General features: G+C 62.4%; 405 protein-coding genes, 1 tRNA gene and 4 pseudogenes (1 of these 410 running past the window's edge). 226 read left to right on the plus strand and 184 right to left on the minus strand.

Going from position 1 to position 457,820, the window contains the following annotated elements; genetic code table 11:
- Positions 1-8 precede the first annotated feature (8 nt).
- From ABCW43_RS09200 to ABCW43_RS09220, 5 genes are all read left to right on the plus strand, one after another.
- Positions 9-10,199, plus strand: coding sequence for a DUF5801 repeats-in-toxin domain-containing protein (locus ABCW43_RS09200; RefSeq protein ID WP_345923446.1), 10,191 nt, complete (start codon positions 9-11; stop codon positions 10,197-10,199).
- Positions 10,200-10,629: 430 nt separating this feature from the next.
- A complete protein-coding gene (locus ABCW43_RS09205) occupies positions 10,630-12,069 on the plus strand; it encodes a TolC family outer membrane protein (protein WP_345923448.1) in 1,440 nt (479 codons plus the stop codon).
- 18 nt (positions 12,070-12,087) lie between these two features.
- Positions 12,088-14,244 (plus strand): type I secretion system permease/ATPase, encoded by a 2,157-nt coding sequence (locus ABCW43_RS09210; protein ID WP_345923450.1) that lies wholly within the window; start codon positions 12,088-12,090, stop codon positions 14,242-14,244.
- Positions 14,245-14,282: 38 nt separating this feature from the next.
- The gene (locus ABCW43_RS09215) at positions 14,283-15,533 is read left to right on the plus strand and encodes an HlyD family type I secretion periplasmic adaptor subunit (protein ID WP_345925385.1); all 1,251 of its coding nucleotides are present in this window, start codon (positions 14,283-14,285) and stop codon (positions 15,531-15,533) included.
- Between the two features lie 29 nt (positions 15,534-15,562).
- Positions 15,563-16,192 carry a ribbon-helix-helix domain-containing protein gene (locus ABCW43_RS09220; protein ID WP_345923452.1) on the plus strand — a complete coding sequence of 210 codons (630 nt, stop codon included), beginning with the start codon at positions 15,563-15,565 and terminating at the stop codon, positions 16,190-16,192.
- A 40-nt stretch (positions 16,193-16,232) separates the two neighbouring features.
- On the opposite strand, the gene ABCW43_RS09225 is transcribed toward ABCW43_RS09220, so the two are convergent.
- Entirely contained in the window at positions 16,233-17,030 is a 798-nt protein-coding gene (locus ABCW43_RS09225) for a transglutaminase-like cysteine peptidase (RefSeq protein ID WP_345923454.1), read from the minus strand.
- A gap of 442 nt (positions 17,031-17,472) precedes the next feature.
- Between ABCW43_RS09225 and ABCW43_RS09230 the strand changes: the two genes are divergently transcribed.
- From ABCW43_RS09230 to ABCW43_RS09240, 3 genes are all read left to right on the plus strand, one after another.
- Positions 17,473-18,627 (plus strand): ABC transporter substrate-binding protein, encoded by a 1,155-nt coding sequence (locus tag ABCW43_RS09230; protein ID WP_345923456.1) that lies wholly within the window; start codon positions 17,473-17,475, stop codon positions 18,625-18,627.
- Positions 18,628-18,907: 280 nt separating this feature from the next.
- Positions 18,908-19,969 carry an aldo/keto reductase gene (locus ABCW43_RS09235; RefSeq protein WP_345923458.1) on the plus strand — a complete coding sequence of 354 codons (1,062 nt, stop codon included), beginning with the start codon at positions 18,908-18,910 and terminating at the stop codon, positions 19,967-19,969.
- 165 nt (positions 19,970-20,134) lie between these two features.
- Positions 20,135-21,739 (plus strand): GMC oxidoreductase, encoded by a 1,605-nt coding sequence (locus ABCW43_RS09240; RefSeq protein WP_345923460.1) that lies wholly within the window; start codon positions 20,135-20,137, stop codon positions 21,737-21,739.
- Here the strand turns inward: ABCW43_RS09240 and ABCW43_RS09245 are convergent.
- From ABCW43_RS09245 to ABCW43_RS09255, 3 genes are all read right to left on the minus strand, one after another.
- Positions 21,729-22,988: an O-antigen ligase family protein gene (locus tag ABCW43_RS09245; RefSeq protein ID WP_345923462.1), complete on the minus strand. Its 1,260-nt coding sequence runs from the start codon at positions 22,986-22,988 to the stop codon at positions 21,729-21,731. The two genes, ABCW43_RS09240 and ABCW43_RS09245, sit on opposite strands and share 11 nt — an antisense overlap.
- 7 nt (positions 22,989-22,995) lie before the next feature.
- Positions 22,996-24,252 (minus strand): polysaccharide biosynthesis/export family protein, encoded by a 1,257-nt coding sequence (locus ABCW43_RS09250; protein WP_345923464.1) that lies wholly within the window; start codon positions 24,250-24,252, stop codon positions 22,996-22,998.
- A gap of 108 nt (positions 24,253-24,360) precedes the next feature.
- Entirely contained in the window at positions 24,361-25,041 is a 681-nt protein-coding gene (locus tag ABCW43_RS09255) for a sugar transferase (RefSeq protein WP_345923466.1), read from the minus strand.
- A gap of 729 nt (positions 25,042-25,770) precedes the next feature.
- Here ABCW43_RS09255 and ABCW43_RS09260 point away from each other — a divergent pair.
- Both ABCW43_RS09260 and ABCW43_RS09265 read left to right on the plus strand, forming a co-directional pair.
- On the plus strand, positions 25,771-26,067 hold the full coding sequence (locus ABCW43_RS09260; RefSeq protein ID WP_345923467.1) for an exopolysaccharide production repressor protein: 297 nt from the start codon (positions 25,771-25,773) through the stop codon (positions 26,065-26,067).
- An 87-nt stretch (positions 26,068-26,154) separates the two neighbouring features.
- Entirely contained in the window at positions 26,155-27,159 is a 1,005-nt protein-coding gene (locus ABCW43_RS09265) for a glycosyltransferase family 2 protein (protein ID WP_345923469.1), read from the plus strand.
- Here ABCW43_RS09265 and ABCW43_RS09270 read toward each other — a convergent pair.
- Together ABCW43_RS09270 and ABCW43_RS09275 are read right to left on the minus strand one after the other, a co-directional pair.
- Positions 27,150-28,091: a polysaccharide pyruvyl transferase family protein gene (locus ABCW43_RS09270; RefSeq protein ID WP_345923471.1), complete on the minus strand. Its 942-nt coding sequence runs from the start codon at positions 28,089-28,091 to the stop codon at positions 27,150-27,152. The genes ABCW43_RS09265 and ABCW43_RS09270 overlap by 10 nt on opposite strands.
- 44 nt (positions 28,092-28,135) lie before the next feature.
- On the minus strand, positions 28,136-29,104 hold the full coding sequence (locus tag ABCW43_RS09275; RefSeq protein WP_345923473.1) for a glycosyltransferase family 2 protein: 969 nt from the start codon (positions 29,102-29,104) through the stop codon (positions 28,136-28,138).
- An 839-nt stretch (positions 29,105-29,943) separates the two neighbouring features.
- Here ABCW43_RS09275 and ABCW43_RS09280 point away from each other — a divergent pair.
- From ABCW43_RS09280 to ABCW43_RS09315, 8 genes are all read left to right on the plus strand, one after another.
- Complete coding sequence (locus tag ABCW43_RS09280) at positions 29,944-31,092, plus strand: acyltransferase family protein (RefSeq protein ID WP_445738918.1); 1,149 nt, start codon at positions 29,944-29,946, stop codon at positions 31,090-31,092.
- A gap of 3 nt (positions 31,093-31,095) precedes the next feature.
- Positions 31,096-31,893 carry an endo-1,3-1,4-beta-glycanase ExoK gene (gene exoK, locus ABCW43_RS09285; RefSeq protein WP_345923477.1) on the plus strand — a complete coding sequence of 266 codons (798 nt, stop codon included), beginning with the start codon at positions 31,096-31,098 and terminating at the stop codon, positions 31,891-31,893.
- Between the two features lie 20 nt (positions 31,894-31,913).
- The gene (locus ABCW43_RS09290; protein ID WP_345923478.1) at positions 31,914-33,122 is read left to right on the plus strand and encodes a glycosyltransferase; all 1,209 of its coding nucleotides are present in this window, start codon (positions 31,914-31,916) and stop codon (positions 33,120-33,122) included.
- A gap of 8 nt (positions 33,123-33,130) precedes the next feature.
- Complete coding sequence (locus ABCW43_RS09295) at positions 33,131-34,141, plus strand: glycosyltransferase family 2 protein (protein ID WP_345923480.1); 1,011 nt, start codon at positions 33,131-33,133, stop codon at positions 34,139-34,141.
- Positions 34,142-34,143: 2 nt separating this feature from the next.
- Positions 34,144-35,070, plus strand: a complete 927-nt coding sequence (locus ABCW43_RS09300; RefSeq protein WP_345925388.1) for a glycosyltransferase family 2 protein — start codon at positions 34,144-34,146, stop codon at positions 35,068-35,070.
- Entirely contained in the window at positions 35,067-36,092 is a 1,026-nt protein-coding gene (locus ABCW43_RS09305; RefSeq protein WP_345923482.1) for a glycosyltransferase family 2 protein, read from the plus strand. The genes ABCW43_RS09300 and ABCW43_RS09305 overlap by 4 nt, the downstream gene beginning before the upstream one ends.
- On the plus strand, positions 36,083-36,988 hold the full coding sequence (locus tag ABCW43_RS09310) for a UTP--glucose-1-phosphate uridylyltransferase (RefSeq protein ID WP_345923484.1): 906 nt from the start codon (positions 36,083-36,085) through the stop codon (positions 36,986-36,988). Before ABCW43_RS09305 ends, ABCW43_RS09310 begins: the two co-directional genes overlap by 10 nt.
- A 76-nt stretch (positions 36,989-37,064) precedes the next feature.
- Complete coding sequence (locus ABCW43_RS09315; protein ID WP_345923486.1) at positions 37,065-39,401, plus strand: polysaccharide biosynthesis tyrosine autokinase; 2,337 nt, start codon at positions 37,065-37,067, stop codon at positions 39,399-39,401.
- Positions 39,402-39,441: 40 nt separating this feature from the next.
- Here the strand turns inward: ABCW43_RS09315 and cysG are convergent, their stop codons facing one another.
- The 10 genes from cysG to ABCW43_RS09365 all read right to left on the minus strand — a co-directional run bounded on the left by cysG (position 39,442) and on the right by ABCW43_RS09365 (position 52,600).
- Positions 39,442-40,914: a siroheme synthase CysG gene (cysG, locus tag ABCW43_RS09320; protein WP_345923487.1), complete on the minus strand. Its 1,473-nt coding sequence runs from the start codon at positions 40,912-40,914 to the stop codon at positions 39,442-39,444.
- Positions 40,886-43,561: a nitrate reductase gene (locus ABCW43_RS09325; RefSeq protein ID WP_345925390.1), complete on the minus strand. Its 2,676-nt coding sequence runs from the start codon at positions 43,559-43,561 to the stop codon at positions 40,886-40,888. The genes cysG and ABCW43_RS09325 overlap by 29 nt, the downstream gene beginning before the upstream one ends.
- A gap of 31 nt (positions 43,562-43,592) precedes the next feature.
- Positions 43,593-44,444 (minus strand): formate/nitrite transporter family protein, encoded by an 852-nt coding sequence (locus tag ABCW43_RS09330; protein ID WP_345923489.1) that lies wholly within the window; start codon positions 44,442-44,444, stop codon positions 43,593-43,595.
- Positions 44,445-44,491: 47 nt separating this feature from the next.
- On the minus strand, positions 44,492-44,821 hold the full coding sequence (gene nirD / locus ABCW43_RS09335; RefSeq protein WP_007757224.1) for a nitrite reductase small subunit NirD: 330 nt from the start codon (positions 44,819-44,821) through the stop codon (positions 44,492-44,494).
- 10 nt (positions 44,822-44,831) lie between these two features.
- Positions 44,832-47,282 carry a nitrite reductase large subunit NirB gene (nirB, locus tag ABCW43_RS09340; RefSeq protein WP_345923491.1) on the minus strand — a complete coding sequence of 817 codons (2,451 nt, stop codon included), beginning with the start codon at positions 47,280-47,282 and terminating at the stop codon, positions 44,832-44,834.
- Between the two features lie 5 nt (positions 47,283-47,287).
- Complete coding sequence (locus ABCW43_RS09345; RefSeq protein WP_345923493.1) at positions 47,288-48,085, minus strand: ABC transporter ATP-binding protein; 798 nt, start codon at positions 48,083-48,085, stop codon at positions 47,288-47,290.
- A gap of 11 nt (positions 48,086-48,096) precedes the next feature.
- Positions 48,097-48,990 (minus strand): nitrate ABC transporter permease, encoded by an 894-nt coding sequence (gene ntrB / locus ABCW43_RS09350; protein ID WP_345923495.1) that lies wholly within the window; start codon positions 48,988-48,990, stop codon positions 48,097-48,099.
- A gap of 62 nt (positions 48,991-49,052) precedes the next feature.
- Positions 49,053-50,351, minus strand: a complete 1,299-nt coding sequence (locus ABCW43_RS09355; protein WP_345923497.1) for a CmpA/NrtA family ABC transporter substrate-binding protein — start codon at positions 50,349-50,351, stop codon at positions 49,053-49,055.
- Between the two features lie 346 nt (positions 50,352-50,697).
- A complete protein-coding gene (locus ABCW43_RS09360) occupies positions 50,698-51,975 on the minus strand; it encodes a CmpA/NrtA family ABC transporter substrate-binding protein (protein ID WP_345923499.1) in 1,278 nt (425 codons plus the stop codon).
- A 37-nt stretch (positions 51,976-52,012) separates the two neighbouring features.
- Entirely contained in the window at positions 52,013-52,600 is a 588-nt protein-coding gene (locus tag ABCW43_RS09365) for an ANTAR domain-containing response regulator (protein WP_345925393.1), read from the minus strand.
- Between the two features lie 153 nt (positions 52,601-52,753).
- Between ABCW43_RS09365 and ABCW43_RS09370 the strand changes: the two genes are divergently transcribed.
- Entirely contained in the window at positions 52,754-55,207 is a 2,454-nt protein-coding gene (locus ABCW43_RS09370) for a DNA translocase FtsK (protein WP_345923501.1), read from the plus strand.
- Positions 55,208-55,762: 555 nt separating this feature from the next.
- On the opposite strand, the gene ABCW43_RS09375 is transcribed toward ABCW43_RS09370, so the two are convergent.
- The 4 genes from ABCW43_RS09375 to ABCW43_RS09390 all read right to left on the minus strand — a co-directional run bounded on the left by ABCW43_RS09375 (position 55,763) and on the right by ABCW43_RS09390 (position 59,621).
- Positions 55,763-56,932 (minus strand): pyridoxal phosphate-dependent aminotransferase, encoded by a 1,170-nt coding sequence (locus tag ABCW43_RS09375; RefSeq protein WP_345923503.1) that lies wholly within the window; start codon positions 56,930-56,932, stop codon positions 55,763-55,765.
- A gap of 90 nt (positions 56,933-57,022) precedes the next feature.
- Positions 57,023-57,559, minus strand: coding sequence for an NADH-dependent FMN reductase SmoA (smoA, locus tag ABCW43_RS09380; RefSeq protein ID WP_345923505.1), 537 nt, complete (start codon positions 57,557-57,559; stop codon positions 57,023-57,025).
- Entirely contained in the window at positions 57,556-58,449 is an 894-nt protein-coding gene (locus ABCW43_RS09385; RefSeq protein ID WP_345925395.1) for an aldo/keto reductase, read from the minus strand. The genes smoA and ABCW43_RS09385 overlap by 4 nt, the downstream gene beginning before the upstream one ends.
- 14 nt (positions 58,450-58,463) lie before the next feature.
- Positions 58,464-59,621, minus strand: coding sequence for an LLM class flavin-dependent oxidoreductase (locus ABCW43_RS09390; protein WP_345923507.1), 1,158 nt, complete (start codon positions 59,619-59,621; stop codon positions 58,464-58,466).
- A gap of 100 nt (positions 59,622-59,721) precedes the next feature.
- Between ABCW43_RS09390 and ABCW43_RS09395 the strand changes: the two genes are divergently transcribed.
- Together ABCW43_RS09395 and ABCW43_RS09400 are read left to right on the plus strand one after the other, a co-directional pair.
- Complete coding sequence (locus ABCW43_RS09395; RefSeq protein ID WP_345923509.1) at positions 59,722-60,426, plus strand: GntR family transcriptional regulator; 705 nt, start codon at positions 59,722-59,724, stop codon at positions 60,424-60,426.
- Between the two features lie 21 nt (positions 60,427-60,447).
- A complete protein-coding gene (locus ABCW43_RS09400; protein ID WP_345923511.1) occupies positions 60,448-62,439 on the plus strand; it encodes an alpha-glucosidase in 1,992 nt (663 codons plus the stop codon).
- A 177-nt stretch (positions 62,440-62,616) separates the two neighbouring features.
- Here the strand turns inward: ABCW43_RS09400 and ABCW43_RS09405 are convergent, their stop codons facing one another.
- Genes ABCW43_RS09405 through ABCW43_RS09415 form a run of 3 tightly spaced genes read right to left on the minus strand, consistent with a single transcriptional unit; the run spans position 62,617 to position 65,613 of the window.
- Positions 62,617-63,258, minus strand: a complete 642-nt coding sequence (locus tag ABCW43_RS09405; RefSeq protein ID WP_345923513.1) for a ThuA domain-containing protein — start codon at positions 63,256-63,258, stop codon at positions 62,617-62,619.
- An 18-nt stretch (positions 63,259-63,276) separates the two neighbouring features.
- Complete coding sequence (locus ABCW43_RS09410; protein WP_345923515.1) at positions 63,277-64,380, minus strand: Gfo/Idh/MocA family protein; 1,104 nt, start codon at positions 64,378-64,380, stop codon at positions 63,277-63,279.
- A gap of 33 nt (positions 64,381-64,413) precedes the next feature.
- Positions 64,414-65,613, minus strand: coding sequence for an ROK family protein (locus ABCW43_RS09415; RefSeq protein ID WP_345923517.1), 1,200 nt, complete (start codon positions 65,611-65,613; stop codon positions 64,414-64,416).
- Positions 65,614-65,842: 229 nt separating this feature from the next.
- Here ABCW43_RS09415 and ABCW43_RS09420 point away from each other — a divergent pair, with 229 nt between their 5' ends.
- The 5 genes from ABCW43_RS09420 (at position 65,843) to ABCW43_RS09440 (ending at position 71,866) form a co-directional block, all read left to right on the plus strand.
- A complete protein-coding gene (locus tag ABCW43_RS09420) occupies positions 65,843-67,138 on the plus strand; it encodes an ABC transporter substrate-binding protein (RefSeq protein ID WP_345923519.1) in 1,296 nt (431 codons plus the stop codon).
- Positions 67,139-67,233: 95 nt separating this feature from the next.
- Positions 67,234-68,175, plus strand: a complete 942-nt coding sequence (locus tag ABCW43_RS09425) for a carbohydrate ABC transporter permease (protein ID WP_345923521.1) — start codon at positions 67,234-67,236, stop codon at positions 68,173-68,175.
- A 79-nt stretch (positions 68,176-68,254) separates the two neighbouring features.
- Positions 68,255-69,052 (plus strand): carbohydrate ABC transporter permease, encoded by a 798-nt coding sequence (locus tag ABCW43_RS09430; protein ID WP_345925397.1) that lies wholly within the window; start codon positions 68,255-68,257, stop codon positions 69,050-69,052.
- Positions 69,053-69,074: 22 nt separating this feature from the next.
- Positions 69,075-70,145: an ABC transporter ATP-binding protein gene (locus ABCW43_RS09435; protein WP_345923523.1), complete on the plus strand. Its 1,071-nt coding sequence runs from the start codon at positions 69,075-69,077 to the stop codon at positions 70,143-70,145.
- Positions 70,146-70,321: 176 nt separating this feature from the next.
- The gene (locus ABCW43_RS09440) at positions 70,322-71,866 is read left to right on the plus strand and encodes an alkaline phosphatase family protein (protein ID WP_345923525.1); all 1,545 of its coding nucleotides are present in this window, start codon (positions 70,322-70,324) and stop codon (positions 71,864-71,866) included.
- Positions 71,867-71,972: 106 nt separating this feature from the next.
- Here ABCW43_RS09440 and ABCW43_RS09445 read toward each other — a convergent pair whose 3' ends face one another.
- From ABCW43_RS09445 to ABCW43_RS09460, 4 genes are all read right to left on the minus strand, one after another.
- Positions 71,973-72,593: a nucleoside triphosphate hydrolase gene (locus ABCW43_RS09445; RefSeq protein WP_345923527.1), complete on the minus strand. Its 621-nt coding sequence runs from the start codon at positions 72,591-72,593 to the stop codon at positions 71,973-71,975.
- 95 nt (positions 72,594-72,688) lie between these two features.
- Entirely contained in the window at positions 72,689-74,968 is a 2,280-nt protein-coding gene (locus ABCW43_RS09450) for a xanthine dehydrogenase family protein molybdopterin-binding subunit (RefSeq protein WP_345923529.1), read from the minus strand.
- A 309-nt stretch (positions 74,969-75,277) separates the two neighbouring features.
- On the minus strand, positions 75,278-76,999 hold the full coding sequence (locus ABCW43_RS09455; protein WP_345923532.1) for a M28 family peptidase: 1,722 nt from the start codon (positions 76,997-76,999) through the stop codon (positions 75,278-75,280).
- A gap of 178 nt (positions 77,000-77,177) precedes the next feature.
- Positions 77,178-77,978 carry an IclR family transcriptional regulator gene (locus ABCW43_RS09460; RefSeq protein ID WP_345923534.1) on the minus strand — a complete coding sequence of 267 codons (801 nt, stop codon included), beginning with the start codon at positions 77,976-77,978 and terminating at the stop codon, positions 77,178-77,180.
- A 283-nt stretch (positions 77,979-78,261) separates the two neighbouring features.
- Here ABCW43_RS09460 and ABCW43_RS09465 point away from each other — a divergent pair, with 283 nt between their 5' ends.
- The 9 genes from ABCW43_RS09465 to ABCW43_RS09505 all read left to right on the plus strand — a co-directional run bounded on the left by ABCW43_RS09465 (position 78,262) and on the right by ABCW43_RS09505 (position 90,247).
- Entirely contained in the window at positions 78,262-79,914 is a 1,653-nt protein-coding gene (locus ABCW43_RS09465) for an ABC transporter substrate-binding protein (protein WP_345923536.1), read from the plus strand.
- 117 nt (positions 79,915-80,031) lie between these two features.
- On the plus strand, positions 80,032-81,009 hold the full coding sequence (locus ABCW43_RS09470; RefSeq protein WP_345923538.1) for an ABC transporter permease: 978 nt from the start codon (positions 80,032-80,034) through the stop codon (positions 81,007-81,009).
- Complete coding sequence (locus ABCW43_RS09475) at positions 81,002-81,916, plus strand: ABC transporter permease (protein ID WP_345923540.1); 915 nt, start codon at positions 81,002-81,004, stop codon at positions 81,914-81,916. Before ABCW43_RS09470 ends, ABCW43_RS09475 begins: the two co-directional genes overlap by 8 nt.
- Positions 81,913-82,929 carry an ABC transporter ATP-binding protein gene (locus tag ABCW43_RS09480; RefSeq protein WP_345923542.1) on the plus strand — a complete coding sequence of 339 codons (1,017 nt, stop codon included), beginning with the start codon at positions 81,913-81,915 and terminating at the stop codon, positions 82,927-82,929. The genes ABCW43_RS09475 and ABCW43_RS09480 overlap by 4 nt, the downstream gene beginning before the upstream one ends.
- Positions 82,930-82,931: 2 nt before the next feature.
- Complete coding sequence (locus ABCW43_RS09485) at positions 82,932-83,915, plus strand: ABC transporter ATP-binding protein (protein WP_445738937.1); 984 nt, start codon at positions 82,932-82,934, stop codon at positions 83,913-83,915.
- 12 nt (positions 83,916-83,927) lie between these two features.
- On the plus strand, positions 83,928-84,932 hold the full coding sequence (locus tag ABCW43_RS09490; protein WP_345923546.1) for an NADPH:quinone reductase: 1,005 nt from the start codon (positions 83,928-83,930) through the stop codon (positions 84,930-84,932).
- Positions 84,932-86,818, plus strand: a complete 1,887-nt coding sequence (locus tag ABCW43_RS09495; protein ID WP_345923549.1) for a hydantoinase B/oxoprolinase family protein — start codon at positions 84,932-84,934, stop codon at positions 86,816-86,818. Before ABCW43_RS09490 ends, ABCW43_RS09495 begins: the two co-directional genes overlap by 1 nt.
- Positions 86,805-88,853: a hydantoinase/oxoprolinase family protein gene (locus ABCW43_RS09500; protein ID WP_345923551.1), complete on the plus strand. Its 2,049-nt coding sequence runs from the start codon at positions 86,805-86,807 to the stop codon at positions 88,851-88,853. The genes ABCW43_RS09495 and ABCW43_RS09500 overlap by 14 nt, the downstream gene beginning before the upstream one ends.
- Positions 88,854-88,870: 17 nt before the next feature.
- On the plus strand, positions 88,871-90,247 hold the full coding sequence (locus tag ABCW43_RS09505) for a M20/M25/M40 family metallo-hydrolase (RefSeq protein WP_345923553.1): 1,377 nt from the start codon (positions 88,871-88,873) through the stop codon (positions 90,245-90,247).
- 198 nt (positions 90,248-90,445) lie between these two features.
- Here the strand turns inward: ABCW43_RS09505 and ABCW43_RS09510 are convergent, their stop codons facing one another.
- Together ABCW43_RS09510 and ABCW43_RS09515 are read right to left on the minus strand one after the other, a co-directional pair.
- Complete coding sequence (locus ABCW43_RS09510) at positions 90,446-91,441, minus strand: MDR family oxidoreductase (RefSeq protein ID WP_345923555.1); 996 nt, start codon at positions 91,439-91,441, stop codon at positions 90,446-90,448.
- Between the two features lie 49 nt (positions 91,442-91,490).
- Positions 91,491-92,249, minus strand: a complete 759-nt coding sequence (locus tag ABCW43_RS09515) for a FadR/GntR family transcriptional regulator (RefSeq protein WP_345923558.1) — start codon at positions 92,247-92,249, stop codon at positions 91,491-91,493.
- A gap of 230 nt (positions 92,250-92,479) precedes the next feature.
- Between ABCW43_RS09515 and ABCW43_RS09520 the strand changes: the two genes are divergently transcribed.
- From ABCW43_RS09520 to ABCW43_RS09530, 3 genes are read left to right on the plus strand one after another with little or no spacing between them, the layout of a single operon-like run.
- Complete coding sequence (locus tag ABCW43_RS09520) at positions 92,480-93,892, plus strand: FAD-binding oxidoreductase (protein WP_345923560.1); 1,413 nt, start codon at positions 92,480-92,482, stop codon at positions 93,890-93,892.
- The gene (locus ABCW43_RS09525) at positions 93,893-97,369 is read left to right on the plus strand and encodes an indolepyruvate ferredoxin oxidoreductase family protein (protein WP_345923562.1); all 3,477 of its coding nucleotides are present in this window, start codon (positions 93,893-93,895) and stop codon (positions 97,367-97,369) included.
- Between the two features lie 27 nt (positions 97,370-97,396).
- Complete coding sequence (locus ABCW43_RS09530) at positions 97,397-98,374, plus strand: nucleoside hydrolase (RefSeq protein WP_345923564.1); 978 nt, start codon at positions 97,397-97,399, stop codon at positions 98,372-98,374.
- An 86-nt stretch (positions 98,375-98,460) separates the two neighbouring features.
- Here ABCW43_RS09530 and ABCW43_RS09535 read toward each other — a convergent pair whose 3' ends face one another.
- From ABCW43_RS09535 to ABCW43_RS09550, 4 genes are read right to left on the minus strand one after another with little or no spacing between them, the layout of a single operon-like run.
- Positions 98,461-100,566, minus strand: coding sequence for an acetate--CoA ligase family protein (locus tag ABCW43_RS09535; protein WP_345923566.1), 2,106 nt, complete (start codon positions 100,564-100,566; stop codon positions 98,461-98,463).
- 10 nt (positions 100,567-100,576) lie between these two features.
- A complete protein-coding gene (locus ABCW43_RS09540; RefSeq protein WP_345923568.1) occupies positions 100,577-101,386 on the minus strand; it encodes an enoyl-CoA hydratase/isomerase family protein in 810 nt (269 codons plus the stop codon).
- A gap of 23 nt (positions 101,387-101,409) precedes the next feature.
- Positions 101,410-102,339 (minus strand): pseudouridine-5'-phosphate glycosidase, encoded by a 930-nt coding sequence (locus ABCW43_RS09545; protein WP_345923570.1) that lies wholly within the window; start codon positions 102,337-102,339, stop codon positions 101,410-101,412.
- A 37-nt stretch (positions 102,340-102,376) separates the two neighbouring features.
- Complete coding sequence (locus ABCW43_RS09550) at positions 102,377-103,486, minus strand: carbohydrate kinase (RefSeq protein WP_345923571.1); 1,110 nt, start codon at positions 103,484-103,486, stop codon at positions 102,377-102,379.
- A 127-nt stretch (positions 103,487-103,613) separates the two neighbouring features.
- Between ABCW43_RS09550 and ABCW43_RS09555 the strand changes: the two genes are divergently transcribed.
- The 5 genes from ABCW43_RS09555 to ABCW43_RS09575 all read left to right on the plus strand — a co-directional run bounded on the left by ABCW43_RS09555 (position 103,614) and on the right by ABCW43_RS09575 (position 108,490).
- On the plus strand, positions 103,614-104,588 hold the full coding sequence (locus ABCW43_RS09555; protein WP_345923573.1) for an isopenicillin N synthase family dioxygenase: 975 nt from the start codon (positions 103,614-103,616) through the stop codon (positions 104,586-104,588).
- Positions 104,589-104,676: 88 nt separating this feature from the next.
- Positions 104,677-105,714, plus strand: a complete 1,038-nt coding sequence (locus tag ABCW43_RS09560; protein WP_345923575.1) for an ABC transporter substrate-binding protein — start codon at positions 104,677-104,679, stop codon at positions 105,712-105,714.
- Positions 105,715-105,804: 90 nt separating this feature from the next.
- Positions 105,805-106,848 (plus strand): ABC transporter ATP-binding protein, encoded by a 1,044-nt coding sequence (locus ABCW43_RS09565; RefSeq protein WP_345923577.1) that lies wholly within the window; start codon positions 105,805-105,807, stop codon positions 106,846-106,848.
- The gene (locus ABCW43_RS09570; RefSeq protein ID WP_345923579.1) at positions 106,845-107,702 is read left to right on the plus strand and encodes an ABC transporter permease; all 858 of its coding nucleotides are present in this window, start codon (positions 106,845-106,847) and stop codon (positions 107,700-107,702) included. The genes ABCW43_RS09565 and ABCW43_RS09570 overlap by 4 nt, the downstream gene beginning before the upstream one ends.
- Positions 107,690-108,490 carry an ABC transporter permease gene (locus ABCW43_RS09575; protein WP_445738919.1) on the plus strand — a complete coding sequence of 267 codons (801 nt, stop codon included), beginning with the start codon at positions 107,690-107,692 and terminating at the stop codon, positions 108,488-108,490. The genes ABCW43_RS09570 and ABCW43_RS09575 overlap by 13 nt, the downstream gene beginning before the upstream one ends.
- Positions 108,491-108,494: 4 nt before the next feature.
- On the opposite strand, the gene ABCW43_RS09580 is transcribed toward ABCW43_RS09575, so the two are convergent.
- Positions 108,495-109,646, minus strand: coding sequence for a DSD1 family PLP-dependent enzyme (locus ABCW43_RS09580; RefSeq protein ID WP_345923583.1), 1,152 nt, complete (start codon positions 109,644-109,646; stop codon positions 108,495-108,497).
- A gap of 135 nt (positions 109,647-109,781) precedes the next feature.
- Between ABCW43_RS09580 and ABCW43_RS09585 the strand changes: the two genes are divergently transcribed.
- The 3 genes from ABCW43_RS09585 (at position 109,782) to ABCW43_RS09595 (ending at position 111,673) form a co-directional block, all read left to right on the plus strand.
- Complete coding sequence (locus ABCW43_RS09585) at positions 109,782-110,393, plus strand: LysE family translocator (protein WP_345923585.1); 612 nt, start codon at positions 109,782-109,784, stop codon at positions 110,391-110,393.
- A gap of 90 nt (positions 110,394-110,483) precedes the next feature.
- Complete coding sequence (locus ABCW43_RS09590) at positions 110,484-110,849, plus strand: nuclear transport factor 2 family protein (protein ID WP_345923587.1); 366 nt, start codon at positions 110,484-110,486, stop codon at positions 110,847-110,849.
- On the plus strand, positions 110,846-111,673 hold the full coding sequence (locus ABCW43_RS09595; RefSeq protein ID WP_345923590.1) for a helix-turn-helix domain-containing protein: 828 nt from the start codon (positions 110,846-110,848) through the stop codon (positions 111,671-111,673). Before ABCW43_RS09590 ends, ABCW43_RS09595 begins: the two co-directional genes overlap by 4 nt.
- Positions 111,674-111,705: 32 nt before the next feature.
- On the opposite strand, the gene ABCW43_RS09600 is transcribed toward ABCW43_RS09595, so the two are convergent.
- Positions 111,706-113,664, minus strand: coding sequence for a methyl-accepting chemotaxis protein (locus ABCW43_RS09600; RefSeq protein WP_345923592.1), 1,959 nt, complete (start codon positions 113,662-113,664; stop codon positions 111,706-111,708).
- 385 nt (positions 113,665-114,049) lie between these two features.
- Complete coding sequence (locus ABCW43_RS09605) at positions 114,050-114,643, minus strand: TetR/AcrR family transcriptional regulator (RefSeq protein WP_345923593.1); 594 nt, start codon at positions 114,641-114,643, stop codon at positions 114,050-114,052.
- 237 nt (positions 114,644-114,880) lie between these two features.
- Between ABCW43_RS09605 and ABCW43_RS09610 the strand changes: the two genes are divergently transcribed.
- From ABCW43_RS09610 to ABCW43_RS09620, 3 genes are read left to right on the plus strand one after another with little or no spacing between them, the layout of a single operon-like run.
- Positions 114,881-115,354 (plus strand): (2Fe-2S)-binding protein, encoded by a 474-nt coding sequence (locus tag ABCW43_RS09610; protein ID WP_345923595.1) that lies wholly within the window; start codon positions 114,881-114,883, stop codon positions 115,352-115,354.
- Positions 115,354-116,337, plus strand: coding sequence for an FAD binding domain-containing protein (locus ABCW43_RS09615; protein WP_345923597.1), 984 nt, complete (start codon positions 115,354-115,356; stop codon positions 116,335-116,337). The genes ABCW43_RS09610 and ABCW43_RS09615 overlap by 1 nt, the downstream gene beginning before the upstream one ends.
- Positions 116,334-118,622, plus strand: a complete 2,289-nt coding sequence (locus ABCW43_RS09620) for a xanthine dehydrogenase family protein molybdopterin-binding subunit (protein ID WP_345923599.1) — start codon at positions 116,334-116,336, stop codon at positions 118,620-118,622. Before ABCW43_RS09615 ends, ABCW43_RS09620 begins: the two co-directional genes overlap by 4 nt.
- A 172-nt stretch (positions 118,623-118,794) precedes the next feature.
- Here ABCW43_RS09620 and ABCW43_RS09625 read toward each other — a convergent pair whose 3' ends face one another.
- Positions 118,795-119,748 carry a LysR family transcriptional regulator gene (locus tag ABCW43_RS09625; protein ID WP_345923601.1) on the minus strand — a complete coding sequence of 318 codons (954 nt, stop codon included), beginning with the start codon at positions 119,746-119,748 and terminating at the stop codon, positions 118,795-118,797.
- Between the two features lie 111 nt (positions 119,749-119,859).
- Between ABCW43_RS09625 and ABCW43_RS09630 the strand changes: the two genes are divergently transcribed.
- Positions 119,860-120,459 (plus strand): NADPH-dependent F420 reductase, encoded by a 600-nt coding sequence (locus tag ABCW43_RS09630; protein ID WP_345923603.1) that lies wholly within the window; start codon positions 119,860-119,862, stop codon positions 120,457-120,459.
- Between the two features lie 3 nt (positions 120,460-120,462).
- On the opposite strand, the gene ABCW43_RS09635 is transcribed toward ABCW43_RS09630, so the two are convergent.
- A complete protein-coding gene (locus ABCW43_RS09635; RefSeq protein WP_345923605.1) occupies positions 120,463-121,125 on the minus strand; it encodes a sulfite oxidase-like oxidoreductase in 663 nt (220 codons plus the stop codon).
- An 87-nt stretch (positions 121,126-121,212) separates the two neighbouring features.
- Between ABCW43_RS09635 and ABCW43_RS09640 the strand changes: the two genes are divergently transcribed.
- Both ABCW43_RS09640 and ABCW43_RS09645 read left to right on the plus strand, forming a co-directional pair.
- The gene (locus ABCW43_RS09640) at positions 121,213-122,385 is read left to right on the plus strand and encodes an aminotransferase (protein WP_345923607.1); all 1,173 of its coding nucleotides are present in this window, start codon (positions 121,213-121,215) and stop codon (positions 122,383-122,385) included.
- 27 nt (positions 122,386-122,412) lie between these two features.
- Complete coding sequence (locus ABCW43_RS09645; protein WP_345923609.1) at positions 122,413-123,693, plus strand: DUF763 domain-containing protein; 1,281 nt, start codon at positions 122,413-122,415, stop codon at positions 123,691-123,693.
- On the opposite strand, the gene ABCW43_RS09650 is transcribed toward ABCW43_RS09645, so the two are convergent.
- From ABCW43_RS09650 to ABCW43_RS09660, 3 genes are all read right to left on the minus strand, one after another.
- The gene (locus tag ABCW43_RS09650; RefSeq protein ID WP_046629256.1) at positions 123,675-123,908 is read right to left on the minus strand and encodes a tautomerase family protein; all 234 of its coding nucleotides are present in this window, start codon (positions 123,906-123,908) and stop codon (positions 123,675-123,677) included. The two genes, ABCW43_RS09645 and ABCW43_RS09650, sit on opposite strands and share 19 nt — an antisense overlap.
- Positions 123,909-123,994: 86 nt before the next feature.
- Positions 123,995-125,203: a pyridoxal phosphate-dependent aminotransferase gene (locus ABCW43_RS09655; RefSeq protein ID WP_345923611.1), complete on the minus strand. Its 1,209-nt coding sequence runs from the start codon at positions 125,201-125,203 to the stop codon at positions 123,995-123,997.
- A 15-nt stretch (positions 125,204-125,218) separates the two neighbouring features.
- On the minus strand, positions 125,219-125,860 hold the full coding sequence (locus tag ABCW43_RS09660) for a TetR family transcriptional regulator C-terminal domain-containing protein (RefSeq protein WP_345923613.1): 642 nt from the start codon (positions 125,858-125,860) through the stop codon (positions 125,219-125,221).
- A 247-nt stretch (positions 125,861-126,107) separates the two neighbouring features.
- Here ABCW43_RS09660 and ABCW43_RS09665 point away from each other — a divergent pair, with 247 nt between their 5' ends.
- On the plus strand, positions 126,108-127,631 hold the full coding sequence (locus ABCW43_RS09665) for a methyl-accepting chemotaxis protein (protein ID WP_345923615.1): 1,524 nt from the start codon (positions 126,108-126,110) through the stop codon (positions 127,629-127,631).
- Here ABCW43_RS09665 and ABCW43_RS09670 read toward each other — a convergent pair whose 3' ends face one another.
- Both ABCW43_RS09670 and ABCW43_RS09675 read right to left on the minus strand, forming a co-directional pair.
- Positions 127,632-128,867: an MFS transporter gene (locus tag ABCW43_RS09670; RefSeq protein WP_345923617.1), complete on the minus strand. Its 1,236-nt coding sequence runs from the start codon at positions 128,865-128,867 to the stop codon at positions 127,632-127,634.
- A gap of 81 nt (positions 128,868-128,948) precedes the next feature.
- Positions 128,949-130,310 carry an LLM class flavin-dependent oxidoreductase gene (locus ABCW43_RS09675; protein WP_345923619.1) on the minus strand — a complete coding sequence of 454 codons (1,362 nt, stop codon included), beginning with the start codon at positions 130,308-130,310 and terminating at the stop codon, positions 128,949-128,951.
- 93 nt (positions 130,311-130,403) lie between these two features.
- Here ABCW43_RS09675 and ABCW43_RS09680 point away from each other — a divergent pair, with 93 nt between their 5' ends.
- Positions 130,404-130,967: a helix-turn-helix domain-containing protein gene (locus tag ABCW43_RS09680; protein ID WP_345923621.1), complete on the plus strand. Its 564-nt coding sequence runs from the start codon at positions 130,404-130,406 to the stop codon at positions 130,965-130,967.
- 109 nt (positions 130,968-131,076) lie between these two features.
- Here the strand turns inward: ABCW43_RS09680 and cydB are convergent, their stop codons facing one another.
- Both cydB and ABCW43_RS09690 read right to left on the minus strand, forming a co-directional pair.
- Positions 131,077-132,081 (minus strand): cytochrome d ubiquinol oxidase subunit II, encoded by a 1,005-nt coding sequence (gene cydB, locus ABCW43_RS09685; RefSeq protein ID WP_345923623.1) that lies wholly within the window; start codon positions 132,079-132,081, stop codon positions 131,077-131,079.
- Entirely contained in the window at positions 132,071-133,489 is a 1,419-nt protein-coding gene (locus ABCW43_RS09690; RefSeq protein ID WP_345923625.1) for a cytochrome ubiquinol oxidase subunit I, read from the minus strand. The genes cydB and ABCW43_RS09690 overlap by 11 nt, the downstream gene beginning before the upstream one ends.
- A 474-nt stretch (positions 133,490-133,963) precedes the next feature.
- Here ABCW43_RS09690 and ABCW43_RS09695 point away from each other — a divergent pair, with 474 nt between their 5' ends.
- Positions 133,964-134,647 (plus strand): phosphoribosyltransferase, encoded by a 684-nt coding sequence (locus tag ABCW43_RS09695; RefSeq protein WP_345923627.1) that lies wholly within the window; start codon positions 133,964-133,966, stop codon positions 134,645-134,647.
- 3 nt (positions 134,648-134,650) lie between these two features.
- Here the strand turns inward: ABCW43_RS09695 and ABCW43_RS09700 are convergent, their stop codons facing one another.
- Positions 134,651-135,421 (minus strand): endonuclease/exonuclease/phosphatase family protein, encoded by a 771-nt coding sequence (locus ABCW43_RS09700; RefSeq protein ID WP_345923629.1) that lies wholly within the window; start codon positions 135,419-135,421, stop codon positions 134,651-134,653.
- A gap of 65 nt (positions 135,422-135,486) precedes the next feature.
- Between ABCW43_RS09700 and ABCW43_RS09705 the strand changes: the two genes are divergently transcribed.
- Positions 135,487-136,428, plus strand: coding sequence for a putative bifunctional lysylphosphatidylglycerol flippase/synthetase (locus ABCW43_RS09705; protein WP_345923631.1), 942 nt, complete (start codon positions 135,487-135,489; stop codon positions 136,426-136,428).
- Here ABCW43_RS09705 and ABCW43_RS09710 read toward each other — a convergent pair.
- The 4 genes from ABCW43_RS09710 to ABCW43_RS09725 all read right to left on the minus strand — a co-directional run bounded on the left by ABCW43_RS09710 (position 136,408) and on the right by ABCW43_RS09725 (position 138,700).
- Complete coding sequence (locus tag ABCW43_RS09710) at positions 136,408-137,913, minus strand: phospholipase D-like domain-containing protein (protein WP_345923633.1); 1,506 nt, start codon at positions 137,911-137,913, stop codon at positions 136,408-136,410. The two genes, ABCW43_RS09705 and ABCW43_RS09710, sit on opposite strands and share 21 nt — an antisense overlap.
- A 94-nt stretch (positions 137,914-138,007) precedes the next feature.
- Entirely contained in the window at positions 138,008-138,211 is a 204-nt protein-coding gene (locus tag ABCW43_RS09715; RefSeq protein ID WP_345923635.1) for a hypothetical protein, read from the minus strand.
- A 35-nt stretch (positions 138,212-138,246) separates the two neighbouring features.
- Complete coding sequence (locus ABCW43_RS09720; RefSeq protein ID WP_345925399.1) at positions 138,247-138,426, minus strand: hypothetical protein; 180 nt, start codon at positions 138,424-138,426, stop codon at positions 138,247-138,249.
- Positions 138,427-138,493: 67 nt separating this feature from the next.
- Positions 138,494-138,700 (minus strand): hypothetical protein, encoded by a 207-nt coding sequence (locus ABCW43_RS09725; protein ID WP_345923637.1) that lies wholly within the window; start codon positions 138,698-138,700, stop codon positions 138,494-138,496.
- Between the two features lie 169 nt (positions 138,701-138,869).
- Between ABCW43_RS09725 and ABCW43_RS09730 the strand changes: the two genes are divergently transcribed.
- Complete coding sequence (locus ABCW43_RS09730) at positions 138,870-139,382, plus strand: ferritin-like domain-containing protein (RefSeq protein ID WP_345923639.1); 513 nt, start codon at positions 138,870-138,872, stop codon at positions 139,380-139,382.
- A 54-nt stretch (positions 139,383-139,436) separates the two neighbouring features.
- Here ABCW43_RS09730 and ABCW43_RS09735 read toward each other — a convergent pair whose 3' ends face one another.
- Together ABCW43_RS09735 and ABCW43_RS09740 are read right to left on the minus strand one after the other, a co-directional pair.
- Complete coding sequence (locus ABCW43_RS09735) at positions 139,437-139,652, minus strand: hypothetical protein (protein ID WP_345923641.1); 216 nt, start codon at positions 139,650-139,652, stop codon at positions 139,437-139,439.
- 188 nt (positions 139,653-139,840) lie between these two features.
- Complete coding sequence (locus ABCW43_RS09740) at positions 139,841-140,056, minus strand: hypothetical protein (RefSeq protein WP_345923643.1); 216 nt, start codon at positions 140,054-140,056, stop codon at positions 139,841-139,843.
- Positions 140,057-140,300: 244 nt separating this feature from the next.
- On the opposite strand from ABCW43_RS09740, the gene ABCW43_RS09745 reads away from it, so the two are divergent.
- Complete coding sequence (locus ABCW43_RS09745; RefSeq protein WP_345923645.1) at positions 140,301-141,317, plus strand: glycosyltransferase family 4 protein; 1,017 nt, start codon at positions 140,301-140,303, stop codon at positions 141,315-141,317.
- Here the strand turns inward: ABCW43_RS09745 and ABCW43_RS09750 are convergent.
- Positions 141,314-142,738, minus strand: coding sequence for a lipopolysaccharide biosynthesis protein (locus ABCW43_RS09750; protein ID WP_345923647.1), 1,425 nt, complete (start codon positions 142,736-142,738; stop codon positions 141,314-141,316). The two genes, ABCW43_RS09745 and ABCW43_RS09750, sit on opposite strands and share 4 nt — an antisense overlap.
- Before the next feature lie 134 nt (positions 142,739-142,872).
- On the opposite strand from ABCW43_RS09750, the gene ABCW43_RS09755 reads away from it, so the two are divergent.
- Together ABCW43_RS09755 and ABCW43_RS09760 are read left to right on the plus strand one after the other, a co-directional pair.
- On the plus strand, positions 142,873-144,060 hold the full coding sequence (locus tag ABCW43_RS09755; RefSeq protein WP_345923649.1) for a glycosyltransferase: 1,188 nt from the start codon (positions 142,873-142,875) through the stop codon (positions 144,058-144,060).
- Between the two features lie 49 nt (positions 144,061-144,109).
- Positions 144,110-144,883: a polysaccharide deacetylase family protein gene (locus tag ABCW43_RS09760; protein WP_345923651.1), complete on the plus strand. Its 774-nt coding sequence runs from the start codon at positions 144,110-144,112 to the stop codon at positions 144,881-144,883.
- Here the strand turns inward: ABCW43_RS09760 and ABCW43_RS09765 are convergent.
- Both ABCW43_RS09765 and ABCW43_RS09770 read right to left on the minus strand, forming a co-directional pair.
- Positions 144,880-145,677, minus strand: coding sequence for a WecB/TagA/CpsF family glycosyltransferase (locus tag ABCW43_RS09765; protein ID WP_345923654.1), 798 nt, complete (start codon positions 145,675-145,677; stop codon positions 144,880-144,882). The genes ABCW43_RS09760 and ABCW43_RS09765 overlap by 4 nt on opposite strands.
- Before the next feature lies 1 nt (position 145,678).
- A complete protein-coding gene (locus tag ABCW43_RS09770; RefSeq protein ID WP_345923656.1) occupies positions 145,679-146,986 on the minus strand; it encodes an O-antigen ligase family protein in 1,308 nt (435 codons plus the stop codon).
- Positions 146,987-147,262: 276 nt separating this feature from the next.
- Here ABCW43_RS09770 and ABCW43_RS09775 point away from each other — a divergent pair, with 276 nt between their 5' ends.
- The gene (locus ABCW43_RS09775; RefSeq protein WP_345923658.1) at positions 147,263-148,360 is read left to right on the plus strand and encodes a glycoside hydrolase family 5 protein; all 1,098 of its coding nucleotides are present in this window, start codon (positions 147,263-147,265) and stop codon (positions 148,358-148,360) included.
- 4 nt (positions 148,361-148,364) lie between these two features.
- Here the strand turns inward: ABCW43_RS09775 and ABCW43_RS09780 are convergent, their stop codons facing one another.
- The 4 genes from ABCW43_RS09780 to ABCW43_RS09795 all read right to left on the minus strand — a co-directional run bounded on the left by ABCW43_RS09780 (position 148,365) and on the right by ABCW43_RS09795 (position 154,012).
- Positions 148,365-149,996 carry a GumC family protein gene (locus tag ABCW43_RS09780; protein WP_345923660.1) on the minus strand — a complete coding sequence of 544 codons (1,632 nt, stop codon included), beginning with the start codon at positions 149,994-149,996 and terminating at the stop codon, positions 148,365-148,367.
- Between the two features lie 107 nt (positions 149,997-150,103).
- A complete protein-coding gene (gene asnB, locus ABCW43_RS09785; protein WP_345923661.1) occupies positions 150,104-152,062 on the minus strand; it encodes an asparagine synthase (glutamine-hydrolyzing) in 1,959 nt (652 codons plus the stop codon).
- Positions 152,063-152,168: 106 nt separating this feature from the next.
- Positions 152,169-153,542: an FAD-containing oxidoreductase gene (locus tag ABCW43_RS09790; RefSeq protein WP_345923663.1), complete on the minus strand. Its 1,374-nt coding sequence runs from the start codon at positions 153,540-153,542 to the stop codon at positions 152,169-152,171.
- Positions 153,539-154,012, minus strand: a complete 474-nt coding sequence (locus ABCW43_RS09795; protein ID WP_345923665.1) for a DUF4126 family protein — start codon at positions 154,010-154,012, stop codon at positions 153,539-153,541. Before ABCW43_RS09795 ends, ABCW43_RS09790 begins: the two co-directional genes overlap by 4 nt.
- 282 nt (positions 154,013-154,294) lie before the next feature.
- Between ABCW43_RS09795 and ABCW43_RS09800 the strand changes: the two genes are divergently transcribed.
- The 5 genes from ABCW43_RS09800 to ABCW43_RS09820 all read left to right on the plus strand — a co-directional run bounded on the left by ABCW43_RS09800 (position 154,295) and on the right by ABCW43_RS09820 (position 160,846).
- A complete protein-coding gene (locus ABCW43_RS09800) occupies positions 154,295-156,121 on the plus strand; it encodes a sensor histidine kinase (protein ID WP_345923667.1) in 1,827 nt (608 codons plus the stop codon).
- Positions 156,118-157,488, plus strand: coding sequence for a sigma-54-dependent transcriptional regulator (locus ABCW43_RS09805; RefSeq protein ID WP_345923669.1), 1,371 nt, complete (start codon positions 156,118-156,120; stop codon positions 157,486-157,488). The genes ABCW43_RS09800 and ABCW43_RS09805 overlap by 4 nt, the downstream gene beginning before the upstream one ends.
- A 207-nt stretch (positions 157,489-157,695) precedes the next feature.
- Positions 157,696-158,679, plus strand: coding sequence for a tripartite tricarboxylate transporter substrate-binding protein (locus tag ABCW43_RS09810; protein WP_345923671.1), 984 nt, complete (start codon positions 157,696-157,698; stop codon positions 158,677-158,679).
- Positions 158,680-158,868: 189 nt separating this feature from the next.
- Positions 158,869-159,330: a tripartite tricarboxylate transporter TctB family protein gene (locus ABCW43_RS09815; protein ID WP_046628828.1), complete on the plus strand. Its 462-nt coding sequence runs from the start codon at positions 158,869-158,871 to the stop codon at positions 159,328-159,330.
- Between the two features lie 10 nt (positions 159,331-159,340).
- Positions 159,341-160,846: a tripartite tricarboxylate transporter permease gene (locus ABCW43_RS09820; protein WP_345923677.1), complete on the plus strand. Its 1,506-nt coding sequence runs from the start codon at positions 159,341-159,343 to the stop codon at positions 160,844-160,846.
- A gap of 91 nt (positions 160,847-160,937) precedes the next feature.
- Here ABCW43_RS09820 and ABCW43_RS09825 read toward each other — a convergent pair whose 3' ends face one another.
- Positions 160,938-161,990 (minus strand): LacI family transcriptional regulator, encoded by a 1,053-nt coding sequence (locus ABCW43_RS09825; RefSeq protein ID WP_345923679.1) that lies wholly within the window; start codon positions 161,988-161,990, stop codon positions 160,938-160,940.
- Between the two features lie 265 nt (positions 161,991-162,255).
- On the opposite strand from ABCW43_RS09825, the gene ABCW43_RS09830 reads away from it, so the two are divergent.
- The 9 genes from ABCW43_RS09830 (at position 162,256) to ABCW43_RS09870 (ending at position 170,871) form a co-directional block, all read left to right on the plus strand.
- Entirely contained in the window at positions 162,256-163,506 is a 1,251-nt protein-coding gene (locus tag ABCW43_RS09830) for an ABC transporter substrate-binding protein (protein ID WP_345925401.1), read from the plus strand.
- Between the two features lie 108 nt (positions 163,507-163,614).
- Positions 163,615-164,544: a carbohydrate ABC transporter permease gene (locus ABCW43_RS09835; RefSeq protein WP_445738920.1), complete on the plus strand. Its 930-nt coding sequence runs from the start codon at positions 163,615-163,617 to the stop codon at positions 164,542-164,544.
- Complete coding sequence (locus ABCW43_RS09840) at positions 164,541-165,422, plus strand: carbohydrate ABC transporter permease (RefSeq protein WP_345923680.1); 882 nt, start codon at positions 164,541-164,543, stop codon at positions 165,420-165,422. Before ABCW43_RS09835 ends, ABCW43_RS09840 begins: the two co-directional genes overlap by 4 nt.
- Before the next feature lie 6 nt (positions 165,423-165,428).
- Positions 165,429-166,535, plus strand: a complete 1,107-nt coding sequence (locus ABCW43_RS09845) for an ABC transporter ATP-binding protein (protein WP_345923682.1) — start codon at positions 165,429-165,431, stop codon at positions 166,533-166,535.
- 16 nt (positions 166,536-166,551) lie between these two features.
- Positions 166,552-166,713 carry a hypothetical protein gene (locus ABCW43_RS09850; RefSeq protein ID WP_345923684.1) on the plus strand — a complete coding sequence of 54 codons (162 nt, stop codon included), beginning with the start codon at positions 166,552-166,554 and terminating at the stop codon, positions 166,711-166,713.
- 99 nt (positions 166,714-166,812) lie between these two features.
- Positions 166,813-167,613: a BON domain-containing protein gene (locus tag ABCW43_RS09855; RefSeq protein WP_345923686.1), complete on the plus strand. Its 801-nt coding sequence runs from the start codon at positions 166,813-166,815 to the stop codon at positions 167,611-167,613.
- A 65-nt stretch (positions 167,614-167,678) separates the two neighbouring features.
- Positions 167,679-167,900, plus strand: coding sequence for a hypothetical protein (locus ABCW43_RS09860; RefSeq protein WP_345923688.1), 222 nt, complete (start codon positions 167,679-167,681; stop codon positions 167,898-167,900).
- Positions 167,901-168,071: 171 nt separating this feature from the next.
- Complete coding sequence (locus ABCW43_RS09865) at positions 168,072-169,772, plus strand: HWE histidine kinase domain-containing protein (RefSeq protein ID WP_345923690.1); 1,701 nt, start codon at positions 168,072-168,074, stop codon at positions 169,770-169,772.
- Between the two features lie 64 nt (positions 169,773-169,836).
- Positions 169,837-170,871: a DNA topoisomerase IB gene (locus ABCW43_RS09870; RefSeq protein ID WP_345923692.1), complete on the plus strand. Its 1,035-nt coding sequence runs from the start codon at positions 169,837-169,839 to the stop codon at positions 170,869-170,871.
- 61 nt (positions 170,872-170,932) lie between these two features.
- Here the strand turns inward: ABCW43_RS09870 and ABCW43_RS09875 are convergent, their stop codons facing one another.
- Together ABCW43_RS09875 and ABCW43_RS09880 are read right to left on the minus strand one after the other, a co-directional pair.
- Positions 170,933-171,493: a type 1 glutamine amidotransferase domain-containing protein gene (locus tag ABCW43_RS09875; protein WP_345923694.1), complete on the minus strand. Its 561-nt coding sequence runs from the start codon at positions 171,491-171,493 to the stop codon at positions 170,933-170,935.
- A gap of 45 nt (positions 171,494-171,538) precedes the next feature.
- Complete coding sequence (locus tag ABCW43_RS09880) at positions 171,539-171,736, minus strand: hypothetical protein (protein ID WP_345923696.1); 198 nt, start codon at positions 171,734-171,736, stop codon at positions 171,539-171,541.
- Between the two features lie 341 nt (positions 171,737-172,077).
- Here ABCW43_RS09880 and ABCW43_RS09885 point away from each other — a divergent pair, with 341 nt between their 5' ends.
- Positions 172,078-173,142, plus strand: a complete 1,065-nt coding sequence (locus ABCW43_RS09885) for a c-type cytochrome (protein ID WP_345923698.1) — start codon at positions 172,078-172,080, stop codon at positions 173,140-173,142.
- 35 nt (positions 173,143-173,177) lie between these two features.
- Here ABCW43_RS09885 and ABCW43_RS09890 read toward each other — a convergent pair whose 3' ends face one another.
- Both ABCW43_RS09890 and ABCW43_RS09895 read right to left on the minus strand, forming a co-directional pair.
- On the minus strand, positions 173,178-173,300 hold the full coding sequence (locus ABCW43_RS09890) for a hypothetical protein (protein ID WP_345923700.1): 123 nt from the start codon (positions 173,298-173,300) through the stop codon (positions 173,178-173,180).
- 74 nt (positions 173,301-173,374) lie between these two features.
- Positions 173,375-173,638: a hypothetical protein gene (locus tag ABCW43_RS09895; RefSeq protein ID WP_345923702.1), complete on the minus strand. Its 264-nt coding sequence runs from the start codon at positions 173,636-173,638 to the stop codon at positions 173,375-173,377.
- A gap of 114 nt (positions 173,639-173,752) precedes the next feature.
- Here ABCW43_RS09895 and ABCW43_RS09900 point away from each other — a divergent pair, with 114 nt between their 5' ends.
- From ABCW43_RS09900 to glgX (ABCW43_RS09910), 3 genes are all read left to right on the plus strand, one after another.
- Positions 173,753-174,040 carry a hypothetical protein gene (locus ABCW43_RS09900; protein ID WP_345923704.1) on the plus strand — a complete coding sequence of 96 codons (288 nt, stop codon included), beginning with the start codon at positions 173,753-173,755 and terminating at the stop codon, positions 174,038-174,040.
- The gene (locus ABCW43_RS09905) at positions 174,037-174,282 is read left to right on the plus strand and encodes a hypothetical protein (RefSeq protein WP_345923706.1); all 246 of its coding nucleotides are present in this window, start codon (positions 174,037-174,039) and stop codon (positions 174,280-174,282) included. The genes ABCW43_RS09900 and ABCW43_RS09905 overlap by 4 nt, the downstream gene beginning before the upstream one ends.
- A 72-nt stretch (positions 174,283-174,354) precedes the next feature.
- Positions 174,355-176,433: a glycogen debranching protein GlgX gene (gene glgX / locus ABCW43_RS09910; RefSeq protein WP_345923708.1), complete on the plus strand. Its 2,079-nt coding sequence runs from the start codon at positions 174,355-174,357 to the stop codon at positions 176,431-176,433.
- A gap of 82 nt (positions 176,434-176,515) precedes the next feature.
- On the opposite strand, the gene glgA (ABCW43_RS09915) is transcribed toward glgX (ABCW43_RS09910), so the two are convergent.
- Together glgA (ABCW43_RS09915) and ABCW43_RS09920 are read right to left on the minus strand one after the other, a co-directional pair.
- Positions 176,516-178,000 carry a glycogen synthase GlgA gene (gene glgA, locus ABCW43_RS09915; protein ID WP_345923710.1) on the minus strand — a complete coding sequence of 495 codons (1,485 nt, stop codon included), beginning with the start codon at positions 177,998-178,000 and terminating at the stop codon, positions 176,516-176,518.
- Positions 178,001-178,299: 299 nt separating this feature from the next.
- The gene (locus ABCW43_RS09920) at positions 178,300-178,650 is read right to left on the minus strand and encodes a DUF2934 domain-containing protein (RefSeq protein WP_046634362.1); all 351 of its coding nucleotides are present in this window, start codon (positions 178,648-178,650) and stop codon (positions 178,300-178,302) included.
- Positions 178,651-178,824: 174 nt separating this feature from the next.
- On the opposite strand from ABCW43_RS09920, the gene ABCW43_RS09925 reads away from it, so the two are divergent.
- The gene (locus tag ABCW43_RS09925; protein WP_345923714.1) at positions 178,825-179,073 is read left to right on the plus strand and encodes a hypothetical protein; all 249 of its coding nucleotides are present in this window, start codon (positions 178,825-178,827) and stop codon (positions 179,071-179,073) included.
- Between the two features lie 108 nt (positions 179,074-179,181).
- Here the strand turns inward: ABCW43_RS09925 and ABCW43_RS09930 are convergent, their stop codons facing one another.
- Positions 179,182-179,679, minus strand: coding sequence for a YciE/YciF ferroxidase family protein (locus ABCW43_RS09930; RefSeq protein ID WP_345923716.1), 498 nt, complete (start codon positions 179,677-179,679; stop codon positions 179,182-179,184).
- An 82-nt stretch (positions 179,680-179,761) separates the two neighbouring features.
- Positions 179,762-180,154, minus strand: a complete 393-nt coding sequence (locus tag ABCW43_RS09935) for a BON domain-containing protein (RefSeq protein WP_345923718.1) — start codon at positions 180,152-180,154, stop codon at positions 179,762-179,764.
- Positions 180,155-180,299: 145 nt separating this feature from the next.
- On the opposite strand from ABCW43_RS09935, the gene ABCW43_RS09940 reads away from it, so the two are divergent.
- On the plus strand, positions 180,300-180,629 hold the full coding sequence (locus tag ABCW43_RS09940) for a hypothetical protein (protein WP_345923720.1): 330 nt from the start codon (positions 180,300-180,302) through the stop codon (positions 180,627-180,629).
- A gap of 34 nt (positions 180,630-180,663) precedes the next feature.
- Here ABCW43_RS09940 and ABCW43_RS09945 read toward each other — a convergent pair whose 3' ends face one another.
- Entirely contained in the window at positions 180,664-180,843 is a 180-nt protein-coding gene (locus tag ABCW43_RS09945; protein ID WP_345923722.1) for a hypothetical protein, read from the minus strand.
- 190 nt (positions 180,844-181,033) lie between these two features.
- Positions 181,034-181,234, minus strand: a complete 201-nt coding sequence (locus ABCW43_RS09950; protein WP_345925494.1) for a hypothetical protein — start codon at positions 181,232-181,234, stop codon at positions 181,034-181,036.
- A 107-nt stretch (positions 181,235-181,341) separates the two neighbouring features.
- On the opposite strand from ABCW43_RS09950, the gene ku (ABCW43_RS09955) reads away from it, so the two are divergent.
- Positions 181,342-182,145 carry a non-homologous end joining protein Ku gene (gene ku / locus ABCW43_RS09955; protein ID WP_345923724.1) on the plus strand — a complete coding sequence of 268 codons (804 nt, stop codon included), beginning with the start codon at positions 181,342-181,344 and terminating at the stop codon, positions 182,143-182,145.
- A 54-nt stretch (positions 182,146-182,199) separates the two neighbouring features.
- Here the strand turns inward: ku (ABCW43_RS09955) and ligD are convergent, their stop codons facing one another.
- Both ligD and ku (ABCW43_RS09965) read right to left on the minus strand, forming a co-directional pair.
- Complete coding sequence (gene ligD, locus ABCW43_RS09960) at positions 182,200-184,731, minus strand: DNA ligase D (RefSeq protein WP_345923726.1); 2,532 nt, start codon at positions 184,729-184,731, stop codon at positions 182,200-182,202.
- A gap of 2 nt (positions 184,732-184,733) precedes the next feature.
- Positions 184,734-185,585, minus strand: a complete 852-nt coding sequence (gene ku / locus ABCW43_RS09965; RefSeq protein WP_345923728.1) for a non-homologous end joining protein Ku — start codon at positions 185,583-185,585, stop codon at positions 184,734-184,736.
- Between the two features lie 232 nt (positions 185,586-185,817).
- On the opposite strand from ku (ABCW43_RS09965), the gene ABCW43_RS09970 reads away from it, so the two are divergent.
- Entirely contained in the window at positions 185,818-186,279 is a 462-nt protein-coding gene (locus ABCW43_RS09970; RefSeq protein ID WP_345923730.1) for a sigma-70 family RNA polymerase sigma factor, read from the plus strand.
- Between the two features lie 112 nt (positions 186,280-186,391).
- Here ABCW43_RS09970 and ABCW43_RS09975 read toward each other — a convergent pair whose 3' ends face one another.
- Together ABCW43_RS09975 and ABCW43_RS09980 are read right to left on the minus strand one after the other, a co-directional pair.
- Positions 186,392-187,117, minus strand: a complete 726-nt coding sequence (locus ABCW43_RS09975) for a glutathione S-transferase (protein WP_345923732.1) — start codon at positions 187,115-187,117, stop codon at positions 186,392-186,394.
- Between the two features lie 2 nt (positions 187,118-187,119).
- Complete coding sequence (locus ABCW43_RS09980) at positions 187,120-187,755, minus strand: UdgX family uracil-DNA binding protein (RefSeq protein WP_345923734.1); 636 nt, start codon at positions 187,753-187,755, stop codon at positions 187,120-187,122.
- Between the two features lie 171 nt (positions 187,756-187,926).
- On the opposite strand from ABCW43_RS09980, the gene ABCW43_RS09985 reads away from it, so the two are divergent.
- Complete coding sequence (locus ABCW43_RS09985) at positions 187,927-190,269, plus strand: glucose/quinate/shikimate family membrane-bound PQQ-dependent dehydrogenase (protein WP_345923736.1); 2,343 nt, start codon at positions 187,927-187,929, stop codon at positions 190,267-190,269.
- A 66-nt stretch (positions 190,270-190,335) separates the two neighbouring features.
- Here ABCW43_RS09985 and ABCW43_RS09990 read toward each other — a convergent pair whose 3' ends face one another.
- On the minus strand, positions 190,336-190,611 hold the full coding sequence (locus ABCW43_RS09990) for a BON domain-containing protein (RefSeq protein WP_345923738.1): 276 nt from the start codon (positions 190,609-190,611) through the stop codon (positions 190,336-190,338).
- 52 nt (positions 190,612-190,663) lie between these two features.
- Positions 190,664-192,607 (minus strand): hybrid sensor histidine kinase/response regulator, encoded by a 1,944-nt coding sequence (locus ABCW43_RS09995; protein ID WP_345923740.1) that lies wholly within the window; start codon positions 192,605-192,607, stop codon positions 190,664-190,666.
- Positions 192,608-192,879: 272 nt separating this feature from the next.
- Between ABCW43_RS09995 and ABCW43_RS10000 the strand changes: the two genes are divergently transcribed.
- The 3 genes from ABCW43_RS10000 to ABCW43_RS10010 all read left to right on the plus strand — a co-directional run bounded on the left by ABCW43_RS10000 (position 192,880) and on the right by ABCW43_RS10010 (position 197,896).
- Entirely contained in the window at positions 192,880-193,482 is a 603-nt protein-coding gene (locus ABCW43_RS10000) for a TetR/AcrR family transcriptional regulator (RefSeq protein WP_345923742.1), read from the plus strand.
- Positions 193,483-193,555: 73 nt separating this feature from the next.
- Positions 193,556-194,713 (plus strand): efflux RND transporter periplasmic adaptor subunit, encoded by a 1,158-nt coding sequence (locus ABCW43_RS10005; protein ID WP_345923744.1) that lies wholly within the window; start codon positions 193,556-193,558, stop codon positions 194,711-194,713.
- Positions 194,714-194,740: 27 nt separating this feature from the next.
- The gene (locus ABCW43_RS10010; protein ID WP_345923746.1) at positions 194,741-197,896 is read left to right on the plus strand and encodes an efflux RND transporter permease subunit; all 3,156 of its coding nucleotides are present in this window, start codon (positions 194,741-194,743) and stop codon (positions 197,894-197,896) included.
- On the opposite strand, the gene ABCW43_RS10015 is transcribed toward ABCW43_RS10010, so the two are convergent.
- On the minus strand, positions 197,845-198,831 hold the full coding sequence (locus ABCW43_RS10015) for a LysR family transcriptional regulator (protein ID WP_345923749.1): 987 nt from the start codon (positions 198,829-198,831) through the stop codon (positions 197,845-197,847). The genes ABCW43_RS10010 and ABCW43_RS10015 overlap by 52 nt on opposite strands.
- A 181-nt stretch (positions 198,832-199,012) precedes the next feature.
- Between ABCW43_RS10015 and ABCW43_RS10020 the strand changes: the two genes are divergently transcribed.
- The 13 genes from ABCW43_RS10020 (at position 199,013) to ABCW43_RS10080 (ending at position 211,615) form a co-directional block, all read left to right on the plus strand.
- Entirely contained in the window at positions 199,013-200,227 is a 1,215-nt protein-coding gene (locus tag ABCW43_RS10020) for an ABC transporter substrate-binding protein (RefSeq protein WP_445738921.1), read from the plus strand.
- Positions 200,227-201,009: an ABC transporter ATP-binding protein gene (locus ABCW43_RS10025; protein ID WP_345923751.1), complete on the plus strand. Its 783-nt coding sequence runs from the start codon at positions 200,227-200,229 to the stop codon at positions 201,007-201,009. The genes ABCW43_RS10020 and ABCW43_RS10025 overlap by 1 nt, the downstream gene beginning before the upstream one ends.
- Positions 201,009-201,710, plus strand: a complete 702-nt coding sequence (locus tag ABCW43_RS10030; protein WP_345923753.1) for an ABC transporter ATP-binding protein — start codon at positions 201,009-201,011, stop codon at positions 201,708-201,710. Before ABCW43_RS10025 ends, ABCW43_RS10030 begins: the two co-directional genes overlap by 1 nt.
- Before the next feature lie 4 nt (positions 201,711-201,714).
- Positions 201,715-202,602, plus strand: a complete 888-nt coding sequence (locus tag ABCW43_RS10035; RefSeq protein ID WP_345923755.1) for a branched-chain amino acid ABC transporter permease — start codon at positions 201,715-201,717, stop codon at positions 202,600-202,602.
- A 1-nt stretch (position 202,603) separates the two neighbouring features.
- The gene (locus tag ABCW43_RS10040; protein WP_345923758.1) at positions 202,604-203,602 is read left to right on the plus strand and encodes a branched-chain amino acid ABC transporter permease; all 999 of its coding nucleotides are present in this window, start codon (positions 202,604-202,606) and stop codon (positions 203,600-203,602) included.
- A 70-nt stretch (positions 203,603-203,672) separates the two neighbouring features.
- Complete coding sequence (locus ABCW43_RS10045) at positions 203,673-205,268, plus strand: GMC family oxidoreductase (protein WP_345923760.1); 1,596 nt, start codon at positions 203,673-203,675, stop codon at positions 205,266-205,268.
- Between the two features lie 13 nt (positions 205,269-205,281).
- Complete coding sequence (locus ABCW43_RS10050; RefSeq protein ID WP_345923762.1) at positions 205,282-206,361, plus strand: enoyl-CoA hydratase/isomerase family protein; 1,080 nt, start codon at positions 205,282-205,284, stop codon at positions 206,359-206,361.
- A 26-nt stretch (positions 206,362-206,387) separates the two neighbouring features.
- Positions 206,388-207,281 (plus strand): 3-hydroxyisobutyrate dehydrogenase, encoded by an 894-nt coding sequence (gene mmsB, locus ABCW43_RS10055; protein WP_345923764.1) that lies wholly within the window; start codon positions 206,388-206,390, stop codon positions 207,279-207,281.
- A 123-nt stretch (positions 207,282-207,404) separates the two neighbouring features.
- Positions 207,405-207,608 (plus strand): DUF1059 domain-containing protein, encoded by a 204-nt coding sequence (locus ABCW43_RS10060; protein ID WP_345923766.1) that lies wholly within the window; start codon positions 207,405-207,407, stop codon positions 207,606-207,608.
- Between the two features lie 209 nt (positions 207,609-207,817).
- Positions 207,818-208,804, plus strand: a complete 987-nt coding sequence (gene cysP, locus ABCW43_RS10065) for a thiosulfate ABC transporter substrate-binding protein CysP (protein ID WP_345923768.1) — start codon at positions 207,818-207,820, stop codon at positions 208,802-208,804.
- 59 nt (positions 208,805-208,863) lie between these two features.
- Positions 208,864-209,706, plus strand: coding sequence for a sulfate ABC transporter permease subunit CysT (gene cysT / locus ABCW43_RS10070; RefSeq protein ID WP_345923770.1), 843 nt, complete (start codon positions 208,864-208,866; stop codon positions 209,704-209,706).
- A 2-nt stretch (positions 209,707-209,708) separates the two neighbouring features.
- Positions 209,709-210,596, plus strand: a complete 888-nt coding sequence (cysW, locus tag ABCW43_RS10075) for a sulfate ABC transporter permease subunit CysW (RefSeq protein WP_345923772.1) — start codon at positions 209,709-209,711, stop codon at positions 210,594-210,596.
- Positions 210,593-211,615: a sulfate/molybdate ABC transporter ATP-binding protein gene (locus ABCW43_RS10080; RefSeq protein WP_345923774.1), complete on the plus strand. Its 1,023-nt coding sequence runs from the start codon at positions 210,593-210,595 to the stop codon at positions 211,613-211,615. The genes cysW and ABCW43_RS10080 overlap by 4 nt, the downstream gene beginning before the upstream one ends.
- Positions 211,616-211,841: 226 nt before the next feature.
- Here the strand turns inward: ABCW43_RS10080 and ABCW43_RS10085 are convergent, their stop codons facing one another.
- From ABCW43_RS10085 to ABCW43_RS10095, 3 genes are all read right to left on the minus strand, one after another.
- Positions 211,842-212,939, minus strand: a complete 1,098-nt coding sequence (locus ABCW43_RS10085; RefSeq protein WP_345925407.1) for a DNA alkylation repair protein — start codon at positions 212,937-212,939, stop codon at positions 211,842-211,844.
- A 137-nt stretch (positions 212,940-213,076) separates the two neighbouring features.
- Entirely contained in the window at positions 213,077-214,513 is a 1,437-nt protein-coding gene (locus tag ABCW43_RS10090) for an NAD-dependent succinate-semialdehyde dehydrogenase (protein ID WP_345923776.1), read from the minus strand.
- A 156-nt stretch (positions 214,514-214,669) separates the two neighbouring features.
- Positions 214,670-215,251, minus strand: a complete 582-nt coding sequence (locus ABCW43_RS10095) for a cupin domain-containing protein (protein ID WP_345923778.1) — start codon at positions 215,249-215,251, stop codon at positions 214,670-214,672.
- A 218-nt stretch (positions 215,252-215,469) separates the two neighbouring features.
- Here ABCW43_RS10095 and ABCW43_RS10100 point away from each other — a divergent pair, with 218 nt between their 5' ends.
- The 3 genes and pseudogenes from ABCW43_RS10100 to ABCW43_RS10110 all read left to right on the plus strand — a co-directional run bounded on the left by ABCW43_RS10100 (position 215,470) and on the right by ABCW43_RS10110 (position 216,586).
- Positions 215,470-215,943 carry a VOC family protein gene (locus ABCW43_RS10100; RefSeq protein WP_345923780.1) on the plus strand — a complete coding sequence of 158 codons (474 nt, stop codon included), beginning with the start codon at positions 215,470-215,472 and terminating at the stop codon, positions 215,941-215,943.
- A gap of 51 nt (positions 215,944-215,994) precedes the next feature.
- Positions 215,995-216,114, plus strand: a pseudogene (locus ABCW43_RS10105) (ArsR family transcriptional regulator); the annotation flags it as partial.
- Positions 216,095-216,586, plus strand: coding sequence for an SRPBCC family protein (locus ABCW43_RS10110; RefSeq protein ID WP_345923781.1), 492 nt, complete (start codon positions 216,095-216,097; stop codon positions 216,584-216,586). The pseudogene ABCW43_RS10105 and the gene ABCW43_RS10110, both read left to right, overlap by 20 nt.
- A 94-nt stretch (positions 216,587-216,680) precedes the next feature.
- Here ABCW43_RS10110 and ABCW43_RS10115 read toward each other — a convergent pair whose 3' ends face one another.
- The gene (locus ABCW43_RS10115) at positions 216,681-217,856 is read right to left on the minus strand and encodes an acyl-CoA dehydrogenase (protein ID WP_345923783.1); all 1,176 of its coding nucleotides are present in this window, start codon (positions 217,854-217,856) and stop codon (positions 216,681-216,683) included.
- A gap of 114 nt (positions 217,857-217,970) precedes the next feature.
- Between ABCW43_RS10115 and ABCW43_RS10120 the strand changes: the two genes are divergently transcribed.
- Positions 217,971-218,888, plus strand: a complete 918-nt coding sequence (locus ABCW43_RS10120) for a LysR family transcriptional regulator (RefSeq protein WP_345923785.1) — start codon at positions 217,971-217,973, stop codon at positions 218,886-218,888.
- Positions 218,889-219,020: 132 nt separating this feature from the next.
- Here ABCW43_RS10120 and ABCW43_RS10125 read toward each other — a convergent pair whose 3' ends face one another.
- The gene (locus tag ABCW43_RS10125; RefSeq protein WP_345923787.1) at positions 219,021-220,448 is read right to left on the minus strand and encodes an amidase; all 1,428 of its coding nucleotides are present in this window, start codon (positions 220,446-220,448) and stop codon (positions 219,021-219,023) included.
- Positions 220,449-220,602: 154 nt separating this feature from the next.
- Here ABCW43_RS10125 and ABCW43_RS10130 point away from each other — a divergent pair, with 154 nt between their 5' ends.
- From ABCW43_RS10130 to ABCW43_RS10235, 22 genes are all read left to right on the plus strand, one after another.
- Complete coding sequence (locus tag ABCW43_RS10130) at positions 220,603-221,688, plus strand: LacI family DNA-binding transcriptional regulator (RefSeq protein ID WP_345923789.1); 1,086 nt, start codon at positions 220,603-220,605, stop codon at positions 221,686-221,688.
- Entirely contained in the window at positions 221,685-222,719 is a 1,035-nt protein-coding gene (locus ABCW43_RS10135; protein ID WP_345923791.1) for an ABC transporter substrate-binding protein, read from the plus strand. Before ABCW43_RS10130 ends, ABCW43_RS10135 begins: the two co-directional genes overlap by 4 nt.
- A 170-nt stretch (positions 222,720-222,889) precedes the next feature.
- On the plus strand, positions 222,890-223,732 hold the full coding sequence (locus ABCW43_RS10140) for an ABC transporter permease (RefSeq protein WP_345923793.1): 843 nt from the start codon (positions 222,890-222,892) through the stop codon (positions 223,730-223,732).
- On the plus strand, positions 223,729-224,511 hold the full coding sequence (locus ABCW43_RS10145; protein WP_345923795.1) for an ABC transporter permease: 783 nt from the start codon (positions 223,729-223,731) through the stop codon (positions 224,509-224,511). Before ABCW43_RS10140 ends, ABCW43_RS10145 begins: the two co-directional genes overlap by 4 nt.
- Positions 224,504-225,529: an ABC transporter ATP-binding protein gene (locus tag ABCW43_RS10150; RefSeq protein WP_345923797.1), complete on the plus strand. Its 1,026-nt coding sequence runs from the start codon at positions 224,504-224,506 to the stop codon at positions 225,527-225,529. Before ABCW43_RS10145 ends, ABCW43_RS10150 begins: the two co-directional genes overlap by 8 nt.
- Before the next feature lie 11 nt (positions 225,530-225,540).
- On the plus strand, positions 225,541-226,482 hold the full coding sequence (locus ABCW43_RS10155) for a nucleoside hydrolase (protein ID WP_345923799.1): 942 nt from the start codon (positions 225,541-225,543) through the stop codon (positions 226,480-226,482).
- Positions 226,479-228,266 (plus strand): adenine deaminase, encoded by a 1,788-nt coding sequence (locus tag ABCW43_RS10160; RefSeq protein ID WP_345923801.1) that lies wholly within the window; start codon positions 226,479-226,481, stop codon positions 228,264-228,266. Before ABCW43_RS10155 ends, ABCW43_RS10160 begins: the two co-directional genes overlap by 4 nt.
- A gap of 9 nt (positions 228,267-228,275) precedes the next feature.
- Positions 228,276-228,953 (plus strand): phosphoribosyltransferase, encoded by a 678-nt coding sequence (locus tag ABCW43_RS10165; protein ID WP_345923803.1) that lies wholly within the window; start codon positions 228,276-228,278, stop codon positions 228,951-228,953.
- A 92-nt stretch (positions 228,954-229,045) separates the two neighbouring features.
- The gene (locus ABCW43_RS10170) at positions 229,046-230,095 is read left to right on the plus strand and encodes a dipeptidase (protein WP_345923805.1); all 1,050 of its coding nucleotides are present in this window, start codon (positions 229,046-229,048) and stop codon (positions 230,093-230,095) included.
- A 44-nt stretch (positions 230,096-230,139) separates the two neighbouring features.
- The gene (locus tag ABCW43_RS10175; RefSeq protein WP_345923807.1) at positions 230,140-231,783 is read left to right on the plus strand and encodes an ABC transporter substrate-binding protein; all 1,644 of its coding nucleotides are present in this window, start codon (positions 230,140-230,142) and stop codon (positions 231,781-231,783) included.
- Positions 231,784-231,863: 80 nt separating this feature from the next.
- A complete protein-coding gene (locus ABCW43_RS10180; protein ID WP_445738938.1) occupies positions 231,864-232,868 on the plus strand; it encodes an ABC transporter permease in 1,005 nt (334 codons plus the stop codon).
- Positions 232,865-233,809 carry an ABC transporter permease gene (locus ABCW43_RS10185; protein ID WP_345923811.1) on the plus strand — a complete coding sequence of 315 codons (945 nt, stop codon included), beginning with the start codon at positions 232,865-232,867 and terminating at the stop codon, positions 233,807-233,809. Before ABCW43_RS10180 ends, ABCW43_RS10185 begins: the two co-directional genes overlap by 4 nt.
- Positions 233,806-234,651, plus strand: a complete 846-nt coding sequence (locus ABCW43_RS10190) for an ABC transporter ATP-binding protein (RefSeq protein WP_345923813.1) — start codon at positions 233,806-233,808, stop codon at positions 234,649-234,651. Before ABCW43_RS10185 ends, ABCW43_RS10190 begins: the two co-directional genes overlap by 4 nt.
- Positions 234,648-235,397, plus strand: coding sequence for an ABC transporter ATP-binding protein (locus tag ABCW43_RS10195; RefSeq protein WP_345923815.1), 750 nt, complete (start codon positions 234,648-234,650; stop codon positions 235,395-235,397). Before ABCW43_RS10190 ends, ABCW43_RS10195 begins: the two co-directional genes overlap by 4 nt.
- An 81-nt stretch (positions 235,398-235,478) precedes the next feature.
- Positions 235,479-236,408 (plus strand): LysR family transcriptional regulator, encoded by a 930-nt coding sequence (locus ABCW43_RS10200; protein WP_345923817.1) that lies wholly within the window; start codon positions 235,479-235,481, stop codon positions 236,406-236,408.
- A 154-nt stretch (positions 236,409-236,562) separates the two neighbouring features.
- On the plus strand, positions 236,563-238,083 hold the full coding sequence (locus ABCW43_RS10205) for an ABC transporter substrate-binding protein (RefSeq protein ID WP_445738922.1): 1,521 nt from the start codon (positions 236,563-236,565) through the stop codon (positions 238,081-238,083).
- Positions 238,084-238,275: 192 nt separating this feature from the next.
- Positions 238,276-239,226, plus strand: a complete 951-nt coding sequence (locus ABCW43_RS10210) for an ABC transporter permease (RefSeq protein WP_345923821.1) — start codon at positions 238,276-238,278, stop codon at positions 239,224-239,226.
- A gap of 11 nt (positions 239,227-239,237) precedes the next feature.
- Complete coding sequence (locus ABCW43_RS10215) at positions 239,238-240,056, plus strand: ABC transporter permease (RefSeq protein WP_345923823.1); 819 nt, start codon at positions 239,238-239,240, stop codon at positions 240,054-240,056.
- 21 nt (positions 240,057-240,077) lie between these two features.
- Positions 240,078-241,472 (plus strand): amidase, encoded by a 1,395-nt coding sequence (locus ABCW43_RS10220; RefSeq protein WP_345923825.1) that lies wholly within the window; start codon positions 240,078-240,080, stop codon positions 241,470-241,472.
- 218 nt (positions 241,473-241,690) lie between these two features.
- Positions 241,691-242,038 carry an ElaB/YgaM/YqjD family protein gene (locus ABCW43_RS10225; RefSeq protein WP_345923827.1) on the plus strand — a complete coding sequence of 116 codons (348 nt, stop codon included), beginning with the start codon at positions 241,691-241,693 and terminating at the stop codon, positions 242,036-242,038.
- 23 nt (positions 242,039-242,061) lie between these two features.
- Positions 242,062-242,493, plus strand: coding sequence for a hypothetical protein (locus ABCW43_RS10230; RefSeq protein ID WP_345923829.1), 432 nt, complete (start codon positions 242,062-242,064; stop codon positions 242,491-242,493).
- A 200-nt stretch (positions 242,494-242,693) separates the two neighbouring features.
- Positions 242,694-243,038: a hypothetical protein gene (locus tag ABCW43_RS10235; protein ID WP_345923831.1), complete on the plus strand. Its 345-nt coding sequence runs from the start codon at positions 242,694-242,696 to the stop codon at positions 243,036-243,038.
- Positions 243,039-243,069: 31 nt separating this feature from the next.
- On the opposite strand, the gene ABCW43_RS10240 is transcribed toward ABCW43_RS10235, so the two are convergent.
- Together ABCW43_RS10240 and ABCW43_RS10245 are read right to left on the minus strand one after the other, a co-directional pair.
- Positions 243,070-243,636 carry an RNA polymerase sigma factor gene (locus ABCW43_RS10240; RefSeq protein ID WP_037077490.1) on the minus strand — a complete coding sequence of 189 codons (567 nt, stop codon included), beginning with the start codon at positions 243,634-243,636 and terminating at the stop codon, positions 243,070-243,072.
- Complete coding sequence (locus tag ABCW43_RS10245) at positions 243,633-243,815, minus strand: NepR family anti-sigma factor (RefSeq protein ID WP_345925409.1); 183 nt, start codon at positions 243,813-243,815, stop codon at positions 243,633-243,635. The genes ABCW43_RS10240 and ABCW43_RS10245 overlap by 4 nt, the downstream gene beginning before the upstream one ends.
- Before the next feature lie 168 nt (positions 243,816-243,983).
- Between ABCW43_RS10245 and ABCW43_RS10250 the strand changes: the two genes are divergently transcribed.
- From ABCW43_RS10250 to ABCW43_RS10260, 3 genes are all read left to right on the plus strand, one after another.
- Entirely contained in the window at positions 243,984-244,778 is a 795-nt protein-coding gene (locus tag ABCW43_RS10250; RefSeq protein ID WP_345923838.1) for a response regulator, read from the plus strand.
- 81 nt (positions 244,779-244,859) lie between these two features.
- On the plus strand, positions 244,860-245,024 hold the full coding sequence (locus tag ABCW43_RS10255; RefSeq protein WP_345923840.1) for a DUF1328 domain-containing protein: 165 nt from the start codon (positions 244,860-244,862) through the stop codon (positions 245,022-245,024).
- Positions 245,025-245,187: 163 nt separating this feature from the next.
- Complete coding sequence (locus ABCW43_RS10260) at positions 245,188-246,129, plus strand: sensor histidine kinase (RefSeq protein WP_345923842.1); 942 nt, start codon at positions 245,188-245,190, stop codon at positions 246,127-246,129.
- Between the two features lie 277 nt (positions 246,130-246,406).
- On the opposite strand, the gene ABCW43_RS10265 is transcribed toward ABCW43_RS10260, so the two are convergent.
- The 4 genes from ABCW43_RS10265 to ABCW43_RS10280 all read right to left on the minus strand — a co-directional run bounded on the left by ABCW43_RS10265 (position 246,407) and on the right by ABCW43_RS10280 (position 250,449).
- Positions 246,407-246,604 (minus strand): CsbD family protein, encoded by a 198-nt coding sequence (locus tag ABCW43_RS10265; protein WP_345923844.1) that lies wholly within the window; start codon positions 246,602-246,604, stop codon positions 246,407-246,409.
- Positions 246,605-246,732: 128 nt separating this feature from the next.
- Positions 246,733-247,659, minus strand: coding sequence for an ABC transporter permease (locus ABCW43_RS10270; protein WP_210008299.1), 927 nt, complete (start codon positions 247,657-247,659; stop codon positions 246,733-246,735).
- Positions 247,652-248,662 (minus strand): ABC transporter permease, encoded by a 1,011-nt coding sequence (locus ABCW43_RS10275; RefSeq protein WP_210008300.1) that lies wholly within the window; start codon positions 248,660-248,662, stop codon positions 247,652-247,654. Before ABCW43_RS10275 ends, ABCW43_RS10270 begins: the two co-directional genes overlap by 8 nt.
- 77 nt (positions 248,663-248,739) lie before the next feature.
- On the minus strand, positions 248,740-250,449 hold the full coding sequence (locus ABCW43_RS10280; protein ID WP_345923850.1) for a peptide ABC transporter substrate-binding protein: 1,710 nt from the start codon (positions 250,447-250,449) through the stop codon (positions 248,740-248,742).
- A 325-nt stretch (positions 250,450-250,774) separates the two neighbouring features.
- On the opposite strand from ABCW43_RS10280, the gene ABCW43_RS10285 reads away from it, so the two are divergent.
- The 12 genes from ABCW43_RS10285 (at position 250,775) to ABCW43_RS10340 (ending at position 264,077) form a co-directional block, all read left to right on the plus strand.
- On the plus strand, positions 250,775-251,938 hold the full coding sequence (locus tag ABCW43_RS10285; RefSeq protein WP_345923852.1) for a M20 aminoacylase family protein: 1,164 nt from the start codon (positions 250,775-250,777) through the stop codon (positions 251,936-251,938).
- 16 nt (positions 251,939-251,954) lie between these two features.
- Complete coding sequence (locus tag ABCW43_RS10290; protein ID WP_345923853.1) at positions 251,955-253,802, plus strand: ABC transporter ATP-binding protein; 1,848 nt, start codon at positions 251,955-251,957, stop codon at positions 253,800-253,802.
- Between the two features lie 114 nt (positions 253,803-253,916).
- A complete protein-coding gene (locus tag ABCW43_RS10295) occupies positions 253,917-254,135 on the plus strand; it encodes a hypothetical protein (protein ID WP_046628993.1) in 219 nt (72 codons plus the stop codon).
- An 11-nt stretch (positions 254,136-254,146) separates the two neighbouring features.
- Complete coding sequence (locus tag ABCW43_RS10300; RefSeq protein ID WP_345923857.1) at positions 254,147-254,716, plus strand: Fic/DOC family protein; 570 nt, start codon at positions 254,147-254,149, stop codon at positions 254,714-254,716.
- 127 nt (positions 254,717-254,843) lie between these two features.
- On the plus strand, positions 254,844-255,797 hold the full coding sequence (locus ABCW43_RS10305; protein ID WP_345923859.1) for a sugar-binding transcriptional regulator: 954 nt from the start codon (positions 254,844-254,846) through the stop codon (positions 255,795-255,797).
- Between the two features lie 146 nt (positions 255,798-255,943).
- Positions 255,944-257,269 carry an ABC transporter substrate-binding protein gene (locus tag ABCW43_RS10310; RefSeq protein WP_345923861.1) on the plus strand — a complete coding sequence of 442 codons (1,326 nt, stop codon included), beginning with the start codon at positions 255,944-255,946 and terminating at the stop codon, positions 257,267-257,269.
- 218 nt (positions 257,270-257,487) lie between these two features.
- On the plus strand, positions 257,488-258,360 hold the full coding sequence (locus tag ABCW43_RS10315; protein ID WP_345923863.1) for a carbohydrate ABC transporter permease: 873 nt from the start codon (positions 257,488-257,490) through the stop codon (positions 258,358-258,360).
- Positions 258,361-258,369: 9 nt separating this feature from the next.
- Positions 258,370-259,194 carry a carbohydrate ABC transporter permease gene (locus ABCW43_RS10320; RefSeq protein WP_046629001.1) on the plus strand — a complete coding sequence of 275 codons (825 nt, stop codon included), beginning with the start codon at positions 258,370-258,372 and terminating at the stop codon, positions 259,192-259,194.
- An 11-nt stretch (positions 259,195-259,205) separates the two neighbouring features.
- Positions 259,206-260,210, plus strand: a complete 1,005-nt coding sequence (locus ABCW43_RS10325; protein ID WP_345923866.1) for an ABC transporter ATP-binding protein — start codon at positions 259,206-259,208, stop codon at positions 260,208-260,210.
- A 22-nt stretch (positions 260,211-260,232) separates the two neighbouring features.
- A complete protein-coding gene (locus tag ABCW43_RS10330) occupies positions 260,233-261,714 on the plus strand; it encodes a mannitol dehydrogenase family protein (protein ID WP_345923868.1) in 1,482 nt (493 codons plus the stop codon).
- A gap of 12 nt (positions 261,715-261,726) precedes the next feature.
- Positions 261,727-262,437 (plus strand): HAD family hydrolase, encoded by a 711-nt coding sequence (locus ABCW43_RS10335; RefSeq protein ID WP_445738939.1) that lies wholly within the window; start codon positions 261,727-261,729, stop codon positions 262,435-262,437.
- 47 nt (positions 262,438-262,484) lie between these two features.
- Positions 262,485-264,077, plus strand: coding sequence for an FGGY-family carbohydrate kinase (locus ABCW43_RS10340; protein WP_345923872.1), 1,593 nt, complete (start codon positions 262,485-262,487; stop codon positions 264,075-264,077).
- 28 nt (positions 264,078-264,105) lie between these two features.
- On the opposite strand, the gene ABCW43_RS10345 is transcribed toward ABCW43_RS10340, so the two are convergent.
- Entirely contained in the window at positions 264,106-265,860 is a 1,755-nt protein-coding gene (locus ABCW43_RS10345; protein WP_345923874.1) for a peptidoglycan D,D-transpeptidase FtsI family protein, read from the minus strand.
- A gap of 378 nt (positions 265,861-266,238) precedes the next feature.
- Here ABCW43_RS10345 and ABCW43_RS10350 point away from each other — a divergent pair, with 378 nt between their 5' ends.
- A complete protein-coding gene (locus ABCW43_RS10350) occupies positions 266,239-266,952 on the plus strand; it encodes a sulfate transporter family protein (protein WP_345923876.1) in 714 nt (237 codons plus the stop codon).
- A gap of 26 nt (positions 266,953-266,978) precedes the next feature.
- Here the strand turns inward: ABCW43_RS10350 and nth are convergent, their stop codons facing one another.
- A complete protein-coding gene (nth, locus tag ABCW43_RS10355; protein ID WP_345923878.1) occupies positions 266,979-267,770 on the minus strand; it encodes an endonuclease III in 792 nt (263 codons plus the stop codon).
- 36 nt (positions 267,771-267,806) lie between these two features.
- Between nth and ABCW43_RS10360 the strand changes: the two genes are divergently transcribed.
- The 3 genes from ABCW43_RS10360 (at position 267,807) to ABCW43_RS10370 (ending at position 269,681) form a co-directional block, all read left to right on the plus strand.
- Entirely contained in the window at positions 267,807-268,289 is a 483-nt protein-coding gene (locus ABCW43_RS10360) for a DUF2244 domain-containing protein (protein WP_345923880.1), read from the plus strand.
- Positions 268,290-268,437: 148 nt separating this feature from the next.
- Entirely contained in the window at positions 268,438-269,319 is an 882-nt protein-coding gene (locus tag ABCW43_RS10365) for a methylated-DNA--[protein]-cysteine S-methyltransferase (RefSeq protein WP_345923882.1), read from the plus strand.
- Between the two features lie 89 nt (positions 269,320-269,408).
- Positions 269,409-269,681, plus strand: coding sequence for a PilZ domain-containing protein (locus ABCW43_RS10370; protein ID WP_345923884.1), 273 nt, complete (start codon positions 269,409-269,411; stop codon positions 269,679-269,681).
- Positions 269,682-269,710: 29 nt separating this feature from the next.
- Here the strand turns inward: ABCW43_RS10370 and ABCW43_RS10375 are convergent, their stop codons facing one another.
- Complete coding sequence (locus tag ABCW43_RS10375; RefSeq protein WP_445738940.1) at positions 269,711-270,664, minus strand: sugar-binding transcriptional regulator; 954 nt, start codon at positions 270,662-270,664, stop codon at positions 269,711-269,713.
- A 232-nt stretch (positions 270,665-270,896) separates the two neighbouring features.
- On the opposite strand from ABCW43_RS10375, the gene tal reads away from it, so the two are divergent.
- On the plus strand, positions 270,897-271,862 hold the full coding sequence (gene tal / locus ABCW43_RS10380) for a transaldolase (protein WP_345923888.1): 966 nt from the start codon (positions 270,897-270,899) through the stop codon (positions 271,860-271,862).
- A gap of 83 nt (positions 271,863-271,945) precedes the next feature.
- Here tal and ABCW43_RS10385 read toward each other — a convergent pair whose 3' ends face one another.
- The 3 genes from ABCW43_RS10385 to ABCW43_RS10395 form a co-directional block, all read right to left on the minus strand.
- Positions 271,946-272,743, minus strand: a complete 798-nt coding sequence (locus ABCW43_RS10385) for a class I SAM-dependent methyltransferase (RefSeq protein ID WP_345923891.1) — start codon at positions 272,741-272,743, stop codon at positions 271,946-271,948.
- Positions 272,744-272,861: 118 nt separating this feature from the next.
- Positions 272,862-274,157, minus strand: a complete 1,296-nt coding sequence (locus tag ABCW43_RS10390) for an MFS transporter (protein WP_345923893.1) — start codon at positions 274,155-274,157, stop codon at positions 272,862-272,864.
- A 75-nt stretch (positions 274,158-274,232) separates the two neighbouring features.
- Complete coding sequence (locus ABCW43_RS10395; protein ID WP_345923895.1) at positions 274,233-274,634, minus strand: MarR family winged helix-turn-helix transcriptional regulator; 402 nt, start codon at positions 274,632-274,634, stop codon at positions 274,233-274,235.
- Between the two features lie 216 nt (positions 274,635-274,850).
- Here ABCW43_RS10395 and ABCW43_RS10400 point away from each other — a divergent pair, with 216 nt between their 5' ends.
- Complete coding sequence (locus ABCW43_RS10400) at positions 274,851-276,212, plus strand: hypothetical protein (RefSeq protein WP_345923897.1); 1,362 nt, start codon at positions 274,851-274,853, stop codon at positions 276,210-276,212.
- A gap of 157 nt (positions 276,213-276,369) precedes the next feature.
- Here the strand turns inward: ABCW43_RS10400 and lysS are convergent, their stop codons facing one another.
- The 3 genes from lysS to ABCW43_RS10415 all read right to left on the minus strand — a co-directional run bounded on the left by lysS (position 276,370) and on the right by ABCW43_RS10415 (position 281,396).
- The gene (lysS, locus tag ABCW43_RS10405; protein WP_345923899.1) at positions 276,370-277,869 is read right to left on the minus strand and encodes a lysine--tRNA ligase; all 1,500 of its coding nucleotides are present in this window, start codon (positions 277,867-277,869) and stop codon (positions 276,370-276,372) included.
- Between the two features lie 180 nt (positions 277,870-278,049).
- Positions 278,050-279,507: a glutamate--tRNA ligase gene (gltX, locus tag ABCW43_RS10410; protein WP_345923901.1), complete on the minus strand. Its 1,458-nt coding sequence runs from the start codon at positions 279,505-279,507 to the stop codon at positions 278,050-278,052.
- A gap of 116 nt (positions 279,508-279,623) precedes the next feature.
- Positions 279,624-281,396: an SLC13 family permease gene (locus ABCW43_RS10415; protein ID WP_345923902.1), complete on the minus strand. Its 1,773-nt coding sequence runs from the start codon at positions 281,394-281,396 to the stop codon at positions 279,624-279,626.
- A 208-nt stretch (positions 281,397-281,604) separates the two neighbouring features.
- Between ABCW43_RS10415 and ABCW43_RS10420 the strand changes: the two genes are divergently transcribed.
- Positions 281,605-282,147 carry a glutathione peroxidase gene (locus tag ABCW43_RS10420; protein WP_345923904.1) on the plus strand — a complete coding sequence of 181 codons (543 nt, stop codon included), beginning with the start codon at positions 281,605-281,607 and terminating at the stop codon, positions 282,145-282,147.
- Between the two features lie 112 nt (positions 282,148-282,259).
- Here ABCW43_RS10420 and ABCW43_RS10425 read toward each other — a convergent pair whose 3' ends face one another.
- The 4 genes from ABCW43_RS10425 to ABCW43_RS10440 form a co-directional block, all read right to left on the minus strand.
- Positions 282,260-282,622 (minus strand): HVO_A0114 family putative DNA-binding protein, encoded by a 363-nt coding sequence (locus ABCW43_RS10425; RefSeq protein ID WP_345923906.1) that lies wholly within the window; start codon positions 282,620-282,622, stop codon positions 282,260-282,262.
- Positions 282,619-282,885 (minus strand): toxin-antitoxin system TumE family protein, encoded by a 267-nt coding sequence (locus tag ABCW43_RS10430; RefSeq protein ID WP_345923908.1) that lies wholly within the window; start codon positions 282,883-282,885, stop codon positions 282,619-282,621. Before ABCW43_RS10430 ends, ABCW43_RS10425 begins: the two co-directional genes overlap by 4 nt.
- A gap of 118 nt (positions 282,886-283,003) precedes the next feature.
- Positions 283,004-283,771 carry a TerC family protein gene (locus tag ABCW43_RS10435; protein WP_345923910.1) on the minus strand — a complete coding sequence of 256 codons (768 nt, stop codon included), beginning with the start codon at positions 283,769-283,771 and terminating at the stop codon, positions 283,004-283,006.
- A gap of 98 nt (positions 283,772-283,869) precedes the next feature.
- The gene (locus ABCW43_RS10440) at positions 283,870-284,571 is read right to left on the minus strand and encodes a TetR/AcrR family transcriptional regulator (RefSeq protein ID WP_345923912.1); all 702 of its coding nucleotides are present in this window, start codon (positions 284,569-284,571) and stop codon (positions 283,870-283,872) included.
- A gap of 135 nt (positions 284,572-284,706) precedes the next feature.
- Between ABCW43_RS10440 and ABCW43_RS10445 the strand changes: the two genes are divergently transcribed.
- The 5 genes from ABCW43_RS10445 (at position 284,707) to xylA (ending at position 291,682) form a co-directional block, all read left to right on the plus strand.
- Complete coding sequence (locus tag ABCW43_RS10445) at positions 284,707-285,921, plus strand: HlyD family secretion protein (protein ID WP_345923914.1); 1,215 nt, start codon at positions 284,707-284,709, stop codon at positions 285,919-285,921.
- Between the two features lie 21 nt (positions 285,922-285,942).
- Entirely contained in the window at positions 285,943-287,535 is a 1,593-nt protein-coding gene (locus tag ABCW43_RS10450) for a DHA2 family efflux MFS transporter permease subunit (protein ID WP_345923916.1), read from the plus strand.
- 144 nt (positions 287,536-287,679) lie between these two features.
- Positions 287,680-288,720 (plus strand): LacI family DNA-binding transcriptional regulator, encoded by a 1,041-nt coding sequence (locus ABCW43_RS10455; RefSeq protein ID WP_345923918.1) that lies wholly within the window; start codon positions 287,680-287,682, stop codon positions 288,718-288,720.
- Positions 288,721-288,745: 25 nt separating this feature from the next.
- Complete coding sequence (gene xylB, locus ABCW43_RS10460; protein ID WP_345923920.1) at positions 288,746-290,206, plus strand: xylulokinase; 1,461 nt, start codon at positions 288,746-288,748, stop codon at positions 290,204-290,206.
- A 165-nt stretch (positions 290,207-290,371) separates the two neighbouring features.
- Complete coding sequence (gene xylA, locus ABCW43_RS10465; RefSeq protein ID WP_345923922.1) at positions 290,372-291,682, plus strand: xylose isomerase; 1,311 nt, start codon at positions 290,372-290,374, stop codon at positions 291,680-291,682.
- Between the two features lie 201 nt (positions 291,683-291,883).
- On the opposite strand, the gene ABCW43_RS10470 is transcribed toward xylA, so the two are convergent.
- Positions 291,884-296,074 (minus strand): peptidoglycan-binding protein, encoded by a 4,191-nt coding sequence (locus ABCW43_RS10470; protein WP_345923924.1) that lies wholly within the window; start codon positions 296,072-296,074, stop codon positions 291,884-291,886.
- Positions 296,075-296,376: 302 nt separating this feature from the next.
- On the opposite strand from ABCW43_RS10470, the gene ABCW43_RS10475 reads away from it, so the two are divergent.
- From ABCW43_RS10475 to ABCW43_RS10490, 4 genes are all read left to right on the plus strand, one after another.
- The gene (locus tag ABCW43_RS10475) at positions 296,377-297,900 is read left to right on the plus strand and encodes a sugar ABC transporter ATP-binding protein (protein ID WP_345923926.1); all 1,524 of its coding nucleotides are present in this window, start codon (positions 296,377-296,379) and stop codon (positions 297,898-297,900) included.
- Entirely contained in the window at positions 297,900-298,901 is a 1,002-nt protein-coding gene (locus ABCW43_RS10480) for an ABC transporter permease (protein ID WP_345923928.1), read from the plus strand. The genes ABCW43_RS10475 and ABCW43_RS10480 overlap by 1 nt, the downstream gene beginning before the upstream one ends.
- A gap of 75 nt (positions 298,902-298,976) precedes the next feature.
- Positions 298,977-299,939 (plus strand): substrate-binding domain-containing protein, encoded by a 963-nt coding sequence (locus tag ABCW43_RS10485; RefSeq protein ID WP_345923930.1) that lies wholly within the window; start codon positions 298,977-298,979, stop codon positions 299,937-299,939.
- Positions 299,940-300,155: 216 nt separating this feature from the next.
- Positions 300,156-301,208 (plus strand): sugar phosphate isomerase/epimerase family protein, encoded by a 1,053-nt coding sequence (locus ABCW43_RS10490; protein WP_345923932.1) that lies wholly within the window; start codon positions 300,156-300,158, stop codon positions 301,206-301,208.
- Between the two features lie 259 nt (positions 301,209-301,467).
- On the opposite strand, the gene ABCW43_RS10495 is transcribed toward ABCW43_RS10490, so the two are convergent.
- Positions 301,468-302,100 (minus strand): CatB-related O-acetyltransferase, encoded by a 633-nt coding sequence (locus tag ABCW43_RS10495; RefSeq protein WP_345923933.1) that lies wholly within the window; start codon positions 302,098-302,100, stop codon positions 301,468-301,470.
- Between the two features lie 205 nt (positions 302,101-302,305).
- Between ABCW43_RS10495 and ABCW43_RS10500 the strand changes: the two genes are divergently transcribed.
- From ABCW43_RS10500 to ABCW43_RS10530, 7 genes are all read left to right on the plus strand, one after another.
- Positions 302,306-303,478 carry a Gfo/Idh/MocA family protein gene (locus ABCW43_RS10500; RefSeq protein WP_345923935.1) on the plus strand — a complete coding sequence of 391 codons (1,173 nt, stop codon included), beginning with the start codon at positions 302,306-302,308 and terminating at the stop codon, positions 303,476-303,478.
- A gap of 312 nt (positions 303,479-303,790) precedes the next feature.
- Complete coding sequence (locus tag ABCW43_RS10505) at positions 303,791-305,209, plus strand: GH1 family beta-glucosidase (protein WP_345923937.1); 1,419 nt, start codon at positions 303,791-303,793, stop codon at positions 305,207-305,209.
- A gap of 329 nt (positions 305,210-305,538) precedes the next feature.
- The gene (locus ABCW43_RS10510) at positions 305,539-306,579 is read left to right on the plus strand and encodes a methionine ABC transporter ATP-binding protein (protein WP_345925411.1); all 1,041 of its coding nucleotides are present in this window, start codon (positions 305,539-305,541) and stop codon (positions 306,577-306,579) included.
- Entirely contained in the window at positions 306,569-307,237 is a 669-nt protein-coding gene (locus ABCW43_RS10515; RefSeq protein ID WP_345923939.1) for a methionine ABC transporter permease, read from the plus strand. Before ABCW43_RS10510 ends, ABCW43_RS10515 begins: the two co-directional genes overlap by 11 nt.
- Before the next feature lie 69 nt (positions 307,238-307,306).
- On the plus strand, positions 307,307-308,083 hold the full coding sequence (locus ABCW43_RS10520; protein WP_345923941.1) for a MetQ/NlpA family ABC transporter substrate-binding protein: 777 nt from the start codon (positions 307,307-307,309) through the stop codon (positions 308,081-308,083).
- Positions 308,084-308,199: 116 nt separating this feature from the next.
- Positions 308,200-310,398, plus strand: a complete 2,199-nt coding sequence (locus tag ABCW43_RS10525) for a bifunctional diguanylate cyclase/phosphodiesterase (protein WP_345923943.1) — start codon at positions 308,200-308,202, stop codon at positions 310,396-310,398.
- A gap of 288 nt (positions 310,399-310,686) precedes the next feature.
- Complete coding sequence (locus ABCW43_RS10530) at positions 310,687-311,085, plus strand: RidA family protein (RefSeq protein WP_345923945.1); 399 nt, start codon at positions 310,687-310,689, stop codon at positions 311,083-311,085.
- A gap of 46 nt (positions 311,086-311,131) precedes the next feature.
- On the opposite strand, the gene trhO is transcribed toward ABCW43_RS10530, so the two are convergent.
- The 3 genes from trhO to ABCW43_RS10545 are packed head-to-tail and all read right to left on the minus strand — an operon-like array spanning position 311,132 to position 313,570.
- A complete protein-coding gene (gene trhO, locus ABCW43_RS10535) occupies positions 311,132-312,088 on the minus strand; it encodes an oxygen-dependent tRNA uridine(34) hydroxylase TrhO (protein WP_345923947.1) in 957 nt (318 codons plus the stop codon).
- 17 nt (positions 312,089-312,105) lie between these two features.
- Positions 312,106-313,098 carry a CHAD domain-containing protein gene (locus ABCW43_RS10540; protein ID WP_345923948.1) on the minus strand — a complete coding sequence of 331 codons (993 nt, stop codon included), beginning with the start codon at positions 313,096-313,098 and terminating at the stop codon, positions 312,106-312,108.
- On the minus strand, positions 313,073-313,570 hold the full coding sequence (locus ABCW43_RS10545; protein WP_345923950.1) for a CYTH domain-containing protein: 498 nt from the start codon (positions 313,568-313,570) through the stop codon (positions 313,073-313,075). Before ABCW43_RS10545 ends, ABCW43_RS10540 begins: the two co-directional genes overlap by 26 nt.
- 164 nt (positions 313,571-313,734) lie before the next feature.
- Between ABCW43_RS10545 and ABCW43_RS10550 the strand changes: the two genes are divergently transcribed.
- The 6 genes from ABCW43_RS10550 to ABCW43_RS10575 all read left to right on the plus strand — a co-directional run bounded on the left by ABCW43_RS10550 (position 313,735) and on the right by ABCW43_RS10575 (position 317,849).
- Positions 313,735-314,373: a 2-dehydro-3-deoxy-phosphogluconate aldolase gene (locus ABCW43_RS10550; protein WP_046629077.1), complete on the plus strand. Its 639-nt coding sequence runs from the start codon at positions 313,735-313,737 to the stop codon at positions 314,371-314,373.
- A gap of 75 nt (positions 314,374-314,448) precedes the next feature.
- Positions 314,449-315,165, plus strand: a complete 717-nt coding sequence (locus ABCW43_RS10555) for a tellurite resistance TerB family protein (RefSeq protein ID WP_345923953.1) — start codon at positions 314,449-314,451, stop codon at positions 315,163-315,165.
- An 11-nt stretch (positions 315,166-315,176) separates the two neighbouring features.
- On the plus strand, positions 315,177-315,605 hold the full coding sequence (locus ABCW43_RS10560; protein WP_345923955.1) for a VOC family protein: 429 nt from the start codon (positions 315,177-315,179) through the stop codon (positions 315,603-315,605).
- Between the two features lie 128 nt (positions 315,606-315,733).
- On the plus strand, positions 315,734-316,429 hold the full coding sequence (locus ABCW43_RS10565; RefSeq protein ID WP_345923957.1) for a GNAT family N-acetyltransferase: 696 nt from the start codon (positions 315,734-315,736) through the stop codon (positions 316,427-316,429).
- Positions 316,426-316,632 carry a hypothetical protein gene (locus ABCW43_RS10570; RefSeq protein WP_345923960.1) on the plus strand — a complete coding sequence of 69 codons (207 nt, stop codon included), beginning with the start codon at positions 316,426-316,428 and terminating at the stop codon, positions 316,630-316,632. The genes ABCW43_RS10565 and ABCW43_RS10570 overlap by 4 nt, the downstream gene beginning before the upstream one ends.
- A 155-nt stretch (positions 316,633-316,787) precedes the next feature.
- Positions 316,788-317,849 carry an acyltransferase family protein gene (locus ABCW43_RS10575; RefSeq protein WP_345923962.1) on the plus strand — a complete coding sequence of 354 codons (1,062 nt, stop codon included), beginning with the start codon at positions 316,788-316,790 and terminating at the stop codon, positions 317,847-317,849.
- A 10-nt stretch (positions 317,850-317,859) separates the two neighbouring features.
- On the opposite strand, the gene ABCW43_RS10580 is transcribed toward ABCW43_RS10575, so the two are convergent.
- The 4 genes from ABCW43_RS10580 to ABCW43_RS10595 all read right to left on the minus strand — a co-directional run bounded on the left by ABCW43_RS10580 (position 317,860) and on the right by ABCW43_RS10595 (position 321,876).
- A complete protein-coding gene (locus ABCW43_RS10580) occupies positions 317,860-318,879 on the minus strand; it encodes a nickel/cobalt transporter (protein ID WP_345925413.1) in 1,020 nt (339 codons plus the stop codon).
- 29 nt (positions 318,880-318,908) lie between these two features.
- The gene (locus ABCW43_RS10585; protein WP_345923964.1) at positions 318,909-319,553 is read right to left on the minus strand and encodes a DUF1007 family protein; all 645 of its coding nucleotides are present in this window, start codon (positions 319,551-319,553) and stop codon (positions 318,909-318,911) included.
- 92 nt (positions 319,554-319,645) lie between these two features.
- Positions 319,646-320,821, minus strand: a complete 1,176-nt coding sequence (locus ABCW43_RS10590; protein ID WP_345923966.1) for a glycosyltransferase — start codon at positions 320,819-320,821, stop codon at positions 319,646-319,648.
- 161 nt (positions 320,822-320,982) lie between these two features.
- A complete protein-coding gene (locus ABCW43_RS10595) occupies positions 320,983-321,876 on the minus strand; it encodes a LysR family transcriptional regulator (protein ID WP_037077328.1) in 894 nt (297 codons plus the stop codon).
- 529 nt (positions 321,877-322,405) lie between these two features.
- On the opposite strand from ABCW43_RS10595, the gene odc2 reads away from it, so the two are divergent.
- From odc2 to ABCW43_RS10610, 3 genes are all read left to right on the plus strand, one after another.
- Positions 322,406-323,539 (plus strand): ornithine/lysine decarboxylase, encoded by a 1,134-nt coding sequence (odc2, locus tag ABCW43_RS10600; RefSeq protein ID WP_345923972.1) that lies wholly within the window; start codon positions 322,406-322,408, stop codon positions 323,537-323,539.
- 107 nt (positions 323,540-323,646) lie between these two features.
- Positions 323,647-324,216, plus strand: coding sequence for a GNAT family N-acetyltransferase (locus ABCW43_RS10605; RefSeq protein WP_210008363.1), 570 nt, complete (start codon positions 323,647-323,649; stop codon positions 324,214-324,216).
- A 242-nt stretch (positions 324,217-324,458) separates the two neighbouring features.
- Entirely contained in the window at positions 324,459-325,148 is a 690-nt protein-coding gene (locus ABCW43_RS10610) for an OmpW/AlkL family protein (RefSeq protein WP_345923975.1), read from the plus strand.
- A 174-nt stretch (positions 325,149-325,322) separates the two neighbouring features.
- Here ABCW43_RS10610 and ABCW43_RS10615 read toward each other — a convergent pair whose 3' ends face one another.
- On the minus strand, positions 325,323-325,541 hold the full coding sequence (locus ABCW43_RS10615) for a tautomerase family protein (RefSeq protein ID WP_046604511.1): 219 nt from the start codon (positions 325,539-325,541) through the stop codon (positions 325,323-325,325).
- 25 nt (positions 325,542-325,566) lie between these two features.
- Entirely contained in the window at positions 325,567-326,307 is a 741-nt protein-coding gene (locus ABCW43_RS10620) for an SDR family oxidoreductase (RefSeq protein ID WP_345923978.1), read from the minus strand.
- A gap of 100 nt (positions 326,308-326,407) precedes the next feature.
- Here ABCW43_RS10620 and ABCW43_RS10625 point away from each other — a divergent pair, with 100 nt between their 5' ends.
- Positions 326,408-327,301 carry a LysR family transcriptional regulator gene (locus ABCW43_RS10625; protein ID WP_345925415.1) on the plus strand — a complete coding sequence of 298 codons (894 nt, stop codon included), beginning with the start codon at positions 326,408-326,410 and terminating at the stop codon, positions 327,299-327,301.
- Positions 327,302-327,335: 34 nt separating this feature from the next.
- Here the strand turns inward: ABCW43_RS10625 and ABCW43_RS10630 are convergent, their stop codons facing one another.
- The 9 genes from ABCW43_RS10630 to ABCW43_RS10670 form a co-directional block, all read right to left on the minus strand.
- Positions 327,336-327,575, minus strand: coding sequence for a hypothetical protein (locus ABCW43_RS10630; RefSeq protein ID WP_345923980.1), 240 nt, complete (start codon positions 327,573-327,575; stop codon positions 327,336-327,338).
- Positions 327,575-327,841, minus strand: coding sequence for a hypothetical protein (locus ABCW43_RS10635; RefSeq protein WP_037077316.1), 267 nt, complete (start codon positions 327,839-327,841; stop codon positions 327,575-327,577). The genes ABCW43_RS10630 and ABCW43_RS10635 overlap by 1 nt, the downstream gene beginning before the upstream one ends.
- 841 nt (positions 327,842-328,682) lie before the next feature.
- Positions 328,683-329,669 (minus strand): WD40 repeat domain-containing protein, encoded by a 987-nt coding sequence (locus ABCW43_RS10640; RefSeq protein WP_345923983.1) that lies wholly within the window; start codon positions 329,667-329,669, stop codon positions 328,683-328,685.
- Complete coding sequence (locus tag ABCW43_RS10645) at positions 329,669-330,796, minus strand: CobW family GTP-binding protein (protein WP_345923985.1); 1,128 nt, start codon at positions 330,794-330,796, stop codon at positions 329,669-329,671. The genes ABCW43_RS10640 and ABCW43_RS10645 overlap by 1 nt, the downstream gene beginning before the upstream one ends.
- Before the next feature lie 177 nt (positions 330,797-330,973).
- The gene (locus ABCW43_RS10650) at positions 330,974-331,345 is read right to left on the minus strand and encodes a type II toxin-antitoxin system VapC family toxin (RefSeq protein ID WP_345923987.1); all 372 of its coding nucleotides are present in this window, start codon (positions 331,343-331,345) and stop codon (positions 330,974-330,976) included.
- On the minus strand, positions 331,342-331,623 hold the full coding sequence (locus ABCW43_RS10655) for a type II toxin-antitoxin system Phd/YefM family antitoxin (RefSeq protein ID WP_345925417.1): 282 nt from the start codon (positions 331,621-331,623) through the stop codon (positions 331,342-331,344). The genes ABCW43_RS10650 and ABCW43_RS10655 overlap by 4 nt, the downstream gene beginning before the upstream one ends.
- Before the next feature lie 86 nt (positions 331,624-331,709).
- Positions 331,710-332,114: a type II toxin-antitoxin system VapC family toxin gene (locus tag ABCW43_RS10660; RefSeq protein WP_345923989.1), complete on the minus strand. Its 405-nt coding sequence runs from the start codon at positions 332,112-332,114 to the stop codon at positions 331,710-331,712.
- Positions 332,114-332,368 carry a type II toxin-antitoxin system VapB family antitoxin gene (locus tag ABCW43_RS10665; RefSeq protein ID WP_345923991.1) on the minus strand — a complete coding sequence of 85 codons (255 nt, stop codon included), beginning with the start codon at positions 332,366-332,368 and terminating at the stop codon, positions 332,114-332,116. Before ABCW43_RS10665 ends, ABCW43_RS10660 begins: the two co-directional genes overlap by 1 nt.
- Before the next feature lie 52 nt (positions 332,369-332,420).
- Positions 332,421-333,212 (minus strand): creatininase family protein, encoded by a 792-nt coding sequence (locus tag ABCW43_RS10670; RefSeq protein WP_345923993.1) that lies wholly within the window; start codon positions 333,210-333,212, stop codon positions 332,421-332,423.
- An 83-nt stretch (positions 333,213-333,295) separates the two neighbouring features.
- Here ABCW43_RS10670 and ABCW43_RS10675 point away from each other — a divergent pair, with 83 nt between their 5' ends.
- Positions 333,296-333,796, plus strand: coding sequence for a MarR family winged helix-turn-helix transcriptional regulator (locus tag ABCW43_RS10675; RefSeq protein WP_046668276.1), 501 nt, complete (start codon positions 333,296-333,298; stop codon positions 333,794-333,796).
- Between the two features lie 108 nt (positions 333,797-333,904).
- Entirely contained in the window at positions 333,905-334,927 is a 1,023-nt protein-coding gene (locus ABCW43_RS10680) for a LacI family DNA-binding transcriptional regulator (protein ID WP_007756725.1), read from the plus strand.
- Positions 334,928-334,975: 48 nt separating this feature from the next.
- Here ABCW43_RS10680 and ABCW43_RS10685 read toward each other — a convergent pair whose 3' ends face one another.
- Positions 334,976-335,749, minus strand: a complete 774-nt coding sequence (locus ABCW43_RS10685) for a gamma-glutamyl-gamma-aminobutyrate hydrolase family protein (protein WP_345923998.1) — start codon at positions 335,747-335,749, stop codon at positions 334,976-334,978.
- A gap of 305 nt (positions 335,750-336,054) precedes the next feature.
- Here ABCW43_RS10685 and ABCW43_RS10690 point away from each other — a divergent pair, with 305 nt between their 5' ends.
- Positions 336,055-337,161: a TRAP transporter substrate-binding protein gene (locus ABCW43_RS10690; protein WP_345924000.1), complete on the plus strand. Its 1,107-nt coding sequence runs from the start codon at positions 336,055-336,057 to the stop codon at positions 337,159-337,161.
- Positions 337,162-337,244: 83 nt separating this feature from the next.
- On the opposite strand, the gene ABCW43_RS10695 is transcribed toward ABCW43_RS10690, so the two are convergent.
- From ABCW43_RS10695 to ABCW43_RS10705, 3 genes are all read right to left on the minus strand, one after another.
- Positions 337,245-338,141, minus strand: a complete 897-nt coding sequence (locus ABCW43_RS10695) for an FkbM family methyltransferase (RefSeq protein ID WP_345924002.1) — start codon at positions 338,139-338,141, stop codon at positions 337,245-337,247.
- 351 nt (positions 338,142-338,492) lie between these two features.
- The gene (locus ABCW43_RS10700; protein WP_345924004.1) at positions 338,493-339,995 is read right to left on the minus strand and encodes a TRAP transporter large permease; all 1,503 of its coding nucleotides are present in this window, start codon (positions 339,993-339,995) and stop codon (positions 338,493-338,495) included.
- A 25-nt stretch (positions 339,996-340,020) separates the two neighbouring features.
- Positions 340,021-340,560: a TRAP transporter small permease subunit gene (locus ABCW43_RS10705; RefSeq protein ID WP_345924006.1), complete on the minus strand. Its 540-nt coding sequence runs from the start codon at positions 340,558-340,560 to the stop codon at positions 340,021-340,023.
- Positions 340,561-340,875: 315 nt separating this feature from the next.
- Between ABCW43_RS10705 and ABCW43_RS10710 the strand changes: the two genes are divergently transcribed.
- From ABCW43_RS10710 to ABCW43_RS10755, 10 genes are all read left to right on the plus strand, one after another.
- Entirely contained in the window at positions 340,876-343,197 is a 2,322-nt protein-coding gene (locus ABCW43_RS10710; RefSeq protein WP_345924008.1) for a putative bifunctional diguanylate cyclase/phosphodiesterase, read from the plus strand.
- A gap of 169 nt (positions 343,198-343,366) precedes the next feature.
- Positions 343,367-344,125, plus strand: a complete 759-nt coding sequence (locus ABCW43_RS10715; protein ID WP_345924010.1) for an N-acyl amino acid synthase FeeM domain-containing protein — start codon at positions 343,367-343,369, stop codon at positions 344,123-344,125.
- Positions 344,126-344,314: 189 nt separating this feature from the next.
- Positions 344,315-344,539 (plus strand): aa3-type cytochrome c oxidase subunit IV, encoded by a 225-nt coding sequence (locus tag ABCW43_RS10720; protein WP_345924012.1) that lies wholly within the window; start codon positions 344,315-344,317, stop codon positions 344,537-344,539.
- Positions 344,540-344,625: 86 nt separating this feature from the next.
- Positions 344,626-345,924, plus strand: coding sequence for a Re/Si-specific NAD(P)(+) transhydrogenase subunit alpha (locus ABCW43_RS10725; protein ID WP_345924014.1), 1,299 nt, complete (start codon positions 344,626-344,628; stop codon positions 345,922-345,924).
- Entirely contained in the window at positions 345,924-346,322 is a 399-nt protein-coding gene (locus ABCW43_RS10730) for a proton-translocating transhydrogenase family protein (RefSeq protein WP_345924016.1), read from the plus strand. The genes ABCW43_RS10725 and ABCW43_RS10730 overlap by 1 nt, the downstream gene beginning before the upstream one ends.
- Before the next feature lie 13 nt (positions 346,323-346,335).
- The gene (locus tag ABCW43_RS10735) at positions 346,336-347,736 is read left to right on the plus strand and encodes an NAD(P)(+) transhydrogenase (Re/Si-specific) subunit beta (RefSeq protein ID WP_345924018.1); all 1,401 of its coding nucleotides are present in this window, start codon (positions 346,336-346,338) and stop codon (positions 347,734-347,736) included.
- Between the two features lie 94 nt (positions 347,737-347,830).
- Entirely contained in the window at positions 347,831-348,097 is a 267-nt protein-coding gene (locus ABCW43_RS10740) for a ribbon-helix-helix domain-containing protein (protein WP_345924020.1), read from the plus strand.
- A complete protein-coding gene (locus ABCW43_RS10745; protein WP_345924022.1) occupies positions 348,090-348,383 on the plus strand; it encodes a type II toxin-antitoxin system RelE/ParE family toxin in 294 nt (97 codons plus the stop codon). The genes ABCW43_RS10740 and ABCW43_RS10745 overlap by 8 nt, the downstream gene beginning before the upstream one ends.
- A gap of 28 nt (positions 348,384-348,411) precedes the next feature.
- On the plus strand, positions 348,412-349,377 hold the full coding sequence (locus ABCW43_RS10750; RefSeq protein WP_345924024.1) for an acetylxylan esterase: 966 nt from the start codon (positions 348,412-348,414) through the stop codon (positions 349,375-349,377).
- Entirely contained in the window at positions 349,374-350,102 is a 729-nt protein-coding gene (locus ABCW43_RS10755) for an esterase family protein (protein ID WP_345924026.1), read from the plus strand. The genes ABCW43_RS10750 and ABCW43_RS10755 overlap by 4 nt, the downstream gene beginning before the upstream one ends.
- A gap of 38 nt (positions 350,103-350,140) precedes the next feature.
- Here ABCW43_RS10755 and ABCW43_RS10760 read toward each other — a convergent pair whose 3' ends face one another.
- Together ABCW43_RS10760 and rpsU are read right to left on the minus strand one after the other, a co-directional pair.
- Positions 350,141-351,028 (minus strand): tetratricopeptide repeat protein, encoded by an 888-nt coding sequence (locus ABCW43_RS10760; RefSeq protein ID WP_345924028.1) that lies wholly within the window; start codon positions 351,026-351,028, stop codon positions 350,141-350,143.
- Positions 351,029-351,148: 120 nt separating this feature from the next.
- Positions 351,149-351,394: a 30S ribosomal protein S21 gene (rpsU, locus tag ABCW43_RS10765; protein ID WP_037077280.1), complete on the minus strand. Its 246-nt coding sequence runs from the start codon at positions 351,392-351,394 to the stop codon at positions 351,149-351,151.
- A gap of 466 nt (positions 351,395-351,860) precedes the next feature.
- Between rpsU and ABCW43_RS10770 the strand changes: the two genes are divergently transcribed.
- Genes ABCW43_RS10770 through ABCW43_RS10790 form a run of 5 tightly spaced genes read left to right on the plus strand, consistent with a single transcriptional unit; the run spans position 351,861 to position 357,371 of the window.
- Positions 351,861-353,114, plus strand: coding sequence for a sarcosine oxidase subunit beta family protein (locus ABCW43_RS10770; RefSeq protein ID WP_345924030.1), 1,254 nt, complete (start codon positions 351,861-351,863; stop codon positions 353,112-353,114).
- Between the two features lie 15 nt (positions 353,115-353,129).
- The gene (locus tag ABCW43_RS10775; protein ID WP_345924033.1) at positions 353,130-353,471 is read left to right on the plus strand and encodes a sarcosine oxidase subunit delta; all 342 of its coding nucleotides are present in this window, start codon (positions 353,130-353,132) and stop codon (positions 353,469-353,471) included.
- A complete protein-coding gene (locus tag ABCW43_RS10780) occupies positions 353,468-356,443 on the plus strand; it encodes a sarcosine oxidase subunit alpha (RefSeq protein ID WP_345924035.1) in 2,976 nt (991 codons plus the stop codon). Before ABCW43_RS10775 ends, ABCW43_RS10780 begins: the two co-directional genes overlap by 4 nt.
- Positions 356,436-357,014 (plus strand): sarcosine oxidase subunit gamma, encoded by a 579-nt coding sequence (locus ABCW43_RS10785; RefSeq protein WP_345924037.1) that lies wholly within the window; start codon positions 356,436-356,438, stop codon positions 357,012-357,014. The genes ABCW43_RS10780 and ABCW43_RS10785 overlap by 8 nt, the downstream gene beginning before the upstream one ends.
- Positions 357,015-357,062: 48 nt before the next feature.
- The gene (locus tag ABCW43_RS10790) at positions 357,063-357,371 is read left to right on the plus strand and encodes a hypothetical protein (RefSeq protein ID WP_345924039.1); all 309 of its coding nucleotides are present in this window, start codon (positions 357,063-357,065) and stop codon (positions 357,369-357,371) included.
- A 47-nt stretch (positions 357,372-357,418) separates the two neighbouring features.
- Here the strand turns inward: ABCW43_RS10790 and ABCW43_RS10795 are convergent, their stop codons facing one another.
- From ABCW43_RS10795 to ABCW43_RS10875, 17 genes are all read right to left on the minus strand, one after another.
- Entirely contained in the window at positions 357,419-358,660 is a 1,242-nt protein-coding gene (locus tag ABCW43_RS10795; protein WP_345924041.1) for a class I SAM-dependent methyltransferase, read from the minus strand.
- An 85-nt stretch (positions 358,661-358,745) separates the two neighbouring features.
- A complete protein-coding gene (locus ABCW43_RS10800) occupies positions 358,746-359,804 on the minus strand; it encodes a DUF2332 domain-containing protein (RefSeq protein WP_345924043.1) in 1,059 nt (352 codons plus the stop codon).
- A gap of 5 nt (positions 359,805-359,809) precedes the next feature.
- A complete protein-coding gene (locus tag ABCW43_RS10805; protein ID WP_345924045.1) occupies positions 359,810-360,295 on the minus strand; it encodes a MaoC family dehydratase in 486 nt (161 codons plus the stop codon).
- A 133-nt stretch (positions 360,296-360,428) separates the two neighbouring features.
- The gene (gene glgX, locus ABCW43_RS10810; protein ID WP_345924047.1) at positions 360,429-362,375 is read right to left on the minus strand and encodes a glycogen debranching protein GlgX; all 1,947 of its coding nucleotides are present in this window, start codon (positions 362,373-362,375) and stop codon (positions 360,429-360,431) included.
- 4 nt (positions 362,376-362,379) lie between these two features.
- Positions 362,380-364,008: an alpha-D-glucose phosphate-specific phosphoglucomutase gene (locus tag ABCW43_RS10815; RefSeq protein ID WP_345925419.1), complete on the minus strand. Its 1,629-nt coding sequence runs from the start codon at positions 364,006-364,008 to the stop codon at positions 362,380-362,382.
- A 2-nt stretch (positions 364,009-364,010) separates the two neighbouring features.
- A complete protein-coding gene (gene glgA / locus ABCW43_RS10820) occupies positions 364,011-365,468 on the minus strand; it encodes a glycogen synthase GlgA (RefSeq protein ID WP_345924049.1) in 1,458 nt (485 codons plus the stop codon).
- 6 nt (positions 365,469-365,474) lie between these two features.
- The gene (glgC, locus tag ABCW43_RS10825; protein WP_345924051.1) at positions 365,475-366,737 is read right to left on the minus strand and encodes a glucose-1-phosphate adenylyltransferase; all 1,263 of its coding nucleotides are present in this window, start codon (positions 366,735-366,737) and stop codon (positions 365,475-365,477) included.
- A gap of 20 nt (positions 366,738-366,757) precedes the next feature.
- Positions 366,758-368,968 carry a 1,4-alpha-glucan branching protein GlgB gene (gene glgB, locus ABCW43_RS10830; RefSeq protein WP_345924053.1) on the minus strand — a complete coding sequence of 737 codons (2,211 nt, stop codon included), beginning with the start codon at positions 368,966-368,968 and terminating at the stop codon, positions 366,758-366,760.
- On the minus strand, positions 368,968-371,430 hold the full coding sequence (locus tag ABCW43_RS10835; RefSeq protein ID WP_345924055.1) for a glycogen/starch/alpha-glucan phosphorylase: 2,463 nt from the start codon (positions 371,428-371,430) through the stop codon (positions 368,968-368,970). The genes glgB and ABCW43_RS10835 overlap by 1 nt, the downstream gene beginning before the upstream one ends.
- A gap of 199 nt (positions 371,431-371,629) precedes the next feature.
- Positions 371,630-372,928 carry a pilus assembly protein TadG-related protein gene (locus ABCW43_RS10840; RefSeq protein ID WP_345924057.1) on the minus strand — a complete coding sequence of 433 codons (1,299 nt, stop codon included), beginning with the start codon at positions 372,926-372,928 and terminating at the stop codon, positions 371,630-371,632.
- Positions 372,929-373,053: 125 nt separating this feature from the next.
- Entirely contained in the window at positions 373,054-373,935 is an 882-nt protein-coding gene (locus ABCW43_RS10845; RefSeq protein ID WP_345924059.1) for a transglutaminase family protein, read from the minus strand.
- Entirely contained in the window at positions 373,935-376,346 is a 2,412-nt protein-coding gene (locus ABCW43_RS10850; protein ID WP_345924061.1) for a circularly permuted type 2 ATP-grasp protein, read from the minus strand. Before ABCW43_RS10850 ends, ABCW43_RS10845 begins: the two co-directional genes overlap by 1 nt.
- Positions 376,347-376,354: 8 nt before the next feature.
- Positions 376,355-379,693, minus strand: a complete 3,339-nt coding sequence (locus ABCW43_RS10855) for a transglutaminase family protein (RefSeq protein ID WP_345924063.1) — start codon at positions 379,691-379,693, stop codon at positions 376,355-376,357.
- Between the two features lie 128 nt (positions 379,694-379,821).
- A complete protein-coding gene (locus ABCW43_RS10860; RefSeq protein ID WP_345924065.1) occupies positions 379,822-380,976 on the minus strand; it encodes an ABC transporter permease in 1,155 nt (384 codons plus the stop codon).
- The gene (locus ABCW43_RS10865) at positions 380,973-381,926 is read right to left on the minus strand and encodes an ABC transporter ATP-binding protein (RefSeq protein ID WP_345924067.1); all 954 of its coding nucleotides are present in this window, start codon (positions 381,924-381,926) and stop codon (positions 380,973-380,975) included. Before ABCW43_RS10865 ends, ABCW43_RS10860 begins: the two co-directional genes overlap by 4 nt.
- Positions 381,923-382,888: an HlyD family secretion protein gene (locus tag ABCW43_RS10870; RefSeq protein WP_345924069.1), complete on the minus strand. Its 966-nt coding sequence runs from the start codon at positions 382,886-382,888 to the stop codon at positions 381,923-381,925. The genes ABCW43_RS10865 and ABCW43_RS10870 overlap by 4 nt, the downstream gene beginning before the upstream one ends.
- On the minus strand, positions 382,885-383,505 hold the full coding sequence (locus ABCW43_RS10875) for a TetR/AcrR family transcriptional regulator (RefSeq protein ID WP_345924071.1): 621 nt from the start codon (positions 383,503-383,505) through the stop codon (positions 382,885-382,887). Before ABCW43_RS10875 ends, ABCW43_RS10870 begins: the two co-directional genes overlap by 4 nt.
- A gap of 288 nt (positions 383,506-383,793) precedes the next feature.
- Here ABCW43_RS10875 and ABCW43_RS10880 point away from each other — a divergent pair, with 288 nt between their 5' ends.
- The 3 genes from ABCW43_RS10880 to ABCW43_RS10890 all read left to right on the plus strand — a co-directional run bounded on the left by ABCW43_RS10880 (position 383,794) and on the right by ABCW43_RS10890 (position 386,962).
- On the plus strand, positions 383,794-385,572 hold the full coding sequence (locus ABCW43_RS10880) for an ABC transporter ATP-binding protein/permease (RefSeq protein ID WP_345924073.1): 1,779 nt from the start codon (positions 383,794-383,796) through the stop codon (positions 385,570-385,572).
- A gap of 1 nt (position 385,573) precedes the next feature.
- Positions 385,574-386,296, plus strand: coding sequence for a DUF1003 domain-containing protein (locus ABCW43_RS10885; RefSeq protein WP_345924075.1), 723 nt, complete (start codon positions 385,574-385,576; stop codon positions 386,294-386,296).
- 168 nt (positions 386,297-386,464) lie between these two features.
- The gene (locus ABCW43_RS10890) at positions 386,465-386,962 is read left to right on the plus strand and encodes a histidine kinase (RefSeq protein WP_345924077.1); all 498 of its coding nucleotides are present in this window, start codon (positions 386,465-386,467) and stop codon (positions 386,960-386,962) included.
- Positions 386,963-387,027: 65 nt separating this feature from the next.
- Here ABCW43_RS10890 and ABCW43_RS10895 read toward each other — a convergent pair whose 3' ends face one another.
- The 3 genes from ABCW43_RS10895 to ABCW43_RS10905 all read right to left on the minus strand — a co-directional run bounded on the left by ABCW43_RS10895 (position 387,028) and on the right by ABCW43_RS10905 (position 391,080).
- A complete protein-coding gene (locus tag ABCW43_RS10895; protein WP_345924079.1) occupies positions 387,028-387,738 on the minus strand; it encodes an alpha/beta fold hydrolase in 711 nt (236 codons plus the stop codon).
- Between the two features lie 98 nt (positions 387,739-387,836).
- Positions 387,837-388,892, minus strand: coding sequence for a dipeptidase (locus ABCW43_RS10900; protein WP_345924081.1), 1,056 nt, complete (start codon positions 388,890-388,892; stop codon positions 387,837-387,839).
- A 118-nt stretch (positions 388,893-389,010) separates the two neighbouring features.
- Positions 389,011-391,080, minus strand: a complete 2,070-nt coding sequence (locus tag ABCW43_RS10905; protein WP_345924083.1) for an ATP-dependent helicase — start codon at positions 391,078-391,080, stop codon at positions 389,011-389,013.
- 184 nt (positions 391,081-391,264) lie between these two features.
- Here ABCW43_RS10905 and ABCW43_RS10910 point away from each other — a divergent pair, with 184 nt between their 5' ends.
- From ABCW43_RS10910 to ABCW43_RS10925, 4 genes are all read left to right on the plus strand, one after another.
- The gene (locus ABCW43_RS10910; RefSeq protein WP_345924085.1) at positions 391,265-392,278 is read left to right on the plus strand and encodes an iron ABC transporter substrate-binding protein; all 1,014 of its coding nucleotides are present in this window, start codon (positions 391,265-391,267) and stop codon (positions 392,276-392,278) included.
- Between the two features lie 72 nt (positions 392,279-392,350).
- The gene (locus ABCW43_RS10915) at positions 392,351-393,919 is read left to right on the plus strand and encodes an ABC transporter permease (protein ID WP_345924087.1); all 1,569 of its coding nucleotides are present in this window, start codon (positions 392,351-392,353) and stop codon (positions 393,917-393,919) included.
- On the plus strand, positions 393,916-394,992 hold the full coding sequence (locus ABCW43_RS10920) for an ABC transporter ATP-binding protein (protein ID WP_345924089.1): 1,077 nt from the start codon (positions 393,916-393,918) through the stop codon (positions 394,990-394,992). Before ABCW43_RS10915 ends, ABCW43_RS10920 begins: the two co-directional genes overlap by 4 nt.
- A gap of 64 nt (positions 394,993-395,056) precedes the next feature.
- Complete coding sequence (locus ABCW43_RS10925; protein WP_345924091.1) at positions 395,057-395,230, plus strand: DUF1328 domain-containing protein; 174 nt, start codon at positions 395,057-395,059, stop codon at positions 395,228-395,230.
- A 238-nt stretch (positions 395,231-395,468) separates the two neighbouring features.
- Here the strand turns inward: ABCW43_RS10925 and ABCW43_RS10930 are convergent, their stop codons facing one another.
- Positions 395,469-395,708: a hypothetical protein gene (locus tag ABCW43_RS10930; protein ID WP_345924093.1), complete on the minus strand. Its 240-nt coding sequence runs from the start codon at positions 395,706-395,708 to the stop codon at positions 395,469-395,471.
- A 663-nt stretch (positions 395,709-396,371) separates the two neighbouring features.
- Here ABCW43_RS10930 and ABCW43_RS10935 point away from each other — a divergent pair.
- From ABCW43_RS10935 to ABCW43_RS10945, 3 genes are read left to right on the plus strand one after another with little or no spacing between them, the layout of a single operon-like run.
- A complete protein-coding gene (locus ABCW43_RS10935) occupies positions 396,372-397,322 on the plus strand; it encodes a class I mannose-6-phosphate isomerase (protein WP_345924095.1) in 951 nt (316 codons plus the stop codon).
- 2 nt (positions 397,323-397,324) lie between these two features.
- The gene (locus ABCW43_RS10940; protein ID WP_345924097.1) at positions 397,325-399,610 is read left to right on the plus strand and encodes a glycosyltransferase family 4 protein; all 2,286 of its coding nucleotides are present in this window, start codon (positions 397,325-397,327) and stop codon (positions 399,608-399,610) included.
- A 27-nt stretch (positions 399,611-399,637) separates the two neighbouring features.
- Positions 399,638-400,936 (plus strand): glycoside hydrolase family 130 protein, encoded by a 1,299-nt coding sequence (locus ABCW43_RS10945; RefSeq protein WP_345924099.1) that lies wholly within the window; start codon positions 399,638-399,640, stop codon positions 400,934-400,936.
- Positions 400,937-401,064: 128 nt separating this feature from the next.
- Here the strand turns inward: ABCW43_RS10945 and ABCW43_RS10950 are convergent, their stop codons facing one another.
- The 3 genes and pseudogenes from ABCW43_RS10950 to ABCW43_RS10960 all read right to left on the minus strand — a co-directional run.
- A complete protein-coding gene (locus tag ABCW43_RS10950; protein WP_345924101.1) occupies positions 401,065-401,232 on the minus strand; it encodes a hypothetical protein in 168 nt (55 codons plus the stop codon).
- Between the two features lie 73 nt (positions 401,233-401,305).
- Complete coding sequence (locus tag ABCW43_RS10955) at positions 401,306-401,698, minus strand: hypothetical protein (RefSeq protein WP_345924103.1); 393 nt, start codon at positions 401,696-401,698, stop codon at positions 401,306-401,308.
- A 141-nt stretch (positions 401,699-401,839) separates the two neighbouring features.
- A pseudogene (locus tag ABCW43_RS10960) lies at positions 401,840-401,934 on the minus strand (co-chaperone GroES); the annotation flags it as partial.
- A gap of 318 nt (positions 401,935-402,252) precedes the next feature.
- On the opposite strand from ABCW43_RS10960, the gene ABCW43_RS10965 reads away from it, so the two are divergent.
- Positions 402,253-402,819: a hypothetical protein gene (locus ABCW43_RS10965; protein WP_345924105.1), complete on the plus strand. Its 567-nt coding sequence runs from the start codon at positions 402,253-402,255 to the stop codon at positions 402,817-402,819.
- A gap of 345 nt (positions 402,820-403,164) precedes the next feature.
- Here ABCW43_RS10965 and ABCW43_RS28815 read toward each other — a convergent pair whose 3' ends face one another.
- The 3 genes from ABCW43_RS28815 to cpdR1 form a co-directional block, all read right to left on the minus strand.
- Positions 403,165-403,479, minus strand: a complete 315-nt coding sequence (locus ABCW43_RS28815) for a DUF982 domain-containing protein (RefSeq protein ID WP_445738923.1) — start codon at positions 403,477-403,479, stop codon at positions 403,165-403,167.
- A 500-nt stretch (positions 403,480-403,979) separates the two neighbouring features.
- A tRNA-Val gene (locus ABCW43_RS10970) sits at positions 403,980-404,054 on the minus strand.
- A gap of 105 nt (positions 404,055-404,159) precedes the next feature.
- Entirely contained in the window at positions 404,160-404,522 is a 363-nt protein-coding gene (gene cpdR1 / locus ABCW43_RS10975) for a response regulator CpdR1 (RefSeq protein WP_037077221.1), read from the minus strand.
- Positions 404,523-404,706: 184 nt separating this feature from the next.
- Between cpdR1 and ABCW43_RS10980 the strand changes: the two genes are divergently transcribed.
- Both ABCW43_RS10980 and hisN read left to right on the plus strand, forming a co-directional pair.
- Positions 404,707-405,591 carry an N-formylglutamate amidohydrolase gene (locus tag ABCW43_RS10980; RefSeq protein WP_345924113.1) on the plus strand — a complete coding sequence of 295 codons (885 nt, stop codon included), beginning with the start codon at positions 404,707-404,709 and terminating at the stop codon, positions 405,589-405,591.
- 350 nt (positions 405,592-405,941) lie between these two features.
- Entirely contained in the window at positions 405,942-406,718 is a 777-nt protein-coding gene (gene hisN / locus ABCW43_RS10985; protein ID WP_345924115.1) for a histidinol-phosphatase, read from the plus strand.
- Positions 406,719-406,738: 20 nt separating this feature from the next.
- On the opposite strand, the gene ABCW43_RS10990 is transcribed toward hisN, so the two are convergent.
- The gene (locus tag ABCW43_RS10990; RefSeq protein WP_345925421.1) at positions 406,739-407,707 is read right to left on the minus strand and encodes an alpha/beta fold hydrolase; all 969 of its coding nucleotides are present in this window, start codon (positions 407,705-407,707) and stop codon (positions 406,739-406,741) included.
- A 255-nt stretch (positions 407,708-407,962) separates the two neighbouring features.
- Between ABCW43_RS10990 and ABCW43_RS10995 the strand changes: the two genes are divergently transcribed.
- On the plus strand, positions 407,963-408,346 hold the full coding sequence (locus ABCW43_RS10995; protein ID WP_345924117.1) for a YciI family protein: 384 nt from the start codon (positions 407,963-407,965) through the stop codon (positions 408,344-408,346).
- Positions 408,347-408,705: 359 nt separating this feature from the next.
- Complete coding sequence (locus ABCW43_RS11000) at positions 408,706-409,188, plus strand: Hsp20 family protein (RefSeq protein ID WP_345924119.1); 483 nt, start codon at positions 408,706-408,708, stop codon at positions 409,186-409,188.
- A gap of 89 nt (positions 409,189-409,277) precedes the next feature.
- Here ABCW43_RS11000 and ABCW43_RS11005 read toward each other — a convergent pair whose 3' ends face one another.
- The 3 genes from ABCW43_RS11005 to ABCW43_RS11015 form a co-directional block, all read right to left on the minus strand.
- Entirely contained in the window at positions 409,278-409,691 is a 414-nt protein-coding gene (locus ABCW43_RS11005) for a DUF2442 domain-containing protein (protein WP_345924122.1), read from the minus strand.
- Positions 409,678-409,926, minus strand: coding sequence for a DUF4160 domain-containing protein (locus ABCW43_RS11010; RefSeq protein WP_345924124.1), 249 nt, complete (start codon positions 409,924-409,926; stop codon positions 409,678-409,680). The genes ABCW43_RS11005 and ABCW43_RS11010 overlap by 14 nt, the downstream gene beginning before the upstream one ends.
- Positions 409,927-410,010: 84 nt before the next feature.
- Entirely contained in the window at positions 410,011-411,012 is a 1,002-nt protein-coding gene (locus tag ABCW43_RS11015) for a bile acid:sodium symporter family protein (RefSeq protein WP_345924126.1), read from the minus strand.
- 89 nt (positions 411,013-411,101) lie between these two features.
- On the opposite strand from ABCW43_RS11015, the gene ABCW43_RS11020 reads away from it, so the two are divergent.
- Positions 411,102-411,959 (plus strand): LysR family transcriptional regulator, encoded by an 858-nt coding sequence (locus ABCW43_RS11020; RefSeq protein WP_345924127.1) that lies wholly within the window; start codon positions 411,102-411,104, stop codon positions 411,957-411,959.
- A 207-nt stretch (positions 411,960-412,166) separates the two neighbouring features.
- On the opposite strand, the gene ABCW43_RS11025 is transcribed toward ABCW43_RS11020, so the two are convergent.
- Positions 412,167-413,219, minus strand: a complete 1,053-nt coding sequence (locus ABCW43_RS11025; protein WP_345924128.1) for a threonine aldolase family protein — start codon at positions 413,217-413,219, stop codon at positions 412,167-412,169.
- Between the two features lie 479 nt (positions 413,220-413,698).
- Here ABCW43_RS11025 and gltB point away from each other — a divergent pair, with 479 nt between their 5' ends.
- Together gltB and ABCW43_RS11035 are read left to right on the plus strand one after the other, a co-directional pair.
- A complete protein-coding gene (gene gltB / locus ABCW43_RS11030) occupies positions 413,699-418,432 on the plus strand; it encodes a glutamate synthase large subunit (RefSeq protein ID WP_445738924.1) in 4,734 nt (1,577 codons plus the stop codon).
- Positions 418,433-418,497: 65 nt separating this feature from the next.
- Positions 418,498-419,952, plus strand: a complete 1,455-nt coding sequence (locus tag ABCW43_RS11035; RefSeq protein ID WP_345924132.1) for a glutamate synthase subunit beta — start codon at positions 418,498-418,500, stop codon at positions 419,950-419,952.
- A 224-nt stretch (positions 419,953-420,176) separates the two neighbouring features.
- On the opposite strand, the gene ABCW43_RS11040 is transcribed toward ABCW43_RS11035, so the two are convergent.
- Entirely contained in the window at positions 420,177-421,472 is a 1,296-nt protein-coding gene (locus tag ABCW43_RS11040; protein ID WP_445738925.1) for an SGNH/GDSL hydrolase family protein, read from the minus strand.
- 66 nt (positions 421,473-421,538) lie between these two features.
- Positions 421,539-422,759 (minus strand): lytic murein transglycosylase, encoded by a 1,221-nt coding sequence (locus ABCW43_RS11045; RefSeq protein ID WP_345924135.1) that lies wholly within the window; start codon positions 422,757-422,759, stop codon positions 421,539-421,541.
- A gap of 200 nt (positions 422,760-422,959) precedes the next feature.
- On the opposite strand from ABCW43_RS11045, the gene galU reads away from it, so the two are divergent.
- Positions 422,960-423,847 (plus strand): UTP--glucose-1-phosphate uridylyltransferase GalU, encoded by an 888-nt coding sequence (gene galU / locus ABCW43_RS11050; RefSeq protein WP_345924137.1) that lies wholly within the window; start codon positions 422,960-422,962, stop codon positions 423,845-423,847.
- A gap of 91 nt (positions 423,848-423,938) precedes the next feature.
- Complete coding sequence (locus ABCW43_RS11055; protein ID WP_345924139.1) at positions 423,939-424,823, plus strand: ornithine carbamoyltransferase; 885 nt, start codon at positions 423,939-423,941, stop codon at positions 424,821-424,823.
- Here the strand turns inward: ABCW43_RS11055 and ABCW43_RS11060 are convergent.
- Positions 424,820-426,355: an outer membrane beta-barrel protein gene (locus tag ABCW43_RS11060; protein ID WP_345924141.1), complete on the minus strand. Its 1,536-nt coding sequence runs from the start codon at positions 426,353-426,355 to the stop codon at positions 424,820-424,822. The two genes, ABCW43_RS11055 and ABCW43_RS11060, sit on opposite strands and share 4 nt — an antisense overlap.
- Positions 426,356-426,501: 146 nt before the next feature.
- Here ABCW43_RS11060 and ABCW43_RS11065 point away from each other — a divergent pair, with 146 nt between their 5' ends.
- Positions 426,502-427,497: a KpsF/GutQ family sugar-phosphate isomerase gene (locus tag ABCW43_RS11065; RefSeq protein ID WP_345924143.1), complete on the plus strand. Its 996-nt coding sequence runs from the start codon at positions 426,502-426,504 to the stop codon at positions 427,495-427,497.
- Between the two features lie 42 nt (positions 427,498-427,539).
- Here ABCW43_RS11065 and ABCW43_RS11070 read toward each other — a convergent pair whose 3' ends face one another.
- Both ABCW43_RS11070 and ABCW43_RS11075 read right to left on the minus strand, forming a co-directional pair.
- Positions 427,540-427,998: an NfeD family protein gene (locus ABCW43_RS11070; protein ID WP_345924145.1), complete on the minus strand. Its 459-nt coding sequence runs from the start codon at positions 427,996-427,998 to the stop codon at positions 427,540-427,542.
- A gap of 3 nt (positions 427,999-428,001) precedes the next feature.
- Entirely contained in the window at positions 428,002-429,030 is a 1,029-nt protein-coding gene (locus tag ABCW43_RS11075; RefSeq protein ID WP_345924147.1) for an SPFH domain-containing protein, read from the minus strand.
- A gap of 193 nt (positions 429,031-429,223) precedes the next feature.
- Here ABCW43_RS11075 and queC point away from each other — a divergent pair, with 193 nt between their 5' ends.
- Complete coding sequence (queC, locus tag ABCW43_RS11080) at positions 429,224-429,934, plus strand: 7-cyano-7-deazaguanine synthase QueC (protein WP_345924149.1); 711 nt, start codon at positions 429,224-429,226, stop codon at positions 429,932-429,934.
- Between the two features lie 144 nt (positions 429,935-430,078).
- Positions 430,079-430,843, plus strand: coding sequence for an MBL fold metallo-hydrolase (locus tag ABCW43_RS11085; RefSeq protein WP_345924151.1), 765 nt, complete (start codon positions 430,079-430,081; stop codon positions 430,841-430,843).
- A 47-nt stretch (positions 430,844-430,890) separates the two neighbouring features.
- Here ABCW43_RS11085 and hemH read toward each other — a convergent pair whose 3' ends face one another.
- Positions 430,891-431,925 carry a ferrochelatase gene (hemH, locus tag ABCW43_RS11090; protein WP_345924153.1) on the minus strand — a complete coding sequence of 345 codons (1,035 nt, stop codon included), beginning with the start codon at positions 431,923-431,925 and terminating at the stop codon, positions 430,891-430,893.
- Between the two features lie 172 nt (positions 431,926-432,097).
- Positions 432,098-434,158 (minus strand): 5'-nucleotidase C-terminal domain-containing protein, encoded by a 2,061-nt coding sequence (locus ABCW43_RS11095; protein WP_345924155.1) that lies wholly within the window; start codon positions 434,156-434,158, stop codon positions 432,098-432,100.
- Between the two features lie 229 nt (positions 434,159-434,387).
- Between ABCW43_RS11095 and ABCW43_RS11100 the strand changes: the two genes are divergently transcribed.
- Both ABCW43_RS11100 and ABCW43_RS11105 read left to right on the plus strand, forming a co-directional pair.
- The gene (locus tag ABCW43_RS11100) at positions 434,388-434,639 is read left to right on the plus strand and encodes a type II toxin-antitoxin system Phd/YefM family antitoxin (protein ID WP_345924157.1); all 252 of its coding nucleotides are present in this window, start codon (positions 434,388-434,390) and stop codon (positions 434,637-434,639) included.
- Positions 434,636-435,085 (plus strand): type II toxin-antitoxin system VapC family toxin, encoded by a 450-nt coding sequence (locus ABCW43_RS11105; RefSeq protein WP_345924160.1) that lies wholly within the window; start codon positions 434,636-434,638, stop codon positions 435,083-435,085. Before ABCW43_RS11100 ends, ABCW43_RS11105 begins: the two co-directional genes overlap by 4 nt.
- A 101-nt stretch (positions 435,086-435,186) precedes the next feature.
- On the opposite strand, the gene omp10 is transcribed toward ABCW43_RS11105, so the two are convergent.
- From omp10 to ABCW43_RS11135, 6 genes are all read right to left on the minus strand, one after another.
- Positions 435,187-435,546 (minus strand): outer membrane lipoprotein Omp10, encoded by a 360-nt coding sequence (gene omp10 / locus ABCW43_RS11110; protein WP_345924162.1) that lies wholly within the window; start codon positions 435,544-435,546, stop codon positions 435,187-435,189.
- 177 nt (positions 435,547-435,723) lie between these two features.
- Complete coding sequence (locus ABCW43_RS11115; RefSeq protein WP_345924163.1) at positions 435,724-437,175, minus strand: homospermidine synthase; 1,452 nt, start codon at positions 437,173-437,175, stop codon at positions 435,724-435,726.
- A 249-nt stretch (positions 437,176-437,424) separates the two neighbouring features.
- Positions 437,425-437,799: a nuclear transport factor 2 family protein gene (locus tag ABCW43_RS11120; protein WP_345924166.1), complete on the minus strand. Its 375-nt coding sequence runs from the start codon at positions 437,797-437,799 to the stop codon at positions 437,425-437,427.
- A complete protein-coding gene (locus ABCW43_RS11125) occupies positions 437,800-438,504 on the minus strand; it encodes an aminotransferase class IV family protein (protein WP_345924168.1) in 705 nt (234 codons plus the stop codon).
- Positions 438,489-439,664 (minus strand): aminodeoxychorismate synthase component I, encoded by a 1,176-nt coding sequence (locus ABCW43_RS11130; RefSeq protein WP_345924170.1) that lies wholly within the window; start codon positions 439,662-439,664, stop codon positions 438,489-438,491. Before ABCW43_RS11130 ends, ABCW43_RS11125 begins: the two co-directional genes overlap by 16 nt.
- A gap of 182 nt (positions 439,665-439,846) precedes the next feature.
- Positions 439,847-441,703 carry a M3 family oligoendopeptidase gene (locus ABCW43_RS11135; RefSeq protein WP_345924172.1) on the minus strand — a complete coding sequence of 619 codons (1,857 nt, stop codon included), beginning with the start codon at positions 441,701-441,703 and terminating at the stop codon, positions 439,847-439,849.
- A 150-nt stretch (positions 441,704-441,853) separates the two neighbouring features.
- On the opposite strand from ABCW43_RS11135, the pseudogene ABCW43_RS11140 reads away from it, so the two are divergent.
- From ABCW43_RS11140 to ABCW43_RS11145, 3 genes and pseudogenes are all read left to right on the plus strand, one after another.
- A pseudogene (locus ABCW43_RS11140) lies at positions 441,854-443,042 on the plus strand (sigma-54-dependent transcriptional regulator); the annotation flags it as partial.
- A gap of 197 nt (positions 443,043-443,239) precedes the next feature.
- Positions 443,240-443,416, plus strand: a pseudogene (locus ABCW43_RS28820) (helix-turn-helix domain-containing protein); the annotation flags it as partial.
- Between the two features lie 290 nt (positions 443,417-443,706).
- A complete protein-coding gene (locus ABCW43_RS11145) occupies positions 443,707-445,524 on the plus strand; it encodes a peptidoglycan L,D-endopeptidase MepK (RefSeq protein ID WP_345924176.1) in 1,818 nt (605 codons plus the stop codon).
- An 87-nt stretch (positions 445,525-445,611) separates the two neighbouring features.
- On the opposite strand, the gene ABCW43_RS11150 is transcribed toward ABCW43_RS11145, so the two are convergent.
- The 3 genes from ABCW43_RS11150 to ABCW43_RS11160 all read right to left on the minus strand — a co-directional run bounded on the left by ABCW43_RS11150 (position 445,612) and on the right by ABCW43_RS11160 (position 447,108).
- A complete protein-coding gene (locus tag ABCW43_RS11150; RefSeq protein ID WP_007752220.1) occupies positions 445,612-445,884 on the minus strand; it encodes a DUF2312 domain-containing protein in 273 nt (90 codons plus the stop codon).
- Positions 445,885-445,970: 86 nt separating this feature from the next.
- On the minus strand, positions 445,971-446,294 hold the full coding sequence (locus tag ABCW43_RS11155; protein ID WP_345924182.1) for a DUF1244 domain-containing protein: 324 nt from the start codon (positions 446,292-446,294) through the stop codon (positions 445,971-445,973).
- A 22-nt stretch (positions 446,295-446,316) separates the two neighbouring features.
- Positions 446,317-447,108 (minus strand): N-formylglutamate amidohydrolase, encoded by a 792-nt coding sequence (locus ABCW43_RS11160; RefSeq protein ID WP_345925423.1) that lies wholly within the window; start codon positions 447,106-447,108, stop codon positions 446,317-446,319.
- Between the two features lie 272 nt (positions 447,109-447,380).
- Between ABCW43_RS11160 and ABCW43_RS11165 the strand changes: the two genes are divergently transcribed.
- The 3 genes from ABCW43_RS11165 to ABCW43_RS11175 all read left to right on the plus strand — a co-directional run bounded on the left by ABCW43_RS11165 (position 447,381) and on the right by ABCW43_RS11175 (position 450,399).
- Positions 447,381-447,791 carry a DUF1036 domain-containing protein gene (locus ABCW43_RS11165; RefSeq protein WP_345925425.1) on the plus strand — a complete coding sequence of 137 codons (411 nt, stop codon included), beginning with the start codon at positions 447,381-447,383 and terminating at the stop codon, positions 447,789-447,791.
- Positions 447,791-449,230, plus strand: coding sequence for a pyruvate kinase (pyk, locus tag ABCW43_RS11170; protein ID WP_345924184.1), 1,440 nt, complete (start codon positions 447,791-447,793; stop codon positions 449,228-449,230). The genes ABCW43_RS11165 and pyk overlap by 1 nt, the downstream gene beginning before the upstream one ends.
- 257 nt (positions 449,231-449,487) lie before the next feature.
- Positions 449,488-450,399, plus strand: coding sequence for an agmatinase (locus ABCW43_RS11175; protein WP_345924186.1), 912 nt, complete (start codon positions 449,488-449,490; stop codon positions 450,397-450,399).
- A 48-nt stretch (positions 450,400-450,447) separates the two neighbouring features.
- Here ABCW43_RS11175 and ABCW43_RS11180 read toward each other — a convergent pair whose 3' ends face one another.
- The 7 genes from ABCW43_RS11180 to ABCW43_RS11210 form a co-directional block, all read right to left on the minus strand.
- The gene (locus ABCW43_RS11180; protein ID WP_345924188.1) at positions 450,448-451,188 is read right to left on the minus strand and encodes a hypothetical protein; all 741 of its coding nucleotides are present in this window, start codon (positions 451,186-451,188) and stop codon (positions 450,448-450,450) included.
- 75 nt (positions 451,189-451,263) lie between these two features.
- Positions 451,264-452,304 (minus strand): alpha/beta fold hydrolase, encoded by a 1,041-nt coding sequence (locus ABCW43_RS11185; RefSeq protein WP_445738926.1) that lies wholly within the window; start codon positions 452,302-452,304, stop codon positions 451,264-451,266.
- A 19-nt stretch (positions 452,305-452,323) separates the two neighbouring features.
- Positions 452,324-452,944, minus strand: a complete 621-nt coding sequence (locus tag ABCW43_RS11190; protein WP_345924190.1) for a hypothetical protein — start codon at positions 452,942-452,944, stop codon at positions 452,324-452,326.
- A gap of 99 nt (positions 452,945-453,043) precedes the next feature.
- Complete coding sequence (gene ykgO, locus ABCW43_RS11195; protein WP_003497670.1) at positions 453,044-453,169, minus strand: type B 50S ribosomal protein L36; 126 nt, start codon at positions 453,167-453,169, stop codon at positions 453,044-453,046.
- A gap of 123 nt (positions 453,170-453,292) precedes the next feature.
- The gene (locus ABCW43_RS11200; protein WP_345924267.1) at positions 453,293-454,372 is read right to left on the minus strand and encodes a 5-(carboxyamino)imidazole ribonucleotide synthase; all 1,080 of its coding nucleotides are present in this window, start codon (positions 454,370-454,372) and stop codon (positions 453,293-453,295) included.
- Positions 454,369-454,866 (minus strand): 5-(carboxyamino)imidazole ribonucleotide mutase, encoded by a 498-nt coding sequence (purE, locus tag ABCW43_RS11205; protein ID WP_007757842.1) that lies wholly within the window; start codon positions 454,864-454,866, stop codon positions 454,369-454,371. Before purE ends, ABCW43_RS11200 begins: the two co-directional genes overlap by 4 nt.
- Positions 454,867-454,876: 10 nt before the next feature.
- Positions 454,877-455,080, minus strand: a complete 204-nt coding sequence (locus ABCW43_RS11210; RefSeq protein ID WP_037077103.1) for a YdcH family protein — start codon at positions 455,078-455,080, stop codon at positions 454,877-454,879.
- 231 nt (positions 455,081-455,311) lie between these two features.
- Here ABCW43_RS11210 and ABCW43_RS11215 point away from each other — a divergent pair, with 231 nt between their 5' ends.
- Positions 455,312-455,488, plus strand: coding sequence for a YdcH family protein (locus ABCW43_RS11215; protein ID WP_037077101.1), 177 nt, complete (start codon positions 455,312-455,314; stop codon positions 455,486-455,488).
- A 159-nt stretch (positions 455,489-455,647) separates the two neighbouring features.
- Here ABCW43_RS11215 and ABCW43_RS11220 read toward each other — a convergent pair whose 3' ends face one another.
- Both ABCW43_RS11220 and ABCW43_RS11225 read right to left on the minus strand, forming a co-directional pair.
- A complete protein-coding gene (locus ABCW43_RS11220; protein WP_345924271.1) occupies positions 455,648-455,908 on the minus strand; it encodes an ArsR/SmtB family transcription factor in 261 nt (86 codons plus the stop codon).
- Positions 455,909-456,022: 114 nt separating this feature from the next.
- Complete coding sequence (locus tag ABCW43_RS11225) at positions 456,023-456,793, minus strand: sulfite exporter TauE/SafE family protein (RefSeq protein ID WP_345924272.1); 771 nt, start codon at positions 456,791-456,793, stop codon at positions 456,023-456,025.
- 118 nt (positions 456,794-456,911) lie between these two features.
- Here ABCW43_RS11225 and ABCW43_RS11230 point away from each other — a divergent pair, with 118 nt between their 5' ends.
- Together ABCW43_RS11230 and ABCW43_RS11235 are read left to right on the plus strand one after the other, a co-directional pair.
- Positions 456,912-457,565 (plus strand): thiamine phosphate synthase, encoded by a 654-nt coding sequence (locus ABCW43_RS11230; RefSeq protein WP_345924273.1) that lies wholly within the window; start codon positions 456,912-456,914, stop codon positions 457,563-457,565.
- On the plus strand, positions 457,565-457,820 hold the 5' portion of the coding sequence (locus tag ABCW43_RS11235) for a tetratricopeptide repeat protein (protein ID WP_445738927.1). Its footprint extends 890 nt past the window's final position; the window shows 256 of its 1,146 coding nt (coding positions 1-256); the start codon lies at positions 457,565-457,567; its stop codon lies off the right edge, out of view. Before ABCW43_RS11230 ends, ABCW43_RS11235 begins: the two co-directional genes overlap by 1 nt.

Below are 457,820 nucleotides of genomic sequence, written 5' to 3' on the forward strand. Positions count from 1 at the left end.
CGGCCAAGATGCAGGCGCTGGCCCTGACCTCGAAGGGTGGCACGCTTTCCTATGCGATGATCGGCGATGCCCTGGTGGCCTATGTGAATGTCGCCGGCGGTGCCGGCATCGATTGGGGCGACCGGCCGGTCTTCTCCCTGACCCTCGATCACGCCACCGGCGCATTTACCTACCAGCAATTCGACCAGCTCGACCACGTCACGGGCAATGGCGAGAACACCGCCCTCAAGAGCGGATCGGGCTCGATCGCCGCCATCGACTTCGGCGCCGTGATCCAGGCGACCGATGGCGACGGCGACCATGTCGGCCTCGGCGGCAAGTTCTCGATCACCATCACCGACGACGTGCCGGAAATCGCGATCTTCACCGATGAGACGGTGACGATCGACGAAACGTCCGGTTTCCAGAACGACGACAGCGGCGCGGGCAGCATCGGCAGCCTGTTCGCCGGCGTTGGCAATCGTGGCGTGGATGCCGATCTCGGCGGACCGATCTATGCCCGCGACGATGTAATCGATATCTCGGTCAAGAATGGTGCGGACGACAACGTCTCCACGGCACTGACCTTACGGATCGACGGTGGAAACGGCATCAATTCCGGCCTGATGACCACCGATGGTGCACACATCTATCTGTACCTGGAGGGAGAGGTCGTTGTCGGCCGCGTCGGCGGCGCCGATGGTTTGGCGGCTTTCGCGATCGCCATCGACGGCGATGGCCGCGTCAGCGTGGCGGAATATCTGTCGCTGAAACATCCGAACAATGCCTCCTCGGATGAAGGCGTCAATCTCTCCGGGAAGATTTCGGCCGTTCTGACCGCTACCGATTACGATGGCGACGTGGTCACCAAGTCGGCCTCGATCGGCAACAAGATCGCCTTCGACGACGACGGCCCGCTGGCATCCGGCATGAAGGTATCGTTCACGGCCGACGAGGACGACATCTCCAACCTGCTGTCGTCCGGCAATCATCCGGGCGACGGAACCGCCGACGGTTCCACTTCGACACCTTCGTGGATCGGTGGGGGCGATGCGGCGACCGTGTCCGGCTCGATCGCCTCCGTTGTCTCCTTCGGCGCGGACGGCGCGGCAGCCGGTGGCGGCTTCGGTTTTGTCGCCGATGCAACGGCCAAGATGCAGGCGCTGGCCCTGACCTCGAAGGGTGGCACGCTTTCCTATGCGATGATCGGCGATGCCCTGGTGGCCTATGTGAATGTCGCCGGCGGTGCCGGCATCGATTGGGGCGACCGGCCGGTCTTCTCCCTGACCCTCGATCACGCCACCGGCGCATTTACCTACCAGCAATTCGACCAGCTCGACCACGTCACGGGCAATGGCGAGAACACCGCCCTCAAGAGCGGATCGGGCTCGATCGCCGCCATCGACTTCGGCGCCGTGATCCAGGCGACCGATGGCGACGGCGACCATGTCGGCCTCGGCGGCAAGTTCTCGATCACCATCACCGACGACGTGCCGGAAATCGCGATCTTCACCGATGAGACGGTGACGATCGACGAAACGTCCGGTTTCCAGAACGACGACAGCGGCGCGGGCAGCATTGGCAGCCTGTTTGCCGGCGTTGGCAACCGTGGCGTGGATGCCGATCTCGGCGGGCCGATCTATGCCCGCGACGATGTAATCGATATCTCGGTCAAGGGTGGCGCGGACGACAACGTCTCCACAGCACTGACCTTACGGGTCGACGGTGGAAACGGCATCGATTCCGGCCTGATGACCACCGGCGGCGGGCACATCTATCTGTACCTGGAGGGAGAAGTCGTGGTCGGCCGCGTCGGCGGTGCCAACGGTTTGGCGGCCTTTGCGATCGCCATCGACGACGACGGCCGCGTCAGCGTGGCGGAATATCTGTCGCTGAAACATCCGAGCAATGCCTCCTCGGATGAAGGCGTCAATCTCTTAGGGAAGATCTCCGCCGTTCTGACCGCCACCGATTACGATGGCGACGTGGTCACCAAGTCGGTCTCGATCGGCGACAAGATCGCCTTCGACGACGACGGCCCGAGTGTTGGCGCAAACAGCGCCGTATGGGTAGACGATGACAATGTCGTAGGCGCCAATGGCAATGCCGGCGGCACGGGAGATCAGGCCCTGGCAAACACCGCCGGCGTACTTTCCCACGACTTCGGCGCCGATGGAGGGGCGATCGCTTGGAAGACGACGGGTGCGCCCATCGGCTTCAGCTACGTGCATGATGGCGATGCCCTGCTGGTCAAGCAGGGTCTTACCACTGTCATGACGATCATGCTCGATACGGCGACTGGCGCCTATACGGTTACCCAGAACGCCGCGATCGACCATCCGGTGGGTAACAACGAGAATGAGGTGTCGTTCAACCTCACCTACACCGTGACCGACGGCGACGGCGATCATGTCGATGGTACGTTGACGATCAATGCCGACGACGACACGCCGGTTTCCACCGGTGTGGTCGGCACAGGCGCGATCACCGAAAGCGCTGCAGGCGGTTCGATCACCGGCGAGCTTTCCGCCCTGGTGTCGCCGGGTGCCGACGGCATCGAACGCTACTCTGTCGAAACCACCGGTCTGTCCTCCAGCCTGACTTCGCTGACTTCCGACGGTGTCGCCCTTACCTATTCCGTCGTGGGCAACGCCGTGGTGGCGAAAGCCGGCACAACCACGATCTTCACCTTCAGCGTCGATCCCGCCACCGGCCATTATTCCTTTGCGCAGACCGGCCCACTCGACCACACCGACAGCGTGGTCATCGGCGGCGTATCGATCCCGGCTGCCGCTCTTGGCGCTGTCGGCAGTCATGCGGCCGTGCCCGACATCGGTGGCAACGACCTCGCCTTCGAGGGACGCATGCCGGACAACGACGTGATCATCCGCGTCAGCAATTCCGGCAACAGCGCGGTCACCTGGACGCTGAACAACAATAACCCTGGTGGAACGGACTATGTTCTCAACATCCCCGCCCACACCACCTGGTACGTGAATGTCGGCAATGTCCCGAACCAGACGAAGTTCGATCTTGTCGGTGACGGTTCATCACAGAATACAACTGTCAACAATGGCCATTCGATCACCTTCGTCGACGGCGACGGTTCGCTGGCGCTGGACCTTTCCTCCGCGGTCACAGTAACCGATGGCGACGGCGACAGCGTGGCGCTCCATGACCAGCTGATCGTCACCGTTACCGATAGCGTGCCGACGGCCGGCCCCAATGCCATTGGAACGGTCGAGGAAGGTGGTACGGAAACCATCACCGCCGCCCTGACCGGCCTCAACTGGGGTGCGGATGCCGGCAGCGCGCGCAGGCTTTCCTTCACGGGAAGTGTCGCGACAAAGGATCAAAACGGAGCTTCGGTGACGACGCTCAGCTCGAACGGCAATCCGGTGACGATCGCGGTCATCGGTGGTGTGCTTACCGGGTTCACCGGCTCCGCCAACCCGCCGGCGCTGGACCATATCGTCTTTACAGCATTGCTCAATGCTGCGACCGGCGGTTACACCTTCTCGCTGCTTCAGCCGCTGGACCATACGGCTCCGAATGCGACGAGCCAGTATCTCGATCTGGCCCTCGGCTTCACTGCAACCGACGCGGACGGCGACGCGGCCTCTTCGACGATTACCGTTCGCGTCGATGCCGCCGGCTCGATCGACTCGATCAACTATTCCAGCCTGTCCACCAGCGTTTTCGTCAATCTCGACGCTGCCGCGCATACCGTCCTCGGACAGACTGTCGCCGGTGACCGGGCAACCGACGGGTCCCTTGTCACCGACAAGATTATAGGCATCGACAATGTGACCGGCATCAACGATGCGATGGGCGGCTCCGCCGCCGACGTTCTCATCGGCGGCGACGAAGCCAATAAGCTCATCGGCAATGGTGGCAGCGATTATCTGGATGGCGTCCTCGGCGCCGACATTCTCGACGGCGGCGAAGGTAACGACACCTTCGTCCTCGGCGCGGATGTCACCGGTTCCGGTACCCGCGACATTCAGCTGGGCGATGGCAGCCTCCTGGCGGTCAGTATCGCCGGTCTTGCCGGCACTGCCGACAAGGTTATCGGCGGTACCGGAATTGACACGATCGTCCTCGAGCGGGACGGCAAATCGGGCTTCGTGGCTGATTACAGCACGGCTCCCGGTTATCTCTCCGGCGTCGAAAAGATCGTCGGCACCGATGGCAACGACGTCATTCTTCTGGCTGCCGGCTCCACGGCGGACGGCGGACCGATCACCATCGAAGGCGGCGAGGGCAATGACACTCTCGGCGGTTCGAATTCGGCGGATATCATCAACGGCGGCACAGGCAACGACTTGATCTCCGGCCTCGGCGGCAACGACCTTCTCAAGGGTGGTGCCGGCAACGACGAGATCTGGGGCGGGGCGGGCGACGATACGATCGACGGCGGCGACAACACGGACAATATCACCGGCGGCCTCGGCAACGATGCGATCAATGGCGGAGCAGGAGGCGACACCTTCAACTATACCGTCGGCGACGGCATCGACACCATCAACGATGACAGCGGGATGGACCTTCTGATCGCCAATGGCAGCGCCAATGTGGAACAGTCGGTCGTTTCGGCGACCGCGACTGGCTTCACTGTGGATGTCGATGGCGACGGCACCGTGGACGTCACCACCAGCAACGTCGAATCGGTCATTCTCAACCAGATGGGCGGTGCCGACAAGATCACCCTGCGCGCGCTGGATAACGCCGAAACGATCACGATCGAGGGCAACGCCAATCTCCTGCAGATCCATGGCAGCGGCTTGCCGTCCATTTCAGGGATCAGCACCTCCGAGGTGAAGATCGAAGCCAATGGCGGCAATGACGTCATCAACGCTAGTGCGCTCGACGCCTCGGTCTCCCTGACCGTGGACGGCGGTGAAGGCGATGACACCATTACGGGCTCTGCCGGTGCCGATACCATTTTCGGCGGCAAGGGTAACGACGCGATCATCTACAAGGTGGGCAGCGGTGCCGACGTCATCGACGGCGGCACGGAAACCGGCTCGATCTTCCCGAACTACGACGTCCTCAAGATCGACGGCGATGCCGAGAGCCGCACCTTCACGATCGGCAAGTCGACCCTTGTGGATCCGCAAAATGTTGCGCCGGCCGACGATCGGCCCGACGTGCTGGTCACCTATAGCGGCACCGGCGGAACGACAGTGCGGGCCGACGAAATCGAAGGCATCGAAATTACTCTGCATGCAGGCGGCGGCACGATCAATGTCGGCGATCTCTCCGGCACCGCCATCGAACCTTCGACCATCGTCATCAATGGCGGCGCCGGCGACGACACCATCAACCTGACCAATCTCGCTGGAACCAAGGTGGTCGTCACCGATGAAGACGACACCACCGGCGGCGACATAGATACGATGATCCTGGCCGGCAAATGGGCCGACTACAACATCGTCCGGGCAACCGACGGCACCTTCACCTTCAGCCGCGGCGGCACCGTCGTGGCGACGGCGAAGAACATCGAGCAGTTCACCTTCATGGGTGAGAACAACGGCAACGGCGGCACCGTGCAGGCCATCGAACTGGTCAACGATGCGCCGCATGCCACAGCCGACACCAATGCGGGTGATCCGGTGATTGAGGCTGGCGGCATTGCCAACGGCACGGCCGGTGACGCTTCAGCAACCGGCAATGTGCTGGCCAACGATACCGACGCCGATATCTTCGATACCAAGACCGTCACCTCGGTCCGGTTCAGCGGTGGCGCGGCGACGGCCGTTCCCGGCAACAATGGCGACGTCATGGTCGCAGGCACCTACGGCACGCTGACCATCCATGCGGACGGAAGCTATGCCTACGCGCTGGACAACAATGACGCCGACACCCAGGCCCTTGCCCAGAACGCCGGCGTCAACGAAGTCTTCACCTACGACATGAAGGATGCCCATGGCCTGACCTCCACGGCCTCGCTGACCATCGCCATCACCGGCACCAACGACGCAACGGTCGTCGACCTGAACGGCGCGGCTGCCGGAAACGGTGCGGCGACCAACGCCACGGAACAGACGCCGCAGCAGTTCGCCTGGCAGGCAAGCCTCGCCGATGTCGACTCTTCGACGCTGCAGTCGATGACGGTGACGCTTGCCAACAACCTCGACGGAGCAAGCGAGACGCTCTTCCTCAACGCGACGGCAACCGCCGCTGCCGTGGGCTTGACCGTTGGCTACAATTCAGCCACCGGCGTGCTGTCGATCACCGGTTCGGCTTCGATCGCTACCTATGAGACGATCCTCAAGAACATCGTCTACCAGGACAACAGCGACAATCCGGACACCTCGATCGATCGCACCCTGACTGTCGTGGTCAATGATGGGGTTTCCGATAGCACGCCGCAGGTTGCCACCATCCACATGATCGCCATCAATGACGCGCCGGTCTTGGCCGGCACGTTGACTGCGGTGGTCGCCGAGGGCGGCAGCCACGTCCTGACTTTCGCCGAACTCGGCTATACCGATCCGGACGATGTCGACGGCGGCGTGGTCTTCCAGGTCTCAAACGTACTGCACGGGGTCATCACCAATGGCGGAGCTCCGGCAACCTCGTTCACCGCGGCCGAACTCAAGGCCGGACTGATCAGCTACACCCACGACGGTTCGGAAGGCCCGACCGCATCCTTCTCGGTCAAGGCAGAAGACGGCAACGAGGACAACTCGGCACCCGGCACCGGCACCTTCAACTTCACCGTGACGCCGGTCAACGATGCGCCGGTGGCCGTCAATGACTACTTCTCTACAAACGAAGATACCGCACGCTCGGGAATGCTACTTTTCGCAAATGATAGCGACATCGAGGGCAATCCTCTCACCGCTAACGGCATCACCGTTGGAGGCCAGCTGGGCGGATCCATCTCGTTTGAGCAGAATGGTACCTTGCGCTTTGAGCCGCTGGCCAACGAGAGCGGATATGCGATCCTGCAATACGGCGTTTCCGATGGAAACTTGACCAGCACGGGCACCGTTACCATCGACGTCCGTCCGATCGCCGATACCACGACGATTTCCGGGTCCGGCCTCGGCAGCGAGGACGCTACAGCCGCTCTGAGCCTCACCATCGCCCTCGGTGACACCGACGGGTCGGAAAAGGTGACGCGGGTTGAACTGTCGGGCTTCCCGGCGGGTGCGACCTTCAATCAGGGCGCGCTGGAAGGCGGGGTCTGGGTCATCAGCAGCGCCGCCGGGGTCAACACTTCGGGCCTGACGATGACGCCTCCGGCCAATTATGCCGGAAACTTCAATCTCAGTGTTTCGGCAACCGTCCTCGACAGCGCCACGCTGTCCGACCTTGCGGTCCACACGGATACCAAGGTGTCGACGGGTTCGATCGGCGTCAGCATCACGCCGGTCAACGATGGCCAAGCAACGATTTCGGTCACCGATCTCACCCAGACGGCAACAGATCCGAAGGTCGGCGATGTTCTGCGTGCCACGCTGGGTTCCGACCCTGACGGCACGGCGAGCAATGTCGTCCACACCTGGCTCCGTGACGGCAACGACACTGGCGTAACCACGGCGGATTATACCCTTACGGCCGCCGATGTCGGGCACCAGATGTCAGTCCGGACCACTTATGTTGACGGTCAGAACTTCAACGAAACGGTCACTAGCACCGCAACGGCAGCCGTAATCACCAACAACCATGCGCCGGTTGCCGTAAACGATACGCTGTCGTTCGGTGGCGGCGCGACCCCGGCTCCAAGCGGCACGGGCTGGTCGCTCAACGCCGAGAATGGCCACTACTACAAGGTGGTTGCCGGAAACTATTCTTGGACCCAGGCTGCTGCTGCTGCAGCGGCTGATGGCGGCTATCTCGCGACCATCACGTCGCAGAGCGAGCAGAACTTCATCCAGAGCGCAGGCACGCTGGGGACGAATTGGTATGTTGCCCAGAATGCCTGGATCGGTGGTTCCGACAGCGCTACCGAAGGCACCTGGAAATGGGTGAGCGGCCCGGAAAGCGGAACGACGTTCTGGAGCGGCGCGAGCAATGGCACTGCCTCGGGCTATGAAAACTGGAGCACCGGTGAGCCCAACAACTGGGGAACAGGTGAAGACCACGCTCAGATGCTCTTTGTCGCGGGCGGTGTTTGGAATGACGGCGCCAATACCACGGCACCGAGCGGCCAGTTTGGAGACTATGTCGGTTACGTTGTTGAAGTCGGCGGCGCGACCGGCAACGGCGGCATATCCGAGGACGTTACCAAGACGTTCGCGGCCACGTTGCTGACCGCCAACGACACCGACGCCGATGGCGACACCCTGACGGTCACTTCGGTGACCAACAGTGCCGCCGGTGCTATCGTTACTTTGAACGGCGACGGCACGATCAGCTATAACGCTTCGTCTTCCGCGACGCTGCAGGCGCTCCATGCCGGCGACGTCCGGACCGATACCTTCACCTACACGATCAGCGACGGTCATGGCGGCACCTCGACCGCAACGGCGACGATCACGATCAATGGCGTCAATGACGCCGCGGTGATCAGCGGCGTGAGTGCGGGTGCAGTGACGGAGGCGACCAGCGCCAACGCTGGAACGCCCACCGTGACCGGTGATCTCAACTCGACCGATGTCGACGGCACTAATGACGCCTGGACCGCTGTGACGACGGCGACCGCCAGCACCAACGGCTACGGCACCTACACCATGGATGCTACGGGTCACTGGAGCTACACGGTCGACAATACAAAAGCGACCGTCAATAGCCTAAACAACGGGGGAACCTTGACCGACAAGTTCACGGTCATGACCGCGGACGGCACGCCCAAGGAAGTGTTGATCACCATCAACGGAGCAACGGATCCAGCCCTGCCGGCGAATGCAACACCGGTTAATGCCGGTAACGGCAACAACAATTCAAGCGCCAACGACGCATATGATTTGAGTGGCTTCACCTACATTAAATCGAGCGATCCAGACGTCAGCAATGCCGCGACAAGCCCGTCAATCAGCGTCTCGGCCACAGGTACGAATTTCCAAACTGATTACTACAAGCTTGTGGTTGCGGCGAATAATACCGCCGTTGTTTTCGACATCGACAACGCAAATTTTGACAGCGTTATTAGACTTACAAAATCTGGTGGGGGATTTAACGCGATCCTGAGTGATGACGACGCAGCACCTGGCGAAACTGGAGGCAATCACTCGTACATTTCCACCGTGTTGAGCGCAGGCACGTACTTCTTGCAGGTGGGTGTGTACGACGGAGGTCTAGGCACCTTCTATAATTGGACTGGTAAGAGCTACGAACTGCAGGTCTCAGTCAAAGCGGCGGGTCAGGACCCGATCATCCTTGATCTCGATCACAACGGCTTCACCTTCACCTCGGTCGAAGATGGCGTGAAGTTCGACATCGATGCCGATGGCCACAAGGATCAGGTCGCCTGGACCAAGACCGACGGCATCCTTGCCTTTGACGTCGACGGTAATGGCAAGATCGACAACGGTTCGGAAATCTTCACCCCGAACTTTGCCGGTGGCGCTCATGCCGGCGGTGTGGCGGCGCTTTCGACGCTTGACGTCAATCATGACGGCAAGATCGATGCGTCCGACACCGGCTTCGACAAGCTGCTGGTCTGGCAGGATGCGAACGGCAATGGCGTCAGCGACGAGGGCGAGCTGAAGGGCCTGAACGACTATGGCATCACCGGCATTTCGCTCGATGCCGACAGCGCGGAAGGTTATATCGACGGCCAGTCGCTGTTTGCGGAAGGCTCGTTCACCTATGCCGACGGTTCGACCGGCTCCTTCGTCGAGGTCGGCTTCGACACCCTGTTCAGCGATGCTCCCGACCACGTGCTGGTCGGAACGGACGGTGACGATATCCTCGCCGCCATGCCGGGCCTGACGCAGATGACCGGCGGTGCCGGCGCCGATACGTTCGTGCTCGATCCTTCGGCCCTGCACGAACTCGACATGGCCGACATCATCACCGACTACAAGTCGAGCGACGGTGATGCGGTCGATGTTTCGAAGCTTCTCGACACCCTGCTTGGTCATCAGGCAACCGGTGAAGAGGCTGCTGCGAATGTTCGCACCACGATCGCCGGTAACGACACGACCGTCAGCGTTCAGGTCGCGACCGACAGCTGGAAGGATGTCGCCGTGCTTCAGAATCATACGGAAGCCGTCAAGATACTCTTCGACGACGACAAGCACTCGGCGAACATCTCGCACGTATAAAGCGAAGGGTGTTGCAAGTCAGAAACCGGAGAGAAGGCGCGCAAGCGCCTTTTCTTGTTTAAGTAATGTCTTGCAAAAGAATTTGACGAGGAAGGACTGTTCTAAATTTATACAATTAGGGGACGTGTAGCGCGTGTAATCCCCGCACCGCAACAGCAGTTCTCCATGTGTCTCGGCGGCTACACAAGAGGTAAATGTATACGCCTGAGAAAGGGGAGGGGATCATCTGCTTTTGCATCCAATCAGTTGGCTTTATAAATTTTTTGTTAAAAAACAAATGGATGCATGGTTTCCATTTGGTAATTAACCCTAGAGCGATGAATATCGGAAGCAGGCTTGGGCCGCTGAATTAGAAATGATAATACTTCCCAACGAAATCGCCGCAGTATATGAATGCCGACATGGGATTTAATCGGCGAGGGGCATCCGATTGTTTAAGAGCACAAGAATTTTAACGACGCTGCTGGCGACCGTAGCCTTGGGGGTTGTGTTTAACGCACCTGCGAACGCGATGACGCTCGATGAAGCGGTAGCAAAGACTCTCAAGACCAACCCGCAGATCATGCAGGCGGTAGAAAACCGTGAAGCGGTCGAGTTCGAGTTGCGGCAAGCACGGGGTCTTTACCTTCCTTCCATAGATTTGCAAGCAGGTGTAAGCCGCCGTAGACTGTCAAACAGCAGTACTGGCACGCTGACACGCGACTACGAAAACTTCAAAGGCTCCGATGTGAGCCTGACGATTACTCAAACGTTGTTTGACGGCGGCAGCCGCCGCTCTCAGGTCGAGCAGCAGGCATCGCGCGTCGACGGCGCTTCGTTCCGCGTTGTTGAGCGGTCCGAGTCGCTGGCTCTTCAGGTCACCCAAGATTATCTTGAGTATATCCTGCAGTCCAAGATTGTCGGTATCGCCCAGCAGAACGTCGCTGCCCACAACCAGATTCTCGGCGATATCGGCGCCAGCATCCAGGGTGGTGCGCTGACTGACGCCGACCGTCTGCAGGGCCGTGAGCGCCTCGAGGCGGCCCGTGCCCGGTTGCGCGAAGCCCAGGAAGAGCTGGAACTCACGAAGATCCGCTTCCTGAAGACGGTCGGGGAGCCGATCGGTCCGGTCAAGGTGCCGGTATCGCTCGCCAAGTTCATTCCGAAGACGCTCAACGACGCGATCTTCATCGCCAAGAAGAACAGCCCGCAGATTCACGCGGCCGATGCCGACGTCGATGCGGCGGATGCAGGCGTTCGCGGTTCGCGCGCCAACTATCTCCCGAAGGTCGATCTTCAGGGTAGCGCGCGCGTCGGTAACGACATCGATGGCAACCAGGGCAATACCAACGACGTTCAGGTCGGTGTGACCGCCCGCTGGAACCTCTATCGCGGCGGTATCGACCAGGCGCGCGAGCAGGAGCAGATCCGGCGCGCCAGCGAACAGCGTTACGGTCTGGCGCAGGCCCATCGCGAGGTTGAAGAATCCATTCGTTCCGCATGGAACGAGCGCAGCGGCCGCGGCGAACTGTCGACGATCCTGGCGCGCCAGTCCTCGACGAACGGTAGCCTCGTCTCCTCGTATCGCGAGCAGTTCAAGGTCAATCAGCGTTCGCTTCTCGACGTCCTGGATGCCCAGAACACCCGTTTCAACACCAGCATTCTTGCGGAAACCGCACGATTTGCTTCGCTTTTCGCCGAATACAAGATCTTGGCCGCATCGGGCAGCCTGCTTCAGTCGATGAAGCTGAAGCCCGTTGGTCAGGCTGAGGCGTATGCCCGGAATGAGTTTGCTGTCCCGGGCGGCGTCACGAATCCTGGCTATGTCGAAGTTGACTCCCGTCAAAAGGCTGGCATGCCCATGGATCTCCTGGCGCCGATCCGACAGTAACGGATTGGCAAGGACCAAATGCTCAACGTAAAGCTCGACCACGCAGACACTACGCCGTTTCGGACATTTAAAACTGCATTCAGGTCTGTTGCGAGCTTTTACGGGCGCCCGACGTCAGACATCGTCCTGTTTTCCGGATTGCCGGATGAGATTTCCGAATCTCTTGAACTGGACGATGTCGAGCATCTGGCCCAGCGCATCGGACTGGAAGTCATCCGTCATGGCGAACGCGAGTGTCGCGAGGGCAATTTCGATTGTCCCGCCATCATCGTCTTCGAGAACGGCGGTGTCCTGCCGCTGCTGGAAGCCGATGCCGATGGAAACTATGTCACAGACCTGGTTCCGGCGTCGGGAAATCCCGTCAAGCTGACGCGTCAGGAACTCGTGGCGCTAAAGCCGAGCTTCGGCTTTGCCTTCACGCTTTATTATCAGAACGCGTCCGACAATGCTTCGGTCGGCACGGCCGGGGAAATCGAGCGCCGCCACTGGTTGTTGCGGGCGCTGGTTCCCTATTGGCGTACCTATATGCGCGTCATCATGGCAGCGCTGTTCATCAACCTGATCGCGCTCGGCTCGCCGCTGTTCACGATGAACGTCTACGACCGCGTGCTTCCCAACAAGGCGTTTCCGACGCTTTGGGTGCTCGCCATTGGCATCACGCTTGCCTACACGTTCGATTTCCTCTTGAAGACTGCCCGCGCCGCGCTCATCGATCATGCCGGACGAAACGCGGATCTGCGTCTTTCCCAGATGATCTTCGACAAGGTGCTGAATTCGACGCTCGCGTCGCGCCCTCTGTCGACAGGCGAATATGCCAACCGCGTCACGCAGTATGAATTCGTCCGCGAGTTCTTCACGTCCAACACGGTCGGCCTGCTGATCGATACGGCGTTCGTATTCATCTTCTTGATCGTGATCTATATGCTTTCAGGCTGGCTTGTGGTGATCCCGGCGGTGGCGCTGGTGCTGTCCGTGCTGATCGGCCTGCACGCCCAGGCCAAGATCGGCCACCGCATGGCGGCCGCCACCAACGAGGCATCGCGCCGTCAGTCGCTGCTCGTCGAGACGATTTCGACGATCGAGACCGTGAAGAGCCTCCGCGCCGAAGCGGGCATGCTGCGTCGCTGGCAGGAGCTGATGAAGCTCTCGAGCCGTACCAGCGAGGAAATCAAGCACGTCTCCTCGAATGCCGTAAACCTCACCAATCTTGTCCAGCAGATGGTCAGCGTTCTGATCGTGATTGCCGGCACCTACGAGTTTTCCGAGGGTCATCTGGCAATGGGCGCGATCATCGCGACCGTTATGCTGGCAGGCCGCGCGGGGGCGCCGCTTGGTCAGATCGCCATGGCGCTTGCCCGTTTCCGGCAGGCGATGACGTCGCTCAAGATCCTCGACAAGATTATGGAACAGCCGGAGGACCGCCCGTCCACGGTGGGTTTCGTGAACCGCGAGATCAAGCAGGGCGGCTTCAGCTTCCAGAACGTCTCCTTTCAGTATCCGGGATCTGACTACAAGGTCATCAACCAGCTTTCGCTAACCGTCGCTCCCGGCGAGCGGGTCGGGATCATCGGTCGCATCGGCTCGGGCAAGACGACGCTCGGCCGCCTTCTCGACGGCCTTTTCCTGCCGTCCGATGGTCGCCTGCTGATCGACGGCGTCGATATCCGCCAGTATCACATGTCGGAAGTCCGCTCGGCGGTCGCGGTGGCCGGACAATCGTCCGACCTGTTCTCGGGGACGGTGAAGGAAAACCTGCTGATCGGCCGCGCCGATGCGACGGACGAGGAATTGCTCCATGTGTCGCGCATGACCGGCGTCGACGAGTTCGTTTCCAACCATCCGCGTGGTTTCGACATGCCGGTCGGCGAGCGCGGCAGCAATCTCTCCAGCGGCCAGAAACAGGCTCTGGCGATCGCCCGCCTGCTCCTGACCAAGCCCAAGATCGTGTTCCTCGACGAGCCGTCGGGCGCCATGGACCTTGCGAGCGAGCGCCATCTGCTCGCCAAGCTGTCGACCGCATTCAGTCGTGAGACGACGCTGCTGATCGCCACGCACCGCTTCAGCATGCTGGAACTGTGCGACAGGCTGGTGGTGATCGACAAGGGCCGCATCGTTGCCGACGGGCCGAAGGCGGCCGTGCTCGAGGCGATGCAGCGCAAGGGAGCAAAGCCGTGAGCAGAGGCGTTCACGACAATCCCCCGTTCTTCGCCCGCATGCTGGTAGGCCTGGTGGCGGCCTGCATGGCGACGTTCCTCGCCTGGGCAGCGCTTGCGGAGATCGACGAGATCGCCCGCGGCGAAGGCAAGGTCATTCCGGTTTCCAAGACGCAGATCATCCAGTCGTCCGAAGCCGGCGTCGTCCAGGACATAGCCGTTCAGGTCGGCCAGGTTGTCCGCAAGGGCGATCTGATCGTCCAGCTGAACAATACGACGACCGAATCCACGCTCGGCGAATCCGTTGCCAAGGCGAGGGCGCTCGGCGCCAAGATCGCACGCCTGCAGATGGAAGAAAAAGGCGAATACGACCAGCCGTTCGTATGTCCGGCCGATGTCCTGGCGGTCGCCAAGAACGTCTGCGACAACGAAGATCGGCTGTTCCAGGCCAACAAGGCCAGTTACAAGAACAAGTTCGACGTGCTTCAGGAGCGCATGAAGCAGCGGCAGAACGAACTCAGCGAAGCCAATGCCAACATCGATCGGCTTGAACAGAATATCGCCTCCTCGGTGCGGCAGCGGGATCTTTACGGTCCTCTGGCCAAAAAGGGCCTGGTCTCGCAGACGCAGCTTCTGACGATCGAAAGCCAGCTTACGGACCAGCAAGGCCAGCTCAAGGTCTACCAGGAAAGCCTGATACGCCTTCGCGGTGCCGTCGAAGAAGCAAAGCTCCAGGTTGGGGAAATTTCGCTGGCTATCCGCCAGCAGGCCCTGACGGACAAGGCGCAGGCCCTGGCGGAACTCTCCGTCATCGATGAAACGATCCGCGGCGCTTCGGACCGCGTCAAGCGCACGGATATTCGCTCGCCGGTCGATGGCATCGTCAATACGCTCGAAGTCAATACGATCGGCGCCTATGTGGATCCGGGCCGTGTGGTTGCCGGCATCGTTCCGACGGCCGACACGCTGCTGATCGAAGCCCGCATATCACCCCGCGACGTCGCGTTCGTCCGCCGCGGGCAACCGGCGATCGTCAAGATCACAGCCTATGATTTCGCGATTTTCGGCGGGCTCGACGGCGAAGTGACCAATGTTTCAGCTGACAGTATCGTTGAGAAGGAAAAGGGCGAGACCTATTATCTCGTCCAGGTCAAGACCAATAAGTCCGAGCTGGAGCGCAACGGCAAATCCTATCCGATCATTCCTGGCATGATTGCGTCCGCCGAAATCATGACGGGCCGCAAGACAGTCCTCAGCTATCTCATGAAGCCTATCAATCGGGCGCGTTCCGATGCGCTTACCGAACGCTAGAGCCTCCAATGAAATCAGGTGCGCTTTCAATGTCCGGCATCGAACCTGCGGGCGATCCGCTGCCGATTATCGACAAGGAAGAAGTCGAGCCGCGTTTTCGCGCGGTCGTGGCGCGCAATGGCGAGCGCCGCGGCATCAGGCTTGAGAAGATTTATTGGGAAGGCCTCAGCCGCATGTCGGCGGCCGGCAAGATAACCACCGGCGACCTGGTTCAGTACACTGCGGCCCAGATGCCGGAAGGGGGCAATCTCACCTCGCTGCTGCGTGTCCTCAGCCTCAAATGGGCGCTTGGGCGGCTGGCGACGGTCGAGGAAGTCTCGTCGCTGGAAAATCTCGGTGCGCTGGTTCAGGCATCGCCGTCCCCGACGGTCGTTTTGACACGCGAAAAGCGGCTGCAGTTCTTCAACGAACCGTTTCTGGTCATGCTTCGGCAACGGCTGGTCGGTGAGGATGCGTCGCAGCTGATGAAGACCCTGAAGTTCTCGATCGACACGCAGATCGAAGACGCAATGGATACGCTGCAGATGAACCGCGGCAAGACCTTGAATACCGGCTTCACGATCTCCTGCGCCAGACAGGTCATCAAGGGCCAGATCAATCTGGCCCTTGCCCCGGCACACGAAAAGCCGATGCTGATCGGCTATATTTCCCGTTATTGACGTCCAGGGCCGGAGCGCACCGCATCCCGGCCCGGAGAGCTTAGAAGTTTACACCTTCGCCGGGCGCGATCTTTTCCAGCGGCGTTGCCATTGCGACATTCTGGTCCTTGCGGCGGGAGCCGTGCAGGAAACCCTTGCCTCCCTTGATCGAATAGAGCGGCATGTAGTCGGGAAGCTGCGTATCCAGGAGAACCTGGTTGCGCATGTTGTCGAGGATGAAGAACCTGCCGCCGGCTTCGACCGAAAGGACGGCGTGGTAGAAGTGCCGCTTCTGGTCGAACAGGACGACGATCGACATCTGGTCGGGGTCGATGCCTTCCGCGCGAAGTGCCGCCATTTTGAGGATTGCGAAATCTTCGCAATCGCCCTGCTGGAGGCTCAGCGTTTCCCGGGGGGTGCTCCAACGGTCGGTAACCTTGTAGGCGTCCTGGTCGGTACGGTAGCGGATGGACTGGTTCACCGCGGCATTGACGGCGTTGAGCTTGTCGCGGATCGACGATTGCGATGTGTTCAGACCGACGAGCTGGATGGCGGCGAAGGCGGGGCTGCAGCCCTTGCCGTTGCATTTTACCGCGGTGCCGCTGTCCATTTCTTCGAGGGCGGGCGCGAGCTTCTTCAAGGCGGCTAGGCGCTTGAAGGGAATGGCGACCGTATCGAACACGGCGCCGTTGGGCGCTGTCGGCTCTACGCGCTTGGATGGAGACAGGTCGGCCGGCTTGATTGCGACCTCGATTACGTTCGCAGGTCTTGCCGCGGGCAGGGCGATCGTCGAGCCGAGCTGACTGAATGTCTGAAATGCTGCGGCAACCTGTACGTTCCGGAACGCAAGCGAAGCCATGACGGAGAGCGGCGTCGGAAGATATTCCAGGACGTGAGCTCCGATAACCGCTACGCCGGCTCCAGTATTTATCGGGAACTTTTGGTCTGCGATTGGAGCTGAGACCGCAATAGAAGCAATGAATGGTAATGCGAGAGCTGTAGCGATTGCGACTTTCAGGGTATTCTTCTTATTCGCCATTTTTTATCTCCCTTGATAGAGAGATGCTAGCAAGCGCTGCTGAATTTCTGGTTTTTGAAGATAGATAATCTATAAATAAGTTATTTGAGATAAAACGTATAAAATTTTATATTTCCGCGTGGGTGCTTGTTAATGATTTTTGTCTGGGATAGCATGCTATTGCCACAACCAAGAAGGCCGCAGAGTGGTCCAGGAAATGCCCCAAGGACGTTCGTTTTTTTACCCTTCAGATCTCGCCGACGTTACTCATAAGGCCTTCCGAATGACGACGCGCCTGCGTCCGATACGCATATCGCTGCTGGGTTTGTTGGCTGCCGCCATGCTGTCCGGATGCGAGTCCTCGTCCGTTGCCGACAAGGTTCTCGACGACAAGGCGCTGAAGCCGCCGCCATCCGTGGTTGAGGAAACATTCGGGCGTGGTTCGACGGAAGTCACCGTGCTTTTGACCAAGGCGCCGAACGGCCTCTATGAGGGTGCGGCGCGCGATATACGCGATGGTGCGGCACTTGCCATCGGCGAACTTGACGATGCCGGCGTCATGAAGATCAAGGTGATCGACGTGGCGGAGGGACCGGCCGCCGTGGCCCCGGCGCTCGCGGCGGCCAGGGCCCGAAATTCCGGCCTGCTGATCAGTTACGCGCCGCAGGCGACGACGGCAGCGATTGCCGCCATTCCGGCCGATCAGCGTCCGCCGCTGATCAATCTTTCAAGCCCTGTGACCGGCGCGAAAGTCTTCAATTTCGGGTTTGACGAGGTGGCGAGTGTTGCACGGGGCGTGCGCGCGGTCATCGCCTCCGGCCATAAGAGAGTTGTCGTCCTGACGCCCAATAGCATAGCCGGTGTCGATGAGGAGCGCTTGAGATCTGCGGTCGGTCAGGCCGGCGGTGCCTTGATCGGCGTTGTTCGTTATGATCCAGCCGCGCCGCCTGGTGACTTGCTTACCCGCAACAAGGCTCTGCTCGATGATGCCGGCGCCGTGGTGCTGATGGGGGATTCTGCGGCGGTTGGAGCCATCCTGAAGGGTGTCAGGACCTCTTTCGCAAAACTGGCCGTGGTCGGAACCAGCCATTGGCCGATAGAGCTTTATGCCGATCCGGCTGCCAATGGCGTTATCATCGCAGCGGTCGATCCCGACGCCTCCCTGTTGATCGGCGAGCGATATCGTCGCTTCAACAAGCGTTCGCTCTCGGTCTATGCCGCGGAGGGTTACGACAGTATCGCGGTCGCCGCCGGCCTCGTCAGAGGCAAGGGTGCAACGGCGTTGACGCCGGAAGCGCTGACGACGAAGACTGGATTTCGAGGTGTTACGGGCCTGTTCCGGTTCACGCCGAGCGGGGTGGCGGAGCGGAAGATCGGGCTCTACAAGATCGACGGTGGTCGGTTGGTGGCCATCGAGCCGAAGGCCGTCAGTTTTTAAAAACCAGGTGCCGTGGCCGATGATGAAGATCCTGCCGCAGCCGAGGAGTGGAGTTTAAACGGCGCGAGCGCATCGATGGGGCACAGGCGGTGACCGGCCTTGATGCCGGCATCGGCGCCAGGTCCTGCCCATCCGGGAGCAAATCCCCAATCTGCTGGTCGAGACGAAAAACGCGTTCCGCTCCTCCTATCTTTTTCATCAGCGGCGACCTTTCGGGCGAGCGCTATTTCCCGGACACTGCCAGCCGAATATCATCCAACGGAGAAACCGGGAGATTTACATGGTTGAGTATCGCTATCTGGGCCGCAGCGCCCTCAAGGTTTCGCCGCTGACACTGGGGGCCATGATGTTCGGCAACCAGACGCCGGACGACGTGGCCTTGCGCATCATCGACAAGGCGCGCGACCAGGGGATCAATTTCATCGATACCGCCGACGTCTACCACGACGGCAAGTCGGAGGAGGTCGTCGGGCGCGGCATCAAGGCTCATCGCGACGACTGGGTCGTGGCGACGAAGTTCGTCAATTTCCACAACAATAAACCCAACCAGGGCGGCCATTCGCGCAAATGGGTCTTCCAGACGGTCGAGAACTCGTTACGCAATCTGGGCACCGATTATATCGACATCCTCTATTTCCATCGCTCCGTTTTCGATGCGCCTCTGGATGAACCGATGCGGGCCATCGCCGATCTGATCAAGGCCGGCAAGCTGCGGTATTTCGGCGTTTCCAATTTCCGCGGCTGGCGTATCGCCGAGGTGTCGCACCTCGCCGACCAGCTGGGAATCGACAGGCCGATCGCCAGCCAGCCGCTCTACAACATCGTCAACCGCACGGCGGAAGCCGAGCAGTTGCCGGCTGCCGCAGCTTATGGTCTCGGCGTGGTTTCCTACAGCCCGCTCGCGCGCGGCATCCTCACCGGCAAGTACAATGTCGGAGAGGCGCCAGCCGCCGACACGCGCGCCGGGCGCGGGGACAAGCGCATGCACGACGTGGAGTTTCGAGAGGAATCGATCGTAATCGCCAAGCAGATTGCCGCGCATGCACAAGCGAAGGGGATTGCGGCTGGCGATTTTGCGCTCGCCTGGGTGCTCAACAACCAGCTCGTCACATCGGCGCTTGCCGGCCCGCGCACTGAGGAGCATTGGGACGGTTATGTCCGTGCGCTTGAGGTCAAGCTGGACGCGGAGGATGAGGCGCTGGTCGATCGTCTGGTCGCCACCGGCCATCCCTCGACGCCGGGCTTTACCGATCCCGCTCACCCGGTCGAGGGCCGCGTTGCCCGTTCGGCAGGTGGATCGGCATCGGTCGCTCCGCTCACGCGCTCGCAAAGCGTCGCCTAACCGATCCGGCGGGTCAGGAACCTGGGTTTGGGAGCTCTATAACTCAGCGAGCAGTGCTCGGTACCGGAAGCCGAGAATTCCCCGAGCCTCATCCGAATGGGCAGTTCCATTTCTGCAGGCCTGCTCTATCTGCTGGTGATCCGGGGTTCTCTCTCAAAGGCATAAATGACTTCAGCAGATTCTGAGACGGAAACGACGGATGTCTGCATCGTCGGCGCAGGCCCCGTCGGGTTGGCACTCGCCTTGAAGCTGGAGGAACTCGGGCTTACCGTAATTCTGCTCGAAATGGGCGGCGCGGCGGAGGTTGCCGGTTCCGGCGGTATAGAATTTATCAACGACCATCATGCTCCTTCGATGGCGATGTCCCGTCCGGGCATCGGTGGTGCGTCGGCACTCTGGGGTGGCCGGTGCGTCACTTTCGACGATCTGGATTTCGAGGTGCGGGATCATGTGCCGTTTTCCGGTTGGCCAATTTCCCACAAGGAGCTTCGCCGCCACTATCCGGAGGCGCTGACATTCCTCAATTGCAATGCCGGCGAGCCTGCCTTTGTGCCGATCGGCGTCTCGGACAACAGCATCGACACGAACGCCTTGGAGCGATGGAGCCGTTTCCCTGATCTGGGGCCGATGTATGGAGAGAGGCTCAAGGCTTCCAGGCGTATTCGCCTCGTCAACGCGACTGTCGCTGGCATCACGCTCGATGCGTCCGGTGGGCGTGTCGAAGGTCTCACAGCCTACGTCGCCGGGCAGAAAAGTCAGATCACGGCAAGAACTTTCGTCCTCGCCGGAGGAGGGCTGGAGAATGCCCGCCTGCTGCTCGCTCTGCGTGAGAGGCGGCCAGAGGCAGTGGGCGGTCCCGACGGCCCGCTCGGACGCTTCTACCAGGGGCATCTGACTGGTTACATTGCCGTGCTGCAATTGGACAAGCCCAGGCTCGCGAACCACTTCGCCTTCAGTGTCGACGACGAAAACTATGTCTTCCGTCACAGGCTGCAGATCACGCCGGCGATCCAGGCGGAGGAGAAGCTTCTCAACTGCGTCTTCTGGATCGACGCGATTTCGGTCGCCGACCCCGTGCATGGCTCGGGCGCGCTGTCGCTCATCTATCTGTTCCTGAAGATGTTCGGGCTCTATCGCCGTCTCTCGAAAGGCCTGGCTCCGACGGCCAAGGGGCCTGAGAATATCGACCGCCGACAGCATTGGCGGAATATCCGCGCCGATCGCCGGTCGGCCGTCGATCTGTTGGGGTCGGTTCTCAACATGTTGGAGCGACGCATCGAACCGTGGCGCACCCTCATCAATCCAAAGGGCCGCTATCTGCTTCGCTACCATGCCGAACAGGTGCCCAATCCGGAAAGCCGGGTCCAATTGCAACCTCAGGGCGGAGCAGGCACCCAGGCTGCTCTTGTCGTCGACTATCGCGTAACCGAACAGGACTTGAGTTCAGTCCTGAAATCGCACGAGATTCTCGATGCGTGGCTACGACGAACCGGGGTTGGCCAACTGGAGTATCTGCATGATACCCTCCACCGGCGGCAGGCGGTGCTCAGCCAGGCATTCGACGGCTATCACCAGATCGGCCTCAGCCGCATGTCCGGCAATCCCGACGAGGGGGTGACCGATGCCGATTGCCGCGTGCATGGAATTGGCAATCTCTATCTCGCCGGCAGCGGCCTGTTCCCGACAGGAGGCCATGCCAACCCGACTTTGCCGGCGGTGGCGCTGGCGCTCCGGCTCGCCGAGCACCTTTCCGAAAAGCTCAGGCGATGACGGTTCGCCGGCGTCTGGCGGGGTAGGCGAATGCGGAGGAATTTTTGCGAAGGGTCAGCCGGCCGGCCGCGTAGAACATCAGGAACGAGCCGATCTGATAGGGGAAAAGCACATCGACTTCCACGAAAGCCCGTATCAGCAACAGAACGCTCAGCGCGCATAGCAGCGTCGATCCAGGATCGCGGTTGCGGCTCAGCATCGCGCTCAGATGGCCGAAGACGTTTGTCAGCATGATCATGCACAGCAGGGCGAGCCCAACGAGGCCGGTCTCGACGGCGACCTCGATGAACGTGTTGTGGAAATGGAAGCCGCTGCGGGCGGTGATGAAGAAATCGTCCCACAATCTCTCGGCATCGGCGAAGCCAGGAACCCAGTAACCCTGATAGCCGGTGCCCAGGATTGGGTTCTCGCGGATCGCCTCGATCCCCTGCTGCCAGAGATAGGTCCGTCCCGTCAGCGTCGAATCCTTGCCGAATATGCCGAGGACCGCGTCGACGGCGCCGATCTGGAGCGCCCCGATCACCGCGACCACTCCAATCACCACCAGTCCGGCGACCAGCAGCTTGCGGTGATTGGGGGCAAGATGGGCGACCGGCATATAACCGAGGCAAAGCGCCAGAACGCCGGCGGTGGTGATGGCGGAGGTCGCCGATTGCGAGGCGAGAAGGCAATAGGCGCTCAGGAGGCCGACGCCGCCCGAAGCTATCAACCAGATACCTTTCTGCCGCCAGATGAGCAGGTAGGAGGCGGCGAAGAAAAGGCCGAGCGAGGCGTAGAAACCGAGCTGGTTCTTGGAGGAGAAGGCGCCGACGAAACTGTAGCTGCCGTCGATCGCGTCGTAGAGGTAGGTCCCGAACAGCATGGAATAGAGGAGCACGATTGCCGTGCCCACGATCGCGCCGCGGGTCAGTGTCAGCACGCTGATCGTGCGCATGGCGATCAGCGCGCAGACCACGTGCGTCAGGTATTGTATCGCGGTGCGCAGCGAGATGCCGAAGGCCGGCGACCAGAAGGCGGAAATGAAGCAGAACAGCGCAAAGCCGAATATCCAGAGATATTTGAGATAGTTGCCGAGAGCCTGCCGATAGTCGGCGAACAGCAGCAGGAACCATACGCCGTAATAAGCGAGGATCGAAATCTGCCCGAACCGGCTCGAATAGGCGAACACGAAGAAGGACAGCGCGACCGCGGCCACGCCATAGACTTCATTTCGATCCGGGTCGATCAGTGCAGATTTCGCAATCCTCATGCGATCCTCATTGCATCAGGAGCTCGGCGGTGACCTTGACGACGTCGCCAGGCAGAAGCTTGTCGTTTTCGCCGACGACCACCTCTTTCGGCCCGCGGCCGTCGTCCCGCACCACGGTGTACTTGATGGTGGCAGACTTGCCCGAAGGGTCGAATTTCAGCGCTTCGGCCGACTGAGCCACGGCTTCCGACATCAGTTCGCGGCTGGTGCCGAGCTGCAGACCGAGCTTTTCGAGCTCGGCATCGGTGTTCTGCAGCTCCTGGGCGCGCTGGGCCTCCCAGTCGTTGCGCAGGTTGATCTCGTCCTGGTTCGCCTTGTTGATATCCTGCTTGGCGCGAAGGGTGGAGGTGTCGATATCGAGGAGGTTGCCTTCGATGGTCGCTGCTCTTTCCTCGGCGGTGATGCGGCGGCTGGATGTCGCAAGTCCCTGTTCGGTCAGCTTCGCCATCTTTTCGCGATCCTCGCTGACGAGCTGCAATTGCCGCTTCTGGGTCTCGGCCTTCTGGCTGAGCGACTGGACCTCGTTTTCGAGCAGCGAGCGCAGGTCGGTGAGCGCCTTCAGCTGAAGTTCGTACCGGTCCCGCCGCGATTTCATCAGCGAGGCTTCGCTGGCGATCAGTTTTTCGGCGTTGCCGACGTCCTTGAGTTCCGGGGGGACTTTCAGATCGGTGGCGCCGGCGACTTCCGCCAGCAGCCGTGCACGGCGAGCGAGAAGCCGGCCGCGCTCGGAATCGTAGACGGAGGCGTCGCCGCGGGCATTGATGAAATCGCGGGCGAAACGCTGGCCCGAATCGGATCGGAGAAGGCCGCCGGCAAGGCTGATGGCCTTCAGCACGGTGAGGTTGGGAGTATAGGGATATTCGCCCGGCGTATGCACGTCGCCGGCCAGGAAAACCGGCCGGAACTGGGCGATTTCCACGGACGCCGACGGCAGGTTGCGCAACGCGAATTTGCCGCGCAATTCCTCGCCGATGGTCTTTGCCACTTCGCCCGCCGTCTTGCCGGCTGCCGGGAGGTCGCCGATGAAGGGAAGCGAGAGCGATCCGGTCGGCCCGATCGTATAGTCGCCGCTCACCGCATCCCAGTTGCGGATCGTGCCATCGGCCGGCTGCCACTCCGCGACGCGGATGCGCAGCTTGTCCATCACGCCAAGGCGATAGCCGGCCTCGTCCGCAGTCGCGCTACCGGCCAGAGCGATTGTGATCGCACCGGCCAGAAAACATAAAGCACGCAGGCCCCTCGCGGAGGCGGTTTGTGTCTGCATGGATTTTTCCTTCAAAAGGCGCGGAATCAGGCCCGCGCTCCAAGCCCGCCAAAATCGCCGATCCCGTCACAGGGGCCGACGCCTCAGCAGAGGGTGTGGATGATCTGATTAGTAACTGCCGCGTGCCATGCAGACGGCGGGGATCGTTTTGACGATGATGGCGACATCACCGATGAGCGACCAGTTCTGGACGTATTGGGTGTCGAACGCGATACGGGTGTCATAGGAAACGTCATTGCGGCCGCTGATCTGCCAAAGGCCGGTCAGGCCCGGGCGCGTGCTCAGGTAGTAGGCAGCAAAGCTGTCATAGAGGTTCAGTTCCTCGTCGACCACAGGGCGTGGGCCGACAACGCTCATTTCACCCCGCAGAATGTTGAGAAGCTGCGGAAGCTCGTCGAGGCTGAGCTTGCGCAGCACGGTGCCGACAACCGTCACGCGGGGGTCGGCCTTGAGTTTGCGCGTCGCTCGCCATTCCTCCGCGGCTTGCGGGTTGGCTTTCAGGTGGTTTCGCAGGATTTCGTCGCCATTCACGGCCATCGTGCGGAACTTGAGGCATTTGAAGATGCGGCCGTTATGGCCGATCCGGGGATGGCCATAGAGAATAGGGCCATAGTCGGTAAACTTCACCAACGCCGCGATCATCAGGAAGATGGGACTGAACAGGATGAGGGCCAGGGCGGCGGCGGTGATATCGAAACTGCGTTTTGCCAAGCCCCCAGTTGGGAGAGTCATGCGGGCCTGGTCTGACGTTGAGAACGGCGAACCTGCCGAACGTGTCGCTGACTTCATAGAGTGAACTCCACTTAGGTTTTGCGATAGTCGGTGCCATTACGGCGCGTCATTGAGCGTTAATGTGATAATAAGTCTGTGTTCGCAATTTGATGAAGATCAAACTTTTCCGCCAACCGCCTCGGGCAGGGGGTGGGGCCTGATTCCCAACCCGCGATTGAGCCGGAACAACTTGGGAGATATACGCCGAAAGTACAGGAAATACTGTTGAAGGCGTGTAATATTGGCTATGTAGCTAATATTCGCATCTTGGCCCAAACTTGTCCCTGCGTCCTCTCCTGTCGCTTCCCCAGTTATAAATCGCGCAGCTTCTTGGCGACGGGGACCAAAGTAGCTTCCGTCTGGGACCAAAGGCCCACTCCTGTTGCGTCGCAATACAATGCTGCAGCGCAACAATGGTTGGCGGGTTCGCGTGAGCTTTGTAACAAAAGTTGATCGGGTTTGAGGGGAGTTGAGAGAACTGGCCGCGGATTTCGTTCCAACACGGTTGAATCCCGGCGAAAATGTGGCAAAACCGCGGCTTGAGAGCTTGTGGTACTGAGATAAAGATCGATCCATTGCCTGCAGTATTTATCGGGAACCTCGCGGACCTTACGAAAGTTTCACCAATAGCTGGCACTATCGAGATCGGAAAACTTGAATCCTCTCCGCCAGACTCATATGGTTGTTTTATCAGGAGAGGAGCCTGAAAAGCCTAGAGCGGAACATTTATGTTCGGGAGGAAGGATCATGTACGCGCCGCGCGTCTTTATCAGCATGACAGGGACTCTGCTCGTGTTCGCGGTGGCTGCGTACTTTATCACCGGGTCGCTCTATACGGCATTTATACAGACCCTGATCTGTGCCGTCCTGATCCAGGCGGGATATTTCGTCGCCATCCTCTATCTGGTCCGCCGTGAAAAGCAGTTGCGGGATGCAGGAATAACTTCGGATACCGCTACGACTGCCAAGAGCTCAAAGGACGGAGGCCGGCGGGATGGGCTGCGTGCCGATCCCGCTCCGCACCTTCCGGCCGGCGATACCTGAACGAAATAGCGCTTTTTTCTGCCAGTTTCACACGAGGGCCATTTTCCTGAGCCCATAGTTGCGTTGCGATGCAACATGGAGTGGGCTATGGCGGAAAACGCTTCTCAAACGATCTGCGTCATCATCGCGGTCAGGAATGGCGCGGAAACCATTGGAATTGCGATCCAATCTGCCTTGAACGAGGCGCGTGTCAGCGAGGTCGTGGTGGTCGATGACGGCTCGAGCGACGGCACTGCCGATGTCGCGCGTGATGCCGATGACAGGTCGGGACGGCTGACCGTTGTTTCGTTCGAAAAAAATCGCGGCCCTTCCGCCGCCCGCAACCACGCGATTGCCATATCGAGCGCGCCGCTGATCGGTATCCTCGATGCCGACGACTTCTTCTTCCCCGGCCGGTTCGCGCCGATGCTGGAGGAGGAGGGCTGGGACCTCATCGCCGACAATATCGCCTTCATCCACGAACCGAGCGAACCCGTCCGTCCGGAACGGTTCGAGACCCGGGCGCGGACGATGTCGCTTACGGAATTCGTGGAAGGAAACATCTCCAAGCGGGGTGTCAAACGCGGCGAGACGGGTTTCCTGAAGCCGGTGATGCGCCGGGCGTTCCTCGACGCCCACAGCCTTCGCTATAACGAGAACATGCGTTTCGGCGAGGATTACGATTTCTACGCCCGGGCGCTCGCCAAGGGCGCACGCTACAAGGTGATCGAGCATTGCGGGTATGGCGCCCTCGTGCGTCAGGATTCACTGAGCGGCCGGCACCGTACCGATGACCTGCGCAAATTCTACGAGGCCGACGAGGCGATGCTTGCCGATCCTGCGCTCAGTGGGGAGGAGAGGGCAGTGATCGTCCGGCATCGCGACCATACGCGCGACCGCTACGAGCTGCGTGCCTTCCTCGACATCAAGTCGCAGGCGGGCAACGGTGCGGCCATCCGGCACCTGCTCTCCCGCCCGCAGGTCCTGCCGGCCGTAGCGACGGGCATATTCCTCGACAAGCTCGATCTCCTCAGCGCCAGGTCGTCCAAGCCACAGGCGCAGCCGGTCGGCATGCGCTATCTTCTGCCCGGCACCCCCGCCGGTCAGGAATAATCGCGGCGTATCCCTTCCAGCATCGTCCGGAATCTCTCCTTGCGTTCGTCCAGAACCTCGATCGGGCTGAGCCGCGGTTCCGCGCGGCTTGCCTGCCAGAGTGCCAGCACTGACGGAGCTGCAAGTAACTGTTTTGCCATTCCGCGAAGGCCGGTCCGCGAGGGCGTCCGGGTAATGACCTCACCGCTGTGCGGCTCCGGCGCAGTCTCATGCGCGGGTTGCTGACCGTCGAAGCTGATGCCCCAGAAGCGCGAGCGTTTGGCCACCGCTTCTGCACGAGTGGAGACCGGCACATAACGCGGCTCGTATGTCGTCCCCACTGATGCGGCCCAGTCGTTCCATTTGAAATTGTTGATGGAACGGGAGCTGCTGACGGCCACCCACGGCACCCGGAAGGCATCTGCCAGGATCGCGCCATGCATCGATTCGGCGATGATCAGCTCTGACTGGGCGATATGCCGGATGACCGATTTCGCCTCGCCGCGCGGATCGAGATAGGTGAGGCCGACGGGCTCGCAGACGGCGTTCCACATGCCGAATTCCGCGGATTCCCAATGGGGAATGAAGGTCTTCCTGTGGATTTTCGGCAGGTTCTGGAATTCCGGCATGTCGGCGATCATCGCCGCCGGGTCGGTGATCGCCTTGTCGGGTGAAATGCCGAGCTTGGCGGCCGTCATCGGTCCGCGGACCGCCCGCACGTCCCATTCCGCCGCGTCGGCGACGTCAGGCGGCGTGCCGTAACCGTAGCCGCTGCCGATGACCAGTTTCTTCTGGCCAGCAGGCAGCAGGACCGGATTGAGGACCGTGCCGACGCCGACCAGCAGGACTTCAGGGTGGACGTCCCGAAAACCGGGAAGCAGCGCATCCCAGAGCCAGAGATTGAGGTCGTCGCCGAAATTGCCGTGATGCGATTCCCAGTAGTACGCTTTCATGCGGGCCTCCGTGGGATGATGAAATTAAAAGGAAACACAGGCATTTAGCGTGCGTTGCGGCCGAGTTTCCCGGCCCCGAGCTCGAATGCCGCCCGGATCAGCGCGGGATCGCGCATCACCCAGCGGGCAAGCAGGCCGAGGTCCGGCGCCTGGCGGCGCTTCACCCGTCCGGCCTGGCTCCAGAGGGCCTGCCGCCGGGCCGTGTTCTTGTAGGATGCGATCGAGGCGACGTCGCTGGGGCGGGAACGGAAACGCTCCTCCAGCGTATCGAGCGCCACCCAGGTGTTGAACTGCTGTCGCAGGAACTGCGGCGAGCGATTGTCGATGCTGTGGAAGATGTTGAGACCCATGCCACGGACCGCACCCTCTTCGTCGCAGAGCAGGGTTCGCTTCGATTTCAGGATGCAGTCGACGAAGAACAGCACGTCTTCGGCCGCCAGCCGCAGCGAGGGCTCGAAACGGACCGTCTCGAAGACCGGTCGGGCGATGACCATGCAGGAGAGATGCAGGAAGCTCCAGTTTTTCAGCATGACGCTGGCGAGATTCGGCATTTCGATCAGGAGCGGGTTTTCGGAAAGCCGCGTACCGCCTTCCGCCTGTTCGAGTTCGGCCATGCCGAAGTGGTAATAGAACTCGTCGCTTGCCTGCATCGACGCCCAGTAGCACTCGGCGTCGAAGCGGGTCATGCTCTCGAAGGCATTCTTCAGATGATCCGGCAGCCAGACGTCGTCCGAATCAAGAAGCGCCGCGTACCGGGTGGCAGCGGGTATGTTGTCGAGGCCGGTATTGCGTGCGGCACCCGGCCCGCCGTTCTGCTGGCGGATCACGTGGATGCGGGATCTCCAAGCATCTTCAATGCCTTGAAGCTCCATATCCGCGGAAAGGGGCGACTCGTCGTCGACAATGACGATATCGAAGTCCTGATAGGTCTGATCGAAAATCGATTTCAGTGCGCGGCGGAGAATGCCGGCTTCCTTTTGGAAAAATGGGATAACAACCGTGAACGTCGCCATGTTTTTGCCCCTGCCTTTTCAAAGAATTACAAGCCTCTGACGTTTGTCGGGCTCCGGGTTGGCGGCAGTGCGCTGCCGTATCGAATGACCTCCCGTAACAGGATCTGACCATCTGGCTCCCACCAAGACGATCACACTGGCCTCGGCCGAGCGCGCTATCAAAGACCGTTACATTCGGGCTGAAATTTGTCACGGGCTCCAATCTGGCAAGACCGCGGACCTCGGAAGATCCAGGATCGGTCCCTCCAACACCCGTTCCGGTGCTGTTTCAGCGATGATCGACAGGTCGTCCTGCCCACCTTTGCGGCGCAGTTAACGAACCGTTATCGGAGGCAACAAGGGGGCGGTGCAGTACGGGGGGCGATCCTTTCAACCGCTGCTTTTCTGCTGATCGAGCGCGCGTTTTGCAGACAATCTTCGAGCTCGTCCGTCGCCGGGAACGGGGCGACACGGCCGGCGACGGCTTCGCCTGATTGTGTCGCATATTTGCCCAGATTCCGCCACATTGCGTGCCGCCTACCAGCCGTTGAGGTACATGGATACGAAAGGGCTAGCCGTTTCGGCCTATTGCAAAAAGATTTTTTTGTGCTGTTGCGGTGCAACATCCCGAGCCCTGAATTGAGCCCGGAGCCCTTGAAAACCATAAGTCCACGGAGGCGTATCGGGTTCCCGGACAAGAGCCTCATCGAGCGTGAGTATTTTCGCGCGGGTTGCTTTTTTGCTGCGCCGCCACATTTTGCGCCAAACTCGGCCCGATCCTTTTTGCGTGACTGCGGGCTCAAGTCTGCTCTGATTGAAACGGTGGTGACGGGAGGCACTGCCCAAAAAGGGTGACTCGTTTGACTGTCGATCCAAACATATCCTCCCGTATCAATCTGATGCGTATCCTGCTGATCTCCGGCATACTCTTCGTCCATGTGCCGCACGATCCCGCGACCAGCCCCTTCCTGGGGTTGAATGGTTTGTTCGATTGGCTCAGGGTTTTCCTCGGAGACAGCCTGTTCCGTATCGGCGTGCCGTGCCTCAGCGCGATTTCCGGCTACCTGCTGTTCCAGCGTGGCTGGGAGACGTTCGACTATGCCAAGACACTTCGCTCCAAGACGAGGACTGTCCTGGTACCTTTCCTATTGTGGAACCTCGGTCTGCTTGGGGCCGTGCTCGCCATCCAGCCCATGGACATCGGTATCGGGTATTTCCCGGATCTTTGGAACCTCCCGACACGGGAATTCCTGGACAACGCATTGGCCACGGAAGGTTTGCCGATCAATATTCCGCTCTACTTTCTGCGCGACCTGATCGTCTGCATCATCCTGTCGCCGATCCTTGCCATGTCGGTACGGCGTTTTCCGGCGGCGACGCTTGGGGTGCTGTTCCTGCTGGCGATCACTCCCGCATTGACGCTCGGCATCGTCCTGAAGAAATCGATCCTGTTCAGCTTCACCCTCGGCATCTTCCTGGCGCTCAACCGGGTGGATCTCAAGGCTGCGGACCGGTTTGCGGGGGCGGGTACGGCAGCGATGCTCGCCGCTGCCGTGCTGCTGTCCATCGGCCTCTACTGGACCGGCCCGGATTTTCCCTGGCCTCTCGACATGGCGCGCAGTGCGCTTTCGATTGTCGGCGCCGGCGGGTTCTGGCTGATGTCGGCGATCGTCATCCGTTCCTGGGCCGGCCAGCGGCTTGCCGCCACCGGAAGCCTGAGCTTCTGGATGTTCTGCGCCCACTACCCGCTGCTCGTCCTGATGTGGATGATGTGGAACCGGGTGGCAGGTGATGCCCTTTATCCGCTCTTCTACGCGGCAGCTGCCGTCGGCAGCTTTCTCATCCTTTTTGTCAGCAACCGTTTCTTCTCGCGCAGATTGCGCGGTCTGTACGAGGTGTTGACGGGCAGCCGCGGTCGCAAGGCCAAGCTTTCGGCCGCCGCCAGGTCCCACTCACCCGCCGGGGCCAACCATCCCGGCGAACCCGTAATGACGCAACAGCATAGGTGAAACATGACGGCCAAGGCCAGACAGATTCAACTAACCTGCCAGGTTATCATCGCTGCCGCGGTGTCCGGACTTCTCTCCCCCGCAGCATACGCCCAACAGGGTGCTGCGGGTCAGTCCTTCGTGGAGAACTTCGACAGCCTCGATCGTTCCGTCTGGTACGTTTCGGACGGCTGGAACAACGGCAAGCACCAGAACTGCACCTGGTCGAAGAAGCAGGTGAAGGTCGAAGGCGGCGCCTTGCAGCTCGGCTTCACCGAAGACAAGACCGGCGACCGCGACTTCGCCTGCGGCGAGATCCAGACCAAGGCGCGTTTCGGCTATGGCACCTACGAGGTGCGCATGAAATCCGCGACGGGCTCAGGGCTCAATTCGGCGTTCTTTACCTATATCGGCCCGACCGACAAGAAACCGCATGACGAGATCGACTTCGAAGTTCTCGGCAAGAATACCGGCCAGGTCCAGCTCAATCAGTATGTGTCCGCCAAGGGTAACAACGAAAAGCTCGTGCCGGTCGCCGGCGGTGCGGACCAGGGTTTCAACGACTATGCCTTCATCTGGGAGGAGAACCGCCTCCGTTACTTCGTGAACGGCAAGCTGGTCCATGAAGTAACGGACAAGACGAAGATCCCGCAGAACCCCCAGAAGATTTTCGTAAGCCTGTGGGGCACCGACACGCTGAAACAGTGGATGGGCGCATTCTCCTACACCCAGCCGACCTCGATGACCGTTGACCGGATCTCCTTTACCGCGATCGGCGAGAAATGTCGCTTTCCTGAATCCGTGCTCTGCACGCTCGGCTGAACCGCCCCGGCGGCTCGACAATGGAGTTGGACGATTTGACATTGAACGTTCTCTATCTCGCGCATGACATGGCCGATGCGGCCATCCGGCGGCGGGTGCTGACCTTGAAGGCCGGCGGTGCGGCCGTCACCGTCGCGGGCTTCGAGCGCGGCTCGAACGTGCTTGCCGACGAGCGGGATGTGGTGACCGTTTCACTCGGGCAGACGGCGGACGGGCGTTTTGCGCAGCGCATCGGAGCGGTTCTTGCCGCTCGCATGAAGTTGAAGCGGACGCTGGCCGATATCGCCGTGCCCGATGTCATCATCGCCCGCAACCTGGAAACGCTGGCGCTTGCCGGACGTGCCGCTTCCATGTTCGGGCACCAGGCTCCCGTGGTCTACGAATGCCTCGATATTCACCGCCTGCTTCTCGACGAGGGAATGAAGGGCCGCTTGATGCGACAGGCGCAGTTGTTTTTCGGCCGCCGCGCCAGTCTTCTGATCACCAGCTCCCCGGCCTTCGTGGAAAATTTCTTCAAGCCTCGTTCCGGCCTCGACCTGCCGGTTCTGCTTCTGGAAAACAAGGTGCTCGCCCTCGAGCCGGAACTGGTTTCCGGGCCGCGTCTGCCTCGCCCGCCGGAGCCGGGCAAGCCCTGGCGGATCGGCTGGTTCGGGGCGATCCGCTGCCGCAAGTCGCTCGACATGCTGATCGATTTCGCAGCCCGCATGGACGGGAGGGTCGAGATCGTGTTGCGCGGCCGCCCGGCTTACAGCGAGTTCGACGATTTCGATGCGAAGGTTGCCGCTGCCCCGCATGTCGAGTTCCACGGTGCTTACCGCAATCCCGAGGACCTTTCCGCGATTTATAGCGACGTGCAGTTCACCTGGGCGATCGATTTTTTCGAGGAGGGGCTGAATTCCAGCTGGCTGCTGCCGAACCGTCTCTATGAAGGCGGGTTGCACGGCGCGGTTCCTATCGCGCTTGCAGGCACCGAGACCGGCCGCTTCATCGGCAAGCGGGGCATCGGCCTGGTCCGCAACCACGTGACGGCGGAGACCCTCGAAACGTTGTTCAGCGAGATGACGGAAGCGCGCTACCTCGATCTCTTTTCCCGGCTTGCGGCCGTCGAACGCAGCCAGTGGGTGACCGGGCCGGCGGAATGTCGCGCCCTTGTTGCTCGGCTCGCTGCCCTACATCCCAACGTCTCGTCGCCGGCGGAAGTGCCGGCCGTTTCAACCGTGCAATCGTGAGGTGGAGTATGGTTTTGCGTTCTCACTCCCATGCCCAGATGTCCGATATCCGGACGCTTCTGGTGATCCCGTGCCTCAACGAGGCTGCGACCATCGCGCCGCTGTTGCACAAGTTGAACGGTCAGCGCGGCGACATGGACATGCTGATCGTCGTTGCCGACGGCGGCAGCCAGGACGGCACGTCAGAGATCGTCCAGAGCCTCATTCCGGAGATCCGGGACGTCGTCCTGCTCGGCAATCCCAAGCGCATCCAGAGCGCCGGCATCAATCTCGCCGTCGATCGGTTCGGCGAGGGCCGTGACTTTCTCATCCGCATCGATGCGCATGGGGACTACCCGGACGACTACTGCCGCACGCTGCTGCAGGAGGCGATCGACATGGATGCCGATTCCGTGGTGGTCGGCATGGAGACGGTCGGTTTTGGCGCTTTCCAGAAGGCGACCGCCGTGGCGCAGAATTCCAAGCTCGGCAATGGCGGGTCGAAACATCGCGCCGGTGGCGGTGGCGAATGGGTCGATCACGGCCACCACGCGCTGATGCGGATTTCGGCCTTCCGGGCCGTCGGCGGTTATGACGAGAGTTTCAGCCACAATGAGGATGCCGAACTGGACTTCCGGCTGCGTGCCAACGCCTTCCGGATCTGGATGACTGGCAAGACCTACATGACCTACTATCCGCGTTCGAGCGCCCCGGCGCTGTTCCGGCAATATCTCGCCTATGGTCGCGGCCGGGCGAAGAATTTGATCAAACATCGCTCGATTCCAAAGCTCCGGCAGGCGATCCCGCTCGCGGTGGCGCCCGTCGTCATCGGCGCAGTGCTTGCGCTTCTCTATTGGTGGGCGGCCATACCGATGGTGATCTGGGCCGCGGCCTGCATCGGTTACGGCTTCTGGCTGGCGGTGGGCAAAAACAATCCTTACGGCCCGCTCGCCTCGCTCTCGGCGATGATCATGCATTTCGCCTGGTCGGCCGGCTTCTGGCTGGAACTGATCGGCATTCGAGCGCGGAGGATCGCTTGATGATGGCAGAGGAAAGGCCGTTCCGCATCGATATCGGCATCTGCACCTATCGGCGGCCGGAACTCGCCGAAACGCTGACCTCGCTCTTCGAGATCGCCGTTCCGGCCGGCGCGGAATTGCGCCTGATCGTCGCTGACAACGACGCGGGTCCGAGCGCACGCGGGCTGGTGGACGGCTTGCGGGAGCGTTCGCCGTTTCCGATCCGCTATGTGCATTGCCCGAAATCGAATATCTCGATCGCCCGCAATGCCTGCCTTGCCGAAAGCGACGCGGACTACCTCGCCTTCATCGACGACGACGAGACGGCGGAGCCGGAATGGCTGGTCGGGCTCGTATCGACGGCGAGGCTGACCGGAGCCGATGCGGTTCTGGGGCCGGTGAGGGCGGTCTATGGAATCCAGAGTGCCGACTGGATGCGCAAGGGCGATTTTCACTCGACCATGCCCGTCTGGGTCGGCGGGCAGATCAGGGCGGGTTATACCTGCAATACCCTTCTCCACATGCGCTCGCCGGTCGTCGCGGGCCGCAGGTTCGCGCTTTCGCTCGGCCAGAGCGGTGGCGAGGATACGCATTTCTTCACCGCCTTGACGGATGCCGGCGGGCAGATCGAATTTGCGCCGGACGCGGTGGTCGAAGAACTGGTTCCTGAAAAGCGGGCAAGCTTCTCCTGGCTCGCCAAGCGCAGGTTCCGTTCCGGGCAGACGCATGGGCGCATCCTCGCGACGAAGAATTCCGGCCTCGCCCGGATCAAGCAGACCGCCCTTGCCGCGCTGAAGCTCGGTTATTGCCTGGCGGTGACGGCGGCAGCCGTTGCCTCTCCGGTCATCCGTATTCGCTATGCCCTTCGCGCGGCACTGCATGCCGGAGCTGTCACGGGCACGCTCGGCATCCGCGAGATCCGCCAATACGGAGCCGCCGAAGCCACATGACGATGAGTGATATGCAGGCCCCGGATTTCCAACCCGACGTGAGCTTTGTGATTGCGGCTTACAATGCCGAGGAGACGCTTGCGCGCGCGATCGACAGTGCGCTCGCCCAGATCGGCGTGACGCTCGAGGTGATCGTCGTCGACGATTGTTCGACGGACGGGACGCGGGCAATCGCGGACGGCTATTCCGATCATCGTGTCAGGCTGATCGCCCAGGCGGTGAACGGCGGGCCGGCTGCAGCTCGAAACGCCGGACTTGCTGCGGCAAGGGGCCGTTGGGTCGCCATTCTCGATTCCGACGACACGGTCTATCCGGCCAGGCTGTTGACCATGCTGGAGCGGGCCGAGGATGCGCAGGCACAGATCGTCGTCGACAATCTTGACGTCATTCCGTTCGACGATGGGGAGCCCCATGCGATGTTCTCCAAGGAGGCCCTGAGGCGGCGGTCGATGCTGACGCTTGCCGATTTCATCGGCTCGAACGTGATTTTCCAGTCGACCTTCAACTTCGGTTACATGAAGCCGATCTTCGAACGGGCATTTCTCGTCGAGCACGGGCTGCGCTTTGACGAGGCGCTGCGGGTCGGCGAGGACTATCTGCTGCTTGCTTCTGCCCTGGCGAGCGGTGCGCGGTGCGCGATCGTGCCGGAGATCGGATATGTCTATCACCTGCGCCAGGACTCGATCTCGCGCGTTCTGGAGCAGCGCCATCTGGATGCGATGCTCGCCTCCGACCGCGCGTTTCTCGCCCGCTACAAGCTGGATGCGAAAGCCTCGGCTGCCCAGCGCAGGCGCACCCGCAGCATCCTCGAAGCGGGTTCATTTCTCACGCTCGTCGACGAAATCAAGAAGGGTTCCGTCGGCGGCTTCCTGAAAACGGCAATCGAAAACCCACGTGCGCTGCGACTGCTGCGCATGCCGATTGCCGTTCGCATGCGTCGGCTGGTGAAACGGCCGACGTCACTTGAAAATCCGATCAATAGGGCGGGGGCGCCCTCAGAAAGGACGAAGGAATGGACATGAAAAGACCAGTTCGAAAGGCGGTGATACCCGTCGCAGGCAACGGCACTCGGTTCCTGCCGGCCACCAAGGCCATGCCGAAGGAAATGTTGACGATCGTCGATCGGCCCGTCGTGCAATATGCGGTCGACGAAGCCATGCAGGCGGGAATCGAGAACATCATTTTCGTGACCAGCCGCAACAAAACCGCGATCGAGGACTATTTCGACAGCGCGCCGGAGTTGGTCGCGACGCTGACCCGCTCTGGCAAGACGGTGCAGGTTACCCAGCTCGAAAAGATGCTGCCGGTCGCCGGCACCGTCAGCTATACGCGCCAGCAGGTGCCGCTCGGGCTTGGCCATGCGGTCTGGTGCGCCCGCGAACTGGTCGGCAACGAACCCTTCGCGCTGCTTCTGCCCGACATGGTCTCCTACGGTCCGCAGGGCTGCATGGCCGGGCTGATGGATCTCTATGAAGAAGTCGGCGGCAATGTCTTTGCGGTCGAGGAATGCGCACCGGAAGAGACGTCGAGCTATGGTATCGTGGGTGTCGGCCATAGCGTATCGCACGGTTTCGAGGTGACGGAGATGGTCGAAAAACCGAAACCTGCCGAAGCGCCGTCCAATTATTACCTGAATGGGCGCTATATCCTGCAGCCGGAAATCTTCGAATTGCTGGCCCGACAGGAACGCGGCGCCGGCAACGAAATTCAGCTGACGGACAGCATGCATAAGCTTGCGCAGGTCCAGCCGTTCCATGCGCATCCCTATCAGGGGCGCACGTTCGATTGCGGCAGCAAGCGCGGCTTTATCGAAGCGAATGTCGCCTTCGCCATGCTTCGCCAGGACATGGGGGCCGAGATTTACGCCTCCATCAAGGAACTGATGATGTCGCACGAAACGCGGGTCAAAGCAGCCTGACGCGCATTCAAATCATTACGAGACGGATGGCGGCGGTTTCGCCATCCGTTCCCCAAAGCTCCAGAAAGCGAGCCCTATGGATCAGGTAAACTTCCGGCCGAGAACGATATTCCCGAGTGAAACGCGGGATAACGACACGTTCATCGATCTCGACAAGCTCTGGGCGGCTGCGATCCGTCGTTCGGGCGTCATCGTCGTCTGCCTCATCGCGACCGTTGCCCTTGCGGGGCTCTATCTGGTGATGGCGCAGCCGGTCTACACCGCCCTGACGCAGATCCTCATCGACGAAAACCTTTCCCGGTATGCTGACGACCCGCAGGACAGCCAGTCGGCCCAGCAGATCGACAACCGCATGTCCAGCGCAGTCGAGATCCTGAAATCCAAGGCATTGGCGGTGAGGGTGGTAGACAAGGCCAAACTCGATCAGAACGAGGTGGTGGTCAATCCGCCGCAGTCGCCGGTCGATCTTGCCAAGGGCGCCATCCGCAGCGTCGTCGCGCTTCTGACACCCGGCGGCCCACCGGCTTCCGAGGAGAATATCCGGATGGGCCGGCGCGAAAAGGCGGCCGCCGTCCTGCAGCAGTCGCTGACCGTGGAGCGTGTCGGCCGCAGTTCGGTGATCGCATTATCGGTTCGTTCGCCGGATCCGCAGCTTGCCGCGATGATCACGCGGACCTATGCGGAATCCTACCTCACCGAACAGCTCAACGCCAATTTCGATGCGACGGAGCGGGCTTCGCTCTGGCTGCAGGAGCGCCTGAACGATCTCAACAGCCGTTCGCAGCAGGCCTCGCTTGCCGTCGAGCAATTCAAGACCCAGCACGGCCTGGTTTCGCCGCGCGGCGAACTCCTGTCGACGCAGCAGCTTTCGGATCTCAACAGCCAGCTGATCGTGGCGCAGGCCGATGCGGCAACCGCTTCGGCACGCTATAATCAATATCAGGCGATCATCGACAAAGGGCCTGACGCAGCCGTTCAGAATGCCGTCATTTCGGCGCGCGATACGGACAACACGGTCATTCAGGACCTCCGCAAGCGTTACATCAACATTTCCGACCGCGAGCAGGGCATTGTCCAGCAGTTCGGCGCCAATCATCCGCAGGCCGTCGCGCTCAAGGCGGAAAAGAGTGAACTCGCGCAGCAGATTTACCGCGAACTGCAGCAATTGACCGGCAGCTTCCGCAACGTATTCGAAGTGGCGAGTTCGCGCGAAAAATCGCTGCGTGAGAGTATCGACCGGGTCGCGGGCCGCAATTCGGAAGCGAATGTCTCGATGGTCCAGCTGCGTGAACTGGAGCAGAAGGCCGCCGCGCTGAAGACGCTCTACGAATCCTATCTCGGGCGCTTCGAAGAGGCGACACAGCGGCAATCCTTCCCGATCGCCAAGGCTCGCGTGATCTCGGATGCCGGTCTGCCGACGGCTCCGTCCAGCCCGCGTAAAACGCTGACCATGGCGCTCTCGATCGTGCTTGGCCTGCTGATCGGCGGAGCGGCGGCAACGCTGCTCGAATTCCGCGAGCGGTTCTTCCGGACCGGTGACGACGTGCAGGAAAAGCTGGGTCTTCGCTTCCTCGGCTATCTACCGAAAGTGAGCGGTGTCAGTGCGGAGGAAACGCCGCCGCCGCCGCCGACCGACGCCGAAGCGGCGGGAGCTCCTCCGGGCAACCCGATCTCGTTCCGGCGGTTGATGCGGGTCGCGGTCGAGGCGCCGAGGTCTCAGTTTGCCGAGACGCTGCGCAATGCCAAGCTTGCATGCGATATCATGCTGCAGGATCGGAAGTGCCGGGTGATCGGCGTGGTCTCTTGCCTGCCGGGCGAAGGGAAATCCATGGTCGCCGCCAATTTCGCCGGGCTGATCGCCTCGACGGGCGTTCGCACGCTGGTGATCGACGGCGACCTGCGCAACCCGGGTCTCAGCCGCATGCTGGCCTCCGAGCCGGAAGTCGGACTGGTCGAAGTAGTGCTCCAGCAGACGCCATGGACCAATGCCGCGCGTGTCGACCGCCGGTCGCGCCTGACGATCCTGCCGATGACTACCCGCAGCAAACAGCTCGCCCATACGAGCGAACTTCTCGCTTCTTCCGGCATGAGCCATTTCCTTGAAAGCATCAAGGATACGTTCGACGTCATCGTTGTCGATCTGGCTCCGCTCCTGCCGGTAATCGATGCCAAGGCCTTCGAACCTTATGTCGACGGTTTTGTCTTCGTCACCGAATGGGGCGTGACCCCTGCGAAGGCCGTGCAGTCCATCATCCGGTCCGAACCGCAGATCGCCGCGAAAACGGTGGGCGTGATCCTCAACAAGACGGAGATGTCGGAGTTGCATCGTTATGCCGATCCGGGCTCGCCGGAGCGGCTGCACAGCAGCTACGTTTCGTATTACAAGGAAGGCTCCGCCTCGGCGCCTCGCTAACCCGTGATCCAAGGGGCGGTTTTTACCGCCCCTTTTTCCGTCAGGCGCCTGCCGCGGCCTGGTCGCTCCACTGTGTGCAGTCGGCGAAATTCGCCTTGCGAAATACGTGGCCGATACCGATCAGCACGGGTTCGTCGATGCCGATCTCTGCCATGGCCACGGCCATGTCGCTCAGCCGTCCGGCCCAGCGCCGCTCGTTCGGCCGCGTCACCGCGCTGACGATCACCACCGGCATGTCGTGGGTCATGCCGGCATCCGTCAGCTTGCTCACAATCTCTCCTGCGGTACGCCCCGCCATGTAATAGATGGTCGTGGTTCGGGGATCGGCGAGGCTTTTCCAGTCGAGATTGTCGGGCAGCACGCCTTTTCGCGAATGGCCGGTGACGAAACGAACGCCCTGCGCATGGTCGCGGTGGGTGAGCGATACGCCGAGCCGCGAGGCCATGGCGCTCGCCGAGGTGATGCCCGGCACCACATCGACCGCGATGCCTTCGCGTTCCAGGCAGGCGATCTCCTCGCCGGCACGGCCAAAGACCATCGGATCGCCGGATTTCAGGCGGACGACGCGTTTGCCGGCCTTGGCGAATTTCACCATCATGTCGTTGATGTCTTCCTGGCGGCAGCTCACACGGCCACCGCGTTTGCCCACCAGCATGCGTTTCGCCTCGCGGCGCGCGAGTTCCAGCACCTCGTCGGAGACGAGGTCGTCGAACAGGATGACGTCGGCCGCTTGCAGGGCGCGCACGGCCTTCAACGTCAGCAGTTCGGCATCACCAGGCCCAGCGCCGACGAGAGTGACGCGGCCCTTTTCGGCCGAGGATGTTGCCACGCGGCCCGCATCGGCGAGGATCGCGGCTTCGCTGCCCGATCCCGGTTCGCTGCCGAAGGCGCGGTCCACGAAACGTTCCCAGAAGGCTCTTCGCTGAGGGCCGGGCGTCAGGCGATCGTTGATCTTTTCCCGCAGCGACTGGGCGAGTTCGGCCCAGTTTTTCAACGAGGCCGGCAGCAGGGTTTCGATGCGGCGGCGGATCGCCTGCGCGAGGATCGGGGCTGCGCCATCCGTCGAGATCGACACCACGACCGGCGAGCGGTTGACGATCGAACCGAACTGGAACTGGCAGAAAGCCGGCTTGTCGATAACGTTGACCGGCACGCCGGCTGCACGAGCGGCATCGAAGAAGGCTCGCGCCTCCTCCTCATCTTCGCAATCCCCAATCGCAATCGCTGCGCCTTCGAACATCGAAGTGTTCCACGCCTGCGGGTGATGGATGAATTCGCCCTGCGGATGTTCGGTGCCGCGTCCGATCAGCCTCCCGAATGTCTCGGAAAGCTCTTGCGCATAGATATGCACCTGCGCTCCGCAGGCGGCAAGAAGCTCGGCTTTCCAGGCGGCGGCATCCGATCCGCCGACGACGACGACAGGCCGCCCCTCGAGCGCCCAGAAGACCGGCAGTTTTGCGAGCGGCGCCATGCGGGCGGGCGCTTCATTCCGCGGCTGCTGCAAGACATCCATCGATGATCCCCCTGATTTCGGCGCGGCAGGAGCCGCAATTGGTGCCGGCATTGGTTTCTTTCCCGACCGCCTCGACGCTGTGACAGCCGCCTCGCACGGCGCCGATGATCCGGTTGACGCCGACCGAAAAACAGGAGCAGACGGTGGCGCCGGGATCCGGCTGGTCGGCTCCGGGTCGTCCGGCGACGATGGCGAAGCGCTTGCGCAGGTCGGTGTGTTCCACGGCAAGCTGACCGATCGCCCAGTTGCGCGCGACGGCGACCGGCTGGTTGGCGAGGAAAAGTGCGGCGAGCAGCTTGCCGCCATCGAAGAAGGCAAGGCGCAGGTCGCCGGATTGATGGTCGGCATAACCGAGCGGCTCGACCCCGGTCGGAATGGCGAAGGTGGCACGGCACCACGCCACCCAGTCTTCGATCAGGCCCGTGAACGCCAATTCGATCCGCCAGCCACCATCGGCTTTGGCAAGTGCCCAATAATCCGCCTGCGGGTTCAGGGGTTTGATGGCGGAAACGGCAAAGCCGTAGAAGCAAGCGGCGAATGGCCGGGCGGCAATCGCGACGTTCTTCGACGCCGGCTGGCCGGAGAACGGGTCGGTGACGGGTGCGACCAGCGCATCGATGCGGGCTTTCGTGGCGAACTGGTCGTTCCAGTGCATCGGCACGAAGACGTTTCCGCGGGCCTGGCGTTCGGTCACCAGCGCCCGGACGATTGCCTTGCCGTGCGGGCTTTCGAGTTCGACCAGGCCGGCGCCGCGAATGCCGAGTTCCATCGCATCGCGCGGATGGAGTTCTGCAAAGGGCTCTGCGATATGGCCGGAAAGCCTCGCACTCTTCGCCGTTCGCGTCATCGTGTGCCAATGGTCGCGGATGCGGCCGGTGTTCAATGTAAGCGGATATTGTTCATTGGTGCGGTCGGTGGCCGGAGCCTGGACGGGGATGAAACGTGCCTTGCGATCCGGATGGTAGAAGCCGCCATTCGCGAAGAAGCGCTTGTCGCCACCCCTCCAGAGGGGGGTGACTTCAGCAGGTGCGGGCCATTGGAGGGGAGAGAGGTTATCATAGGCCGCGGTGTCGATATCCGCATGAGCGCCGATATCGAAATCCCGGCTGCCCTCATTCTCGAAGGCGGAAAGCGCCGCGTGCTCGGCGAAAATCTCGGCCGCAGACCGATAATCGAAGCCGTCAAAGCCCATCCGGCGGCCGACTTCCGCCATCTGCCACCAATCGGCCCTGGCTTCGCCGGGCGCGGACAGGAACCAGCGCTGGCGGGAGATGCGGCGTTCCGAATTGGTGACGGTGCCGTCCTTTTCGCCCCAGCCGAGCGAAGGCAGCAGGACATGTGCGTGGCGGGCGGTATCGGTGTCGCGGAGAATGTCGGAGACGACGACGAAGGAACAGGCCTTGATGGCGGCCTCGACCGCATCGGCATCCGGCATGGAAACCACCGGATTGGTCGCCATGATCCACAGCGCCTTGATCCGCCCATCGGCGACGGCGCGGAACATATCGACGGCCTTCAAGCCCGGCTTTTCGGCGATCGTCGGCGAGGCCCAGAAACGCTGTACCCGGTCGCGGTCGTCAGCGCTTTCGATCGCCATATGGGCGGCGAGCATGTTGGCGAGACCGCCGACCTCACGGCCGCCCATGGCGTTCGGCTGACCGGTCAGCGAAAACGGACCCATGCCCGGCCGGCCGATACGGCCGGTCGCCAGGTGGCAGTTGATGATGGCGTTGACCTTGTCCGTGCCGGACGCCGACTGATTGACGCCCTGGCTGTAGCAGGTGACGACCTTCTCCGTCGTCTCGAACAGGTGAAAGAACTCGCGAAGCTGCATCGCGGCCAAGCCTGTGCGCTCCATCAATTCGGTGAAGGAAAGCGCGGAAGCGGCGGCAAAGGCTTCGCCAAACCCTTGGGTATGCGCGGCGACATAATTCTGGTCGATCGCCGGGCTTTGCGCCAGATGGGCGAGCAGGCCCATGAACAGCGCCACGTCGCCGTCCGGCCGAATCCCCAAATGCAGGTCGGCGATATCGCAAGTCATCGTCCGGCGCGGATCGATGACGACGATCTTCATGCCCGGCCGCGCGGTCTTAGCCGCTGCGAGCCGCTGATAGATCACCGGGTGGCACCAGGCGAGGTTGGAGCCGGTGAGGATCACCAGATCGGCAAACTCGATGTCCTCGTAGGTGCCGGGAACGGTATCGGATCCGAAGGCGCGGCGGTGGCCGGCGACGGAAGACGACATGCAAAGTCTTGAATTCGTATCGATATTGCCAGAGCCGATGAAGCCCTTCATCAGCTTGTTGGCGACGTAATAATCTTCGGTCAGCAATTGGCCGGAGACGTAGAAGGCAACAGAATCCGGCCCGTGTTCGGCAATGGTCTCCGCGAATTTCTGGGCGACGAGCTCGAGCGCCTCGTTCCAATCCGTCTGCCGTCCGTCGATTTCCGGAAAAAGGATGCGTCCGTCGAGATCGATGGTTTCGGCGAGCGCCGAGCCCTTCGAGCAGAGCCGGCCGAAATTGGCCGGATGCTCGGGATCGCCCTTCACCGTTACGGCGCCGTGATCCGCCACTGTGGCGATGACGCCGCAGCCGACGCCGCAATAGGGGCAGGTCGTCCTGGTGGTGGTTCCACCCGCCTGCATTTCCGTTTCCAGAAGGCCCGCCCCCATCGGCTCACTCCGCCGGAACGACGGCTGGATTGCCGATACGGCCAGCCGGCACACTATGCTTGCCGCTCTTGCGGCCATGGGTCGAGTAGAGCGTCAGGCCGACGAAGGTGAGGCCGCCGACCAGATTGCCGATGACGGTCGGGATCTCGTTCCAGATCAGATAATCCATGATCGAGAACTTGCCGCCCAGAAGCAGGCCCGACGGGAACAGGAACATGTTCACGATGGAATGTTCGAAGCCCATGTAGAAGAACAGCATGATCGGCATCCACATGCCGATGACCTTGCCGGACACCGAGGTCGACATCATCGCGGCGACGACGCCGGTCGAAACCATCCAGTTGCAGAGAACGCCGCGGATGAAGAGCGTCAGCATGCCCGCGGCGCCGTGCGCCGCGTAACCGAGCGTACGGCCTTCGCCGATATGGCCGATCCTCTGGCCGACTTCGTTCGGTGCCTCGCTGAAACCGAAGGTGAAGATGATCGCCATCATCACCGCAACAAGGAAGGCGCCGGCGAAATTGCCGACGAAGACGAGCGTCCAGTTGCGCATCACGCCGCCGGCGGTGACACCCGGCCGCTTGTCGATCAGGGCGAGCGGCGTAAGCGTGAAGACGCCCGTCAGGAGATCGAAGCCCATGAGGTAGAGAAGGCAGAAGCCGACCGGGAAGAGGATGCCACCGGCGAGAGCGTTGCCGGTCTGCACCGTGATGGTCACAGCGAAGGCGGCGGAAAGCGCAAGAATGGCGCCCGCCATGAAAGCCCGGATCAGGGTGTCGTGTGTGGACATCAAGACCTTTGCCTCGCCGGCATCGATCATCTTCGTCACGAATTCAGTGGGATGCACATAGGACATTTTTTTCTCGTCTCCCTAGAGTAGATCGTCGGTAAGGGCCGCGCCGATTATTCGGCTGCGGCCAGCTGTTCCTCGAGTGCCATGAAGATGTCTTCGCCGCGCAGTTCGAGCCGGATGGTCCGGACCGAACCTTCGTCGGCGCCGAGCGCCTTGCCGGTTTCGAGCGAGATCACCCAATTGTGCAGCGGACACGTCACCGATGTGCCGTGCACGATGCCCTGGCTCAGAGGCCCCCCCTTGTGAGGGCAATGATCCTCGATGGCGAAGACCTGGTTGTCGGCGGTGCGGAACACGCCGATCTTGCCTTGCGGGGTCTTCACGCAACGCGCGCCGCGGAGCGGAATGTCGGTCAGCTTGCCGATTGCGATCCAGTTCATGTCCATCTCCTCACTCGGCTGCATGCGAGTAGCCGACCGTCGCCATCGGCTTGAACTCGTGTTTGTCCTTGCCGGAGACGCGCTCCGACCAGGGATCGACCTGGGCGAACTTCTGGGAGAAGACAAAGCGCTCGTAATAGGCCTGGCGCTTCTCCGTATCGGTCATGATCTGCCGGCGGATTTCGTCGAGGCCGATGCGCTTTGCCCATTTGTAGATGCGCTCGAGGTAGCGGCCCTGTTCGCGGTACATCTGGGTGAGTGCGACGATATGCTCGAGCGCCTCGTCCTCGGTCTTGACCAGCCCGAGCACTTCCGTGCCCTTGATGTCGAGGCCGGCGGCGCCGGCGAAATGGATCTCGAAGCCCGAGTCCACGCAGATGACGCCGATGTCCTTGCAGGTCGCCTCGGCGCAGTTTCGCGGACACCCGGAGACGGCCATCTTCAGCTTCGCCGGTGTCCAGGAGCCCCACATGAATTTCTCGATGCGGATGCCGAGGCCAGTCGAATCCTGCGTGCCGAAGCGGCACCAATCGGAGCCGACGCAGGTCTTCACGGTGCGCAGGCCCTTGGCATAGGCCTGGCCGGAGATGAAGCCGGCCTTGCCGAGATCGGCCCAGACGGCGGGCAGGTCTTCCTTCTCGATGCCGAGAAGGTCGATGCGCTGGCCGCCGGTGACCTTGACCATCGGGATCTCGAACTTGTCGACGACGTCGGCGATGGCGCGCAATTCGCTCGAATTGGTGACGCCGCCCCACATGCGCGGCACGACCGAATAGGTGCCGTCCTTCTGGATGTTGGCGTGCACGCGTTCGTTGATATAGCGCGACTGGTAGTCGTCGGCATATTCATCCGGCCAGTCGCAGACGAGGTAGTAGTTGAGCGCCGGGCGGCATTTGGCGCAGCCGCAGGAGGTCTTCCATTCGAGTTCCTGCATGACGGCAGGGATGGTCTTCAGGCCCTTTGCCTTGATCAGGCGGCGGACGTCGTCGTGGCCGAGCTCGGTGCAGGTACACATCGGCTGAACGGCCTTCGGATTGTAGGCATCGCCAAGCGTCAGAGCCATCAGCTGTTCGACGAGGCCGGTGCAGGTGCCGCAGGAGGCGGAGGCCTTGGTGTGGGCGCGCACGTCGTCCAGCGATGTCAGGCCCTTGGCGGTGATGGTCGAGGTAATCTTGCCCTTGCAGACGCCGTTGCAGCCACAGATTTCCGCATCATCCGGCAAGGCTGCAACGGCCGCCATAGGGTCCAGCGGGGACCCTCCCTGGTAGGCCTGGCCGAAGATCAGCGTGTCGCGCATCTCCGAGATATCGGTCGCCTTCTTCTTCAGGTCGTTGAACCAGGCGCCGTCGGAGGTCTCGCCGTAGAGAACCGTGCCGATGATGCGGTTGTCCTTCAGAACGAGGCGCTTGTAGATGCCGGCGGTGGCATCGCGCAGCACGATTTCCTGGCGGTCGTCGCCATCGGCGAAGTCGCCGAGAGAATAGAGATCGATGCCGGTGACCTTGAGTTTGGTCGGCGTGTCGGAATGCACGAAGGCCGGCTTCGTATCGCCGGCCAGATGGGACGCCGCGATGCGGGCCATCTCGTAGAGCGGTGCGACGAGGCCGTAGACCATGCCGCCCACTTCGGCGCATTCGCCGATGGAATAGATGTCGCCGTCCGAGGTCTGCATGCCGGCATCGACGACGATGCCGCGGTTGACCGCGAGGCCTGCTTCCTTGGCGAGACCGGCGCTCGGGCGGATGCCGACGGCCATGACCACCAGCGTTGCGGGAATGATCGTGCCGTTGTCGAGTTCGACGCCCTCGACCTTGCCATTGCCGATGATCTGCTTGGTATTGGCCTTACAGATCACCTTGATGCCGCGTTCCTCGACGGCCTTCTGCAGCAGATAACCGGCGGCCGGATCGAGCTGGCGTTCCATCAGCGTCGGCATCACGTGCAGCACCGTCACGTCCATGCCGCGCTGAGCAAGGCCGGCGGCGGCTTCGAGGCCGAGCAGGCCGCCGCCGATGACGATCGCCTTTTCGCGCGACTGGGCGGCGAGCAGCATGGCCTGCACGTCATCGAGGTCGCGATAGGTGATGACGCCCGGCAGATCCTTGCCCGGTACCGGGATGATGAAGGGCACCGAGCCGGTGGCGATGACCAGCTTGTCGTAGCTTTCCGTGACGCCGTGATCGGAGGTGACGGTCTTTGCCGCGCGGTCGATCGCGACGATCTTGTGGCCCTTGTAGAGCATGATGCCGTGGTCGATGTACCAGCCGTCGCCATGGATGACGATCTGCTCGAAGCTCTTTTCGCCGGAAAGCACCGGCGAGAGCATGATGCGGTCGTAGTTGACGCGCGGTTCGGCGTTGAAGATCGTCACGTCGTAGCGGCCGGGCGCCTGTTCGAAGAGGTGTTCAAGCATGCGCCCCGGCGCCATGCCATTGCCGATGATAACGAGTTTTTCTGTCATGGTTCTTACTCCGCGGCTTCGACGAAGCGGTGGCGCTCGTAGAGGAATTTCAGCACTGCCTCGCGGCACTTGAGATATGTTCGGTCGGAGGCGAGCTCGATGCGGTTGCGTGGCCGGGGTATGGTCACGTCGAGCACTTCGCCGATCTTGGCGGCCGGGCCGTTGGTCATCATCACGATGCGGTCGGACAGAAGCACGGCCTCGTCGACATCGTGGGTGATCATCACCATCGTGTTGCCGAGGCGCGAGTGGATCTCCATGACGGCATCCTGCAGATGGGCGCGGGTCAGCGCGTCCAGCGCGCCGAAGGGCTCGTCGAGCAGCAGGATCTTCGGCTCCATGGCGAGCGCCCGGGCAATGCCGACGCGCTGCTTCATGCCGCCCGAGATCTCGGAGGGGCGCTTGTCCTTGGCATGGCCCATCTGCACCAGATCGAGATTGGCCATCACCCATTCGTGGCGTTCGGCCTTGCTCTTGGTGCGGCCGAAGACTTTCGAGACGGCCAGGTTGACGTTTTCGTAGACGGTCAGCCAGGGCAGCAGCGAATGGTTCTGGAAGACGACCGCACGTTCCGGACCCGGCGCATTGACCTCGCGGTTTTCGAGAAGGACCGCACCTGCGGAGACGGGCGTCAGGCCGGCAATGAGGTTGAGCAGCGTGGATTTGCCGCAGCCGGAATGGCCGATGATCGAGACGAATTCGCCCTTGGAGATCGTCAGGTTGATGTCCTTCAGAACCTCGGCGCGGTTGCCGCCGCGGTCGAAATGTTTGTCGATATGGTCGAGCTTGAGATAGGCGTTCATAGGTCCGCTCCTCAGTTTGCCGAAGCGCCGCGGGTGACGATTTTGCCGAGCGCGGAGACCAGCTTGTCGAGGGCGAAGCCGACGATGCCGATGTAAGCGAGAGCGACGATGATGTCGGGCAGGCGCGACGAGTTCCACGCATCCCAGATGAAGAAGCCGATGCCGACGCCGCCGGTCAGCATTTCAGCCGCGACAATGGCAAGCCACGAGAGGCCGATGCCGATCCGCAGGCCCGTGAAAATATACGGGGCCGCAGAGGGCAGCATGATCTTGAAGAAGAATTCGAACTGGTTCAGCCTCAGCACCTGCGCGACGTTGCGGTAATCCTGCGGGATGTTGCGCACGCCGACGGCAGTGTTGATGATCACCGGCCAGATCGATGTGATGAAGATCACGAAGATCGCCGAGGGGTTTGAATCCTGGAAGGCTGCGAGCGACAGCGGCAGCCAGGCAAGCGGCGGCACGGTGCGCAGCACCTGGAAGATCGGGTCAAGACCGCGCATCGCCCAGACCGACTGGCCGATGACCGCACCAATCAGCACCCCGGCGACAGACGCGAGGCCGAAGCCGTAGGCGACCCGCTGCAGCGACACGAGGACACGCAGTCCCAGGCCGATATCCTGCGAACCGTTATAGAAGAACGGCGAAACGATCAGGTCGTAGCTTTGCTGCCAGACCACATGCGGGGAGGGGAGCGAGGCATCCGGCGCCGAACAGAGGACCTGCCAGACCAAGAGGATCAGCGCCAATACGACGACCGGCGGCACAACGTTGCGCAGTGTCGTTTTGCCGATCTGCTTCAAATCGATCCTTGAAACCGGCTTGCCGGAAAAGGGGACAATATTTGCTGCCGGCTTTGCGGTAGCGACTGCGGAAACATTTTCTTTTTTTGCCAGGGCGGACATCGGCGCGCTCCTTAGAAAGGGAAAAGGCCGGCGCGTGCGTCCACGCGCCGGAGGTGGGGAAATCAGGACGCCGCCTTGATGGAAAGGCTGTCGAGATAGGCCGAAGGGTTTTCGGGATCGAAGACCTTGCCGTCGAAGAAGGTTTCCTTGCCGCGCGAAGAGGAGGCCGGAATGTCTGCCGCTGCGACGCCGAGATCCTTGGCGGCGTCGCGCCAGATGTCCTCACGGTTCACCTGGTTGACCAGCGCCTTGATGTCGGTATTGCCCGGAAGGTAACCCCAGCGGATGTTCTCGGCCATGAACCAGGCGTCGTGGCTCTTGAACGGGAAGGAGGCGTTGTCCCTCCAGAATTTCATGAACAGGCTGGTGCCTTTCACGTCACGGCCATTGCCGTAGTTGATGTCGCCCTTGAGGCGTCCGAGAACGTCCTTCGGCGGCACGTTGAACCACTGGCGACGCCCGAGGATTTCGGCCATCTCCGCCTTGTTGTCCATGCTTTCGCACCATTGCTGGGCTTCCATGACGGCCATCAACAGGGCCTTGGCGGCGTTCGGGTTCTTCTCGATCCAGTCGGCGCGAAGGCCGAGCGCCTTTTCCGGATGGCCTTTCCAGAGTTCGCCAGTGGTAGCGGCCGTGAAGCCGATGCCCTGGTTGACGAGCTGCTCGTTCCAGGGTTCGCCGACACAGAAGACGTCCATGTTGCCGACCTTCATGTTCGCCACCATCTGCGGCGGCGGCACGACGATGGTCGAGACGTCCTTGTTGGGATCGATGCCGCCGGCGGCGAGCCAGTAGCGGATCCAGAGATCATGGGTGCCGCCCGGGAAGGTCATGGCGGCCTTGATCTCCTTGCCCTCCGCCTTCTTCTTTTCAAACGCCGCCTTCAGCTTGGAAGCGTCGAGCTGCACGCCGGTTTCAGCATATTCCTTGGCGACCGAAATGCCCTGGCTGTCGAGGTTGAGGCGGGCGAGGATCGCCATCGGCACCGGCTTGTTGTTCTGGGTCACCTTGCCGGTGTGCATCAGGTAGGGAAGCGGGGAAAGGATATGGGCGCCGTCGATGCCGTTCGCGCCACCGCCGAGCACGAGGTTGTCGCGGGTCGCGCCCCAGGACGCCTGCTTGGCGACGTCGACTTCGGGGAGGCCATGCTTCTCGAAGAGGCCTTTTTCCTTGGCGATGATCAGCGGGGCGGCGTCGGTGAGTGCGATGTAGCCGAGCTTGACGCCCTTCACTTCAGGGCCGGCCGAAGCTGCGAAGGCGCCAGAGGGGAAAGCGGTGCGAACGGCCGTGATGAGGGCGGCTGTGGCGGTGGTCTTGAGCATGCTGCGGCGGCTGATGCCGGTGGTCAAAAACTTGGTCATGCGCAGGTTCCCTCTGCTGGTTCTTAGGAATTAGGCACAAAAAAACGCCGCTTGGAGATTGCGCCCGCGGACCTGGGAGGAGTCCGGGCAGCAAAAACCTTGCGACGTCGATGTCTTTGGAAGCGCTTATGCCGCGCTCATCTGCTCCAATCGCCATTGACTGGGGCGATTATTACCAAGCAAGCAGCGTGCCAAGTTTGATGGTTCCGATTAATACATTGAAAATGAACGTATTTTTTTGCTGTGAAACTTTTGGCTTAAATTGTCGGCAGACTGTGCGGCTGCAATATTTTTGTGCGGTTGCTAAATTGAATGCGCGCAATTGCTGTGCAGCGCATGCCGGGTTTCAGATTTCATGGCGGTCGGCAGGGGCTGCGAGAGAGCTGCCGACGGCGAAATTATCGACATAGTTCGTCATCTCGGAAGGATCGAAAACATGGCCGTCCATGAAGCGGTCGCCGTCACGATCTCCTTCGATACCGACGTCCGGTTCCGTCGGTCCGATGCCGAGTGCTGTCCGATAAAGATCGGGGCGATAGGCCGCGGCGGCGGCACGCAAACCATTCGCGCTGGACTCCACCTGGCCCCAGCGGATCATCTGGCTGTAAATCCACAGCGCGTGGCTGGGCCGCGGGTAGTTCGCAAAACCGCGGTGGAAGGTGAAATAATCGGCGATGACACGCCGGTTGCCCTTGGCGTCGAGGCTGAATTCGCCGGAGAGCACGTGGCGGATGATATCGACCGGGGCGGCGATGAAACGCGGGCCGGCCAGGACCTCCGCCAGCGCATCGTGGTTTTCCGCCTGGTCGCACCAGCGTGCCGCGGCATCGAGCGCAACGAGAAGTCGGGAGACTATCTCGGGATGGTTTTCGGCCCATTCCGGCCGCATGGCGATCACCTTTTCCGGTGCTGACGGCCAGATATCCTGCTTGGCGGCGACGATGCGGCCGACGCCGCGTTCGGAGGCGACCATGTTCCAAGGGGCACCGACGCAAAAGCCGTCGATGGCGCCGGCTGCAAGCGCATCCGAGGTCAGCGGCGGCGGCACGACGACCAGTTTGACGTCGCGGTCCGGGTCGATGCCGCCGGCGGCGAGCCAGTAGCGGAATTCGTAATTGTGTGAAGAGAACGGATAGGTCATGCCGAGCGTCGGCAGGGTCTCGGCATTGCCCTTCATGCTGCGGATCACGGTTGCCAGGGCCTGGGCATTTTCCAGCGCGCCCGCGGTCTCGGAAAGCCCGGCCGTCTCGCGCATGCGCTCGAAAAGCCGCGTCGAGAGCGTAATCGCATTGCCGCCGCGGCCGAGCGAAAACGGCGTGATGGTCGGCGAGGGGTTGGAGCCGAGCCCGAGCATCGAGGCGACCGGCATCGGCGACAGCATGTGGGCGATGTCGAACTGGCGGAAGGCGAGGCGGTCGCGGACATTGGCCCAAGACACGTCCTTGACGAGATCGAGGGTCAACCCCTCCTTGGCGGCAAAGCCGAATTCGGCGGCGGCGATCAGCACGGAAGCGTCGACCAGCGGGATGAACCCGGCGCGCAGGACCTTCGGCCCCTCGCCATTGGCGCGCACGGGGGCGGCGAGATTGGTTCCGGATCGGTCGGTCTTCATCATCATGTTCACTCCGGCTCTCTCCCGGACATTTCGATACCCGGAACCATCACATCAACAGGCCCGCGGCCGTCACCACGCTCTGGGCGATATCCGAGATCTTCTTCTTTTCGTTCATTGCCGTCTGGCGCAGCAGCGCAAACGCGTCTTCTTCCGACAGCCCGCGCATCTTCATCAGAATGCCCTTGGCCCGCTCGATCACTTTGCGCTCCTCGAGCGCTGATTTAGCCTCGGCGAGTTCCCGCTGAAGCCGGCTGAAGGCGTTGAAGCGGCTGACCGCCATGTCGAGGATCGCCTTGACGCGTTCCTTCTTCAGCCCGTCGACCACATAGGCCGAGACGCCCGCATCCATCGCCGCCTCGATCAGGGCCGTATCGGAACGGTCGACGAACATGGCGATCGGCCGGCTGACGGTGCGGGTCAATTGGAACAGATGCTCCATCATGTCGCGGTTGGGGTTCTCGATATCGATGACGATAACGTCCGGCTTCAACGTCTCGATGATGCGCGCGACGCCCTGGACCTCGTGGATGACGGTGACTTTGCTATGCCCAGCCTCCCGCAGCCCTTCCTCGATGATGGAAGCGCGGATGGCATTTTCATCGATAACCAGAATGGTGAGATCGGGTGGCGGCATTCTTATAGTGATGACGCAGCGCAGCAATCTTGGCAAGGGTAACCGGCACTCCGACCGATTTCATGACATCATTCGCCGCCTGGAAAGAACCGGTTAACCTTTATTTTCTACTTCCTGTGAGAATGTGCCCTTCCCGTATCTCGTCTGGTTGTCATGCAGTTCTCACGCAATAATCATCCTCAGAGTTCTGACCTTCCCAACGCCGAAGACGACGCTGTCGACCCGGCGCAGCCGGGTCTTCGCCGCCAGAATCTGGCTGATCTCAACCAGTCGGCGATCGAGCAGGCGCCATGGCAGGCGGCTTTCCGGCTGGCCCCGAACGTGCGGTTCACTCGCACGCCGGAAAGCGCGCTGGCCCGCAAGGCGAATGCCGGGCAGGGCCCCGAGGCGCCGGTCCCGGCGCCATTGGCCGAGGAGATCGAGGTCATTCCCTCTGAAGTGTTTTTGACGGCCGTCGCGCATGATTCGCCGGTAACCTATCAACCGCCCGCCGCTCCGCTCGAACAGATCGCGGGCCTGCAGCAGCTTGCCGCGACCATGCGCCACCACGTGCCGGAATCCCGTTCTGTCATCGTCACGCAGCCTGAGCCGGTTCAGGAGGTCGCGTCCATCGTAGTGCCGCGCCAGGATATCGCGATCTCCGACTTCGCCTTCTGGGACGCCATGCCGTTCGAGCTCGAAGGGCCCGTGGTCATCGAGACCGAACCCCTGCCGATCGAACCGGAAATCCTGCCGGTCGTCGTTGCAAAGCCGGGCGCGCCCGTCACCGACCTCTATCGCGAAGTGCCGCGCCGGACCGCGGCCAGAACCGTCGTGGTGGCGCCGTCTCCGAGACCGGAGCCGGTCAAGGCACCTGAGCCTGTGGCTCCCGTCCGGGTCGCTCCCGAGCGTGTGGTGAAAGCCAAGGCACCGGTCGTCGTCGAACCCGTGCCTGCGCCCGTCGCGCAGGTACCGGTACCCGCGCCGATCACGGCCGTGGAACCTGTCGCCGTCCAACCTGCCCCCGTCCAACCCGAAATTGCACGTCCGCGGTCCGTGCGGCCGGCCGAGGCGGAATATGAATTCCCGCCGATCTCGCTCCTGCAGGAGCCGCAGGGCGAGCGCGGCCAGGCGATGCAGCCCGACGCGCTGCAGCAGAGCGCCGGCCTGCTCGAAAGCATTCTTGAGGATTTCGGCATCCGTGGCGAGATCATCGACGTGCGGCCGGGTCCGGTCGTGACGCTTTACGAATTCGAGCCGGCGCCGGGCGTCAAATCCTCGCGAGTCATCGGCCTTGCGGACGATATCGCGCGGTCGATGTCGGCACTGTCGGCTCGTGTCGCCGTGGTGCCCGGCCGCAATGTGATCGGTATCGAACTGCCGAACGCGACCCGCGAAACCGTGTATTTCCGCGAACTGATCGAATGCGAGGACTATTGGGAGACCAAGCATCGGCTGGCGCTCTGCCTCGGCAAGACGATCGGCGGCGAACCGGTCATCGCCGAACTCGCCAAGATGCCGCATCTGCTCGTCGCCGGCACTACCGGCTCGGGCAAGTCGGTTGCCATCAACACGATGATCCTGTCGCTCCTCTACCGGCTGCGGCCGGAGGAATGCCGGCTGATCATGATCGATCCGAAAATGCTGGAGCTTTCCGTCTATGACGGCATTCCGCACCTGCTGACCCCCGTCGTCACCGACCCCAAGAAGGCCGTCCTGGCGCTGAAATGGGCGGTTCGCGAGATGGAGGATCGCTACAAGAAGATGTCGCGCCTCGCCGTCCGCAATATCGACGGCTACAACCAGCGCGCCGCGGGTGCCCGCGAAAAGGGCGAGGTGATTACCGTCAGCGTTCAGGCGGGCTTCGACCGGCAGAACGGAGAGATCCTCTACGAAGAGCAGGAGATGGATCTTTCGCCCATGCCATACATCGTCGTCATCGTCGACGAGATGGCCGACCTGATGATGGTCGCCGGCAAGGATATCGAAGGTGCGATCCAGCGGCTGGCGCAGATGGCGCGCGCCGCCGGCATCCATCTGATCATGGCGACCCAGCGTCCCTCGGTCGACGTCATCACCGGCACGATCAAGGCGAACTTCCCGACGCGTATCTCCTTCCAGGTGACCTCGAAGATCGACAGCCGCACGATCCTCGGCGAACAGGGTGCCGAGCACCTTCTTGGCCAGGGCGACATGCTGCATATGGCCGGCGGCGGGCGGATTTCCCGCGTCCACGGCCCGTTCGTCTCGGATGCCGAAGTCGAACTGGTGGTCCGCCACCTGAAGACGCAGGGGAGGCCGGACTATCTCGGCACGGTCACCGAGGATGAAGACGACGAGGAAGATGACGACGTTTCCAGCCAGGAAGCGGTGTTCGACAAGAGCGCGATGGGCGGGGACGACAGCGACGAGCTCTACGACAAGGCTGTCAAGGTGGTCATGAAGGACCGCAAATGCTCGACCTCCTATATCCAGCGCCGCCTTTCGGTCGGTTACAACCGCGCCGCATCGCTGGTCGAACGCATGGAACAGGAAGGCCTGGTCGGACCTGCCAACCATGTCGGCAAGCGCGAGATTATTGCTGGCGGTCGCTCTGGAGCCGTCGCGGGGGATGGGTTTGAGGACTGAGGCAGGATTGCCGAATGTGATACCGGCGAGGGATCGTGCGGCGTCACACGGCGCGCCGGAAAAAAATCGCGCCGCGATTTTCCCCGCCGCCTCAACCTGTGCCTACAATCCTCCCGCTTCCGTCGCCGGAGTGTTTCGCGAGACGTTCGCGGGCAGGCGGGGCCGGCGCTTTCACTGGAACCGTAACGTGCGGGGATGGTGAAAGAGGTGAAAGCCATGGAGTGGTCGTCGAAAGGCGAACAGTCCTATCAAGCCTCCCCCCGGCCGCCGGGCCAGGTTCGGTTGAGCCGTGCAAGTGGTGAGCCTGTCCCGAAAGGACGGGCGTGAACAAGACCACGCAGCGAGGCGAGGTGATCACCTGTAGAGGCCGGAAGCCTCGACAAGACGCCGAAGGCCACGCGAATGCGGAGCCACATTACTAAATTACCCGAGGTTCCGCATTCGTGTGGGCTCTCCGATCTTTGAAAAGCCACGGCAGGAAACTGCGCGGGGTTCTGGAGTGTTGGCCGAAGACCGTTGATGGCGCGCTTGGTTTTATCCGGCCTGCAACCGGCATTACCGGCTGCGGATATAGTCGCTGAGCCGGTTGGCGGCATCCTCGACCTGCAGCGGATCGCGCAGGAAACAGGCGCGCATGAAACCCTGTCCCCCCGGGCCGAAGGCGGTTCCCGGCGCCAATCCGACGCCGGTCTTGTCGACGATCGTGAAGGCCTCCTCGCGGCTGTCGGTGACGCCGTCGATCTTGAGGAAGGCGTAGAGGGCGCCGGAAGGCTTCAGCGTCTCAACGCGATTGGTGGCGATCAGCGCATCGCAGAGGATGTTGCGGGATTTTCGCGCCCGTTCGATATTGGTGCGGACGAAGTCGTCGCCCTTCTCCAGAGCGGCGATCGCGCCCTTCTGCATGAACTGGGCGACGCCCGAGGTCGAATACTGGATGAGGTTGGTCAGCGTCTGGCCGATTTCCGCCGGCGCGACCATCCAGCCGACCCGCCAGCCGGTCATGCACCAGTTCTTGGAGAAGGAATTGGCGAAGATGATCCGGTCTTCCGGTTCCATGACGTCCATGAAGGAAGGCGCGCGGGCGCCGTCGAAATAATAGAGGCCGTAGATCTCGTCGGCGATGATCCACAGGCCATGCTTGCGGGCGAGGTCGAGAACGGCCTTGAGATCGTCGTGCGTGGCGGTCCAGCCGGTCGGGTTGGACGGCGAGTTGATGAACAGCGCGCTGGTCTTTTGGGTGATCGCGGCCTCGAGGCGCTCGATGTCGAGCACCCAGCGGCCATCGGTAAAGCCGAGCTCGACAGTGACGGGCTTGGCTTCCGAAACGGTGATGGCGTTGACGACATTCGGCCAGGCGGGGGAGAGATAGACGATCTCGTTGCCGGCGGAGGCGACGGTCTGGATGGCGAGCACGATGGACTGCATGCCGGAACCGGTGACATAGATATTATCGACCGACAGGTCCCGCCCGTAATGACGCTGGTAATAACGCACGATCTCTTCGCGGAGCGCCGGAATGCCCTGCGTCCAGGTGTAGAAGGTTTCGCCGGCAAGCAGAGCCTCGCTGGCAGCGCGGGTGATGAAATCGGGCGTCGGCAGATCGCCTTCGCCGATCCAGAGCGGCATCAGGTTCTCGCGGCCTCGGGCATAGGTGACGATTTCGCCAATGCCACTGCGGGGCGCTGCCGCGGCGCGGGCGCTGATCTCCGGTCTGATGATTGTCATGGATTGCCCTGTCGGTCTGGCTGGTTGTCGCAAACTGACTTGGCCCAACCGCGCTCGCGGGTCAATATTTTCCGTGCCGGATTTTATTGTTTACTGGCTGGTGGTGCTCGCGAAGCGGCCGAAGGTGCCGCGGGAGAAACACAAAGGATCGCCTTCGCGGTGGGCGGCGCGCAGCACGCGGCCGAGGATCAGCGTATGATCGCCGGCATCGTGCATCGAGGAGAGCTGGCATTCGAAGCGAGCGAGCGTGCCGGGTATGACCGGCACGCCTTCGTGGTTCTGGTTCCAGAACAGTTCCTCGAAGCCGAGGCCGCCGCGCGTGAACCGGGCGCTCAAGAGATCCTGGTCGGCGCTGAGCACGTGGATGGCGAAATGGCCGGCCGAGGTGAAAGCCGCGTGGCGCGACGAGCTCTTGGCCGGCGACCAGAGAACCAGCGGCGGATCGAGCGACACCGAGGTGAAGCTGTTGACCGTCATGCCGATCGGGCCATCCGGGGTTGTTGCCGTCACCACGGTCACTCCGGTCGTGAAGGCCCCGAGCGCGTTGCGGTAATGCCGCGCGGTCGATGCGTCCGGAATGAAGATCTGTTCGCTGAGCGTGCTTGCGGTGTCGGCAGTGATCATCATGGCACCTGCTTTCCGATTGCGGCTGTGTAGAGTTCGAACCAGGTCTGGCGATCGATCGTCACCTTCATGGCATTCGCGCTTGTCGCGATGCGGCTGAGATTGTTGGTGCCGATGATCGGAAGAATGTTTGCGGGATGCGCGAGCAGCCAGGCCAGCGCCACAGCCGACGCGTCGACGCCTTGTTCTGCCGCCACCCGTTCAAGCACGGCCATCAAAGGCTGATATTCGGGTTTGAAGATGCCGCCGCGGGCGAGCGGTGACCAAGCCATCGGCGCGATGTTGCGTTCCTGCAGATAGGCGAGGTCGCCATTGGTGAATGCCTCGGAGGCAAGGAGGCTTATCTCGATCTGGTTGGTAACGAGTTCTGCTTCCATGGAGGATTGCAGCAGGGAGAAATCCCAGGGGCGGAAATTCGAGACGCCGACGGCGCGCACCTTGCCGGATACGACCAGCGCGTCGAGCGCCGGGCCCGTCTCGTCCGGATCCATGAACGGGTCGGGCCGGTGGATCAGCAGGAGATCGATATGGTCGGTGGCCATGTCGCGCAGCGAGGCCTCGACCGAGGCGTTGATATGGGCGGCGCTGGTATCGTAGTGCTTGCCGCGGACGGCGGAATGGCGGCCGGCCGGCGCGACGATGCCGCATTTGGTGACGATCTCGATTTTGTCACGCAGCGAAGGCGAGGCCTTCAGCGCCCCGCCCAAAATCGCTTCGGCTGTGTAGCCGCCATAGATGTCGGCCTGGTCCATGGTGGTGATGCCCTGCGCTAGGCAGGCCTCGATCTTCGCCTGGACATGTTTCGGCGAGGTATCGGCGTCGTCGCCGATCCGCCACATGCCGTAAACGAGGCGGCTGAGATGGAGATCGGGCGAAAGTTCAATGCGGTCCATGTGGTGAGGGGTCATCAGTGTCGTCTCCCGTTGCCGAGCGGCGTTGCGGGTGTCTCGGCCGGCACGCGACCATAGGCATGCGGCAGCGAACAGGTCTTGAGCTCGGGCAGCACCTTCTGACCGAAATGTTCCGCCTCGTCGAGATGCGGATAGCCCGAAAAGATGAAGGCCCGGATGCCCATCTTCCTGTAGGCCTCGATTTCCGAAAGCACCTGGTCAGCGGAGCCGACCAGGGCCGCGCCGCAGCCGGAGCGCGCCCGGCCGATGCCGGTCCAGAGGTGAGGTTCGACGTAACCGAACTTGTCGGCCAGTTCGCGGGCCTTGGCCTGGTGCGAGACGCCGAGCGAGGTGCTGTCATGGGCGCGGCTGCGGATCAACTGGCCATATTCGTCATCCAGCTTGGAGACGAGATGCTCCGCATATTCGCGGGCTTCCTGCTCGGTATCGCGGACGATCATGTGGACGCGCAGGCCGTAGTCGAGCGTGCGGCCATGGGCGGCGGCGCGGGCATGGACGGCCTTCATGCGCTCGGCCAGCTGGTCCCGGGTTTCCGGCCACATCAGGTAGACGTCGCATTGGGCGCCGCAGAGCTCCAGCGCATCCGGCGAATAACCGCCGAAATAGAGAAGCGGCCCGCCATTCTGCTGGTAGGGGCGGGCGGGCTCGGTGGTGACGCCCTTGAAATTGTAGACCTCGCCCTCGTGGTCGATCGTGTCGCGGGTCCAGGCCTGGCGGAGGATCTGCACGACCTCGTGGCTGCGGCGATAACGGAAGGCGCTGTCGGCGACTTCGCCGGGGAAATCGGAGCTGATGACGTTGAGCGTCAGCCGGCCCTTCAACATGTGGTCGAGGGTAGCGATGGTGCGCGCCAGCATGATCGGCTGCATCTCGCCACAACGGATCGCGGCCAGCAGATTGATCCGGTCGGTAATCTGCGAGGCGGCGGCGGCGAAACTCAGCGTGTCCTGGCCAACCTGGTAGGATGAGGGGCAGAGGATGTTGCGGAAGCCGAGCGTCTCGGCGCGCCTGACGATGTCGGAGCAATGTTCCCAGCTCGATTTCAGCGCATCCTCGGGGACGCCGAGATAGGCGTAGTCGTCCGAGCACAGCGCGGCGAACCAGGATACTTCCGCCGCATCGAGATCCGGCGACGTTATGGGCACGATAGTCATGAGATCCTCCTCAATCTTCGACTTGCATATCACTCGCTTTCGTGTAAATCAATGGTGTATCAATTTTTGTGTATCTGTTCCCTGGGGAGGGGGAGCATCGATGGAGAGCCATCCGGGCAGCCTGCCGATCTATCTGCAAATCGCCGAACTTCTGGTGCGCGATATCGCCGCCGGCCGGCTTGTCGACGGCGAGAAGCTGGCGCCGGAGCGCGACATGGCGGTGCAGCTCGGCATTGCCGTCGGCACGCTGCGCAAGGCGCTGGCGGAACTGCAGAACCGCGGGCTTCTGGAGCGGGTGCAGGGGTCGGGCAACTACATAAGGGCGATCAGCGATCCGAAGAGCGTCTATGCGATGTTCCGGCTGGAACTGGTCCAGGGCGGCGGCCTTCCGACCGCGGAATTGCTCGACGTCATGCGGCTCGACAAACCCAAGGAACTGCCGAAATTCGGCTTTTCGCCGGAAGGCCATCGCATCCGACGCATTCGCCGGCTGTCGGGCAAGGTCGCGGCACTCGAGGAGATCTGGCTCGACGGCTCCTACGTGGCGGCCATCGCGCCGGAGGAGCTGTCGGAATCCCTCTATCTCTATTACCGCACCCGGCTTGGCCTTTGGATAGCCCGGGCGGAAGACAAGATCGGCCTCGACACCGTGCCCGACTGGGCGCCGTTGGCCTTCGGCCAGAAGCCGGGGGCGCCGATTCCCTACGTGCTGCGGACGAGCCAGGCACAGGACGGCGCCCTGGCCGAGGTTTCCCGCACATGGTTCGACCATTCCGTGGCGCGCTACGTATCGCGGCTGCGGTAGAAACAATCGAGTACCGACAAGATGAAATTCGAGACGACACAAGACGGTTTTTTCATTTCGCTGAACGGCCGCGTCATCCTGCGGCATAGCGCGGCCTCGCCATGCATATTCGTCGGCCACGGGCAGGAGCGGATGGACATGTACCGCGGCAATTTCGAGATCGAGGACTATATCGTCGAGCGCAGTGCGCTGCGCCATGCGGATGTCGTCGGCAACACGATCAGTCTCTCGGAGGCGGAGGGCCGTGCGCCGCGGCTGGAGCTGACGATTTCGGAAACCGCCGTGCATTTTCGCTCGCTGGACGAGACGATCAACCGCTTCTGGATCCGCATCCATGCGGAGAATGGCGAACATGTCTGGGGCGGAGGCGAGCAGATGTCCTATTTCGACATGCGCGGCCGACGTTTTCCGCTGTGGACCTCGGAGCCGGGTGTCGGGCGCGACAAGACGAGCGAGATCACCTTCAAGTCGGACCTGAAGGACAAGGCGGGCGGCGACTATTACAACACCAACTATCCGCAGCCGACCTACGTCTCTTCGGCGCGTTACGCGCTGCATGTCGAGACGACCGCCTATTCCGTCTTCGATTTCCGCCGCAAGACGTTTCACGAGATCGAAGCCTGGGCGGTGCCGGAGCGGATCGAACTGTTTGACGCGCCGAGCTTCGTCGAGCTGGTCGAGACGCTCTCTTTGCGGTTCGGGCGGCAGCCGGAACTGCCCGATTGGGTCTACAACGGCGCGATCATCGGCCTCAAGGACGGCGTCAATTCCTTCGCGCGGCTGGAAAAGATGCGCAACGCGGGCGTTCAGGTTTCCGGCCTCTGGTGCGAGGACTGGGTCGGGCTTCGCCAGACCTCGTTCGGCTCGCGCCTGTTCTGGGACTGGCAGGCGAACGAGAGCCGTTACCCGGACCTGCGAGAGAAAATCACAGAGCTGAACGGGGAGGGCATCCGTTTTCTCGGCTATGTGAACCCCTATCTCTGCGTCGATGGCTCGCTCTTTCCCGAAGCGGAGGCGGCGGGTTATTTCGCCAGGGATCAGCTTGGCCGTACGGCGATCGTCGATTTCGGCGAGTTCGATTGCGGCGTCGTGGATTTCACCAATCCGGAAGCCGCGGACTGGTTTGCCGAGGAAGTCATCGGCCGTCGCATGCTGGATTTCGGGCTGACCGGCTGGATGGCCGATTTCGGCGAATACCTGCCGATCGACGTCGAGCTTGCCAACGGCATCGACGCCAAGCTGATGCACAATGCCTGGCCGACGCTTTGGGCCGAGGTCAACGCCAAGGCGATCTCCAGCCGCGGCAAGACGGGCGAGGCGCTGTTCTTCATGCGGGCAGGCTTCACCGGAGTGCAAAAACATTGCCCGCTGCTCTGGGGCGGTGACCAGTCGGTGGATTTCTCCCGCCATGACGGGCTCGTCACCGTGATGTGCGCGGCGCTCTCGTCTGGCCTGCTCGGCAACGCCTATCACCATTCCGATATCGGCGGTTATACGAGCCTGTTCGGTAATGTCCGCACACCGGAACTGCTGATGCGCTGGGCCGAGATGGCCGCCTTTACGCCGGTCATGCGCAGCCACGAGGGCAACCGGCCGCGCGACAATATCCAGATCGACCAGGATCCGGAGGTGCTGGAGCACTTCGCGCGGATGACGCGGATCTATGTGCATCTGGCGCCGTATCTGAAGGCGCTGTCCAAGGAAGCGGCCATGCGGGGATTACCGGTGCAGCGTCCGCTGTTCCTGCATCATGAGCATGATCCGAAGACCTACGCCATCCAGGATGCCTATCTCTACGGCGCCGACCTGCTGGTCGCGCCGGTGTGGCAGGCAGCGCAGGAGGTGCGGGGTGTCTATCTGCCGGAGGGGGCAGATTGGGTGCATGTGTGGAGCGGCGTGGAATATGCAGGCGGGGAAGAGGTGACGGTCGCGTCGCCGATCGGGGAGCCGCCGGTGTTTTATCGCCGTGGGGCGGAGACGGCTGGATTGTTTGAGGCGTTGAAGGGGATGTGAGGCGTTGCGGCAACCACCCTTCTTCCCCCTTGCGGGGAAGATGTCAGCGGAGCTGACAGATGGGGGTGGTTCAGCGTACTCAACTGGCGAGGAGGATGTTGACCACCCCCCTCTGCCTGCCGGCATCTCCCCCGCAAGGGGGGAGATCGGACTGCCGCACCGCTGGCGATCCCAGACTCACCGAGCCGCCCAGTTCGCGCCGCGCCGGAAAATCGTCTTCATCTGCGGCACGGCGAATTCCTTGGCCTGGTGGCCAAGCGAGGAATAGAACACCCGGCCCTCGCCGTATTTCCGCTTCCACACCACCGGCATGACGACGCCGTCGATCCAGTAGGCGTGGTCGCCGGTGAAGGTCGTCGTGGCCAGCACCTCGTTCGAGGGGTCGACATGCATGTAATATTGCTCGGACGTGTAGGGGAAATCGGTGATTCCCTCCATCAGCGGATCGCCCGGCTTCGTGATGTTGACCGTATAGTCAATGATATTGCCGGGATGGGCGACCCACTGGCCGCCGATGATGAACTGGTAGTCGACCGACTCGCGGAACGCATCGCCCGCGCCGCCGTGGTAACCGGCAATGCCGACGCCGCTCTGGACGGCCGCGGCGAGGTTCTTCACCTCTTCCTTCTCGATCTTCGACATGGTCATGATCGGCACGATGAGGCTGAGATCATGGATCGAGGGATCGGCGAAAGCCTCGGTCGAATGCTCGACATAGACCTTGAAACCATCTTCTTCCAGCATGTCCTTGATGATGACGGCGCATTCCTGCGGTTCGTGGCCGCTCCAGCCACCCCAAACGATGAGTGCTTCACGCATTTTATTCGTCCTCCAGAATTATTTTGCCAGCTGGCCGTCGACGAGAGATTCCGACAAAGGAGCGGGCCGCTCCGTGGCCGTGGTGATCTTGATCGTGCGCCCTTCGGCGGACGCCGTGTGAAAGGCTTCCATGACCTCCAGCACATGCAGCGCCAGATCGCCGTTCGCCCGGTGCGGACGGTTGGAACGGATCGCGTAAGCGAGGTCCGCGACGCCGATCGAGCGGTAGTTGCCGTCCGCATAGGGCAAGGTGGTGGGCTGGTCCTCGAATTGGGCACCCTTCTTCAGATAACCGACGGGTCCCTCGAAACGGTTCGGGTCCGGCACGATCAGCGTGCCTTCGGTGCCGTAGACCTCGAGCGGCACATGTTTGTGGCCGGCGACATCGAAGCTCATGCCGATCTGCACGACCGCGCCGTTGGCAAACGCCATGACACCCGCCACGTGGGTCGGAACATGCACCGGAATGCGCTCGCCGTTGCGCGGCTCGCTGGTGATGATGCGCTCCTGGCGGGGGGTGACCGCAAAGCCCGCCACCTGCGAGACCGGGCCGAGCAGGTTGACGAGATCGGTGATGTAATAGGGACCCATGTCGAGCATCGGGCCGCCGCCGACCTCGTAGTAGAAGGCCGGGTTCGGGTGCCAGCGCTCGTGGCCGGGGCACATGAAGGTCGCAGTGCCGCCGACGGGCAGGCCGATAACGCCCTGGTCGATCAGTTCGCGGGCCGTCTGGTGGCCGCCGCCGAGGAAGGTATCGGGGGCGGCGCCGATGCGCAGGCCCCTGGCCTTTGCGGCCTCCGCCAATTTTTTCCCTTCCGCGAAATTAATCCCGAGTGGCTTTTCCGAATAGGTGTGCTTGCCGGCTTCGAGCGCCTGCAGGGCAACAGTGACATGCGCCTTGGGGATCGTCAGGTTGACGATGATCTCGACCTTGGGATCGGCAAGCAGTTCGTCGACGGTGCGGGCCTCGAGATTGAATTCGGAGGCCTTCGCCTCGGCCAGGTCGCGGTTGAGATCCGCCACTCCGCGGATATCGAGGATCGGAAAAGCCGAGGTCATCGCCTTCAGATAGGCGCCTGAAATATTGCCGCATCCGATGATGCCGATACCGACTTTATCCATGATTTCCTCCCGAAAAATGCTGAAATTTGTGCCTCAGAGCGCCGGCCCGGTGGTGCTCCAGGGCGATTCGTAAAGCTCGTAAAGTGCGACGGCCGCCGCTCCCTGCGCCCAGAAATCATCTGTCGAATCGTCGAAGACGAGTTCGCTGACGCCTTTCAGCGAGGGCGGAATGGCGAGCGCATAGGCATCGCGCAGGCTATTCAGGAACGGCTCGCCCAGCGCCAGCGACGAGCCGACGAGGATGACGCGCGGCGGCGCAAACAACGTGACGATGTTGGCGATGGTCAGCCCGACGGCCTCGCCGGCGCGAACGGCCGCGCCGATCAACCGGTCGTCATCGGCCTGGATCAGCGCCTGGACGTGGGTCATACCGCGGCCGAGCCGCACCGCTTCGGCAAAACGCCCGTCCGCCTGCTGCTCGCCGAGGATGGCGCTTTCGCCGGCCTGGCTGGAAAGCCGCACCATGCCCTGCGGTCCGGTGCCGAGCACGAGGTCGCCGAGATTGTGGCTGAGGCCGCCGGCGCCGCGGAAAAGCCGGTTGCCGTGCAGCACGCCGAGGCCGAGTGTCTGTTCGAGCGAGATCAGGACCATATCCTGCAGATCGCGGGCCTTGCCGAACCAGTGATGGCCGAGCGTGATGGCATGAGCATCGCTCTCGACGATCGTCGGCGTCGACAGGCGGGTAGACATTTCGGCGGCAAAATCGATGTTGATCTCGCGGAAAATCGGGCTGGAGCGGATATGCCCGGTGCGGTGTTCGATGACGCCTGGAAGCCCGAGGCAGACGCTGTCGACATCCTCCAGCGACAGACCGGCATCGACGACGCAGCGGCGCACGCCGTCCTCGACGAGGTCGGCGATGACCGCGATCGGCTGGCGGTCGATGCGGATCGGCAAAGTGAGTTTGGAGAGCACGTCGCCACGGAAATTTGTAACCACGAAGACCATGCGGCTTGCCGCGATCTTGGCGCCGACGACGCGGGCGGCGTCCGGATTGACTTCCAGCATGACGCGCGGCCGGCCGCGCACCGCCTCGTTGCGGATATCGCCCTCGTGGCGGGTCAGGATCAGCCCGTCGTCGAGCAGCGAACCGGTAATGGCGGAAACGGTAGTGGTCGAGAGTTCGGTGCGCTCGGAAATTTCGACGCGAGAAATGGGGCCGCGCCGCCGGATCGTATCAAGCACATTCAGGCGGTTGATGGCGCGCAACAATTCGGGATCGGCGGTCTTCATCTTCTGCGCACTCGTCGGCTTCTGCACCGAACTGCTATTTAATTCGAGGTGCAAATTAAATCCGCTTTGTTCTAGAGCCGATTTTGTGCTGCATGCAATAGATAAAAGCAGCAAGTGGCGCAAATTTCGCCAAAATCGTGCAATGGCGCGCAAGGCTATTGACAGATGCGTTAGGCTTGCCGATTATTTAATTCGGATACAGGAATAAAGCTTTGGGAGGAGCACCTTCATGTCCAACAGATATCACAGGATGCGTTTGATTTCCGCGACCGCCGTTGCGCTCGCGGGTGGCCTGTTTACGGCCGGCGCTGCTGCAGCGGACAGCGTCATTCGCTGGATGCATGTCGAGCAGGTGCCGGGAAACGTAGCGGTCTGGAACCAGATCGCCAGGGATTACGAGGCCAAGCATCCCGGCGTCAAAGTCGAACTGCAATTCCTGGAAAACCAAGCCTTCAAGGCCAAACTGCCGACGCTTCTGCAGTCGAACGATGCGCCAAGCATCTTCTACACGTGGGGTGGCGGCGTCCTGAAGGCGCAGTCGGAGACCGGCACGTTGCGGCCGATCAATGCGGCGATCGACGCGAATGGAGGGGAATGGCGCAAGTCGATCAATGCCTCCGCGGTCGACGGCCTGACCTTCGACGGCAAGGTCTGGGCTTCGCCCGTCAGGACCGGCCTCGTTTCCTTCTATTACAACAAGGAACTGTTCAAGAAGGCGGGGGTCGATGCCGCCAAGATCGCGACCTGGGACGATTTCCTCGGTGCCGTCAAGGCGCTTAAGCAGGCCGGCGTGACGCCTATTGCCGGCGGCGGGCGGGACAAGTGGCCCCTGCATTTTTACTGGAGCTATCTCTCGATGCGTGAGGCCGGGCAAAAGGGCTTTGCCGATGCCAAGGCCGGCAAGAACGACGGCTTCGCCGGCAAGCCTTTCGTCAAGGCTGGCGAGCGCATGGCCGAGCTCGGCAAGCTTGAGCCGTTCCAGAATGGCTATCTGGGTGCGACCTGGAACGATGCGCTTGCCACGTTCGGTGATGGCCGTGCCGCGCTCATCCTGAGCTTCGAGAATACGCCCTCGACCCAGGCGTCGAATTCGACGAGCCGCAAAGGCCTGCCCGACGACAATATCGGTCGCTTCCCGTTCCCCGTCGTCAGCGGGGGTGCCGGTGTGACCACCGACAGCTTCGGCGGTCTCAACGGATGGGCGGTCACCAAGAACGCGCCGCCTGAAACCGAGGACTTCCTCCGCTACATGGCGAGCGCAGATGTGCAGAAGCTTCTTGCCAGGGATACGCAGATCATGCCGGTCGCCAAGGGTGCGAGCGAAGCGATCTCCAAGCCGCTGCTGAAGGAAGTTGCCGAGGCTCTTGGCAAGGAAACCTGGCACCAGAACTTCCTCGACCAGGATCTCGGTCCCAATGTCGGTGCGATCGTCAACGACATCAGCGTCGAAGTGGTCTCCGGCGGGATGAAGCCGGCGGCTGCCGCGCAGCAGATCGAGGATGCCTATTCTCTGGAGCGCAAGTAAGCGCAGTGCCGGCGCTCCCGAGGTCCTGAACCTGGGGGCGCCGGTTCCTTTTTTGCCTGACGCCGTCTTGCGCAGCCCGAAAGGCTCGAAAATCGATGAGCGATACGCTGATCTCTGCCAATGCCGCGCTTGCCGGGAACCCAATTGCGGTATCGCGGCGCCGCAAGCGGTCCCTGGCCAACAGCAAGTGGCCGGTGCTGATCCTGTTCCTGCCGCCGGCGCTTCTCCTGTTCACGGTGCTGGTCATTCTGCCCATGGGCGAGGCCGCCTGGTATTCCTTCTACAATTGGAACGGCTATGGCAGTCCGACGCAGTGGGTCGGCTGGCGCAACTACCAGCTTATTTTCCGCAATAGCGCCTTCACCCAGGCACTGATCAACAACGGCCTGATCGTGCTTGCCTCGCTCTGCGTGCAGGTGCCGCTGGCGCTCTGGCTGGCGACGATGATCTCCAGCCGGATCAAGGGTGCGCTGTTCTTCCGGCTGATCTTCTTCCTGCCCTATGTGCTTGCGGACGTCGCCGCCGGCATGATCTGGCGTTTCGTCTATGACGGGGATTTCGGCCTCGTGGCCGGTATCTCGCAGATGCTCGGTGTCGAGGCGCCCTTCTGGCTGGCCGACCGGGACCTGGCGATGTACGCGATATTGGGCGTCGTGGTCTGGAAGTATTTCGGCTTTCACATGATGCTTTTCATCGCCGGCCTGCAGGCGATCGACAAGAGCGTGCTGGAAGCCGCCGACATCGACGGCGCGACCGGTTTCCAGAAATTCCGGCTTGTAACATTGCCGCTGCTCGGCTCCACCGTGCGCCTTTCCGTCTTCTTTGCGGTCGTTGGCTCGCTGCAGCTCTTCGACATGATCATGCCGTTGACCGGCGGCGGTCCGTCGAACTCGACCCAGACGATGGTGACGTTCCTCTACAATTTCGGGGTGACCCGCATGCAGGTCGGGTTCGGCAGCGCCGTCGGCGTGGTGCTGTTCGTGATCTGCGTGACGCTCGCCTTCAGCTACAAGCGGGTATTCATGCGCAATGACTGAGATATCGACAGCACAGCCCATCGATGCGGCGAGCGCCCCGACCTCCGGCCAGCGCATCCGCGCCGGCACGCAGGTCTATATGTACGTGTCGCTGATCATCGTGGCGGCTATCGTGGTGGTGCCGCTGATCAGTACCGCGCTCGGCGGCTTCAAGACGCTGGGCGAACTGCGCGGCAATCCGTTCGGACTGCCGACGGAATGGCAGTGGTCGAACTACACGGACATCATCATCAGCAAGCGCTATTGGCTGCAGATGAGCAATTCGCTGATCATCGCCCTGCTGACAGTGTTCCTGACGCTGACGTTCGGCGCCATGGCGGCCTTCTGTTTTGCGCATATCCGCTTCTTCGGCGCCAACCATCTGGTCAACTATTTCCTGATCGGGCTGATGTTTCCGGCCGCGACCGCGATCCTGCCGCTCTATATCCGCATCCGCGATCTGGGGCTCATCGACACATACTGGGGCGTGGTGCTGCCGCAGGTGGCATTCGGCATGGGCATGAGCATCATGCTGTTCCGCAACTACTTCCGCAATTTGCCGTCCGAACTCTTCGACGCGGCCTTCGTGGACGGCTGCGGCTACATGCGGTTCTTCTGGCATATCACGCTGCCGCTGTCGCGACCGATCATCGCCACCGTCGGCATCATCTCCTTCGTCGGCAGCTGGAACAGCTATATCGTGCCGCTGATCATGCTGAACTCCGAGAGCCGCTATCCCTGGCCGCTCGGCATCATGATCTACCGGGGCGAATTCAGCACCGAATGGCAGCTGGTGCTGGCCTTCATCACGCTCACCATCCTGCCCACCATCATCGCCTTCTTCCTGGCCCAGAAGCACATCATCGCCGGTCTGACTGCCGGTGCGGTGAAGTCCTGAGCCCCGACCCGGAGTAATTCGCATGGCATCCGTCGAACTCAGACAAGTCCGCAAGGCCTATGGGGCACTCCCCGTCATCCATGGCGTGTCGCTGGCGATCGAAGACGGCGAGTTCGTCGCTCTGGTCGGTCCGTCCGGCTGCGGAAAATCGACGCTGCTGCGCATGATTGCCGGGCTTGAGGAAATCACCGACGGCGAGATCATCATCGACAATGCTGTCGTCAACGAGCTTACGCCGCGCGAGCGCAACATCGCCATGGTGTTCCAGTCCTATGCGCTTTATCCGCACATGACGGTCGCCGAGAACATGGGCTTCAATTTGCGCCTTTCCGGAACTCCCAAGCCGGTGATTGCCGAACGCGTCGCCGAAGCCGCCCGCATGCTCGACCTCATGCCGCTTCTCGACCGCAAGCCGGCGCAGCTTTCCGGCGGCCAGCGCCAGCGCGTCGCCATGGGGCGGGCGATCGTTCGCAACCCGGCCGTCTTCCTGTTCGACGAGCCGCTCTCCAATCTCGACGCCAAGCTGCGCGTGCAGATGCGCGCCGAGATTAAGCAGCTGCACCAGAAGGTCGGGACGACCTCGATCTACGTCACCCACGACCAGATCGAGGCGATGACGCTCGCCGACCGGATCGTCGTGCTCAACCAGGGAAAGGTGGAGCAGGAAGGCACGCCGATGGAACTGTACAAGAAGCCGGCCAACCTCTTCGTCGCCGCCTTCATCGGTTCTCCGGCGATGAACCTTCTCGACGGCACCGTGGATGGTGATGGCGGCGAACCCTCCGCGCGCCTTGGCGACGGAACCGCGATCCGCATCGCGCCGGACCGCAAAGTCAAGCGTGGGCAGGCGATCAAGGTGGGTCTGCGTCCGGAGCATTTGAGCCCCGGCGTCGGGGGGACTGCGCTTGCTGGCCAGACGCTGCTGGTCGAGCCGACCGGTGCACAGACCCACATCATCTTCGACCTTGCCGGCCATCCGGTGGTCGCGATCGTCGACGGCGAATATCCTGCCCGCTACGGGGCGCGGTTCGAAGCCAACATTCCGGCCGAGCAGGTGCATGTCTTCGACCGCGAAACCGGAGTGGCGCTTTAGCCCGGCCTTTGCCGCACGCGTCGGCTCATCTGCTTTTCCGATGGTCCGTTTGTGCGGCTTTGCCGGATTGACGCGATAATCCGGAAGGTGTCACGCTGTTGAAATGTCGGTGACCTAGAACCCGGCGACGCAGGAGATTGCCGAATTCCCGTGCCTGCAAGAAAAGGTCAATGACAATGGCTGACATACGTCCCAACGCCCTCCATGTCATCGTCGTGGGCATCGATGGGCTGCGCCCCGACATGATCAACGAGGTCACCATGCCCAATCTCGCAGGGATGCGGGCGCGGGGCGTATCGAGCAGGGACCACCGAACGGTGTTCCCCAGCGAGACTCGGGGCGCCCTGACGGCGCTTGCCAGCGGCGCGCGGCCGGAAACCACCGGCGTGCTCGGCAACGAATTCTACTCCCGCGACGGATCGGGCCGGCTGACGGGCACGGATACGATCCACGACTGGCGAGCCGGCGAGAAGCGGCTGATCGGCGGCATGGTGACCGCCACCAACCTCTCCGAAACGCTCGCCAGGAACGGCAAGTCGTTCGCGGTCGTGACGTCGAGCGGGCAGGGTTCGTTCACCGCGCTCAACTGGAAGGGAGCCGACCGGGACCAGACCGGCTACAATGTTCGCCATCCGGCAATCGGCTTCCCGCCAGAGCTTGCCGTCGACATCGCCGAACAGCACAGGATGCCGGCAAACGGTCTTGATCGTGGCGCGGAAAAACAGGCTGTCGCCGTGTTCACCGATACCGTCTGGCCCGCCAGGAAGCCGGATGCGGCGATCATCTGGCTGACGGAAGTCGACAGCGCCTCGCACCGCTACGGCCTTGGCGCCGAGGGCATGCTCGCGTCGATGCGCGATTGTGATGCGGCGATCGGCAACCTCCTGGAATGGCGGGACAAACAGCCCGAAAAGGACGGCATCGTCATTTTCGTCACCTCCGATCACGGTCATTCGACCATCGTGGAATTCATCTCGGTCGGCGATGCGCTGAAGGAAGCGGGCATCTCCGCGGGCCTGCGATTTGGCGATGGCATCGACGTGCTTTACCGCCGCGGCCGCGCACCGGGCTTCTGGCTCAGGACATTCGACAAGGGCCTTCTGCAGGGCGTTTTCGATGCGCTTGCCATCCAGCCCTGGTATGGCGCGACCTTTACCCGGGCCACCGAGCCGGGGTCGCATGAGGGCGTCCTTGCGGGCACGCTGGCGCTGGAGCTGACGGGGGCTGCCCATCCCCGCGCGCCGGATCTCTATATCAACCTGAAGGGCGACGACGCGGAGAACGCGTTCGGCGTGCCGGGCACCTCGATCTGCGACGCCGGCAGCTATAGCGGCATTCCGCTCGGCGGCGGTTCGCATGGTGGCCTGCATTCGACCGAGCTTGCGGCGGTCTTGATCGGCGACGGCGCAGGCCTCAAAAGCGGCGGACAGGTGATCGCATCGCGCACTGCGATCTACGACATCGCCCCGACCGTTCTCGAAATGCTGGGCCTCCAGCCCGCCACCAGCATGACCGGCCGGCCGATGTTTGAGCTTTTCGACGACGCCGGAACCGTGGACGCGCCCGAAGTCACCGAATTCACGGCATCGGTCGAGGGGAAGACTTCGCGGATCGTCATCGGCCGTGTCGAAGGCCGTGCCTATATCGACGAGGCGGACCTTCTGACTGAAACGCCGGCAGCGAACGCCGGTCAGCCGAAGGTCGCGGAATTGCAGGCCTGACCTCGTTCCGGATGACACGTCCGGCGATGCCCGGGCGCTTTAAAGGTCTCGAGACGCCGGGCGCGCCCGCAACGCCGATACAGGCACTGGAGGTCAGCCTGCGGCCTCAGAAGCTGTCGAGCCTGATGTCCGCCCGCCGAGAGTGCGTAAGGATATAGCGGCCGTTCGGCAGGTCGTTGCCGTCGAGTTTCCAGGCGATCCCCGCTTCGTCGAGCCCGTAATGCACCCAGCGGGCCTTCAGCCGCTCGCGCAGCACTTCCTCCGAAGGGCCAACGAAGATCGTGAGGTCGAACATCTCGGCGAGCCGCGACCAGGGTGCCTCGTCGATCAGCAGGTAATTGCCTTCCGCCAGAACGATATGGGTGTCGGGGGAGATGGCGCGGGCCGAGGCGATGGCGATCTCGCGCGATCGGTCGAAGACCGGCACCAGCACTTCCTCGTCTCCCTGCCGCACCGCCCTCAGGATATCCGCAAAACCGCGCACGTCAAAAGTCTGCGGCGCGCCCTTGCGGGACAACAGGCCGCGGGCTTCGAGGAGGCCGTTGTCCATGTGGAAGCCGTCCATCGGCAGGATTTCGCTCGCTTCACCGCGCGCCAGCAGGGCTTCGTGCAGGGCATCGGCAAGGGTGGATTTTCCGCCGCCTGGCGGGCCGGCAATCGCAACGATGAAGCGCCGCTTGTCTTTGGCGCGGCCGATGACGGTGTCGGTGATGTCGTCCAGTGTCATAGCGTCGAGGCCCTGCGTTCCATTGCTTTGAACAGGACTTCTAACGTTCCGCAAGGCATTCAGGCAATCCACCGACAGACGAAACGGGGCTCGGATCAAGAAACCTGTCGAGGGCCCTCCCTGACCGCTCTGATGGCTTCCCAGACCCTGTAAGGGGTTGCGGGCATATCGAAATCCCTGACGCCGGCCGATCGAAGCGCGTCCAGGACGGCGTTCATCAGCGTCGGTAGGGCTCCGGTCGTGCCGGCTTCGCCGCCGCCCTTGACGCCGAGCACATTGGTGGGCGAGGGCGTCGGCAGGTCGAAGAAGCGTGGCGTCGGCATGAAATCGGCGCGGGGCATGAAATAATCCATGAAGGTGGCGGTCAGCATCTGGCCGCTGTCCGGGTCGTAGACGATGTGCTCGCCGAACACCTGGCCGGCACCCTGGGCGAGGCCGCCATGCATCTGGCCTTCGAGCAGCGTGTGGTTGAGGACATGACCTGCATCGTCGACGCCGATATAGGAGGTGACCCTGGTCTCGCCGGTATTCGGGTCGATCTCCACTTCGGCCACATGCACGCCGCCCGGGAAGTTGCGCTCCGGCTGGATCGATGCCAGCGTGTCGAGCGCATTGCCGTCCGGCGTGACGTTGCGGGTCGCGAGTTCCAGCAGCGGGATCGACATGTTGGTGCCGGCCACCTTGTAGTGGCCGTGGTCGAATTCGATGTCGGTTTCCGAGGCTTCCAGCGCTTCGGCAGCGAGCTTCAGGCCCTTTTTCACCACCTCGCGCGAGGTGATCGTCAGGGACGCGCCGTGCGCGGCCATGGTGCGAGAGCCCATGGTTCCTGCACCTTTCAGCTTGTGGGGCGCATGAACGCTGTTGGCGCGCAGGTTGATCAGGTTCTCGTCGATGCCGAGTTCCCTGGCGACCAGCCGCGGCAGCACCGTTTCGTGGCCCTGGCCGGCGGAGCCGGAAAGCGTATAGAGCGTCAGCGTGCCGTCCGGTTCGAAGCGGATCTCGGTCTCCTCCGGCACGTGGCCACCGCCGGATGGCTCTATGAAGATGCCCATGCCGATGCCGCGCAGGTTGCCGCGCCGTTCGGACTCCTTGCGGCGCGCTTCGAAACCTTTCCAGTCGGAGATCGAGACGGCCTCTTCCAGCATCGCGACATAGCTGCCGCTGTCGTAAACCGTGGTCGGGGTCTGGTAGGGATAGGCATCGTCGGGGATCAGGTTCTTCCGGCGGATCTCGATCCGGTCCATGCCGAGATCGGTGGCGGCCTGATCGACCAGCCGCTCGACGAAATAGTTGATGTCCGGACGGCCGGCGCCGCGATAGGCGGCGATCGGCGAGGTATTGGTGAAGGCGAGGCGGTTCAGCCCGTAAACCGCGGGGATGCGGTAACATCCCGTGCCGGTCAGCATCGGGTTCAGCACGTTGATCAGCGCACCGGGCGGCGAATGATAGGCGCCGAGATCGCAGACGATGTTCATCCGGATGCCAAGGAACTCGCCGGTTTCGCTGAGCGCCAGCTCGCCGGTGAACCTGACGGCGCGACCGTGATAATCGGCGAGGAAGCTTTCGGTGCGGCTGGCCGTCCAGCGCACCGGCCGACAGAGTTTCCTGGCTGCGAGCATGATCGCTGCATATTCGGGATAGGCCGCGCCACGGATGCCGAAGCTGCCGCCGACATCGCCCATGTGGTGGCGCACCTTTTCCGGCGGATGGCCGGTGAAGCGGGCAAGACCATCGGCAAGGCCGGTGCCCTGGCTGGCGGAGTAGACGTCGAAGATATCCGTCTCCGGATCGTAGGCCGCCATGAAGGATTTGAGTTCGAGCGGGTTGGCTGCGACGCGCTGCGACTCGACCGTCAGCGCGGAAATATGCTTGGCCCTGGCGAAGGCCTCATCGGTTGTCGCCTCGTCGCCGAAACCGTGCAGGAAGACGAGGTTGCCCGCTACGTCGTCGAAAAGCTGCGGCGCGCCGTCTTCCAATGCCGCCTCGGGGTCGATGATCGCCGGCAGGTCCTCGTATTCGACCGCGATCAGCTCGACCGCATCGGCCGCCGCTTCGGCACTGTCGGCCACGACCATGGCAACCGGTTCGCCGACGAAGCGGACGCGATCGGTCGAAAGCGCATAACGGCTCGGCGCCTTGATCTTCATGCCATCGACGCCGGGGAAAGAGACCAGCGGGCCGGGGGCGATCAGATTGGCGTCGAGCGCATCCTTGCCGGTCAGCACGATATGGACGCCGGGGGCCTCAAGTGCCGCCTCGACATCGATCGACACGATGCGCGCATGCGCCTGGTCGGCTCTCAAGAATGCGGCGTAGAGCTGGTTATCCAGCACCTTGTCGGCGGTATATGCGCCCTGGCCTGTAATAAGTCTCATGTCTTCCCGGCGACCGGTGAAGACCTCATGATCACTGCTCAAAAACATTCTCCCACGCCAGGCAGATTTTCTGCCGGATGCGCCTCTTCGGCCCCTGTGCCGAGATTCAAACGCCCGGTGGATGGGTATCCCATCCGACGGCCGCAGACTGCTGCCGGCGGCGGACGCTAATGCATGAATTCAACTGAGACAAATGCGATTTTATACTATCGCTATAATTTCAGGGTCGCTGACAAGCGCGGCAATGAGGAGAGCACCACAGATGCCCGCGCCGGTCTCTCGGCACGGGCTTAGTCTATCCGTTAGTGATCAGGCCGCGCGAACCAGCTGTTCTGCCTGACGCAGTGCCGAGATCACGCGGTTCTGGCCGCGCACGAGCTGGGTCTTGGCGAAACCGAGCTTTTCCGGGCCGAGCTTGTCGAGGTCGGCGGCCGTCGAGAGGGCCGGCAGTTCCGGGATCGGCACGGCCGGGTCGTGGCGGAAGCGCTGCTCGCGGGTGTAGTTGAGCGGCACCAGGATGCGGGCGAGCTTCTGGATGACGTGGTTCGCGGATTTCGACTCGATCTTGCCGGACTCGATGCCAGCGTAGAATGCGGCCAGCGCGTCGGCGAGCGATTCGACCGCCTTGCGGCTCGGCGAAAGGTCGAAGCGGTTGCCGGCCTTGTTCTGGTAGGTGTCGACCGTGTGGAGGAATTCCTTTGCCGTCGCGCGCCAGTCGAAGGGCAGGATCTTTGCATTGGCATTGCGCAGCACGGCCAGCAGATAGACCTTGATGTCGCGCAGCATGATGTCCTTGTCGGCGATCTCAAGCGTGTCGTTTTCGGTGTGCCAGGCGATGTTGGCGCCGCAGCCGCCGACCGTGTAGTAGCCCTTCTCCTCGCGATCCCGTTCCGTCATGGTCGAAGACAGCATCAGGTAGCTCGAAAGGCCGATATTGTTGAAGGAATAGTCGCCGGCGCGGTGGGGGCGTTCGGCTTCGGCCTTCTTGCCGGCCACTTCCTCGATAACGTCGGAAAGGAAGGCTTCCGTTTCAGTCATCATGCAGAGGTTGATGAATTCGGTTGCCCAGCGGCAGCCGGGGCTGTCGCAATTGACCGAGGCGACGCAGTTCTCGTCGAGGTCGAGCGCGAAATTGTCGGAGAACCAGGTGGAGCCGGCATAACGGCCGGTCGAATGGCCCGGCCACCAGCAGATACGGATCGAGCGCTTCAGCTTGTCGCGATTGGCCCAGAGAACGCGGGCGATTTCGAGCAGCGTCGCGTCGCCGGTGGCATTGTCGCCGACGCCGACATCCCAGCTGTCGAGATGGCCGTGCAGGAAGACGTATTTGTCCGGTTCCTCGGTGCCCTTGATGAAAACTTCCGGCAATTTCGACTTGAACCAGCCTTCCTCCATATCGGCGAAGATGGTGACTTCGGTGCCTGTCCTGGCAAGCTCGATCAGCGCATCGCCGCTTTCGCGGTTGACGGCGACAGCGGGGATAGACGGCTTGCGCGGCAGGTCGTCGAGATCGGGCGTGCCCCAGACCGTGGTGCAGGTGCCCCAGTGGATATCGACGCCGGGATTGATGGCGATGACGCCGATCGCGCCAAGCTCGGTGAACTGCGAAACGAGGCCCGGATTGGCGAAACCTTCCGAGAGAACCACCTTGCCGCGGACCCGGGCAGCGAGTTCGCCGGTGCCATCGACGGTCTTTTCGAACATGGTCGAGATCGCCTTCGGCTGGAGGCTGGCGATATAGACGATCTCGCCCTTGACGCCCTTCGATGCATCCAGCGAATAGGACGGCGGCTTGGCGCGGAAGGTCTTATCCCCCGCCTCGACACGGGCGAGGCCGGGCAGGCTGAGGAAAAGCTCGGCTTCGTGCATCCTGACCTCGACGCCGTGCTTTCCGAGCCGTGCGGCAACTTCGTCCATGGCGCGGTTCACGTCGGTCGGATGTTCGCGCTTGTAAGTCGCAAAGCTCTCCACCAGTGCCCAGGGTTCATCCAGCGTCACCGCTCCCAGAACGGCGGATTCGATCTCGTTCATATCCGGTACTCCCCAAATTGTTTTATTTAGTGAAACGATGTTTCACAAAACACGAAAACGCTAACAGAGGTTTGGTGACCCCGCAAGCGGCTTCGAAGGGCTAGAAATCGCACTGACGAAAACGGGCGCCGAAGCGCCCGCGGATTTCCGGATGATGGTAGGCAGGCCTGATCGGGCCTCAAGCCCTTGATTTCACGCGGCCGTCTTCGCCGGGGCCATGGATCGAAAGGCGCTCGGAAATTTCCGCAGCGGCGTCGAGGGCCGCCTTCAAATGGCTTTCACGCCGTTCCTCGTCGAAGCGGGCGACCGCGCCGGCGACCGAGATCGAGGCGATGATCGTGCCGTCGGCGCCGGTGATCGGGGCGGCGACGGAGAAGGCGCCTTCGTCGAGGTCATTGAGCACGATATTGTAGCCGTTGGCGCGGATGCGTTCGAGCATCTGGCGCAGTTTTGCCCGGTCGGTGATCGTATAGGGCGTGAAGGCTTCGAGCGGCTGGGAGAGTGCCGCATCGATGACGGACGGATCGGCGTAGGCGAGCAGAAGCAGCGATCCGCCGCCCGCGTGCAGGGGGCCGTTGCGTCCGGCCTGGGCAAAAAGCCGGATCGAGTGGCGGCCGGCGCGGGTCGCCAGAACGTAGGTCTTCAGGCCTTCGCGCACGACAAGGTTGACGTTTTCGGATGTCTGGTCGCGGAGCGCATCCATGACCGGCCGGGCAGCGTAGAGCAGGGCGCCGTCCTTGCCGAGACGCTCTCCGAGCACGCCGATGCGGTAGCCGAGCGCATATTCGGCCCGTTCGGTATCCCGCGATACGAAGCCGCGTTCCTCCAGCGTGTGGAGCAGGCGGAAAACCAGCGACTTGGTCATGCCAAGCGATTTCGCGAGCGAGGTGACGCCCTGGTCGGGACGATCGGCAAGCGCTTCGAGAAGGGCGAGCGCCCGGTCAACGGCGGCGATCTTATAGTCTTTTGGTTCGGTCATCGGATGGTCTCCTCCGGCATCTGATTTGGATTGCTTGAAGCTTCTTGCAATCTTCTTGGAATGTGTTTTACTCGCTCTCAATGCGAAACGATGTTTCACACAATAAAACATTGAGAGCCGGGTTGCAAACCCTTCGAAGGCACTCTTGGAGAATTCTGTGGATTGAGCATCGGTTTTGAATGCGCGGGAAACGTGTTCGACGACCGATTTCGGATTTGCGATGCGGGGGAGAAAGCCCCTTGCCAACAAAGAGAATAGTCAAGCTATTCAGAGGAGAACGACCATGAAGTCCGTTTTGAGAAGTGCATTTGCAGCTCTTGTGTTGACGGCCGTCGCTCTGCCCGCCTGGGCCGGCGATCCGATCCGCAAGATCACCATCCTGTCCCGTCCGCAGGCCGGCCAGCAGGCAGAATTCCAGTCCGTCCAGCTTATCGCCCAGGAATGGCGCAAGCTCGGCCTCGATGTCGAGGTCCGGGCGATCCCGTGGGAGCAGATGTCGGACGAGGTCTGGTACAAGCGCGACAGTTGGGACTCGACCGCCTGGCAGATGGTCGGTCGGCCCGAACGTTCCGATCCGGACGAGCTGGTCTTCAACCTCTTCCATTCCTCGACCGCCAAGGACGGCTATAATTTCGCGGGTTACCTCAACAAGGATTACGACGCGACCGCCGAGGCCCAGCGCGGCGAGATCGATCCGGCCAAGCGCAAGGCCCTGGTGTTCAAGGCGCAGGAGATCCTTTCCAAGGATCAGCCCTATATGATGCTGGTGCATCCGAAATCGACCTTCGCTTTCGACAAGACCGTCTGGAAGCCGGAATCGGTGGTCAACCAGAGCGGCATCGGCATCCGCAACACCTGGACCTTCCTCGGCATCGAGCCGGCCGGGGCCAAGAAGGACCTGATCATCAACTCGTCCGACAATATCAAGGCGATCAACCCGCTTTATATCTCGGGCAGCGTCGACAGCTGGATTACCGAACTGGTCTGGGACCGCCTTCTGCGCGTCGGTCCGGATGGGCTGCCGAAGGCATGGGCCGCCGAGAGCTTCACCTGGAAGGACGGCACCACGGTCGACGTGAAGCTGAAATCCGGCATGAAGTGGCATGACGGCAAGCCGGTTACGCCCGAGGATGTCAAGTTCTCGTTCGAGGCGGCGGTCGGCGGCGAAGCCCCGATGTACAAGCCCTTCGCGACGAATATCGATGCGATCACCATTAGCGGCGACGTCATCACCTTCAAGCTGAAGAAGCCGGCCGCCTCCTTCGTCACGTCCAGCCTTGCCAAGGTCAACCTGATCCCGAAGCATATCTGGGAGCCGATCCTCAAGGATCTCGCCACCAAGCCGGAGACTGCGGAAAGCTATCAGGAGCAGATGCCGATCGGTTCCGGTCCGTTCAAGTTCACCAGCTGGGCGAAGAACGAGTCCGTCACGCTCGCCGCCAACAAGGACCACTTCGCCGCACCGAAAGTCGATCGCTGGATCCTGCGTATAGTGCCGAATGCGGAGGCCGCGCTCGGCATGCTGCGCTCGGGTGAAATCAACTTCATGGGCGAGTTCACCGGCGATCCGCAGGTGCTGATCGATGCCGCCAAGAAGGACGGCGACCTGGAAGTCGTTTCCACCGTCGACATGGGCTTCCGCTACATCGCCTTCAACGAACGCCGTGCTCCTTTCAACGATCCGGCTTTCCGTCGCGCGCTGTCCGAAGCGGTCGACCGCCAGCTGATCGTCAAGGCCGCCTATCGCGGTTTTGCGGTCGCCTCCAACTCCATCGTCTCTCCGGCGCTCGAGTACTGGCATGACAAGTCGGTCGTCGACAGTTTCAAGGCCGGACAGGCCGTTGCGGCCAAGACCCTGAAGGATGCCGGTTACAAGCTGGAAGGTGGCAAGCTCCATTATCCGGGCGACACCAAGGAAACCGTCGCCGCCAAGTAATCTTCACGGAGGTGGCGGCTTTCCGGCGCCGCCTCCCTTTTTGCCTGACGCTTGACATCGGCGGCCTCGCCTTTCCTCCCGAAGGCGGCGCCGAGCCAAGAGAAGGAATTTTTTCAGATGAAGAATTTCAAGGCCGTGGGCGGCAGGTTGCTGCAGCTCGCTCTTGTTTTATGGGCGGTGGTGACCATCCTGTTCGTGATGTTCCGGCTGATGCCGGGCAATCCGATGGCCGCCTATATCGACCCGACCTTTACATTGGAGCAGCAGCAGCAGCTGATGGCCCAGTTCGGCCTCGACAAGCCGCTCTGGCAGCAATACCTGATCTATCTCGGCAACCTTCTGCAGGGCGAGCTTGGCCAGAGTTTCCGCTATCGCGAGCCGGTCGGGCAGCGGATCTGGATCCTGCTACCGAACACGCTGATTCTCACCTTTTCCTCGCTGATCGTCGCTTATGTCTTCGGCATTCTCGCCGGCGCCTACCTTGCCTGGCGGCGCGGCAGCTGGGTGGAGCAGGCGGCCATTCCGCTGGTGCTCACCACCCGCGCCATGCCGGAATTCTGGCTCGGCATGGTGATGTTGGCGATCTTTTCGTTTTCGCTCGGCTGGCTGCCGGCGGGCGGCACGCGCGCGCCCGGTGCCGAATATTCCGGCTTCCTCGACCTCTACACCTCGCGCGACTTCCTTGCTCACCTGGCGCTGCCGGCGGCGACGCTTGCGATCTACAGCCAGGGCCTGCCGCTTCTTTTGATGCGCTCCAACATGCTGGACGTGATGAAGGAGGACTTCGTCACCATGGCCCGCATCAAGGGCCTGTCCAACTGGACGGTGGTGGTGCGCCACGCGGCCCGCAACGCGCTTTTGCCGGTCATGACCTCGTTCGCGATCGCCGTTGGTTACCAGCTGCAGGGCAATGTCGTGGTCGAATCGGTGTTCTCCTGGCCCGGTCTCGGCCGCGAACTGGTGAATGCGGTTGCCGCTTCCGACTATCCGCTGGCGCAGGGCGCCTTCCTGATGATCGCGCTCGTGGTGATCTTCATGAATCTGCTGGCCGACCTGCTCTATGCCTTCCTCGATCCAAGGATTTCCCATGCCTGAGATCGCCGCACCCGCCATCATCAAACCGAGGCGCCCTCATATCCTTGCGCGGATGTTCCGGGCGCTGAGGCTGCCGATGAACGACCCGTTCGCGGTCGCCGGTCTCCTCATCTATCTGCTGTTCATCATTGTCGCGGTGTTCGCCGATCAGATCGCCACGCACGACCCGACCGAAATCCTCTATACGCCAGCCTACGATCTCGCGGCGGACCTCCGGCCGGGGCAGGATGGTTTCCTCATGGGAACCACCAGCCTCGGCCGGGATATCTTCTCGCAGCTGGTTTTTGGCAGTCGCTCGGCATTGCTGATCGGTATCACCGCCGCCTTCATGGTGGCGCTGATCGGCTCGGTCATCGGTCTCGTCGCCGGTTATTTCGGTCGCTGGGTGGATGCCATCCTGATGCGGCTTGCCGATATCGCCTTCGGCATTCCCTTCCTGCCCTTCGTCATCGTGCTCGCCGCCTTCCTGAAACCGTCGATCTGGAACGTCGTCATCGCCATGGCGCTGGTCCTGTGGCGGGATACGGCCCGCGTCATCCGCAGCCAGGTGCTGACGCTTCGGACCCGCGGTTATGTCGAGGCGGCGCGGGTGGCGGGGTCTTCCGATTTCAAGATCATCCTGCGCCACATCGCGCCGAACATCCTGCCGCTTTCCTTCCTCTACGGATCGATCGCGATCGGCTGGGCGATCCTGACCGAGGCGTCGATCAGCTTCCTCGGCTTTGGCGATCCGGATTCGATCAGCTGGGGTTACATGCTGCAGGATGCGTTCGCCAGCCAGGCGCTCGCCAAGCAGGCCTATTACTGGTTCGTGCCGCCGGGCATCTGCATCATCCTCGTCGTCAGCGCGGGTTTTTTCATTACCCGCGGTTATGAAAACATCCTGTTCCCGAAGTTGAGCCGATGAGCGAACCTCTTCTCTCCGTCAGGGACCTTCGGGTCAGCTATCAGGTGGGGCGCAATTTCGTCCATGCCGTGGATGGCGCGAGCTTCGACATCCCGCGCGGCTCGATCACCGGCCTGGTCGGCGAATCCGGCTGCGGCAAGACGACCGTTGCCCGCGCGCTGACACGGGTGATCGCCGAGAATGCGTCGATATCCGGCGGACAGATCCTGTTCGACGGCAAGGATCTTGCCAGGATCCCCGAAAAGGAGATGAACGCGCTGCGCTGGCGCGACATCGCCTTCATCCCCCAGAGCGCGATGAACTCGCTCGATCCGGTCTATACGGTGGAATACCAGCTCGCGGAAGTTTTGCGCCGCCGCGGTGGGATGGGCCGCAAAGAGGCCCGCGCCCGTTCGGAAGAACTGTTCGAGATGGTCGGTATCGATGCCAACCGTCTCAACGATTATCCGCACCAGTTCTCCGGTGGCATGCGCCAGCGCGTTGCGATCGCCCTGGCGCTCGCGCTCGACCCGAAGCTGATCATCGCCGACGAGCCGGTGACGGCGCTCGATGTCATCGTGCAGCGGCAGATCCTCGACCAGCTGAAGGAACTGCAGACGCGGCTCGGCGTCTCGGTCATCCTCGTCACCCACGATATCTCGGTCGTCGCCTATATCTGCGACCGCACCGTCGTCATGTATGCGGGCAAGGTGGCCGAATCCGGTACGATGCAGGCGGCGCTGACCGCGCCGTCGCATCCCTACACGATGGGCCTGCGCAATGCTTTTCCCGATCTGCAGGGGGCTGCCTCCGGCATCCTGACGCCGATCGAGGGTGCGCCGCCGAACCTTGCTTCGCCGCCGGCCGGTTGCCGGTTCAAGCCGCGCTGTCCCTTCGCGCTCGACATCTGCGGCACCGAGCCGCCGGTCGTCGAGGTCGCGCCCGGCCACCCGGTGCTCTGCCACCGCGCCAATGAGAGTGCTGCCTTGCGTATCGAATCCGCCAGGACGGAGACATGGATGGCCCCGGCATGAACATGATCACCAAAAGGCCGGATATCCTGGTCTCGGTCTTCGATGCCAAACTGCATTATGCCGTCGGCGGTGCGTTCGCGGCGATGCGCGGCAAGTCGACGGTTGTGAAAGCCGTCGATGGCGTCAGCTTCGATATCCGCCGTGGCGAAAGCGTCGGCCTGCTCGGCGAATCCGGCTGCGGCAAGACCTCGATGGGCCGGCTGCTGCTGAAGCTTGAGGAAAAGACCGGCGGCTCGATCCATTTCGACGGCGAGGAGATCGGCGCCGTTCGCGGCAGCGGGCTGAAGAAGTTCCGCTCCAAGGCGCAGCTGATCTTCCAGAACCCGTTCGACGCGATCAATCCGCGTTTCACCATCCGCCAGACACTGTCCGAGCCGCTGGAAAATGCCGACATCCCGAAGCGCGAGCGCGAGGGCCGGATCATCACCGCGCTTGAACTGGTGAAGCTGCCCGAGCCGGCGCAGTTCCTGGATCGTTATCCGCACCAGCTCTCCGGCGGCCAGTTGCAGCGCGTCGTGATGGCGAGGGCGCTGATCCTGCAGCCGGAGTTCGTGGTGGCCGATGAACCGGTCTCGATGCTCGACGTTTCGGTGCGTGCCGGCGTACTCAACGTTTTTCGCGATGTGCGCGACCGGCTCGGCCTCACCGCCATCTATATCAGCCACGACTTGGCGCTGGTGCGTTACGTCTGCGAGCGGACCATCGTCATGTATCTCGGCCGGATCATGGAAGACGGGCCGACCGAGGATATCGTCCGCGAACCGCTGCATCCCTACACGAAGGCACTGGTCGCCGCCGTCCCCGTGCCGAACCCGGACCAGAGCCACGATCCGCTGCCGATCGGCCGCGGCGCGCCGGATCCGCGCAATCCGCCTTCCGGCTGCGTTTTCCGCGACCGCTGTCCGGCAGCTCATGCGCGCTGCGCGGCCGAGATACCGCTGCCGAAGCCGGTCGGCACCCGCACCGTCGCCTGCCATCTGTACTGATTGGAGTTGTCGATGTTCGCCGCCTTCTACACACGCACCGGTCCCGCCGCGGAGGTTCTCTCTGTCGGCGAGATGGCTGCACCGGTCGCCGGCCCCGGCGAGGTGCTGGTGCGCGTGCATGCGTCCGGCATCAATCCTGCCGACGTGAAACGCCGTGGCGGCTGGCGCGGCATGGGCATGGATCACCCGCTGATCATCCCGCATACGGACGGTGCCGGTGAGATCGTCGATGTCGGCGCGGGCGTCGATCCGGCGCGCATCGGCGAACGTGTGTGGATGTGGAATGCCCAGGGCGGCTATGGTGAGGCGGGCCGTGCTTTCGGCACCGCCGCCGAATATATTGCAATTGCGTCGCATCAGGCCGTGAAGCTGGCGGATGCACTGAGCTTTGCCGATGGCGCCAATCTCGGCGTGCCGGCGATGACGGCCTACCGCGCCGTCTTCGCCGATGGTCCGGTCACGGGCCAGACGATCTTCGTGAATGGTGCTGCAGGTGCGGTCGGCCATTTCGCCGTCCAAATGGTGGTTGCCGGCGGCGCGCGGGTGATCGGCACGGTCAGCACGCCGGAGGCTGCGGCGCATGTGAAGGAAGCCGGCGCATTGGCGACGATCGACCGCAAACGGGAGGACGTATCGGCCCGTATCCTCGAGCTTACCGATGGAGAAGGCGTCGATCGCATCATCGAGGTCGATTTCGGAGCGAACCTTGAACTCGACGCGACAGTGTTGAAACGCAACGGCACCGTCGCCTCCTATTCGTCAAGCAGCGATCCGACCCCGGTGCTTCCCTATTATGCCTTCGCAGCCAAGGGCGCCAACCTGCGTTTCATCCAGGGTTTCCTGATTCCGGAAAATCAGCGGCTGGAGGGCGAAAAGATGATCGCCGGGCTTGCCAATGCCGGAAGGCTCAAGGTCGCCATCGGCGCGACATTCCCGCTCCATGACATCGCCAAGGCCCACGAGCGCGTCGAGCGCGGCGGCCTCGGCAATGTCGTCGTTCTGATCGGAGGCGCCTGATGAGCAGCCGATCGATCCATTCCACAGCATCCAACGAGGATTCCAAGATGTACAATCCCAAGGAAAGCGAAAGCACGCCCGTCAGGGCGGTGAAACCGGAAGGGGCCATCTGCGATCCCGTCTCGCTCGAAATCATCCGCGGCGCGATAGCCGCCGCCCAGTCGGAAATGGAAGCGCTGCTGGAACGCACCGCCATCTCCGCCTTCATCCGCGAGAAAAAGGATTTTTACACCGCGCTGTTCGATGGCGAGGGCGTGATGGCGGTCGGCTCCATGGTGCCGGTGTTCGGCGACATGACCGGGCCGGTCTTCGACAAGTTCCCGGCCGAGACGATGAAACCCGGCGATCTCTACTGGTACAACGACTGCTACGGCTCGCGCGGCGCGGTTTCGCATTCCAACGACCAGGTCCTGCTGGCGCCGGTCTTCAAGGACGGCAAGCGATGCGCCTTCGTGATGAGCTGGGCGCATTTCGCCGATATCGGTGGCATGCGGCCAGGCTCGATCAGCCCGGATGCGACCGACATCTACCAGGAAGGCATCATCATCCCGGTCACCAAGCTGATGGACCAGGGCGTCACCAACGAGGCGACGCTTGACATCTTCCATCGCAATTCCCGCTTCCCCGAACAGAGCATCGGCGACATGCGGGCGCTGATGGCGAGCGTCGACGTGGGCGTGAAGCGCATCGGCGAGATCCTCGACCGCTTCGGCTCCGATGTCGTGGCGGATGCGCTGGCGCAGCTTCTGACTCGCACCCGCAAGCTGGTGCGCTCCAAGCTCGCCGAGACCTTTGACTACGGCACGCACAAATTCACCGACGCGATCGACAGCGACGGCCATGGCAATGGCCCGTTCAAGATGCGCCTGTCGCTGACCCGAGAAAAGCTGGCGAATGGCGAGGACAAGTTCACCTTCGACGCAACCGAGTCAGACGATCAGGCGCCGGGTCCGGTCAATTTCCTGATGAACCGTGGCGTGCCGGGCATGGCACTCGGTCTTTTCTATCTCGGCGGCGATCCGGGTCAGGTCTGCAATGCGGGCGGTCCCCAGGCGCTGGACGAGGTGAAGCTGCGCCAAGGATCGTTCCTGCAGCCGAACTTCCCGGCATCACTCGGCATGCGCGGCCTTACCATGATGCGGGTGCTCTCGGCCTTGAACGGCCTCGTCAACACGGCGGGCGGCAAGGCGCCGGCCTCCAACTCGGCCTATGTCATCACCATCATGCGCGGCAATTACAAGGACGACGCGGGCGACCTTCAGCGCTTCCTGCTCGCCGACGGCATCGGCGTCGGTTACGGCGCGCGGCCGGATTCGGACGGTATCGACGCGGTCTATTTCGTGGCGCAGGAGAATTACCCGGTCGAGTTCCTCGAAGTCGGTTATCCGGTGCGGCTGCGCACCTACGGCATCGTCAAGAATTCGGGCGGCGCCGGCAAATTCCGCGGCGGCTGCGGCATCATCCGCGAATACGAGATCCTTGCGGAAGACATGATGCTTGCCGTGCGCATCGACAGCGTCAAGAACCCGCCCTGGGGCATCAATGGCGGCATGGGCGGCGGCACCGGCCGGGTCACCATCAATCCGGGCAGGGCGGATCAGCGCATCGTGCCCCCGCTTTCGGACGGCAACAGGCTCGTCAAGGGCGACGTGCTGCGCATGGAGACAGGGGGCGGCGGCGGCTACGGCCATCCGTTCGACCGCAATCTCGATGCGGTTCTGGAAGACGTGCTTGGCGGCTTCGTCAGCGCCGAGTCCGCCGAACGCCTCTACGGCGTCGTCGTGAAGGGCACCAAGGTTGACCAGACCGCCACCACCGCGCTTCGCGCCAACCGCCCCTTAACCCGTGCATTCCATCGTCAGGAGTATGTCGATGTCCTCGCCTGAGACCTTTATCGATACGTCCCTTTCCGTCGCAGTCGATATCGGCGGCACTTTTACCGACGTCGCGCTTCTCGACCGCGCCACCGGCAAGGTCTGGCGGGCGAAGACGCCGAGCGTGCCGTCCGACCCTTCGGAAGCGTTTCTGAACGGCATTCGCTTGGCGCTCACCGATGCCGGCCGCGAGGCGTCCTCGCTCGGGCAGGTCCTGCATGGCACCACGGTCGCGACCAACATGATCCTGGAGGACAAGGGCGCCCGCACGGCGCTGGTCACCACCAAAGGGTTCCGCCATGTGCTGGCTATCGGCCGCCAGGACATTCCCCGCAAGGCGAACCTCTATACCTGGGTGAAACCGCAACGTCCGGTGCCGGCGTCGCGCATCGTCGAGATCGACGAACGCATCGCCGCCGGCGGTGCGGTGCTCGATGCGCTGGACGAAGACAGCGTGCGGATTGCGGCCGAAGCGATCCGCGGCATGGATGTGGAAGCCGTCGCCGTCTGCCTGCTGCATGCGTTTGCCAATCCGATCCACGAGAAGCGTGCAGCGGAAATCCTGCGTAAGGAATTGCCGCATCTGGCCGTCACCACATCAACCGACGTGCTGCCTGTGGTGCGCGAATTCGAGCGCACGCTGACGACCGTGCTCAACGCCACCGTGATGCCGGGCGTGACGACCTATGTGGGCCGGCTGGAAAAGCGGCTGGAGGACGAGAGGGTGGCGGCTCCGCTGCTGCTGATGCAGTCGAACGGCGGTGTCGCTGGTGCGGCCACCATTCGCCAGGCTCCGGCGCTGACGGCGCTGTCCGGCCCTGCGGCCGGCGTGGTCGGGGCACGATCCGTCGCCGCCGCCTGCGGCATCAAGGACATCATCACCGTCGATATCGGCGGCACCAGTGCCGATATCTGCCTGATCAAGGACGGCAAGATCGGGCTCACCCAACACGGCAAGGTCGGCGAGTGGCCGCTGCCGCTGCCGATGGTCGACATGGTGACCATCGGCGCCGGCGGCGGCTCGATCGCCAAGGTGGCGGATGGCACGCTGACCGTCGGCCCGCAGAGCGCCGGCGCCCGTCCGGGACCAGCGGCCTACGGTCATGGTGGGGAGAGCCCGACCGTGACCGACGCGCATGTGGTGCTCGGCCATCTGCCGGCCCGGCTTCTCGGCGGCCGCATGGCGCTGGATGTCGAGGCTGCCCGCAAGGCGGTCGACGGCAAGGTGGCGACACCGCTCCGCCTTTCGACCGCCACCGCCGCCCGCGGCATTCTCGCAATCGTCGACAACCACATGGTCGGCGCGGTGCGTGTCGTATCTGTCGAACGCGGCCACGATCCGCGCGACTTCACGCTGGTTCCGTTCGGCGGCGCCGGTCCGCTGCATGGCTGCGCGCTTGCCGAACTGCTCGGCATTTCCCGCGTGATGATCGCACCGGCTCCGGGCATCCTCTGCGCCGACGGCCTGCTTGCCGCCGACCTCAAAGCCGAGTTCAGCCGCACGCTGCCGAAAGCCGGTGCCATCGATGTGGCCACCGCCAACGGCATCATCGCCGACCTCAAGGCCCAGGCATCCGCCTGGTTCGACATCGAAGGTGTGGCCGAAAAGGACCGCCGTATCGCGACCGTCGCGCTGTTGCGTTATCACGGCCAGGGCGGCGAGCTTGCCGTCTCCTGGGGCGAGACCCGCGAGGCCGTGGAAGCTGCGTTTGCTGCCGAGCACAAAGCTCTTTACGGCTTTGTGCTGGAAGCGGCGATCGAACTGGTGACCCTGCGCGTCGAAGCCGCCGGCATGACGGTCGAACCGCCGCCAGCCGTTCTCGAGAAGGGCTTCGACGTCACCCCGTTCGACCATGTGCCGGTGCATTTCGAAAGCGGCGTCACCAGCGTTCCGGTCGTCGATCGGTCGACGCTCGGTGCGGGGGCCGCGTTCCAAGGCCCGATGATCCTCACCCAGCTCGACACGACGACATTAGTTGCGCCCGGCTGGACCGGCACCGTGCATGGTTCCGGCGCCCTCCTTTTGACCCGCAGGCAGGATACATAACAGGCAGGATACATAAGATGACAGAGCAAAAGAGCGATCTGGAGCGCGTCTTTGCGCATATCGAGGAAAACCGCGAGAGCTTCATCGAGCGGGTGATGGATTATGTCCGGCATCCCTCGATCAGCGCCCAGAACAACGGTATCGCGGAAGTGGCGGCTATCCTCGTCGACATGCTGAACGGCATGGGCATGGAGGCGACCACCATTCCCACGAAGAACCATCCGATGGTGCTAGGGCGCATGGAAAAGCAGCCCGGCAAGCCGACCGTACTTCTCTACGGCCATTATGACGTGCAGCCGCCGGAACCCTACGAACTGTGGCTCAGCCCGCCTTTCGAGCCGACGATCCGCGACGGCCGCATTTATGCGCGCGGCATCGGCGACAACAAGGGCCAGCATTTCGCCCAGCTGATGGCGCTGGAATCGCATCTCAAAGTGACCGGTGAACTGCCCTGCAACGTCATCTTCCTGCTGGAAGGCGAGGAGGAAATCGGCAGCCCGCATATCGCCGAATTCGTGGCCGACCACGCCGACAAGCTGGATGCCGCCGATCTGGTCGTCACCTCCGATGGTCCGCTGCATGAATCGGATACGCCGATCATCACCTTTGGTGTGCGCGGTGTCGCCTCCTTCGAACTGCGGGCGAAGACCGCCAACCGCGATGCCCATTCCGGTAATTTTGGCGGCGTCATGCCGAACGCGATCTGGAAGCTGGTGCATCTGCTCGCGACGATGAAGAACGACAAGGGCGAGATCACCATCGATGGCCTGCGCGATGTCGTCGTCCCGCCGACCAATATGGAACGCGAGGCGGTCTCGAAACTGCCGCTCGATCTCGATGCGATCAAGGCCGATCTCGGCATCACGGAGCTCGATCAGCCGCTCGACCGCGGTTATTTCGACCGGCTGATGTTCCATCCGACGCTGACCATCAACGGCCTGCACGGCGGTTACGGCGGGCCGGGCCAGAAGACGGTTCTGCCCTGCGAGGCGTTTGCCAAATGCGATATCCGCCTGGTCGAAAGCCTGACGCCGGATTACGTGTTCGAGAAAGTGCGGGCACATGTCGCGGCCCATGCGCCGGACGTGGAGTTCGTACCGCTCAATGCCATGCTGCCGTCAAAGACGCCGATGGACAGCCCGTTCGCCCCGGTCATCCAGGACGCCATCTTCGCCGCTCGCGGCGTCGAACCGCTGCTCTACCCGACGGTTGGGGGCTCGTTGCCGGACTACGTGTTCACGAAGATCCTGAAGAAGCCGGCCTTCGTGGTGCCTTACGCTAACGCGGACGAGGCCAACCACGCGCCGAATGAGAACCTGAAGCTGGATTTGTTCATCGCCGGCATCAAGACCGGGGCGGCGTTGCTGACGAAGCTGGGTGAGATGAAGATGTGAGCCGGGGCGGCAGGTTAAGTCCCTCCCCCTTGTGGGGAGGGGTTGGGGAGGGGTCTTCGCTCCGAATAAAGACCCCTCCCGCCTGCCGGCCACCCTCCCCACAAGGGGGAGGGTTAAGACTGCCGCGATGCCGTCGTTACCCTCGCATACGATAATCCACTTTGAGGGGAGATGCTGGCCAGCGCAGAAGCGGAACCACTACTTCGTCACGTCGATCACCACGCGACCGCGGATCTTCCCTGCAATAATATCCTCCGCCAATTGCGGCAGGTTCGACATCGGCTCCGTCGTGGTGATGTCCGAAAGCTTGGCGGGGTCGAGATCGCGGGCCAGCCGCGCCCAGGCCGACAGCCGCTGCTCCCGGGTGGCAATGACGCTGTCGACGCCGATCAGCGTCACGGCGCGGAGAATATGCGGCAGCACGGTGCCCGGCAGATCCGCCCCGCCCGCGAGGCCGCAGGCGGCGATGGCGCAGCCGCGCATGGTTTGGGATAACGCGTTGGCGAGCGTGGTCGAGCCGACCGAGTCGACGCCGCCCGTCCAGCGTTCCTTCTGCAGCGGACCGCCTTTTTCGGCAAGCACGGCCCGGTCGATGAAATTCGAAGCGCCGAGCGAGGCGAGGTAGTCGTGGGTTTCAGGCCGACCGGTCGAGGCCGTGACGTTGTAGCCGCGCGCTGCCAGGAGGGCGATTGCTACCGAGCCGACGCCGCCGGCGGCACCAGTCACCAGCACTTCGCCTTCACCCGGCCTGATCGAACCCCATTTTTCCAGGGCATCGACGCAGAGCGCGGCGGTATAACCCGCCGTGCCGATCGCCATTGCCTGTTCCATCGAAAAGGCATCGGGCAGGCGGATCAGCCATTCCGGCTTGACGCGCTGGTAGCGACCGAAGGCGCCCCATTCGGTTTCGGAAAGGCCCCAGCCGTTCAGAACGACCTTGTCGCCGGCCTTCCATTCCGGCGAACGGGATTCGACCACGGTGCCGGAAAGGTCGATGCCGCCGATCATCGGCAGGCGCCGGGCGATGCGGCCCTTGCCAGTAATCGCCAGGCCGTCCTTGTAGTTCAGCGTCGAAAAGGCGATCTCGACCAGCACGTCATTGTCGGGAAGGTCGGCGATCGAGATTTCTCTGAAGGCGCCTTTCGGCTTGCCGTCGACGGCGTCAATGACCATAGCGGTGAAGGTCTCGGTCATGTCTCTCTCCCGATGTTCTGGTGGGCCCGATTTTCTGGCGTGATTAAATTTAGGCGGAGGCCTGCGAAGGCGCATCGCGTTTGGCACGCGCGTCGAGCACGGCGGAATAGCTTTCGCGCACATAGGCGAGCAGCCGGGCCAGCGCATCGGCTGCCCTGGCATCCGCGCGGTCGCGGACCGCATCGACGATTTCCTGGTGCAGCGAGGCGACGTGGCGGCGTTCGCGGACCCGGAAGACGATCATGTTGGTGATCGGTATGAAAGCCTCGATGACGGTGTACATCATCAGTTTCAGGGGGCCGTTGCCGGTCGATTCCACCAGTGCCCGGTGAAAGCGCACGTCGGATGAGCAGAAATCCTCGTCGCTGACCGCCTCGTCCAGTTGCACCGCGATCTCCGCCTGCATGGCGGCGAGGTCGGCTTCGCTGCGGTTTGCGGCGGCGAGCCGGCAGCAGACGGCTTCCGTTTCCAGCCTTGCAGTGATGATTTCTTCGATGTCGAAGGCGCCGATGCCAACGAGCAGGGTGGCGGCCCCGGTGATTGCCTTGGAAAGGCCCTCCGGATCCGGCCGCTTGACGAAATTGCCGCCGGTCGGGCCGCGCTTGGAATGAATGAGGTTCTGGGCGGCGAGACGCTTCAGGGCCTCGCGCACGGTCGGGCGGGAAATGCCGAAACTTTTGGCGAGCTCTTCCTCGGTCGGCAGGCGTTCGTCGATCTTCAGCCGACCGTCCATGATCGCGGAACGGATGTTGTCGGACACCTGCCTGGCAATGCCCGTGCGGACAACCTCGTCGTATTTGAGGATCATGTTATCCTTCCCGCGTATCCTGGCCCGCGTGTTCCGGGGCTCAGTCTCCTGTCCATAGTGATGCCATGGCGGCGGTGAAAAGGCTACTGCTTTTTAAATATAGGTTTGACAAATAGGGGAATGGGAATAACTTCGCCCCCAAGAAAAGAGGGAACGAGAGAATGGGCGCAACCGCATTCGGTGGAGCCGGAGCGCAGGGCAATGAAGCTGGCATTGCGGAGGAGAGCATCTTGTCCTCCGATCGCGTGAACCGTCTTCTCTCCAGCCTCGAAAACCGGCTGGATGGCGCTGCGATGCTCACCGGCGATGCGATTTCGGATGGTTATGCCGCCGATGCGACTGCTCGTGGCAGCCGACCCGCCGCTGTCCTGCGTCCGCGCAACACCGAAGACGTTTCCGCCATTCTCTCTATTGCGAATGAACTCCGCCAGCCGATCGTTGTGCAGGGCGGCCGCACCGGCCTTTCCGGCTCCTCCCGGCCGGTCGATGGCGAGGTCTCCGTCTCGCTCGAACGGATGAACGGCATCGAGTCGATCGACGCCGCGGCCCAGACGATGATCGTCAAGGCGGGCACGCCGCTGCAGGTCGTTCAGCAGGCGGCGAGCGATGCGAGCCTGTTTTTCGGCGTTGATATTGGCGCCCGCGGCACCGCGACGGTCGGCGGCAATATTGCCACCAATGCCGGTGGTATCCGGGTTCTGCGCTATGGCATGTACCGAGCGCAGGTCATGGGGCTGGAAGCGGTGCTGCCGGATGGCACGATCCTCTCCTCGCTCAAGGGCCTGGCGAAGGACAATTCCGGCTATGACCTCAATCCGCTGTTCATCGGCACCGAAGGCACGATCGGCGTCGTCACCCGTGCCTGCCTGAAGCTGCATCCGAAGCCGCTGGTCGAGCGCAACGCCTTCGTGGCGCTGCCGTCGCTCAAAGCAGCGCAGGAATTGCTGGCGAAGCTCCGGGTCGAGCTGTCCGGTCTGCTCTCCGCCTTCGAGGCGATCTTTCCGAATGTCTATGAAGGCACGGTCGACTATATGGGCATCCGTCCGCCGGTCGAAAAAGGGGCCGGCATGTATGCCATGGTCGAGATCCAGGGGCAGGCGCCGGATCAGGACAATGAGCGTTTCGAAGCGGCCCTTGCCACCGCGCTGGAAGAGGGGCTTGCGACCGACGTGGTGCTCTCCAATTCGATGCGCGAGTTCAACGGGCTCTGGGGCATTCGCGACGGCATCAACGACTATCTGTTCGGCAACGGGGTTACGATCGGCTTCGATATTTCCGTGCCGCTGTCCCGCATGCAGGAATTCCTCGACAGGGCGGCGCACGCCGTCGAGGAGATCGATCCGGAGGCGCGGACCTATATTTTCGGCCATCTGGGCGATGGCAACCTGCATTACTGCATGTTCAGCAGCCAGGAGAAAAAGGTCGCCGAAGCGATCTTCTCGGGCATAAAGGCGGTTGGCGGCGGTGTTTCCGCCGAGCACGGTATCGGCACGGACAAGGTGAAATATCTGAAATATGCCCGTAGCGAAGCCGAGATCGCCACGATGCGCCGGCTGAAATCCGCCTTCGATCCGAACTACATTCTCAATCGCGGCCGGGTCTTCGAGGCGCCGGCCTCGGTGCTGCAGGCGGAGCGAGCCTAGATGTCTATCCATGCCGCGCCGGACACGAACCTCTTGGACAGCAAGGTCAGCCTCGACGACCGCTACACGCTGGAAAAGGGCCGCATTCTGGTGTCGGGCACGCAGGCGCTGGTGCGGCTGCCGATGATCCAGCGAAGCCGAGATCTGGCGCGGGGGTTGAATACCGCCGGTTACGTTTCCGGTTATCGCGGTTCGCCGCTTGCCGGTTTCGACCGCGAGATGGGACGTGCGAAGAAATTTCTCGATGCGGCGCATGTGAAATTCCATCCGGGCCTCAACGAGGACATGGCGGCCACCGCCGTCTGGGGCACGCAGCAGACCGGCATGTTCGAGGGTGTGCGTTACGACGGCGTGTTCGGCATGTGGTACGGCAAGGGGCCGGGCGTCGACCGCAGCATGGATGTCATCCGCCACGCCAACGCGATCGGCACCAACCCGAACGGGGGCGTGCTGCTGCTGGTCGGCGACGACCACGGCGCGGTTTCCTCGACGCTGCCGCACCAGAGCGAGCACAATCTGATCTCGGCCATGGTGCCGCTGCTGTCGCCGGCCGGTGTCGGCGAATATATCGAATACGGCCTGCTCGGGATTGCGATGAGCCGCTATTCCGGCGCCTGGATCGGCTTCAAGTGCCAGACCGAGATCGTCGAATGTTCGGCGACTGTCGATCTCGATCCGGACAAGCCGCAGATCGTTATCCCCGAAGAGACCTTCGCGCCGGACGGCCTGTCGCTGCGCTGGCCGGACGGGCCACATGCGATGGAACTGCGGCTGGAGCGCAAGATGCTCGCCGTGCAGGCCTTTGCCCGCGCCAACCGGATCGACCGCCCCATCTGGGGTGGCACGGGTCGCGCCCGGCTCGGCATCGTCTCGACCGGCAAATCCTGGCTCGATCTTCTCGGCGCCCTGGCTCTGCTCGGCATCGACGAGGCGCGTGCGGCTGAACTCGGGATCGCGCTCTACAAGGTCGGTCTGGTCTGGCCGCTGGAGCCGCAGGGCATTGCGGATTTCGCATCGAGCGTGGACGAACTGCTCGTGGTCGAGGAAAAGCGCTCGATCCTCGAAGACCAGATCAAGGCCCAGCTCTTCAATCTCTCCACCGACCGTCGCCCCCGCGTGTTCGGCAAGGCCGGCGAGAGTGGTGCGACGCTGCTGCAGGCAGTCGGCGAGATCGGCACGCTGTCGGTCGCGAAAGCGATTCTCTCCCGGCTCGACAATCTCGATGAGGCGCTGCAGGCCAAGGCGCGTTTCATCGAGGAAATGTCGATCACCATGGGCGTCGAGGCGACGGCCCTGAAACGCGAGGCCTATTTCTGCTCAGGCTGTCCGCACAGCATATCGACCCGCCTGCCGGAGGGGAGCCGCGCCTCGACCGGCATCGGCTGCCACATGATGATCATCGGCAACGAGGACCGCAACACCTCGACCTTCACCCAGATGGGCGGCGAGGGTGGTGCCTGGATCGGCCTGTCGCCCTTCACCGACGAGAAGCACATCTTCGTCAACATGGGCGATGGGACCTATTTCCATTCGGGCCTGCTCGCCATTCGCGCCGGGATCGCGGCCAAGGTCAACGCCACCTACAAGATCCTCTATAACGACGCCGTCGCCATGACCGGTGGCCAGAAACATGATGGCGACGTCACCGTGCCGGGCATCGTAGGCCAGATGCTGGCCGAAGGTGCGGCGCGCGTCGTCGTGGTCGCGGAACGGCCAGAAGTCTGGCAGGGCAATCTGCCGCGCGAAGTCTCCATCCATCACCGCGACGCACTCGACGCGGTGCAGCGGGAGCTGCGCGATATCCCCGGCGTGACGGTGCTGGTGTACGATCAGGTCTGTGCCGCCGAAAAGCGCCGCCGGCGGAAACGCGGCGCCTACCCGGTTTCGGACAAGCGGGCCTTCATCAACGAACTGGTCTGCGAAGGCTGCGGCGACTGTTCCGCCGTGTCCAACTGCATTTCCATCGAACCGCAGGAGACCGAGTTCGGCCGGAAACGGCGCATCAACCAGTCGAGCTGCAATACCGACCTGTCCTGCATCAAGGGCTTCTGTCCGAGCTTCGTCACTGTCGAAGGCGGGAGTATCCGCAAGCCGGCGGGCAAGTCGAAATCGGTGAAGACCGACGACTTGCCGCTGCCCGTGTTCACCGCGACGTTCGAGACACCCTACAGCATGCTGCTGGCCGGCATTGGCGGCACGGGCGTCATCACCGTCAGCGCCATTCTCGCCCAGGCAGCGCTTCTCGACGGGCTGGCACTGGTGACGCTCGACCAGACCGGGCTTGCCCAGAAGAACGGCTCCGTCGTTTCGCATATCCGGCTGGCGAAGGACCCGGCGCAGATCAACGCGGTACGGGTCGGCCCCGGCGAAAGCGATCTCGTGCTCGGCTTCGATATCGTCGTCGCAGCCCAGAAGAATTCGCTCGCCTCGTTTGCGAAGAACAAGACGCGGGCCATCATCGACGACCATTTCGCGCCGACCGCCTCCTTCGTGAAGGACACGACCATCGATTTCCGTCAGGAGGCGACGCTGAAATCGCTGCGCCGCGCGGCGGGCGACGATGCGGTCGAAACCGTTGCGGCAACCGATATGGCGACGGCACTGCTTGGCGATGCGATCGCCTCCAACATGTTCCTGCTCGGCCATGCCTGGCAGCGCGGGCTGGTGCCGATCAGCCTCACCGCGATCGACAAGGCGATCGAACTCAACGGCACCGGCATTGCGATGAACCGCGCCGCCTTCGACTGGGGCCGACGGGCCGCAGTCAATGTGGAAGCCGTCGCCCGTGAGGCCGGAGTAGCGAAGACCGAACCGAAGGCGGAGACGCTGGAAGAGATCGTCGCCCGTCGCATCGCCTTCCTCACGGACTACCAGAATGCCGCCTATGCGGCCCGTTATGCCGGTCTCGTCGATATCGCGAAATCAGCCGAGATGCGGCTGCGCGGCGTGACCGGATTTGCCGAGGCGGTAGCGAAGAATGCCTTCAAGCTGATGGCCTACAAGGACGAATACGAGGTCGCGCGCCTGCATCGCGACCGGAGCTTTGAAAAGAAGCTCAGCGAGCAGTTCGAAGGCGATTTCAGGATCAAACATCACCTCGCGCCGCCGATGATCGCCAGGATCGACCAGCGCACCGGCCATCCCGCCAAGATCGCGTTCGGCGCATGGATCCGGCCCGCATTCGGAGTGCTCAAAAAGTTGAAATTCCTGCGCGGCACGTCCTTCGATCCGTTCGGCCGCACGGTGGAGCGGCGGATGGAGCGGAAGCTGATCGCGGACTATTTTAGCCTCGTAACCGAGCTTTCCGAGGGGCTTGATGCCCATGGGCATTCGATCGCCGTCGAGCTTGCCGGGCTGCCGGATATGGTTCGCGGTTTCGGCCATGTCAAACTTGCCTCCGTCCGGCGCTACGAGAAGCGCAGAACCGATCTCCTTGCGAAATGGCGGGCGAGGGAGCCGCTCACCCATGTCGCGTAACAGTCATCGTTCCTGAGAGTTTTCCGCATGGCAGAAAAGATCATCATCGATACCGACCCCGGCCAGGACGACGCACTGGCCATTCTGCTGGCGCTCGCAAGCCCGGAAATCGAGGTGCTGGGTATTGTCGCCGCCGCCGGCAACGTGCCGTTGTCGCTGACGACCAGGAACATCCGCAAGATCTGTGAGCTCGCGGGTCGTCCCGAGATCAAGGTGTTTGCCGGTTGCGACCGGCCGATGAGCGGGCCGCTGGTCACGGCCGAACATGTGCACGGCGCGACCGGGCTCGATGGTGCCGACCTGCCCGAACCGACCATGCCGCTTCAGGACAAACATGGCATCGATTTCATCATCGAGACCATTGAGAGCGAGCCGGCGGGCAGCGTGACCGTCTGTACGCTCGGACCGCTGACCAATCTCGGCAAGGCGCTCACCAGGGTGCCGGAAATTGCCGGCCGCATCCGGCGCGTGGTGCTGATGGGCGGTGGGCTTTTCGAGGGCGGTAACATCACGCCGGCCGCCGAATTCAACATCTATGTCGATCCGCCGGCCGCCGCCGTTGTCTTCGGTTCGGGCGTGCCGATCGTGATGATGCCGCTCGACGTCACCCACAAGACGCTGACGACCCGCGCCCGCGTCGCCGCGATCCAGGCGATCGGCACGCCGCTATCCGACGCCGTGGTCGGCTGGCTCGATTATTTCGAGCGCTTTGACGTGGCCAAATACGGCAGCGAGGGCGGGCCGCTGCACGATCCGAACGTGATCGCCTATCTGCTGAAGCCGGAGCTTTATTCCGGGCGGCTCTGCAATGTGGAGATCGAGACGGAGTCCGAACTCACCAAGGGCATGACCGTCGCCGACTGGTGGGGCGTTTCGGGCCGCCCGAAGAACGCGATGTTCATGCGTGACGTCGATGCCGATGGCTTTTACGCGCTGCTGACCGAGCGGCTGTCATGGTTCGGCCGCGCGGAGAATGCGGCTCCGCCGAAGCTGCGGCTGGTGTAGCGCTTCACCCTCATTGCTGTGACGAGCACAGGAATGAGGGTGTTTGGGGCCGTCCTCCGGTTTCCAACAGAGGCCGCAATAACACTTCACGGCATCTTTCGCGAAATGATCAGCGCATCGAGGATGCGCGCGCCTCTGCCCTCCGGCAGGACGGCCACCGGATTGAGATCGACCGCCTCGATATCGTCGCCGTACCGGGCCGCAAAGTCCGATATCTTGACCAGCAGCTCGGCGAGCGCCTTGCGATCCGCCTTCGGCGCACCGCGATAACCTTGCAGCAGCGTTGCGAGCTTCGTCTCATCGATCATGGCGTCGGCGCGGGCAAGGTCGATCGGCAGGAGGTCGAAGGCGCCGTCGTTCACCAGTTCCACCAGCACGCCGCCGATGCCGACGACGAGGCCGAAACCGAAGGGTTCGTGGCGGACCAGGCCGACCAGTGTCTCGATACCGCCCGTCACCATTTCCTGCACCGAGACGCCGCGCAGTACGGCGTCGGGAGCATAGGCACGGGCGTTTGCCATGATGGCGTCGAAGGCGGTGCGGGCTTCCGCTTCAGAAGCGATGCCGAGCTTCACGCCGCCGGCGTCGGTCTTGTGAAGAATATCCGGCGACTCGATCTTCATGACCACCGGGAAGCCGAGTCGTCTGGCTGTTTCTGCGGCTGTATTCGCATCCGTGACGAGGTGCTCCTTCGGCACCGGCAGGCCCTCGGCGGCGAGCCGCGCCTTGGCTTCGCGTTCCGTCAGGGTGCCTGCGGGCAGGGATTTCGTTTCCAATGCAGTCACGCCGGGCCACGAGACGGCGCGGTCTTGCGTCATAAGACTGCGAACGGCCGTCAGCGCGCTTTTCGTGCCTCGCAGAACCGGGACGCTCGCAAGCTTTGCCTCGACATCCGCATGATGCCCGGAGGAGAGGTTGCTCATGAACACGACCGGCGCCTTGCCTGTTTCCGCATAGTCGGAAACCGCTTCGGCGATGCCGAGATATTCGGACGCGCAGAAATCGTCGAGGCCGGCAGGCGCATCCTGCGTCGCGACGATCAGGCCGATCGACGGATCGTCCGCGAGCGCGTGCAGGACATCGCGATAGATCCCCTCGTCGGCGAAGACGATGCCGGTCGTATCGAGAGGGTTCTGCGGTGTGGCAAAGGGTGGCAACAGTGCCTTTACCCGGGCAACCGTTTCCGGCTGCAGATCGGGCAGTGAAAGGCCGACTTCGTCGGCGATATCGGAGACATGCGCCACGCCGCCGCCGGAGACGCCGACGATCGCGACGCCGGGGTTGGCCGGTCGGTCCTTCAGCATCAGGCAGAGCGTCGCCGTCTCCATGAAGCCGTCCATGTCCGGTACTTCGATGATGCCGACCCGGCGGAAGAAGGCGCGGTAGGCGTCGTTGCTGCCGGCGAGCGACCCGGTATGGGCGGCGGTCGCCTGGGCGCCCCGCTCCGAGCGGCCGGCGCGGAGCGCGATGACCGGCTTGTTTGCCGCGTGCATTTTCTCCATCGCGGCGGCCAGCCTTTCGGGCTCGCGGATGGCCTCGATGACGATGCCGACGGCGCTGGTCTCGTCATCCGTTGCCAGGAAATCGAGGTAGTCGGAAATATCGGTCGCGGCGCTGTTGCCGGAGGAGACGATGTGGCTCAGCCCGAATCTTCCGGTATTCCCGAGGGCAATTGCGCTGGCGCCGGAATGGGAGAGGATCGCGAACCGGCCTTTCTGGAGATTGGTCGAGAGGCTGGAGGAATAGAGTGCCGCGCCAGAACCGAGATTGAAGAGGCCGAGGCAGTTCGGGCCGCAGATCGCCATGCTGTAGCGCTCGGCGATCTCGACCAGTTGCCGCTGTCGTTCCCGGCCGGCGTCGTCCAGCTCGGCGAAGCCTGAAGCCAGTACGACAGCCGCCTTGACACCGGTGCGTCCGGCTTCTTCGAGAGCCGCGATCACCTTGTCGGCGGCGATCCCGATCACGGCCACATCCGGAGGCATATCCAGTGCGGAGAGGGAGGGCGAGGCGCGGAGTCCGAAGATCGCCTCGGCCTTGGGGTGCACCGGGATGATCTTCCCCTGATAACCGAAGCGCACCAGGTTTTTCATCACGAAGCCGGACGAGGCGTCGGCGCGCTCGGTGGCGCCGACGACTGCGATGGAGCGCGGCGCCATCAGGGCCTGCATTGCCTCAGGCGTGTTGGCCGCCATGGCCAAGGCCTCAGTCGAGGCCCTTGAAGGGATCGTCGCGGAAGGCGAGGTATTCCTTCAGAGACATCTTTGCGAGGTTCGCCATCCATTCGCGGCCCTGCCGGGTCACGTGGAGGGCGGCGATCGCCTCGATATTGTACTGGAAGGAAGGCATCAGGCCGGCGACCATCTGCTGGTTGTTGATCGAGGCCTTGGTGTATTTCAGCGCCGGCACCGGCATGCGGGCCAGCTTGCGGGCGAGGTTCTCGGTCTTTTCCTTGAGCTGATCGGCCGGCACGACCTTGTTGATCAGGTGCATGCGCAGCGCTTCCTGCGCATCCACCATGTCGCCGGTGAACATCAGCCAGCGCACGTCGCGGGTGGCGAGCAGCCAGGGCATCATCAGCGCCGGCGGGCCGGAATTGTGGCGCACTTCCGGTTCGCCGAACTTGGCGTTGTCTGCGGCGATCGCCAGATCGCAGCACATCATCAGCTCCAGGGCGCCGGCAAGCGCGTAACCGTTGACCGAGGCAATGACCGGGATCGGCGCACGCCAGATATTGAGCAGCGCTTCGGCATTTTCCGTCATATCCACGCGCCAGAAGTCGATATCGACGTCGAAATCGTCGCCCTGCAGGTCGTAGCCGGAGGAGAAGGCGCGGCCCGCGCCGGTAATGACCAGTGCGTTGACGTCCGGGTCTGCGACGGCTGCGGCAACAGCGGCGTCGATCTCGCGGATCACCGTCTTGTTCATCGCATTCATCTTGTCGGGGCGATTGATGGTGATCGTCGCGAACTTGTCAGTCAAATCCTTCTCGTAAAGGATCGTCTCGTAGCTCATGGCAGTTCCCCTTGTTCCTGAAATTACTTGCCGACCTTCTTCAGCGCCGCGTAGGCGACGGCCATCTTCGCGGCGAGCCGCGCATTGTTCTTCACCAGCTCGATATTGGCCTTGAGGCTCTCGCCCTTGGACAGTTCGTTGATGCGGGCGAGCAGGAAGGGCGTCAGTTCCTTGCGGCCGATGCCGCGTTCGTCGGCTTCGCGCACCGCGTCCGAGATCGTGCCGTCGATGAAGTCAGGCGTCAGGGCAGCCGCTTCCGGGATCGGGTTGGCGATCATCAGGCCGGTGCCGGTGCCGAGCTGGTGGTGCAGATACATGGCCCTGGCGATCTCCTCCGGCGTATCGAGCCGGTGGTCGGCCTTGAAGCCGCTCTTTCGGGTGAAGAAAGCCGGGAAATCGTCGGTGCCGTAGGCGATGACCGGGACGCGCTGGGTTTCGAGATATTCGAGCGTCTTGGCGATATCGAGGATCGACTTGACGCCTGCGCAGACCACGGCGGTTTTCGTGCGGCCGAGCTCCGTCAGGTCGGCGGAAATGTCGAAAGTCTGTTCGGCGCCGCGATGCACGCCGCCGACGCCGCCGGTGGCGAAAATGTCGATGCCGGCGAGATCGGCCATCAGCATGGTGGCGGAAACCGTGGTGCCTGCCGACTGGCCGCGCACCATGGCGACGGCGAGGTCGCGTCCGGATGCCTTCACGACGCCCTTGGCCTGGGCGAGTTCTTCCAATTCGCTATGTTCCAGGCCGACGCGCAGCTCGCCGTTGACGACGGCGATGGTGGCCGGGATCGCGCCGTTCTCACGGATCACGGCCTCGACGCCGAGCGCGGTTTCGAGATTGGCCGGGTAGGGCATGCCATGGGTGATGATGGTCGATTCCAGCGCCACGACCGGACCGCCTGCGGCGATCGTCTCGGCCACTTCGCGGCTCAGCTTCGGTTTGATGAGGGCCATTTCGGTATTCCTTAGATCGATGTTCGGCGACTGAGATTCAGCCGGCCAGTCGGTGCATATTGGCTTCCAGGAAGCGTTCGGACAATTCCGTATGGACGCTTGCGGTGCTTTCGGTCGTCAGCGTGCCGAGCAGCGCGCCGGTGCGGGCCGCATGATAGGTATCTTCGCCGTGCAGGATGCGGTGCAAGGTGCCGGCGATCATGGCGTCGCCCGCGCCGGTGATGTCGACCGGCCGGGCATGTACGGCCGGGAAGGTTCTGGCGCCTTCGGTGCCGGCAACCGCAATGCCGCGTGGACCCATGGTGACGACCGCCTCGCGCGCTCCGGCGGCCTGCAGGGCGATCGCCGCTTCCTTTGCGTCATCGATCGTTTCATGCGCGTTGCGCCCGAGGACCGCGTTCGCCTCGTCGATGTTCATGAACAGGAGGTCGATGCCGGTGAGGTCCCTTGGTAGGCGGGCCGCCTTGGGTGTCGAGACCGCGTCGATCGCCAGCCGGAAACGGGCACCCTGGCGCTTGGCGATGAGGGCTGAAAGAGTCTCGGCGGGCAGATTGCAGTCGGAAAACACCCAGCTTGCGGCGGCGAGATGCGGCCAGATGCGCTCGATATGGCTCGGCAGCAGCAGATCGAAAATGCTCATGTCGGCAATGCCGAGCACGAGGTCGCCCTTGGTGTCGAGGATCGCGGCATATTCCGCCGTCGGGCGCTCGGTGGTGGTGATGATCTGGCTGACATCGATGCCGCGGTCGCGCATGTGCTTCAGGACGGCCCGCCCGCCTTCGTCGTCACCGACGATCGATACGAAACTGGTCGTGGTGCCGAGTAGCGCCAGGTTTTCCGCCACGTTGCGGGCGACGCCTCCGAGGCTTCTTACGCCATCGACCGGGTTCGAGGTTTCGAAGACCAGATCCTGCTTGGCGCGGTACTTGCGGTCGAGCACAGCGCCGCCGATGCAGACGGCGCGGGTTTCGGCCGGCATCACATAACCGCGGCCGAGGATATAGCCCTTCTGCATCAGCTGGACGATGTGGGCGGCGACCGTCGAGCGCGCCAGCCCGAGCATGGTGGCGATCTCCTGCTGGCCCGCGAACGGGTTGTCCTTGATGATTGCCAGGACGGCCGCTTCCTGTGGCGCAAGGTCATCCATGTTCAGTCGATCGTCCTTGGGGCGTCCTTGGGTAGAGAACCGCGTTGCAACTTCGTTAATTTTGATATGGACAACAACAGATGTTTTTGTCAACATCTGTTTGTCAGATGTGAATTGGAGGAAGGCCGTGCCCGTTTCTAGTGCCAATCCCGCGTCATCCCATGGTGCCGTCCCCGGCATTCCGGTGATCGATGTCGGCCCCTTCATCCGCAATGAGCCAGGTGCCGCCGCGGTCGTGAAGACGATTGAAACGGCCTGCCGCGATACCGGCTTCTTCCTCGTCACCGGTCACGGCGTTTCGCCCCAAGCGACATCGAGGCTCTACAATCTCGCCCGCGCCTTCTTCGACTACCCGCAGGATTGGAAGACGACGCAAGGGCGCGGTGCCGGCGTTCTCGGTGGCGTTTCCTTTTCGCCGATTGCCGAGGAGGCGCTTGCCGCGACGCTTGGGTTCAAGACGCCGGGCGACTACAAGGAAAGCCTGAACTTCGGCCGGAACCTTCCCGGCGATACCTGGCCGGACCGGCCGGACGGTCTGGAACAGGCATTCCGCGATTATTTCAAGGAAATGGAAATTCTCGCCAAGCATATGCGCCGCATCTTCTGCCAGGCGATCGGGCTCGACCAGGATTATTTCGAGCCCTCTTTCGAAAACCATCTCTCGGCACTGCGTGTCATCAACTACCCGGAACAGGACGAATCGCCGCTGCCGGGGCAGATGCGCGCCGGCGTCCATACCGACTATGGTTTCATGACCATCCTGCGCTCGGAGGCTTCGGCCGGCGGCTTGCAGGTGCGCAACCGCGATGGCGAATGGCTGGATGCCCCGTCGATCGAGGGCGCCTACGTGATCAACATCGCCGATGCGTTCATGCGCTGGACGAATGACGAATGGGTGTCGACGCCGCACCGCGTCGCCAATCCGCCGACCGGTTTCAAGGGCACTGCGCGGCGCCAGTCGATCCCGTTCTTCCTCAATCCGGCCAAGGATACGGTAATTGAGTGCCTGCCTCCCTTCGTAAAGGGTGGCGCCAAATATGAGCCGATCAGCTATGGCGAATACATCGACCTGAAGACGAAACAGGCTTTTTCGAAAGGCTGATCGACGACTAAACTCGACTGAACCCGTGCGCAGAAGCGGAACACCGCCGGCACCTATCGATCAAAGATCGTAACAAGGGGAACTGGACATGATGGATTTGACACGGCGGCAAACGCTTGCCGGAATGGGTGCACTCGCTGCGGCCGGCCTTTTCGGCCTTCCGGCACGGGCGCAACAGAAGACGCTGGTCGTGCCGACGCTCGGCGGCGTGTGGGAACAGTACTGGCGTTCGACCGTCGGTCCCGCCTTCACCAAGCAGACAGGCACGGCGGTGACGCTCGACGTCGGCAACGGCCGCGTCTGGGGCGCCAACCTGCGTGCGGCGGGCGCTGCCAAGCCGCCCTATTCGATCGTGATGACCAACGAGGTGTTCGCCTCCGGCTTGCGCAAGGAGGGCTTTTTCGAAAAGCTCGACCTCACCAAGCTGCCGAACTACGCCGATCTCTATCCGCTGGCCAAGAAGACCGACGGCTGGGGCGCGATCGGTGCCGTTTCGCCGATCGGCATCGGCTACCGTACGGATCTGGTGAAGACCAAGCCGAAATCCTGGAAGGACCTCTGGAACAATCCGGAGTTCAAGGGCAAGATCGGCCTCTACAACTTCGCCAACAGCGCCGGCAAGATGGAACTGCTGCTGTTTTCGAAGATTTTCGGCAAGGACCAGTATGACGTCGATGCCGGTTTTGCAGCACTTCAGAAGCTCGGCTCGGTGATCCAGGTGGACTTCAACATGTCGACCGGCCTGGCTTCCGGCGAAATCGTCGTCGCGCCGTTCGACTTCGGCGAAATCGCCCGCCTGCGCCGCCAGGGCCTGCCGGTCGACTGTATCATCCCGGAAGAGGGAATGTTCATGTTTGACCAGACCATCAACATCCTCGCCAACGCCCCGGAAAAGGAGCTGGCCTACCAATACGCCAACTTCCTGCTGTCGCCGGAAGTGCAGGGGATGATGATGAAGGAATTCTTCATCTCGCCGACCAATTCCAAGGTGGTCGTGCCGGCCGAGCTCAAGGTCGACGTACCGGTTTCCGGTGCCGACATGGACAAGATTCTCACCTGGGACTGGGGCTTCGTCAACGAGAAGCAGGGCGAGCTCGCCGAACGCTGGGCGAAGACCGTCAAGTGATTTCCCCAACTGCGATCATGGCCTGCCATGAGGACAGGCCATGATCGGCTTTTTTCGGGGTCCGGCTCTTCAAATGGAAAGTGGAATTTCATGACAGAGGTTAGCATCGAAAAGCTGACCAAGGACTACGGGCAGGGGCCTGCGGTCAACAGCATTTCGATCAAGATAGCGGAGGGCGAGTTCATCTCGCTGCTCGGGCCGTCGGGATGCGGCAAGACGACGACGCTGAAGATGATCGCCGGTTTCGAGGATGCGACCGAAGGAGCGATCCGCTTCGACGGGCGTGACGTCGTGCATATGCCGGTCGAAAAGCGCGATATCGGCATGGTCTTCCAGAACTATGCGCTCTTCCCGCACATGACGGTCGAGAAGAACCTCGCCTTCGGGCTGGAGATGCGCAAGATTGCGAAGGACGAGATCCGTGCCCGCATCGCAAAGGTGCTGGATATGGTGCAGCTCACCGGTTATTCGGAGCGTTATCCGCGCCAGCTCTCCGGCGGTCAGCAGCAGCGCGTGGCGCTTGCCCGCGCTCTCGTCATCGAGCCGAAGATCCTTCTGCTCGATGAGCCGCTCGCCAATCTCGACGCCAAGCTGCGCGAGGAGATGCGCGTCTTCATCCGCGACCTGCAGCGACGGGTCGGCATCACTACCGTTTACGTCACCCACGACCAGGCCGAAGCCATGACAATGTCCGACCGGGTGGTGGTGATGTTCGGAGGCCGTATCGCCCAGATCGGCACGCCCTCGGATATCTACGAGCGGCCGGCCAATCTGGAAGTCGCCGAGTTCGTCGGGCAGGTGAACATCATCCGCGGCAAGGTCGGCAACAGCGTCGTTTCGACCGCCTTCGGCGACGTGCCGGTCAGCGGAGATTTTGCCGACGGTGTCGAGTTGATGCTGGCTCTGCGTCCGGAAGCGGTCGAGCTTCTGCCGGTCAACTCAGGCGCCTCAGGCGCGTCGGCAAAGGTTCTGTCCAGCTATTATTCCGGCAGCCTCGTCGATTACCGGCTGGAGCTGGCAGGCGGGACCGTCGTCAACGTCCAGACCTTTCCGCGCACTCGGTTCGCCGATGGCGACGAGGTGCTCGTGCATGCGCCGGCCGATCGCTTCTGGCCGCTCGGAAGTGCGGCATGAATGCGCCCGCCAAGAAACGCATTGGACCGCTACTCCTGATCGCGCCTGCCGCGATCCTGCTCGGCGTATTCCTGGTGCTGCCCTATCTCAACATCGTCGTCATGAGCTTCCGCATGCCGGGGCAGGGAACGCCTTATGGGCCGGGCTTCACCTTTGGCAATTACGGAAAATTCTTCTCGGACTTCTTTTATGTCCAGCAGGTGATCAACACGCTGTGGATCGGCTTCCTGACGACCTTCATATGCCTGGTCCTCGGTTATCCGGTCGCTTGGCAACTCGCGCGCGGGGCCTCGGTCTTTCGCGCCTTCGGTTATGCGCTGGTGCTCTCGCCGCTGCTCGTCGGCATCGTCATCCGCAGTTACGGCTGGACGATCCTGCTCGGCAATAACGGCATCATCAACCGCACGCTGGCGGGCTGGGGCCTGATCGATGGGCCGTTGCCGCTGATGTACAACGCGCTCGGCATCATCATCGCGCTGGTGCATGTCTTCCTGCCCTTCATGATCCTGCCGATCATGAGCGCCATCCAGGGCATCGATCCGTCGCTTGAGGCGGCTGCCCGTTCGCTCGGGGCGTCGAAGGTCACCTCCTTCCGGCGCATCACCCTGCCTTTGTCGCTGCCGGGCATCCAGGCGGGCTGCATCCTCGTCTTCGTGCTATCGCTCAGCGCCTATGTGACGCCGTCGCTGATCGGTGGCCTGCGGGTCAAGACGATGGCGGTGACGGTGGTGGATGCGCTGATCGATACGTTCCAGTGGCCGTTCGGTTCGGCGCTGGCGCTGATGCTGTCGGTAACCGGCGCGATCGTCGTTGTGATCTTCGGTCGGCTGACCGTCATGAAATGGAAGGCTTGAGACGCATGTCGAAACCGTTCTTCACCGTCTATTGCCTGGTCATCTACGCCTTCCTGCTGGCGCCGATTGCGGTCGTCGTCATCGCCTCGTTCAATGCCGGCGCCTTCCTCACCTTTCCGCCGCAGGGGCTGTCCTTCCGCTGGTATCTCGTGTTCTTCAACAACGAGGTGTTCATGCGGGCGATCCGCACCTCGCTGTGGATCGCGGCGCTGACCATGGTGATCTCCGGGATCATCGGCACGATGGCGGCGATGTTCTACGTGACCCATGCCGGCAAGCTCAAGGAAACGGTGCGTGTCGCCATGCTGGCGCCGCTTCTGCTGCCGGAAGTGCTGACCGCGATCTCGCTGCTGTTCTTCGTCTATTCGGTCGGCCTCGGCACTCAGAACCTTGTCGGCATGGTCGTCGGTCACGTGCTGATCACGCTGCCCTTCGTGTTCATCAACGTCTCGGCCTCGATGGAAAGCTACGATCCCGCCTGGAGCCTTGCGGCGCAAAGCCTGGGCGCAGGACGCTTCACCCGCTTTAGGCGCATCATGCTGCCGCTGATCAAGCCGGGCGTCATCGGCGGCTGCCTGTTCGCCTTCATCATCTCCTTCGACATCTTCACCATCTCCTTCATGCTGAAGGGGGTCGGCATGTCGACGCTGCCGATTCAGCTGTTCGACTACCTGCGCACCAACTTCACACCCGAAGCGGCGGCCGTCTCGACCTGCTCGATCGTGCTGACGATGGCGGTGGTGGTTATCTCGGAGAAGGTGCTGGGCCTGCGCATCCACCGCTTCTAGGCGTTTAGAAGAGCTTGCCGCGGGCAGTGACCGGCCAGAGTGCCTCGACGCGGCCGTTCCTCACGCAGACATACCAGTCGTAGAGATTGCAGGTCGGGTCGCAATGGCCCGGCACGAGGCGCAGCCGGTCGTTGAGTTTCAGCGTATCCTGCGGGTCCTCGATCTTGCCGTGCTCGTCCGATGCGCTGACGAACTTGAGGTCGGGGCGTTCGAAGACGGTCGGCAGGCCGCTGTCGATCGAATGGGCTTTCAGGCCCGCGTCGCAGACGGCGCGGCCGGAGGCCGGCTTGCTCATGATCGAGGTCAGCACGAAGAGCGCATGTTCGAAACCGCCGACGGTGCCATTGCCCTCGGTCGCGCGGACGCGGGCATAATCGGCATCCATGAAGATATAGGAGCCGGGCTGGATCTCGTTATAGAGGCCGGACGCGCCTTCGAGATTGTGGGTCCCGGTGCCTGCTCCGGTAACGATCTTCGGCTCCAGTCCTGCGTCGCGCAACAGGTCTGTTGTCTCGCGCGCCATGCCGATCGCCTTGTCGATTGCGGCCCGGCGCTCCGCCGGATCGTAGATATGCTGGGCGCTGCCGTGATAGGCCTGGATGCCAACGAAGGCGAGGTTCGGCGCCGCAGCGACCATCTTTGCCAGTTCGACGGCCGGCGCGCCGGGCAACACGCCGCAGCGGCGGGCGCCGCAATCGATCTCCACCAGCACGTCGAGCGTCGCGCCATGCCGGGCAGCCGCTTCGGAAAGCGAGGCGACGGCTGCCGGGTCATCGACGCAGATGGTGACATGGGCGCTCTTCGCGAGCCGCGCCAGCCGGTCGATCTTTTTCGGATCGGCGACTTCGTTGGCGACGAGCACGTCGGTGACGCCGCCGCGCACCAGCGCTTCTGCTTCGGACACTTTCTGGCAGCAGATGCCGACGGCGCCGCCGCTCTGCATCTGGTAAAGCGCGACATCGGCCGACTTGTGGGTCTTGGCATGCGGGCGCAGGCGCACACCCATCACCTCGGCATAAACCTTCATCCGCTCGACATTCCGTTCGAAGGCGTCGAGGTCGATGATCAGCGCCGGGGTCTGGATGTCGTCAATGATGTCACCGACGGCTGCCGGTACGTCGTAGCCTATGTCGAGGTCGCTGGGAGAGGAGGTCATGAGATCGGATCCGCAATGAGATGGCGCGACGATAGGTTCCTCGCTTCGCCCAGGCAATCGCCGCCCTGCAATTTCATTCAAGATCGACGATCGGTTCTTCGGTAGCGATGGGCAAACACCTTGAAAGGACAGTCCATGAGCCCGGAATTCCTGATCACCTCCCTCATCGTCGTCGCCTCGCCGGGCACCGGCGTGCTGATCACACTCGCTGCCGGCCTGTCCCGCGGCGCGCGGGCGAGCCTCATTGCCGCTTTCGGCTGCACGCTCGGCATCCTGCCGCACATGATCGCGGCGGTCTCGGGCCTTGCAGCGCTGCTGCATGCCAGCGCCCTGGCCTTCGAAGTCATCAAATATCTCGGCGTCACCTACCTGCTGTTCATGGCGTGGCAGGTGCTTAAGGAGAAGGGGGCGCTGACGGTCGAGACGGACCGGACGCCGAAATCCGTCCGGCAGGTCATCGTGTCGGCCATTCTCGCCAATCTTCTCAACCCGAAACTGTCGATCTTCTTCTTTGCCTTCCTGCCGCAGTTCGTCGCCCATGACGAGGCCGCACCCGTTCTGCGCATGACCGAGCTCAGCCTCGTCTTCATGCTGATGACCTTCGGCGTCTTCGTTCTCTACGGGCTGTTCGCCGCCTCGGTGCGCAATCACGTGATCTCGCGCCCGAACATTCTTGCCTGGATGCGCCGCGTCTTCGCCGGGGCCTTCGTTCTTCTCGGCGCGCGGCTTGCGCTTTCGGCGCGATAGTTATTACCTGCCGCGTAATTGAGATGATGCATGCCCTCCCGCATGATCCCCCTGCCTGCAACGAGCCGGGCGATCTCAAGGAGAAAAGACATGACCGATGCGAACACCAATGCCGAACGTTATCTCGCCATCTGGAACGAGACCGATGCCATCCGCCGCAAGGCGATGATCGCCGAGGCCTGGGCGGAGGACGGGTTCTACGTCGACCCGCTGATGCGCGGCGCAGGCCATGAAGGGGTAAGTTCCCTGGTCGAGGGCGTCCAGGCGCGGTTTCCGGGCTTTCGCTTTACGCTGATCGGCCCGGCCGACGGTTATGACGACAACCTGCGCTTCTCCTGGGGGCTTGGTCCGGAAGGTGGCGAGGCGCTGATCAAGGGCACGGATTTCGCCACCCTGGAAAACGGCCGGCTGAAGTCGGTCTACGGGTTCCTCGACCAGGTTCCGGCCGCCGCATGACAACGCTAACGTCCGCCCGCCCTCTCGGTGATTTCCTGCGCGACTGGCGCCGCCGCCGGCGCATGAGCCAGCTCGACCTGGCGCTGGAGGCCGATATCTCGCAGCGTCACCTGAGCTTCATCGAAAGCGGGCGGGCGGCCCCGAGCCGGGACATGGTGCTGCATCTGGCGGAGCGGCTCGACGTGCCGCTCCGCGAGCGTAACCCGATGCTGCTCGCCGCCGGTTTCGCGCCGGTCTTTGCCGAGCGCAGGCTCGACGATCCGGCACTCCAGCCGGCGCGGCGGGCGATCGATATGGTGCTGAAGGGTCACGAGCCGTTTCCGGCACTCGCGATCGACCGGCACTGGACGCTGGTCGCCGCCAATGCCGCGGTGGCGCCGCTGCTTGCAGGCGTCGCGGACCGGTCGCTGATCGAGGGGCCGGTGAACGTCCTGCGGCTCAGCCTGCATCCTCGGGGCCTTGCGCCTCACATCGCCAATCTTGTCGAATGGCGCAATCACCTGCTCGAACGGCTGCACCAGCAGATCGCTGCGACGGGTGACCGTATTCTTCAGATACTGCTGGAAGAGCTGTCCGGCTATCCGATGCCGGAAGGGGCGGCGAAATCGGTGCCGAGACACGATTATGCGGGTATTGTCGTGCCGATGGAATTGCGGACGGAGGCCGGGGTTTTGTCCTTCATCTCGACCACGACGGTCTTCGGAACCCCGGTGGATGTGACGCTGTCGGAACTGGCGGTCGAATCCTTCTTTCCCGCCAATGACGAAACGGCCCGGCTCCTGCGCCAGATGGCAGAGGCCGGGCCGTCGAAGAGCGACAGTTAAGCGCCTCAAAGAGAGACGCTTTGGTCAGCGGATCAGAATTCCGTCCACTGAGATTCGGCGGTTGCGGCGGCTGCGCCGCCGCCGAAGGAATTGCTGACGCGCTGCGCAAGGCGGCGAGCCGGGGATTCCTGCGGAGCCGCATTGCGGCCGACCGGGGCCGGAGCGGAGCCATAGGCCGGCCGCTGCTGCATTCCGGAACGCTGGCTGCCTTCCGAAAGCTTGAAGCGGGTGAGGAGATCACGCAGCTTGGTGCTTTCCGAGGCGAGGTTGGCGCCGGCAGCATTGGTTTCCTCGACCATTGCGGCGTTCTGCTGGGTCACCTGGTCCATCTGGTTGACGGCCGTATTGACTTCGGCGAGGCCGACCGACTGTTCGCGGGCGGCGGTGGCGATGGCATTGATATGCTCGTTGATGGTGATGACGTGGGATTCGATCGTCTTCAGCGCGTCGCCGGTCTCGCGCACCAGCTTCACGCCGTTCTGGACCTCGGTACCCGACTTGCGGATCAGATCCTTGATCTCCTTGGCGGCATTGGCCGAACGCTGGGCGAGTTCGCGGACTTCCTGGGCGACGACCGCGAAACCCTTGCCGGCGTCACCGGCACGGGCTGCTTCGACGCCGGCATTCAGCGCCAGGAGGTTGGTCTGGAAGGCGATCTCGTCGATCACGCCGATGATGTTGGAGATCTGGCTGGATGATTGTTCGATGCGCTGCATCGCATCGACAGCGTTGGCGACGACCGCGCCCGACTGGGCGGCGCTGGAATTTGCCTGCAGGGCGATCGTCTTTGCTTCGTCCGCACGCTTGGAAGAGTTCGAGACGTTAGCGGTGATTTCGTCGAGGGCGGCGGCGGTCTCTTCGAGCGAGGCTGCCTGCTGTTCGGTCCGCTTGGAAAGGTCGTCGGCGCTCTGGCTGACTTCACGCGAACCGCTGTCGATCGATTGGGCGGAGCCGGCGACTTCGGAAAGCGCTGCGCCGAGGCGGGACACGGCGGAGTTCAGGTCTTCGCGCAGGGCTTCGAAATCCGGAGCGAAGGGCTCGTTGAGCTGGAAGGCGAGGTCGCCGGAGGCAAGGCGGCGCAGGCCGGCTGCAAGGCCGGAGGTCGCTTGCTGGAGGCGGGCCCGAGCGGAGGCTTCCGCCTCTTCCTGCAGGCGGATACGGTCGGCTTCGGCCTGGGCGCGGGCTTCCTCCGCCTGTTCCTGAAGCTGCCTGTTGGAGATCGCAGCCTGGCGGAAGACTTCCACGGCACCGGCCATCGCGCCGACTTCGTCCCGGCGTCCTGCAAAGGGGATTTCTGTAGCGGTGTCGCCGGCGGCAAGGCCGCTCATCGACGCCGTGATGCGCTGGATGGGGCGGGCGATACCGGACATCACGTAGACGGCGGCACCAACGATCAGCAGGAAGACAATGCCGAGGATGATTTCCATCGTGGTGAGCGCGGTGGAATAGGTCGTTTCCGCCTTGGCGGTTTCGAGGGCCGCTTCGTCCGTGTTCGACCTGACCAGCCTGGTCACGGCTTCCATGACCGGCAGGATGGTGACGCGCATCTTTTCCATCTCGACGCGGGCGCGGGCGTCGGAGGCCTTGCGGGAGAAGTCTAGCATCTTCTGCCCGTTGAGGACGTATTTGTCGATGCCCGCCTGGACCTGGTCGATGATCTGCTTTTCCTGATCGCTGGAGATCAGCGGCGTGTAGGTCTGGAGAGCAGCCTTGAGCGCGTCGGACTGCTGGGCGATCAGCTTTTCAGCAGTCTCCATGCCGAAGTCCGAGGTCGTCGTCAGATGGCCCATATAAGCGACCGTCATTCCGAGAAGGGCCGTCTCGATATTCTTCGAGGCCTGGACGCTCGGCATCGAGTTTTGCGAAATCGTCGTGAGATTTCCGGCGACATTGGAGAGCGAGGAAATGGCCGCCCAGGCGAGAACGGCGACGAGCGCCGCGATCGCGCCGAAGACGGCGATGAGCGAGCTGCGAATGGAGAGTCGGGACATGAGGTTCGGCTCCGGAAATGGTGAGGCCTCGAATGAGGCAACGCGTTTTCACGCGCAGATCTGATATCTGGCGGTGTGGGAAGAGAACCGGTTTCATACCGGCTCCTGCGCTACACCGGATGGCGGTCGCGCGGTAGCCGGGAGCTTAGGATCAAACTCTTTAACGACAGATTGAATTTTGATAGTATATAATGACTTTTGATAAATTTCGGCGCGAAAATTCGAAATTTCGTCTGGGCTATCCGTTTATTTTATAACAATAATATTGAAGCCGGATCATCTGAGTAACAGGTTACCTGTCAATCGGAGATTGCTTGATATTCCGTTCAAGTGACATGCGAAATCTAGCCTATCCGACCGGCCGATACGGTACGGATACGACGGGTTATCTGCGGGTCCGCAGGCCGTCCATCAGCAGGCCGATCAGGCGATGCGACCGCTCACGCCATTCGGGCGATTCCGGCATGGAATAGATACTCGACAGCGCGTGCAGGAGATCGGTCGTTTCGATGTCGCGGCGGATACACCCTTCATCGGCTGCGGTCTTCAAAAGACTTTCCAGCGCGCCGCGGATGAGGCCCGAGCCCTCGGAAAAAAGGGAGGAGTTGGAGGTCATGAGGATGCGCAGGCTGTTGGCCATGCCGCGTTTGGTGGCGATGTAGCCCACGAAGCGCCGCATCCATTCCTCGAGCGCCATGTCCGGCGAATGTTGCCTGGCAAGCTCGGTAGCGGCGCTCGCCAGGCCTTCAAGCTCACGGCGATAGACCACCTCGACGAGATGCTCGCGGCTGGGAAAATGGCGGTAAAGCGTGCCGATGCCGACGCCGGCCTGCCGTGCTATATCTTCCAGCGAAGTCTCGACGCCCTTTTCCGCAAAGGCTGCGGCCGCCACCTCGACCAGCTTTTCGCGGTTGCGGCGGGCATCGGCGCGAAGCCTGGTCGATGCGAGGGGTGTCGTCTTCGGCTCGGCCGAGGCCAAAATACTGCTCCAGGCAAATGGGGGCTTGACGAAAATCCGTAAGCCACTAGTTTAAACGGAGGCGCCTCCGATTATCCGGAGTGCCTTCCACTTCTTATTCCAGAGGGGGACGGATGTCATGCCGAAATGTGCCGGTGCTTCTCTCGGCCTGGCATCATCTAGGGCATCGCAGCCAGTCGGCCAGCCCGTCCCAGGCTTTAAATTCTTATTCTCGTGACAATGGCAGGAGCTTGATCCATGACACGAACCATTCATCTTTCGCTCGATATCAACGGGAGGCGGCACGACCTCGATGTCGAACCGCGTGTCACCCTGCTCGATGCGCTGCGCGAACATCTGGCTCTGACCGGCACCAAGAAGGGTTGCGACCAGGGCCAGTGCGGCGCCTGCACCTGTCATGTCGACGGCAGCCGTGTGCTTTCCTGTCTGACGCTCGCAGCCCAGGTCGAAGGCCGGCAGATCACCACGATCGAGGGGATCGCCGCCGAAAACGGCGAGCTGCACCCCGTCCAGGCCGCCTTCGTGGAGCATGATGCCTTCCAGTGCGGCTATTGCACGCCCGGCCAGATCATGTCCGCAGTCGCCTGCATCCGCGAAGGCCATGCGGGATCCGACGAGGAAATCCGCGAATACATGTCCGGCAATCTCTGTCGGTGCGGAGCCTATAACAGCATCGTCGCGGCGGTGCGCGAAGCGGCGGAGATGGCGTGATGAGGGACTTTTCCTATATCCGCGTCGCTTCGGCCGATGAGGCCCGCAATGCGGCGCTGCAGTCCGGCGCCATGCTGCTCGCCGGCGGTACGACGCTTCTCGATCTTGCAAAATGCGGCGTGATGGAACCGGAAACCGTCGTCGACATCACCCATCTCTCCGGTCTCGGCGGGATCGCGGTCGATGACAGTGGCGCCAAGATCGGCGCGCTTGCCAAGATGGGGGAGGTTGCCGATCACGCCGGCATCCGAGCTGCTTTCCCGGCAGTTTCGGAATCGCTGTCGCTGGCGGCGTCAGCCCAGATCCGCAACATGGCGACGATCGGCGGCAATCTGTTGCAGCGGACGCGCTGTTCGTATTTTCGCGAGCCGGACGTGTTTCCGGCATGCCACAAGCGCAATCCCGGCGCCGGTTGTTCGGCGATCGGCGGCGTTATCCGCAACCATGCCGTGCTCGGCACCAGCGACACCTGCATCGCCAGCTATCCCGGTGACCTCGCCGTCGCGCTCGTCGCCTTCGACGCCGTGGTTGAACTCGGCGGGCGGACCGTATCGGTCGATGACTTCTTCCTTCTGCCCGGCAACACGCCGGAGCGGGAAACCGTGCTGGCACGTGGCGAGATGATCACCGCGATCACCGTGCCGGCTTCGGCGGCGGCGAAGAATTCGACCTATCTCAAAGTCCGAGACCGTCAGTCCTATGAATTCGCCGCGGCGAGTGCAGCCGTCGGCCTGGAATTCGAAACGGACGGTAGGACGGTGCGCGATATCCGCGTCGCTCTCGGCGGCGTCGCCACCAAGCCGTGGCGGGCTCGCAACGTCGAACAGGCGCTGGTCGGCAAGGTTCTCAGCCTCGAAACCGTCGAGGCGGCCAGCCGGCTCGCCATGGAAGGCGCCGTTTCGCATGGCGCCAATCACTACAAGATCGAACTTGCGCCGCGCGTCGTCGCCCGCGCCATCCTGAAAGTTGGAGGTCTCGCATGACCATCATGGAACCCCGCAAACATGGCGATGCTTCCGACGGGACAGTCGGCGGCCGCCAGACGCGTTTCGAAGGCAATCTGAAGGTCACCGGCGGCGCGACCTATGCGCTCGAATATCCGGTCGAAGGTCTCGTCTACGCCATCCTCGTGCAGAGCACCGTTCCGTCGGGGCGCGTCGTCAAGGTTGATACGGAAAAGGCGCTTGCGGCCCCGGGCGTGCTGATGGTTCTGACGCCGGATGACGACCTGGGTCTCCTGGTTGCCTCCGACTGGGGTGGCAATCGCCCGGAAAACCAGCCTTATCATCCGCTGCCGCGGCAGGTGCAGTACAATGGCCAGTCGATCGCTGCCGTCGTTGCGGAAAGCCGCGAACAGGCGGTCGAGGCGGCAAAGCTGATCTGCATCACCTATGAGCGGACGGCGCATGTGGCAAGTTTCGACGACGCCGCTGCCGGTGAAGGCAAGGTGATGGACAACCTCACCTCAGGGTGGGGCGATGCCGAAGCTGCACTTGCGGCCTCACCCGTGCAGATCGAAGGTGAATATCGTACGCCGCGCGAATATCATGTCGCGATGGAGCCTCATGGGCTGACCGTGAAGTGGGATGGCGACCGGATCACGGTCTGGGAACCCAGCCAGTGGTCTCACGGCATGGCGCGCAGCTATTCCGAGTGGTTCGGCATTCCTTATGAAAATGTCCGCCTGATCTCGCCGTTCATCGGCGGTGGGTTCGGTTCGAAGGGGGCGGCTCTCGCATATGGCGCGGTGGCCGCCTTCGCGGCAAGAAAGCTTGGCCGGCCGGTCAAGCTTGCGCTCACGAGACCGCAGAATTTCACGAATTATGGCGGCCGCGCCGCGACGCGCCAGACGATCAAGATCGGCGCGACGGAAGACGGCATCCTTCAGGCGATCGTCCATCGTGGCGCCAACGAGACCTCCACCTATATGGACTGGCCGGAGCAGACCGGTGCTGCGACATCGATCCTCTACAAGGTCGAAAACTTCTCGTCGCAGCATCGGGTCGTGCCGGTCAACACCGTCACACCCGGCGCGCTGCGCGGCCCGGGCAAGAACCCCAGCGCCTTCGGCATCGAAAGCGCCATGGAGGAATTGGCCTACAAGCTCGGCATGGACCCGCTCGAACTGCGGCTCAAAAACTATGCCGACCGCGACTACCAGTCGGGGAAACCGTGGTCGACCCGCCGGCTGCGCGAGGCGCTGACCGAAGGTGCGGAAGCCTTCGGCTGGTCGAAACGCAGCCATGAACCACGCTCCATGCGCGACGGCAACCAGCTCATCGGCTGGGGCATCGGCTGCGGCACGTTCCCGGTCCTTCAGGCACCCAGCGAGGCGATGATCCGCATCCTCGGCAACGGCCGCGTCGAGGTGGTCAGCGGTGCGATCGACATGGGGCAGGGGACCTACACGATCCTTGCCCAGACGGCGGCCGAAGTGTTCGGCATTCCAGTCGACCAGGTCGAGGTTCATCTTGGCGACTCCCGGCTGCCGGGTTCGGCGATCGCCGGCGGATCGATGCTGGCAGGCTCGATCCTCGGCGCCGTGCACAAGGCGGCGACTGCGGCGCGGGACGAACTGATCGGGTTGGCGCTCAACGACGAAAAATCGCCACTGCGCTATACCGGCGCCAATACGCTGACCTTCAGCGGCGGCCGCATTGCCGTTCCCCGTGATCAAGGTCCGTCGCTCACGCTTTCAGAACTGATGGCGGCGCTCGGCCGCGACGAGATCGAGATTCTCAGGAACACGCTGCCGGATGGTGCTACCGCCCAGGAGCAACATCAGGCCTGGACGAGCATGGCAAGGGTCCAGGGGCCGACCATGGGCGAATTTTCCATGCACAGCTGGTGCGCCCATTTCGCCGAAGTGCGGGTGGACGAGGATTTTGGGACGGTCAGGGTCTCCCGCATCGTCTCGGCCTTCGACTGCGGCCGGCTCTACAATCCGCGGCTGGTGGAAAGCCAGTGGCGGGGCGGCATCATCATGGGCATCGGTCAGGCGCTCTTGGAAGAAGGTCTCGTCGACCAGCGCAACGGCCGGACGGTCAACAGCAACATGGGCGACTATCTCGTCCCCACCAACGCGGACGTGCCGCATATCGAGGTGATCTCGGTCGGTATTCCCGACTACGGCGCCTCGGCGCTGGGCGGCAAGGGCGTCGGCGAAGTCGGCATCGTCGGCGTCGCGCCGGCAATCGCCAACGCGGTCTTCCACGCGACCGGCAAACGTGTCCGCGATTTGCCGATTACATTGGAGAAGCTGATCTGATTGACGGGAGTGCGCCCAGCCAATCTCCCCCCTTGTGGGGGAGATGCCCGGCAGGGCAGAGGGGGGTGGTTCTACATACTCTTCGGCCAATGCATTCGCTGAACCACCCCCTCTGTCACCTCTGGTGACATCTCCCCCGCAAGGGGGGAGATGGGAGGACGCCGCACCGCCTCTATCTTCTCTTCAACATATTCGCCACACCAATACTCCCCGCAAACCGCTCAGCCAACCGCTCCTTCCGGAAATGCTCGACCACGAAGTCGATAAAGACGCGGGTCTTTGCCGGCAGCAGCGTTTTGCTGGCGTAGTAGATCGAGATCGGCCCGATATCCGCATACCAGTCGGGCAGCAGGCGGACGAGCGTACCGCTCTCCATATACGATAAGGCATCGGGCATCGCGATCATGGCGACGCCGAGGCCGAGGCCTGCGGCGTGGGCAATGGCGGCTGGGTCGTTGAGCACCATCTTTTCCCTCAGCACCACCGGCATTTCGTCGCCGCCGGCATTTCGCATCACCCATTGGCGGATACGGCCGGTATTGGAAGAGCGCATCTGGATGCCGTCGAGGTTCACAAGGTCCGCCGGATTGGCGGGGATGGGTCTGTCCTTCATGTAACCGGGTGATGCGACCGAAACGATATGTGCCGGCGCGAGCACCCGGGCGACCGTGCCGGGCGCCAGTTCGAAGCCGCCACCGATCGCCGCGTCGTAACCTTCCGCGATCAAGTCCACCTGGCGGTTCTCGAACGTCCATTCCGGTCGGATGAGCGGATAACGAGTGGTGAATTCCGGCAGCAGGGGCAGGATATAGTCTGTTCCGAAATGCGGGCTCATGCTGACCTTCAGCACGCCGGCCGGCTCCGCGGCTTCCGATGAAACCCCTTCTATTGCCGCCTGCAGCGCCTCGACGTGGTCCCGGATGTCCGACAGAAAGCGTTCGCCCGCTTCCGTCAGCGTCAGCCTTCGCGTGCTGCGTTGGAAGAGGCGGGTGCCGAGGTTCCTCTCGAGCATCGCGACATTGCGGCTGACGGCCGCGGGCGTCCGTGCCAGCCGCCTGGCCGCAGCGGAGAAGCCGCCGAGTTCGGCGCTGCGCACGAAGGACTGCAGATTGGCGAGGCTTTCCATGGCGAGCCGATTTTCAATGATTGCTTGAAGATGATTGGCATTATTACCGGCTTATCGAAGGCCAATCCAGAGGCGATATTCCCGTCATCGAAACACGCGGAGTATCACATAATGACCATCGGTATCATCGGCGCCGGCAATATCGGCGCTGCTTTCGCCCGCGCTCTCGCCCGCAGCGGCGTGCGCGCCACCATCGCCAACAGCCGCGGCCCGGCCTCGCTTGCAGAACTGACGGCCGAGCTTTCGCCGTGGATTTCCGCCGGCACGATCGAGGAGGCCGCCAGCGCCGACATGGTGCTGATCGCGGTTCCCTGGTCGAAATTGCCGGCTGCCCTTGCCGGCCTGCCGGACTGGAACGGCCGGATCGTCATCGATGCGAACAATCCGATCGAGTCGCCGCTCTACAAACCGGCCGAACTCAATGGCCGCCTTTCCAGCGAGATCGTCGCCGACCTCGTGCCGGGCGCCCGGGTGGTGAAGGCGTTTAATCATCTGTTCGCGAAGCTGGTCGAGGCCGATCCGTCTTCCGAGGGCGGCAAGCGGGTGCTGTTCTATTCGGGCGACGATGCGGCGGCAAAAACGGAAGTCGCTGCCTTGGCGGAGAAGCTCGGCTTCTTCGGCATAGACCTCGGGCCGCTATCGGTCGGGGCCAAGCTGGCGCAGTTCCCGGGCGGCCCGCTGCCGGGACTGAACCTCGTCAATTTCGGCTGACCCTCAGTCGTCCGAATAGCGCTCCTCGGACCAGGGGTCGCCGCGCAGGTGGTAGCCGTTCTTCTCCCAGAAGCCGGCCTGGTCCCGGTCCAGGAATTCGATCCGGTTCAGCCATTTGGCGCTCTTCCAGAAATAGAGGTGCGGCACGACCAGCCGCACCGGCCCGCCATGCTCCTCCGTGAGTGGCTTGCCTTCCCACTCTGTGACAATGATCGCATCCGGCGAGGCGAAATCGGAGAGCAGCAGGTTGGTGGTATAACCGTCATAGCTTGTCAGCATGACGGCAACCGCCTCCTCCTGTGGATCGACGAGATCGAGGAAATCGTGCGTCGAGACGCCTTTCCAATTGTTGTCGTAGCGCGACCAGGTGGTCACGCAATGGATGTCGGAGCGCATCTCCGTCTGCGGCAGGGACTGGAACGCCGCCCAGTCCAAAGTTTTCCGGTTGTTGACCAGGCCGCGCACATCGAGTTTCCACCGCTCGGTCGAAACTTGCGGCTGCTGGCCGAGATCGAGCACCGGCCAGTTCTTGACCAGATGCTGGCCGGGCGGCAGGCGGTCGGTTTCCGGCCGTGTGATCCGGCCTGTCAGGAACTTGCCTTGTTCCGCCCATTTCCGCTTGGTGATGGTGAGCTTCGAATCTTCAGGCTCAATCTCGTCGGCCATATCCGGTTCTCCTTGCGTCGCCTGATAATCTGATAAACAAGAAAGGCAATCAATTGCCTGTTCGGAAAATCCTGTTCTCGGAAGATCATGCCTGCCTTCAATCCTCTTATCGAAAAGCTCAGCCCTCCGCCCGTTCCCTCCGTCGCCGCCTGGGGGCGTGCCTATGACGGGTCCAAGGGTCCGCTGATCGATCTCTCCCAGGCCGTACCCGGTTATCCGGCCCATCCGGGCATGCTGAAGCTGCTCGGCGAGGCCGGTTCCTCAAAAGCCTTTACCGGATACGGCCCGATCGAGGGCGAGGCGGAACTGCGGACCGCTTATGCGGCGCATGTCTCGGAGGTTTATGGCGCAGGCATCGGCCTCAAGAACATTCACATCACGTCCGGCTGCAACCAGGCTTTCGTCTGTGCAGCGATGACGGTGGCCGGTCCCGGCAATACGGTGCTGATGACTGAGCCCTTCTATTTCAACCACGAAACGACGCTGGCGATGATGGGCGTCAAAACCGCCTTCGTCGCTTGCGAGGCGGCGAACGGTTTCCTGCCGGACCTCGTGGGGCTTGAAGCTGCGATCACCGGCGAGGTGCGGGCGCTGGCGCTCGTCTCGCCCAACAATCCGACGGGGGCGATCTATCCGCCGTCGCTGCTCGAGGCGATCTTCAAGCTCTGCCGGGACAAGGGTATCTGGCTGATCCTCGACGAGACCTATCGCGACTTTCTGCCCGTCGCAGGCCAGGCGCCGCACACGCTGTTCAGCCTCGACGGCTGGGAAGATACGCTGATCAGCCTCTACAGCTTTTCGAAATCCTTCTGCATCCCAGGCCACCGGCTCGGGGCGATCACCGCCGGTCCGGTCGCGGTCGAACAGATCGCCAAGATCATGGACAACCTGCAGATCTGCGCGCCGAGGGCGGCCCAGGCTGCCGTCGCCAAGGCTCTGCCGCTGCTTGCCGACTGGCGCGAGGAGAACCGGCAGGAGATCGGCCGCCGTGCGGATGCGCTGAAGGCGGTGATGCGCTCCGTCAACGACTGGAAGCTCGATGCGATCGGCGCCTATTTCGCCTTCGTGCGGCATCCCTTCCCGGGCAGGACTTCCGCAGAAGTGGCGGAAAAGCTTGCCAGGCAGGCGGGCGTGATCTGCATTCCGGGCGCCTATTTCGGCGAAAGCCAGCAGAATTACCTGCGCTTCGCCTTCGCCAATGCGGACGTGCCGACGATCGGGCGGTTGCGAGAACGTTTGCAGAACTTTTCCCTATCGTGAGCCTGAGCGTCCGTATATAAGCGGATCATGGTTCAAAGAGCAGGCAGCGCCGATCTTCCGCTTCACGGCGGCCGGGTTCCCCGGTGGCTTGGCGAGCGCATGACGAAGCTCGGCGCCGTGATCACCCAGGCGATCGTCATCGAATACGGCCGTGACGAACTTCTGCGGCGGCTGGCGCATCCCTTCTGGTTCCAGTCCTTCGGCTGCATCATGGGCATGGACTGGCATTCTTCCGGCATCACCACCAGCGTTCTCGGCGCACTCAAGCGTGGGCTGACGCCGATGGCCGGCGAACTCGGCATCCATGTCTGCGGCGGCCGCGGCAAAAATTCGAGGCAGACGCCGGACGAACTTGTCGCGATCGGAAACCGCGTCGGCATCGACGGTGCCGGCCTTGCGATGACCAGCCGTCTGGTTGCCAAGGTGGACAGCGCCGCGGTGCAGGACGGGTTCGATCTTTACCTGCACGGTTTCATCGTTGCCGATGACGGCAAATGGGTCGTGGTGCAGCAGGGCATGAACGGCGACAAGCGCCAGGCCCGACGTTACCATTGGATTTCCGAGGGGCTGAAGAGCTTCGTCGATTCCCCGCATGCGGCGATCGAAGGCCGCGGCCAGGGCGAGATCGTCAATCTCGCCGATCATCGTGCCGAGGCCTCAAGGAAAGGCCAGCTCGACCTGCTGGCGACACTCGGGCCGGACCGAATCGTCCGCGAGGTGATCGCCATCGAGCCGGCCCGCAGGGTAAAGGAACTGGCGCAGCCGATGCTGCCGCATCTGATCATGCCGGCGCATCACGATGTCCGCGAGGAGGACGTCAACATGAGACGGCTGCATGGCACGCTGGCGGCGGCGGCCGATCGCGGCCCGGAGGATTTCGAGAACCTGCTGCTGATGCCGGGCGTCGGCGCGCGGACGGTCAAGGCTTTGGCCATGGTCGCCGAGGTGGTGCATGGCGCGCCCTGCCGTTTTTCCGATCCGGCGCGGTTTTCGCTTGCTCACGGCGGCAAGGACCGGCATCCGTTTCCGGTGCCACTGAAAGTCTATGACGAGACGATCAAGGTAATGAAGTCGGCGGTCGGCAAGGCCAAGCTCGGGCGCGAGGAGGAGATGCAGGCGCTGAAACGGCTCGACGACCAGGCACGTCGGATGGAACGCTACGTGACCGGCCCGGACTTGAAGGAAATCGTCGCCGGCGAATTCCGCCAATCGCACGAATGGGGCGGCCGCAGCGTCTTCGGTTGGGAGCCGCCGGCGGAAGAGACCGCCAATTTTCCAGGATCAGCCGATTACTTGAAGGGATCGTAACCGGGCTTTTTGTAGACGAGTTCCGGCTGCCCCTGGATATCCGGCACGTAGACCTTGTCGGTCCAGTCGTCCCTGGGGAAGTCCTGGATCGCGACCGACACGGAACTCTCGGCAGAGCCGAGGGCGGTCATAACCGCTTTGGTCACCTCAGCCGTCAGCGCCTGCTTCTGCTCTTCGGAGCGGCCCTCGATCATTTTGACGATAACATGGGGCATGTTGCGCTCCTCCGATGGGCAGTTTTGAATTTCGCTGAAAGCGGGCATAGCCCGTCTCGTTCGCGGATTTCAATCGGGAACTCCGGTCACGCCATCGGAGTTGTCGCGCGGTCCCTGCCAGTGGATGCGATGCGGCCGGCGAGGTCGGCGATACGGTCCATGGCGGTTGCAACCACATCGTCCGGGACCGTCAGCGAGATGCGCAGGAAGCCCGCGGCCTGGTCGCCGAAGGAGGTGCCGGGCATGACGGCGACCTTTTCCCCGCGCAGTAGTTCCCAGGCGAATTCCTCGCCGTTGAGGCCGGTGGCGGTCACGTCGAGCAGGACAAACATGCCCCCTTCCGGCGGCATCGGCTTGACGAGATTGCTGCCGGCAAAGGCCTTCTCGACGATCAGGGCACGGCGGCGATAGTTTTCCCGCATCACGTCGGCGGTGTCGAAATGCTGCGACAGAGCCATGGCGGTCATGTCGGAGATGAAGGGCTGCACGCCGAAGAGCATGGTCTCGGAAACCGGCAGCAGTCTTTCACAGAACTCTTCCGGACCGGCTGCCCAGCCGCTGCGGAAGCCGGGGGCTGCGTGCGACTTGGAAATGGACGACACGACGATGGTGCGTTCTGCCAACGCCGGAATGTCGAAGGGGGAGGCGAAGGGCGTGCCTTCGAAGATCAGTTGTTCATAGACCTCGTCCGAAACGATCCAGAGGTCATGCTTGCGGCAGACCTCGCCGATGGCGGCGATCTCGGTGGCGGTCAGCACCGCGCCGGTCGGGTTGTGCGGCGTGTTGAGGAGAAGCACGCGAGCCTCCGGCGTGATCGCCCGTTCGAGATCCTCGGCCTGCAGGTGGAATTTCTTTTCAGGGCGCAGCGGCACGGGGATCATATGCGCGCCGGTGGAGGCGATGACACCTTCATAGGTCGCATAGAGGGGATCGCCGACGAGCACGCCGTCGCCGGCTTCGACGAGACCGGTCATGACGCCGTAGAGCGCGGTCTGGGTGCCGGGGAAACAGAGAAAATTGCGCTCGGTGACACCTGGCCGGCGCTTAGAATATTTCTCGACCAGCGCCTTCAGCACCGGCGGCTCGCCGCGGCCGTTGGAATAACGGGTACGGCCGGCATACATGGCGCGCGCCGCCTCGTCGAGCAGAGCCTTGTCCGGTTTGACGTCCGGTTCGCCGATGGTGAGCTCGATGATGTCCTCGCCCGATGCCTGCATGCGGCGGGCGGTCAGGTGGAGTGCCCAGCGGCCGGAACCGAGATGGGCGAGGCGGTCGGTGATCGAGGCATAACGCATCGGTGTTTCCTTTTCTTATTGTTGCTCGGCCGTAAGCTCGCCGGGGTGCAGACGCAACAGCGCCTCCACGGAGATCAGGGCATTTTCTGCGAGTTCGTGTTCCGCAAACGTATCGGCTGCAAGCGTCCCCTCCAGCCAGAGGCCGTCGACCAGCGCGTTGACCCCGATTGCATAGGTGCGGCATTGGGCGGGGCTCAGCGCTCGCTTCTCCTCGACGAAGAAGGCGGACAACAGGGTCTCCAGCGCCTCCAGGAAAGACAGATAGTTCTCGCGATGGATGGCGGCGAAGCTCTGGTCGGCCTGGGTATGGCTGATGAAGGCGGCCCACAGCGACAGCGTGCGCGGGTCGGTGACCGGCGGCGTCACATTGGCGACGATGAAGCGGCGCAGGCGCGAGCGGGCGGTCTCGCCCTCGATCGCGGCAGCAACCGCCGTCTCGGTCATGCCGGCCATCACCTTGCGGTAGGCGGCCTGCAGCATCTGGTCCTTGCCGGTGAAATAGTGCCTGATCAGCCCGCCGGTGACACCGGCACGCGTGGCGATCTGGCGGACCGTGGCGCCCTGGATGCCGGATTCGGCGATGCAATCGAGCGTCGCGGCAATCAGGTCCTCGCGCCGCTCGGCCTCGCTTGCCCTGTGGTAGGTGCGGCGGTTCACGGTTCGTCTCCTGAGGACCGGGGCGGCCGTTCTTTTCACGGGCGCTGACGCTTATTATACGCTCGAATAATTCGCGCAAGCAAATTTCCCGTCCATCCCGTCGCATGGTCGCTGAAAATTATCGCAAATTGTAACTTTCTATCAGTTTTGAGGGGGTCTTATTAAGGGATCCTATACCTTAACCTTCACAATATGGAACCGATGCACCCCAAGTCGGGTGGTGACCGCGGCGGATTGGGGGCTCAGAATGTCGTCGGCTGAAGAAAAACGCGAACTGCAAAAGCGCATGGATTTCATCGGTCTGGACCAGGAAGCGCGCGCAACGCTTCGGCGTTTGGCGCCGGTCATCAATGCCGGCCTTCCGGCCGCTCTCGGTACTCTCTACGGGAAGATCCAGTCTACACCCGACACGGCCAGGATGTTCTCCAACCAGGCTCAGATGGAGAGCGCCAAGAAGCGCCAGATGAGCCATTGGGGCGCCGTCGGCGAGGCGAAATACGACGAGCGTTATGTGGAAGGCGTGCAGGTTGTTGCCGCGGCGCACGCCGATGCCGGTCTCGATCCCAGCTGGCTTATCGGCGGCCACGCGCTCGTCATGGAAAGCCTCATCCACAAGGTGATGGCCGACAACTGGCCATCCCGTTTCGGCCGCGGCAAATCCGAAGAACTTGCCAAGCAGGTCAGCACGCTGGTCAAGGCGGCGATGCTCGACATGGACTATTCGATCTCCGTCTATCTGGATATCCAGGCTGGGGAGCGGCGCCGCGCCGAGGAGGCGAAGCTCGTTGCCGAAGAGGAGCAGGAAGTTGCGCTCCAGGCTCTGGACGACGTATTGAAGGGCCTTTCCGCGGGCGATCTCGAAAGCCGGCTTTCCACCGCTCTTCCCGCGAGCTTCGTCAGGATGGCGGAAGATTACAACGGTAGCGCCGAGAAGCTGCGCGGCACGCTGGCGACTGTGCGGCATGCCGGCGAGGAAATCCTCACCAGCACCAACGGCATCTCCCAGGCTTCCAAGGACCTCGCCCGGCGGACGGAAGAGCAGGCCCAGGGCCTGGAAAAGAGCTCTGCGACGCTGCACCAGCTCACCCACAGCGTCTCCGGCACGGCCGAAGGCGCCAGCAAGGCGGCAGGCGCGGTGGACGTGGCGCTTTCGGAGGCGCGGGCCTCCGGGCCGGTCGTCAAGCAGGCGGTAGCGGCCATGGGCGAGATCGAGCGCTCGTCCGACGAGATCTCCAAGATCATCGGCGTTATCGACGAGATCGCCTTCCAGACCAATCTCCTGGCACTGAACGCGGGTGTCGAGGCGGCACGCGCCGGCGAGGCCGGTCGCGGTTTTGCCGTCGTCGCCCAGGAAGTGCGGGCGCTGGCGCAGCGTTGCGCCGACGCTGCCAAGGAGATCAAGGACCTCATCTCCGACAGCTCGCGGCAGGTGCAGGCGGGTGTCGATCTCGTCAACAATGCCGGCGCGGCGCTCAGCCAGATCACCACGCGCATCGACGACATCAACACGATCGTCAGGACGATCGCCACCGAAGCGGCGCACCAGTCGACCGGACTGCATGAAGTCAACGGCGCGCTGAGCAGGATGGACTCGCTCACCCAGGAGAATTCGGTCATGGTGCTGGAGACGTCCAAGCAGACGTCGGACCTGCGCGATGCGGTGGAACGGCTGGTCACGGCGCTGCGCGGCTTCAAGACCCGCAGCGCCGAACGGCTCGCCCGCGACCGCCAGAAGCGGGAAGAGACGCCTGATCGTCGCCTCGTCGCCTGATCAGCGCTTTCCGCCGGCAAGCCGGATGGCATCCGGCCTGCCGCGCAGGATCAGCATGGAGGTGGCACCGAAGATCGGCCCGACCGCCAGAACCGAGAACGTCCAGCGCCAGCCGCCAAGCAGCTCGGCCAGGTGCGGCATCAGCCAGATCATGAAAATGGTCAGCGCAAAACCCATGCCCATCTGCAGCGACAAGGCCGTGCCGATGTAATTGCGGTCGGCAAGTTCGGTGACTGCGGCGGAGAACTGCGCCGAATCTCCGATGATCGAAATGCCCCACACGATCACCACCAGCGCCAGCAGCCAGAAGGGGCCGTCGAAAACGAAGCCGATGGTCAGGGCGCAGAGGCCGGAGACGATCATCAGGCCGGCTGTGGTGGCGGTGCGGCCAACACGGTCCGAGAGCACGCCGCCTGCGAAACAGCCGAACACGCCCGACGCGACCGCGATGAAGGTGAGCAGCGAGGCCTCGCTGCTGATGCCGGTGCCACCCTTGTCGAGCGCGGCCGTCAGGTAGGCGAGCAGCCAGGCCCACATGGCGTAGAGTTCCCACATATGGCCGAGATAACCACCGTTGACGAGCAGCAGGTTGCGATCCTTCAGCACCCGGCCGATCTGGCGCGGATCGAACAGCGCCTTTCCGAAAGGGTAGGGGCCTTCACGGGTGAAGAGGAGGAGAATGACCGCGCCGACCAGCGTCGCGCCGCTCGATAGCAGCACGACATTGTGCCAGTCGACTGCCGACGCCATGCCACGGAAGAGATGCGGCAGCGATGAACCGGCGGTGATCGCGCCAATGACGCCGGCAAGCGCGAGGCCGCGGTCGGTGATGAACCAGGTGGACACGAGTTTCAGCGCCGGCGGGTAGACGCCGGCGAGCGCAAAGCCGGTGACCATGCGGCAGAGGATGGCACCGGCCGGGCCGGGTTCCAGTGCCAGGGCGGCATTGGAGAGCGCGGCGAGCAGAGCGGAAGCCGCCATCAACCGGTTCATGCGAATGAGATCCGGCAGGTTGAAGAGGCTTGCCGCCAAAGCGCCGATGACGAAGCCGATCTGCACTCCGTTGGTCAGCCACGCGGCGGCGCTTTCGGACAGCGCCCAGGCACGTTTCAGCTCCGGGGCGATGGCGTTTGCGGAGAACCAGCAGGAGAAGGAGAGCACGACAGCGAGGCACAAGAGCGCGAGCATCGACCAGCGGCCTTGCGCGGGAGTTTCTTCAAGGGTCGCTGCGGTCATTGTTGTTGCGTCCTCTCGGCGAGCTTCTTCTACAACGTCTTCTGCCCTGCCACATACCCCGGCCGGATACCTTCAAGATCCTCACCTTGAGACCCGGTATCTGGCGGCGATATGCCGGCCCGGCAACCGCGATGATCCAAACAGCTTCTCGCGGTACGGCCCCTCGCGGTATCCCGTCTTGTAAAGACCGCGTTCCTGCAGGATCGGGATCACCAATTCGATGATATCGTCAAAACATTCCGGCACGACGGTGCGCGACAGGTTGAAACCATCGACGCCGGCCTCATCCATCCAGGCGACGAGATTGTCGGCGATCTGTTCGGCGGAGCCGATCATGGGTGCCTGGCGGCTGCCGAGCACCATCTGTTCGATGAGCTTGCGCTTGGTCCATTGCGGCCCCGCGGTGCGGGTCATCGCCTCGACGTTCGAGACGATCGCGGAGCTCTTGCCGGTCTCGATCGGCTCGTCGAGATCGTATTTTGCGAAGTCGATGCCGAGCGAGCCTGCCGCATGCACGAGCGCACCTTCGGAACTGGCGTAAGTGCGATAGTCCTCGAATTTCTCGCGCGCTTCCTTCTCTGTCCGTCCGGTGACGATGGTGGCGCCGACGAAGACTTTGATGTCCTCGGCATTGCGGCCGTATTCGACCGCACGGGCTCTGATGTCATCGACGATGCCCTTGACGCCCTCGGTCTTCTGGCCGTTGACGAAGACGCATTCGGCGTGGGTCGCGGCGAACTGCCGGCCGCGGGTCGAGGAACCGGCCTGATAGAGAACCGGCGTGCGCTGCGGCGAGGGCTCGCAGAGATGGATCGCCTCGATGCCGTATTGCTTGCCGCGATGATGGACCTTGTGGACCTTGGCCGGGTCGGCATACACATGGTTTGCCCGGTTGAAGACCACCGCGTCGTCCTCCCAGCTTCCTTCCCACAGCCGGTACATGATTTCCATATATTCGTCGGCGAGGTCGTAGCGGTCGTCATGGGCGGCCATGCCATCGAGGCCGATGGCTTTGGCGGCGCTGTCGAGATAACCGGTGACGATGTTCCAGCCGATGCGGCCGCCCGTCAGATGATCCAGCGTCGACATGCGGCGGGCGAAAACGAAAGGTGGTTCGTAGGTGAGGTTGGCGGTGACGCCGAAGGACAGGTGTTCGGTGACCGCGGCCATGGCCGGCACCAGCAGCAGCGGATCGTTGACCGGCACCTGCACAGCACCCCTCAAAGCCGCCGCGTTGCTGCCGCCGAAGACGTCGTTGACGCCGAGCACATCCGCCAGGAAGATGCCGTCGAACAGGCCGGCTTCCAGCTTTTTCGCATAGTCCGTCCAGTAACGTAGTTGCGAATAGCGGTGCGACTGGTCGCGCGGATGCGTCCAGAGCCCTTGCTGGATATGGCCGACGCAGTTCATGTCGAATGCGTTGAAACGGATTTCGCGCGTCACGGTCTTCCCCTGAATTCCTCGTTGCGAACGAGCCTTATCTCTTATATGATCCTGTTATCCACTATAGAAGACGATCACCGAAAGGCAAGCCGCTTGCAGCAGACGGAAAACGACCCGGTCCAGGCGATCGCCCTGCGGCTGAAGATCGAGCGGGAGGCGCGCGGCTGGTCGCTGGCCGAGCTTGCGGAGCGCTCCGGCGTCTCCAAGGCGATGATCAGCAAGATCGAGCGCTGCGAGGCGAGCCCGACGGCGACCGTCCTCGGCCGGCTATCCGGCGCCTTCGGCCTGCCGCTTTCGGTTCTGCTGGCGCTTGCCGAGCGGGTGCAGGAGCGTGTCGCGGTGCAGGCGGAACAGCCGGTCTGGATCGATCCGGAGACAGGTTATACGCGCCGCGTAGTCTCTCCGCCGAATTCATTGCTGGAGCTTCTGGACGTTTCGCTGCCTCCGGGCGTGCGCGTGCCCTATCCGGCATCCGCCTTCGCCTTCCAGCACCAGCAGATATGGGTTCTGTCCGGCCAACTCGATTTCCAGGAGGGGGCGGCGATGCACCATCTCTCCGACGGCGATTGTCTTCTGCTCGGCCCGCCGGCGGATTGCGTCTTCTTCAATCCGGGCAAGAAAACGGCGCGCTACGTGGTGGCCCTGACGCGGCGTTAGGCGCCGAGCCAGAATTTGATGATCAGCCCGACAGTGCCAACCGTGGCGACGCCGGCCACCCATAGGCCGACGAACCACGCGAGCCGTTTGAAGGTTTCGCCGCCCGCCATCAGTGGTAGCCCTCATGCGGATCGACCTTGCCGCGGAACACCCAATAGGCATAACTCGTATAGGCAAGGATCAGCGGCACCAGGATCAGCGCCCCGACCAGCAGGAAGCCGAGGCTCTCGTCGGGTGCTGCGGCATCCCAGATCGTCACGGATGTTGGCACGATATAGGGATAGAAGCTGATGCCGATGCCGGCGTAACCCAGCACGAAAAGCCCGAGTGCGGCGAGGAACGGCCGGTTGTCGCGGTTGTTCCTGAGACCCGTGAGCAGAAGCCAGAAGCAGCCAAGGACCAGCAGGGGTACGATGACGCTGAAGATCGCAGTCGGCCAGGAAAACCAGCGTTTCAGATAGAGTGGTTCGAGGAAGGGCGTCCAGAGGCTGAAGATGCCCATCGCGACAAGCGTCGCGAGCGCTGCGATATAGGAGAGGCTGCGGGCCTTGTCGCGAAGGTCGCCCGTCGTTTTCATCACCAGCCAGGTCGAGCCGAGCAGTGCGTAACCGATGACGACTGCAAGGCCGGTGGCGATCGAAAACGGCGTCAGCCAGTCCCACCAGCCGCCGGAATAGGCGCGGTTTGCGACAGGGATGCCCTGCACCAATGCTCCAAGCGCGATGCCCTGCGCCAGCGCTGCCATGAACGAGCCGCCGGCAAAGGCCCAGTTCCAGAGATATTGCGCCCGGCCGGTGCGCCAGCGGTATTCGAAGGCGACACCTCGAAAGATCAGCCCGAGCAGCATGGCGATGATCGGAGCGTAGAGCGCGGGCAGGATGGTGGCATAGGCGAGCGGAAAGACCGCCATCAACCCGCCGCCGCCGAGCACCAGCCAGGTTTCGTTGCCATCCCAGACCGGTGCGACGCTGTTCATCATCACGTCGCGGTGGTGCTTTTCCGGGAATAGCGGGAAGAGAATGCCGACGCCGAGGTCGAAGCCGTCGAGGATGACATAAGCGAGCACCGCAAAGGCGATGATGGCCGCCCAGACGAAGGGAAGGTCAATGACCATGACGGGCTCCTGCCTGAAGCGCTGGGGTTTGCGGGCCTGGTGTAATGCCCGCGGTTCGGATCGGGCCTTCGCCGAGATCGCCGCTCGGATCGCGCGGCAGGCGGGACATCAGCCGCAGGATGTAGAAGGTGCCGGCGCCGAAGACGAGGAAATAGACGATGATGAAGGCGACCAGCGAAGAGCCCACGGCTGCCGCCGCAATCGGCGAGACGGAATCGGCGGTCAGCAGGTGGCCGTAGACGGTATAGGGCTGGCGGCCGACCTCGGTCGTCACCCACCCGGCGAGCACGGCGACGAAACCGGCAGGCCCCATGACCATCGCGGCCCGGTGCAGCCATTCGGAGGTGTAGAGGCGGCCTCTCCATCGACAGTACAGGCTCCAGAGGCCGAGGCCCAGCATGGCGAAGCCGAGGCCGACCATGATTCGGAAAGACCAGAACACGACCGGAACCGGCGGCTGCAATTCGCGCGGCACGGTATCGAGGCCCTTGAGCGGCGCATCGAGGCTGTGTTTCAGGATGAGGCTCGAAAGCTTCGGGATCTCGATTGCGTAGTCAATCCGTTGTTCGGCCTGGTTCGGCAGGCCGAACAGGATCAGCGGCGCGCCGTCCGGATGGCTCTGGTAGTGGCCTTCCATCGCCATGACCTTGACCGGCTGGTGTTCCAGCGTGTTGAGGCCGTGCTGGTCGCCGGCGAAGATCTGGATCGGGGCGACGAATGTCAGCATCCACATGGCCATGGAAAACATCGTGCCGGCCCGCAAGGGGGCGGTGCGGCGCAGGAGATGCAGGCCGCCGACGGCGCCGACCACGAGCGCGGTGGTCAGATAGGCGGCGAGCACCATGTGGACGAGGCGGTAGGGGAAGGACGGGTTGAAGATGACCGCCCACCAGTCGGCCGGAATGAACTGGCCCTTGTCGTTCATCGCAAAACCCTGCGGCGTCTGCATCCAGGAGTTGGCAGAAAGGATCCAGGTGGCTGAAATCAGCGTGCCGACCGCGACCATCAGGGTTGCGAAGAAATGCAGTCCGGGGCCGACGCGGTTGCGGCCGAACAGCATGATGCCGAGGAAACCTGCCTCCAGGAAAAAGGCCGAGAGCACTTCGTAACCCATCAGCGGACCGATGACCGGGCCGACCTTGTCGGAGAACACACTCCAGTTGGTGCCGAACTGATAGGACATGACAATACCGGAGACGACGCCCATGCCGAAGGCGAGCGCAAAAATCGTCTTCCAGAAGTTGAACAGTTCCAGGTAGACGACCCTTTTCGTCCGCAGCCAAAGACCTTCCAGCACGGCGAGATAACTCGCCAGCCCGATCGAAAACGCGGGGAAAATAATGTGGAACGAAACCGTGAAGGCGAACTGCATGCGCGCCAGCAGCGTCGCGTCGAAGGCCTCGAACATGGCATTATTCCTTTTCCGGCAACGGCCAAAAGCCCATCCATCTCATGGGATGACAATCGTTGGGGGGCGTCAAGAGATCAATATGCTCGAATGCCGCGCGCCCTGATGCCGCAGACCTGCGTTGAACCGCCGCGGCGAACGAAAAGGCGCTTCCCGGTGAGGGGAAGCGCCAAGTTGGGGAGGGTACTTATGACAATGTCGGCCGCGTGGAGGTCATGCGTCCGACCCGCCTTGAACCCATGATCGTGAGTTTTGTTCCTCCTCTCGTCCGCATTGGCGCGAAACCTTCAGTGGTTCCCGGTTCGACAAGCAGACACGGAAAGGGAACCGCACCATGAGCAAAGCGGTAGGACACGGAACCAAACCCCATCCTCACGGTTGTCGGACGTCCGGCTGGTGATATCATGCCGTCGGGCTGGCAAAAGAGAACCAAGTGCGGTGGCAGACGCCATCGCACCATCCTGGGAGGATGCTATGTTCGGTCTAAGCCCGACCTTTATCGATCGCGAGGACGCCGGAAGGCGCTTGGCGGAGGCCATGCAGGCAACCATGCCGCCCAATCCGATCCTGATGGCGTTGCCGCGTGGCGGCGTGCCGGTGGCCTTCGAAGTCGCCCAGCGGCTCGGCCTGCCGCTCGACCTCCTCATCGTCCGCAAGATCGGCGCGCCCGGTCATCCCGAATACGGCATCGGCGCTGTCGTCGACGGGCGGGAGCCGCATGTGATCGTCGACGAGGATGCCGCCCGCCGCTTCCATGTGCCGCCCGGTTATCTTGCGGCTGAGCGCGAGCACCAGCTTGCCGAAATCGAACGGCGCCACCGAATGTATTTCGGCGAGGATGAGCCGAGCGAGCATGATCACACGGGCCGCGATGTCATTCTGATCGATGACGGTATTGCAAACGGCGTCTCGATCCGCGCGGGCATCCATGCGCTGAAAGACATGGGGGTTGCGTCGATCCGGATCGCAGTGCCGGTCGCGCCGCGTCAATTGCTGGAATCCCTGAAGGAAGAGGTGGACGATATAGTTTGCCTGTCGGCTCCGGACCGCTTGGAAGCGGTCAGCCTGCATTACCGCGACTTCAGGGAGACGACCGACCAGGACGTGGTGCGCCTTTTGAAGGAGGCTCACCGGCTCAGCCGGACGCTGAGCCATTGAGGGTCAGAGTTCGACCGTTACCAGAAGCGGCAAGTGGTCGGAGGCTTGGCGGGAAAGCGGGGTCGACACGACCTGCGTCGCGATCGGCGTGATTTCGCTGGAGACGAACACGTGGTCGATCCTCAGAAGCGGCAGACGGGACGGGAAGGTGGCCCTGGGCTTCATTCCGCTCAGGAGCGGCGCATCCGCCATCTGGCGCGCGACGGCCTTGTAGGTTGCGGTCAGCGGAATGGCGTTGAAATCGCCGATCAGGATTTTCGGCTTGCCCTGGCAATCCGGTGCGCCCATCCACGACTCTCCGAGAACCTCGCCGATCTGGCGCATCCGGTCGCCGCCCAGCAGGCCGAGATGGGTATTGAAGACCTGCAGCTTGTGCTCGCCGGCCTCGATTTCCACCCACAGGGCGCCGCGCTGCTCGCCATGCGAGGGCAGGCTCGCACCCTTGACCATTCTTGCCGGCAAGGCCGTCAGGATCGCATCGCCATACTGCTCTTCGGCGACGTTGAGCGCTGCGTGGAAATGGAACTCCATCTGCAGAAGAGACGCGATCGCGTGCGCCTGGTCGATCCCGCCGGTGCGGCTGCGGCCGACATCCAATTCCTGCAATCCGATGATATCCGGTTCCACCGCGGCGATGACCTCGGCCACCCGGGCGGGATCAAGCCGGCGATCGGTGCCGATGCAGCTGTGCACGTTGTAGCTCAGGATTTTCAGGCGGTGCCTTGCGGGAGAGGGACGGGCCGTGGATGGCGCTGGTGCTGTCTGATCCGTCATGGCGCTGGGAACACCTTGGGCCCGGTTTCGTTCCCGTTCTTATACAGCCATTCACGTGAGGGACCATGATCGCCAGACGCCATCTGTTCAAGTTTCTGATCGGCGCTGCGATCTGCCTTGCAGCCTTCCTCGTCTATCGCAGCCTCGGTCGCTATACGATGTACGAGATCGAGGAATCCGTCCGATCGATTGCCGGTTTCCGGCTGGCAACCGCCTTCCTGTTCGTCATTCTCTCCTATCTCTGCCTCGGCGGTTTCGATGCGCTTGCCGTGCGATATGCCGGCAAGCCGCTTCTTTTGCGCCAGACCTCGCTTGCGTCCTTCACGGCACTGTCGATCGGTCACAATGTCGGGCTTTCCGCGCTCAGCAGCGGTGCCGTGCGCTACCGGTTCTATACGCGCTGGGGTCTGACCGGCGAGGATATCGCCAAGGTCATCGTGTTCTGCGGAGTGACCGTCGGGCTCGGTCTCGGAACGCTGGCCGGGCTGGCGCTGCTGCTCCAGCCGGGCGACGCGGCGGACCTGCTCGGTCTCGACCGCACCGCACGGCTCGCCGTCGGTCTTCTCTGCCTGGCAGGCCCCGCCGCTTATCTGCTGATCTGCACCTTCGTGCGCCGTCCTCTTGTCGTGCGCAACTGGCGTTTCGAGCCGCCGGCGATAAAGCTTGCGCTCGGCCAGATTGTCATCGGCACACTGAATTTCGCCTGTGTCACGGCGTCCATCCAGCAGCTTCTGGCGAGCTTTACCGATGCCGGATACCTGAATGTGGCCAGCGCCTACGTCACTGCCAACATAGCCGCTCTGATCAGCCATGTGCCGGGCGGGCTCGGCGTGCTGGAGGCGACCATGCTCGGGATCCTTCCGACATCCGCTTCGATCGGGGCACTGATTGCCTTCCGCGTCCTTTATTTTTTCGTGCCGCTCACGGTCGGCGTGCCGACATTTCTCGTTACCGAGGCTTATTATCGTCATCGGGGCGGCAAGTTCCTAGAGCAGACGGTGATGTGACAGGCGGGCGAGAAGGCGCCTGAGACCGGCCTTGATTTCCGGGATCGGCCAGAAGGGCTGTTTCGGGTCGATTATACCGGTGCCGACAAGAGATGCCGTTTCGCCTTTTTCCGTATCGACGTCGTAGCTCCGCAAGCCGCGCGGCTTGACGTTCAGCCGATCGACGGCCGCCAGCATGGACCCGGTCTCCGCGATGATCCGCGCAACTTCCGCCGGTTGGGCATCGAGATGTTCGGCGATCAGCTCGTTGCGGAGCGTGGCGATAGCCTGCCTGCCGGCCGGGTCGGAAGTTTCGATCGCAAGGTCCGCCTCGGTGTCCAGCCCCTCGGAGCGGTTGTTGAGATTGGAAGAACCGACCCGCACGAACTGGTCGTCGACGATGATCAGTTTGGAATGAACGATGATCTCCTGTTCGACGCCCTTGCCATCCGCGGCAACGGCAAAGAAAACCCGCAGCCGCCCATAACGATCTGCGCGCTTCAGGCGACGGATCAGCCGGTTGCGGTTGTGGCCCATCATCAGCTTTTCCAGGAAACCATGGGATTCACGCGTGACGATCACGAGGATTTCCGGGCTATCGGCCTTTCTCAGGCGCTTGGCGAGCGTGCGCGCCACACCGAAGGAGGCGAGATACTGCGTCTCGATATAGAGATGGCGTTTGGCGGCCTTCAGCGCGTCGTGCGTCAGCCGTATCGCCTCGCGATGGCCGCGATGACCCTTCCATTTCCACGCCTCAGTGAGCGCCAATCCGGTGTTGCAGTCGGTCAGCGCCGGTTCCAGATCTGCCGGCCACGGATTTCCGCCCGGCGCATCGAGCGGCGAAAGAACCTGTCGGGTTGCTTTCTTCCATCGACGGCGCGCGACATCGCCGATCAGCTTTGCCGTATCGCCGGTGACGATCGTTTGTATGTCGTGGACGGGGCCGTAGGTGGTTCCGTCCGGAGCCCGGCGCAGCGGGTTGTCGATCGCATGGCTGTGGTCGTCCCAGCGACGGGCTGTCAGGTCGATGCCGCCGAGGAAGGCGGTCCGGTCGTCGATCGCGACGATTTTCTGATGATGGCTGGCGCGCAGCGGATGGTCGAAGTCGAAGTGCAGAAAGATGCGCGAATGGTCTTTCCAATCCATCTTGCCGAACATCCTGAGGCTCTTGCCGGAATAGACCGGCCCCATGCCCCAGACCAGGATGCGGATTTCAAGCGAGGGCTTTTCCTCGACCATCCTGCGCAGCAGGGCGCCGAGCGTTTCACTGTCGGGGTCGCGGGGACGAAGGACAATGTCAGGATTGAAATCCCAGCCGATGATGAAAATCGAACGTTCCGCTTGCCTCAATACCTGATCGAGCCGGCGAAAATAATCGTCGCCATCGATCAGGAAGGCCAGCTTTTCCGCCTTCGCTCTACGCCAGGCATTGCGGCCAGGCCGGATGATGGGTTCGAATGAGAATCCCGTATCCCGGGTCCGGATCGATTGCGTCCTTACGTCCACCTGGCCACCTCGTCATGAAATCGCAGATGAACGCGCGGATTTTGTCCTTTGTTCCAAGGCCGTATTCTCGCCGAGCCGGATCAAGTGGTGGGCGCTATTCGATAACCGTTTGCTGGGCCGGGTTGGGTGTTATGAAATTGTTGTTGCCATCGCTGAAGGCTTCCATCGCGACAATGAGCCCGAGGAGGATGAGAGCTGCGGCGCCGAGCAGCTTCCAAAGCCCGTTCGTCGTGGATTTCGGGCTGCTCTTGTCCTGCACTTCCCGGTGGTCTGCACGTGTACGGCCATGGATGTTCATGATCGGTTTACCGTCGCTTTCGCGCGGCTCCCTCTTCACCTGGATGCCAGGTTGCCGGGCGGCAGATAGGCCGGCGGATTGGGATTCTCGTCGGGATTGGGCAACGGTGCCTCATCCGGAAGCCGGTCGGGTTCCGGTTCGTTGATTGGCGGATCCGGTTTCCAGGTCGGCGCCGGCATGGGCGGCCGTTCACTTGGTTCGCGAGGATCGGGTATCATGGAAAACTCCCTGTTACTCATTCCACAACCGCCCGGGTTGGCGATTGTTCCTCGCGAATTGGCCTTACGGCTTCGTGGAGCCGGTGCTTGTCGGGTCCGTGCCGGGAGCAGGCGCCGGTGCCGGCATCTGCGCCCTATCGCTTGCCGCAGGAGGTGCCGGTGCCTGCGCCGTATCATCCGACCCGCCGGTGAAATAATAACCGACGGCCATCAGGAGGAGCACTATGGTGATCCCTCCGATGATGGAATTTGCCCTCATCTCTCGTGACATGATCTTCGCCTTTATGGCTCGTGAATTTACTACTGGATAATTCGCAAACGGCGGCAATGTTCCCAGCATCGAGGCGAAGAGGAACTTCGCATGCTTTCAGGGGTTGAATCCGGCTGTCTTGCGTTCCAGAAATAACTGATTTGGGCAACCAATTTGCGAGGAGAAGCGAATGACCCATGCCCGAGACAATTTCCTCGCGTGGCTACGTGCCGCCCATGCCATGGAGGAGCAGGCGATCACTACGCTTTCCGCCCAATCCCGGCGGATCGAGAGTTATCCCGATCTCAAGACCCGTATCGTACAGCACCTGCGCGAGACGGAGGAACACGCCCAGGCACTGACGACGCTCCTCGACCATTTTTCGGCAACCGGCGGCGTGTCGGCGATCAAGGACATGGCTGCCAAACTGACGGCCAAGGCCCAGGGCGTTGGCGGCATGTTGACCAGCGACGAGGTCGTCAAGGGAGCGATGGCAAGCTATGCCTTCGAGCACATGGAAATCGCCAGCTACCGGGTCCTGATTGCAGCGGCCGACGAACTGGATGAAATGGAGGCGAAGGCCGTCTTCGAACGCATTCTTGGCGAAGAGATCGCCATGGCCAACTGGCTGGAAGCCAATCTCGACGCCATTACCCGCGTATTCCTGATGCGTGACGAACGAGACCTGATGGCCAAGAGATAAGCGGCGAGCGCTGAGGAGGGGGGCCAGCCGCTGCGACTGCGGCTGGCATGGATGTCAGGCTTCCAGGCGTGCGTCCGGGTCGAGATGCATGTGCAGATCTCGTGGATCGCGTACGCCCTGTTGATAAAGCTGAAAGATCTGTGCTGCGAGATTGTTTGCGGCGACGCTGCCGCCGGCAAGTCCACGCTCTGCGCAGATCTCGTCGAACAGGCGTTGAAGAAATGCAAGTTCCGTCGGTTCGAAGGTGGTGGTCAGGACTGCCGCATTCATCTTTTCAGCCTCCCTAATGGTGGCGAAAGCGCTCGCTGTCTTCCAGTCGCCGGCACGCTCCTGTCTTCAGCCAGCGATAGACAAAGACTACTACTTCTCTTCCACTTTGCAAGGGAGGAAAGCCGGGTGGTGCAGCACGTGGAATGCTCAAGATTCCTTCTCAAGCAGTCGTGAATGTAATTGCTTTTTCAATCGTTAAGATGGTTCACCTCGTGATCGTGAAACTGTTCGGTCTGTACCATTTTGCTATCCAGTCCGCGTTCCCTCGAATGCTGTGCCTTGTCGCGGTTTGACAGCACTTTGTTCTCGGGAAGGATCGCCTTGTCGATCTGTGTCATGGCCCCGTTTCCGCTGTTTTTTCCCTGCGCTCCGGCGCCCATCCGTTTTGAACTGGCTTTGGCCATGATGTCTGCCTTCTGGTTATTGGTTTTCACCCAAAAGCTAGAACCGCGCAGGAGAGTTTTTGATCCGCCAAAAAATCGAATAGGAGAAATCTGAATGATCTCACTGCACAGATTTTAAGATTTCAGCCCTAGGGTCCGCGTCATGAGGCACGAATTCAGCTCAGCTTTTCCAAAAGCTGCCGATACCCTAATTCCTTCGGGGAAGCGGATTCTCCAACTCGTCACCCATGACAAGATGGGTGGCGTGCGTACTCTTGTGCAGATGGTGGAAGCCGGCTTGCAGGCGCGCGGTTTCGAGGTGCAGACGCTGCCTCTCGACACCGGTCATGGAACGGTCGCCACTCTTCGCAATCTTGCGCGCCTCGGCTGGACCATCCTATCGGGAAAATACGACGCGATCTTCACCTACCAGGCTGCAGCCTCCGTCTTCGGCGGTTTTTTCGGCCTTCTGGGGCGCGTACCCGTGCGCGCCGCCCATCACACCGCAGCGCCGGAGGGTATTCGCAGGCATTGGAAGGCACTTGACTGGCTGTTCGGTTCGGCCGGGATATTCACCCATTTCGTATCGAATTCCGTGTCCACCAGCGCTTCGTTCGGCAAATGGCCCGCTGCCTACCGGCGGCGGTTCATTCTGATCCCGCACGGCGTCGATCCCATTCCGCCGGCTCGCGCAGCGGTCGACTGGCGGCAGCGCCTATCCATTCCGCGGGATGCTTTCGTGCTGGTCGCGACCGGGAGGCTGGTGGATCAGAAGGATCACGCCGTCCTGGTGGATGCGCTCGGGATGCTGCCGGGCATGCACCTTGTCATCGCCGGCGACGGCCCGAACCGGGAGGCGCTGGAGAACAAAGCGCGCGCTCTGGGTGTGACGGAGCGCTTCCATCTGGTCGGCTCGATCGAGCGGGATGCGCTCGGCGACATCCTGACGGCCGGCAACATCTACGTGTTCCCGTCGATCTGGGAGACTTTCGGCCTTGCCGGGGTGGAGGCTTCGATGGCCGGGCTGCCGGTGGTCGCATCCGATCTCCCGGTTCTGCGGGAAGTGCTTTGCATCGGCAACGAGCATGAGAACGCGGCCATGACGCGGTTCCACCCGCTCTGCGATGCGGCCAGACTTGCCGACGCGGTCAAAAACCTCGCCGCCAATTATCCGGACGCGCGGCTTCGCAATGATTTCGCGCGACTGCATCGTGAGCATCACAGCCGGGAGCTCATGCTGGAGCGCTATACGAATTTCCTGCACTCCGAGAGCGGCGTCTAACCGCGTCGCGGATAAAAGCGCCGAAGCAGCGAGCGGGCGTCGAACAGGTTCCAGCGCAGCGCGATATAGGCGCTGGCGATGCCGATCAGGACGAAGTTGATGGCGCTTGCAGCCGGCTCTTCCGCCAGGAGCTGGACACCTTTGCCGACGGCGACCAGAGCTATGCCGAGAGCCAGCAGCAGGCCCCCACGGGGCAGGTCGAGGGGCATGCGCAGGTTCCCCGACGCGTAGACCAGGCAGATCAACAGCGCCGCCGCCTGCCCGAGCGTAAAGGCGATGGCGGCGCCTATTGCGGCGTATGAAGGGATCAGCAGGTAGCTCAGCGTTCCGGTGACCGCGAGCATCGCGACAGACGCGACCAGTTCCAGGTTTGTTGTCCCGCTGAAATAAATGATCTGGCCGAAATAGTGGGCGCGCATGACGAGAATGGCATTCGCGACGAGCAGGATCGGCATGATCTGCGTGACGACCGGCAGATAGCTCGGAGCGAGCAGGATTCCAAAGATGACGTCGCCGAGCAGGATGAAGGACGCGGTGCCAAAAATGACGATATAGCAATGCGTGATGAAGGCGCGCCTGAGAGTATGTCGGGCTTCGGTCCCTTTCCCCTCCGTATGGAGGTTCTTGGCACTCGAAATATATCCTGCGCTGATCGCCTCGGCCAAGACCAGGAACGTCTGCTTCATGAGGTCGAGCACGGTCCCGTAGGGGGCGACGGTGCTGGTATTGTAGAGGCCCGCCAAGAGCAGCCGATCGACGTTCATTGCGGCAGCGGAGGCGCCGAAGGCGATGGCAAGCGGCCAGCCGTAGCGCCACATCCGCCGCACGTCGCTGCCCCTGGGCCAGACGAAGCCGGACGCCCATATGGTGCGGCTGAAATGCCGGAAAACCGGCACGGAGCCCAGCGCATAACCGAGCCCCACGCCTGCCAGCAATGCGCCGGGCGTGTCGAATTCGAGGACGGCGATGTAACCGAACAACAGCGAGAAGACGGCGCGGGCGATGGTCGCGATTGCAACAAGCCGGACCAGAAGATGGGCGCGGCTGATTTCAACGGCGACGAAATACAAGGTGAAGCAAACCACCAGCAGGCTGCTGCTGACCGCGACATCGGCATGCAATGTTCCAAACAGGTAGAACAGGTATATGAAGCCGATCGCCGGCAGCATCACCACCCCTGAAACCAGCAGAAGTGCCCCTGCGAGCCGATCGGCTTCCTTCGGGTCGTATCGTCCGAAATGGGCAAAAACGATCCACTGGACGCCCAGGCTGTAGACCATCATGCATATCGAAAAGCCGACAATATATTGGCCGTACACTTCGGCGCTGGTCATGCGCGTGAAGATGGAAACCGACACGAGATTGATGATGGCCGAGGTCGCGCGCGAGGCTAAATACACCGAGGCATGTCTATCGCTCAATTTCGTCGTCCAATGATATGCATTTGGTCAGAATTAACCGCTAACCCTCTAGGGTAGACCGGATCGTTGCCGGGAGTGATGTAGATCCTTCCTTAGCAGGAACAAACGCAATAATCATAGGGCATGTGATGATTATGAATAGCTCTCGGATTGTTGATCCGATCGCAGCCCGAATCTGCTTTCTTGTGCGTGGTTTCGATGGTGGCGGTGCTCAACGCGACGCCATCCTGTTGGCGAACGAATTGCAGGGCCAGGGATTTCCGAGTGCGATCGTTACGCTTCAGAGTTCGGGTCCCTTGCGGGATCTGATCCGCGCCGACGTGCCGGTCATCGATCTCGGCAATGGCCGCAAATTGCGTCTCGCCTTTGCGCCCGCCGCGTTGAGAAGGCTGCTGGTCACGGGGCGTCCGAGGGCGCTGGTGTCTTCCGAGGCGGCGGCGAATGTTCTGGTGGTCCTGGCCTCCCGAGGGCTTGCGAAGGAAACGCGTCCGTCCATCGTCTTGCGGGAGGTGGCAAGTCCCCTGCAGGCACGAACCGGCGATCCCTATTGGCAGAACCGGCTGGCCTACAGGCTGATCCGGTTTGCCTATCCTCGCGCCGATCTCGTCCTGACGCTGACGGCCGGTGCGCGGAACGATCTCATCGACCGTTTTGGCGTGCCGGCCGCGAAGGTCGCCAATCTCGGCACCAATGCCGTGCTGACACCGCAGATGCGGCAGAGGATCGAGCAACTGGGCCGCGCCCCGGAACCGGACCTCATTGTTTCGGTCGGCAGGCTCTCTCCGGAAAAAGGATATGCGACGCTGATCGAGGCCTTCGCGCAACTCAGGCGGACGCGCGCGGCCCGGCTGACGATTGTCGGGGAAGGTGATGAGCGCGGCAACCTGGAGGCTTTGGTCGGCGCCCTAAATCTATCGCAGGACGTCAGCTTGCCGGGACATAATCCAGACCCGTTGTCGATCGTGTCGCAGGCTTCGCTTTTCGTATCGTCCTCCTCGCACGAGGGGCTGGGGAACGCGCTGATCGAGGCCCTGGCCTGCGGCGTGCCCGTGGTCGCGACGGATGCGCCTTACGGGCCGCGCGAGATCCTGCAAGGCGGCAGGCTTGGACGGCTGGTTCCCGTGGGCGACGCGACCGCGCTTGCGCAGGCCATGGCGATGACGCTCGAACAGCCACCCGAAAGCGCCGTTCTCCAGGCCCGGGCCGCGGAATTCAGCGTCGAGAAATCGGCCGAAAGATTCATCCACCTTCTTCAGGCCGCAGGAATAGCAGGAAGTGCCGTTTCCGCAGCGCCGGAGATTGAGACAACTGTAAGTATTTGACATTATGTTCTCAAGCTCTGGGAGGTCCGACTGCAATGGATGGGGGTAGATGAAAAAGCCGAAACTCTGGGAAATGTCCGGTTCCGAGATACTGGCGGGAGTATCCCGCAAGATCGGGCGGCACGTATATTTTCGCCCGCACCTGTTGAAGCTGGATGCGCCCGTCGTTGCTTTCACCTTCGATGACTTTCCTGTCTCGGTTTTCGAGAATGCGGCGCCCGCTCTTGAGGATGCCGGCATGCTCGGCACGTTTTATCTGGCGAGCGGCCTGATGCAGCGCGTCGAAAACGGCCAGCTGATCGTCGATGAGAAGATGGTTGCGGCACTTTCGGACAGGGGACACGAGATCGGCGGCCATACCCATGGCCATATCAACGTCCAGAAAACACCCCGTCGGGATCTGATGGCCGATGTCAGACGAAACGACGAGGAAATCGCCCGGATCGTCGGCTCCGCAAAGCCGGTTTCCTTCGCTTATCCGTTCGGGATGATCTCGGTTCCGTCCAAGCTTGCGTTGATGCATCACTATCCGGGCCTGCGCGGCATCAAGGTTGGCACCAATTCCGGCCTCATCGACCTTGCTCATCTCAAGGCGCAGGAACTCTACGACTGCAGCAACGATTCCGCCTCGATCGACAGGATGCTGGACGATGTCGAGCGGCGCTGCGGCTGGCTGATCTTCTATACCCACGACGTGCGCGAGGACCCGACGAATATCGGCTGTTCGCCGGCTTTCTTCTCGCACGTGGTCGACAAGGTGCGCCGGCGCGGCATCAAGGTCGAGACGGTGATCGATACGCTGAAGCGGATCGGCGTCGCCTAACGGGTCTTGTCCGTGTCCGGGCGGTCGGCCTTCAGGTCCTTGTAGACGGCCCAGCAGAATGCCCAGGACGTGACGAAATATCGCCGCGCCAGGCGGCGCGGTTCGGTCGCGACGCGCCAGAGGAATTCCAGCCCGGCTTTCCGCAGGAAGACCGGAGCGCGCGATTTGACGCCGGCATAAAAATCCAGCCCGGCGCCGAAACCAAAGCCGTAGCAATCGGGAAGGTCGGCGCGGTGCTTGTCCATCCAGATTTCGGACTTCGGGGCGCCGATGCCGAAGAAAATATGGGTCACCCGGTTTTCCCGAAGCCTGGACACCAGTTCCCGGCCAAACACTTCGTTGCGCTCGAAAGCCGGCGGCGCCGTGACGATGACGTGTTCGGAAAAGCCGAGCGCGCGCAGTTTTTCATCGAGGATTGCCGCTGTGGTTTCGCTCGAGCATAAAAGCATGGGCCGGTGAATGCCCGGCTTGAGGCGCTCGATGATCTCAGGAAAGAGGTCGGCACCGGTGATGCGGCCGGGAACGGCAAGCCCGCGCAGCCGCGCATAGAGGAGGACGGGGGCCCCGTCGACCGTGGTCAGCCAGGCTTTGTCATAAGCGGCCTTGAAGGCGGGATTCCTGTTCAGCTGCACGATGTGATCGAGATTGGCGGTCACCAGCAGCCGCAGACCTTCTCCGGGCGGCACCGGTTCGGAGACGATCGTATCGACGATCCTGCCGGCGTCCCAGGTGGAGAACTCGATACCGAAGGCGGACGTCCGCTGCCGCTGTTTTACGGGTGCTTGCTCGGGCATTTCAGGCGTATGCTGGTCCATAGGCGGGCTCGGCCTTCCTCGAGGCTATGATGCGGTAGCGGGCCTGGTAACCCAGGCCGAACATGGCAACCATCATCGTGAACCAGATCGGCCCCGACCGGGCAAGGAAGATGCTTTCCAGGCAGGCCAGGAAGATCGAGAAAAGCCAGATCCTCAAGAAAAGCCTCGTGAGCGGCGTGAAGTTTTTTGCGGCGTCGATTGCCGCCAGATTTTTAAGGGGAGTAGCCAAGACCCATATCACCATCAATATCAATCCCGGTATGCCGGCGTTCATGGCGGCATCGACATAGGCATTGTGGGCATCCACCGCGCGCACGGCCCAGTTCAGGGTGCGCATGTCGCTGTTGACGAGGCTCTCCGCGCCCCAGAAAGAGCCGAAGCCATAACCGGTGATCGGGCTCTGTGCAATAGCATCGAGTGCCAGACGCCAGATGTCGGCGCGGGCCGTATAGGTGGTATCGATCCCGGTTGCCGCGACAATCTCCCTCAGCGGCGCGATCGTCGATACGCCGACGGTCGCCAGGTTGAGCAGGCCGACCCCGCCGAAGACGACCGGAACGCGGATCCAGCGCCAGCGCTCGAAGAAAATACTGAGGACGAAGATGCCGGGCAGCATCGCGGTGGAGGTCTTGGCGCCGGTCCTCAGCAGGAACAGGCAGCTCGCTGCAATGACCAGCAATCCGATGATCCGGGACCATGCCGACATCAGATAGATGCCGACGAAGCAGGAGAGCGCCATGACGACGCCGGTCTCGTTCTTCTGGACGTAGATTCCCTTCCAGAGCCCCGCATGCTGCGGCTCGAGAAAGTCGGTCAGTTGATGGACGGCAAGCCTCGGGAGAAAGAGCACGCCAAAATAACAAAGGCCGACGATCAGCATCACGCCACCGCCGGCAAGCCTTGCAAACTGGCTCTCGCCCTTCGGCAGCATCAGAAATGCACTGGCGCTGATGCAGACGGTCAGGGCAATCAGCACGCGCCTGACGGCGCCGAGCGGATCGACCGAAAGTGCCGCGGTCAGAAACAGCCAGCCGAATACGAGTGCAAGCAGCAGGCGGGGCTGGAAGATGACGCTCCGCACCCTCGGGGTCATGGAATAGATGAGCACGATCAGGAACAGCACATAGGCGAGCAGCTGGCTCCAGAGAGCAGGCTTTGCCAGGGCAGGATTGAGGCTTGTGTCGACGAAAGGCGTCAGGGTGATCCAGTAGAAGCACCCGACACAACAGAACAGCAGCCTTGCGCCAAAATTTCCAGAAGACGCAACTTCGTCCGTGTCTCTCGCCATCCACCCGCCGCCGCGTTCTCTTCGCGCGCGAATCGTAACAGAAACCGCCGAATCTCGCCAGCATCCATATCCGGCGGCCACCGCCGCGAACTTCGTCGAGGGGCCAAAGCCTGGCTGCGAGGCCGTTATCGCGATAGCGCGAGCGCGAGAGATTTCCGGCCGTTCATCATAACTGCATAAATTTAGCCGGTTTGCTTGACCTTGACGGTGTCGAACCAGAACTTGCGCTCATCCTGCACTCCTTGGGAGGTTTGCAGGCGCCCGTGGAGATTTCGAATGCTGGGACTATTTTGTCGGCTTGCCGGATCTCTGGTGCTGATGGCACTCGGGATTGCCGGTGCGCAGGCGCAGAACTTCGTGCTGAAGCCGTTTTCGGAGGCCCGCGCGCCTGAAATCGCCGGGTTGACGGCGGCCGAGCAGAGCAAGGCGCTGGGGCGAGGGGTCAATTTCGGCGGAACGCTGGAGGCGCCGAGCGAGGGAGCCTGGGGAGGGCGGCTTTCCACAGAGCTGTTTACGGCAGTCAGGCAAGGCGGGTTCCAGACCATCCGGCTGCCGGTTCGTTTCAGCAGCCATGCGGCAGTCTCGGCGCCCTATAAGCTCGACGAGGCTTTCATGAAGCGCGTCGATTTTGCGGTCAATAACGCGCTGTCGCATGGCCTCAACATCATCGTCGATTTCCACCATTATCATGAGATGGATGGCGATCCCCTGGAGGCGGAGGAGGTCGCGATCGGTTTGGAGAAGAGCCGCGAGCGGTTCCTGGCAATCTGGGAACAGCTGGCGCGGCGATACCAGAGCCTGCCCAACGACCGGGCGCTGTTCGAGATCTACAACGAACCGCACGGCAAGACGGAGGAGGTCTGGAACGATCTGCTCGCTCAGGCGCTTGCTGTGATCCGCAAGACAAATCCCTACCGCTTCCTGATTGTCGATCCGGCGGAATGGAGCACGGCCTGGGGGCTCGGGAAGCTGGCGATCCCCGCCGACGACCGCCGCCTGATCGTTACCATACACAATTATGCACCGTTCAAATTCACGATGCAGGGCGCAAGCTGGATCGAAGGATCCCGGCCCTGGCTCGGAACATCCTGCTGCGAGAACGCGCAGATCGAGGAGATCAGGACGCCGCTCGACATGGCGGTCGAATGGGGGAAAAAGAACGACCGGCCGATCTTCGTCGGGGAATTCGGCTCCAATTCGCTCGCCTATTATCCCGACCGGGTGACCTATACGCGGATCATGCGGGAAGAGATCGAGAAACGCGGGATGAGCTGGGCCTATTGGGATTTCGCGTCGCACGAATTCGGCCCCTGGGATCCGACCACCAAGTCATGGCTGCCGGAACTGCACGAGGCGCTGGTTCCAAAAAAGTAGAAGTTCAGGCGAACTCGCGCCCGGCCTCGCGCATATGGCCGAACAGGCCGAGTGTAAGTGCCATCAGCACGCCGAAAATCGCGCCGGCGAAAGCTCCGCCGATCAGCAGCAGCACCGAACTTGGGGGCCAGCTCTTCGATTGCGGCGGCATCGGCGGCGAGATTACCCGGACATTGCTGGTGTCGATCTGCTGGCGCTCGCTGATCTGGTGCGTCCGCGACAGGTAGGTTTCGTAAACGGCTGCCTTGGACCGAGCATCCCGCTCCAGTTCGCGCAGGCGCACCTGCGCGTCGTTTTCGGTAAACACGGTCGAGCGCGAGGCGTCGGACTTGCGGCGCAGTTCCTGAAGGGCGCTGTTTGCCTGATCGACATCAGTCTTGGCGGACTGGAGAAGACGGGCGGCTTCCTCGGAGATCGCGCGGTCGACGGATGCCAGTTCCGACTGCAGAGCGACCAGGCGCGGGTGGCGGTTGCCGTAGACCAGCGTCATCGAGCTGATCTGCTGCTGCAGCGCGCTGTAGCTGGCGCGCAGGGTCACCATGCTGGCAGAATCGAACACCGCCGAATTCGCAACCCGCCTGTCGGCATAGGCCGACTGCAGCTGCTTGTAGCGGGTGTCGGCCTGGATCAGTCGCTGCTGGGCGTCGAGGACCTGGGTGTCGAGCGCGCCGGAAATGCGGGTACTGGTGAGCTCGCCGGCGGTCGATTGCAGACCGTTCTTACGCTTGAACTGTTCGACCTTTTCCTCTGCTTCCGTCACCGAACGGCGCAGTTCGTCGAGCCGGCTGTTGAGGCCGATCGCGAGCTGGCCGGCGCTATCCGACGAGGATTTGAACAATTCGCCTTCGAAGGCGGAGACGACGGCGTTCGACAGCTTGATCGACTTCTCGGCGTCTCCCGTCCAGACCGAAAGGACGACGACGAACGAGCCGTCGTCGCGGGTGGCGGTAATCTGTTTTTCGAGTTGGCGCAGGACGCTCAACTGCTTGTTCTCGGGTGCGGTCGGCGACGAGAAGAGGCGACGCAACCCGTCGAGCCTTCCGGGACGGTTGAACTCCGGGTCTTCGGTGAGGTTGAGATCGTTGATGACCTTGGTCAGCACGTTACGCGACGTCAGGACCCGCAACTTGCTCTCGACTTCCAGAAGCTGGGAATCGCGCTGCGGGTTGGCGGAGAAAACGTCGTCGGAAACGAGGTTCAGGTTGGAGGGATCGATGATGATCTCCGTACTGACGGTATAGCGCGGCGAAGCGATGGCGGCGTAGAGCAGCGCGAGCACGGCGCCGAGGATCGCTGCGGCGATGATCCGCAGAAAGCCCTTGCGCAGCCAGCGGATGATATCGGTGAAATGGATATCCGTCAGGCTGTGAAGCTGCGCCTCGATCCGTTTTTCAAACGGAATGTCCTCATATCGCATCCGGTCGTCATCTTCCCGTTCGTGGGCGGGCGGATCACGATGATAGTCCGAACGGGTCCGATAGTCAGGTACCGAAGAAGGACGAGGCCGATTGCGCGGCGAGGGCGGTTCTTCTTCCAGGATAGGATGGTCCAGGAGGGAGCTCTGGTATTCGCTGCGGTGACGCGACGCCCGGGCCGATGCCGACCGCCGAGTATGGGGCTCCTTCGGCTCGTACATGGACTACCTCCGCCCGTTCGCCACAGCGAAAGAACCTACAATTGGACACACTCCGGCGATCATGACGAATTGACGTGAATTTTAAGTTAATTGAAGATTTTCAAGAGCTAATAAGCAGCCTTGCGAATGGGATGCGCCTCGTTCGCGGCGGATTGGGTAAAACCCTTCAGCCAGAGCTGGGTGGACAATATGCCGACGAAAGCGGCGTTGTCGCGGAACCCGGAGACCGGGGCCAAGCGGCATTTCTGATGGAGTTTTGCAACGGCCTTCGGATTGAAGAGACCGGAGGCGGCGATTGCCTGTTCGCCCAGCATGTCGCCGACATAGGCCTGTTCGTTGTTGCCGGCGAAGGATCGGCTGTCCGGGGCGCGATAGGGCTGTTTCGGGCGCTTGCTGATGACATCCGGCAAGAGGTCCCTGGCGACCCGGCGCAGGATGTGTTTTTCGTCGAGGCCCTTGAGCTTCATGCCGGGAGCGAGGCGGCTGGCGAATTCGACCAGCCGGTGGTCGAGGAAGGGGAAACGGCCTTCGATACCATGCGCCATGGCCATGCGGTCGCCCTGGCTCGACAGGATGTAACCGGGCAGCAGGAACCGGCTTTCGAGATATTGCGCCTGGTGCAGCGGGTGCCAGCGGCCGAAGTTTGCCGGTAGTCGGGAGGCGAGTTCTTCGGCGGCATCGTAGCTGCCGAGCGTGGCGCAGAGATCGTCGGAATAGAAGATCTTGGCAGCCGCCGTCGAGCGGAAGCGCGGGCGGTGGGAGAACAGCGGGTCGTTCGTCCCATCGTTGCCGGCGCTGAAGAAGGCGGCGAGGTATTCGGCCGACTGCTGTTTCAGACCCGGCAGATAGGGATAGAGCTTGCGGAAGAGATGCGGCCGCATCTTCGATCCGGGCTGGCGGGCGCAGAAACGGCGCACGCGTGCCTCGCGGAAAATGTCGTAGCCGGCGAATACCTCGTCGGCGCCTTCGCCGGTCAGCACCACCTTCATGCCGGCGTCGCGGACAAGGCCCGAGAGGCGGTAAAGCGGCGCAGGCGCGGTGCGCAGAACCGGCCGCTCGGTGAAGCGGATCACATCCGGGAAACTTGCGGCGATATCGGCCGAACCGCTGGCGACGGCGCGGTGGCGGGTGCCGAGCGCTTCTGCGACCTGTCGCTGGAAGGCGCTTTCATCGTGTTCGGCATCGTCGAAGGTGACCGAGAACGTGTTGAGGCCGTTCGGAGCCATCGGTGCGGCGAGCGCGGTGATCAGCGAGGAGTCGAGCCCGCCGGAGAGATAGGCGCCGACCGGCACGTCGGCGCGCATGCGCAGCCGCGTCGCATCGGTCAGCAGGGCACGCAATTCCTCTTCCCTGGCGGACTGGTCGACCTCGGCATGATCGCCCGCATCCGGAAAATCGAGCGCCCAATACGGCCGGGTTTCGGTCCGGCCGTTTTTGGCGATCATCAGGTGGCCGGGTTCGAGTTCGAAAATACCCTTGAAGGCGGTACGCGGCGGGATCGGCGCCCAGAGGGTGAAAATCTGGTCGAGTGCCAGCGGATCGAGTTCGGCCTCGATGCCCGGCACTTCCAGCAGCGCCTTGATCTCCGAGGCGAAATAGAGCGAGCCCTTGTGCTCGGCATAAAAGAGTGGCCTGACCCCCATCCGGTCGCGGGTAAGCATCAGCCGGCGCTCGCGGTGATCCCAGATCGCGAAGGCATAGTCGCCATTGAGGCGCGACAGGCAGGCCTCGCCATAGGTCGCGTAGAGCTGCAGCAGGACTTCCGTGTCGCTGCCGGTGCGGAAGGTAATGCCGCGCGCCTTCAGCTCGTCGCGCAGTTCGACATAGTTGAAGATCTCGCCGTTGAAGACGATGGTGAAGCGGCCCTCGGCGTCGGTCATCGGCTGCTGGCCGTCTGAAAGACCGACGATCGACAGCCTCACATGCGCAAGGCCCAGGCCGGGAGCGGCGAGAATGCCTTGTCCGTCGGGTCCGCGATGGGCGATCGCCTGTGCCATGGATGACAGCAGCGCCTCCGGATTTCCGGAGCCGTATGCCTCACCGACGAAGCCCGCAAAACCGCACATCTGTTTCCATCATGAACAGGGACAATATCCTCCCGTTGATAGAGGGAAATGCTTGCCGATCATTTCAAGCGATCGATAAAATTGTAATCCTGTCCCAAAAGAGGTTTCAGGCGGGCTTCATGCCAAGGACCACGGTCGGCCAGAATTCCGAGACCGTCGGGTGGATCGGTACCGCCCAGCGCAGGGTATCGTAGGTGGCGCGGGCATTCATCATGTCGAGCACGCCGTGGATCGATTCGTCTCCGCCGGTGCCAAGTATGGCAGCGCCCAGGATCTCGCGGGTGTCCGCATCCGCGATGAACTTCATCAGGCCCTGCGTTTCGCCCTTCTCGACCGCGCGCCCAACCCTTGCCATGGCCTGCCGGCCAACCAGGATATTTCTGCCGGATTTCAGGGCTTCCGCCTCGGTCATGCCGATGCGGCCAAGCGGCGGGTCGATATAGAGCGCGTAACCCACCTTACGGTCGGAGACCTTGCGGTTCTCGCCGTCGAAAAGGTTGGCGGCGATGATCTCGAAGTCGTTGTAGGCGGTGTGGGTGAAAGCACCTTTGCCGTTGCAGTCGCCCATCGCCCAGATGCCCGGAACATTGGTCGAGAGGTCGTCGCCGACCTTGATGTAGCCCTTCGCGTCCAGCTCGACGCCGGCCTTGTCGAGGCCGAGATCGTCGGTGTTCGGGCGGCGGCCGACCGCGAGCAGAACGTCGGAGCCGATCACTTCCGGTGCGCCGTCGGTGCAGTCGACGCCGACCGCGACGCCGTCTTTGTGCTTGCTGAAACGGATGCATTCGGCGCCGGTGCGGATATGGATGCCTTCCACTTCGAGGATTTCGCGGATCGCCTGCGAGATTTCCTCGTCCTCGCGGCCGACCAGGCGCGGACCTTTTTCGACGACGGTCACTTCGGCACCGAAGCGGCGGTAGATCTGTGCGAATTCCAGCCCGATATAGCTGCCGCCGACGATGACCAGATGTTTCGGCACCCGGTCGAGCAGAACGATGTCGCTGTTGGTCATGTACGGCACGTCGCCGACGCCCGGAAAGTCCGGGATCGCGGCACGGCCGCCGACATTGAGGAAGATCTGCGGCGCGGTCAGAAGTTCGTCGCCGACGCGGATTGTATTCTTATCCTCGAACCGGGCGTGGCCGCGGATCAGAGTGCAGTTGGGCATGCCTTCGAGCCAGCTCTCGTTGCCGTGGCGCGAGTCGAGCGTCACCTTGTGCGAACGCCGCATGACGGCCGGCATGTCGATCTTAACCGGGCTGTCGAGAACCACGCCGTAGTCACCGCCGCGCCGGGCGACATGGGCGGCATAGGCGCTGGCGACGAGCGTCTTGGTCGGCTTGCAGCCGGTATTGACGCATGTGCCGCCGACATGTTTGCGCTCGATGACCGCAACCGTCTTGCCGGCGTCGTTGAAGCGCCCGGCGAGCGAGGGGCCGGCCTGGCCGGCCCCTATGATGATGGCGTCGAAGGTTTTCATACCGCAGCCGCAGGCAGGGACGCGATGATGAGATAGGCGGCGACGATGGCGACAGCGTCCTCGATGAAGGCGGCCGGCGGATCCTTGCCGAAGCTGGCGGCCAGCTTGCCGCGGACGGCGGCGCCACCATAGGTGCCGATTGCGGCGCCGATGATGCCGGCGATCAGGCCGACGATCCAGCCGCCATAGGGCGTGCCGATCGCCGCACCTGTAAGCGCCCCCATGACCAGCCGGGCGCCGAACTGCTGCGGCACCTTGCGGCTCGGCGTCGAGGGAAGCTGGTCGGTGACCAGTTCGACGACGGCAAGGATTGTGAAGATGCCGACGGCCCAGATCGTGCCCATGAAGGAGAGCCAGGAACCGGAGAGGTTGAGCCAGCCGAGATAGGCGGCCCAGGCAATTGCAGCAGGTGCGGTCATGGCGCGCAGGCCGGCGACGACACCGATCAAAAGTGCGAGTATATAGACCATTGAAAACCCCTTTGCGCCGCTTCCGGCTTTCCCCATTTGCGCCTGTGATCGAAGCACGATCAGTCGTGAAGTCAAGCAGTAGGTGGAAATTATTACGGGAATACGAGGAATGCTTGCATGATCCGATCAGGCGCGCTGGCCCTTCAAACACCCGCCGCGACCAACATCCTGCATGCCGGCCAAATGCGGTAAGGATTTTATGGAAATCAGCGGTGCAGCGGTTAGAATACCGTTTTCCTGTCACCCCAGGGCAGGAAAAATGAGCGGAGGAACCCCGGCCTGTTGAGATATCGTATTCTTGTGCCTTTGGCCCTGCTTGCGGCGATCGGTCTGGCGCTGGTCTTCAAGGGCAGCGATATCCTCGCGCGGGGCTATATCGAGGAGGCCGAAGTCCAGGCAGGCACGACGCTGCGCCTGGCGGTGTCGGCGCTCGACGGCCATCTGAAGCGATACGAGGCGCTGCCGGCTCTGATCGCCGATCAGCAGAATATCGAGGCGGTGATCCTCGATCCGAAGAACGAGACGCTGCGGGCGACAACGAACGCCTATCTCAAGGAAATCAACGGGCTTCTGAAATCCTCCGACATTTATGTGATGACCATGGATGGCGAGACCATCGCTGCCAGCAATTATGACAGCCCGGTCAGTTTTGTCGGCGAAAATTTCACCTATCGGCCCTATTTCCAGGATGCGGCGGAGGGCCGTCAGTCGCGCTTCTATGCACTCGGCACCACGTCTTTGAAGCGCGGCTACTATTTCGGTTCGCCGATCGAGATCGGCGGCGCCATCCGCGGCGTGATCGTCTTCAAGGTGGATATCGACAGCCTCGAAGCCTCCTGGGGCGGTGGTGACGACCGGATTTTCGTGTCGGATCCCGAAGGCATCATCTTCATGACCGGCAGCCCGGAGTGGCTCTATGCGAGCATTCTCCCGCTGACGCCCGACCGGATCGCCCGTACCGAGGCGTCGCGGCGGTATGCGGACGCCAGGCTCCGCGAATTGCCGGTCAGGCGCGGCAGCCTCGCAGGGCGCGATGTCATGACCATCCGGGATGGCGGGGTCGAGAAGGAATATCTCGTCGTATCGCAACCGATGCCGGACGCGGGTTGGACCGTCAACGTGCTGATGGATACCGGTTCGGTGCACACCCAGGCGAAGACCGCGACGGTTGCAGCACTTTTGACGCTCTGCCTTGCAGGGCTGGGGCTCGCCATCGTCCTGCAGCGCCGTGCGCGGCTCAACGAACGCCTGATGCTGCAGGCGGAGGCGCGCAACGAACTCGAGCACCGCGTCGCCGAGCGCACCGCCGATCTCGCCCGCGTCAACAGCCGCATCGAGGAGGAGATCGCCGAGCGGCGGCTCACCGAACAGCGGTTGCGCCAGACCCAGGCGGACCTCATCCAGGCGGGCAAGCTCGCCGGCCTCGGCCAGATGTCGGCGGCCCTGTCGCACGAACTCAACCAGCCGCTCGCCGCCGCCAAGACCTATGCGGAAACGGCCGGCGTGTTGATCGATCTTGGACGCACCGACGACGCGCGGGACAATGTCCGGCGCATTTCGGCGCTCATCGACCGCATGGCCTCGATCAGCAGGCACTTGCGCAACTTCGCCCGCAAGCCGAACGAAAAGCTCGGCGCCGTTGCGCTCGACGATGTGATGCGCGACACGCTGGAGATCGTCGCCGCGCGCCTGAAGGCGGCGGACGCGGAGCTGGACATCGAGATCGATCCCGCTATTCCCGCGGTGAAGGCAGGCGCGGTGCGGCTTCAACAGGTGCTGGTCAACATTATCACCAATGCCGCCGATGCCGTCGAAGGCCTCGACGATCGGCGGATCACGGTTTCCGCCGAGCAGGCGGGCAACAAGGTCATGGTGTCGGTGCGCGATCGCGGGCCGGGCGTCGCCGCGGCCATCCACGAGCGCATCTTCGATCCGTTCTTCACGACCAAGGGTGTCGGCAGGGGCCTGGGGCTCGGTCTGTCGATCTCCTACAACATCATCAAGGATTTCGGCGGCAGCTTGAGCGTTGCCGATCATCCGGAAGGCGGCGCGGTCTTCCGGATCGAACTCGAAGTTGCCGACGGCAATCTTCTGGAGGCAGCTGAGTGAGCGAGCAAAGGGTTCTGCTGGTCGACGACGAGGAGGAACTGCGCCGTTCGACGGCCCAGGCTCTGGAACTCTTCGGCCTGGCGGTTCTGACATTTTCCAATGCCGATCATGTGCTGGAATTGACGGGCTTCGGCTTCGACGGCGTCGTCGTCAGCGATATCCGCATGCCGGGCACCGACGGGATGACGCTGCTCCAGAAGATCCGCGAGCTCGATGCGGAGATCCCGGTCATCCTGGTCACCGGTCATGGCGACGTTCAGCTTGCGGTCAAGGCCATGCGGGAAGGCGCCTACGATTTCCTCGAAAAGCCGTTCACGCCGCAGCATCTCGCCGGTATTATCCGGCGTGCGCTCGACCGGCGCAGCCTGGTGCTGGAAAACCGCCGCCTAAGGGCCGTCGCCGGCAAGCGTGACGATGTCGAAGCCCGGCTCCCTGGTCGCACCCAGGTCATGGTCGATCTGCGCTACCGGATCCGCGCCATCGGCGCCACGGATGCCGATACGCTGATCATCGGCGAAACCGGCGCCGGCAAGGAAGTGGTGGCGCGGGCCCTTCACGACATAAGTTCTCGCGCCAACCGTCCGTTCATCGCCATCAATTGCGCAGCCCTTCCCGACAACCTGATCGAGAGCGAGCTTTTCGGCCATGAGGCCGGCGCTTTTCCAGGAGCGCTCAGGCCGCGCTACGGCAAGTTCGAACACGGCCGTGGCGGTACGATCCTGCTTGACGAGATCGGTTCGATGCCGGTCGACCTGCAGGCGAAATTCCTGCGTGTGCTGCAGGAGCGGGTCATCACCCGGCTCGGCTCCAACGAAACCGTGCCGCTCGACGTGCGCTTTATCGCGACGAGCAAGGTGGATCTCGAAGCGGAAGTGGCGGCGGGCCGGTTCCGCGCCGACCTCTTCTATCGGCTCAACGTCGCCACCATACATGTGCCGTCGCTGGCGCAGAGGCGATCGGATATTCCGCTTCTCTTTCTCCAACTCGTGCGGGAGGCAGCCGCGCGCTATGGCCGCGACGATATGGAAGTGCCGGCCGAGGTGATTTCGGCGATTGCCCAGCGCGACTGGCCGGGCAATGTCCGGGAACTGCGCAATGCCGCCGACCGGCTGGTGCTCGGCCTCGATCCGAAGCCGGGCGAAACCGGCGGCGCGAAGGATGGGGCAGGGCGGCTCGCCGACAAGGTTGCAGCCTTCGAGCGCAACCTGATCGCCGGCGAGATCGCAGCGCATGGCGGCGCGCTGAGACCCGTCTACGAATCCCTCGGCATCTCCCGCAAGACATTGTACGAAAAGATGCAGAAATACGGGCTCGACAAGAAGCTGCTCGGTCCGGAACACCTGCTGCAGGATGACAGGGACGGTTGATAACGGCGGTATGTGTGGATTTCCACCCATGCTTTTTGCCGATTGTTCCTGAATCCACCCATGTTGCGCCGCGGTATTTACGGAAATGCTGTTTTAAGGCCTCAGCAACGATTGCGCGCGCTCCGCGCTCGGCCGCAAATGGTCCTCAGGTTGGCGCCGGAGGAATTGGGCGTCCGCTGTGCCACATTTCATCCTGGAGGAGCCCCGATGAAAATTCTGAACGCCGTTATCGGCGCGACCGCTCTTGCGGCGCTTTCCCTTTTCTCCGCCTCGGCGAATGCGCAGGGGTATCCCGAGCGCCAGATCACCATGATCGTGCCGTTTGCGGCCGGCGGCCCGACCGATACTGTCGCGCGCCTCGTCGCTGAATCCATGTCGAAGGATCTCGGCAAGCAGGTCATTGTTGAAAACGTCGGCGGCGCCGGCGGTACGCTCGGCGCTGCCCGCGTTGCGAATGCCGAAGCGGACGGCTACACCGTTCTCCTGCACCACATCGGCATGGCGACCAGCGCCTCGCTCTATCGCAAGCTGCCCTACGACACCTTGAACGCGTTCGACTATGTCGGCCTCGTCACCGAAGTTCCGATGACGCTTCTCGCCCGCAAGGACATGCCGGCGACCGACCTCAAGGGTCTCATCGAATATGCCAAGGCCAACAGCGACAAGGTGACGGTTGCAAACGCCGGCATCGGCGCCGCGTCGCACCTGTGCGGCATGCTGTTCATGAGCTCGATCAAGACGTCGCTCGTCACCGTTCCCTACAAGGGCACCGGTCCTGCGATGACCGATCTTCTCGGCGGCCAGGTCGATATCATGTGCGACCAGACCACCAACACCACCAAGCAGATCCAGGGCGGCACGGTAAAGGCTTATGCGGTCACGTCCGCGGAACGTCTCGGCGTCCTGAAGGACATCCCGACCGTCAAGGAAGCCGGTCTGCCGGACATGCAGGTCGGCATCTGGCATGGTCTCTACGCGCCGAAAGGCACCCCGAAGGACGCGATCGACAAGCTCAACAAGGCCCTCAAGTCGGCCCTGAAGAACCCGAACGTCGCCGCTCGCTTCGCCGAACTCGGCACCGAACCGTCGCCGGACAACGACGCCACTCCGGCAGCCCTGAAGGCCAAGCTGGAAGGCGAAATCGCCCGCTGGAAGCCGGTCATCCAGGCTGCTGGGCAGTACGCGGACTAAGGTTTCCGCAGTCTGCCTGCCCCAACTTCGATCCTCTCCCCGCTTGCGGGGAGGGGATACCTGCCAAGCTTATGCCTGCGGTCCGGAAGCCGGTGCGGCATAATGCTTCTTCCCCGAGCGGGAGAACGTGTCTGGCAGGGCGGATGAAGGGCACGTCCGGCAAAGCCTCTCCCACGTCACGGAGACACCATGAATTCGCTGAAATTCGACACTGCCAATCTGATCTGCGGGCTGCTGCTGATCGCGACAGGCCTGTTCTTCGCTTACCAGTCGTTCGAACTGGAACTCGGTACGGCGCTGCGCATGGGGCCTGGTTATTTTCCGTTCATCCTCGCCTGCGCGCTCATCCTGTTCGGCGCGATCATCCTCATCCAGTCGATGCGGGTGGACGGCGGGCCGATCGGAGCGCTCGCATTGCGCGGGATGATCTTCATCCTGCCGGCGCCGATCTTCTTCGGCCTTACCGTTCGCGGGCTGGGCTTCGTACCGTCGATCTTCGTCACCGCACTGATCGCCTCCTTCGCCTCGGGCCGCATGAAACCGCTCACCGCGCTCGTCCTGTCGGCGGCGCTGACGGTCTTCTCGGTCGCCGTCTTCAGCTATGGCCTCGGCCTTCCGTTTCGCCGTTTCGGGCCCTGGCTCGGTTATTGAGGTTTGAGTGATGGATCTTTTCAATAATCTTGCGCTTGGTTTTGCGACGGCGACGTCCATCGAGAACCTGTTTTTCTGCCTGATCGGGGTGCTGCTCGGCACGCTGATCGGAGTGCTGCCCGGCATCGGGGCAACGGCGACGATCGCCATGCTTCTGCCGATCACCTTCCAGCTCGAACCGGTCTCGTCGCTGATCATGCTCGCCGGCATCTATTACGGTGCACAATACGGCGGTTCGACCACGGCGATCCTGATCAACATGCCGGGCGAGTCCTCGTCCGCCGTCACCGCCATCGACGGCTACCAGATGGCGCGCAAGGGCCGGGCGGGGGCCGCTCTGGCGATCGCCGCGATCGGCTCGTTCTTTGCCGGCACCGTGTCGACCTTCCTCGTCGCGATCTTTGCACCGCCGCTCACCCAGATCGCGCTGCAGTTCGGCGCGGCCGAATATTTCTCGCTGATGGTGGTGGGCCTCGTCTCCTCGATCGCGCTCGCTCATGGCTCTATCGTCAAGGCGCTCGCCATGGTGGCGCTCGGCCTGCTGCTCGGCCTCGTCGGCACCGATATCTACACCGGCACGCCGCGCTTCACGCTCGGGATCCGCGAATATGCGGACGGGCTGAACTTCGTGGCGGTCGCAGTCGGCGTCTTTGGCATCGCGGAAATCCTGCGCAATCTCGAAAGCGAAAAGACCCGCACGGTGCTGATGGCCAAGGTCAGCGATCTTATGCCGAGCCGTGAGGATTTCAGGGCGATGGTCGGACCGGTCATCCGCGGTACGGCCATCGGCTCGATCCTTGGCATCCTGCCGGGCGGCGGCGCCATCCTTGCGGCGTTTGCGTCCTACACGGTCGAAAAGAAGGTTTCGAAACATCCGGAAGAATTCGGCCATGGGGCGGTCGCCGGCGTTGCCGGTCCGGAATCGGCCAACAATGCCGGTGCGCAGACCTCGTTCATCCCGCTGCTCACCCTCGGCATTCCGGCCAACCCGGTCATGGCGCTGATGATCGGCGCGATGATCATCCAGGGCATCGTTCCAGGCCCGAACGTGGCAACCGAGCAGCCGGCCCTCTTCTGGGGCATCATCGCCTCGATGTGGATCGGCAACCTGATGCTCGTCATCCTCAACCTGCCGCTCATCGGGCTGTGGGTGAAGCTGCTGACCATCCCCTACTACGTGCTGTTCCCGATCATCATGGCCTTCTGCTCGATCGGGGTCTACAGCGTCAATTCGAACGTCTACGATCTCTATGCCGTCGCCTTCTTCGGCCTCATCGGCTACGCGCTGTTGAAGCTTCGCTGCGAACCGGCGCCGCTCTTGCTCGGCTTCGTGCTCGGTCCGCTGCTGGAGGAGAATCTCAGACGGGCGATGATCCTTTCGCGTGGCGATCCGGCGACATTCGTCCAGCGTCCCATCAGCGCGGCCCTCCTCTTCCTCGCGGCCCTCGTGCTCGTCATCGTCTTCTTGCCGAGCGTCAAGAAGAAGCGCGAGGTCGTCTTCCAGGAAGAGGATTGAGAAGCTGCGGACGGCGCCGCGCGACAGACCGCGCGGCGCTGAAACTCTTGCATGACTTCCTGACGGGTCATGCGGACGGCGCTCCGGGCGGTCAAACCGTCTGGAGCGCCTGCAATTCCTGGATAGGGGCGGGGCCGGCGATCCGCTTCAGCAGCAGCTTGCCCATCAGGAAACCTGCTTCCGCCAGGTCTTCGTAGATCGTCTCCACGCGGGGGCGGATCTGGTCGAACAGGCCCGACGTCTGCTTGGCCACCAGCCTTATATCCCTGCCGAGTTCGAGACGATGGTCGTAGGCGGATGCCATGACGGCGAGCGCCGACACCTCGCCGCCGCAGATATAGCCGTCGGGACGCTCCGGTTCGCCCATGCGGCGGAACAGATAGTCGCGGATGTCGTCCGACTTGCTGTCGAGGGTAACGCCCTTGGCGATTTCGAAGCCGACACCTTCCTCGCGCACCGCCGTCATGAAGCCGTGTTTGAGATGATGGGCGAAGGTGAAGCGCTCCGGCGGCAGGATGATCGAGAGCTTTCTCGCACCCGTGGCGATCAGCTTTTTCGCGGCGTGATACGCGAAGCTGTAATTGTCGTAGTCGACATATGGATGAGCCGTGGCAAGCTCGGTCCGGCCGTGACAGATGAACGGAAAATTGTTCTCCATCAACAGCTTGACCCGTTCGTCCGCCGGCTCGGTACGGGTGAAGACGATGCCGTCGGCCATGCGGTTGCGCATGATATGACGCACCGGTTCAATCTGCGGCGTATCGGAAAAATGCGGCGTTATGACCAGATGATAGGCCGTGCCGCGCAGGGCTTCGGTCAGGCCGTTGATCATCGAGGTGGCATAGCCGAGGATTTCCTCGTGCGGATCGAGGACCAGGCTGATCACGTTGGTGCGGCCGGTGCGCAGGCGCTGCGCTGCCCGGTCCGGCAAGTAGCCGATATCGGCTGCGACCTTGCGGACGCGCTGACGGGTTTCGAGCGCTATCTGCGGCGCATCGGCAAGCGCGTGCGATACGGTCGTGACCGCAAGGCCGGTCAGCTCGGCGATCGTCTTAAGGGTGGGCTTCGCGCCAACGCCGGATTTTGCGGCTGCCCGTCCCGACTTCGCGCGCCGACCCTTGTCCCCCAGGTCTTCCAGCGACATATCCTCTTCTCCTCCGCTCCCGCCCCGGAACCGGAGCGAGCCTCATCTATATCGTTACAAATTTTCCCAAAGTCGCCAGGAATTTTCTCGCATCCTGAGGAAAATTTGGCCATTCGGTGAATTTGCAAGTTTTTTCATCATGTTAAGTGTGACCGCCCAGATATCAAAAACTCATCCGACCGGGTTGACACAGACAGCAATTATATCGTTATAAATCGCCATATCCGGAGAGGAGCCCGGATGCAAAGGGAGATTCTCAATGAATATTCGAATGATTGCCAAACTCGCCGCCGGTGCGGCGCTTATCGCCATGACCGCCGGTGCCGCCAAGGCCGCGGAACAGGTCGAAGTCCTGCATTGGTGGACTTCGGGTGGTGAAGCCGCAGCGCTCAACGTGCTGAAGGAAAACCTCCAGAAGCAGGGCGTCGCCTGGAAGGACATGCCGGTCGCCGGTGGCGCAGGCTCTGCCGCCATGACCGCACTGCGCGCCCGCGTCACGGCCGGCGACCCGCCGACCGCCGTCCAGCTGCTCGGCTTCGACCTGAAGGACTGGGCCGAAATGGGCGTTGCCGCAAACCTCGACGACCTCGCCAAGAAGGAAGGCTGGGACAAGGTTATCCCGGCCGCTCTGCAGAATTTCTCGAAGTATGACGGCCACTGGATCGCTGCTCCGGTGAACATCCACTCCACCAACTGGCTGTGGATCAACAAGGCGGCACTCGACAAGGCCGGCGGCAAGGTTCCGACCAATATCGTCGAACTCATCACGCTGCTCGACGCCTTCAAGGGCCAGGGCCTCACCGCCCTCGCTCACGGCGGCGTTCCGTGGCAGGACGGCACGCTGTGGGAAGCCGTCGTGCTTTCGACCGGCGGTCCGGACTTCTACAAGAAGGCCGTTCTCGACCTCGACCCCGCCGCTTTGTCCGGCGATACGATGAAGAAGGTCTTCGACACGATGTCGAAGCTGCGCACCTATTTCGACCCGAACTTCTCGGGCCGCGAATGGAACCTGTCGACCGCCCTCGTCATCGAAGGCAAGGCCGGCGCTCAGGAAATGGGCGACTGGTCGAAGGGCGAATGGCTGCGCGCCAACAAGAAGCCGGGCACGGACTTCGTCTGCATCCGCTTCCCAGGCACGCAGGGCTCGGTCCTCTTCAACGCCGACCAGTTCATGATGTTCAACGTTGGCGGCGACGCCGAAAAGGCTCAGCTCAAGATGGCGTCCGCCGTCGAAGATCCGGCCTTCCAGATCGCCTTCAACACGGTCAAGGGTTCCGTTCCTGCCCGTACCGACGTCTCGAACGAAAAGTTCGACGATTGCGGCAAGAAGGGCATGGCGGACCTGACGGAAGCCTCTTCCAAGGGCACGCTGATGGGCTCGCTTGCCCACGGTTACGCCCAGCCGGCTGCCATCAAGGAAGCCATGCTGGACGTCATCACCCAGCACCTCAACGGCCAGCTCACCACCGAAGCAGCGCTGAAGCGCCTGCCGGAAGCGGTGAAGGCTGCCAAGTGATCGCGTTTGCGCGAAAGTTCTGACATCCGAGTGGCCGGGATAATCTCCCGGCCACTTTTCAAATTCCGGCTTGCCGGTATCTCTTAGTTCTGGTGTTTGCCGGAGGTCATGATGACGACAATCGAACCGGTTCCCGTGCTTGAGCCGCAAAGACAGGGCCGCTCGGTTGCGGACGGGCTGCGCAACGCGCTGCCGAAGATCGTTCTCGCGCCGTCGTTCGCGGTAATCCTCGTGTTCGTCTACGGCTTCATCCTCTGGACGGTCTACCTTTCCTTCACGACCTCCCGCATCCTGCCGGTCTATAAATGGGGCGGTTTCGATGCCTATTTCCGCCTCTGGTCGCAGCCGAACTGGTATGTGGCGATGCAGAACCTGGCGATCTTCGGCGTCCTCTATATCGGCATCTGCATCATCCTCGGGCTTGGCATCGCCATCCTGATGGACCAGCGGATCCGCGCCGAAGGCGTGCTGCGGCCGATCTTCCTCTATCCGATGGCGCTATCCTTCGTCGTTACGGGTACCGCGTGGAAATGGTTCCTCAATCCCGGTCTCGGGCTCGAGAACACCATGCACAATCTCGGCTGGACGAGCTTCAAGTTCGACTGGCTGGTCAACCCCAAGATGGCGATCTACACAGTCGTCATCGCCGGGGTCTGGCAGGCGTCCGGCTTCGTGATGGCGATGTTCCTGGCCGGCCTGCGGGGCATCGACGGCGAGATCATCAAGGCGGCCCAGATCGACGGCGCCTCGACGGTATCCGTCTATCGACGCATCATCATTCCGCTGCTGCGGCCCGTCTTCCTCTCCGCCTTCATCGTGCTCGCGCATATGGCGATCAAGTCCTACGACCTGGTCATTGCGCTCACCGGCGGCGGACCGGGCAATGCGACCGAGCTGCCGTCCACCTTCATGTATTCCTACACGTTCACCCGTAACCAGATGAATGTCGGATCGGCGAGCGCCGTGATGATGCTGATGGGCATTACCGCGATCATCGTGCCTTATCTCTATTCGGAACTGCGGGAGAGAAAGCAATGAGCGCGACACAAGAAACCGTCAGCGCCGGCGGAGCCCGTACCGCCCGCTATTTCATCTATGGGGCGCTCGTCATCCTGGCGCTGGTCTACCTTCTGCCGCTCTATGTGATGCTGAGCACCTCCCTGAAATCGCTGGACGAGATCCGTGGCGGCGACATGCTGGCGCTGCCTCGTGATCCGTCGATCGCCGCCTGGGTACGCGCCTGGGGCGAGGCCTGCATCGGGGTCAGCTGCGTCGGCATCAAGGGCTATTTCTGGAACTCCATCAAGATGGTGGTTCCGGCAGTTCTCATCTCGACCCTGCTCGGCGCGCTCAACGGTTATGTGCTGACCAAGTGGCGGTTCCCGGGCCACAAGCTGATGTTCGGCATGATGCTGTTTGCCTGCTTCATCCCGTTCCAGGCAGTCTTGATCCCGATGGCGCGGGTGCTCGGCACGTTCGGGCTCTCGAACTCAACCACGGGCCTTGTCATCGTCCACGTGATCTACGGCCTCGGCTTCACGACGCTGTTCTTCCGCAACTACTACGAAGCTTTCCCGGATGAGCTCGTGAAGGCCGCGATGATCGACGGCGCCGGGTTCTTCCGGATTTTCTGGCGTATCCTGCTGCCGAGTTCCGGACCAATCATCGTGGTCACGATCATCTACCAGTTCACCAATATCTGGAACGACTTCCTGTTCGGCGTGTCCTTCTCGTCCGGCACGTCCTCGCCGATGACGGTGGCGCTCAACAACCTCGTTGCCTCCTCCACCGGCGTCAAGGAATACAATGTCGATATGGCGGCTGCGGTGTTCGCAGCGCTTCCGACGCTGTTCGTCTATGTCGTTGCCGGACGCTATTTCGTGCGTGGCCTGATGGCCGGCGCAGTCAAGGGATAACCACACATGAGCTTTCTTGAAATCAAGGATATTCGCAAGAAGATCGGCAATAACGAGATCCTGAAGGGCATCAATATCGAGCTCGAAAAGGGTGGCTTCCTGGTTCTCGTCGGCCCGTCCGGCTGCGGCAAGTCGACCCTGCTCAATGCAATTGCCGGTCTGCTGCCGCCGTCTTCGGGTGACATCGTCATCGACGGCCAGGTGGTCAACGACCTGCATCCGTCAAAGCGCGACATCGCCATGGTCTTCCAGTCCTACGCGCTCTATCCGAACATGACTGTGGAAGAGAACATCGCTTTTGCGCTCGAAATGCGCGGCGTCGAGAAGGTGCAACGCGAGGCGGCGGTCAAGCAGGTCGCCAAGACGCTGCAGATCGAGCATCTCCTGAAGCGCCGTCCGAGCCAGCTTTCCGGCGGCCAGCGCCAGCGCGTTGCCATGGGCCGGGCGCTGGTGCGCCAGCCGCGCGTCTTCCTGTTCGACGAGCCGCTCTCCAACCTCGACGCCAAGCTGCGCGTCGAGGTGCGTGCGGAAATCAAGGCGTTGCACCAGAACACCCACGCCACGATCGTCTACGTCACCCATGACCAGATCGAGGCGATGACGCTTGCCACCAAGATCGTCGTGCTCAAGGAGGGCATGGTGCAGCAGGTCGGTACGCCGGCGGAAATCTATGGCCGCCCGGCCAATCTTTTCGTCGCCGATTTCATGGGCTCGCCGGCGATGAACATGCTGAAGGGCAAGGTATCCGGCGCCAATGGCCAGCAGAGCATCGCGCTGTTTGGAAATGACGGCGTCAGGGTCGCCATGCCGCCTTCCGTGACCACCAGCCTCCCGGATGGCAAGGACGTCATTCTCGGCTTGCGCCCGGAGACGATTACCGATGCCGGTCTTGTGGATCCGCAGGCCCGCGCCACCGCCCGGATCGAGGCGGAAGTGACGATGATCGAACCGACCGGCTCCGACACCTTCGTCACCGGCAAGCTGGACGGCGCGACCTTCACCGCCCGCACCCGCTCCGACGTGCATGTCGAACTCGGCCAGAAGTTCCCGTTCGCCTTCAATCTCGACAAGGCCGTGGTCTTCGATCCGCAGACGACCAGCCGCATCGAATAAGCGGGCAAGCGGGTCTATGTTAGGCGAAAACATCGGCTGGAGGAATACAACCTCGACGGCTTGCGGCTGGATGCGGTCGCCCGTTTCCGGTGCCATCATCCATGCCGAACCGGCGGAGATCGCTGCCGGCGAAAATCTTCCGGGCGTCTCCATGATCATGGCCGTTTCCCCCGATTGAACCTCCGGCTTTCCTCCTGAGAGGGGGAACAATCCCGAGGAGGCGGGGTTGAGTCTGTGTCCTGCGAAACGGGACCAAACCAGACCGAGGAGACAGACAATGGCTAGTGGAAATCATTCCCAATCGGGCGGGTATCGAAACGATCGGATGCGCGACGAGCGTGATTTCGCGCGCGAGTCCTCCAGCGATTATCGTCCGGGTGATACGGGTTACGTGCGCGGTTTCAGCGACGATCCGCGGGGCGGCGATGCAAATCGAGAGGACGGCGACCGCTCACGTTTCTCCCGTTATGGACGCAGCGAACAATGGGCATCCGACGACGGCGGGTTCGAGGCCGGTTATGGTGATTCGGAGCGCTCGCAGGCTTGGGCTCGCGATTCCTATCGCGGCCGTCCTTCCTCTTTCAGCTACGAGCCGGGCCGCAACCGCGTCAACCAGGCCTATGGCGACCGCTATGGCTCGGACTACCGTTTCAGTGGCGAGGGCCGTTCCGGTCCGGACAGCCGCTTCCGCGGTTCCGACGACTACGGCCGCAACCGTAGCTTAATGGAACGCGCCGGCGATGAAGTCGCCTCCTGGTTCGGTAACGAAGACGCCGAACATCGCCGGAAGATGGACGAGCATCGCGGCAAGGGTCCGAAGGGCTATCAACGCTCCGATGCCCGTATCGAGGAGGACGTCAATGATCGCCTCAGCGACGATCCGGTGCTCGACGCATCCAACATCACCGTGACGGTCCAGGGGGCCGAAGTGACCCTCGATGGATTCGTATCGAGCCGCTGGGACAAGCGCCGCGCCGAGGATCTGGTGGACGATGTTTCCGGCGTCCGGCACGTCCAGAACAACCTGCGCGTCAACAATAGTTCAACCGATACGCTGACGGGTTCGACCACGATCTGACCCGGACGGATCCATGCGTCAGGCCGCTGTCGGTGGCCTGACTTCATTCGGGAAGGGAGATCATCATGACCGAAAGCAATGATACCGCCAGAATCCACAAGGACGCCGAGGGGCAGTATGCCAAGTCCCAGGCGGACGGCAAGTCAAACGGCGTCGCCAGCGCCAAACCGACCGTGATAACCGGTTCCGACGACGCGACGCGACACCGCAATCCGCCCGGCAAAAAGGAGCCGGAGAAGGACTGGGATGTGAACTTCGACGTGGCGGAGCGGCATCGGCATACTTGAGCCGCCCCTTTGCGGAAAACCATATCGCCGGCAATCAATCCTTGGCCCGGCCTCCAAAACCAGTTAGAGAAGACCCGCTAGAATATTAGCAGATGGCGGGACACGGAAATGATTAATGCCGGCAGGCGGCACAGGCACCTGCAGCTTTTCTCCATAGGGTAAAGACGCGGAATGTTTAGAGTTTCGCGGTTTTTTCCAACGGCGCCGATCGGTGCCTATCTGGTCGCTCTGGCGGCTGGCGTGGCATTGCCTTTGCTGATTTTCGTCGGTTATCTGATGACGGAGCTGGAGGCGAACGAGCGGGAGATTCTTGCCGCCGAGACCGCCGAGGACGCTCAGTTGATTGCTCGCTCGATCGACCGCGAGCTGCAGGATATGGCGACGACGCTTCGGCTGCTTGTCACTTCGCCGGAGATTGAGGCCGGCGATTTGCGCGCCTTCCACAACCGTACCCAGAACAGCCTCCGGTCCGATTCTCTCTATATTCTCGTCGTCAACGCGGATGGGCAGCAGCGGCTTAATACCCGCGTGCCGTTCGACGCGCCGCTTGGCAAGATCTCCAACATGCCCGCGCTCCAATCGGCTCTGAACAACGGCGTCACCGAAGTCTCCAACGTGTTTTTCGGCGCCACCAGCGGCAAGCATGTCTTCAACGTCACGATGCCGCTGCCCAGGGAGGTTTCCCATTCCGGCGCCGCGATGATCATGACGCAGAATGCCGAGGACCTGCAGAAGCTCGTTTCGACGGAAGGGCTTCCAGCAGGCTGGTCGGTCGCGGTCGTCGATGGTGCCGGAAAGGTCGTGACCTCGCTCGGCGCCCATGGGCTCGTTTCCGGCACGGCGTTTCCGTCTGACATGCTCAAGCTGATGACTGGCTTCAAGGGTACGATCGAGGATATCGACGGCAACCGGCGGCAGATGTACGGCTACGCGCAGATCACCGGCTGGACATGGAAGACCGTCGTCTGGGGGCCAATCGATGCGGCACAGGCGAGCATCCTTACCACGTGGCGGCAGTTGATCGCCGGCGGCGCGATCTTCCTTGCTCTCGGCATGCTGATTGCTTGGCTGGTCGGCCGTCAGCTTCGCATCCCGATCCGGCAGATCGCCGAAATGGCCGAGCGGATTGGCAAGGGCGAGATCGTCTCGCCCGTGGAGACGAAGATCCGCGAGGCCAACCAGGTGGCGATCGCCCTTTCGAATGCCTCCTTCGACCGCAGCGAGGCGGAAGATCGCATTCACCTCATTCTGCATGAGCTGGTTCACCGGACCAAGAACATCCTGACGCTGATCCAGGCGATGATGCGCCAGTTGGCACGCCAGGACACCACGATGGAGGAGTTCCAGAAGGCGATCTCCACCCGCCTGCAGGGCCTCGGCAAATCGATCGAGGCGCTGGCGAAGGAGCAGTGGGCCGGGGTGTCGATCCGCCGCGTCATCGAAATCCACATGAGCACGTTTGCGGACGCGGCCGACCGGGTGGAGCTGCAGGGCACAGATTTTATCCTGAAGGCAGAAGCGGTCCAGAACCTTGGCCTCATCCTCCACGAGCTTGCCACCAACTCGGTGAAATACGGAGCACTCTCCGTACCGCAGGGCAGAGTGCGCATAGCCTGGAAGGATACGGTCAACGAAGATGACGGCGAAAGCCGGCTGGAGCTCGTATGGGAAGAGAGGGACGGCCCCGCGGTCCACGAGCCTTCCCGCACGGGGTTCGGCACGACGATCATCAGGCGCCATGCGGCGGCGGCTTTCGCCGGCCAGGTCGAAGTCGACTTCCGCAGCGAAGGGCTTCGCTGGTCCTTGAATGCGCCGCGCCTGGCCTTCGAACGAGGCGAAGGCGCCGAAACCCTCAAGGACATCGCCATCTAGCGGTTATCTCCGCGAGCGCCGGAACGAAGGTGCGGTTCTCGCCGTTTGGTCGGCCATGGACGCCATGCTCACCACGATCGACCTCGATCAAGATTCCCTCAAGACCATCGGCCTTACCTATGTCAGCGATACGGAGCCTGGTATCCGTCGGCTCAGGCGCGGCAAGGGCTTCACCTACCGCCTGCCGGACGGCACGTTGCTCTCCGATCCGGAGCATCGCCTGCGGATCGCGTCGCTCGGCCTGCCGCCCGCCTATGAGAATGTCTGGATCTGCCTCGATCCGCGCGGGCATCTCCAGGCGACCGGCTACGATTCGCGCGGCCGCAAGCAGTACCGCTATCATCCCGACTGGCAGAACTTTCGCAGCGAACGCAAGTACGACCAGCTCGTCCGGTTCGGTGAGGCGCTGCCGCGGATCCGCCGCAAGGCGAAACGCGACCTGGAGCTTGGCCTCGACAAGTCGGATGCGGTGATCGCCGCATTGGTGGCCCTGATGGACGCGACACATCTGCGGGTCGGCAATCGTCTCTACGCCAAGGAGAACAAGACCTACGGCGCGACGACGCTGCTGAAGCGCCACATGACGCTGTCCGGCGAGTCGGTCACGCTGCGCTTCGTCGCCAAGGGCGGCCGGCGCGTGCAGCACACGTTGAAACATCCCCGCCTGCAGCGCATCCTGGAAGAAATCGCCGACCTGCCGGGCCGGCAGCTGTTTTCCTGGCCAGACGAGCAGGGCGTGCCGCGTCCGATCGATTCGGGCCGGCTCAACGCCTATCTCGCCAACGCCGCCGGGTTCGCTGTCTCGGCCAAGACGTTCCGCACCTGGGGCGGCAGTCTCGCCGCGCTGATGGCTGCCTGGGAGGTGGTGGAAGAGGAGGGCCGGCGCCCGAAGATCAAGGCGATGTGCAAGGCGGCGGCGCAAGCCCTGCACAACACGCCGGCGGTCTGCCGCTCGAGCTACATCCACCCGAGCATTCTGGCACTCTCGGAGGATGTGTCGCCGCTGGAAAAGCTGATGAGGGATAAGGCGGTGCTGAACGGGCCCAGGGAGTTGCGCACCGACGAGCGGCGGCTTCTGGCTTTTCTGAAGGAAGTCTAGACTTCCCGTGTCGGCCGCCCGCGAGGAGGTTGCGGGCGGCCTGGGCCGGGCTGACGTCGATTTACGCCGCCCGGCGATTGTGGCGCCCTTCCTGGACTTCCTCGACGATCTTCGCCACGAATTGCGGCAGATCTTCGGGCGAACGCGAGGTGATGATGCCGTTGTCGACCACCACGGCCTCATCCTTCCAGGATGCGCCGGCGTTGCGGATATCGGTGCGGATCGAATGATAGGACGTCGCCTTGCGACCACGAAGCGCATCGGCCTCCACCAGCAGCCAGGGACCATGGCAGATCGCTGCGACCGGCTTGCCGCTTTTCACGAAGTCCCGCACGACCTTCATGGCATCTTCGTTGTCACGCAGGATGTCGGGGTTGATCTGGCCGCCCGGCAGCACGAGGGCGTCAAAGTCCTCCGCCTTGACGTTCCTGGCTTCCAGATCGACCGGGACGGTATCACCCCAGTCCTTTCTGTCCCAGCTTTTGATCTCGCCCGCCTTGATGGACGCGATCTTGACGCAGGCGCCGCGTTTTTTCAGTTCCTCCAGCGGGACGCGCAGTTCCGATCGCTCATAGCCGTCGGCCGCGAGGATCAGGATGTTGGCGGACTCGATGGTGGTCATGCTGGTCTCCTTTTGTTGGCAGTTCCGTGGTTCGCAAAGCCGGCCTCAGAGCCGGCCGGTAGAGAGGTCCCGGCCGTTGATGGAGGCGGGGACGCTGATTTCCTCACGGGGCGACTTGGGCAACGGAAGGACCACGGCCTCAGGGACGACGACCTGCAGTTCTTCCGGGTGGGGCCCGGCGAAAGTTTTCTTCTGGTGAGTGCCGGTGAGCCTGTTTCTGAGTATTTTTAGAAAGTGTCTCATGATTTTCTCCCGTCGCGAATGCTGGGCGGTTGCCCGTTCACAGGGGAGCAAACCCACCGTCGGAGGATTGGTTCCAACTTTTTCACAGTCGGTTACATAAAGTTATCCGGCTGTTGGAACAAAATTTCCGATGGCACGTTCGGTATCGAATTTTCCCGGCTCTCCTGCTAAGGCCCCCGACCTTCGGCATTCGGCGCGCTGCTTTCCCTTTCTCTCCATCCGCTTTACGATGAAATGCCGAGACACCTGCCGTCGCCGCGATGCTCCGCCGTTGGGGACCGCGGGCAGGGGTGGGCGCTGTTTGCACAGCGCCGGGCCGGGGCTTTGGGAGGAGTAGCCGGATGACGATCCGCTGGAAATATCTCGCGATCCTGGTGATCGTGGCGCCGCTTCTGGGGCTTGGGTTCGCCTGGTCGGGACTGATGAGCGTCAAGGCAAGCACCGGTCATTGGGGGGTCACGGACTGGTTCCTGCACTGGGTGATGCGCAATTCGATCCGTACCGCGGCTCTTTCCATCGACGTGCCGACGCTCGACAACCCGGCGCGGCTGCCGCCGGCGGCTGGGCATTTCGAGACCGGCTGCGCCATCTGTCATGGCTCGCCGGCGCAAAAGGCTTCAGGCGCCGTGCTCGCCATGCTCCCGCCGCCGCCGGATCTGAAGACGGTGGTTCCCGGCTGGAGCGACGCGGAACTCTTCGAGATCGTCAAGCACGGGGTGCGCTTCACCGGCATGCCGGCCTGGCCGGCGCAGGTGCGCGACGACGAGGTCTGGGACATGGTGGCATTCCTGCGAAAGCTGCCGGGCATGGACGGCAATGCCTATCTGCAGGCGTCCGGCCTGCATGGTATCGGCACCGCGGGCGAAGTCTCGCCGCTGCCGATCACCTGCGAAAGCTGTCATGCGGAAAAGCGGCTCAACGGCAACAGCGTCATCCCGCGGCTCGCCGGGCAGTCGGAAGCCTACCTGCTCAACAGCCTGCGTGCCTATGCGCATGGTGAGCGGGCGAGCGGCGTCATGAAGGTCGCGGTCGGGATTTTGGCGGAGGAGAGCCTGCCGGAGCTGGCGGCCTATTATGCCAAGCAGGCGAGACAGCAAAGGCCTTCGGTGCCGGTTGATCTACAGCTCGTGGAAAGGGGCCACGAGATCGCGGAAAGGGGAAGAGCGGCAGACAAAATTCCCGCCTGCTTCAGTTGCCACGAAAAGCCCGGCGGCAATCCTGCCTATCCGCGCATCTCGGGTCAAAACGCTCCTTATCTGGAGCGCCAGCTCCGCCTCCTCCATGCAGGTGTGCGAGGCGGGTCTTCCTTCAGCCACCTGATGACCGAGGTGGCAAAAAAATTGAATGAGGAAGATTTTGCCGCTCTCGCGGCCTTCTTTGCCAGCCGCGAGAGCAGTGGGCCTTGAGTGCAAGGCCACTCTCCTCCCCAGGAGCTTGAAACTCAGACGGGGACGACCATCATGTAGCAGGCGGCGATCACCAGAACAAAGCCTGCTGCTTCTACCCATTCTCTGACCATCGTCGCCTCCATCGCTTCGGTCGTGAATGAACGAGAAAGTCGCATTGTAGTTCCACGAAATGGCCATAAACGTGGCGAGATCGCCTTATATGTGAAATCGCTTGGTTAATTAGGCCTTACTATTTGTCCGCCTCGGCCCTTGCACGGGCGGCTTCCAGGATGGAGCGCACCTCGCGGGCGGCGGAATTTTCGATCGCGAAGGCTCCATCCGGCAACAGGCCCGGGTCCTCCTCGTTGTCCTTGAACGTGGCATCGTCGCGCAGCCGCCTGAGGAACGACGTGATGGTCACTTCGCCGCCGATCATGGCGGACAAGAGCTCGATCAGCAGTTCGCGGTGAGCATTCAGGCGCCCTTCCAGTTCCTGCGGTGTCAGCATCGACATGGTTTCCTCCTCATTCCGTGTTTCGCTTCTTCAAGGAGATAGCGGAGGCAGCGGCAGAGGGAACAATCGCCGGGACCGAAAGTTGACCCTTCAGCAGACAGATGGAGGAAGACCATGGCAGAGTTCGCCAAAACAGAAGGTGGCCACGACCAGCGCGATGTACGCGACCGGCTGATCCTTGCCCTTTACGCCCAGCTGAAAGCCGAACGGCAGACCCGCGAGGCGCTGGAATACGTCATTCGCAACGGTGCCCTGGCGCCCGAGGTGCTGGAAGCCATCGCCAGCGACCCCATCCCGGCCGCATCCGCCGAGGATGTCGCCGCAGTCGAGAAGGTGATCGCGCTCGATGCGCATCGTCGGCAGGCCGCGTTTCGCAGGTCCCATGGAGAAGATGAGACATGAAGAGTTTCGTTGTTGCGCTGTCGACCGTCGTGCTTTTGAGCGCCTGCAGCGACAGCGGCGAGAAACAGAGCGATCCGATCAACAACACGCCACCGCAGCAGTCCAGCAATACGGCGCCTGCGGATCGCAGCCCGTCGCCGCAGACGGGAACGGGTGGGCAGAGCCAAGCGACATCGCCATCCGGAACCACCAATACGACACCGGGTAGTCCGCCGCCGGCGGCCGGATCTGGCAATCCATAGTTTTCCTCAGAGCCCAGGGAACGAAATGTTGTGCCGCACCATTATGACGCCAGTCTTTCAATTGGGTGCGGCATGGATACGAAATCAAACCACTTTGTCATCGAACCCGGCTCCTGGCTTAGGCTCGGGGCCAACTTTGACGGCGAGGGCGTCAACTTCGCGATTTTCTCGGCCCATGCCGAACGGGTGGAGCTTTGTCTGTACGACCCGACCGGCAAGATAGAGATCGCCAGGCTCGAGCTTCCTGAATACACCCATGAAATCTGGCACGGTTATGTGCCTGGATTGAAGCCGGGCTCCCTCTACGGCTTTCGGGTCCACGGCCCGTACGATCCGGAAAACGGCCACCGGTTCAACCCGAACAAGCTGCTGATCGACCCCTATGCGCGCGAGTTCTCCGGCGATGTCGACTGGAACGAGGCGCATTTCGCCTATGACCTTCTGCACGAAGACAAGGATCTTACCTTCGACGAGCGCGACAGCGCGCCGTTCATGCCGAAGTGCCGGGTCATCGATCCGAACGAATTCGACTGGAAGGACCAGAACCGGCCGAACATCGCCTGGCCGGCGACGATCATTTATGAAGCTCATGTGAAGGGCTTCACCCAGTTGAACCCGGCTATTCCGAAAGAGCTGCGGGGCACGTTCGAGGGGATGGGGCACAAGGCGTCGATCGACTACATCAAGAGCCTCGGCATCACCTCTGTCGAGCTGATGCCGATTCATGAGTTCCCGGATGATCAGCATCTGCTCGAAAAGGGGCTGAAGAATTTCTGGGGTTACAATACGATCGGTTTCTTCGCACCCGCCTTGCGCTATTACGGCCCAAAGGGCATCCAGGGTTTCCGTGACATGGTCCGCGCCTATCACGATGCCGGCATCGAGGTCATCCTTGACGTGGTCTATAACCACACCGCTGAGGGCAACGAACTTGGACCGACGCTATCGTTCAAGGGCATCGACAACTTCTCCTATTACCGCACGATGCCGGACCAGCATCGCTATTACATAAACGACACGGGCACGGGGAACACGGTCAATACATCCCACCCCCGGGTGTTGCAGTTCGTGATGGATTCGCTCCGCTACTGGGCAGAATCAATGCATATCGACGGTTTCCGCTTCGATCTCGGCACCATCCTTGGCCGAGAGCCGCAAGGTTTCGACCAGCGGGGAGGCTATTTCGATGCCATCACGCAGGATCCGGTGCTGTCGAAACTGAAGCTGATCGGCGAGCCGTGGGATATCGGTCCCGGCGGTTACCAGGTCGGCGGTTTCCCGCCCGGTTGGGCGGAATGGAACGACAAGTATCGCGACACCGTGCGCGAATACTGGAAGGGCACCAATGTCTCGACGGACTTTGCCGCCCGCCTGCTCGGCTCCGGCGATCTCTACGATCAGCGCGGCCGCCGCCCGTGGGCGAGCGTCAACTTCATCGCCGCCCATGACGGCTTCACCCTGAACGACCTCGTCTCCTACAACGAGAAGCACAACGAGGCGAATGGCGAGGACAATAACGACGGCCACAACGATAACCGCAGCTACAATTACGGTGCCGAGGGCCCGACCGAGGACGAGGGCATCAATGCGGTGCGCGATCGCCAGAAACGCAATTTCCTCGCCACCCTGTTCTTCTCGCACGGCACCCCGATGCTGCTTGCCGGCGACGAGTTCGGCCGCAGCCAGATGGGCAACAACAACGGCTATTGCCAGGACAGCGAGATTTCCTGGGTTCATTGGGAAGACCTTCCGGAGACTTGCGAGGAGCTTCGCGACTTCACCCGCCAGATCATCAAGCTGCGCCAGGAGCAGCCCTTGCTGCGTCGCGAGAACTGGCGTGACGGCCTGGACATCAAATGGTTCAACGCCGGCGGCGGCTTCCAGACGCCCGAACAGTGGGACGAAGGCTCAACGCTCGGCCTCCATATCGGCCGGCCAGACCTCAAGGAAGAGGAGGGTATCTGGCACGACGTGCTGCTGCTCTTCAACCCGTTCGAAGGCAATGTCCCGTTCCGCATCCCGCAGTTCGGGGAGGGTGGCTGGGTACTTGAGCTCACCACGTCCGACCTTTCCAAGCGCGGCCTGGTGATCACCAAGGAAAAGGATTTCGAGCTGGAAGGCCGCAGTCTGGCGCTGTTCCGCAGGCCGTGAGGCGGCCTCGGCCTTTCACCCGTTGTCCATCAAAAAACCGGCCTCTCGGGCCGGTTTCTTTTGGGCTGTCGGGTGAGAAAAATCAGAGCGTCGCGCGACGGATATCCGGGCTTGCCGAGGCAATGTGACCGGACTTCAGCACCAGATTGGCATAGACGGCGGCATATTGCTGGGCGCTGCGTTCCCAGGAGAATTTCGCCTTCATCCCCTGGTTCTGCAGGCGTGCCCACATTTTCGGGTCGGCATAGGCGTGCAATGCACGGCGAAGTGCCAGCCGCAATCCATCCGTGGTCACCGGATGGAACTGGAACCCGGTGGCCACGCGGGCGGACATGGCTGCATCATTGGCATCGATGATCGTTTCCGATAGCCCGCCGGTGCGGGAGACGACCGGGACGCAGCCGTAGCGAAGCGCGTAGAGTTGGGTCAGCCCGCAGGGTTCGAACCGGGAGGGTTGGACGATCGCATCTGACCCGCCATGGACCAGATGCGCCGTCGGTTCGTCGTAGCCGAAATGCACAGCCATCCTGCCCGGAAAACGCGCAGCGGTATCGGCCAGCGCCCGTTCAATCTCCCGGTCGCCCTGGCCGAAGACGATCACCTGACCGCCGTGGCGGATGATCTCGTCCGCCGTATCGGCGAACATATCAAATCCCTTCTGCCAGGTCAGCCGACTGACGGCGGAAAACACGGGACCTTCCTGGGCCGGGTTCAGCCCGAATTTCTGAAGCAGCACGGCGCGGTTCTCGCGCTTACGGCGCAGCGTACCGACATCGTAGTTGCGTGGCAGGTGCGGATCCGTCGATGGGTCCCAGATGTCGAGGTCGATGCCGTTGACGATGCCGCGCAGGACGGAGACGCGGGCATTCAGTACCCCGTCCATGCCCATGCCGAAGCGCGGGGTGAGGATCTCGCGTGCATAGGTCGGGCTGACGGTGGTGATCGCGTCGACCGTCTGAAGGCCGCCTTTCAGGAAACTGATATCGCCGAAATATTCCATGCGGTTCATGGAATAGGCCTCGGGCGGCAGGCCGATGCTCATCAGTACGCCGGCAGGATATTGGCCCTGGAAGGCGAGGTTGTGGATGGTCAGCACGACGGGCGTCATACAGCCGCGTTCGCGCATGTAGACCGAGGTCAGCGCCGACTGCCAGTCATGGGTGTGAACCAGGTCCGGGACCCAGCCAGGCAGTAATCCATCGGCGATTTCTGCTGCAGCGAGGGAGAGTGCGGCGAACCGTCTCCAGTTGTCGGGATGATCGATGCCCTCCTCATCGACATAGGGGCCGCCCGGGCGGTCGTAGAGAGTAGGTGCATCGAGGATGAAAAGGCTGAGGCCTTCGACGCGGGTATGAAGGAGCGCCGCCTTTTCGCCGAGCAGGTTGTCGAAGGTGACCAGCGGCATGGCGCTCTTCAGCTGCTGCATGACCTGGGGGTAACCGGGGATCAGGGAGGTGGTCTCGATGCCGAGGGGGCTGAGTGCCTTGGGCAGAGACCCGGTCACGTCAGCAAGGCCACCCGTCTTCACAAGGGGGAAGATTTCGGAGGTGACCGAAAGAATTCTCATGCCGGGAAGCCCCCGCTTTCCATAACCAGTATTGATCCCCTGTCCCGCTGCGCCGCGCTCATCTCGACGGTGTTCGTCTATCGGGAGGTAAGCGTTCATCATGCGTGCCTCTGCCATCTGCCTGTCTCACCCTCCAGAACGTTTTCGCCCCGGCCAGCGTTCCTCCATCAGGGCGGAACCGAGACCAAGTTCAGACGCAGAAGCCATTTCGATTTTCCAGGATAAACAAACCCGCAGCCGCGACGATGACAGTCGTCGCGACCAATAACGATCGTGATGAAGCTGGGTGGCAGGCGGCGTCAGGCGCCAGCCGGAACCTTCTTGGAACGCTTCTTGGCCGGCTGGACGGCTTCCGGCATGGCAGCGGCCGGTGCCTTGGAAGTTGTCTTTGCCGGAGAAGCCTTGGCAGCGGCGGTTTTCGCGGCCGGTTTGGGAGTTGCAGCCTTCGACGCCGCTTTCGGCGGCTTCACGGCGGTGGCGGACTTGCCGCGCGATCCCGCCGCGGGTTTTTTTGAAGCGGTCGGCCCGAGCGTCGCATATTCCAGCTTCGCTCTCTCCCAATGCTCTCTATCCTTGCCCGAGGGATAGCCTTCTTCTTCCCACAACGTGTAGGCCCGTTTTCTGATCCAGACTTCTTCGGATTCCGCCATTCTTGTCTCCATTCGCCCAAGCGCCCAAACGTGCGCAGCGCAGAAAAGTTCCCTGGTAAAAACGAAAAATCGCAACCCGGCCGAGACGTGGCCAACACTCGAAAAAAAACTTCCCCGGAGGCGGAACTTTTGGTCCCGAATATACTTATGGCCGCCGGGAAGGAGATACATCCAATGGGAAAGTACTGCGATATCGTCCCACACGCAACTGGCTGGGTCTATGTCATAGACGGCGTCCAGTCTGCGTCTCATTACCACACATATGAACTTGCCATGGAGGCCGCCAAGGCCCATGTGGCGCGCGATCGAAGCGTACGGGTCGAGATTTTTCGCCGGCAGGCGCCGAACGGCGAGATGTTGCCGGTTCCGCCCCTGCACGGACACACCGACGCTTCGGTTTCGAGGCGATCTTTCCCGGCTTGAGGAGGCCGGAAAAGAGAGGAAAAGCCCGACTTCGGTCGGGCTTTTTTGTGTGCTGGAGCAACGAAAAAGGCGCGGCCGAAGCCACGCCCTTCTTCCGAACTTCCGAAATTACGCAGCCTTCTTGGCAGCCGTGTTGACGGCAGTCTTGGCAAGGACCGTCAGAGCTTCGTCGGTCTTGCTTTCCTCGGCGAGTGTCTGTTCGAGAAGCGTTACAGCGTCCCGGTGACCGAGCTGCTGGGCCCAGGCGCGCAGGGTGCCGTAGCGGCTGATCTCGTAGTGTTCGACTGCCTGCGCGGCGGCGAGCAGGCCAGCATCGAGAGCCGGAGTGCCCTTGAACTCGTCAAGGATTTCCTCGCCTTCTTCGATGATGCCGTCGATCGCGGGGCAGGTCTTGCCCTGGGCCCGCTTGCCGATGATCTCGAAGACCTGCTTCAGGCGATCGATCTGGCCTTCTGTTTCTTCCCTGTGCTTTTCGAATGCCGCTTTCAGCTTTGGATCCTGGGCGCCCCGCGCCATCTTCGGCAACGCCTTCACGATCTGGCGCTCGGCGTAGTAGATGTCCTTCAGGGTTTCATGGAAAAGGTCGTCGAGGGTCTTGTTGGCCATTTGTGTCTCTCCTTGGATGGGTTCTTATGGCAAGGGATTGCGAGGCACCTAACGAGCAGGTGGCTCGCAGGTTCCACGGCGATCAGTGCCTTTCGGGGGCAATTCGAAGATTGTTGCGGCAGGCGGTGACACCCTCGATGTCGAGGACGGCTTCTTCGGCCCGGGTCTTGTCGGCGAAGTGCGCGACGTAACCTTCCAGGGTCACCTCGCCGTTCTCCACCGATACCGTCATGTTGGTCGGGTCGAGAAAGGCGTCCTGCGTCAGGTGCTCGTTGACGTCCTGTGCGATCAGATTGTCGGGCCGTTCGTAACCACTCGGTCCCTTGCCGATCTGCTTTTCCTGCTCCGGTCCCTCGGCAAAGATATTGGCTTCGCCCTGAAGATAACCGCTCGGGCGGCTTTCCGCCGGGCCCTCCCACCGAGGCCATTGCGAGGTCTCGCCGGGACGGCCAGCTTTCGGCTGCTCATTCTTCATCGGCTTTCTCCTTCTCAGGGGCATGATCGCCCGCAGCGGAGAAACCCATGGTTGCCGGAAAAGTTCCGCGCGAGTTGATGGAACCGGAAGGCGCGAACCGCGTTTTAACCGTCAACTAGAAAAATGCCTATGACGGGAGAGAGACATGCAGGACAGGCTGAAGATTTACCGGCTGGTGCCGACAGCTGCGCCGAAGGATCCAAACTGGCAGAACTCGCCACCGCATGGCGAAGTGGTGGTTCGGGCAAAGACCGCCGGCGACGCGCGGCTCGTGGCAAGCCAGGCGGAACTGGATTTCATGGAAATCGATGCTTCGCCCTGCGAGGGCAATTCGACCGAGATGGCGAGCGCCTTCCGTAGCGACAAGCTCTATACGGTGATAGAGGACACCAGCTGCCGGTTCGCGCCGAACGGGCCGCGGGGCGTGATCGGCGGCCGTGTGCGCATCGACAACCTGATTTCGACCCAGCTTTGATCGCTTGAGACGGACGTACACGAGACGGAGAATATCAGTCGGTGCGACCGTCGATCTTTTCGGCGAGTGCCCTCTGCAGCTCGCGTGCCAGGTCGAGCAGCCGATCAGGAACCTCTTCCTTCTCGATTTCGGTCAGAAGGACCGAGACCTTACGGTTAACCCGCCGCCCCATCCTGATGTCCTGTTCCGCAACCGGAGTGTCTCGTTTCGTCATCCCGACCTCTGACGTATTCACCGCCGGCGCATCCGTTGCCGAACAATGTCCGTCCGCCATAACCTTACATTAGCTTTCCATACATCATTACGGCTAACTTCGGATATCCCGAAAAAGTCACAGAGGACAAATGAAATAAAGCGACTCCCTATCCGGGAGCCGCCTCATTTGTTCCAGAGTTTTTGGACACTCAGTGCGTGGGCGGTCGCGGCGTGCCAGACGGAATGGACGTAACCGTGCTCGAGACGGGATCGCTCGCCGGAAACGTATCTTCCAGGCCTTCGTTGAGCTGCTCGTCCAGCTCCTTCTTTTCGCCGCGGTGGCGAGCCGACTGTTCGGTCTTCTTGTCCGAGTTGTTCCGCGCAGAGTCCGGGGTGCTGTTGGTGCTCATCTGATTTCTCCTGGCCTTGTTTCATCACGAAAACGGTTTGGATCGAACGTTTGTTCCGGAACCAAGCGGCGGCAGCGCGGGTTATCGCGAGAGCGAAGGAGTATTCCGTGGCGCCGCGCGTATTCTGGAAAGGTTATCTAAAGCTCTCGCTCGTCACCTGCCGCGTGACGATGACGCCGGCCGTCTCCGAAGGCGCCAAGGTGCGGTTCCACAATATCAACCGCAAGACCAACAATCGCGTTCTCAGCCGGTATGTCGATGCGCAGACCGGTGAGGTGGTCGAGGACGAAGATCAGGTCAAGGGCTATCCGAAGGGCGAAGACGACTATGTTCTTCTCGAAGACGAAGAGATCGAGGATGTCGGGCTCGAAAGCACCCGTACGATCGATATCGAGACTTTCGTGCCGGCGGACTCGATCGACTGGATCTGGTACGACCGGCCGCATTACCTGGCGCCGGACGACGAGGTGAGTGCCGAGGCGTTTGCGGTAATCCGGGAGGCCATGGCAAAGACCGGCACCGGCGGCATTGCCCGGCTCGTCATGTATCGTCGCGAGCGGGCGGTCCTGCTGCTGCCCAAGGACAAGGGGATCGTGGTCTGGACCTTGCGTTACGGCGACGAAGTCCGCGACGCCGACGAATACGCCGTCGAGAAACCGAAGGAGAAGGCTGATGCCGAGCACCTGTCGATGATGAAGAAGATCATCGACGAGCGCACCGAAGCGTGGAAGCCTTCGATGGCGGACGACCCGGTCCAGGACCGGCTGCTCGAAATCATCGCCGAGCGCAAGAAGAGCCGGAAGACCAGGAAGAAGGTCGAGGAGAAGACGCCCGAGCGCAGCAGCAATGTGATCGACATCACTGCGGCGCTGAAGAAGAGCCTGGAGGCGGAGCGGAAGGGGCGGAAGTGAGGGGCCTGCGGATTCCCTTCTCTCCCCTTGCGGGGGAGATCGGCAAGACGCAGCCTACCGCTCCTTCTTCACCTTGAACTCGATCACCGCTTCCGCCTTGCGGAAATCTCCCCAGGGATCCTTCGCCTGCTGGGCGATACGGGCCGGGGCGTTGATGACCGTGAAATAGTTGGGGCCGATCGCGCCCCCGAGTTCGCCCCACTCGACTGGCATGGAGACCGGCGCGCCGGGCCGGGCGCGGGTGGAATAGGGCGCCACCGCGGTATTGCCGCGGCCGTTGCGCAGGTAGTCGATGAGGATCTTGCCGGTTCGTTTCGACTTGGTGATCGTCGAGACGTATTTGTCGGGATCGTCGCCGGCCATGCCGTCGGCCAACGCCTTCATCGCCGCCTTCACCTCCGGCCATTCTGCCTTTGGCTTGACAGGTGCGACGACATGCAGACCCTTGCCGCCCGAGGTCTTGACGAAGGCCACCAGTCCCATGTCTTCGAACCGTCGCTTGACCTCGTGTGCCGCCGCGATGATGTCGGTCCATGACACGCCTTCGCCGGGGTCGAGGTCGATATTGACCATGTCCGGCTTTTCCCAGTCGTCGAGGTTGGAGCCCCAGGGATGGATCTCGAGGGTCGCGCCCTGAACGAGGCCCAGCAGCCCGTCGAGGTTGCGGATGGTGATGTCCTCTTCCGCCGGATCGGTCGGGTCCTTCACGAGTACGGCGTTCTTGGTCATGCCCTTCCAGCCGTGTTTCTGGAAGAAAAGCTGTTTGCCGATGCCATCGGGTCCCCGCACCAGTGCCAGCGGACGGTTGACGACGAAGGGCGCCATCAGCCGCCAGACTTCGGTGTAGTAGTCGGCAAGCCCGGCTTTGGTCACCCCGGCATCCGGCCAGTAGACGCGGTCGGGATGGGTGAGATTGACCGTCCTCTTCGGCGGCTTCGGTTGTTCCGCTGCATTCACAGGCCCGCCCTCCCGGACGATATCCTTTGGGTCCTTGTCTTCGCGCAAGCCCCGGAAGGCCGCGTGGCGGATATGTGCATCCGCCGTCCAGCCGCGAAATTCCACTTCCGCAACCAACTCGGGCCGCACGAAAACGACATCCTTCTTTTCCACCCCGGCAAGCTTTTCGTCAAACGGGCTTTCGTCGATTGAGATTTCCCTGAGGCGCTTGAAGAGCGACTGGGCCACGGCATTCGAGTAACCCGTGCCGACGCGGCCGGCATGCCGCAGCTTCCCCTTGTCGTAATAGCTCATGACCAGCGATCCGATCGCTGTCCTCGAGACGGAGGAGGGGACAAAACCCGCGACCACGAATTCCTGCCGCGCCGAACATTTCGACTTCACCCAGTCGCGGCCTCGGCCCGGACGGTAGGGTGCATCCGAGATCTTGGAGATGATGCCTTCGAGGCTCAGCCGGCAGGCATGTTTCAGGACCAGGCCGCCCTCCTCGCCGAAATGCTCGTTGTAGCGCAGGGCCGCGCCGCTGCCGGCCAGCAATGTTTCCAGCGCCTCCTTGCGCTTCAGAAGCGTCGCTCCGGTCAGGTCGTAACCGTCCAGGTGAAGAATATCGAAGGCGTAGAAGGTGAAGCGGTCGTCCCGGCCTTCGCTGAGGTCCTGCTGAAGCAGCGAGAAATCGGTGGCGCCGGAACCGGCCTCGACCGCCACCTCGCCATCGATAATCGCATTGGTCGCCGCAAGTTTTGCGAATTCCGCGATGATCTCGTCCCCGAACTTGTGCGTCCAATCGAGCCCGGTGCGCGTCGACAGCTTTACCTTGCCATTTTCGATACGGGCTTGCAGGCGATAGCCGTCGAGTTTGATCTCGTGGACCCAGCGTTTGCCGGAAGGGGCACTCTTCACCAGCGTCGCAAGCTGCGGCTCGACGAAATCCGGGATTTCGGCTTTTTGCGTGCCCTTGATCTTCAAAGCGGCTATGTCGGATTTTTGCGGTTCAGGATCGGATTTCGCCTTTGCTTTCGGTTTGGCCGGACTGTTTGCCGCCGGTGCCTTGCGGCCCCAGATTTCGTCCAGCGTCTTGCCTGACTTCACTGAAAGCGGCATTTCGTTGAGAATGTCCTTGTCGCCCTCGGCCCGGGCGAATTCATCTTCGCCCTTGATCAGCAACCAGTTCTCGCGTTTTTCGCCTGGTCTTGGGGCCATGCGGATCAGGTGCCAGCGGCCTTCCAGCTTCTCGCCCTTCAGCTCGAATTCCATATGGCCTTTCTTGTAGGCCTTGTGGGGGTCGCCGATCGGTTCCCAGGTGCCGCGATCCCAGAGCAGCACCGCGCCGGCGCCGTAGTTGCCTTTCGGGATCATGCCTTCGAAACCGCCATAGTCGAGCGGATGGTCTTCCACATGCACCGCAAGCCGTTTTTCGCCGGGCACGAAGCTTGGGCCGCGGGTGACCGCCCAACTTTTCAGCACGCCGTCCATCTCCAGCCGGAAATCGTAGTGCAGCCGGGTGGCGTCGTGTTTCTGGATCACGAAACTGTTGCCGGATGCCTTGGCCTTGCGGCCCCCCGTGATTTTTCCCTGAGGTTCGGGAGATGCCTTGAAGTTCCGCTTCTGATGATAGGTTTCGAGGGCCATGATCAGCTCGCCTTTCTCTGCGTGGCGGCAGTCTTACGAGATACGGGTTTCCTGGCGGGTTTCTTCGACGCGGCCTTCCTGCTGCCGCCGGCGCTCTGACGCAACGCATCGAGCAGGCTGGAGACCTTCTTCGGTTCCGGCTTCGGCTGCTTCCTGAGTTTGCGGCCTTCGATCTTCGCCTTGATCAGCTCGGCAAGTGCTGCCTCATAGCGGTCGTCGAACTCGCTCGGGTCGAATTCGCCGCGTTTGGTGTCGATGATGTGTTCGGCGAGATCGAGCATCTCGCCCTCGATCTTGAAGCTCTTGATGTCGGAGAAGATTTCCTTCGCCGGCCGGACCTCGTAGTCGTAATTCAGCGTGCTGGCGATCAGGCCTCTCTCGCTGGGGCGGATCAGCAGTGTGCGCAGTCGCCTGAAGAGCACGGTGCGAGCGAGTGCCGCGACATTCTTCTCCTCCAGTCCTTTGCGGATCAGCTCGAAGACCTCGGCGGATGGTTTGTCGGCGGGTGCCAGGTAATAGGGACGATCAATGAAGATGGTATCGACGCCGTCGCAGGGGATGAAGGTTTCGAGTTCCAGCGTCTTGTCGCTCTCCGGTACCGCGGCCTTCACCTCGTCAGGCTCCAAAAAGACGTATTGGCCGCTTGCAACTTCGTAGCCTTTGACGATGTCCTCGCTTTCCACCGGCCGGCCGGTGTCGGCATCGACCATCTGGCGGTGGACGCGGTTGCCTGTTTCGCGATTGATGATGTGGAAGCTGACGCGGTCGGATGTCGATGCAGCCGTGTAAAGCGCCACAGGGCAGCTCAGCTCTCCGACCTTCAGATATCCTTTCCAGTTTGCACGCGGTGCCATATCCGAACTCCGGCAGAACTCCGTGAAAGTCTTATCAACAGGCCTGCCGACCTGTTTGTTCCCTCGAGCGAGGCGCGGTTTCCGTCACGAAGATGAATAGGACGTTCATCTCAGGGGAACCAAATACGTAAGGCATGCGTTTGCCCCCGTCATTCCAGCCATGAAGACTTCGGAGAGGTAGGCAACGGTGTCTGAATCACAGTTGAATGGTGATCCTGCACGTGCAGACATAGTGAGGCTTATTCCGGCTCTCCGCGCATTTGCCCGTACTTTCTGCCGCAATCCCAGCGATGCAGACGACCTGGTGCAGGAGACGCTGATGAAGGCGCTCGCCAATCTCGACAAGTTCGAGCCGGGCACCAAGCTGAAAAGCTGGCTTTTCACCATCATGCGCAACACCTTTTATACGCGTGCCAAGGTGCTTGGCCGCGAGGCGCCGGGGATCGAGGAGAACATCTCCGGGGACACGCCGGTCGCGGCGAGCCAGGAGATGGCGGCAAGAGCCCGGGAGGTCCAGCGTGCGCTCGAGAAACTGCCGCCGCACTATCGCGAAGTGCTGACGCTCGTCGCCATCCTGGGCGAAAGTTACGAGGCCACTGCGGAGATCTGCGATTGCGCGGTGGGCACGGTGAAAAGCCGCCTCAACCGGGCGCGGCATCAAATTCTGCAGGAACTGGGGGAAGAAACCAATTGAGCTGCCGCATCGCGACAGCTTTTTTCTTTGGAGGTCGTCATGAAGTTTACATTGATCGCGGTGGCGATCGTCCTTGTGACGATTGCCCCGGTTTTCGCGTTTATCTAGCCGATCAGACCGGATCCTGGTCGAGGTCCGGGTAGTGCCGGAATATGCCCGATTCGTTGAAGGCGAGCCGGCGCTTCGACGTGAGATAGGCTGCGATATTCGGACGCTTGGCGACCGCGTCGCGCAGCTTGGCGACGTTGGGATAGTCGCTATCGAAGTTTTTCATGGCGCGCGGGAAGGCATAGGCGAGACCTTTGGCGAGCTGGAAGAGCGACAGGTCGACATAGCTCAGGGCATCGCCCACCGCATAGCCGCTCTTTGTGGGGTTTGCTGTGATGATGCGATCGAAATAGCCGATAAATTTCGGCACCCGGTGCTTCAGGAAGGCTTTCGAACGGGCCTTGGCCTCCTGCCGCTGATCCTCGTAATAATCGGCGGTGCTGATCGGGTGGTGCGTGTCGTGCACTTCCGCGAGGAAATCGGTGATCGTCAGCTGCAGCCCATGGGCGAAGAGGCGGGATTTCTCGTCCTCCGGCACCAGATCCAGCTTCGGCCCGAGATAGTTGAGGATGTTGGCGACATGCGAGACAATAAGGTCGCCATCCTTGAGAAAGGGCGGTGCGAACGGCATGTCGTAACCATGCTTGCCGTGCATATAGTCCATCATTTTTCCCGTGCCGCGATCGCCGCGGGCAACATCCACATAGTCAGCTCCGGCTTCTTCCAGCGCCAGCCGCACGAATTCTCCGCGGCCCTGAAGGCCGTCCCAGTAATAAAGCTCGTAGGTCATCGTCACTCCAGAAATTCTGCTATCTTCTTCAAGTCTTCGACGAAGTGGGCCCGGTTGAGCTCCGCGTCCGGCTGATCCAGCGTCCTCAGCAGCGCCGAAGGGTGGATGGTCACCAGTACCGGCAGGCCGTCCGGCGATCTCAACATCGTGCCGCGATCACGGGTCACTTTCGCCTGCCTTCCCAGCAAGGCATAAAGCGCCGTTGCGCCAAGCGCCACGGCGAGTTTCGGTTTGACCAGGCGCAGCTCCGCTGCCAGCCACCAGGCGCAGGCCTGGACTTCGCCGGCGTTGGGTTTGGCGTGGATGCGGCGCTTGCCGCGTGGGGTGAACTTGAAATGCTTCACCGCATTGGTGACGTAGCAGATGTCGCGCTCGACGCCGGCCTCCTCCAGACAGCGATCGAGGAGCTTTCCCGCCGGCCCGACGAATGGCTTGCCCGCCTGATCCTCCTTGTCTCCCGGCTGCTCGCCGACGAAAAGCACTTTCGCCTGCGGTGGCCCCTCGCCGAACACGAGATGCGTGGCGTTCCTATAGAGGTCGCAACGGGTGCAGTTTTCTGCATCCTGCCTGACGTCCTGCACTCTGCTGCCGTCAGCGCCCGGCGTTTCGAAGGCTGGTCCTTTGCGCGATGTCAGCATCCTTCCAACTCCTTGTGGTGATGCCAAAACCTGCTTGGTCGCGGGAGAGTTCCTTTAAATTTGCATCGCTGGAACACGAACTGGAACTTTTGCGCGGAGGTTGTGTTGAGGGCCAGGGGTGCCGCGAGGTTTTCGCGCCCGGGATTTTCCAATTCGGACAGGGTTTTGATTATGGCTATCAGGATTACCGCGGTCGTTTTTATTTTGATCGGTTTGGCTCTGGCCGTCGGCGGCGGGCAACTGCTGCTGCTCGGGGGAAGCGCCTATTATATCGTCTGCGGTCTCGGCTTCGTGCTGACCGGCATCCTGCTTTTCCTGAGGAGCGCCATCGCACTCAGGCTTTATGCCGTTATCGTGCTGGCCTCGCTGGCCTGGGCGATATGGGAGGTCGGCCTCGATTGGTGGCAGCTCGGTCCGCGCGGCGGGCTGATCATCCTCCTCGGCCTCTGGCTTCTGACGCCCTGGGTCCGCACACCGCTCGGCTTTTCAAGCCCGACCGGCATGCGCTACGGCGCCAGCGCTCTGCCGCTCGGTATTTCGCTGATGATCGCGATCGTCGTCGCCATAATCTCGATGTTCCTCGATCCGCTGGACCAGAGCGGCGAGCTTCCCGAACAATCCGTCGCAGCCGCTCCGCCGATGGGCGGCAACGTGCCGCCCGGCGAATGGCACCAGTATGGACGGACGCCTTTCGGGCAGCGTTACTCGCCGCTCGACCAGATCAAGGTCGACAACGTCGCCAACCTTACGGAGGTCTGGCGCTACCAGACCGGCGACGTGAAGCGGCCGGACGACGTGGGTGAGACGACCTATCAGGTGACGCCGCTCAAAGTCGGCAACTCCCTCTATCTCTGCACACCGCACAATCTTGCGATCGCGCTGGACGCGACGACCGGCAAGGAGAAGTGGAAATACGACTCGAATTCCGGCATGAACCCCGACCGGCAGCACCAGACCTGCCGCGGCGTCAGCTACTATAAGGATACGACCGCCGCTGCCGGCAGCCCTTGTGCGGAACGGGTCTATCTGCCGACATCGGACGCGCGGCTGATCGCACTCGACGCCGCCAACGGCCAGGTCTGCACGTCGTTCGCCGACAACGGAACGCTGCAGCTCACCAGCGGCATGCAGTACAATCCAGCCGGTTACTACTACTCGACCTCGCCACCGGCGATCGCCGGCAACAAGATCATCATCGGCGGGGCGGTCAACGACAACTACTCCACCCAGTCGCAGTCGGGCGTCATTCGCGCGTTCGACGTCAATACGGGGCAACTGATCTGGAACTGGGATTCGGGCAATCCGAGCCAGACGCAGCCCTTGCCCCCCGGCCAGACTTACACGACCAATTCGCCGAACAGCTGGTCTGTGTTCAGCGTCGACGAGGAATTGGGCCTCGTCTATATCCCGCTCGGCAACCAGGTGCCCGACCAGCTCGGCATGGGCCGCAGCGAGAATGTCGAGAAATATTCCTCGTCGATCGTCGCGCTCGACCTCAATACCGGCGCCGACCGCTGGGTGCGCCAGACGGTGCATCACGATCTCTGGGACATGGACGTTCCCGCCCAGCCGGTCCTCCTCAACATTACCAAGCCGGACAATACCGTGGTGCCGGCTCTGGTCGGCCCGACCAAGCAGGGCGACATCTACGTGCTCGACCGTCGCAGCGGCGAGCCGATCATCCCGATCACCGAGGAGCCGGCACCGGGAGGTGCGATCCCGGAAGATCGCACCGCGCCGACGCAGCCCACCTCAGCCCTGTCCTTCAAGCCGAGACCGCTTGAAGAACGGGACATGTGGGGCATCACCATGTTCGACCAGATGGTCTGCCGCATCTGGTACCATCAGTACAACTATTTCGGCCGTTACACGCCGCCGTCGCTGAAGGGCTCGATCGTCTATCCGGGCAATTTCGGCACGTTCAACTGGGGCAGCGTCGCGGTCGATCCGGAACGGCAGGTGATGTTCGGCATGCCGACCTATCTCGCCTTCACCTCAAGGCTGGTGCCGCGTGCGGACATCCCGCCGAAGGCCCAGGATCAGAAGGGCAGCGAACAGGGCCTCAACCGCAATGACGGCGCACCTTACGGCGTCTACATGGGGCCGTTCCTCGGGCCGTTGCAGATCCCCTGCCAGGCGCCGCCATGGGGTTATGTCTCGGGCGTGGATCTGCGGACCGGCCAGATCGCCTACAAGCACCGCAACGGCACGGTCTACGACATGACGCCGCTGCCGCTGCCCTTCAAGGTCGGGGTGCCAGGCATCGGCGGGCCGATGATCACCAAGGGCGGCGTGGCATTCCTCGGGGCTGCGGTGGATAATTACTTGCGCGCCTACAACCTCACCAACGGTCGTGAACTCTGGAAGGCGCGGTTGCCGGCGGGCGGCCAGGCGACGCCGATGACCTATGCCGTGGACGACGGGCGCCAGTTCGTGGTGATGGTGGCCGGCGGGCACGGCTCCGTCGGCACCAAGCCCGGCGACTACGTGATCGCCTACGCGCTGCCGCGATAGGCAGGCCGAACAGAAGGCCCAGGCGTCTGACACCCGGGCCTTTTCGTTACCCTGTGTATGTCCAGGTTACCTCGGGCGGGTGAAACGGAGTTCGTTGCGCACGGTGGCCACTCCGGCGACGCCTAGCGTCACCTCTTCGGCCCGTGCTACTTCGCTCTCCAACTGGACGGTCCCGCTCAGGGTGATCTCGGATCCGCTGGCGGTCACGGTGACGTCGCTTGCATCGACGCCGCCGGCGGAGGCCAGCGCATCGGAGACCGCCCCTTCGAGCGTTGCACTTGGCGGAAACTCCGCCTCGACCTCGGGAGGCGTCTCATGAAAATGCTGATGCTTGAAGACCATTGTCGTACTCCGTTCTGACACGGCACGACAACGCGCGGCGAGGGCGATTGGTTCAGCGTCCGCCGGCGAGAACCGTAGCGATGATCTCCTCAAGCTGGTTCTGCGAGAAGGGTTTCGGCAGTCGCGGCAGGCGGTTGTCGCCGCCGGTCGGCAATTCCGCGTAGCCGGTTGCCAGCACCACCGGCAGGCCCGGTCGCTCTTCGCGGATGGCGGCGGCCAGTTCGGAGCCGGTCATGCGGGGCATCGAATGATCGGTGATGACGAGATCGATGTCATGGGCGCCGCTTCTCAGCTCCTTCAGGGCATCGGTACCACTATAGGCCTCGATCACCGTATGGCCGAGATCCTCCAGCATCAGCGTCGTGTTCATCAGGACCAGCGCGTCGTCGTCGACGGCGAGAATGGTCAGGCGTCCTCTGGGAGTTGCTGCGGGCGAGGGCATGGTCTTCTCCGAAGACTGCGGACAGTCGTTTGCATCTGCCGCAGGCAGATAGAGCGAAACCGTGGTGCCCTTGCCCTTTTGGCTTTCGATTTCAAGTTTGCCGCCCGACTGTTCGGTCAGGCCTTGCACCATGGACAATCCGAGCCCCGTCCCCTTTCCGACGCCCTTGGTCGTGAAGAAAGGTGTCGTCGCGCGGATAAGGGTCTCTTCGTCCATGCCTTCGCCGCTGTCGGCGACCGAAAGCCGAACATAACAACCGGGCTTCAGCCTGTCGGTACTCTCGTCTGCCAAATATTCCTCGGCGCTGATGACGATCGTGCCGCCGCCAGCCATCGCGTCTCGGGCGTTGACGACAAGGTTCAGAAGCGCGGTCTCGAGCTGAACAGGATCGCTCGTGACATGCGGCAGGTTTTCGGCAAAGCGGGTTTCCACCGAGGCGGAGGCGCTGAGCGAGCGCTGAATGAAATCCATCATGCCGCCCACGAGTACCGGCACGTCGATGGCCTGCATGTTCAATTCCTGTCGCCGGGAGAACGCCAGCATCCGCTGGGTCAGGGCCGCGCCCCGCTCGGCGCCCTGAATGGCATTATCCAGCAGCGGCGTCAGCGCCGGATCGTCGGGCAGGCGTTTCTTCAGAATTTCCAGGCTGCCCAGTACGGCCATCAGCAGGTTGTTGAAATCGTGGGCGACGCCACCGGTCAGCTGGCCGATCGCCTCCATCTTCTGGGATTGGAAAAGTTCCTCGCGCGCCTGGGTGAGGGCCTTCTGTGCCTCGACTTTTTCCGTGATGTCGCGGGTGATCTTGGCAAAGCCGAGAAGGGTGCCTTCCTCGTTGTGGATCGCGTCGATGATCACATGCGCCCAGAAGCGCGAGCCATCCTTGCGCTGCCGCCAGCCTTCCCTCTCGAATCGTCCCTCGCGCCGTGCGGTCTCCAGGCTCCGGGCCGGCTCGCCACGCTCGCGATCCTCCGGTGTATAGAATTGCGAAAAATGCTGACCGACGATTTCGTCAGCCGTATAGCCCTTGATGCGCGCGGCGCCGGAGTTCCAGTTGCTGACGCGGCCATCCGTGTCGAGCATGTAGAGAGCGTAGTCGGTGACCCCCTGGACGAGGAGCCGGAATTTCTCCTCGCTCAACCGCAGTTCCGTCTCGGCTTTTTTCCGTTCTGTCAGGTCGCGGGTTACTTTGGCGAAGCCGAGAAGCTCGCCGGAACGGCCCCAGATCGGGTCGATGATGACATGGGCCCAGAAGCGGCTGCCGTCCTTGCGGACGCGCCAGCCTTCCTTTTCGAAGCGGCCTTCGGTCGCAGCGGTCCGCAAGGCGTGCTCCGGCGCACGGGCCAGTCTGTCTTCAGATGTATAGAAGCGGGAAAAATGCTCGCCGAGGATTTCCCAGGCCTCGTATCCCTTGAAGCGCTGGGCGCCGGGATTCCAGCTGACGATCTTGCCCTCCGGGTCAATCATGTAGATCGCATAGTCGGTGATGGCGTCCACGAGAAGACGATACCGCTCCTCGTCAAGCAACGAAACGTCGTAACTTTGAGGTACGCTCATAAATCATCCCCGGCCCACAAAGTTTGTGGTCTAACGCGCTGTAACAACGAAAAGTTGTGACTATGCAACAGGATCATTACTCTTCCCCAGCCCACGACGCCCGTGGTCTAACGCGAGAGAATGTCTGAGTCTCATTTTGGTTCCCTTTCTCCAGAATTTTTATCTTGCGCCTCGGCGGCCGCTACCGGACCCGGGTTGACGGATGACGGATTTTCCTTTACGACTGACGAAAGATGAAAATCGTCACACGTAAAATGAAAGACTTCAGCGGTATGGATACCAACGAAAATACCCTGGAAACGTCGCGACAGGAGAATGTCGGCCGCATCCTCGATGCGGCGGAGCGGCTGTTCAAGCATTACGGCTATACCAAGACCAATGTTGCCGACATTGCTCGGGATCTCGGCATGTCGCCCGCCAATATCTACCGTTTCTTCTCGTCCAAGGCCGACATCCATCAAGCCTTGGCGAACCGCATGCTGGATGGCAGCTATCAGGCGGCACTCGCCAACGCGAAGCGGCCGGTGAGCGCCGCCGAGCGGTTGCGCGACCACGTCCTGCAACAGCACCGGATCACGCTCGAGACCATGCTCGACGAAAAGAAGGTGCATGAGATGGTGGTGATCGCCATCGAGCAGCAATGGCCGGTCATTGAGAAGCATCTCGAACGGATACGCCTCGTCATTGCTGGCCTCATCGAGCAAGGCATCGAAGCCGGCGAATTCCGTGCGCAGGATCACCAGCTTGCAGCCGAATGTTTCATGTCGTCGATGGTCATCCTCTGCCATCCTCAACTCATTGCAGATTGCCTCCTGGAAACCAGGATCGGCAAGCCAGAGGATCTCGTAGAGTTCGGCCTCAAGGCCCTCAGATAATTCGCCTGAAATAGTTCCGGGGCGCCAAGGGGCGTCTTGATTGAAAAAAAACCGCCATCAGGAGTGCGGAGCCATGTCTTTCGTAAAGACCAGACGCAATGTTTCATTTCTCTTCAAAGGCCTTGTCGTGGCAGCCGCGTTCGGTGCACTGACGGCCTGCTCGGAAGAGAAAAAAGCCGAAGCCCCGGAAGTTGTCCGCCCGGTCAAGGTGACCGAGGTTGCTGCCGCCGAGAATGGCCGCAGGCTTCAATATTCCGGCTCCGTCAAGGCGCGCACCGAGATGAACCTCGGCTTCCGTGTCGCCGGCAAGATCACCGAGCGGCTCGTCGATGTTGGCCAGCGCGTTCGCCCCGGCGACGTGCTGGCACGGCTCGACTCCGTCGATTACCAGCTCGCGGTGCGCCGCGCCGAGGCCGATCTCGCATCCGCCCAGAAGCAGGTGGAAATCTCGGGCCTTGCACGCCGCCGGGCTGAGACGCTTGTCGAGAAGAGCATTTCTTCCCAATCGCAGCTCGAACAGGCGCAGCTCGCCAACGACCAGGCCGTTTCGCAGAAAGAATCGGCCGAGTCGGCGCTTGAGCAGGCCCGCAACCAGGTTGCCTACACCGAATTGAAGTCCGACCAGAACGGCATCGTCACCGCCGTCAGCGCCGACATCGGCCAGGTGGTCGCGTCCGGCACGCCGGTTCTCTCGGTTGCCGTCGAGGGCAGCAAGGAAGTGCAGATCGCCGTTCCGGAAATGGACGTCGCTCACTTCAAGCCGGGCAAAACGGTCAAGGCCAGCTTCTGGTCCGCCACCGATCTGGTGCTTGACGGCAAGGTTCGCGAAGTGGCGGGCAGCGCCGATGCGCAGTCGCGCACTTTCGCAGTTCGCGTCAGCCTGCCCGACGATCCGCGGGTCCTGCTCGGCATGACCGCGACGATCGAGGCGGACGAAGACAATGCCGTCGCCACCTATGCCATTCCGCTTGCGGCGCTTTCCAAGAAGGACGGCCAGTCCGTCGTCTGGATCGTCGACCGCGGCAAGGGCACCGTCAGTTCGCGCGCCGTCAAGGTCGCCGATTTCTCCGACGACGGCGTTCGCGTCGCCGAAGGCGTAGCCAAGGGCGACCTCGTCGTCTCGGCCGGCACCCAGTTCATGAAGGAAGACATGAAGGTCAAGCTGCCGGAAACCGTCGCCTCCCGCTTCGGCAGCGTCAGCAACCTTACCACCGCTTCGCTCGCGCCCTGATCGCCCAGGTTTAAAGGACCCAAGACCATGAGCTCCTCCCATCAGGCCAATCCCCCGGAAAAGGCCCGGTTCAACCTGTCCCGCTGGGCGATCGCCCATCCGAGCATCGCCCGCTTCCTCTTCGGCCTCATCATCGTCATGGGCGCGCTTGGCGTCATGAACATGGGCCAGAAGGAAGACCCCGACTTTACCTTCCGCGTCATGGTCGTGCAGACCGTCTGGCCCGGCGCCTCCATCCAGGAGATGCAGGACCAGGTCGTCAACAAGATCGAGCGCAAGCTGCAGGAAACCCCGCATCTCGACTGGGTCAAGTCCTATACCCGCGCCGGCGTGGCGATCACCACGGTGCAGATCAAGGGCGATACCAATACCGCCGAGGTCAAGGACGCCTTCTACCAGGTCCGCAAGAAGATCGGGGATATCGCCCAGGACCTGCCTGCCGGCCTGCTCGGTCCTTATTTCAACGACGAGTTCGGCGATACCTACATCACCCTCAATTCGATCAGCGGCGAGGGATACAGCTACCCCGAGCTGAAGCAGTTCGCCATCCAGGCCCGCGACATGCTGCTCGCCACACCCGGTGTCGAAAAGGCCGTCATCCTCGGCGACCAGCCGCAGAAGATCTTCATCGACGTCTCGTCGAAGGCGCTCGCCGAGCGTGGCCTCACCGTCCTCAACATCCGCGATGCGTTGTCCGGCCAGAACAATATCGATCCCGCCGGCAACGTTCAGACGGCCGATCGGTCGGTGCGGATCGCGGTCGAAGGCGGCGTCACCACGCCGGAAGACATCCGCGAACTACGCCTCAAGGCCGGCAACCAGGTGATCCGGCTCGGCGATATCGCCACCGTCACTGACGGCCTCGAAAACCCTTATCAGCGCAAGTTCCGCTTCAACGGTCACGACAGCGTCCAGGTAGGTGTCGTCATGGCGCCTGGGTTCAAGGTCACCGATGTTGGCCATGAAGTCGAAGCCACCTACGAGCGCTTCGAACAGACGCTGCCGGTCGGCGTTTCCGTCGAGCAGGTTTCCAACCAGCCGGAAGTCGTCACCGAAGCGGTCGGCGAGTTCACCCAGGCCCTGCTGGAAGCTCTCGTCATCGTCCTCATCGTCTCGCTGATCTCGATCGGCTGGCGTTCGGGCATCGTCATCGCCATCACCATTCCGCTGGTTCTGTCTGCGACGTTCGCGATCATGTTCTACATGGGCATCGAGCTGCAGCGCATCTCGCTCGGCGCGCTGATCATCGCGCTCGGCCTGCTCGTCGACGATGCGATGATCGTCGTCGAGATGATGGAACGGAAGCTGGAAGAGGGGCTCGCACGCCTCGATGCCGCCACCTTCGCCTATTCATCCACCGCCTTCCCGATGCTGACCGGCACATTGATCACCACTGCCGGCTTCATCCCGGTCGGGTTCGCCGATTCCACCGCCGGCGAATACGTCCGCACGCTGTTCTACGTGGTGGGCATCGCGCTCGTCGTGTCGTGGTTCGTGGCCGTCTATTTCACTCCCTGGCTCGGCTACATGATCCTCAAGCAGCGGGCGCATGTCGGCAACCATCACGATGCCTATGATACACGCATGTACCGCGGCGTCCGACATGCGGTCGGCTGGTCCGTGCGTCACAAGGCGATCGTGCTGTTGCTGACCTTCGGTGCCTTCTTCGGCAGTCTCTGGTCCTTCCAGTTCATCCCGCAGAGCTTCTTCCCGCAGTCCTCGCGGCCGGAAATCCTGGTCGACCTCTGGCTGCCGGAAGGCACGGCGATCGAGGAAGTCGAACGCCAGGCGAAAGCCCTTGAAGACAAGATCCTGCCCGATCAGGACAAGACCTTCGTCGCCACCTATATCGGCGAGGGCGCGCCGCGCTTCTTCCTGCCGCTCGACCAGCAGCTCCGCAACCCGAACTACGCGCAGCTCCTGATCATGTCCAAGGACGTCGATGCCCGCGAGCGTCTGATCGTCAAGCTCAGGGACATCCTCGCCAAGGACTTCCCGACCGTGCGCGGCAAGGTCGATCGCCTGTTCCTCGGTCCGCCGGTTGGCTGGCCGGTCCAGATGCGCGTCATCGGTCCGGATCCGTCGGAAGTGCGCCGCATCGCCGACCAGGTCAAGGAACGTTTCCAGCAGCAGCCGCTGTTCGGCGCGATCCATGACGACTGGATGGAGCCGGTGACAGCCATGAAACTGGTCATCGACCAGGATCGTGCCCGGGCGCTGGGCGTCACCTCGCAGCGTGTCCGCCAGATGCTGCAGGCAGCAGTCTCCGGTGCTCCGATCAGCGACTTCCGTGATGGCGAGGAAACGGTCTCGATCGTCGTCCGCGAGCCGGATGCCACCCGCAATCTGCTCTCGGCCGTCCAGTCGGTCTATGTCCCGACGGATTTCGGCGGCTTCGTGCCGGTCTCGCAGATTGCCAAGGTCGTGCCGGTCCTTGAACAGGGTATCGAATGGCGCCGCGACCGCCTGCCGACGATCACCGTCAAGGCAACCTTGCCGGATGGCGTGGAACCGACCCAGGTGTCGATCAACCTCTACAACAGCATGGCCGACCTGCGCGCCAAGCTGCCGGCCGGCTATCAGGTCGAGATCCAGGGCGGTGCAGAGGATGCGGCGGAAAGCCAGAACTCGATCGCTGCCAAGGCACCGATCATGCTCCTGGTCATCCTCGTGCTGCTGATGATCCAGCTGCAGCATTTCGGCAAGGCGATGCTGGTGCTGGCCACCGGTCCGCTCGGCATCATCGGCGCCGCTGGGGCGCTGCTTGTGACTGGCGCGCCGTTCGGCTTCGTGGCGATCCTCGGCGTCATCGCGCTGCTCGGCATCATCATCCGCAACTCGATCATCCTCGTCGACCAGATCGACCAGGACATCGCGGCGGGCATGGAGCGGATGGAGGCGATCGTCGGTGCTGCCGTGCGTCGCTTCCGGCCGATCATGCTGACGGCGCTCACCGCCGTGCTGGCGCTGTACCCGATCTCACGCGGGGTGTTCTGGGGACCGATGGCCTACGCGATGATGGGCGGCATCCTGGTCGCGACGGTGCTGACCATCCTCGTCCTGCCGGCCGCCTATGCCCTGTTCTTCGGCCGCGAGCCCAAGAAGAACAAGGATGACCGGTCGCCCGCCAATCAGGGCGACTTGTTCGAAAGCCGTGACGACCTGCCGATGGCAGCGGAGTAACGGCGAACGCCTTCCTCGGGAGCCTGGTAATTCCTGAGGAAGGCGTCCTGATTTGCCTTGACGGACTGGAAGATATAGTCCCTGACCATCCGCACCCGGGGGATCTGGCTGAGATCCCGGTGGCACATGAGCCAGTAGCCGCGTCTCAGTTCCACCTCGTCCGGCAGCACGATCTCGAGATCGGGCCGCGTGCGGGTGATGAAGTTCGGCAGCACGCAAAGACCGAGGCCGTTCAGCGTCGCGGTCAATTGCGCAAAGATGCTGGAGCTCTGGAAGCGCGCCTTGATGCCCGGATGGACGTCGCCGAGATAGTCGAGCCCCGGCGCAAAGATCATGTCCTCGATATAGCCGATGAACGGATGCGACAGCAGATCCTGCCTGCTGCGGATCGGGGCTGCCTTGGACAAGTAGGATTTCGCCCCATAGACGTTGAGACTGTAGTCGGTGAGCTTTTCCGTGAGATAGGGTCCTTCCTTGGGCGGATCGAGCGAGACGGCGATATCCGCCTCCTTGCGCGAAAGCGACATGATCTGCTGGATCGTCACCAGTTCCAGCGAGATGTTCGGATGGCTGTCGCAGAAGCTGCGGATCTTGTCGGCGAAGAAGAAGTTCGCGAACCCTTCCGGCGTACTGAGGCGCACCACGCCGCGCTGCGCCGTGGTGCCGGAGGCGACATCTGCCTGCAGCCGGTCGGCCTCCATTTCGATGCGCTCCGCCGTTTCGATGAAGCGCTGGCCCATGCCGGTCAGGACATAACCGCGGGGATTGCGCTCGAACAGCTTGACCTTGAGGGCGAATTCCAGCCGGTCGATCCGCCGGGACACGGTCGCGTGGCTGGTGCGCAATTGACGTGCCGCAGTGGACAGCTGTCCGCTGCGCGCCACAGCCAGAAAATATTGCAGATCGTCCCAGGTGAAGTTCTGATTGTTGCTCAATGCATTCCCGTCTGTTCAAAAATGCACAGATGCTGTTTGCAATTAATTACAGCGCCCTGCTTGCGTCAACAGCGGTTTTCCTGAACCATGCAATCCGGAGCAGCCGCTTTGAGGAGAGGGGCTCACCAATTTTGAACAGACCCTTTAAATTTTCCGGGCGAATTCTCTGGGAGGAGAAATCATGCACAAGACAATTCTGACATCACTTGTCACGTCCCTGGCCGTCGTTCTCGCAAGCAGCGCGGCATTCGCGCAGAGTGCGTCCGACAACAAGGTCAAGATCGGCATCCTGAACGACCAGTCGGGGGTTTATTCCGAGTTCGGCGGCAAGTCGTCGGTCGAGGCGGCCAAGATGGCGGTCGAGGATTTCGGCGGCAAGGTTCTTGGAGCTTCGATCGAGATCGTCGATGCCGACCACCAGAACAAGCCGGACATCGCCTCCAACATCGCCCGCCAGTGGTACGACACGCAGCAGGTCGATGCGATCATGGAGTTGACGACCTCGTCGGTCGCGCTCGCCGTGCAGGCGATCGGCAAGGAAAAGAAGAGGATCGACATCGTCACGGGCGCGGCGACCACGGACCTCACTGGCAAGGCCTGCAGCCCCTATGGTTTCCACTGGGCCTATGACACCCATGCGCTCGCGGTCGGCACCGGCGGCGCGCTCGTCAAGCAGGGCGGCGACAGCTGGTTCTTCCTCACCGCCGACTATGCGTTCGGCTATTCGCTGGAACAGCAGACCGGCGACTTCGTGAAGTCCTCCGGCGGCAAGATCGTCGGCGCGGTCCGCCATCCGCTCGCCACTACCGACTTCTCGTCCTTCCTGCTGCAGGCACAGTCTTCCGGTGCCAAGGTCATCGGCCTTGCAAATGCCGGCCTCGACACGGCGAACGCCATCAAGCAGGCGGCCGAATTCGGCATCACTGCCGGCGGCCAGCGGCTTGCGGCACTTCTCTTCACGCTCGCCGAAGTGCATGGCCTCGGCTTGCAGGCGGCGCAGGGTCTGACCCTGACCGAGGGTTATTACTGGAACCTCGACGACAAGAGCCGCGAGTTTGCGAAAAAGTTCTTCGCCCGCACCAAAAAGATGCCGAACATGGTCCATAGCGGCACCTATTCGGCGGTCACCCAATATCTGAAGGCGATCCAGAAGGCCGGCACCGACGATGCGGATGCCGTCTCCAAGGCGCTGCACGAAATGCCGGTCGACGATTTCTACGCCCGCGGCGGCACGGTCGCCAAGAACGGCCGGATGATCCACGACATGTACCTGCTGCAGGTCAAGAAGCCGGGCGAAAGCAAGGAGCCCTGGGATTATTTCACCGTACTCGCCACCATCCCGGGCAAGGACGCCTACATGGATCCCGCCAAGAGCGGCTGCGACCTGGTGAAGTAATGGCGGTTTCCGCGACAGCAAAACAGGAAGAGCCGCGGGTGGTATTGTCCGCCCGCGGCCTCTCGAAAAGCTTCGGTGCCTTCATGGCGGTGAAACAGGTCGATCTCGACGTCCGCCACGCGCGCGTCCATGCGCTGATCGGCCCGAACGGGGCCGGCAAGACGACCGTCTTCAACCTGCTCACCAAGTTCCTGCAGCCGACGGCGGGCACGATCACGCTTATGGGCACGGACATCACCAAAACGCCGCCGGACAGGATCGCCCGCATGGGGCTGGTCCGCTCCTTCCAGATTTCGGCGGTCTTTCCGCATCTGACGGTGCTCGACAATGTGCGCGTCGCATTGCAGCGGCCGAACGGGCTTTCGACGCAGTTCTGGCTGCCCGTCTCCTCGCTCGATCGGCTGAATGCGCGGGCCGACGAATTGATCGAGTCGGTCGGGCTGAAGCGCGAACGCAATGCTCTCGCCGCCGACCTTTCCTATGGCCGCAAGCGCGTGCTGGAGATCGCCACGACGCTGGCGCTCGATCCCAAGGTGCTGCTGCTCGACGAGCCGATGGCCGGCATGGGCCAGGAGGATATCGGCACCGTTTCCAACATCATTCGCGAGGTGGCGAAGACCCGTGCGGTGCTGATGGTCGAGCACAATCTCTCCGTCGTCGCCGATATCTGCCACCACGTGACGGTGCTCCAGCGCGGCGAAATTCTGGCCGAGGGTGACTATGCCGAGGTCAGCCAGGACCCGCGCGTCCGCACCGCCTATATGGGCACGGAGGAGGCTTGATGGCACCGTTGTTGCAAGTTTCCAACCTCAATGCCTGGTACGGCGAAAGCCACGTCCTGCATGGCGTCGACATGACGGTGGGCGAGGGCGAGACGATCACCATTCTCGGCCGCAACGGTGTCGGCAAGACGACGACGCTCAGGACCATCGTCGGCATCATCCGCGAGCGGAAGGGCGAAATCCGCTTTGCGGGCAAGGATATGGCCAACGTGCCGCTGCATCGCACGGCGCATAACGGCATCGGCTTCGTACCGGAAGAGCGCGGCATCTTCTCGACTTTGACCGTCGAGGAAAACCTGATGCTGCCGCCGGTCGTGGCTGAAGGCGGCATGTCGCTCGAGGAGATCTACGAACTCTTTCCGAACCTTCTGGAGCGGCGCGCCAGCCCCGGCACCAAGCTCTCCGGGGGCGAGCAGCAGATGCTGGCGATCGCCCGCATCCTGCGCACCGGCGTCAAGCTTCTGATATTGGACGAGCCGACCGAAGGTCTGGCGCCGGTCATCGTGCAGCGCATCGGCGAAGTGCTGAAGACGCTGAAGGACCGCGGCATGACGGTGCTGCTGGTGGAGCAGAACTTCCGCTTCGCGAGCCGCGTCGCCGACCGGTTCTACCTGATGGATCACGGGCGGATGGTCGCGGATTTCCCGGTCGGGGAACTGCCGGGCAAGATGGACATGCTGCATAAAGTGTTGGGGGTGTGACGCTATGACGATGATCTTCGGCATACCGCTTCAGGCCTTTCTCGGGCAGCTCCTGATCGGCCTGATCAACGGGTCCTTCTACGCGCTGCTCAGCCTCGGCCTCGCGGTCATCTTCGGCCTTCTGCGGGTCATCAACTTCGCGCATGGCGCGCAATACATGCTCGGCGCCTTTGCGGCGATGCTGATGCTGGAATATTTCGGCATCAACTACTGGGTCGCGCTGATCCTCGGGCCGATCGTCGTCGGCCTGTTCGGAGCCATCATCGAACGGACGATGCTGTCGCGGCTCTACGATCTCGATCCGCTCTACGGCCTGCTCTTCACGTTCGGCCTGGCGCTGACCATCGAGGGTACGTTTCGGTATCTCTATGGCGCCGCGGGCCAGCCCTATTCGGTGCCGGCGCAGCTTGCCGGCGGCACCAATCTCGGCTTCATGTTCCTGCCCATCTATCGCGGCTGGGTGGTCGTCGTGTCGCTGGTTGCCTGCATTGGCACATGGCTGCTGATCGAGAAGACCAAGCTCGGCGCCTATCTTCGCGCCGCCACGGAAAACCCGGTCCTGGTCCAGGCTTTCGGTGTCAACGTGCCGGTGCTCCTGACGCTCACTTACGGGCTCGGCGCAGCGCTCGCCGCCTTTGCCGGCGTGCTTGCCGCGCCGATCTACCAGGTCTCGCCGCTGATGGGATCGAACATCATCATCGTCGTTTTCGCGGTGGTCGTGGTCGGCGGCATGGGCTCGATCATGGGGGCCATCCTCACCGGCTATATGCTGGGCATTGCAGAAGGCCTCACCAAGGTGTTCTATCCGGAAGCATCCAACATCGTGATCTTCGTGATCATGGCGATCGTGCTTCTACTCCGGCCAGCCGGCCTTTTCGGACGGGATGCGTGAGATGAGCGAGATGACCCAAACCGCTGCCAAGCCGCGTATCGAACGCTCGGCCACCGCGTCCAGGACCTACATGATCTTTGTGATCATCGGCCTCGCGGTTCTGATCCTCGCGCCGATGTTCTTCTACCCGATCTTCCTGATGAAGCTCTTGTGCTTCGCGCTGTTTGCATGCGCCTTCAATCTGCTGCTCGGGTACACGGGGCTGCTCTCTTTTGGCCACGCGACCTTCTTCGGCGGGGCGGCCTATTTTACCGCGCATGTCGTCAAGGAATGGGGCTTTCCGCCTGAACTCGGTATCCTGACCGGGGTCGTGGGCGCGGCAATGCTCGGCCTGATCATGGGGTTCTTCGCGATCCGCCGGCAGGGCATCTATTTCGCGATGATCACACTCGCCCTGTCGCAGATGTTCTTCTTCTTCTGCCTGCAGGCGGAATTCACGGAAGGTGAGGACGGCATCCAGTCGGTGCCGCGCGGCCATCTGTTCGGTTTCATCGACCTCAACATCTCGACCAACATGTATTATTTCGTGCTGGGCGTGTTCCTGATCGGCATGGTGATCATCTGGCGGTTCATCAACTCGCCCTTCGGCATGATCCTCCGGTCGATCCGCGAGAACGAGCCGCGGGCCATCTCGCTCGGTTACTCCGTCGCTCGCTACAAGCTCGGCGCCTTCGTGATGTCGGCAGCACTGGCCGGCCTTGCGGGCGGGCTGAAGGCGCTGGTCTTCCAGTTCGCGACTCTGACGGATGTCGCCTGGCAGATGTCCGGCGAAGTGATCCTGATGACGCTGCTCGGCGGCATCGGCACGCTGATCGGGCCGATATTCGGGGCGGGCCTGGTGGTCACGCTGCAGAACTACCTGGCGACCTCTCAATTCCCGGTGACGATCGTTACGGGCGTGATCTTCATGGTCTGCGTCCTCGTTTTCCGGCGGGGCATTATCGGGGAATTCTACGCCTCCCGGCTCGGCCGGAAGCTCGGTTTCGAGCATAGACGATAAGATAGAGGGAGGGTGCAGGGATGCGGCTTGCGGGCATGGCTCGCGGGGCGCTTCTCCCTGGAGCATGAGCATGGAAAATTACGACTACATTGTCATCGGGGCGGGCAGCGCCGGCTGCGTATTGGCCAATCGGCTATCGAAGGACCCGGGCAACCGGGTGCTGATCCTCGAAGCGGGCGGTAACGACAACTATCATTGGGTGCATATTCCCGTCGGGTACCTCTACTGCATCAACAATCCGCGCACCGACTGGTGTTTTACCACCGAGAAGGAAGAGGGGCTGAACGGCCGTTCGCTCTCCTACCCCCGCGGAAAGATCCTCGGCGGGTGCTCGTCGATCAACGGCATGATCTACATGCGCGGCCAGGCTTACGACTACGACATGTGGCGGCAGATGGGCTGCACCGGCTGGGGCTGGGACGACGTGCTGCCGATCTTCAAGAAAAGTCAGGATTTCTACAAGGGTGCCGATGACATGCACGGCGCCGGCGGCGAGTGGCGCATCGAAAAGCAGCGCCTCCGCTGGGCCGTGCTCGACAGTTTCCAGAAGGCGGCGGAAGAGGCCGGTATCCCGATCGTCGACGACTTCAATCGCGGCAGCAACGAGGGCTCCAGCTATTTCGACGTCAACCAGCGCTCCGGCATCCGCTGGAACACGTCCAAGGCATTCCTGCGACCGGCAATGAAGCGGCCCAACCTCACGGTGCTCACCAAGGCGCATGTCCGAAAGCTGATCGTCGAAAACGGCGAGGTGAAGGGCGTCGAGTTCCAGCACGACGGGGTGGCGAAGAAGGCCTATGCGAAACGCGAAACCGTGCTCAGCGCCGGCGCGATCGGCACGCCGCATATCCTCGAACTTTCCGGCATCGGTCGCGGCGACGTGCTTGCCAATGCCGGTGTCGAGGTGGTCAAGGAGGTCAAGGGCGTCGGCGAGAACCTGCAGGACCATCTGCAGCTTCGCCTCGTCTACAAGGTGACCGGGGTTCCGACCCTCAACGAAAAGGCGTCGAGCCTGATCGGCAAGGCCTCGATCGGGCTGGAATACGCCTTCCGGCGCTCGGGGCCGATGTCGATGGCGCCGAGCCAGCTCGGCATCTTCACCAGGTCCGGTCCCGACAAGGAGACGCCGGATCTGGAATATCACGTCCAGCCGGTGTCGCTCGACAAGTTCGGCGAACCGGTCCACTCGTTCCCGGCAATGACTGCGAGCGTGTGCAATCTTCGCCCCGAGAGCCGCGGCTCCGTGCACCTCAAAAGCCCGGATTTCGCAGCAGCGCCTGGCATCCATCCGAATTACCTGTCGACGGCCGCCGACCGCGACGTTGCCGTCAAGTCGATCAGGATCACCCGCGAGATCGTCAGAAAACCGGCATTTGCGCGCTATCATCCGGAGGAATACAAGCCCGGCCCCTCCTACGAGACCGACGCCGATCTCGAAAGGGCGGCCGGCGATATCGGCACGACGATCTTCCATCCGGTCGGCACGGCCCGGATGGGGGTGGATCCGGACAGTGTCGTCGATCCCCGCCTGAAAATGCGCGCAGTCGGAAGGCTACGTATCGCCGACGCCTCGATCATGCCTAATATAGTGTCCGGCAACACCAATTCGCCGACGATCATGATCGCCGAAAAGGCGGCCGAGATGATCCTGGCGGACAATCGGTAGACCGGAGAAGCGCATGTCCGACACACCTGCCCAGAGCGACGAAGTCCTCACCGACCGTATCGGTTCGGCCGCCGTCATCCGGCTCAACCGACCGAGGGCGCTCAACAGCCTCAGCCTTTCCATGGTGCGGACGATGAAGGCGGCGCTGGAGCGGTTCGCCGACGACCCGGAAATCTCCTGTGTCATCCTGAAAGGCGAGGGAGAGCGCGGTCTTTGCGCAGGAGGAGATATCCGGGTCATCTACGAGAGCGGCAAGTCGGACGATCCTGACGTCACGCGATTCTGGCGCGAGGAGTTCCCGGTCAACTATATGATCTCCCGCTACGAAAAGCCGTATGTGGCGCTGATGGACGGCATCGTCATGGGTGGCGGCGTCGGGGTTGCCTCGCATGGAAAACATCGGATCGTCACGGAACGCACCCGTCTTGCCATGCCCGAGACCGGCATCGGCTACGTCCCGGATGTCGGCGCCACCTGGCTGCTTCCCCGCGCGCCCGGCGAGACCGGCACCTGGATGGGACTGACGGGCGAGGTGATCGGCGCGGCAGACGCCATCTATGCCGGTCTTGCCGATGTGAACGTGCCTTCGGAACGGCTCGGCTCACTTGTCGAGGCGTTGGGAGAACTGAAGGGCGGCGCATCCGACGAGCAGGTGAGGGCGGTGGTCGATCGTTTCGCCCTTGCGCCAGGAGAAAGCCAGCTCGAAGCCCATCGTGACCTGATCGACCGGGTTTTTCGCTTCGATACGGTCGAGGAGATTGTGGAAGCCCTGAATAGAGAGGATGATGAATTCTCCATCAGGACGCGTGACATCATCGCCAAGCGCTCGCCGACCAGCCTCAAGCTCGCGCTTCGGCTCATCAGGCGCGGCCGCGAAAGTTCGAGCCTTGTCGAATGCCTGGAGCGGGAATTCACCGCCGGGGCCGAAATCCTGCGCAATCACGATTTCTACGAGGGCGTGCGCGCGGCGATCATCGACAAGGACCGCAATCCGAAGTGGTCTCCGGCGACCTTGGAGGAGGTCGGGGATGCGGATCTCGACCGCTATTTCGCAGCGTGGCATCCGGTGCTGTTTCCAGATCACAGACTTTAAAACAACAACGACGAGGGGAGGAAGACATGACCAAGATCGCTTTCGTTGGCCTTGGCAATATGGGCGGGCCGATGGCCGCCAACCTTGTGAAAGCCGGCCATGAGGTGCGCGGCTTCGACCTGTCGGAAGCGTCGGTGAAGGCAGCTGCCGAGACGGGTGTGAAGGCGTCCGGCGCGCTGGCGGAGGCGGTGCGCGATGCGGAATGCGTCATCACCATGCTGCCGAAGGGTCAGCACGTCACCGCAGTGTGGACCGATCTCACCACGCTCATCCCGGAGGGAACTCTGGTCATCGACTGCTCGACCATCGACGTGGAAAGCGCCCGCAAGGCACACGAACTGGCGGATGTGATGAACTGTATCTCCCTCGATGCACCCGTCTCCGGCGGCACCGGCGGGGCGGCGGCCGGCACGCTCACTTTCATGGTCGGCGGTTCGGAAAATGCGTTCGCCTCGGGCAAGCCTATCCTCGAGGCGATGGGAAAGAGGATCGTCCATTGCGGCGACGCTGGCGCCGGCCAGGCGGCAAAAATCTGCAACAACATGATATTGGGCATTTCGATGATCGGCGTCTGCGAGGCATTTGGCCTCGCGGAAAAGCTCGGCCTTTCGCATCAGGCGCTGTTCGACGTCGCCTCCACCTCGTCAGGCCAGTGCTGGTCGCTCACCACCTATTGCCCGGTACCGGGTCCGGTGCCGACTTCGCCGGCCAACAACGATTACAAACCCGGTTTTGCGGCAGCGCTGATGCTGAAGGACCTGACGCTGTCCCAGGAGGCTGCGAAACAGTCCGGTGCGGCCACGCCGCTCGGTGCCCACGCCGCCGAGCTTTACGCCGAGTTTGAAAGGACGGGGCACGGCGCGGACGATTTCTCAGCCATCATCCAGATGCTTCGAGAGAAGGCGGGCAGGAACGGTTGAGGCGCGCGCGCCGTCGTGAAAGCTGCGTGGGTAGACCCTTTGGCGTATGTTTCCTCCCGGCAAAGAGAGTAAAATCCGTCCGTTCCTGGCAGATCGATGCCGGGACTTGGGATGGAGGTCAGCATGGGACGCAAATTTATCGATTGCCGTGAGTTTCCGAGCGAGATGAAATGCACCGTAGCCATCTCGGCCGACAGTATGGACGAACTCGTCAACGCCGCGGTACAGCACGCTGTTACCGTACACGGTCATCAGGATACGCCGGAGTTCCGTTCGGAAATCACCAAGGCCATCCACGAGATGGAACCGTCGCGCAACGTCGCGTGAGGTATCCGTAATCGAGTTACCTTAGCTTCGATGGCGCTTCTTCATTCGATGGGGGAGCGCCTCTCGGGCGTTTGAGTGAAAAGCTCCGCCAAATATGGCGGAAAAGGGTCAAAATTTCTAAGGCGCTCATAAAGCGGGGTGCGAGGTTTCTCGCGGTTTGCTGGACGTACCGGTAGTTTCACCGGCATGATCCAACACCGGAGACTTGCATGAACCGCCTCATAATCCTCGGCACCGCAGTTGCCGCGCTTTTTGTTCAGCCCGCGCTGGCCCAGTCGCCGACGAAGCTGCTCAACGCCTCCTACGACGTATCGCGCGAACTGTTCGTCGCCGAGAACGAGGCCTTCATCAAGAGCCATCCGGGCGTTACCATCGACCAGTCGCATGCCGGTACCTCGAAGCAGGCCCGTTCGATCGCCGAAGGCCTCGAAGCCGACGTCGTGACCTTCAACCAGTCGACCGACATCGATTTCCTCGCCAAACAAGGCTTCGTGGCCAAGGACTGGACCAAGGCATTCCCGAACAATGCCTCGCCCTTCTATTCCTTCCCGTCTTTCCTGGTGCGCGCCGGCAATCCGAAGAACATCAAGGATTGGGGTGATCTCGCTCGCGCGGATGTGCACGCCGTTTTCCCGAACCCGAAGACCTCGGGCAACGCCCGCTACACCTATCTCGCCGCCTACGCCTGGGCCAAGGAAGCCTATAAGGACGACCAGGAGAAGATCGATGCCTATATCACCAAGATCTTCGACAACGTGCCGGTCTTCGATACCGGCGGCCGCGCTTCCACCACCACCTTCGTCGAGCGGGAAACCGGCGACGTGCTGATCACCTTCGAGGCCGAGACCCGCGGCATCGTCAAGCAGTACGGCGCCGACAAGGTCCAGAGCGTCATCCCGTCGGTCAGCCTTCTCGCCGAGTTCCCGGTTGCGGTGGTCGAAAAGGTTGCCAAGAAACGCGGCACGGAAGCCCTCGCAAAATCCTATCTCGACTTCCTCTACACGGAAGAAGGCCAGCGGATCGCTGCCCAGTTCGGCCATCGCGTCCAGAACGAAAAGGTCGCCGCCGAGGTCAAGGACCAGTTCCCGGCAATCCGCCTCGTCAAGGTCGACGACGTCTTCGGCGGCTGGGACAAGATCCAGAAGGACCACTTCGCCTCCGGCGGCACTCTCGACAAGCTGTACGGCAGCCGCTAAGCGCAGACTGGACTTCAACCAAGCCTTGCCCGGCGCACGAAAGTTCGCCGGGCTTTACCATGCAAAGAGGAAACGACCGCTTGAGACGCAATGTCCTGCCCGGGTTACGCCTGTCGCTGGGGGTGACGCTGTTCTATGTCGGGCTTATCGTGGTCCTGCCGTTGGCAGCTCTGGTCTTCAAGGCAGCGAGCCTCGGCCCTGAGGATTATTGGCGGATCGTCTCCTCGTCCCGGGCGCTCGCGAGCTACCGCGTCACCGTGCTTTCGGCGCTCGGCGCCACCGTCTTCAACCTGTTCTTCGGCCTGGCGCTCGCCTGGGTGCTGACGCGCTATCGGTTCCCGGGCTGGCGGATCGTCGATGCCATGGTCGATCTGCCCTTCGCGCTGCCGACGGCGGTGGCCGGCATCGCCCTGACGGCGCTTTTCACCACCAACGGCTGGTTCGGCTCCATCCTCGCCGGCCTCGGCATCAAGGTCGCCTATACGCCGCTCGGCATCATGATCGCGATGTGCTTCACCTCGCTGCCCTTTATCGTGCGCACCGTGCAGCCGGTGCTGGAGGATCTGGATCCGGCGCTCGAAGAGGCGGCGCAGTCGCTCGGCGGTTCGGACTGGACAATCTTCCGCAAGGTCATCCTGCCGCTTCTGGCCCCGGCGCTGCTTGCCGGCGTGTCGCTGTCCTTCGCCCGCTCGCTCGGTGAATTCGGCGCGATCATCTTCATCGCCGGCAACCAGCCGATGTCGACGGAGATCACCGCGCTTCTCGTCTTCATCCGGCTGGAGGAATACGACTACCAGGCCGCCGCCGCCATCGCCTCGGTGCTGCTGATCGCGGCTTTCGTCATGCTCGCGCTCACCAACTGGATGCAGTCGCGGGCACTTCGTTATACGGTGAGGGGGTGACCATGGGCGCGACCCGTACAGGCAGAAAGCCGCCGCGCGTCGGCGACCAGCCGCTGTTCCGCCGGATGCTGATCGGCATCGTCCTGGTGATCGTCGCCTTGCTGATCGTTGCGCCGCTGGTCGTCATCGGCGTCGAGGCCTTTTCGAAGGGGTGGGCCGTCTACCGCGACACGATCATTCACCCGGATACGCTGCATGCGATCGGGCTCACGGTGTTTGCGGCGATCGTCGCCGTTCCGGTCAACACCGCCTTCGGTGTCGCGGCCGCCTGGTCGATCACCAAATTCGATTTCCGGGGCAGGCGTTTCCTGCTGGTCGTCATCGAGATCCCGTTTTCGGTCTCGCCGATTGTCGCCGGTGTCGCCTATCTCTTCGTCTACGGCCTGCAGGGCATCTTTGGCCCGATGCTGGATGAATACGGCATCAAGATCCTGTTTGCGATCCCCGGCATCATCCTCGCGTCGATGTTCGTGACAGCGCCTTTCGTCGCGCGCGAGCTGATCCCGCTGATGCAGGCGCAGGGCCGCGATCTTGAGGAGGCTGCCACCTCGCTCGGCGCGTCCGGCTGGCGGACCTTCTTCTCGGTGACATTGCCGAACATCAAATGGGCGCTGCTTTACGGCGTCGTTCTCTGCAATGCCCGCGTGATGGGCGAATTTGGTGCCGTCTCGGTCGTCTCGGGCAATATCCGCGGCCAGACCAATACGCTGCCGCTGCATATCGAGCTGCTCTATCACGACTACCAGGCGGCCGGCGCCTTTGCCGCCGCCTCCATCCTGGCGCTCATCGCCGTCTTCACCATCATTGCCAAGGTGACACTGGAGCGCCAGGGGGCCGGCCGCGTTCGGCGCCCGGCTCTGGTCACCAATCCCGCGGAGAAAACCTCATGAAAATCCGCCTCGAAAACGTCGTCAAAACCTTCGAAACCTTTCGTGCCGTGCGGGACGTCTCGCTCACGATCGAAAGCGGCGAACTCGTCGCGCTGCTCGGCCCTTCCGGTTCCGGCAAGACGACTATCCTGCGCATGGTCGCCGGCCTCGAATATGCCGATGGCGGCCATATCTATTTCGGCGATCAGGATGCCACCGATATTCCGGTACGCGACCGCGGCGTCGGTTTCGTCTTCCAGCACTACGCGCTGTTTCCGCATATGACGGTGGCGGAAAATATCGCCTTCGGCATGAGGGTCTCGAAAGTGAAGCGCGAGAAGGCGGCCATCGAGGCGCGCGTCGCAGATCTGCTGAGGTTGGTGCGCCTCGAAGGCCTGGGCGACCGGTTCCCGGCGCAGATTTCCGGCGGCCAGCGGCAGCGCGTGGCGCTTGCCCGGGCGCTGTCGGTCGATCCCAAGGTGCTGCTGCTCGACGAGCCGTTCGGTGCCCTCGACGCCAATGTGCGCCATGACCTGCGCCGCTGGCTGCGCGAGATCCACCGCGAGCTCGGCATCACCACGATCTTCGTCACCCACGATCAGGAGGAGGCGCTGGATCTCGCGGACCGCGTCGTCATCCTGAAAGACGGCCACATCATCCAGCAAGGCACGGCGGAGGAAGTCTGCCGCAACCCGCAATCCGCCTTCGTGATGAAGTTCCTCGGTGACGCCAACGTGCTCGCTGCGGAAGTCCGCGACGGCAAGGCTTACGCGAGCGGTGCCGCGATCGATGTTTCCGGAATGGCCGACGGCAAGGCGGAACTTTACGCGCGTCCCGCCGATCTCGACTGGTCCGCGCAGGGGCCGGGCATTCCGGCCAGCATCACCCGCGTGCTCGACCGCCCGGACGGCCGGCGGGTGCTGGCGACAACGGAGACCGGCGATCAGCTGGAATTCGACGTCGAGCCGGAGCGGACAGTCAAGGCGGGCGAGGGTGGTTTTGTGACATTGCGCAGGGCAAAGGTGTTTGCGCTGGGGTGAGCGCGGGAGGACGAACGGGGAGAGTGGCTCCGCCACCCCCTCATCCGCCTGCCGGCACCTTCTCCCCGCTGGGGAGAAGAGGTATGCCGCACCGTTTCGTAACCCCTTTGCCTGACTTTTCCGGAGCGCAAACGTCGCCGTTCATCCTCTCCCCTCAGGGAGAGGTACGCCGAGCGTAGCGGAGGCGGGGTGAGGGGGACGGCACCCGCAACCTCGCCGAAAACACTCAAGCCAGAAGCTCGAACGCACCCTCAGCCAATACCTCGCCATTGACGATCAGCTCGACCGGATGCCGGCCGGCATAGTGGACGCGGGTGGTGAAGTCGCGTATGGCGCGGCTGATGGCGAGTTCCAAGGTCTGGCCCGGATCGAGGGTGGCCTCCTTCCACTTGAAGACCTTCTTCGACGTGCCGCCGCCCTTCTTCACGTAATGAACGGCATAGTCGATGACGAGCTTCTGCGGCGCCGACGCCGTCGACACGAGCCTGGCCGATATCTTCACCGCCCCGCCGAGTTTCAGCGACGACGGCGTCACCGCAAAACTCTCGACCTTCACCTCGGCCTTCTCGCCGGCGCCAAGGTGGTGCAGCGCCTTGGTATCACCCTTCTTGATCAGGGTGCGCAGCGCCTGTTTCATGATCCAGGCCGTACGCGGATCGTCCTTCGGCCAGTTGGCAATCCTGTCGAATACCCAGGCAGGGTGGTCCTTGGTGATGTCGTTCAGATGGTTGGCCACCGATTTGCGCACGTAAAGGCTCGGGTCGCTCCTCAGGTTGTCGAGGATAGGCGCGACGGGCGAGGGGTCCGATATCAGGTCTCTTAACTGGAACGACCAGGGCAGGCGCGGTCGGCAACCTTCGCTCGAAAGCCGGCGAACGTGCTCGTTCTCATCGAGGGACCACCTCTCCATGACCTTCAGCGTGCGGGAAAGGTCCTTCAACAGGAAATGCCGAATGGCGAATTCCGATGAGCCGAAGCGGGTGAAGAACGCAAGTGCATCCATCGACAGGTCGAAATGGTCATGGCCGTGGAGCGCCACATATTCCGGTAGCACTATGGAGGCGAAGCCGTGGTTGATGCGCGGCGCCAGTGCCCGGAGGATTTCGAGATTGGTCGCAAAACCGCCGGGCAAGGTGTCGTGATAGACGACCGCGATCTGCCGCAGCCGCTGCATGATGCTGAGATCGTCGAGGCCAATGGAGGCGAGCGTGAGAAAGCGCTCGCCGTCAAAGTCGGGATCGATGTCCTTGGTCTCCACTGCAAAATGCTCGAGGCGGTCGCGGTTGAAGATTTCCTTCAGGAGCGGTGCTGCTTCGGTCTCAATCTCGGCCATGGGCTTTTCCGGATGTTCACTGTTTGTTTTGGTATTCGACTCGGACGCCACCGGCAAGGGCAAAAGAAAAAGCCGGCCGATGCGCGAGCACCGACCGGCATTGAGAAGTCAGTTCAAGAACCGTCAGATCAGCTCATCTGGCTGACGAAACGGGTTTCGAGATAGGCTTCGGTGGCTTCCGAGCCGCCTTCCGTCCCGTAGCCAGAGTCCTTGATGCCGCCGAACGGCACTTCCGGAAGCGCAAGGCCGTTGTGGTTGATGGTCAGCATGCCGGCTTCCACCTGGCGGCTGAGCGCATGGGCGGTCTTGACCGAGCCGGTGAAGGCGTAGGAGGCAAGGCCGAAGGGCAGGCGGTTGGCTTCTGCGATCGCGTCGTCGTAATGGGAGAAGCGGTTGATGATCGCGACCGGGCCGAACGGCTCGTCGTTCATGATCTTGGCCGAGGTCGGCACTTCGGACAGAACCGTCGGCTCGAAGAAGTGGCCCTTGTTGCCGATGCGGTGGCCGCCGGTCTTCAGCTCGCCGCCGTGGGTGATGGCGTCCTGGATCAGCGCTTCCATCGCCGGGATGCGGCGCTCGTTGGCGAGCGGGCCCATGCCGACGCCGTCTTCCAGGCCGTTGCCGACCTTGATCGCCTGTGCCGCCTTGACGAAACCGGCGGTGAACTTGTCGGCGATGCCGTCCTGAACCAAGAAGCGGGTCGGTGCGACGCAGACTTGGCCGGCATTGCGGAATTTCGACATGGCGGTGACTTCGATCGCCTTTTCGAGGTCGGCATCGTCGAAGATCATCACCGGCGCATGGCCGCCGAGTTCCATCGTGGCGCGCTTCATGTGCTTGCCGGCGAGGGCCGCCAGATGCTTGCCGACCGGGGTGGAGCCGGTGAACGAGATCTTGCGGATGACCGGATGCGGAATCAGGTATTCGGAAATTTCGGCCGGAATGCCATAGACGAGGTTGATGACGCCTGCGGGCACGCCGGCATCGATGAAGGCACGGATCAGCTCGGCGGGCGAGGCAGGGGTTTCCTCAGGCGCCTTGACGATGATCGAGCAACCGGTGGCAACGGCTGCGGAGAGCTTGCGGACCACCTGGTTAAGCGGGAAATTCCAGGGCGTGAAGGCTGCGACCGGACCGACCGGCACCTTTATCGCGAGCTGCGAGACGCCGGCGAAGCGGGCCGGGATGACCTGGCCATAGGTGCGGCGCGCCTCTTCGGCGAACCAGTCGATCGTGTCGGCGGCGCCCATGACTTCCATCTTCGACTGGGCGAGCGGCTTGCCCTGTTCGCGGGTCATGTAATAGGCGATCTGGTCGACGCGCTGGCGCAGCAGGTCGGCAGCCTTGCGCATCAGCTTGGAGCGGTCGAAGGGCGAGGTGTCGCGCCAGATCCTGAAACCCTTTTCGGCGGCTTCCAGCGCCAGGTCCAGGTCCGCCTTGCGGGCATGGGCGATCTTCCCAATCACTTCTTCCGTCGCGGGATCGGAAACGTCGATGGTCTCGCCGCCGATGGCATCGCGCCATTCGCCGTTGATGAAAAGCTTGACGTCGGGATAGCTGTGCATGGTGTCTACTTTCGTTTCAAGGCTGGAAACGCCGCTTTTGGGCGTGGGAGAAGGAGCGGGAATGTCAGTCTGCGACCTAAAATAATTGACAGGAACAATCAACGTCCATGTGGCAACATTCATAGGGCGCGGGATGAAGTCTGGACTTCGTTCTCCCTAAAGATAGGGTGGCGTGCAGGCGCTTACCACCTCGCAGCGCTCGGTTCCGACGTTACGATATCGGTGCGGCTGGCGGCTGTCGAAGAGGAAGGCGTCGCCCTTTTTGAGGATGCGCGTCTGGCCGCCGACGGTCAGCTCCAGTTCGCCGGCGACGACCACGCCGCCTTCTTCGGCATCATGCTGCAGCATGGTCTCGCCGGTATCGGCGCCGGGCTCGTAGAACTCGTGGAAAATCTGGACGCTGTGGGATTTGGCGTCGCCGACCTGCAGCAGCGTCAAAGCGCCGGTCGAAAGCGGCGTCAGTTCATCGGCGCGGTAGAACACCTGGTCGACCGGCGGCAGCGTCAGCGCGAAAAAGTCGGTCAGCGGATAGTTGATTGCCTCGAGGATTTTCTTCAACGAGGCGACCGAAGGGCTCACCTTGTTTTTCTCGATCAGCGAGACAAGGGAATGGGTGACGCCCGCCTTGACCGCCAGCGCCCGCTGCGACAGGCCGTGCTGCTTGCGCACCAGACAAAGACGCTCGCCGACATTGAAACCGCCACCGGCCCCTTCCGCCGCATTCTCCATGGCGTGCATTCTTCAAAACGACCTTTGTTTCATTTCCTCGCCGCCGATCACGGCAGCGTTTCACTGATACACCGAAGGTGGGAATTTCTCCAATGACGAAAAACGGCGCGGTTGGTGAGGGGATGCAAGTTTTTTTCGGCTGGATGTCGGATTAGCGAAAGCACGTTCGTCTTTGAGATATGGTCGCCATCGGCGACCGCGCAACCAGTTGAAAAGGGAGAAATGCAATGGCGAAGAACACGGTCTGCTTATGGTTCGACAAGGACGCCGAGGAGGCTGCCCGCTTCTATGCCGAAACTTTTCCGGATAGCGCGGTCGGCGCCGTAATGCGCGCGCCCGGCGATTACCCGGACGGCAAGCAAGGAGACGTACTTGTCGTGGAATTCACCGTTGCCGGAGTGGCGTGCATCGGCCTGAACGGCGGCCCGACCTTCAAGCACAACGAAGCGTTTTCCTTCCAGATCTCGACCGAGGACCAGGAAGAGACCGATCGCTACTGGAACGCCATCGTCGGTAACGGCGGTCAGGAAAGCGAATGCAGCTGGTGCAAGGATAGATGGGGTATCTCCTGGCAGATCACGCCGCGTGTCCTCATTGAAGCCCTGGCTGTCGGCGGCGGCGAGGCGAAACGTGCCTTCGAGGCGATGATGACCATGAAGAAGATCGACGTCGCTGCGATCGAAGCTGCCCGGCGGGGTTAAGGCGACATCCCCCAATTTGGGTTCATCGCCGGCTGGCCATGTCAGCCGGCGGAAGAAGCGGCTTGGATCGAACAGGGCCGCAAGACCAGGAAGCCGCGCTTCGACGCGCTGGACGAAGTCGTCGACGCTTTGAAACGGAAGGAGAAAATCGATGGGCAAGAGTGTGAGTGACGGTCGAACGGTGGTCGAACGGAGATCCGAGCGCGAACTCGTCGTGACGCGCAGCTTCAACGCCCCGGTTCGCCTCGTATACGATGCGTGGACCAAGCCCGAATTGTTCAAGCAGTGGTGGGCGCCGAAATCCAGCGGCGTCCCGCTTCTTTCCTGCGAGATGGATGCTCGCACCGGCGGCGGCTATAGCGTGACGTTCGGACATGACGCCGACAATTCCATGACCTTCTTCGGCAAATATCTCGAAGTGTCGCCGCTGTCGCGCCTCGTCTGGACGAATGACGAAAGCGAAAACGGCTCCGTCACGACGGTCACCTTCGAAGAACGGGATGGCAAGACGTTGCTGGTCCTCAGCGAACTCTATCCTTCCAAGGAAGCGTGCGACGAATCTTGTGCCGGCATGGAGGGTGCGATGCCCGAACAGTTCGGGCAGCTGGATGAACTTCTCGTCACCCTGGGCGCGAGCGCCTAACCTCACGATCGCTGTTTGGCTGAAACACGGGAACAAAAAGGCCCGGCGCGCTGGAAGCGACCGGGCTGATTTGCCGAAGAGGCTAAAGCCCTTCTCAGAAAAACGCCTGGATGCCCGTCTGTGCGCGGCCCAAAATCAGTGCGTGGACGTCGTGCGTGCCCTCGTAGGTATTGACCGTTTCGAGGTTCTGCGAGTGGCGCATGACATGGTATTCGATCTGGATGCCGTTGCCGCCGTGCATGTCGCGGGCAGCCCGAGCGATGTCGAGCGCCTTGCCGCAGTTGTTGCGCTTGACGATCGAGATCATTTCCGGGGCCATCTTGTGCTGGTCCATCAGCTGGCCGACACGGAGCGAAGCCTGCAGGCCGAGCGCGATTTCGGTCTGCATGTCGGCGAGCTTCTTCTGGTAGAGCTGCATGCCGGCGAGCGGCTTGCCGAACTGCTTGCGATCAAGACCGTACTGGCGGGCGCGGAACCAGCAGTCTTCCGCCGCACCCATGACGCCCCAGGAAATGCCGTAGCGGGCGCGGTTGAGGCAGCCGAAGGGCCCCTTGAGGCCCGAGACGTTCGGCAGGATCGCGTCTTCGCCGACTTCGACGCTGTCCATGACGATCTCGCCGGTGATCGAGGCGCGCAGCGACAGCTTGCCGCCGATCTTCGGGGCGGAAAGGCCCTTCATGCCCTTTTCGAGCACGAAACCGCGGATCTCGTTGTTATGGGCTTCCGATTTCGCCCAGACGACGAAGACGTCTGCGATCGGGGCGTTGGAAATCCACATCTTGGAGCCGCGCAGGCGATAACCGCCCTCGATCTTTTCGGCGCGGGTCTTCATACCGCCCGGATCGGAGCCGGCATCCGGTTCGGTCAGGCCGAAACAGCCGATCAGCTCGCCGGAGACGAGGCCGGGGAGATACTTCTTTTTCTGCTCGTCGGAGCCGTAGGCAAAGATCGGGTAGATGACCAGCGACGACTGCACGCTCATCATCGAGCGGTAGCCACTGTCGATGCGTTCGATCTCGCGGGCGACGAGGCCGTAGGCGACATAGGAGGCGTTGGCGGCGCCGTATTCCTCCGGCAGGGTCACGCCGAGCAGGCCGGTCTGGCCCATCAGCTTGAAGAGGCCCTTGTCGGTGGTTTCATCCAGATAGGCTTCCTGGACGCGCGGCAGGAGTTCGGCCTTGGCGAAGGCTGCAGCCGCATCGCGGATCATCCGCTCCTCGTCGGTCAGCTGTTCTTCGAGAAGAAAAGGATCGTTCCAGGAAAAAGCCAAGGGTCTGCCTCCGGTTTGAAATCTGGCAAATTGAAGTTTAAAGAATTATCGCCAGCTCAGCGCCCGAGAGCAAGCACCGTTTACTCATTGGGCCATGATCTATAGTAATAGGCAATGGTCAGCCTCTCGCGAAAATTGCTACCCTCCACCTCCGCGCTCGCGGCCTTCGATTCCGTCGCCCGGCTCGGCAGTTTCTCAGGGGCTGCCGAAGAGCTGTCGCTGACGCAGGGGGCGATCAGCCGGCAGGTTTCGGGGCTGGAGGAGCAGCTCGGTATCCAGCTTTTCGACCGCACCAGCCGGGGCGTCAGCCTCACATCCGCGGGGGCGGAATATGCCAAGGTCGTGGCGAGCGCACTGTCGCAGATCCGCTCCGCTTCATTGCAGGTCATGACCAAACGGCATAGCGACCAGTTGAACCTCGCGATCCTGCCGACCTTCGGCACCCGCTGGCTGATGCCGCGCATCCCGCAATTCGTCGCCCGCCATCCGGAGATCACCCTCAATTTCGCCACCCGTATCGGCGTCTTCGATTTCGACCGCGATGGCATCGACATGGCGATCCATATTGGTCAGCCGGACTGGTCGGGAGCGGAATGCACCTTCCTGATGGATGAAATGGTGGCGCCGGTCTGTTCTCCCGCGTTCCTCGCCTCGCATCCGATTAGAAAGGGCGAGGACCTCATGCGCCTGCCGCTGCTGCACATGGCCTCCCGACCGGGCGCCTGGAACCACTGGTTCGAGAGCCTCGGCGTTTCCGGCACGCCGTCGCAGGGCATGCGGTTCGAGCAGTTCGGCAGCGTGGCGCAGGCCTGTATCGCCAGCCTGGGCGTGGCGCTGATGCCGCTCTTCCTGATCGACTCGGAACTGGCGACCGGCCAGATCGTCGAGGCTTTCCCGCATCAGGTGACGAGCCCCAGCGCTTATTATGCGGTTGCGCCTGTGAGCAAGAGGGATTTCCGGCCGGTGGTGGCGTTTCGGGCGTGGCTGCTGGAGGAGGTCGGGCGGTATCGGGAAGAGGTTGTGGGCTGGTAGAGCGGGTGCGTGGAGCCCCTCCCCCTTGAGGGGAGGGGTTGGGGAGGGGACTTCGCTCCGCATCAAAACCCCTCCCGCCTGCCGGCCACCCTCCCCACAAGGGGGAGGGTTAAGTTTGCCGCGCCGCCTCGGTTAAAGCCTCGGCCGCCGATCAAACCATTCCGTCGCCGCCTCATAAGCAAGCGCAATCTCCAGTACCGCCTTGTCCGCACGTGGGCGGCCGATGATCTGGATGCCGTTCGGCAGGCCGTTGTCGCCGAAACCTGCGGGCATGGCGGCGACCGGCAGGCCGGCCATCGAGGCGGGGATCACGACCTCCATCCAGCGATGATAGGTATCCATTGTCCGGCCGCCGATTTCCTTCGGCCAATGGGTGCCGGCATCGAAGGGAAAGACCTGGGCGGAGGGCAGGATCAGGTAGTCGTAGCGGTCGAATACCGTCAGCAGATACTGATACCAGGCGCTGCGGCGCTTCGAGGCGAAATGGACTTCGCGGGCGGTCATGTCGAGGCCGCGCTCGATTTCCCAGATGATCTCGGGCTTCATCTTGGCGCGCTTTTCCGGATCGTCATAGTTGTCGCGCATGCCGCTGGCGGTCAGCCAGCTCCTCAGCGTCGTCCAGGAGCGCCAGACATCCGCCATGTCGAAATCGGGCACCATCTCATCGACGTTGCAGCCGATCTTCTTGAAAACCGGCAATGCCGAGCGGCAGAGTTCCAGCACGCCGGGCTCGAAGGGCAGGTAACCGCCGAGATCGCCGAGCCAGGCGATGCGGGCGCCTGAGAAATCGCGGCCCTCCTGCGGCGTCAGGTCCTCGGTCGGCAAGGACAGGGGATCGCGCGGATCGTAGCCGGCTTGTGTGGAAAGCAGGGCGGCGACATCGCGCACCGTGCGGCCCATCGGGCCGAGCACCGAAAGCTGCCCCAAGAAGGTTTCGGGCTTGAGGGAGGAGGGGACGCGGCCGAAGCTCGGGCGGAAACCGACGACGTTGTTGAAGGCGGCGGGGTTGCGCAGCGAACCCATCTGATCGCCGCCATCGGCCACCGGCAGGAGGTGGGCGGAGAGAGCCGCGGCCGCGCCGCCGCTCGATCCGCCGACGGTCTTTGTGAGGTCGTAGGGGTTTCTGGTGACGCCATGCACCGGGTTGTAGCTCTGCGAGCCGAGGCCCTGTTCGGGCGTATTGGTCTTGCCGATGATGATCGCACCGGCTGCCCGGATGCGCTCGACCATCACCTCGTCCTTCTCAGGTACGAAATCGGCGAAGATCGGCGAGCCGTAGGTGCAGCGGATGCCCTTTACCTCGCAGAGATCCTTGATGGCGATCGGCATTCCATGCATCCAGCCGCGCGACCTGCCAGCGGCAAGCTCGGCGTCGCATCCAGCCGCCTCGGCCAGGAGTTCGTCGCGGCCGCGCAAGCTGACGATTGCGTTGATCGCCGGATTGAGCCGGTCGATCCGGTCGAGATAGGCCGTCACCACGGCGGCGCAGGACGCCCGGCCGTCATGAATCGCCTCCGAAAGTGCGGTTGCCGAAAGCCCGGTGATCTCGTCGTTATTCATCACTCTTCCCTCATGAATACCCAAGGATTTCCACTGGTCGAAGGCAAAGAGTCAAGGCAGGATGTGGGGATATTGGTCGGTCCGCAATTACAAACGACTCGACAAAGCCTTTTCATCAAAGTATGCGTGCTTAAACGTTTAATCAGAGACTGCCATGGCTTCACCCCGTCCCGGCTCCAACATGAGCGCAATTGCCGCCGCGCTTGGCGTGTCGGCTGCGACCGTGTCGAATGCGCTTTCCGGCAAGGGACGCGTGTCGCCGGAGCTCATCGAAAAGGTGCGGGCCAAGGCAAGCGAGCTCGGTTACGTGCCGAGCCTCACCGCGCGGGCGTTGCGTACCGGCCGCACCGGCGTGCTCGGCCTCGTGCTGCCCGATATCGCCAATCCGCTCTTCCCGCAGATTGCCCAGGCGATCGAGAACGCCGCCTCGAATGCCGGTTACGGCGTTCTGATCGCCGACTCCCGCGGCGATATCGCCAAGCAGACCGAGGCGATCGGCCGGCTTCTGGAACGCGGCGTCGATGGCATGGTCATCGTGCCCCGGCGCGGTACGCGGATCGCCGATATCGGCTGCCCCGTCGCAGTCATCGACACGCCCTCCACCCCCGGCAACACGGTCTCCGCCGATCACTGGGAAGGTGGCGCCCAGATGGGCCGGCATCTCGTTTCACTCGGCCATCGCAAGGTGCTGCTGATCGGCACCAGCGCCTTCTCCAACGTACAGAACGACCGGATCGGCGGGCTGAAGGCGGGCCTCGGGCCGGATGTCGAATGCGATACGATGTGGATCGAGAAGGTCGAGGCGGTTTCGGGCGAAGGCTGCCCGCTCGGTCTGGCGGACAAGGCCAGGGCGGGTTTTACGGCCTTTGCGGCTGTCTCCGATCTTTCGGCGCTTCGGGCGTTGACGGAACTGCAGCGCGCCGGCATCGGCGTGCCGGAAATGGTCAGCGTCGCCGGTTTCGACGATCTCATCTGGTCCCCGGTCGTCACGCCGGCGCTCACCACCGTGCGCATGGACATGGCAACGATCGCCGACCTGGCGATCGCAGCCCTCATCCGCGCCATCGAGGAGGAAGGCGACGAGGAAGAGGCGCTTGCCGGAAATGTGACCTCCGAGACCGACCGGGTCCCGATGCAGCTCATCGTGCGCCAATCAACGGGTGCTCCGCACGCCGGTGGCGCACCGAATTTACATGCCAGAACCCCCAACAAACCGACAGCAGGAGAAGTCACATCATGAACAAGGTCATTCTTGCGTCGGGCGCCGCCCTGATGCTCACCCTGGGTGCCGCGCAAACCCCGGCCCTGGCCCAGGAAAAGACGCTGACGATTTCCGTCTATGCGCTGGCCCAGGACGAATACAAGCAGATCGTCTACGATCCCTTCCAGAAGATCTGCGGCTGCAAACTGGTCGTCGAGACCGGCAACAGCGTCGAGCGCCTCGCCAAGATGGAAGCCAACAAGGCCAACCCAGTTGTCGACATGGCCGTCGTTTCGATGGCCGATGCGCTTGCCGCCTCCCGCGCCGGCCTGATCGACAAGGTCGATACCTCGAAGCTCTCCAACTTCGGCAAGCTCTATGACGTCGCCAAGGACCCGAACAAGGACGGCATGAGCGTCGGCTACACGTTCTACGCCACCTCGATCGCCTATCGCTCCGACAAGATGAAGATCGACAGCTGGGCCGATCTGCTGAAGCCGGAATATGCAAGCCATGTCGCATGGCCGAATGTCACCACCAACCAGGGCCCGCCGGCGCTCTACATGCTGGGCCTTGCTCTGGCCAAGGACACGGCTGACCTCAAGGCTCCGATCGAAGCGGTCGGCGCCAAGAAGGCCGAGATCGTCACCTTCTATGAAAAGTCCTCGCAGCTCGTGCAGCTGATGCAGCAGGAAGAAATCTGGGCGGCGCCGATCGGCCGCTTCACCTGGGCTCCCTTCACCAAGCTCGCCTTCCCGATCGCCTGGGCCACCCCGAAGGAAGGCCAGACCGGCGGCATGAACGTCATGATCACCACCAAGGGTTCCAAGAACAAGGAGCTGGCGCTGCAGTTCATGGATTATTGGCTGTCCACCGAGGTGCAGACCAAGCTCGCCGAAAAGCTGATCGACAGCCCGGCCAACAAGGACGTCAAGCTGCCTGACGCGATCGCCAACAACCTCACCTATGGCGAGGAAACCGCAAAGAGCCTGAAGCTGATCCCGTCCGCCGTCGCCCTCGACAACCGCGCCGGATGGCTCAAGACTTGGAACGAGAAGGTCGGGCAGTAAGAGAGAAGCACCCCCTCACCCGGCCTCCGCTTCGCTCGGCCACCCTCTCCTCGAGGGGAGAGGAGGAGCGGCGACGGCGCGGCATATTTCTTCTCCCCAGCGGGGAGAAGGTGCCGGCAGGCGGATGAGGGGGCTGTGCTTCAACCGGACGATAGCGGAGACCACCACCAATGTTCCAGAACAGGGCTGAAGCGCTGGCACTTGCGCTGCCGGCCGCGATCTTCGCGGCGGCGGTGTTTCTCGTGCCCGTGGTGATCCTGCTATCGGACGGATTTCGCGTGCCGACCGGCGGCTGGACGATCTCCGCCTATACGGATTTCTTCTCCAATCCGCTGAACCAGGCCGTCTTCCTGCGCACGCTCAGGCTCGGCGCTCTCGTTACCGTTGCCTCGGCTGTGATCGGTTATGCGGCGGCGTTCGCGATCGTCAGCCTGGAGCCCGGCGCCAAGGGCAAGGTCACCGGCCTCGTCGTGCTGCCGCTGATGATTTCCCCGGTCGCCCGCACCTATGCCTGGATCGTCATCCTCGGCCGCACCGGCATCGTCAACCAGGCTTTCCTAGCGCTCGGCATCACTGAAGCGCCGCTGCGCATCCTGTTTTCCGAAACGGCGATCTTCATCGGCCTCCTGCAGCTCTTCCTGCCGCTGATGATCATCTCGCTGATCTCGGCGCTCGAAAACATGCCGAAGGACGCCATTCCGGCGGCCCGAGTGCTCGGCGCCAACTGGTTCCAGGTGTTCTGGAAGGTCGTGCTGCCGCTCACCAAGGAAGGCCTCGTGATCGGCGGCACGCTGGTCTTCACCGGCTCGCTGACCGCCTATATCACCCCCGCCATTCTCGGCGGTTCCAAGGTGCTGATGCTCGAAACGCTGCTCTACCAGCAGGTTTCGGTCTCCAACAATTTCGTCGCGGCGAGCGTCATTGCCTTCATCCTGATCGTCATGAGCTTTGCCGCCAACATTCTCCTCAAACGCGTCGCCACGGCACGCAACAAGCAGAGGAGCCCGCAATGACGGCGCGCAGCCTCTTCATCCCGGTCACGCTCTTTCTCGTGATCGCCTTCCTGATCGGGCCGTTCCTGATCATCGTCGCGGCCTCCTTCTCGGCCGGCGAAACGCTTGCCTTCCCGCCGCAGGGTTTTTCGCTGCGCTGGATCGCCAAGGTGTTTACCGTGGAAAGTTTCCGCGCCTCGTTCGGCATGTCGCTGTTTCTCGCGATCGGTGGCACGGCGGCGGCGCTCATCCTCGGCATTCCGGCCTCCTACGCCCTGTCGCGCTACAAGCTGCCGGGAGCGGAGATCGTTCGCACCGTCGTCTCGGCGCCGATCATCGTGCCGGGCATCATCGTCGGCCTGGCGCTCTTGCGTTATATCGTCGTGCCCTTCCAGGTCGGTATCACGCTGGCGCTGTTCCTCGCCCATACTGCGCTGGTGCTGCCCTATGCGGTGCGGGTCGTGTCGGCCAGCCTCGACAACCTGCGCTCCGATATCGAGGAGGCGGCGGTTCTGCTCGGCTCGTCGCGGCTCGGGGCCTTCTTCCGGGTGGTGATGCCGAACATCCGCGGCGGCATCATGTCGGCCTTCATCCTCGGCTTCGTCACTAGCTTCAACCAGGTGCCGGTGTCGCTGTTCCTCTCGGGGCCGGGCGTGCGCACCCTGCCGGTCGACATGATCGCCTATATGGAAATCGTCTTCGATCCGTCCGTCGCAGCGCTCTCTTCGCTGCTCGCCTTCCTCTCCATCGGCATCGTTTTTATCGCCGAACGTTTCCTGGGGTTCTCCCGCTATGTCTGACGCGTCCTATCTCTCGCTTGAAAAGCTGACGCTCGCCTATGGCGATTCCGTCGCCGTGGCGAACCTCGATCTTAACATCCGCAAGAGCGAACTGATCGCGCTGCTCGGCCCGTCGGGCTGCGGCAAGACGACGACGATGCGCGCCATTGCGGGCCTGTTGCCGGTCAAAAGCGGTCATGTCCGCCTCGACGGCGCTGACATTACCCGCGTGCCCGCCAACAAGCGTGCGGTCGGCCTGATGTTCCAGTCCTATGCGCTGTTCCCGCATCTCTCCGTCTACGAGAACGTCGCTTTCGGGCTGAAGCTCAAGGGCATGCGCGGCACCGAGCTTGACACCAAGGTCCAGTCCGGCCTGAAATCCGTCGGCTTGTCCGCCTTCGCCAACCGCAAACCAGCGGAGCTTTCCGGCGGCCAGCAACAGCGCGTTGCGCTTGCCCGCTCGATGGTGATGGAGCCGAAAGTGCTGCTGCTCGACGAGCCGCTCTCCAATCTCGACGCCCGGCTGCGGCTGGAAATGCGCACCGAGTTGCAGCGCGTCCAGAAGGAGACCGGCGTGACGATGATCTTCGTCACCCACGACCAGGCCGAAGCTTTGGCGCTCGCCGACCGCATTGTGGTCATGAAGAGCGGTAAGATAGAGCAGATCGGTTCGCCGGAAGACATCTACAACCGCCCGACATCGTCCTTCGTGGCGGACTTTGTCGGGTTCGAAAACATTTTCCCGATCGAAAACGGAAAGATGAAGACCAGCGCAGGTCTCATCGATCTCTCGGGTGAGGCCCCTTCAGCGGCGGGTCTTGCCTGGCGGCCGCGTATGGTGACCCTGGGGACAGGTCCTTTCCAGGGCACCGTGCGCGGTACATCGTTTGCCGGCGATAGCCGAGAATATCTGCTCGACACCGCGTTTGGCCCGATCAAGGCCGAGGTGGAGGCAAGCCAGCCGGCGCATGTGCTCGGCGATGCTCTCACCTTCGACCTGCCGGCGGAACGCGCCGCTCCTCTTTCCCGATTTGTGTGAGGCTGGTCGATATGGGTATCTGGATCGACACCGACATGGGGTTCGACGACATCGCCGCGATCATGGTCGCCGCGCATGCGGGGCTCGGCATCGACGGTGTTTCGCTGGTCTATGGCAATGCGCCAATCGAACACGTCCGTAAAAACGCGGCCGGCGCGTCCTCCGCCTTCGTCTGGCCGTTCCCGGTGCATGTCGGCCGCGCCGCGCCGGTTCTCGGCAGATTGGAAACCGCGACCAACGTGCTTGGCCAGACCGGCATCCCGACCGTGGGCCAGGCCCTGCCGGAAGCACCGGACGCATTCCACGTAGATGCGTTCGAAGCACTCTGCGCCTGGCTCGAAAAGGGCAAGGGTGATGGTGAGGAGGCGGGTGAACGCCGGATCATGGCGCTCGGCCCGCTTACCAATATCGCGGCGGTGGCACTCGCCCGGCCGGATCTTGCGGCCAAGATCACCGATCTCACCTGGATGGGCGGCGGTGTCACCACCGGCAACCATACGGCATCCGCCGAGTTCAACGCCTTTGCCGACCCGGAAGCGCTGGCGATCGTGCTCGCCCACAAGATCCCGTTGCGGATGGTCGACCTCGACCTCTGCCGCAAGGTTCTCTGCGCGCCGGACGACGTCGCGCCGATCCGGGCGGCGGGCGGGCGCAATGCGGAGCTGGTCGCGGATCTTCTCGCCGGTTTCGTCGCCATCGCCACCAGCCGCGGTCGCCCGGCCATGGCGCTCTACGATGCGGTCGCAGCCGTTGCCTTCGTCTTTCCCGAACATGTCGCCTGGCGCGAGGCGCGCCTCGATGTCGAACTTTCCGGCACGCTGACGCGAGGCCGGACCGTCGTCGAGACGCGCGCCGGCCGGGGCGAATTCAATGCTGCCTATGGCGTCGAGATCGACGTGGAGAAGGCGAGAGCCATCATTCTTGAAACACTGCGGGCAGAGGCAAGCTGGTGAAGAGTATCATCTCGAGCGTACAGGAATTTACCGAACCGGCCTTACGTGACCGCGCCGTCACCGCCGCGCGCGGCGATGCGCCGTTCGACATCCTGATATCGGGCGGCACGCTGGTCGACATGGTGACGGGCGAATTACGCCTCGCCGATATCGGTCTCGTCGGGCCGGTAATCGCCAGCGTCCATGAGGCCGGTTCCCGTTTGGATGCCGCCGAGATCGTCGACGCGACGGGGACGTTCATGTCGCCCGGCCTCATCGACACGCATATGCATATCGAAAGCTCGATGGTGACGCCGGCGACCTATGCCGGCGCCGTGCTGCCGCGCGGCGTGACGACCATCGTCTGGGATCCGCATGAATTCGGCAACGTGCACGGGACCGAAGGCGTCGCCTGGGCGCTGGAGGCGGTGAAGCCGCTGCCTCTGCGCGCCGTGGTCCTGGCGCCGTCCTGCGTGCCGTCCGCGCCCGGCCTCGAAATGGCCGGCGCCGATTTCGACGCGGCGACGATCGAGGAAATGCTGTTCTGGCCGAAGATCGGCGGGCTTGCCGAGGTCATGAACATGCGCGGTGTCATCGACCGCGATCCGCGCATGAGTGGCATCGTGCAGGCGGCGCTGGTGTCGGAAAAGCTGGTCTGCGGCCACGCCCGCAGTCTGGCCGGGCCGGACCTCGCCGCCTTCATGGCGTCGGGCATCACCTCCGACCACGAGCTCGTCTCCGCCGCCGACCTGATGGCGAAGCTGCGTGCCGGACTGACCATAGAGATGCGCGGTTCGCACGATCACCTGCTGCCGGAATTCGTCGAGGCGCTCAACGCGCTCGGCCGTCTGCCGCAGACGGTGACGCTCTGCACCGACGACGTCTTCCCGGACGATCTCGTTGAGGGCGGCGGTCTCGACGACGTGGTGCGCCGGCTGGTGCGCTACGGGATGAAACCGGAATGGGCGCTGCAGGCGGCTACCCTGAACGCGTCGGCCCGCATTGGCCGCGCCGACCTTGGACTGATCGCCGTCGGTCGCCGGGCCGATATCGTCCTCTTCGAGGATCTCACGGATTTCCGTGCCCGCCATGTCTTTGCCAGCGGTACGCTGATCGCGCGTGACGGCGTCATGACCGTCGAACTTCCTACGACCGACCCCTGCGTCCTGCAGGATTCGGTCAAGCTCAAGCCGCTTCAGGCGGGGAATTTCAAGCTGCCCGCCGAGGGCCGCAAAGTCAGGCTGGCGACGATCGATCGTCCACGCTTCACGAACTGGGGGCAGACGGATGCGGATGTCGTCGATGGTTACGTGGTACCCCCGGAGGGCACGACGTTGATCGCCGTGACCCACCGCCACGGCCGGGCCGACAGCCGCACCCGTCTTGGGTTCTTGACTGGCTGGGGCACTTGGACGGGCGCATTCGCCACCACGCTCGCCCATGACAGCCATAACCTCACCGTCTTCGGGTCCGACCCGGCCGACATGGCAGCCGCCGCCAATGCGGTGATCGAAGCCGGCGGCGGCATGGCGGTTGCAACCGGCGGCAAGGTCGAAGTCCTGTTGCCGCTGCCTCTTTCCGGCCTTGTCTCCGAAGCGCCGATGCCGGAGGTTGCTGAGGGCTTCCGAGACATCCGCGCTGTCATGGACCGCATTGTCGACTGGCAACCGCCCTATCTCGTCTTCAAGGCCTGTTTCGGCGCGACGCTTGCCTGCAATCCCGGGCCGCACCAGACGGATCGCGGCATTGCCGATGTCGCCACCGGCAGGCTATTGGAATCGCCGATCCTCGAAATTCTCGAATAGGAAAAGCGAATGCAGCCGCATGATTTCTGGCAGGACGTCTACCCAATGGGTTCGTTCGAGCGGGCAGGGCCGTTTTCCGGCTTCTACCCGGCGACACTCGATGACGGCCGCCAGATCCGGTTGCCGATCCGGCCGCTGGCCGACGGCGAACATGCGCTGGCGTCGTTGATCGTCAACCAGGCGAGTTTCGACGTTCAGGACGTGCTTGCCGCCGATCTGGCGCCGAAGATCGCCGCCTTTCGCCCGGAAGTCATCGTCGGCCTGCCGACGCTCGGCCTGACGCTCGCCGCCGCCGTTGCGCGTGCCCTCGGCTACGCCCGTTACGTCCCGCTCGGGACCTCGCGAAAATTCTGGTACGACGAGAGCCTCTCGGTGCCACTTTCTTCGATCACCACTCCCGAACAGCAGAAACGCCTCTATGTCGATCCGCGCATGCTGCCGCTGATAAAGGGTAAACGCGTCGCGTTGATCGACGACGTGATTTCCAGCGGCACCTCGATCGTCTCCGGGCTCACGCTTATGGCCTCGCTCGGCATCGAGCCGGTGGTTATCGGCGCTGCCATGCTGCAGTCGGAGCGCTGGCACGACAAGCTCGATGCGTTCGGTCCGCAATGGCGGCCGCGGGTAGCGGGCGTTTTCAGGACTCCGATGCTGAAGAAGGCGGGCGAGGGGAACTGGACGGCCTGACGCGTTTTCCGGCTTGCGAAAGAGGATCGGCGGACTAGGATCGGCGCATTGCTCACCTTGGAACTTTCACAAGAAAATCGGGAATAGACTTCATGGAACTGGTGTTCGACGGCCATAACGACGTGCTCCTGCGGCTCTGGCGGAACATGAAGGCGGGCGGCGATCCGATCGCGGAGTTTGCCAAGGGCACGCAAGGCGGCCATATCGACGGGCCGCGTGCCAAGGCTGGCGGGCTCGCCGGTGGTCTCTGCGCCATCTATATCCCGTCCGGCGAACTGGTTCTGAAAGAACCCGATCAGAACGGCCATTACGTCACGCCGCTGTCTGTCCCGCTCGATCATCTTCCGTCGCTGACGACTGCGCTCGAAATGGCATCGATCGCGCTGCGACTCGACCGCGCCGGCGCCTGGCGGCTCTGCCGAACGACGGCGGAGGTTCGCAAGGCGATGGACGACGGCATCTTTGCCGCCGTCATGCACATGGAAGGCTGCGAGGCGATCGATCCGGATCTCGACAATCTCGAGGTCTTCTACGCCGCCGGGCTGCGTTCGCTCGGCCCGGTCTGGAGCCGCCACAACATTTTCGGCCATGGCGTGCCGTTTGCCTATCCGATGTCTCCCGACACCGGCCCCGGCCTTACCGACCATGGTTTCGAACTGGTCAGGGCCTGCAACACGCTCGGCATCCTGATCGATCTGGCGCATATCACCGAGAAGGGCTTCTGGGATGTGGCGAAGACCTCCGACCAGCCGTTGATCGCCAGCCATTCGAACGCGCATGCGCTGACGCCGGTCGCCCGCAACCTCACCGACCGCCAGCTTGACGCGGTCAAGGAGAGTGGCGGCCTCGTCGGCCTCAACTATGCCGTGACCATGCTGCGCCCCGACGGCCGCGACAATGTCGCGACGCCGCTTTCGGACATGGTGCGCCATATCGACCACATGGTGCAACGCATGGGCATCGATCACGTAGCGCTCGGATCGGACTTCGACGGCGCCTCGATTCCTGAAGAAATACATGATGCTGCGGGCAATCAAAATCTGGTTGCGGCGCTCAAGCGAGCGGGCTACGCTGACGCAGAGTTGAAAAAGCTATGCCGGGAAAACTGGCTCAGAGTTTTGGGGAAGGCCTGGCACGAATAGGCTTCTTTTCCAAAGTTCGAACGAACAAAAACAGGGGAACTTACATGATCCATTCGCTCAACAAGAACCTTCGAGTGTTGTCCACCAGCGTGGCACTCGGGCTGCTGCTATCGGTGGCACCGCAGGCCTTTGCCGCGACGCCGGCCGATACGCTCGTCGAAGGCTTTGCGATCGACGACATCATCACGATTGATCCGGGCGAAGCGTTCGAGTTGTCGACTGCCGAGATCACCGCCAATTGCTACAGCAAGCTCGTCATGCTGGACCCGGCGGATACCTCCAAGGTGATCGGCGACCTGGCCGAGAGCTGGACTACGTCTGGCGACGGCCTCACCTACACGTTCAAGCTGAAATCCGGCCTGAAATTCGCGTCCGGCAACCCGATCACCGCCGCCGATGTCGCCTATTCCTTCGAGCGCGCGGTCAAGCTCGACAAGTCGCCGGCCTTCCTGCTCACCCAATTCGGCCTGACGGGCGACAATGTCGCAGAAAAGGCGAAGGCCACCGACGATACGACCTTCGTATTCACCGTGGACAAGCCCTATGCCCCGAGCTTCGTGCTGAACGTGCTGACCGCCACGGTCGCTTCCGTCGTCGACAAGAAGGTCGTGATGGAACATGCCAAGAAGATGACGCCGAATGCCGACTACAAATACGACACGGATTTCGGCAATGAGTGGATGAAGACCGGCTATGCTGGCTCCGGGCCATACAAGACGATGGCCTGGCGCGCAAACGAAGCCGTCATCATGGAGGTCAACCCCAACTACTACGGCGAAAAACCGAAGCTGAAGCGGGTTATCTACCGTCACATGAAAGAAAGCTCGGGCCAGCGCCTGGCGCTTGAAAACGGCGATATCGACGTTGCCCGCAACCTCGAGCCGGGCGATCTCGATGCGGTTCAGAAGAAGAACGGCATCCGGCTCACGTCGGCACCCAAGGGCACTGTCTATTACTTCAGCCTCAACCAGAAGAACAAGAACCTGGCCAAGCCGGAAGTGATCGAAGCCTTCAAGTATCTTGTCGACTACGAGGCGATCGGTGCGACGCTGATCAAGGGCATCGGCGAGATCCACCAGACGTTCCTTCCCAAGGGCCAGCTCGGCGCGCTCAACGAAAATCCCTACAAGCTGGACGTGGCCAAGGCCAAGGAGTTGCTGGCAAAGGCAGGCTTCAAGGACGGCTTCACCGTGAGCATGGATGTGCGCAATAACCAGCCGGTGACCGGCATTGCCGAAAGCGTGCAGCAGACGCTGGCGCAAGCCGGCATCAAGCTCGAGATCATCCCCGGCGACGGCAAGCAGACGCTGACCAAATTCCGCGCCCGCACGCATGACATCTATATCGGCCAGTGGGGCTCGGATTATTTCGACCCGAACTCGAACGCCGAGACCTTCACGATCAACCCCGACAATTCGGACGGGGGCAAGACCAAGACGCTTGCCTGGCGCAATGCCTGGGAGGTTCCGAAGGAACTCTCTGACGCCGCCAAGGGTGCGCTGCTCGAAAAGGATGCCGGCAAGCGCGCCGCCATCTATGAAGACCTGCAGCGGAAGGTTCTGGCGCAGAGCCCGTTCGTCCTCATCTTCCAGCAGACGGAAGTCGCCGGCTATTCGCCCAAGCTCAAGAACTTCAAGCTTGGCCCGAGCTTCGATACGAACTTCGTCTATACGGTGTCGAAGGAATAGCCTGAAAGGCCGCTTCCTTGACCTTGATCGATACGACAGCCGCGACACGGCGCAGACGGCGCCGTGCATCGTCTTCCACAATGGCAGTGCTGCGGTTCATCGTGACCGCGGCCACCACATTCCTCGGCCTGCTTGCCGTCACCTTCTTTATCGGCCGCGTCGTGCCGATCGATCCGGCGCTCGCTATAGTGGGCGACCGGGCGCCGGCGCATGTCGTGGAGAGGGTGCGCGAAGAGCTGGGTCTCAATCTGCCGCTCTACCAGCAGTTCTGGATCTATCTCAAACAGGCCGTGACGGGTGATTTCGGTACGTCCGTGCTGACGACCAATCCTGTGATGGCCGATATCGCCCGGGTGTTCCCGGCGACGATCGAGCTTGCCACGATTGGCACGATCATCGGGGCGCTTATCGGCGTGCCGCTCGGGGTGCTGGCGGCGGTCAAGCGGGGAAGCATCGCCGACCAGATCGTTCGCGTGATCGGCCTGATCGGTTATTCCGTGCCGATCTTCTGGCTGGGCCTGCTGTCGCTGGTGCTCTTTTATGCACGCCTCAACTGGGTTGCCTATCCGGGCCGCATCGACATCGTCTACGAATACACGTTCACGCCGATTACCGGCTTCTACCTTCTGGACGCCATCTGGCAGGGCCAGTGGGACGTCGCCTGGGACCTGTTCCGTCACATCATCCTGCCAGGGTCGCTGCTCGGTTATTTCTCGCTTGCCTATATCAGCCGTATGACCCGCTCCTTCATGCTGAACGAGCTGTCGCAGGAATATGTGGTTGCGGGGCGGGCCAAAGGCCTGTCGGAGACGCGGATCATCTGGTTCCACGCATTGCGCAATGCGGCAGTGCCGCTGGTGACGGTCATCGCACTGTCCTATGCGGGTCTGCTCGAGGGGTCGGTGTTGACGGAAACCATCTTCTCCTGGCCAGGGCTCGGCCTCTACATCACCAATTCGCTGCAGAATGCCGACATGAACGCCGTGCTCGGCGGCACGATCGCCATTGGCGTCGTTTTCGTCAGCATCAATCTCTTCTCCGACCTTCTGTATCGGACGCTTGACCCCAGGACACGAAACCGATGAGCCGGCCCTCAATCGCCCTGGACGAGACCCCAAAACCCTATAGCCGCGAGTGGCTGCTGTCCGACCGGCCCGCTTCGCGCCGCCAGGCCCAGCTTGGCCGCGCCTATGTGATCTGGCGCCGGTTCGCGGAGAACCGACTTGCCCTCTTGGGCCTCGTCATCATCGTGCTACTGCTGGTGGTTGCGGCGCTTGCCGACGTGCTGGCGCCCCATAACCCGGTGCAGGGCGATCTCATGAATGCCCGCCTTCTGCCGCCCGGTACACCCGGTTACCTGCTCGGCACCGACGACCAGGGCCGGGACATTCTCTCCCGTCTCATCTACGGCTCGAGGCTGACCCTGCTGGTCGTGGCGCTTGTGGCGATCATCGCCGCACCCATCGGCCTGATCGTCGGCACGGTTTCCGGTTATGCCGGCGGCTGGATCGATGCGGTGCTGATGCGGATCACCGACATTTTTCTTGCCTTTCCGAAGCTGGTGCTGGCGCTGGCGCTGGTTGCGGCCCTCGGTCCCGGCATCGAGAATGCGATCCTCGCGATCGCCGTCACCTCCTGGCCGCCCTATGCGCGCATCGCCCGCGCCGAGACGATGACCTTCCGCAATTCGGAATTCATCTCGGCGGTGAAGCTGATGGGGGCATCTCCCTTCCGTATCGTGCTGCGCCACGTCATGCCGCTCTGTCTCTCGTCGCTGATCGTGCGTGTCACGCTCGACATGGCCGGCATCATCCTCACCGCCGCAGGCCTTGGTTTCCTCGGCCTCGGCGCCCAGCCGCCGCTTCCCGAATGGGGCGCGATGATCGCGTCCGGCCGCCGCTTCATCCTCGATCAATGGTGGGTCGCCGCCATGCCGGGTGTCGCGATCCTGATCGTCAGCCTCGGCTTCAACCTGCTCGGTGACGGCCTGCGTGATGCGCTCGATCCGAAGGAGGCAGGCCAATGACAACGCCAGCCAAGCCGCTTCTGACGGTGGAAGATCTGCGCGTCACCTTTCCGACCCGTACCGGCGACGTGCAGGCCGTGCGCGGCGTCTCCTTTGCGCTGGGCCGTGAACGGCTCGGCATCGTCGGGGAATCCGGTTCCGGAAAATCGCAGACCGGCCGCGCGATCATGGGCCTGACCCCCGGGCATGCGAAGATCACGGCCCGCAAGCTCGCCTTCGGCGACCGGGACCTGCTGACCATGTCGGCGCGTGAGCGACGGCATTTGCGCGGCAAGCAGGTGGCGATGATCCTGCAGGATCCGAAATATTCGCTGAACCCGGTGATGACCATCGGCCGGCAGATCGTCGAAACGCTGAAAACGCATGAGCGGATATCGACCTCGGCGGCCAAGGCCCGGGCGCTCGCCATGCTGGAGGCCGTGCAGATCAACGATCCCGAGCGGGTCTTTTCGCTCTATCCGCACGAGGTATCCGGCGGCATGGGCCAGCGGGCAATGATCGCCATGATGCTGGTCTGCGGCCCGGAACTCTTGATCGCCGATGAGCCGACCTCTGCGCTCGACGTCACCGTGCAGCTCGAAGTGCTGGATATCCTCGACAAGCTGGTGGCCGATCGCGGCATGGGGCTGATCTTCATCTCCCACGATCTCAGGCTCGTCTCTTCCTTCTGCGACCGCGTCATCGTCATGTATGCCGGCCGGATCGTCGAGGAACTGCCTGCCGCCAACCTGGCCGATGCGCAGCATCCTTATACGCGCGGGCTCTTGAACTGCCTGCCGACCATCGGTTCGGACCGGCATCCGCTGCCCATGCTCGATCGCAAGCCGGAGTGGGCGCTATGACATCGGCTCTTTCCATCCGCGACATGGTCGTCACATACGATGAGTTTGCAGCACTCGATCATGTGAACTTCGATATCGGCACGGGCGAATCCTTCGGCATCGTCGGCGAATCCGGGTCCGGCAAGTCGACCCTTTTGCGTGCAGTCTCGGGCCTTGTCTCCTTCGACCAGGGCACGCTCAGTGTCAACGGCCGCCCCTATTCCGGCGGCAAGCGCGACAAGGAATTCTACCGCACCGTCCAGATGGTGTTCCAGGACCCCTATGGCTCGCTGCATCCGCGCCAGACGGTCGACCGCCTGCTGCTGGAACCGCTCGTCATCCACGGTTTCACCGATATCGAGACGCGCATCAACCGGGCGCTTGACGAAGTGGGCCTCGGATCGGGTTTCCGGTTTCGTTATTCGCACCAGCTCTCCGGCGGCCAGCGACAGCGTATCGCGATCGCCCGGGCGCTGATCGTGGAGCCGAAGATCCTGCTTCTCGACGAGCCGACCTCAGCGCTGGATGCCTCGATCCAGGCGGAAATTTTGAACCTGCTCGAACAGGCGCGTCGCGACCGCAACCTCACTTTCGTGATGGTCAGCCACGATCTCGGCGTCATCAGCCATATGTGCGAACGGCTGGCGGTGATGAAAACCGGCAAGGTTGTCGAGACGGTGCCGCGGAAAGCGCTGGAAAATCGCGAATTTTCCGCCGATTATACCCGCCAACTGCTCGTCGCCAGCGAAGGTTTCCGCCGAGGCTGACGGGTGTCTTGATATTCCGTATGTCGTTATCCCGAAATCGGTCCCCGCTTTCGGGCGACATGCTTCAGCCGGCAGGATCGCATGCAGCTTCGGGCGCTTATGTATTTCGACGAACTGGTCCGCACCAATTCGATGCGGGCGGCAGCCGAGAATCTCAACGTGGCGGCGACCGCGGTCTCCCGGCAGATCGAGAATCTCGAACATTATTTCGGGACGCCGCTCGTCGAGCGCAGCAATCGCGGCATCAAGCTGACGGCGGCCGGCGAGCTGCTGGCGGCGCGGGCAGGGCGGACGCTGCGCGAACTCGAACACGTGCACCAACTGATCGACGACCTGCAGGGCCTGCAGCGCGGCAAGGTGGTGATCTATGCAAACGGCGCGACGGTCGCCAACTTGATCGCCCCGGTGCTTGCGGAATTCAGCCTTCGTTATCCGAAGCTGCGTTTCGAGGTGGCGATCACCAGCGCCCGCGAGGCGGTGGAGGCGCTCGCCGCCGCCGAGGCCGATCTGGTCGTGACGCTGTTTGCGCCAAAGATATCCGGGGTGAAGGTGCGGCTGCGCTCCGAGATCACCTATGACGTCATCATGGCGGCCGACCATCCGTCCGCCGCCGCAAGTGAACTGACGTTGCGCGATCTCGTCCGCATGCCGCTCGCGCTGCCGGACAAGAATTTCGGGGCACGGCAGGCCTTCGAGGAGCTGTTCACCAAGGACGGGCTGGAACTCGATCCGGTTTTCGTCACCGGCTCCCTGGAAATGCTGAAGGAGCTGGTATTGCGCCGAGCGGCGGTGACGCTTTTGCCGGCGCTTGCGGTGCAGCGGGAAATCGATGCCGGCCAGCTGGCCGCGGTGCCGATCGTCGCCGGCAAGGCGGTGCGCACGCCGATCGATCTCTGCGTCGCGCCCGACCGCCAGCTCTCGTTTGCGGCGGGCAAGCTGGTCGATTTCATCGAACGCTTCATGCGCGGTGCCGACGCGCGCAAATCGGCGCCTAAGAGAGCATCTGCTTAAATGTGTTGGTGTAGCGTTTTCGGCTACACAGAGCACACAAAATTCTGCATTGTGTGTGCACCTGCGAAATGACACACTTTTGGCAATCGACGATCCCGCAGGTGCCGATCAGGCGGGTCTCGTTCCAAAAAAAAGGGGATGACGGATGGGCAGGATGACGCTTTTGGGCTCTGCTACGATATTGAAGAGTGCAGCTTTTGGCCTTGCGATGAGCACGGGCCTGCTTTTGAGCCAGACGGGCGCCGAGGCGGCGGCGAAGACCGCGATCACAGTCGGCATGGCAATCGAGCCGGCCGGGCTTGATCCTACGGTTGCGGCACCAGTCGCGATCGGCCAGGTGACCTGGCAGAACATTTTCGAGGGTTTGACGACCATCGACAAGGACGGCAAGATCAAGCCGCAGCTTGCCGAAAGCTGGCAGATCTCTCCGGATGGCCTGACCTACACGTTCAAGCTCCGCCAGGGCGTCAAGTTCCACAATGGCGTCGCCTTCGACAGTTCGGTCGCCAAGTTCTCGATCGACCGCGCCCGTGGCGCGGATTCCGTCAACCCGCAGAAGCGTTATTTCGCCTCGATCGACACTGTCGAAACGCCGGATGCTTCGACGCTTGTCCTGAAGCTCAAGCAGCCGGCCGGAAGCCTGCTCTACTGGCTCGGCTGGCCGTCATCGACGATTGTCGAGCCGAAATCGGCCGCCGACAACAAGACGACCCCGATCGGCACCGGCCCCTTCAAGTTCGTCAGCTGGTCGAAAGGCTCCAAGGTCGATCTCGCCAAGAATGCGGACTATTGGAACAAGGCCGTCTCGCTGAAGCTCGATACCGCCGCCTTCCGCTTCATCAGCGATCCGCAGGCCCAGGCCGCGGCGCTGAAGGCCGGCGACGTTGATGCCTTCCCGGAATTCGGGGCACCTGAACTGATCAAGTCCTTCGAGGGCGACAAGCGGCTGACGACCGTCATCGGCAATACCGAGCTCAAGGTCGTCGCCGGCATGAACAATACCCGCAAGCCGTTCAGCGACAAGAAGGTCCGCCAGGCCCTGATGATGGCCGTCGATCGCGCCACTGTCGTCGAGGGCGCATGGTCCGGTTTCGGCACGCCGATCGGCAGCCACTACACGCCGAACGACCGCGGCTACAAGGACCTGACCGGCGTCTATCCTTACGACGCCGCCAAGGCGAAGGCGCTGCTCGCCGAGGCCGGCTTCCCGAACGGCTTCACCTTCACCATCAAGGCGCCGCAGATGGCCTATGCGCAGCGCACTTCGCAGGTTCTGCAGGCGATGTTTGCAGAAATCGGGGTGACGATGAACATCGAGACCACCGAATTCCCGGCGAAATGGGTGGCCGACGTGCTGAAGGCCGCCGACTACGACATGACCATCGTCGCCCACGCAGAGCCGATGGACATCGACATCTATTCCCGCGACCCCTACTACTTCAACTACAAGAACCCGGCCTTCAACGAGGTGCTGAAAAAGGTCGAGATGACCTCCGATGCCGCCGGACAGGAAAAGCTCTACGGCGAGGCACAGACCATTCTCGCCAACGACGTGCCGTCGCTGTTCCTGTTCGTGATGCCGAAGCTCGGGGTGTGGGACGGCAAGGTGAAGGGGCTTTGGGAAAACGAACCGATCCCCTCGAACGTGCTCACGGATGTTTATTGGGTAGAGTGAAGTTCCAGCTATGAATCGGAGTAGGGCGCGTGCGGCATACCGATCTCCCCCCTTGCGGGGGAGATGCCCGGCAGGGCAGAGGGGGGTGCTGCGACATACTCTTCGACAATTGAGTTCGCGGCGTCACCCCCCTCTGTCATCTCCGATGACGTCTCCCCCGCAAGGGGGGAGACCAGTGGAAGCGCGCCGCCCATGATCTCCATCCTCATCCGCCGTACCTTGAGCCTCGCCATCACGCTGCTCGTCGTCTCGTTGCTGATCTTCACCGTCATGGACCTGCTGCCCGGCGATCCGGCGGCGATCATGCTCGGTACCTCGGCGAGTCCGGAAACGCTCGCCGCGCTGCAGAAGCAGTTGGGTCTCGACCAGCCGCTGCCGGTGCGTTACCTCGCCTGGCTCGGAGGGGTCTTCCGGGGCGATCTGGGGCAGTCCTATACCTATGGCGTGCCGGTCGCGGGGCTGATTGCGGAGCGCCTCGCGGTCACGCTGCCGCTGGCGCTGATCGCCATTGTCCTCTCGGTCGCGGTCGCCATCCCGCTCGGGGTGCAGGCGGCGCGCAAGCACAACGGGCTTTTTGATTTCGTCGCAGGCCTGTTCTCCTATATCAGCATCGCAGTGCCGGCCTTCTGGGTCGGGCTGCTGCTGATCATCCTGTTCTCGACCATGCTTGGCTGGATGCCGGCCGGCGGATTTCCCGGCTGGGACGCGGGGCTTGTTGCTGGCCTCAAGGCGCTCCTCCTGCCGGCGGTGGCGCTCGCCTTGCCGCAGGCCGGGGTGCTGACCCGCGTGGCGCGCGCGGCGGTGCTCGAGGTGATGAACGAGGATTTCGTGCGTACCGCCCGCGCCAAGGGCCTGAGCGAGGGCGTCGCCATCTGGCGGCATGCGGTGCCGAATGCGCTGGTGCCGGTCTTCACCATGCTCGGCCTGCAATTCACCTTCCTGATCGCCGGCGCAGTGCTGGTCGAGAACGTCTTCAACCTGCCGGGGCTCGGGCGGCTGGCCTATCAGGCGCTCTCCCAGCGCGACATTATCGTCATGCAGGATGTCGTCCTGTTCTTCTCGGCCCTGGTGATCCTGATGAATTTCCTGGTCGACCTCGCCTATCTGGTTGTCGATCCGCGCCTCAGGGCCAATGCACAATGAGGCGGGGCGCAATGAGGAAAACCCTTCGCCGCCCCGTCTTCTTCATCGGGTTCGTCATCACGCTGGCGCTGTTTGCAGTGGCGCTCCTGTCGCTCGTCTGGACGCCGTTTCCGCCGACCAAGATGAACATCGTCCATAAGCTGAAGGCACCACTCGACTTCGGTCTCCTCGGTACCGACCAGTTCGGCCGCGACGTGGCCTCGATGCTGATGGTCGGTGCCTGGAATTCGCTGTCGACCTCCATCCTCGCCGTGCTTCTCGGCGCAAGCGTCGGCACGGCCATTGGCGTCGTCGTCGCCATGCGGCGAGGCTGGCTGGAACTCGTCGTCATGCGCGGCTGCGACATCATCTTCGCGGTTCCGCCAATTCTCTCGGCGATGATGCTCGGCGCCTTCATCGGATCGGGCCGGTTCACGGCGATCATTGCCATCGGCACCTTCATGGTGCCGGTCTTCGCGCGGCTCGCTCTCGGTGCAGCGCTGCAGATCTGGACGCGGGACTATGTCACCGCCGCCGTCAGCATGGGCCGGCCGAAAGCCAAGATCACGCTCGTGCATGTGCTGCCGAACATCTCCAACCAGATTATCGTGCAAATAACGATCCAGCTTGGCCTCGCTATCCTGACCGAAGCCGGCCTCTCCTTCCTCGGCCTCGGCATGCCGCCGCCGACGCCCACCTGGGGGCGGATGCTGGCCGACGCGCAGACCTTCCTCGGGCAGGCGCCCTGGCTGGCGCTGATGCCGGGGCTCGCCATCGCGCTTGCCGTGCTCGGCCTCAATATGCTGGGAGACGGCCTGCGCGATCTTCTCGATCCCCGCGACAATTCCTGATTTCGAAACGAAGATATTGCCATGAATGACCTGCTGAAATTGACGATCCGAGAATTGCTCGATCTCTATTCGACCAAGAAGTTGTCGCCCTCGGAATACTGGCTGGCGGTCGAGGATCGTGTCGCCGCCTTCGAACCGCATGTGCAGGCGCTCTACCTCTACGATCCCGAGAGTGCGCGGGCGCAGGCCGCTGCCTCCACCGATCGCTGGATGAAGGGCGCAACGCTCGGCGCGCTGGACGGCATTCCGGTGACGTTGAAAGAGTTGATCGCCACCAAGGGCCAGCCGGTGCCGCTCGGCACGGCGGCGGTCGAACTCACGCCCGCCGCCGAGGATGCGCCGATTGCCGCGCGGATGCGGGAGGACGGCGCGGTGATCTTTGCCAAGACCACATGCCCGGATTACGGCATGCTCTCCTCCGGCCTGTCGAGTTTCCACCACCTCAGCCGCAATCCGTGGGACCTGACCCAAAACCCCGGCGGTTCGAGCGCCGGCGCGTCGGCGGCCGGTGCGGCTGGTTTTGGCCCGTTGCATATCGGCACCGATATCGGCGGCTCGGTGCGTTTGCCGGCCGGTTGGACCGGGTTGTTCGGCTTCAAGCCGAGCCAGGGCCGCATCCCGGTCGATCCCTATTATGTCGGCCGCTGCGCCGGGCCGATGACCCGCACCGTCGGGGATGCCGCGTTTTCCATGGCGACGCTGTCGCGTCCGGACTGGCGGGACGGGACTTCGCTGCCCCCCAACGATTTCGACTGGCTGGATTTCGACGTGGATGTGAAGGGTTTGAAGATCGGCCTGATGCTCGATGCAGGCATCGGCCTTGCCGTCGATGAGGAGGTCCGCGATGCGGTCTTGGCCGCCGCCAGACGTTTCGAGGAGGCGGGCGCGACCGTCATTCCGGTCGAACCGGTCATGACCCGCGTCATGCTCGATGGTCTCGACAATTTCTGGCGCTCGCGGTTCTGGGGCGACATCGAGAAGATGCCGGAGGAGCGGCGGGCGCTGATCCTTCCCTATATCTATCAGTGGGCAGAAGGCGGCACTTACATTTCCGGTGTCGAGGCGGTGCGCGGCTTTAACCAGACGATCGAGATGCGCAAGGCCTGCGGAAAGCTGTTCACCACCGTCGATGCGGTGATCTCGCCGACCAATCCGATCGTTTCCTATCCGGCGGAATGGGCGTCGCCGACCAACGATCCCGCCAAACCTTTCGAGCATATCGGCTTCACGGTGCCGTGGAACATGTCGGAACAGCCGGCCTCGTCGATCAATTGCGGTTTCTCGAAATCCGGCATGCCGATCGGCCTGCAGATCGTCGGCCCACGCTACGACGATCTGCTCGTGCTGAAACTCTCCAGGGCCTTCGAGCAATGGACCGGCGGGATTTCCGCCTGGCCGGAGCCGCCGGGCGCCTGAGTTTTCCAACCTTTCGGGTGATTTCTGCTTCGGTGCGACCGCGCTGGGGAACAATCGCGCTTTTGCTGCGTTCAACGGCGGCAAAGGACCGTGAAGCGGGTAGCGTGTGCCGCTCGCTCGGGAAGACCGATCCCGTTTCACGTTTCCGTCGCCGTTGATTTCGCGCAAAGCCTTCCGCGGCGCGCATCCTCTAAGGTCCGCAAAACAGGAGATCCGATATGCCCGCAGCCAATCCCACGACCGACTTCGCCCGCAACGGCACAGGCCAGAATTCGTCAGCCAGCAAGGATGTCGAAGCCCAGATCCAGCAGCTCCGGGACGATATCGCAGCGCTTACCCGCAGCGTTGCCGCGGTCGGCACCGAGAAGGCCAGCGAATACAAGGGCAAGGCTCGTCGCGTCGCCAGCGACGCCGCCGATGCCTCGATGCAGATGGTGGAAGCTGCGCGCGATCAGGCGTTGTCGATGGAAAGGGACCTGGAGCGTCAGATTCGCACCAACCCTATCCAGGCCGTCGCCATCGCAGCCGGCGTCGGCTTCCTCTTCGCGCTGCTGACGCGCCGCTGATGATGGCAGGACTTGGTCCCCTGTTGGCTTCGCTCGCCGCGATGGATGTCGCGGCGTTCACGCGCAGGCTCAAAAGAAACGCGGCCCTCTACGCGCTGGTGCTGCTTTTCCTGCTGACCGCCTACGGGTTGCTGGTGGCGGCGCTTGCCGTCTATCTCGCCGGCATATGGGGGGCGCCGATGGCGTTGCTGGCAGTCGCCGGCGGCGCGCTTGTGCTGGCACTCGCCGTCTATCTGTGGATCGTGATCGCCAACGGTGCCGAACAGCGCCGCAAACGGGAAGCCGCAGCCTCCAACAGTTCCAAGGCGCTGATGATGACGGCGGCTCTGACGGCATTGCCGCTGCTCATCAAATCCCGCCCGCTGCTGCTCGTCGCGGTGGTCGGCGGCCTTGGCTTCCTCGCAACGAAGACCCTGGGCGCCTCGGGTCGCCGTGATTCCGAGCCGGCCGAGTAAGCAAATCTTGCCGCACGGCCATATCAACGACCGCCTGCCTTTGCGCGGGCGGTCGCACTCCGCGATCTTCCAAGGTCTCCCCCCGACGAAAGAAGGCTCCCGCGAACAATAGTGGGCGTCCTGTGTCTTTTGTAAATGACCACGGGCTCTCTCGATGATCTAGCCGAATTTCGTTGTGGAAATTTGGGCGGACCTTGTTGTTGCGAATCCTCGTTGTCGATCGGGAGTTTCTGGTGGCCATGGAAGTGGAGACCGTGCTCGCCGAGGCGTTTTCCTGTGAGGTTAAGGTCGCAACGCCGCGCACCTATGCAATGGATCTGGAGCAAGGCCTGTTCGACGTCGTGGTCATCGATTCAGCCCTGATCCGCGGGGAGAGCGAGGATGTCGCGCTTCGATTGAGAGCCTGCGGGGCGGGACTGGTTTTCACCACGCTCAGTGCTGCGGATATGGAGGGTGTCAAAGGCTGGGAAGGAGTAACCGTCGTCGCCAAGCCGTTCAACGACCACCATCTCGTCGCCGCCGTCAAAAACGCCGCCCGGCTGTGAGCGGCGTCTTTCGAGTTTGGAGTTTAGAGGATCAGCTGCCGAAGGCGCGGGAGGTGATTGCCGCGTCACCTGCGTCCGGGCCGTAATCGCCCTCGCCGGAGACGCCAAGCAGCTCCTGGAGGCGGGTGCGGGCGCGGGAAACACGGCTCTTGATCGTGCCGACGGCGCAGCCGCAGATCGCAGCCGCCTCTTCATAGGCGAAACCGGCAGCTCCCACCAGGATGATCGCTTCGCGCTGATCGTCGGGCAGCTTGTCGAGCGCCTTGCGGAAATCCTGCAGGTCGAGCCGGCCGTATTGTTCCGGATGGACTGAGAACCGCTCGCTGAACAGGCCGTCGCTATCCTGGACCTCGCGTCCGCGCTTGCGCATCTGGCTGTAGAATTCGTTGCGCAGGATGGTGAACAGCCACGCCCGCATATTGGTGCCGGCGGTGAAGCTGGTCTGGTTTGCCCAGGCTTTCATGATCGTATCCTGAACAAGGTCGTCCGCCTTGTCGTGCCGGCCTGTCAGGGATACGGCAAATGCACGCAGGTTGGGCAGCGACGCGAGAAGGTCGCGCTTGAAGCCGCGATCGTCGATCTCGTCTTCCTTACTCATTTTGCGTTCACCGGTTTGGCATTCTTCTCCGCTTGCTCCAGGCGCTCGAGAAGATCGAGAAAACGATCTGGAATCCCTTCTTCCTGTACCGCGTCGTAGAAGTCCCGTAACTTGCGGGAAATGGATGCGTTCGGCGGCACCGCTCCGGGTCGGACTTCGTGGGATTGGGTTTCTGTCATCTCTTCTTTTTTTCTGTTGTCGTCACTCATCACGCGGGCAGCCTGTTGCGATATCGTCGGGCAAAGGAATTCCTGGCGGCAAAAAAAGTTCCACTCTTGCGGAACTTTTTTTCCAGGCTCACGTTCATAACAGGTCAATTGCCCGCTGGGCATCGAGGGAGATTTTGTATGTCACTCACCACACGCGTTGCGTCTCACCTTCCATATCTGCGTCGGTATGCTCGCGCCGTCACCGGATCACAGACTTCGGGAGACGCTTATGTTGCCGCGGTCCTGGAAGCTTTGATCGCAGACGTTTCGATATTCCCCGAAACGTCCAAGGACCGTGTCTCGCTCTATAAACTGTTTGTTACAATTTTTGGTTCCACGAACATTGAGATTCGCCCCATCGAATCGCCGTTTGCCTGGGAGCAGCGCGCGGCAGCCAATCTCTCGATGCTTCCCTCTCAGTCTCGGCATGCGTTCTTGCTGGTCTCGGTCGAAGGGTTCAGCATCGAGGAAGCTGCCGAAGTCCTGGAAGTCAGCACCGCCGAGGTGAACCGCCTGCTCGACGACGCAACCCGCGAAATTTCGCGACAGGTGGCAACCGACATCATGATCATCGAGGACGAGCCGCTGATCGCGCTCGACATCGAGCAGATGGTGCAGGATCTCGGCCATCGCGTCACGGGCATTGCCCGCACTCACAAGGAAGCGGTGTCGCTCTTCCAGTCTTCGCACCCCAAAATGGTGCTCGCCGACATCCAGCTTGCCGACGGTAGCTCGGGCATCGACGCGGTCAACGAAATCCTGAAGTCGTCGAGCGTGCCGGTGATCTTCATCACCGCCTTCCCGGAACGGCTTCTGACCGGCGAACGGCCGGAACCGGCCTTTCTCGTCACCAAGCCGTTCAATCCGGACATGGTGAAGGCGTTGATCAGCCAGGCGCTGTTCTTCAACGAAGCCGTCAGGGCCGCCGCTTGATCCCATCGGCGGCGGTCGGGCTGGCAGGCCGGAACAATATACAACAGATGGGCGTTCTGGCGCATCCGAAGAGGGAAACCGATGTTGTATTATGCTCTTGTCTGCCTGCTCGTGGCGATCTTCACCGGTGTGCTCGGCTTCAGCGGCATTGCAGGAACGGCAACCGGTCTCGCCCAGCTCTTGTTTTTCCTGTTTCTCGCATTGCTGCTGATATCGCTGGTGGTCGGGTTGTTCCGGCGCGTTTGACGTCCTATAAAAGGCGGATAATCATGCTCATAAATGCGGGTATCTATGCGTTCAGCAGGCGCCCGGTTTTCCCAACTGGCCCGCGGACGGAGTGAGGAATTTGGTGCATCCCCTGACATGGCAGCAAGCTGGTCAGAGTGATGACAAGTTACGAGAATTTTTCATGCCGGCACTGGTGGATCTCGGCGCCAGCATCATGATTCAGGACGCCGGCCGAAATTACCTCTTCGTGACCCATCTTCCGGAAATCTGGGCTGTCGAGCATGTCAAGACCCCCACCGATGTCAGCCTGTTCGGCGAGGAGGTCGGGGCAAAGCTCGCGACCCTCAAGGATGCCATGACGGAAGCAGGGCGCAAGGGCCATATCGAGATTACCATCGGCACCGAGCAGATCTACGAGTTCCGCGTCCAGACGGTGGAATTCTCCAATGGCGGCCTGCATTTCCTCACCACGATCATTGACCGTTCCGAGGAGCGTCATCGCGAGCGTTTGCTGCGCGCGCTGCTGCGGGAAGTCAGCCACCGTTCCAAGAACCTGCTGGCCATCATCCAGAGCATCGCGCTGCAGACGGCACGGTATTCGGGCTCGCTGGAACTGTTTCTGCACAAGTTCCGGGGGCGGCTGTATTCCCTCTCGCAGAGCCAGGACCTGATCACCGATTCCAGCTGGCGCGGCGCTTATTTCTTCGAACTGGTGCAGCAGCAGACGGAAAAATACCTGCCCGAAAACAAACATCTGGTGCGCGTCCACGGCGACAATATTCTTCTGACGCCAAACGCTTCGCTGCATATCGGATTGGCGCTACACGAGTTGATCGTCAATGCGGTCAGCCACGGTTCGCTTTTGCGCAGCGGCAGGGTCATCAATGTCACGTGCACCCGCATGCATCTCAACGGCCATGACTCGCTCGAGATGATCTGGGACGAGGTGCTGGATGCCAGCCGGAGTTCCGAGGATACCGAGGACTCCCTGAAGGCGCATTTCGGCAGTACCGTCCTGGAACGTGTCGTGCCGGCTTCGGTCAACGGCAAGGCGCAATACGTCATTTCCAGCGATCGCATCAGCTATCGGCTGGTATTCCCGCTGGAAAGCGGCGGGGATTGAAGATTAGCCGGTAGTTCGTTGACGAGTAGTTTCTAGGATCTTGCAGAAGGCGGTTGCGAAAAGCTCGCCCTCGATCGCAGGGATACCACCCACTCCCCGCCATCTGCCCAAAACTGAGCTGGCCCGGTTCCGATTGACGGAGCCGAGCCAGTTCGTCTCTTCGAGGGGGATTGAAGAGTAGGTTCGAAGGCTTTGTAGGGCGGGGGACGGGGGGTCGCCTTCGAACATTGGTAAAACGAGCGCCCCGGAAATAAGTTCCGGGGCGTTCAAAAAAAATTTAGTGCTTGCGAAGCCAGTCGTCGACCTCCCGATCGGCCTCTGCCTGGGCCTTGCCGTAGCGCTCCTGGATCTTGCCTGCGAGCTGCTTGCGGTTGCCGGCGATCTTATCCAGATCGTCGCCGGTGAGCTTGCCCCACTGGGTCTGGACCTTGCCTTTGAACTGTTCCCAATTTCCTTCGACCTGATTCCAGTTCATTGCGTGTTCCTCCTGATTGCTGGCGGACGATCCCGCCAGTGGCCTAACCACGCTCCAGCCGTCCTGTTCCTGCCCTCGCCAACAAAAACGGCGGCCGAAGCCGCCGTTCTGAAGGATGTCAGCCGTGGTCAGTGTTTCAGTGCCCTCGGGTCGAGGGCGTCGCGGATCGCGTCGCCCATGTAGTTGACGCTGAGGACGGTCAGCGAGATCGCCAAGCCTGGCCAGAGCACGCGCGAGGGCGTCAGCTGGAGGAAGTTGGCGCCGTCGAACAACAGCCGTCCCCAGGTCGGGAAATCCGAGGGAAAGCCGAGGCCGAGGAAGCTCAGCGCGGATTCGGTGATGATCGCCGAGGCGATCCCCAATGTCGCGGAAACCATGATCGAGCTCAGCACGTTCGGCAGGATGTGCCTGAGGATGATGCGGTATTCCCGCATGCCGCTCGATTTTGCCGCCAGGATGAATTCCTGGCTTTTGACCGCCAGCACGTCGCCGCGCACGATGCGGGCGGTGTGCATCCAGCTGGTGATCCCGATCACGAAGACGATAAGGATGAAGATGCCGGTTTCCGGTCCGAACGCTGCCCGCAGGGTATCGCGGAACAGCATCAGGATGACGAGCAGCAGCGGCAGCAGCGGCAGAGCCAGGAACAGATCGGTGATGCGCATCAGCGGCCCGTCGAGCCTGCGGATATAGCCGGACACCACTCCGACCAGCGTTCCGAGGAAAAGCGCCAGCAGCATGGCCGTGATGCCGACCGCAAGCGAGATGCGGCCGCCGGCGAGCACCTGGGCAAGCATGTCCTTGCCCAGGTTGTCGGTACCGAACGGATGAGCCAGGGACGGCCATTGGTTCTTGTCGCGGATGTTGATGGCGTTCGGGGCCACGCGGTGGATATACGGGCCGACGAAAACCGCCAGGACTATGAAGGTAAAGACGATAAGCCCGACGACGCCGCCCCTATGGGCACGGAACTGGCGCCAAATGTCGGCGAAGGCGGATCGGGTGGGGGTTGCCGCCTTGGCGGGTGGCGTGGTTGTGAGCGTCGCATCAGTCATAACGGATCCTCGGGTCAAGAATGCCGTAAAGCACGTCGGCGATGAGGTTGAAGAGCACGATCAGCACCGCGAAGATGAAGGTCAAGGTCTGGACGAGCGGGATGTCGGCCCCCTGGACGGCGATGATCAGAAGTTGGCCGAGGCCATTCACGCGAAAGATCTGCTCGGTGATGATGGCGCCCGAGAAGATCGTCGGGACGCCGAGCGCGATCACGGTGACGACCGGGATCAGGCTGTTGCGCAGCACGTGGACGAGCAGGACCGATTTCTCCTTGACGCCCTTGGCGCGCGCCGTGCGCACATAGTCCTGATGCAGGTTGTCCAGCATCGAGGCCCGCACGAAGCGGGTGATCTGCGACGCGTTGAAGAGCGACAGGACCGTCACCGGCAGAGCCATCTGCTTGATCTGCTGAAAGAAGCTCGAGAAGTCGTTGACGACGAGATTGGTGTCATAGACCGACGGGAACCACTGGAGGTAGGAGGAGAAGATCACGACAAGCAGGACGCCGGTAAAGAAGGTCGGTACCGAGTAACCGACCATCGACAGGAAGGTGCCGATCTGGTCGAAGATCGAGTACTGCTTGTAGGCGGAGATAACCCCGATCGGAACGGCGATCAGCACCCCGAACAGATAGGCAAGGCCGACGACCCACAGCGTCTGGGGCAGGCGTTGGACAATCAGGTCGACGACCGGGCTTCTGGTCGCCCAGGACAGCACCCGCATGCGGTTCCCGTCGCCGAACTGCCAACCGGTCATGCGTTCGAGGATGTTGAGCGGTTCGTTGATGAAGAATTGCTGCAGCCAATAGAGGTAGCGGAAGAAGAACGGCTGATCGAGGCCGAGCGATGCGCGGATCTGTTCGCGGACCTCCGGCGGGATCGTCAACGGCAGGTCGCCGGTGGGATCGTTGGGTGCAAGATCAAGCAGCGCGAAAATGACGAAGCTGATAATCAGCAGCGTCGGGATTGCGAAGAGCAATCGCCGCAAGGTGTAGGTGAACATCAATAAGTCTCCCGACTAGCACGGAGAAGAAAATGCGGAGGTCGGGGCAGCCTCACTGGGCGGCCCGAGGCTCGGCATCACTTCCCGCGCGACCATGCGGCGATGTTCCACAGCTCGCTATCCCAGGCGTTCATCTTCACGCCGGCGAGCTTGAGAGAATGCGAGGAGACGCTACCGCGATGGACGAGCGGGATATGCGCGCCTTCCTCGGTCAGCATGTCGTTGAGCTGCTTGGCAAGTGCGGCGCGCTTGTCGAGTTCGGCGGTCTTCGAAAGCTCGCCGACCAGCTTGTCATAGGCCGGGTTGCAGTAGCGCGGGATGTTCTGACCCTGCCAGCCGTTCGCCGGGCCGGGAACTTTGTCGCACAGCCATTCTGCAAGATACTTTTCCGGGTCGGTGCCGTCGAAGTTGTTGGTGTACATTTCGACGTCGGCATAGAACTTCTGGAAAGTATCGGGGCTTGCCGGATCGCCGCCGAAGAAGACCGAGGCGCTGGCATTGCGCAGTTCTGCGCCGACGCCGATCTGCGACCACATGTCCTTCACCAGTTCCTGGGTCGCCTGGCGAACCGAGTTGGTGGAGGTTGCGTAGAGGTAGGAGAGCTTCACGCCGTTCTTGGCGCGGATGCCATCCGCACCCTTCTTCCAGCCGGCATCGTCAAGCAGCTTGTTGGCGGCCGCGATGTCCTGCTTCAGGCACCAGCTGTCGTTCTTGGTGGAAGCGACGGCGGCCGGGGCGGGAACGATGTTGCAGGTAGCCTTGCCGGCAGCGCCGTAACCGGCTTCGACGATGATGCTGCGGTCGATGGCGAGCGACAGCGCGCGGCGGACGGCGGGGTCGGAGAGCGACGGATGCGGGCCTGCCTCCTTGGTGGAGCGCTTGGCGCCGAGCGACGGATCGGCATTGTAGTGGTTGAGGTTGATACGCTCGACCTGGGTGCCGAATGCCGTTTCCAGCTTGCCCTTGCCGGCTGCGACCATCTTGGCAAGGATTTCCGGCTCCACCTGCATGTTCCAGGCATAGTCGTATTCGCCGGTTTCGAGAACGGCGCGCGCAGCGGACGCGGCGTCACCACCGCCCTTCAGGGTGACGGACGCGAAGGCAGGCTTTGCCGCATCGCGGTAGTTGGTGTTGGCGGTCAGCGTGATGACGTCGTTCGGCTTGAATTCCTTGACGACGAAAGGACCGGTGCCGATCGGGCCGAAGTTGGCCGAGGTGCAGCCCGGAGCCTTAGCGCCGACGCAGTTTTCGAACTGTTTCTTCTGGATGACCGGCGACTGCGCGCCGACGAAGGCGCTGTAGGGATAAGGCTTCGGTTCGGTGAAGGTGATCTTGACCGTCTGCGGATCGGGAGCCTCGACGCTCTTGACGCCCTCGTACTGGGCGGCCTGGGCGCAACCGCCGTCCGGCGCGATGCAGTATTTCCAGGTGAAGATGACGTCGTCAGCCGTAAAAGGCGTGCCGTCCGACCACTTGACGCCTGGCTTGATCTTCCAGGTCATGCTCATCAGGTCCTTGGCGACGCCGCCGTTCTCGACGGTCGGAATCTCGGTGACCAGGGTCGGCACAAGTGCGCCCTTCTCGTCGTAGCGGGCGAGCGGCTCGATGACCATCGAGGACGCGTAGACTTCCTTGGTGCCGCCGGAGAGGTAGGGGTTCATCGTCGAAACGGCCTGCCAGAACAGGATCTTCAGATCCCCGTCTGTGCCGCGGGCCGCATAGGCGGCCGAGCCTGCGAAGGCCAAGGCGGCTACGGTGCCTGCCAGAAGAAGTTTGAGGTTTTTCATGCTGCTATTCCCCTTATCGTTCTCTTATGAGTTGTGGTTGGGCATGCCGGTCAAGCCGGCTTTTTATGCCTCGGGACTGCGAAGTCGCCTTCCTCAACTTATTGACTTCGCAGCGTATTTCTTGTCCGTTCCTCCTCCGAAACTACCTTAAGAACAAGTTACATCCTGCCGCTTTTGGCGAGCATGATCAAATTTTGAGCCATCTAAGCATAGGCCTATTTTCCGTTCAAGCCGGAAAATTGAAGCTTGCAAAATCGTGTCTTCGCGTCGCAATATCCGCTCCGACCAGAGTGGGAAACAGCAAAAAAACAATGAGGTCTGCGTAATGCCAGTCATCAATCGCGTCGCGGAAATGCAGGATCAGGTCGCCGAATGGAGGCGCCATCTTCACGAGAATCCGGAGCTGCTCTACGACGTTCACGAGACCTCGAAGTTCGTGGCCGAGAAGCTCCGCGCCTTCGGCTGCGACGTCGTCGAGACCGGCATCGGCAGGACTGGCGTCGTCGGCATCATCAAGGGCAGCCAGGGCGGTGGGCCGGTGATCGGTTTCCGCGCCGACATGGACGCGCTGCCGATCCTCGAGACCTCCGGCAAGCCCTGGGCTTCCAAGACGCCCGGCAAGGCGCATTCCTGCGGCCATGACGGCCACACCGCCATGCTGCTCGGCGCGGCCCAATACCTTGCCGAGACCCGCAATTTCAAGGGTTCGGTCGCGGTGATCTTTCAGCCGGCGGAAGAGGGCGGCGCCGGCGCGCTGGCGATGATCAACGACGGCATGATGGAGAAGTTCGACATCCGCCAAGTCTACGGCATGCATAACGAGCCACGGCTTCCAGTCGGCAGTTTCTCCACCCGCAAGGGCGGCATCATGGCGGCCGCCGACACATTCGAGATCACCATCCACGGCCGCGGCAGCCATGCCGCGCAGCCGCACAATTCCATCGACCCGATCCTCATCTCCTCGCATATCGTGCTGGCGCTGCAGTCGATCGTCTCCCGCGAGACCGACCCCCTGAAATCACTCGTCGTCACCGTCGCCTCGATTCATGGCGGCGAGGCGAGCAACGTTATCCCGGCCTATGTGAAGATGACCGGAACGGTGCGCACGCTGCTGCCGGAAACCCGCGATTTTGCCGAGAAGCGCCTGAGCGAAGTGGCGCAGTCGACCGCGATCGCCCATGGCGCGACGGCCGACATCATGTATCGCCGCGGTTATCCGGTCACCTTCAACCACGACATCGAGACGGATTTTGCCGTTGAGGTCGCGGCCAAGGTTGTCGGACCCAAGGCCGTGCAGACAGGTATGGCGCCGCATATGGGTGCCGAAGATTTTTCGTACATGCTAGAGAAGCGCCCCGGCGCCTTCATCTTCATCGGCAATGGCGATACCGCCAGCCTCCACAACGCCGCCTACGATTTCAACGACGAGGCAATACCCTTTGGCGTCAGCTATTGGGTCACGCTCGCCGAAACCGCGCTCGCCGCCTGATCCGAAGGAGATTTCCATGCTGCTTTCCGGCACTTCCATGGAGCAGGGCGGCGGTTCGGTGACCCCGGTCCTGTCTGTCCGCAATCTGTCCACCTCGTTCCGGGTGAACGACGAATGGCGCACGGTGGTGCGCAACATCTCCTTCGACGTGGCACCGCGCGAGACGGTGGCGATCGTCGGCGAATCGGGCTCGGGCAAGAGCGTCACCTCGCTGTCGATCATGCGGCTGCTGCCGAAGAATTCGAGCAGGATCGAAGGCCAGGTCTTCCTCAACGGCCGCGAACTGCTGTCGCTTGAGGAAGAGCAGATGCGCCGCGTGCGCGGCAAAGACATCTCGATGATCTTCCAGGAACCGATGACCTCGCTCAACCCGATCTTCCCGATCGGCAAGCAGATCGCAGAGGCGCTGACCGTCCATACCGACATCAGCAATGCCGATGCGAAGGCCGAAGTCATTCGCCTGCTCGAAAAGGTGCGCATCCCGAACGCCTCGTCGCGTTTCGACGAATATCCGCACCAGTTCTCCGGCGGCATGCGCCAGCGCGTGATGATCGCCATGGCGCTTGCCGCCAGGCCGAAGCTGCTGATCGCCGACGAACCGACCACGGCGCTTGACGTGACGATCCAGGGCCAGATCCTCGATCTCATCAAGGTGCTGCAGGAAGAGGAGGGCATGTCGGTCCTGTTCATCACCCACGACATGGGCGTGGTGGCCGAGGTCGCCGACCGCACGATCGTCATGTATCGCGGCGATGCGGTCGAGACGGGCGAGACCAGCGACATTTTCCACCGCGGCCAGCATCCCTATACCCGCGCGCTTCTCTCCGCCGTGCCGCGGCTCGGTTCGATGGGCGAGCGCAAGCTTCCGCTGCGCTTCCCGATCGTCGATATCAAGACCGGCGAACAGCAGCCGCTCGCCGACGTGACCGACACGGTCGGCAAGGGCAAGACGCCGATATTGGACGTCAAGGACCTGACGACCCGCTTCGATATCCATTCCGGCCTGTTCGGCCGCAAGTCCGGCGCGGTCCATGCGGTCGAAAAGGTCTCCTTCAACCTGTTCCCGGGCGAGACGCTATCGCTCGTCGGCGAATCGGGCTGCGGCAAGTCGACCACCGGCCGGTCGGTCACCCGCCTGATCACGCCGACCAGCGGTGAGGTCACCCTCGACGGCTATGAGGTGATGAAACTCGACCAGTCGACGCTGCGCCAGATGCGCCGGTCGATCCAGATGGTCTTCCAGGATCCGTTTGCCTCGCTCAACCCGCGCATGAGCATCGGCTCGGCGGTCATGGAGCCTTATATCGAGCACGGCCTCGGCACCAAACAACAGGCCCGCGACAAGGCCGCCGGCCTGTTGGAGAAGGTGGGCCTTTCCGCCGACATGATGAAACGCTTCCCGCACGAGTTTTCCGGCGGCCAACGCCAGCGCATCGCGATCGCCCGCGCCCTGATGCTCGACCCGAAGATCATCGTCGCCGACGAAGCGGTCTCGGCACTCGACGTGTCGATTAAGGCGCAGGTCTGCAACCTGCTCCTCGACCTGCAGCAGAGCCTCAACCTCGCTTTCCTGTTCATCAGCCATGACATGGCGGTGGTCGAAAGGGTCAGCCATCGGGTAGCCGTCATGTATCTCGGTGAAATCGTCGAGATCGGCCCGCGCGCGGCGGTGTTCGAGAACCCGCAGCATCCCTATACGAGGAAGCTGATGTCGGCGGTGCCGGTGCCCGATCCGTCCCGCCGGCGGATCAAGCGCAACATGTCCACCGACGAGATCAAGAGCCCGATCCGTCCGGTCAACTACGTGCCGCCGAAGCGGGAATACCGCGAGGTGAGTGCGGGGCACGTGGTGCAGGTGGCGTAGGTTTTTCCGCGCCGCCAGTGATTGCTGAATTTGCCGGTCGCCCGGATTTCTGGTATCTTTGTGGTGCCAGAAATCCGGGCGATTGGCCGTCTTGATATGAGGATACTTTCTCGCATGAGCGATAAGGACACGATCCGGCAGCGCACTCTTGAAGCCGCGCATCTCCAGATGATCGAGGGCAATCCCCTCGATGCGGACGACATCGCTATGTTCGAAATGTTCGACCGAGAAGGATTTTCGACCGAAGAGCAGTTGGCTTATGTTCGCGAAGACCTGAAAAAGCGAATGCAGCAAAAGAAAGAGTCGATTGTTTCCGCTGTCGCCAGACGATAGCCAATGCCTCGATGAGCGACGATCCGTACGTCTATCCAGGTACGAAAATCTTACGAAACAAGCTGGATATCAGAGACCCCGTTGGGCTGGATTTTGCGGAGCGTCGGTTTTCGACCATTCGTGTCCGGCAAGGCATTCCGCGAGGCGATTTCGATCTCAAGCATCTGAAGACGATTCATCGCCATCTCTTCCAGGATATTTACGAATGGGCGGGGCAGGTGCGGACCGTCGAGATTTCCAAAGGCGAGAGCCAATTCCAGTTTCGGCAATATATCGAAACCGGAATGGCAGATGTTCACCGCCGCATCGTGAAATCCGATTTTCTGCGAGGTCTGGAGCGATCGGTATTTGCGACAGAAGCGGCCCGGATCATCGGCGACGTGAACTATGTCCATCCTTTTCGCGAAGGGAATGGCCGCACCCAGCTGCAATATTTGAAACAGCTTTCGGAGCGGGCAGGCCATTCGCTCGACTTGACGAAGGTCGACGCGGCTGGTTGGCTGGAGGCGTCGAAAGAGGCTCACCGTGCTCGATACGATCGCATGGGGCAGGTGATAGACGATGCGTTGCGCATGACGTGAGGGAGTGGTCATCACGAGGTTTCCTCTCAGGCATATCATAAAGTCGCATCGCCCCGCCACCGTTCTTCCAACCGTTTGACAGACTATCCGAAACCATGGCAGCAACAGGCGGAGGAGAATTTCTGCCATGGCAAAACGGTCTGATACGCAAGGGCGGCTCGATGATGCGGCGCGGGCCGGTTGGCTCTACTACGTCGCCGGGCGCACCCAGGACGAGATCGCCGCGGCCATGAGCATCTCCAGGCAGTCGGCGCAGCGGCTGGTGTCGCTGGCGGTTGCCGAACGGCTGATCAAGGTGCGCCTCGACCATCCGATCGCCGCCTGCCTGGAACTCGCCGAGGGCCTGCGCAAGAAATACGATCTCAAGCATGTGGAAGTGGTGCCCAGCGACCCGGCAGGGGTTTCCAGCACCGTCGGGATCGCCGAGGCGGGAGCCGCCGAGATCGAGCGCTGGCTGAAGCGCCCGGACCCGATCGTGATTGCGGTCGGCACGGGCCGCACCCTGAAAGCCGCAGTCGACCAGCTGCCGCCGATGGAGTGTCCGCAGCACCGGATCGTGTCGCTCACCGGCAATATCGGGCCGGACGGGTCGGCTGCCTTCTACAACGTCATCTTCTCGATGGCGGACGCGATCAAGGCGCGGCATTTCCCGATGCCGCTGCCGGTCCTCTGTTCCTCGGCCGAGGAGCGCGAGACCCTGCACGACCAGGCGCTGGTGCGCTCGACGCTCAAGCTCGGGGCGCAGGCCGATGTCACCTTCGTCGGCATCGGCGAACTTGGGCCCGACGGGCCGCTCTGCGTCGACGGCTTCCTCGGCAAAGAGGAGATGCTGAAGCTCGTCCAGGGAGGTGCGGTCGGCGAGATCTGCGGCTGGGTCTATGACAGCGAGGGCCGGCTTCTCGCCAATTCCATCAACGACCGCGTCGCCAGCGTGCCGATCCCTTCGCGGGAGACCTCCGCGGTCATCGGAATCGCTCAGGGGCGGAAGAAACTCCAGGCGATTTCCGCCGCGCTCAAGGGCAATATCATAAACGGTGTGATCACCGATGAGGCGACTGCAGAGCAATTGCTCTCACGCTGAGCAAAAATTATCCCTAGCCAAATCAACGGCATGACCTATCTGCGCTGCAATGCAGCGACGAATGGCGATTGACTTTTTGCGGCAATAAGTGGGTAATTGCCCATGAGCAAAGCGAATGCTCGTTACTCATCTTCTGGGAGGAAGATATGACATTGAAGACGATTTTGCTGGGCGCCTGCTCGGCGCTGGCGCTTGGCGGCCTTTTCTCTACCGCGGCCTCGGCTGAAACCCTCACCATCGCGACGGTCAACAACGGCGACATGGTCCGCATGCAGGGCCTGACTTCCGAGTTCACCAAGGCGAACCCGGATATCCAGATCAACTGGGTCACGCTCGAAGAAAACGTGCTGCGCGAGCGTGTCACCACCGACATCGCCACCAAGGGCGGCCAGTACGACATCCTGACGATCGGCAATTACGAAGTTCCGATCTGGGCCAAACAGGGCTGGCTGCTCGAGTTGAACAAGCTCGGCGACAAGTACGACACCAACGACATCCTGCCGGCGATCAAGGGCGGTCTGACCGTCAACGGCAAGCTCTATGCCGCGCCGTTCTACGGCGAGTCAGCGATGATCATGTATCGCAAGGACCTGTTCGAGAAGGCAGGCCTGAAGATGCCGGAAAACCCGACCTGGGAATTCATCGGCGATGCGGCCCGCAAGATCACCGACCGCAAGACTGACGTCAACGGCATCTGCCTGCGCGGCAAGGCCGGCTGGGGCGAGAACATGGCGTTCATCACGGCGCTCACCAACTCGTTTGGCGGCCGCTGGTTCGACGAAAAGTGGACCCCGCAATTCGACCAGCCGGAATGGAAGGCTGCGCTGCAGTTCTACGTGGACCTGATGAAGGATGCCGGCCCGGCCGGCGCTTCCTCGAACGGCTTCAACGAAAACCTGACCCTGTTCCAGCAGGGCAAGTGCGGCATGTGGATGGACGCCACCGTGGCTGCCTCCTTCGTTTCCAACCCGAAGGACTCCAAGGTTGCCGACAAGGTAGGTTACGCGCTCTTCCCGACCAAGGGCGAGTTGAAGAACCATGGCAACTGGCTGTGGTCGTGGAACCTCGCGGTCCCGAACTCTTCGAAGAAGGCTGACTCGGCGCAGAAGTTCATCTCCTGGGCAACCAGCAAGGAATACACCCAGCTCGTCGCTTCCAAGGAAGGCTGGGCCAACGTTCCTCCGGGCACCCGCACCTCGCTTTACAACAACGAGGAATACAAGAAGGCCGCCGCCTTCGCAGCGCCGACCCTTGCTGCGATGAACGCTGCCGACATCACAAAGCCGACCGTCAAGCCGGTGCCTTATACCGGCGGCCAGTTCGTCGCGATCCCTGAATTCCAGGCGATCGGCACGAATGTCGGCCAGCTGTTCTCGGCAGTCGTCGCCGGCCAGTCCACGGTCGCCGATGCGCTTGCCCAGGCCCAGACGGCTACGACGCGCGAAATGAAGCGCGCCGGTTATCCGAAGTAAGCTCCAGAGCCACGGCTGTCCGGCAATCCTGCGCCGGACAGTCGGATCTTGGCCGAGATCATCCGCCTTGAGGGTTTGAGGCGGGCCGGCGATCAGGCAGGGCGATCCTGCAACAACCAGATAACAACAAAAACCTGCATCCTGCGTCGGTCTCCTTCCCCAAAAGAAAAAGGCGCGGGATAACTGGAACGACCACGTTCCACGGGAGGGCGTCTGATATGGCAACGCAAAACACCAAGACGTTGGCGCGCCTGATGATGGCGCCCTCCGTTCTGCTTCTTCTCGTCTGGATGATCGTGCCGCTGGCGATGACGCTGTGGTTCTCGTTCCAGAACTACAATCTGCTCGATCCGTCCAATGTCAGCTTCACGGGTCTGTTCAACTACCAGTTCTTCTATACCGACCCGGCCTTCTTCCAGTCGATCTGGAACACGCTGGTCATCGTCGGCGGGGTGCTGTTGATCACCGTCATCGGTGGCATCGCGATCGCGCTGCTTCTCGACCAGCCCATCTTCGGGCAGGGCATCGTCCGCATCCTGATCATCTCGCCATTCTTCGTGATGCCGCCGGTTGCGGCGCTCGTGTGGAAGAACATGATCATGAACCCGAGCTACGGGGTGTTTGCGGATATCAGCCGTTTCTTCGGGCTGCGGCCGGTCGATTGGTTCGCGCAATATCCGCTGTTTTCGATCGTTGTCATCGTCGCCTGGCAATGGCTGCCGTTCGCCACGCTCATTCTGCTCACCGCGCTGCAGTCGCTCGACGGCGAACAGAAGGAGGCGGCGGAGATGGACGGCGCCAACTTCCTCAACCGCTTCATCTACCTGGTGGTGCCCCATCTAGCCCGGTCGATCACGGTCGTCATCCTCATCCAGACGATCTTCCTGCTCGGCGTCTATGCGGAAATCCTGGTCACCACCAATGGCGGGCCTGGTTACGCCTCGACCAACCTCGCCTTCCTGATCTACCGCACGGCGCTCCTCGGCTACGATGTCGGCGGGGCCTCGGCAGGCGGCATCATTGCAGTCGTGCTCGCCAATATCGTCGCCTTCTTCCTGATGCGCGCCGTCGGCAAGAACCTGGACCGGTAGGAGAAGATCATGGCACGCAACGTTACGACAAGACACAAGATCACCGCCACGGTCGCCGCCTGGATCGTCGCTCTGATCATCTTCTTCCCGATCCTCTACACGATCATCACCAGCATCAAGACGGAGCCGGAGGCGATCGCGGGCTTCAGCCTGTGGCCATCCGGCACGTTCGAGAACTACATCACGGTCCAGACCCAGCGCGACTACCTGAAGCCGTTCATGAATTCGGTGATCTTGTCGGTCGGCTCCACCATCCTGGCGCTGATCATCGCGATCCCGTCCGCCTGGGCGATGGCTTTCTCGCCGACCAAGCGCACCAAGGACATCCTGATGTGGATGCTGTCGACCAAGATGATGCCGGCGGTCGCGGTTCTGGTGCCGATCTACCTGCTGTTCCGCGATTTCGGCCTGCTCGACAGCCGCATCGGTTTGACGGTCATGCTGACGCTGATCAACCTGCCGATCGTGGTGTGGATGCTCTATACCTATTTCCGCGAAATTCCGGGCGAAATCCTGGAGGCGGCGCGGATGGACGGGGCCGGGCTCTGGCAGGAGATCGTCTACGTGCTGACGCCGATGGCGGTGCCGGGCATCGCCTCGACGCTGCTTCTCAACATCATCCTTGCCTGGAACGAGTCGTTCTGGACGATCCGGCTGTCGACCACCAATGCGGCGCCGCTGACGGCCTTCATCGCCTCGTTCTCCAGTCCGCAAGGCCTGTTCTGGGCAAAACTCTCGGCCGCCTCGACCATGGCGATCGCGCCGATCCTCATCCTCGGCTGGTTCTCACAGAAACAACTCGTTCGCGGCCTCACGTTTGGCGCGGTTAAGTAAGGAAAACGGACATGGGCAGCATCACGCTCCAAAAAGTGTCGAAAGTGTTCGGCGAAGCGAAGGTCATTCCTTCGATCGACCTTGAAATCAATGACGGCGAGTTCGTCGTTTTCGTCGGCCCGTCCGGCTGCGGCAAGTCCACGCTTCTGCGGCTGATAGCCGGGCTCGAAGACGTGTCCGGCGGCCAGATCCTGATCGACGGCAAGGACGTCACCCAGGCTGCCCCCGCCGAACGCGGTCTTGCCATGGTGTTCCAGTCCTATGCGCTCTATCCGCATATGAGCGTGCGCAACAACATCGCCTTTCCCTTGAAAATGGCAAAGATGGAGAAGTCCGCGATCGACAAGAAGGTGACGGACGCCGCCCGCGTGCTGAACCTCACCGATTATCTGGAACGCCGTCCCTCGCAGCTTTCCGGCGGCCAGCGCCAACGTGTCGCGATCGGCCGCGCGATCGTGCGCGAACCCTCGGCCTTTCTGTTCGACGAGCCGCTCTCCAATCTGGACGCCGCATTGCGCGGCACGATGCGTCTGGAGATCAGCGACCTGCATCACCAGCTCAAGACGACAATGGTCTACGTCACCCACGACCAGGTCGAGGCGATGACCATGGCCGACAAGATCGTCGTGCTCAATCGCGGCAATATCGAGCAGGTCGGTTCGCCGCTCGAACTCTACAAAAGCCCTCGTAACCTGTTCGTCGCCGGCTTCATCGGTTCGCCGCATATGAACTTCGTCGATGGCGCCTATGCGCAATCCAAGAGCGCCAAGACCGCCGGTATCAGGCCGGAGCATCTCATTCTTTCAAAGGACAGCGGCTTGTGGACCGGCACGGTGAAGGTTGCCGAACATCTCGGCGCCGACACGTTCCTGCATCTCGATGTCGATGGCATCGGGCAGATCACCGCCCGTGCCGGCGGCGAGTTCGGCGCCCAATACGGCGATCGGGTTTACCTCACGCCCGACGAAGCCAAGCTGCATCGGTTCGACGACAAGGGCATCGCCCTTCGCGCCTGAGCGCGAGACTGGAGTAAAGACAATGACTGTGAAGCTTTCGCTGGCGAGCTTGAAGGATGCTGCGGCCACCGCCGCGGTGCCGGCCTATGACCCCAAGGGCCTGACTGCCGGCATCGTGCATTTCGGCGTCGGCAATTTCCATCGCGCCCACCAGGCGATCTATCTCGACGACCTGTTCAACACCGGCAAGGCACATGACTGGGCGATCATCGGCGCCGGCGTCATGCCGTCCGACGGTGCCATGCGCGACAAGCTGAAAGCGCAGGATTTCCTGACCACCGTCGTCGAGCAGGACAACAACAGGACCGCCGCTCGCGTTACCGCACCGATGATCGACATCATCGCCCCCGGCGACGTCGCGACCCTGATCGAGACGCTGGCCGACCCGAACATCCGCATCGTTTCGATGACGATCACCGAGGGCGGTTATTTCATCGACGCATCGGGCGCGTTCAACCCGGCCCATCCGGTGATCGCCGAGGACGGGAAGAACCCTTCGAGCCCGAAGACCGTCTTCGGCCTGATTCTCGCCGGCCTCAAGGAACGCAAGGCGAGGGGGATCGCCCCGTTCACCATCATGTCCTGCGACAACATTCCCGGAAACGGGGAGGTAACAGAGAACGCCGTCATCGGGCTTGCCAAGCTTTCCAACCCGGACTTCGCCCATTGGATCCACGAGAACGTCGCGTTCCCAAGCTCGATGGTCGACCGCATCACGCCAGCTACGGGTAGCCGCGAGATCGATATCCTTAGGCAGGATTTCGGCATCGACGACAACTGGCCGGTGTTCTGCGAGGAATTCAAGCAGTGGGTGATGGAGGACAAGTTCCCCGCCGGTCGTCCGCGACTGGAAGAGGTGGGCGTCCAGTTCGTGCCGGACGTCGCGCCCTACGAGTTGATGAAGATCCGCATCCTCAACGGCGGCCATGCGGCGATCGCCTATCCGGCAGCCCTTCTCGACATCCATTTCGTGCACGAGGCGATGGAGCACAAGCTGATCCGCGCCTTCCTAGAAAAGCTGGAAAAGGACGAGATCATTCCGGTCATCCCGCCGGTGCCGAATACCAACCTCATCGACTATTACAAGCTGATCGAGCGGCGCTTCTCCAACCCCAAGATCGGCGACACCATTCCGCGGCTGGCGCAGGACGGCTCCAATCGCCAGCCGAAATTCATCCTGCCCTCGACCGCCGACCGGCTCGCCAAGGGGCAGGACATTGTTGGCCTGTCGCTGGTTTCGGCGCTGTGGTGCCGCTATTTCGCGGGTACCTCCGACAGCGGCAAGCCGATCGTCTTCAACGACGCCAGCGCCGACCGCCTGAACGCCGCGGCGCTGAAAGCCAAGGATAACCCGGACGCCTTCCTTGCGCTTGGCGATATTTTTGGAGACGTTGCGAAATCCGAGCTGTTCCGCACCCGCTTCGCGCATGCGCTGAAGACGCTCTGGGGGCAGGGGACGGCCAAGACGCTCGAGCTTTATCTCGGCGGCAAGCTGGTCAAATAGCGGGGAATGGACGTGCAACAGGCGGCGGGACCACTGGTGATCTTCGATTGCGACGGGGTCCTCGTCGACAGCGAGCCCGTCTCCGTGCGCGTGCTGGTCGATGCGCTGCGCCGAAAAGGGGTCGAGATGGATGCGGCGGAGGCCTATCGCCGCTTCCTCGGCCGCAGCCTCGGCACCGTCACCAAGGCGATGCGCGAGGAATTCGGCGTCGAGGCGGATGACGGTTTCCTCGAAGACATGCGCCACGATCTCTACGCCCGCTTCCGCGCCGAACTGCTGCCGATGCCCGGCATAACCGAAGCGCTGGACGCTTTGAATTTCCGTCGCTGCGTCGCATCCTCCAGCCAGCCGGAGCGCATCCGCCTGTCGTTGTCGCTGACCGGTCTGATCGACAAGCTGGAGCCGAACATCTTTTCCGCCACGATGGTGGAAAAGGGCAAGCCGGCGCCGGATCTCTTCCTGCATGCGGCAAGCGAAATGAGCGCCGATCCCAAAGACTGCATCGTCATCGAAGACAGCCCCGCCGGCATCGAAGCGGGCCACAGCGCCGGCATGTCGGTCTTCGCCTTCGTCGGCGGGTCGCATGCCAGCGTTCCGGGCTACCGGGAGCAGATCGATGCGCTTTCCCCGGAAGTCGTGTTTGACGCGATGCCGGATTTGATCCACCTTGTCCAAAAACATATAGAGGGTCGCTACGGCTCCGTTTCTTCGACCGCGCCTTAGTGCGATCCTTGAAACTGCCGGGCGACAGGGACAGGAAACAAATCCGGATGCGTGATCACCTCGTTGCGGTCGATATCGGCACGGGCAGCGCCCGCGCCGGCGTCTTTGATCGCCACGGGCGCCTGCTCGCCAAGGCGAAACATCCGATCGCAATGTTCCGTCCCAAACAAAATCACGCCGAACATGATTCCGAGGATATCTGGGCCGCCACCTGCCGCGCGGTGAGGGAGGCGATGACTGAGGCCGGCATAACCGCCGCCCGCATCGCCGCGATCGGCTTCGACGCCACCTGTTCGCTCGTTGCGCGCGACCGCGAGGGCCAGCCGCTCACGGTTTCAACGACCGGCAAGGCCAACCAGGACACCATCGTCTGGCTCGACCATCGGGCGATCAAACAAGCCGACCAGCTTTCGGCCACCGGCCACAAGGTGCTCGAGTTTTCCGGCGGTTCGCTGTCGCCGGAGATGGAAATGCCGAAGCTGATGTGGCTGAAACAGCAACTGCCGCAGACTTGGGCGAGGGCGGGCTATTTCTTCGATCTCGCCGATTTCCTCACCTGGAAGGCGACCGGCTCGCCCGCCCGTTCGCGCTGCACTCTGACTGCCAAATGGAACTACCTCGCCCACGAAAATCCCGGCTGGAGCGCCGACTACCTGGCGCTTGCCGGCCTTGGAGACCTGCTCGAAAAGGGCGGACTGCCGGATGATACGATCGGCGTCGGGACAAGCGTCGGCGGCCTCAGCCGTCGGGCAGCGGAAGAGCTCGGCCTCGACACGAAAGTGCAGGTGGCGCCCGGCATGATCGATGCCTATGCCGGTGCCTTTGGCGTGCTCGGTGGGGTTTCCGGCGGTGCTTCCGAAGGCTCCAAACTCGAAACCAGCGTGGCGCTGATCGGCGGCACGTCGAGTTGCATCGTCGCTTTTACCAGGGATTCCAAGCCCGGCCGCAGCCTATGGGGTCCCTATTACGAGGCGATCCTGCCCGGCCACTGGCTGGTCGAAGGCGGGCAATCGGCGGCGGGGGCGCTGCTCGACCATATCGTGCTGATGCACGCCGCCGGCGGCGAACCGACAGCGGAACTCCACGGCCGCATCATCGCCCGCGTCGGCGAGTTGCGCGCTGAAGCCGAGGGCGATATCGCGCCGAATCTCCACATTCTGCCGGATTTCCACGGCAACCGCTCGCCACTTGCCGACCCGCATGCGACCGGCGTCATCAGCGGGCTGACGCTCGACACGTCCTTCGATGGCCTCTGCCGGCTCTACTGGCGAACCTGCGTCTCGATCGCGCTCGGCATAAGGCACATTCTCGATGCGCTCTCGGATTACGGCTACCGCTTCGAAACCCTCCACGTCACCGGCGGCCACGTCAACAACCCGCTCCTGATCGAACTCTACGCCGACGTCACCGGCCGCAAGGTGGTGATCCCGGAAAACCGCGATGCCGTGCTGCTCGGCACGGCGATGGCGGCCGCCGTTGCCGGGGGCGTGTTCGGCTCGCTGTTCGAAGCGGGGCAGGCGATGGACGGCGGAGGGACCGAGTTGCTGCCGGACCCGGCGCGGGCCGAGCAATACGGGCGGGATTACCGACGGTTCCTGGCCATGGTCAGGCATCGGGAGGAATTGCGTGGGATAGCGTAGGCGGCTGCGTAGCGAGCTATCCTGCGGTCTAATAGTTCTCCAGCAGATGTGGCGCGTCCGGAGACCCGAAACGGGGCTGCACGCCGAGCAAAGGCGCTGATCGACCGATAATCTCCTTGATCATCGGGGCGGCGGTGGATGCCGCCGTGCGTCCGCCGTGTTCGCCTGTCTGTGGAGCGTCGATGATCGACAGTACGATGTATTTGGGCCTGTCCATGGGGAAGGCAGCGACGAAGGCATTGAAATTGATGTCCTTGGCATAACGTCCGTTAATCACCTTGTCGGCCGTGCCCGTCTTGCCGCCGACCTGGAAACCTTCGACCTGCGCGCCGCGTCCTGAGCCTTTCACGCCGTTCCAGGTGAACAGGTAACGCATGTCGGCGCTGGTGCCCGGCTTAATCACAGGGCGGGAAACCTGCTGTGCCTCTTCCCGGGAGCGGGGCAGAAAGGTGGGAGGAACAAGTGTGCCGCCGTTGATCAGAGCGGCGGCGGCAACCGCGGTCTGCAGCGGAGTGGTTGCCACGCCATGGCCGAACGAGATGGTGACCGAGTTGATCTTCTTCCATGTCTTCGGCTGGGTTGGCGTCGCCACGCCCGGCATCTCGGTTTCCATCCTGGAGAGGAGCCCGAGTTTCGTCAGGAACTGCTGGTGGCCCTCGATCCCGACCTTGTCGGCAACCGCCGCGGTGCCGATATTCGACGAATACTGGAAGACTTCGGAGATCGTCAGCTGCCGGTTCTTTCCGCGGAAGTCCTTGATGGTGAAACCGCCCATGCGGATCGGTCGCGATGCATCCACGACGGAGTTCAGGGTGATCTTGCCTTCGTCCAGCCCCATCGCCAGGGTGAAGCTCTTGAACGTCGAACCCATCTCGAATGTGGCGTTGCTTATCCGATTGAACCAGCCCTTCTCGTAGTCCTTGTCGATACTACCGTCAGGCAACATTCGGGACGGTTCGTTCGGATCGTAGTCTGGCACCGATGCCATCGCCAGGACCTCGCCGGTATCGACGTCGAGAACCACGGCACCCGCTGCCTCGGCCTTATAGGCGGTCATCGCGTTCGCGACCACCTGGCGGATGATATTCTGGACTCGGAGATCGATGGACAGTCTGACGGGCTCAAGCGGAGCTCCACCGGTCAGCCCGGCCAGGCGAAGATCGCCCAGACCCTGCTGGTCCATATAGCGCTCCATTCCCGCAAGGCCCTGATTGTCGACATTCACATGGCCGACGATGTGAGAGGCGGTCGCTCCGCCCGGATAAAACCGGCGTTTTTCCGGCCTGAAGCCGATGCCGGGAATGCCGAGGGCCATGATATCAGACTGCTGTTTGGGTGTGAGCTGGCGCTTCAGCCATTGGAATGCGGTCTGTGATCTCAGCTTCTTGTGAGTTTCGCTCCAGTCGAGGTTGGGGATGACGAAGGCAAGCTTTTCGACGACTTCGTCCGCATCGACGATCCTGCGCGGATCGGCGTAGAGCGAGATCATGTTGACGTCGGTGGCCAGCAGCGCTCCGTTGCGGTCGACGATGTCCGGCCTGGAGGGAACCGCGCTGCTGCCGATCATTCCCGTCACGGCCGGTTCGGCAAGGCCGTATTGGACAAGGCGCGCGCCGATGACGAAATAGACCGCAAGAAACCCGGCGATCAGGATCCCGAGCCGTTGTCTGGCTTCCTTTCTGCGGCTTGCGCGTGTGCCCAGGAAGGTCGCATTTTCGGTGGTGACATTGCTCTTTACGATGAAATGTGCACGGCTTCTGAGCCGGACGACAAAAGAGATCATTCCGAACAAATCCAAAAAACATATCAGCCGAAGGCGAAGCTTGAGCGGTAGTCCGCCGCGCGCTGCAGCCTGCACGTGGTTGACCCGGAAGCCAACAGCAGAGCGCGTGGGCGGGCCGGCATGTTTAAAGTTGCATTAATATACAATTAAAGTTGTATTCGATTGTATGGCGGAAAGTTAACCGACGTTTTGTCGGGCCGTAGACGTGCGGTGCCATCTCCCGTGTCTGCGCCGTTCCGTGTATCGCGCGGCGACGGCAATTTCGTCGCAGCCAGCCCTGCAACAAGGATTGCAGGGATACCACCCGGCCTTGCCACCCGCCTCCTTGCTCCTCCGCCTGCCAAAACCTACATGTCTCCCGCCAACCTGGAGACGCCGATGATTTTCGACGCCGCGAGACTTTCGCTCGCCAACCTCTTTGCACCGGAGACCCGCTCGGTCTTCTGGAAGACATTGGGCCTCACCGCCCTCGTGCTGATCGGCATCTGGTTCGGCCTGCGCGAGGTTTTCATCCTCTATGCCTGGGCGTGGTTCGCCGCTTTCTTCCCCGACCTGCCGGATTGGGCGGGATGGCTGACCCTGTTTGCGGCGATCTTCGCGGGCATCGGGCTGGCGCTGGCGCTCGCGTTGCTGATCGCCCCGATCACCGCCCTCATCGCCGGTCTGTTCCTCGACGATGTCGCGGAAGTGGTGGAAAAGCGGGACTATCCGAACGATCCGCCGGGCAAGGCGATGCCGCTAGGCCAGGCGATCATCGGCTCGATCCAGTTCCTGGGCGTCGTCATCGTCGGCAACATCATCGCGCTCTTCCTGCTGTTCATCCCCGGCATCAACCTGATCGCCTTCTTCCTGGTGAACGGCTACTTGCTCGGCCGGGAATTCTTCGAGTTCGCGGCGATGCGGTTCAGGACGCCTGCGGAAGCGCGCGCCTTCCGCTCGAAACATTCCTCCACCGTGTTCATGGCTGGTCTTCTGATCGCCTGTTTCCTGGCGATCCCGATCGTCAACCTCCTGACACCGCTGTTTGCCGCCGGCCTGATGGTGCATCTCCACAAGGCGCTCTCCAAGCGCGATCCCGGGTTCAGGCTTTAGGGCAGGCGGCGCCGAGCCAACTGCGCTTACTCGACAGCCTCGCCGATGAGCTGCTGCGGCAACTCGACAAGCGGCGCCGGTACGTCGACGGTCTTTTCCGGCGAGCGACACAGATCGGCGATCACGCACCGCTCGCATTCCGGTTTTCGCGCCTTGCAGCAATAACGACCGTGCAGGATCAGCCAGTGGTGGGCGTGGAAGAGATACTGGTCGGGGATCACCTTCAGGAGGTTCTCCTCAACTTCGTCGGGCGTCTTGCCCGGTGCCATCAGCAGCCGGTTGGCGATGCGGAAGACGTGGGTATCGACTGCGAGCGTCGGCACCCCGAAGGCCATCGACATCACCACATTCGCCGTCTTGCGGCCGACGCCCGGCAGGCGGATCAGTTCTTCGCGCGTTTTCGGCACCTGGCTGCCGAACTCGTCGATCAGCATGCGACAGAGGGCGATGACGTTCTTCGCCTTGTTGCGGTAGAGCCCGATCGTTTTGATATATTGGGTGACGCCCTCTTCGCCCAGCGCCAGCATCTTTTCCGGCGTGTCGGCGACCTTGAAGAGGGCTCTTGTCGCCTTGTTGACGCCGGCATCCGTCGCCTGCGCCGACAGCGCCACCGCCACGACCAGCGTGAACGGGTTCACGTGTTCCAGTTCGCCCTTCGGCTCCGGCCGCTGCACCGAGAAGCGGCGAAAGATCTCCTCCATCTCGGCTTTCGAATAGGCGGATTTGAAGCGTTTCGGCTTGGCCGCGCTCTTGCGCTCGGGCGCGTGATTTGACTTTTGCTGGGGGCTGGTTTTGGATTTGATCTTTGGAGTCGCCATATGCCTGTATAGGCATCCCGCAGGAGGGAAATCAACGTGGACGTTTCCGAGGATCAGCCTGTTTTTGCGGCCGAACTGACGCCCTACCGTTCGCTCGGCAGGACGGGCTTTCGCGTCGTGCTGGTGCTGGCGGGCAGCATCTGCCTTCTCTATGGCGGCTTTTTCCTGATCACCGGAGCTTATCCGATCGGCGTCTTCTTCGGGCTGGATTTCCTCGGCCTCTATATCGCGCTGAAGATGAGCTACCGGTCGGGGCAGGCCCGCGAGGAGGTCAGCGTGTCGCGCAGCAAGCTGTCGATCCGGAAATTCTCCCCGGCGGGGCGGATGGTGGAGCATCGCTTCAATCCGTTCTGGGCGCGCTTCAACGTCCGCCGGCACGAGGAATTCGGCATCACGTCGATGTCTGTGACGGGCGAGGGACGCGGCACCGATATCGGTTCCTTCCTCAATCCGGATGACCGGGAGAGTTTCGCAAGGGCTTTCAGGCGTGCGCTCGCAACCGTCAGGCAAAGGATCTGAACCGGCTGAAAAACCTACAGTCGGGGCAAGAAACGGGTGGTTTCGGCGAGGCCGAAGGGGCATTTAAGCAGCATATCAGTTGCACAGCGACTATTGCGCGCCCAAGGTCCGGATCGACCGGGGTGCGGCGCTGCAGAGGAGACAAGCCATGAACGCTCTCGCCCAGATCGATTCGCCACCCATCGACGTGACGCCCGATGGCTCCGACTACGAAACCGTCCGCCGCGTCATCGAGATGATCACGCTCGACTATCGCGACCAGCCGTCGCTCGAGGCGATCGCTTCCGAACTCGGGCAGTCGCCGACGCAGCTTCAGAAAGTGTTCACCCGCTGGGCCGGCCTGTCGCCGAAGGCCTTCCTTCAGGCGGTCACCCTCGATCATGCCAAGCGCCTGCTCGGCAAGGAGGAACTGCCGCTGCTTGAGGCCTCCTACGAGCTCGGTCTCTCCGGCCCCGGCCGCCTTCACGACCTGTTCGTCACCCACGAGGCGATGTCGCCCGGCGAATGGAAGGCGCGGGGCGGCGGGCTGACGATCCGCTACGGTTTCCATTCGTCGCCCTTCGGCGAGGCACTGGTCATGGCGACGGATCGTGGCCTCTCGGGCCTTGCCTTTGCCGATCTCGGACAAGAACAGGCGGCGCTCGATGACATGATGCGCCGCTGGCCGAACGCCGAATACGTTACCGACCAGGAGATGACGGCGCCCTATGTCGGCCGCGTCTTCGACCGTGCGAACTGGTCCTGCGACCAGCCGCTGAAAGTCGTGCTGATCGGTACCGACTTCCAGGTGCGGGTCTGGCGGAGCCTGTTGAAGATCCCGTTCGGCAAGGCCGTAACCTATTCCGACGTCGCCAACGACATCGGCCAGCCGACCGCCAGCCGCGCGGTGGGTGCGGCCGTCGGGGCGAACCCCATCTCGTTCGTGGTTCCCTGCCACCGGGCGCTCGGCAAGAGCGGCGCGCTGACGGGGTATCACTGGGGACTGACGCGCAAGCGGGCGATCCTGGGCTGGGAAGCGGGAAACGCGTAAGCGGCCGAACGCCGGGAGCCAGCAGATACCAGGTCGCCTGCAAATCACAGGCGACATCTGAGGATTGCGGCATATAAGTTATGCCTAAAATGATCATCGAAGGACGCGGTCAGGTGCATGAGCGCAGATACCAGAGATCGAAAAGCTTTCTAGGCGCCAAGATCATCTTCAATGGCGATCATTCCGCCTTCGATTGCATCGTGAAGGAAATCTCGGCCGGCGGCGCGTTGATCAAGATCGAGAATGCCTTGTCCGTGCCGGAAAGCTTCGGTCTCGCCCTGTCGGATGGTCGACGTTTCGAATGCGAAGTCCGCTGGCGGCGGATCAATTCCCTCGGAGTAGAGTTCCTGACCGCTGCCTGATTGCCCGTCCGTTCACGCGCAGCCAGTGGTCAGGCTGCCCCTTGTGCGCTCTCGGAGGGTTCGTTCAGCCGCAACAATTCCTTGGCCGCAGTCTCATCGGTGATCAGCGTATGGCACCCGATCCTGCGGATCGTGGCGCGGATCGCTACCGCCCGGTGCGCACCGCCCGACGACAGCACGATGTGCCGGGCCTTTTTCAGCGTATCGAGATCCACCGACATCACCCGCTCGTTCAGCTTGTGATCGACCGAGCGGCCTTGCTCGTCCAAGAAGTTGAACATCGTGTCGCAGACGCAACCGGCCGCGATCAGCCGGTCGAGTTCCGCCTTGGAGATGAAGCCTTCCGACAGCGAGGTGGAATGCGGGCCGATGTCGCCGCAGCTCACCACCGCGAGATCGAGATTTTCGGCAAGGTCGTAGATCGTCTTCAGCCCGCATTCCTCGATCAGCGCCCTTTTGGTCTTGACCGAGTCGACCAGAAGCGGGGCGAGGAACATGTAACACTCGGCACCGAGCTGGCCCGCGAAACGCCAGGTGTAGTCGATCGGATTGGTCTGGTGTACGGCGACGATGCCGCCGAGCAGCGACACGACCTTGCAGTTCTTCCGCCGCGGCGGGCGAAAGCTGCCGAGCGAAGCGGTCATGGTGCGGCCCCAGCCGACGCCGATCGTCATGTCGTCCTGCACCACTTCGGAGAGGAACTGCCCGAGTGCGAGCCCGACCGAGCTTGCAAGCGCCGCAGCGCTATTGTCGCGCGGGGCCGGCACGACCACGGCCTCGTCGAGCTTGTAAGCCTTCTCCAGCCGGATCGCCAGCTCGACGCAGGTATCGATGCCTTCGCTGATCCAGATCTGCACCTCGGAGCGCTTCATCGCCTCGTCGAGCAGGCGGATCACCGTCGAGCGGCTCAGGCCCAGCCGTTCGGCGACATCTTTTTGCGTCAATCCCTGGTTATAATAAAGCCACGCCGCGCGCAGCCTCATGGAGGCGGCTTCGGAATAGGCGGTATGGGTCTCGCGTCTGAGCCTAGCCAACGGGCCTCCGGGACGATCTTGGACAAGTGAGGTCATACTTGTTCCAGCTGACACATATGTCAATTACGAAGGACAAATGTCTTGACTTTTTAACCGTGGCCGGGGGATAGTTCTCACCAACGCGCCGGAGGAGCCAAATCGCGCAACAGGCGTTTAGTTCTCCATATCGAGGAATATTCGGATGACGTCTAAACTAGAGCAGCTTCGTTCCATGACCACGGTCGTTGCCGATACCGGCGACATCGAGGCGGTCGCCCGCCTGAAGCCCGTGGATTGCACCACCAACCCGACCATCGTGCTTAAGGCGCTCGGCACGCCCATCTTTGCCGACAAGGTCAAGGAAGCGATCGCCTGGGGCCGCAAGCAGTCCGGCAATCCGGATGCCGTCGTGTCCGCCGTGGCCGACCGCCTGGCGATCACCGTCGGTGCAGCCCTGTCCGAGCTGGTCCCGGGCCGCGTTTCGACCGAAGTCGATGCCGACCTTTCCTTCGATACCGAAGCGTCGATCGCCAAGGCCCGCCAGATCATCGCCTCCTACAAGGAGCGCGGCATCGAGCGGGACCGCATCCTGATCAAGCTCGCCTCCACCTGGGAAGGCATCCGCGCCGCCGAAGTGCTGCAGAAGGAAGGCATCGACTGCAACCTGACGCTTCTCTTCTCCCAGGCCCAGGCGATCGCCTGCGCGGAGGCGAAAGTGTTCCTGATCTCGCCCTTCGTCGGCCGCATTCTCGACTGGTACAAGAAGTCGACCGGCCAGGACTATACCGCCGAGACCGATCCGGGCGTCGTGTCCGTCCGCGCCATCTACAATTACTACAAGGCGAACGGCATCAAGACGATCGTCATGGGCGCCTCCTTCCGCAATGCCGGTGAAATCGAAGCGCTGGCCGGCTGCGACCGCCTGACGATCAGCCCGGCTCTGCTCGACGAGCTCGACAAGGATACCGGCAAGCTGGAGCGCAAGCTGCAGCCGGAAACCTTCAAGGCCGAACCGCTCCAGTCGCTCGACGAAAAGTCCTTCCGCTGGATGCTGAACGAGGACGCGATGGCGACCGAAAAGCTCTCGGAAGGCATTCGCGCCTTCGCCAAGGACCTCGCGTCGCTGCGCCAGATGGTCAAGAAGGAACTGACGCTGGCCGCCGCGTAATATTTGCTTCCACCGCCCGCATGAAGAAAGGCTCGTCTCGCGACGGGCCTTTCTGTATTGGCGCAGGCTCAGGTCCGCCGGGATCAGTCCGGCTTTCTGCTGACGAACAGGCCGGTTTCCTTCTCCACCTCGAGCACGCCGTGGCCGCGCTCGAATGCGGCGGCGATTGCTTGCCGGAACGCGTTCAGTTGAGCCTCGTCCGCGCCATCGCCGGGCGGGTAGGAGGTCAGCGCGAGAAACACGTCTTCCGGCTCCGTGATCCGCATTCTTGCGGGATGCTGCGCAAAGGTCACCTCGCCGAACCTCGCACGCATCAGCTCCTCGGCCTTGTCGTATCCGAAGACGGCCGCGCTCGGATCGAACGGCTCGCTGCCGAACACGGTGGTGAGTTCGTAGATCCCGCGCATGTTGCCCATGCCATTGGTGGTGACGGCGAGAAAGCCACCGGGCTTCAGCACCCGGAACATTTCCGCGATTCCGGCTGCAGGATCGGGCAGGTGGTAGAGCATGTGCATGGCAATGACGACATCGAAGCTATCGTCCTCGAAGGGTAGGGCGGCAGCGTCCGCCTGATGGCCCGTGACCGACCCAAAGGGCAAGGGCGTGCAGCGCGAAACGGCCTCTTCCACCATTCCGGAAGACTGATCGGCAAGCGTGAGGTGGAGATTTTCAGGTATATCGTTGATGACGGAGGCCCAGAACCAGGCCGGGCCGCAGCCGATATCGAGGACGCGGTCACCCTCCCGGAGAGGCAGTTGCCGCGCAACCCAGGGAAACCAGCCGGTTTCGGCGATCGTATATTCCCTGTTGAGGCGTCCGCGAGCAGCGAGCTTGCGGCTGTCGGCATATTGAACGGCATTGCCCGAAGTGATCGACGACATGATGCCTCCCGCGGCGGCTCGCTTTGCGCACCAAATATCATATCCGGCGAGTTTGCAGTTTTGCAACGGCAGGTAATCTCCGGCGGCCGATTGCGACCGCCGGAGAGGTGTGGCGTGATCAGGCCGGCTGCGGAACCAGCTTGGCAGTACCCGGCTTGCGCAGGAGTAGGACGGAAACCGCGGCAATCATGCACATCACGCCGGCGATCTGCAGGGCTGGCATATAGGTGTTGAAGTCGCTCTTCAGGAACCCGGCACCGAAGGCCGCGGTGGCAGCACCGATCTGGTGACCGGCAAATACCCAGCCGAAGATCAGTCCGGCCCGTTCGCGGCCGAATTCGGCGGCGGCGAGCTTTACGGTCGGCGGCACGGTCGCCACCCAGTCGAGGCCATAGAAGATCGCGAAGACCGACAGCTCGACGAACGAGAATCCCGAGAGGGAGAGGTAGACCAGCGACAGGCCGCGCAGGCCGTAGAACCAGAACAGCAGCCAACGATTGTCGTAGCGGTCCGACAGCCAACCGGCGAAGATGGTGCCGAAGAAGTCGAAGATGCCGATCACCGCAAGCGTGCTGGCGGCGGTGACCGCAGCCATGCCGAAGTCGCCGCAGATCGAGATCCAGTGGGTCTGGATAAGCCCATTTGTCGAGAGGCCGCAGACGAAGAACGTACCGAAGAGAACCCAGAAGGTGCCGCTCTTCGAGGCGTGGCCGAGCGCGCCGATCGGCGAATAGAGCGTCGCCAGGAACTTGTGGTCCTGCTTCGGCGCCGGCATCACTGCAGTCTCGCCATAGGCGGGGAGGCCGACATCGGACGGATAGTCGCGCATCAAGAGCAGGACCAGCAGCATTGCGGCGGAGATGACTACGACCGTGAAGGTAAGCGCGGTGCGCCAGCCGTAGGCTTCCGTCATGGCGGCGAGCAGCGGCAGGAAGACGAGCTGGCCCGTGGCGTTGCTGGCGGTCATCAGGCCGACGACAAGGCCACGGCTCTTGGAAAACCAGCGGGTCGCGACCGTTGCGCCGAGGACCAGCGCCGTCATGCCGGTACCGACGCCGATCACCACGCCCCAGAGCGCCACGAGCTGCCAGACCTGCGTCATGAACAACGACAGGACAATGCCGCCCATGATCAGCGCCAGCGCGAAGGCGACGACCTGGCGGACACCGAAATGGTTCATGAAGGCGGCGGCGAACGGTCCGAGCAGGCCGAAAAGCACGAGACGCACGGCCATGGCCGAGGAGATGTCGGCGATATCCCAGCCGAATTCCTGGTGCAGCGGCTGGATCATCACGCCGGCCGAGCCCATGGCGCCGGCGGTCGCCAGCATGGTCAGGAATGTGGTGATGGCGACCACCCATCCATAATGCAGATTTCTGGCCGCCATCCATTGGGCGGCGCGATTGGAGATCATGGTCTGTCCCTTTCCTGGTCGTAGCCGCACCGGCAGCGTGATGAAATCGGGTATATACCCGCTTCTGGTTAAAAATCAGAGGGCTGCAAGCAGTTCCTGCAGTTGTTTGGTTTTCTCGGCCCCGAGCCGGGCCTCGATATCGTCCTGGACGCTGTCCCACAGCGGCGCGCCCTGTTTCAAGATCGCATGGCCCTGCGGCGCGACGGTGAGCATCGCTTCCCGCTGATCCTCGCCATGACCGATCGTCACCAGCCCCATGCGCTCCAGCACCTTGGCATTGCGGCCGACCGTCGAGCGGTCCAGTTCCACCTGGACGGCGAGATCGGTCAGCGAGATCGGCGCCAGCCGGTTGATGTTTCGCAGCAGGCTGAACTGCCCGATGTTGACGCCGAGCGGTGCCAGGGCCTCGTCGTAATAGGACGAGACCTTTCTGGAGGCTTTGCGCAGCAGGATGCAGTGACAGGTGTCGTTCGGCATGGAGCGGGTATATACCCGCGGTTCGATTTGCGCAAGAGGGGTGGATCAAAAGCCGGCCGTTCCGGAATGGAGCAGGCCGGCTGCGAGAAACTCCTCCGGAGGGTGAAAAGAACCTCCCGGCTTAAAGCTTCCTCAACAAGAATAGGCGACTATCCCGGCACTATTCCATCCTGTTGTTCTGCGTAAAATGGAGTTGAGCATGCCGGAGTTCGGCAAGTGAAGGGTCTGAAGTTCCGGTTTTCCAAGAAGCTCGTCTTCATCCTCATGGGCAGCATCGTCGTGCTCGGCGGTGGCAGCGGCGCGGCGGCCGTGCTGATCGGCACGGACAAGATCCTCGGCCCCTCCTATCTGGAGATCAACGGGCTCGAATGCACCGCGCTGGAAACGGTCAAGATCAAGCGGGACCAGCGTTACTGGGTACGCAAATATGTGGTGAGCGACGAGGCCGGTGACGGTCTGGCGCGCATCCGCACGGCCTTGCGCGTCGCCAAGGCGGTCCAGGAAAAGGAAAAGGCCGATCTCGTCCAGGTGGCGATGATCGACAAGGCCGGTCCCCGCGACCGCGCCCAGATGCGCGGCCGCGCGATCGGCGCCCAGGTCGTTTATATCCCCGACCCCAAGAAGGCGCCCGAGGGCACCGACGCACAGCCCTATTCGGCATACTACCTCGACGGCACCGCCAATTCGAACGGCGAATATTACGGCATGCGCGTCGATCTGCCGCTCGAGGATGTCGAGGCGCTCACCGCCCGGCTGACCGACCATGCCGATTGCGTCGGCCCAGTCGTCGCCACGCCGGAAGCCGAACACGGCCAGAAGCCGAAGGCGGACGGTCACGGCGCGCCGAGCGCACCCGCCGGCCATGGCGAACCGGTCGCCAGCGGTCATGGCGCCCCTGCAGACGGTCACGGCGCTCCAGCCGATAAGGTTGCGGCCAAGGAGAGCGGCGGCTTCTTTAGTTCCGTCACCGGCATGATCTTCGGCTCCGGGCAGGAAGCACCCGCGCAAGGCCATGCACCCGCTGGCAATCCTGCCGTCGCTGAAACCCATGCGGCTGCCCCGGCTGCTGCTGCCCCTGCAGCCGACGCGCATGCGGCGCCCGCGGCACCGAACAAGTCCGTTGGCAACAATCAAGCCCCCGATCAGAGCCAGGGCAACCACAAACCGGCTGCACCTGCCCAGGTCGCATCCGCAGAACCGAAAAAGGAAGAGGGCGGGTTTCTCGCCTCGGTAATGGGCATGTTCTCCGGTGGCGGGGAACAGGAGAAACCCGGCGCAGCCCCGGCCGCCGCCAAGGCATCGGAACCCGCGCCCGCGCCCGGCACGTCTGCGGAAGGCGGCAAGCGCTGGTCGAAGCAGACCGATGGTGACGCCGTTCGTTCCGACGCGAAGCCGCCCGAGGCGCCGCATGCCGAAGCGGCCCCGGCAAAGTCCGCCGGCGCCACGGACGCGGACGCCGCCGGTGCCGAATGGCTGGCCAAGCTCAGGGGCCAGCCGGCTCCGGCCGCACCCGCAAAACCCGCCCAGGCGGCGTCGGCTTCGGATGCGAAGGATCCGGCTGAGAAGGTTGTGCATTGAGAGGGGAATAAACCGAACTCTCCGTCGTCATCCTCGGGCTCGACCCGAGGATCCAGCACCCGCAGTGCCCAGCCGGTGGATCCTCGGGTCATCCTCGGGTTTAACCCGAGGACGAGGATGACGACCGTAGTGGCCTTGGTGGCGGAGGCGAACCCTATCAATCCGCCTTGGCGCGCCGTGCCGGGAACAGGATCACGTCGCGGATAGACGGCGAATCCGTCAGCAGCATGACCAGGCGATCGACGCCGATGCCGAGGCCGCCGGCGGGGGGCATGCCCTGGTCGATGGCGTCGAGGAACTCGTCGTCGAGCTGCTTTTCCTTCTCGCCGCGGGCATGCGCCTGTTCGAGCTGTTCGACCATACGCTTGCGCTGCTCTTCCGGATCGTTGAGCTCGGAGAAGGCATTGCCCAGTTCCCAGGCGTTGCAATAGGTCTCGAAGCGTTCGACGAGGCGCGGTTCGCCCGGCACTTCCTTGGCGAAGGGGGAGATGTCCTTCGGGAAATGTGTCACGTGGCTCGGCTGGATCAGCGTGCCCTCGACCTTTTCCTCGAAGATGAAGGCGAGGCATTCGCCCCAGGTCCAGTCTTTCTCGACCGCGAAACCGGCGGCTTTGGCGGCGGTGCGGGCTTCCTCGTCGGTCTTCATGGCAAGGAAATCGATGCCGGTCGCTTCCTTGACGGCGTCGGGCATCGGCACGCGCTTGAACGGCCCCTTGAAGGATAATTCCTTGTCCTGGAACTTCACTTCTGTCGTGCCGTGGATGGTCATGGCCAGCGTCGAGAACATGCGCTCTACGAGATCCATGATGTCCTCGTAGTCTGCATAGGCCCAGTAGCACTCCATCATCGTGAATTCAGGATTGTGCCTTGTGGAGACGCCTTCGTTGCGGAAGTTGCGGTTGATCTCGAACACCTTGTCGGTGAGGCCCGAGACCAGCGTGCGCTTCAAAAATAGTTCCGGCGCGATGCGCAGGTACATGTCGAGCTTCAGCGTGTTGTGGTGGGTCTTGAACGGCTCTGCGGTGGCGCCGCCATAGACCGAATGCAGCATCGGCGTCTCGACTTCCATGAAGCCGTCGTTTTCCATGAAGCGGCGGATGCCGGAAACGATGCGCGAGCGCTGCTGGAAGCGGAGCTTGGACTCTTCGTTGGTCATGATGTCGAGATGGCGCTTGCGGTAGCGCAGTTCGACATCCGACAGGCCGTGCCACTTCTCCGGCATCGGCAGCAGCGACTTGGTGAGCATGGTGATCGACTGGGCGTTGATCGTCAGCTCGCCGCGCTTGGTGCGGCGCACGACGCCGGTGATGCCGATGATGTCGCCGATATCGACCAGCGGCAGCAGGTCGCGCGCTTCCTGCGGCGTGGTGTCCTTGTGGGAGAAGATCTGCACCTTGCCGGATGCGTCATGGATATCCATGAACATGCCGGAATTGCGCGAGGAATAGACCCGGCCGGCGACGGTGACGATATCCTGCGTCTCGACGTCCGCTTCCAGGTTCTTGTATTTCTCGGCCAGTTCCGCATTGCTCATCGTCCGGTGGAAATGCGCCGGATAGACGTCGCCGATCTTGTCGCGGAGGATGGCGAGCTTCTGGGCGCGCACCTGCGTGGCGTCGGAGGAGAGGGCGGTTTCGGTCGTGTTGTTGTCGGTCATCGTTTTTCGCCTTTTTCGGGCAGGTTTATGTTGTTTCGCCGGTGCCGCTGGCTCGGCGTGACCCTCTCCCTTGTGGGGAGGGTCGGAGCGAAGCGACGGGGAGGGGTTTTCCTGAACTCAGGAAGAAAGGCCCCTCCCTAACCCTCCCCACAAGGGGGAGGGGACCCGTCGCGTATGCCTTTACTTTCCGTCGCCCACCATGGACGCCACCACCGTCGCCGCGACCTTCAGCCGCTGCCTGACGACCGAGCGGCCCAGCAGCGCCATCGAATCGAACAGCGGCAGCGAGCGCGACGAGCCGGACATGGCGATGAAGAGCGGCGGGGTGACGACGCGCAGCTTCTTGCCGAGCTTGTCGGCGATGGCGCGCAGTTCGCCGTCGATCGACTCGACATTGAACTCGATCATCTTCTCGAAATCGGCCTGAACGGTATTGATGATTTCCAGCGTCTCGGCCGGGCTCGTCTTCAGGCCGGCGAAGGAGGCCGGCGTCAGGCCGACATCGGAGGACAGCAGGAAGCCGGCGAGGTTCGGTAGTTCGCCGAGCTTGGAAATGCGGCTCTGCGAATGTTTCAGGCCTTCCGTCAGGCGGCTGTTTTCCATGGCCCATTCGAGCACGCGGGCGACGAATTCATCCGGCGACAGCTTTTCGCGCAGCCAGCGGCCGTTCAGCCAGTCGAGTTTCTGGATGTCGAAGATCGCGCCGGCCTTCGAAAGGTTGTCCGGATCGAACTTTTCGGTCAGTTCGTCCATGGTCAGCATCTCTTCGCCTTCGGCGATCTGGATGAAGAACAGGCCCAGAAAGTTCATCAGCGCTTCCGGCAGGTAACCCAGCGCGGAGTAATAGGAGATCGAGGTCGGGTTCTTGCGCTTCGACAGTTTCGACTTGTCGGCGTTCCGCATCAAGGAGAGATGCATGAACACCGGCTGTTCCCACTCGAAATAACGGTAGAGCAGGATATGCTTCGGCACAGAGGCCAGCCATTCCTCGCCGCGCGCGACGTGGGTGATCTTCATCAGATGGTCGTCGATGACGTTGGCCATGTGATAGGTCGGCATGCCGTCGCCCTTGATGAGGACCTGCATGTCGACCGAATCCCACGGGATCGAGACGTCGCCGTAAACGCCGTCATGGAAGTCGCAGGAGCCTTCGGTCGGGATCTTCATGCGGATGACCGAGCCTTCGCCGGCCGCCATCTTGGAGGTCACTTCCTCGGCCGTCAGGTTCAAGCAAAGACCATCGTATTTGGGCGGCTTGCCGGCGGCGCGCTGGCCTTCGCGCATCTGCTCCAGCCGTTCCGGTGTGCAGAAGCAGCGGAAGGCATGGCCCTTGTCGAGCAGCTGCTGGGCATAGGGCTGGTACATGTCCTTGCGGTCGGACTGGCGGTAGGGGCCGTATGGGCCGCCGACATCCGGGCCCTCCGCCCAGGTCAGGCCCGTCCAACGCAGCGCGTCCAGCACCTTCTGCTCGAATTCCAGCGTCGAGCGCGTCGCATCGGTATCCTCGATGCGCAGGATGAATTCGCCGCCATGTTTCTTGGCGAAGAGATAGTTGAACAGCGCGATATAGGCGGTGCCGACATGCGGCTCGCCGGTCGGCGACGGGGCAATGCGGACGCGGGGCTTCGTGGCGATCATGAAAATGCTCTGTCTCAAGGCGCGCGAATGGGCGCCAAGCCTGTTTTTGAAATGCGGATTGGCGCAGGCTTAGGCCATATTCAGTCGCGAGCGTCAAGGTTTTTGCCCCTGAACCCTTACCTTACCGGCCAGACATAGAGCAGTGCCGGCACGCTGACGAGGATGATCAGGAAGGAAAGCGGCAGGCCGAGGCGCGGATAGTCCGAGAACTTGTAGCCGCCGGGGCCGAAGACCAGCGTGTTGCACTGGTGGCCGACGGGGGTCAGGAAATCGCAGCCGGCGCCGATCGCCACCGCCATCAGGAACGCCTCCGGCCGAAAACCGAGATTGGTGGCGAAGCTCGCAGCGATCGGCCCCATGACGAGCACCGTCGCGGCATTGTTCAAAAAGGGCGTGACCGCCATGGCGGTGACGAGGATCAGCCCCAAGGCACCCCAGGCGGGGAGCGCCGCGGCCACCTGGCCGAGCCAACCGGCGATCAATTCGCTGCCGCCGGTGGTCCTAAGCGAATCCGAAACCGGGATCAGGGCCGCCAGCATGACGAGGATCGGCCCGTCGACCGACTTGTAGAAATCGTTGAGCGGGATCGCCCGGAAAACGACCATGCCAAGCGCCGCCGTGAAGAAGGCGACGGGAACCGGAGCGATGCCAACCGCCGTCGCGGCCATGGCAAGCGCTAGGATGACCAGCGGAATGAAACCGCGGCGGCGGGTGCCGAGCAGGATCTCCCGTTGCGCCAGCGGCAGTAGAGAAAAGTCCTGCAGCACCGCCGGCAGGTTCCTGCGGCTGCCCTGCAGCACCAGCACGTCGCCGGCCATCAGCGTCAGGTCGCCCAGCCGCTGCTTGAGCCGTTCGCCGTGGCGGCTGATCGCCAGGAGATTGATGCCGCGCGTATAGGCGAGCGCCAGTTCCTTGGCTGACAGACCTTTGAGCGACGATTCCTGGGTGATGATCGCCTCGACAGAAATCACGTCCGTCTGGGCCTGGCCTTTTTCCTTCAGCGGCTTGCCCGACAGTTTCAGCTTTCCGCCGGAAACGATCCGGTCGAGCGCCTTCGACGGGCCTTCCAGCATCACCACGTCTCCTTCTCGCAGTGTCAGGTCCGGAAACGGCGACATTCGGGCCGTGCCGCGCAGTACGGCGGTGGCCAGCACTTCGCCGTCGGCGTGCCTCAGAAGTTCGCTGAGCGGTTTTTCCAATAACGTTGAGCCGGTGGTCACGGAGACCTCGGACGTGTAGTTGGTGATCTCCACCGCCTCTTCGATCGAGCTGTTCTCCTTGGTGCGGTTTGGCACCAGCCAATGGAAGAAGAGCAGGAAGGTGATGCCGACGACCGTCAGGATCGCTCCCATCGGTGTGAAGTCGAACATCGTGAAAGATCTGCCGGTCAGCTCCTCGCGCAGCCGCGAGACGACGATATTGGGGGAGGTGCCGATCTGTGTCATCAACCCGCCGAGCAGGGCGGCGAAAGCCATCGGCATCAGGTATCTTGATGGGGAGGCGCCTGATTTCCTGGCGAACTGGAAGGCGACCGGCATCATGATCGCCAGCGCCCCGATATTCTTGATGAAGGCGGACAGAACCGCCACGGCGATCATCAGCAGTGCGAGCTGGGTGTGCAGCGTGTTGAGGTTCGGGAAGAATTTCTTGATGGCGCCATCGACGATGCCCGACCGCGCCACGCCGGCGCTGACCACAAGGGCGCTGCCGACGATGATGACGATGTCGTCGGAAAAGCCGGAAAACGCCTTGTCGACCGGCACGACGCCGAGCACGACCGCCAGTACCAGCGCACAGCAGGCGACCACGTCGTAGCGGAAGCGATCCCAGATAAAGACTGCCATCATGATGGCGATGACGGAAAACGCGAGGATCTGCTGAGTGGTCATGCCGCCCTTGAAGTCGAGAGGTCCAGCGGAAGGATCACCGCCGGCAGAAGGACAAGGTGGCGCTGCGGCGCCGTCTCGTCAATGCTGATGTGCGTTCGAAGTTCCGGCGCGCCTGCGGCGCCGGGGCGCCTGTCCACTGGACAACAGGGATCGCTTCGATAGGGTGTCGCGGCAAGGCGACCGAATTGTTTTGAATGGAGATTTATCGATGACCGATGTTTTGAACGTGCCGGTGAAGCTGGCCGACGGGCGCGAGACCACGCTTTCCGAATACAAGGGCAAGGTGATGCTGGTCGTCAACGTTGCGTCGAAGTGTGGCCTGACCAAGCAGTATGAGGGGCTCGAGAAGCTCTACGAGGACAAGCGCGGCGACGGTTTCGTCATCGCCGCTTTCCCGGCCAACAACTTCAAGGGCCAGGAGCCTGGCACGGACGCCGAGATCGTCGAATTCTGCCAGCTCACCTATGACGTCAAGTTCCCGATCTTCTCGAAGATCTCCGTCAAGGGCGATGACCAGCACCCGCTCTACCAGGGCTTGACGGGCTCCGGTGTGCCAACGACCGGCGACGGCCCGATGAAGGAAAAGCTGCGCGGCTTCGGCATGGAGATCGAGGACGGCGAGATCGTCTGGAATTTCGAAAAATTCCTGATCGGCCGCGATGGCGAGATCAAGGCTCGGTTTGCGCCTGATGTCGACGCGCAGGACAGCCGGCTGGTCGATGCGGTCGAGCGGGAGCTGGCGAAGAACTGAGAGACTCTCATATAGCCGAGGCCTCAATCCCGTCGATAGATGGAAGCGACGAATACGAAGGGGCGTGAACCGCCGGATGCCACGAAACAACCGGCGGCAATCCAACTTTCGACTATGCCGCTTCGGTGATCGCCATTTCCGCCGTAATGCGGTCCCACGGAACGGTGATGCGACCGTCTTCGTCCTTTTCGATCAGGCCGATTTCAATCAACGCGATGACATCCGCATGCACGCCGCGATAATCCCGCTTTAGGGAGTGGGCGAGCTGGCGGATCGACGAGGCGCCGGCCGCCTTCAGGGCGCGTAGAAGCCGCCATCGATTGGCGGTCAGCACCTTCAGGAGAAGATCCATGCTTTCGAAGGCGATCTCTCCTTGCTGGGCATCCAAATTTCCGGCATCGATCCGCGCAGCAGCCCTCGCAGCATCGTTGAAAAATGCGTCCATATTCGAAACGTGGATTCGAACTTCGCTCATGCCTTCATCTCCCGGCGGACATCGTCCTCGAAATCCCTGATCATGCGCTCAAGGCTCACGAAACGATAAGGTTCCTCGCGATGGCGATAGTGGCGATGATCGCCTTTGCCAGCCTCGTTGTCATAACCGATGATCCTCTCCCCTGGGTTTCCGAAGAAAAACGAGTATTTCAACCCATGTGGACGTTCCGGATTGCGATCGGGAAGCTGCCAGACCTTCATCTGGATGATCTTTCCATCATCCAGATGAAATTTCCGATCCATGATCAAGGTCGCTCGCGCCATATGATGATCTATATAGCATATGCTATGAATGGCCTCAACGAGGGCCGGCTCGACCCATATCGCGAATGGGAGACATCTCGGATAAGATTCGCTTGGCTCAATGCAGCGTCGTGCCGCCCGCCTTCTTCTTCTTGCGAGCGTTTCTCGCCACCATGTTGAGCACCTCGACGCCGGCGGAGAACGCCATGGCGGCGTAGATGTAGCCCTTGGGCACATGCACGCCAAAACCTTCGACGATCAGGGTGCCGCCGATCATCAGCAGGAAGGCGAGCGCCAGCATGACGATGGTGGGGTTCTTCTCGATGAAGTTGGCAAGCGGGGTGGCGGCGATCAGCATGACGGTGACGGCGGCGATGACGGCGACCACCATGATCGGCAGGTGCGGGGTCATGCCGACGGCGGTGATGATGCTGTCGATCGAGAAGACGAGGTCGAGCAGCAGGATCTGGCCGATCGCCGCGGCGAAGCTCATCTTGAGCACATCCTTGCCGGCGCCGACCAGGTCTTCCTTGTGATCGTCAACGTCGACGGAGTGGTGGATTTCCTTTGTCGCCTTCCAGACGAGGAAGAGGCCGCCGGCGATGAGGATCAGGTCCTTCCAGGAGAAGCCGTGGCCGAAGGCCTCGAAGATCGGGTTGGTGAGCTGGACGATCCAGGCGACGGTGCCGAGCAGGGCGAGACGCATGACGAGCGCCAGGCCGATGCCGATCTTGCGGGCGCGCTCGCGGCTTTCCGGCGGCAGCTTGTTGGTGAGGATCGAGATGAAGATCAGGTTGTCGATGCCGAGCACGACTTCCATGACGACGAGGGTGACGAGCGCCACCCAGGCGGCCGGATCCTGAACCAGCGTGACGATATCCTGCATCAACATTCCTCTCTTTCAATCGCAAGGCGTAATTGCCGTCCCGATTTAAGGACTGGAGACGCAAAGACAAGAGGAGGTTGCGCTACAACCTCCTGAAATCAGGCATGTTCTTTGGTTTTTACGATCACGGAATTGTCATGGACCCCATACGCCGCCATGAACACCCGGATCGCACCCGTCACGGAGCGGTCGAGTTCGCTGAATGGCGGCACGTCGTCGAGATCGCCGAACAGGCGGAACTTGAAGAAAGTACCACTCGACATGTCGATGAACTGGCGCGCCGCCAGATCCGTATCCTCGATCTTCAGATTGCCGAGCGCGATGTGGCGTTTAAGGAAATCCTCAAGAACTGTGCGTACGTTGTGAGACGGAGAATTGAAGAAGTGCTGACAGATGCTCGGCAGGCGATCGAGGACACCGATGACGGTGCGCATCGCACCGATTACCTGCGGAGAGGTGATATGCGTCGCAAATCCCATGCCGAAACGGTAGAGACCGTTCTCAACCTCTTCGCTGCCGGCGAGAATGTCGCGCATCCGAAGCGTGATACGCTCCCGCTCCTGCGCCACGATCGCGCCGAACAGGTCTTCCTTGTTCTGGAAGTAGACGTAGATCGTCCCCTTCGAAACGCCCGCCTCGCGGGTGATGTCGTTCATGCTTGCGGCGTCGAAGCCGAGCTTCATAAAGACGCGTTTCGCGCCGTCGATAATCTGTTCCCGTTTCGCCGGGTCCTCACCCGCTGCGAAACGTCCGGCGGGAACCGGATCGGACCTTTCCAGTTTCCTTGTCTGCCTGGCCATTTCGATGCCCTTTTTTAACCTTTTCGAACCGAGCGGTTCGATTGCTCTTGATATGTGTCATCGATGGGTCTATGTCAAGCTCGCTGAACCGATCGGTTCGATGGAATAAGACGCTCCCAAGACGGTAGATAGAAAATGACGTCCTCTCAGAATTCCGGCGCATTGCGCGCCGTGACGACGGAAAATGCTGGCCTTCCCAAGGCTGAGGCCCGCAAGGGCTCGCCGTCTGCGGAACAGCCCGCTACGGCCGAGGCGATTGCGGCTCCCGCGGTCGCCAAGGCGCCAGAAAAGAAGAAGCGCCGCGGCCTGCTGTTGCCTGTCATCGCGCTTGCCCTCCTCGGTGGCGCTGCCTGGTATGGTTACAACTGGTGGATCGATGGTCGGTTCCTGGTTTCCACCGACGATGCATATGTCGAAGGCAATATCGCGGTGATCTCGCCGAAGGTCTCCGGTTACGTCGCCAAGGTCAACGTTGTCGAGAACCAGGCCGTCAAGGCGGGCGAACCGCTTGTCACCCTCGACGACGGCGACTATCAGCTTGCCCTTCGCAAGGCGCAGACCGCGATCGAATCCGCCAATCTCGCTGTCTCCCGCATCGATGCGCAGATCGTCGGCGGCGAAGCGGCGGTGAAGCAGGCGCAGGCCCAGCAGGGGGCTCTCGAGGCCGCCGTTCGCGGTGCCGAGATCACCCAGAAGCGCGCCACGAGCCTGCAGGCCAGTGCGGTCGGCACCGCCGCGGCGCTCGACAACGCCGAGATTGCGCTCGAACAGGCCCGCGCCAACCTCGTGGCCGGTCAGGCGGCGGTCGCGTCGGCCCAGGCCAATATCGGCCTCCTGCGTGCCCAGCGCGACGAGGCGGTCAATACGATCCATACCCAGGAGCTCGCCCGGGACCAGGCCCAGCGCGATTTGAACTTCACGGTCCTGAAGGCGCCTTATGACGGCGTCATCGGCAACCTCTCCGTCCAGACGGGCGATCTGGTCTCGACCGGCAAGCGGCTCGCGTCGCTGGTGCCGCTGACCGAGCTCTATATCGAGGCGAATTTCAAGGAGACGCAGCTCGGCAACCTGCAGCCGGGTTCCAAGGTCCGCGTGCATGTGGATGCCTATGAGGATCACAACATCACAGGCACGGTCGTGTCGATCGCGCCGGCTTCCGGTGCCGTCTTCTCGATGCTGCCGCCGGAAAATGCGACCGGCAACTTTACCAAGGTCGTGCAGCGCGTTCCGGTTCGAATCTCGATCCCGAAGGAAGACCTCGAACGCCAACGCCTTCGCGCCGGTTTGAGCGTCGTCGTCGATGTCGATACCCGGACCGCGCCCGGCATCAGCGCCGTCGCTGCCAAGTAAAAAGAACCAAGGAGAGCGGCCATGGCAGGAGCAACGGCCACGGCGGGTCCGTCCCCTATGGCGATGCCGGCCGACCAGCCGATGGACAGACGCAAGCTCATCGCCTTCTTCGCGATGGTCTTCGGCATGTTCATGTCGATCCTGGACATCCAGATCGTCTCGGCCTCGCTTGCCGAAATCCAGGCCGGCCTTTCCGCCGGCTCGGACGAGATCGCCTGGGTGCAGACCTCCTACTTGATCGCCGAAGTGATCATGATCCCGCTGTCGGGCACTCTTGCCCGCATCATGTCGACCCGCATCCTGTTCTCCATGTGCGCGGCGGGCTTCACGCTGGCCAGCATCCTGTGCGCCACTGCCACGAATATCGACGAGATGATCGTCTATCGTGCCATCCAGGGCTTCATCGGCGGCGGCATGATCCCTTCGGTTTTCGCGGCGGCCTTCACCATTTTCCCGCCGTCGAAACGGAGCATCGTGTCGCCGATCATCGGTCTCGTCGCGACGCTCGCCCCGACGATCGGCCCGACGGTCGGCGGTTACCTTTCCAATTCCTTCTCCTGGCACTGGCTGTTTCTGGTCAACGTCATCCCCGGCATCATCGTGACTGCCGTCACCTTCACGCTCATCGACTTCGACAAGCCGCAGCTGCAGCTGATGAAGAAGTTCGACTGGTGGGGGCTCGCCTCCATGGCCGTCTTCCTGGGCGCGCTGGAATACGTGCTTGAAGAAGGCAACAACAAGGACTGGTTCAGCGACGACAAGATCGTCATCGGCACCGTCTTCGTCGTCATCGGCGCCGTGGTGTTCTTCTGGCGTGCCTTCAAGGTCGAGTTCCCGATCGTCGATCTCAGGGCGTTCGGCAACGCCAATTTCGCCTTCGGCTCGCTGTTCTCCTTCATCATGGGTGTCGGGCTCTACGGGCTTACCTATCTCTATCCGCTTTATCTCGGTCGCATCCGCCACTACGATTCGCTGATGATCGGGGAGACGATGTTCGTTTCCGGCATCGCCATGTTCGTCTCGGCGCCGCTGGTTGGGCGGCTGTCGAACAGTGTCGACCTGCGCATCCTGATGGCGGTCGGTTTCGGCTCGTTTGCGGCAGGTACCTGGCTGATGACCGGCATCACCGCCGATTGGGACTTCTACGAACTGCTGCTGCCGCAGATCCTGCGCGGGTTCGGGATGATGATGTGCATGGTGCCGATCAGCAATATCGCGCTCGGGACGCTTTCGCCGCAACGTATCCAGGGCGCGTCCGGCCTTTTCAACCTGACCCGCAACCTCGGTGGTGCGGTCGGTCTCGCCATCATCAACACCGCGCTGACCCAGCGCTCCGACGAGCACTACGCCCGGCTTTCCGAGCACGTCAACTACGGCAATCCGGCAGCGCTCAACTGGCTCGACAGCGTCGGCGCCAACTACAATTCCTTCGGCCTCGACGGCAGCGCTGTCGCGCTGCAGAAGCTCTCCGGCATCATTACCCAGCAGGCCTGGCTGCTTTCGTTCATGGATGTGTTCTTCATCCTGACGGGGCTGTTCGGCAGCCTTATCTTCTTCGTCTTCCTGATCGCCAAGCCGGCCCGCCCCGCAGGCGCCGGTGGCGGCGGGCATTGATTGGAGCATTCCACCGCCGGGAAAGGGGCCGCCACGCGAGTGACGGCCTTTTTCTTTGGGTGTTCGAGCTTCGGTGAAACACGTACCTCAAATTTTGATTTACGTACCTCAGAATTTCCGCTAACACGGTCGGCGGAGGAGTTCATGAAGCCCACAGTCCACGACATCGCGAAGATCGCCGGCGTCAGCCTTGCGACTGTCGACCGGGTTCTCAACGGCCGGCCAGGCGTGCGTTCCGTCACCCGTGGCAAGGTCGAGGATGCGATCATTTCGCTCGGTTACGTACGAGATCTCGCCGCCGCCAATCTTGCCAAAAGCCGGACCTATTCCTTCGTCTTCATCCTGCCGGCCAACGACAACTCCTTCATGATCAGCTTGCATGAGGAAGTGCGTGGCGCGGTTGCCCGTTCGAGCGCCGAACGCACCGATATCCGCATCGTCGACGTGCCGCCTTTCGATCCGGGCGCGCTGGTTGCGGCGCTTGAAACCGTGCTTGCCGAAAAGCCGGCCGGCGTCGCCTTCGTCGCCATCGATGCGCCGGAAGTCCGCGCCGTTGCCGAGCGCCTGCGGCAGGCAGGGATCCCGATGGTGACTTTGGTCTCCGATCTGCCGGATTCCTCCCGCGACCACTATGCGGGCATCGACAATATCGCCGCCGGCCGCACCGCCGGCAGCCTGATGGGACGGTTCCTCAGCGGCCCTCTCCTCGGCGAACGAGGGGCAACCGTCGCGGTACTTGCCGGCTCCATGCTGGTACGCGACCACCGCGAGCGGCTGGAGGGGTTCTCGACCGTCATCGCCCAAGCCTATCCGAACGTCCATATCCTGCCCGTCCTCGAAGGCCGTGACGATCCGGGGCTCTCCGAGACGATGGTTGCGGAGGCGCTGCGCCGCACTGCGGACATCGCCGGCATCTACAGTCTCGGTGCCGGCAACCGCGGCCTCATCCGCGCGCTGCAGAAGGCGCACGGCCCTCGCCGGCCGCTCGTCATCGCTCATGAACTGACCGCCTCGACCCGCGCCGCACTTGCCGACGGCGTCATCGACGCGGTCCTGAACCAGGATGCGGGCCACGAAGTCAGAAGCGCGATCCGCGTGCTGAAAGCCAAGGCCGACGGCCTGCCGGTGCTCGCCGCCCAGGAACGCATCCGCATCGACATATTCTTGAAAGACAATCTGCCCTGAAGGGCAGAGCATTAGGAGAAACACCATGTATCTCGGTCTCGATCTCGGCACTTCGGGCGTCAAGGCGATGCTGATCGACGGCGATCAGAAGATCATCGGTTCGGCGAGCGGCTCGCTCGATGTCTCGCGTCCGCATTCCGGTTGGTCGGAGCAGGATCCTGCCCACTGGATCCGCGCCACTGAAGAAGCAGTCGCCGGTCTCAAGGCAAAATTCCCGAAGGAGCTTGCTGCCGTGAAGGGCATCGGCCTTTCCGGCCAGATGCATGGTGCAACGCTGCTGGATGCCGATGACAAGGTGCTACGACCCTGCATCCTCTGGAACGACACGCGTTCCCATGCGGAAGCCGCAGCCCTCGATGCGAACCCGATCTTTCGCAAGCTCACCGGCAATATCGTGTTCCCCGGCTTTACCGCGCCGAAGCTCGTCTGGGTCGCGAAAAACGAGCCTGACATCTTCGCGAAGGTCGCCAAGGTGCTGCTGCCAAAGGATTACCTGCGTCTCTGGCTGGCCGGCGAGCACATTTCCGAAATGTCGGATTCGGCCGGCACGTCCTGGCTCGATACCGGCGCCCGCAAGTGGTCGTCGGAACTGCTTTCGGCCACGGGCCTTGCCGAAAGCCAGATGCCGTCGCTGGCCGAAGGCACCGAACAGGCCGGCAAGCTGCGCGGCGAATTGTCCTACAAATGGGGCATGGGCGAGGGCGTCGTGATCGCCGGCGGGGCAGGGGACAATGCGGCGTCCGCCTGCGGCATGGGCACGGTCGCGGAAGGCCAGGCCTTCGTGTCGCTCGGCACGTCCGGCGTGCTGTTTGCCGCCAACGCCTCGTACCTGCCGAAACCGGAAAGCGCCGTGCATGCCTTCTGCCATGCACTGCCGAAAACCTGGCACCAGATGGGCGTCATCCTGTCGGCGACCGACGCGCTCAACTGGTATTCGCAGATTGCCGGCAAGACGGCCGCCGAACTCACCCAGGAACTCGGCAACACGCTGAAGGCACCCTCCGGCGTCACCTTCCTGCCCTATCTCTCCGGCGAGCGCACGCCGCACAACGATGCGGCCATCCGCGGCGCTTTCATCGGCCTGGAACACGAGAGCAGCCGGTCGGTACTAACCCAGGCGGTGCTCGAAGGGGTGACTTTCGCGATCAGGGACAATCTCGAAGCCCTGAAATCCGCCGGCACCTCGATTTCCCGCGTCACCGCGATCGGCGGCGGCTCGCGTTCACGCTACTGGCTGCAGTCGATCGCCACGTCGCTCGGGGTTCCGGTCGATATTCCGGCGGACGGCGATTTCGGAGCTGCCTTCGGCGCGGCACGTTTGGGCCTCATCGCCGCCACCGGCGCCGACCCGCTTTCCGTCTGCTCGGCACCGAAAACGGAGGAGACGATCGAGCCGGTCCCGGCTCTCCTGGAGGCATACGACACTGCATACGCCCGCTACCGGGCGCTCTATCCGGCGATCAGGTCGCTGGCGCATCGAACATGAGGCGCCCCCTCATCCGCCTGCCGGCACCTTCTCCCCGAGGGGAGAAGAGGTTCGCGGCGGCGCCTCAGTTCCCTTCTCCCCTCGGGGAGAAGGTGGCCCGAAGGGTCGGATGAGGGGGCAACCCACCCGCCAAACCAACAATTCGAACCCAAGGAGAAACACCCCATGAGCACAGGCTTTTTCGGAGACATCCAGAAGATCAAATACGAAGGCCCGGATAGCACCAATCCGCTTGCCTTCCGCCACTACAATCCCGATGAGATCGTCGCCGGCAAGCGCATGGAGGATCATCTCCGCTTTGCCGTCGCTTATTGGCACACGTTCACCTGGCCGGGCGGCGACCCGTTCGGCGGCCAAACCTTCCAGCGTCCGTGGTTCTCCGACACGATGGAAGCGGCCAAGATGAAGGCCGATGTCGCCTTCGAATTTTTCTCGCTGCTCGGTTCGCCGTTCTACTGCTTCCACGATGCCGACGTGCGCCCGGAAGGCAATAATTTCGCCGAGAACACCAAGAACCTCAACGAGATCGTCGGCTATTTCGAAAAGAAGCAGGCCGAGACGGGCGTGAAGCTTCTCTGGGGCACGGCAAACCTGTTCTCGAACCGCCGCTACATGTCGGGTGCCGCGACCAACCCGGATCCGGACGTCTTCGCGTTTGCCGCGGCGACCGTGAAGACCTGCCTCGACGCGACCAAGCGCCTCGGCGGTTCCAACTACGTGCTCTGGGGTGGCCGCGAAGGTTACGAGACGCTGCTCAACACCGATCTCTCGCGCGAGCTCGACCAGATGGGCCGCTTCCTCAATCTCGTGGTCGAATACAAGTACAAGATCGGCTTCGAAGGCACGATCCTGATCGAGCCGAAGCCGCAGGAGCCGACCAAGCACCAGTACGACTACGATGTCTCGACCGTCTATGCCTTCCTGCAGAAGAATGGGCTTGAGAAAGAGGTTAAGGTCAATATCGAGCAGGGCCATGCGATCCTTGCCGGCCATTCCTTCGAACACGAGATCGCCATGGCCAACGCCTTCGGCATTTTCGGTTCGATCGACATGAACCGCAACGACATGCAGTCCGGCTGGGATACCGACCAGTTCCCCAACAACGTGCCGGAAATGGCGCTCGCCTATTACCACGTACTCGCCGGTGGCGGCTTCCAGAACGGCGGCACCAATTTCGACGCGAAACTGCGCCGCCAGTCGCTCGATCCCGAGGATCTGCTGATCGGCCATATCGGCGGCATGGATTGCTGCGCCCGCGGCATCAAGGCGGCGGCGAAGATGCTCGACGACGGTGCGCTGAAGGCCCCGCTCGATGCCCGTTATGCCAAGTGGGACAGCCCCGAATACCAGAAGATGCTGCGCGGCGAGTACAAGCTCGACGACATCGCCTCCTGGGTCGAAAAGCAGGACATCAACCCGGAACCGAAGTCGGGTCGCCAGGAATACCTGGAAAACGTGGTCAATCGCTACGTCTGATGCTTTGCGTTTGATGGGCTCGCGCTGCCCCTCACCCTCTCCCCGCCTGCGGGGAGAGGGTACGTGCCGAAAGCGGCATTGGAGAGAGAACGGTTACGGTGCGGCATATCCCTTCTCCCCGTAGGCGGGGAGAAGGGTCCGCAGGACGCAGCCGGATGAGGGGAGGACGCCGCTGTCGGAGATGGACATCGGCGTCCCACACTAGAACTTTATCTTTGGTCCGGTTATCTCCTCCGCCGAGGGAGCGGCAACGGGGGCGGTGCGGCTTTCATAATACGATTTGGCATAACTCCGGTGGTCGCTCAGCCAACTGATGAGTTCGTCCGCCGCGGGTGAATCATTATTGCGGCCGTCGTGGGTCGCGTAACGCACCCCCAGGAAAGGTGGGCAGAATTCGGAAAGCGGGCGCTGGCGCAGCTTATTTCCGGTGCCGACGCCAAATGTCATGGGATCCGCGAGAATTGGAAACAGAGGCCGAGACATGAAGGGCGGCAGCCAGTTCGCGTTGTTCTCATCCTGCCAGAGATTGGCCTGAAAACCGAAATCGATTACCCTGCAGCCCGGATCGGCGTGGTCGGACCACAGGAACGCGACGCCCTTGTGCATCATTGGAAGCGAGACCTCCTGGACAGCCCTGGGTTCGCCATATCGCTCCACAAGTGTGGCCTTGACGGTTGCCGCATTGGTACTGCCCTGCGGCAGACGCAGAATTCGCCAGATCCCGAGAACTCGTCCAGGAGATGCCGGCGGCTCGTCGAAGATAGCAATAAGTTCGTTGTTCGCGGACGAAGCATAGATCCGGCCGGATGTATAAGGTAGAAGATCGCCGCTTATTGAACCGAGCTGCCTCTTGCGGTCGGCAGTCAGCACCTTGCTGACCGACATATGTTCGCGAATGAGTTTATCCGCGTCGTCAAACGACATGCCCAGGCGAATCTTGAGCAGATCAAGTCCCCTCAGCTTGGAGTCAGCGATAGTAATCTTGTCGAGCGGGGGCCTCGACATGGCTGCAAGCACAAGTTCCGAAACCACTGTGCCTGTGCCGAGATCGACGAGCCGGGCTGCCACGGCGGATGCCTTGTAGATGAGGACTTGCGTTGAAGGTGCCGCATCGTCATCCAGGCGGACGATGTTCAAACCTTGCAATTTGTCGAACTCGGCCGCAGTTTTTAATGCAGTTCCCCAGATGCTTTCCGGCAAAACGGGGGAAACGGCGACGCCGGTAGGCTTGACGTCGATCTCGATCGCAAGCTTGCCCTGCATCCGCCGGTGAGCGGCATCGAGTTGGGGCAGACGATCGATTTCGATAAAATCTTGGCTCTGAAGCGGCAGCTTCATCGCAATCCGCGCATCCCGCATCGAGGTGCAATACGGATCAGCGGCACAGTTGTTGCCCCGCTCGGAGGAACCGCCTTGGCTGCGGTGGAAGAGCTGTGGCTCAGGCAGTTGCCACGCTGTGTTCAGAAATTCGCATATCTTGGCGGCTGCAATATCCTTCTCGCTTTGCTCCTTCCTGGACTTGTTCCCAGAGTTGGAGAGAGACGAACGGCAGGAGTTGTCATAGGGATGCCGGCCTCGGCTTTCGAACGGTGCAAACTTGCCATCAGCTGTTTCGGACAAGGGCAAAGAGATCGTCAAGGTTGCCGGAAGCGCCGCCGCACGTGCCTCCGACCAGGCGCGAAACTCCGCAAGACGATCCGTATATTCCTTCGCCTCGGGCCACTTGGTGATATCGCGGAAGAAACTCCCCCAGAGAGGAGGTTTTTTGGCGCTGGATGCCTCATAGGCGAAGCGTGTGATCATCATTCTCTGGACGATCTGGTTGTCTACCGTCGCAGGCTGATAGCGCAACTGCAGCAGATCCATCATTTCAGCGCCGTAGGGAGCACCGGCCGGGGGTGGCGCGATATTGGCGACCGTTGCCCGAGCCGGAAGCGCCGCTTCGATCTGTCCGCGTAAGGCCGCGACTGTGGCAAAGGTGTCCGGTGCAAAGCTGGCGATCCCCCGGTTGTCGCTCGCCCATCGATAGGAAAGACCGCGCAGCGAAGCGCTGATAATGACGGCGCCCTTTTCGAAACGCACTTCGTTCACCAGCAGGTTCCAGCGAACATTCACGCTATCCCGGCGGCCTGAGGAGTTGTAACCGACCAGCCCGCGGGCGGCGGCGGCTTCTATACCCATGGCAACCGGTTCAAGACTGACAATCCGGTCAAGCTCGAGCGAAATCGGGATCGGCTGCCTGGCAACAATGAATTCTCTGAACCCCGCATCCCGGGAATCTCGCCAGGGCCGCAGAAACGAGAGCTGGCGATAGAGGGGTAAATCCCGGGCGGAAAGAGTGACGGCTGAAAGCGGCGCTTCGCCTCCATTCTGCGGGCTGTTCTCCAGCTTGTTGAAATATATCCCTCTGCCTTCCTCGAAGAACGGGCTGATCGTTTCATCGATCGTGACGTTGATCGGAACGACGGTCGACTCTTGTCGAAGCGCGGCTCGCAGCCGATCCCGATTGAGAGCGGTGATGACCTCGGCTTGGCGTCCACGCATCGTCTCGATCGGCAAAGGCGATTGAGGCGGAAGATTGCCGGCCAGGATAGTCGGCATGTAGCGGCTGAAGTATTGTGTTGCAGCACCGTCGAACGCCGGTCGATCGAGGTTTGGTTCGAGGATTGGACCGATGAGCGACGCCATCAGCTCGCCTGTCCATGATGCGCTTTGTTCATCAGGTGCGGCAGTTGGGAGGGTGCTATCGATAGCCCACGTGTGAATCAGGCGGCCATCGACCGGGTCGTATGCAGCAACCGCCGTGACCTGACCCCTTAGAGGGCCACGCCCCTGAAGGCGTGGTTCGACCGTCATCGCAGCCCTGAGCAGAACCTTTGCCACCCCGGCATCACGGAGCAGGCGTGCCTCTCTTTCCGGCATGGGAAGGAAATCGACATTTTCAACCGCGGCATGCTCTGCGCTGAGGTCAGTGAAATTCGGAAAATTTTGTCTATCGAAATCGAAGCCACCAAGGCCGCTCAAACTCAAACAAGATGGCGGGCGTTTTTGCTGGAGCAGCGCTACGGTTCCAGCCTCCAGAATGGGAGGCCGTGCGTTCTGGGAGGTGAGAATTGGAAAACCTTGGCGGTCAAAGTCGTATTGGCCGAGCGTATATTGCGCTTCGATGGAAATGGAAAATCGGCGCGATCGCGTCGGCAATGAGGCAATGACCTGGCGCGCAAGGGTGGCAGACTGCGCAAGGTAATCACGGCGACCGAACTCGTCGCCGCGTTGGACTTGGTAGAGTTCGCGGCACTGGGCCTCTGTTCCCGTGGCGCGTATGTAGGCAATCCCGGTTGCCTCTGCCTGCTCAAGATAGGCATCGGCGTCGGACATCAACGCCATGTGCACAAAATCGGCGGGACCGGGTAAAATGCTGGGTTTCGCGAATTCCCCACTGCCTCCCGCGCCTGTCGGGCTGCTTATGTTTTTGATGCCGGAAACAGCGCCGGCAAATCGGGAACGCTGATTGACGGCGTTCTTGAGGATGCAGACATTGCCTCTTTGATTATATGTAAATCCACGGCATTGTGCGTCAGCGGCACAGATCTGTTGGCAGGACTGGGATCCGATGCCGACCAGAGACGGATCGGTGAGACCTGAACGATAGTCGCCGTAAGGAAGGTCGAAACCTTCGAGAAGCGTGAACGTATTCGATCGCGCGATTGCCGGAGCCTGCGTAAACTCACCGGTGTTCGCACCAAGTATCGACAACCGCTCCCGGTAAGCGTCCTCAATGCAGGCAGTATCAGATTTGCAACGGTTGCGGCGGGGGAGCCATTCGGCCTGCGCTCCGGCATCCGTGATGCCGGAAGCCACCGCCGTCGTGTAGATATTCATCAGTCTGCGATCGAGCTCGGCGAGAAGCTGCGACGAACAGATTGCCTGCTCGGTCGCTTGGCGGGCTGCACGGCAATCAAAGCTCGGCCTCGGGTTTCCGACGTCACGCGATGCCGTTGCAGAAGAACCCGACGGCTGGGCAACGCGAAGCGCAGAGCGAAGCCTGTCATCTGCTAGACCGGTCGGCGGAAGGCCATTGTCACGCTGGAAATCTGCGATCGCCTGCCGGGTACGTGGACCCGTTTCGCCATCGGCGGTTCCAACCGGGTAGCCGAGCGCATTCAATCGTCGCTGTATTTCAGCGACCGCAGGCGATCGAACGTCTTTATCCTGCTGCGAGGAGTCGCGAGGCTCGTGAGAAGGTCGGTTGTCCCGGCCGGGTCCTTGTGCAGCACCCCCGAACAGCTCAACCCCAAGTCGGATCAGGTCCTGCCCATTCACCTGCGCATGCAGGGGGGTGACGTTGATGGCCCACAGCAGAACAATTGTCAGAAAATCCCTGGTTCTCATGAGCAAATTTAACGTAGATCAACTTGCTGCGAAACTTCACCTAATGGTTTAGCCTTTGCAGTGGCCGGAACCGCCGCATTCTTACGATTAGTGCCAAACGCCAACCGGAAGCTGATTTGCACGAACCTGCCTCAACGTTCCCGCTTGGTTTACGGCAAATCTGCTTTACGTACCTCAGAATCTGGGCTAGCGTTCTCATAGGGAGGAGCTTGGGTGCAGATTATCATATACAGGCGTGCTGTCGGTAACGCAGCGGTCCGCTGTCGGGCTGTACGTTGCCCTATGGTCATGGGTGCTGGGCGATGAGTTCTGTGGAGGCGAGCCCGACCGTGCCGCTCTTCGAAGCGACCGGCCTTTCCAAGACATTCGGCATTGTCGAGGTCCTCAAGGACATCAATCTCAACGTCCGCGCCGGCGAGGTTCACGCGATCATCGGCGAGAACGGCGCCGGCAAGTCGACCTTGATGAAGATCATTGCCGGCAATCAGCCGCCGACCCGCGGCGAGATGAGAATAGACGGCGAGACCGTCACATTTTCCGGACCGGTCGATGCGGAACATCGCGGCATCGTGCTGGTGCACCAGGAAATCCTGCTGGCGCCGGATCTGACCGTCGCCCAGAACATCTATCTCGGCCGCGAGTTGCACAAGGGCGTCTTTATCGACGACCGCAGGATGAACGAAGGTGCCGCCAAGGCGGTGCGCGGTCTCGGCAGCGACATCGACCCCGACACCATCGTCAGCCGTCTATCGATCGCCCAGCGCCAGTTGGTACAGATCGCCCGCGTGCTGTTGGTGCCGCACCGCATCGTCATCTTCGACGAGCCGACCGCGTCGCTGACGCCGCACGAGACCGACGCGCTGCTGAAGGTCATCCGGCAGATCCGCGCCAAGGGTGTCGGCGTGCTGTACATTTCCCACCGCCTGCCGGAGGTGAAGGAGATTGCCGACCGGGTGACGGTGCTGCGCGACGGAAAACTTGTCGCCAGCCATGAGACGAGCGAGATCCAGCCCGCCGACATGGCGCGGCTGATGGTCGGCCGCGACGTCGCGAAGCTCTATCCGGACCGTCATGCCGCGCAGGCGCGCGAGACGGTGCTGGAGGTCGAGCATCTCAACGTTCCCGGTTATGCGCAGGATGCTTCGTTCCAGTTGAAAAAGGGGGAAATCCTCGGTTTTGCCGGCCTCGTCGGCGCCGGCCGCACCGAGCTGATGGAGGGCATGGTCGGCCTTCGTCCCAGCCGCGGCACGGTCCGCCATCTCGGCAAGCCGGTCAATTTCAGGGATGTGCATGCAAGCCTCAAGGCCGGCATCGTCTACCTTTCCGAAGATCGGAAGGGCAAGGGCCTGCTGCTCACCAAGGACCTGATCGTCAACCTGACGCTCGCCTCGCTCGGCAAGTTCATCGGTGCGCTGCAGATCGACCGCAAGCGCGAAAGTGCAGCACTCGACAAGGCGATCCGCGATTTCGACATCCGGACCGGCCGAAAGGATATCCTCGCGGGCCAGCTTTCCGGCGGCAACCAGCAGAAACTGCTGCTCGCCAAGATGATGCTGCTCGATCCGTCGATCGTCATCATCGACGAGCCGACGCGCGGTATCGATATCGGCAACAAGGAACAGATCTACAAATTCATCGCCAAGCTGGCCGAAGAGGGGCGTTCGATTATCGTCGTCTCCTCCGAAATGCCGGAACTGATCGGCATCTGCGACCGCATCCTCGTCATGCGCTCCGGCCGGATCGTCGGCGAGGTGACGGGGGACCATATGAACGAAAACGAAATCGTCGTGCTTGCCACAGGCGTCAACAAAGAGGAGGCCGCGTGATGGCGAATGTCGCGACCGAAACGGCCAAGGCGCCGAAGACCTCCAAGGACTGGGACATGGCGGCGATCGCGCCGTTCATCGCGCTCGCGCTGCTCCTGGTGCTCGGCTATTTCGCCAATCCGAACTTCATGACGACCGCCAATCTGCTCAACGTCGTGACGCGCAGTTCCTTCATCGCCGTCATCGCGCTCGGCGCAACCTATGTGATCACGGCGGGCGGACTCGACCTTTCGGTCGGCGCAATGCTCGCCTTTGTCGCCAGCCTGATGATCCTGTTCCTGAATTCGGGAACGATCGCCGATCCGTCCATGGCGCTGGTGGCCGGCATGGCGCTGGCGATTGCGATCGGCGCGGTCTGCGGGCTCGCCAACGGCCTGATCACCACGATCGGCCGGATCGAACCTTTCATCGCCACGCTCGGCACGATGGGCATCTATCGCGGCCTCACCACCTGGCTCAGCCAGGGCGGCGCCATCACTGTGCGCGACCGCGATATTCTGGCGCTCTACCGGCCGGTCTATTCCGGCTCGTTCGTCAGCGTGCCGATCCCGATCATCATCATCTTCGTCACCGCCGCCATCGCCGCCTTCGTGCTTTACCGCACCCGCTACGGAAGGCATGTGACCGCGGTCGGGTCCAACGAGGATGTGGCCCGTTATTCCGGCATTTCGATCAACCGCGTGCGCACCGTAACCTATGTCATCCAGGGGCTCTGCGTCGCAGTTGCGGTGCTGCTCTACGTGCCGCGCCTTGGCTCGACGTCCGCCACGACCGGCAGCTTCTGGGAACTGCAGGCGATTACCGCCGTCGTCGTCGGCGGCACCGCGCTCCGGGGAGGGGTCGGGCGCATCTGGGGCACGATCTGCGGCGCCTTCATTCTGGAAATCGTCGGCAACATCATGCTGTTGTCCAACTTCGTCAGCGAATACCTCATCGGCGCCATCCAGGGGGCGATCATCATCATCGCCATGCTGGTTCAAAGGTCGCTGATGCGGAAGTGAGGAGATTGACCGGGCTGATGGGTCGCGTCCGGTCTTCAAATATTAAAGACCCTGATATTGTGGGAGAGAGAAACAATGCGCAGACAAATTTTGGGACTGGCCGTGGCGTCGCTGGCGCTTCTCGCCGGCACCGCCCCGACCACCGCCTGGGCCCAGGACAAGAAGGTGACGATCGGCGTTTCCATTCCGGCTGCCGACCATGGCTGGACCGCCGGCGTCGTGTTCCATGCCGAACGCGTCGCCAAGCTCCTGATGAAGGAACATCCGGGCCTAAACGTCATCGTCAAGACCTCGCCGGATGCGGCAAGCCAGGCGAACGCCGTGCAGGATCTCGCGGTCCAGGGCCTGGACGCGCTCGTCATCCTGCCGTCCGATCCGGATCCGCTCGTCAACGCCATCCAGCAGGTCAAGGACAAGGGCACGTTCGTGGCGCTCGTCGACCGCGCACCTTCCGTCAACGACAGCACCATCCGTGACCTCTATGTCGCCGGCAACAACCCGGCGCTCGGCCAGGTCGCCGGCGAATATATCAAGAAGACCACGCCGGACGCCCAGGTCGTCGTCATCCGCGGCCTGCCGATCCCGATCGACCAGCAGCGCCAGGACGGTTTCGACAAGGGCATTGCCGGCTCCAAGGTGAAGGTCCTCGATCGCCAGTTCGGCAACTGGAGCCGCGACGACGCGTTCAAGGTCATGCAGGATTACCTGACCAAGTACCCGAAGATCGATGTGGTCTGGTGCCAGGACGACGACATGGCCGTCGGCGTTCTCGAAGCCATCGCCCAGGCCAAGCGCACTGACATCAAGTATATCGTTGCCGGCGCCGGTTCCAAGGACATGATCAAGAAGGTCATGGACGGCGACAAGATGGTTCCGGTCGACGTTCTCTATCCGCCGGCAATGGTGGCGACCGCCATGGAACTCACCGCCGGCAATTTCTACGACAAGGTCCCGGTCAGCGGCACCTACATCCTCGACGCCACGCTGGTGACGAAGGACAATGCCAAGAACTTCTACTTCCCGGATTCGCCGTTCTGATAATCAACACGGCCGCGCCCGCCTTTATTTTTGGCGGGCACGGCCACAACCTCACCCTCATTCCTGTGTCTGTCACAGGAATCCAGCCACGGCGCGTCTGCGCCGTGAAAAGGCTCTCCCGCGCCCAAGGACTTGGGCGCACTGGATTCCCGTGACAAGCACAGGAATGAGGGAGGAGGAGAAATCCAGGCACGCCATGTTCGAAGAGGAAACATCATGAAAACGATCAAGGGCCCGGCCATCTTTCTCGGCCAGTTCGCGGGCGACGCGGCACCGTTCAATACGTGGGACGGGATCACCAAATGGGCGGCCGACAAGGGTTATCTCGGCGTGCAGGTGCCGACCTGGGCCGGCCAGCTCATCGATTTGAAGAAAGCTGCCTCCTCCAAGGATTACTGTGACGAATTCGCCGGCGTGGCGCGCCAGAACGGCGTCGAGGTGACCGAGCTTTCGACGCATCTCCAGGGCCAACTCGTCGCCGTGCACCCGGCCTATGACGAGGGGTTCGATGGTTTTGCCGCACCCGAGGTGCGCGGCAATCCGAAGGCACGCCAGGCCTGGGCAGTCGAGCAGGTGAAAATGGCGATCACGGCCTCGAAGCACCTCGGCATCAAGGCGCATGCGACCTTTTCCGGCGCGCTCGCCTGGCCCTACATGTATCCGTGGCCGCAGCGGCCGGCCGGTCTCGTCGAGACCGCTTTCGACGAGATCGCCAAGCGCTGGACGCCGATCCTCGACCATGCCGATTCCTGCGGCGTCGACGTATGTTACGAGATCCATCCCGGCGAAGATCTGCATGACGGCGTCACCTTCGAGATGTTCCTGGAACGGGTGAAGAACCATCCGCGCGCCAACATGCTCTACGACCCGTCGCACTATGTGCTGCAGTGCCTCGACTATCTCGACAACATCGACATCTACAAGGACCGGATCAAGATGTTCCACGTCAAGGACGCGGAATTCAATCCGACCGGCCGGCAGGGCGTCTATGGCGGCTACCAGGGCTGGGTCGGCCGCGCCGGCCGCTTCCGCTCGCCCGGCGACGGCCAGGTCGATTTCGGTTCGATCTTCTCGAAGATGGCCGCCAACGATTTCGACGGCTGGGCCGTGGTCGAATGGGAATGCGCGCTGAAGAATTCCGAGGACGGGGCCCGCGAGGGAGCCGAATTCGTCAAGGCGCATATCATCCGCGTTACCGACAAGGCGTTCGACGATTTTGCGAGTGGCGGCACGGACGAAGCGGCGAACCGGCGGATGCTGGGATTGTGAGCTCTTCTCCCCGGCGGGGAGAAGATGCCCGATAGGGCAGATGAGGGGAAGGAGCAAAGCGACGCCTTGAGAGGTACGTGAAAGGCAGAATCTTCCGCGAAGCCCCCCTCATCCGGCTGCCGCTACTTTCTCCCCGCTGGGGAGAAGAGACTCGTGGGAACGCCGGCTATTCAAGTTCGTCGAGGAGATAAATCATGGCAATCCAATGCAGACAAGAAGGAGCACGTGAGCTTCACGTGGCGGCGGTGCTTTGAAACTTTCAAGCCCCCATGAGAGCTTCAAGATCGCCCCTTTCCAGCGCGGGGAGCTTGGCCTCGATCTTGTCGATCGGCCAGTCCCACCAGGCAAGACCGAGAAGCTCGGTGACGATCTCGTCGGGAAAACGCATGCGGATGAGGCCGGCTGGATTGCCGCCGACGACGGCATAGGGCGGTACGTCACGCGTGACCACCGAGGCTGCGGCGATGATCGCGCCGTGGCCGATGGTGACCCCCGGCATGATCGCGGCGTTGTGGCCGATCCAGACGTCATGTCCGACGATCGTGTCCCTGACCGGCAAGTCCTTGTAGCCGAACGTCTCCGGCTTGAAGATGCGGAACGGGTAGGTGGTAAAACCCGTCATCGGGTGATTGGCGGAACTGGTGATGAAATAGCTGCCCCTGGCGATTTGCACGAACTTGCCGATCACCAACCGCTCCCGGCTGCCGTGAAAGAGATAGGGTGCGAGGATGCCGGCGGTTTCTTCGGGCTCTCCGGAATGGGTGTAATAGCTGAAGTCGCCGATCTCCATGCGTGGATGGTCGACGACGTTTTTCAGGTAAACCGTATCGCGGTAAAGGCTGCCGTCGGGAAGGGTGATGGGATGCGTGGCTGTCGCGTCGAGAAGGGGCATGACCTGACCTTTTCCATGGATTTACAAGAGGCGCGCCTATCGTTGGACGGGCGGCCGTTCGAAATACGTGGAGCCTCAGCGGAGGCGGGTCTTGCTGTTCACGGTCGGGGTATCCTTTTGTCTCGCAGCGGAAACCTAGCCTGATCGCGGGATGAAATCCAGCACAGGGTTTGCAGAAATCGAATTCGAATAAGGGAGAAACAGCATGGCAATCGAAGGCAAGGACGAACAGGCGCGGGAGCCGCGCATCCGGCTCGGCATGGTCGGTGGCGGGGCCGGGGCGTTCATCGGGGCGGTGCATCGCATGGCGGCGAGACTGGACGACCAGTTCGACCTGGTCGCCGGCGCGCTCTCGTCGACGCCGGAAAAGGCGATCGCCTCGGGCCGCGATCTCGGGCTTGATCCGTCGCGCACCTACGGTTCCTATAAGGAGATGGCGATCCGCGAGGCGCGGCTGAAGGATGGCATCGAGGCTGTGTCGATCGTCACGCCGAACCATGTGCACTACGAGGCGGCCAAGGAGTTTCTGAAGCGCGGCATCCATGTCATCTGCGACAAGCCGCTGACCTCCAATCTCGCCGACGCGAAGAAGCTGAAGAAGCTGGCCGACGAGAGCGATGCGCTGTTTATCCTCACCCACAATTACACCGGTTACCCGATGGTGCGACAGGCCCGCGAAATGATCGCCAACGGCGATCTCGGAAAGATCCGCGTCGTTCAGGTCGAATATCCGCAGGACTGGCTGACCGAGGCCGTCGAGCAGACGGGTGCCAAGCAGGCCGTCTGGCGCACCGATCCGGCCCAGTCGGGTGCCGGCGGTTCGACCGGCGATATCGGCACGCATGCCTATAACCTCGCCGCCTTCATCACCGGGCTCACGCTCGAAAGCCTGGCGGCGGATCTCGACAGTTTTGTCGAAGGCCGTCGCCTCGACGACAACGCGCATGTGATGCTGCGTTATGAAGGCGGCGCCAAGGGCATGCTGTGGTGCAGCCAGGTGGCTCCGGGGCATGAGAATGGCCTGAAGATCCGTGTCTACGGAACCAAGGGCGGCATCGAATGGGTGCAGGCCGATCCGAACTACCTGTGGTTCACGCCGTTTGGCGAACCGAAGCGCCTGATCACCCGCAACGGCGCCGGCGCCGGTGCCGCGGCTGGACGCGTCAGCCGCATTCCCTCCGGCCATCCGGAAGGTTATCTGGAAGCGTTCGCGACCATCTACACGGAAGCTGCCCGCGCCATCAACGCCGCCAAGAAGGGTGTCGCGATCGACAAGGCGGTGATCTACCCGACCGTCGACGACGGCGTGAAGGGGGTTGCGTTCGTGGAGGCGTGCGTCGCGTCTTCGAAGAAGAACGGGGCGTGGGTGAAGGTGTAAGAGAACTCCCACCAAGGGAGAGGTAGTTTGTGGTGAGCAAGGCATCCTTAACCCTCCCCCTTGTGGGGGTCCGGAGGACGGGACGGGCAAGCGACCCGTCCCCGGTTGGTGGCCGGCAGGCGGGAGGGGGTTCTGCGGAAACGTACCCTGTCGTAGCAGACCCCTCCCCAACCCTCCCCACAAGGCGGAGGGAGCAGGCCGTCGCCCTGCAACGTTTCAGAATTCTCATCTGTACAATCACGCCCCGCTTGGTTAAACCGCCGCGAAAGATGGTCCGGCTGACCTCGCGCAACCAGATATGGCGGCATCCCCATGACCGATCCCAAGATGAGCAATCCCCAGCCTCGCAATTATAAAACGCCCGATCCCAAAAAATTCGCATCGAGCTTTCCCGGTGATTTCCTCTGGGGCGTTGCGACGGCCTCCTATCAGATCGAAGGCTCGACCAAGGCGGATGGTCGCAAGCCCTCCATCTGGGATGCGTTTTCCAACATGCCGGGTCGGGTCTATCAAGGGCACAACGGCGATGTCGCCTGCGATCACTACAATCGCTGGGAAGAGGACCTCGATCTCATCCAGGGGATGGGCGTCGAGGCCTACCGGTTCTCGATCGCCTGGCCGCGGATCATTCCGGACGGTACCGGGCGGATCAACGAGAAGGGGCTGGATTTCTACGATCGCCTGATCGACGGCTGCAAGGCGCGCGGCATCAAGACCTATGCGACGCTCTATCATTGGGACCTGCCGCTTTCGCTGATGGGCGAGGGCGGCTGGGCGGCGCGGTCGACGGCCTATGCCTTCCAGCGTTACGCCAAGGTGGTGATGGCGCGGCTCGGCGACCGGCTCGACGCGGTTGCCACCTTCAACGAGCCCTGGTGCATCGTCTGGCTCAGCCACCTCTACGGCATCCATGCGCCGGGCGAGAAGAACATGCAGGCGGCGCTCGCTGCCATGCACCACGTCAACCTCGCCCACGGCCTCGGCGTCGAGGCGATCCGGCATGTGACGCCGAATGTGCCGGTCGGCACCGTCATCAACGCTGCGTCGATCATTCCCGGCTCGGACAGCCCGGCCGATCTTGCCGCCGCCGAGCGCGCCCACCAGTTCCATAACGGCGCCTTCTTCGATCCGGTCTTCAAGGGCGAATATCCGCAGCAATTCCTGGAAGCCTTGGGCGATCGCATGCCGGTCGTCGAAGACGGCGACCTCAAGATTATCAGCCAGAAGCTCGACTGGTGGGGCCTCAACTATTACAAACCGGACCGCGTCCATGACGAGCCCACACGCACCGGCGATTTCCCCTGGACGGTCGAGGCCAAGCCCGCCAGCGACGTCAAGACCGATATCGGCTGGGAAGTCTATGCGCCGGGGTTGAAGCTGCTGGTCGAGGATCTCTACCGCCGCTACGAGCTGCCGGACTGCTACATCACCGAGAACGGCGCCTGCTACAACATGGAGGTCGAGAACGGCGAGGTGGATGATCAGCAGCGTCTGGACTATTATGTCGAGCACCTTTCGGTGGTCGCCGACCTGATCAGGCAAGGTTATCCGATGAAGGGTTATTTCGCCTGGAGCCTGATGGACAATTTCGAATGGGCCGAGGGTTACCGCATGCGGTTCGGCCTCGTGCACGTGAACTACGAGACCCAGGAACGAACGATCAAGAAGAGCGGCAAGTGGTATCGCGAGCTCGCCTCGTTATTTCCGAAGGGCAACCATAAACAGGCGTGATTTCGCCGGGATGATTTCGCAGCTGGGAGAAGTTTTTTTCTGCTTGCGGAAATAATTGAAAAATCATCCCTGTCAAACGCAGGCGCGTCCGGGCATTTATGCGGCATCGAAAGAGGCCGCTCCGGCCTTATTGTCCTCTCGGAAAACAGACCAAGATGCTCCGGAAAGTCGCCTGTCATCGAATGTGCCGCTCCGTCCGATAACTGGGCCGCGATGAAATACACGGCGTTCCGTCGCCGGGATGATCCGACTTGAATCTGAGAGCTGAAATGACAATCCTTCATACTGCGGTCCAAACCGCGCCGCCTCCCTTGGCCGCCGCCACATCCATGGTGACGTTCGAAGCGGTGACCAAGCGTTTTGGCGATGCCGACGACCAGAACCAGTTCATCGCTCTTGACGGTGTGGACCTTTCCGTGGCGCGGGGCGCCATCACCGGCATTATCGGCCGTTCCGGCGCCGGCAAGTCGACGCTGATCCGGCTCGTCAACGGGCTGGAAAAGGCGACGTCCGGCCGCGTGGTGGTCGATGGCGTCGAGGTGGGTGGCCTCTCCGAAGCCGGGCTCCGTGATCTGCGCCGCCAGGTCGGTATGATCTTCCAGCACTTCAACCTGCTTTCCTCGCGTACTGCGTTCGACAACGTCGCGCTGCCGCTGGAGATCGCCGGCCTTTCCCCCACGGCGATCCGTGACAAGGTCGCGCCGCTGATCGATCTGGTCGGCCTTGGGGACAAGTCGGACCGTTATCCGGCAGAACTTTCCGGCGGCCAGAAGCAGCGCATCGGTATTGCCCGGGCGCTCGCCACCTCGCCGAAACTGCTGCTCTCGGACGAGGCGACCTCGGCGCTCGACCCGGAAACCACGCAGTCGATCCTGGCCCTCCTGAAGCGCATCAATGCCGAACTCGGTCTTACCGTGCTCCTGATCACCCACGAGATGGAGGTGGTGAAGACCATAGCCTCCGATGTTGCGGTGATCGACCGCGGCAGGATCGTCGAGGCGGGCCGCACGTTCGACGTGTTCACCGGCGCCAAGCACGAGACGACCCGTTCGCTTCTGTCGGCAGCGCTCGGCACCAACCTGCCGGAATGGATACGCTCGAACCTGAAGCCGCAGCCGTCTGCTGGCGACCGCGTGCTGGTCCGGCTGATCTTCTTCGGGTCGACCGCCTTCCAGCCGCTGACCGCCCGGCTGGTCACCGAACTCGGCGCCGAAGTCAACATCCTGGCCGGCACGATCGAGGAGATCGCCGGTGAGCCCTATGGTTCGCTGGTGGTCGCCTATCCGGCCGATCCCGCTGTCACGGAGCGCGCCGAGCGTTTCTATGCCGCAACCGGCCTTTCCACGGAGGTGCTCGGTTATGTCGCTTGACATGCTTTTCAGCCTGCTCTCGAAGGCGCTGTGGCAGACCCTGCAGATGGTCGTCGCCGCCGGCCTGATCGGCTCCCTGATCGGCCTGCCGATTGGCGTGTTTCTGGCCACCAGCGGCAAGGGGGAGCTTTTCCCCGCTCCAATCTCGAACCGTATCATCGGTGCGATCGTCAATGCGGCGCGCTCGACGCCGTTCATCATCCTGGTCGTGGCGATCATCCCGTTCACGCGTCTCGTCACCGGCACCTCGATCGGCACCTATGCGGCGATCGTGCCGCTGACGGTCGCGACCATTCCCTTCGTCGCACGGCTTGCGGAAGCGGCGATCCGCGAGGTGGACAAGGGCCTGATCGAGGCCGCCCGCGCCATGGGTGCGACGCCGCTGCAGATCGTCTTCAAGGTCCTGCTCGCGGAGGCCAAGCCCGGCCTGACGCTGGCGCTGACGCTCACCCTCGTCAGCCTCATCGGTTATTCGGCCATGGTCGGCGCGGTCGGCGGCGGGGGCCTGGGCGATCTCGGCATCCGCTACGGTTACCAGCGCTTCATGCCCGACGTGATGCTGGCTGTCGTCGTGGTGCTGATCGTGCTCGTCCAGGCGATCCAGAGCGCCGGCGATGCGCTCGCCCGCCGCTTCGACAAGCGCAACCGCAAGACCTGAAACTCAATCCCGGAAAACCAGCCTCCCAAGACTGGCGCATGTAAGAATGATAACCCAAGGAGACACCCTATGAAGAAGCTCATCATCGCGGCGGCACTCGCCGCCTTCGCCGCCGCCCCGGCGCTTGCCGAAGACATCAAGATCGGCGTCACCCCCGGCCCGCATGCGCAGATCATGGAAAAGGTCAAGGAAGTCGCGGCCACCAAGGGCCTCAACATCCAGATCCTCGAATTCTCAGACTATGTGGTGCCGAACCAGGCGCTGGCGGATGGCGAGCTCAACGCCAATTCCTTCCAGCACCAGCCCTATCTCGACAACCAGGTCAGGGATCGCAAGTTCGACATCGTCAGCGTCGCGCAGACCGTCAACTTCCCCATGGGCGTCTATTCCAAGAAGGTGAAGAGCCTCGCCGACCTGAAACAGGGTGCCACGATCGCCATCCCGAATGATCCGACCAATGGCGGTCGCGCGCTGCTCATCCTCGCCGACCAGGGCCTCATCAAGGTCAATGCCGCCAAGGGCCTGAAGATCGGTCCGGCCGATGTTACCGAAAACGCCAAGAAGATCGAATTCGCCGAACTTGACGCCGCCCAGCTGCCGCGCTCGCTCGACGATGTCGATGCCTCGGTCATCAACACCAACTACGCGTTGGAAGCCGGCCTCAACCCGAAGACCGATCCGATCGCCAGGGAAGGCGAAAAGGCCCCTTACATCAACGTCATCGCCGTCAAGGCGAAAGACAAGGATGCCGCCTGGGTCAAGACCCTCGTCGAGGCCTATCACAGCGCTCCGGTAAAGGATTTCGTCAACACCCAGTTCAAGGGCGCCGTCATCGCCGCCTGGTAGTATAAGATTTCGAAAATTCTTGGTGGGCCGGCTCTCAACTGTGAGGACCGGCCCATTTCTTTTAACGCTATCTGAAGGAATACCCGCGAAAGATGTAGGGCTTCATGAGGTCTTCGATGCGGCTTCTCCCGTCTCGCTTTCGCCGCCCCGCAACACTTGGCCGTCGCTCCGCCGTGACGTCGATGCTGCTTGCCTTCGCGGTGGTCGTGGTGCTGGTGACGATCTTCATCCTGACCGCGCTCGACCGCATCACCGACTACGCCAATCGCCTTGACGACGGGCGCTCGCGGGAGACCACCTCGGGCGCGGTCCAGACGTTCGAAGAGCAGCTGCATGCGACGCTCAACGACTACGCCGCCTGGGACGATGCCGCCCAGTTCGTCTATGCGGATGATCAGGCCTGGATCGTCAGCAACTATGGCGACATGACCGCCAACAGTGATCTCTTCGACGTCGCGATCGTCATGGATATGAACCAGGACGTGCTGATGGCCTATCAGGACGGGGCGCCGGTCAGCTGGGCTCCGCGTGATTATTTTGACTCCTCGCTCTGGACGCTGTTCGACAAGGCGAGTTCCGCCGGCGCGGAAAGCGTGCCGGAAGCCGCCGCTTTCGTGCAGACGCAAAAAGGGGTGGCGGCCGTCGGCGTGGCGCTGATCCGGCAGAAATCGGGGCAGCTCGATCAGCCGGTCTCGAACCGCCGCTTCCTGATCTTTGCCCGGCATCTGGACGAGGCCAAGGTCCAGAAGCTCTCCGAGACCTACGTCATCGACGGACTTCGTTTCGCGAATGCCTCCGATACCGTTGCCAACATGGTGGAGATCCAGAACATCCACGGCAAGGTGCTGCAGCGGCTCGTCTGGCATTCGCGTAAGCCCGGCGACATGGGTTATGCCCAGGTCCGGCCGCTCGTCTATTGCGCGCTCGCCATGGTCGGCCTGTTCTTCCTCCTCCTCTTCGTCAGCGGCAGCAATACGCTCAACCGGCTGACCGCGGACGAGGCGGCGGCGCGGCATCTCGCCATGAGCGACCGGCTGAGCGGGCTGCTCAACCGCGCCGGCTTTTTTGCGGCACTCGACGCGCTGATCCTCCAAAGCCGCCGCAACAACGAGGACGTAGCGCTGCTCTATCTTGATCTCGATGGCTTCAAGGAGGTCAACGACGCCTATGGCCATGGTACCGGTGACAAGCTGATCCGCGGCGTCGCGGCCGGGCTCAAGACGCTGGTCGGCGATACGGCGATCCTAGCCCGCGTCGGCGGCGATGAGTTCGCCATTGCGCTCGCGAGCACGGATATCGGAAGGGTGGTGGATACGCTGAGTGACCGTATTCTCGGTTTCTTCGACGAGCCTTTCGTAATCGGCGAAAGGGTAGCGACCATCGGCACCTGCATCGGCGTCGCCGTCTCGCCGCGCGGCAAGGTCGCCGGCGAGGAACTGGTGCGGCGTTCCGACATGGCCATGTATCACGCCAAGGAAACCGGCCGTGGGCGGACCGAATATTATCGGCCGGAAATGGATGCCGAGCGCGAAGAGCGCAACATGCTGGAGATCGACCTCAGGATCGCGATCGAGCGCCGCGAGGTCAATGTCGTCTACCAGCCGGTCGTCGATGCCAGGACATGGCGCATCATCGGCGTCGAGGCGCTGGCGCGCTGGCACCGCGCCGGTTACGGCCCCGTGTCCCCCGACGTCTTCATCCCGATCGCCGAATCGACCGGCCTCATCGACCAGCTCGGCCTGTTCGTGCTACACCGGGCGTGCGAGACGCTGACGCTGTGGCCTGAGCTCAAGCTCGCGGTCAACATCTCTCCCGGCCAGTTCCGCGATCCGGCATTTGCCCTGCATGTCGCTTCGGTGTTCCGCAAGACCGGCGCCGATCCTTCCCGCATCACGCTCGAGATGACCGAGGGTTATTTCATCCAGAGCCCGGAACGCGCCCGGGCCGCTCTCGCCAAGCTGAAACAGCTCGGCGTCAATATCGCGCTCGACGATTTCGGCGCCGGCTTTTCGAGCGTCGGATATCTGCGCCAGTTCGGTTTCGACCGAATGAAGATCGACAAGTCGCTGGTGCATGCGCTGGAGGAAGGCGGCCGCGCCGTCGACCTTTTGCAGGCGACCGTGGCGCTCGCCCGCTCGCTGGAAATCCCGGTCACCGCCGAGGGCGTCGAAACCGAGGCACAGGCTTTGCAACTGAGGCTTACCGGCTGCGACGAGCTGCAGGGCTATCTGTTCGGCAGGCCGATGTCATCGCAGGAGATCGACATCATCTACCGCGGCAACCGCCTGCCGGGCGGGATGAGCGGGGCGGCGTAACTCCTTACGTTTCCCGAGGATCCACCCTCCCGGAGAACCCCTCGGACCCCATGTGTGCGTGGCATACGCCGAACCGTCTCCCGCCGACAGGTCTCATACCGCGCCCCTCACTACGCATACGTCACGTATGCCAATTGACATACGTGACGTATATCGACATATGAGCGCATACGAGGCGTATGTCAGAGCGTCCGTATGACGAAGCCAAGGCCGGATACCTAAGAGCCGAAGCCATCCCAATGGCATCACGATAATGCGGAACCCGGCCTTTCAAAAAGGAATGAAGCAATGAGCCCACGCGAGGCGATTTTCCCTGCCGGCCGGCACGCGCTCTACGAGAAGCACCGCTATTCGGCCGCTATCCGTTCGGGAGACCTTCTGTTCGTTTCCGGCCAGGTCGGCAGCCGGTCGGACGGATCACCGGAACCCGATTTCGAACGCCAGGTGCAACTGGCCTTCGACAACCTGACGGCCGTGCTGAAGGCGGCCGGCTGCACGTTTCAGGACGTTGTTGACGTCACGAGCTTTCATACCGATCCGCAGGCTCAATTCGAAACCGTCATGGCCGTGCGGGAAAAGGTGATCGGCGAGCCGCCCTATCCGACTTGGACGGCGGTCGGTGTCAACTGGCTCGCCGGTTTCGATTTCGAAATCAAGGTGATCGCCCGGATACCGCAGGCGGCTTGAAGCAGCGACGATCCGCTCGCGCCAGGCCGTCTGGCGCGGGCGAACCTCAGCCGCCGATATGCCTCACGCCGCGCTTTTTGGCGAGCGCGATCTGGAGCTGGCGCTGGCGGTAGCGATCGCGGTCTTCCTCGGTGCGGGTCGGGTAGCAGGTGGAGCAGGAGACGCCTTCCTCGTAATGGGGCGAGGTCACCTCTTCGGCGGTGATCGGGCTGCGGCAGGCGTGACAGAGCTTGTGGTTGCCTTCCTTCAGGCCATGCTCCACCGAGACACGTTCGTCGAAGACGAAACAGGCGCCCTCCCAGAGGCTTTCCTCTTGCGGCACCTCTTCAAGATATTTGAGGATGCCACCCTTGAGGTGGAAGACCTCGTCAAAACCCTGTTCCTTCATGAAGGCGGTCGCCTTCTCGCAGCGGATGCCGCCGGTGCAGTACATGGCGATCTTCGGCTTGTTGTGCAGGCCGGGATTGTTCTTCACCCAGTCCGGAAACTCGCGGAATGTCTTGGTCTGCGGATCGACGGCGCCCTTGAAGATGCCGATCGCCGTCTCGTAGTCGTTGCGGGTGTCGATGACGATGGTTTCCGGATCGGAGATCAGCGCGTTCCAGTCCTTCGGCTCGACATAGGTGCCGACAATGCGCTTGGGGTCGATATCCTCGACGCCCATGGTGACGATTTCCTTCTTCGGCCGCACCTTCATGCGCAGGAAGGGCATTTTCGAAGCTCGGCTTTCCTTGTGCTCGAGGCCTGCGAATTCCGGCTGGGCGCGCAGATAGGCGAGAAGGCCGGCGATTGCCGCGTCGGAGCCGGCAACCGTGCCGTTGATGCCCTCCCGGGCGATCAGCAGCGTGCCCTTGATGCCGTTTTCGTCGCAGAAGGCCTGCAGCGGCTCGCGAAAGCTCTCAAAGCGGTCGAAACGCGCGAAATGATAGAGCGCGGCGACGAGCCAGGCACTCGTCGCTTCCGGGCGGGCCTCCGGGCGGGTTTGAAGGATGTTTTCGGTCATGGCGCTGAAATACAGCGTCAGGACACGCCGCGCAACGCGGTTTCTTTCTCGGGTGCTTCATGCGCCCTGTGCAGCTTTGCCGCACGGCGCTCCTTGCGCGGCGCGGTGGCCGCCTTTTCCCACAGCAGCGCGATCAGCCCGCGTTCCGTCTCGGCGCTGTCGGCGAACACCGCGTGGGCCGCTTCCAGCGCTTCGTGCCGCAGGGCCTGCTGGCGGGTGATGATGGCGCCGAGCACCCGGGCCAGCGTGTCACTGTCGCCGAACAGTTCGGGGCTTTCGTTGACCAGCCCGGTCAGCACCGAAAGATCGTGTTCGTGGCCGAGCAGATCGACCAGCGCCCTGGCTTGCTGCTGCTTGGCGAGCATGGCGGAGGGCCAGATCCCGCCGAGCAGCGACAGGTGCATCCAGTAGGTCTGGCCGCATTTGCGCAGCTCGTGATAGGTCTCGGCATCGCCGTGTTCCTCGCAGCCGGCCAGTGCTCCGAGCGCCTTCTCGCGCTGGCCCTTCCAGGCCCTGGCGAGCCGTTTGCCCGTCTTGTGCGGATCGTCGTCGAGATCGAGCTCGTCGAGGGCCGCGATCGCCGCGCGGCAGGTGTCGGCGGCGGCTGCCATCTTGGCCGGCAGGTCGTGTTCCTCCGAAGCGATCCGGTCTCGCCGTTCGGCCAGCGCCTTGGAGGCCGTGGTGAGGGCGGAAAGCTCTTCGGGGGAGCCTGCATGGCCGGCGAGATAGTCGACCGTCTCGACCAATGCGGTGGCGTCGCGCACGGCCGACAGCGTCTGCGCCATGTTGCGGATGCGGTTGTTCTCGCGGGCACGGAATTCCTTGGCGTCGGGCTGGATCAGCCGGTAGAGGGCGCGCACCCGCTTGAAGCGTTTTCGCGCGTCGTGCACTGCTTCGTGCGGCCCGTCCGGCTGTTCTTCCAGCAGATGGATGGCCTTGGAAAGCTGGCTTTCCGCGACCGAGCGGAATTCGTCGGTGAAGGATTTAGCGGGCCGCAGACGGTACGCCATGACACAATTCTCCGCTCAGATCTTCAGTCGCCATCACCATGTTGGAATACCGCCAGTCCCCGGTGATCTCCCGGCCGATCCAGTCGGGAATGTCGGGCAGGGCGCCCTCCTCCTCCACTTCGACCTCGGCCACGATCAGTCCCTTATAGGCTCCGTTATAAACGTCGACCTCCCAGGTGTAACCTCCGTGCTCGACCTCGTGCCGGGTCTTTTCGAGCACGACGCCGATGGCATTCTGCGCCATCTCTTCGGCATCGGCCAAGGGGATTTCGTATTCGAATTCGTCGCGGGCGAAGAGGTGTTCGCCGATCTTGATGGTGAGCTTGGCGCGCTTGCCGTCGATGATCCGCACCCGCACCGAACGGTCGTCGCCGGATGCGACATAGGCCTGCAGGAAATCGGAGGATGACGAGACCTCCGAGCGCCAGCCGTCGCTCTTCACCAGAAATTTCCGTTCGATTTCCTTGGCCATGCTCCGCCCGCCGCCTCGGGAACTTCCACAATTGTTGCAACCCTAGTGCAAACTCCGCATTCCGCAAACCCGTTAGACGATGGCGCCCTGTTTTTTCTCGACAATGACGGGCTTGAGGGGTATCTCGACCTCGAAGTTTCAATCGTTTTAGCGGAGACCGCACCATGACCGGCAAGACCGAAAAGCTGCTTTCCATCCTGAAACTGCAGCCGGTAGTGCCGGTGCTGATCGTGGACGACGCCAAGTCGGCGGTGGGTCTGGCGCGGGCGCTGGTCGCCGGCGGCCTGAGGGCGATCGAGATTACCATGCGCACACCCGCCGCCCTCGATGCGGTCAAGGCTGTGGCCGCCGAAGTCGAAGGCGCCAATGTCGGGGCCGGCACGATCCTGAACGCCCGCGACTACGAGGCGGCCGTCAAGGCGGGTTCGACCTTCATCGTCTCGCCGGGCGTGACACCCGGCGTACTTTCCGCCGCCAAGGACTCGCCCGTGCCGCTGCTGCCGGGTGCCGCGACCGCCAGCGAAGTCATGACGCTGCGCGAAGCCGGATACGAAGTGCTGAAGTTCTTCCCCGCCGAACAGGCCGGCGGCGCCGCTTACCTGAAGGCGCTGTCCTCGCCGCTCGCCGGCACACTGTTCTGCCCGACGGGCGGCATTTCGCTGAAGAACGCCAACGATTACCTGTCGCTGCCGAACGTCATCTGCGTCGGCGGCTCATGGGTCGCGCCGAAGGAGCTGGTCTCGGCTGGCGATTGGGCCGGCATCACCAAGCTCGCTTCGGAAGCGGCGGCGCTGAAGGCGTAAAACCCCGCAACCCGTCTTTGTAATTTCACAATCGCATCCCTATCTTTCCCCGGAAACACAACAGGGAGATGTGCGATGTTCGACGCGAAGAAGCTTCTCGACCAATTTCTGGGGTCACAGATTCCGGGCATGTCGGGAGGAAGTGTGAGGGACCGGGCAGGGCAGGCGACCCAGCTTGCCAAGAACAACCCGCTCGCCACCGGCGCGATCCTCGCAGCCGTCCTCGGCACCAAGACCGGTCGCAATATTGCCGGCAATGTCGCAGCGGTCGGCGGTATCGCTGCGATCGCCGGCCTCGGCTATCTCGCCTACAAGAACTATCAGTCCGGCAAGTCGCCCGAAGCCGTGCCGCAGCCCGCACCTCAGGCAGACAAGCCGCTGCTGACGCCGCCCACGGATTCGCCCTTCCACCCGCAATCTCCCGCTCTCACCAATGATTTCGCGCTGACGCTCGTGCGGGCGATGATCGCCGCCGCCAAGGCCGACGGGCATATCGACGCCGGCGAGCGCGCCAACATCATGGACAAGGTGCATGCGGTCGATCTCGGCGCCGAGGCGGAAGCCTTCATCGAGAACGAACTCGCCAATCCGGTCGATATCGACGAGCTCGTCGCGGCTGCCCGCACCGAAGAACAGAAGGTCGAGATCTACGCCGCCTCGCGCCTGACCATCGATCCGGACACCCGCGCCGAACGCGGCTATCTCGACCTGCTGGCCGGCCGCCTCGGCTTGAACGATGCGCTGATCGAGCATATCGACGCGACTGTGTCGGCCGCGAAGGTCAAGGCGTAAGGTCATCCGTCATGGCTATCCCTTTTTCTCCTGTCGGCATCGATCACGTTGTCCTTCTGATCGACGATATGGAGCGCGCGCTTGATTTCTATTCCGGCGTACTAGGCTGCCGGCCGGGTTATTCGTACCCGGCCCTCGGGATGGAACAGGTCTGGTGCGGGTCGTCGCTGATCGTTTTATGGGACATAACGCATCCGGGCGGGAAAAAAGCTGCACCTCCGGTCGCCGGTGGCCGCAACGTGGATCACATTTGCATCGCCACCAGCCCTTTCGATCACGACGAACTGCGCTCGCATCTGCAGCGCCACGGTATCGAGATTGCTCAGGAGGCTTTCCACGGCGGGGCTCGAGGCATGGGACATTCGTTCTACATTCATGATCCGTTCGGCAATAAGATCGAGATCAAGGGGCCGGCAGAATATCCGGATGGGCGACCTTGACGATGAGGACACGTTCTTCAACGCGCCTTCGCGCGTCCTATCGCCTGACAGGGGGAAGGCCCCTTCTGGCCCCCGTTGCCTTTCCCCTGCCGCTGGCCTAAGCCTCAGCCACGATGGAAGAGGCTGATATGCGCGATCTGAAGAACTACAAAGTTGCCGCCCCCGCACCGGTCACCCTCAAGGGCCGGTTCGTGACGCTCGAACCCTACGACAGCCAGACGCATCTCCAGGCGCTATGGGAGGGTCTCGGAGGCGCCGAGGGCATCAATCGGCTTCTCAAATATTTCCCCAACGACGATTTCGCCGATATGAACGCCTTCGGCGATTGGCTGGAAAACGCCCGTGTCCATTCCAGTTTCGTGACGCTGGTCTCGCGCGATAATGCGACCGGCAAGGTGGTCGGCATGGCGAGCTACATGCGCCCAGACCCGAAGAACGGCGTCATCGAGGTCGGCTCCGTCGCGCATGGCGCTGACATGAAGCGCTCGCCGCTGTCGACCGAGGTGCATTACCTGATGGCCAGGCACGTATTCGAGGGGCTCGACTACCGCCGCTACGAATGGAAATGCCACAACGAGAACGAGCCGAGCAAGGCATCCGCCCGCCGCTACGGCTTCACCTTCGAAGGCGTCTTCCGCCAGCACGTCATCTCCAAGGGCGCCAATCGCGACACCGCCTGGTTCTCGATGATCGACGTGGAATGGCCGCTCCTGAAGGCCGCGTTCGAAGCATGGCTTTCGCCCGACAATTTCGAGGCGGACGGCGTGCAGAGGCGGCGGCTGGAAGATATCCGCGCCGAGCTCGCCAAGGGAGCAGTGGCATGACGCCCGAAGCAAAGTCGCAGGTGATCGCCGCCGCGGTCATTCTCCTCGGCATCGGACTGGTGATCTATTTCCTGCCAACGATCGTGATGTGGATCGCCCAGTTTTCCCCGGTGCTCGCCGTCGTCGTCGGGTCGCTGCTGCTGCTCGGTTTCTTTGCGATCTTCTGGCTGAGGGCGCGCTATCAGCGCAATCGGGGTCGCTGACCGCTACTCCCCGCGCCAATCCGGCCGCAGTCCTAAGGCGTAGCCGCCTAGCCGGAAAGCCGGGTTGCGCGTTGTTCCCGCCCCTGTAAGCTGCCTCCGGAGCCTAGTTTATAGGTCCTTGGGGTACTGCGATGGCGGCGGGCGAAATCAGGTCGATGACGGGCATTCGCGGAGCGGCGGCCGTGTTCGTGATGATCTACCATTTCGAGCTCGACCGGGTTCCGTCGAACGGAGCGTTCTCGACTTTCCTCAATCACGGCTATCTGTCCGTCGACCTGTTCTTCATCTTGAGCGGCTTCGTCATGGCGCATGTCTACGGGCCGTCGTTCCTATCGGGCGCTTTCCGGTTCGGCGATTTCCTGTGGCATCGCATCGCCCGCATTTATCCGCTCTATCTTGCCGTGACGCTGGCGTTCATTGCGCTCGCCTTCGTCAAATCCTCCCGGGTGGATATCGGGCCGGACGTCTTTCTCTCGAATATGCTGATGCTGCAGGCGCTCGGCAACTGGCCGAGCATCGATCCGCCCGCCTGGTCGGTCAGCGCCGAAATGGTGGTCTACCTGCTGTTCCCGGTGATCGGCCTTTTGTGCCTGAAATCGAGCCGGACGGCGGCGCTTCTGCTCGGCATCGGAGCGCTCCTCGCCATCCTGATCCTGACGCTTGCCGCCTCCCTCCATTATATCGGGTCGACGATTTCCAAGGGTCTGCTCGACCTGATCGCCTCGCCCTTCACGCTGATCCGCTGCCTCGCGGGCTTCACGCTCGGCCAGCTGGTCTGGCGGCTGCACAACGACCCGGCCGCCGCATCCTTCGCCTCGCGAACCTCGATCCAGATTTGCGTCGGCCTTCTGGTGCTGGTGGCGCTTACCCAGACGGATTGGGATTTCCCGATCTATCTGCTGATCATCCTGCTGATCTTTTGCCTCAGCACCGACCGCGGCATGTTTTCCGGGTTTTTCGCCTCCCGGCCGCTCCATTTTCTTGGAGACATTTCCTTTGCCGTCTACCTCACCCATTACCGGGCGCTCGGCGTCTGGGGCATGGTCGAGGGCAGGCTCGGCAATACCGATTTTGTCATCCGCAACCTGGTCGCAACCGTGGTGACCAGCATGGTGGTCATCGCTGTATCCTGGCTGCTGCACGTTGCCATCGAGCGGCCTTGCCGGCAATTGATACGCAAGGGGAGCGCGGCCTTCGCCAGGAGGCCCGCCGTTTGACGAACCGGCGTTAGGCCTGCAGTGCCGCGCCGAGCAGCGACAGCCCCACCAGCAGCACGAACAGCGCCCCGCCGATCTCGATCGCGTGGGTAATCCGCCGGCCCGCGCGCGAGCCGGGGCCGGCAAAGCGGACCGCGAGGTCCTTGGCGGTGACGGCGAGCGTCGCGAGAATGGTGACGGTGATTGCCGTGCCGATCGACATGGCGAGAACCGAGAGCACGCCGCCGAGATAGAGGCTGTTCAAAAGCGCAAAACTCATCACCAGGATAGCGCCGGAGCAGGGGCGCAGGCCGACAGCGATGATTGCCGACCAGGCCTCGTGCAGACTGAAATCCCTGGCCTTCAGCAAAGCGGGATCGGGCATATGGCTGACGCCGCAGGTTTCGCAATAATCGCCGGTGCCCTGGTAGTCGTGGTCGTCGATCTCCACCGCCTGGAAATTGAGCCCGGTGGAGCCGCGCCCGTTACCGGCGGGGGCTGCCATGGGCATGCTGACGACGCGCATCCGGAGCGCCCGGATCTTCTTTACCAGCAGCCAGGCGCCGAAAAGGGCGACCATGGCGAAGCTGGCGATCTCCATCGCCTGGGTCGCCGCCGTCATGGTGATGCCCGAACCGCGCAGCAGGAGATAGGCCGCACCCACGAGCAGCACAGCCACCACGCCCTGCAGCAGCGCCGAGATGAACGAGATGACGACGCCGCGCCGGAGTTCGATCTCGTTGGCGATCATGTAGGAGGAGATCACCGCCTTGCCGTGGCCGGGGCCGGCGGCATGAAAGACGCCATAGGCGAACGACAGCCCGATCAGGCCGGACAAGGCCCAGGGATCCTCGCGCATCGCCTTCAGCGAACCGGTCAGCGCCCGGTAGAAGGACTGCTGGTAAAAATTGATCCAGGCGAAAAACGGACCGAGCGGCCCGCCGACCGAGAAGGAGGGCTCGGCCGAACCGACGCCGAGCGGCGATTGCGCCTGCGCCGATCCCGCCATCACGATGCCTGCCGCCGCGACGATGAGAAGGGCAGGGATCATGGCCGAAGGGGTGAGGGCACGGCGGATCGTCAGCATGTCAGTTCCAGTCGGGTGGCGAAGAGTTTCGACATGTCGGTGCCCGTCGGATCGTTGAAGAAGGCGTCCGTCAGCGACGTGCTGTTCTGCGAGATCACCTCGTCGGGATCGGGCCGCACCACCTTGTGCTGGCAATGCGAAAAACCGTCACCCTTGACGACCAGGTCGCCATCGGTGGGGAAGTCGATCGAGGTGTACATGGAGGGGTCGTAGACGCCGAAGGTCAGCCGGCCCTTGAGCGGCACCGGCTTTTCGGGCTTGACCGCAAACAGGACCAGCAGCTGGTTGCCATCGAGCGAGACGTGGATCACGTCCGGCTTCTGCACCCCGACATTCGCGCCGTTCACCGTGATTGTCGTGAAATAGTGGTAGTCGCCGAGCGACTTGCGCATCACCTCGCCGAGCGCCGCGAGTTCCTTCGCGTCGAGCTTAAGGTCGGTGTTCTTGTCGAAATCCAGCAGCACGCTCGACGAGAAGACCTCGTCGAACCGCCAGACATTGTGCAGTTCCGCGATATTGCCGTCGGTGCCGGCCACCACTTCGAGCCGGGCCTCGGCGAAGATATGCGGATGGGCGACAGCGGACAGCGGAAGACAGGCCGCCGCCAGCGCGGCAATGGTCAAGACTCGATATCGCATTCGCCCTTTGGCTCCCGGTTCGTCCGCCCCTTGCAGTGCAGCGCAAATGAGACGGAATTTCGACTCGAACCGGACCCATGTCCAGCCCTGGTCTAGTGCCGGGTGAGATTTTCCAGATGCTCCATGCGTTTGCGGAACTGGCTCTCGAAATCCCAACCTTGCGCGAACCGAAGCGCGTTTTCGCCGCACTCCAGGATGGACGAGCGGTCCTTGTCGAGGGCGGCCAACCGATCGGCCATCGCGCTGATGTCGCCGAGCGGGGTGACCCAGCCGGCTTTCGATTCGGCCATCAGCGCCGACCACATCCTGTTGTCGTAACCGGCGATCGGAACGCCACAGCCCATCGTCTCGATATAGGTGCAGGAGGGATCCGACTGCCTGTGGCAGCTGAGGAAGATATCGGCACGGTTGCGCGTCAGCGGCACGAGTTCCTGCTCGAAATCGACCGGACCCTTGAGGAAGACACAGTCGTGAAGCCAGTGCCTGCGGATATCCGCGGCGATCGCAGCGGAAAGGCTTCCCTCGCCGTAGATCGTCAGGGTGAAATCCACGCCCCGTTCGTCAAGCAGCCTGGCGATCGGGACGAGGTCCTGGACGCCCTTCATCGGCTCGATCCGCCCGGAGTGGATGAGCCGCAGCGGTTCGCCGCCAAGCAGGTATTGCCTGCGGGCGCTCATCTCCTGCGGGGTCGCAAACATCGACGGTTTCATGCGGTTGTCGAGGTAGAGGAGCTGGCTGCCACCCATGTTGCGGTAGGCCGTGTGGGCCGGGTAACCGTTCGCCTGGATGCCGTGGGCGGCGCGAAACGCGCGCTTGCGCTTGTATTCCTGCATCAGCGTCCAGGCCATGCTGTAGATCTTCCGCGGCAGGCTGCGGGTGTCGTCGAGCGAGATGATCTGCAGCCGGGTCTGGTGGGTGTATTCGATCGAGTAGACGACGGCGCTCTTCGCCTGCCGGATCACCTGGGGCGGCAAAAGGTCGAGGTAGGAATCCCCCGAAAGCAGCGCGAGGTCGAAATCGGCGAGATGGCCCACCGATACCCGTTCCTCCGGCTCCAGGATGCGCACCCGGAAATCGAGTTCGCTGATGTCGTAACGACCGCCGAAGGGTATGTCGGTCGCGCCGCGGCGAATGAAGCAGGTGACCGGTCCCGACCAGTGCTGCACATGCAGGGCCATGCCGGAAACGAATTTCTTGTCGAGCACCAGCTTGCCGTTCGCGGCCTCGATCACCGGTGCCGACACGAACATTGCCAGGCTTTTCTGCATGGATATCCATCCTCCGCGATGCCGAGACTTTCGCGCGCCGAGCCGCACTATGCTGATCGAAGCCGAGCTCAAGCAAGCCGGCCAATAGGTCGACTTGCGGCGGAGGTGTTACCTCATTCGCCTTAGGGGGGAGGCGGCGAGGCGCCGGGCGCGTTCGGGCTTCAATGCTGGCGGCGGAACCAGGTGGAGAGGAAGTCGACGAAGCTCCTGACCTTCGCCGGCAGGTAGCGGCGATGCGGATAGACCGCGTAGATGCCCCGGTCCTTGGCAATATAATCGTCGAACAGCGTCACCAGTTCGCCCGACTGGATCGAGGCGTTGGCAATGAAATCCGGGATGATCGCGACGCCGAGGCCCGCGCGGGCGGCGCGCAACGTCGCCTGCGGGCTGTTGATTTCGACCGGGCCGCTGACGGCGACCGAGATCGTCGAGCCGTCCTTGTCGGTGAAGCGCACATTGTTGTGCCAGCGGGAATTGGTGTCGATGATGAAGGGGACGCGGTTCAGGTCCTGCGGGTGCTCGAGCGGGCCGTATTTCGCGACGAAATCGGCAGTCGCAACGGTATAGACCCGGAAGTCGGAGAGCTTTCGGGCGATCAGTCCGGAATCCTCGAGCTTGGTGATTCGAATCGCGAGATCGAAATTTTCCTCGATCAGGTCGACGAACCGGTCCTCGGCGACGATTTCCAGCGAGACTTCCGTATGGCTCTTGGCGAAATCGATCAGCGACTGGCCGACTTCCGCATCGACGAAGGTTCGGGGCACGGAAACGCGCAGGCGGCCCTTCAGGTCGGCATTGTTCTCGCGCACCAGGTCGGCGAGATTGTCGATCTCCTTGAGGATGTCTGCGGCGGTCCGATAGTAAGTGTGGCCGGCCTCGGTCATCGAGAACTGGCGGGTGGTGCGATTGAGCAGCAGCGCGCCGAGATCGTCCTCCAGTTCGCGCACGTATTTGGAAAGCAGGGCCTTCGACCGCCCGGTCCGCCGGGCCGCGGCTGAAAAGCCTTCCGCTTCAACCACATCGATGAAGGCGCGCATGCGCGTTAGAGTGTCCAAATGTCGCCCCTTTTGGTCTGGTCGATCCTAGTTGGGATTTAGCATGGAATTGTGCAATGCGAAATTTCGGTGACGGGCAAAAAAACTCTTGATTATGACTGCGAATGTTCTTATCTCCCGGGCTGCCCAAAGTCGCACGTGCCTGTGGGTGTCCGCCGACCCTCGATTAGGTGAGGTCATCGGTAAGGTACCTGGAACTAACCCCTCCAGTCGCTATTCCGGCCAACCGGAAAATGCGAGGACATCTTGAAGCAACGACGGTGCGGGCCTTTCTGGTCTCTGCAGGCTTTCCATCAGCTTGCAATACTGAAGAGGCACACCATCATTGCCGGAAGTGCGGTAGGGACCACCCTCCAATCCAAGGCAGACAAAGCCGGATCGATGCTCATGGCAGGGCGTTGATCCACATATCGCCGTTTGAGCGTGTCAAGGAACCAGTGTCTCCACCGACTGGGTCCGGTCGCATTCTCATCCGTCCTTTGTCCTCCGGTTCGCAGCCGGAGCTTTGAGATTTTGAAGGGACTGACCGATGACCACTGCTCGCATCCTTGACTTCATCAAGACCCAGCGTCCCGAAGGACCGTTTCTTGTTGTCGATCTCGACGTCGTGCGCGACAATTTCCACGCCTTCCGTCATGCCCTGCCGGACAGCGCGATCTATTACGCGGTCAAGGCCAACCCGGAACCGGCAATCCTGAAGCTGCTCGCTTCGATGGGCTCCAACTTCGACTGCGCCTCGGTCGCCGAAATCCAGATGGCGCTCGACGCCGGCGCATCCGCCGACCGCATCTCCTTCGGCAACACGATCAAGAAGGAACGCGACATCGCTCGCGCGTTTGCGCTCGGCGTCGACCTCTATGCCGTCGACAGCCATGAGGAAGTCGAAAAGATCTCCCGCGCGGCTCCCGGCGCAAAGGTATTCTGCCGCGTGCTGACCGATGGCGAAGGCGCCGAATGGCCGCTGTCGCGCAAGTTCGGCTGCGTGCCGCAGATGGCCGTCGACGTGCTCGTCTACGCTCACCAGATGGGTCTCGAATCCTACGGCGTGTCCTTCCATGTCGGCTCGCAGATGACCAAGGTCGATGCCTGGGATGCGGCTCTTGCCGATGCCAAGCGCGTCTTCGGTTCGCTCGCAAAGCAGGGCATTGTCCTGCAGATGGTCAACATGGGCGGCGGTTTCCCGACCAAGTACCTGCGCGACGTGCCGAAGGCCGAGGAATACGGCAAGGCGATCTTCGCTTCGCTGCGCAAGTATTTCGGCAACAACCTGCCGAAGACGATCATCGAGCCGGGTCGCGGCATGGTCGGCAATGCGGGCGTCATCAAGGCTGAAGTCGTGCTGGTGTCGAAGAAGTCGGACAACGACAATCACCGATGGGTCTTCCTCGACATCGGCAAGTTCGGCGGTCTCGCCGAAACCATGGACGAGGCCATCCGTTACCCGATCCGCACCGAGCGGGACGGCGACGAGATGGAACCCTGCGTGCTCGCCGGCCCGACCTGCGACAGCGCCGACGTGATGTACGAGAAGAACATGTATCCGCTGCCCGTGACGCTCACGATCGGCGACGAGGTTCTGATCGAAGGCACCGGCGCCTATACGACGACCTACTCGGCCGTCGCCTTCAACGGTTTCGACCCCCTGAAGGCCTACGTCATCTAAGCTTTAGCTGACGTGTCACTTCCGCCGGCCCCGTAACCAGCCGGGGCGGCAAATTCACAATTCCTCTTCATCGCCGCTGATAACGGTATTGGGTACGGGAGGCCAGGATGGCCGCTGTTCTTGATTCTGTACGCGCATTCTTTGCGCCTAACTCCACTTTCACCATCGACGCCGAAACTCCGGCCGACGTGGTCGCCCGCGAAACCCTGCTCGACCGCGCCATGGGCCCGGATCGTCGCAAGAAGTCGTCGGAAAAGATCCGCCGCAACCGCGTGCCGGCCGAAGGGCTTGCCATCGTTGCCCGCGACGGCGCCGGCCACGTGATCGGCACCGTACGCCTGTGGAACGTCGAAGCCGGCATCGCGCCCGAAGGTCAGCCGCTCGACGCGCTGCTGCTTGGCCCGCTTGCGGTCGATTCCGCCCAGGAAGGCCGGGGCATCGGTGCCGCTCTGATGCGTGCGGCGATCGCCGAGGCCCACAAGCGCGGCCACGGTGCGATCCTGCTCGTCGGCGATGCAGCCTATTATGAACGGTTCGGCTTCTTCGCCGACAAGACCCGGCATCTCGTCATGCCCGGCCCCTTCGAGCGCTCTCGTTTCCTGGCGCTCGAACTCAAGGCCGGCTGGCTGGAAGGGGCTGCCGGCATGATCGTCGCCAACGGGCGCAAGCTGGCCTGAGCAAGGTTGAGTTTCGACTGAAGGCATTCAGCACTCAAGGCCTCGTGCCCCGACGATCTGCCCAAACCCCGTCTCCCATTGGAACACCCAAGGGGAGACGGGGTTTTTTCGTGCGACAAATTCTCCCTTTCGACGCGCAACCACGCATCCGCCGGCAACGGTTGATCCGGATCAATCCGACTCTCCCCGCCTGCTTCTAAGCCACTCCCTGCAAAACCAATACGCAATCAAGGAGAGTTCACATGAACACGAGCGCGGTACGGCATCTGAGATGGATCGCGGGCGCGGGTGCGTTTTTTTTCGCATTCGGGGCAGCGGCGGCGGATTTGACGTCCGTTTCCGTTGCCCCTCCGGCGGAGGAACCGGTGGCGGCATCGAGCCCCTGGCAGATCCGCGTGCGCGGCTTGGGCGTCATCACTGAGGACCGCGGTTCGGTCAACGGCGTTGCGGGTTCGGACCTGTCCTATTCCGACTCGGTCATCCCCGAGCTCGATATCAGCTACTTCTTCACCGACAATATCGCCGCCGAACTGGTCCTCGGCACGACCTATGCGAACATCAAGGAAGACGGTGCGGTCGGCGTGCCGGTCGGCCGCGCCTGGCTTCTGCCGCCGACGCTGACGCTGCAATACCACTTCACCGATTTCGGCGCCTTCAAGCCCTATGTCGGTGCCGGCGTCAATTATTCGCTCTTCTACAACCAATCGAACAAGCCGGGCTTCCACAATCTCGACGTCGAGAACCATGTCGGCGCCGCCCTGCAGGTCGGTTTCGACTACATGATCGACCAGCACTGGGGCGTGAACTTCGACGTCAAGAAAATCTTCCTCGAAACCAAATGGAAGGCCGACCATGACGTGCTCGGGCCGCTGAGCGGCAAGGCGAAGATCAATCCCTGGCTGATCGGGGCAGGCGTCACCTACCGCTTCTAGAAAAACAACAAGGGCGGCAGGGGGCAGGGCCGGCGCCAGCCAGGTGGCGCCGGCCTTTGTTTTTTCAGGTTTTCAACGCATGCGGAGCGGCGGTGCCGCCGTCGATGACGAATACGTCGTCGTCACGCACTCGCACGGTCGGAGGACCCGGCGAGTGCGTGAGCGCGCGATTTCTCAATCGCTGTCCTTGGCGCGATAAGCATCCGGGATGACGAAGATCTCGTCGGCCCGGCCGTATCCGCCGTCCTTGACCTCCTCGATCAGCACCATGGTGTGGGGCCTCGCGGCCTCGCTCATGTATTCGACCAGCATCTCGGTGGTACGGTGGACGATCTCTTGCTTCTGGGCCTTGCTGAGGGCGGCTTCGGGCGTCTTGATGTTCACGAATGGCATTGTTCTATCCTTCGGTTTTGGTGTTTCAGATCATGCCGCCATTGGCGCGCAGGACCTGGCCGTTGACCCAGCCGCCGTCCGGGCCAGCGAGGAAGGAGACGACGGCGGCAATGTCCTGCGGCTGGCCGAGCCGGCCGAGCGGGATGGTTTTGACGATGTTCTGGACCAGTTCCTCGGTCTTGCCGGTCATGAACAGCTCGGTTTCGACAGGGCCGGGAGCGACCGCGTTGACGGTGATCTTCCGTCGGCCGAGTTCCTTTGAGGCGACATGGGTCAGCGCTTCAACGGCGGCCTTGGTCGCTGCATAACCGCCATAGGCCGGACCGTAGGCGCCGACGACGCTGGACGAGAAGTTGATGATGCGGCCGCCGTCGCGCAGTCGCCGGCCTGCTTCGCGAATTCCGCGGAACGTGCCGGTCAGGTTGATGGCAAGCAGTGTTTCGAAGGCTTCGTCATCCATCTCGGCGAGCGGCGCGAGCCGCATCACGCCGGCATTGTTGACGAGGATGTCGGCGCCGCCGAAAGCCCGTTCCGCGGCGTCGAACAGGGTTGCGGCGGCGGTCGGGCTGCCGACATCCGCCTGGACCGCGACCGCCTTGCCACCGTCGGCTTCAATCTCTGCAACGACTTCGTCTGCGGCCTGCCGGCTGGTCGCATAGTTGACGACGACGGCGATGCCGTCCTCAGCGAGGCGGAGCGCGATGGCTCTGCCGATACCCTTCGAAGCGCCGGTAACGATCGCGACGCGCTGTGCATTGGTGGTCATGGGATCTCTCCTTGGTTGGTGGACAGGAGATATTGCTGACACGCATCAAGAACAATTGGCGGTGAATTGACATCAGAATTCGCCTGTGGTGAACAAGGTCATGGATCGTCTCGACCGCATGCAGCTCTTTGTCCGGATCGTCGAACGGCGCAGTTTTTCCGCTGCGGCTGGGGATCTCGGCCTCGCCCGCTCGACCGTCACCGAAGCGATCAAGCAGCTCGAGGAGGGGATCGGCACACGACTTCTGGAGCGGACGACGCGTTACGTCACCCCGACGCTCGACGGCCGGGCCTTCTACGAGCGTTGCCTCGCGATCCTTGCTGAGGTGGACGAGGCGGAGAACATCTTTCGGGATGCGCAGCCGCGCGGACTGCTGAGGGTCGATGCGCACGGCTTCCTGACCCGTACGTTTCTCTTGCCCCGCCTTCATGAATTCCTCGACCGGTATCCGCTGCTCGACCTGCAGATCGGCCAGGGCGACCGGCTGGTGGACCTCGTTCGCGAAGGCGTCGATTGCGTCATCCGGGCAGGCGAGATCGACGACAGCGGGCTGATCATGCGCAAGCTCGGCACGATCACCGAGATCACCTGTGCCAGCCGGACCTATGTCGAGAAACACGGGCTTCCGAAATCACCCGATGCGCTGGACGGGCATTTCGCCATCGGCTTCATCTCGTCGCGCACCGGCCAGATCATGCCGCTTGAATTCACGGTCCGGGAGGAGGTTCGCTACGTCACCCTTCCAAGCCGGCTGACGGTCAACAATTCGGACACGATGGTCGATCTCGCCCGCCGCGGCTTCGGGTTGATGCAGGCGCCGCGTTATCGTCTGCAGCGGGATATCGACGAGGGTGTCCTCGTCGAGGTGCTTGGCGATTTTCCGCCGCCGCCGACACCGCTTTCGGCGCTCTATCCGCAGAACCGCCAGCTCTCGCCGCGGGTGCGGGTCTTCCTCGACTGGATCGTCAAGGTCTTTGCCGAAGCGGGTCTTTGAGATCCGGACATGCCCGGATTTCCTATAGGACGTCTTACGGCCGATAGATCGCCTGCAGCTTGGCGAGGTCGGCGATCTTCAGCTCCACGGGATCCATGTCGTCGCGCGAAGACTTGAACCACGCGGCCGCTTCCTGGATGTGCCGGCCATAGGGTTCCGGATACATGCTCAGCCCCATGACCCACTGGCGGACGATTTCGCGGTCCATGCGGCCTGAGGCATAGCGGTCGTGCATGGTCCTGGCGGATGTGGTGAGGTCTTCGACATTCTTCATCAATGCACCGCGGGATTGGGTTCGGGTTCGCCGAAGAAGGAACGGATTCCGTCGCGCTCGACGGTCGCCAGGAACTCGTCAAAGGCTTCGCGGTCGGTCGGAAACGGCTCTTCCCAGGTGGTGACGTCATCCTCTTCGGTAATGACTTCGAGCGTCCAGTCGCCCTGGGTGCCGGCCGGACGGTAGATATCGACCAGCACGGTAATGCCGTCGTCGGTGAATTCGCCGGCGAGTTCGGAATGTTCAGTCTTGGGTGCCTTGGCCATGTCGTATCCGATCGTAGAAACGGCTGTCGTCGCGCTGCGGCTCCGGTCCAGGGAGGAGAGAATCGGGCACGCGGCGGTGAGACCGTCGGGAATGGTCCCATACACTGCTTTCCGTTTCCGCTCTACCGTGGATGACTGTTTGAGGCTGCAGGAGTGTGCTTCGGATGAAACTGCTGCGTGGACCCCTACAAGGGGGAGGGTTAAGACTACCGCACCCCCCCATCCATCCTCACGCCCTCATCATCTCTGCGTGATTCCGGCCTTTCCGCCCTGGTTTCGACCTACCTGCCGTCCTAGTTTCGTTGCGTTGCCGCATCGATTGAGGGGTGATGAGGTCAGACGAGAACGGTCCTTCGGCCCGCCGCGGCTATCGCGACGACCCGCACAACCTGCTTGCCGAAATCATCGGAGCCATCCACGCCGCCCGAAGCTGCTTCGGCTGCGGGGACGATTTTGCCGTGGCTGGCCGAAATTTCTCTTTTGTTTGAACGGCGGTTGCTCCTGAACGTCGCTGTTTCATCCCCGCTGCCGCGGGGGTGGCTACACTGGTCGCGTCACAGGACAGGGGGCCGGGTCGCGAACCGGGTCGCATCCCACGGAGAGCAACCGGCGTCCGGTGATGGTCGTAAAGGTGAGGAAGGCGCCGTCAGGGCGCCGACCACCGAAAGGTTCAAGGTTTCGGATCCAGACCATCCGTTACCCGCCTTTCGGAAAACACCGGAGCGATCGGGCAGGCAGCACAGCCTGACACCCATACCACTTCATACACGCTGCCTGCCCATCCCGTATGGACCAGGCCGCGGCGGAGATTTTCCGCCGCGGTTATTCGTGCTGCATGCTTTCAGGCTGCGATATCGATAACGCCGCAATCGCCGGCATCGGAGGAGAAGGCGACGAGCTTGCCGTTGGCGCTCCAGCTCAATCCGGTAATGCCGCCCTTGCCGGGCCGGCGCAGCAGAGCTTCCTTGGCATCGGCAAGCCTGACGCCAAGGATCATGCCGTCGATAAAACCGATGGCGAGCACTTCCTCGACCGGATGGAAGGCGACCGAGGTGACCATGATATTGGCGCGGGTGCCGAGTTCCTGCGGCGCCTTGCCCATCGGGCCGTCTTTCGCCGAAAACGGCCAGACGATCGCCGCCGGGGCACCCGACGAGGCAAGCCATTTGCCCTTCGGCGACCAGGAGAGCGATTTCACCTTGGCCGGGTAGCCGGTCATTCGCATATGGCGGTTTTCGCCCGGTTTGCCGTCGAGCTTCCAGCCGTGCAGGGCGTTTTCCTGCATGGTCGTCACCAGGAAACGTCCATCGGGCGAGAAGGTGACGGCGTTGTGGGCGCCCTTCCATTCGAGATCGACCGGCGGCGCATTGGTGCCGACCCAGTGCAGTGACACGCCGTTGTAACGGGCGGCGGCGATCCTGAGACCCTTGCCGGCGAAGGCGAGGCCTTCGACGCTGCGCTCTTCGGGAAACTCCTTCAGCGAACCGTCGTTCAGCTGCACGAAGCTCGACTTGCCATGCGCATAGGCGAGCGCATTCTGCGGGCCGCCGGCGACGACGCTGATCCACTTGCGTGGCGCTTCGGCGATCAGGGTCGCCTCGCCATTGCTGCCGATGCGCATCACCTTGCCGTCTTCGCCGCCGGTCAGCAGCGTGGCGCTGAACGGATCGCGGATGCAGGTCAGCAGGCCCTGATGGGCCTCCGTGACTTTCTCGCCGCCATCCAGGCGATGGATCGTGCCGGCGGCGGTGGCGAAGAATGGAACGTCGCCGAGGAAATGCGCGGCGACGACATGGCCTTCGAGATCAAGCGGTGCGACTGTCGGCATTACGCAGCAACGGCCTCACAAGCCCTGAAGCTCTTCTCGATCTTGTCGACATCGAGATCCCGGCCGATGAAGACGAGGCGCGATTCGCGCTTCTCGCCGTCCTTCCACGGACGCTGGTGATCGCCCTCGACGATCATGTGGACGCCCTGCACGACATAACGTTCCTCGTCGCCCTTGAAGGCGATGATGCCCTTCAGGCGCAGGATGCTCGGGCCGTCGGTCTGGGTGATCTTCTGGATCCACGGGAAGAACCGTTCCGGGTTCATCTCGCCGCCGCGCAGCGAGATCGACTTCACGGTCACGTCATGGATCGGCGACATCTCGCCGTGGTGATGATGGTGGTGATCATGGCCGTGATGATCGTGATCATGGTCATGCGCATGATGGTTATGATCGTGGTCATGATGATGGTGCTCGTGCCCATGGTCATGATCGCAATCGGGACCGCAGACATGGTCGTCATGGCCCTGATCGAGGAAATGCGGATCGTTTTCGAGCGCACGTTCCAGGTTGAAGGCGCCCTGATCGAGCACGCGGGCGAGATCGACGCCGGAACGGGTGGTCTTGTAGACGCGGGCGGTCGGGTTGATGGCGCGAACGACATCCTCGATGATCGCCAGCTCTTCCGGGGTGACGAGGTCGGTCTTGTTGATGACGACGACGTCGGCGAATGCGATCTGGTCTTCAGCTTCGCGAGAATCCTTCAGGCGCAGCGGCAGGTGCTTGGCGTCGACGAGGGCGACGACGGCATCGAGCTCGGTCTTGGCGCGCACGTCGTCGTCCATGAAGAAGGTCTGGGCGACCGGCACCGGGTCGGCAAGGCCGGTGGTCTCGACGATGATGCCGTCGAAGCGGCCCGGGCGGCGCATCAGGCCCTCGACGACGCGGATCAGGTCGCCGCGCACGGTGCAGCAGACGCAGCCGTTGTTCATTTCGTAGATTTCTTCGTCCGACTCGACGATCAGGTCGTTGTCGATGCCGATCTCGCCGAACTCGTTGACGATGACCGCGTATTTCTTGCCGTGGCTTTCGGAGAGGATGCGGTTGAGGAGCGTCGTCTTGCCGGCACCGAGATAACCGGTGAGCACGGTGACGGGAACGGGCTTGACGGTGGCTGTTTCGGTCATGAAAACCTCGAGGACTTGAGAGCGCCCGATCGGCGCGGAAGCTTTGTTCGTCTCATATAAGGGCAAGCCGGGACGAGTTCAAAGGGTTTGTATGTTATAAGATCACATCGGAATTGCGGCTGGCGCCAGGCATGGCGGCTCCCCTGCGGCGAGCCTCGGCGGCTTGATGGCTCCGCGTCAGGAAGCTGACGGTATTGCCGGAATTACGTCCGTTCTGGCGAAGTCCTCTCCGACATAGAGAAGCGGACAGTTGAATTCCTTCGCTGTCGCATAAGCGAAGCAATCGCCGAAGTTGAGCGAGGCCTTGTGAAAGCCTTTGCCGAACAGAGCGTAAGCCGCCGCCGCCCGTTCTGCTCTTACAGCATCCAGTTCGATGATGGTGATGGGAAGCCGGTCAATCAGGTTGGTAAGACCAGCCAGACATTGCTTTCCACGAGCCACAATCAGTGCTTCGGTGAGAGTGGCGGCGTTGAGGAGAACTTTCGATTCCCCCGTGAGCACCTCCTGGCAGTCAAAGGCACCAATTTCATTCTTGACGATGGCGATCAACGCTGACGTGTCGACCACAATGATGCGGGCAGGCCATCGTCACCATAGAGAAAATCCTGGCTTCGCTCCGCGGGTACGTCGTTGCCATCAGGTGCAGGCGCCATTGCTCTGATCTCTTCGATCAACGCTCTGCGTTGATCGCGCGTCAGTTCCGGCTCGATCGGTACAAGCCGCGCAATTTTATGGCCCCTGCGGGTGAAGATAACGTCCTCTCCCGCTTCTGCCCGATGCAGGAGCTTAGTCAAGCTTGCCTTCGCCTCGCTTACGGAAATTTCCATCATGCTCTCCGATGGTCCAATTGGATGGTCCAAACATAGTCGTATCATGTTGTAGCTTCAACTACGCCCCGGAGGCGGTTTGATCCTCACGGTCGCGTATCGGCATCCGTCTGGCGCAGAAGCTGGTCGAGCGTGAGGAGAGGCTGCTCGGTCATCTTGGCATAGGCATAGTGGAAGCAGTCGAAATTGCTGAGATATCGACGCCCAATCCCGTGTTTCTCGGCGACGGCGACCGCAAAAGCCAAAAGCTGCCGAGGTGATCCGGCCTCGCGAATCTCGATGCCCCGTGCATCTAGCCATTCAACGACCGCGCCTTCCGCCCGGTGATAATGGCAATCCAGCTGATCCGGCCGGGACAGGACGATGATCGCCTCCCAAGCGGCCAGCGGTGACGTGAAAGGCGAGTTTGCTTGTAGAAGCGCCGTTTCGTAGGCTTCCGCAGTTTCCTCGCCGGCCATCATCGCTACGATCGCGCAGGCATCGACGAACATCAGCCGTCATCCCCAATCTGGTGATCGAGTTCGTGATAGGCGTCGGACGGTACAGGCTGTCTGTTCGCCTTGAAGGCAAGGCCGCGCTGCGCCAGAATTCTCTTTGCGGTCTCGCGGGGCGTTTCCTGGCGGATACGTTTGTCGATGGTTTCCTTCAATGCGGAAATCACCGCGTCGGTGATGGTCGTTCCGTCGATCCGGGCCAGTTCACGGGCCAATGCATCGGCTTCTTCGTTTCGGATATTCAGCGTCATCCGCGGCTACCTCAAGCGTGTAGCTCAATATCGCACATTGTGTAGCTTGTTCCTACTTCAATGTTCGGACATCAAACCGCGCCACATCCTCCAGCAGCTCGATAATCCCATTCACGGCATGCGCAACCAGCATCTCACCCCGTTCCGCCGTCGCAGCAACCGCGTTGCCGGCGACGCCTTGTGGGTTGAGGTCGGACATCTTCCAGCCGAAGGCGTGCGGGCCGTAGGCGCGCAGATGTTTGAAGTCGCGGGAAAAGTCCGATTGGCGGGACAGGAAGTTTTCGGCCCTGGTCATGTCGACCCGGTCCGGATGGAGCGCAAGCATCACGGACGTCTCGATGTCTCCGCCGTGGATGTCGACTGCCTTGTCCTCCGGGGCGATCCAGCCGGCGGGTTGGCCGAAGCGGGTCCAGCTTGTGGCGACGACCAGCATGTGGAACTGCACCCGAGCCTCGGTCGCGACGATGGTCATGAGCGGCGAATTGCCGCCATGGGCGTTGAGCAGCACCAGCTTGCGGATGCCCTTGGCGTGAAGATCGCCGGCAATGCCGAGCCAGCGGTAAACGGCTTCGTCGAAGGCAAGCGTCTTCGTACCGGCGACATCCATATGCTCTATCGAATAACCGACGGGTTCCGCGGGCAGGAACATCACCGGCAGGCCGGCGGGCAGGGCGGGGATCAGGCGCGAGACGAGGCCCTCGGCGATCAGCGTGTCGGTCTCGAACGGCAGGTGCGGCCCGTGCTGTTCGTGGGCGCCGAGCGGCAGGACGGCGATCCAGTCTCGCCTTTCTGTGGACGCAAGTGTCGTATCATTGTCATGATAGCGTGGCGAAGGGTGCGACATCTGGCGGTGGTTTCCCGGTTTCGATATGGATAGCGCGCCACAGATATAACGGCTACTTCTTTAGGGCAAAACGGGCGGAGCGAATGAGCAAGAAGAAGGGCGATAAAAAAGCCAAGTCCGGCAAGAAGAAGGAACTGGAAGGCCTTTCGGCCACCGACCTTGCTCCGGCGATCACCCAGGCCGCCCGCTCCATGCGCACAGCACTCAGCCGCAGTCTCGGCGAAAGCGGGCTTTATGCCGGCCAGGACGGCGTCATCCTGATCCTTGCCGAGGAGGACGGCATGACCCCCGGCCAGCTCGCCATACGGCTCGGCGTCAAGGCCCCGACCATGACCCGCACGATCGGCCGCATGGAGGCTCAAGGTTTTCTGGAACGCCGCGCCGACGGCACCGATGGGCGTCTCACCAAGGTGCACCTCACGGAAGCCGGATTGCAGACCGTCGAACAGATCGGCCGCTCGGTCTCCGAGTGCGGCTCGATCGCCGCAAAAGGCCTCTCCGACAAGGAGATTCGCACCCTCCTCAAGCTCCTGAAAACCATCGAACAAAATCTCCAGTCCGAGCCCTCGGACGACAGGGGCTGATTTCCTTCAGAATTTCGCCGTCACAGGATTGTCGCACGGAATTAAATTGTTTATTTAAAGTTTAATTCGAGCGTCGGATAGCGATGCCGGCCATTGCGGGTGGGGGAAATGGCGCAAAAGATCAAGTTGTCGACGATTGGCGAGAGCCTTGGTCTTTCAACTGCCACGATATCGCTTGCTCTGCGCGACAGCCCGCTCGTGGCTGCCGATACCCGGGAAAAAATCAAGGAACAGGCGAGAGCGCTCGGCTATATCTACAATCGTCGCGCCGCCAGCCTGCGCACCTCGCGCTCCGGCATTATCGGCGTCGTGGTGCACGACATCATGAACCCGTTCTACGGGGAAATCCTCAAAGCGATCGAAAGCGAGCTCGATCGCAGCCGTCATACCTTCATCCTTTCCAACCATTACGACTCGGTCGAGAAACAGCGCACCTTCATCGAAACGCTGTTGCAGCTCGGCGGGGACGGGGTGATCATGTCGCCGGCGATCGGCACGCCGATCGAGGATATGAGGCTTGCCGAAGAGAACGGCATGCCGGCCATCCTCGTTGCCCGTTCGATGGAGGGCGTCGAACTGCCGACCTATCGCGGCGACGACAGCTACGGCATTTCGCTTGCCACCAATCATCTGATCGGCCTCGGGCATCGGGTGATCGCCATGATCGGCGGCACGGACCAGACGTCGACCGGCCGAGACCGCTATCAGGGTTATGTCAACGCGCTGCGCAAGGCCGGCATCGAGGTCGATCCGAACCTTCGCATCCCCGGCCCGCGTTCGAAGCAGGGCGGGTTCGAGGCGGCGGTGCATTTCCTCTCCCTGCCGCAGAAGCCGACAGCCGCGGTCTGCTGGAACGATCTGGTGGCGATCGGCCTGATGAACGGCATTGCCCGCGCCGGGCTGATGCCCGGCCACGACATCTCCGTCACCGGCTACGACGATCTGGAAGAGGCCTCGATTGCGACACCTGCACTGACGACGGTGTGGAACGGCCAGACGGAAGTCGGCCGGCTTGCGGCGCGTGCCCTGCTCGACCGCCTCGCCGGCAGCCACGAGCCGGACGGCATCCACCTGATCAAGCCGGAAATGCGCATCCGCCAGTCAACCGGCGTGCACCGGCCGCGGGCCTGAGATTTCAAGCCGCGACATTGTGAGCGTCAGGCTGCCACACCAGTCGCGTCAGGCCGCGACATTGGTCAGCGTCTTGCGGGTCGCATAGGCGCGGACCGCTTCGCCGAAGGCCTGGAACAGCGCCCGTGACGGCGCATCGGTTTCCGCCCAGTACTCCGGATGCCATTGCACGCCGACGGCGAAGTTTTTCGCGTCGATGACTGAAACCGCCTCGATCGTGCCGTCTTCGGCCGTCGCCTCGACCTTCAGCCGAGGGGCGGTTTCGGCGATCGCCTGGCGGTGCAGGGAGTTCACCTGGACCTCGCCTGTCAGGCCCAGATAATTGGCGATGCAGGAGCCTTCCTCGATGAAGACCGGCTGGCGGATCGCATACATGCTGTCGCGCTCCTTCACATCGGGCTTGCGGTGGTCCCAGATGCCAGGCTGGTCCTGGATTTCGCTCGCCAGCGTGCCACCCAGTGCCACGTTCAGTTCCTGGATGCCGCGGCAGATGGCGAGCAGCGGAATGCCACGGTCGATCGCCCGGCGGATGAGGGGCAGGGAGGTCGCGTCGCGGGCCGGGTCGAAGGGGCCGTCGCCGGCCGTTGCCTCTCTGCCATAAAGCGACGGGTGAACATTGGTCGCCGAACCGGAAACCAGCACGCCATCGACCCGGTCGAGAATGGCGTCTGTCTCGTTGCCTTCTTCGAAAGCCGGAATGATGAAGGTCATCACATCCGCCACTTTCAATGCCGCCTGGACATACTGGTTCGGCGAGGCATGCCAGATCGCTCCATCCAGTTCGCGGATATCGGCAGGCAGGGCGACGATCGGTTTCGGCATCAGGCTCTCCAACGAGGCTCGCTATCGCGTCTCTCTTCGTTGTGCCGCGGCACCGCGCTTCAAGTCAAGATCGAGGTCCGCTTCGGGGGAGACGCTGCTTAAAGAATAAGCATTGCCGCTTTGAAATATCTTATGAATCCCGTTTGGGCAGGACGCTACGAAAGTCTAAGGACAAAAGACGTTCCCGCATTAAGGAATATTAGCTCTGGCGCTTGCAACCCATAGGCCAAAATGTTTACCTCGCCGCAGGATCGGGGGAGTGGGAACAGATAATCCCCACGATTTGTCTTACTGGGAGGTATTTCATGGATCGTCGTTCATTCTTTAAAAAGGCTGCCGTCACCGGCGCCGGCGCAGCTGCGGCTACGGTGCTCGCCGCACCGGCCATCGCGCAGTCTAGCCCAAAAATCACCTGGCGTCTGACGTCTTCATTCCCGAAGTCGCTGGACACCATCTATGGCGGCGCGGAAGACATCGCCAAGCATGTCGCCGCGGCAACCGATGGCAATTTCACTATCCAGCCGTTTGCTGCCGGTGAAATTGTTCCGGCCGGTCAGGCTTTGGATGCCGTCAGCAATGCGACGGTCGAAATGTGCCACACTTGCTCCTACTATTTCGTGGGCAAGGATCCGACATTTGCCATCGGCACGGCGATTCCCTTCGGCCTCAACGCCCGGCTGAGCAATGCGTGGTTCTACGAAGGCAATGGCAACAAGTTCCTCAATGAGTTTTATGCCAAGCACAATGTCTACGGGCTTCCCGCGGGCAATACGGGTGCCCAGATGGGTGGTTGGTTCCGTAAGGAAATCAATACCGTAGACGATTTTAAGGGCGTCAAGATGCGCATCGCCGGGCTTGCTGGCCGGGTGGTCGAGAAGCTCGGTGTCGTGCCGCAGCAGATACCTGGCGGCGACATCTACCCGGCGCTCGAAAAGGGTACGATCGATGCGGCGGAATGGGTCGGCCCCTATGACGACTACAAGCTCGGCTTCTACAAGGTGACCAAATACTATTACTATCCGGCCTTCTGGGAAGGTGGCCCGGTTATCCATGCCTTTATGAACTTGGACAAGTGGAATGCCCTGCCGAAGAGCTACCAGGCGGCGCTCTCCGACGCCTGTGCGTTTGCCAATACCAATATGATGGCAAAATACGATTCCAAGAACCCGTCGGCGATCAAGCAGATCGTCTCGCAGGGCACCACCCTTCGCCCGTTCAGCCAGGAAATCCTCGAAGCCTGCTACAAGGCCTCTCTTGAGGTCTACAAGGAAATTTCGGCTTCGAACGAGACGTTCAAGAAGATCTACGAAGACCAGGTCGCCTTCAAGAAGGAAGCCTATCTCTGGATGCAGCTGTCGGAATATACCTACGACACCTTCATGATGATCCAGCAGCGCAGCGGCAAGCTCTGATCCCAGATCAGGCAAGTGTCATTTCAGGAACCCCGGATCGAAAGGTCCGGGGTTTTTGTATGTGCTGATGCCGCCGGGACGCATCAAGCCGAGGAGGGGGAGGTCGAAGGGCGGTTCGTGAAGCGGCTGAAGACTTCCGGGGAGGGAAAGGCCAGTATGTTTTCATAGGTCCGCGGCTCGGGGCGATCGAACCGTTTGAGAACCGGTGCGCTGCCATGGAGGAAATTCCATTTCAGCTTTTGCAGGGTTGAAGCCGATTCAGGCGCATATTCCAGATCGTAGAACCGATAATCCGGCAGGCAGGCGGTGAGCTTGCCGAAGTCGTCCGGCCCTGCGAGATGGCCATGAAACTCGAAGGACACGATAGGCCGGTTGAAGGCGATGGTTTCGCGCAGTCCTTTCAGGACCCGCAGCTCGAACCCTTCGACATCGATCTTGATGAAATCGACCCTGGTTATTCCTAGCCGCTGGACGAGCTTGTCGGCGTCGAAAACCGGCAGGCGCAGGATACGGCTATGCCCCGATGGCCGGTCATCCTCCACAAAGCCGCTGGCGCCCAGGTTGCCTTCGAGATTTTCGCGGAACATCAGCGTGTCGTCGCAATCGCCGAGGGCTGCCTGATGCAGCCGGATGTTATCGAGCCGGTTCGAGCGAACGTTATCGGTCAGCCGCCTGAAGACTTCGGGATTCGGCTCGAAGCAATGGATCTCGGCGAAGTCCCGACTGAGGTGAATGGCGTGGTTGCCGATATTCGCCCCGACATCGAGCGCGACGGCGCCAGGCTCGAAGCGGCCTTGCAGGAACTCCAGAAACCGTCCTTCGAACCAGCCATCGACGAAGATGGCTTCGTCGATGCTTTGTGCGGGATCCAGTTTGAAGATGTACCCCCGGTTGGTGCGGTGGATGAAGACGTCGCTCTCTCGTGCAAACTGCCTGCGCCGCAACGGCTCGACTATGGTGCGGCCGATGGACTTTCGCACAACGTACATCGCATTTGGCAATACGTGGCTTATCTGCATGTCGGGGCCTGGGCGCTTCAGCTAAACCGATTGGGACGACCGACTTCGGCGTCATGCCGTCTGCGCCAAGGTTTATACGCTCGACAGGCCAGTTAGTATTGCTCCCTAAGTGTTAGCTGGGGCGGGATTTGGTGCCGGACTTCGATCGGCATACGGCTATTTCGGTAGAGGAACGGCCAAAAGACGAGTTTGACGCAGGGGCGCGGGCCGGGCTTCGCCGGGCTCCGATTGCCCGGCAGGAGCCGCGAAGGAGGACAGAGCGCCAACTCTGTCCTCGGATCCGGAGATCCAGCTGGACGGGCGCCGCCGCCCTTACGGGTTGACCTTCGGTGGCTCGCCGAAATTCGGCATGCCGGGCAGGCCCTGCTGTCCCGGCTGGGCCGGGGCGCCGTCCATCGGCGGCAGGCCGAAATTCGGCATCTGGTTGCCGCCGCCGTTGCCGAAGCCGGGGATCTCGATCTTGATCGTGTTGAGGTCGACGTCCGGTGCCTTGTCCAGCCAGTAGGTGACGGATTCGGGCCAGAAGATCACGATGGCGACGAGGACCAGCTGCATGCAGAGCCACGGAATGGCGCCGAGATAGATATCCTTCGTCTTCACCGATTTCGGCGCGATCGAGCGCAGGTAAAAGAGCGCAAAGCCGAAGGGCGGGTGCATGAAGCTGGTCTGCATGTTGATGCAGAGCAGAACGCCGAACCAGATCAGGTCGATGCCGAGAGCGCTTGCGACCGGCGCCAGCATCGGGATGACGATGAAGGCGATCTCGAAGAAATCGAGGAAGAAGGCGAGGAAGAAGATGAAGATGTTGACGAAGATCAGGAAGCCGAGGGCGCCGCCGGGAACGTGCGACAGGAGATGCTCGATCCACAGGCCTCCGTCCATGCCCTGGAAGACCAGGCTGAAGCAGGTCGCGCCGACCAGGATGAAGACGACCATGGAGGTGATCGTCATCGTCGAATGCATGCCCTGACGCAGCAGATCCCAGGTGAGGCGGCGATGCATGGCGGCGATCACCATGGCGCCGACGACACCGAGGGCGCCTGCTTCCGTCGGGGTCGCGAGGCCCATGAAAATGGTGCCGAGCACCAGGAAGATCAGCACGATCGACGGGACCATGCCCCAGAGGACCTTCATGACCAGGGCCATGTTCATCTCGCCCCGCGCTTCCAGCGGCAGCGGCGGAACGTCCTTCGGCCGGAAGATCGACAGGCCGAGGATGAACAGCATGAAGATCGTCACCTGCAGGATCGAAGGCCCGATCGCGCCGAGATACATGTCGCCGACGGAACGGCCGAGCTGGTCGGCCAGCACGATCAGCACGAGCGAGGGCGGGATGACCTGGGTGATCGTGCCCGAGGCGGCGATGACGCCGGTCGCAAGCCGGGGGTTGTAGCCATATTTCAGCATGATCGGCAGCGAGATCACGCCCATGGTGATGACTGACGCCGCGACCGTGCCGGTGATCGCGCCGAGGATGGCGCCAACGACGATAACCGCATAGGCGAGGCCGCCGGGAACGGCACCGAACAGCTTGCCGGTTCCTTCGAGCAGGTCCTCGGCCAGGCCGCAGCGCTCGAGGATCGCTCCCATGAAGGTGAAGAAGGGAATGGCAAGCAACAGGTCGTTGGAGACGATGCCGAAGATGCGGAACGGCAGCGCCTGCATGAAGGCGAATTCGAAATGGCCGGTGGCGATGCCGAGAAGACCGAAGAAGAGGCCGACGGCCGAGAGCGAGAAGGCGACCGGGAAGCCGTAAAGCATGAAGATGATCATGCCGAGGAACATTGCCGGCGGCATTATACCGTATTGGAACATGAGCGGTTATCCCCCGAAAATGGTGTTATTGCAGCGGCTTTTCGTAGGTCGTATCGACCTGGAGGACGCCCAAAAGACCGGCGATGCGCTTCACCAGTTCGGAGAACCCCTGCAGCGCGAGGAGGGCAAAACCCGCAACGATGATGAGTTTCACCGGCCAGCGGATAAGGCCGCCGGCGTTCGAGGACACTTCGCCCTGCGCGTAGGAGAGCGCGAAGAACGGCCAGGCAAGCCATGCGAGATAGATGCAGGCCGGAATGAGGAAGACGATCAGGCCGATCGTATCGATCCACAGGCGGGCGCGATCGGAAACGGCACCGTAGATGAGATCGACGCGCACATGCTCATTCAGCCTCAGGGTGTGGGACGCGCCCAGAAGCACGATGAAGCCGAAGAGATACCACTGGATTTCAAGCCAGCCGTTGGAGCTATAGTTGAAGAGGTAGCGGATGAGCGCATTGCCGGCGCTGATGAGCGTGCAGGCGAGAACGAGATAGCCGGAAAATTTGCCAATAATTTCGCTGAGGCGGTCGATGAGACCGCTGATCTTCAACAATGCAGCCATGGTTTCCCCAATTCAACGGGTCTCTCTTATCCCGCCCGCCCTGGCATGGCGATGTAAACCAAGGTCTAATAAAAGGAAAGTCCTAAAAGCCTGGGTTTTCGTCTACAAAAAGCAGGCGTCGAAGGGAGTTGCGCAAGCCTTGAAGGGGTTGCGTCTCTGCCGGAGGTTGCGTGATCGAAATTTTAGCTATCCTGTTGTCAATTTATTCAGCAAACTCCCAAGAACCCCCCAATGAAAGGGGGGAACGCGGCTCGCGGACAAGCAATTTTTAAAGGGTTTCCCGCAGTGTCGAACGGAAGACAAGGGATGAACCCGATGAAAGAGACAGAAGCGAAGACGCTCTCGACGGATGTGTATCTGTCGTTCGTCACCTCGCTATTTGGAAATCGCGGCACATTATGGACCGGCGTGGTCGTTCACGTCCTGTGGTGCCTGCTCGTTTTCCATTACAGCGGTGCGCAATTCTATCTCCTGTTCGCCTGCGGCTTCGCGGCGGTCTTTGCCTATCGCATGTACTGGTTCCAGCGGTTCGACAAGGTGGACAAGGGCTCGCTCACCTATGACGGCATCGCCGCCTGGGAGCAGCAATACGTGATCGGTGCGTTCCTCGCCGCCTTTCTGCTCGGTGTCGCCAGCGGCTACGCCCTGCTCGTGCTGGAAAACCCGTTCGTGGGCTTCACCTGCATCGCCATGACGCTCGGCTCGATGATGTCGATCGTCGGCCGCAACTACGGCTCACGCATCGCCGTCGATCTCCAGACGCTCGGCTGCTGCGGTCCGATCCTGATCGCCTGCCTGTTCACCGAGGATCTGCACCTGGCGCTGATGTCGCTGCTGCTCATCCCGTTCGGCCTTACCACAAGGTCGATGGCCAACGGCGTGCGCGAATTCCTCTATGAAAACGTCATCGCCTCGCGGAAGATGGCGATCATCGCCGACCGCTTCGATATCGCCTTGAAGACGATTTCCCATGGCCTTGTCATGCTCGACGGCCAAGGCAAGATCCAGGTGATCAACCGCCGCGCCCGCGATCTGCTCGGCCTCGACAAGAAGAGCGACCTCAAGGACCGCGATTTCGCCGCCGTTCTCTGTGAGGACGCAGAGAACGCGCCCGAGGCCATCCTGCGGCAACTTTCCAAGCTCTCCGACGGTTCGCTCGAACGCGCGCTCTTCAGGTTCAAGGACGACCGCCATCTCGAATTCTCGGTCAGCCCGCGCACCGATGGCGGTGTCGTGCTGATCTTCGAAGACGTCACCGCCCGTCTCGCTGCCGAGGAAAAGGTGTTGCACATGGTGCGGTTCGACGCCTTGACCGGCCTGCCGAACCGCGGCCACTTCGCGGAGCTTGCTACCAGGAAGCTGAAGCGCCGCGGCGAGGCGCTCGCGGCGCTCGCCATGTTCGATGTCGACGGGTTCAAGCACGTCAACGACCTGCGCGGCCATGTGGTCGGCGACCGGCTGCTCGCGGCAATTTCGGCACGGCTTTCGGCGCTGAAGAGCGACGGCCTGCTGGCGGGCCGTCTGGTCGGCGACGAATTCGTCGTATTGCTGACCGGCGGCGACGACAGTTGCGAGCTGGAGCGTCAGGTTCGGCGCATCCATGCCGAGATCCAGGGCGACTATTACGTCGACGGGCTTCGCCTTCCCGTTTCGATGAACAGCGGCTGCGTCATCCTGCCGTCGCAGGATTTCGACATGGAAAACTGGCAGATCAAGGCGGATCTTGCCCTCAACCATGCGAAATCCACCGGCAACGGCACGCTGACTGTGTTCCTTTCGGAAATGGACGCCCAGTATATCGACGAGCAGAAGCTCCGCGTCGACCTTCGCCAGGCGATCGAGAACCGGGGTCTGCATGTCGTCTATCAGCCGATGTATCGCCCTGATGGCTCCGGCATCGAATGCAGCGAGGCGCTGGTGCGCTGGCGTCATCCGGAGCGTGGCATGGTCGGACCCAACGTCTTCATTCCCATGGCCGAGGATATGGGGCTCGTCTCGCATATCACCCATCTGGTACTCGACCAGGCCTGCCGCGACTGCGCGACCTGGCCGGCGCCGATGGCCGTTTCCGTCAACCTTTCGATCCAGGACCTGCGCAACGACGACATCGTCGGTTATGTGGCGGACGTGCTGAAGCGCTATTCGCTCGATCCGTCGCGGCTGCATCTCGAAGTCACCGAAAGCTGCTTCATGGACGAGCCGGTGGCGGTCAGCGCCATTCTCAACCAGTTCCGTGTGACCGGGGTGACGATTGCGATCGACGATTTCGGCACCGGCTTCTCGAGCCTCAGCTATCTCGACTCCCTGCCGCTCGACGTGGTCAAGATCGACCGGGCGTTCATCCGCAATATCGCCGAGGACCAGCGTAAGCTGAAGCTCCTGCGCGGCATCGTGCACCTGTCGCGCGAACTCGGGCTCAAGATCGTCGTCGAAGGCGTGGAAACGAAGGAGCAGCTCGCGCTGGTCAACCGACACCGGTTCTCCGACCTTGTCCAGGGTTACGTGTTTTCCATGCCGGTCGCTTCCGAAAAGATCATCGAGCTGGCGGCCGAGGCCGCTCCCGCGGCCAAGCTTTCGGCCATTCGGCGTGGTGCCAAAAGTGCACAGGCCTCGCCTCTGCGGGCCGCAGCGCGCTAAATCCCGCCTGAAATTAGAACAGTGTTAACGGTTTTGGGACGCCGGGCAGCGGTCGTTAACCGTTTGTTAACCATAACATTTAGAATTTTATTCAATTGGGGTTCAATTCATTGCGGGCTATGGGTCTTTTAGGGTTAATCCATGGTTAAAGCTCATGGAACAAATCCCAATGCCCTTAGGCCAAACATTTTCTGACGGAAACTTTTCAGCCAAGCTTCTCGCCACTCTCGACCATGTCGAATACCGGCGGATCGAGAGCAATGAGGATTTCGAAGATATCGCCCGGCTGCGATACAAGGCCTACAAGACCCACAACGTGCTGCCGGTCGCTGCGACCAAGCTCATCGACGAGATCGACTTCGACAAGAATGCGCATGTCTTCGGTGTCTATTACGACGAGGAACTGGTCAGCACGATCCGGCTCCACCATGTTACGCCGGAACACCGGGTCTGCCAGTCGATCAGCATTTTTCCCGAAGCCGTGAATGGCCTTCTGGACGCCGGGATGACGCTGATCGATTCCGCGCGTTTCGCGATAGCCCCCGAATATGCCAGCGAACTTTCGGCCATGCCTTACCTCACGGTGCGGCTGACGCCGGTCGCGGCGATCTACTTCGATGCGGACAGGGTGCTGCAGCCGATCCGCCCGGCGCATGCGGCATTTTATCGCCGGTTCTTCTACGCCCAGCCGCTGGTGCCGCCGCGGCGCATCCCGACATACGATTTCGATCTGATGCTGCTCGCCTCGCAGACGCGCGAATTGCGCTCGAAGATGATGAAACGCTTCCCGGCGTTCCAGTCGGAGGCCTATGAGCGCCGCCTGCTGTTTGCGCGCTCCTCGAATTTCGACACCGCCCCGCTCACCATCCTGCCCACGGCCCGCATCGCCGGCCGGCCGAATTCCCCCGAGATGTCCTATCTGACCTGAACGGCCATTGCCCGGGCGTACCGGAAGCCATTGTGGCGGCATTGCGCTTTCCCATGGCTTTGTGTAAGGCCTGAAGTGACCTCCATCGTGCCGAACGAGGCATGATTCCGGGTGTCGCCAAGGGTTTTCCCGCAGGCGCCGACGCTTCGATCGAGCGGGCAGCGTGCGGCTGATAAGGAGACGGGACTGATGGACAATCACCATAGCGGGCCGGTGGAAACGGGTGCTTCGATGGATTATGCGGAACACGACAGGACCTACAACGCCTTCATCGCCGGTGCGAAATGGGGCACGATGGTCATCGTCATCCTGATGATCGCCATGGCCGCCGGTTTCTTCGGCGGAGCAGGCTTCATCGGCAGCCTTCTCGTCTTCATCATTCTCAACATCGCCGGCGTTTTCCTGCTGCGTTGATCCGGTCCAGCCCATCGGGCGACCGGCCTTGAGGCAGGGCGAAATATTTCGCCCGCCTTGCGATATCGACTGGGAGGAGACAGTCTTTGCCGAAGATCGTATTTGTATGCCGTGAAGGTTCCGACGAACCGCGCGTCGCCGCGTCGCCCGAGAGCGTCAAGCGGCTGACAGGGCTGGGGCTCCCGGTCGTGATCGAGAGCGGCGCAGGCCTCGCCTCCGGTGTTCGCGATGCGGATTTCGAAGCCACCGGCGCCCGCATTGCTGGTGCCGGGGAGGCCGGTTCAGCGGATATCATCCTGAGGGTCAACCGGCCGACGGCGGCGGAGATGGCGTCCTACAGGCCGGGCGCCGTGGTGTTCGCAGTGATGGACCCCTATGGCAACGAGGCGGCCCTTGCGGAAATGGCCAAGGCTGGACTTACCACCTTTGCCATGGAACTGATGCCGCGCATCACGCGAGCCCAGTCGATGGACGTGCTGTCCTCGCAGGCGAACCTTGCCGGATATCGCGCCGTCATCGACGCATCCCATGAATATGGCCGCGCCATGCCGATGATGATGACTGCCGCCGGTACCGTGCCCGCAGCAAAAGTGTTCGTCATGGGCGCGGGTGTTGCCGGCTTGCAGGCAATCGCCACGGCTCGCCGTCTCGGCGCCGTGGTGTCGGCGACCGACGTTCGCCCCGCCGCCAAGGAGCAGGTCGCCTCGCTCGGCGCCAAGTTCATCGCGGTCGAGGACGAGGAATTCAAGGCGGCCGAAACGGCTGCGGGCTATGCCAAGCCGATGTCGGCCGAATATCAGGCCAAGCAGGCGGCCCTCGTCACTGACCATATCGCCAAGCAGGACATTGTCATCACCACGGCCCTCATTCCCGGCCGGCCGGCCCCGAGGCTGGTGACGCGCGCCATGCTGGCGTCGATGAAGCCGGGTTCCGTAGCGGTGGATCTCGCGGTCGAGCGCGGCGGCAATATCGAAGGCTCCGAAAAGGGCAAGGTCGCGGATGTCGAGGGTGTCACCGTGATCGGTTACGCCAATGTCGCCGGCCGCATCGCGGCTTCGGCTTCGGCGCTTTATGCCCGCAACCTGTTCGCCTTTATCGAGACCATGGTCGACAAGGGCACGAAGGAGTTCGCCGTCAATCCCGAGGACGAACTCGTCAAGGCGACCATGCTGACCCATGGGGGATCCGTTGTGCATCCGAGTTTTGCGGCCGCTGCGGCAATGCCTGCCGGCGAGATGCCGGGTGCTGCGCCAGTCGCAACGGCTGGCCCGGTCGTGACACCGGCAGAGGAGCCGGCTGCCCCCAAACCGGCGCGTGCCCGCAAAAAGCCTGCCGCCGTTGCCGCCGAAGAGGGCGTGGACGCCACAGCCGAGGAGAAGCTTTGATGGCCAGTGAATCCATGGACAGAGCGCTGGAACAGCTCGACCAGGCCGTGACCGCCGTGATGAGCGCCGCCGCCCAGGCACCGGAAGCCGCCAGTGCGGCAACCGGCGGAGCGATCGATCCCTTCGTGTTCCGGCTGGCGATCTTCGTGCTGTCGATCTTCGTCGGCTATTACGTCGTCTGGTCGGTGACGCCGGCGCTGCATACGCCGCTGATGGCGGTCACCAACGCGATTTCCTCGGTCATCGTCGTCGGCGCGCTGCTTGCGGTCGGCGTATCGGCGAGCGGCTTTGCGACCGGCTTCGGTTTTGTCGCGCTGGTGCTCGTCTCGGTGAACATTTTTGGCGGCTTCCTGGTGACCAGCCGGATGCTTGCCATGTACAAGAAAAAAGATCGCTGAGGGTTCGGATCACATGTCGCAGAGCCTCGCAGCTTTCCTCTATCTCGTCTCCGGCGTGCTGTTCATCATGGCGCTCCGGGGCCTTTCCCACCCGACGACCAGCCGCAAGGGCAATGTCTACGGCATGGTCGGCATGGGTATCGCCATCGTCACCACCCTGCTGCTCGCCACCCCCACATTCGGCGGCTTCATCCTGATCGTGCTGGCGCTCAGCCTCGGCGGCGGGGCGGGGGCCTATATCGCCCGTACCATTCCGATGACGGCGATGCCGCAGCTCGTCGCCGGCTTCCATTCGCTGGTCGGTTTCGCCGCGGTGATGGTGGCGGCGGCAGCGCTTTATGCGCCCGATTCCTTCGGCATCGGCGCAATCGGCCATATCCACGGCCAGGCGCTGATCGAACTGGCGCTTGGTGCTGCGATCGGCGCGATCACCTTTACCGGTTCGGTCATCGCCTTCCTCAAGCTCGACGGGCGGATGTCCGGCAAGCCGATCATGCTGCCCTACCGGCACGCCATCAATATCGGTCTGCTGGTGCTGGTCGTCGTCTTCGTCTTTGGCCTGGTGCAGACAGAAAGCCATTTCGACTTCTGGCTGGTCGTCGCGCTGGCGCTGGCGCTCGGCGTGCTCCTTATCGTGCCGATCGGCGGCGCCGACATGCCGGTCGTCGTGTCGATGCTGAACTCCTATTCGGGTTGGGCGGCCGCCGGCATCGGCTTCACGCTCGGCAACCTGGCGCTGATCATCACCGGCGCGCTGGTCGGTTCCTCGGGTGCGATCCTCTCCTACATCATGTGCAAGGGGATGAACCGCTCTTTCATCTCGGTCATCCTGGGCGGCTTCGGCGGCGAGACGGCGGCTGCCGGGGCTGACGACGGTATCCAACGGACAGTCAAGCAGGGTTCCGCCGACGACGCGGCCTTCTTGATGCAGAACGCCGAAAAGGTGATCATCGTGCCCGGTTACGGCATGGCCGTCGCCCAGGCGCAGCATGCTCTCCGAGAACTTGCCGATACGCTGAAAAGCCACGGCGTCGAGGTGAAATACGCGATCCATCCGGTCGCAGGCCGCATGCCGGGCCATATGAACGTGCTGCTCGCCGAAGCCAACGTCCCCTATGACGAGGTTTTCGAACTCGAAGACATCAATGCCGAGTTCGCGCAGGCGGACGTGGCTTATGTCATTGGCGCCAACGACGTCACCAACCCGGCGGCGCGCGACGACAAGACTTCGCCGATCTACGGCATGCCGATCCTCGACGTCGACAAGGCTAAGACATGCCTGTTCGTCAAGCGCTCGCTCGGCTCGGGTTACGCCGGCATCGACAACACGCTGTTCTACAAGGACGGCACGATGATGCTGCTCGGCGATGCCAAGAAGATGACCGAGGACATCGTCAAGGCGATGAAGCATTGAGTGTGAACGGAATATTGTGATTGGAAAGCCCGGCAGTGCCGGGCTTTTTTGTGAAAGCGGATTGTGCGAGATTAGAAGGGAGCAGGAGGCCAAGATGGCAATCATAACGATATCCCTTCCAGATTCGACGAAAGACTGGATCGAAGATCAGGTTCGCAGCGGCGGGTTTGCGGATGCCGGCGAGTATATGAATGAACTGGTCACGCAAGAGCGCGTTCGACAGGGCGAAGAGCTTTCCCTTGAAGAAGTGCGCCACCTGGTGAAAGTCTCCAAGGCGAGCGGCATCGGGACAAAAACGATGGACGAGTTGTTTGCCGAGGCAGAGCGTCTCGTCGAAGCAAAAAAGGCCAGACGTGCCTGAATATCGGCTTTCACCCCGGGCTGAAGCAGAAATCGTCGATATCATCGGCTATGGGATCGAGACATTTGGAGCGTTGCAGGCGCGGCGCTACGTTGACGACCTCGCGCATTGCTTTGAACTCTTGGCAGAGAATCCACGCATGGGGAGGTCCGCGCCTGACTTTGGCGAGACCGTGCGTCGCCACACCCATTCGCGTCATACGATTCTCTATGAAGTTACTGATCTTGGTATTTTGATCCTTGCTGTGGTTCACGTCCGCAGCCTGCTTCGATTGATCAAATTTTAGCAATCATTCGAATTCTGCGAAAATCCTCATGACCATCCCCACCAAGCACCCTTACGATTTCGACCCCACCTATGGCATGGGGCTGAAGGAGCTTCAGGCCGTGGTGCCGCCACGGGCACCGGAGGGTTTCGATACGTTCTGGAAGGATCGTTATCGGCGGGCGATGACCGTCGATCCGGAGCCGGGCCTGCGCAAGGGCGGGCTCGACCATCCGAAATGGCATGTCTTCGACATCGCCTACATGTCGACCGGCCGGTTTCCGATCGGCGGCTGGCTGCTGTTGCCGAGAAAAGGTGAAATCAGGCGGGGCCTCGTCGTCGGCCATGGATATGGCGGGCGCGACGCGCCGGATCTCGATATCCCGGTCGAGGAGACCGCCGTCCTTTTTCCCTGCTTCCGCGGCATGTCGCGCAGCATCCGCCCGCCGATCTCGCCCGATTCCCACTGGCACGTGCTGCACGATATCGACAAGCCGGACCGCTACATCATCGGCGGCTGCGTCGATGACCTGTGGATTGCGGTCAGCATGCTGGTCGCCCTTTATCCCTGGCTGTCCGGCCATATCGGTTATAGCGGCATCAGCTTCGGCGGCGGCATCGGCGGGCTCGCCATTGCCCACGACAGCCGCATCGACCGTGGGCATCTGTGGCTGCCGACTTTCGGGCACCAGGAGCTGCGGCTGAAGCTCAAAAGCATCGGCAGCGCCGCCTCCGTGCAGGCCTACCAGGCGAAATATGGCAATGCGCTGAAGACGCTGCGCCTGCATGATTCGGCGGTGGCTGCGAGCCGCATCACCGTGCCGATGCTGATGAGCGTCGCGCTGTTCGATCCGGCGGTTGCGCCGCCCTGCCAGTTCGCCGTCGCCAACGCAATTCCGAAATCAAAATTTAACGAAAACTTCATCCTGGATGCCGGACATTTCGATTATCCTGACAGTGCGTCGCAAGAGGCGGCCCTTCGCGACAGGGTCGGACAGTTCTTCAAGGTGTCATGAACCGCGAATATCTGCGCTGGTACAGCCAGCGGCTCCATCGAGACATGGAACTCCTGGTGTTCGGCCATGCCGGGGCCAAGGTCCTGATGTTTCCGACCCGGGACGGGCGTTTCTGGGAATATGAAGAGCTTGGCATCGTTGGAAGCCTGGCCGACAAGGTCCGGGCCGGGCAGTTGCAGCTCTATTGCGTCGATGGCCTGGGGACCGAGACCTTCTACGATGGCCGGCAGCATCCCTCGATGCGGATCCGCCGTCACGCGGCGTTCGAGGATTATATCCTCAACGAGGTCCTGCCGCTGATGGCCGACCGGAACGGGCATGACTGCACGATCGTGCAGGGCTGCAGCCTCGGCGCCTTCCAGGCGGCCAGCATCGCCTTTCGCCATCCGCACCTGTTCCGCAAGCTCGTCGCGTTTTCAGGCCGTTACGACCTGACGCTGAAGGTCGAGGCATTCGGCGACCTGCTGGACGGTTATTACGACGATACCGTTTATTTCCACACCCCGTCGCATTTCCTGCCCGGCATCGGCAGCGGCTGGCAGCTCGAAAGATTGCGGCAGGTAGAGATCGTGTTGACGATTGGCGATGCCGACCCGTTCCTCGACAACAACCAGCATCTCAGCCAGGTTCTTTCCGAGAAGGGGGTTGGGCATCACATGCATGTCTGGAACGGCCGCGCCCACCGGGCAGGCGCCTGGCGCAAGATGGCGGCGCTTTATATCTGACGCCAGACGGAAATCAGCTCGGCCGACAGGCGGGGATATCAGCTGCTGGCGCGGGTGCGGGCCGCGCCGTCCTGGGCCGGCTTGTAGTTCGGGTCGAGGCGCATGGCGTGCGAATAGGATTTGTAGGCACGCGCCTTGTCGCCGCGGCGCTCATAGACCAGCGCCTGGTTCGCCCAGGATTCGGCGAGCTTGTCGTTGAGCTCGATCGCGCGGTTGAAGTCCGCAAACGCGTTGTCGTCGTCGTTCAAGGCGACATAGGAAATGCCGCGGCCGTTATAGGGCTCGGGCGAATTCGCCGACAGGGAGATGGCTTTCGAGAAATCGTCGATCGCCTGGGCGTGCTGGCCGCGCAGCTGGTAGATCAGGCCGCGGTTGTGCCAGGCCCGGCCATCGGTGGTTTCCAGCTGGATCGCCTTGTTGAAGTCGTTGAAGGCTTCGTTGGTACGACCGGCCTGGCGATAGATATTGCCGCGGCCGATATAGGCGACGTCGTAGTTCGGGTTGATCTGGAGCGAGCGGTTGTAGTCGTTGGCCGCTTCGACGGGCTTGCCCATGTTGCGGTAGACTAGTGCGCGGTTGGCATAGGCCTGGTAGAACTGCGGATTGAGCTGGATGGCGCGGTTGAAGTCCTCCAGCGCCTTCGAAAACTCGCCGGCGCGTCCATAGGCCGTACCACGGACATTGTAGCCCTCCGGATCCTGCGGGCTAGAACTGATGACGGACGAGAGCGAGGCGATGTTTTCTTGCGACCCCTGGGCACGATCGACGGTGATCATGTCGGTCGAGGTGGTGGTCGAGCAGCCGGCGAGCGCCAGAAGGGCAATCAGCGCGGCGGGCAATGCTGTTTTGCGGCGGACGGGAGAAACATCGTTCAAGAGGCCGGAAATTTCGGTTCCACGAAAGAGAACGGGATTTTTGGCGGCCATCAGGCGCATTTCCTCATGTCGGGGCAAAGGCATTGGAAGTCTCGGACCAAATCAAAAGAGCGGCGGCGCCCATGTCGCCACCGCCCTGAAAGCACATGAAAACGTCCAAAAAACGGCCGATCAACGAGCCGGACGTGCTGGAACCGTACGAGCCGGAGCTGCAATCAGGCCTTCGCGCTGCATGCGCTTGCGGGCCAGCTTGCGAACGCGACGAACAGCCTCTGCCTTTTCACGGGCGCGCTTCTGCGACGGCTTCTCGTAATAATCGCGCATCTTCATTTCACGGAAAATGCCTTCGCGCTGCATCTTCTTCTTGAGAGCGCGGAGCGCCTGGTCGACGTTGTTGTCGCGGACTAGTACCTGCACGTGAATCCCGTTCCTTTGGTTTGTTGCTCGCCTGGATCGGTACGATTCGAGGCGAAAGAATAACGTCCGCTCGGCCTGGAGCCGTGCGATTGATGACGGCAGATAGCAGAAGAGATGTGCGAAGTCCAGACGCATTAAGGTTGATTGCGCCAATTCGGCCGCCTTTTGCGGGAGATGCAGGTGTGAAAGCCTGCCGCGGGTCCATGATCGGAATGCCGGCCGATCCGGAAGCAACCGATCCGATGGTAAGCAGGGCCGGTTTTGCATGGACCTCGGCCGGGCGCCGCAGCGTCCGGTACTTCGGTCGGGTATCGTCTAACTGGCGGACGATCTGGCCCGTGTCGATGGGGAAGGCGAATGCGTCGCAATAGAGCCATTGCGACGCATATTGATTTGCGATGGGTATGGCACTACCCAAATGCCGGCCCTGCGATTAGGGCTGACGATCCGAGGAGTTCGAGGCGAGATGCGCAGATATTCGGTTTTCGCCGTGGCCCGCGAGGCAATGCGTGCCCACAAGGGCTGGGAAGCGCAGTGGGCCTCTCCGGAGCCGCGCAGCGCATACGACGTGATCATCGTCGGAGCCGGCGGGCATGGCCTGGGCGCCGCCTATTACCTGGCCAAGGAGCACGGCATCACCAATGTCGCGGTGATCGAAAAGGGCTGGCTCGGCGGTGGCAATACCGGCCGCAACACGACGATCATCCGTTCCAACTATCTCTATGAAGAGAGCATGGACATCTATGAGCATTCGCTGAAGCTCTGGGAGGGGTTGAGCCAGGATCTCAACTACAATGTCATGTACTCGCCGCGCGGCGTGATGATGCTGTCGCACAACACCCACGACATACAGAGCTTCAAGCGGCATATCAACGCCAACCGGCTCTACGGCATCGACAACGAATGGCTGACGCCGGAACAGGCCAAGGCCTATGTGCCGCCGCTCGATATTGCCAAGACGGCGCGTTACCCGATCAACGGGGCGGCGCTGCAGCGGCGCGGCGGCACTGCCCGCCACGATGCGGTCGCCTGGGGTTATGCGCGTGCCGCTTCGGATCGCGGGGTTCACATCATCCAGAACTGCGAAGTGACTGGTATCCGGCGTGGGCCGAACGGCGAGGTCCTGGGCGTCGAGACAAGCAAGGGCTTCATCGGGGCGAAGAAAATCGGCGTTTCGGCCGCCGGGCATTCGTCCGTCGTTATGGAGATGGCGGGCGTGCGCGTGCCGCTTCACAGCACGCCGCTGCAGGCGCTGGTCTCCGAGCCGCTGAAGCCGATCTTCCCCTGCGTCGTGATGTCGAACACGGTGCATGCCTATATCTCGCAGTCGGACAAGGGCGAGCTCGTCATCGGTGCCGGCACAGACCAGTACAATTCCTATTCCCAGACCGGCGGGCTGCAGATCATCACCCATACGCTCGACGCCATCTGCGAGCTTTTCCCGATCTTCCGGCGGGTCAAGATGATGCGCCAGTGGGGCGGCATTACCGACAACACGCCGGACCGCTCGCCGATCCAGGGTGTGACACCGGTGCCGGGCTTGTTCGTCAATTGCGGCTGGGGAACCGGCGGCTTCAAGGCGACACCGGGATCGGCCAATCTTTTCGCGCATCTGATCGCCAAGGGCGAGCCGCACCGGCTGGCGGCGGGACTGACGCTCGACCGGTTCCGGACGGGACGGCTGATCGACGAGGCGGCCGCCGCCGCCGTCGCGCATTAATACAGGGACATCAAGATGCTGCTGATCCATTGCCCCTATTGCGAGGAAGACCGCTCGGAACTGGAATTCCGCTGGGCCGGCGAGGCGCATATTGCGCGGCCGGAGAATATCGCGGCGATTTCCGACGAGGAATTCGCGGAATATTTCTTCCTGCGCAACAACGAAAAAGGCCTCACCTATGAACGCTGGCGGCATATCCACGGCTGCGGCCGGTTCTTCAACGCGGCGCGCGACACGGTGAGCGACAGGTTCTTGACAACCTACAAGGCGGGAATGCCGAAGCAGCCGCTCCCGGAAACCGGAGCCTCCGAAAAGACCGTCGAGACCTATGAAGCGACCGAAGGAGACGCACGATGAGCGCCTCCTCCAATTCCGGCACCTTCCGCATCAAGGGTGCGGGCCGGTTGACGCCCGCCCGCACGGCGCGCTTCACCTTCGACGGCAAGAGTTACACGGCGCTGGAAGGCGATACCGTCGCCTCGGCGCTGCTGGCGCATGGCGTGCATCTGCTTGGTCGCTCGTTCAAATATCATCGGCCGCGCGGCATTCTCTCGGCGGGGCCGGAAGAGCCGAATGCGCTGATCGACGTGTCGCGCGATGCGGCGCGGCGCCAGCCGAACGTGCGGGCCACCGTGCAGGAGGTCTTCGACGGTGCCAAGATCGCCTCGCAGAACCGTTGGCCGTCGCTGAAGTTCGATGTCGGAGCGGTCAACAATCTGTTCTCGCCGTTCTTTGCGGCCGGGTTTTACTACAAGACCTTCATGTGGCCGCGCGAGGCCTGGGTGAAGATCTACGAACCCTTCATCCGCCGTGCGGCCGGCCTCGGCGTTGCGCCGACGGAAGAAGATCCGGATCACTATGCCAACCGCTACGCCCATTGCGATGTGCTGGTTGCTGGTGCCGGCGTAGCTGGCCTGACGGCGGCGCTTTCGGCGGCCGCGACGGGGGCAAGCGTTTTCCTCGTCGACGAACAGCCGGAAGTCGGCGGCGCCCTGCATTACGATACGGCGACCACGATCGACGGACAGAACGGTTACGACTGGGCGCAGGCGACCGCTGCAAAGCTGAAGGCCATGCCGAACGTCACGGTGCTGACCCGCACGACGGTGTTCGGTTATTACAATCACGGTTTCCTCGGCCTCGTGGAGCGGGTGACCGACCATGTCGCCAAGCCCGGCAAGGACCTGCCCCGCGAGCGGCTGTGGCAGGTGCGGGCGAAAAAGGTGGTGCTGGCGACCGGCTCCATCGAGCGGCACATGGTGTTTGCCAACAACGACCGCCCGGGCATCATGCTGGCGTCTGCGGCACGCACCTTCCTCAACCATCACGGTGTCGCGGTCGGAAGACAGGTCGGTGTCTATACGGCGCATGATTCGGCTTATGAGGCCGCCTTCGACCTGAAGCGGGCGGGCGTTTCGATCGCGGCGATCGTCGATTGCCGTGCCGATCCCAGCGAGGCGCTGCTGGCGGAAGCCCGCGCGCTCGGCATCTCCGTGCTGAGCGGCCATTCGGTGACCGATACCGGCGGCCGACTGCGGGTCTCCTCGATGACCGTGGCGCGCAATGGTGGCGGCGATGCCCGCAAGATTGCTGTCGATGCGCTGATCGTTTCGGCCGGCTGGACGCCTTCGGTGCATCTGTTTTCGCAGTCGCGCGGAAAACTGCGGTTCGACGACGTCAACCAGCGTTTCCTGCCGGATATCTATGCGCAGGATTGTGTTTCGGTCGGCGGCTGCAATGGCACGGACGACTTGTCGGAACTGATCGACGAGGCGGCTGCAGCTGGTGGCGGTTCGGTGACGCTGTCCGGCGAGAACCGGTTCGAATGGACGGGCGGCATGATCGGTGCAGCCGAAGGGGCGGGGCCGGATACGACCGTCAAAGCCTTCGTCGATTTCCAACATGACGTGACCGCCAAGGACATCCGCCTGGCTGTGCGCGAGGGCATGCACTCGATCGAGCATATCAAGCGCTTCACCACCAACGGCATGGCCTCCGACCAGGGCAAGCTTTCCAACATGCACGGTCTGGCGATCGCCGCCGAAATGCTCGACCGGCCGATCCCGAAGGTGGGGCTGACCACGTTCCGCGCGCCTTATACGCCGGTCACCTACGGCACGCTGGTCGGCCATTCGCGCGGCGAATTGTTCGACCCGGCTCGCAAGACCCCGATGCATGCGCTGGAAGCAGCAGAAGGCGCCGAGTTCGAGGATGTCGGCAACTGGAAACGCGCCTGGTATTACCCCAAGCGCGGCGAGGACATGCTGGCGGCCGTCAACCGCGAGTGCCGGACGGTGCGCGAGGTGGCGGGCGTGTTCAACGGTTCGACGCTCGGCAAGATCGAGGTGGTCGGCCCCGATGCGGCGCAGTTCCTGAACCTCATCTATACCAATGCCTGGGACAGCCTGAAGCCCGGCAAGAGCCGCTACGGGATCATGACCCGCGAGGACGGTTTCGTTTATGACGACGGCGTCGTCGGCCGGCTTGCCGAGGACCGTTTCCATGTGACGACCACGACCGGCGGCGCGCCGCGCGTGCTGCACCACATGGAAGACTATCTGCAGACGGAATTCCCGCATCTCAAGGTCTGGCTCACCTCGACCACCGAGCAGTGGGCGGTCATCGCCGTGCAGGGGCCGAAGGCGCGGGAGATCATCCAGCCCCTCGTCGAGGGCGTCGATATTTCCAACGAGGCATTCCCGCATATGAGCGTGGCGGAATGCAGCGTGATGGGCGTGCCGGCGCGGCTCTTCCGGGTGTCGTTTACCGGGGAGCTCGGCTACGAAATCAACGTGCCGGCCGACTACGGCCCGGCGGTGTGGAAGGCGATCTGGGAACGGGCGGAGCCGATGGGTGCCTGCCTCTACGGCACCGAAACCATGCACGTGCTGCGCGCCGAAAAGGGCTATATCATCGTCGGCCAGGATACGGACGGCACGGTGACGCCGCACGATGCGGGCCTCGGCTGGGCGGTGTCCTCCAAGAAGCCGGATTTCGTCGGCATTCGCGGGCTGAAGCGCCCGGACCTGGTGCGCGAAAACCGCAAGCAGCTCGTCGGGCTGCTGACCAGGGACCCGGCCGTGGTGCTGGAAGAGGGCGGCCAGATCGTCGCCGATCCGAACCAGGCCAAGCCGATGACCATGCTCGGCCATGTGACCTCCGCCTACTGGTCGGAGAATTGCGGCCGGTCGATCGCTCTGGCACTGGTTGCCGGCGGAAGGGCGCGGATCGGCGAGACGCTGCATGTGCCGCTGAAAGACAGGACGATCGAAGTGGAAGTGACCGACATGGTATTCTTCGACAAGGATGGAGGCCGCATCCATGGCTGATTCTGGAGCTAATCTGGCAAACCGCACTTCGCCTCTTTCCGGTTTCCACGGCGGTTCGTCGACCGTCCGTCTCGAAGCCGCACCGCCCGCCGAGCGCATTTCGCTGCGCGCCAGGGCCGAGGATGTCGCAGCCCTTTCCAGCGCGCTCGGCGTCGATCTGCCGGTCAGGCCGAAAACGTCGGCTTCCGCCAACGGCCGCTCGGCGCTGTGGCTCGGGCCGGACGAATGGCTGGTGATCGCGGAAGGGTACGGCGGGCTGATGCAGGCCGCGAAGAATTCCGGCGCGCTGCATTCGGCGACCGACGTCTCCCACCGCAATACCGCGATCCTGGTGTCGGGGCCGGGGGCTGCAGCGGCGATCAACGCCGGCTGCCCGCAGGACCTGTCGCTGAAGGCCTTTCCGGTCGGTGCCTGCTCGCGGACCGTTTTCGGCAAGGTGGAAATCGTGCTTCTGCGAACCGGCGACGCTTCCTTCCGGATGGAGGTCTGGCGGTCGTTCTCCGACTACGCCTTCGGCCTGCTGGCGGAAGGCGCACAGGACGCGGCCGTCTACGACAATAGCCTCACTTGACTTGCTCTGACAGAACCTCACTCTCCTCATGAGAATGGGGAGGATGTCATGGGACAATTCACACTGATGGCAATTGCCGTCGTTGCGGCGGTGATCGGCGGGGCGATTGCCGCAAAGCTTGCCGGAATCGAGATCTGGAAAGGTGCGCTGGTCGGCGCCTGCGCGTCGGTCGCGGGCGCTATTGCCTTCTTCGCGCCGGGGATCGACCGGAGCCTTTCGATCCCGATAGCCGGATTGATCGGGGCCGGCATTTCCGGCGCGGCCGTCGGCCTGACGCCGACCCGCACCGCCCACGTCGCGATCGGCGCGGCGCTGCTGCCGCTCATCGGTTTCGTGCTGATGGAGATGGGGGCTTAGGCCGCGGGGATCACTCGCCGGGCTGGACCGACGGTCGTCCGAACCTCTCACAGCGAAAGGTTTAAGCCTGCTTCCCGCTCGATATAGGCGCGCTGCTGATCGGTGATGTAGTCGCGCACGATCGGTGCCGCATCGCGCGAGCGCGACAGCTGCATATGGAAGACCAACTGGCTGCCGGTGCGGAACATCATCTCGGCGCTGATCAGGTAGAATTCCCACATGCGGGCGAAACGCTCGTCGTAAAGAGCAATGACCGCATCACGGTTCTTTTCGAACCGTTCCGACCATTGGGCAAGCGTGGTGGCATAATGCACGCGCAGAAATTCGAGATCGGTTACCCACAGGCTGTTGCGCTCGACCACCTCGAAGACCTCCGACAGGGCCGGCGAGTAGGCGCCCGGGAAAATGTACTTGCGCAGCCAGGGGCTCGCCATGCCGGGCGGGCTCATATGGCCGATCGAATGCAATACCACGAGGCCGTCGTCCGGCATCAGGCTGTTCAGCTTGGCAAAGAACTCGTCGTAGTGATGCACGCCGACATGTTCGAACATGCCGACCGAAACGATGCGGTCGAATGTTTCCGTCACGTCACGATAATCCTTGAGCTCGAAGCGGACGCGGTTGTCGAGCCCGGCCGCCTGCGCCCGAGAGGAGGCGAGCGCCTGCTGTTCCTTCGACAAGGTGACACCGAGGACTTCGACGTCTTCGAGCCTGGCGAGATAGAGTGCGAGGTCGCCCCAGCCGCAGCCGATATCGAGTACCTTCATGCCCGGCTTGAGGCCGAGCTTGGCTGCCAGCAGCCGCAGCTTGTTACGCTGAGCCTGTTCCAGCGTCTCGGTCGGCTCGCGGAAATAGGCGCAGGAATAGAGCATGTTGTCGTCGAGGAAGAGTTTGTAGAAGTCGTTGCCGAGATCGTAGTGATGCGCGACGTTCTGCTGCGCCTGGCCCTTGCGGTTGGACTGCTGGCGCTTGCGGAAGCGCATCTTGATGCTGCGCAGAACCTTCTGGAGCGGGTAGGACCCGAGCGACAGCCGGTTGATCGAAAACAGCGTCAGGAAATCGCGCAACGTCGAGCCGTCCTCGAAACGCATCGTGCCATCCATATAAGCTTCGCCGGCCGCCAGTTCCGGGTTGAACACCAGCGTCCGATAGAGCCGCTTGTCGGTGAGCCGCATGGTGACCGCCGGGCCGGGCGTTCCGGCAAACACATGGCGGTTGCCCTCCGCATCGATGACCGTTAATCGGCCGCGGCGAATGAAGGACTTCATCATATGCGACAGTGGAAACATCAGCATCCCCCCGGAACCATGAGCACCCGAGGGACAGGCTAACATCAAGTTTCGGGAATGGCGATCAACAGTTCGCGCGCGGGTTCTAGGCTTCCCAGCCCTTCCACTTCACCCAGCGGCCGTGGGGATCGATGCGGCCGAGTTCGCGGGTCTCGCCGGTCGGCCAGACCTGCAGGCCGAGCGTCGCGCTGTCCGGATCGTCGTCCATTTCCATCTGCAGGCGGGCAAGCGGTGCATCTTCGGTGGCGCGGCCGCCGGCCTCGGCTATGATCGCCTCGCCCGCGGCGCGGGCTTCCGGCGGCAGGTATTGCCAGGCGATCGAATGGTAGACGACATGGACCGTGCCGGGCGCCAGCATCTTCAGCCGCTTGTCGCGCAGCCAGGCGAGCGCGTCGCCTTTCTCGACGAGAGCCGGGTGCTCTCTGGCGATCTGCAGCGCCGCCCGGGTGCGTTCCACCCGGTCCGTCTGGTCCGCCCAGATGTAGGACAGGAGCCGCAGGCAGTCTTCGGGCGAGCTGGGGTCGAGCGGGTTGAGGTCGCAGCCGGCGCGGTCGGCAACGGTGATCTCGACATCAGGTGGGAAGGGGCCTTGCCAATCGGGTTTCAGCCGGACCGGAGACGACGGATCGCCCCAGGCGAAGCCGCCAAGGTCGTGGCGATAGCAGTCCCAATTGAGATTGAGGCCCATGCTGGCGCCGAATTCCGACAGGACCAGCGGTCTGCGGAACAGGTCGGCGATGGTGAGGAAGCCCGCGAGCAGGCCGCTCGACCGACGCACCTCGTTGGTCTGCGGGGCGAAATTCAGCCGTTCGAGAATGAAGGCTTCATGTGTTTCGAAAGCCCCAGTGATCGCCGTCCAGAGCGCGTCGTCGCTCACGTCGTTCGGCGGATAGGCTGCCTTCAGGCGGTCGTCCTTGCCGTCGATGATCAGCGCATGCAGGGCGCCGGCGAGGCGGGTGGGCACCAGGTCGCCCCTTGTGCCGGGATCGCCTTGCCAGCTCAAGATCCGCCTGCCCACTTCGGTCGAACGGTCGAGATGTTCGAGCATCAACTTGCCGAGGCGTGCGGTAAAAGGCGATCCGAGGATTCGACCAGCAACGATCTGCTCACTGAACGCCTGCTTTATTTCGTCTTCGGATGCCATCGCGCTCACACTCCTTCCGGCCGGTCCTTCGGGTCGAACTGGACGATGGTGGTCCAGATGGCCGTCAGCGCCTGCTTCTTTTCGTTCTCGATCTCGACCGAGACGTCGTAGGTGGTCATCAGCATGCCGGCGCCGCGGAAGCGTATCTCGGCCAGCGTGAAATGGCCGCGGATGCGGCTGCCGCTTTTGACCGGCGACATGAAGCGGATGCGGTCGAAACCGTAATTGATGCCCATGGTCTGTTCGCGGATCTTCGGCACGCAGTCGAAGTTCATGGCGGACAGCAGCGACAGCGTCAGGAACCCGTGGGCGATGGTGCCGCCGAAGGGGCTCTCCGCAGCCGCGCGTTCCGGATTGACATGGATGAACTGGTGATCGTGGGTGGCATCCGCGAAGAGGTCGATCATCGGCTGGTCCACCGTGATCCAATCCGATACGCCGACTTCCGTGCCAACCAGACCCTCGACCTCGGTTAGCGAAATTTCACGCATGCGACCTCACTGATTTCTTCCAGAAAACTGGCGCAATCCCGGATGAAACCGCCTGATATTTTCCCGGAACTGCTCTGATGGCTGGCGGACTTTACAGGGTTTGCCTCGGTTGGCGAGTGATTTTTGCGGCGCATCATTCTTCGATGCAGAAACGCACCGAGCGGGCGGGAAGCACCTGATTCCACAGCTCGCGGGAGGCGAAATGTTTCCATCCCCAGCCGGGCAGCGCGAAGCTCGCCGGCTCCTGGCCGCGGTTGAAGAGGATGGCGATGCGGGTGTCCCTGTCGGTCTGTCGGTCGAGCGTTTTCAGCACCATGCCGAGCACCGGATTGCCGGGATTTTCCCAGTCGCCGACCTCCATGCGCTTTCCGGAGGCGGACAGCCATTCGACATCGCCGTTGCCGGTGAACAAGGACGTTTCCGAAAAGACCGCAAAGCGCTTTCGAAGCGCGGCGAGCATGGCGGTGTGGTCGATCAGGGCCTTGTCGACCTTGCTCCAGTCGAACCAGGTGATGGCATTGTCTTGGGCATAGGCATTGTTGTTGCCTCGCTGGCTGCGTCCGGCTTCGTCGCCCATTGTCACCATGACGGTGCCGCGGCTGGCAAACAGGGTGGAGATGAGGGCCGCGACATCGCGGCGGCGATTCTCATTGATCGCAGGATCGTCGGTTTCGCCTTCGACGCCGTTGTTCCAGGAAAAATTCTCGCCGTGGCCGTCGCGGTTCTGTTCGCCGTTCGCTTCGTTGTGCTTATGCTCGTGGGAGACGAGATCCATCAGGGTGAAGCCGTCATGGGCGGCGAGGAAGTTGACGGTGCGGCTGCGGCCGGATTTTTCGAAGACGTCGGACGACCCGGAAAGCCTGGTTGCGAGCGCGCCGGTCGTCCACTGGTCGCCGCGCCAGTAGCGGCGCATGTCGTCGCGGGCGCGGTCGTTCCACTCGAGGAAGGGTTCCGGGAAGTTGCCGAGCTGATAGCCACCCGGGCCGATATCCCAGGGTTCGGCGATCAGGATGCGGTCCTTCAGCGCCTCGTCCGATATCATCGCCTTCAGGGTCTCGCCCTTGGCGTCGAAACCGTCGGCGGTGCGGCCGATGACGGGGGCAAGGTCGAAGCGGAAACCGTCAATGCCGGCATGGACAACGAAATGCCGGAGCGTGTCGATGATCAGCCGGCGGACATAGGGGTGATCGCAGGCGACCGTGTTGCCGGTGCCGGTATCGTTGACGAGGTGGCCGGGCTCGCCGGGCACGTGGCGATAGTAGGAGCGGTTGTCGAGGCCGCGCATGGACAGCGTTGCGCCGAACCGGTCGCTTTCGCCTGTGTGGTTGAAGACGAGATCGAGGATGGTGCCGATACCGGCCTGGTGCAGTGTCGCGACCGTCTCGCGCAGCTCCTTGATGCCGCCGGGGCAAAGGCGTGGGTCGAGAGCCATGAAGGCGATAGGATTGTAACCCCAGCCGTTGGTGAGGCCAAGTGAAGGAAGGTGGCGTTCATCGATCCAGGCGGTGATCGGCATCAGTTCGATCGCATCGACGCCGATCTTCTTGAGGTGCGCGATGATCGAGGGATGGGCAAGCGCTGCGACCGTGCCGCGCTGTTTCTCGGGGATCGCCGGGTGCAGCATGGTGAAGGGCTTGACCGCGACCTCGTAGACGAAGCCCCCGGGCGGCAGGATCGGTCGGCCGATCTTGGCGAGCGGATCGCGGGTAAGGACCGTCTTCGGCACCAGATCGGCGGTATCGACGCCGAACATCGCGAGCCGGGCATCGTGCCGGAAGGGACGATCGAGTTCGCGGGCATAGGGATCGACCAGCAGTTTCGACGAATCGAACCAGGAGCCATTGTCGGGATCGTAGGCACCCCAGGCGCGGTAGCCGTAACGGGCTCCGGCCCCGATCGCCGGCACAGAGATGCGATGAATGTCGTCGCGGCCGCGCACCAACCGGTGGCGGGCGGTTTCCTTCTTTCCCTCGGCGTCGAAGAGGCAGAGTTCGATCCGCTCGGCATGGTGCGACCAGACGGCGAAATCCGCGCCGTCTGCTGTCAAGGTCACGCCGCCCTGGATCGCCGTTTTTGCCATAGGCTCAGGTAATCACAGTCGGCTTGTCGCGGCCTGTCCTCTTGCGGAGATCGGAGATCTGGTCGGCGACAGCGATGAGGTCGGCGAGCGCTTCCTGGGTGTCGATCGCGTGGCGCGACGGATCGGGCTCGTAGCGCTCGACATAGACGCGGATCGTGGCGCCCGAGGTGCCGGTGCCGGAGAGGCGGAAGACGACGCGGGAGCCGCCCTCGAAGAGGATGCGGATGCCCTGGTTTTTCGAGACCGAGCCGTCGATCGGGTCGTGATAGGCGAAGTCGTCGGCGGTTGCGACTTTCAGCGCTCCGAAAGTCTGGCCGGGCAGCGAGGCGAGTTTGTCGCGGAGCGCGGTGATCAAAAGGTTGGCAGCCTCCGAATCGACTTCTTCATAGTCGTGGCGCGAATAGTAGTTGCGGCCGTATTCGGCCCAGTGCGACTTGACGATCTCGGCGACGCTTTCATTGCGTGCGGCCATGATGTTCAGCCAGAAGAGCACCGCCCAGAGGCCGTCCTTTTCGCGCACGTGGTCCGAGCCGGTGCCGAAGCTCTCTTCACCGCAGACGGTCGCCTTGCCGGCGTCGAGCAGGTTGCCGAAGAACTTCCAGCCGGTCGGGGTCTCGTACATGCCGATGCCGAGCTTTTCGGCGACGCGGTCGGCGGCAGCACTGGTCGGCATGGAGCGGGCGATGCCGGCGATGCCGCGGGCATAACCGGGCGCGACGGTGGCGTTGGCGGCGATGATCGCGAGACTGTCGGAGGGAGTGACGAACATGCCCTTGCCGACGATCATGTTGCGGTCGCCGTCGCCGTCGGAGGCGGCACCGAAATGCGGGCCGCCGGGGCTCATCACGTCGTCATAGAGTTCCTTGGCGTGGACGAGGTTGGGGTCCGGGTGGTGACCGCCGAAATCCGGCAGAGGCACCGCGTTGCGCACCGAGCCTTCCGGCGCGCCGAGGCGGGTTTCGAGGATCTGCCGCGCATAGGGGCCGGTGACGGCGCCCATCGAATCGATGACGACATTGACGCCGCTGGCGATGAGCGCCCGGATCGACGGGAAGTCGAACAGCTGTTCCATCAGCTCGGCGTAGTCGGCGACCGGGTCGATCACCTCGACGGTCATGCCGGCGACGTCGAAGGTGCCGATCGCATCGAGATCGAGATCGGCGACATCGGCGATCTTATAGGTATCGATGACCTTGGAGCGGGCGAAGATCGCGTCGGTGATCTTTTCCGGAGCCGGGCCGCCATTGCCGATATTGTACTTGATGCCGAAGTCCTCGGTCGGGCCGCCGGGATTGTGGCTGGCCGAGAGGATGATGCCGCCGAAGGCCTTGTACTTGCGGATGATGTTGGAGGCGGCTGGCGTCGAGAGGATGCCGCCCTGGCCGACCATGACCTTGCCGAAGCCGCTGGCTGCGGCCATCTTGATCGCCTTCTGGATGACTTCGCGGTTGTAGTAGCGGCCGTCGCCGCCGATCACCAGCGTCTGGCCCTCGAAGCCTTCGAGGCTGTCGAAGATCGACTGGATGAAGTTTTCCGCATAGTTCGCTTGCGCGAAGACCGGGACTTTCTTGCGCAGACCGGACGTGCCGGGCTTCTGATCCTGAAAGGGTGTCGTCGAAACGGTGTTGATCATGGTCATGATCCTTTTTTGGCAATGAGGGATTTGTAGAGCTCGGCATAAAGCCCTGCGCTCTTTTCCCAGGAAACATCGGATTTCATGCCCTGCTTCTGGATCTGCGTCCAGACTTTCGGCTGGTGATAGAGCCGGACGGCGCGGCGAAGCGCGCGGCGCAGGTTGTCGGTGGTGACCGGGCCGAAGGAGACGCCCGTGGCGGCTTTGGTGGCAATCGCCGCGTGGCTCGCGTCGATTACCGTGTCGTTCAAGCCGCCGGTGCGGGCGACGACCGGAATGCAGCCGTATCTGAGCCCGTAGAGTTGGGTGAGGCCGCAGGGCTCGAAGCGCGAGGGGATGACGATCGCATCGCAGCCCGCCTGCATCAGGTGGGAGAGCGGCTCGTCATAGATGGAGAGGACGGCGACCTTGCCGGGATGGTGCCTGGCGGCGGCATGGAAGGCGTTTTCGAGCGCCCGGTCGCCGGAGCCGAGCACGGCCAGCCGGCCGCCCATGGCGACGAGATCGTCGAGCGTTTCGGCGAGCAGGTCCATGCCCTTCTGCCAGGTGAGGCGCGAGATGACACAGAACAGCGGCCCGGCCTCCTGGTCGAGGCCGAAGCGTTCGGCAACCGCCTGCTTGTTCTCGGCGCGGGTCTTCAGCGTCGCGGCGTTGTAGTGGGATTTCACCGCGGGGTCGGTCGCCGGGTCCCAGATGTCGGCGTCGATGCCGTTGACGATGCCGTGGAGATCGCCCTGGCGGATCGTCAGCAGGCCTTCGAGACCCATGCCGAATTCGGGGGTGAGGATTTCCTCGGCATAGGAGGGGCTGACGGTGGAGATCGCCCAACTGGTCTGCAGGCCTGCCTTCAGGTAGCCGACGCCGCCGAAATATTCGACGCCCTCGATGCCGAAAGCATGGGCCGGCAGTTCGAGGTAGGGGAAGATGTCGGCGCCGTACTGGCCCTGGAAGGCGATGTTGTGGATGGTGATGAGGGTCGGCACTTCGCGTTCGTTGGAATAGCGCATGTAGGCCGGCACCATCGCCGCCTGCCAGTCGTGGACATGTACGATATCCGGCCGCCAGCCCTTGGCGCCATCCGCCATCGCACCTTGGGCGATCATTGCGCCGGCCTTGGAAAGGGCCGCGAACCGCCGCCAGTTGTCGAAGTGGTCCCTGGAGGCGGCATCGACGTAAGGGCCACCGGGCCGATCGAAAAAGGTCGGGGAATCGAGGATCAGGAGGTCGAGGCCCTGATACTCGACCTCGAGCACGTCGGCCCTGGCGCCGAGCAGGTTCTCGAAGCTGATGACGAGCCTCGCGTCCTTGACGGCCCGCATCACAGCCGGATAACCGGGCATCAGCGTCTTGACCGAAACACCATGGCCCTTCAGCGCCAGTGGCAGTGCCCCGGCCACATCGGCAAGTCCGCCGGTCTTGACCAGCGGATAGACTTCGGACGCAACCGAAAGCACTTCCATAACGCGTTACAGGTCCAGTTTGTCGATCATCGTCTGGGTGATCAGGCAGATGCCGTTTTCGGTGCGGCGGAAACGTTTCGCATCGATTTCGGGATCCTCGCCGACCACCAGGCCTTCGGGAATGGTTACACCGTGATCGATGACGACATTGCGAAGCTGCGCGCGTCGTCCGATCCGCACGTTCGGCAGCACGACCGCGCCGTCGAGGCGGGAATAGGAATTGGCGCGAACGCCGGTGAAGAGAAGGCTGCGGTTGAGCGAGGAACCGGAGATGATGCAGTCGCCCGACACGACCGACGACGTCGCCGAACCGCGGCGGTCTTCGTCGTCGTGGACGAATTTCGCCGGTGGGGTGATTTCCGCATAGGTCCAGATCGGCCAGGACTTGTCGTAGATATCGAGGCCGGGGACAATCTCGGTCAAGTCGATATTGGCCTGCCAGTAGGCATCGACCGTGCCGGCGTCGCGCCAGTAGGGCTCGCGCTCGAAATCGGAGCGGACGCAGCTATCGGCGAAACGGTGGGCGACGGCTTTGCCGTGCTCGACGATATAGGGGATGATGTCCTTGCCGAAGTCGCGGCTGGAGCCGGGGGTTTCCGCATCGCGCTTCAGGACGTCCATCAGGAACTTGGTGTGGAAGACGTAGATGCCCATCGAGGCGAGCGCGAAATCCGGATTGCCGGGAATGCCGGGCGGATCGGCGGGCTTTTCGACGAAGGCGATGATCTCGTCCTTCTCGTTGACATGCATGACGCCGAAACCGGTCGCCTCCATGCGCGGCACTTCCAGGCAGCCGACGGTGACCTGCGCGCCCGAGTCCACATGCTGCTGCAGCATGTATTCGTAGTCCATCTTGTAGACGTGGTCGCCGGCGAGGATGACCATGTATTCGGGCGCATAGGCCTCGATGATGTCGATGTTCTGGAAGACGGCGTCGGCGGTGCCTTCATACCATTGCGTCTCGGAAACGCGCTGGGAGGCGGGCAGGATGTCGAAGCTCTCGTTGCGCTCCGGGCGGAAGAAATTCCAGCCGCGCTGCATGTGGCGGATCAGCGAATGCGCCTTGTACTGTGTCGCTACACCGATGCGGCGGATGCCGGAATTCAGCGCATTCGAGAGCGCGAAATCGATGATGCGCGCCTTGCCGCCGAAATAGACGGCCGGCTTGGCGCGGCGGTCGGTGAGTTCCTTCAGGCGACTGCCGCGGCCGCCGGCAAGCACATAGGCCATTGCATCACGCGACAGGGGCTGAATTCTCTTTTCGTTCATCGTTTCCCTCCCAAGGTCCCTTATGCTTGTTCCAGTTCGAGCATGATCGTCGCCAGCGGCGGCAGCGTGACTTCGGCCTGAACGGTTCCTCCCGCGTTCACAGCCTGAACGCGACCGCCATTGCCTTTGCCGCTGCCGCCGTAGATCTCGGCGTCGGTATTCAAGATTTCCCGCCATCTGCCTTCGTTTGGCAAGGGGATGCGGAAGTTTTCACGGTAGACGGGTGTAAAATTGCTGATCACCGCCACCGGCTTTTCTCCCGGCGACATGCGCAGCCAGGCGTAGACCGAATTTTCCGCGTCGTCGGCGATCAGCCAGCGGAAACCTTCGCCCTCGCAGTCGCGGGCGTGCAGGGCGGGCTTCGAGCGGTAGGTGAAGTTGAGGTCGCGCACCAGGCGGCGCATGCCCTCGTGCGGATGATACTGGAGCAGGTTCCAGTCGAGCGAACGGGCCTCGCTCCATTCGCTCCACTGGGCGAATTCCTGGCCCATGAACAGCAGCTTCTTGCCGGGATAACCCCACATGAAACCGTAATAGGCCCGCAGGTTTGCGAATTTCTGCCAGTCGTCGCCGGCCATCTTGGCGATCAGCGAGCCCTTGCCATGCACGACTTCGTCATGGGACAGCGGCAGGACGAAGTTTTCGGAATAGGCGTAGATGAGACCGAAGGTGAGTTCGTTGTGGTGGTGCTTGCGGTGGATCGGTTCACGCTGCAGGTAGCTCAGCGTGTCGTGCATCCAGCCCATGTTCCATTTGAAGCCGAAACCGAGGCCCCCTTCGTGGACGGGATGCGAGACCTTTGGCCAGGAGGTGCTTTCCTCGGCGATGGTCATCACGCCCGGATGGGCGCTATAGGAAAGCGAGTTCATCTTCTGCAGGAAGCGCACGGTTTCGAGATTTTCACGCCCGCCATATTCGTTCGGCACCCATTCGCCTTCCTTGCGCGAATAGTCGAGATAGAGCATGGAGGCGACGGCATCGACCCGCAGCCCGTCGAGATGGAATTTCTCCGACCAGTAGAGCGCGTTGTTGACGAGGTAGGAAAGTACTTCGAGCCGGCCGAAATTATAGATCGCCGTATTCCAGTCCGGATGGAAGCCCTGGCGCGGATCGGCATGCTCGTAAAGTGCCGTGCCGTCGAAGAAACGCAGGCCGTGGGCGTCGGTCGGGAAGTGCGCCGGCACCCAGTCGAGGATGACGCCGATACCGACCTTGTGGCAGCCGTTGACGAAGCGGGCGAAACCCTCCGGCTCGCCGAACCTTGCCGTCGGGGCGAAAAGCCCGGTCGTCTGGTAACCCCAGGACGGATCGAAGGGATGTTCGGTGATTGGCAGGAACTCGATATGGGTGAAGCCCATGTCGGTGCAATAGGGGATCAGTTCCGCGGCGAGCTCGTCCCAGGAGAGGAAGGAGCCGTCCGGCTTTTTGCGCCAGGAGCCGGCATGCACCTCGTAGATCGAGATCGGCTGGCGGCGATGATCGGCCTTTTCCCAGAATTCCCGGTGGGCGTCGTCGTCCCAAGTCTGGGAGAGTTCCGGTGCGGTGACAGAGGCGGTGTTGGGGCGCAGTTCGGCACGGCGGGCATAGGGGTCAGCTTTCAGCGGCAGGAGCTTGCCGTTCTTGCCGACGATCTCGAACTTGTAGGCGGAGCCGGCCCTGACATCGGGGGCGAAGATTTCCCAGATGCCGGTATCGACTCGCAGCCGCATGACGTGCCGGCGGCCGTCCCAGCCGTTGAAGTCGCCGACGACGGAAACGCGCTTGGCGTTCGGCGCCCAGACGGCGAAATGGAACCCCTCGACGCCCTCGTGTTTCAGGGCATGGGCGCCCATCTTGTCGAACAGGCGCAGATGCGAGCCTTCGCGGACGAAATAGTCGTCCATGGGCCCGAGCACCGGGCCGAACGTATAGGGGTCGGTGACCGCCCACTCGTCATCACCGCGGCGGGCACGGTAACGGATCGGCTGGAGGTGGGTGGCGTTGACGAGGCCTTCGAAATATCCGGCCTCGTGGCGGCGCGTCAGTTCACCCAGTTCGGCGCCGCCGAGCGACAGTGCGGTGACGGCCTCGGCACCCGGAACGAAGCAACGGACCCTGAAGCCATCCCCGAGCTTGTGAAGCCCAAGGACGGCGAAGGGATTGGTATGCCTGCCTTCCAAAATCGCCTCGATCTCGGATAACGGAATCTCGCCTGGGGCTCTCCCGTCATCGACGCGCGGCGATTTTTTCATCAGGCTCTCCAGATTTCAGACGCATACTGACGAATAGTTCTGTCCGAGGAGAACCATCCCATCCGGGCGGTATTGCGAATTGTCTTCGAATACCAGGATTTAGGGTCGGACCAGATTTGGTCAACGTTACGCTGGGCTTCCGCGTAGGCGTCGAAATCGGCGGCGACCATGAACCAGTCATGATTGTAGATGCCGTCGATCAGGGCGGTGAAACGCGAGCGGTCGTCGGGCGAAAAGACGCCGGTCGCAATCGCATTGAGCGCCTGGGCGAGTTCGCGCGACTTCTCGATGATGGCGCGCGGCTGATGGCCACCTTCGCGGACCTTGGCGACCTCGTCGGCGGTCATGCCGAAGATGACGATATTCTCCTCGCCGACATGGTCGCGCATCTCGACATTCGCACCGTCGAGCGTGCCGATGGTCAGCGCGCCGTTCAGCGCGAACTTCATGTTGCCGGTGCCGGATGCTTCCATGCCGGCGGTCGAGATCTGTTCGGAAAGATCGGCGGCCGGAACGATGATCTCGGCGAGCGAGACGTTGTAGTTCGGCACGAAGACGACCTTGAGCAGGCCGCGGACGGCCGGGTCGTTGTTGATGACGCGCGCGACATCGTTGGCAAGCTTGATGATCAGCTTGGCGTTGTGATAGCTCGGCGCCGCCTTGCCGGCGAACAGTTTTACGCGCGGCACCCAGTCCATTTCGGGATGCGAGCGGATCTGGTCGTAGAGGGCGACGGCCTCGATGATGTTGAGAAGCTGGCGCTTGTATTCGTGGATGCGCTTGATCTGGATGTCGAACATCGCCGACGGATCGATGCGGATGCCCATCCGGCTGCCGACGAGGTTGGCGAGCTGCACCTTGTTGGCCCGCTTCACAGCGGCGAACTTCTCCTGGAAGGCCTTGTCGTCGGCATGGGCGTTGAGCCCCTGCAAGGCGTCCGTATTGTCGAGGAACTCGTCGCCGATCGCCTCCCGGATCAGCGAGGTCAGGCCCTGGTTGCATTGCATCAGCCAGCGGCGCGGGGTGATGCCGTTGGTCTTGTTGTTGATGCGGGCCGGATACATCGTGTGCAGGTCGGCGAAGACCGTGACCTTCATCAGGTCCGTGTGCAGGGCCGAGACGCCATTCACCGAATGCGAGCCGACAAAGGCAAGGTTGCCCATGCGGACGCGACGGTCGCCGCTTTCGTCGATCAGCGAGATCGCGCGGATCTGGGTGTCGGAGAAGCTCTTCTGCTTGCGTGCCTCGATCAGGATCAGGGCGTTGATCGCGTAGACGATCTGCATGTGACGAGGCAGAAGACGCTCGAACAGCGGTACCGGCCAGGTTTCCAGCGCTTCCGGCAGCAGCGTGTGGTTGGTGTAGGAGAAGGTCTGGCGGGTGATCGACCAGGCCTGCTCGAAATCCATGCCGTGGATATCGGTCAAGAGGCGCATCAGCTCGGCGATCGATACGGCCGGGTGGGTGTCGTTGAGCTGGATTGCGACCTTCTCGTGCAGGTTGGTGAAGTCCGGATATTGCTGCAGGTGACGGCGCAGGATGTCCTGAAGCGAGGCCGACGAGAAGAAGAATTCCTGGCGCAGGCGCAGCTCCTGGCCGGCCGGGTTGGCGTCGGCCGGGTAGAGGACGCGGGTCAGGCTTTCAGCCTTGTTGCTTTCGCGCAGCGCGCCGATATGGTCGCCGGCGTTGAAGGCGTCCAATAGAATCGGGTCGATTGGCTGGGCCGACCAGAGACGCAGCGTGTTGACACGTTTGCCGCGCCAGCCGACGGCCGGCGTGTCATAGGCCATGGCGATGACGCGTTCGGCCGGCTTCCAGACGTAGCGCGGCGTCTCGTCGTAACCGCCGACCGTTTCGACCGCGCCGCCGTAGCCGATCTCGTAGGAGCTCTCGCGGCGTTCGAATTCCCAGGGGTTGCCGTGGGCGAGCCAGCTTTCCGGAAGCTCGACCTGCCAGCCGTCGGCCATCTGCTGGCGGAACAGGCCGTGGACGTAGCGAATGCCGTAGCCATAGGCGGGAATATCGACGGTCGCCATGCTCTCCATGAAACAGGCGGCGAGGCGGCCGAGACCGCCATTGCCGAGTGCGGCGTCCGGCTCCAGCACGGCGATCACGTCGATATCGACACCGAGCGAGGACAGCGCGTCGCGGATTTCCTGCATCAGCCCCATGTTGCTGACGGCGTCGCGCATCAGACGGCCGATCAGGAATTCGAGCGACAGATAATAAACGCGCTTGCCGCCGGTCCGATAGACCTTGCGGGTCGACTCCATCCAGGTGTCGATGATGCGGTCGCGCACAACCAGGATCGTGGCGGTCAGCCAGTCGTGCGGCTTGGCGACTTTCGCGTCCTTGCCGATACGGTAGGTCAGGCGCTCGATGATCTCTTCCGCCATGATCTCGGGACGGGAGCTGCGGGGGGCCGGCTGAGGAATTTCGACCGGAGAAGACGTGTTGTTCATATGTCGCCAACTTTCTGGGGAGCGGGAGGAAGGGCGTCCGATTCAGTCCATCTGGCATGATGTATAGAACCAGTTTATGCACCGTTATGACACTGTGCAATGACCGATTTATCTTTGCGTGTATCGCTCCGACGTGACCAACGAAAAACGCCCCGCCGGTGAGGGCGAGGCGTCTTTGCAGCCTTTCTGGAAGGCCGGTTCAGTTGGTCAGGCGGGTTCCGGTCTGAGCAGCCTTGCGAGCGATCTCGCCGAAGGTTTTCACAAGGGTCGTCATGTCAGTCGGCTCGTAATAATATCCGGGGCCGCTGGCGCAGTAGTTCAGCAGACTCTTGCCCTTGTCCGGCGCCATGAAGGCGATCGTGTAGATCCTGATGCCCTTTCCCATCTCCTCTTCCGTGAGCTGCTTCCCTTCCTTCAGCTTCAGCTTTGCGGCATCCGTCAGACCGTCGCTTTTCGCGTTCAGGCAGAGGTCGCGGACTTTGGTGTCGATCGTCGAGTTCCAGGTCCCGCTGTAGCCGGTCATCTCGCCGTCGGTCATGAGCACGATGAAACGCTCGAAATTCGTGTTGCCAACGGCGTCATGAGCGGCCTTCTCGGTGACGTTCGCCTTTTTCAATGCAGCATAGGCATTGGCCATGGCGCCGCTGGCATCGGTGCCGCCCTGAGGAACATCCGGCAGGTCGTTGACGTAGTCGATGACATTATCCATGCCCCAGGCCATTCTTTCTTCCGCCTTGGTCTCATGGGTGTAGGAATCGGCACCGATCCGGATCAATTTCCTGGTCGGATCGGCTGTTTCCAGCTCCTCAAACATCACCCCTGCAGCAGCCTTGAGAGACTCCATTTTTGTCAGATAGTTGGGGACATCCTTGTAGCAGGTCTGATTGTTATTCCTGCCGCACTTATAGGATTGCTGTATGGTCGGCTGGGCGGAATTGATCGTCGTCGTGTCCCAGGCCATCGAGCCGGATTCGTCGAGCGCCAGATACATGGAGAGGGCGTTGCCTTCGCGGCCGCTCGCGGCGACGCTTTCGACGCTGACGCGCATGGTCCGGAAGCCGAGAAGCGAGGTCAGGCCACTGAGCGGCACATCGTAGCTCGACTTCATGCGGACCTCGTAGCTGGCAGCCGTGGTGGAGCTGCCCGAGGAGGTTACCAACGTCTGGGTGTTCGCCCTGAGCTTGGCCTCTTCCGCAGCCAGCTGCTCAGCGGAAAGGCCGGAATTCTTGAGCTCCTCCATCTTCTGGGCGATATACATATCGGTACCGAGCTTCTGGGCTTCCGCCGTGGTCATGGTGCCCTTGTCGGCCATCGCGGCAGCCGCGGCGAGAGTGGCGCTGTCTGCCAGCGCCTGGAGCTGATTTTTTTGATCCATCGCCTGTGTCAGATCGACCGCGACGCCGCCGACTGCCAGCAGGACGGGAAGCATGGCAGCTGTCATGATACCGAAATTGCCGGCGCGGTCCTGTGCCAGCCGCGCAAAAAGTGTGTGCTTCATCATAGCCCCCAGAGTTCAATTCATTTGAACATCTCTGGTGTATTCCTGGCGGGTATAGGAAGGCCTAAACCATTCGCTGCAATTTTACCGAATGCCAGGAATCAGCGCCAAAACGGAGCGGGATGTCACGATTTCAGCGGAATGACGTCCACCGCCTGCACGGCGTTCTGGTTTCCGTAACCTTTGAGCACGCCGATCACCGGGGCGACGTCGGAATAGTCGCGGCCATAACCGACGACGATATGGTCGCTGCCGGCTGGAATGTTGTTGGTCGGATCGAGTTCGACATAACCCATGGTCTCGCCGCACCAGACCCGCACCCAGGCATGCATTGCGTCGGCGCCTTCGAGGCGTTCCTTGCCCGGCGGCGGAATGGTGCGCAGAAAGCCGCTGACATAACCGGCCGGAATGCCGAGGCTGCGCAGCGCCACGATCATGATATGGGCGAAATCCTGGCACACGCCGCGCTTCAGCCGGAAGGCCTCCTTCGGCGTCGTATCGACCTCGGTCGCCTTGGCGTCGTAGGTGAAGTCCTTGTGGATGCGGGCGCAGATGCCGAGCGCGATCTCCAGCACGGTCTGGCCCGGCTTGACGATCTCGCGGGCATAGGCGGCGATCAGCGGCTCCTCGGCAAGGCGCGGGCTCGGCGCGGTCAGGTGATGCGGGGAGGCGGCATCGACCGACCAGAAATCCGCCAGTTCGTCGCCGAGCGTCGCCAGTTCCGGCGACAGGTCCGCCGTCATCGAGGTGGGTTCCACCATGACGCGGGCCTGCATGCGGATGTCGAGCGTTTCGTGCGGCGCGCGCAATAGCACGGAGGTCGCCTGCTGGCCGAAGAAATCGATGAAGGTGGTCCGCTCATCGGCATGCGGGCCGACGGTGATCGAGCCGGCGATCAGCCGCTGCCGGTCGGGCAGGGACAGCGGCAGGAGGCGGATCACATGGCGGGCGCCCGAGGCCGGCACGTCGTAGGTATAACCCATGTGGAGGGAGAGGTCGTAAAGCATCAGCTGAAATAAGTCTGGCCGAGGATATCGGACAGCTTCTCCATCTCCAGTTCGATCTTCTCGTAGGTATCGTCGCTCATGGCCTCCGGCGTCATGACCGCAAGGCCGGAATGCAGCCGCATCGCCTCGCGGTAGAAGGGCGACATCTGGCCGTTGACGAAGGCGTTCGGCAATTGCTCCACCTCGGTGCGGATTTCGTTCAGCTGGAACAGGATCGAGCGCGGGTTCAGGGGGTCGAGCGCCAGGAGGTCGGCGACCGTCAGCCTTGCCGTGGCGACGTTGTAGCGGCGGCGGTGGGTCATGACGCTGTCGCCGATCTCGAGCAGCATGTCGAGCGAGCCGTCCGGCGCGTCCGGGCCTGACATGTGGCCGAGCAGCCGGGTCATGTGCATGCCGCGCTCCAGGTGGCGGCCGATCGACAGGAAACGCCAGCCGGTGAAACGGTACATGTTTTCATGCACCAGACCGGCAAAGCCGGCGAGCTTGCGCAGCAGCACGGTCATCGCATGCGAGGCATCGTCGCCCGCATGCACGGTATCGTGGAAGCGGCGGGCGGTCTTGGCAAGGTCGGTCAGCGCCAGCCAGCCGTCCGGCGAGAAACGGTCGCGGATGTTGCTCGCCGAATAGATGGCGCTGTCGATGTTGCGCAGAAGCGATGCCGGCACCGCCTTGGTCATTTCGACATCGATGCCCTTCAGGTAGCGGGTGACATCGGCAAGAAGCGGTGCGTTCGGATCGGCAGACTCGGCATAGCGCAGATGCCAGGCGCGCAGAATGCGCAGGGCGCCTTCGGCCCGCTCGATATACCGGCCGAGCCAGTAGAGATTGTCGGCGGCGCGGCTCGGCAGGCTGCCGGGCATGTTGCGGGTGAAACTTTCCTCGGGCGGCAGGAGCGTCGCCCTTGTGACCGGCTTGTCGCTGACGATCCAGACGTCGGCGGCGGCCCCGCCCGCCTGCATGGCGATCGCCGCCACGTCGTCGCCGGCGCCGATGCGGGCAAAGCCGCCCGGCATGATCTGCCAGCCGTGTTCGGTGCGGGCGGCAAAGACGCGCAGCGACATCGGCCGCGGAGTGAGCTTGCCGTTGACGTAGGCGGGCGTGGTCGAAAGCGTCACCACCTCCTGGCCGACCAGCTTGGCGCCTTCGGTCGCAAGCCAGTCGCCGACGGTGTCCCTCGCCGTCTTGCGCAGCGACGAACCGAGCACCGACTGGCCGTTGTCGTCGAAGAAGGGCAGCCGTGAATAGGCCGGCCCGATGACCATGCGCTCGATATTCTTCGCAACGTGCTCGCGTTCCTTTTTCTGCCCGCACCACCAGGTGGCGATCGAGGGCATGATCAGGTCCTCGCCGATCAGCCGCCGACAGACAGTCGGTGCGAAGGCCAGCAGCGCGCGGGTCTCGAGAATGCCGGAGCCGAGCGCGTTGACGAAGGTGAGCGCGCCGGCGCGCAGCGCCTGGACCATGCCGGGGGTGCCGATATGGGAGTGCTGGTTCAGTTCGAGCGGATCGGCGTAGGCCGCGTCGAGGCGGCGCCAGAGCACGCCGACGGGCTTGAGGCCGGCCACGGTGCGGACCATGACGCGGTCGTTGACGACGGTAAGGTCCTCGCCTTCGAGGAGCATGAAGCCGAGGTAGCGGGCGATGTAGGCGTGCTCGAAATAGGTCTCGTTGGCGGGGCCGGGCGAAAGGACCGCGATGCGATCCTCCGGGTTCTGCTTGTGGGATTGCAGCGCATCGCGGAAGGCGCCGAAGAAGGAGGCGAGGCGGTGGACATGCGATTCGGCATAGATGTCCGAAAAGGCGCGGGTGGTGGCGACGCGGTTTTCCAGCGCGAAACCGGCGCCCGACGGCGCCTGGGTGCGGTCGGCAAGCACCCACCAGTTGCCGTCTGGGCCGCGACCGATCTCGAACGAACAGAAATGCAGGTAATGGCCGCCGACCGGCTTGACGCCCACCAGCGGGCGGAGGAATTCGGCGTTTCCGGCAATCAGCGCCGGCGGCAGGAAACCCTCCTGCACCAGCTTGTTGTCGCCGTAGATATCGGCGATCAGCGCTTCCAGGAGATCGGCGCGCTGGGTCAGGCCCTTGCAGACGGTCTCCCATTCCTTGCCGTCGATGAGGACCGGCACGTGGCTGATCGGCCAGTTGCGCTCGCCGCTGCCCTGGGCGCCGTAGGTGCGGTAGAAGACGCCCGCGTCGCGCAGGTAACGGTCGGCGCGGGCGAAACGCTCGCGGCGCTCGTGCTCGGTCATGCGGCCGAGGTGGGAGATCAGGTTGCGCCAGACCGGCCGGATCTGCCCCTTCGCGTCGAGCATCTCGTCGGCGACGCCCGGGAGTGCGGCATAACCGAGGAGGGGATCGCCAGCGATCCCCTCTTTTGCCTTGCGTTCGGTTGCCGGTGCCTTGGACATCGACTTCTTCAGACTCCTTGCGGCCGGCGCAGATCGAGCGTCAGCGGAAATTCGGGCGAGGGCGTTTCGGCCAGAAGCGTATAGCCACCTGCCGTATGCCCCCACGGCTCGAACCGGGCGAGGCGGCGTGCTTCCGCCTCGTTGCCGTTGACCGGGAAGGTGTCATAACTACGCCCGCCCGGATGGGCAACGTGATAGATGCAGCCGCCGATCGAACGGCCGGACCATGTATCATATATGTCGAACGTGAGCGGCGTATTAACCGGCAGGACCGGGTGCAGGCCGGCGGACGGCTGCCAGGCCTTGAAGCGGACGCCGGCAACCGAGACGCCGGACGTGCCGGTGGCCTTGAGCGGCACGGCGCGGCCGTTGCAGGCGACGGTATAGCGGGCCGGGTTGGTGCTTTCGAGCCGGACCTGGAGGCGCTCCACCGACGAATCGACGTAACGCACGGTGCCGCCGATCGCACCCTGCTCGCCCATCACGTGCCATGGTTCGAGTGCCTGGCGGAGTTCGAGCCTAGAGCCTTCGTATTCGACCTCGCCGAAGAAGGGGAAGCGGAATTCGAGCTGCGCCTCGAACCATTCGGGGCGAAGGTCAAAGCCGTTTTCGCGCAGGTCCTGCAGCACGTCCATGAAGTCGGCCCAGACGAAATGCGGCAGCATGAAGCGGTCGGCGAGTGCCGTACCCCAGCGGACGAACCGGCCTTGCAGCGGGTTTTTCCAGAACCTTGCGATCAGCGCCCGGACCAGCAATTGCTGGGCAAGCGACATGCGCGCATTCGGCGGCATTTCGAAACCACGGAACTCGACGAGGCCGAGCCGCCCGGTCGGGCCGTCCGGCGAGAACAGCTTATCGATGCAGATTTCCGAGCGGTGGGTGTTGCCGGTGACGTCGGTCAGGAGGTTGCGGAACAGGCGATCGACCAGCCACGGTAGCGGGGGCGCGCCCTGGCCGGGGGCCGGAACCTGGGCAAGCGCGATCTCCAGCTCGTACATCGAATCGTGGCGGGCCTCGTCGATGCGCGGCGCCTGGGAGGTCGGGCCGATGAACAGGCCGGAGAACAGGTAGGAGAGCGACGGATGGCGCTGCCAGTGCAGGACCAGGCTCTTCAACAGGTCGGGGCGGCGCAGGAACGGGCTGTCGTTCGGATTGGCGCCGCCGACCACGACATGGTTGCCGCCGCCGGTGCCGGTGTGGCGGCCGTCGATCATGAACTTGTCGGCGCCGAGGCGGCTCTGGCGGGCCTCCTCGTAGATGGCGGTGGTGGTCGCGACCGTCTCCTTCCAGCTTGCGGCCGGATGGATGTTGACCTCGATGACGCCGGGATCGGGCGCGACGCGGATGACGTTGATGCGCTCGTCGTGGGGTGGCGCATAACCTTCGATATGGACGGGAAGGCCGATGGCGGCGGCCGCGTTTTCGGCAGCGGCGATCAGTTCGAGATAGTCCTCGATCTTTTCGACCGGCGGCATGAAGACGCAAAGGCGGCCGTCGCGCGGTTCCACCGAGATCGCGGTGCGCACCGCGCCGCCGATCTCGCCGATGGTCTGTTCGACGCGGCCGGGATTGGCCGCATCGCCCGCCTTGAAGGATGATTCCGGCATGGCGCGGCCGGCCGGTATGATCGATTCCGGCAGCGGGTTACGCGGTATCGAAGGGTCGGCCTCGTGGATATAGGGAAACTGCGACGGCGGAACGTAGGGCAGCGTTCCGAGCGGCAGGCGGTAACCGACCGGGCTGTCGCCGGGGACGAGGAAGATGCGGCCGCGGCGGGTGCGCCATTTCTCGCTGACCCAGCGCCTTGCGCCGGAGCTTCCCGTGGCCTGGGCATTCCAGGCCTGGACGGGGAGAATATAACCGCTCGGGCGCGTCAGGCCGCGTTCGAAAACGCGGGCGATGCGGTTGCGTTCCTCGGGATCCTTGAGCTTGGAATTGGAGGGATCGACGTTTTCCGGCAGGCTGCCTTCGCGGATGATCCACTCGGCGGGGTCCTCGTAGGCGGGGACGACCATGTCGGGTGCGATGCCGAGTTCGCCGGCGAGCGCCGTCAGGAGTTTCTCCGCATCGTCCTCGCCGACGCCGTAGCTCTGGCCTTCCTCGGCGACGAGGTCCGGATTGCTCCAGATCGGCCGCTCGTCCTTGCGCCAGTAGAGGGAGAAGGTCCAGCGCGGCAGGCTTTCGCCCGGATACCACTTGCCCTGGCCATAATGCAGGAAACCGCCCGGCGCAAAACGCTCGCGCAGCCTGCGGATCAGGATATCGGCCTTTTCGCGCTTGGTGGGGCCGACGGCATCGGTGTTCCATTCGCCGGATTCGAAATCGTCGATCGACACGAAGGTCGGTTCGCCGCCCATGGTCAGGCGCACGTCCTGCGCCTTGAGGACGCGATCGACCTGGTCGCCGAGCTTGTCGAGCGCGTCCCAGGATTCGTCCGAAAAAGGCTTGGTGATGCGAGGATGTTCAGCGACGCGGCTGACCTTCATGTCGAAGGCGAAGGAAGTTTCCGCTTCGCCGAAATAACCGCCGGAGATCGGCGCGGCATTGCGGAAATGCGGGGTCGCGGCGAGCGGAATATGGCTTTCGCCGGTCAAAAGCCCGGAGGTCGGGTCGAGGCCGACCCAGCCGGCGCCGGGGAGATAGACTTCCGCCCAGGCATGCAGGTCGGTGAAATCGACTTCGGTGCCGGAGGGGCCGTCGAGCGCCTTGAGGTCCGGTGTCAGTTGGATCAGGTAGCCGGAGACGAAGCGGGCGGCGAGGCCGAGATGGCGCAGGATCTGGACGAGCAGCCAGCTGGTGTCGCGGCAGGAGCCCATGGCCGAGGTGAGGGTCTGTTCCGGTGTCTGCACGCCGGGCTCCATGCGGATGACGTAACCGATCGCCTGCTGCAGGCGGGCGTTGATGCCGACGATCATGTCGACCGTCGGCTGGTCCGGGGACATGTCGAAGGTTTTCAGGTAATCGACCAGCGCCGGTTCCGGCGGCTCCGGCACCATGTAGATCGACAGGTCCTCGACCAGCTCCGGCGGATAGCTGAACGGCCATTTCATCGCATCTTCTTCGACGAAGAAGTCGAAGGGATTGTAGACCGTCATGTCGGCGACGAGATCGACCTCGATCTTGAACTCGGTGACCGGGTCCGGAAACACGAAGCGGGCGAGGTAATTGCCGTAGGGATCCTGCTGCAGGTTCACGAAATGGTTGGAGGGCGTCACCTTCAGCGAATGGCTGATCACCTTGGTGCGCGAATGGGCGGCCGGTTTGAGGCGGATGATCTGCGGTCCGAGACGGACGGGCTTGTCGTACATGTAATGGGTAAGGTGGTAGATACTTGCCTTGATCGACATACTGCCCCTTGCCGGCCGTTTTACCGGGCCGATCGATGATCGTTGCAAGGATTTTGTGCAATGCACGAGAATAAAGCAAGGCGGAATCCAAGCTTATACCGCACACGCGAGATAACCGGCCTTATTCCTCAATCCAGCGTGCGGCGGAAACGGCGGACTGCGATCAGCATGGCGACGGCCATCAGGCCGGCGAGCGCCAGCGTGTCATAGGCCAATGTCTCGATGCTGGCACCCTTCAGCATTACCGCCCGGACGATGCGGATATAGTGGGTGAGCGGCAGCGCCTCGCCGATCCACTGGGCCCAGTTGGGCATGCCGGCGAAGGGAAACATGAAGCCGGAGAGAAGAATGTTCGGCAGGAAGAACATCATCGCCATCTGCATCGCCTGAAGCTGGTTCGCCGCAACCGTCGAGAACGTGTAGCCGATCGACAGGTTGGTGACGACGAAGAGCGAGGTCGCCGCCGCGAGCGACAGGGGATCGCCGAGGACCGGTACGCGAAAAACGAGGATGCCGACGCCGATGATGACGAGCGCCTGGATGAGGCCGATCAGCACGTAAGGAGCGATCTTGCCGAGCATGATCTCCAAGGGCTTGATCGGCATCGAGAGCAGGTTCTCCATCGTACCGCGCTCCGCCTCGCGGGTGACGGAAAGGGCGGTGAAGATCAGAAGCGTCATCGTCAGGATCGTGCCGAGCAGGCCGGGGACGATGTTCAACGTCGAAGAGCCGGCCGGATTGTAGCGGCGGTGCTGGATGATCTGGAAGGCGGGTTTCACCGGCTCGGCGAAGGCGACCTGGCGGTCGTTTTCAAGCGCGGTCGAGATGATGCCGGAGAGAGAGCCGAGCGCGGAACTGGCGGCGACCGGGTCTGTGGCGTCGGCTGCGACCAGAAGCGAGGGCGAATCGCCGCGGCGCAGCGACCGTTCGAAACCTTCGGGGATTTCGACGACGAACAGGGCTTCGCCGGACTGCAACAGGGCATCCATGTCCTCGGCGCGGGTGACTACGGTCTTCACCTCGAAAAAATCGGTGTTTTTCAGCGCCGCGAGGATGGAGCGGCCGACATCGGTGTTTTCGCGCATCAGCACGGCAGTCGGCAGGTTGTGGGGCGTCGTATTGATCGCAAAGCCGAACAGGAAAAGCTGCATGATCGGCAGCATGACCATGGTCGCGAGCGTGATGCGGTCGCGGGTCATCTGGATGAATTCCTTGACGGTCATCGCCCAGAAGCGGCCGAAGGAGCCGCCATTGCCGTTTGTGCTGCCGGGAGCCGTGGTCATTGGAAATTGTCCTCCGAACGGCGCATCAGGTCGATGAAGGCGTCTTCGAGCGTCGGTTCGCCCTTTTCCCATTTGAGACCGGGTTTTTCGCGGTAAGGCGCGATCGCCTTTTCCAGCGCCTCCGCATCGCGGCCGGCGACGTGCAGGCTGGTGCCGAAGGGGGCGATCATGTCGATGCCGGGCTGGTTTTCGAGCTCGGCCTGGAGATGGTGCACGTCCGGGCCGGAGGCGGTGAAGGTAACGAGGCCGGTGCCGGCGATCACCTCGTCCACCGTGCCTTCGGCGAGCAGCTTTCCATAGGCGATATAGGCGATCTCGTGGCAGCGCTCGGCCTCGTCCATGTAATGGGTGGAGACGAGCACCGAGAGGCCATCGGCCGCCAGCGCGTGGATCTCGTTCCAGAAGTCGCGGCGGGCCTTCGGGTCGACGCCGGCGGTCGGTTCGTCGAGGAGGAGAAGTGCGGGTTCGGGCAGGATGCAGGCGCCGAGCGCGAGGCGCTGCTTCCAGCCGCCGGACAGCTCGCCGGCCAGTTGCTTCTCGCGACCCTTGAGGCCGAGGCGTTCGATTGCCGCGCTCGCCTTGCCGCGCGGATCGGGCAGGCCGTAGACGCGGGCGACGAATTCGAGGTTTTCGCGGATCGACAGGTCCTGGTAGAGCGAAAATTTCTGGGTCATGTAGCCGACCCGGCGGCGGATGCGGTCGCTTTCGGTGAGAATGTCGAAGCCGAGGCAGGTGCCGTCGCCGCTGTCGGGCGTCAGGAGGCCGCAGAGCATGCGGATGGTGGTGGTCTTGCCGGAGCCGTTGGGGCCGAGAAAGCCGTGGATGCGGCCTTTCTTTACCGACATGGAGACATCGTCGACCACCTTGCGGCCGCCAAAACTCTTGGTGAGGTGGTGGACATCGATCACCGTTTCGGGGGCATCGACTTCGTAGGTTTCGGCGGCGGTCATCGGCGTGGTCCTGGCAGGACATCGACCGGCTGGCCGGGGCGGAGCGCCTTCGGATCGGACGGGATCGCCTCGACGCGGTAGACGAGTTTTGCGCGCTCTTCGAGGCTGTAGATTTCCGGCGGCGTGTATTCCGCGTTCCTGGCGATGAAGCTGACCCTGGCATCGACCGGCCGGCAGGCGTCACAGGCGACGCGGACCGGCTGGCCGAGCGACAGCATGGCGATTTGGGTTTCGGGGACGAAGAAGCGGATTCGGACGTTTTCCGGCGGCAGGAGGGCCACGATCGGGCGGCCCGCGGGGACGATTTCGCCGCTTCTGTAATAGAGCGTTTCGATGCTGCCCGCGGCCGGCGCTGAAACCGAGCGGCGGGCAAGCGCTGCCTCGGCCGAAGCGAGATCAGCCTTGGCGGCCGCGACGGATTCCTCTGTCTGTCGCAACGTCTCACCACGAGCGGGAAGGGCGGCGAGGATGATCTGGCTGCGGATATTCTCGAGGGCGGCGCGGTTGGCGGCCTCGGTCGCGGTGGCGGTATCGAGATTGGCGCGGGTCGCAGTGCCGCGCTCGACGAGAACCCGGGTGCGGTCGAGATCCTGTTCGGCAAGCTCCAGCCGGGCAGCGGCTTCCCGTTCTGAGGCGCGCAGCACGTCTATCTCTTCGGGGCGCTTCTGGGCGGCCTGCGCCAGGTCCAGTTCGGCCCGGGAGCGTGCAAGCGACGCGCGGGCCGCGGCGACGGCGGCCTCTTCGCTCAAAGAGTCCAGCCTGAAGAGCGACGCGCCGGCTGCGATCGTTGCGCCTTCGGTAATATCCACCTGGGTGAGCCGGCCGGCACTTTCGGCACCGATGAACAGCATGTCTGCTTCGACCCAGCCCTGGTAGGGACGCGGCGGCTTGTCGGCGAAGAGGAAGGGCAGGGCGGCAAGGGCGGCGGCCGCCAGAATCGCGATGATGAGGATGCGCTTCACTTCGCACCTCCTTCCGGCACGAACAGGGTTTCGAGAAAAGCATCGAACAGATTTTGCGTGTCGAGATGTTCGTAGGCCTCGAACAGTGTCGTCCAGACGATCGACAGCAGCGCCGGGGCGATGACGATCTGCGGGATCTCGGCCAGCGCCGGATTGCGCAGGTCGCCGCGGTCGGCCGCCCGTTTCAACAGGATGCGCAGCACGCCAAGACCCTTGGAGATGATTTCACGGTGGTAGAATTCGGTAACGGCGGGGAACATCGGGCCCTCGGCGAGGATCAGCCGCAGAAGATGGCGGCGGTCGGTCTCCAGCACCTCGCGCTTGAAAAGAGCGTAGAACATCGAAACGGCGAAACGCGGCGGGATCGCATCGTTGGCGACCAGCCCCTCGATCTCTCCGAGGATGGGCGAGGCGATGCCGGAGACAAGTTCGGTGAACAGCGCCTCCTTGTCCGGGAAATGCAGGTAGACGGTGCCCTTGGCGATGCCGGCACGGGCCGCGACATCCTCCATGCGGGTGGCGGCGAAGCCGCGCTCGGAAAAGCAGGCGAAGGCTGCGGCCAGGATTTCGGCCCGGCGCTGCTGCGGATCGCGTTTTTCCCTTTTTCTCTCGGCCATCGTATATTCTCAATTATGACTGACTGGTCGGTCATTAACATTTGGCTGCAAAACTTTCAAGAGGTTTTGGAAAAAGTGAACAGAGGAGGTGGGCGTCTGACGAACATTGCCGGGCGGTTTTTCGGTGGTGTTTGGCGGCGCGGACGTTCCGGATGAATCTCACGAAGACGTTGGATGCATCCGGCTGGTTCGACCCCCATATAAACCAAACGGGACCCTTGAAGCTGCATAAGCCGCAAACGCATGCTAAGTTGGGGGTGACGAGGGTGATTGTAGGAGTCGCAGTAGATGTTGCAGAATTCCGAAGGTGTAGTGCCGGCCTTCGAACTTTCCCTGGGTGGTCAGCTCCGCATGATGGGCAAGGCATTCTGGGATGCGCCGGTGCGCAATCGCGTCGTTGTGCTGACTGCGGCATTGCTCGTCGTCATCTTCGCAACGACCTATGCGACATACCGGCTGAACGAGTGGAACGGGCCGTTCTACGACGCGCTGGAACGCCGCGACATGCCGGAATTTCTGAACCAACTCGTCGTGTTTGGCATTATCGCCTTTTCGCTGACGCTCTTGAACGTCATCCAGCAGTGGCTGAACCAGATCACCGCCCTGCGGATGCGCGAGGGGTTGGCACGCGACCTCGCCGATGTCTGGCTGAAGCCTGGCCGGGCCCTCAAGCTCGCCGGGGCCGGCGCGATCGCCAGTAACCCCGACCAGCGGCTGCACGAGGACACGCGCATCCTGGCGGAAAACACCACGGCGCTGGCGATCGGGCTCGTCAACTCGACGATCCTGCTCGCAAGCTTCATTGGCGTGCTCTGGGCGATTTCGTCGGATTTCGTCTTCCATTTCGGCGGCCGCACCATTTCGATCCCCGGCTACATGGTGTGGACGACTATCCTCTATGCGCTGCTGGGCTCTGTGCTCAGTAACGTGGTCGGCAACCTGCTGCCGCGGCTGAACGCCGAGCGTTATGCCCGGGAAGCGGACCTGCGCGCAGCCCTGGTGCGCGCCAACGAGAACTTGAAGCCGATCGCGCTGGCGCGCGGCGAGGCGAACGAGCTCACCCGTGTGCATTTCGCGATCGACGGGGTGCTGGGCATGCTGCGAAAGCTCGCCTGGGCGCTCGCCAACCTCACCTGGGTCTCCGCCGGCTTCGGCTGGCTGGCGCTGGTGGCGCCGATCATCATCGCGTCGCCGATGTATTTTTCCGGCGAACTCTCCTTCGGCGGGCTGATGATGGCGGTCGGCGCCTTCAACCAGGTCAACCAGGCGCTTCGCTGGTATGTCGTCAATTTCAGCGTCATCGCCGACTGGCGGGCGACGCTGAACCGGGTCTCGTCCTTCCGCCACGCACTGCTGACCATGGATAGTCTGGCCAAGGAGGGCGAGGTGATCGCCTATCGCGAAGCGCCGGCCGGCGAGGGCATCAGCCTTTGCGGCGTCGCCGTTTACGGTGCGCCCGAGCAGGGCGCGGCGGGGCACGGGGTGCGCGTGGTGGAGGGCGATTGCGGCATCGAGCCGGGCGAGCGGGTGATGATCAACGGCGATCCGGGCGCCGACCGGCATCTGTTCTTCCAGGCGCTGGCCGGCATCTGGCCCTGGGGGCGCGGTGAGATCGGTCTGCCGCCGGTGGACAGTATGATCCTGATGCCGCAGGACGGATACCTGCCGACGGCGACGCTGCGCGAGGTGATGACCTCTCCCGCCGGGCTGAACGGCGCCGATGACAACGCGCTGGCACAAGCCCTCGAAAAGGTCGGGCTCGGTCGTCTCGTGGGCAGGCTGGACGAGGTCGAGCGCTGGGACCGGCTGCTCGACAAGGACGAGGAGGCGGCGCTCGCGATCGCCAACGCGATGCTGCGCAAGCCGGACTGGCTGATCATGGACGACGTGCTGGAAGGCCTGGAGCCGGAAACCCAGGAGCGACTGCTGAACGTGCTCGGCCGTCTCGAAGGCGTGACGCTCATCTATATCGGCCGTTCGGAAGAGTTCCGGGCCAAATTCTCGCCGCGCCTCTTCCACCTCTCGCCGCTTCACGCGCATGCGAAGAAGAAAAAGGAAGATGCGTGAAATGAGCAGGCATATGGCTCCGGCCAAGACAGGGCAATGCATCGTCTGCGGCCGCACTTTCCCGCTTTCGAAAATGCACAAGGCCGGGTACCTGCGGCCGCATTTCCTGGCAATGGTCGCCGAGGAGGTCGAGGACTGCACCGCCGACAGCTATATCTGCGACGAGGATCTCGGCCGCTACCGTCGCCGTTACGTGGAAAAGCTGCTCGACGAGGAGCGCGGCGAGCTTTCCGATCTCGACAGGCGCGTGCTCGACAGTTTCGAGAAGGGCGCCTCGACGGTCCAGACGAGCGCCACCGATCTGCTCGAGCGCAATCCCACCTTCGGCGAGAGGATTGCCGACAAGGTCGCCACCTTCGGCGGCTCATGGACGTTCATCCTGAGTTTCCTTGGCGTGCTGGTCGTGTGGATGGGGATCAATGTCGTCGGCCTGTTCGCCCAGCCTTTCGACCCCTATCCGTTCATCCTGCTCAACCTGGTGCTTTCCTGCCTTGCCGCGCTGCAGGCGCCGGTCATCATGATGAGCCAGCGGCGGCAGGAGCAAAAGGACCGGCTGCGCTCCGAGAACGACTACATGATCAACCTGCGCGCCGAGCTCGAAATCCGCCAGCTCCACGAAAAGATCGACCACCAGATGGCGCATCAATGGGAGCGGCTGGCAGAAATGCAGCAGATCCAGATCGAGCTTCTGGAACGGCGTGGCGGCGGGCGGGGTCCGAACTAGGTCCGCCCCCTACGGCCGACGAGGACGGCTGTAGCGCCGGCGGCAATTTTGGCGGAATTCCCCGGCTTTTTGAGTGTTTACTGCACCTATTCTTAAAGGGCTGCGTGCTAAACGGATTTTCGCCGCTGGTTGAAGCATCTGCGGTCCCCATCTTTTTAGGATTCACAGATGAAAAAAGCTCTCCTCATTGCCATGCTCGTTATGGCCGCTCCCATGCTGGCCCAGGCGAAAACACTCAAGTTCCCGAGCGACGCTCCGATCGCGAGCATCAAGATCCCCGACAGCTGGAACCCGAAGGAAACCGACACCGGCGTCGATGCCACGTCAAGTGACGATGCCGTCTATCTTTCCGCCGATGTCGCGGAGCTGAAGTCGATGGACAAGACCGTTTCGGAGGCCATCGACTTCCTGAAGGAGGTTGGCGTCACCGTCGATCCCAAGACGCTGAAGGAAACTCCGGTTGAGGAGTTCAACGGCATGCAGATGACCACGCTCGACTGGGACGGCAAGGACGAGAACGGCCCGGTGAGCGTCGGGCTTGCACTGATCCAGACGTCGCCGACCAAGGGCCTTGTCGTCACCTATTGGGGAACCAAGGGCGACGAGGAAAAGCACCAGAAGGAACTGGTCGACATCCTGTTGTCGATCAAGCCGATCGTAAAGTGATACCGAAAGCGGCGGTGGTTGTTTCCGCCGCCGCTTCGATGCCGTCGGACCGAGTGGTCGAAAAGTCAGCCGATGAAATCGCTGACGATGCGGGCGACCTGTTCCGGCATTTCGAGTTGCAGCATGTGGCCGCTCGGCACTTCCATGGATGCCCAGGACGGATCGGCGCTGACCCGGGCGTAGATGCCGGAGAAGATTTTCGACTGGTCGATATTGGCCGAGACGTAAAGCCTTTTCGTGATCTTCCGATAATCACCCGACAGCTTGATCTTCTGGATCATCGTCGCAAACGGCTGCGGCGAGCGGCTGGTCATGTAATGGCGCAGATGTTCCGGCACGCGGGTCGCGTGACGGGCAGGGGGCGGCACCGCGACGCCGCCGAGTTCGCCGGCCATGGCGAGGTTGGCCATCGCCACTTCCGGACCGAGCAGATCGAGCGCCGACTGGCCGTTTTCCGGCAGGAAAGCGTCGAGATAGGTCAGCGTGCGGATGCGGGTTGCGAAACGATCGGCGACACCTGTGATCACAATGCCGCCATAGGAATGGCCGACGAGGTCGAATTCCTCCAGGCCTTCCGCGTCGACAAGGCCGCAGACATCACCGATATGGGTGTCGAGATTGATGGCGCCCGAAAAGAGGTGGCTGCGCTCGCCAAGCCCGGTGAGGCTCGGCACGAAGACCTGATGGCCCATGCTCCGAAGACTATCGGCGACCGGCGTCCAGCTGGCGCTCGATCCCCAGGCTCCCTGCACTAGAACGATTTTGCGGCTGGCCATTCATCCCCTCCCGTCTGAACGATGCCGGTTGTTTCCCATCCGGGTCGGGTGGAGTCAATGCGACAGGCGGGGGGACAGATTTGGCGGAGTACGGCTGTTCAGTCGTTCTTCCAAGTGAGGCGGAAGACGCGGAGCCAGTTGTCCAGGGCGAATTTTCTCAAGGTCGGCTCGTCAAAACCGGCCTTGCGCATGGCAGCGAAGAGATGCGGCAGGCCACTTGCATCCTTGATCTCGCGGGGCACGACTGTGCCGTCGAAATCCGACCCGAGCGCCACGCGGTCCACGCCAACGCGGTCGATCAGATATCCGATGTGGGAGACAACGGTGTCGAGAGGGGTGTTATCGTCCAGATGTGCGTCGGCACGGATATCGTAGACGGCGAGGTTGAAGCCGATGACCCCGTCCGTATCGCGAATGGCATCAAGCTGCCGGTCGGTGAGGTTGCGGGTGGAGGGGCAGAGTGCATGAGCACAGGCATGCGTGGCGACGAGGGGAGCGGAGCTCAAGGCCGCCACGTCCCAGAATCCGCGCTCATTGAGATGCGAGAGGTCGATCATGATGCCGAGGGCGTTGCAGGCTCTCACCAGTTCTCTGCCGATATCCGTCAGGCCCGGGCCTGTGTCGGGAGATCTCGGATAAGCGAAGGGCACGCCGTAGCCGAATATGTTGGGGCGGCTCCAGACCGGGCCGAGAGAACGCAGGCCCGCCGTGTGCAGGATATGGAGATAGTCGAGATCGGGACCGATCGCCTCGGCGCCTTCGATATGGAGAACGACAGCGAAGGCGGATTCCGCCCGGGCGGTTTCGATGCTGCCGACATCGGTCGCGAGGCGCATCCGGCCGCTCGAGCGCCGGATCAATAGATTGATGGCGGCAAGCTGGGCGTCGATCAGCCGGCGGGCATAAGCCTCTTCCACAGCGTCGGCATAACGAACCTCATACCCGTCACTGGTGGTCGTCAGATCGTTTTCCGGCTTGCGCTCCGGATGGGCATGCAGCGCAAATAATCCGCCGACTAGGCTTCCTTCGATCGCGCGGGGAAGATCGAGATGGCCAGCCTCCGAGCGAGCGAGGAAATCGCGGCCGCCGGGTTTGTATTCCCCAATGTATTGGACCGCGTCATTGTGCCCGTCGAAGACTTCGATCCTGTCCATGTGACATCAATCCTCAAGGCATGGTGGGATATCATCTCGACGAACCGGCTGCCCGGTCGTCACACAACGGTTCATTTCCACAGTCTGATCATGGTTTTATGACGACAGGTGTGTCCTGCTACCGCCACATGCCGCGCATGCGGGCGGTGACGTCGATGCGGACCTGGTGGCGAGCCTGGCGTTCGGCGTCGGTCATCTGGGCGACGACCGGCCAGGCGGCGGTTTCGAAGAATTGCAGCAGGGTCGCCGGGATGAACCGGGTGCGGGCGGCATAGACATGGCGGTCGCCCTGCGAAGCCTGCCCGTGCACGAAGAAGCGCTGCGGCGTCATCAGGTGCAGGTGGTCCTTGGCCCGTGTCATCGCCACGTAGAGGAGGCGGCGTTCCTCTTCGATTTCGGCGGTCGAGCCGACGCCGAGGTCCGACGGAATGCAGCCATCGACGCAGTTCAAGAGGAAGACCGAGCGCCATTCCTGGCCCTTGGAGGAATGGATGGTCGAGAGGATGAGATAGTCCTCGTCGAGCAAAGGCGTGCCGGATTCGGCGCTGGTCGCATCCGGCGGGTCGAGCGTCAGCTCGGTGAGGAAACGTTCGCGCGACGTATAACCGGAGGCGATCTGTTCGAGCTGCAGCAGGTCGGCCTTGCGGGTTTCGGCATCCTCGTGGATGCGGGCAAGATGCGGCTCGTACCATTGTCGGGCGAGGCCGATTTCGGAGGGCCAGCCTTCGCCCCTGCGGACGGCGGCGAGCATGTCGACAAAGGCCGGCCAGTCCGCGCCGGAACGTGGCGGGGCGGGAATTTCCTGGAGTGCTGCGAGCGGCTCGGGATCGGCTGCAATCGCATCGAGGATCTTTCCCGCCGTCTGCGGGCCGATGCCGGGAAGAAGCTGCATCAGCCGGAAGCCGGCGACGCGGTCGCGCGGGTTCTGGGCGAAACGCAGGGCCGCCAGCATGTCCTTGACATGGGCGCTGTCCAGAAATTTCAGGCCGCCGAACTTCACGAACGGGATGTTGCGGCGGGTGAGCTCGACTTCCAGCGGGCCGGAATGATGCGAGGAGCGGAAGAGTACGGCCTGGCTCTTGAGCGCCATGCCGGTCTCGCGGTTTTCGAGGATCTTCTCGACGATGTAATTGGCCTGTTCGGTCTCGTCCTTGACGGCGACGAGGCGGGGGCGCTCCTCCGACTGGCGCTCGGTCCAGAGGTTCTTGGTGAAGCGTTCGCGGGCGAGATCGATGACGCCGTTGGCGGCGGCCAGGATCGTGTTGGTCGAGCGGTAGTTGCGGTCGAGCGTGACGATATTGGCCGGCGGATCGAACGTGTTCGGGAAGTCGAGGATGTTGCGGATCGTCGCGGCGCGGAAGGAATAGATCGACTGGGCGTCGTCGCCGACGACGGTGAGGCCAATGCCGCCGGGCTTCATCGCTATCAGGATCGACGATTGCAGGCGGTTGGTGTCTTGGTATTCGTCGACGAGCACATGGTCGAAACGTCCGCCGACATCTTCCGCGATCACCGGCTCGCTCATCATCTGCGCCCAGTAGAGCAGGAGGTCGTCGTAATCCAGCACGTTCTGGGCCTGCTTGGCTTCGACATAGGAGGCGAACAGTTCGCGGAGCTGCGGCTCCCAGGTGGAGCACCAGGGGAAATAGAGTTTCAGCACCTCGTCCAGCGGCGTTTCCGAATTCACGGCGCGGGAATAGATGGCGAGACAGGTGCCCTTGGTCGGAAAGCGGTTCTCCGTCTTCGAGAAGCCGAGTTCGTGGCGCACGAGGTTCATCAGGTCGGCGGAATCCTCCCGATCATGAATGGTGAAGTCGTGGTCGAGGCCGATCTGGTCGGCGTAGAGGCGGAGCAGCCGCGCGCCGATGCCGTGGAAGGTGCCGGCCCAGGCGAGCGCGTCGGTCATGATGCCGGCATTGGCACCGATAACCTGCGCGCAGATGCGCTCGACGCGGCGTGCCATTTCCGAAGCCGCGCGGCGGGAAAAGGTCATCAGCAGGATACGGCGCGGATCGGCGCCCGAGACGATCAGGTGCGCGACGCGATGGGCGAGCGTGTTGGTCTTGCCGGAACCGGCGCCGGCGATGACCAGCAAGGGCCCGGCCGGACCGCCTTCGGGCACGTCCGAGCCGTGCTCCACCGCACGCCGTTGTGCATCATTCAGCTTTTCCAGATAAGCAACAGCCATGCCCGTTCCCGATGTGTTCGAATTAGCCATAGCTGATTCGTGCGTCTGCGCCTGCATCCACCGGTCCGGCGTTTTTCCATCGGCATTCACGGACCTCGACATTCACGGATTTGGGAACGGGACTTAACTTGACCAACCAAGTCCTCTTTGTCTAAGAGAGCCGGGTCAAATTTTGGAGGCGATCTTGAAAACTTCATTCACCCTGGCCGCGGGCGTTGCCCTGGCCTTTTCCGTTCTCGCTCTTTCCTCGCCGGCTTCGGCACAGGTGGCCGACAGCCTCACCGTCTACAACGCCCAGCACGAAGGGCTGACCAAGGAATGGGCGAAGGCCTTCACGGAAGAGACCGGCATTGCCGTCACCATCCGCCAGGGCAGCGATCTCGAAATCGCCAACCAGATCGTTCAGGAAGGCGCCAATTCGCCGGCAGACGTGTTCCTGACCGAAAATTCGCCGGCCATGGCGCTGGTCGACGGCAAGGGCCTGTTCGCGCCGGTCGACAAGGCGACCCTCGACCAGGTTCTGCCGGGTTTTCACCCGGCCAACGGCAACTGGGTCGGTATCGCGGCCCGCTCGACCGTTTTCGTCTATGACAAGACCAAGCTGACGGAAGACAAGCTGCCGAAGTCGATGCTCGATCTCGCCAAGCCGGAATGGAAGGGCCGCTGGACGGCATCTCCGTCGGGCGCCGATTTCCAGGCGATCGTCGGTGCGCTGCTGCAGCTCAAGGGTGAAGAAGCGACCGCCGCTTGGCTGAAGGGCATGAAGGAAAATGCGACCCCGATCCGCGGCAACTCGACTGCCATGAAGGCGGTCAATGCCGGCCAGTTCGAAGGCGCGCTGATCTATCACTACTACTATTTCGGCGACGTGGCGAAGACCGGCGAGAACACCAAGAACATCGGTATGCATTATTTCAAAAACCAGGATCCGGGTGCCTTCGTGTCGATCTCGGGCGGCGGCGTCCTCGCCTCCTCCAAGCACAAGGAACAGGCGCAGGCCTTCCTGAAGTGGGTCACCGGCAAGGGCGGCCAGAAGATCCTGCGCGACGGCAACTCCTTTGAATACGCCGTCGGCAAGGGCGAGGCTTCCAACAAGATGCTGACCCCGATCGCCGACCTGGCAGCCCCGAAGGTCGAGCCCTCGACGCTGAACAACGCCAAGGTCACCGACATGATGACCGCCGCCGGCCTGCTCTAAAAAGCGGCCGATAACAGTTGCATGGAGACATCGCAGGGCGTACCTGCGATGTCTCATCTTTTCGGACCGGCAATGACTTCCACCACAGAGACCAGGATCACGATCGCGCCGCGACCCCGCCTGCCGGCTGCATCGTCCTGGACACTGACGATCGCGGTCGTGGTGGCTTTGCTGGCGCTCCTGCCGCTCGGCTTCGTGTTATGGGCAGCGGCCGTGACCGGCTGGGACATGGCTTTGCAGCTGATCTTCCGCTCGCGGGTCGGCGATCTGCTGGCCAATACCATCCTGCTCGTCGTCCTCACCATCCCGATCTGCGCGGTGCTCGGCGTCGCGCTCGCCTGGCTGACGGAACGCAGCGACCTGCCGGGCGCGCGGTTCTGGTCCTGGCTCTGCGTCACGCCGCTGGCCGTGCCCGCCTTCGTGCATTCCTATGCCTGGATCGGGCTGTGGCCCGGTTTCAACGGGCTTCCCGCCGGCGTGGCGATCTCGGTCGTCGCCTATTTTCCCTTTCTCTACCTTCCCCTGTCCGCCGCCTTCCGGCTTCTCGACCCGGCGCTGGAGGACCAGGCGGCCTCGCTGGGGCTGGCGCCCTTCGCCGTTTTCCGGCGCGTCGTGCTGCCGCAGCTTAGGCTTGCGCTGTGCGGCGGCGCACTGCTGATCGGCCTGCATCTCTTGGCCGAGTACGGGTTGTTTGCGATGATCCGCTTCGACACGTTCACGACCGCGATCCTCGACCAGTTCCAGTCGACCTATAACGGCGTTGCCGCCTATATGCTGGCGCTGGTTCTGGTGCTCTGCTGCTTCGTGCTGCTCGGCCTCGAAGCCGGCTTGCGCGGCCGCAGCCGGTATGCGCGGCTCGGGTCCGGCGTCGCCCGCCGGCCGAAGATCGCCCGGCTGGGCAAGTGGAAATACGTCGCTCTCCTCCTGCCTGCGGTGACGGCCGCGTTTGCGCTCGGCATTCCGGTGCTGACGCTCGGTCGGTGGCTGATCGCCGGCGGCGCCGAGGTGTGGCGGATCGACGAGGTCGGAGTGGCGCTGGGGCAGACGCTGGTCATCTGCCTGATCGGCGGGCTTGCGACGACGGCCGCCGCCGTGCCGATCGCCTGGCTCTCCGTGCGCCGGCCGACCCCCGCCAGCCGGTTCCTCGAAGGCTGCTATTATCTCGCAAGCTCGATGCCGGGCGTCGTCGTGGCGCTGGCGCTGGTGACGATCACCGTGCGGGCCATGCTGCCGCTCTACCAGAGCGTAGCGACCATCGTGCTTGCCTATGTGGTGATGTTCCTGCCACGCGCGCTGGTGAGCCTGCGCGCCAGCATCGCGCAGGTGCCGGTCGAGATCGAGCAGGCGGCTGCAAGCCTCGGGCGCTCACCGGGCAATGCGCTGCTTGCGACCACCATCCGGCTTGCGGCACCGGGAGCGGCTGCGGGCGTGGCGCTTTCGTCGCTCGGAATCATGAACGAACTGACGGCCACCCAGATGTTGGCGCCGAACGGCACCCGCACGCTCGCCATGGCCTTCTGGGCGCTGACCGGCGAGATCGACTATGCGGGTGCTGCGCCCTATGCGGTGCTGATGGTCGCCTTTTCGCTGCCGCTCACCTTTCTTCTCCACCACCAATCGAAAAAGATCGCCGGGCGATGACGTTTCTTACCCTGACCTCCCTGCGCAAACAGTATGGTTCCGTCGCAGCCCTCGACGGCATCGACCTGTCGGTGACCGCAGGCAGCCGCACGGCGATCGTCGGGCCTTCCGGCTGCGGCAAGACCACGCTTCTGCGCCTGGTTGCCGGCTTCGATGCGCCGGATGAGGGCCGCATCGTGTTCGCCGGCCTGCAGCTTGCCGATGCTCGCTCCCAGGTGCCGGCGCACAAGCGCGGCATCGGCATCGTGGCGCAGGACGGCTGCCTGTTTCCGCATCTGACGATCCGGCAGAATATCGGTTTCGGGCTGGAGGCGGAGGCGTCTGCGAAGAATGCCCGCATCGCCCAGCTGATGGACATGGTGGGGCTCGATGCGGCCATGCTCGCCCGCAAGCCCGATCAGCTCTCTGGCGGCCAGCAGCAGCGCGTAGCGCTCGCCAGGGCGTTGGCACGCAAGCCGAGGCTGATGCTGCTGGATGAGCCCTTCTCGGCGCTGGATACCGGCCTCAGGGCCGCGACCCGCAAGGCGGTGACGGACGTGCTGACAGCGGCCGGCATCACCACGCTTCTGGTGACCCACGATCAGGGCGAGGCGCTTGCCTTCGCCGACCAGGTGGCGGTGATGCGGGCGGGGAAGTTCGCGCAGGTGGGAAGCCCGCGCGAAGTCTATTCGCGACCGGTCGACGCGGCGACGGCAGCCTTCCTCGGCGAGGCGATCGTGCTGCCCGCCGACGTCGCGGACGGGCGGGCCGACAGCCCGCTCGGGATCCTGCCGGTCGACGATGTCGCCTATCGCGGCAAGGCGCAGATCATGCTGCGGCCGGAGCAGGTCACGGTCACGCGGCATGGGGTTCAGGGCGGTGGCGAGGGCGCTCGCGGGACGATCGCCGAAATCAATTTCTGCGGCCCGACCTCGGATGTCCGCATCACGCTCGGTGGCGATCCGCAGGGCTTCTCTTTCAGGCTCGACATTCCGAGCCGCGAGACGCTTGTCGCCGGCGACAGGGTGACGATCGGAGTGGCTGGAACGGCGCATCTCTTCCGGCAGCCCGGCTTCCAAACCGCAAGCTCCTAGGACCGTTGGAACCCTGGAACATTTCTTCGCGTTATCGGACCATCAACGTGAAGGAACAAATTCCATGCTGAAATGGGCTCTCATCTTCCTGGTCATCTCGCTGATTTCCGGTTTCCTCGGTTTCTCCGGAGTTTCCGCCGCGACGGCCTCGATCGCAAAGATTCTCTTCTTCATCTTCCTCGTCATCTTTCTGGTTTTCGTGGTGCTTGCGTTTGCGGCCGGCAACGCAATTCTCTGATTCGCCCGGGACTTTCTGGCGTGAAGCGCCAAGAGCCGGTCGAAGCAGTTCGCTTGAAACAAAAAAGCCCCGCCGAAGGTCGGGCGGGGCAAATTGGGGAAAATCCGCATCAATGACGCGGTGGGTCGCATTTGGCATATTCCATGTCGTGTTGCGAGGCGGGTTCCGGCCGATTCGGTACGCTCCCGCGAAAAAAAGCACCGATCTCGAACAGCAGGAACCGTTGCTGACGCGAACGTCAGGGGCGCGACGGATGTTTCTGCGCGAAGACCAGCAGTTTCCAGGTCACGGGCCCGAGGACCGTATGCTCGTGATGAATCTGAGGGATGGCTGCGTCCTTGTGAACAACGATTTCGTCGCCGCAGGTCTTGCACCGGTAGATGCCGGCATTCGGCACCTTTTGCCCCGGCATCCAATCCTTCTCGAAGGCCGGTGCTTTCGTCTGGACGAGATGCTCCGAATTCTTGAACTGCGCCATCTACACCTCCTTGATGTCGTAACACCATAACAGGCGCAGATGACCAAATCGCCAGCAAGGCTGGTGAAGAATGTCCGGCGCAAATGCGCCGTTTTGGAACGGATATATTAAGGGAAGGATCAGAAACGAAGAAATCCGCCGATGCGGATTTCTCAACGTTTTGAACTGGATGGTGGGTGTGACAGGGATTGAGCCTTTGACCCCTATGATGTGAACGTTGTGACCGCGCAGTAAATTACGGCTTCCCGGTCAAACGACCTCGCTGGTCGCGAGCTTGAAAGAATAAATTGGTGTTTTTCAGACAGCCGGCAATCCTTCTTGGAAGGAAATAAATATATCTTGATTTGGGCGATCGTCATTCATGGGATTTTCGAACGATATCAAAATATTACTGACATTGTTGGGCTTTCAGCAAGGTCGCATGCCATTGCATTTTTGAGATCTGGGATTATATGCAAATTTGGATCGAAAAATATTGAGTTAGATTTCGAGTCTATTTATTTTTCTTCATTCTTGAAATCGTTCCGATTCAAGCAATCGCAGGCTGACCGCAATTTTTTTGGCCGGATTCTGATCAGTCCTCACGGACTGCCCGCCACCCCCAGCAGGATACTCCGACCTCAGATCGACCCGGTCTTAGCGGTACGATGAAGGAGTTCCATCATGGCAATCGAGCAGGCCGGCGTGCGGATTGCGCGCAAACCCTGGGGTAGCCACGATCTCCAGCCCTGGACGAAGACACGCCACGACGACGCGATCGGCGAAATTTGGTTCGAGCGCGCCGACGCGCAGTCGCCCGATCCCGCTCTGCTTCTCAAGCTGCTCTTCACAAAAGAGCCCTTGTCTATCCAGGTCCATCCCGACGACGACCTTGCGCAATCGCTCGGCATGGAAAACGGAAAGACCGAAGCATGGTATATTCTTTCAGCGGAACCGGGCGCTCAGGTTGCCGTCGGGTTGACGAGGAGGCTAACGCAGCCGGAACTGCGCCATGCGATCCTTGATGGCTCCATAGCCGATATCGTGGATTGGCGGGATGCCATCGCGGGCGACGTCATTTTCGTCCCGGCCGGAACCATTCACGCCATTGGCGCCGGGCTTGTTGTCGCGGAGATTCAGCAGAGAAGCGATACGACATTTCGTCTTTTCGACCATGGCCGCGAGCGCGAACTGCATGTGGAGCGGGCCGTCGCGGCTGCGGATCCAGAGCCGGCGAAGGCCCAGGCAATTCCGGTGGACCTCACGGAGGTCAGGACACAACTGGTCTCCTGTCCTTTCTTCGTCCTCGAACGAGTCAACCTTCCGGCAGACTCTAACTGGGAGTTGAACGCGGAATGCGAGACTTGGGTGCTGGTCATCGCGGGTGAGATAGACGTCGGGAAGGCATATGCCGGCATCGGAGATGCGTTGTTTGCCGACGCCTCGCAGACCCATATCAAGGCCGGGAGCAAGGGACTGACCGCCCTGCTTGCCTATGCCGACGCGGAACCAAGGCCCGGCCTGCTGCGCAATCTCGACATACGCACGGCCAAGCCAGCGACCCGGCATCTTGAACCGGCACTCATTCACCATCAACAACCGGCGGGCTTGCCATTCCGCTCAACGGAGGCATGACCATGACCCTACTCAGGAAAATTGCATTCATCGGCAATTCGCTCCCGCGTCGCTGCGGCATCGCGACCTTCACCAGCGATCTTCAACAGGCGGTTTCTCAATCCCCGGCAAAGGTGGAGACGGTCATCGTGGCAATGAACGATCACGGCCATACCTATGATTACCCTCCCAGTGTCTCGCTTCAAATACGTGACGAAAACCTCGAGGACTATATCAGCACGGCCGAGGCCCTGAATGCCGGACGATTCGACGTAGTTTGTCTCCAGCATGAATTCGGAATTTTCGGCGGCGAAGCCGGTAGCTATATTCTGGAACTGATGTCGCGCCTGAACATGCCGATCGTGACGACCCTGCACACGGTTCTTGCCGAACCCAATGCAGCCCAGCGGCGCGTTCTGACGCGGATTATCGAGACATCAGCAAAGGTCATCGTCATGGCCGAGAAAGGCCGTGCGCTTTTGCGTCAGGTCTATGATGCCCCGGCAGACAAAATCGAAGTGGTGCCGCATGGGATTCCCGACATCGCCTTCGCGGAAACGGACCTCGCAAAGGCGAAACTCGGTTTCAGTGATAGGCCGGTTATCCTGACATTCGGACTGCTTTCGCCCAACAAGGGCATAGAGGTGATGATCGATGCGATGCCTCTGATCCTGGAAAGCAGCCCGGACGCTGTCTATGTAGTGCTCGGCGCGACCCACCCCAATCTTATCCGCAATCAGGGCGAGGCCTATCGCGAGAGCCTCATTGCCCGGGTGCAGGCGCTCGGCATCGAAAACCACGTCGTTTTCCTCGACCAGTTTGTCGACCAGGCGAAGCTCCTGGACTTCATTTCCATGTGCGACGTCTATGCAACGCCTTATCTGAATGAGGCGCAGATGACATCGGGCACCCTCGCTTACAGTTTCGGCTTGGGAAAAGCGGTCGTTTCGACACCCTATTGGCATGCGCGCGAACTTCTGGCCGAGGGCCGCGGCATTCTGGTTGCGTCCGGTGATGTAAAAGCCATCGGCACCGAGATCGCGGGATTGCTGACGGATGACACAAGGCGTGATGCCATGCGTGCGCGTGCTTATGCCAGCAGCCGGTCGATGACGTGGCAAAGGACGGCCGAGCGTTATGTGGCCGTCTTCGAGACCGCCAAGCGACATTTACGGCCCGTCGCAACCGCTGCCGGGGAGAGAAATGCTCCAACACGCGACGTCCCCGTTCTGCCGGATACGCAGCTCACCTATTTCCTTTCCATGTGCGACGACACAGGCCTTTTCCAACATGCGGTCCATTCGGTACCTGATCGCGCGCACGGATACTGCGTCGATGACAATGCACGGGCATTGCTTCTGGCGAGCGCCCTCAACACGTCCGGCGAAAAATCTCTACCGGAAATGCTGACGAGCCGATTTGCATCCTTCGTGCAACACGCCTGGAATCCCGACAGGAAGCATTTTCGCAACTTCATGGGCTTCGACCGGAGATGGCTCGAAGACTTGGGCTCCGAGGACAGCCATGGGCGCACGCTCTGGGCACTGGGAGAATGTGCCCGCAGCGATACCAATCCGTCCCGCCGCAACTGGGCTGCAGCCCTTTTCGCGGACGCTCTGCCGACGGTGGAAATGTTTCGCTCACCGCGCGCCTGGGCTTTCACCCTCCTTGGGCTGGATGGCTATTGTGCCATAAGGGGAGAGGATCTTTTCGCCAAACGGATGCGCCGTCTTCTCGCAGACCGTCTGATGGATATCCTGGTTCGTGTGGAGACGGGGGATTGGACCTGGTTCGAGGAAGGCCTCTCTTATGACAACGCACGCCTGCCCCAGGCGCTGATCCTCACCGGCCGCGCCAGCGGAACATCCGCGTATGTCGTTGCGGGTATGCGGACCCTGCGTTGGCTGATGACAAAGCAGACGGCGCCGGGGGGGCATTTCCGGCCGATCGGAACCGATGGTTTCGGCGATATCCGAAAGCCTCCCCAGGAGTTTGATCAGCAGCCGCTCGAGGCCACGGCGACGATCTCGGCTTGTCTTGCCGCCTGGCACGCCGATCAAGGTGTAGAATGGAAAAACGGTGCCATCAGCGCATTTGCTTGGTTTCTCGGCAGCAACGATCTTTCCCAGACACTCGTCGACATCGACACGGGCAGTTGTCGCGACGGACTGCACCGTCTGCGCGTCAACGAGAACCGGGGTGGCGAATCTGTAATCTCCTATCTTCTGGCCCTTGTGGAGTTTCGCAGGTTCGCCCGTGTCAGCGAGCAGCCTGCAGAACCCGCCCCTCTTCGCGCCCTCTGCGCCTAATCGCCAATCAGATCAATTGAGGTCCCTTTGTCACAAGCCACTTTTCTAAACCGTCAGGCCCTTTTCCTACGCCCCGATTCGTCGCGCGTCGTCGTGCGACCTTTCAGGCCTGCCACCGAACCGAGGGACCTCAATCCCACCGAAAAATCGCGGGCAAACCATATCGTCGATCGCGTTCTGGCGCTGGACCTGGAGATGACGGAAATCCTTCTCGCCGACGTCCTGGAGAATTTCGAGGGCCGCCACCGTAATCTGCTCGCGACGTTCGAAACCCGGGCAGCGGAAATGGAGGAGGCATTCGCGCCTCACGCCAACTTCACGAAAAAACAACGTCAACTTGTTGGCGCGTATTTTCTCAATGAATATTCCTTCGAAGCATCTGCGTTATTCAATCCCAGTATTGTCTCCCATCCGGATCAATCCGGTCTGGAAAAGGGGAGCCGGCGTTTCGTTCTCAGCTTGCGCGCCGTCGGCGAAGGGCACGTGTCGTCCCTGACATTCCGTACCGGCGTGATCGCCGCCGATGGCGGCATTGACATCGATCCCACGGTGCGGCTCGCTTCCACGCCAACCGTCACGGCGCGCACATCCGTTGCGGCAGGCGAGCGGGTCGACGTCAGCTTCGGTTCGGACCAGTCGATCAGCGAGCGGGTCATCTTTCCGATCACATCCGCTCAGTCGAATGGGATCGAGGACGCGCGGTTTGTCGAATTCGAGGACAACGGCGAGAAGACATTTTACGCGACCTATACCGCCTATAACGGCATGGGCATCCGCTCGGAACTGCTGGAGACCAAGGATTTCGTGTCTTTTCGCTTGAGCCCACTCGCAGGCACCGTAGCCAGGAACAAGGGAATGGGCCTGTTTCCTCGCAAGATCGATGGCCGCTACGCGATGATCGGCCGGCAGGATAGTGAGAACCTCTACCTCATCTATTCCGACGACCTCTATACCTGGAATGGCGGGCAGTTGATCCTCGGCCCCAAGTTTCCATGGGAGTTCGTTCAGATGGGCAATTGCGGCTCGCCGATTGAGCTCGACGAGGGCTGGCTGCTGCTGACCCACGGCGTCGGCGCCGTCCGCAAATATGCTATCGGTGCGGCACTGCTCGATAAACAGGATCCCTCCAAGGTCATCGCCCGTTCGCGGGAACCGCTGGTGCGGCCGGAACCATCGGAGCGGGAAGGGTATGTGCCGAACGTCGTCTATACCTGCGGCGCCATGCGCCACAACGACCAGATCGTCCTGCCATACGCGATATGCGACACGTTCTCGAATTTCTCGACGATCAAGATTGCAGATCTTCTGCGAACGCTCGACGGCTAAGCCATCGCATTCGGCCGTCGCGGCGCAAGCCACGTTAACCTTCAGCGGATCGGTCTTTCTCAATCCCGGGCGTGGTCAGGCCATACCCGGGATTGCCTATGCGTGGACGAAGCAGATGCGGAATAATCCTAGATAAGACGGTCGTCTTCCTTTGCCGGCAGTGAACGGCGACGCGCGCTTTCCTCTGCCGATTTCTTGTGTCCTTCGAAGGCGGCCTCTCGGACCTCGTCGAAGCGGTTTTTTTCGATCTCTGGCGGCAGGGGTTCTGCAGCGACTTTCTTTTCGAAACGGATCATGAAGTCATTCTCCTGTTTGGCAGATGGAGGACGCGCCCCGGTGACAGGGCACCAAGCGATATCGAGGAGGCGGTTAGGCGGCCAGGGCAGTGCTGCAGCCTTCGGCAATGCGGCTGTCGGCGGAGGTCTGGCCCGGCATGGTGGCCCAGCCGCCGGCTTCGATAAACTGCCGCTTCCTGTAGCTGTCGGGGATGGCCTTGAGTTCGGTCAGTTTCGTTGCTGCGTCCGGTGCCGCGTTGAAACGCTGGACGCAGATGGCGGTGGCGAGTTCGCCCCGAGCCGTATCGCCCGCAGTCACAGACAAGGCTCGCGACGAGCCGCCCGTCACCCAGCCGCCCCAGTTGAACCCGACGACGATGGTGGCGATCACTGTGATGACGCACGCCCATACGAGAACTGTTTTGCTGGCTTGGTAGTTGTCGAAACGCTCGACGATCGAAATCTTGCCGCTGCTTTGCGTGGCCAATGGAATATCCCTTCATGGATGTTGCGGGTCCGCTCCCGGCCGCGCCGGCCGAGCGGTTCAGGCACGGCTCTCAGTATCCCATCCCGGCATACCGCCGTTGACGGCTGCAGGTTCTTTCACGAGCACGTCGGCGATCATTGCCTCGGCGGTATCAGGAACGATAATCCCGCCCTTGATTTGAGTTCGCCTTCGGCGCGACTGATGACGACGCGGTCGTGGAGTGGGCGGAATTCCATGGGAGTCTTTCTGCGGCCGGCGCATAGGGCGGCTGCAATCTCTATGTAGCCCCTCTGGCATTCGATTGATAGGATTGCCATCGCTCACCGTTCCGCCTTTTTCGTTGGGCGCTCTTCACACAAGGCCATCGTCATAACCACGCGGGAAGTTGTGATCAGCGAACTGACCCGGAACCTGCTGAGATGTCACTTATTTAGGCCGATAGCGAATGGTTCAAAATTTGGCGTTGGACTTGTCGGTCGCCACGTGAGCTAGTCAGCGGAGGCCAAGTTTCCCGCTCCGGAATTCGGAAGACCCATCAACAAGGCTAAAGCATCATGAAACCGACGGCGTTCGATGGACAGGTTGTGAATATTGCCGAGAGTTCACACCCGGCGGAGGCTCTGGGCAACCGCCCGACGGTCAACTCGGCGGGAGACCCCGCCACTGGCCTGAGACAACGCATCGCGGCCACGGTGAATGCTGCTCGAGCGCAACGAGAATCCGAGCTGCGGCAGGCCTCGGATCGCGCGAACGCAGAGCGACGGGAAATACAGCAAAAGGCAAAGAACGCATTGCTGATGCTTCTGAGCGACGACGTCATAAATTCCATCATCGGAAAGCATGCCGGTCTGGGCGAACTTTATGTCGGAACGATCCAAGTGACGAAGCGTGGAGTCGAACTCATCAGGAGCGGCGGAGCGGGAGCATCGCATATGATGGGTGACAGGCTCGATCTCAGATTTGACGGAGGCATTCTGCAGGCAGGCCAACAACTGAAATCGCTCGAATTTCAAAGTCGTGTACTGGAATTGCAGACGCATGGCATCAGGGTTGACGGGGTGCACGACGCTTCGGCACAAGCCATTTTGATTACGTTCGACTATGAGAATGCGGTGGGCTGACGCCTGCTCTAGCTGGGCGTGTGGCCATCGGGAATGAGATCGACCTCTACGGGATTTAGTGCTGCTTGGCGTGGGTCGAGGCGCTCGAAGCGGGCAACGAGGAGGTCCCTGTCAGCCTAGCGGTTTGGCTGGATGCGGCGATGGCGCAATGTTCGGCAATACGCAAATCGACTTCGCGGGGTCAGCGACACGCCTTCCGCGATCAGGAGATCGATGTTGGGATGGCACACGCCAGATGATCCCTGAAGGACACTCATCACCGCGGTTGATGCCCGAGAGGTTGGTGCCGCGGGTGGCCCCCGCGCACAAGGCGAAGTCAGGACGAACAGCCAAGCTCACCCTGTACTAGGCAAGAACATACGCCTCAATGGCGGCTGCTATGAATGCCTCGCGAGCTACGGAGCTCGAACGACTATGGAAGAGCGCGCCCTCGCACGCTTGTTTGGCGGCTTGATACTGTTTATCGCGCTCAGGCGGCCAACGTCTTTCAAGGAATTCCAGCCCGTCCGCAGCGTTCTCTATCATTTCAGGCGAACCGTAACCGATGCGAACAGCAACGGGAGTGCCCCACTGAACGCCCGCTATGTAGGCCGGTACTCGCTTCCACGGCATGACAGTTCTCCTCCCGGCACAATACTGGAGGTAGTACGACGCGCTCATTCCCGCCACTTAGCAACAACAATCGGACGTTTGCACCCACCTCGACGCTACCCAACTGGCGGACCCCCATCGGCTACCCGCTTTCAGCATGGTCATATGGCGTATAGGTGAGGCTCGGATCCACGTTTCGTATGCCTGCGCTGCTACGTACCCGTTCCTTTCGCGCGTGCCGGCACCGGCGTAAGCCCCGCTCGGGTCGTCCGGGCCAATGGGTCATCCTCGACGGAACAACTGAGCGCAGCACAGGATGCGGCGAGGATGGTCGCGCAACCACACCTGCATCACCTGGATGCTTCAGCGAGGCGTCTCGTTCTGGGTGGTCTCTGGCTTGACGGGGACTTCCGAGAAGACCTCCGTGACACGTACGGGCACCACTCGCCCCATCACCTGGAGACCGCCAAACGGCGATTCCATGGGCGAAACTTAGGCAAATAAACTAAGCGAGGACAATGGGTTATGTCGTCAACCTCATAAACGCCTGCGCGGGCAGGGGAACCGGATGGTGGGCGTGACAGGGATTGAACCTGTGACCCCTACGATGTCAACGTAGTGCTCTCCCGCTGAGCTACACGCCCATCCGTGGCGGCGCATAGACCATAGACTGGTCGGGCCGTCAACAGGTTTTTGCCATGAAATGCGAAGGTTTTTTGAAGGCCTTGCAGATCAGGGCTTTTGGCGGCTTAGGCCGCCAAAAGCTTGTTCACTTCGTCCACCAGATCGCGCAGGTGGAAGGGCTTCGACAGCACCTTGGCATCCTTCGGAGCCTTGGAATCGGAGTTCAGCGCGACGGCCGCAAAACCGGTGATGAACATCACCTTGAGATCCGGGTCGAGTTCGGTCGCCCGGCGGGCAAGCTCGATCCCGTCCATCTCCGGCATGACGATGTCGGTCAGGAGCAGCGAGAAGGGCTCTTCGCGCAACCGGTCATAGGCGCTCGCGCCATTGTCGAAGGACGCGACCTTGTAGCCCGCCTTTTCAAGCGCCTTCACCAGGAAACGACGCATGTCGTTATCGTCTTCGGCGAGAAGGATTTTCTGAATCATCTCCAGGACCGTTATCCAATGCAAAATTTTAGAGTTGTCGGTATCTCTTACACTGCCTACGCGCGGTAAACATCCGTTTAATGAGGGTGTAAGAGGATTTGGTAGGGTATAGATAGTATGGACTTCGCCTCGGGCAACTGGCAACATGAGTTCCTGAACAAGTTCGTGACATGGTAAAGGCAGGATGGATTGCAACGCGGGTGATTTTGAACACTTCGAAGTGAGGGAGCCCGCCACGCAGACTATCCCCTTCGTTTTCAATTCGCCTCACAGCGGCAGCTTCTACCCGCCTGAATTTCTCGCCGAGAGCGGCCTTGATTCGCTCTCCATCCGCCGCTCCGCAGACCATTATGTCGACGAGCTTTTCGCGGATGCGCCTGAACTCGGTGCGCCGCTGCTTCTCGCCCATTTCCCGCGCGCCTATCTCGACGTCAACCGCGAGCCCTACGAACTCGATCCGCGGATGTTCGACGGGCCTTTGCCGCCTTTCGTCAATATCGGCTCGATGCGGGTCGCGGGCGGACTCGGCACGATCCCGCGCATCGTCGCCGAAAACATGGAAATCTACCGCCGCCGGCTGCCGGTCGACGAGGCGATGTCGCGCATCGAGACGATCTACAAGCCTTATCACGCCTGCCTTCGCAAGCTGATCGCCCGTACCCATGCGCGCTTCGGGCTCGCCATCCTGATCGACTGCCATTCGATGCCGGGCAATATCCGGCTCTCCGGTTCGGACGTGCGGCCGGACTTCATCATCGGCGACCGCTACGGTACCAGCGCGTCTGCCGAACTTTCACGGGCGGCGATGCAGTTCCTCGACGGCATGGGTTTTTCCGCCGTGCGCAACAAGCCCTATGCCGGCGGCTTCATTACCGAGCACTACGGGCGGCCAGTGCGCGGCCTGCATGCCCTGCAGATCGAGATCAACAGGGCGCTTTACGTGGACGAGATGACGCTTGCCAGGCGGCCGGAGTTCCCGGTGGTCGCAGCCGCCCTTTCCACCTTCATGCGGCAGATGGCGGACTTCGTCGTCGACTTTTCCGGCGACGGCGCGCTGGCAGCCGAATAACAGTCCTAGAGTTTTCCACAGGCTTGAGCGTTTGCCGGCGGGTTAGCAGGCTCGCGCGCTCGATCGCGGGCAAAAAAAACCGCGCTTGTGGGCGCGGCTAAGTCTAGGGAGGAAACACCCAAGGAGGGTATTTACAGTCAAAGACTGTGCATTGAAGCTACGAGTGCGCTGCACAAATGTCAAGCATGTTTTTCGGCTGATTAAATATGCGCCATTTTTAGGCGGTTTGATGAGTTTTTCGGCGCAGGGTTGGTTGTTTTTGGATTTTCTGCGCGTGGTCACGCGAATCGGGTTTTCAGTTTCAGGCCAGTATCCTAGAAGAGATCACCTCTTCCTCAGCGGATCTCCCTATGCTCCCCGATCGCGACTTCTTCGATGTGCTTGCCGCCGCCGCCAAGGCAGAGACCCTGCCACGCTTCCGCACCGGACTTTCGGTGGTCAATAAGCTGATGGGCGGATTCGATCCGGTGACCGAAGGCGACCGCGCCGCCGAGACGGCAATACGGGCGCTGATCGCCGAACGCTTTCCGGAACACGGCATCCTCGGCGAGGAGCATGAGAATGTCGGCCTTGACCGCGAACATATCTGGGTGATCGATCCGATCGACGGCACCCGCGCCTTCATTTCCGGCCTGCCTGTCTGGGGCACGCTGATCGGGTTCCAGTCGAACGGCCGCGCCGCGATGGGGCTGATGGACCAGCCGTTTATCGGCGAGCGTTATTTCGCCGACGGCATGCGCTCCTGGTATTCCGGCCCGGACGGTGAGCGGCAGATTTCGGTGCGCGACTGCGGCAGCCTTGCCGATGCCACCCTGTTCACCACCTCGCCGCATATCTTCGGCGGCGACGATCTGGCGAAATACCGTTCGGTCGAGGAAAAGGTGCGGCTGTTCCGTTACGGCTGCGATTGTTATGCCTATGTGCTGCTCGCATCCGGCCATGTGGATATCGTCGTGGAGAACAATCTGAAGCCCTACGACGTCGGCGCGCTGATCCCGATCATCGAGCAGGCGGGCGGCATTATCACCACCTGGGATGGCGGGCGGCCGGAAAACGGCGGTAATATTCTCGCGGCCGGCAGCAAGGCCGTGCATGCGGAAGCGATGAAGCTGCTTTCCGGCAAATAGGCAGCAAGATCATCCGGCGATCAGGCCGCGGTTTCGGAAAGTCCGAAGCCGCCGTCCTGGCCGGGCATGAAGGCCTCGATGGCCGCCAGCCCCTGGGCGCGGTAGATATCCCTGTCGTGGAAAAGCTCGTGGCGCGCGCCGTTGATGGTGATGAGCTGGCCGGCGCGGAAGTTGCGTGACAGCTCCTCCTGCGCTGCATAGGGGACGATAGCGTCGAGGACGGGAGCGAGGATCAGGGTCGGGATGGTGATTTTCGTCAGATGCGACTGCGAGGACACCCGGCGCGCGGCCTTGAAGGTCTCGTGCAGCCAGCGGGCCGTTGGCGGACCGATCGTCAGCTCCGGGTGGGCGGCGCCGATCTCCATGTTGCGGGCGTAACGTTTCGGGTCCGAGGTCAGCGGATTGCCTTCGAAGGCGCGATTGCTGCGGTTGGTGCCCATCGAGACGCCACCGAAGCCGGTCCAGCTTGCCAATCCCGCGAGTGAGCGGATCAGCCCTTCCGGCACGCCTTGGCCGGACAACGCCACATAAGGGGCCGCGAGCGCCATGCGGTTGATGCGGTTGGAAAGCCGCGGGGCAGCAGACAGCGCGATCAGGGCGCCGGTCGAGTGGGCGACCAGGAAGAAGGGCAGGCGGGCATCCGGCAGGACAATGTGTTCGAGGAAGATCTCGAGATCCCGCTCGTAGTCGGAAAAGCGGCGGACATGGCCCTTGCGCGGATTTTTCGTCAGGCGCTGCGAGCCGCCCTGACCGCGCAGGTCGAAGGTCGCGACCCATAGGCCCATGGCGTTCAGGTCCCGGATCGTCTCGAAATATTTCTCGATGCACTCATTGCGGCCCTGCATGAGCACGACGGTGCCGATCGCCGGCGACATCCCGGAGCGAAACAGGCCGTAGCGCAGCCTGGTGCCGCGATGGCCGGTGAAATAGCCGGCCGTGTAGTTGGCCGGGGCCGGGTTGCCGGGCGTCGGATGGAGAATGTCGTCGATGGAATCTGCCGCTTCGGTCATGGCGGTCAGCGTCAGGCAGAGGCAGCGGGACGTCAAGGGAAAAGCGCAGTGCGTGGCATTCAATGAGGTGCCAGGACGATTTCGGAGAAATCGGAGGCTTGCACCCCGCCGGCCAAACATGTGTATTCAGCCGCGTTTACAGATTTCCGGATGTTTGTCGGTCCGCCTGAGCGTGAGAGTGTGCGTGAGGAGGCGGATCGGCGTCAGCCGACGGATCATGAGGGAGACAAGCCGATGTATTACGCAATTCTTGCCTATCACCAGGAGGGAGTGGTCGAATCCTGGACAAAGGAGGAGGACGAGGCCCTGATGGTCGATCTGCTGCAGATCAACGACCGCCTGGTTACGCAAAAGTCCTTGGGGCCGGCCGCACGGCTCGGCCCGACGGAGGGCGCCGTGACCCTGCGTGGCAAGGGCGAAGGCATGGTGATCGACGGTCCGTTTGCCGAGACCAAGGAACAGTTGCTCGGCTTCTACGTGGTGGATTTCCCGACCATCGACGGAGCTATCGCGGCGGCGCGGGAGCTTCGCCGCGCCAATCCGACGGCGGTTTACGAGATCAGGCCGATCCTGCTTTACCTGCCGGGTGCTTCGCTGGAGATGCGGGACGAGGGCTGAAGGTTCCTCTTCGGCAGAGGACAACAAAAAGAAGCCGGAATCGCGGGTCTAGGGATACCCTAAGCGATTCCGGCAATTGAAGACCGAAGCGAAGGGACGAATGGAGCTTCGGTCGAGAGAGACAGTCTGCCTTCCACGGTCTGTTCTATCAAAACGATCCTGAACCGGCCCGAAACGGGCTGTTCATGTCAGGTTCACGCGTAAAACGGCGCTGTGAACCGGGGTCTTGAAGCCGCGAAAACCAATCACCATCTGAACTCTGCGGGCGCCACAAAGGGCCTGCTGAACGCGACCGACATCGCCATTACGGGATGCGGGAGCATAATTTAACCGCAACGTCGCTTCCCAAGGAGGACACCATGCGTCACGTCGATTTCTCTCCCCTTTACCGCTCCACCGTCGGTTTCGACCGTCTTTTCAACCTGCTCGACAATCGCGGACCGGCCGACCACACCCCCAGCTATCCGCCCTACAATATCGAGCGGACCGGCGATAACACCTATCGCATCACCATGGCCGTTGCCGGTTTCGACGAAAAGGAACTGAGCCTCGAAGCCCATGCGAACGTGCTGACCGTGAAGGGTGAAAAGAGCGAGGACGAAACCGCTGCCGACCAGAGCGAATACCTCTATCGCGGCATCGCCAAGCGCGCCTTCGAGCGCCGCTTCCAGCTCGCCGATCATGTCGAAGTGCAGTCCGCTTCGCTGAAGAACGGCCTGCTCCATATCGACCTCCTCCGGAACATTCCGGAAGCCATGAAGCCCCGTCGCATCGCGATTGCCGCAGACGCAGTCGCTCCGAAGACGATCGAGGCCCAGGTCGCCCCGCAGCAGGTCAACTAACCCGCTGCCGGGTTACCGGTCGATATAGTCGAGCAAGCCCAATGCGGCCCTTCCTCTTGGGGGAAGGGCCGTTTTTTCGTTTTGAGGGGCTAATTTGCGGCAATCTTCCGCGGACGTCCGCCTTTGCGGCCATTTTCCCGGGCCGCTGCCGTTTTGGTCGCCGAGCGGACCTTGCCTCCGGCGGCGCCCAGTTGAGCGGCCATCCAGCGTTTCGATCCAAAAATGCCCTGGAGGAGGCCCGGGACGTAAACGTCAGCGTCGAGTTTCGGCCAGTGCAGGCCAAGGCCTGTCGCGCTGATCTCGATCTCAGAAAGCTCTTTCTCGGAAGCTTCCGAAAGCCCTTCGATCTTCCTTGCCGGGATCGCGACCTGGACATCGGTGTTGAGACCGATGACGATGCGGGACGAGCGTCGATCGTAACGTGCAGAGACGGCATAACCCGCTTCCCGTTGAGCCTGCATGCGTTCCTCGGCTGCTCTCAGTTGCTGTTCAGAAATCGCCATGATGGGCACTCCATGCCGCACAAAGGGCGGCTATTTCTTCTGCGAGGGTTTCCTCGATGCTGCGGAGTTCCGCGAGCTTGAAACCGTAGCTCTCCCGCAACTCCAGTGGTCCGCCGGGGCAATTCAGAATGAAGACCGCTTCTCCGCCGGCTCCCTTCACATGGACATGCGCGGGACGGTGATCGTTCGGATAGATCACGACGCGCAGGCCAGCGAAACGTAGAACGGTCGGCATGGTTTAATATAATAAAACCCAAGCGCTTTGGAAAGTGCCTGGGTTTCAATCTCTCATCTGGAAACGGAGAGCAATGTCGGCCCCTCAGGCCGCAACCGGCGCCGTCACGGCTTCCTTCTTCACTTTCAGGCGGTTGGCATATTTCTGGGCGATAACGGCGCAGGCCATGAGCTGGATCTGGTGGAAGAGCATCAGCGGCAGGACGATGGCGCCGATCGAGGAGGACTGGCCGGCGAAGATGGCGTTGGCCATCGGCACGCCGCTCGCCAGCGACTTTTTCGAGCCGGCGAAGGTGATGGTGATCTCGTCTTCCTTGTTGAAGCCAAGTGCCCGGCTGCCGAACATGGTGATGCACAGCACGACTGCCAGAAGCGCCATGTCGACCAGGATGACGACGCCGATATCGAGGGCCGAAAAAGTGTGCCAGAGGCCTTCCATGACAGCTTCCGAGAACGCCAGGTAGACGACCATCAGGATCGAGCCGCGGTCGACGGGGGCGAGCATCTTCTTCTTGGAGCGGATCCAGTTGCCGATCCAGGGCTGCAGGATCTGGCCGACGACGAAGGGGGCGAGCAGTTGCAGCAGGATGCTTTCCAGTGCATCCCAGGAGAAGCCGGCGTCGCCGGTGGTCGAGAGCAGGACGCCGGCGAGCAGCGGCGTCAGGAACATGCCGAAGATGTTGGAGCCGGAGGCGGCGCAGATCGCCGCCGGCACGTTGCCGCCGGCAATCGAGGTGAAGGCGATCGAGGACTGTACCGTCGAGGGGAGCACGCAGAGGAAAAGGATGCCGGCATAGAGCGGCGGCGCCAGGATATCGTCCGGAATGAAGCCGATCATCAGCCCGAGGATCGGGAAGATCGCAAACGTCGTCAGCAGGATCGTCAGGTGCAGGCGCCAGTGCAGGATGCCGGCTACCACCACGTCGCGCGACAGGCGCGCGCCATGCAGGAAGAACAACAGGCCGATGGCGATATCGGTCGCGACGTTGAACCAGTCTGCATAGACGCCGTGGATCGGCAGGACCGAGGCGAGGATGACGGTGCAGACGAGAAGGACCGTGAAGCGGTCCGGCAGAAAACGGCTCATGGGCGGATTTCCTCGGATTTGAGGATTTACCCATCACTTATCATGAAGCAGAATTCAAACACTAACAGTTATCACGATAACGGATAGCCATGCTGAACCTTCACCATCTGAACAGTTTCGTCATGCTGCAGCAGACCGGCAGTTTTACCGAAGCGGCAGCCCGGCTCGGCATCGGCCAGTCGACCGTGACCCAGCATATCCAGCGGCTTGAAAAATCGCTCGGCCGTCAATTGGTGTTTCGCGATACCCATCAGGTGAAGCTGACGGCGGAGGGCGAGGCGTTGCTCGGCTATGCGCGCGGCATGCTGGATATGAACGGCAAGGTCGCCTCGCTGTTCGGCGAAAGCCGGCTGCGTGGGCGGCTGCGGCTCGGGGTTTCGGAAGACGTGGTGGCGAGCCGGCTGACCTCGATCCTGGAGGACTTCATCCGGCTTTATCCGCTGGTCGATCTGGAGCTGACCGTGGCGCTCTCGGCCGTGCTCTACCAGATGCAGGATATCGGCGATCTCGACCTGGTGCTCGCCAAGCGGCATATCGGCGAGACGCATGGGCGGCTGCTCTATCGCGAACCGCTGGTCTGGCTGGCGCGCGATCCGGACCATGTCCTGTCACGCGGCGATGCGTTGCCGCTGATCGCCTTTCCGCCGCCGAGCATTACCCGGCGGGTGGCCCAGGAAGCGCTCGATCGGGAAAAGGTGCCCTGGCGGATCGTCTGCACCTGCGGCAGCCTGAGCGGGCTGACGGCGGCGGCAAGGGCCGGCATGGGCGTGCTCGTGCAGCCGCGCAGCATGGCGCCGGCGGGGCTGAAGGAGATCCCCGGAGACCGGCTGCCGGTGCTGGAAGACGTGGAATTCGTGCTCGTCCCCCGGCGCGGCGCCGATGCCGCGCTGACGGAGGCGCTGTCGAGCCTGATCGTGGCGCAGATCGCGCCGCAGAATTTGGGGTGAGGGGGCGGTCCGGCAAGCTCCCTTCTCCCCCCTTGCGGGGGAGATGTCACCGGAGGTGACAGAGGGGGGTGGTGCTGCAAACTCAATTGACGAAGAGTGGGCGGCAGCCCCCTCTGTCCTGCCGGACATCTCCCCCACAAGGGGGGAGATCGAATCGCGGCGCCGTCCTTGCCCCAATCCGCGCAAGCTTGGCAGTCAAACGAAACCTCAGCCCGCCTTGCAGATCGACAGGAACTGGTCGATATCCTCTTCGGTGGTCGCAAACGAGGTGACGAGGCGGATCAGGGTTTCGTCATCGCTGACCGGCTCCGGCATGTTGGTCGGCACCGGCCAGCCGTAGAATTTCGCACCCTGCGCTTCCGCAGCCTCTGCCGATGCCTTGTTGAGTACGGCAAAAACCTCGTTGGAGGTCGTGTTCCAGGCAAGCCGCGTGCTGTTCAGCGAGCCGATGCCGGCGCGCAGCCGGTCGGCCATGCTGTTGGCGTGGCTTGCCATGTTGAGCCAGAGGCCGTCGGCAAGATAGGCATCGAACTGAGCCGAGATGAAACGGGTCTTGGAAAAGAGCTGGGCGGCGCGCTTGCGGATGAAGGCGAAATCAGTGGCGAGTTTCGGATTGAAGAAGACGATCGCTTCCGCGCACCAGCAGCCGTTCTTGGTGCCGCCGAAGGAAAGGATATCGATGCCGCGTTTCCAGGTCATTTCGGCGGGCGAGACGTCGAGAGAGACCAGTGCGTTGGCAAAACGGGCGCCGTCCATATGCACGGGCAGGCCGTTCGCCTTTGCTATTGCGGTGATCGCGTCGATCTCGTCGAGCGTGTAGATGGTGCCGGTCTCTGTCGCCTGGGTAAGGGTGACGGCGGCGGCGCGGCCGTGATGCAGCGAATCCTGCGGGAAGCCGGCGATGCGGGAGCTAAGCTTCGCCGGATCCATCTTGCCGTCTTCACCCTCAACCGGAACCATGCGCATGCCGGAAAAGAAGTCGGGCGCGCCGCATTCGTCCTCGATCACATGCGCTTCCGAATGGGAAAAGGCGACGCCGCCGACCCGCGCGATGCTGGCGAGCGACAGCGAATTGGCAGCCGTGCCGGTGGAGACGAAATAGACGGAGACGTCGCGCTCGAAGATCTCGTTGAAACGGGTTTCGACCGCCTTGTCCAGATCGCTGTTGCCATAGGCGGCGGCGAACCGGGTCGACTCCTTGGAGAGGCGTTCATTGATGGAGGGATGGGCGCCGGCCCAATTGTCGGAAGCGAAAAACATTCTGAAAAATACCCTGGAAGTTTTGTCTCGGAAGCGTGCGGAGATTAATCTTTTTGAACCGGTAATCAATCGGTGAGGATGGCAGAGGAGGCCAAAACGGTTAGGTCAGCAGGCGCCACGCTTTAAAAGGCGGCCAGTTGTAATTAAATTTCGACATCTACGCCATTCGGCGTAATCTTCTGTCGCTAGATGCGGCAGATTTTTAACAACCGCTCTTGTCGCGAGTTAACTTCTATGGCATAGATTTTGGAAATTAGGACAGAAGTGCTGTCCTAATTTCGGGAAAAGAAGCGCCGATGGATGCGTCTTTCCCGCTGACGTTTGCGCCGATCCGCGTTATGCTGCGCTGCGAAGCTGTAGCTGAGGCCGGAGCGGCGCCATCGCATGAAACACGGGATGGAGCTTGGGCTTGTCATCCCCAAGAGACAATTGAGAGCCACTTTGCCCGCTGCCGAAGGCGGCCAACAGGAGGAATGACGATGACGAAGACCATCTCCGAGATATCAGGCCCGGCTCATCACGCCGAAGCCCCGGTGTCCACCGAGACGAAAGCTCGCATTCCCTTTGTCGCCAGCGGCATTCCCGCGCGCCAGGGCCTCTATGACCCGCGCAACGAGCACGATGCCTGCGGCGTCGGTTTCATCGCCCATATGAAGGGCAAGAAGTCGCACCAGATCGTCAAGGACGGCCTGTTCATCCTCGAAAACCTGACGCATCGCGGTGCCGTCGGCGCCGACCCGCTGATGGGCGACGGTGCCGGCATTCTGGTGCAGATCCCCGACCGTTTCTTCCGCGAGGAAATGGCGGCGCAGGGCGTCACCCTGCCGAAGGCCGGTGAATACGCCGTCGGTCACATCTTCATGCCGCGCAAGGCCGACGAGATCGAGCACTACAAGAAGGTGATCGAGGATGTCATCGCGGAGGAGGGGCAGCAGTTCCTCGGCTTCCGCGACGTTCCGGTCGACAACTCGTCGCTCTCCAAGGCGCCGGACATCGCCGCCACCGAGCCGCATCACGTGCAGGTCTTCATCGGCGCCGGCAAGGACGCCGCGACCAACCACGATTTCGAGCGCAAGCTGTTCCTGATCCGCAAGGTGATCTCCAACCGCATCTATGACGCCTTCGGCGGCGTCGATATGGGCTTCTATCCGGTGTCGCTGTCGTCCTCGACGATCGTCTACAAGGGCATGTTCCTGGCCTACCAGGTCGGCGCCTATTACAAGGATTTGGCCGACCCTCGGTTCGAGACGGCAGTGGCGCTGGTGCATCAGCGTTTCTCGACCAACACTTTCCCGTCCTGGAAGCTCGCGCATCCCTACCGCATGGTCGCCCATAACGGCGAAATCAACACCCTGCGCGGCAACGTCAACTGGATGGCGGCGCGCCAGGCGTCGGTCTCCTCTCCGCTGTTCGGTGAGGATATTTCCAAGCTCTGGCCGATCTCCTACGAAGGCCAGTCGGACACGGCCTGTTTCGACAACGCGCTCGAATTCCTCGTGCGCGGCGGTTATTCGCTCGCCCATGCGGTGATGATGCTGATCCCGGAAGCCTGGGCCGGCAACCAGTCGATGGCGCCGGAACGCAAGGCCTTCTACGAATACCACGCAGCCCTGATGGAGCCGTGGGACGGCCCGGCCGCGGTTGCCTTCACCGACGGCCGCCAGATCGGCGCGACGCTCGACCGCAACGGCCTGCGTCCGGCTCGCTATATGGTGACCGACGACGACCGCATCATCATGGCGTCGGAATCCGGCGTGCTGCCGGTGCCGGAAGAGAGCATCATCAAGAAGTGGCGCCTGCAGCCCGGCAAGATGCTGCTGATCGACATGGAAAAGGGCCAGATCGTCTCCGACGAGGAGCTGAAGTCCGAACTCGCGACCAAGCATCCCTATGGCAAGTGGCTGGACAAGACCCAGCTCATCCTCGAAGACCTGAAGCCGGTGGAGCCGCGGGCGCTGCGCCGTGACGTGTCGCTGCTCGACCGCCAGCAGGCCTTCGGCTACACGTCGGAAGACACCAAGATCCTGATGTCGCCGATGGCGACGACCGGCCAGGAAGCCATCGGCTCGATGGGCACCGATACGCCGATCTCGGCCATGTCTGAAAAGTCGAAGCTGCTCTACACCTATTTCAAGCAGAACTTTGCACAGGTCACCAACCCGCCGATCGACCCGATCCGCGAGGAACTGGTGATGAGCCTGGTATCGTTCATCGGCCCGCGTCCGAACATTCTCGACCACGAGGGGGCGGCGAACGCCAAGCGGCTGGAAGTGCGCCAGCCGATCCTGACCAATGGCGATCTCGAGAAGATCCGCTCGATCGGCCACACGGAAGACCGGTTCGACACCAAGACGCTCGATTTCACCTATGACATCGAGCGCGGTGCCGAAGGCATGCCGGAAATGCTCGACCGGCTCTGTGAACGCGCCGAAGCCGCGGTCAAGGGCGGCTACAACATCATCGTGCTGTCCGACCGCCAGATCGGCCCGGACCGGATCGCTATTCCGGCGCTGCTTGCAACCGCGGCCGTGCACCATCACCTGATCCGCAAGGGCCTGCGCACCTCGGTCGGCCTCGTCGTCGAAAGCGGCGAGCCGCGCGAGATCCATCACTTCTGCTGTCTCGCCGGTTACGGCGCCGAGGCGATCAACCCGTATCTCGCCTTCGACACGCTGACCGACATGCATGCGCGCGGCGAATTCCCCAAGGAAGTCGACGCCCAGGAAATCGTCTACCGCTATATCAAGGCGGTCGGTAAGGGCATCCTCAAGGTCATGTCCAAGATGGGCATCTCGACCTACCAGTCCTATTGCGGCGCGCAAATTTTTGATGCGATCGGCCTGTCCTCGGCTCTGGTCGAGAAGTATTTCTTCGGCACGGCTTCGAACATCGAGGGTGTCGGTCTGGAAGAGATCGCCCAGGAAACGGTTTCCCGGCACCATGCCGCCTTCGGCAAGGACCCGGTCCTTGCCTCGACGCTCGATATCGGCGGCGAATATGCCTACCGCATGCGCGGCGAAAGCCATGCCTGGACGCCGGATGTGGTCGCGACCCTGCAGCATGCCGTGCGCGGCAACAGCCAGGACCGTTACCGCGAATTCGCCGAGATGGTGAACGAAAGCGCGGTTCGGATGAACACCATACGCGGCCTGTTCAAGATCAAGACGGCGGGCGAGATTGGTCGCACGCCGGTTTCGATCGATGACGTGGAGCCGGCGGTCGATATCGTCAAGCGGTTCTCGACCGGCGCCATGTCGTTCGGCTCGATTTCCCGCGAGGCGCATACCACGCTCGCCATCGCCATGAACCGGATCGGCGGCAAGTCGAACACCGGCGAGGGCGGCGAGGAGAGCGACCGCTACATGCCGCTGCCGGACGGAAGCCAGAACCCGGAACGCTCGGCGATCAAGCAGGTCGCGTCCGGCCGCTTCGGCGTGACGACCGAATACCTGGTCAACGCCGACATGCTGCAGATCAAGGTTGCGCAGGGTGCGAAGCCCGGCGAAGGCGGCCAGCTGCCCGGCCACAAGGTGGATGCAACGGTCGCCAAGACCCGGCATTCGACCCCCGGCGTCGGCCTCATCTCGCCGCCGCCGCACCATGACATCTATTCGATCGAAGATCTGGCGCAACTGATCTACGACCTGAAGAACGTCAACCCGACCTCGGACATTTCCGTCAAGCTCGTCTCGGAAGTGGGCGTCGGCACGGTTGCCGCGGGCGTTGCCAAGGCGCGCGCCGACCATATCACGGTCGCCGGCTTCGACGGCGGCACCGGCGCTTCGCCGCTGACCTCGCTGAAGCATGCGGGTTCGCCCTGGGAAATCGGCCTTGCCGAAACCCAGCAGACGCTGGTGCTGAACGGGCTTCGTTCGCGCATCGCCCTGCAGGTGGATGGTGGCCTGAAGACCGGCCGTGACGTCATCATCGGCGCGCTGCTGGGTGCGGACGAATTCGGTTTCGCGACGGCTCCGGTCATCGCCGCCGGCTGCATCATGATGCGCAAGTGCCACCTGAACACCTGTCCCGTCGGCGTTGCCACCCAGGATCCGGTGCTGCGCAAGCGCTTCAAGGGCACGCCCGAGCATGTGATCAACTACTTCTTCTTCGTCGCCGAAGAAGTGCGTGAGATCCTGGCTTCGCTCGGCTTCACCCGCTTCGACGAGATCATCGGCATGGTCGAGCTTCTGGAAAAGGACGAGATGATCGCCCACTGGAAGTCCAAGGGTCTCGATTTCTCGAAGATCTTCCATAAGGTCGAGGCTCCGAAGAACGCCACATACTGGACCGAACGCCAGAAGCACCCGATCGACGACATTCTCGATCGCAAGCTGATCGAGAAGTCGCAGCCTGCGCTCGAAAACAAGGAGCCGGTCGTTTTCGAAGTGCCGATCAGGAACGTCGACCGCTCCGCCGGCGCGATGCTTTCGGGTGCGCTTGCCAAGCGCTGGCGCCACAAGGGCCTCAAGGACGACACCATCCATGTGACGCTGCGCGGCACGGCCGGGCAGTCGTTCGGCGCGTTCCTTGCGCATGGCATCACCTTCGATCTGGTCGGTGACGGCAACGACTATGTCGGCAAGGGTCTTTCGGGTGGCCGCATCATCGTCCGCCCGCCGGAAAATTCGAAGATCGTTGCGGAGAACTCGATCATCGTCGGCAACACGGTTCTCTACGGCGCGATCACCGGTGAATGCTATTTCCGCGGCGTTGCCGGCGAGCGTTTCGCCGTGCGCAACTCGGGCGCCATCGCGGTCGTCGAAGGCGTCGGTGACCACGGCTGCGAATACATGACCGGCGGCATCGTCGTCGTGCTCGGCGAGACGGGGCGCAACTTCGCGGCCGGCATGTCCGGCGGCGTGGCCTACGTGCTGGACGAGAGCGGCGATTTCGCCAAGCGCTGCAACATGGCGATGGTCGAACTCGAGCCGGTTCCGGAAGAGGACGACATGCTGGAGAAGCTGCACCATCACGGCGGCGACCTCATGCACAAGGGACGCGTCGACGTTTCCGAGGACATGACGCGCCACGACGAGGAGCGCCTCTACCAGCTGATCTCCAACCACCTGCACTACACGGGCTCCAACCGCGCCAAGGAAATCCTCGACCGCTGGAGCGAATACCGGCCGAAATTCCGCAAGGTCATGCCGGTCGAATACCGGCGTGCTCTGGTGGAGATGGAGCGGATGCGGATGGGCGTCGCTGCGGAATAAGTTTCGCGCGGGTTGTTAGGTTTTAACCGGCTGCGGTAGCGGCAGGACGGATTGAGGGTTTAAACATGGGCAAGGTAACGGGTTTCCTGGAGATCGACCGGCAGGTGGGCAAGTATCAGCCGGCTTCCGACCGCATCCGCCATTTCCGCGAATTCACCATCCCGATGTCGGATGCGGAGATCACCAAGCAGGCGGCGCGCTGCATGGACTGTGGCATTCCCTATTGCCATGGCCCGACCGGCTGTCCGGTTCACAACCAGATTCCGGACTGGAACGACCTCGTCTACAACAACAAGTGGGAGGAGGCGATCCGCAACCTCCATTCCACCAACAACTTCCCGGAATTCACCGGCCGAGTCTGCCCCGCTCCTTGCGAGGAAGCCTGCACGCTGAACCTCGAGGATGCGCCGGTCGCGATCAAGACGGTCGAGCAGGCGATCGCCGACAAGGCCTATGAGCTCGGCTTCATCGCGCCGCAGCCCGCAACCGTTCATACCGGCAAGAAGGTCGCGATCATCGGCTCCGGTCCCGCCGGCCTGGCTGCCGCCCAGCAGCTCGGCCGCGCCGGCCATGAAGTGCATGTCTACGAGCGTGAATCCAAGGCCGGCGGCCTGCTGCGCTACGGCATCCCGGACTTCAAGATGGAGAAGAATTTTATCGACCGCCGGGTCGAGCAGATCACCGGCGAGGGGGTGACCTTCCATTACGGTGCCAATATCGGCGTCGATATCCCGGTCGAGAAGCTGATCGCCGAGCATGATGCGGTGCTCTATTGCGGCGGTTCGGAAACCCCGCGCCCGGCCGGCATTCCGGGCGTCGATCTGCATGGCGTCTATGATGCGATGCCTTACCTCGTGCAGCAGAACCGTCGCCTCGGCCGCGAGAACATCGAGAGCGTCGCCTGGGCGGCCGATCCGATTCTCGCCGGCGCCAAGCATGTGGTCGTCGTCGGCGGCGGTGACACGGCCTCGGACTGCGTCGGCACGGCCTTCCGCCAGGGCGCCGTCAAGGTGACCCAGCTCGACATTCGCCCGCAGCCGCCGGAAAAGGAAGACAAGCTCGCCGTCTGGCCGTTCTGGGCCACCAAGATGCGGACCTCGTCTTCTCAGGCCGAAGGTGCGGTGCGCGAGTTCCAGGTGGCGACGCTCGAATTTGTCGGCGAAGACGGCCAGCTCACCGGCGTGCGCTGCTGCGAAGTCGACGAAAGCCGCAAGCCGATCGCCGGCACGGATTTCATCATCAAGGCCGATCTCGCCTTCATCGCCATCGGTTTCTCCGGTCCGCTGACGGACGGGGTGCTGAACGAGCTCGAAGGCAAGCTGACGCTCAATGTCGACCGCCGCGGCTCGACCAACGTGGTCGCCAACGACAGGGACTACAGGACCTCGGTCGACAAGTTCTGGACCGCCGGCGACGTGCGCCGCGGCCAGTCCCTGGTCGTCTGGGCGATCCGCGAAGGCCGCCAGGCGGCGCGGGCGATCGATGAGGCACTGATGGGAAGCTCGGTCCTGCCGCGGTAAGGCGGTGGGTTTGCGCGGTATTCTCCCAATGATCCCCCTTGAAGAGGAGATGTCACGAAGGTGACAGAGGGGGTAGTGCCGCGAACTCAACTGCCGAAGAGTATGCCGCGGCACCCCCCTCTGCCCTGCCGGGCATCTCCCCCACAAGGGGGGAGATTGGATGTGGCGCGGTTTCGCTCTCTCTCCGACATTGTGCGTGACCGGTCCCTCGCGAAGGCGTATCGCTAACGCGTCGCCGCGCTCGCGGCCGGAACCCGATAATCATCGATCCGTCCGGCCGGCGCCGGGGCGAGTTCGCCGCGCCTGACCAGTTTGTCGCGCGGCGTTTCGACGAGGACGGACGGGAGTGGGCCGGCGCCGAGAAGGTCCTTGCCGCCGTCGAGTTCGGGGTCGGAAAGGCTGATCGGATGGGTCGGGATGGCCTGGCCGGGCGAGGCGGGAAGCGCCGAGAGCGCCGGCAGGTTGGAACCGTCGAGCTTGACCACATCGGGGCTTGCCATTTCGCCGAGATGCCGGCGGGCCAGTTTTTCCACGTAGAAGGCGAGCTTCTGCTTGCCGGCCTTGGTGAAGGTGATGCCGTCGGAACCGCGCAGGCGCACCTGCTGGCCGTTGACGTCGGAACCGGTGACGACGAACTTGCCGTCCTCGTCGACGAAACCTTCCCAGATATCGACGAATTCGCCGCCGGCCTTTTCCGCCTGGTTGCGGTAGATGGCATTGAGCGTCACGGCGTCGGCGGTCGTCACCGGTGACTGGAAGGAGGGCAGGCCGACCCAGAGGAGAGGCAGCTTGCGAGAGGCGACGATGCCGGCGAGTTCGGTTACCCGCCGCTCGTATTCCTTGAACCAGGCGTCGCTGCGGAATTTTTCCTTGGTGCTGCCGATCGTCATCTGCTGGCGGTCGTTAGCCCCGAGCATGATCACCACGACGGCGGGTTTCACCTCGTCGAGCATGGCGGGAAGCTCGGCGGCCCAATCGAAATGATCTTCGCGGACGAGACCGGAGGAGCCGTCGCTGCGTTCGGTGACGGCAACGCCGGGGGCGGTGGCAAACGCCGCTTCCAGCTCGCTGCCGATGCCGCCGGCCATGAAGTCGCCGACCACCAGGACCTGTTTGGCATTTTCGAGCTTGGCGACCGGTTCCGGCTCCGGCGGCGCGATCGGCTGAACCGGGCGAGGGGCGGCGGCCCGTCCCGTGCTGCGGCGCGGCCGCGGCTTCATCTCGATGATCGAGCCGTCGCGATCGTAGCGGCGCCGGCTATAGGGTGCGGGCCGCTCATAGGGGTCTTCGCGTTCATAACGCGGGCCGCCGAACAGGTAATCGAAGAGGTTGCGGCGCGGGACTGGTTCCTGGGCGACAGCCGGGGGTGCGCCGAGCGGCAAGGCAAGAAGCACCGCGAGGAGGAGAAGGCCCAAGCGCACCCATCCCCCGTTTCGCAGGCCCTTATTCCTTCGAGGCCAGTTCCGCCAGGCGCCGTTCTGAACGGTCTCGGTTTGCCCGGATTTATCCAAAGCCTTCATGCCTCCGCCGCCCCGCATGCCTTGCGGGAAACTCCTTCAAACGATGTGGTGCAAGACGCCTGCTTGTCAACGCAAAGCTTCGAGAAGCGACTTCGACGGCTCGCCGTTCTGCTGCATGCCGAGGCGTTTCTGGATCGCCGAGATCGCAGCCTTCGAGCCGGAGCCGAAATTGCCGTCGACTTCGCCCTCGTAATAACCGAGCTGCTTCATGCGGTTCTGCAGCTCGAATTTCTGCTTGATGTCAAGCGTGCCTTCGGGGCGCGGCCAGCTCTGCTGGACGCCGCCGAACCCGGCGATCTCGTCGGCGAGCAGGCCGACCGCCAGCGCGTAGCTGTCGGCGGCGTTGTATTTCTTCACGGTGAAGAAGTTGCCGAGCATCAGGAAGGCCGGGCCGGTCTCGCCGGCCATCAGCTTCAGTGTCGCCCGGTCGGTGCCGCGGGGGAAGTTCTTGCCGTTCGCACGCGCAAAACCGAGCTTGGCCCATTCGCCGAGCGTCTTGGTCTGGCCCTCGTGGCGGGCACCACCCGCCGGAAGCACCGTTTCATAACCCCAGGTCTTGCCGCTCTGCCAGCCGTTCTTGGCAAGCAGGTTGGCGGAGGTGGCAAGCGCGTCCGGTACCGAATGCCAGATATCGCGGCGGCCGTTGCCGTCCGCATCGATGGCATAGAGCAGGTAGCTGGTCGGGATGAACTGGGTATGGCCCATGGCGCCCGCCCAGGAGCCGGTCAGCTGCTTCGGGGTGATGTCGCCTGACTGCAGGATTTTGAGCGCAGCGATGAGCTGGGTGCGGGCGAACTTGGCGCGCTTGGGGTCGCCCCAGGCAAGCGTCGCTAAGGCCTGCGGCACGTGGTGCAGGCGGTCGGGATTTTCGAGTGCGGCACCGTAGTTGGATTCCATCGACCAGATGGCGAGCAGGATGTTCTTGTCGACCCCGAAATGACGCTCCAGGGAAGCAAGCGTCGAGCCGTGCTTGGCGGCCATCTCGCGGCCGATCTTGACGGTATAGGGGTTTACGCGGCTGTCGAGATAATCCCAGATCTTCGACCTGAATTCCGGCTGGTAATTGGCCTTTTCAAGCACGCCCTGATCGGGTTCGCTGACACCGGCGAAAGCTTTCTCATAGGTAGAACGGGTGATTCCGCTCTTGGCGGCGGTATCATAGAATTTTGCGATCCACGTCTTGAAACCGGCGTCTGCCTGAGCATCTATCGGCAGGGCCGCGGCGGCGAGCCCGGCGATCACGGAGAAAGCAAACCCACGAAACAGGTTGGTGCGAAGCGTCTTCATCGGCAGTCGGGTCCATTCTTCTTTTACCAAGCCTTGCGGCAAGAGTGGCATGCGGCTTAACGATGTAATAACAGAATTGGGTCAACAAATTCTTTACCATAGAAGCCAGACCCGCGGCAGTCTTTGCGAAACGGTAGCAATTCGTCATTAGATGCCGAGAATCGAATATTCGCACAATGACGTGCTTTCAGGAGGCATGAGTGGCACAACAACAGAAGATCCGTAAGGCAGTGTTTCCGGTAGCAGGTCTGGGCACGCGCTTCCTGCCCGCCACCAAGGCAGTGCCGAAGGAAATGCTGACCGTGGTCGACAAGCCGGTCATCCAGTATGTGGTGGATGAGGCGGCGGAAGCGGGGATCGAGCATTTCGTCTTCGTGACGGGTCGCGGCAAAGGGGTCATCGAGGACTATTTCGACATCCAGTACGAGCTGGAACAGATGCTGCGCGAGCGCAACAAGAATGCCGAACTGACGCTGCTCGCCGGCCTTCTGCCGGTTGCCGGCACCGCCAGCTTCACGCGCCAGCAGGTGCCGCTCGGCCTCGGCCACGCGGTCTGGTGCGCCCGCGACATCGTCGGCAACGAGCCTTTCGCGGTCCTGCTGCCCGACATGATCATGGCCGGCGGCAAGGGCTGCCTCAAGGGCATGGTTGATCTTTATGCCGAAAGCGGCGGCAACGTCATCGCGGTGCAGGAATGCGATCCGGACCAGGCGCATAAATACGGCATCGTCGGCATCGGCGCGCCGGTCGGCGAAGGTTTCAAGATCACCCAGATGGTCGAAAAGCCGGCCAAGGGCACGGCTCCGTCCAACCTCTACATCAACGGCCGCTACATCCTGCAGCCGGAAATCTTCAAGATCCTGGAAACCCAGGAGCGCGGCGCCGGCAACGAGATCCAGCTCACCGACGGCATGCTGACGCTCCTGAAATCCCAGGAATTTGCGGCCTATCCGTTCAAGGGCGAGACGTTCGACTGCGGTGCAAAGGACGGCTTCATCCTGGCCAACCTCGCGTTTGCGCTGCAGCGCGCCGATATCCGTCCGGCAATCGAGGGACCGATGAAGGCGCTGCTCGCTTCGCTGAAGTAATCCCTCCACCCGGCTGTTTGCCGGTTGGGACGTCACGCAAACCCCTCATGGTCCTGCTATGAGGGGTTTTGTTTTTCACGATGTGGGTGCCATGGCTGTTTCTACTGTCGGCGATTTTCTGGAATTCCACGATCTTTCGGCGGACGCCATAGCGGCGATCCTTGAGCGCGCCGGCGCGCTTGACGAAGCGTGGCGGAAACGGCGGATGCCGCAAAGCCTCGAAGGGCTGCGGGTCGCCCTGATCGTCGACGATGGCGGCTGGCGCAATACGACTGCCTTCGATCTCGGCATCCACGCTATGGGCGGCATTTGCACGCACGCGCCGGTCAGTCTCGGCGGACGGGAGGCGATCGTCGATCTGGCCGGTTATCTCGACAACTGGTTCGACATGGTCGTCGTCCGCACGCCGCAACTCGGCCAGCTCCGGGAACTTGCGGCACATGCCCGGGCGCCGGTCATCAATGCCCGGACGCGATCGAACCACCCTTGCGAGACGCTCGGGGACCTCGCCTATGTCAGAGCCAAAAGGGCGCGCATCGAGGATTTGAAGATCGTTGGTGTTGCGCCCGACGCCAATATTCTCCGGTCATGGGTCGAGGCGTCGATCTCGCTGCCGATCGAGGTGGTGCAGGTCTATCCGGACGATTGGCACGTGGGCGAACCGGCACTCCTCAATCCCAATTTCAGGCAGAGCACTGATATGCGCGAGCTTGAGGATGCGGATGTCATCTTCACGGATAGCTGGCCAAGTGGCGTGCCGGAAGGCGAATTAGCCGGTTATCGCATATCGGCGGCCATTCTCGAGCGCTGCCGCCCCGATGCGATCTTCATTCCCTGTCCGCCGGTGGCTCGCGGTCAGGAGGTGACCGCGGATGCGATGACGCATCCCGCCTGCCAGAGCACGGCGGCGAAGGCGTTTCTGCTGCATGCTCAGAACGCGCTGATGGAGTGGATTGCCGCCCGAACCGGGGCCTAACGCTTCAAGGTGAGCCCGACCCCGGCGCGGATGATCTTGTCGTCGGCGCCGCCGCCGTCCGCCTGTTCGTATTCCACGTCGCCGGTCAGATCGAGGTAGCGGTTGATCGCCCAGGTGAGGCCGGCGCCGCCGATCCAGACCGTCTCGTCGCTCGGGCCGCCGCTCGGGAAATCGCGCAGGGTTGTGCTGCCGCTCAGCCGGGCGATGAGGTTGTCGCGCATTTCATGCGTCAGCGCCGCGGTCGCCTGGTATTCGACCCAGCCGCTCTCTCCGGGCGTGGTCGAATCCTGCACCGTGGTGCGCAGGCCGAGATCGACATTGGTGCCGCGCTGCGGCGACCAGGTGGCGCTGCCGTTGAAGGTGACCGCGCCGACCGATTTCAGTCGGTCGTCCTCGTAATCGACGACCTCGTAACCGGTGCCGATTTCGCCGCGCAGTTTTTCGCCGAGATCGAATTCGACGCCGGTGCGCGCCGCGTAGCTCTGCGACGAACGGGCATAACCGGAATTGTCGCGCCTGAGATCGTAGAAGGTGTGGCCGGTTGCCACTTCCACGTAAGGCACGAGCGCCGGGGAGAGTTCGTAGCCGAGCCGCAGGCGGCCGTCGATGCCGGTCCGATTGCGGTCCTTCGTGCTGACGATCGTGCCGTCGGAGAGTTTCGCATCCGTATAGGCCGCGCGGGAGAGATCGAGTGCGGCGGTGCCGCGGACCTTGCCGAAGTCGCGCTGGACGGAGGCGCCGCCGGTGAATTCATGGACACCCGGCTGGGTCGAGGCGCCGCCGAGCGCGTTCGGATCGTAGTCGTCCTCGCGGGAGAACCGGTATCCGCCGGTGATATGGGCGACCGTGTCATTGGAAAGGTCGAGCCGCAGATCCGCATTGACGTTCGCTTCCGGCTGCTCGCCTTGGCTGCTGCTGCCGAGATTGCGCTCCAGCGTGCCTTCGCCCGTGACCGTCAGCGAATGGCGCGACCAGTCGGAGTTCAACGTTCCGCGGATCGTGGTCGACAGGTAATCGCGGCGGATCTTGGTGCCGTTCGAGCGGCGGGTCTCGGTGTCGATGCTCTGGTTGATCGAGGGGCGGAGCAGGAAACTGCCCATCCGGATGCCGGTCGGATCGCCCGGCTCGCGCGGCTGTTCCTGGGTTTCGACAGGTTCCGCGCCGCGGTCGAGTGGCTCTTCGCGCGGCTGGTTCAGGTCGTCCTCATAGGGAGGCTCCTGACTGGCCGCCTGGTTGCGGGCCGGCGTGGTGCCGGTCGCGACATTCGGATCGTCCTGGTTCTGGTCGTCGGCGGCATTGGTGGCGTTGGTCGTCGGCTGCGCCGAGGTGCTGCCTCTCAATGCTGTGTTGGAGGCCGTATTCGAAGTCGCTGACGTGGCGTTCGCGACCGAGGGAAGGGAGCCGTTCTGCGGCGGAAACACATTGCGGGTCTGGGCGGCTGCGGGCGAAACAAGCGCCGAACAGGCCAGCAGAAGGCCGAGTGCCGCCCGGCGCCCCTGACGCGTCCCGCCTGTCGTTGTGGTGATCTTCATAAGGCCTGCCCGGGCAATCGCAAATGCTTACCCAAACGTAAAGCCATGTGGTTAACGTTTGGTTGCGACGCCATGGACGGCGGTGAACTTGGTCGCTACGCGCCAAGCCGATGGACTTGACGGGTGAAAAGGGTTAAGGCTTGCCCATGATCAAGAGAGCTTTGCAACTGGTCGAGAACGACCTCGTCGATTCCGCCTTGAGGACGATTTCCTTCGGAAAACAAGGGCTTAATGCGCTGGAGCTGGCGCTTCAGAACGGCCTTGGCGACGCCTTCCGCAAGGCTGCGGAACTGATCGGCGACATCGACGGCAGGGTTGTCGTGACCGGCATCGGCAAGAGTGGACATATCGGCCGCAAGATCGCTGCCAGCCTTGCTTCGACCGGCACGCCCTCCTTCTTCGTACATCCCGTCGAAGCCAATCACGGCGATCTCGGCATGATCGGGTCGGGCGACGTGGTGCTGGCTCTGTCTTGGAGCGGCGAGACTGCCGAACTGCAGGGCATCGTGTCCTTCACCCGCCGCTTCTCCATTCCGCTGATCGCCATGACGTCAGGCGAGATTTCGACGCTCGCCCGCGAAGCCGATGTCGTTCTGCTGCTCCCCAGGGAACAGGAAGCCTGCCCGCACGGCCTGGCGCCCACGACATCGACGCTGATGCAGCTTGCAATGGGCGACGCGCTTGCCGTGGCGCTGCTCGAAGCACGCGGTTTCTCGGCAACCGATTTCCGCGTCTACCATCCGGGCGGCAAGCTCGGCGCGATGCTCAGCCATGTCGGCGACCTGATGCATACCGGTGATCGCATGCCTCTGGTCAAAAAGGGCGTCCTCATGCTGGAGGCGATCGAGGAACTGTCGCGCAAGCGCTTCGGCTGCGTCGGCGTGGTCGACGAGGATGGCAGCCTCTGCGGCTTCATCAGCGATGGTGATATTTCCCGGCACCTTCATCTCGATCTGCGCGAAGCGCGGGTCGATGATGTGATGACACATAACCCGAAGACCGTCAGCAAGGAAACGCTCGCCACGAAGGCCATGGCGCTGCTCAACAAGCACAGCATCGGCGCGTTGCTCGTCGTCGATGAGGAGCGCAAGCCGATCGGCATCGTCCACTTCCACGACCTGCTGCGGGTCGGCGTGGCCTGATAACCGAACCGGGCCTGCCAACGGCTTTCGGACAAGCTGGCCTTAGGCCGCTTCGACCTTGAGGTCGCGGCCGCTTGCCGCCACCACCTTTACCTGCGTGCCGGCTGGCAGGTCCGGTCCCATCACCGACCACCATGTATCGTCGAGCCGGATGCGGCCGCGCCCCTCGGCGATCGGTTCGTGGAGAGTTGCCGTGCGGCCGACGAGGCTTTCGCCGCGGCGGTTGAGATTCGGCTCGTCGGTCGCCTGGTTGCGGCTGGAATAGAAACGGCGGCCGGCCAGCGCGAAGGCGCCGGAAAGCACCGCGAAGAGCAGGAGCTGAACGTGCCAGCTCCAGAACGCCGCATCCCAGAGCGCCAGAGACAGCACGCCGATGACGATCGCGGCAGCGCCGATCCAGATCAGGAAAACGCCGGGTGCCGCGAGTTCGGCGGCGAGCAGGACGACGCCTAATATCCACCAGCTCCAGGGGCCGAGATTGACCACAGCATCATGCAGCATGGCTCAGGTCTCTGAGGAATTCGGGTTGAACGGATTGAGCACCGGCGCGGTGCGCGGGCCGGGCTGGGGACGCGGGCCGGCCGGCGGGCGTGGTGGTGCGGCAGGTCCAGAACTGTCACCAAAAACCTCCTTGGCGATGGCGCCGATGCCGCCGAGCGAACCGATGATCGAGGAAGCCTCCAGCGGCATCAGCACGATCTTGGAGTTCGGCGCCTTGCCGATCGCGACCAGAGCCTCGGTGTATTTCTGCGCCACGAAATAGTTGATCGCCTGCACGTCGCCGGCGGCAATGGCCTGAGAAACGGACTGGGTCGCCTTGGCCTCGGCTTCCGCCAGGCGCTCGCGGGCTTCCGCTTCCCGGAAGGCGGCTTCGCGCTTGCCCTCGGCTTCGAGGACGGCCGCCTGCTTGGCGCCCTCGGCGCGCAGGATCTGGGCGCTGCGGGAACCTTCGGCCTCGAGGATCTGGGCGCGCTTCTCGCGCTCGGCCTTCATCTGCCGTCCCATCGATTCGACCAGGTCGGCCGGCGGCTGGATGTCCTTGATCTCGACGCGGGTGACCTTGATACCCCAGGGGCCGACGGCCTCGTCGACGACGCGCAGCAGGCGTTCGTTGATGACTTCGCGATTGGAGAGCAGTTCGTCGAGATCCATCGAGCCCATGACCGAGCGGATGTTGGTCATGGTGAGGTTCTGGATGGCGTTCTGCAGGTTGGAAATCTGGTAGGCGGCCTGGGCAGGATTGAGCACCTGATAGAAGGCGACTGCATCGGCGGAGACGCTGGCATTGTCCTTGGTGATGACTTCCTGGGTCGGTATGTCGAGCACCTGCTCCATGACGTTCATGCGCACCCCGACGCGCTCGATGAAGGGCGTCAGGATGTTGAGGCCGGGCTCCAGGGTGCGCGTGTAGCGACCGAAGCGCTCCACGGTGTAGCGATAACCCTGCGGCACGGTCTTGATCCCGGCGAACAGGACCAGGATGACCAGTACCACCAAACCGATCACGACGTAATCGAAGCCGCCCAGGTTCATGAAATTCCTCCATTGCAGGCGGTAAGTCCGCCAGATCACACGTGATGAGTTAGCACGTTCTTTGCAGGGAAGAAATGACAGCCGGACCGCCGTTGACGTCGTCCGGGTTATTCACAAGGACGCGTTGCCGGTCTAGGAAGCGGGTTCGAATTACCGGTCGCAGCCTACCCGGTCAAAACAAGGATGAAAGCCCATGAAAACCATCGTCGTCTGCTCCGGCGGACTGGATTCCGTTTCGCTCGCCCACAGGATTGCCGCCGAACAGCAGCTGCTGGGTCTGATCTCCTTCGACTATGGCCAGCGGCACCGCAAGGAACTCGATTTCGCCGCCGCCTGCGCCGCGCGGCTCGGCGTCTTCCACGAGATCATCGACATGCGCGGGATCGGCAGCCGGCTGACCGGCTCGGCCTTGACCGACGACGTGGATGTGCCGGACGGGCACTATGCCGAGGAGACCATGCGGGTGACCGTGGTGCCGAACCGCAATGCGATCATGCTGTCGATCGCCTTCGGGGTGGCGGCGGCGCGGCAGGCGGATGCGGTTGCGATCGCCGTGCATGGCGGCGACCATTTCATCTATCCGGATTGCCGGCCGGGTTTCATCACTGCCTTCCAGGCAATGCAGGATCAGGCGCTCGACGGCTACGCGTCGGTCCGGCTGCTCGCGCCTTACGTCAACGGCTCGAAGGCGGATATCGTGACGGACGGCGCCCGGAATGGAACGCCGTTTGCCGAAACCTGGTCCTGCTACAAGGGCGGTGCTCTCCATTGCGGCCGCTGCGGCACCTGCGTCGAGCGGCGCGAGGCCTTCCACCTTGCCGGTATCGAGGATCCGACGGAATACGAGGACCCGGATTTCTGGAAGGCCGTGACGGAAGGCTTCAAGGCGACTGAGGTCCACTGATCGACAGGATTGGGTATCCGGGCGCCCGCGAGCGCCATGTGTTTTGCAGGCACGCTGCCGGGTCGCGTTCATGCAGAACGTTGATTGGACCATCACCTCCCGTCGTTCTAAGTTTCTGATCTTGAGGGCAGAAAAGGAATGCCGATGAAGATCCAATTGATTCGCAACGCGACGCTCAAGCTTTCGTATGCGGGTCGCACCATCTTGATCGATCCCTATTTTGCGCCTGCGCATAGCTTGCCTTCCTACACCGGAAAATCTCCCAATCCGCTTACGGAGCTGCCGCTTTCCGTGGAGGACATCCTGCGGGACGTCGAGTTCGTTATCGTCTCGCATCTTCATTCGGACCATTTCGATTCCGTGGCGAAACGGCTCGTTCCGAAACATCTGCCGGTGCTCTGCCAGCCGGGGGATGAACCGGTGATCAGTGGCGAAGGATTTGCCGACGTCACGCCGCTTGAGGATACCATCGTCTGGCAAGGGATAGTGATCACCCGCTGCCAGGGCAGTCATGGGCTTGGCCCGGTCCAAAAGAAGATGGGCTCCGTGATGGGGTTGACGCTCGCGGCTCCCGGCGAGCCGGTGGTCTATTGGGCGGGCGATACGGTACTCTATCCGCCGGTCACGGAAACGATGAAGCAGGCGGCGCCGGATGTCATCGTCAGCCATTCCTGCGGCGCTCTCTGGGACGGCGATCTCATCGTCATGGATGCCGCGCAGACGATCGAACTTTGCCGGGCCGCCCCGCAGGCGACCGTGGTCGCGGTGCATATGGAGGCTCTCGATCATGCCACGGTCTCCCGCGCCGACCTGCGCGCGGCGGCGGGTTCTGCGGGAGTTGGCTCTTCGCAGCTGCTAGTTCCGGCGGACGGCGAAACGATCGAACTGGCTATCCCCCGGACCCGATGAACGTTTGAGATCATCGCGCCGCGGTCTCACGACCTGGCGGGAGCGGCCTAAACCCAGCCCTGAAGTTCGCGGCGAACGACCTTCTCCAGCACGGTCATGCCGCCGGGGCTGTCGTTCAGGCAGGGGATATGCGCGAACTTTTCGCCGCCGTGATGCCGGAAGATCTCGCCCGCTTCTTCGGCGATCTCTTCGAGCGTTTCCAGACAGTCGGAGACGAAGCCGGGGTTCATCACAGCGATGCGCTTGATGCCGTCATGGGCGAGTTTCTCGACCGTCTTGTCGGTATAGGGCAGCAGCCATTCCTCCGGCCCGAAACGGGACTGGAAGGTGATCATGAAATTCTTGTCCGTGAGGCCGAGCGCCTCCTTCAGGAGCCGCGCCGTCTTCTGGCAATGACAGTAATAGGGATCGCCCGCCTTGAAATAGGATTGCGGGATGCCGTGGAAGGAGGCAATCAGCATTTCCGGCTCCCAGTCGAGGGCCGCGTATTTCGCCCTGACGGAGTCCGCCAGCGCCTCGATATAGGCCGGCTCGTCGTGATAGGGCGGCACGGTGCGTACTGCCGGCTGCCAGCGCAGCTTCATCAGGTGCTCGAACGCCTTGTCGTTGACGGTCGCGGTAGTTGAGGCCGCATATTGCGGATAGAGCGGGAACAGGAGGATCTTTTCGCAGCCCTTTTCCTTCAGCGCGTCGATGCGTTCGGCGATCGACGGTTTGCCGTAGCGCATCGCCCAGTCGACCACGACGTTCGGCAGGTCCTTCAGCCGCTCGGCCATCAGCTCTCCCTGGCTGCGGGTATAGGTGCGCAGGTAGCTCTCGTTGAGATCCTTGTTCCAGATCGCCTCATAGGCCTTGCCGACCTTCTGCGGCCGTTTGTTGAGCACGATGCCGTAAAGGATCGGATACCAGTAGAGCCGCGACCACTCGATCACCCGCTTGTCGGACAGGAACTCCGCCAGGTAGCGCCGCATCGACCAATAGTCAGTGCCATCGGGTGTGCCGAGATTGACGAGCAGCACGCCGACCTTGCCGAAAGCAACCTTCGGATGATCGGAGGGCATGTGGGCGGATTGCGAGGTCATGCGGACACTTTCGGTTGAATCTTACGCGCGCGACGACGCGCTCTTTATCTTGCGAATTACTTAGAAACAAAAATCGGCCCGGGAAAGCCCGGGCCGATAATGGGATAGGGACAAATCGTCCCAATTCGTTGCCTGGATCGCCGACCCGAACCTTGATCCGGGTCAAGCGGTGTCACTTCGCCGGCAGTTCCAGTTCGGTGCCGACCTGAATAACGTTCGGATGGCGCAGCGAGTTGAGCTTGGCGATCTCTGTCCACTTCTCGCCGTCGCCATAGGTAGCTTCGGCGATCTTCCACAGCGAGTCACCCTTGACGACCGTGTACTTGGTCGGACCTGCCGGCTTGGCAGCTGTTGCTGCCGGTGCGGGAGCAACCGGAGCTGCCGCCATCGTGTTCGGAGCCGGAGCGGGTGCCGCAGGCGCTGCCGGAGCAGCCGTCGTCGGAGCCGGAGCGGCGGGTGCAGGGGTCGCAGGAGCCGCCATCGTCGGAGCCGGAGCCGGAGCCGGAGCCGGAGCGGCAGGTGCCGGTGCTGCCGGAGCAGCGGCCGTCGGAGCCGGTGCCGCAGGGGCTGCTGCCGGCGGGGCGGCAGGCGCGGGCTTGGCCGGCGGCGTGTAGCTTGCAGGCGTCAGGTCGGTGATGCGGCCGTCCGTATAGGGCTTGTAGGGGTTGCGGGCGGCGATGAACTCGGCCGTCACGTCGGCGAGGTCCGGGCCGTAGTCATAGGCGTTCTTGCCGCTGGCCTTGAAGACGGCATAACCGTCCCCGCCTGCGCGCATGAAATTGTTGGTGACGACGCCATAGGTCTTGGCGGGGTCGATGGCGACGAACTTGTCGCCGTCCTTGACCTGCACGTCGCTGACCTTGGAACCGGCCGGCTTCGACTTGTCGAAGGAATATTTGAGACCCGCGACCTGCGGGAAGCGGCCGGCGCCATCGTCGATCTGGCTGACACCGCTTTCCAGCGCCTTGACGATGTCGGCGCCGGTGAGCTGGAAGGTGGCGAGCGTGTTCTGGAAGGGCAGGACGCTGACGACCTCACCCTGGGTGACCTCGCCGGCATCGATCGAGGCGCGCAGGCCGCCGCCGTTCTGGATGGCGATGGTGATGCCCTGGCCCTTGGTGCGGTCGAGCATGGCATCGGCGACGAGGTTGCCCATCGAGCATTCCTTGGCGCGGCAGACGCGGCGGTCACCGTCGATGACAGCTTCAGAGGCGCCGACGACCTTCTTCTTCAAGTCCTCGATCGGCTTCTTCAACTCCGCGACGCGGGCCAGGAAGGCCGGGTCCGGGGTGATCGACTTGTCCATCAGGATCGGCTCGCCTTCGGCCGACTTCACGACGCCGCTGTCGTCGAAGACGATTTTGATGTCGCCGAGATATTTCGAATACTGATAGGCTTGGACGACCGGCACCTTGTAGCCGGCCGGATTGTCCGACCAGGTCGGGTAGGGGCCTGCGGCGCCCTTGGCCACGTTCGACAAGAGCGTGTGGGTATGGCCGCCGACGACGACGTCGACATCCGGGATCTTGGCGATCATGGCGAGGTCGCGCGGATAACCGACGTGGGTCAGCGCGATGATCTTGTCGACGCCCTGAGCCTTCAGGCCCTGAACCGCCTCGGTGATCTTGGCGACGTCGTCGGCGATCGTGATGTTCGGGCCGGGATTGGCGATTTCGGCCGTGTCGTTGGTGACGGCGCCGACGATGCCGACTTTCTGGCCGCCGACGGTCAGCACCAGCGACGGCTTGATGCGGTTGCCGATCTTGGCGGCAGCGCTCGGCACGACGTTGGCGGTGACGACCGGGAACTGGATCTTGTCGAGGAAGGTGGCGAGCACGTCGTCGCTGTCGTCGAACTCATGGTTGCCGACGGTCATGGCGTCGAACTTCATGGCGTTCAGCGCTTCGGCTTCGGCGGCACCCTTGTAGGTCGTGTAGAAGAGCGAGCCCTGGAAGTTGTCGCCGGCATTGAGCAGGATGACGTTCTTGTTCTGCGCCTTCAGCGCATCGCGGGTCTGGTTGATCGCGGTCAAGAGGCGGGCGGCGCCCCCGAAGCAGACGCCCTTGCCTTCATCCTCAGCCGAGCAGGTGGAATCGGTTGCGTTGATGGATTCGAGACGCGAATGGAAGTCGTTGATGTGCAGGATATTGAGCTCGAAATCGGCAAATGCCGCACCGCTTGAAAGAGCCATGACCGAAGCGGTCAAAAGCCCGAGCCCCAATGTCTTCTTCATCTGATCTCTCCTCTTTCTATTCGGCCGGCTGTGCCGCCCTTTTATCTGTTCTAGTTTTTCAATGTGACAACTGTTCCGGCTGGCATGTTTTCATCAACCGACGGTGGGTTCAAGGGAAATGTGACAAATATTACAGGGCGCTATCGGCGCTGATCACGAAGCTGCATATTGATTTTCCAATGGTCTTTAAGTAAGTTGACCATATATGGTCATTTCGATGGAGCCGAGGATGTCGACGATCAGTGTGGCCGAGGCAAAGGCCGGTTTCGCCAGTCTCGTGGACGAGGCGGCGAACGGGGAATTCGTGACGATTACCCGCCATGGAAAACCGGCGGCCGTGCTTGTGTCGGTCGAAGCGGCGGAGGCGGCGAAAAAGGCGCTGGACAGGCCGCGGCCAAATTTCGGTGATTTCCTGCTGACGTTTCCAGGCGGTGTCGACCTTGAGCGGAAGCCGTCGAAACTGCGCGATGTCGACCTGTGAGCGGCTACCTGCTCGACACCAATATCATCAGCAGGATCGCGCCGGACCGGATAGCGTCGCTCCAACAGGTGCGGGCCTGGTTCCACGAACAGGGCGAGGCTGAGGCACTCTTCCTGTCGGCCATCACCATTGCCGAAATCGAAAAGGGAATGCGATCGCTTCACAGGCGCGGCGGGATCGCAAGAGCGCAGCGTCTTTCGGCCTGGCTGGATTTCATATCCGACAGCTTTGGCGACCGGGTATTGCCGATAGACGCCGTGGTGGCGCGGATCGCGGGAGCGTTGGAAGACGAAGCCGAGAGCAAGGGCCGAAGCCCCGGCCTGAGCGATATCATTATTGCGGCCACGGCGCGAGCCTATGGCCTTACCATCGTCACGGAAAACATTCGGCATTTCGAGCCATTGGATGTGCCCGTCGAACTCCCGGCCGCCTTCCGTCGGGAGTAAGCGAACCCGCAATGGCTCCCGGCCACGAACCGCAGGGTCGCTCCGAAACACGAGAAACCCCGCCGAAGCGGGGTTGCGATGAGCGGGTGGGATGCGCCGCCTTAGCTGCGGCGGGAGAGCGAGAATTGAGCGCCGCTATCCTGCGTGCAGTTGAGCTGGTTGATGTTGACCAGCGAGCAGTTGACACGCGACTGGGTCTTGCGCACCAGCGAAGTCATGTTGATCTCGACCAGCGTCGGCGACAGGCTGGTATAGGTGCCCGAGGCGAGCAGCGTGTTGCTGTCGCTGGAGCGGGTGTTGAACGTGCCGGCCTGGAAAGAAGAAACGATGCCGTTCGGATCGACCCAGCTTCCTTCGACGCCCTGCGGCTGCACGGCCGCCATCTGTTGCGGCGGAGGGGAAGAAACGCAGGCGGTCAAGCTGGCTGCGGCGATGAGCGCGAGGCTCACTTTGAATTTCATGATCGGTCTCCCGCGATTCGGTCCGGCTTTCGGTTTGAGAAACCTTGCCGCCATCGCCCTATGTAACGCAAGATGTGGCCTTGAAAAGGCAGAAGCTTTCAACATGCAAAAAACCGCCTGCGGCAAGGCAGGCGGTTTCCATTGTGTCTTATCGGATCAGTGAACCCGTTCGTTGGATTAGCGGACCAGGATGTTCTTGAACTGCCACGGATCCTTGGTGTCGATGTCTTCCGGGAAGAGGCCCGGGCGGCCGTCGAGCGGGGTCCAGTCGGTATAATGACCTTCGACCGGGCCGAGATAGGGCAGTTGTACTTCGAGGCAGCGCTTGTAGTCGATCTCGTCGGCTTCGACGATGCCGGCGGTCGGGTTTTCGAGCGCCCAGACCATGCCGGAGAGAACCGCGGAGGTCACCTGTAGGCCGGTGGCGTTCTGGTAAGGCGCGATGCGGCGGGTTTCCTCGAGCGACAGGCGCGAACCGAACCAGTAGGCGTTCTTCTCGTGGCCGTAGAGCAGGACGCCGAGTTCGTCGATGCCGTCCTCCAGTTCGTCCTCGTCGAGAACGTGATGGACCGGCTGCGGGGTGCCGCCATTGCCGAACATTTCATGCAGCGACAGGACCGCGTCATTGGCCGGATGGTAGGCGTAGTGGCAGGTCGGGCGGAAAGTCACTTCGCCGTCCTTGTCGCGCACCGTGAAATAGTCGGCGATCGAGATCGATTCGTTGTGGGTGACGAGGAAGCCATACTGCGGGCCGGGCGTCGGGCACCAGGAACGGACGCGGGTATTGGCGCCCGGCTGTTCCAGATAGATGGCGGCCTTGTTGCCCTTCTTGTGCTTCTTGCCGTTCTTCGGCATCCATTCCTCATGGGTGCCCCAGCCGAGTTCGGCCGGCTGCATGCCTTCGGAGATGAAGCCTTCGACCGACCAGGTGTTCCAGAAGACGTTGAGCGGCTTCGGGTGCTTGGTGCGCTGGGTGTCGCGTTCGGCGATGTGGACGCCCTTGACGCCCAGCTTCTTCATCAGCTTCGCCCAGCCTTCGCGGTCATGCTGATCCGGCTCGTCGAATTTCAGGCCGGTGTCATTGGCGAGGTTGACCAGCGCCTGCTTGACGAACCAGGAAACCATGCCGGGATTGGCGCCGCAGGTGGAAACGGCGGTCGCGCCGCCCGGGTTTTTGGCCTTTTCCTTGCGCACGGTTTCGCGCAGCGCATAGTTGGTGCGGTCGGCATTCTTCATGTTCTTGTCGAAATAGAAGCCGAGCCAGGGCTCGACGACCGTGTCGATGTAGAGAACATCGAGCTTGCGGCAGAGCTTCATCAGGTCGAGCGAGCCGGTATCGACCGAGAGGTTGACGCAAAAACCCTGGCCCTCGCCTTCGGTCAGAAGGGGCTTCAGGAGATCCTTGTAGTTGTCCTTGGTCACATATTCCTTGATGTGACGGACGCCGTGCTTCTTGAGGATCTCCATGTCGGCGGGTTCTTCGCGCGGGTCGATGACGACCATCCGGCTCTTGTCGAACTTGAAATGGCGTTCGATCAGCGGCAGCGTGCCGCGGCCGATCGAGCCGAAACCGATCATCACGATCGGACCGGTGATTTCGCCATAAACCGGATAGGTAGTCTCTGACATGTCTTTCTCCTTGATCGCGGCCTTCTCGGGCCGCTGCCCCGCTTAATCGGCAGTGGAATGGAAATTTAAAGGCTGCACTCGGGCAATTCGCGGCGCTCTAGATCATAAAACGTCGTCACAATAAAGAGCCTGTCGATCTTCGGGGGAGGAATCGGCAGCGTTATTCAAATTGCGGCGGGCGCGACTGCGATCCTTGCGAGTCGCAGGAGGGGCGGGAAACCGGGCAAGGTTGAAGCCCTTCCCTCAAGATCACTCCGTCGCCGTGCCCTGGTGGAAAACCATGCGCCAATTGCCGTCGGGGTCGAGGCGCCAGATGGAGCTGCGGTTGGCGAAGAGCCGGCTGCCGTCGTCGTTGATGCGGGTGCCGCGATAGGTGGCGAGCGCGATCGTGTCGCTCAGCATCGTGGCGCTGAAATCGGAGATCGACGTGTTGTTCGGGCCGGTCTCGGCGACGAGGCGGGTGACGATGTCGTCGAACGTATGGGCGAGGCCGGAGCGGCCGAATTCGCGGAATTCCGGCGCCAGCAGTTCGCGCAGCTTTTCCTCGGAATTGCGGACCTCGCGGGTCTGCAGTGCCGTTTCAAGCGAAAGCAGATGATCCGCCAGGTGGCTGGGTGCATCCATTTACCGGCCTGCCCGGGCCATTTTTGCCGGGCGGGCGGCAGGGCGAGGGGCTTCCGCCGGGATTTCCGATCGCGCCGCCTGGGCGACGAGTTCGGCGGGGATCAGGCCGCGCAGCGAATTGCCGACGAAGAAGCGGCGGTTTTCGAGGTCGGCGAGGCGGAGGATCTGGCTTTTCGCTTTTCCCTCGCGGATCAGGTCGGCGCGCAGGATGCCGGGCAGGAGACCGCTCGAAAGCGCTGGCGTCAGCAGGGAACCGTCGGTGCTCTCCACGAAGACGTTGGTGATCGTGCCTTCGCAGACCTCGCCGCGCTCGTTGAGGAGAATCACTTCATCGGCCTCTTCGGGCGTAAATTCCGCGCGCGCGGTTTCGTAGAGTTCCCTGCGGGAGGTCTTGTGGCGATAGGTCGGGTCGTCCGAGGGAAGCGTGGCCTTCGCAACCTGGATCCGCCAAACGGTATCGGCTGCAAGCGGTGTAAACGGCGTCGTGGTGATCTCGATCTTGCCCCGATAGGTCATCACGAGGCGGACGCGGAGAGGCGTCTCGCTGGCGGCTGTGGCCGCCTGAAGCTGTTTCAGCGTATCGGCCGGCGGCTGGCGGAAGCCCAACGCATCCGCCGACCGGCTGAGCCGGCGCAGATGCTGGTCCACCCTGAGCAATCCCTTGCCCGGTTCCCAGCGCATTGTTTCGATCAGCGAGAAATCCATTGGTCGCCCACCGCAAAGCGTGCCTTCAACAGGCACTCGTCATACTCGGCCTCGGCCTTCGAGTCGAAGACGATGCCGCCGCCGACATTGAAGACGGCTTTTTCGTCGTTGAAAAGCGTGATCGTGCGGATGGCCACCGAAAAACGCATCGGGCCGGCCGGATCGCACCAGCCGATGGCGCCGCAATAGACGTCGCGGCATGCGTCCTCCAGTTCGGCGAGGATGCGCATGGCCCACATTTTCGGCGCTCCGGTGATCGAGCCGCAGGGGAAGAGCGCCGCAAGGATGTCCGGAAAACCGATCTCGGGGAGCAATTTCGCCCGCACATGGCTCACCATTTGGTGGACGGTCGGATAGGTCTCGATCTCGAAGAGTTTGGGGACAGAGAGCGAACCGACCTCGCCGATCATCGAGATGTCGTTGCGCAGGAGGTCGACGATCATGCGGTTTTCGGCGAGCGTCTTCTCGTCAGTGAGCATTTCGGCGACGATCGCCTCGTCTTCTTCCACGGTCGCGCCGCGCGGGGCAGTTCCTTTCATCGGATGGGTTTCGATGTAACGGTCGACATCCACCGAGAAGAACAGTTCCGGCGAGCGTGACAGGACGAGCGGGCCGCCGAGGTCGATGAATGCGCCGTAGCGTACCGGCTGGCGGGCGACGAGGGACCAGAAGGCCTTGAGCGGATCGCCATGCCAGCGGGCGGTGACCGGCATGGTCAGGTTCGCCTGATAACAGTCGCCGTTGCGCAGGTGCTGGTGGAGCCGGTCGAACCGTTCCCGGTACGTTGCGAGATCCCACATCGCGCGCGGTTCGCGGAGGAACGAGCCCTGCGAGGAACCGTCATCGACGACTGCGCCGTGCGGCCCGGCGAGCGGATGTTCATTGCCAGAGGGTTTGTCGAATATGCCCATGGCGATCAGCGGCGTCGGCCGGTTGTCGACGATCAGCGGCCGCAGCTTGTCCTCGAAGACGTAGCCGGTCTCGTAGGAGATGTAGCCCGCCAGCCAGTGGCCGCTGAGACGCGCCTCTTCCAGGCGCCGAAGTGCGGGCAGCACCTCGGCGGTGGTCCGAGCCGTGACGATTTCCTTCGGCCGGTCGAAAACGAGGCTCCGGCCGGCGGGGTCGTCACGAAAGAGCGTGAAGGGGGCGTGTTTTGTCATTCCATTGCGATGTCCAATTGCCCCTCACGAGTGCTTGCCCCTCACCCTAACCCTCTCCCCGTAAGCGGGGCGAGGGGAAGTGCCACGCCCAGCGCGGCGACCGGGGCAGAACGGTGCGGTGTATCTCTCCTCCCCGCGAGCGGGGAGAAGGTGGCGGCAGCCGGATGAGGGGCTGTTATGCCCTACGCCCTGTCCAGAGCCTCCAGCTCGTCGATCAGGCCTTCGATCATCGAGAGGCCCTTGGACCAGAAGGACGGGTCGGTGGCGTCGAGGCCGAAGGGCTTCAGCAGTTCCGAGTGATGTTTGGTGCCGCCCGCCTTCAGAAGCTCGAAATACTTCTGCTGGAAGCCCGGAGCCGCGTTCTGGTAGACCGCGTAGAGCGAGTTCACCAGGCAGTCGCCGAAGGCATAGGCATAGACGTAGAAGGGCGAGTGGATGAAGTGGGGGATATAAGTCCACCAGCTTTCATAGCCCTCCGAGATCCTGATCGCCGGGCCGAGGCTTTCGCCCTGGACGGAAAGCCACAGTTCGCCGATCTGCTCGGCGGTGAGCTCGCCCTCTTTCCGGGCCGTGTGGACCTTGCGCTCGAACTGGTAGAAGGCGATCTGGCGCACGACCGTGTTGATCATGTCCTCGACCTTCTGGGCGAGCATGGCCTTGCGCTCGCGTTTGTCGGTGATCTTTTCCAGCAGCGCGCGGAAGGTCAGCATTTCGCCGAAGACGGAAGCGGTTTCCGCCAGCGTCAGCGGCGTCTGGCACATCAGGGCGCCCTGATCGCCGGCCAGAACCTGGTGCACGCCGTGGCCGAGTTCGTGGGCGAGCGTCATCACATCGCGCGGCTTACCCATGTAATTGACGAGCACGTAAGGGTGGGCCGACGGCACGGTCGGGTGCGCGAAGGCACCCGGCGCCTTGCCCGGGCGCACCGGCGCATCGATCCACTCCTCCTCGAAGAAGCGGGCGGCAATCTCGGCCATTTCAGGCGCGAAGCCGCGATAGGCGTCGAGCACGGTATCCTTGGCTTCCGTCCAGGAAATCAGCGCGTTCGGGGTTTCCGGCAGCGGCGCGTTGCGGTCCCAGAAATTCAGCTGGTCCATGCCGAGCCATTTTGCCTTCATCGCGTAATAACGATGCGAGAGGCGCGGATAGGCCTGTTTCACGGCTTCGGCCAGCGCATCGACCACCTCGCGCTCGACGCGGTTGGCGAGATGGCGGCTGTCGGCGATGTCCTCGAAGCCGCGCCAGCGGTCGGAGATTTCCTTGTCCTTGGCGAGCGTGTTGGTGATCAGCGTGAAGACGCGCAGGTTGTCGCCGAAGGTCTTCGACAGCGCGGCGGCGGCCTTGGCGCGGGTTTCCGGCTGCGGCTCCTGCAGCATGTTGAGTGTGACTTCGAGCGGCAGTTTTTCGCCGTCGATCTCGAAGCGGAGCTCGGCCATGGTCTCGTCGAAGAGACGGTTGAAGGCGGCGGCCGAGGTCATCGATTTTTCGAGGAAGAGCTGTTCCAGCTTGTCGTCGAGCTGGAAGGGCTTGTCCTTGCGCAGGTCGACCAGCCAGGGGCGGTAGTGGCCGGCGGCCGGATCACGGTCCATGCAGGCGTCCATCACGGCGTCGTCGATGCGGTTGAGCTCCAGCGCAAAGAACAGCAGGTGCGCGGACATGTCGGTCAGTTTCGCCTGCGCGTCGCCGTAGAACTTGCCGTTGGCCGGGCTCGACGTGTCGGAAAAATAGGTGAGGCCGGCAAACGAGCCGATCTTGCCGAGCAGGTCGTCGAGTGCCTCGTATTCCCTGAGCGCCTCGCCGATGCCGCCGGCGCCGGTCTTGGTCGCGGCTTCGGTAAGCTTGCCCTTCCACTTTTCCTCGAAGGCGATCGATAGCGTGGCGGCCTTTTCCATGTCGGCCGTGAACGCGGGCGCATCCTTGGCCTCATAGAGATCCGAGAGCTTCCAGACTGGCAGGAGGCCGAGTGCCGGGTCGGAGGCAGCAGCGCCCGCGGCGGGTGCGGCCGGAATTTCGGGGAGGGCGGGTGCGGACATTCTCATCACTTTTTCCTTCTCAACCTGTTGCGTCTGTTTTCCTTGCCGGCCGTTAAAATGCAAGCTTTTCTCAAAAGGGGATGTTCAAGGCTTTCTGACACAACCAGCGGGATAACAGCCTAAAAAGGCCATGATGACCATTGGTGGGAGCCGAGCATGATTGCGCAAATCCTCGTTGTCGACGACGATCCTATTCAGCGTCGCCTGTTGAAGAATGCGGTTGAACGTTACGGCCATGCCGCCCATCTTGCCGAGAACGGACTTGTGGCGCTGGAGTTCCTGAAGCGCACCGCGACCGACATCAATGTCATCGTGCTCGACCTGATGATGCCGGAAATGGACGGCCTCAGCTTTCTTGCGGCCATCCGCGAACTCGGTATCGAAACGCCGGTCATCGTCCAGACCGGACAGGGCAGCATCGAATACGTGGTGCAGGCGATGCGCGCCGGCGCCTTCGATTTCGTCGTCAAGCCGGTATCGCCGGAACGGATCGGCGCCTCGATCACCAATGCGCTGAAGCTCGACCAGAAGGAATCGAAGTCCCGCGTCGGCCGCCGCCATCGTGCCGGCGCCGTCGGTTTCGGCGATATCATCTCGGCGAGCCCCGACATGCTGCGCGTCATCGATCTTGCCCAGCGCGCCGCCCATTCCAACATTCCGGTCGTGCTGGAAGGTGAATCCGGCGTCGGCAAGGAAATGATCGCCCGCGCCATCCAGTCGAACAGCGACCGCGCCGGCAAGCCGTTCATCACCGTCAATTGCGGCGCCATTCCGCACAATCTGGTCGAGAGCATCCTCTTCGGCCACGAGAAGGGCGCCTTCACCGGCGCTTCGGAAAAACATACCGGCAAGTTCGTGGAGGCAGATGGCGGTACGTTGTTCCTCGACGAGATCGGCGAATTGCCGCTCGACGTGCAGGTGAAGCTGCTGCGCGCCGTGCAGCAGGGCGAAGTCGAGACGGTCGGGGCTTCCAAGGTCCAGAAGGTCAATGTCCGGTTGATCTCGGCCACCAACAAGGACCTGATCGAGGAGGTCCGGGCCGGCCGTTTTCGCGAGGACCTCTATTACCGCCTCAACGTCTTCCCGATCACCATTCCGGCGCTGCGCCGCCGCAAGGAAGACATTCCGCATCTCGCCCGGGTGTTTGCCGAGCGGTTCTCGACCGAGCAGAAGCTCAACAGGACGCTGTCGGTCGGCGCCGGCGCGCTGGCGCTTCTGACGGCCTACGACTGGCCGGGCAATATCCGCCAACTCGAAAACGCAGTGTTCCGGGCGGTGGTGCTTGCCGAGGGCGACGAGCTCACCGAAGACGATTTTCCGCAGATCGCCGCGCAGATCCCGGAATTCAGGCAGGCGGAACTGGTAGCGACCGCCGTCATGCCAGCTCCGGGTGCCCTGTCCGACCACGCCATGCGCGAGGCGCTCGCCGATTCGCCGGTATTTGCCAACAGCGACAAATCGCGGCACGCTAGGCCGGATGCGAAGGCGATGCTCGCCGCCGCCTATCCACAGGAAAACGTCATCGTCAGCACCGACGAGACCGGGGAAGTGCGGAAGCTTGCCGATGTCGAGGAGGAGCTGATCCGCTTTGCGCTGAAGTTCTATCGCGGCCAGATGAGCCAGGTTGCCCGCAAACTCGGCATCGGACGCTCGACGCTTTATCGTAAACTGAAGGATTACGGCATCGATCCGGACGATCCACTCAAGGAAGCGGCCTAGTTACTTAATTAATTACTAATATATTGGATAGTGTTAACCCTCGCACAAGGATGTCCTGTCAACGTTTGTCAATCTCCGATTAGTCAATTGTTGACTATATGGGAGAAGGTTGTACATGTGTGGCACATTTGCCATCGTGTCACCGCAATTGACAGTCATTTGAGGCAACGTGGGACGTTGTCGACAGGACGGGGATCGTTTTGCCGGATCAGTATGCAAAAGAAACGCCTTCGGGTGAGAAGAGGCGTGGCGGCAGAGCTGGGCTTTTTGTCAGTCTGACCCGGCGCGTCATGGCGGTCGCCCTGCTGGTGTTGATGGCGCTGCCCGTGCTTTCGATCTCCGCAAGTGACGCAGCCGCCCAGGAAAAGAGCCTGAAACTCTATTTCGTCCATACCGGCGAGAAGGCCGTGATCACCTTCAAGCGGAACGGCAAGTTCGATCCCAAGGGCCTCGCCCAGATCAACCAGTTCCTGCGCGACTGGCGTCGCAACGAACCGGCCAGGATGGACCCGCGACTCTTCGACCTCGTCTGGGAAGTCTATCGGCGTTCCGGCGCCAGCGACTATATCCACGTGGTTTCCGCCTATCGTTCGCCGACCACCAACAACATGCTGCGTACCCGTTCGCGCAATACCGGTGTCGCCAAGAACAGCCAGCACATGCTCGGCAAGGCCATGGACTTCTACATTCCGGGCGTGAAGCTTTCGACACTGCGCGGGCTCGCCATGCAGATGCAGGTCGGCGGCGTCGGCTATTACCCGACCTCGGGCTCGCCTTTCGTGCATCTCGATGTCGGCGGCGTTCGTGCCTGGCCGCGGATGACGCGCCAGGAACTGGTGCAGATTTTTCCGAACGGCAACACGATCCATCTTCCCGCCGACGGCAAGCCGCTTCCCGGCTATGAGACGGCGATGGCCGACTACAAGCGGCGCGTCGGCAACGATTCGATCCAGATCGCCAGCACCGCCGGTGCCGGCATCCGCGGCGATTCGGAACGCAAGCGGCAGCCTAACCTTCTGGCATTCCTGTTCGGCGGCGGTGGTGCCGACGAGGAGGAGGACAATGAGGAAAGTGCTGCTCCTGCCGTGGCGCGGCGTGCGGCTCCGGCTGCAAAGCCTGCTGGGGAGGACGAGGGTGAAGCGCCTGTCGCGGTTGCCTCGGCTTCGCCTTTGACGGGCCAGAATCAGGCCCAGACCCAGAATCAGGCGCCGGCACAGGCGCAGACGATTGCCGCGCCCGTGCCGCTTTCGCGTCCCGCCTTCCGTTCGGATGCCGGTGGGCTTGCGACGGCGCTCTATTCTCCGGCGCGCAACCCGGCCCAGGAAGCGCTCGCGCTGCAGGCGTCCGCTCCGGTCCAGCCCGGCGGCGAGACTTTTGCCGATCTTTCCACCTACAACATCCCGGTTCCGACATTGCTTGGACCGCGTGGCTTCAAGGGTGATGCAGAAAGCGGCGTGATGACCGCGTCCGTCGGCCCGATGCCGGCGCTGGAGGATGCCGCGTCCATTCCGCTGCCCGGCCAGCGGCCGAACATCGCCGCTCCGGCCAATGCCACTGCGAAGGCTGAGGAACAGCAGGAACTGACGCCGGCTCTCGTTGCAGCGCTTGCCCAGAGCGTCGAGCCGCGCCAGGCGGCGGTGCCCATGCCTATCGCTCCAACCCAGCCCGCGTCAGTCCAGCCTGCTCCGGCCCAGCCTGCTGCGGCAATGGCGGCGGCTCCGATGCCGGTCCAGAAGCCGGTTGAAACGGCGTCGGCTTCTCCGAAGGTCATCCATTCCAACAAGGGTGTGCAGTTCGGCGATGGGTTCGACGCGCCGCGCAGCCCGGTCACGGCTTCGACAAGCGCGCTTCCGATCCCCGCCAAGGGCGGCCGTCCGAACCAGAATGTGCCGCAGTCGGCAAGTGGCGGCGCGTTGACGGGCGATGTGTTGGCGAAATGGGCTCTCAACAACAATCGTGCCAACGCGGCCGCCTCGATGAAGGCACCGCGCGTCGTCAGCCGGACGCTGAACAACGAATATTCGGCAGGTTATTCCGGCGGCGGCTTCAGGCCGGTTGCCGCCACGGTGGCGATCGACCCGAACCGGTTCAGCGGCCCGAACAATTGATAGCCGGGCCAATCGAAGACCATAAAAAACCCGCCGGAATGGCGGGTTTTTTCATGCGTTCTGCCTGGCCTGCATGCCTGAGACGGATCAGGCGGCGTCCTGGTCGGCAGGGGCCTCGATCATGCCGAGCGCCTGGAGGTAGGTATCGAGGATAAGATCCTCTTCCATGCGCTCCTGGTCGTCCTTCTTGCGCAGGGCGATGACCTTTTTCATGATCTTCGTGTCGTAGCCCATGCCCTTGGCTTCGCCGTAGACATCCTTGATGTCGTCGGCGATGGTCTTCTTTTCTTCTTCCAGTCGTTCGATGCGCTCGATAAATGCGCGAAGCTGGTCGCGGGCGACGCCATGAGCATCAGACATCGGGGCCTCCTGATCGTGTGGATTTCATTGAATGGTCGTCAACTGCCGAAAAGCCGCCGCAAGGTCAAGCCCAATCGGCAAATCGATCAACCATGGGCTGGCTTGTTCACGTCGAATGCGGCTTTTTGTGCATCCGAGGCTTGCTGCTGGTGCAGATTTTTCCAATCCTCGTAGGGCATGCCGTAGACGATCTCGCGGGATGCGTCCTTGGAGAGATCGACGCCGGCGTCGTTGGCGGCATCGCGATACCAGTTCGACAGGCAGTTGCGGCAGAAGCCGGCGAGGTTCATCAGGTCGATATTCTGCACGTCGGTGCGTTCGCGCAGATGCTGGACGAGGCGGCGGAAGGCGGCGGCCTCGAATTCGGTCTGCTGTTCTTTCGTGAGTTCGCTGGTGATGGGTTCGCTCATGGGCGCATCTCCTGGTGTCGCGTCAGACTGGATAGGGGCCGGTGCGCGAGGGAAAGATCCTGTATTCATGCAATGTGGGGTCGGCGTTGAGCGTCTTGAAGGCCGGCGCCAGTCTTTCCGCCCAGGCGGCGATGCCCGTCGCGTCGCCGATCAGGTCCTGGCGGACTTCGAGAAGCGCGTGCGGGGTTCCCGATACCATGCAGTGCCGGTACATGGTGTCGCCTTTCAGCGCCCCGTCATAGGGCTCGTTGTCGCCGACGACGATGTCGCCGGGTTCGCCGAGCAGGTTGAGGAGCGGCGTCACGGCGCGGTCGTCGCTGTCCCAGAGCACGGCCGCGTGCCAGGGGCGGGCGACGCCCTTCCAGAACGGCGTGAAGGAATGCAGCGAGAGCACGAGCGGCGCGCGGCCCGACGCACCTGCCTCGGCGATCGTGCGTTCGACGGCGCGGTGATAGGGCCGGTGATAGGTATCGAGGCGTAGATCCCACTCTTCCTGGGTAATCGGATGATTACCGGGAATGATCGCCCCGTCGGAAATCTTCATGATCAGGGTCGGATCGTCCTCGCCGCGGTTCGGGTCGATCAGCAGGCGGGAGAAACAGCCGAGCACGGCCGGTACGTTCAGCATGCCGGCAAGCTGGCGGGTCAGTGCCTCGATGCCGATATCGAAGGCGATATGGCGGTGGAAGGCGCTCTCCGGCAGGCCGAGGCTGCCATAGGAGGCGGGCAGGCGGTTCATGGCATGGTCGGCGAGCAGCACCATGCCGCTGTCATAATCGCCGTCTATGATTTCGAAAGGAATGAAGTCCTGCATCGCCATCGGAAATGAAATGGTTTCGAAAGGTCGGTCGGAAGACGGGTGTTGATGGCATGGGGAAAGCCGCGACGCAAGCCGTGCTGGCGCGACGATCGGCTTGGATTGAGGGTATGAGGAAGACTAATCGATTAGAGTTACGTTGACTTTCCGACTCCGCCGCGCGAAGAAAGTGCTTCACGAATAACCATGGAGTCCTGACGGAAACCGTGTCGAAAAAATCCCCCAGAACCACTCTTCGCTCCATCGTTTCCGCCCCTGTGCTTGCCGCCATGGTCGCCTCCGGTGTCCCGCTTTTCGCGGCGGCCGTCGCGCATGCGGATTTCCGGGTCTGCAACGCCACGCAGAACCTCGTCGGCGTGGCGATCGGCTATCGCGCCACGGAGGGCTGGACCACCGAAGGCTGGTGGCAGGTTCCGGCCTCCACCTGCGCGACGCTGATCGAGGGCGAGCTCCAGTCGCGTTATTATTACCTTTATGCCGAGGACGCGGCCCGGGGCGGCCGCTGGACCGGCAATGTGAACATGTGCGTCGCGGAGAACGAGTTCAAAGTCGTCGGCGTCAATGACTGTTTTGCCCGTGGCTTCCAGCGCATGGGCTTCAAGGAATATGATACGGGCCGTCAGGGAAGCTGGATGGTCCAGCTTTCGGATACGCCTGGCACACAAGAAGGCCACAACTGATGAGGCGGAACCGCAAAGTAAAGATCCTCGCTACCCTCGGACCGGCTTCGTCCGAAGAGGCGATGATCCAGAAGCTGCATGAAGCGGGGGCTGATCTCTTCCGCATCAACATGAGCCACGCGAGCCACGACCTGATGCGCACGCTGATCAAGCGCATCCGCGCCGTCGAGGAACGCAGCGGCCGGCCGATCGGCATTCTGGCCGACCTCCAGGGTCCGAAGCTGCGCGTCGGCAAGTTCGCAGCCGGCAAGGTGACGCTCACTCCAGGTCAGACCTTCACGCTCGACAACCGCGACGAACCCGGCGACGAGACCCGCGTCTTCCTGCCGCATCCGGAAATCCTGGAAGCGGTGAAGGTGGGCCATCGCCTGCTGATCGACGACGGCAAGCTGGCGCTGAAGGCCGAGAAGGCCGATGGCAAGAGCATCGTCTGCAAGGTCATCGCCGGCACCAGCATTTCCGACCGCAAGGGTGTCAGCCTGCCCGATACGCTGCTCGGCGTTGGCGCGCTGACCGAAAAGGACCGCGTCGACCTCGACGCGGTGCTCGCGACCGACGATGTGGACTGGGTGGCGTTGTCCTTCGTGCAGCGTCCCGACGACCTTGCCGAAGTGCGCAAGATCGCCCGCGGCCGCGTCGGCATCATGTCGAAGATCGAGAAGCCCCAGGCGCTCGAGCGCATCGACGAGATCATCGAGCTTTCCGATGCCGTCATGGTGGCGCGCGGCGATCTCGGCGTCGAAATGCCGATCGAAGCCGTGCCGGGCATCCAGAAGCAGCTGACGCGCTTGTGTCGGCGCGCCGGCAAGCCGGTCGTCGTCGCAACCCAGATGCTGGAATCGATGATCACCGCGCCGGTTCCGACCCGCGCCGAAGTGTCGGACGTATCGATCGCGGTTTTCGAAGGCGCCGACGCAATCATGCTGTCGGCCGAATCGGCCTCCGGCCAGTATCCGGTCGAGGCGGTGTCGATGATGGCGTCGATCGCCAGCACGGTCGAGCAGGATCCGCTTTATCCGAGCATCATCTATGCCCAGCGCGCGACGCCGGAGGCAACCGGTGCGGATGCAATCTCGCTGGCCGCCCGCCAGATCGCCGAAACTTTGAAGCTAGCGGCGATCGTCACTTACACCTCGTCGGGCACGACGGGCCTGCGCGCATCCCGCGAACGTCCGGAGGTGCCGATCATCGCGCTGTCGCCGATCGTCCAGACGGCGCGCCGCCTTTCGGTCGGTTGGGGCATGCATTGCGTCGTCACCAGTGACGCGACCGACCTCGACGACATGGTCAACCGTGCCTGCCGCATCGTTGTGTCTGAAGGCTTCGGCAAGCCCGGCGACCGGATCATCATCTCGGCCGGCGTGCCGCTCGGCACGCCCGGCGCCACCAACATGCTGCGCATCGCCTATATCGGCTCGGACGGCCAGAGCGGCATCTGAGGCACGGCAAACGGACAAACGAAAACCGCCGGAGCGATCCGGCGGTTGATTGAAATCCAGGTCTGATCTCGAACCGCTTGCAACGCAGACGTTGCAAACGGTGTTTCTTGCCTGGAATGTCTCTGTAGGGCATCCTGGACTTTGCCCGTCGCGGACTGTCTTTTAGGAGATGTTGTGGAAGCGGTCGCGAACCTGTCGCCTTGATCACCGCCCCTCAATACCCGAATTCAGCTAACCATCATCAGAGCCATCAAGAAATGACCTCCTCGCCCCCATTTCTCGGCTTTTCCGATCACCTCTCTGGGAGCCGGACACCCCGCGCCGTGATCTACGGAGCCGGCCACGGCAGCACCTATCCCGGGAAGGACAGCAGCGGCCATGCTTTGGCCGCCGACGCCATCCGCGCCGCGAGCCAAGATGATGTCACGCTCGTCGAGCACTGGGATTTCGATCTTAGCGGCCCGCTGTTCGACGGCAAGCGGGTCTCATGCGTCGACGGCGGCGACATCCCGACCATCCTGCATGACAATATCGGCAACCGGGCACAGATCGAGGAGAAGACACGCCAGGTCCTGGCTCTTTCGGCTATACCGATCCTGCTCGGTGGCGACTGCTCGGTGACTATTCCCTTCCTCGCCGGTTTTGCCAATCACGGGCCGGTCTGGATTCTGCAGATCGACGCCCATATCGACTGGCGCGACGAGGTGAATGGCGAGCGTCACGGCTATTCGAGCCCGATGCGTCGGGCGAGCGAGATGCCGCATGTCGCCGGCATGGTACAGGTCGGGCTCCGCAGCGTCGGCAGTGCGCGCCTGTCGGACATCGAGGCAGCGCGGCGCTATGGCAGCCATTTCGTGACGGCCCGTGAGATTCACGCACAGGGCGTCGAAGCCGCTCTCCGACACATTCCCGAAGGCGCGCAGGTCGTCGTCACCCTTGACTGTGACTGCCTTGATCCCAGCGTCATGCCCGGTGTGGCAGCGCGTACGCCCGGAGGCCTCACCTATACGCAGGTGATCGATTTGATCAGCGGTCTCGGCAGACGGGCAAGGATTGCCGGGTTCGACCTCGTCGAACTCTATCCTCCCGCCGACATCGATGGCCTGTCGGCCCTGACGGCATCGCGCCTAGTCGTCAATGTGATCGGTACCATCGTGCGGCAGGGCTGAATCGGTCCTCACGCCAGCTTTCTGCATGGTCGCGGCCGGATAAAAACCTCAGATGGTGATGCTGACGGTCGGCATGGCGGAGATCGTGCCGGTCAGCGCGTTGACGGAGGCGTCGAGACTTCCGGTGCCGGGCACTGTGGCTGCGCTGTTCTGCTCGCGCAGCCTGCGGGCCGCCTCTTCCAGAAGCGCCTTGATCTGGCGGGCGACGGTGCTGAATTCCATCGCGGTCTTGATGTCGTCGAGGGACAGTTTTGGCGTCTCACGCGGCGATTCGTCCATCGCGTCGAGATAGGCCTGCTCGGCGTAAGAGACGGGCTTGTCGTCCTCTGTCGGCTCGTCACCGGCGCTATCGGCAGCTGCGGCCTGTTCGCCGGCATTCAGGATCGGATCCGACGTTGCTGCACTGAGCGGGGCGTTGGCGGAGGGCACGGCGCCGCTGCCGCCCCCGGTCAGGGCCTCGGCGAATTCGCGGGCGGCGCCGGCGACGACGACGCCGAGCTGGGCCGCCTGCTTGGCGATCACTTGCGGATCCAAGCCCCAGCGGCGCATGAACTCGAGCTGCTGCTTGGCATCGTCGAGTTTCTGCCTGGCACGCGCCTTTGCCTGCTCTTCCGCCTCGTCGCTCGCCTTCTTCAGCGACGTCAGGCCATGGACGAGGCGATCGTAGGGCTCGTCCTTGGGGCTGGATGGACCAGACGACGCGGCTGCTGAGGCATCCGTCGCGGCCGACGCGCCCTCCTGCTTCGCAGGCCGCGCCGAATAGTCACTGCCAATGCTGCCGATCTGCATCTCGTCTCTCCGATTCCGTATGGCCGGAGGTTGGGGCGGCCAGCTTGCTTCGGGCTGGCGTCGTCTGAGCCTGGCTCAGGTTTTCTCGATCGAGAGATCCATTTCGGGCGCCGAGTCTTCCGCTGTCGGCGCGATGCGCGCTTCCGCGACATGCGCGGCGGCCTTCAGGTCGCGGGGGAGGCCCGCGAGTTTTTCGATTGCCGCGATCACGACGTCGGTCGTGATATAGTCCGGCTTGTGGCCGAGATTGCGGATGGAGACGAGTTCGGACCCGGCGATATCGCTGGCAAGGCCGCGCGAGTGGATCTCCTCCGCGACGATCGCGTCGCTGTCGCCGGTGATGATTACCGTCGGCGCGGTTATCTCCTTGTAGCGCGGTGCAACGCGGGTCACGTAGCCGTTGAGGTTGGCGACGTCGATGGCGTTGCTGCGAAATACTTTCGGGCGCAGGACCAGATATGGCGCGCCGTCGCGAAGATAGGCCTCGGGGCAGGGGTTGGGGTGAAAGACCGAGCGTGTCGCAGTCTTCATCACCACAAGGCCGGCCGGCAGGGCGAGGAGATGGCTGAACAGCCGGCCGATCACCGGGCGGGCGGTGAGATTGTAGTACCAGTCGATCCGGCCGGGCCAGGGATGGGTGGCGGGCGCCAGGAACAGCAGGCCGGCGGTCTTTTCCGGATGGTGGAGGCCGAAGCTCGCAGCGATCGCGCCGCCGAAGGAATGGCCGGCGATGATCGCCCTGTCTATGCCGCGCTTTTCCATCAGCCTCGCGATCGCCGCCGCCTGGCCGTCCGGGAAGCCGTTTTCGAGGCCGCCGCGCTCGGAATACCCGTGGCCCGGCCGGTCGACGAAGAGCATTTCGGCGCGGCCTTGGAGGGCCTGGCGGAAGGCCGCTTCCTGATCGCGGAAATTGCCGCTGGCGCCGTGGATGAAGACGACCGCAGGCAGATCTGCGCCTTCAGGTTTGGGCACATGCAGCGAGTTCATCGAAAACCCGCCGACATCGATCAGTTCGCCGGTGTTCGGGAACGCGGCTTCGATCGCTTTCGCCTTCCAGGCGGTGAAGCAAAACGCGGTGGCAACAACGCCGGCGATGGCAAGGGGTAAGATCATCATGGACGCGCCGCCCGAAGGCTCAGGTCCGGTTGCCGGCGAGCTTTTCGGAAAGCTTGGAAACGGCTTCCTGGGCGTCGCGGTCGGCGGGGTAGACGGCGAGATAGTCCTGCCATGCCTTCAGCGCCAGTTCGTCCTTGCCGGCTTCCGTCAGGATACCGGCCATGCCGGCCAGCGCTCCGAAATGGCGCGGCTCGCGCTTCAGCACCTCGGCGATGTCGGCCATGGATTTGCGGGGATTGCCCATCGTGTAATGCAGCGTCGCACGGCGGTTCCAGCCTTCCGCAAAGGCGGGATCGAGCACGGTCACCTGATCGAGGAAATCGAGTGCGGCGGCATTGCGTTTTTCCTTGATGGCGGTCGCAGACCACTGCATCAGCAGGTTGATGGTGGCGCTGCCCGAATCGTTCAGGTCGGCGATGATCTGGCTGGCGATGCCGCGCGCCTTTTCCGGATTGCGTTCGCGCTTCAAGGCATCGAACAACGGATCGACAGGCTTGCCCGGTTTCTGCGCGACAGCCGGTACGACCGGAGCGGCGGCAGGTGGGGCTGAGGGCGGCTTGGACGTCGCTGTCTGGGCGAGAGCGGGCGAGGCGGCAAGGCTCGCGGCGAGAATCAGAGTACTGAAACGAAAATAGCGCATGCGGATAAGGTAATCCGCCTGCGCCGAAGGTCAAACCCGATTTGTCGTGTTACCGACAATTTGATCGGCTGCGGCCGAGACCGGAGCTGAATGCCCGTATCAGCCCTGACGAGCCTTGAAGCGCGGGTTCTGCTTGTTGATGATGTAAACGCGGCCCTTGCGGCGAACCAGACGGTTATCGCGGTGACGAGCCTTCAGCGCCTTAAGCGAGTTCTTGATCTTCATTTTCCTGGTCCAGCAGTCTGTGGGCTTAGAGCCGCATGTCTATCAATCAAAAGCGCGCCGCCAAGATTCTTCGAGGGGCGCGCTCTCAGTTGGGCGTGCAGATAACCCGAGCCAATCTGCATGTCAACCTTGTGACGACGTTTTCAGGCCCTTCAATTCGGTCACATGGCCCATTTTCCGGCCCGGTCGGGATTCCGTCTTGCCATAGAGATGGACCAGAACATCATCGCGCGAGAGCCAGGCCGGCACGTCCAGAATGTCGTCGCCGATGAGGTTGGTCATCACGCAGTCGGAATGGCGAACCGGATTGCCGAGCGGCAGCCCCGCGACGGCGCGGATATGCTGCTCGAACTGCGAGACGACGCAGGCGGCCTCCGTCCAGTGGCCGGAATTGTGGACGCGCGGGGCGATCTCGTTGGCGATCAGCGTTCCATCCGCCATGACGAAGAACTCCATGCCGATGACGCCGACATAATCGAGCGCGGCCAGCAGCTTCTCGGCCGATTCGCGGGCGGTCTTCGCTGTCGCTTCGGTGATTCTTGCGGGCAGGGTGGAGGTGTGAAGAATGCCGCCGCGGTGGACATTCTCGGCCGGATCGTAGCAGGCGGTCGTGCCGTCCCCGGCGCGTGCGGCGATGATTGAGACCTCGCGTTCGAAGGGCACGAAGCTTTCGAGAATCAGCGGCACGCCGCCGAGCGCGTCATAGGCGCCGGCCGGACTGTCCGCGGCGGAGCGGAACACGCGCTGGCCCTTGCCGTCATAACCCATCCGGCGGGTCTTCAGCACGCCCTGGCCGCCGAAATCGACGAGTGCCGTTTCGAGGTCGGACTGGCTGTCGACGGCATGGAATCGAGCGGTGTCTATGCCGCAGGAACTCAGGAACCGCTTTTCGGTCAGCCGGTCCTGTGACACATCGAGCGCCTTGGCCGGCGGATAGACCGGCGCCGAGCGTTGCAGCGCCTCGGCGGCGGTGACCGGCACGTTCTCGAATTCGTAGGTGACGACGTCGCAGCGGCTGGCGAGTTCGGCAAGCGCTGCCGGATCGTCATAGGCGGCGGTGATCTGGGCGTTGGCGACCTGAGCTGCAGGGCAGTCGGCCTGCGGTTCGAGCACGATCGTGCGGAAGTTCAGCCGGGCTGCGGCCATGGCCAGCATGCGGCCGAGCTGGCCGCCGCCGATGATGCCGATGGTGCTGACGGTCATGGAGCCTCGTCGATTGGATAGTCCGCAACGGCGGCGCTCTGTCGGGCGCGCCATTCGTCGAGCCGGTCGGCGATCTCGTCGTCGTTGAGGGCGAGAACCGCGGCTGCCAGGAGGGCGGCGTTGATGGCGCCGGCCCGGCCGATAGCAAGCGTGCCGACCGGAATGCCGGCCGGCATCTGGACGATCGACAGCAGGCTGTCCTGGCCCGAAAGCGCCTTCGACTGAACTGGCACGCCGAAAACCGGAAGCGGGGTCATGGCGGCGGTCATGCCAGGCAGGTGGGCCGCACCGCCGGCGCCGGCGATGATGACCTGGAAACCTTCGGCACGGGCGCCCTTGGCGAACTGCATCATCCGCTCCGGCGTGCGATGCGCCGATATGATACGGGCCTCGTAACCGATATCGAGCGCCTCCAGCGTGTCGGCGGCGTTCTTCATGGTCTCCCAGTCGGACTGGCTGCCCATGATGATGGCGACGGCAGGTCTTTCAGACATGGCAGGACCCTTACGCGATGATGTCCGGAACAATCTGGTCTTCGAGCTGAGTCATCTTGTCTTTCAGCGACAGTTTCTTCTTCTTCATGCGCTGCACGCGAAGGGCGTCACAGCCGACCTGGATCATGGCGTTAATGGCGGCGTCGTAATCCTCGTGTTCCTGTCGAAGTTTCGCAAGCACCAGCCGGACATCCGCCTGTTCCTGATCTGCCATATTCCAGTCCCCATTCTCACGCCCGGCATTTCAGCGGTCGCCGGCATTCTCCGCAAGCCTCTACCACCAAACCGCGTTAACGGGAAGTTAGACAAGGTCACGAATTTGCCCACTTCAAACCATGATTTCACCTTCGACAAAGCCGGCCGATCGTGTCACACTTCCTTCGTAAACCTGAAGCCTCGGCATTAGGGAATGCCGTGGTAGGTGACTAAGGAAGGAACATGCCACATGACCGTCCAGGCTCATATCGCATCGCTTGAAAAGAAGCACGGTGCTTTGGAGGAGGAGCTCCAGACCGTTCTAGCGTCCCCCTCCGCCGACGACCGTGAAATAGCCGAACTCAAGCGGCGCAAGCTGCGCATCAAGGACCAAATGCAGCGCCTAAAGGCATCTACGCGTCATTAGTTCCTCAGTAGGAGAACCCGCCGCTCGCCCGGTTTTTCATCAGTCGGAGGCGAATAATAAAAGCGGCAAACCAATAATCCAGAAATAACCCAGAAATAACAATGACAAGGTTCTGGTCGTGGAAGGGAGCCACAATTCCCACGGTTTAAAAGCCGGTCATCACGACCAGAACTGATCCAGCCACAGGTTGAGCCTGTCGAAGCCCTTGCTGTTGACGGAATAGATGCGCCGCGTGCCTTCCGCCGTCACATTCACCAGATTGTTATCCAGAAGAGCCTTCAAATGCTGCGATACCGCAGGCCGGCTGATTGGCAGGCCTTGCGCAAGTTCGTTTACGGTTTTCGGCGCGCGCCGCAATTCCTCCAGCAGATACCGCCGGTTAGGATCAGCTATGGCTGCAAAGGGGTCAACGGTTGTCATGCATTGAACTTACGGTAAACGCTCGATAACGGCAAGATTTATTGTGCATCGCAACAATGCCGCCCGCCTTATTTTGCGTTGCTTTTTTAGCTGCGCCGCGCTTGCTTTGCCGGATCAGAACGGCAGCCCGTCCCAGAGCAGTTTCAATCCCGCACAGAATGCCAGACCGTAAGTCATCGGATAGAAGGTTTCCGCCTTCAGGTGCTTGACGATGGCCGCGCCGATCATGGTCGCAATCAGGGCTGCCGGCAGAAGCGTTGCGGAGATGGTGAGATTTTCCGCGTCGAGTGCGCCGAGGAAGAAGTAGGGGATGACCTTGACCGCATTGACGATCGCGAAGAAGCGGATGCTGGCGCCGGTATAGGCTTTCGGATCGAGCCGCATCGGCAGGACGTAGATCTGGAACGGCGGTCCGCCGGCATGGGCGACGAAGCTCGCGTAACCGGACAAGGTGCCCCAGAAGGTGGCAGCGCCGGGGCGGTGCGGCAGGGGAGCCCTCGGCTGGTTGGATCGAGGGCCGTAGACCTGCCAGAAATAGCGCACGGTAAACAGGATCGTCGCAATCGCGATGACGAGGCGCAGCGCATTGTCCGAGACATAGGCCGACGTTGCCCATCCGAGCGCGATGCCGATGATGCCGCCGGGCAGGATCACCAGCAGCGTCTTGGGATCGTTGAAGTTCCGCCAGGACCATAATGCGACGATGTCCATGACGATCAGGATCGGCAGAAAGATCGCCGCCGCCTTGACCGGATCGACGGCGAGCGACATCAGCGGCACGCCGAGCAGCCCGATAGCACCGCCGATGCCTCCTTTCGAGAGGCCGACAAGCAAAACAGCGGGGATGGCGAAGGTGAAGAACGCGAAGCTAAGCGTATCGGGCATGAAGACTCGAAGGAGATGAGGGAATGGTTGATCCGGCAGACGGTCCGGTCTATCGAATTTGCGGACAGAAAACGAGTGCGGATTTTCACAAGTCGATATCCGCCGAACGGGAAGAAACATGACCGGACAGGAAGACCGCTGCCGCCTCGTGCTGATCGTGCCGCAATATGACGATGCCGATCAGCAGGCCAAGGATCTCGAAGCAGCGCTTGCCGGCGGCGACGTCGCTTCGGTGATCGTGCCGCAATACGGCCTTGACGACCAGGCGTTCCAGAAGCGTGCGGAAGCACTGGTCGACCTGATCCAGGCGGCGGGTGCCGCGGCGCTGATTTCCGGCGACAGCCGGGTGGCCGGCCGCATCAAGGCGGATGGCCTGCATCTCGGCGGGAACCTGGCGGAGCTGGAGGAAACGATCGAGAAATTCGTGCCGAAGATGATCGTCGGTACAGGCGGTGCGGCCGACCGGCACCAGGCGCTGGCGATCGGCGAATTTCGCCCCGACTACATCTTCTTCGGCAAGCTCGACGGCGACATCAAGCCTGAAGCGCATCCGAAAAACCTCGCGCTCGGCGAATGGTGGGCCTCGATGATCGAGATTCCCTGCATCGTCATGGGCGGCACCGATCCGTCATCCGCGCTTGCCGTTGCGGAGACCGGTGCGGAATTCGTGGCGCTCAAGGGAGCGGTCTTTTCCAACCCCGAGGGTCCCGGCGCCGCGGTCGCCGAAGTCAACGCAATTCTGGACGAAAAAGCGCCACGGTTTGAGGCTTGATGGAGCCCATGCCGTCGAACCGCCTTTCCCGCGTGATTCTGAAAGGGCTGCTGGCGACGTTCATCGCTTCGGCGGCGATGCCTTGTTTTGCGCTGGCGCAGGCGAATTCCAGGGCCGTGACCCGGCCGGTGGAGCCCGATTTCCAGCCGATGAAAAAAGGGCGGGTCGAGATCCAGCCGGTTCCGGGCTCAGCAAAGGGAACCAGGGAGCCTGAGGGTCAGCCGGACGGCATCATTCCCTCGGGCGGCGTCGAGC

This window comes from Neorhizobium tunisiense (assembly GCF_039631515.1).
GTDB lineage: Bacteria > Pseudomonadota > Alphaproteobacteria > Rhizobiales > Rhizobiaceae > Neorhizobium.

Excerpts from the sequence above, each read along its gene's own strand:
- ABCW43_RS09200 (WP_345923446.1), top strand. The coding sequence starts at position 9 with ATGCAGGCGCTGGCCCTGACCTCGAAGGGTGGCACGCTTTCCTATGCG.
- ABCW43_RS09210 (WP_345923450.1), top strand. The coding sequence starts at position 12,088 with ATGCTCAACGTAAAGCTCGACCACGCAGACACTACGCCGTTTCGGACA.
- ABCW43_RS09215 (WP_345925385.1), top strand. The coding sequence starts at position 14,283 with ATGCTGGTAGGCCTGGTGGCGGCCTGCATGGCGACGTTCCTCGCCTGG.
- ABCW43_RS09220 (WP_345923452.1), top strand. The coding sequence starts at position 15,563 with ATGTCCGGCATCGAACCTGCGGGCGATCCGCTGCCGATTATCGACAAG.
- ABCW43_RS09225 (WP_345923454.1), bottom strand. The coding sequence starts at position 17,030 with ATGGCTTCGCTTGCGTTCCGGAACGTACAGGTTGCCGCAGCATTTCAG.
- ABCW43_RS09230 (WP_345923456.1), top strand. The coding sequence starts at position 17,473 with ATGACGACGCGCCTGCGTCCGATACGCATATCGCTGCTGGGTTTGTTG.
- ABCW43_RS09235 (WP_345923458.1), top strand. The coding sequence starts at position 18,908 with ATGGTTGAGTATCGCTATCTGGGCCGCAGCGCCCTCAAGGTTTCGCCG.
- ABCW43_RS09240 (WP_345923460.1), top strand. The coding sequence starts at position 20,135 with ATGACTTCAGCAGATTCTGAGACGGAAACGACGGATGTCTGCATCGTC.
- ABCW43_RS09245 (WP_345923462.1), bottom strand. The coding sequence starts at position 22,988 with ATGAGGATTGCGAAATCTGCACTGATCGACCCGGATCGAAATGAAGTC.
- ABCW43_RS09250 (WP_345923464.1), bottom strand. The coding sequence starts at position 24,252 with ATGCAGACACAAACCGCCTCCGCGAGGGGCCTGCGTGCTTTATGTTTT.
- ABCW43_RS09255 (WP_345923466.1), bottom strand. The coding sequence starts at position 25,041 with ATGAAGTCAGCGACACGTTCGGCAGGTTCGCCGTTCTCAACGTCAGAC.
- ABCW43_RS09260 (WP_345923467.1), top strand. The coding sequence starts at position 25,771 with ATGTACGCGCCGCGCGTCTTTATCAGCATGACAGGGACTCTGCTCGTG.
- ABCW43_RS09265 (WP_345923469.1), top strand. The coding sequence starts at position 26,155 with ATGGCGGAAAACGCTTCTCAAACGATCTGCGTCATCATCGCGGTCAGG.
- ABCW43_RS09270 (WP_345923471.1), bottom strand. The coding sequence starts at position 28,091 with ATGAAAGCGTACTACTGGGAATCGCATCACGGCAATTTCGGCGACGAC.
- ABCW43_RS09275 (WP_345923473.1), bottom strand. The coding sequence starts at position 29,104 with ATGGCGACGTTCACGGTTGTTATCCCATTTTTCCAAAAGGAAGCCGGC.
- exoK (WP_345923477.1), top strand. The coding sequence starts at position 31,096 with ATGACGGCCAAGGCCAGACAGATTCAACTAACCTGCCAGGTTATCATC.
- ABCW43_RS09290 (WP_345923478.1), top strand. The coding sequence starts at position 31,914 with ATGGAGTTGGACGATTTGACATTGAACGTTCTCTATCTCGCGCATGAC.
- ABCW43_RS09295 (WP_345923480.1), top strand. The coding sequence starts at position 33,131 with ATGGTTTTGCGTTCTCACTCCCATGCCCAGATGTCCGATATCCGGACG.
- ABCW43_RS09300 (WP_345925388.1), top strand. The coding sequence starts at position 34,144 with ATGGCAGAGGAAAGGCCGTTCCGCATCGATATCGGCATCTGCACCTAT.
- ABCW43_RS09305 (WP_345923482.1), top strand. The coding sequence starts at position 35,067 with ATGACGATGAGTGATATGCAGGCCCCGGATTTCCAACCCGACGTGAGC.
- ABCW43_RS09310 (WP_345923484.1), top strand. The coding sequence starts at position 36,083 with ATGGACATGAAAAGACCAGTTCGAAAGGCGGTGATACCCGTCGCAGGC.
- ABCW43_RS09315 (WP_345923486.1), top strand. The coding sequence starts at position 37,065 with ATGGATCAGGTAAACTTCCGGCCGAGAACGATATTCCCGAGTGAAACG.
- cysG (WP_345923487.1), bottom strand. The coding sequence starts at position 40,914 with ATGGATGTCTTGCAGCAGCCGCGGAATGAAGCGCCCGCCCGCATGGCG.
- ABCW43_RS09325 (WP_345925390.1), bottom strand. The coding sequence starts at position 43,561 with ATGCAGGCGGGTGGAACCACCACCAGGACGACCTGCCCCTATTGCGGC.
- ABCW43_RS09330 (WP_345923489.1), bottom strand. The coding sequence starts at position 44,444 with ATGTCCTATGTGCATCCCACTGAATTCGTGACGAAGATGATCGATGCC.
- nirD (WP_007757224.1), bottom strand. The coding sequence starts at position 44,821 with ATGAACTGGATCGCAATCGGCAAGCTGACCGACATTCCGCTCCGCGGC.
- nirB (WP_345923491.1), bottom strand. The coding sequence starts at position 47,282 with ATGACAGAAAAACTCGTTATCATCGGCAATGGCATGGCGCCGGGGCGC.
- ABCW43_RS09345 (WP_345923493.1), bottom strand. The coding sequence starts at position 48,085 with ATGAACGCCTATCTCAAGCTCGACCATATCGACAAACATTTCGACCGC.
- ntrB (WP_345923495.1), bottom strand. The coding sequence starts at position 48,990 with ATGTCCGCCCTGGCAAAAAAAGAAAATGTTTCCGCAGTCGCTACCGCA.
- ABCW43_RS09355 (WP_345923497.1), bottom strand. The coding sequence starts at position 50,351 with ATGACCAAGTTTTTGACCACCGGCATCAGCCGCCGCAGCATGCTCAAG.
- ABCW43_RS09365 (WP_345925393.1), bottom strand. The coding sequence starts at position 52,600 with ATGCCGCCACCCGATCTCACCATTCTGGTTATCGATGAAAATGCCATC.
- ABCW43_RS09370 (WP_345923501.1), top strand. The coding sequence starts at position 52,754 with ATGCAGTTCTCACGCAATAATCATCCTCAGAGTTCTGACCTTCCCAAC.
- ABCW43_RS09375 (WP_345923503.1), bottom strand. The coding sequence starts at position 56,932 with ATGACAATCATCAGACCGGAGATCAGCGCCCGCGCCGCGGCAGCGCCC.
- smoA (WP_345923505.1), bottom strand. The coding sequence starts at position 57,559 with ATGATGATCACTGCCGACACCGCAAGCACGCTCAGCGAACAGATCTTC.
- ABCW43_RS09385 (WP_345925395.1), bottom strand. The coding sequence starts at position 58,449 with ATGGACCGCATTGAACTTTCGCCCGATCTCCATCTCAGCCGCCTCGTT.
- ABCW43_RS09390 (WP_345923507.1), bottom strand. The coding sequence starts at position 59,621 with ATGACTATCGTGCCCATAACGTCGCCGGATCTCGATGCGGCGGAAGTA.
- ABCW43_RS09395 (WP_345923509.1), top strand. The coding sequence starts at position 59,722 with ATGGAGAGCCATCCGGGCAGCCTGCCGATCTATCTGCAAATCGCCGAA.
- ABCW43_RS09400 (WP_345923511.1), top strand. The coding sequence starts at position 60,448 with ATGAAATTCGAGACGACACAAGACGGTTTTTTCATTTCGCTGAACGGC.
- ABCW43_RS09405 (WP_345923513.1), bottom strand. The coding sequence starts at position 63,258 with ATGCGTGAAGCACTCATCGTTTGGGGTGGCTGGAGCGGCCACGAACCG.
- ABCW43_RS09410 (WP_345923515.1), bottom strand. The coding sequence starts at position 64,380 with ATGGATAAAGTCGGTATCGGCATCATCGGATGCGGCAATATTTCAGGC.
- ABCW43_RS09415 (WP_345923517.1), bottom strand. The coding sequence starts at position 65,613 with ATGAAGACCGCCGATCCCGAATTGTTGCGCGCCATCAACCGCCTGAAT.
- ABCW43_RS09420 (WP_345923519.1), top strand. The coding sequence starts at position 65,843 with ATGTCCAACAGATATCACAGGATGCGTTTGATTTCCGCGACCGCCGTT.
- ABCW43_RS09425 (WP_345923521.1), top strand. The coding sequence starts at position 67,234 with ATGAGCGATACGCTGATCTCTGCCAATGCCGCGCTTGCCGGGAACCCA.
- ABCW43_RS09430 (WP_345925397.1), top strand. The coding sequence starts at position 68,255 with ATGTACGTGTCGCTGATCATCGTGGCGGCTATCGTGGTGGTGCCGCTG.
- ABCW43_RS09435 (WP_345923523.1), top strand. The coding sequence starts at position 69,075 with ATGGCATCCGTCGAACTCAGACAAGTCCGCAAGGCCTATGGGGCACTC.
- ABCW43_RS09440 (WP_345923525.1), top strand. The coding sequence starts at position 70,322 with ATGGCTGACATACGTCCCAACGCCCTCCATGTCATCGTCGTGGGCATC.
- ABCW43_RS09445 (WP_345923527.1), bottom strand. The coding sequence starts at position 72,593 with ATGACACTGGACGACATCACCGACACCGTCATCGGCCGCGCCAAAGAC.
- ABCW43_RS09450 (WP_345923529.1), bottom strand. The coding sequence starts at position 74,968 with ATGAGACTTATTACAGGCCAGGGCGCATATACCGCCGACAAGGTGCTG.
- ABCW43_RS09455 (WP_345923532.1), bottom strand. The coding sequence starts at position 76,999 with ATGAACGAGATCGAATCCGCCGTTCTGGGAGCGGTGACGCTGGATGAA.
- ABCW43_RS09460 (WP_345923534.1), bottom strand. The coding sequence starts at position 77,978 with ATGACCGAACCAAAAGACTATAAGATCGCCGCCGTTGACCGGGCGCTC.
- ABCW43_RS09465 (WP_345923536.1), top strand. The coding sequence starts at position 78,262 with ATGAAGTCCGTTTTGAGAAGTGCATTTGCAGCTCTTGTGTTGACGGCC.
- ABCW43_RS09470 (WP_345923538.1), top strand. The coding sequence starts at position 80,032 with ATGAAGAATTTCAAGGCCGTGGGCGGCAGGTTGCTGCAGCTCGCTCTT.
- ABCW43_RS09475 (WP_345923540.1), top strand. The coding sequence starts at position 81,002 with ATGCCTGAGATCGCCGCACCCGCCATCATCAAACCGAGGCGCCCTCAT.
- ABCW43_RS09480 (WP_345923542.1), top strand. The coding sequence starts at position 81,913 with ATGAGCGAACCTCTTCTCTCCGTCAGGGACCTTCGGGTCAGCTATCAG.
- ABCW43_RS09485 (WP_445738937.1), top strand. The coding sequence starts at position 82,932 with ATGATCACCAAAAGGCCGGATATCCTGGTCTCGGTCTTCGATGCCAAA.
- ABCW43_RS09490 (WP_345923546.1), top strand. The coding sequence starts at position 83,928 with ATGTTCGCCGCCTTCTACACACGCACCGGTCCCGCCGCGGAGGTTCTC.
- ABCW43_RS09495 (WP_345923549.1), top strand. The coding sequence starts at position 84,932 with ATGAGCAGCCGATCGATCCATTCCACAGCATCCAACGAGGATTCCAAG.
- ABCW43_RS09500 (WP_345923551.1), top strand. The coding sequence starts at position 86,805 with ATGTCCTCGCCTGAGACCTTTATCGATACGTCCCTTTCCGTCGCAGTC.
- ABCW43_RS09505 (WP_345923553.1), top strand. The coding sequence starts at position 88,871 with ATGACAGAGCAAAAGAGCGATCTGGAGCGCGTCTTTGCGCATATCGAG.
- ABCW43_RS09510 (WP_345923555.1), bottom strand. The coding sequence starts at position 91,441 with ATGACCGAGACCTTCACCGCTATGGTCATTGACGCCGTCGACGGCAAG.
- ABCW43_RS09515 (WP_345923558.1), bottom strand. The coding sequence starts at position 92,249 with ATGATCCTCAAATACGACGAGGTTGTCCGCACGGGCATTGCCAGGCAG.
- ABCW43_RS09525 (WP_345923562.1), top strand. The coding sequence starts at position 93,893 with ATGTCTATCCATGCCGCGCCGGACACGAACCTCTTGGACAGCAAGGTC.
- ABCW43_RS09530 (WP_345923564.1), top strand. The coding sequence starts at position 97,397 with ATGGCAGAAAAGATCATCATCGATACCGACCCCGGCCAGGACGACGCA.
- ABCW43_RS09535 (WP_345923566.1), bottom strand. The coding sequence starts at position 100,566 with ATGGCGGCCAACACGCCTGAGGCAATGCAGGCCCTGATGGCGCCGCGC.
- ABCW43_RS09540 (WP_345923568.1), bottom strand. The coding sequence starts at position 101,386 with ATGAGCTACGAGACGATCCTTTACGAGAAGGATTTGACTGACAAGTTC.
- ABCW43_RS09545 (WP_345923570.1), bottom strand. The coding sequence starts at position 102,339 with ATGGCCCTCATCAAACCGAAGCTGAGCCGCGAAGTGGCCGAGACGATC.
- ABCW43_RS09550 (WP_345923571.1), bottom strand. The coding sequence starts at position 103,486 with ATGGATGACCTTGCGCCACAGGAAGCGGCCGTCCTGGCAATCATCAAG.
- ABCW43_RS09560 (WP_345923575.1), top strand. The coding sequence starts at position 104,677 with ATGATGGATTTGACACGGCGGCAAACGCTTGCCGGAATGGGTGCACTC.
- ABCW43_RS09565 (WP_345923577.1), top strand. The coding sequence starts at position 105,805 with ATGACAGAGGTTAGCATCGAAAAGCTGACCAAGGACTACGGGCAGGGG.
- ABCW43_RS09570 (WP_345923579.1), top strand. The coding sequence starts at position 106,845 with ATGAATGCGCCCGCCAAGAAACGCATTGGACCGCTACTCCTGATCGCG.
- ABCW43_RS09575 (WP_445738919.1), top strand. The coding sequence starts at position 107,690 with ATGGAAGGCTTGAGACGCATGTCGAAACCGTTCTTCACCGTCTATTGC.
- ABCW43_RS09580 (WP_345923583.1), bottom strand. The coding sequence starts at position 109,646 with ATGACCTCCTCTCCCAGCGACCTCGACATAGGCTACGACGTACCGGCA.
- ABCW43_RS09585 (WP_345923585.1), top strand. The coding sequence starts at position 109,782 with ATGAGCCCGGAATTCCTGATCACCTCCCTCATCGTCGTCGCCTCGCCG.
- ABCW43_RS09590 (WP_345923587.1), top strand. The coding sequence starts at position 110,484 with ATGACCGATGCGAACACCAATGCCGAACGTTATCTCGCCATCTGGAAC.
- ABCW43_RS09595 (WP_345923590.1), top strand. The coding sequence starts at position 110,846 with ATGACAACGCTAACGTCCGCCCGCCCTCTCGGTGATTTCCTGCGCGAC.
- ABCW43_RS09600 (WP_345923592.1), bottom strand. The coding sequence starts at position 113,664 with ATGTCCCGACTCTCCATTCGCAGCTCGCTCATCGCCGTCTTCGGCGCG.
- ABCW43_RS09610 (WP_345923595.1), top strand. The coding sequence starts at position 114,881 with ATGACACGAACCATTCATCTTTCGCTCGATATCAACGGGAGGCGGCAC.
- ABCW43_RS09615 (WP_345923597.1), top strand. The coding sequence starts at position 115,354 with ATGAGGGACTTTTCCTATATCCGCGTCGCTTCGGCCGATGAGGCCCGC.
- ABCW43_RS09620 (WP_345923599.1), top strand. The coding sequence starts at position 116,334 with ATGACCATCATGGAACCCCGCAAACATGGCGATGCTTCCGACGGGACA.
- ABCW43_RS09625 (WP_345923601.1), bottom strand. The coding sequence starts at position 119,748 with ATGGAAAGCCTCGCCAATCTGCAGTCCTTCGTGCGCAGCGCCGAACTC.
- ABCW43_RS09630 (WP_345923603.1), top strand. The coding sequence starts at position 119,860 with ATGACCATCGGTATCATCGGCGCCGGCAATATCGGCGCTGCTTTCGCC.
- ABCW43_RS09635 (WP_345923605.1), bottom strand. The coding sequence starts at position 121,125 with ATGGCCGACGAGATTGAGCCTGAAGATTCGAAGCTCACCATCACCAAG.
- ABCW43_RS09640 (WP_345923607.1), top strand. The coding sequence starts at position 121,213 with ATGCCTGCCTTCAATCCTCTTATCGAAAAGCTCAGCCCTCCGCCCGTT.
- ABCW43_RS09645 (WP_345923609.1), top strand. The coding sequence starts at position 122,413 with ATGGTTCAAAGAGCAGGCAGCGCCGATCTTCCGCTTCACGGCGGCCGG.
- ABCW43_RS09650 (WP_046629256.1), bottom strand. The coding sequence starts at position 123,908 with ATGCCCCATGTTATCGTCAAAATGATCGAGGGCCGCTCCGAAGAGCAG.
- ABCW43_RS09655 (WP_345923611.1), bottom strand. The coding sequence starts at position 125,203 with ATGCGTTATGCCTCGATCACCGACCGCCTCGCCCATCTCGGTTCCGGC.
- ABCW43_RS09665 (WP_345923615.1), top strand. The coding sequence starts at position 126,108 with ATGTCGTCGGCTGAAGAAAAACGCGAACTGCAAAAGCGCATGGATTTC.
- ABCW43_RS09670 (WP_345923617.1), bottom strand. The coding sequence starts at position 128,867 with ATGACCGCAGCGACCCTTGAAGAAACTCCCGCGCAAGGCCGCTGGTCG.
- cydB (WP_345923623.1), bottom strand. The coding sequence starts at position 132,081 with ATGGTCATTGACCTTCCCTTCGTCTGGGCGGCCATCATCGCCTTTGCG.
- ABCW43_RS09690 (WP_345923625.1), bottom strand. The coding sequence starts at position 133,489 with ATGTTCGAGGCCTTCGACGCGACGCTGCTGGCGCGCATGCAGTTCGCC.
- ABCW43_RS09695 (WP_345923627.1), top strand. The coding sequence starts at position 133,964 with ATGTTCGGTCTAAGCCCGACCTTTATCGATCGCGAGGACGCCGGAAGG.
- ABCW43_RS09700 (WP_345923629.1), bottom strand. The coding sequence starts at position 135,421 with ATGACGGATCAGACAGCACCAGCGCCATCCACGGCCCGTCCCTCTCCC.
- ABCW43_RS09705 (WP_345923631.1), top strand. The coding sequence starts at position 135,487 with ATGATCGCCAGACGCCATCTGTTCAAGTTTCTGATCGGCGCTGCGATC.
- ABCW43_RS09715 (WP_345923635.1), bottom strand. The coding sequence starts at position 138,211 with ATGAACATCCATGGCCGTACACGTGCAGACCACCGGGAAGTGCAGGAC.
- ABCW43_RS09725 (WP_345923637.1), bottom strand. The coding sequence starts at position 138,700 with ATGTCACGAGAGATGAGGGCAAATTCCATCATCGGAGGGATCACCATA.
- ABCW43_RS09730 (WP_345923639.1), top strand. The coding sequence starts at position 138,870 with ATGACCCATGCCCGAGACAATTTCCTCGCGTGGCTACGTGCCGCCCAT.
- ABCW43_RS09735 (WP_345923641.1), bottom strand. The coding sequence starts at position 139,652 with ATGAATGCGGCAGTCCTGACCACCACCTTCGAACCGACGGAACTTGCA.
- ABCW43_RS09740 (WP_345923643.1), bottom strand. The coding sequence starts at position 140,056 with ATGGCCAAAGCCAGTTCAAAACGGATGGGCGCCGGAGCGCAGGGAAAA.
- ABCW43_RS09755 (WP_345923649.1), top strand. The coding sequence starts at position 142,873 with ATGAATAGCTCTCGGATTGTTGATCCGATCGCAGCCCGAATCTGCTTT.
- ABCW43_RS09760 (WP_345923651.1), top strand. The coding sequence starts at position 144,110 with ATGAAAAAGCCGAAACTCTGGGAAATGTCCGGTTCCGAGATACTGGCG.
- ABCW43_RS09765 (WP_345923654.1), bottom strand. The coding sequence starts at position 145,677 with ATGCCCGAGCAAGCACCCGTAAAACAGCGGCAGCGGACGTCCGCCTTC.
- ABCW43_RS09770 (WP_345923656.1), bottom strand. The coding sequence starts at position 146,986 with ATGGCGAGAGACACGGACGAAGTTGCGTCTTCTGGAAATTTTGGCGCA.
- ABCW43_RS09775 (WP_345923658.1), top strand. The coding sequence starts at position 147,263 with ATGCTGGGACTATTTTGTCGGCTTGCCGGATCTCTGGTGCTGATGGCA.
- ABCW43_RS09780 (WP_345923660.1), bottom strand. The coding sequence starts at position 149,996 with ATGTACGAGCCGAAGGAGCCCCATACTCGGCGGTCGGCATCGGCCCGG.
- asnB (WP_345923661.1), bottom strand. The coding sequence starts at position 152,062 with ATGTGCGGTTTTGCGGGCTTCGTCGGTGAGGCATACGGCTCCGGAAAT.
- ABCW43_RS09790 (WP_345923663.1), bottom strand. The coding sequence starts at position 153,542 with ATGAAAACCTTCGACGCCATCATCATAGGGGCCGGCCAGGCCGGCCCC.
- ABCW43_RS09795 (WP_345923665.1), bottom strand. The coding sequence starts at position 154,012 with ATGGTCTATATACTCGCACTTTTGATCGGTGTCGTCGCCGGCCTGCGC.
- ABCW43_RS09810 (WP_345923671.1), top strand. The coding sequence starts at position 157,696 with ATGAAAATTCTGAACGCCGTTATCGGCGCGACCGCTCTTGCGGCGCTT.
- ABCW43_RS09815 (WP_046628828.1), top strand. The coding sequence starts at position 158,869 with ATGAATTCGCTGAAATTCGACACTGCCAATCTGATCTGCGGGCTGCTG.
- ABCW43_RS09820 (WP_345923677.1), top strand. The coding sequence starts at position 159,341 with ATGGATCTTTTCAATAATCTTGCGCTTGGTTTTGCGACGGCGACGTCC.
- ABCW43_RS09825 (WP_345923679.1), bottom strand. The coding sequence starts at position 161,990 with ATGTCGCTGGAAGACCTGGGGGACAAGGGTCGGCGCGCGAAGTCGGGA.
- ABCW43_RS09835 (WP_445738920.1), top strand. The coding sequence starts at position 163,615 with ATGATGACGACAATCGAACCGGTTCCCGTGCTTGAGCCGCAAAGACAG.
- ABCW43_RS09840 (WP_345923680.1), top strand. The coding sequence starts at position 164,541 with ATGAGCGCGACACAAGAAACCGTCAGCGCCGGCGGAGCCCGTACCGCC.
- ABCW43_RS09845 (WP_345923682.1), top strand. The coding sequence starts at position 165,429 with ATGAGCTTTCTTGAAATCAAGGATATTCGCAAGAAGATCGGCAATAAC.
- ABCW43_RS09850 (WP_345923684.1), top strand. The coding sequence starts at position 166,552 with ATGTTAGGCGAAAACATCGGCTGGAGGAATACAACCTCGACGGCTTGC.
- ABCW43_RS09855 (WP_345923686.1), top strand. The coding sequence starts at position 166,813 with ATGGCTAGTGGAAATCATTCCCAATCGGGCGGGTATCGAAACGATCGG.
- ABCW43_RS09860 (WP_345923688.1), top strand. The coding sequence starts at position 167,679 with ATGACCGAAAGCAATGATACCGCCAGAATCCACAAGGACGCCGAGGGG.
- ABCW43_RS09865 (WP_345923690.1), top strand. The coding sequence starts at position 168,072 with ATGTTTAGAGTTTCGCGGTTTTTTCCAACGGCGCCGATCGGTGCCTAT.
- ABCW43_RS09870 (WP_345923692.1), top strand. The coding sequence starts at position 169,837 with ATGCTCACCACGATCGACCTCGATCAAGATTCCCTCAAGACCATCGGC.
- ABCW43_RS09875 (WP_345923694.1), bottom strand. The coding sequence starts at position 171,493 with ATGACCACCATCGAGTCCGCCAACATCCTGATCCTCGCGGCCGACGGC.
- ABCW43_RS09880 (WP_345923696.1), bottom strand. The coding sequence starts at position 171,736 with ATGAGACACTTTCTAAAAATACTCAGAAACAGGCTCACCGGCACTCAC.
- ABCW43_RS09885 (WP_345923698.1), top strand. The coding sequence starts at position 172,078 with ATGACGATCCGCTGGAAATATCTCGCGATCCTGGTGATCGTGGCGCCG.
- ABCW43_RS09890 (WP_345923700.1), bottom strand. The coding sequence starts at position 173,300 with ATGCGACTTTCTCGTTCATTCACGACCGAAGCGATGGAGGCGACGATG.
- ABCW43_RS09895 (WP_345923702.1), bottom strand. The coding sequence starts at position 173,638 with ATGTCGATGCTGACACCGCAGGAACTGGAAGGGCGCCTGAATGCTCAC.
- ABCW43_RS09900 (WP_345923704.1), top strand. The coding sequence starts at position 173,753 with ATGGCAGAGTTCGCCAAAACAGAAGGTGGCCACGACCAGCGCGATGTA.
- ABCW43_RS09905 (WP_345923706.1), top strand. The coding sequence starts at position 174,037 with ATGAAGAGTTTCGTTGTTGCGCTGTCGACCGTCGTGCTTTTGAGCGCC.
- glgX (WP_345923708.1), top strand. The coding sequence starts at position 174,355 with ATGGATACGAAATCAAACCACTTTGTCATCGAACCCGGCTCCTGGCTT.
- glgA (WP_345923710.1), bottom strand. The coding sequence starts at position 178,000 with ATGAGAATTCTTTCGGTCACCTCCGAAATCTTCCCCCTTGTGAAGACG.
- ABCW43_RS09920 (WP_046634362.1), bottom strand. The coding sequence starts at position 178,650 with ATGGCGGAATCCGAAGAAGTCTGGATCAGAAAACGGGCCTACACGTTG.
- ABCW43_RS09925 (WP_345923714.1), top strand. The coding sequence starts at position 178,825 with ATGGGAAAGTACTGCGATATCGTCCCACACGCAACTGGCTGGGTCTAT.
- ABCW43_RS09930 (WP_345923716.1), bottom strand. The coding sequence starts at position 179,679 with ATGGCCAACAAGACCCTCGACGACCTTTTCCATGAAACCCTGAAGGAC.
- ABCW43_RS09935 (WP_345923718.1), bottom strand. The coding sequence starts at position 180,154 with ATGAAGAATGAGCAGCCGAAAGCTGGCCGTCCCGGCGAGACCTCGCAA.
- ABCW43_RS09940 (WP_345923720.1), top strand. The coding sequence starts at position 180,300 with ATGCAGGACAGGCTGAAGATTTACCGGCTGGTGCCGACAGCTGCGCCG.
- ABCW43_RS09945 (WP_345923722.1), bottom strand. The coding sequence starts at position 180,843 with ATGACGAAACGAGACACTCCGGTTGCGGAACAGGACATCAGGATGGGG.
- ABCW43_RS09950 (WP_345925494.1), bottom strand. The coding sequence starts at position 181,234 with ATGAGCACCAACAGCACCCCGGACTCTGCGCGGAACAACTCGGACAAG.
- ligD (WP_345923726.1), bottom strand. The coding sequence starts at position 184,731 with ATGGCCCTCGAAACCTATCATCAGAAGCGGAACTTCAAGGCATCTCCC.
- ku (WP_345923728.1), bottom strand. The coding sequence starts at position 185,585 with ATGGCACCGCGTGCAAACTGGAAAGGATATCTGAAGGTCGGAGAGCTG.
- ABCW43_RS09975 (WP_345923732.1), bottom strand. The coding sequence starts at position 187,117 with ATGACCTACGAGCTTTATTACTGGGACGGCCTTCAGGGCCGCGGAGAA.
- ABCW43_RS09980 (WP_345923734.1), bottom strand. The coding sequence starts at position 187,755 with ATGCTGACATCGCGCAAAGGACCAGCCTTCGAAACGCCGGGCGCTGAC.
- ABCW43_RS09985 (WP_345923736.1), top strand. The coding sequence starts at position 187,927 with ATGGCTATCAGGATTACCGCGGTCGTTTTTATTTTGATCGGTTTGGCT.
- ABCW43_RS09990 (WP_345923738.1), bottom strand. The coding sequence starts at position 190,611 with ATGGTCTTCAAGCATCAGCATTTTCATGAGACGCCTCCCGAGGTCGAG.
- ABCW43_RS09995 (WP_345923740.1), bottom strand. The coding sequence starts at position 192,607 with ATGAGCGTACCTCAAAGTTACGACGTTTCGTTGCTTGACGAGGAGCGG.
- ABCW43_RS10000 (WP_345923742.1), top strand. The coding sequence starts at position 192,880 with ATGGATACCAACGAAAATACCCTGGAAACGTCGCGACAGGAGAATGTC.
- ABCW43_RS10005 (WP_345923744.1), top strand. The coding sequence starts at position 193,556 with ATGTCTTTCGTAAAGACCAGACGCAATGTTTCATTTCTCTTCAAAGGC.
- ABCW43_RS10010 (WP_345923746.1), top strand. The coding sequence starts at position 194,741 with ATGAGCTCCTCCCATCAGGCCAATCCCCCGGAAAAGGCCCGGTTCAAC.
- ABCW43_RS10020 (WP_445738921.1), top strand. The coding sequence starts at position 199,013 with ATGCACAAGACAATTCTGACATCACTTGTCACGTCCCTGGCCGTCGTT.
- ABCW43_RS10025 (WP_345923751.1), top strand. The coding sequence starts at position 200,227 with ATGGCGGTTTCCGCGACAGCAAAACAGGAAGAGCCGCGGGTGGTATTG.
- ABCW43_RS10030 (WP_345923753.1), top strand. The coding sequence starts at position 201,009 with ATGGCACCGTTGTTGCAAGTTTCCAACCTCAATGCCTGGTACGGCGAA.
- ABCW43_RS10035 (WP_345923755.1), top strand. The coding sequence starts at position 201,715 with ATGACGATGATCTTCGGCATACCGCTTCAGGCCTTTCTCGGGCAGCTC.
- ABCW43_RS10040 (WP_345923758.1), top strand. The coding sequence starts at position 202,604 with ATGAGCGAGATGACCCAAACCGCTGCCAAGCCGCGTATCGAACGCTCG.
- ABCW43_RS10045 (WP_345923760.1), top strand. The coding sequence starts at position 203,673 with ATGGAAAATTACGACTACATTGTCATCGGGGCGGGCAGCGCCGGCTGC.
- ABCW43_RS10050 (WP_345923762.1), top strand. The coding sequence starts at position 205,282 with ATGTCCGACACACCTGCCCAGAGCGACGAAGTCCTCACCGACCGTATC.
- mmsB (WP_345923764.1), top strand. The coding sequence starts at position 206,388 with ATGACCAAGATCGCTTTCGTTGGCCTTGGCAATATGGGCGGGCCGATG.
- ABCW43_RS10060 (WP_345923766.1), top strand. The coding sequence starts at position 207,405 with ATGGGACGCAAATTTATCGATTGCCGTGAGTTTCCGAGCGAGATGAAA.
- cysP (WP_345923768.1), top strand. The coding sequence starts at position 207,818 with ATGAACCGCCTCATAATCCTCGGCACCGCAGTTGCCGCGCTTTTTGTT.
- cysT (WP_345923770.1), top strand. The coding sequence starts at position 208,864 with ATGCAAAGAGGAAACGACCGCTTGAGACGCAATGTCCTGCCCGGGTTA.
- cysW (WP_345923772.1), top strand. The coding sequence starts at position 209,709 with ATGGGCGCGACCCGTACAGGCAGAAAGCCGCCGCGCGTCGGCGACCAG.
- ABCW43_RS10080 (WP_345923774.1), top strand. The coding sequence starts at position 210,593 with ATGAAAATCCGCCTCGAAAACGTCGTCAAAACCTTCGAAACCTTTCGT.
- ABCW43_RS10090 (WP_345923776.1), bottom strand. The coding sequence starts at position 214,513 with ATGCACAGCTATCCCGACGTCAAGCTTTTCATCAACGGCGAATGGCGC.
- ABCW43_RS10095 (WP_345923778.1), bottom strand. The coding sequence starts at position 215,251 with ATGCACGCCATGGAGAATGCGGCGGAAGGGGCCGGTGGCGGTTTCAAT.
- ABCW43_RS10100 (WP_345923780.1), top strand. The coding sequence starts at position 215,470 with ATGGCGAAGAACACGGTCTGCTTATGGTTCGACAAGGACGCCGAGGAG.
- ABCW43_RS10110 (WP_345923781.1), top strand. The coding sequence starts at position 216,095 with ATGGGCAAGAGTGTGAGTGACGGTCGAACGGTGGTCGAACGGAGATCC.
- ABCW43_RS10120 (WP_345923785.1), top strand. The coding sequence starts at position 217,971 with ATGGTCAGCCTCTCGCGAAAATTGCTACCCTCCACCTCCGCGCTCGCG.
- ABCW43_RS10125 (WP_345923787.1), bottom strand. The coding sequence starts at position 220,448 with ATGAATAACGACGAGATCACCGGGCTTTCGGCAACCGCACTTTCGGAG.
- ABCW43_RS10130 (WP_345923789.1), top strand. The coding sequence starts at position 220,603 with ATGGCTTCACCCCGTCCCGGCTCCAACATGAGCGCAATTGCCGCCGCG.
- ABCW43_RS10135 (WP_345923791.1), top strand. The coding sequence starts at position 221,685 with ATGAACAAGGTCATTCTTGCGTCGGGCGCCGCCCTGATGCTCACCCTG.
- ABCW43_RS10140 (WP_345923793.1), top strand. The coding sequence starts at position 222,890 with ATGTTCCAGAACAGGGCTGAAGCGCTGGCACTTGCGCTGCCGGCCGCG.
- ABCW43_RS10145 (WP_345923795.1), top strand. The coding sequence starts at position 223,729 with ATGACGGCGCGCAGCCTCTTCATCCCGGTCACGCTCTTTCTCGTGATC.
- ABCW43_RS10150 (WP_345923797.1), top strand. The coding sequence starts at position 224,504 with ATGTCTGACGCGTCCTATCTCTCGCTTGAAAAGCTGACGCTCGCCTAT.
- ABCW43_RS10155 (WP_345923799.1), top strand. The coding sequence starts at position 225,541 with ATGGGTATCTGGATCGACACCGACATGGGGTTCGACGACATCGCCGCG.
- ABCW43_RS10165 (WP_345923803.1), top strand. The coding sequence starts at position 228,276 with ATGCAGCCGCATGATTTCTGGCAGGACGTCTACCCAATGGGTTCGTTC.
- ABCW43_RS10170 (WP_345923805.1), top strand. The coding sequence starts at position 229,046 with ATGGAACTGGTGTTCGACGGCCATAACGACGTGCTCCTGCGGCTCTGG.
- ABCW43_RS10175 (WP_345923807.1), top strand. The coding sequence starts at position 230,140 with ATGATCCATTCGCTCAACAAGAACCTTCGAGTGTTGTCCACCAGCGTG.
- ABCW43_RS10180 (WP_445738938.1), top strand. The coding sequence starts at position 231,864 with ATGGCAGTGCTGCGGTTCATCGTGACCGCGGCCACCACATTCCTCGGC.
- ABCW43_RS10185 (WP_345923811.1), top strand. The coding sequence starts at position 232,865 with ATGAGCCGGCCCTCAATCGCCCTGGACGAGACCCCAAAACCCTATAGC.
- ABCW43_RS10190 (WP_345923813.1), top strand. The coding sequence starts at position 233,806 with ATGACAACGCCAGCCAAGCCGCTTCTGACGGTGGAAGATCTGCGCGTC.
- ABCW43_RS10195 (WP_345923815.1), top strand. The coding sequence starts at position 234,648 with ATGACATCGGCTCTTTCCATCCGCGACATGGTCGTCACATACGATGAG.
- ABCW43_RS10200 (WP_345923817.1), top strand. The coding sequence starts at position 235,479 with ATGCAGCTTCGGGCGCTTATGTATTTCGACGAACTGGTCCGCACCAAT.
- ABCW43_RS10205 (WP_445738922.1), top strand. The coding sequence starts at position 236,563 with ATGACGCTTTTGGGCTCTGCTACGATATTGAAGAGTGCAGCTTTTGGC.
- ABCW43_RS10210 (WP_345923821.1), top strand. The coding sequence starts at position 238,276 with ATGATCTCCATCCTCATCCGCCGTACCTTGAGCCTCGCCATCACGCTG.
- ABCW43_RS10215 (WP_345923823.1), top strand. The coding sequence starts at position 239,238 with ATGAGGAAAACCCTTCGCCGCCCCGTCTTCTTCATCGGGTTCGTCATC.
- ABCW43_RS10220 (WP_345923825.1), top strand. The coding sequence starts at position 240,078 with ATGAATGACCTGCTGAAATTGACGATCCGAGAATTGCTCGATCTCTAT.
- ABCW43_RS10225 (WP_345923827.1), top strand. The coding sequence starts at position 241,691 with ATGCCCGCAGCCAATCCCACGACCGACTTCGCCCGCAACGGCACAGGC.
- ABCW43_RS10240 (WP_037077490.1), bottom strand. The coding sequence starts at position 243,636 with ATGAGTAAGGAAGACGAGATCGACGATCGCGGCTTCAAGCGCGACCTT.
- ABCW43_RS10245 (WP_345925409.1), bottom strand. The coding sequence starts at position 243,815 with ATGACAGAAACCCAATCCCACGAAGTCCGACCCGGAGCGGTGCCGCCG.
- ABCW43_RS10250 (WP_345923838.1), top strand. The coding sequence starts at position 243,984 with ATGTCACTCACCACACGCGTTGCGTCTCACCTTCCATATCTGCGTCGG.
- ABCW43_RS10255 (WP_345923840.1), top strand. The coding sequence starts at position 244,860 with ATGTTGTATTATGCTCTTGTCTGCCTGCTCGTGGCGATCTTCACCGGT.
- ABCW43_RS10260 (WP_345923842.1), top strand. The coding sequence starts at position 245,188 with ATGCCGGCACTGGTGGATCTCGGCGCCAGCATCATGATTCAGGACGCC.
- ABCW43_RS10265 (WP_345923844.1), bottom strand. The coding sequence starts at position 246,604 with ATGAACTGGAATCAGGTCGAAGGAAATTGGGAACAGTTCAAAGGCAAG.
- ABCW43_RS10270 (WP_210008299.1), bottom strand. The coding sequence starts at position 247,659 with ATGACTGATGCGACGCTCACAACCACGCCACCCGCCAAGGCGGCAACC.
- ABCW43_RS10275 (WP_210008300.1), bottom strand. The coding sequence starts at position 248,662 with ATGTTCACCTACACCTTGCGGCGATTGCTCTTCGCAATCCCGACGCTG.
- ABCW43_RS10280 (WP_345923850.1), bottom strand. The coding sequence starts at position 250,449 with ATGAAAAACCTCAAACTTCTTCTGGCAGGCACCGTAGCCGCCTTGGCC.
- ABCW43_RS10285 (WP_345923852.1), top strand. The coding sequence starts at position 250,775 with ATGCCAGTCATCAATCGCGTCGCGGAAATGCAGGATCAGGTCGCCGAA.
- ABCW43_RS10290 (WP_345923853.1), top strand. The coding sequence starts at position 251,955 with ATGCTGCTTTCCGGCACTTCCATGGAGCAGGGCGGCGGTTCGGTGACC.
- ABCW43_RS10295 (WP_046628993.1), top strand. The coding sequence starts at position 253,917 with ATGAGCGATAAGGACACGATCCGGCAGCGCACTCTTGAAGCCGCGCAT.
- ABCW43_RS10300 (WP_345923857.1), top strand. The coding sequence starts at position 254,147 with ATGAGCGACGATCCGTACGTCTATCCAGGTACGAAAATCTTACGAAAC.
- ABCW43_RS10305 (WP_345923859.1), top strand. The coding sequence starts at position 254,844 with ATGGCAAAACGGTCTGATACGCAAGGGCGGCTCGATGATGCGGCGCGG.
- ABCW43_RS10310 (WP_345923861.1), top strand. The coding sequence starts at position 255,944 with ATGACATTGAAGACGATTTTGCTGGGCGCCTGCTCGGCGCTGGCGCTT.
- ABCW43_RS10315 (WP_345923863.1), top strand. The coding sequence starts at position 257,488 with ATGGCAACGCAAAACACCAAGACGTTGGCGCGCCTGATGATGGCGCCC.
- ABCW43_RS10320 (WP_046629001.1), top strand. The coding sequence starts at position 258,370 with ATGGCACGCAACGTTACGACAAGACACAAGATCACCGCCACGGTCGCC.
- ABCW43_RS10325 (WP_345923866.1), top strand. The coding sequence starts at position 259,206 with ATGGGCAGCATCACGCTCCAAAAAGTGTCGAAAGTGTTCGGCGAAGCG.
- ABCW43_RS10330 (WP_345923868.1), top strand. The coding sequence starts at position 260,233 with ATGACTGTGAAGCTTTCGCTGGCGAGCTTGAAGGATGCTGCGGCCACC.
- ABCW43_RS10340 (WP_345923872.1), top strand. The coding sequence starts at position 262,485 with ATGCGTGATCACCTCGTTGCGGTCGATATCGGCACGGGCAGCGCCCGC.
- ABCW43_RS10345 (WP_345923874.1), bottom strand. The coding sequence starts at position 265,860 with ATGATCTCTTTTGTCGTCCGGCTCAGAAGCCGTGCACATTTCATCGTA.
- ABCW43_RS10350 (WP_345923876.1), top strand. The coding sequence starts at position 266,239 with ATGATTTTCGACGCCGCGAGACTTTCGCTCGCCAACCTCTTTGCACCG.
- nth (WP_345923878.1), bottom strand. The coding sequence starts at position 267,770 with ATGGCGACTCCAAAGATCAAATCCAAAACCAGCCCCCAGCAAAAGTCA.
- ABCW43_RS10365 (WP_345923882.1), top strand. The coding sequence starts at position 268,438 with ATGAACGCTCTCGCCCAGATCGATTCGCCACCCATCGACGTGACGCCC.
- ABCW43_RS10370 (WP_345923884.1), top strand. The coding sequence starts at position 269,409 with ATGATCATCGAAGGACGCGGTCAGGTGCATGAGCGCAGATACCAGAGA.
- ABCW43_RS10375 (WP_445738940.1), bottom strand. The coding sequence starts at position 270,664 with ATGAGGCTGCGCGCGGCGTGGCTTTATTATAACCAGGGATTGACGCAA.
- tal (WP_345923888.1), top strand. The coding sequence starts at position 270,897 with ATGACGTCTAAACTAGAGCAGCTTCGTTCCATGACCACGGTCGTTGCC.
- ABCW43_RS10385 (WP_345923891.1), bottom strand. The coding sequence starts at position 272,743 with ATGTCGTCGATCACTTCGGGCAATGCCGTTCAATATGCCGACAGCCGC.
- ABCW43_RS10390 (WP_345923893.1), bottom strand. The coding sequence starts at position 274,157 with ATGATCTCCAATCGCGCCGCCCAATGGATGGCGGCCAGAAATCTGCAT.
- ABCW43_RS10395 (WP_345923895.1), bottom strand. The coding sequence starts at position 274,634 with ATGCCGAACGACACCTGTCACTGCATCCTGCTGCGCAAAGCCTCCAGA.
- lysS (WP_345923899.1), bottom strand. The coding sequence starts at position 277,869 with ATGACCGACAACAACACGACCGAAACCGCCCTCTCCTCCGACGCCACG.
- gltX (WP_345923901.1), bottom strand. The coding sequence starts at position 279,507 with ATGATCGCCACGAAGCCCCGCGTCCGCATTGCCCCGTCGCCGACCGGC.
- ABCW43_RS10415 (WP_345923902.1), bottom strand. The coding sequence starts at position 281,396 with ATGACCACTCAGCAGATCCTCGCGTTTTCCGTCATCGCCATCATGATG.
- ABCW43_RS10420 (WP_345923904.1), top strand. The coding sequence starts at position 281,605 with ATGACCGATGTTTTGAACGTGCCGGTGAAGCTGGCCGACGGGCGCGAG.
- ABCW43_RS10425 (WP_345923906.1), bottom strand. The coding sequence starts at position 282,622 with ATGAGCGAAGTTCGAATCCACGTTTCGAATATGGACGCATTTTTCAAC.
- ABCW43_RS10430 (WP_345923908.1), bottom strand. The coding sequence starts at position 282,885 with ATGGATCGGAAATTTCATCTGGATGATGGAAAGATCATCCAGATGAAG.
- ABCW43_RS10435 (WP_345923910.1), bottom strand. The coding sequence starts at position 283,771 with ATGCAGGATATCGTCACGCTGGTTCAGGATCCGGCCGCCTGGGTGGCG.
- ABCW43_RS10440 (WP_345923912.1), bottom strand. The coding sequence starts at position 284,571 with ATGGCCAGGCAGACAAGGAAACTGGAAAGGTCCGATCCGGTTCCCGCC.
- ABCW43_RS10445 (WP_345923914.1), top strand. The coding sequence starts at position 284,707 with ATGACGTCCTCTCAGAATTCCGGCGCATTGCGCGCCGTGACGACGGAA.
- ABCW43_RS10450 (WP_345923916.1), top strand. The coding sequence starts at position 285,943 with ATGGCAGGAGCAACGGCCACGGCGGGTCCGTCCCCTATGGCGATGCCG.
- ABCW43_RS10455 (WP_345923918.1), top strand. The coding sequence starts at position 287,680 with ATGAAGCCCACAGTCCACGACATCGCGAAGATCGCCGGCGTCAGCCTT.
- xylB (WP_345923920.1), top strand. The coding sequence starts at position 288,746 with ATGTATCTCGGTCTCGATCTCGGCACTTCGGGCGTCAAGGCGATGCTG.
- xylA (WP_345923922.1), top strand. The coding sequence starts at position 290,372 with ATGAGCACAGGCTTTTTCGGAGACATCCAGAAGATCAAATACGAAGGC.
- ABCW43_RS10470 (WP_345923924.1), bottom strand. The coding sequence starts at position 296,074 with ATGAGAACCAGGGATTTTCTGACAATTGTTCTGCTGTGGGCCATCAAC.
- ABCW43_RS10475 (WP_345923926.1), top strand. The coding sequence starts at position 296,377 with ATGAGTTCTGTGGAGGCGAGCCCGACCGTGCCGCTCTTCGAAGCGACC.
- ABCW43_RS10480 (WP_345923928.1), top strand. The coding sequence starts at position 297,900 with ATGGCGAATGTCGCGACCGAAACGGCCAAGGCGCCGAAGACCTCCAAG.
- ABCW43_RS10485 (WP_345923930.1), top strand. The coding sequence starts at position 298,977 with ATGCGCAGACAAATTTTGGGACTGGCCGTGGCGTCGCTGGCGCTTCTC.
- ABCW43_RS10490 (WP_345923932.1), top strand. The coding sequence starts at position 300,156 with ATGAAAACGATCAAGGGCCCGGCCATCTTTCTCGGCCAGTTCGCGGGC.
- ABCW43_RS10495 (WP_345923933.1), bottom strand. The coding sequence starts at position 302,100 with ATGCCCCTTCTCGACGCGACAGCCACGCATCCCATCACCCTTCCCGAC.
- ABCW43_RS10500 (WP_345923935.1), top strand. The coding sequence starts at position 302,306 with ATGGCAATCGAAGGCAAGGACGAACAGGCGCGGGAGCCGCGCATCCGG.
- ABCW43_RS10505 (WP_345923937.1), top strand. The coding sequence starts at position 303,791 with ATGACCGATCCCAAGATGAGCAATCCCCAGCCTCGCAATTATAAAACG.
- ABCW43_RS10510 (WP_345925411.1), top strand. The coding sequence starts at position 305,539 with ATGGTGACGTTCGAAGCGGTGACCAAGCGTTTTGGCGATGCCGACGAC.
- ABCW43_RS10515 (WP_345923939.1), top strand. The coding sequence starts at position 306,569 with ATGTCGCTTGACATGCTTTTCAGCCTGCTCTCGAAGGCGCTGTGGCAG.
- ABCW43_RS10520 (WP_345923941.1), top strand. The coding sequence starts at position 307,307 with ATGAAGAAGCTCATCATCGCGGCGGCACTCGCCGCCTTCGCCGCCGCC.
- ABCW43_RS10525 (WP_345923943.1), top strand. The coding sequence starts at position 308,200 with ATGCGGCTTCTCCCGTCTCGCTTTCGCCGCCCCGCAACACTTGGCCGT.
- ABCW43_RS10530 (WP_345923945.1), top strand. The coding sequence starts at position 310,687 with ATGAGCCCACGCGAGGCGATTTTCCCTGCCGGCCGGCACGCGCTCTAC.
- trhO (WP_345923947.1), bottom strand. The coding sequence starts at position 312,088 with ATGACCGAAAACATCCTTCAAACCCGCCCGGAGGCCCGCCCGGAAGCG.
- ABCW43_RS10540 (WP_345923948.1), bottom strand. The coding sequence starts at position 313,098 with ATGGCGTACCGTCTGCGGCCCGCTAAATCCTTCACCGACGAATTCCGC.
- ABCW43_RS10545 (WP_345923950.1), bottom strand. The coding sequence starts at position 313,570 with ATGGCCAAGGAAATCGAACGGAAATTTCTGGTGAAGAGCGACGGCTGG.
- ABCW43_RS10550 (WP_046629077.1), top strand. The coding sequence starts at position 313,735 with ATGACCGGCAAGACCGAAAAGCTGCTTTCCATCCTGAAACTGCAGCCG.
- ABCW43_RS10555 (WP_345923953.1), top strand. The coding sequence starts at position 314,449 with ATGTTCGACGCGAAGAAGCTTCTCGACCAATTTCTGGGGTCACAGATT.
- ABCW43_RS10560 (WP_345923955.1), top strand. The coding sequence starts at position 315,177 with ATGGCTATCCCTTTTTCTCCTGTCGGCATCGATCACGTTGTCCTTCTG.
- ABCW43_RS10565 (WP_345923957.1), top strand. The coding sequence starts at position 315,734 with ATGCGCGATCTGAAGAACTACAAAGTTGCCGCCCCCGCACCGGTCACC.
- ABCW43_RS10570 (WP_345923960.1), top strand. The coding sequence starts at position 316,426 with ATGACGCCCGAAGCAAAGTCGCAGGTGATCGCCGCCGCGGTCATTCTC.
- ABCW43_RS10575 (WP_345923962.1), top strand. The coding sequence starts at position 316,788 with ATGACGGGCATTCGCGGAGCGGCGGCCGTGTTCGTGATGATCTACCAT.
- ABCW43_RS10580 (WP_345925413.1), bottom strand. The coding sequence starts at position 318,879 with ATGATCCCTGCCCTTCTCATCGTCGCGGCGGCAGGCATCGTGATGGCG.
- ABCW43_RS10585 (WP_345923964.1), bottom strand. The coding sequence starts at position 319,553 with ATGCGATATCGAGTCTTGACCATTGCCGCGCTGGCGGCGGCCTGTCTT.
- ABCW43_RS10590 (WP_345923966.1), bottom strand. The coding sequence starts at position 320,821 with ATGCAGAAAAGCCTGGCAATGTTCGTGTCGGCACCGGTGATCGAGGCC.
- odc2 (WP_345923972.1), top strand. The coding sequence starts at position 322,406 with ATGACCACTGCTCGCATCCTTGACTTCATCAAGACCCAGCGTCCCGAA.
- ABCW43_RS10605 (WP_210008363.1), top strand. The coding sequence starts at position 323,647 with ATGGCCGCTGTTCTTGATTCTGTACGCGCATTCTTTGCGCCTAACTCC.
- ABCW43_RS10610 (WP_345923975.1), top strand. The coding sequence starts at position 324,459 with ATGAACACGAGCGCGGTACGGCATCTGAGATGGATCGCGGGCGCGGGT.
- ABCW43_RS10615 (WP_046604511.1), bottom strand. The coding sequence starts at position 325,541 with ATGCCATTCGTGAACATCAAGACGCCCGAAGCCGCCCTCAGCAAGGCC.
- ABCW43_RS10620 (WP_345923978.1), bottom strand. The coding sequence starts at position 326,307 with ATGACCACCAATGCACAGCGCGTCGCGATCGTTACCGGCGCTTCGAAG.
- ABCW43_RS10625 (WP_345925415.1), top strand. The coding sequence starts at position 326,408 with ATGGATCGTCTCGACCGCATGCAGCTCTTTGTCCGGATCGTCGAACGG.
- ABCW43_RS10630 (WP_345923980.1), bottom strand. The coding sequence starts at position 327,575 with ATGAAGAATGTCGAAGACCTCACCACATCCGCCAGGACCATGCACGAC.
- ABCW43_RS10635 (WP_037077316.1), bottom strand. The coding sequence starts at position 327,841 with ATGGCCAAGGCACCCAAGACTGAACATTCCGAACTCGCCGGCGAATTC.
- ABCW43_RS10640 (WP_345923983.1), bottom strand. The coding sequence starts at position 329,669 with ATGCCGACAGTCGCACCGCTTGATCTCGAAGGCCATGTCGTCGCCGCG.
- ABCW43_RS10645 (WP_345923985.1), bottom strand. The coding sequence starts at position 330,796 with ATGACCGAAACAGCCACCGTCAAGCCCGTTCCCGTCACCGTGCTCACC.
- ABCW43_RS10655 (WP_345925417.1), bottom strand. The coding sequence starts at position 331,623 with ATGGAAATTTCCGTAAGCGAGGCGAAGGCAAGCTTGACTAAGCTCCTG.
- ABCW43_RS10660 (WP_345923989.1), bottom strand. The coding sequence starts at position 332,114 with ATGTTCGTCGATGCCTGCGCGATCGTAGCGATGATGGCCGGCGAGGAA.
- ABCW43_RS10665 (WP_345923991.1), bottom strand. The coding sequence starts at position 332,368 with ATGACGCTGAATATCCGAAACGAAGAAGCCGATGCATTGGCCCGTGAA.
- ABCW43_RS10670 (WP_345923993.1), bottom strand. The coding sequence starts at position 333,212 with ATGTCGCACCCTTCGCCACGCTATCATGACAATGATACGACACTTGCG.
- ABCW43_RS10675 (WP_046668276.1), top strand. The coding sequence starts at position 333,296 with ATGAGCAAGAAGAAGGGCGATAAAAAAGCCAAGTCCGGCAAGAAGAAG.
- ABCW43_RS10680 (WP_007756725.1), top strand. The coding sequence starts at position 333,905 with ATGGCGCAAAAGATCAAGTTGTCGACGATTGGCGAGAGCCTTGGTCTT.
- ABCW43_RS10685 (WP_345923998.1), bottom strand. The coding sequence starts at position 335,749 with ATGCCGAAACCGATCGTCGCCCTGCCTGCCGATATCCGCGAACTGGAT.
- ABCW43_RS10690 (WP_345924000.1), top strand. The coding sequence starts at position 336,055 with ATGGATCGTCGTTCATTCTTTAAAAAGGCTGCCGTCACCGGCGCCGGC.
- ABCW43_RS10700 (WP_345924004.1), bottom strand. The coding sequence starts at position 339,995 with ATGTTCCAATACGGTATAATGCCGCCGGCAATGTTCCTCGGCATGATC.
- ABCW43_RS10705 (WP_345924006.1), bottom strand. The coding sequence starts at position 340,560 with ATGGCTGCATTGTTGAAGATCAGCGGTCTCATCGACCGCCTCAGCGAA.
- ABCW43_RS10710 (WP_345924008.1), top strand. The coding sequence starts at position 340,876 with ATGAAAGAGACAGAAGCGAAGACGCTCTCGACGGATGTGTATCTGTCG.
- ABCW43_RS10715 (WP_345924010.1), top strand. The coding sequence starts at position 343,367 with ATGCCCTTAGGCCAAACATTTTCTGACGGAAACTTTTCAGCCAAGCTT.
- ABCW43_RS10720 (WP_345924012.1), top strand. The coding sequence starts at position 344,315 with ATGGACAATCACCATAGCGGGCCGGTGGAAACGGGTGCTTCGATGGAT.
- ABCW43_RS10730 (WP_345924016.1), top strand. The coding sequence starts at position 345,924 with ATGGCCAGTGAATCCATGGACAGAGCGCTGGAACAGCTCGACCAGGCC.
- ABCW43_RS10735 (WP_345924018.1), top strand. The coding sequence starts at position 346,336 with ATGTCGCAGAGCCTCGCAGCTTTCCTCTATCTCGTCTCCGGCGTGCTG.
- ABCW43_RS10740 (WP_345924020.1), top strand. The coding sequence starts at position 347,831 with ATGGCAATCATAACGATATCCCTTCCAGATTCGACGAAAGACTGGATC.
- ABCW43_RS10750 (WP_345924024.1), top strand. The coding sequence starts at position 348,412 with ATGACCATCCCCACCAAGCACCCTTACGATTTCGACCCCACCTATGGC.
- ABCW43_RS10755 (WP_345924026.1), top strand. The coding sequence starts at position 349,374 with ATGAACCGCGAATATCTGCGCTGGTACAGCCAGCGGCTCCATCGAGAC.
- ABCW43_RS10760 (WP_345924028.1), bottom strand. The coding sequence starts at position 351,028 with ATGGCCGCCAAAAATCCCGTTCTCTTTCGTGGAACCGAAATTTCCGGC.
- ABCW43_RS10770 (WP_345924030.1), top strand. The coding sequence starts at position 351,861 with ATGCGCAGATATTCGGTTTTCGCCGTGGCCCGCGAGGCAATGCGTGCC.
- ABCW43_RS10775 (WP_345924033.1), top strand. The coding sequence starts at position 353,130 with ATGCTGCTGATCCATTGCCCCTATTGCGAGGAAGACCGCTCGGAACTG.
- ABCW43_RS10780 (WP_345924035.1), top strand. The coding sequence starts at position 353,468 with ATGAGCGCCTCCTCCAATTCCGGCACCTTCCGCATCAAGGGTGCGGGC.
- ABCW43_RS10785 (WP_345924037.1), top strand. The coding sequence starts at position 356,436 with ATGGCTGATTCTGGAGCTAATCTGGCAAACCGCACTTCGCCTCTTTCC.
- ABCW43_RS10790 (WP_345924039.1), top strand. The coding sequence starts at position 357,063 with ATGGGACAATTCACACTGATGGCAATTGCCGTCGTTGCGGCGGTGATC.
- ABCW43_RS10795 (WP_345924041.1), bottom strand. The coding sequence starts at position 358,660 with ATGTTTCCACTGTCGCATATGATGAAGTCCTTCATTCGCCGCGGCCGA.
- ABCW43_RS10800 (WP_345924043.1), bottom strand. The coding sequence starts at position 359,804 with ATGGCATCCGAAGACGAAATAAAGCAGGCGTTCAGTGAGCAGATCGTT.
- ABCW43_RS10805 (WP_345924045.1), bottom strand. The coding sequence starts at position 360,295 with ATGCGTGAAATTTCGCTAACCGAGGTCGAGGGTCTGGTTGGCACGGAA.
- glgX (WP_345924047.1), bottom strand. The coding sequence starts at position 362,375 with ATGGCAAAAACGGCGATCCAGGGCGGCGTGACCTTGACAGCAGACGGC.
- ABCW43_RS10815 (WP_345925419.1), bottom strand. The coding sequence starts at position 364,008 with ATGATCAACACCGTTTCGACGACACCCTTTCAGGATCAGAAGCCCGGC.
- glgA (WP_345924049.1), bottom strand. The coding sequence starts at position 365,468 with ATGGAAGTGCTTTCGGTTGCGTCCGAAGTCTATCCGCTGGTCAAGACC.
- glgC (WP_345924051.1), bottom strand. The coding sequence starts at position 366,737 with ATGAACGAAAAGAGAATTCAGCCCCTGTCGCGTGATGCAATGGCCTAT.
- glgB (WP_345924053.1), bottom strand. The coding sequence starts at position 368,968 with ATGAAAAAATCGCCGCGCGTCGATGACGGGAGAGCCCCAGGCGAGATT.
- ABCW43_RS10835 (WP_345924055.1), bottom strand. The coding sequence starts at position 371,430 with ATGAACAACACGTCTTCTCCGGTCGAAATTCCTCAGCCGGCCCCCCGC.
- ABCW43_RS10840 (WP_345924057.1), bottom strand. The coding sequence starts at position 372,928 with ATGAAGCACACACTTTTTGCGCGGCTGGCACAGGACCGCGCCGGCAAT.
- ABCW43_RS10845 (WP_345924059.1), bottom strand. The coding sequence starts at position 373,935 with ATGCTTTACGACCTCTCCCTCCACATGGGTTATACCTACGACGTGCCG.
- ABCW43_RS10850 (WP_345924061.1), bottom strand. The coding sequence starts at position 376,346 with ATGTCCAAGGCACCGGCAACCGAACGCAAGGCAAAAGAGGGGATCGCT.
- ABCW43_RS10855 (WP_345924063.1), bottom strand. The coding sequence starts at position 379,693 with ATGTCGATCAAGGCAAGTATCTACCACCTTACCCATTACATGTACGAC.
- ABCW43_RS10860 (WP_345924065.1), bottom strand. The coding sequence starts at position 380,976 with ATGACCACGGCTCCCGGCAGCACAAACGGCAATGGCGGCTCCTTCGGC.
- ABCW43_RS10865 (WP_345924067.1), bottom strand. The coding sequence starts at position 381,926 with ATGACCGCCGCCGAAACCTACGAAGTCGATGCCCCCGAAACGGTGATC.
- ABCW43_RS10875 (WP_345924071.1), bottom strand. The coding sequence starts at position 383,505 with ATGGCCGAGAGAAAAAGGGAAAAACGCGATCCGCAGCAGCGCCGGGCC.
- ABCW43_RS10880 (WP_345924073.1), top strand. The coding sequence starts at position 383,794 with ATGTTGCAGAATTCCGAAGGTGTAGTGCCGGCCTTCGAACTTTCCCTG.
- ABCW43_RS10885 (WP_345924075.1), top strand. The coding sequence starts at position 385,574 with ATGAGCAGGCATATGGCTCCGGCCAAGACAGGGCAATGCATCGTCTGC.
- ABCW43_RS10890 (WP_345924077.1), top strand. The coding sequence starts at position 386,465 with ATGAAAAAAGCTCTCCTCATTGCCATGCTCGTTATGGCCGCTCCCATG.
- ABCW43_RS10895 (WP_345924079.1), bottom strand. The coding sequence starts at position 387,738 with ATGGCCAGCCGCAAAATCGTTCTAGTGCAGGGAGCCTGGGGATCGAGC.
- ABCW43_RS10900 (WP_345924081.1), bottom strand. The coding sequence starts at position 388,892 with ATGGACAGGATCGAAGTCTTCGACGGGCACAATGACGCGGTCCAATAC.
- ABCW43_RS10905 (WP_345924083.1), bottom strand. The coding sequence starts at position 391,080 with ATGGCTGTTGCTTATCTGGAAAAGCTGAATGATGCACAACGGCGTGCG.
- ABCW43_RS10915 (WP_345924087.1), top strand. The coding sequence starts at position 392,351 with ATGACTTCCACCACAGAGACCAGGATCACGATCGCGCCGCGACCCCGC.
- ABCW43_RS10920 (WP_345924089.1), top strand. The coding sequence starts at position 393,916 with ATGACGTTTCTTACCCTGACCTCCCTGCGCAAACAGTATGGTTCCGTC.
- ABCW43_RS10925 (WP_345924091.1), top strand. The coding sequence starts at position 395,057 with ATGCTGAAATGGGCTCTCATCTTCCTGGTCATCTCGCTGATTTCCGGT.
- ABCW43_RS10930 (WP_345924093.1), bottom strand. The coding sequence starts at position 395,708 with ATGGCGCAGTTCAAGAATTCGGAGCATCTCGTCCAGACGAAAGCACCG.
- ABCW43_RS10935 (WP_345924095.1), top strand. The coding sequence starts at position 396,372 with ATGGCAATCGAGCAGGCCGGCGTGCGGATTGCGCGCAAACCCTGGGGT.
- ABCW43_RS10940 (WP_345924097.1), top strand. The coding sequence starts at position 397,325 with ATGACCCTACTCAGGAAAATTGCATTCATCGGCAATTCGCTCCCGCGT.
- ABCW43_RS10950 (WP_345924101.1), bottom strand. The coding sequence starts at position 401,232 with ATGATCCGTTTCGAAAAGAAAGTCGCTGCAGAACCCCTGCCGCCAGAG.
- ABCW43_RS10965 (WP_345924105.1), top strand. The coding sequence starts at position 402,253 with ATGAAACCGACGGCGTTCGATGGACAGGTTGTGAATATTGCCGAGAGT.
- ABCW43_RS28815 (WP_445738923.1), bottom strand. The coding sequence starts at position 403,479 with ATGAGCGCGTCGTACTACCTCCAGTATTGTGCCGGGAGGAGAACTGTC.
- cpdR1 (WP_037077221.1), bottom strand. The coding sequence starts at position 404,522 with ATGATTCAGAAAATCCTTCTCGCCGAAGACGATAACGACATGCGTCGT.
- ABCW43_RS10980 (WP_345924113.1), top strand. The coding sequence starts at position 404,707 with ATGGATTGCAACGCGGGTGATTTTGAACACTTCGAAGTGAGGGAGCCC.
- hisN (WP_345924115.1), top strand. The coding sequence starts at position 405,942 with ATGCTCCCCGATCGCGACTTCTTCGATGTGCTTGCCGCCGCCGCCAAG.
- ABCW43_RS10995 (WP_345924117.1), top strand. The coding sequence starts at position 407,963 with ATGTATTACGCAATTCTTGCCTATCACCAGGAGGGAGTGGTCGAATCC.
- ABCW43_RS11000 (WP_345924119.1), top strand. The coding sequence starts at position 408,706 with ATGCGTCACGTCGATTTCTCTCCCCTTTACCGCTCCACCGTCGGTTTC.
- ABCW43_RS11005 (WP_345924122.1), bottom strand. The coding sequence starts at position 409,691 with ATGGCGATTTCTGAACAGCAACTGAGAGCAGCCGAGGAACGCATGCAG.
- ABCW43_RS11010 (WP_345924124.1), bottom strand. The coding sequence starts at position 409,926 with ATGCCGACCGTTCTACGTTTCGCTGGCCTGCGCGTCGTGATCTATCCG.
- ABCW43_RS11015 (WP_345924126.1), bottom strand. The coding sequence starts at position 411,012 with ATGAGCCGTTTTCTGCCGGACCGCTTCACGGTCCTTCTCGTCTGCACC.
- ABCW43_RS11020 (WP_345924127.1), top strand. The coding sequence starts at position 411,102 with ATGCTGAACCTTCACCATCTGAACAGTTTCGTCATGCTGCAGCAGACC.
- ABCW43_RS11025 (WP_345924128.1), bottom strand. The coding sequence starts at position 413,219 with ATGTTTTTCGCTTCCGACAATTGGGCCGGCGCCCATCCCTCCATCAAT.
- gltB (WP_445738924.1), top strand. The coding sequence starts at position 413,699 with ATGACGAAGACCATCTCCGAGATATCAGGCCCGGCTCATCACGCCGAA.
- ABCW43_RS11035 (WP_345924132.1), top strand. The coding sequence starts at position 418,498 with ATGGGCAAGGTAACGGGTTTCCTGGAGATCGACCGGCAGGTGGGCAAG.
- ABCW43_RS11040 (WP_445738925.1), bottom strand. The coding sequence starts at position 421,472 with ATGAAGGCTTTGGATAAATCCGGGCAAACCGAGACCGTTCAGAACGGC.
- ABCW43_RS11045 (WP_345924135.1), bottom strand. The coding sequence starts at position 422,759 with ATGAAGACGCTTCGCACCAACCTGTTTCGTGGGTTTGCTTTCTCCGTG.
- ABCW43_RS11055 (WP_345924139.1), top strand. The coding sequence starts at position 423,939 with ATGGCTGTTTCTACTGTCGGCGATTTTCTGGAATTCCACGATCTTTCG.
- ABCW43_RS11060 (WP_345924141.1), bottom strand. The coding sequence starts at position 426,355 with ATGAAGATCACCACAACGACAGGCGGGACGCGTCAGGGGCGCCGGGCG.
- ABCW43_RS11065 (WP_345924143.1), top strand. The coding sequence starts at position 426,502 with ATGATCAAGAGAGCTTTGCAACTGGTCGAGAACGACCTCGTCGATTCC.
- ABCW43_RS11070 (WP_345924145.1), bottom strand. The coding sequence starts at position 427,998 with ATGCTGCATGATGCTGTGGTCAATCTCGGCCCCTGGAGCTGGTGGATA.
- ABCW43_RS11075 (WP_345924147.1), bottom strand. The coding sequence starts at position 429,030 with ATGAACCTGGGCGGCTTCGATTACGTCGTGATCGGTTTGGTGGTACTG.
- queC (WP_345924149.1), top strand. The coding sequence starts at position 429,224 with ATGAAAACCATCGTCGTCTGCTCCGGCGGACTGGATTCCGTTTCGCTC.
- ABCW43_RS11085 (WP_345924151.1), top strand. The coding sequence starts at position 430,079 with ATGAAGATCCAATTGATTCGCAACGCGACGCTCAAGCTTTCGTATGCG.
- hemH (WP_345924153.1), bottom strand. The coding sequence starts at position 431,925 with ATGACCTCGCAATCCGCCCACATGCCCTCCGATCATCCGAAGGTTGCT.
- ABCW43_RS11095 (WP_345924155.1), bottom strand. The coding sequence starts at position 434,158 with ATGAAGAAGACATTGGGGCTCGGGCTTTTGACCGCTTCGGTCATGGCT.
- ABCW43_RS11100 (WP_345924157.1), top strand. The coding sequence starts at position 434,388 with ATGTCGACGATCAGTGTGGCCGAGGCAAAGGCCGGTTTCGCCAGTCTC.
- omp10 (WP_345924162.1), bottom strand. The coding sequence starts at position 435,546 with ATGAAATTCAAAGTGAGCCTCGCGCTCATCGCCGCAGCCAGCTTGACC.
- ABCW43_RS11115 (WP_345924163.1), bottom strand. The coding sequence starts at position 437,175 with ATGTCAGAGACTACCTATCCGGTTTATGGCGAAATCACCGGTCCGATC.
- ABCW43_RS11120 (WP_345924166.1), bottom strand. The coding sequence starts at position 437,799 with ATGGATGCACCCAGCCACCTGGCGGATCATCTGCTTTCGCTTGAAACG.
- ABCW43_RS11125 (WP_345924168.1), bottom strand. The coding sequence starts at position 438,504 with ATGGATTTCTCGCTGATCGAAACAATGCGCTGGGAACCGGGCAAGGGA.
- ABCW43_RS11130 (WP_345924170.1), bottom strand. The coding sequence starts at position 439,664 with ATGACAAAACACGCCCCCTTCACGCTCTTTCGTGACGACCCCGCCGGC.
- ABCW43_RS11135 (WP_345924172.1), bottom strand. The coding sequence starts at position 441,703 with ATGAGAATGTCCGCACCCGCCCTCCCCGAAATTCCGGCCGCACCCGCC.
- ABCW43_RS11145 (WP_345924176.1), top strand. The coding sequence starts at position 443,707 with ATGGCGGTCGCCCTGCTGGTGTTGATGGCGCTGCCCGTGCTTTCGATC.
- ABCW43_RS11150 (WP_007752220.1), bottom strand. The coding sequence starts at position 445,884 with ATGTCTGATGCTCATGGCGTCGCCCGCGACCAGCTTCGCGCATTTATC.
- ABCW43_RS11155 (WP_345924182.1), bottom strand. The coding sequence starts at position 446,294 with ATGAGCGAACCCATCACCAGCGAACTCACGAAAGAACAGCAGACCGAA.
- ABCW43_RS11160 (WP_345925423.1), bottom strand. The coding sequence starts at position 447,108 with ATGCAGGACTTCATTCCTTTCGAAATCATAGACGGCGATTATGACAGC.
- ABCW43_RS11165 (WP_345925425.1), top strand. The coding sequence starts at position 447,381 with ATGGTCGCCTCCGGTGTCCCGCTTTTCGCGGCGGCCGTCGCGCATGCG.
- pyk (WP_345924184.1), top strand. The coding sequence starts at position 447,791 with ATGAGGCGGAACCGCAAAGTAAAGATCCTCGCTACCCTCGGACCGGCT.
- ABCW43_RS11175 (WP_345924186.1), top strand. The coding sequence starts at position 449,488 with ATGACCTCCTCGCCCCCATTTCTCGGCTTTTCCGATCACCTCTCTGGG.
- ABCW43_RS11180 (WP_345924188.1), bottom strand. The coding sequence starts at position 451,188 with ATGCAGATCGGCAGCATTGGCAGTGACTATTCGGCGCGGCCTGCGAAG.
- ABCW43_RS11185 (WP_445738926.1), bottom strand. The coding sequence starts at position 452,304 with ATGATGATCTTACCCCTTGCCATCGCCGGCGTTGTTGCCACCGCGTTT.
- ABCW43_RS11190 (WP_345924190.1), bottom strand. The coding sequence starts at position 452,944 with ATGCGCTATTTTCGTTTCAGTACTCTGATTCTCGCCGCGAGCCTTGCC.
- ykgO (WP_003497670.1), bottom strand. The coding sequence starts at position 453,169 with ATGAAGATCAAGAACTCGCTTAAGGCGCTGAAGGCTCGTCACCGCGAT.
- ABCW43_RS11200 (WP_345924267.1), bottom strand. The coding sequence starts at position 454,372 with ATGACCGTCAGCACCATCGGCATCATCGGCGGCGGCCAGCTCGGCCGC.
- purE (WP_007757842.1), bottom strand. The coding sequence starts at position 454,866 with ATGTCTGAAAGACCTGCCGTCGCCATCATCATGGGCAGCCAGTCCGAC.
- ABCW43_RS11210 (WP_037077103.1), bottom strand. The coding sequence starts at position 455,080 with ATGGCAGATCAGGAACAGGCGGATGTCCGGCTGGTGCTTGCGAAACTT.
- ABCW43_RS11215 (WP_037077101.1), top strand. The coding sequence starts at position 455,312 with ATGACCGTCCAGGCTCATATCGCATCGCTTGAAAAGAAGCACGGTGCT.
- ABCW43_RS11220 (WP_345924271.1), bottom strand. The coding sequence starts at position 455,908 with ATGACAACCGTTGACCCCTTTGCAGCCATAGCTGATCCTAACCGGCGG.
- ABCW43_RS11225 (WP_345924272.1), bottom strand. The coding sequence starts at position 456,793 with ATGCCCGATACGCTTAGCTTCGCGTTCTTCACCTTCGCCATCCCCGCT.
- ABCW43_RS11230 (WP_345924273.1), top strand. The coding sequence starts at position 456,912 with ATGACCGGACAGGAAGACCGCTGCCGCCTCGTGCTGATCGTGCCGCAA.